General features: G+C 31.2%; 488 protein-coding genes, 2 tRNA genes, 3 pseudogenes, 2 CRISPR repeat arrays, 5 riboswitches and 3 other annotated features (2 of these 503 only partly in view). Of the genes and pseudogenes, 116 read left to right on the top strand and 377 right to left on the bottom strand.

What is annotated here, in order from left to right; translation table 11 throughout:
• The 26 genes from eno to GXM21_RS05980 form a co-directional block, all read right to left on the bottom strand.
• On the bottom strand, window positions 1–545 hold the beginning of the coding sequence (eno, locus tag GXM21_RS06105; RefSeq protein WP_008537943.1) for a phosphopyruvate hydratase. The gene continues 757 nt to the left of window position 1, outside the view; only the first 545 of its 1,302 coding nucleotides appear in the window; its start codon is at window positions 543–545; its stop codon lies beyond the left edge, outside the window.
• A gap of 203 nt (window positions 546–748) precedes the next feature.
• Window positions 749–2,167, bottom strand: a complete 1,419-nt coding sequence (pyk, locus tag GXM21_RS06100; protein ID WP_008537944.1) for a pyruvate kinase — start codon at window positions 2,165–2,167, stop codon at window positions 749–751.
• A 39-nt stretch (window positions 2,168–2,206) separates the two neighbouring features.
• Window positions 2,207–3,208, bottom strand: coding sequence for a GGGtGRT protein (locus GXM21_RS06095; protein WP_008537945.1), 1,002 nt, complete (start codon window positions 3,206–3,208; stop codon window positions 2,207–2,209).
• Window positions 3,209–3,237: 29 nt separating this feature from the next.
• The gene (locus GXM21_RS06090; protein ID WP_008537946.1) at window positions 3,238–3,936 is read right to left on the bottom strand and encodes an iron-sulfur cluster assembly scaffold protein; all 699 of its coding nucleotides are present in this window, start codon (window positions 3,934–3,936) and stop codon (window positions 3,238–3,240) included.
• A 165-nt stretch (window positions 3,937–4,101) separates the two neighbouring features.
• Window positions 4,102–5,625 carry a 2,3-bisphosphoglycerate-independent phosphoglycerate mutase gene (gpmI, locus tag GXM21_RS06085; protein WP_008537947.1) on the bottom strand — a complete coding sequence of 508 codons (1,524 nt, stop codon included), beginning with the start codon at window positions 5,623–5,625 and terminating at the stop codon, window positions 4,102–4,104.
• A gap of 137 nt (window positions 5,626–5,762) precedes the next feature.
• Window positions 5,763–6,515: a triose-phosphate isomerase gene (gene tpiA / locus GXM21_RS06080; RefSeq protein ID WP_008537948.1), complete on the bottom strand. Its 753-nt coding sequence runs from the start codon at window positions 6,513–6,515 to the stop codon at window positions 5,763–5,765.
• Window positions 6,516–6,547: 32 nt separating this feature from the next.
• Complete coding sequence (locus tag GXM21_RS06075; protein WP_008537949.1) at window positions 6,548–7,726, bottom strand: phosphoglycerate kinase; 1,179 nt, start codon at window positions 7,724–7,726, stop codon at window positions 6,548–6,550.
• A 76-nt stretch (window positions 7,727–7,802) separates the two neighbouring features.
• Window positions 7,803–8,816: a type I glyceraldehyde-3-phosphate dehydrogenase gene (gene gap, locus GXM21_RS06070; protein WP_008537950.1), complete on the bottom strand. Its 1,014-nt coding sequence runs from the start codon at window positions 8,814–8,816 to the stop codon at window positions 7,803–7,805.
• A gap of 414 nt (window positions 8,817–9,230) precedes the next feature.
• Window positions 9,231–10,586: a thioether cross-link-forming SCIFF peptide maturase gene (scfB, locus tag GXM21_RS06065; RefSeq protein WP_026296953.1), complete on the bottom strand. Its 1,356-nt coding sequence runs from the start codon at window positions 10,584–10,586 to the stop codon at window positions 9,231–9,233.
• Window positions 10,587–10,742: 156 nt separating this feature from the next.
• On the bottom strand, window positions 10,743–10,883 hold the full coding sequence (gene scfA / locus GXM21_RS06060) for a six-cysteine ranthipeptide SCIFF (protein ID WP_008537952.1): 141 nt from the start codon (window positions 10,881–10,883) through the stop codon (window positions 10,743–10,745).
• Between the two features lie 127 nt (window positions 10,884–11,010).
• Window positions 11,011–12,126: a hypothetical protein gene (locus GXM21_RS06055; RefSeq protein ID WP_008537953.1), complete on the bottom strand. Its 1,116-nt coding sequence runs from the start codon at window positions 12,124–12,126 to the stop codon at window positions 11,011–11,013.
• A gap of 25 nt (window positions 12,127–12,151) precedes the next feature.
• Entirely contained in the window at window positions 12,152–12,883 is a 732-nt protein-coding gene (locus GXM21_RS06050) for a polysaccharide deacetylase family protein (protein WP_015563396.1), read from the bottom strand.
• Window positions 12,884–12,930: 47 nt separating this feature from the next.
• Complete coding sequence (whiA, locus tag GXM21_RS06045) at window positions 12,931–13,890, bottom strand: DNA-binding protein WhiA (protein WP_008537955.1); 960 nt, start codon at window positions 13,888–13,890, stop codon at window positions 12,931–12,933.
• A gap of 39 nt (window positions 13,891–13,929) precedes the next feature.
• On the bottom strand, window positions 13,930–15,222 hold the full coding sequence (gene yvcK / locus GXM21_RS06040; RefSeq protein WP_008537956.1) for a gluconeogenesis morphogenetic factor MgfK: 1,293 nt from the start codon (window positions 15,220–15,222) through the stop codon (window positions 13,930–13,932).
• A gap of 30 nt (window positions 15,223–15,252) precedes the next feature.
• Window positions 15,253–16,140 (bottom strand): RNase adapter RapZ, encoded by an 888-nt coding sequence (rapZ, locus tag GXM21_RS06035; RefSeq protein WP_008537958.1) that lies wholly within the window; start codon window positions 16,138–16,140, stop codon window positions 15,253–15,255.
• A 57-nt stretch (window positions 16,141–16,197) separates the two neighbouring features.
• Window positions 16,198–17,004, bottom strand: a complete 807-nt coding sequence (locus tag GXM21_RS06030; protein WP_008537959.1) for a Cof-type HAD-IIB family hydrolase — start codon at window positions 17,002–17,004, stop codon at window positions 16,198–16,200.
• A 73-nt stretch (window positions 17,005–17,077) separates the two neighbouring features.
• Window positions 17,078–18,487, bottom strand: coding sequence for a TIGR00341 family protein (locus tag GXM21_RS06025; protein ID WP_008537960.1), 1,410 nt, complete (start codon window positions 18,485–18,487; stop codon window positions 17,078–17,080).
• Window positions 18,488–18,643: 156 nt separating this feature from the next.
• A complete protein-coding gene (locus tag GXM21_RS06020; protein WP_008537961.1) occupies window positions 18,644–20,125 on the bottom strand; it encodes a glycoside hydrolase family 32 protein in 1,482 nt (493 codons plus the stop codon).
• Window positions 20,126–20,369: 244 nt separating this feature from the next.
• A complete protein-coding gene (locus GXM21_RS06015; protein ID WP_163604687.1) occupies window positions 20,370–21,710 on the bottom strand; it encodes an S-layer homology domain-containing protein in 1,341 nt (446 codons plus the stop codon).
• Between the two features lie 71 nt (window positions 21,711–21,781).
• A complete protein-coding gene (locus GXM21_RS06010; protein ID WP_008537963.1) occupies window positions 21,782–22,396 on the bottom strand; it encodes a cytidylate kinase-like family protein in 615 nt (204 codons plus the stop codon).
• A gap of 10 nt (window positions 22,397–22,406) precedes the next feature.
• Window positions 22,407–23,648 carry an oligosaccharide MFS transporter gene (locus GXM21_RS06005; RefSeq protein WP_008537966.1) on the bottom strand — a complete coding sequence of 414 codons (1,242 nt, stop codon included), beginning with the start codon at window positions 23,646–23,648 and terminating at the stop codon, window positions 22,407–22,409.
• Window positions 23,649–23,660: 12 nt separating this feature from the next.
• Window positions 23,661–25,142 (bottom strand): glycoside hydrolase family 32 protein, encoded by a 1,482-nt coding sequence (locus tag GXM21_RS06000; protein WP_249068231.1) that lies wholly within the window; start codon window positions 25,140–25,142, stop codon window positions 23,661–23,663.
• Window positions 25,143–25,347: 205 nt separating this feature from the next.
• Window positions 25,348–26,322 (bottom strand): LacI family DNA-binding transcriptional regulator, encoded by a 975-nt coding sequence (locus GXM21_RS05995; RefSeq protein WP_008537968.1) that lies wholly within the window; start codon window positions 26,320–26,322, stop codon window positions 25,348–25,350.
• Between the two features lie 190 nt (window positions 26,323–26,512).
• Window positions 26,513–26,689 carry a hypothetical protein gene (locus GXM21_RS05990; protein WP_008537970.1) on the bottom strand — a complete coding sequence of 59 codons (177 nt, stop codon included), beginning with the start codon at window positions 26,687–26,689 and terminating at the stop codon, window positions 26,513–26,515.
• A gap of 118 nt (window positions 26,690–26,807) precedes the next feature.
• Window positions 26,808–27,017 (bottom strand): hypothetical protein, encoded by a 210-nt coding sequence (locus GXM21_RS05985; protein WP_008537971.1) that lies wholly within the window; start codon window positions 27,015–27,017, stop codon window positions 26,808–26,810.
• Between the two features lie 121 nt (window positions 27,018–27,138).
• Window positions 27,139–27,696: a hypothetical protein gene (locus tag GXM21_RS05980; RefSeq protein ID WP_008537972.1), complete on the bottom strand. Its 558-nt coding sequence runs from the start codon at window positions 27,694–27,696 to the stop codon at window positions 27,139–27,141.
• A gap of 309 nt (window positions 27,697–28,005) precedes the next feature.
• Here GXM21_RS05980 and GXM21_RS05975 point away from each other — a divergent pair, with 309 nt between their 5' ends.
• A complete protein-coding gene (locus tag GXM21_RS05975) occupies window positions 28,006–28,551 on the top strand; it encodes a hypothetical protein (RefSeq protein WP_008537973.1) in 546 nt (181 codons plus the stop codon).
• 584 nt (window positions 28,552–29,135) lie between these two features.
• Here the strand turns inward: GXM21_RS05975 and GXM21_RS05970 are convergent.
• The 5 genes from GXM21_RS05970 to GXM21_RS05950 form a co-directional block, all read right to left on the bottom strand.
• Entirely contained in the window at window positions 29,136–29,342 is a 207-nt protein-coding gene (locus tag GXM21_RS05970; protein WP_008537975.1) for a hypothetical protein, read from the bottom strand.
• 2 nt (window positions 29,343–29,344) lie between these two features.
• Window positions 29,345–29,620 carry a hypothetical protein gene (locus GXM21_RS05965; RefSeq protein ID WP_008537976.1) on the bottom strand — a complete coding sequence of 92 codons (276 nt, stop codon included), beginning with the start codon at window positions 29,618–29,620 and terminating at the stop codon, window positions 29,345–29,347.
• A 16-nt stretch (window positions 29,621–29,636) separates the two neighbouring features.
• The gene (locus tag GXM21_RS05960) at window positions 29,637–30,185 is read right to left on the bottom strand and encodes an N-acetylmuramoyl-L-alanine amidase family protein (RefSeq protein ID WP_008537977.1); all 549 of its coding nucleotides are present in this window, start codon (window positions 30,183–30,185) and stop codon (window positions 29,637–29,639) included.
• Between the two features lie 213 nt (window positions 30,186–30,398).
• Entirely contained in the window at window positions 30,399–30,848 is a 450-nt protein-coding gene (locus GXM21_RS05955; protein ID WP_163604686.1) for a phage holin family protein, read from the bottom strand.
• Between the two features lie 120 nt (window positions 30,849–30,968).
• Entirely contained in the window at window positions 30,969–31,433 is a 465-nt protein-coding gene (locus GXM21_RS05950; protein ID WP_008537981.1) for a hypothetical protein, read from the bottom strand.
• A gap of 65 nt (window positions 31,434–31,498) precedes the next feature.
• Here GXM21_RS05950 and GXM21_RS05945 point away from each other — a divergent pair, with 65 nt between their 5' ends.
• The 3 genes from GXM21_RS05945 to GXM21_RS05935 all read left to right on the top strand — a co-directional run bounded on the left by GXM21_RS05945 (window position 31,499) and on the right by GXM21_RS05935 (window position 33,262).
• The gene (locus GXM21_RS05945) at window positions 31,499–32,518 is read left to right on the top strand and encodes a tyrosine-type recombinase/integrase (RefSeq protein ID WP_008537982.1); all 1,020 of its coding nucleotides are present in this window, start codon (window positions 31,499–31,501) and stop codon (window positions 32,516–32,518) included.
• Between the two features lie 244 nt (window positions 32,519–32,762).
• Entirely contained in the window at window positions 32,763–32,993 is a 231-nt protein-coding gene (locus GXM21_RS05940; protein WP_163604685.1) for a hypothetical protein, read from the top strand.
• Between the two features lie 11 nt (window positions 32,994–33,004).
• Window positions 33,005–33,262 carry a phage baseplate protein gene (locus tag GXM21_RS05935; RefSeq protein WP_163604684.1) on the top strand — a complete coding sequence of 86 codons (258 nt, stop codon included), beginning with the start codon at window positions 33,005–33,007 and terminating at the stop codon, window positions 33,260–33,262.
• On the opposite strand, the gene GXM21_RS05930 is transcribed toward GXM21_RS05935, so the two are convergent.
• The 50 genes from GXM21_RS05930 to GXM21_RS05685 form a co-directional block, all read right to left on the bottom strand.
• Window positions 33,259–34,407 carry a phage tail protein gene (locus tag GXM21_RS05930; protein ID WP_163604683.1) on the bottom strand — a complete coding sequence of 383 codons (1,149 nt, stop codon included), beginning with the start codon at window positions 34,405–34,407 and terminating at the stop codon, window positions 33,259–33,261. The two genes, GXM21_RS05935 and GXM21_RS05930, sit on opposite strands and share 4 nt — an antisense overlap.
• Window positions 34,404–35,090, bottom strand: a complete 687-nt coding sequence (locus GXM21_RS05925) for a baseplate wedge 1 family protein (protein ID WP_008537984.1) — start codon at window positions 35,088–35,090, stop codon at window positions 34,404–34,406. Before GXM21_RS05925 ends, GXM21_RS05930 begins: the two co-directional genes overlap by 4 nt.
• Complete coding sequence (locus tag GXM21_RS05920) at window positions 35,083–36,513, bottom strand: hypothetical protein (RefSeq protein WP_008537985.1); 1,431 nt, start codon at window positions 36,511–36,513, stop codon at window positions 35,083–35,085. The genes GXM21_RS05925 and GXM21_RS05920 overlap by 8 nt, the downstream gene beginning before the upstream one ends.
• Window positions 36,497–36,874 (bottom strand): contractile injection system sheath initiator, encoded by a 378-nt coding sequence (locus tag GXM21_RS05915; protein ID WP_008537986.1) that lies wholly within the window; start codon window positions 36,872–36,874, stop codon window positions 36,497–36,499. The genes GXM21_RS05920 and GXM21_RS05915 overlap by 17 nt, the downstream gene beginning before the upstream one ends.
• A gap of 14 nt (window positions 36,875–36,888) precedes the next feature.
• Window positions 36,889–37,485, bottom strand: coding sequence for a Gp138 family membrane-puncturing spike protein (locus GXM21_RS05910; RefSeq protein ID WP_008537987.1), 597 nt, complete (start codon window positions 37,483–37,485; stop codon window positions 36,889–36,891).
• Window positions 37,482–38,372, bottom strand: a complete 891-nt coding sequence (locus GXM21_RS05905; protein WP_008537989.1) for a phage protein — start codon at window positions 38,370–38,372, stop codon at window positions 37,482–37,484. Before GXM21_RS05905 ends, GXM21_RS05910 begins: the two co-directional genes overlap by 4 nt.
• Window positions 38,347–38,688: a phage baseplate plug family protein gene (locus GXM21_RS05900; RefSeq protein WP_008537991.1), complete on the bottom strand. Its 342-nt coding sequence runs from the start codon at window positions 38,686–38,688 to the stop codon at window positions 38,347–38,349. The genes GXM21_RS05905 and GXM21_RS05900 overlap by 26 nt, the downstream gene beginning before the upstream one ends.
• 13 nt (window positions 38,689–38,701) lie before the next feature.
• A complete protein-coding gene (locus GXM21_RS05895; protein ID WP_008537992.1) occupies window positions 38,702–39,412 on the bottom strand; it encodes a phage baseplate protein in 711 nt (236 codons plus the stop codon).
• 12 nt (window positions 39,413–39,424) lie between these two features.
• Entirely contained in the window at window positions 39,425–41,500 is a 2,076-nt protein-coding gene (locus GXM21_RS05890) for a tape measure protein (protein WP_008537993.1), read from the bottom strand.
• A 162-nt stretch (window positions 41,501–41,662) separates the two neighbouring features.
• A complete protein-coding gene (locus GXM21_RS05885) occupies window positions 41,663–42,193 on the bottom strand; it encodes a phage tail assembly chaperone (protein WP_008537996.1) in 531 nt (176 codons plus the stop codon).
• Window positions 42,194–42,195: 2 nt separating this feature from the next.
• Window positions 42,196–42,630 (bottom strand): phage structural protein, encoded by a 435-nt coding sequence (locus tag GXM21_RS05880; protein WP_008537997.1) that lies wholly within the window; start codon window positions 42,628–42,630, stop codon window positions 42,196–42,198.
• A gap of 13 nt (window positions 42,631–42,643) precedes the next feature.
• On the bottom strand, window positions 42,644–43,999 hold the full coding sequence (locus GXM21_RS05875) for a DUF3383 family protein (RefSeq protein WP_008537998.1): 1,356 nt from the start codon (window positions 43,997–43,999) through the stop codon (window positions 42,644–42,646).
• Complete coding sequence (locus GXM21_RS05870) at window positions 43,999–44,526, bottom strand: phage neck terminator protein (RefSeq protein WP_008537999.1); 528 nt, start codon at window positions 44,524–44,526, stop codon at window positions 43,999–44,001. Before GXM21_RS05870 ends, GXM21_RS05875 begins: the two co-directional genes overlap by 1 nt.
• A complete protein-coding gene (locus GXM21_RS05865; protein WP_008538000.1) occupies window positions 44,519–44,860 on the bottom strand; it encodes a hypothetical protein in 342 nt (113 codons plus the stop codon). Before GXM21_RS05865 ends, GXM21_RS05870 begins: the two co-directional genes overlap by 8 nt.
• Before the next feature lie 4 nt (window positions 44,861–44,864).
• Window positions 44,865–45,308, bottom strand: a complete 444-nt coding sequence (locus GXM21_RS05860) for a phage virion morphogenesis protein (protein ID WP_008538001.1) — start codon at window positions 45,306–45,308, stop codon at window positions 44,865–44,867.
• Window positions 45,305–45,700, bottom strand: coding sequence for a DUF4054 domain-containing protein (locus GXM21_RS05855; RefSeq protein WP_008538002.1), 396 nt, complete (start codon window positions 45,698–45,700; stop codon window positions 45,305–45,307). Before GXM21_RS05855 ends, GXM21_RS05860 begins: the two co-directional genes overlap by 4 nt.
• Window positions 45,690–45,929 carry a hypothetical protein gene (locus GXM21_RS05850; protein ID WP_154645550.1) on the bottom strand — a complete coding sequence of 80 codons (240 nt, stop codon included), beginning with the start codon at window positions 45,927–45,929 and terminating at the stop codon, window positions 45,690–45,692. Before GXM21_RS05850 ends, GXM21_RS05855 begins: the two co-directional genes overlap by 11 nt.
• A gap of 10 nt (window positions 45,930–45,939) precedes the next feature.
• The gene (locus GXM21_RS05845; protein ID WP_008538004.1) at window positions 45,940–46,929 is read right to left on the bottom strand and encodes a major capsid family protein; all 990 of its coding nucleotides are present in this window, start codon (window positions 46,927–46,929) and stop codon (window positions 45,940–45,942) included.
• A 5-nt stretch (window positions 46,930–46,934) separates the two neighbouring features.
• The gene (locus tag GXM21_RS05840) at window positions 46,935–47,384 is read right to left on the bottom strand and encodes a structural cement protein Gp24 (RefSeq protein WP_008538005.1); all 450 of its coding nucleotides are present in this window, start codon (window positions 47,382–47,384) and stop codon (window positions 46,935–46,937) included.
• Window positions 47,385–47,388: 4 nt separating this feature from the next.
• Window positions 47,389–48,447 carry a DUF2213 domain-containing protein gene (locus GXM21_RS05835; RefSeq protein WP_008538006.1) on the bottom strand — a complete coding sequence of 353 codons (1,059 nt, stop codon included), beginning with the start codon at window positions 48,445–48,447 and terminating at the stop codon, window positions 47,389–47,391.
• 15 nt (window positions 48,448–48,462) lie between these two features.
• Window positions 48,463–49,239, bottom strand: coding sequence for a phage head morphogenesis protein (locus GXM21_RS05830; RefSeq protein ID WP_050900405.1), 777 nt, complete (start codon window positions 49,237–49,239; stop codon window positions 48,463–48,465).
• Window positions 49,232–50,527, bottom strand: coding sequence for a phage portal protein (locus GXM21_RS05825; RefSeq protein WP_008538008.1), 1,296 nt, complete (start codon window positions 50,525–50,527; stop codon window positions 49,232–49,234). The genes GXM21_RS05830 and GXM21_RS05825 overlap by 8 nt, the downstream gene beginning before the upstream one ends.
• 32 nt (window positions 50,528–50,559) lie before the next feature.
• Window positions 50,560–51,909 (bottom strand): phage terminase large subunit, encoded by a 1,350-nt coding sequence (gene terL / locus GXM21_RS05820; protein WP_008538009.1) that lies wholly within the window; start codon window positions 51,907–51,909, stop codon window positions 50,560–50,562.
• 2 nt (window positions 51,910–51,911) lie between these two features.
• Window positions 51,912–52,406 (bottom strand): hypothetical protein, encoded by a 495-nt coding sequence (locus GXM21_RS05815; RefSeq protein WP_008538010.1) that lies wholly within the window; start codon window positions 52,404–52,406, stop codon window positions 51,912–51,914.
• Between the two features lie 41 nt (window positions 52,407–52,447).
• Window positions 52,448–52,636, bottom strand: coding sequence for a hypothetical protein (locus tag GXM21_RS05810; protein WP_008538012.1), 189 nt, complete (start codon window positions 52,634–52,636; stop codon window positions 52,448–52,450).
• A 41-nt stretch (window positions 52,637–52,677) separates the two neighbouring features.
• Window positions 52,678–54,123 (bottom strand): DNA methyltransferase, encoded by a 1,446-nt coding sequence (locus GXM21_RS05805; protein ID WP_008538014.1) that lies wholly within the window; start codon window positions 54,121–54,123, stop codon window positions 52,678–52,680.
• Between the two features lie 63 nt (window positions 54,124–54,186).
• Window positions 54,187–54,402 carry a hypothetical protein gene (locus GXM21_RS05800; protein ID WP_008538015.1) on the bottom strand — a complete coding sequence of 72 codons (216 nt, stop codon included), beginning with the start codon at window positions 54,400–54,402 and terminating at the stop codon, window positions 54,187–54,189.
• Between the two features lie 551 nt (window positions 54,403–54,953).
• A complete protein-coding gene (locus GXM21_RS05795; protein ID WP_008538016.1) occupies window positions 54,954–55,379 on the bottom strand; it encodes a hypothetical protein in 426 nt (141 codons plus the stop codon).
• Between the two features lie 72 nt (window positions 55,380–55,451).
• The gene (locus tag GXM21_RS05790) at window positions 55,452–55,589 is read right to left on the bottom strand and encodes a hypothetical protein (protein ID WP_008538017.1); all 138 of its coding nucleotides are present in this window, start codon (window positions 55,587–55,589) and stop codon (window positions 55,452–55,454) included.
• Window positions 55,582–55,818, bottom strand: coding sequence for a hypothetical protein (locus GXM21_RS05785; RefSeq protein ID WP_008538018.1), 237 nt, complete (start codon window positions 55,816–55,818; stop codon window positions 55,582–55,584). Before GXM21_RS05785 ends, GXM21_RS05790 begins: the two co-directional genes overlap by 8 nt.
• A complete protein-coding gene (locus GXM21_RS05780) occupies window positions 55,819–55,977 on the bottom strand; it encodes a hypothetical protein (protein WP_008538019.1) in 159 nt (52 codons plus the stop codon).
• Window positions 55,970–56,230 carry a nucleoside triphosphate pyrophosphohydrolase family protein gene (locus GXM21_RS05775; RefSeq protein ID WP_008538020.1) on the bottom strand — a complete coding sequence of 87 codons (261 nt, stop codon included), beginning with the start codon at window positions 56,228–56,230 and terminating at the stop codon, window positions 55,970–55,972. The genes GXM21_RS05780 and GXM21_RS05775 overlap by 8 nt, the downstream gene beginning before the upstream one ends.
• 24 nt (window positions 56,231–56,254) lie before the next feature.
• The gene (locus tag GXM21_RS05770) at window positions 56,255–56,689 is read right to left on the bottom strand and encodes a DUF7659 family protein (RefSeq protein ID WP_008538021.1); all 435 of its coding nucleotides are present in this window, start codon (window positions 56,687–56,689) and stop codon (window positions 56,255–56,257) included.
• Window positions 56,676–56,861: a hypothetical protein gene (locus tag GXM21_RS05765; RefSeq protein ID WP_154645551.1), complete on the bottom strand. Its 186-nt coding sequence runs from the start codon at window positions 56,859–56,861 to the stop codon at window positions 56,676–56,678. The genes GXM21_RS05770 and GXM21_RS05765 overlap by 14 nt, the downstream gene beginning before the upstream one ends.
• A gap of 10 nt (window positions 56,862–56,871) precedes the next feature.
• A complete protein-coding gene (locus tag GXM21_RS05760; protein WP_008538023.1) occupies window positions 56,872–57,384 on the bottom strand; it encodes a RusA family crossover junction endodeoxyribonuclease in 513 nt (170 codons plus the stop codon).
• Window positions 57,385–57,581: 197 nt separating this feature from the next.
• Complete coding sequence (locus GXM21_RS05755) at window positions 57,582–57,830, bottom strand: hypothetical protein (protein WP_008538024.1); 249 nt, start codon at window positions 57,828–57,830, stop codon at window positions 57,582–57,584.
• Between the two features lie 2 nt (window positions 57,831–57,832).
• Window positions 57,833–58,384, bottom strand: coding sequence for a hypothetical protein (locus tag GXM21_RS05750; RefSeq protein ID WP_008538026.1), 552 nt, complete (start codon window positions 58,382–58,384; stop codon window positions 57,833–57,835).
• Window positions 58,385–58,390: 6 nt separating this feature from the next.
• The gene (locus tag GXM21_RS05745) at window positions 58,391–59,236 is read right to left on the bottom strand and encodes a hypothetical protein (RefSeq protein WP_008538027.1); all 846 of its coding nucleotides are present in this window, start codon (window positions 59,234–59,236) and stop codon (window positions 58,391–58,393) included.
• 53 nt (window positions 59,237–59,289) lie between these two features.
• Window positions 59,290–59,850: a hypothetical protein gene (locus GXM21_RS05740; protein WP_008538028.1), complete on the bottom strand. Its 561-nt coding sequence runs from the start codon at window positions 59,848–59,850 to the stop codon at window positions 59,290–59,292.
• The gene (locus GXM21_RS05735; protein ID WP_008538029.1) at window positions 59,847–60,527 is read right to left on the bottom strand and encodes a putative HNHc nuclease; all 681 of its coding nucleotides are present in this window, start codon (window positions 60,525–60,527) and stop codon (window positions 59,847–59,849) included. The genes GXM21_RS05740 and GXM21_RS05735 overlap by 4 nt, the downstream gene beginning before the upstream one ends.
• Before the next feature lie 2 nt (window positions 60,528–60,529).
• On the bottom strand, window positions 60,530–61,135 hold the full coding sequence (locus GXM21_RS05730) for a hypothetical protein (protein WP_008538030.1): 606 nt from the start codon (window positions 61,133–61,135) through the stop codon (window positions 60,530–60,532).
• Complete coding sequence (locus tag GXM21_RS05725) at window positions 61,104–62,057, bottom strand: ATP-binding protein (protein ID WP_008538031.1); 954 nt, start codon at window positions 62,055–62,057, stop codon at window positions 61,104–61,106. The genes GXM21_RS05730 and GXM21_RS05725 overlap by 32 nt, the downstream gene beginning before the upstream one ends.
• A gap of 2 nt (window positions 62,058–62,059) precedes the next feature.
• On the bottom strand, window positions 62,060–62,371 hold the full coding sequence (locus tag GXM21_RS05720) for a hypothetical protein (protein ID WP_008538032.1): 312 nt from the start codon (window positions 62,369–62,371) through the stop codon (window positions 62,060–62,062).
• Window positions 62,372–62,441: 70 nt separating this feature from the next.
• Window positions 62,442–62,636: a hypothetical protein gene (locus GXM21_RS05715; RefSeq protein ID WP_008538033.1), complete on the bottom strand. Its 195-nt coding sequence runs from the start codon at window positions 62,634–62,636 to the stop codon at window positions 62,442–62,444.
• A 12-nt stretch (window positions 62,637–62,648) separates the two neighbouring features.
• Window positions 62,649–62,816, bottom strand: coding sequence for a hypothetical protein (locus tag GXM21_RS05710; RefSeq protein WP_008538035.1), 168 nt, complete (start codon window positions 62,814–62,816; stop codon window positions 62,649–62,651).
• Window positions 62,791–62,931, bottom strand: coding sequence for a hypothetical protein (locus GXM21_RS05705; protein WP_163604682.1), 141 nt, complete (start codon window positions 62,929–62,931; stop codon window positions 62,791–62,793). Before GXM21_RS05705 ends, GXM21_RS05710 begins: the two co-directional genes overlap by 26 nt.
• Before the next feature lie 414 nt (window positions 62,932–63,345).
• Entirely contained in the window at window positions 63,346–63,816 is a 471-nt protein-coding gene (locus GXM21_RS05700) for a helix-turn-helix domain-containing protein (RefSeq protein WP_008538036.1), read from the bottom strand.
• Between the two features lie 39 nt (window positions 63,817–63,855).
• Window positions 63,856–64,146, bottom strand: a complete 291-nt coding sequence (locus GXM21_RS05695) for a MerR family transcriptional regulator (protein WP_008538037.1) — start codon at window positions 64,144–64,146, stop codon at window positions 63,856–63,858.
• Between the two features lie 2 nt (window positions 64,147–64,148).
• A complete protein-coding gene (locus GXM21_RS05690; protein WP_008538038.1) occupies window positions 64,149–64,811 on the bottom strand; it encodes a hypothetical protein in 663 nt (220 codons plus the stop codon).
• Window positions 64,812–64,953: 142 nt separating this feature from the next.
• Window positions 64,954–65,133, bottom strand: coding sequence for a helix-turn-helix transcriptional regulator (locus tag GXM21_RS05685; RefSeq protein WP_008538039.1), 180 nt, complete (start codon window positions 65,131–65,133; stop codon window positions 64,954–64,956).
• A gap of 140 nt (window positions 65,134–65,273) precedes the next feature.
• Here GXM21_RS05685 and GXM21_RS13010 point away from each other — a divergent pair, with 140 nt between their 5' ends.
• From GXM21_RS13010 to GXM21_RS05645, 8 genes are all read left to right on the top strand, one after another.
• Complete coding sequence (locus GXM21_RS13010) at window positions 65,274–65,657, top strand: helix-turn-helix domain-containing protein (RefSeq protein ID WP_008538040.1); 384 nt, start codon at window positions 65,274–65,276, stop codon at window positions 65,655–65,657.
• A gap of 87 nt (window positions 65,658–65,744) precedes the next feature.
• Entirely contained in the window at window positions 65,745–66,095 is a 351-nt protein-coding gene (locus GXM21_RS05675; protein WP_249068230.1) for an ImmA/IrrE family metallo-endopeptidase, read from the top strand.
• A gap of 13 nt (window positions 66,096–66,108) precedes the next feature.
• On the top strand, window positions 66,109–66,696 hold the full coding sequence (locus GXM21_RS05670; RefSeq protein WP_008538042.1) for a hypothetical protein: 588 nt from the start codon (window positions 66,109–66,111) through the stop codon (window positions 66,694–66,696).
• Between the two features lie 307 nt (window positions 66,697–67,003).
• Window positions 67,004–68,221 carry an SAP domain-containing protein gene (locus GXM21_RS05665; RefSeq protein WP_008538044.1) on the top strand — a complete coding sequence of 406 codons (1,218 nt, stop codon included), beginning with the start codon at window positions 67,004–67,006 and terminating at the stop codon, window positions 68,219–68,221.
• A gap of 90 nt (window positions 68,222–68,311) precedes the next feature.
• Entirely contained in the window at window positions 68,312–69,409 is a 1,098-nt protein-coding gene (locus GXM21_RS05660) for a tyrosine-type recombinase/integrase (protein ID WP_008538045.1), read from the top strand.
• Window positions 69,410–69,701: 292 nt separating this feature from the next.
• Window positions 69,702–69,983, top strand: a complete 282-nt coding sequence (gene groES / locus GXM21_RS05655) for a co-chaperone GroES (RefSeq protein WP_008538046.1) — start codon at window positions 69,702–69,704, stop codon at window positions 69,981–69,983.
• A 57-nt stretch (window positions 69,984–70,040) separates the two neighbouring features.
• Complete coding sequence (gene groL, locus GXM21_RS05650; RefSeq protein ID WP_008538048.1) at window positions 70,041–71,672, top strand: chaperonin GroEL; 1,632 nt, start codon at window positions 70,041–70,043, stop codon at window positions 71,670–71,672.
• Between the two features lie 140 nt (window positions 71,673–71,812).
• The gene (locus GXM21_RS05645; protein WP_008538049.1) at window positions 71,813–72,571 is read left to right on the top strand and encodes a sulfite exporter TauE/SafE family protein; all 759 of its coding nucleotides are present in this window, start codon (window positions 71,813–71,815) and stop codon (window positions 72,569–72,571) included.
• Between the two features lie 23 nt (window positions 72,572–72,594).
• On the opposite strand, the gene GXM21_RS05640 is transcribed toward GXM21_RS05645, so the two are convergent.
• Entirely contained in the window at window positions 72,595–72,966 is a 372-nt protein-coding gene (locus GXM21_RS05640) for a hypothetical protein (RefSeq protein WP_008538050.1), read from the bottom strand.
• A 95-nt stretch (window positions 72,967–73,061) separates the two neighbouring features.
• Here GXM21_RS05640 and GXM21_RS05635 point away from each other — a divergent pair, with 95 nt between their 5' ends.
• From GXM21_RS05635 to GXM21_RS13210, 7 genes are all read left to right on the top strand, one after another.
• On the top strand, window positions 73,062–73,439 hold the full coding sequence (locus GXM21_RS05635; RefSeq protein ID WP_008538051.1) for a MerR family transcriptional regulator: 378 nt from the start codon (window positions 73,062–73,064) through the stop codon (window positions 73,437–73,439).
• A gap of 103 nt (window positions 73,440–73,542) precedes the next feature.
• Window positions 73,543–74,160 carry a DUF4337 domain-containing protein gene (locus tag GXM21_RS05630; RefSeq protein ID WP_008538052.1) on the top strand — a complete coding sequence of 206 codons (618 nt, stop codon included), beginning with the start codon at window positions 73,543–73,545 and terminating at the stop codon, window positions 74,158–74,160.
• Between the two features lie 83 nt (window positions 74,161–74,243).
• On the top strand, window positions 74,244–76,844 hold the full coding sequence (locus GXM21_RS05625; protein WP_008538053.1) for a 3'-5' exonuclease: 2,601 nt from the start codon (window positions 74,244–74,246) through the stop codon (window positions 76,842–76,844).
• Window positions 76,845–77,018: 174 nt separating this feature from the next.
• Window positions 77,019–79,601, top strand: a complete 2,583-nt coding sequence (locus tag GXM21_RS05620; RefSeq protein WP_008538054.1) for an FAD-dependent oxidoreductase — start codon at window positions 77,019–77,021, stop codon at window positions 79,599–79,601.
• An 87-nt stretch (window positions 79,602–79,688) separates the two neighbouring features.
• Window positions 79,689–80,980, top strand: a protein-coding gene (locus GXM21_RS05610; RefSeq protein WP_370858464.1) for an IS3 family transposase whose coding sequence is annotated in 2 segments (ribosomal slippage) — window positions 79,689–80,076 and window positions 80,076–80,980 — 1,293 coding nt in all. Because the reading frame shifts where the segments join, the coding sequence is not laid out codon by codon here.
• Between the two features lie 157 nt (window positions 80,981–81,137).
• Complete coding sequence (locus GXM21_RS05605; RefSeq protein WP_008538057.1) at window positions 81,138–81,497, top strand: AraC family transcriptional regulator; 360 nt, start codon at window positions 81,138–81,140, stop codon at window positions 81,495–81,497.
• The gene (locus GXM21_RS13210; protein WP_083826937.1) at window positions 81,443–81,652 is read left to right on the top strand and encodes a helix-turn-helix domain-containing protein; all 210 of its coding nucleotides are present in this window, start codon (window positions 81,443–81,445) and stop codon (window positions 81,650–81,652) included. Before GXM21_RS05605 ends, GXM21_RS13210 begins: the two co-directional genes overlap by 55 nt.
• 38 nt (window positions 81,653–81,690) lie before the next feature.
• Here the strand turns inward: GXM21_RS13210 and GXM21_RS05595 are convergent, their stop codons facing one another.
• On the bottom strand, window positions 81,691–82,032 hold the full coding sequence (locus tag GXM21_RS05595) for a winged helix-turn-helix transcriptional regulator (protein ID WP_008538058.1): 342 nt from the start codon (window positions 82,030–82,032) through the stop codon (window positions 81,691–81,693).
• A 102-nt stretch (window positions 82,033–82,134) separates the two neighbouring features.
• Here GXM21_RS05595 and GXM21_RS13120 point away from each other — a divergent pair, with 102 nt between their 5' ends.
• Together GXM21_RS13120 and GXM21_RS05590 are read left to right on the top strand one after the other, a co-directional pair.
• Window positions 82,135–82,341 carry a flavodoxin family protein gene (locus GXM21_RS13120; RefSeq protein WP_008538060.1) on the top strand — a complete coding sequence of 69 codons (207 nt, stop codon included), beginning with the start codon at window positions 82,135–82,137 and terminating at the stop codon, window positions 82,339–82,341.
• Window positions 82,295–82,696, top strand: a complete 402-nt coding sequence (locus GXM21_RS05590) for a flavodoxin family protein (protein WP_008538061.1) — start codon at window positions 82,295–82,297, stop codon at window positions 82,694–82,696. Before GXM21_RS13120 ends, GXM21_RS05590 begins: the two co-directional genes overlap by 47 nt.
• A 47-nt stretch (window positions 82,697–82,743) precedes the next feature.
• Here the strand turns inward: GXM21_RS05590 and GXM21_RS05585 are convergent, their stop codons facing one another.
• Window positions 82,744–83,196 carry an ImmA/IrrE family metallo-endopeptidase gene (locus GXM21_RS05585; RefSeq protein WP_008538062.1) on the bottom strand — a complete coding sequence of 151 codons (453 nt, stop codon included), beginning with the start codon at window positions 83,194–83,196 and terminating at the stop codon, window positions 82,744–82,746.
• Between the two features lie 3 nt (window positions 83,197–83,199).
• Window positions 83,200–83,361: a hypothetical protein gene (locus GXM21_RS05580; RefSeq protein ID WP_008538063.1), complete on the bottom strand. Its 162-nt coding sequence runs from the start codon at window positions 83,359–83,361 to the stop codon at window positions 83,200–83,202.
• A 177-nt stretch (window positions 83,362–83,538) separates the two neighbouring features.
• Between GXM21_RS05580 and GXM21_RS05575 the strand changes: the two genes are divergently transcribed.
• Window positions 83,539–84,621, top strand: coding sequence for an iron-containing alcohol dehydrogenase family protein (locus GXM21_RS05575; protein WP_008538064.1), 1,083 nt, complete (start codon window positions 83,539–83,541; stop codon window positions 84,619–84,621).
• Between the two features lie 50 nt (window positions 84,622–84,671).
• Here the strand turns inward: GXM21_RS05575 and GXM21_RS05570 are convergent, their stop codons facing one another.
• The 16 genes from GXM21_RS05570 to GXM21_RS05495 form a co-directional block, all read right to left on the bottom strand.
• The gene (locus GXM21_RS05570; RefSeq protein WP_008538065.1) at window positions 84,672–85,175 is read right to left on the bottom strand and encodes an LptA/OstA family protein; all 504 of its coding nucleotides are present in this window, start codon (window positions 85,173–85,175) and stop codon (window positions 84,672–84,674) included.
• Window positions 85,168–86,052, bottom strand: coding sequence for an amidohydrolase family protein (locus GXM21_RS05565; protein WP_039881324.1), 885 nt, complete (start codon window positions 86,050–86,052; stop codon window positions 85,168–85,170). Before GXM21_RS05565 ends, GXM21_RS05570 begins: the two co-directional genes overlap by 8 nt.
• A gap of 160 nt (window positions 86,053–86,212) precedes the next feature.
• Window positions 86,213–87,199, bottom strand: a complete 987-nt coding sequence (locus GXM21_RS05560; protein WP_008538067.1) for a Gfo/Idh/MocA family protein — start codon at window positions 87,197–87,199, stop codon at window positions 86,213–86,215.
• A 14-nt stretch (window positions 87,200–87,213) separates the two neighbouring features.
• Window positions 87,214–87,996 carry an EcsC family protein gene (locus GXM21_RS05555; protein ID WP_008538068.1) on the bottom strand — a complete coding sequence of 261 codons (783 nt, stop codon included), beginning with the start codon at window positions 87,994–87,996 and terminating at the stop codon, window positions 87,214–87,216.
• Window positions 87,997–88,088: 92 nt separating this feature from the next.
• The gene (locus tag GXM21_RS05550) at window positions 88,089–88,508 is read right to left on the bottom strand and encodes an RrF2 family transcriptional regulator (protein WP_008538069.1); all 420 of its coding nucleotides are present in this window, start codon (window positions 88,506–88,508) and stop codon (window positions 88,089–88,091) included.
• Between the two features lie 98 nt (window positions 88,509–88,606).
• On the bottom strand, window positions 88,607–89,845 hold the full coding sequence (locus GXM21_RS05545) for a BaiN/RdsA family NAD(P)/FAD-dependent oxidoreductase (RefSeq protein WP_008538070.1): 1,239 nt from the start codon (window positions 89,843–89,845) through the stop codon (window positions 88,607–88,609).
• Window positions 89,845–90,576 carry a pseudouridine synthase gene (locus tag GXM21_RS05540; protein ID WP_008538071.1) on the bottom strand — a complete coding sequence of 244 codons (732 nt, stop codon included), beginning with the start codon at window positions 90,574–90,576 and terminating at the stop codon, window positions 89,845–89,847. The genes GXM21_RS05545 and GXM21_RS05540 overlap by 1 nt, the downstream gene beginning before the upstream one ends.
• Window positions 90,577–90,689: 113 nt before the next feature.
• Entirely contained in the window at window positions 90,690–91,562 is an 873-nt protein-coding gene (gene truB, locus GXM21_RS05535) for a tRNA pseudouridine(55) synthase TruB (RefSeq protein ID WP_008538073.1), read from the bottom strand.
• Window positions 91,555–92,508, bottom strand: coding sequence for a DHH family phosphoesterase (locus GXM21_RS05530; protein ID WP_008538074.1), 954 nt, complete (start codon window positions 92,506–92,508; stop codon window positions 91,555–91,557). Before GXM21_RS05530 ends, truB begins: the two co-directional genes overlap by 8 nt.
• A complete protein-coding gene (rbfA, locus tag GXM21_RS05525; RefSeq protein WP_008538075.1) occupies window positions 92,508–92,864 on the bottom strand; it encodes a 30S ribosome-binding factor RbfA in 357 nt (118 codons plus the stop codon). The genes GXM21_RS05530 and rbfA overlap by 1 nt, the downstream gene beginning before the upstream one ends.
• Before the next feature lie 11 nt (window positions 92,865–92,875).
• Entirely contained in the window at window positions 92,876–95,173 is a 2,298-nt protein-coding gene (gene infB / locus GXM21_RS05520; protein ID WP_008538076.1) for a translation initiation factor IF-2, read from the bottom strand.
• 19 nt (window positions 95,174–95,192) lie between these two features.
• On the bottom strand, window positions 95,193–95,507 hold the full coding sequence (locus tag GXM21_RS05515) for a L7Ae/L30e/S12e/Gadd45 family ribosomal protein (RefSeq protein ID WP_008538077.1): 315 nt from the start codon (window positions 95,505–95,507) through the stop codon (window positions 95,193–95,195).
• Complete coding sequence (gene rnpM, locus GXM21_RS05510; protein ID WP_008538078.1) at window positions 95,497–95,766, bottom strand: RNase P modulator RnpM; 270 nt, start codon at window positions 95,764–95,766, stop codon at window positions 95,497–95,499. The genes GXM21_RS05515 and rnpM overlap by 11 nt, the downstream gene beginning before the upstream one ends.
• Before the next feature lie 23 nt (window positions 95,767–95,789).
• The gene (gene nusA, locus GXM21_RS05505) at window positions 95,790–96,905 is read right to left on the bottom strand and encodes a transcription termination factor NusA (RefSeq protein ID WP_008538080.1); all 1,116 of its coding nucleotides are present in this window, start codon (window positions 96,903–96,905) and stop codon (window positions 95,790–95,792) included.
• Between the two features lie 28 nt (window positions 96,906–96,933).
• Window positions 96,934–97,380 carry a ribosome maturation factor RimP gene (locus GXM21_RS05500; protein ID WP_008538081.1) on the bottom strand — a complete coding sequence of 149 codons (447 nt, stop codon included), beginning with the start codon at window positions 97,378–97,380 and terminating at the stop codon, window positions 96,934–96,936.
• 215 nt (window positions 97,381–97,595) lie between these two features.
• Window positions 97,596–98,159, bottom strand: a complete 564-nt coding sequence (locus GXM21_RS05495; RefSeq protein WP_008538082.1) for an NYN domain-containing protein — start codon at window positions 98,157–98,159, stop codon at window positions 97,596–97,598.
• Window positions 98,160–98,288: 129 nt separating this feature from the next.
• Here GXM21_RS05495 and def point away from each other — a divergent pair, with 129 nt between their 5' ends.
• The 3 genes from def to GXM21_RS05480 all read left to right on the top strand — a co-directional run bounded on the left by def (window position 98,289) and on the right by GXM21_RS05480 (window position 100,552).
• Window positions 98,289–98,747, top strand: a complete 459-nt coding sequence (def, locus tag GXM21_RS05490) for a peptide deformylase (protein WP_008538083.1) — start codon at window positions 98,289–98,291, stop codon at window positions 98,745–98,747.
• 12 nt (window positions 98,748–98,759) lie between these two features.
• Window positions 98,760–99,695 carry a methionyl-tRNA formyltransferase gene (fmt, locus tag GXM21_RS05485; RefSeq protein WP_008538084.1) on the top strand — a complete coding sequence of 312 codons (936 nt, stop codon included), beginning with the start codon at window positions 98,760–98,762 and terminating at the stop codon, window positions 99,693–99,695.
• An 89-nt stretch (window positions 99,696–99,784) separates the two neighbouring features.
• The gene (locus GXM21_RS05480; RefSeq protein ID WP_008538085.1) at window positions 99,785–100,552 is read left to right on the top strand and encodes a DUF116 domain-containing protein; all 768 of its coding nucleotides are present in this window, start codon (window positions 99,785–99,787) and stop codon (window positions 100,550–100,552) included.
• 55 nt (window positions 100,553–100,607) lie between these two features.
• On the opposite strand, the gene folK is transcribed toward GXM21_RS05480, so the two are convergent.
• From folK to trpS, 5 genes are all read right to left on the bottom strand, one after another.
• Window positions 100,608–101,432 carry a 2-amino-4-hydroxy-6-hydroxymethyldihydropteridine diphosphokinase gene (folK, locus tag GXM21_RS05475; RefSeq protein WP_008538086.1) on the bottom strand — a complete coding sequence of 275 codons (825 nt, stop codon included), beginning with the start codon at window positions 101,430–101,432 and terminating at the stop codon, window positions 100,608–100,610.
• Window positions 101,432–102,250, bottom strand: coding sequence for a dihydropteroate synthase (gene folP / locus GXM21_RS05470; RefSeq protein WP_008538087.1), 819 nt, complete (start codon window positions 102,248–102,250; stop codon window positions 101,432–101,434). The genes folK and folP overlap by 1 nt, the downstream gene beginning before the upstream one ends.
• A gap of 18 nt (window positions 102,251–102,268) precedes the next feature.
• On the bottom strand, window positions 102,269–102,757 hold the full coding sequence (locus GXM21_RS05465; RefSeq protein ID WP_008538089.1) for an HD domain-containing protein: 489 nt from the start codon (window positions 102,755–102,757) through the stop codon (window positions 102,269–102,271).
• Between the two features lie 124 nt (window positions 102,758–102,881).
• Window positions 102,882–104,924: an OPT family oligopeptide transporter gene (locus GXM21_RS05460; RefSeq protein ID WP_008538091.1), complete on the bottom strand. Its 2,043-nt coding sequence runs from the start codon at window positions 104,922–104,924 to the stop codon at window positions 102,882–102,884.
• Between the two features lie 481 nt (window positions 104,925–105,405).
• Window positions 105,406–106,500: a tryptophan--tRNA ligase gene (gene trpS / locus GXM21_RS05455; RefSeq protein WP_008538092.1), complete on the bottom strand. Its 1,095-nt coding sequence runs from the start codon at window positions 106,498–106,500 to the stop codon at window positions 105,406–105,408.
• A gap of 192 nt (window positions 106,501–106,692) precedes the next feature.
• Between trpS and GXM21_RS05450 the strand changes: the two genes are divergently transcribed.
• Window positions 106,693–107,337 (top strand): lactate utilization protein, encoded by a 645-nt coding sequence (locus tag GXM21_RS05450; protein ID WP_008538093.1) that lies wholly within the window; start codon window positions 106,693–106,695, stop codon window positions 107,335–107,337.
• Between the two features lie 32 nt (window positions 107,338–107,369).
• Here GXM21_RS05450 and GXM21_RS05445 read toward each other — a convergent pair whose 3' ends face one another.
• The 3 genes from GXM21_RS05445 to GXM21_RS05435 are packed head-to-tail and all read right to left on the bottom strand — an operon-like array spanning window position 107,370 to window position 109,647.
• The gene (locus tag GXM21_RS05445; protein WP_026296915.1) at window positions 107,370–108,236 is read right to left on the bottom strand and encodes a DMT family transporter; all 867 of its coding nucleotides are present in this window, start codon (window positions 108,234–108,236) and stop codon (window positions 107,370–107,372) included.
• A 14-nt stretch (window positions 108,237–108,250) separates the two neighbouring features.
• The gene (locus tag GXM21_RS05440; protein ID WP_008538095.1) at window positions 108,251–109,366 is read right to left on the bottom strand and encodes a relaxase/mobilization nuclease domain-containing protein; all 1,116 of its coding nucleotides are present in this window, start codon (window positions 109,364–109,366) and stop codon (window positions 108,251–108,253) included.
• The gene (locus GXM21_RS05435) at window positions 109,318–109,647 is read right to left on the bottom strand and encodes a plasmid mobilization protein (protein ID WP_008538096.1); all 330 of its coding nucleotides are present in this window, start codon (window positions 109,645–109,647) and stop codon (window positions 109,318–109,320) included. Before GXM21_RS05435 ends, GXM21_RS05440 begins: the two co-directional genes overlap by 49 nt.
• Window positions 109,648–109,843: 196 nt before the next feature.
• Here GXM21_RS05435 and GXM21_RS05430 point away from each other — a divergent pair, with 196 nt between their 5' ends.
• The 4 genes from GXM21_RS05430 (at window position 109,844) to GXM21_RS05415 (ending at window position 113,289) form a co-directional block, all read left to right on the top strand.
• Window positions 109,844–110,761 (top strand): NAD(P)/FAD-dependent oxidoreductase, encoded by a 918-nt coding sequence (locus GXM21_RS05430; protein WP_008538097.1) that lies wholly within the window; start codon window positions 109,844–109,846, stop codon window positions 110,759–110,761.
• Between the two features lie 140 nt (window positions 110,762–110,901).
• Window positions 110,902–111,588 carry an FAD-dependent thymidylate synthase gene (gene thyX, locus GXM21_RS05425; RefSeq protein WP_026296914.1) on the top strand — a complete coding sequence of 229 codons (687 nt, stop codon included), beginning with the start codon at window positions 110,902–110,904 and terminating at the stop codon, window positions 111,586–111,588.
• Between the two features lie 32 nt (window positions 111,589–111,620).
• The gene (rlmB, locus tag GXM21_RS05420) at window positions 111,621–112,475 is read left to right on the top strand and encodes a 23S rRNA (guanosine(2251)-2'-O)-methyltransferase RlmB (RefSeq protein WP_008538099.1); all 855 of its coding nucleotides are present in this window, start codon (window positions 111,621–111,623) and stop codon (window positions 112,473–112,475) included.
• 55 nt (window positions 112,476–112,530) lie between these two features.
• A complete protein-coding gene (locus GXM21_RS05415; protein WP_008538100.1) occupies window positions 112,531–113,289 on the top strand; it encodes a DeoR/GlpR family DNA-binding transcription regulator in 759 nt (252 codons plus the stop codon).
• A 52-nt stretch (window positions 113,290–113,341) separates the two neighbouring features.
• Here the strand turns inward: GXM21_RS05415 and GXM21_RS05410 are convergent, their stop codons facing one another.
• Both GXM21_RS05410 and GXM21_RS05405 read right to left on the bottom strand, forming a co-directional pair.
• On the bottom strand, window positions 113,342–115,255 hold the full coding sequence (locus tag GXM21_RS05410) for an LTA synthase family protein (protein ID WP_244263869.1): 1,914 nt from the start codon (window positions 115,253–115,255) through the stop codon (window positions 113,342–113,344).
• Between the two features lie 57 nt (window positions 115,256–115,312).
• Window positions 115,313–116,059 (bottom strand): copper homeostasis protein CutC, encoded by a 747-nt coding sequence (locus tag GXM21_RS05405; RefSeq protein ID WP_008538103.1) that lies wholly within the window; start codon window positions 116,057–116,059, stop codon window positions 115,313–115,315.
• A gap of 113 nt (window positions 116,060–116,172) precedes the next feature.
• Here GXM21_RS05405 and GXM21_RS05400 point away from each other — a divergent pair, with 113 nt between their 5' ends.
• Window positions 116,173–116,577 (top strand): C-GCAxxG-C-C family protein, encoded by a 405-nt coding sequence (locus GXM21_RS05400; protein ID WP_008538104.1) that lies wholly within the window; start codon window positions 116,173–116,175, stop codon window positions 116,575–116,577.
• A 40-nt stretch (window positions 116,578–116,617) separates the two neighbouring features.
• Here GXM21_RS05400 and GXM21_RS05395 read toward each other — a convergent pair whose 3' ends face one another.
• From GXM21_RS05395 to GXM21_RS05360, 8 genes are all read right to left on the bottom strand, one after another.
• Entirely contained in the window at window positions 116,618–117,493 is an 876-nt protein-coding gene (locus GXM21_RS05395) for a DUF5131 family protein (protein WP_008538105.1), read from the bottom strand.
• 299 nt (window positions 117,494–117,792) lie between these two features.
• On the bottom strand, window positions 117,793–119,499 hold the full coding sequence (locus GXM21_RS05390; protein ID WP_039881325.1) for a DUF262 domain-containing protein: 1,707 nt from the start codon (window positions 119,497–119,499) through the stop codon (window positions 117,793–117,795).
• Window positions 119,500–119,664: 165 nt separating this feature from the next.
• Complete coding sequence (locus tag GXM21_RS05385; RefSeq protein WP_008538107.1) at window positions 119,665–120,117, bottom strand: N-acetyltransferase; 453 nt, start codon at window positions 120,115–120,117, stop codon at window positions 119,665–119,667.
• Window positions 120,118–120,143: 26 nt separating this feature from the next.
• Window positions 120,144–120,782 carry an endonuclease III gene (gene nth / locus GXM21_RS05380; RefSeq protein ID WP_008538108.1) on the bottom strand — a complete coding sequence of 213 codons (639 nt, stop codon included), beginning with the start codon at window positions 120,780–120,782 and terminating at the stop codon, window positions 120,144–120,146.
• Window positions 120,783–120,875: 93 nt separating this feature from the next.
• Window positions 120,876–121,721, bottom strand: a complete 846-nt coding sequence (locus GXM21_RS05375; protein ID WP_008538110.1) for a metal ABC transporter permease — start codon at window positions 121,719–121,721, stop codon at window positions 120,876–120,878.
• Complete coding sequence (locus GXM21_RS05370) at window positions 121,721–122,506, bottom strand: metal ABC transporter ATP-binding protein (protein ID WP_008538111.1); 786 nt, start codon at window positions 122,504–122,506, stop codon at window positions 121,721–121,723. The genes GXM21_RS05375 and GXM21_RS05370 overlap by 1 nt, the downstream gene beginning before the upstream one ends.
• Window positions 122,507–122,597: 91 nt before the next feature.
• Entirely contained in the window at window positions 122,598–122,759 is a 162-nt protein-coding gene (gene rd, locus GXM21_RS05365; RefSeq protein WP_008538112.1) for a rubredoxin, read from the bottom strand.
• Between the two features lie 154 nt (window positions 122,760–122,913).
• Window positions 122,914–123,777, bottom strand: coding sequence for a PHP domain-containing protein (locus GXM21_RS05360; RefSeq protein ID WP_008538113.1), 864 nt, complete (start codon window positions 123,775–123,777; stop codon window positions 122,914–122,916).
• A 181-nt stretch (window positions 123,778–123,958) separates the two neighbouring features.
• Here GXM21_RS05360 and GXM21_RS05355 point away from each other — a divergent pair, with 181 nt between their 5' ends.
• Window positions 123,959–124,804, top strand: coding sequence for an AraC family transcriptional regulator (locus GXM21_RS05355; RefSeq protein ID WP_008538114.1), 846 nt, complete (start codon window positions 123,959–123,961; stop codon window positions 124,802–124,804).
• A 1-nt stretch (window position 124,805) separates the two neighbouring features.
• Here GXM21_RS05355 and GXM21_RS05350 read toward each other — a convergent pair whose 3' ends face one another.
• The 12 genes from GXM21_RS05350 to GXM21_RS05295 all read right to left on the bottom strand — a co-directional run bounded on the left by GXM21_RS05350 (window position 124,806) and on the right by GXM21_RS05295 (window position 139,298).
• The gene (locus GXM21_RS05350; protein WP_008538115.1) at window positions 124,806–126,452 is read right to left on the bottom strand and encodes a glycoside hydrolase family 36 protein; all 1,647 of its coding nucleotides are present in this window, start codon (window positions 126,450–126,452) and stop codon (window positions 124,806–124,808) included.
• Window positions 126,453–126,608: 156 nt separating this feature from the next.
• Complete coding sequence (folE2, locus tag GXM21_RS05345) at window positions 126,609–127,397, bottom strand: GTP cyclohydrolase FolE2 (RefSeq protein WP_008538116.1); 789 nt, start codon at window positions 127,395–127,397, stop codon at window positions 126,609–126,611.
• A 4-nt stretch (window positions 127,398–127,401) separates the two neighbouring features.
• Entirely contained in the window at window positions 127,402–128,127 is a 726-nt protein-coding gene (queC, locus tag GXM21_RS05340; RefSeq protein WP_008538117.1) for a 7-cyano-7-deazaguanine synthase QueC, read from the bottom strand.
• Between the two features lie 52 nt (window positions 128,128–128,179).
• On the bottom strand, window positions 128,180–129,988 hold the full coding sequence (gene pknB / locus GXM21_RS05335; RefSeq protein ID WP_008538119.1) for a Stk1 family PASTA domain-containing Ser/Thr kinase: 1,809 nt from the start codon (window positions 129,986–129,988) through the stop codon (window positions 128,180–128,182).
• A gap of 1 nt (window position 129,989) precedes the next feature.
• Window positions 129,990–131,411 (bottom strand): peptidoglycan D,D-transpeptidase FtsI family protein, encoded by a 1,422-nt coding sequence (locus GXM21_RS05330; RefSeq protein WP_008538120.1) that lies wholly within the window; start codon window positions 131,409–131,411, stop codon window positions 129,990–129,992.
• 2 nt (window positions 131,412–131,413) lie between these two features.
• The gene (locus GXM21_RS05325) at window positions 131,414–132,658 is read right to left on the bottom strand and encodes an FtsW/RodA/SpoVE family cell cycle protein (protein WP_117464259.1); all 1,245 of its coding nucleotides are present in this window, start codon (window positions 132,656–132,658) and stop codon (window positions 131,414–131,416) included.
• Complete coding sequence (locus tag GXM21_RS05320) at window positions 132,655–133,362, bottom strand: Stp1/IreP family PP2C-type Ser/Thr phosphatase (RefSeq protein WP_008538122.1); 708 nt, start codon at window positions 133,360–133,362, stop codon at window positions 132,655–132,657. The genes GXM21_RS05325 and GXM21_RS05320 overlap by 4 nt, the downstream gene beginning before the upstream one ends.
• A 5-nt stretch (window positions 133,363–133,367) precedes the next feature.
• Window positions 133,368–133,808 carry an FHA domain-containing protein gene (locus GXM21_RS05315; protein ID WP_008538123.1) on the bottom strand — a complete coding sequence of 147 codons (441 nt, stop codon included), beginning with the start codon at window positions 133,806–133,808 and terminating at the stop codon, window positions 133,368–133,370.
• A gap of 167 nt (window positions 133,809–133,975) precedes the next feature.
• Entirely contained in the window at window positions 133,976–134,680 is a 705-nt protein-coding gene (cas6, locus tag GXM21_RS05310; RefSeq protein ID WP_008538124.1) for a CRISPR-associated endoribonuclease Cas6, read from the bottom strand.
• 132 nt (window positions 134,681–134,812) lie between these two features.
• The gene (glyS, locus tag GXM21_RS05305) at window positions 134,813–136,870 is read right to left on the bottom strand and encodes a glycine--tRNA ligase subunit beta (RefSeq protein ID WP_008538125.1); all 2,058 of its coding nucleotides are present in this window, start codon (window positions 136,868–136,870) and stop codon (window positions 134,813–134,815) included.
• 2 nt (window positions 136,871–136,872) lie between these two features.
• On the bottom strand, window positions 136,873–137,751 hold the full coding sequence (gene glyQ, locus GXM21_RS05300; protein ID WP_008538126.1) for a glycine--tRNA ligase subunit alpha: 879 nt from the start codon (window positions 137,749–137,751) through the stop codon (window positions 136,873–136,875).
• Between the two features lie 66 nt (window positions 137,752–137,817).
• Window positions 137,818–137,989 (bottom strand) — a binding site (T-box leader).
• Window positions 137,990–138,071: 82 nt separating this feature from the next.
• Window positions 138,072–139,298 (bottom strand): cytosine permease, encoded by a 1,227-nt coding sequence (locus GXM21_RS05295; RefSeq protein WP_008538127.1) that lies wholly within the window; start codon window positions 139,296–139,298, stop codon window positions 138,072–138,074.
• Between the two features lie 72 nt (window positions 139,299–139,370).
• Window positions 139,371–139,477: riboswitch (TPP riboswitch) on the bottom strand.
• A 163-nt stretch (window positions 139,478–139,640) separates the two neighbouring features.
• On the opposite strand from GXM21_RS05295, the gene rplS reads away from it, so the two are divergent.
• Both rplS and lepB read left to right on the top strand, forming a co-directional pair.
• On the top strand, window positions 139,641–139,982 hold the full coding sequence (gene rplS / locus GXM21_RS05290; protein WP_008538128.1) for a 50S ribosomal protein L19: 342 nt from the start codon (window positions 139,641–139,643) through the stop codon (window positions 139,980–139,982).
• Between the two features lie 75 nt (window positions 139,983–140,057).
• Window positions 140,058–140,594, top strand: a complete 537-nt coding sequence (gene lepB / locus GXM21_RS05285; protein WP_008538130.1) for a signal peptidase I — start codon at window positions 140,058–140,060, stop codon at window positions 140,592–140,594.
• Between the two features lie 58 nt (window positions 140,595–140,652).
• On the opposite strand, the gene GXM21_RS05280 is transcribed toward lepB, so the two are convergent.
• Window positions 140,653–141,165 carry a DNA-deoxyinosine glycosylase gene (locus tag GXM21_RS05280; protein WP_008538131.1) on the bottom strand — a complete coding sequence of 171 codons (513 nt, stop codon included), beginning with the start codon at window positions 141,163–141,165 and terminating at the stop codon, window positions 140,653–140,655.
• Between the two features lie 251 nt (window positions 141,166–141,416).
• On the opposite strand from GXM21_RS05280, the gene clpB reads away from it, so the two are divergent.
• The 4 genes from clpB to priA all read left to right on the top strand — a co-directional run bounded on the left by clpB (window position 141,417) and on the right by priA (window position 150,663).
• Window positions 141,417–144,005 (top strand): ATP-dependent chaperone ClpB, encoded by a 2,589-nt coding sequence (gene clpB / locus GXM21_RS05275; protein WP_008538132.1) that lies wholly within the window; start codon window positions 141,417–141,419, stop codon window positions 144,003–144,005.
• A 371-nt stretch (window positions 144,006–144,376) separates the two neighbouring features.
• Window positions 144,377–146,263, top strand: a complete 1,887-nt coding sequence (locus GXM21_RS05270) for a type I glutamate--ammonia ligase (RefSeq protein WP_008538133.1) — start codon at window positions 144,377–144,379, stop codon at window positions 146,261–146,263.
• Window positions 146,264–146,403: 140 nt separating this feature from the next.
• A riboswitch (SAM riboswitch) is annotated at window positions 146,404–146,508 on the top strand.
• Between the two features lie 96 nt (window positions 146,509–146,604).
• Entirely contained in the window at window positions 146,605–147,789 is a 1,185-nt protein-coding gene (gene metK, locus GXM21_RS05265) for a methionine adenosyltransferase (protein WP_008538134.1), read from the top strand.
• A 447-nt stretch (window positions 147,790–148,236) separates the two neighbouring features.
• On the top strand, window positions 148,237–150,663 hold the full coding sequence (gene priA / locus GXM21_RS05260) for a primosomal protein N' (RefSeq protein ID WP_008538136.1): 2,427 nt from the start codon (window positions 148,237–148,239) through the stop codon (window positions 150,661–150,663).
• A gap of 75 nt (window positions 150,664–150,738) precedes the next feature.
• Here the strand turns inward: priA and GXM21_RS05255 are convergent, their stop codons facing one another.
• The 17 genes from GXM21_RS05255 to GXM21_RS05175 all read right to left on the bottom strand — a co-directional run bounded on the left by GXM21_RS05255 (window position 150,739) and on the right by GXM21_RS05175 (window position 164,360).
• Window positions 150,739–151,161 (bottom strand): universal stress protein, encoded by a 423-nt coding sequence (locus GXM21_RS05255; protein WP_008538137.1) that lies wholly within the window; start codon window positions 151,159–151,161, stop codon window positions 150,739–150,741.
• A gap of 129 nt (window positions 151,162–151,290) precedes the next feature.
• Window positions 151,291–152,031, bottom strand: coding sequence for a DNA repair protein RecO (recO, locus tag GXM21_RS05250; RefSeq protein ID WP_008538138.1), 741 nt, complete (start codon window positions 152,029–152,031; stop codon window positions 151,291–151,293).
• A gap of 26 nt (window positions 152,032–152,057) precedes the next feature.
• Entirely contained in the window at window positions 152,058–152,735 is a 678-nt protein-coding gene (locus GXM21_RS05245) for a DUF502 domain-containing protein (RefSeq protein ID WP_008538140.1), read from the bottom strand.
• A 20-nt stretch (window positions 152,736–152,755) separates the two neighbouring features.
• On the bottom strand, window positions 152,756–153,652 hold the full coding sequence (era, locus tag GXM21_RS05240) for a GTPase Era (protein ID WP_008538141.1): 897 nt from the start codon (window positions 153,650–153,652) through the stop codon (window positions 152,756–152,758).
• A 15-nt stretch (window positions 153,653–153,667) separates the two neighbouring features.
• Entirely contained in the window at window positions 153,668–154,132 is a 465-nt protein-coding gene (gene ybeY, locus GXM21_RS05235; protein WP_008538142.1) for an rRNA maturation RNase YbeY, read from the bottom strand.
• A 47-nt stretch (window positions 154,133–154,179) separates the two neighbouring features.
• On the bottom strand, window positions 154,180–155,193 hold the full coding sequence (locus GXM21_RS05230; protein ID WP_008538143.1) for a PhoH family protein: 1,014 nt from the start codon (window positions 155,191–155,193) through the stop codon (window positions 154,180–154,182).
• Window positions 155,194–155,408: 215 nt separating this feature from the next.
• Entirely contained in the window at window positions 155,409–155,912 is a 504-nt protein-coding gene (locus GXM21_RS05225) for a hypothetical protein (protein WP_227152720.1), read from the bottom strand.
• A gap of 6 nt (window positions 155,913–155,918) precedes the next feature.
• On the bottom strand, window positions 155,919–156,917 hold the full coding sequence (floA, locus tag GXM21_RS05220) for a flotillin-like protein FloA (RefSeq protein WP_008538145.1): 999 nt from the start codon (window positions 156,915–156,917) through the stop codon (window positions 155,919–155,921).
• A gap of 23 nt (window positions 156,918–156,940) precedes the next feature.
• Window positions 156,941–157,573, bottom strand: a complete 633-nt coding sequence (locus GXM21_RS05215) for an NfeD family protein (protein WP_008538146.1) — start codon at window positions 157,571–157,573, stop codon at window positions 156,941–156,943.
• 123 nt (window positions 157,574–157,696) lie between these two features.
• Complete coding sequence (locus tag GXM21_RS05210; RefSeq protein WP_008538147.1) at window positions 157,697–159,058, bottom strand: MATE family efflux transporter; 1,362 nt, start codon at window positions 159,056–159,058, stop codon at window positions 157,697–157,699.
• Window positions 159,059–159,137: 79 nt separating this feature from the next.
• Window positions 159,138–159,587, bottom strand: coding sequence for a GatB/YqeY domain-containing protein (locus GXM21_RS05205; protein WP_008538149.1), 450 nt, complete (start codon window positions 159,585–159,587; stop codon window positions 159,138–159,140).
• 26 nt (window positions 159,588–159,613) lie between these two features.
• Window positions 159,614–159,796 (bottom strand): 30S ribosomal protein S21, encoded by a 183-nt coding sequence (gene rpsU / locus GXM21_RS05200; protein WP_008538150.1) that lies wholly within the window; start codon window positions 159,794–159,796, stop codon window positions 159,614–159,616.
• 132 nt (window positions 159,797–159,928) lie between these two features.
• The gene (locus tag GXM21_RS05195) at window positions 159,929–160,276 is read right to left on the bottom strand and encodes a histidine triad nucleotide-binding protein (protein WP_008538151.1); all 348 of its coding nucleotides are present in this window, start codon (window positions 160,274–160,276) and stop codon (window positions 159,929–159,931) included.
• Between the two features lie 167 nt (window positions 160,277–160,443).
• Entirely contained in the window at window positions 160,444–161,745 is a 1,302-nt protein-coding gene (mtaB, locus tag GXM21_RS05190; protein ID WP_008538152.1) for a tRNA (N(6)-L-threonylcarbamoyladenosine(37)-C(2))-methylthiotransferase MtaB, read from the bottom strand.
• A 127-nt stretch (window positions 161,746–161,872) separates the two neighbouring features.
• On the bottom strand, window positions 161,873–162,613 hold the full coding sequence (locus GXM21_RS05185; protein WP_008538153.1) for a 16S rRNA (uracil(1498)-N(3))-methyltransferase: 741 nt from the start codon (window positions 162,611–162,613) through the stop codon (window positions 161,873–161,875).
• Window positions 162,610–163,551, bottom strand: a complete 942-nt coding sequence (gene prmA, locus GXM21_RS05180) for a 50S ribosomal protein L11 methyltransferase (RefSeq protein ID WP_008538154.1) — start codon at window positions 163,549–163,551, stop codon at window positions 162,610–162,612. Before prmA ends, GXM21_RS05185 begins: the two co-directional genes overlap by 4 nt.
• Window positions 163,552–163,670: 119 nt before the next feature.
• The gene (locus GXM21_RS05175) at window positions 163,671–164,360 is read right to left on the bottom strand and encodes a DUF305 domain-containing protein (protein ID WP_008538155.1); all 690 of its coding nucleotides are present in this window, start codon (window positions 164,358–164,360) and stop codon (window positions 163,671–163,673) included.
• A 94-nt stretch (window positions 164,361–164,454) separates the two neighbouring features.
• On the opposite strand from GXM21_RS05175, the gene GXM21_RS05170 reads away from it, so the two are divergent.
• The 3 genes from GXM21_RS05170 to hcp all read left to right on the top strand — a co-directional run bounded on the left by GXM21_RS05170 (window position 164,455) and on the right by hcp (window position 168,238).
• A complete protein-coding gene (locus tag GXM21_RS05170; RefSeq protein WP_008538156.1) occupies window positions 164,455–165,276 on the top strand; it encodes a carbon-nitrogen hydrolase family protein in 822 nt (273 codons plus the stop codon).
• A gap of 113 nt (window positions 165,277–165,389) precedes the next feature.
• Entirely contained in the window at window positions 165,390–166,439 is a 1,050-nt protein-coding gene (locus GXM21_RS05165) for a YeiH family protein (RefSeq protein ID WP_008538157.1), read from the top strand.
• A 164-nt stretch (window positions 166,440–166,603) separates the two neighbouring features.
• A complete protein-coding gene (hcp, locus tag GXM21_RS05160) occupies window positions 166,604–168,238 on the top strand; it encodes a hydroxylamine reductase (protein ID WP_008538158.1) in 1,635 nt (544 codons plus the stop codon).
• 53 nt (window positions 168,239–168,291) lie between these two features.
• Here the strand turns inward: hcp and GXM21_RS05155 are convergent, their stop codons facing one another.
• From GXM21_RS05155 to mgrA, 11 genes are all read right to left on the bottom strand, one after another.
• A complete protein-coding gene (locus GXM21_RS05155; protein ID WP_008538159.1) occupies window positions 168,292–168,837 on the bottom strand; it encodes a flavodoxin family protein in 546 nt (181 codons plus the stop codon).
• Between the two features lie 144 nt (window positions 168,838–168,981).
• Entirely contained in the window at window positions 168,982–169,488 is a 507-nt protein-coding gene (locus GXM21_RS05150; RefSeq protein ID WP_008540277.1) for a hypothetical protein, read from the bottom strand.
• Between the two features lie 173 nt (window positions 169,489–169,661).
• Window positions 169,662–171,074: a glycoside-pentoside-hexuronide (GPH):cation symporter gene (locus tag GXM21_RS05145; RefSeq protein ID WP_008538160.1), complete on the bottom strand. Its 1,413-nt coding sequence runs from the start codon at window positions 171,072–171,074 to the stop codon at window positions 169,662–169,664.
• 49 nt (window positions 171,075–171,123) lie between these two features.
• A complete protein-coding gene (locus GXM21_RS05140) occupies window positions 171,124–171,723 on the bottom strand; it encodes a cytidylate kinase-like family protein (RefSeq protein WP_008538162.1) in 600 nt (199 codons plus the stop codon).
• A 299-nt stretch (window positions 171,724–172,022) separates the two neighbouring features.
• Complete coding sequence (locus tag GXM21_RS05135; RefSeq protein WP_008538164.1) at window positions 172,023–173,447, bottom strand: glycoside-pentoside-hexuronide (GPH):cation symporter; 1,425 nt, start codon at window positions 173,445–173,447, stop codon at window positions 172,023–172,025.
• Window positions 173,448–173,556: 109 nt separating this feature from the next.
• Window positions 173,557–174,159: a cytidylate kinase-like family protein gene (locus GXM21_RS05130; protein WP_008538165.1), complete on the bottom strand. Its 603-nt coding sequence runs from the start codon at window positions 174,157–174,159 to the stop codon at window positions 173,557–173,559.
• Window positions 174,160–174,682: 523 nt separating this feature from the next.
• Window positions 174,683–175,429 (bottom strand): ABC transporter permease, encoded by a 747-nt coding sequence (locus GXM21_RS05125; RefSeq protein WP_008538166.1) that lies wholly within the window; start codon window positions 175,427–175,429, stop codon window positions 174,683–174,685.
• Window positions 175,419–176,159 (bottom strand): ABC transporter ATP-binding protein, encoded by a 741-nt coding sequence (locus GXM21_RS05120; RefSeq protein ID WP_008538167.1) that lies wholly within the window; start codon window positions 176,157–176,159, stop codon window positions 175,419–175,421. Before GXM21_RS05120 ends, GXM21_RS05125 begins: the two co-directional genes overlap by 11 nt.
• On the bottom strand, window positions 176,156–177,106 hold the full coding sequence (locus tag GXM21_RS05115) for an ABC transporter substrate-binding protein (protein WP_008538168.1): 951 nt from the start codon (window positions 177,104–177,106) through the stop codon (window positions 176,156–176,158). Before GXM21_RS05115 ends, GXM21_RS05120 begins: the two co-directional genes overlap by 4 nt.
• 144 nt (window positions 177,107–177,250) lie before the next feature.
• Window positions 177,251–180,775 carry a pyruvate:ferredoxin (flavodoxin) oxidoreductase gene (gene nifJ, locus GXM21_RS05110; RefSeq protein ID WP_039881326.1) on the bottom strand — a complete coding sequence of 1,175 codons (3,525 nt, stop codon included), beginning with the start codon at window positions 180,773–180,775 and terminating at the stop codon, window positions 177,251–177,253.
• A 161-nt stretch (window positions 180,776–180,936) separates the two neighbouring features.
• The gene (mgrA, locus tag GXM21_RS05105) at window positions 180,937–181,926 is read right to left on the bottom strand and encodes an L-glyceraldehyde 3-phosphate reductase (protein WP_008538170.1); all 990 of its coding nucleotides are present in this window, start codon (window positions 181,924–181,926) and stop codon (window positions 180,937–180,939) included.
• A 105-nt stretch (window positions 181,927–182,031) separates the two neighbouring features.
• Between mgrA and GXM21_RS05100 the strand changes: the two genes are divergently transcribed.
• Window positions 182,032–182,451, top strand: coding sequence for a MerR family transcriptional regulator (locus GXM21_RS05100; protein ID WP_008538171.1), 420 nt, complete (start codon window positions 182,032–182,034; stop codon window positions 182,449–182,451).
• Window positions 182,452–182,510: 59 nt separating this feature from the next.
• Here GXM21_RS05100 and GXM21_RS05095 read toward each other — a convergent pair whose 3' ends face one another.
• The 4 genes from GXM21_RS05095 to GXM21_RS05080 all read right to left on the bottom strand — a co-directional run bounded on the left by GXM21_RS05095 (window position 182,511) and on the right by GXM21_RS05080 (window position 186,051).
• Window positions 182,511–182,807 carry a GNAT family N-acetyltransferase gene (locus GXM21_RS05095; protein ID WP_249068227.1) on the bottom strand — a complete coding sequence of 99 codons (297 nt, stop codon included), beginning with the start codon at window positions 182,805–182,807 and terminating at the stop codon, window positions 182,511–182,513.
• A 101-nt stretch (window positions 182,808–182,908) separates the two neighbouring features.
• On the bottom strand, window positions 182,909–183,334 hold the full coding sequence (locus GXM21_RS05090) for a GNAT family N-acetyltransferase (RefSeq protein WP_008538172.1): 426 nt from the start codon (window positions 183,332–183,334) through the stop codon (window positions 182,909–182,911).
• 18 nt (window positions 183,335–183,352) lie between these two features.
• Entirely contained in the window at window positions 183,353–184,306 is a 954-nt protein-coding gene (gene mnmL / locus GXM21_RS05085) for a tRNA modification radical SAM protein MnmL/YtqA (RefSeq protein WP_008538173.1), read from the bottom strand.
• Window positions 184,306–186,051, bottom strand: a complete 1,746-nt coding sequence (locus GXM21_RS05080; RefSeq protein ID WP_008538174.1) for a B12-binding domain-containing radical SAM protein — start codon at window positions 186,049–186,051, stop codon at window positions 184,306–184,308. Before GXM21_RS05080 ends, mnmL begins: the two co-directional genes overlap by 1 nt.
• A gap of 190 nt (window positions 186,052–186,241) precedes the next feature.
• Between GXM21_RS05080 and GXM21_RS05075 the strand changes: the two genes are divergently transcribed.
• The 3 genes from GXM21_RS05075 to GXM21_RS05065 all read left to right on the top strand — a co-directional run bounded on the left by GXM21_RS05075 (window position 186,242) and on the right by GXM21_RS05065 (window position 188,074).
• A complete protein-coding gene (locus GXM21_RS05075) occupies window positions 186,242–186,514 on the top strand; it encodes an ACT domain-containing protein (RefSeq protein ID WP_008538176.1) in 273 nt (90 codons plus the stop codon).
• Between the two features lie 48 nt (window positions 186,515–186,562).
• Window positions 186,563–187,924: a PFL family protein gene (locus GXM21_RS05070; RefSeq protein WP_008538177.1), complete on the top strand. Its 1,362-nt coding sequence runs from the start codon at window positions 186,563–186,565 to the stop codon at window positions 187,922–187,924.
• A 73-nt stretch (window positions 187,925–187,997) separates the two neighbouring features.
• Window positions 187,998–188,074 (top strand) — tRNA-Arg (locus GXM21_RS05065).
• A 120-nt stretch (window positions 188,075–188,194) separates the two neighbouring features.
• Here GXM21_RS05065 and larC read toward each other — a convergent pair.
• Both larC and GXM21_RS05055 read right to left on the bottom strand, forming a co-directional pair.
• Window positions 188,195–189,010 carry a nickel pincer cofactor biosynthesis protein LarC gene (gene larC, locus GXM21_RS05060; protein ID WP_008538178.1) on the bottom strand — a complete coding sequence of 272 codons (816 nt, stop codon included), beginning with the start codon at window positions 189,008–189,010 and terminating at the stop codon, window positions 188,195–188,197.
• Window positions 189,011–189,140: 130 nt separating this feature from the next.
• On the bottom strand, window positions 189,141–189,629 hold the full coding sequence (locus tag GXM21_RS05055; protein WP_008538179.1) for a hemerythrin domain-containing protein: 489 nt from the start codon (window positions 189,627–189,629) through the stop codon (window positions 189,141–189,143).
• A 186-nt stretch (window positions 189,630–189,815) separates the two neighbouring features.
• On the opposite strand from GXM21_RS05055, the gene GXM21_RS05050 reads away from it, so the two are divergent.
• The 9 genes from GXM21_RS05050 to GXM21_RS05010 all read left to right on the top strand — a co-directional run bounded on the left by GXM21_RS05050 (window position 189,816) and on the right by GXM21_RS05010 (window position 197,893).
• On the top strand, window positions 189,816–190,685 hold the full coding sequence (locus tag GXM21_RS05050; RefSeq protein WP_008538180.1) for an HAD family hydrolase: 870 nt from the start codon (window positions 189,816–189,818) through the stop codon (window positions 190,683–190,685).
• 153 nt (window positions 190,686–190,838) lie between these two features.
• The gene (locus tag GXM21_RS05045; RefSeq protein ID WP_008538181.1) at window positions 190,839–192,791 is read left to right on the top strand and encodes a BglG family transcription antiterminator; all 1,953 of its coding nucleotides are present in this window, start codon (window positions 190,839–190,841) and stop codon (window positions 192,789–192,791) included.
• A gap of 11 nt (window positions 192,792–192,802) precedes the next feature.
• The gene (locus tag GXM21_RS05040) at window positions 192,803–193,258 is read left to right on the top strand and encodes a PTS sugar transporter subunit IIA (RefSeq protein ID WP_008538182.1); all 456 of its coding nucleotides are present in this window, start codon (window positions 192,803–192,805) and stop codon (window positions 193,256–193,258) included.
• An 87-nt stretch (window positions 193,259–193,345) separates the two neighbouring features.
• The gene (locus GXM21_RS05035) at window positions 193,346–193,651 is read left to right on the top strand and encodes a PTS sugar transporter subunit IIB (RefSeq protein ID WP_008538183.1); all 306 of its coding nucleotides are present in this window, start codon (window positions 193,346–193,348) and stop codon (window positions 193,649–193,651) included.
• Window positions 193,652–193,675: 24 nt separating this feature from the next.
• A complete protein-coding gene (locus GXM21_RS05030) occupies window positions 193,676–194,959 on the top strand; it encodes a PTS sugar transporter subunit IIC (RefSeq protein WP_008538184.1) in 1,284 nt (427 codons plus the stop codon).
• Window positions 194,960–194,973: 14 nt separating this feature from the next.
• A complete protein-coding gene (locus GXM21_RS05025; RefSeq protein ID WP_008538185.1) occupies window positions 194,974–195,381 on the top strand; it encodes a tetratricopeptide repeat protein in 408 nt (135 codons plus the stop codon).
• 34 nt (window positions 195,382–195,415) lie between these two features.
• Window positions 195,416–196,258, top strand: coding sequence for a class II fructose-bisphosphate aldolase (locus GXM21_RS05020; RefSeq protein ID WP_008538186.1), 843 nt, complete (start codon window positions 195,416–195,418; stop codon window positions 196,256–196,258).
• Between the two features lie 69 nt (window positions 196,259–196,327).
• The gene (locus tag GXM21_RS05015; protein WP_008538188.1) at window positions 196,328–197,269 is read left to right on the top strand and encodes a carbohydrate kinase family protein; all 942 of its coding nucleotides are present in this window, start codon (window positions 196,328–196,330) and stop codon (window positions 197,267–197,269) included.
• Window positions 197,270–197,284: 15 nt separating this feature from the next.
• Entirely contained in the window at window positions 197,285–197,893 is a 609-nt protein-coding gene (locus GXM21_RS05010) for a P-loop nucleotide/nucleoside kinase family protein (RefSeq protein ID WP_008538189.1), read from the top strand.
• Window positions 197,894–197,948: 55 nt separating this feature from the next.
• On the opposite strand, the gene GXM21_RS05005 is transcribed toward GXM21_RS05010, so the two are convergent.
• The 4 genes from GXM21_RS05005 to GXM21_RS04990 all read right to left on the bottom strand — a co-directional run bounded on the left by GXM21_RS05005 (window position 197,949) and on the right by GXM21_RS04990 (window position 202,522).
• Window positions 197,949–199,124 (bottom strand): MFS transporter, encoded by a 1,176-nt coding sequence (locus GXM21_RS05005; RefSeq protein ID WP_008538190.1) that lies wholly within the window; start codon window positions 199,122–199,124, stop codon window positions 197,949–197,951.
• Between the two features lie 173 nt (window positions 199,125–199,297).
• Window positions 199,298–199,732 carry a DUF3887 domain-containing protein gene (locus GXM21_RS05000; protein WP_008538191.1) on the bottom strand — a complete coding sequence of 145 codons (435 nt, stop codon included), beginning with the start codon at window positions 199,730–199,732 and terminating at the stop codon, window positions 199,298–199,300.
• 119 nt (window positions 199,733–199,851) lie between these two features.
• Window positions 199,852–201,192: a serine hydroxymethyltransferase gene (locus GXM21_RS04995; RefSeq protein ID WP_008538192.1), complete on the bottom strand. Its 1,341-nt coding sequence runs from the start codon at window positions 201,190–201,192 to the stop codon at window positions 199,852–199,854.
• 64 nt (window positions 201,193–201,256) lie between these two features.
• Window positions 201,257–202,522 (bottom strand): SLC13 family permease, encoded by a 1,266-nt coding sequence (locus GXM21_RS04990; RefSeq protein ID WP_008538193.1) that lies wholly within the window; start codon window positions 202,520–202,522, stop codon window positions 201,257–201,259.
• Window positions 202,523–202,746: 224 nt separating this feature from the next.
• Between GXM21_RS04990 and GXM21_RS04985 the strand changes: the two genes are divergently transcribed.
• Window positions 202,747–202,822: transfer RNA gene (locus GXM21_RS04985), tRNA-Lys, on the top strand.
• Between the two features lie 229 nt (window positions 202,823–203,051).
• On the opposite strand, the gene GXM21_RS04980 is transcribed toward GXM21_RS04985, so the two are convergent.
• From GXM21_RS04980 to GXM21_RS04965, 4 genes are all read right to left on the bottom strand, one after another.
• Window positions 203,052–203,258, bottom strand: coding sequence for a hypothetical protein (locus GXM21_RS04980; protein WP_008538194.1), 207 nt, complete (start codon window positions 203,256–203,258; stop codon window positions 203,052–203,054).
• Between the two features lie 10 nt (window positions 203,259–203,268).
• Window positions 203,269–203,817, bottom strand: coding sequence for an N-acetylmuramoyl-L-alanine amidase family protein (locus GXM21_RS04975; RefSeq protein WP_008538195.1), 549 nt, complete (start codon window positions 203,815–203,817; stop codon window positions 203,269–203,271).
• A 297-nt stretch (window positions 203,818–204,114) separates the two neighbouring features.
• Window positions 204,115–204,297 carry a hypothetical protein gene (locus GXM21_RS04970; protein WP_008538196.1) on the bottom strand — a complete coding sequence of 61 codons (183 nt, stop codon included), beginning with the start codon at window positions 204,295–204,297 and terminating at the stop codon, window positions 204,115–204,117.
• A 1-nt stretch (window position 204,298) separates the two neighbouring features.
• Complete coding sequence (locus tag GXM21_RS04965; RefSeq protein ID WP_008538197.1) at window positions 204,299–204,637, bottom strand: hypothetical protein; 339 nt, start codon at window positions 204,635–204,637, stop codon at window positions 204,299–204,301.
• Window positions 204,638–204,681: 44 nt separating this feature from the next.
• On the opposite strand from GXM21_RS04965, the gene GXM21_RS04960 reads away from it, so the two are divergent.
• Complete coding sequence (locus GXM21_RS04960) at window positions 204,682–205,731, top strand: tyrosine-type recombinase/integrase (protein WP_163604679.1); 1,050 nt, start codon at window positions 204,682–204,684, stop codon at window positions 205,729–205,731.
• A gap of 119 nt (window positions 205,732–205,850) precedes the next feature.
• Here the strand turns inward: GXM21_RS04960 and GXM21_RS12835 are convergent, their stop codons facing one another.
• Genes GXM21_RS12835 through GXM21_RS04950 form a run of 3 tightly spaced genes read right to left on the bottom strand, consistent with a single transcriptional unit; the run spans window position 205,851 to window position 206,698 of the window.
• On the bottom strand, window positions 205,851–206,015 hold the full coding sequence (locus GXM21_RS12835) for a hypothetical protein (protein ID WP_008538201.1): 165 nt from the start codon (window positions 206,013–206,015) through the stop codon (window positions 205,851–205,853).
• Window positions 206,008–206,418, bottom strand: a complete 411-nt coding sequence (locus GXM21_RS04955) for a hypothetical protein (RefSeq protein ID WP_008538202.1) — start codon at window positions 206,416–206,418, stop codon at window positions 206,008–206,010. Before GXM21_RS04955 ends, GXM21_RS12835 begins: the two co-directional genes overlap by 8 nt.
• A gap of 4 nt (window positions 206,419–206,422) precedes the next feature.
• On the bottom strand, window positions 206,423–206,698 hold the full coding sequence (locus GXM21_RS04950; protein ID WP_008538203.1) for a hypothetical protein: 276 nt from the start codon (window positions 206,696–206,698) through the stop codon (window positions 206,423–206,425).
• Between the two features lie 26 nt (window positions 206,699–206,724).
• Between GXM21_RS04950 and GXM21_RS13205 the strand changes: the two genes are divergently transcribed.
• On the top strand, window positions 206,725–206,952 hold the full coding sequence (locus GXM21_RS13205; RefSeq protein WP_039881328.1) for a gp53-like domain-containing protein: 228 nt from the start codon (window positions 206,725–206,727) through the stop codon (window positions 206,950–206,952).
• Window positions 206,953–207,145: 193 nt separating this feature from the next.
• Window positions 207,146–207,385: a gp53-like domain-containing protein gene (locus GXM21_RS13200; RefSeq protein ID WP_420919722.1), complete on the top strand. Its 240-nt coding sequence runs from the start codon at window positions 207,146–207,148 to the stop codon at window positions 207,383–207,385.
• Window positions 207,386–207,399: 14 nt separating this feature from the next.
• Here the strand turns inward: GXM21_RS13200 and GXM21_RS13195 are convergent, their stop codons facing one another.
• Window positions 207,400–207,549, bottom strand: a complete 150-nt coding sequence (locus tag GXM21_RS13195) for a hypothetical protein (protein ID WP_421648072.1) — start codon at window positions 207,547–207,549, stop codon at window positions 207,400–207,402.
• Between the two features lie 38 nt (window positions 207,550–207,587).
• Between GXM21_RS13195 and GXM21_RS13190 the strand changes: the two genes are divergently transcribed.
• A complete protein-coding gene (locus GXM21_RS13190; RefSeq protein WP_420919724.1) occupies window positions 207,588–207,812 on the top strand; it encodes a hypothetical protein in 225 nt (74 codons plus the stop codon).
• A 526-nt stretch (window positions 207,813–208,338) separates the two neighbouring features.
• Window positions 208,339–208,500: pseudogene (locus GXM21_RS04945) on the top strand (hypothetical protein); the annotation flags it as partial.
• Window position 208,501: 1 nt separating this feature from the next.
• On the opposite strand, the gene GXM21_RS04940 reads toward GXM21_RS04945, so the two are convergent.
• Window positions 208,502–208,729 carry a gp53-like domain-containing protein gene (locus GXM21_RS04940; RefSeq protein WP_039881330.1) on the bottom strand — a complete coding sequence of 76 codons (228 nt, stop codon included), beginning with the start codon at window positions 208,727–208,729 and terminating at the stop codon, window positions 208,502–208,504.
• On the opposite strand from GXM21_RS04940, the gene GXM21_RS13185 reads away from it, so the two are divergent.
• Both GXM21_RS13185 and GXM21_RS13180 read left to right on the top strand, forming a co-directional pair.
• Window positions 208,690–208,917 carry a gp53-like domain-containing protein gene (locus GXM21_RS13185; RefSeq protein ID WP_420919719.1) on the top strand — a complete coding sequence of 76 codons (228 nt, stop codon included), beginning with the start codon at window positions 208,690–208,692 and terminating at the stop codon, window positions 208,915–208,917. The genes GXM21_RS04940 and GXM21_RS13185 overlap by 40 nt on opposite strands.
• Before the next feature lie 37 nt (window positions 208,918–208,954).
• Entirely contained in the window at window positions 208,955–209,125 is a 171-nt protein-coding gene (locus tag GXM21_RS13180) for a hypothetical protein (RefSeq protein WP_421648071.1), read from the top strand.
• Here the strand turns inward: GXM21_RS13180 and GXM21_RS12900 are convergent, their stop codons facing one another.
• The 53 genes and pseudogenes from GXM21_RS12900 to GXM21_RS04680 form a co-directional block, all read right to left on the bottom strand.
• The gene (locus GXM21_RS12900) at window positions 209,126–210,778 is read right to left on the bottom strand and encodes a pyocin knob domain-containing protein (RefSeq protein WP_008538205.1); all 1,653 of its coding nucleotides are present in this window, start codon (window positions 210,776–210,778) and stop codon (window positions 209,126–209,128) included.
• A gap of 9 nt (window positions 210,779–210,787) precedes the next feature.
• Window positions 210,788–211,261, bottom strand: coding sequence for a hypothetical protein (locus GXM21_RS04930; protein WP_008538206.1), 474 nt, complete (start codon window positions 211,259–211,261; stop codon window positions 210,788–210,790).
• Window positions 211,258–212,271, bottom strand: a complete 1,014-nt coding sequence (locus tag GXM21_RS04925; protein ID WP_163604678.1) for a putative phage tail protein — start codon at window positions 212,269–212,271, stop codon at window positions 211,258–211,260. The genes GXM21_RS04930 and GXM21_RS04925 overlap by 4 nt, the downstream gene beginning before the upstream one ends.
• On the bottom strand, window positions 212,261–212,572 hold the full coding sequence (locus GXM21_RS13275; RefSeq protein WP_479680822.1) for a hypothetical protein: 312 nt from the start codon (window positions 212,570–212,572) through the stop codon (window positions 212,261–212,263). The genes GXM21_RS04925 and GXM21_RS13275 overlap by 11 nt, the downstream gene beginning before the upstream one ends.
• Window positions 212,561–212,686, bottom strand: a pseudogene (locus tag GXM21_RS13270) (hypothetical protein); the annotation flags it as partial. The gene GXM21_RS13275 and the pseudogene GXM21_RS13270, both read right to left, overlap by 12 nt.
• A gap of 12 nt (window positions 212,687–212,698) precedes the next feature.
• Window positions 212,699–213,385 (bottom strand): baseplate J/gp47 family protein, encoded by a 687-nt coding sequence (locus GXM21_RS13265; protein ID WP_008538210.1) that lies wholly within the window; start codon window positions 213,383–213,385, stop codon window positions 212,699–212,701.
• Complete coding sequence (locus GXM21_RS04910) at window positions 213,385–213,837, bottom strand: DUF2634 domain-containing protein (RefSeq protein WP_008538211.1); 453 nt, start codon at window positions 213,835–213,837, stop codon at window positions 213,385–213,387. Before GXM21_RS04910 ends, GXM21_RS13265 begins: the two co-directional genes overlap by 1 nt.
• Window positions 213,838–213,839: 2 nt before the next feature.
• Window positions 213,840–214,223, bottom strand: coding sequence for a hypothetical protein (locus GXM21_RS04905; protein WP_008538213.1), 384 nt, complete (start codon window positions 214,221–214,223; stop codon window positions 213,840–213,842).
• Window positions 214,207–215,232, bottom strand: a complete 1,026-nt coding sequence (locus GXM21_RS04900; RefSeq protein WP_008538214.1) for an XkdQ/YqbQ family protein — start codon at window positions 215,230–215,232, stop codon at window positions 214,207–214,209. The genes GXM21_RS04905 and GXM21_RS04900 overlap by 17 nt, the downstream gene beginning before the upstream one ends.
• Complete coding sequence (locus GXM21_RS04895; protein WP_008538215.1) at window positions 215,229–216,005, bottom strand: LysM peptidoglycan-binding domain-containing protein; 777 nt, start codon at window positions 216,003–216,005, stop codon at window positions 215,229–215,231. Before GXM21_RS04895 ends, GXM21_RS04900 begins: the two co-directional genes overlap by 4 nt.
• Before the next feature lie 4 nt (window positions 216,006–216,009).
• Window positions 216,010–219,015 carry a phage tail tape measure protein gene (locus GXM21_RS04890; protein WP_008538216.1) on the bottom strand — a complete coding sequence of 1,002 codons (3,006 nt, stop codon included), beginning with the start codon at window positions 219,013–219,015 and terminating at the stop codon, window positions 216,010–216,012.
• A gap of 171 nt (window positions 219,016–219,186) precedes the next feature.
• Window positions 219,187–219,681: a phage tail assembly chaperone gene (locus GXM21_RS04885; protein WP_008538218.1), complete on the bottom strand. Its 495-nt coding sequence runs from the start codon at window positions 219,679–219,681 to the stop codon at window positions 219,187–219,189.
• A 23-nt stretch (window positions 219,682–219,704) separates the two neighbouring features.
• Window positions 219,705–220,139, bottom strand: coding sequence for a phage tail tube protein (locus GXM21_RS04880; RefSeq protein ID WP_008538219.1), 435 nt, complete (start codon window positions 220,137–220,139; stop codon window positions 219,705–219,707).
• A gap of 14 nt (window positions 220,140–220,153) precedes the next feature.
• Complete coding sequence (locus GXM21_RS04875; protein WP_008538220.1) at window positions 220,154–221,620, bottom strand: phage tail sheath subtilisin-like domain-containing protein; 1,467 nt, start codon at window positions 221,618–221,620, stop codon at window positions 220,154–220,156.
• Between the two features lie 16 nt (window positions 221,621–221,636).
• Window positions 221,637–221,861, bottom strand: a complete 225-nt coding sequence (locus GXM21_RS04870; protein ID WP_008538222.1) for a YqzN/YkzM domain-containing protein — start codon at window positions 221,859–221,861, stop codon at window positions 221,637–221,639.
• Window positions 221,861–222,727, bottom strand: a complete 867-nt coding sequence (locus GXM21_RS04865; RefSeq protein WP_008538223.1) for a DUF3168 domain-containing protein — start codon at window positions 222,725–222,727, stop codon at window positions 221,861–221,863. The genes GXM21_RS04870 and GXM21_RS04865 overlap by 1 nt, the downstream gene beginning before the upstream one ends.
• Window positions 222,728–222,730: 3 nt before the next feature.
• Window positions 222,731–223,144 carry a hypothetical protein gene (locus GXM21_RS04860; protein ID WP_008538225.1) on the bottom strand — a complete coding sequence of 138 codons (414 nt, stop codon included), beginning with the start codon at window positions 223,142–223,144 and terminating at the stop codon, window positions 222,731–222,733.
• A 10-nt stretch (window positions 223,145–223,154) separates the two neighbouring features.
• Window positions 223,155–223,544 carry a hypothetical protein gene (locus GXM21_RS04855; RefSeq protein WP_008538226.1) on the bottom strand — a complete coding sequence of 130 codons (390 nt, stop codon included), beginning with the start codon at window positions 223,542–223,544 and terminating at the stop codon, window positions 223,155–223,157.
• Window positions 223,541–223,903: a hypothetical protein gene (locus GXM21_RS04850; protein ID WP_008538227.1), complete on the bottom strand. Its 363-nt coding sequence runs from the start codon at window positions 223,901–223,903 to the stop codon at window positions 223,541–223,543. Before GXM21_RS04850 ends, GXM21_RS04855 begins: the two co-directional genes overlap by 4 nt.
• Window positions 223,904–223,915: 12 nt before the next feature.
• Window positions 223,916–224,950, bottom strand: coding sequence for a phage major capsid protein (locus GXM21_RS04845; protein ID WP_008538228.1), 1,035 nt, complete (start codon window positions 224,948–224,950; stop codon window positions 223,916–223,918).
• Between the two features lie 13 nt (window positions 224,951–224,963).
• Window positions 224,964–225,662, bottom strand: coding sequence for a DUF2190 family protein (locus tag GXM21_RS04840; protein WP_008538229.1), 699 nt, complete (start codon window positions 225,660–225,662; stop codon window positions 224,964–224,966).
• A gap of 18 nt (window positions 225,663–225,680) precedes the next feature.
• Window positions 225,681–226,976, bottom strand: coding sequence for a hypothetical protein (locus GXM21_RS04835; RefSeq protein ID WP_050900407.1), 1,296 nt, complete (start codon window positions 226,974–226,976; stop codon window positions 225,681–225,683).
• 17 nt (window positions 226,977–226,993) lie between these two features.
• Complete coding sequence (locus tag GXM21_RS04830) at window positions 226,994–227,962, bottom strand: hypothetical protein (RefSeq protein ID WP_008538231.1); 969 nt, start codon at window positions 227,960–227,962, stop codon at window positions 226,994–226,996.
• Window positions 227,959–229,374, bottom strand: a complete 1,416-nt coding sequence (locus tag GXM21_RS04825; RefSeq protein WP_211373393.1) for a phage portal protein — start codon at window positions 229,372–229,374, stop codon at window positions 227,959–227,961. The genes GXM21_RS04830 and GXM21_RS04825 overlap by 4 nt, the downstream gene beginning before the upstream one ends.
• Window positions 229,375–229,447: 73 nt before the next feature.
• Window positions 229,448–230,860 (bottom strand): hypothetical protein, encoded by a 1,413-nt coding sequence (locus tag GXM21_RS04820; protein ID WP_008538233.1) that lies wholly within the window; start codon window positions 230,858–230,860, stop codon window positions 229,448–229,450.
• Window positions 230,847–231,278, bottom strand: coding sequence for a hypothetical protein (locus tag GXM21_RS04815; protein ID WP_008538234.1), 432 nt, complete (start codon window positions 231,276–231,278; stop codon window positions 230,847–230,849). Before GXM21_RS04815 ends, GXM21_RS04820 begins: the two co-directional genes overlap by 14 nt.
• Window positions 231,279–231,323: 45 nt before the next feature.
• On the bottom strand, window positions 231,324–232,265 hold the full coding sequence (locus GXM21_RS04810; protein WP_008538236.1) for a radical SAM protein: 942 nt from the start codon (window positions 232,263–232,265) through the stop codon (window positions 231,324–231,326).
• Between the two features lie 83 nt (window positions 232,266–232,348).
• A complete protein-coding gene (locus GXM21_RS04805; protein ID WP_008538237.1) occupies window positions 232,349–233,215 on the bottom strand; it encodes a GREB1-related protein in 867 nt (288 codons plus the stop codon).
• Window positions 233,208–233,963: a ParB N-terminal domain-containing protein gene (locus GXM21_RS04800; protein WP_163604677.1), complete on the bottom strand. Its 756-nt coding sequence runs from the start codon at window positions 233,961–233,963 to the stop codon at window positions 233,208–233,210. Before GXM21_RS04800 ends, GXM21_RS04805 begins: the two co-directional genes overlap by 8 nt.
• A gap of 259 nt (window positions 233,964–234,222) precedes the next feature.
• Window positions 234,223–234,717, bottom strand: a complete 495-nt coding sequence (locus GXM21_RS04795; RefSeq protein ID WP_008538239.1) for a sigma-70 RNA polymerase sigma factor region 4 domain-containing protein — start codon at window positions 234,715–234,717, stop codon at window positions 234,223–234,225.
• Window positions 234,718–234,928: 211 nt separating this feature from the next.
• Complete coding sequence (locus GXM21_RS04790; RefSeq protein WP_008538241.1) at window positions 234,929–235,132, bottom strand: hypothetical protein; 204 nt, start codon at window positions 235,130–235,132, stop codon at window positions 234,929–234,931.
• A gap of 252 nt (window positions 235,133–235,384) precedes the next feature.
• On the bottom strand, window positions 235,385–235,858 hold the full coding sequence (locus GXM21_RS04785; RefSeq protein WP_008538243.1) for a YopX family protein: 474 nt from the start codon (window positions 235,856–235,858) through the stop codon (window positions 235,385–235,387).
• A 17-nt stretch (window positions 235,859–235,875) separates the two neighbouring features.
• Window positions 235,876–236,304, bottom strand: a complete 429-nt coding sequence (locus GXM21_RS04780; RefSeq protein WP_008538244.1) for a DUF7659 family protein — start codon at window positions 236,302–236,304, stop codon at window positions 235,876–235,878.
• On the bottom strand, window positions 236,294–236,476 hold the full coding sequence (locus GXM21_RS04775; RefSeq protein WP_008538245.1) for a hypothetical protein: 183 nt from the start codon (window positions 236,474–236,476) through the stop codon (window positions 236,294–236,296). Before GXM21_RS04775 ends, GXM21_RS04780 begins: the two co-directional genes overlap by 11 nt.
• Window positions 236,477–236,482: 6 nt before the next feature.
• Complete coding sequence (locus tag GXM21_RS04770; protein ID WP_008538247.1) at window positions 236,483–236,980, bottom strand: hypothetical protein; 498 nt, start codon at window positions 236,978–236,980, stop codon at window positions 236,483–236,485.
• Window positions 236,973–237,476 (bottom strand): hypothetical protein, encoded by a 504-nt coding sequence (locus tag GXM21_RS04765; protein WP_008538249.1) that lies wholly within the window; start codon window positions 237,474–237,476, stop codon window positions 236,973–236,975. Before GXM21_RS04765 ends, GXM21_RS04770 begins: the two co-directional genes overlap by 8 nt.
• Window positions 237,454–237,912: a DUF3850 domain-containing protein gene (locus tag GXM21_RS04760; protein WP_008538250.1), complete on the bottom strand. Its 459-nt coding sequence runs from the start codon at window positions 237,910–237,912 to the stop codon at window positions 237,454–237,456. Before GXM21_RS04760 ends, GXM21_RS04765 begins: the two co-directional genes overlap by 23 nt.
• A 9-nt stretch (window positions 237,913–237,921) precedes the next feature.
• Window positions 237,922–238,299 (bottom strand): hypothetical protein, encoded by a 378-nt coding sequence (locus tag GXM21_RS04755; protein ID WP_008538251.1) that lies wholly within the window; start codon window positions 238,297–238,299, stop codon window positions 237,922–237,924.
• A gap of 44 nt (window positions 238,300–238,343) precedes the next feature.
• On the bottom strand, window positions 238,344–238,628 hold the full coding sequence (locus tag GXM21_RS04750) for a hypothetical protein (protein ID WP_008538252.1): 285 nt from the start codon (window positions 238,626–238,628) through the stop codon (window positions 238,344–238,346).
• 1 nt (window position 238,629) lies between these two features.
• The gene (locus GXM21_RS04745) at window positions 238,630–238,938 is read right to left on the bottom strand and encodes a hypothetical protein (protein ID WP_008538253.1); all 309 of its coding nucleotides are present in this window, start codon (window positions 238,936–238,938) and stop codon (window positions 238,630–238,632) included.
• Between the two features lie 4 nt (window positions 238,939–238,942).
• On the bottom strand, window positions 238,943–239,548 hold the full coding sequence (locus GXM21_RS04740) for an ATP-binding protein (RefSeq protein WP_008538254.1): 606 nt from the start codon (window positions 239,546–239,548) through the stop codon (window positions 238,943–238,945).
• Window positions 239,535–240,377 carry a DnaD domain protein gene (locus tag GXM21_RS04735; protein WP_163604676.1) on the bottom strand — a complete coding sequence of 281 codons (843 nt, stop codon included), beginning with the start codon at window positions 240,375–240,377 and terminating at the stop codon, window positions 239,535–239,537. Before GXM21_RS04735 ends, GXM21_RS04740 begins: the two co-directional genes overlap by 14 nt.
• Window positions 240,378–240,392: 15 nt before the next feature.
• Window positions 240,393–241,001 carry a hypothetical protein gene (locus tag GXM21_RS04730; RefSeq protein WP_008538256.1) on the bottom strand — a complete coding sequence of 203 codons (609 nt, stop codon included), beginning with the start codon at window positions 240,999–241,001 and terminating at the stop codon, window positions 240,393–240,395.
• Window position 241,002: 1 nt separating this feature from the next.
• Window positions 241,003–241,464: a hypothetical protein gene (locus GXM21_RS04725; protein ID WP_008538257.1), complete on the bottom strand. Its 462-nt coding sequence runs from the start codon at window positions 241,462–241,464 to the stop codon at window positions 241,003–241,005.
• 4 nt (window positions 241,465–241,468) lie between these two features.
• Complete coding sequence (locus GXM21_RS04720; protein ID WP_008538258.1) at window positions 241,469–242,278, bottom strand: MBL fold metallo-hydrolase; 810 nt, start codon at window positions 242,276–242,278, stop codon at window positions 241,469–241,471.
• A gap of 19 nt (window positions 242,279–242,297) precedes the next feature.
• The gene (locus GXM21_RS04715; protein WP_008538259.1) at window positions 242,298–243,101 is read right to left on the bottom strand and encodes a hypothetical protein; all 804 of its coding nucleotides are present in this window, start codon (window positions 243,099–243,101) and stop codon (window positions 242,298–242,300) included.
• Window positions 243,102–243,116: 15 nt separating this feature from the next.
• A complete protein-coding gene (locus tag GXM21_RS04710) occupies window positions 243,117–245,090 on the bottom strand; it encodes an AAA family ATPase (protein WP_008538260.1) in 1,974 nt (657 codons plus the stop codon).
• 137 nt (window positions 245,091–245,227) lie between these two features.
• A complete protein-coding gene (locus GXM21_RS04705; RefSeq protein ID WP_154645558.1) occupies window positions 245,228–245,644 on the bottom strand; it encodes a hypothetical protein in 417 nt (138 codons plus the stop codon).
• A 4-nt stretch (window positions 245,645–245,648) separates the two neighbouring features.
• Window positions 245,649–246,140 (bottom strand): hypothetical protein, encoded by a 492-nt coding sequence (locus GXM21_RS04700; protein WP_008538263.1) that lies wholly within the window; start codon window positions 246,138–246,140, stop codon window positions 245,649–245,651.
• 38 nt (window positions 246,141–246,178) lie between these two features.
• Entirely contained in the window at window positions 246,179–246,475 is a 297-nt protein-coding gene (locus GXM21_RS04695) for a MerR family transcriptional regulator (protein WP_008538264.1), read from the bottom strand.
• A 2-nt stretch (window positions 246,476–246,477) separates the two neighbouring features.
• Entirely contained in the window at window positions 246,478–247,506 is a 1,029-nt protein-coding gene (locus tag GXM21_RS04690) for a hypothetical protein (protein WP_008538265.1), read from the bottom strand.
• 20 nt (window positions 247,507–247,526) lie between these two features.
• On the bottom strand, window positions 247,527–247,679 hold the full coding sequence (locus tag GXM21_RS04685) for a hypothetical protein (protein WP_008538266.1): 153 nt from the start codon (window positions 247,677–247,679) through the stop codon (window positions 247,527–247,529).
• 89 nt (window positions 247,680–247,768) lie between these two features.
• A complete protein-coding gene (locus GXM21_RS04680; RefSeq protein ID WP_008538267.1) occupies window positions 247,769–247,966 on the bottom strand; it encodes a helix-turn-helix domain-containing protein in 198 nt (65 codons plus the stop codon).
• 125 nt (window positions 247,967–248,091) lie between these two features.
• Between GXM21_RS04680 and GXM21_RS04675 the strand changes: the two genes are divergently transcribed.
• Entirely contained in the window at window positions 248,092–248,541 is a 450-nt protein-coding gene (locus GXM21_RS04675; protein ID WP_163604675.1) for a helix-turn-helix domain-containing protein, read from the top strand.
• Between the two features lie 54 nt (window positions 248,542–248,595).
• Window positions 248,596–249,693, top strand: a complete 1,098-nt coding sequence (locus GXM21_RS04670) for an SAP domain-containing protein (protein WP_008538269.1) — start codon at window positions 248,596–248,598, stop codon at window positions 249,691–249,693.
• Window positions 249,694–249,737: 44 nt separating this feature from the next.
• Here the strand turns inward: GXM21_RS04670 and GXM21_RS04665 are convergent, their stop codons facing one another.
• Genes GXM21_RS04665 through GXM21_RS04655 form a run of 3 tightly spaced genes read right to left on the bottom strand, consistent with a single transcriptional unit; the run spans window position 249,738 to window position 250,633 of the window.
• Entirely contained in the window at window positions 249,738–249,980 is a 243-nt protein-coding gene (locus GXM21_RS04665) for a type II toxin-antitoxin system RelB family anti-toxin (protein ID WP_008538270.1), read from the bottom strand.
• Between the two features lie 4 nt (window positions 249,981–249,984).
• Window positions 249,985–250,338: a DUF2442 domain-containing protein gene (locus GXM21_RS04660; RefSeq protein ID WP_008538271.1), complete on the bottom strand. Its 354-nt coding sequence runs from the start codon at window positions 250,336–250,338 to the stop codon at window positions 249,985–249,987.
• Window positions 250,339–250,372: 34 nt separating this feature from the next.
• On the bottom strand, window positions 250,373–250,633 hold the full coding sequence (locus tag GXM21_RS04655) for a DUF4160 domain-containing protein (protein ID WP_008538272.1): 261 nt from the start codon (window positions 250,631–250,633) through the stop codon (window positions 250,373–250,375).
• 105 nt (window positions 250,634–250,738) lie between these two features.
• Between GXM21_RS04655 and GXM21_RS04650 the strand changes: the two genes are divergently transcribed.
• The gene (locus GXM21_RS04650; protein ID WP_008538273.1) at window positions 250,739–251,845 is read left to right on the top strand and encodes a tyrosine-type recombinase/integrase; all 1,107 of its coding nucleotides are present in this window, start codon (window positions 250,739–250,741) and stop codon (window positions 251,843–251,845) included.
• 438 nt (window positions 251,846–252,283) lie between these two features.
• Window positions 252,284–253,370: direct repeats of the CRISPR family, unit length 30 nt; unit sequence ATTTAACTTTAACAAGTGTTGTATTTGAAT.
• A 62-nt stretch (window positions 253,371–253,432) separates the two neighbouring features.
• Here GXM21_RS04650 and trmD read toward each other — a convergent pair.
• From trmD to GXM21_RS04600, 10 genes are all read right to left on the bottom strand, one after another.
• Window positions 253,433–254,173 (bottom strand): tRNA (guanosine(37)-N1)-methyltransferase TrmD, encoded by a 741-nt coding sequence (gene trmD, locus GXM21_RS04645; RefSeq protein WP_008538275.1) that lies wholly within the window; start codon window positions 254,171–254,173, stop codon window positions 253,433–253,435.
• A 2-nt stretch (window positions 254,174–254,175) separates the two neighbouring features.
• A complete protein-coding gene (gene rimM, locus GXM21_RS04640; protein WP_039881331.1) occupies window positions 254,176–254,697 on the bottom strand; it encodes a ribosome maturation factor RimM in 522 nt (173 codons plus the stop codon).
• Complete coding sequence (locus GXM21_RS04635; protein WP_008538278.1) at window positions 254,669–255,076, bottom strand: YlqD family protein; 408 nt, start codon at window positions 255,074–255,076, stop codon at window positions 254,669–254,671. Before GXM21_RS04635 ends, rimM begins: the two co-directional genes overlap by 29 nt.
• A 130-nt stretch (window positions 255,077–255,206) precedes the next feature.
• The gene (locus tag GXM21_RS04630) at window positions 255,207–255,437 is read right to left on the bottom strand and encodes a KH domain-containing protein (RefSeq protein WP_008538279.1); all 231 of its coding nucleotides are present in this window, start codon (window positions 255,435–255,437) and stop codon (window positions 255,207–255,209) included.
• Window positions 255,438–255,452: 15 nt separating this feature from the next.
• Complete coding sequence (gene rpsP, locus GXM21_RS04625; protein ID WP_008538280.1) at window positions 255,453–255,728, bottom strand: 30S ribosomal protein S16; 276 nt, start codon at window positions 255,726–255,728, stop codon at window positions 255,453–255,455.
• Window positions 255,729–255,771: 43 nt separating this feature from the next.
• Window positions 255,772–257,139: a signal recognition particle protein gene (gene ffh, locus GXM21_RS04620; protein WP_008538281.1), complete on the bottom strand. Its 1,368-nt coding sequence runs from the start codon at window positions 257,137–257,139 to the stop codon at window positions 255,772–255,774.
• A 2-nt stretch (window positions 257,140–257,141) separates the two neighbouring features.
• Window positions 257,142–257,498 carry a YlxM family DNA-binding protein gene (gene ylxM, locus GXM21_RS04615; protein ID WP_008538282.1) on the bottom strand — a complete coding sequence of 119 codons (357 nt, stop codon included), beginning with the start codon at window positions 257,496–257,498 and terminating at the stop codon, window positions 257,142–257,144.
• A 127-nt stretch (window positions 257,499–257,625) separates the two neighbouring features.
• Entirely contained in the window at window positions 257,626–259,074 is a 1,449-nt protein-coding gene (locus tag GXM21_RS04610; RefSeq protein WP_008538283.1) for a sodium:solute symporter family protein, read from the bottom strand.
• Window positions 259,075–259,244: 170 nt separating this feature from the next.
• Window positions 259,245–259,495 (bottom strand) — a binding site (T-box leader).
• A gap of 83 nt (window positions 259,496–259,578) precedes the next feature.
• Complete coding sequence (uvrC, locus tag GXM21_RS04605) at window positions 259,579–261,402, bottom strand: excinuclease ABC subunit UvrC (RefSeq protein WP_008538284.1); 1,824 nt, start codon at window positions 261,400–261,402, stop codon at window positions 259,579–259,581.
• Between the two features lie 39 nt (window positions 261,403–261,441).
• Window positions 261,442–262,209: a YdcF family protein gene (locus tag GXM21_RS04600; protein WP_008538285.1), complete on the bottom strand. Its 768-nt coding sequence runs from the start codon at window positions 262,207–262,209 to the stop codon at window positions 261,442–261,444.
• Between the two features lie 205 nt (window positions 262,210–262,414).
• On the opposite strand from GXM21_RS04600, the gene GXM21_RS04595 reads away from it, so the two are divergent.
• Window positions 262,415–262,789, top strand: coding sequence for a MarR family winged helix-turn-helix transcriptional regulator (locus GXM21_RS04595; RefSeq protein ID WP_008538286.1), 375 nt, complete (start codon window positions 262,415–262,417; stop codon window positions 262,787–262,789).
• A gap of 81 nt (window positions 262,790–262,870) precedes the next feature.
• Here the strand turns inward: GXM21_RS04595 and GXM21_RS04590 are convergent, their stop codons facing one another.
• From GXM21_RS04590 to GXM21_RS04580, 3 genes are all read right to left on the bottom strand, one after another.
• On the bottom strand, window positions 262,871–263,446 hold the full coding sequence (locus tag GXM21_RS04590) for an ANTAR domain-containing response regulator (protein ID WP_008538287.1): 576 nt from the start codon (window positions 263,444–263,446) through the stop codon (window positions 262,871–262,873).
• Window positions 263,439–264,866: a histidine kinase N-terminal domain-containing protein gene (locus tag GXM21_RS04585; RefSeq protein WP_008538288.1), complete on the bottom strand. Its 1,428-nt coding sequence runs from the start codon at window positions 264,864–264,866 to the stop codon at window positions 263,439–263,441. Before GXM21_RS04585 ends, GXM21_RS04590 begins: the two co-directional genes overlap by 8 nt.
• Window positions 264,867–264,980: 114 nt before the next feature.
• Entirely contained in the window at window positions 264,981–265,643 is a 663-nt protein-coding gene (locus tag GXM21_RS04580) for a C40 family peptidase (protein WP_008538289.1), read from the bottom strand.
• A 6-nt stretch (window positions 265,644–265,649) separates the two neighbouring features.
• Window positions 265,650–265,807, bottom strand: a riboswitch (cyclic di-AMP (ydaO/yuaA leader).
• A 251-nt stretch (window positions 265,808–266,058) separates the two neighbouring features.
• On the opposite strand from GXM21_RS04580, the gene hrcA reads away from it, so the two are divergent.
• The 4 genes from hrcA (at window position 266,059) to dnaJ (ending at window position 270,916) form a co-directional block, all read left to right on the top strand.
• Window positions 266,059–267,084 carry a heat-inducible transcriptional repressor HrcA gene (gene hrcA / locus GXM21_RS04575; protein ID WP_008538291.1) on the top strand — a complete coding sequence of 342 codons (1,026 nt, stop codon included), beginning with the start codon at window positions 266,059–266,061 and terminating at the stop codon, window positions 267,082–267,084.
• A 48-nt stretch (window positions 267,085–267,132) separates the two neighbouring features.
• Window positions 267,133–267,711, top strand: a complete 579-nt coding sequence (grpE, locus tag GXM21_RS04570) for a nucleotide exchange factor GrpE (RefSeq protein ID WP_008538292.1) — start codon at window positions 267,133–267,135, stop codon at window positions 267,709–267,711.
• A gap of 90 nt (window positions 267,712–267,801) precedes the next feature.
• Entirely contained in the window at window positions 267,802–269,649 is a 1,848-nt protein-coding gene (gene dnaK, locus GXM21_RS04565; RefSeq protein ID WP_008538293.1) for a molecular chaperone DnaK, read from the top strand.
• A 109-nt stretch (window positions 269,650–269,758) separates the two neighbouring features.
• A complete protein-coding gene (gene dnaJ / locus GXM21_RS04560; RefSeq protein ID WP_008538294.1) occupies window positions 269,759–270,916 on the top strand; it encodes a molecular chaperone DnaJ in 1,158 nt (385 codons plus the stop codon).
• 41 nt (window positions 270,917–270,957) lie between these two features.
• Here dnaJ and csaB read toward each other — a convergent pair whose 3' ends face one another.
• From csaB to GXM21_RS12890, 8 genes are all read right to left on the bottom strand, one after another.
• Complete coding sequence (gene csaB / locus GXM21_RS04555; RefSeq protein ID WP_008538295.1) at window positions 270,958–272,055, bottom strand: polysaccharide pyruvyl transferase CsaB; 1,098 nt, start codon at window positions 272,053–272,055, stop codon at window positions 270,958–270,960.
• The gene (locus GXM21_RS04550; RefSeq protein WP_008538296.1) at window positions 272,048–274,102 is read right to left on the bottom strand and encodes a DUF5693 family protein; all 2,055 of its coding nucleotides are present in this window, start codon (window positions 274,100–274,102) and stop codon (window positions 272,048–272,050) included. The genes csaB and GXM21_RS04550 overlap by 8 nt, the downstream gene beginning before the upstream one ends.
• A gap of 20 nt (window positions 274,103–274,122) precedes the next feature.
• Window positions 274,123–274,812 (bottom strand): LmeA family phospholipid-binding protein, encoded by a 690-nt coding sequence (locus GXM21_RS04545; protein ID WP_008538297.1) that lies wholly within the window; start codon window positions 274,810–274,812, stop codon window positions 274,123–274,125.
• A 19-nt stretch (window positions 274,813–274,831) separates the two neighbouring features.
• A protein-coding gene (gene prfB / locus GXM21_RS04540) for a peptide chain release factor 2 (protein ID WP_177159371.1) occupies window positions 274,832–275,939 on the bottom strand; the annotation gives its coding sequence in 2 pieces (ribosomal slippage) (window positions 274,832–275,869 and window positions 275,871–275,939; 1,107 coding nt in all).
• Between the two features lie 108 nt (window positions 275,940–276,047).
• Entirely contained in the window at window positions 276,048–278,558 is a 2,511-nt protein-coding gene (secA, locus tag GXM21_RS04535) for a preprotein translocase subunit SecA (RefSeq protein WP_008538299.1), read from the bottom strand.
• Between the two features lie 274 nt (window positions 278,559–278,832).
• Entirely contained in the window at window positions 278,833–279,366 is a 534-nt protein-coding gene (gene hpf, locus GXM21_RS04530) for a ribosome hibernation-promoting factor, HPF/YfiA family (RefSeq protein WP_008538300.1), read from the bottom strand.
• Between the two features lie 157 nt (window positions 279,367–279,523).
• Window positions 279,524–279,766 (bottom strand): YdeI/OmpD-associated family protein, encoded by a 243-nt coding sequence (locus GXM21_RS12895; RefSeq protein ID WP_008538301.1) that lies wholly within the window; start codon window positions 279,764–279,766, stop codon window positions 279,524–279,526.
• Between the two features lie 122 nt (window positions 279,767–279,888).
• The gene (locus GXM21_RS12890; protein ID WP_008538303.1) at window positions 279,889–280,107 is read right to left on the bottom strand and encodes a YdeI/OmpD-associated family protein; all 219 of its coding nucleotides are present in this window, start codon (window positions 280,105–280,107) and stop codon (window positions 279,889–279,891) included.
• 136 nt (window positions 280,108–280,243) lie between these two features.
• Between GXM21_RS12890 and GXM21_RS04520 the strand changes: the two genes are divergently transcribed.
• From GXM21_RS04520 to GXM21_RS04480, 9 genes are all read left to right on the top strand, one after another.
• The gene (locus tag GXM21_RS04520; RefSeq protein WP_008538304.1) at window positions 280,244–281,116 is read left to right on the top strand and encodes a methionyl aminopeptidase; all 873 of its coding nucleotides are present in this window, start codon (window positions 280,244–280,246) and stop codon (window positions 281,114–281,116) included.
• A gap of 90 nt (window positions 281,117–281,206) precedes the next feature.
• A complete protein-coding gene (gene ftsE, locus GXM21_RS04515; protein WP_008538305.1) occupies window positions 281,207–281,908 on the top strand; it encodes a cell division ATP-binding protein FtsE in 702 nt (233 codons plus the stop codon).
• Window positions 281,898–282,785, top strand: a complete 888-nt coding sequence (gene ftsX / locus GXM21_RS04510) for a permease-like cell division protein FtsX (RefSeq protein ID WP_008538306.1) — start codon at window positions 281,898–281,900, stop codon at window positions 282,783–282,785. Before ftsE ends, ftsX begins: the two co-directional genes overlap by 11 nt.
• A 13-nt stretch (window positions 282,786–282,798) precedes the next feature.
• Window positions 282,799–283,902, top strand: a complete 1,104-nt coding sequence (locus GXM21_RS04505) for a murein hydrolase activator EnvC family protein (protein ID WP_008538307.1) — start codon at window positions 282,799–282,801, stop codon at window positions 283,900–283,902.
• 20 nt (window positions 283,903–283,922) lie between these two features.
• Complete coding sequence (locus GXM21_RS04500; RefSeq protein ID WP_008538308.1) at window positions 283,923–285,074, top strand: S41 family peptidase; 1,152 nt, start codon at window positions 283,923–283,925, stop codon at window positions 285,072–285,074.
• Between the two features lie 147 nt (window positions 285,075–285,221).
• A complete protein-coding gene (gene fusA / locus GXM21_RS04495) occupies window positions 285,222–287,279 on the top strand; it encodes an elongation factor G (protein ID WP_008538309.1) in 2,058 nt (685 codons plus the stop codon).
• 229 nt (window positions 287,280–287,508) lie between these two features.
• Entirely contained in the window at window positions 287,509–288,777 is a 1,269-nt protein-coding gene (locus GXM21_RS04490; RefSeq protein ID WP_008538310.1) for a galactokinase, read from the top strand.
• A gap of 192 nt (window positions 288,778–288,969) precedes the next feature.
• Window positions 288,970–289,578 (top strand): SMC-Scp complex subunit ScpB, encoded by a 609-nt coding sequence (gene scpB / locus GXM21_RS04485; protein ID WP_008538311.1) that lies wholly within the window; start codon window positions 288,970–288,972, stop codon window positions 289,576–289,578.
• Window positions 289,579–289,598: 20 nt separating this feature from the next.
• Window positions 289,599–290,408, top strand: coding sequence for a MerR family transcriptional regulator (locus GXM21_RS04480; RefSeq protein ID WP_008538312.1), 810 nt, complete (start codon window positions 289,599–289,601; stop codon window positions 290,406–290,408).
• Window positions 290,409–290,455: 47 nt separating this feature from the next.
• Here the strand turns inward: GXM21_RS04480 and GXM21_RS04475 are convergent, their stop codons facing one another.
• From GXM21_RS04475 to yedE, 3 genes are read right to left on the bottom strand one after another with little or no spacing between them, the layout of a single operon-like run.
• Complete coding sequence (locus tag GXM21_RS04475; protein ID WP_008538313.1) at window positions 290,456–290,701, bottom strand: putative Se/S carrier protein; 246 nt, start codon at window positions 290,699–290,701, stop codon at window positions 290,456–290,458.
• A gap of 19 nt (window positions 290,702–290,720) precedes the next feature.
• On the bottom strand, window positions 290,721–290,927 hold the full coding sequence (locus GXM21_RS04470; protein ID WP_008538314.1) for a sulfurtransferase TusA family protein: 207 nt from the start codon (window positions 290,925–290,927) through the stop codon (window positions 290,721–290,723).
• Window positions 290,928–290,945: 18 nt separating this feature from the next.
• Entirely contained in the window at window positions 290,946–292,031 is a 1,086-nt protein-coding gene (yedE, locus tag GXM21_RS04465) for a YedE family putative selenium transporter (RefSeq protein ID WP_008538315.1), read from the bottom strand.
• Between the two features lie 131 nt (window positions 292,032–292,162).
• On the opposite strand from yedE, the gene GXM21_RS04460 reads away from it, so the two are divergent.
• Genes GXM21_RS04460 through GXM21_RS04445 form a run of 4 tightly spaced genes read left to right on the top strand, consistent with a single transcriptional unit; the run spans window position 292,163 to window position 295,644 of the window.
• Entirely contained in the window at window positions 292,163–293,344 is a 1,182-nt protein-coding gene (locus GXM21_RS04460; RefSeq protein ID WP_008538317.1) for an aminotransferase class V-fold PLP-dependent enzyme, read from the top strand.
• 10 nt (window positions 293,345–293,354) lie between these two features.
• Window positions 293,355–294,254, top strand: a complete 900-nt coding sequence (locus GXM21_RS04455; protein WP_008538318.1) for a selenium metabolism-associated LysR family transcriptional regulator — start codon at window positions 293,355–293,357, stop codon at window positions 294,252–294,254.
• 50 nt (window positions 294,255–294,304) lie between these two features.
• Window positions 294,305–294,841, top strand: a complete 537-nt coding sequence (locus GXM21_RS04450) for an ECF transporter S component (protein ID WP_008538319.1) — start codon at window positions 294,305–294,307, stop codon at window positions 294,839–294,841.
• 14 nt (window positions 294,842–294,855) lie between these two features.
• Window positions 294,856–295,644, top strand: a complete 789-nt coding sequence (locus GXM21_RS04445) for a class I SAM-dependent methyltransferase (protein ID WP_008538320.1) — start codon at window positions 294,856–294,858, stop codon at window positions 295,642–295,644.
• Between the two features lie 55 nt (window positions 295,645–295,699).
• Here the strand turns inward: GXM21_RS04445 and GXM21_RS04440 are convergent, their stop codons facing one another.
• On the bottom strand, window positions 295,700–297,082 hold the full coding sequence (locus GXM21_RS04440; protein ID WP_008538321.1) for a threonine/serine exporter family protein: 1,383 nt from the start codon (window positions 297,080–297,082) through the stop codon (window positions 295,700–295,702).
• A 208-nt stretch (window positions 297,083–297,290) separates the two neighbouring features.
• Between GXM21_RS04440 and GXM21_RS04435 the strand changes: the two genes are divergently transcribed.
• Both GXM21_RS04435 and GXM21_RS04430 read left to right on the top strand, forming a co-directional pair.
• Entirely contained in the window at window positions 297,291–297,725 is a 435-nt protein-coding gene (locus tag GXM21_RS04435; protein ID WP_008538322.1) for a hypothetical protein, read from the top strand.
• Window positions 297,726–297,757: 32 nt separating this feature from the next.
• Entirely contained in the window at window positions 297,758–302,782 is a 5,025-nt protein-coding gene (locus GXM21_RS04430) for a DUF4132 domain-containing protein (protein WP_008538323.1), read from the top strand.
• A gap of 56 nt (window positions 302,783–302,838) precedes the next feature.
• Here the strand turns inward: GXM21_RS04430 and GXM21_RS04425 are convergent, their stop codons facing one another.
• The gene (locus tag GXM21_RS04425; protein ID WP_008538324.1) at window positions 302,839–304,167 is read right to left on the bottom strand and encodes a threonine/serine exporter family protein; all 1,329 of its coding nucleotides are present in this window, start codon (window positions 304,165–304,167) and stop codon (window positions 302,839–302,841) included.
• A 269-nt stretch (window positions 304,168–304,436) separates the two neighbouring features.
• Between GXM21_RS04425 and GXM21_RS04420 the strand changes: the two genes are divergently transcribed.
• On the top strand, window positions 304,437–304,784 hold the full coding sequence (locus GXM21_RS04420; RefSeq protein ID WP_008538325.1) for a DMT family transporter: 348 nt from the start codon (window positions 304,437–304,439) through the stop codon (window positions 304,782–304,784).
• A 14-nt stretch (window positions 304,785–304,798) separates the two neighbouring features.
• Window positions 304,799–305,125, top strand: coding sequence for a DMT family transporter (locus tag GXM21_RS04415; RefSeq protein ID WP_008538326.1), 327 nt, complete (start codon window positions 304,799–304,801; stop codon window positions 305,123–305,125).
• A gap of 74 nt (window positions 305,126–305,199) precedes the next feature.
• Here the strand turns inward: GXM21_RS04415 and GXM21_RS04410 are convergent, their stop codons facing one another.
• The 6 genes from GXM21_RS04410 to GXM21_RS04385 form a co-directional block, all read right to left on the bottom strand.
• The gene (locus GXM21_RS04410; protein WP_008538327.1) at window positions 305,200–305,580 is read right to left on the bottom strand and encodes a nitroreductase family protein; all 381 of its coding nucleotides are present in this window, start codon (window positions 305,578–305,580) and stop codon (window positions 305,200–305,202) included.
• Between the two features lie 275 nt (window positions 305,581–305,855).
• Window positions 305,856–306,146 (bottom strand): hypothetical protein, encoded by a 291-nt coding sequence (locus tag GXM21_RS04405; RefSeq protein ID WP_008538328.1) that lies wholly within the window; start codon window positions 306,144–306,146, stop codon window positions 305,856–305,858.
• Window positions 306,147–306,210: 64 nt separating this feature from the next.
• Window positions 306,211–307,395 (bottom strand): methylmalonyl Co-A mutase-associated GTPase MeaB, encoded by a 1,185-nt coding sequence (meaB, locus tag GXM21_RS04400; RefSeq protein WP_008538330.1) that lies wholly within the window; start codon window positions 307,393–307,395, stop codon window positions 306,211–306,213.
• 4 nt (window positions 307,396–307,399) lie between these two features.
• On the bottom strand, window positions 307,400–309,583 hold the full coding sequence (scpA, locus tag GXM21_RS04395; RefSeq protein ID WP_008538331.1) for a methylmalonyl-CoA mutase: 2,184 nt from the start codon (window positions 309,581–309,583) through the stop codon (window positions 307,400–307,402).
• Complete coding sequence (locus GXM21_RS04390; protein WP_008538332.1) at window positions 309,583–311,775, bottom strand: methylmalonyl-CoA mutase family protein; 2,193 nt, start codon at window positions 311,773–311,775, stop codon at window positions 309,583–309,585. The genes scpA and GXM21_RS04390 overlap by 1 nt, the downstream gene beginning before the upstream one ends.
• Before the next feature lie 480 nt (window positions 311,776–312,255).
• Window positions 312,256–312,429: riboswitch (cobalamin riboswitch) on the bottom strand.
• A 129-nt stretch (window positions 312,430–312,558) separates the two neighbouring features.
• Window positions 312,559–312,747: riboswitch (cobalamin riboswitch) on the top strand.
• A 254-nt stretch (window positions 312,748–313,001) separates the two neighbouring features.
• On the bottom strand, window positions 313,002–313,454 hold the full coding sequence (locus tag GXM21_RS04385) for a NanQ anomerase/TabA/YiaL family protein (protein WP_008538333.1): 453 nt from the start codon (window positions 313,452–313,454) through the stop codon (window positions 313,002–313,004).
• Between the two features lie 113 nt (window positions 313,455–313,567).
• Between GXM21_RS04385 and uvrB the strand changes: the two genes are divergently transcribed.
• Window positions 313,568–315,592, top strand: coding sequence for an excinuclease ABC subunit UvrB (gene uvrB, locus GXM21_RS04380; protein ID WP_008538334.1), 2,025 nt, complete (start codon window positions 313,568–313,570; stop codon window positions 315,590–315,592).
• 47 nt (window positions 315,593–315,639) lie between these two features.
• Here uvrB and GXM21_RS04375 read toward each other — a convergent pair whose 3' ends face one another.
• The 5 genes from GXM21_RS04375 to GXM21_RS04355 form a co-directional block, all read right to left on the bottom strand.
• Window positions 315,640–316,596 carry an ABC transporter ATP-binding protein gene (locus tag GXM21_RS04375; RefSeq protein WP_008538335.1) on the bottom strand — a complete coding sequence of 319 codons (957 nt, stop codon included), beginning with the start codon at window positions 316,594–316,596 and terminating at the stop codon, window positions 315,640–315,642.
• On the bottom strand, window positions 316,596–317,606 hold the full coding sequence (locus tag GXM21_RS04370) for an ABC transporter ATP-binding protein (protein ID WP_008538336.1): 1,011 nt from the start codon (window positions 317,604–317,606) through the stop codon (window positions 316,596–316,598). Before GXM21_RS04370 ends, GXM21_RS04375 begins: the two co-directional genes overlap by 1 nt.
• Before the next feature lie 25 nt (window positions 317,607–317,631).
• Window positions 317,632–318,540 carry an ABC transporter permease gene (locus GXM21_RS04365; protein WP_276324476.1) on the bottom strand — a complete coding sequence of 303 codons (909 nt, stop codon included), beginning with the start codon at window positions 318,538–318,540 and terminating at the stop codon, window positions 317,632–317,634.
• A 2-nt stretch (window positions 318,541–318,542) separates the two neighbouring features.
• Window positions 318,543–319,472 carry an ABC transporter permease gene (locus tag GXM21_RS04360; protein WP_008538339.1) on the bottom strand — a complete coding sequence of 310 codons (930 nt, stop codon included), beginning with the start codon at window positions 319,470–319,472 and terminating at the stop codon, window positions 318,543–318,545.
• 175 nt (window positions 319,473–319,647) lie between these two features.
• Window positions 319,648–322,062, bottom strand: a complete 2,415-nt coding sequence (locus GXM21_RS04355; RefSeq protein ID WP_008538341.1) for a glycyl radical protein — start codon at window positions 322,060–322,062, stop codon at window positions 319,648–319,650.
• Window positions 322,063–322,270: 208 nt separating this feature from the next.
• Here GXM21_RS04355 and GXM21_RS04350 point away from each other — a divergent pair, with 208 nt between their 5' ends.
• From GXM21_RS04350 to GXM21_RS04340, 3 genes are all read left to right on the top strand, one after another.
• Window positions 322,271–323,185 (top strand): glycyl-radical enzyme activating protein, encoded by a 915-nt coding sequence (locus GXM21_RS04350; protein ID WP_008538342.1) that lies wholly within the window; start codon window positions 322,271–322,273, stop codon window positions 323,183–323,185.
• Window positions 323,186–323,252: 67 nt separating this feature from the next.
• Window positions 323,253–324,005: a DeoR/GlpR family DNA-binding transcription regulator gene (locus tag GXM21_RS04345; protein WP_008538343.1), complete on the top strand. Its 753-nt coding sequence runs from the start codon at window positions 323,253–323,255 to the stop codon at window positions 324,003–324,005.
• 87 nt (window positions 324,006–324,092) lie between these two features.
• Window positions 324,093–324,497: a hypothetical protein gene (locus GXM21_RS04340; RefSeq protein ID WP_008538344.1), complete on the top strand. Its 405-nt coding sequence runs from the start codon at window positions 324,093–324,095 to the stop codon at window positions 324,495–324,497.
• Between the two features lie 62 nt (window positions 324,498–324,559).
• Here GXM21_RS04340 and GXM21_RS04335 read toward each other — a convergent pair whose 3' ends face one another.
• The 19 genes from GXM21_RS04335 to GXM21_RS04245 form a co-directional block, all read right to left on the bottom strand.
• A complete protein-coding gene (locus GXM21_RS04335; RefSeq protein ID WP_033405531.1) occupies window positions 324,560–326,119 on the bottom strand; it encodes a DEAD/DEAH box helicase in 1,560 nt (519 codons plus the stop codon).
• An 82-nt stretch (window positions 326,120–326,201) separates the two neighbouring features.
• Entirely contained in the window at window positions 326,202–327,443 is a 1,242-nt protein-coding gene (locus GXM21_RS04330; RefSeq protein ID WP_008538346.1) for a competence/damage-inducible protein A, read from the bottom strand.
• A 26-nt stretch (window positions 327,444–327,469) separates the two neighbouring features.
• Complete coding sequence (rimO, locus tag GXM21_RS04325; RefSeq protein ID WP_008538347.1) at window positions 327,470–328,810, bottom strand: 30S ribosomal protein S12 methylthiotransferase RimO; 1,341 nt, start codon at window positions 328,808–328,810, stop codon at window positions 327,470–327,472.
• Window positions 328,811–328,843: 33 nt separating this feature from the next.
• Complete coding sequence (locus tag GXM21_RS04320; protein ID WP_039881333.1) at window positions 328,844–329,887, bottom strand: ABC transporter substrate-binding protein; 1,044 nt, start codon at window positions 329,885–329,887, stop codon at window positions 328,844–328,846.
• A gap of 78 nt (window positions 329,888–329,965) precedes the next feature.
• A complete protein-coding gene (ftsZ, locus tag GXM21_RS04315; RefSeq protein ID WP_050900420.1) occupies window positions 329,966–331,009 on the bottom strand; it encodes a cell division protein FtsZ in 1,044 nt (347 codons plus the stop codon).
• 347 nt (window positions 331,010–331,356) lie between these two features.
• Window positions 331,357–331,698: a small basic family protein gene (locus GXM21_RS04310; protein WP_008538350.1), complete on the bottom strand. Its 342-nt coding sequence runs from the start codon at window positions 331,696–331,698 to the stop codon at window positions 331,357–331,359.
• A gap of 20 nt (window positions 331,699–331,718) precedes the next feature.
• Window positions 331,719–332,396 (bottom strand): DUF881 domain-containing protein, encoded by a 678-nt coding sequence (locus tag GXM21_RS04305; protein WP_008538351.1) that lies wholly within the window; start codon window positions 332,394–332,396, stop codon window positions 331,719–331,721.
• A gap of 9 nt (window positions 332,397–332,405) precedes the next feature.
• Window positions 332,406–333,146, bottom strand: coding sequence for a cell division protein FtsQ/DivIB (locus GXM21_RS04300; protein ID WP_008538353.1), 741 nt, complete (start codon window positions 333,144–333,146; stop codon window positions 332,406–332,408).
• 10 nt (window positions 333,147–333,156) lie between these two features.
• On the bottom strand, window positions 333,157–334,092 hold the full coding sequence (locus GXM21_RS04295) for a D-alanine--D-alanine ligase family protein (RefSeq protein WP_008538354.1): 936 nt from the start codon (window positions 334,090–334,092) through the stop codon (window positions 333,157–333,159).
• A 16-nt stretch (window positions 334,093–334,108) separates the two neighbouring features.
• The gene (gene murC / locus GXM21_RS04290; RefSeq protein WP_008538355.1) at window positions 334,109–335,476 is read right to left on the bottom strand and encodes a UDP-N-acetylmuramate--L-alanine ligase; all 1,368 of its coding nucleotides are present in this window, start codon (window positions 335,474–335,476) and stop codon (window positions 334,109–334,111) included.
• 22 nt (window positions 335,477–335,498) lie between these two features.
• A complete protein-coding gene (gene murG / locus GXM21_RS04285; protein ID WP_008538356.1) occupies window positions 335,499–336,617 on the bottom strand; it encodes an undecaprenyldiphospho-muramoylpentapeptide beta-N-acetylglucosaminyltransferase in 1,119 nt (372 codons plus the stop codon).
• Window positions 336,618–336,645: 28 nt separating this feature from the next.
• Complete coding sequence (gene murD / locus GXM21_RS04280; protein ID WP_008538357.1) at window positions 336,646–338,010, bottom strand: UDP-N-acetylmuramoyl-L-alanine--D-glutamate ligase; 1,365 nt, start codon at window positions 338,008–338,010, stop codon at window positions 336,646–336,648.
• 91 nt (window positions 338,011–338,101) lie between these two features.
• Window positions 338,102–339,076 carry a phospho-N-acetylmuramoyl-pentapeptide-transferase gene (gene mraY, locus GXM21_RS04275; RefSeq protein ID WP_008538358.1) on the bottom strand — a complete coding sequence of 325 codons (975 nt, stop codon included), beginning with the start codon at window positions 339,074–339,076 and terminating at the stop codon, window positions 338,102–338,104.
• Window positions 339,073–340,464 (bottom strand): UDP-N-acetylmuramoyl-tripeptide--D-alanyl-D-alanine ligase, encoded by a 1,392-nt coding sequence (locus GXM21_RS04270; protein WP_008538359.1) that lies wholly within the window; start codon window positions 340,462–340,464, stop codon window positions 339,073–339,075. The genes mraY and GXM21_RS04270 overlap by 4 nt, the downstream gene beginning before the upstream one ends.
• Entirely contained in the window at window positions 340,457–341,947 is a 1,491-nt protein-coding gene (locus tag GXM21_RS04265; RefSeq protein ID WP_008538360.1) for a UDP-N-acetylmuramoyl-L-alanyl-D-glutamate--2,6-diaminopimelate ligase, read from the bottom strand. The genes GXM21_RS04270 and GXM21_RS04265 overlap by 8 nt, the downstream gene beginning before the upstream one ends.
• Before the next feature lie 154 nt (window positions 341,948–342,101).
• On the bottom strand, window positions 342,102–342,473 hold the full coding sequence (gene ftsL / locus GXM21_RS04260) for a cell division protein FtsL (RefSeq protein WP_008538361.1): 372 nt from the start codon (window positions 342,471–342,473) through the stop codon (window positions 342,102–342,104).
• A gap of 18 nt (window positions 342,474–342,491) precedes the next feature.
• A complete protein-coding gene (gene rsmH, locus GXM21_RS04255) occupies window positions 342,492–343,427 on the bottom strand; it encodes a 16S rRNA (cytosine(1402)-N(4))-methyltransferase RsmH (protein ID WP_008538362.1) in 936 nt (311 codons plus the stop codon).
• Between the two features lie 90 nt (window positions 343,428–343,517).
• Window positions 343,518–344,327, bottom strand: coding sequence for a polysaccharide deacetylase family protein (locus GXM21_RS04250; RefSeq protein WP_008538363.1), 810 nt, complete (start codon window positions 344,325–344,327; stop codon window positions 343,518–343,520).
• Between the two features lie 34 nt (window positions 344,328–344,361).
• Complete coding sequence (locus GXM21_RS04245) at window positions 344,362–345,153, bottom strand: prolipoprotein diacylglyceryl transferase (protein ID WP_008538364.1); 792 nt, start codon at window positions 345,151–345,153, stop codon at window positions 344,362–344,364.
• 326 nt (window positions 345,154–345,479) lie between these two features.
• Here GXM21_RS04245 and GXM21_RS04240 point away from each other — a divergent pair, with 326 nt between their 5' ends.
• From GXM21_RS04240 to GXM21_RS04230, 3 genes are all read left to right on the top strand, one after another.
• Window positions 345,480–345,680: a DUF1858 domain-containing protein gene (locus GXM21_RS04240; RefSeq protein WP_008538365.1), complete on the top strand. Its 201-nt coding sequence runs from the start codon at window positions 345,480–345,482 to the stop codon at window positions 345,678–345,680.
• Window positions 345,681–345,744: 64 nt separating this feature from the next.
• Window positions 345,745–346,209 carry a YbaK/EbsC family protein gene (locus GXM21_RS04235; protein ID WP_008538366.1) on the top strand — a complete coding sequence of 155 codons (465 nt, stop codon included), beginning with the start codon at window positions 345,745–345,747 and terminating at the stop codon, window positions 346,207–346,209.
• A 29-nt stretch (window positions 346,210–346,238) separates the two neighbouring features.
• Window positions 346,239–346,916, top strand: coding sequence for a ferredoxin-like domain-containing protein (locus GXM21_RS04230; RefSeq protein WP_008538367.1), 678 nt, complete (start codon window positions 346,239–346,241; stop codon window positions 346,914–346,916).
• Window positions 346,917–346,999: 83 nt separating this feature from the next.
• Here GXM21_RS04230 and GXM21_RS04225 read toward each other — a convergent pair whose 3' ends face one another.
• From GXM21_RS04225 to gatC, 21 genes are all read right to left on the bottom strand, one after another.
• Window positions 347,000–348,706, bottom strand: a complete 1,707-nt coding sequence (locus GXM21_RS04225) for a proline--tRNA ligase (RefSeq protein WP_008538369.1) — start codon at window positions 348,704–348,706, stop codon at window positions 347,000–347,002.
• Between the two features lie 160 nt (window positions 348,707–348,866).
• On the bottom strand, window positions 348,867–349,925 hold the full coding sequence (gene ispG, locus GXM21_RS04220) for a flavodoxin-dependent (E)-4-hydroxy-3-methylbut-2-enyl-diphosphate synthase (RefSeq protein ID WP_008538370.1): 1,059 nt from the start codon (window positions 349,923–349,925) through the stop codon (window positions 348,867–348,869).
• A 37-nt stretch (window positions 349,926–349,962) separates the two neighbouring features.
• Window positions 349,963–350,997, bottom strand: coding sequence for an RIP metalloprotease RseP (gene rseP / locus GXM21_RS04215; protein ID WP_008538371.1), 1,035 nt, complete (start codon window positions 350,995–350,997; stop codon window positions 349,963–349,965).
• Window positions 350,991–352,142, bottom strand: coding sequence for a 1-deoxy-D-xylulose-5-phosphate reductoisomerase (locus tag GXM21_RS04210; protein ID WP_008538372.1), 1,152 nt, complete (start codon window positions 352,140–352,142; stop codon window positions 350,991–350,993). The genes rseP and GXM21_RS04210 overlap by 7 nt, the downstream gene beginning before the upstream one ends.
• Window positions 352,143–352,160: 18 nt before the next feature.
• Window positions 352,161–352,985: a phosphatidate cytidylyltransferase gene (locus GXM21_RS04205; RefSeq protein WP_008538373.1), complete on the bottom strand. Its 825-nt coding sequence runs from the start codon at window positions 352,983–352,985 to the stop codon at window positions 352,161–352,163.
• A gap of 24 nt (window positions 352,986–353,009) precedes the next feature.
• Window positions 353,010–353,786 carry an undecaprenyl pyrophosphate synthase gene (locus GXM21_RS04200; protein ID WP_008538374.1) on the bottom strand — a complete coding sequence of 259 codons (777 nt, stop codon included), beginning with the start codon at window positions 353,784–353,786 and terminating at the stop codon, window positions 353,010–353,012.
• Between the two features lie 83 nt (window positions 353,787–353,869).
• Window positions 353,870–354,037: a 4Fe-4S ferredoxin gene (locus GXM21_RS04195; protein ID WP_008538375.1), complete on the bottom strand. Its 168-nt coding sequence runs from the start codon at window positions 354,035–354,037 to the stop codon at window positions 353,870–353,872.
• A 3-nt stretch (window positions 354,038–354,040) separates the two neighbouring features.
• Complete coding sequence (locus GXM21_RS04190) at window positions 354,041–354,241, bottom strand: hypothetical protein (RefSeq protein WP_008538376.1); 201 nt, start codon at window positions 354,239–354,241, stop codon at window positions 354,041–354,043.
• Window positions 354,242–354,245: 4 nt separating this feature from the next.
• Complete coding sequence (frr, locus tag GXM21_RS04185; RefSeq protein WP_008538377.1) at window positions 354,246–354,803, bottom strand: ribosome recycling factor; 558 nt, start codon at window positions 354,801–354,803, stop codon at window positions 354,246–354,248.
• A complete protein-coding gene (gene pyrH, locus GXM21_RS04180) occupies window positions 354,803–355,528 on the bottom strand; it encodes a UMP kinase (RefSeq protein ID WP_008538378.1) in 726 nt (241 codons plus the stop codon). Before pyrH ends, frr begins: the two co-directional genes overlap by 1 nt.
• A gap of 182 nt (window positions 355,529–355,710) precedes the next feature.
• On the bottom strand, window positions 355,711–356,358 hold the full coding sequence (gene tsf / locus GXM21_RS04175; protein WP_008538379.1) for a translation elongation factor Ts: 648 nt from the start codon (window positions 356,356–356,358) through the stop codon (window positions 355,711–355,713).
• Between the two features lie 84 nt (window positions 356,359–356,442).
• Window positions 356,443–357,171, bottom strand: coding sequence for a 30S ribosomal protein S2 (rpsB, locus tag GXM21_RS04170; RefSeq protein ID WP_008538381.1), 729 nt, complete (start codon window positions 357,169–357,171; stop codon window positions 356,443–356,445).
• Window positions 357,172–357,411: 240 nt separating this feature from the next.
• Window positions 357,412–358,185 carry a GTP-sensing pleiotropic transcriptional regulator CodY gene (gene codY, locus GXM21_RS04165; protein ID WP_008538382.1) on the bottom strand — a complete coding sequence of 258 codons (774 nt, stop codon included), beginning with the start codon at window positions 358,183–358,185 and terminating at the stop codon, window positions 357,412–357,414.
• A 134-nt stretch (window positions 358,186–358,319) separates the two neighbouring features.
• Window positions 358,320–359,714 (bottom strand): ATP-dependent protease ATPase subunit HslU, encoded by a 1,395-nt coding sequence (gene hslU / locus GXM21_RS04160; RefSeq protein WP_008538383.1) that lies wholly within the window; start codon window positions 359,712–359,714, stop codon window positions 358,320–358,322.
• 14 nt (window positions 359,715–359,728) lie between these two features.
• Complete coding sequence (gene hslV, locus GXM21_RS04155; RefSeq protein WP_008538384.1) at window positions 359,729–360,271, bottom strand: ATP-dependent protease subunit HslV; 543 nt, start codon at window positions 360,269–360,271, stop codon at window positions 359,729–359,731.
• A gap of 41 nt (window positions 360,272–360,312) precedes the next feature.
• Window positions 360,313–361,638: an FADH(2)-oxidizing methylenetetrahydrofolate--tRNA-(uracil(54)-C(5))-methyltransferase TrmFO gene (gene trmFO, locus GXM21_RS04150; protein ID WP_008538385.1), complete on the bottom strand. Its 1,326-nt coding sequence runs from the start codon at window positions 361,636–361,638 to the stop codon at window positions 360,313–360,315.
• A 25-nt stretch (window positions 361,639–361,663) separates the two neighbouring features.
• Window positions 361,664–363,913, bottom strand: a complete 2,250-nt coding sequence (gene topA, locus GXM21_RS04145) for a type I DNA topoisomerase (RefSeq protein ID WP_008538386.1) — start codon at window positions 363,911–363,913, stop codon at window positions 361,664–361,666.
• Window positions 363,910–365,016: a DNA-processing protein DprA gene (gene dprA, locus GXM21_RS04140; RefSeq protein WP_008538387.1), complete on the bottom strand. Its 1,107-nt coding sequence runs from the start codon at window positions 365,014–365,016 to the stop codon at window positions 363,910–363,912. Before dprA ends, topA begins: the two co-directional genes overlap by 4 nt.
• A gap of 183 nt (window positions 365,017–365,199) precedes the next feature.
• The gene (gatB, locus tag GXM21_RS04135) at window positions 365,200–366,627 is read right to left on the bottom strand and encodes an Asp-tRNA(Asn)/Glu-tRNA(Gln) amidotransferase subunit GatB (protein WP_008538388.1); all 1,428 of its coding nucleotides are present in this window, start codon (window positions 366,625–366,627) and stop codon (window positions 365,200–365,202) included.
• On the bottom strand, window positions 366,627–368,090 hold the full coding sequence (gatA, locus tag GXM21_RS04130) for an Asp-tRNA(Asn)/Glu-tRNA(Gln) amidotransferase subunit GatA (RefSeq protein WP_008538389.1): 1,464 nt from the start codon (window positions 368,088–368,090) through the stop codon (window positions 366,627–366,629). The genes gatB and gatA overlap by 1 nt, the downstream gene beginning before the upstream one ends.
• A gap of 40 nt (window positions 368,091–368,130) precedes the next feature.
• Entirely contained in the window at window positions 368,131–368,421 is a 291-nt protein-coding gene (gatC, locus tag GXM21_RS04125) for an Asp-tRNA(Asn)/Glu-tRNA(Gln) amidotransferase subunit GatC (protein ID WP_008538390.1), read from the bottom strand.
• Window positions 368,422–368,582: 161 nt separating this feature from the next.
• On the opposite strand from gatC, the gene GXM21_RS04120 reads away from it, so the two are divergent.
• Together GXM21_RS04120 and hslO are read left to right on the top strand one after the other, a co-directional pair.
• Window positions 368,583–370,010 (top strand): MDR family MFS transporter, encoded by a 1,428-nt coding sequence (locus GXM21_RS04120; RefSeq protein ID WP_008538391.1) that lies wholly within the window; start codon window positions 368,583–368,585, stop codon window positions 370,008–370,010.
• A 106-nt stretch (window positions 370,011–370,116) separates the two neighbouring features.
• Entirely contained in the window at window positions 370,117–371,013 is an 897-nt protein-coding gene (gene hslO / locus GXM21_RS04115; protein ID WP_008538392.1) for an Hsp33 family molecular chaperone HslO, read from the top strand.
• Between the two features lie 73 nt (window positions 371,014–371,086).
• Here hslO and ligA read toward each other — a convergent pair whose 3' ends face one another.
• From ligA to GXM21_RS04065, 9 genes are all read right to left on the bottom strand, one after another.
• Window positions 371,087–373,087, bottom strand: coding sequence for an NAD-dependent DNA ligase LigA (gene ligA, locus GXM21_RS04110; RefSeq protein WP_039881432.1), 2,001 nt, complete (start codon window positions 373,085–373,087; stop codon window positions 371,087–371,089).
• Window positions 373,088–373,147: 60 nt separating this feature from the next.
• On the bottom strand, window positions 373,148–373,570 hold the full coding sequence (locus GXM21_RS04105) for a MarR family winged helix-turn-helix transcriptional regulator (RefSeq protein ID WP_050900408.1): 423 nt from the start codon (window positions 373,568–373,570) through the stop codon (window positions 373,148–373,150).
• 641 nt (window positions 373,571–374,211) lie between these two features.
• Window positions 374,212–374,661, bottom strand: coding sequence for an IS200/IS605 family transposase (gene tnpA, locus GXM21_RS04095; protein WP_008538396.1), 450 nt, complete (start codon window positions 374,659–374,661; stop codon window positions 374,212–374,214).
• A gap of 199 nt (window positions 374,662–374,860) precedes the next feature.
• Window positions 374,861–377,146: a DNA helicase PcrA gene (gene pcrA / locus GXM21_RS04090; protein ID WP_008538397.1), complete on the bottom strand. Its 2,286-nt coding sequence runs from the start codon at window positions 377,144–377,146 to the stop codon at window positions 374,861–374,863.
• A 142-nt stretch (window positions 377,147–377,288) separates the two neighbouring features.
• Window positions 377,289–378,686, bottom strand: a complete 1,398-nt coding sequence (locus GXM21_RS04085; RefSeq protein ID WP_008538398.1) for an FAD-binding oxidoreductase — start codon at window positions 378,684–378,686, stop codon at window positions 377,289–377,291.
• A complete protein-coding gene (locus GXM21_RS04080) occupies window positions 378,683–379,879 on the bottom strand; it encodes an electron transfer flavoprotein subunit alpha (RefSeq protein ID WP_008538399.1) in 1,197 nt (398 codons plus the stop codon). The genes GXM21_RS04085 and GXM21_RS04080 overlap by 4 nt, the downstream gene beginning before the upstream one ends.
• A gap of 14 nt (window positions 379,880–379,893) precedes the next feature.
• Entirely contained in the window at window positions 379,894–380,685 is a 792-nt protein-coding gene (locus GXM21_RS04075; protein ID WP_008538400.1) for an electron transfer flavoprotein subunit beta/FixA family protein, read from the bottom strand.
• 28 nt (window positions 380,686–380,713) lie between these two features.
• Window positions 380,714–382,885 carry an L-lactate dehydrogenase (quinone) large subunit LdhH gene (gene ldhH, locus GXM21_RS04070; RefSeq protein ID WP_008538401.1) on the bottom strand — a complete coding sequence of 724 codons (2,172 nt, stop codon included), beginning with the start codon at window positions 382,883–382,885 and terminating at the stop codon, window positions 380,714–380,716.
• Window positions 382,886–382,916: 31 nt separating this feature from the next.
• On the bottom strand, window positions 382,917–383,519 hold the full coding sequence (locus tag GXM21_RS04065) for a LutC/YkgG family protein (protein WP_008538402.1): 603 nt from the start codon (window positions 383,517–383,519) through the stop codon (window positions 382,917–382,919).
• Between the two features lie 416 nt (window positions 383,520–383,935).
• Here GXM21_RS04065 and GXM21_RS04060 point away from each other — a divergent pair, with 416 nt between their 5' ends.
• Window positions 383,936–385,438, top strand: a complete 1,503-nt coding sequence (locus tag GXM21_RS04060; protein ID WP_008538403.1) for a helix-turn-helix domain-containing protein — start codon at window positions 383,936–383,938, stop codon at window positions 385,436–385,438.
• A gap of 97 nt (window positions 385,439–385,535) precedes the next feature.
• On the opposite strand, the gene tnpA (GXM21_RS04055) is transcribed toward GXM21_RS04060, so the two are convergent.
• Together tnpA (GXM21_RS04055) and GXM21_RS04050 are read right to left on the bottom strand one after the other, a co-directional pair.
• Window positions 385,536–385,985 carry an IS200/IS605 family transposase gene (tnpA, locus tag GXM21_RS04055; protein ID WP_008538396.1) on the bottom strand — a complete coding sequence of 150 codons (450 nt, stop codon included), beginning with the start codon at window positions 385,983–385,985 and terminating at the stop codon, window positions 385,536–385,538.
• Between the two features lie 219 nt (window positions 385,986–386,204).
• Complete coding sequence (locus tag GXM21_RS04050) at window positions 386,205–387,848, bottom strand: putative manganese-dependent inorganic diphosphatase (protein ID WP_008538405.1); 1,644 nt, start codon at window positions 387,846–387,848, stop codon at window positions 386,205–386,207.
• A gap of 238 nt (window positions 387,849–388,086) precedes the next feature.
• On the opposite strand from GXM21_RS04050, the gene GXM21_RS04045 reads away from it, so the two are divergent.
• Window positions 388,087–388,872, top strand: a complete 786-nt coding sequence (locus GXM21_RS04045; RefSeq protein WP_008538407.1) for a tRNA lysidine(34) synthetase — start codon at window positions 388,087–388,089, stop codon at window positions 388,870–388,872.
• Between the two features lie 31 nt (window positions 388,873–388,903).
• On the opposite strand, the gene GXM21_RS12830 is transcribed toward GXM21_RS04045, so the two are convergent.
• The 30 genes and pseudogenes from GXM21_RS12830 to GXM21_RS03905 all read right to left on the bottom strand — a co-directional run bounded on the left by GXM21_RS12830 (window position 388,904) and on the right by GXM21_RS03905 (window position 417,108).
• Window positions 388,904–389,077 (bottom strand): hypothetical protein, encoded by a 174-nt coding sequence (locus GXM21_RS12830; protein ID WP_008538408.1) that lies wholly within the window; start codon window positions 389,075–389,077, stop codon window positions 388,904–388,906.
• Between the two features lie 198 nt (window positions 389,078–389,275).
• Window positions 389,276–390,043, bottom strand: coding sequence for a phosphonoacetaldehyde hydrolase (gene phnX / locus GXM21_RS04040; protein ID WP_008538409.1), 768 nt, complete (start codon window positions 390,041–390,043; stop codon window positions 389,276–389,278).
• A gap of 56 nt (window positions 390,044–390,099) precedes the next feature.
• Window positions 390,100–391,194 (bottom strand): 2-aminoethylphosphonate--pyruvate transaminase, encoded by a 1,095-nt coding sequence (phnW, locus tag GXM21_RS04035; RefSeq protein ID WP_008538410.1) that lies wholly within the window; start codon window positions 391,192–391,194, stop codon window positions 390,100–390,102.
• Between the two features lie 163 nt (window positions 391,195–391,357).
• Window positions 391,358–392,374 (bottom strand): extracellular solute-binding protein, encoded by a 1,017-nt coding sequence (locus tag GXM21_RS04030; RefSeq protein ID WP_008538411.1) that lies wholly within the window; start codon window positions 392,372–392,374, stop codon window positions 391,358–391,360.
• Window positions 392,371–394,044, bottom strand: a complete 1,674-nt coding sequence (locus GXM21_RS04025; protein WP_008538412.1) for an ABC transporter permease subunit — start codon at window positions 394,042–394,044, stop codon at window positions 392,371–392,373. Before GXM21_RS04025 ends, GXM21_RS04030 begins: the two co-directional genes overlap by 4 nt.
• Before the next feature lie 2 nt (window positions 394,045–394,046).
• On the bottom strand, window positions 394,047–394,829 hold the full coding sequence (locus GXM21_RS04020) for an ABC transporter ATP-binding protein (protein WP_008538413.1): 783 nt from the start codon (window positions 394,827–394,829) through the stop codon (window positions 394,047–394,049).
• A 255-nt stretch (window positions 394,830–395,084) separates the two neighbouring features.
• Entirely contained in the window at window positions 395,085–396,782 is a 1,698-nt protein-coding gene (locus tag GXM21_RS04015) for a phosphoethanolamine transferase (RefSeq protein WP_008538414.1), read from the bottom strand.
• Between the two features lie 111 nt (window positions 396,783–396,893).
• The gene (locus tag GXM21_RS04010) at window positions 396,894–398,009 is read right to left on the bottom strand and encodes an RNA-guided endonuclease InsQ/TnpB family protein (RefSeq protein WP_249068235.1); all 1,116 of its coding nucleotides are present in this window, start codon (window positions 398,007–398,009) and stop codon (window positions 396,894–396,896) included.
• A gap of 19 nt (window positions 398,010–398,028) precedes the next feature.
• Window positions 398,029–398,097: pseudogene (locus GXM21_RS13175) on the bottom strand (IS200/IS605 family transposase); the annotation flags it as partial.
• 143 nt (window positions 398,098–398,240) lie between these two features.
• Window positions 398,241–398,948 (bottom strand): ribulose-phosphate 3-epimerase, encoded by a 708-nt coding sequence (locus GXM21_RS04005; RefSeq protein WP_416276876.1) that lies wholly within the window; start codon window positions 398,946–398,948, stop codon window positions 398,241–398,243.
• A gap of 13 nt (window positions 398,949–398,961) precedes the next feature.
• Window positions 398,962–399,627, bottom strand: a complete 666-nt coding sequence (rpe, locus tag GXM21_RS04000) for a ribulose-phosphate 3-epimerase (RefSeq protein WP_008538417.1) — start codon at window positions 399,625–399,627, stop codon at window positions 398,962–398,964.
• Between the two features lie 124 nt (window positions 399,628–399,751).
• Window positions 399,752–401,737 (bottom strand): transketolase, encoded by a 1,986-nt coding sequence (gene tkt / locus GXM21_RS03995; RefSeq protein ID WP_008538418.1) that lies wholly within the window; start codon window positions 401,735–401,737, stop codon window positions 399,752–399,754.
• Window positions 401,738–401,816: 79 nt separating this feature from the next.
• Complete coding sequence (gene rpiB, locus GXM21_RS03990) at window positions 401,817–402,224, bottom strand: ribose 5-phosphate isomerase B (RefSeq protein ID WP_050900422.1); 408 nt, start codon at window positions 402,222–402,224, stop codon at window positions 401,817–401,819.
• Window positions 402,225–402,288: 64 nt separating this feature from the next.
• Complete coding sequence (locus GXM21_RS03985; RefSeq protein WP_008538421.1) at window positions 402,289–403,335, bottom strand: zinc-binding dehydrogenase; 1,047 nt, start codon at window positions 403,333–403,335, stop codon at window positions 402,289–402,291.
• Between the two features lie 68 nt (window positions 403,336–403,403).
• Window positions 403,404–404,669 carry a PTS galactitol transporter subunit IIC gene (locus tag GXM21_RS03980; RefSeq protein ID WP_008538422.1) on the bottom strand — a complete coding sequence of 422 codons (1,266 nt, stop codon included), beginning with the start codon at window positions 404,667–404,669 and terminating at the stop codon, window positions 403,404–403,406.
• Window positions 404,670–404,751: 82 nt separating this feature from the next.
• Entirely contained in the window at window positions 404,752–405,039 is a 288-nt protein-coding gene (locus GXM21_RS03975) for a PTS sugar transporter subunit IIB (protein ID WP_008538423.1), read from the bottom strand.
• Between the two features lie 41 nt (window positions 405,040–405,080).
• Entirely contained in the window at window positions 405,081–405,548 is a 468-nt protein-coding gene (locus tag GXM21_RS03970) for a PTS sugar transporter subunit IIA (RefSeq protein WP_008538424.1), read from the bottom strand.
• A gap of 36 nt (window positions 405,549–405,584) precedes the next feature.
• Window positions 405,585–407,504 carry a BglG family transcription antiterminator gene (locus tag GXM21_RS03965; RefSeq protein WP_008538425.1) on the bottom strand — a complete coding sequence of 640 codons (1,920 nt, stop codon included), beginning with the start codon at window positions 407,502–407,504 and terminating at the stop codon, window positions 405,585–405,587.
• 237 nt (window positions 407,505–407,741) lie between these two features.
• A complete protein-coding gene (locus GXM21_RS03960) occupies window positions 407,742–408,464 on the bottom strand; it encodes a SagB/ThcOx family dehydrogenase (protein ID WP_008538426.1) in 723 nt (240 codons plus the stop codon).
• Window positions 408,465–408,479: 15 nt separating this feature from the next.
• Window positions 408,480–409,181: a bifunctional phosphoribosyl-AMP cyclohydrolase/phosphoribosyl-ATP diphosphatase HisIE gene (gene hisIE / locus GXM21_RS03955; RefSeq protein WP_008538427.1), complete on the bottom strand. Its 702-nt coding sequence runs from the start codon at window positions 409,179–409,181 to the stop codon at window positions 408,480–408,482.
• Complete coding sequence (gene hisF, locus GXM21_RS03950; protein ID WP_008538428.1) at window positions 409,181–409,939, bottom strand: imidazole glycerol phosphate synthase subunit HisF; 759 nt, start codon at window positions 409,937–409,939, stop codon at window positions 409,181–409,183. The genes hisIE and hisF overlap by 1 nt, the downstream gene beginning before the upstream one ends.
• Window positions 409,940–409,942: 3 nt before the next feature.
• Entirely contained in the window at window positions 409,943–410,674 is a 732-nt protein-coding gene (gene hisA / locus GXM21_RS03945) for a 1-(5-phosphoribosyl)-5-[(5-phosphoribosylamino)methylideneamino]imidazole-4-carboxamide isomerase (RefSeq protein WP_008538429.1), read from the bottom strand.
• Window positions 410,675–410,681: 7 nt separating this feature from the next.
• Entirely contained in the window at window positions 410,682–411,302 is a 621-nt protein-coding gene (hisH, locus tag GXM21_RS03940) for an imidazole glycerol phosphate synthase subunit HisH (protein WP_008538431.1), read from the bottom strand.
• A gap of 32 nt (window positions 411,303–411,334) precedes the next feature.
• A complete protein-coding gene (hisB, locus tag GXM21_RS03935) occupies window positions 411,335–411,940 on the bottom strand; it encodes an imidazoleglycerol-phosphate dehydratase HisB (RefSeq protein ID WP_008538432.1) in 606 nt (201 codons plus the stop codon).
• Between the two features lie 14 nt (window positions 411,941–411,954).
• Entirely contained in the window at window positions 411,955–413,022 is a 1,068-nt protein-coding gene (gene hisC, locus GXM21_RS03930) for a histidinol-phosphate transaminase (protein ID WP_008538433.1), read from the bottom strand.
• On the bottom strand, window positions 413,015–414,364 hold the full coding sequence (gene hisD / locus GXM21_RS03925) for a histidinol dehydrogenase (RefSeq protein WP_008538434.1): 1,350 nt from the start codon (window positions 414,362–414,364) through the stop codon (window positions 413,015–413,017). The genes hisC and hisD overlap by 8 nt, the downstream gene beginning before the upstream one ends.
• A complete protein-coding gene (hisG, locus tag GXM21_RS03920) occupies window positions 414,365–415,027 on the bottom strand; it encodes an ATP phosphoribosyltransferase (protein WP_008538435.1) in 663 nt (220 codons plus the stop codon).
• 19 nt (window positions 415,028–415,046) lie between these two features.
• Entirely contained in the window at window positions 415,047–415,598 is a 552-nt protein-coding gene (locus GXM21_RS03915; protein ID WP_008538436.1) for an HD domain-containing protein, read from the bottom strand.
• A complete protein-coding gene (hisZ, locus tag GXM21_RS03910) occupies window positions 415,598–416,791 on the bottom strand; it encodes an ATP phosphoribosyltransferase regulatory subunit (protein ID WP_008538437.1) in 1,194 nt (397 codons plus the stop codon). The genes GXM21_RS03915 and hisZ overlap by 1 nt, the downstream gene beginning before the upstream one ends.
• 29 nt (window positions 416,792–416,820) lie before the next feature.
• Window positions 416,821–417,108 carry a YerC/YecD family TrpR-related protein gene (locus tag GXM21_RS03905; protein ID WP_008538438.1) on the bottom strand — a complete coding sequence of 96 codons (288 nt, stop codon included), beginning with the start codon at window positions 417,106–417,108 and terminating at the stop codon, window positions 416,821–416,823.
• A 324-nt stretch (window positions 417,109–417,432) separates the two neighbouring features.
• Between GXM21_RS03905 and GXM21_RS03900 the strand changes: the two genes are divergently transcribed.
• From GXM21_RS03900 to GXM21_RS03850, 11 genes are all read left to right on the top strand, one after another.
• Window positions 417,433–418,377 (top strand): sugar-binding transcriptional regulator, encoded by a 945-nt coding sequence (locus GXM21_RS03900; protein WP_008538439.1) that lies wholly within the window; start codon window positions 417,433–417,435, stop codon window positions 418,375–418,377.
• Window positions 418,378–418,401: 24 nt separating this feature from the next.
• Window positions 418,402–418,812 carry a transcriptional regulator GutM gene (locus GXM21_RS03895; RefSeq protein ID WP_008538440.1) on the top strand — a complete coding sequence of 137 codons (411 nt, stop codon included), beginning with the start codon at window positions 418,402–418,404 and terminating at the stop codon, window positions 418,810–418,812.
• Between the two features lie 33 nt (window positions 418,813–418,845).
• Entirely contained in the window at window positions 418,846–419,397 is a 552-nt protein-coding gene (srlA, locus tag GXM21_RS03890) for a PTS glucitol/sorbitol transporter subunit IIC (RefSeq protein WP_008538442.1), read from the top strand.
• A 50-nt stretch (window positions 419,398–419,447) separates the two neighbouring features.
• Window positions 419,448–420,452, top strand: a complete 1,005-nt coding sequence (srlE, locus tag GXM21_RS03885) for a PTS glucitol/sorbitol transporter subunit IIB (protein WP_008538443.1) — start codon at window positions 419,448–419,450, stop codon at window positions 420,450–420,452.
• A 35-nt stretch (window positions 420,453–420,487) separates the two neighbouring features.
• The gene (locus GXM21_RS03880; protein ID WP_008538444.1) at window positions 420,488–420,856 is read left to right on the top strand and encodes a PTS glucitol/sorbitol transporter subunit IIA; all 369 of its coding nucleotides are present in this window, start codon (window positions 420,488–420,490) and stop codon (window positions 420,854–420,856) included.
• Window positions 420,857–420,898: 42 nt separating this feature from the next.
• Window positions 420,899–421,714, top strand: a complete 816-nt coding sequence (locus GXM21_RS03875) for an SDR family oxidoreductase (protein WP_008538445.1) — start codon at window positions 420,899–420,901, stop codon at window positions 421,712–421,714.
• A 373-nt stretch (window positions 421,715–422,087) separates the two neighbouring features.
• Window positions 422,088–422,657, top strand: a complete 570-nt coding sequence (locus GXM21_RS03870; RefSeq protein WP_008538446.1) for a biotin transporter BioY — start codon at window positions 422,088–422,090, stop codon at window positions 422,655–422,657.
• 23 nt (window positions 422,658–422,680) lie between these two features.
• The gene (gene bioD, locus GXM21_RS03865) at window positions 422,681–423,349 is read left to right on the top strand and encodes a dethiobiotin synthase (protein ID WP_008538447.1); all 669 of its coding nucleotides are present in this window, start codon (window positions 422,681–422,683) and stop codon (window positions 423,347–423,349) included.
• Between the two features lie 52 nt (window positions 423,350–423,401).
• Complete coding sequence (bioA, locus tag GXM21_RS03860) at window positions 423,402–424,754, top strand: adenosylmethionine--8-amino-7-oxononanoate transaminase (protein WP_008538448.1); 1,353 nt, start codon at window positions 423,402–423,404, stop codon at window positions 424,752–424,754.
• A 138-nt stretch (window positions 424,755–424,892) separates the two neighbouring features.
• Window positions 424,893–425,798, top strand: coding sequence for a hypothetical protein (locus GXM21_RS03855; RefSeq protein WP_008538449.1), 906 nt, complete (start codon window positions 424,893–424,895; stop codon window positions 425,796–425,798).
• Window positions 425,799–425,814: 16 nt separating this feature from the next.
• On the top strand, window positions 425,815–427,725 hold the full coding sequence (locus tag GXM21_RS03850; RefSeq protein WP_008538450.1) for a TonB-dependent receptor plug domain-containing protein: 1,911 nt from the start codon (window positions 425,815–425,817) through the stop codon (window positions 427,723–427,725).
• Window positions 427,726–427,837: 112 nt separating this feature from the next.
• On the opposite strand, the gene GXM21_RS03845 is transcribed toward GXM21_RS03850, so the two are convergent.
• Window positions 427,838–428,317, bottom strand: a complete 480-nt coding sequence (locus GXM21_RS03845; protein ID WP_008538451.1) for a hypothetical protein — start codon at window positions 428,315–428,317, stop codon at window positions 427,838–427,840.
• 47 nt (window positions 428,318–428,364) lie between these two features.
• Window positions 428,365–428,631, bottom strand: a complete 267-nt coding sequence (locus tag GXM21_RS03840; protein WP_008538452.1) for a hypothetical protein — start codon at window positions 428,629–428,631, stop codon at window positions 428,365–428,367.
• A 195-nt stretch (window positions 428,632–428,826) separates the two neighbouring features.
• Between GXM21_RS03840 and murQ the strand changes: the two genes are divergently transcribed.
• From murQ to GXM21_RS03820, 4 genes are read left to right on the top strand one after another with little or no spacing between them, the layout of a single operon-like run.
• Window positions 428,827–429,732 (top strand): N-acetylmuramic acid 6-phosphate etherase, encoded by a 906-nt coding sequence (murQ, locus tag GXM21_RS03835; protein ID WP_008538454.1) that lies wholly within the window; start codon window positions 428,827–428,829, stop codon window positions 429,730–429,732.
• Window positions 429,733–429,745: 13 nt separating this feature from the next.
• Window positions 429,746–431,134 (top strand): PTS transporter subunit EIIC, encoded by a 1,389-nt coding sequence (locus tag GXM21_RS03830; RefSeq protein WP_008538455.1) that lies wholly within the window; start codon window positions 429,746–429,748, stop codon window positions 431,132–431,134.
• A 4-nt stretch (window positions 431,135–431,138) separates the two neighbouring features.
• Window positions 431,139–432,206: a DUF871 domain-containing protein gene (locus GXM21_RS03825; protein ID WP_008538456.1), complete on the top strand. Its 1,068-nt coding sequence runs from the start codon at window positions 431,139–431,141 to the stop codon at window positions 432,204–432,206.
• A 36-nt stretch (window positions 432,207–432,242) separates the two neighbouring features.
• Window positions 432,243–433,376, top strand: coding sequence for a restriction endonuclease subunit S (locus GXM21_RS03820; protein WP_008538457.1), 1,134 nt, complete (start codon window positions 432,243–432,245; stop codon window positions 433,374–433,376).
• A gap of 575 nt (window positions 433,377–433,951) precedes the next feature.
• On the opposite strand, the gene GXM21_RS03815 is transcribed toward GXM21_RS03820, so the two are convergent.
• From GXM21_RS03815 to GXM21_RS03780, 8 genes are all read right to left on the bottom strand, one after another.
• Window positions 433,952–434,401, bottom strand: coding sequence for a GNAT family N-acetyltransferase (locus tag GXM21_RS03815; RefSeq protein ID WP_008538458.1), 450 nt, complete (start codon window positions 434,399–434,401; stop codon window positions 433,952–433,954).
• A 106-nt stretch (window positions 434,402–434,507) separates the two neighbouring features.
• Window positions 434,508–435,743, bottom strand: coding sequence for an LL-diaminopimelate aminotransferase (locus GXM21_RS03810; protein ID WP_008538459.1), 1,236 nt, complete (start codon window positions 435,741–435,743; stop codon window positions 434,508–434,510).
• A gap of 174 nt (window positions 435,744–435,917) precedes the next feature.
• Window positions 435,918–436,271, bottom strand: coding sequence for a 50S ribosomal protein L20 (gene rplT / locus GXM21_RS03805; RefSeq protein ID WP_008538460.1), 354 nt, complete (start codon window positions 436,269–436,271; stop codon window positions 435,918–435,920).
• A gap of 36 nt (window positions 436,272–436,307) precedes the next feature.
• Entirely contained in the window at window positions 436,308–436,505 is a 198-nt protein-coding gene (gene rpmI / locus GXM21_RS03800; protein WP_008538462.1) for a 50S ribosomal protein L35, read from the bottom strand.
• Entirely contained in the window at window positions 436,492–437,046 is a 555-nt protein-coding gene (gene infC, locus GXM21_RS03795; protein ID WP_008538463.1) for a translation initiation factor IF-3, read from the bottom strand. Before infC ends, rpmI begins: the two co-directional genes overlap by 14 nt.
• Window positions 437,047–437,278: 232 nt before the next feature.
• Window positions 437,279–437,964: direct repeats of the CRISPR family, unit length 31 nt; unit sequence ATTCAAATACAACTCTTGTTTCTATTAATCT.
• A gap of 179 nt (window positions 437,965–438,143) precedes the next feature.
• Window positions 438,144–439,049 carry a dihydroorotate dehydrogenase gene (locus GXM21_RS03790; protein WP_008538464.1) on the bottom strand — a complete coding sequence of 302 codons (906 nt, stop codon included), beginning with the start codon at window positions 439,047–439,049 and terminating at the stop codon, window positions 438,144–438,146.
• Window positions 439,049–439,813 carry a dihydroorotate dehydrogenase electron transfer subunit gene (locus tag GXM21_RS03785; protein ID WP_008538465.1) on the bottom strand — a complete coding sequence of 255 codons (765 nt, stop codon included), beginning with the start codon at window positions 439,811–439,813 and terminating at the stop codon, window positions 439,049–439,051. Before GXM21_RS03785 ends, GXM21_RS03790 begins: the two co-directional genes overlap by 1 nt.
• A gap of 121 nt (window positions 439,814–439,934) precedes the next feature.
• A complete protein-coding gene (locus GXM21_RS03780) occupies window positions 439,935–440,840 on the bottom strand; it encodes a DMT family transporter (RefSeq protein ID WP_008538466.1) in 906 nt (301 codons plus the stop codon).
• Between the two features lie 574 nt (window positions 440,841–441,414).
• Between GXM21_RS03780 and GXM21_RS03775 the strand changes: the two genes are divergently transcribed.
• Complete coding sequence (locus GXM21_RS03775) at window positions 441,415–442,791, top strand: dihydroorotase (protein WP_008538467.1); 1,377 nt, start codon at window positions 441,415–441,417, stop codon at window positions 442,789–442,791.
• Window positions 442,792–442,853: 62 nt separating this feature from the next.
• Here the strand turns inward: GXM21_RS03775 and thrS are convergent, their stop codons facing one another.
• Entirely contained in the window at window positions 442,854–444,767 is a 1,914-nt protein-coding gene (gene thrS / locus GXM21_RS03770; protein WP_008538468.1) for a threonine--tRNA ligase, read from the bottom strand.
• Window positions 444,768–444,808: 41 nt separating this feature from the next.
• Window positions 444,809–445,041 (bottom strand) — a binding site (T-box leader).
• A gap of 336 nt (window positions 445,042–445,377) precedes the next feature.
• Between thrS and GXM21_RS03765 the strand changes: the two genes are divergently transcribed.
• Together GXM21_RS03765 and GXM21_RS03760 are read left to right on the top strand one after the other, a co-directional pair.
• Entirely contained in the window at window positions 445,378–445,995 is a 618-nt protein-coding gene (locus GXM21_RS03765) for a DUF1349 domain-containing protein (protein ID WP_008538469.1), read from the top strand.
• A 14-nt stretch (window positions 445,996–446,009) separates the two neighbouring features.
• Window positions 446,010–446,804, top strand: coding sequence for a YdcF family protein (locus tag GXM21_RS03760; protein WP_008538470.1), 795 nt, complete (start codon window positions 446,010–446,012; stop codon window positions 446,802–446,804).
• A 62-nt stretch (window positions 446,805–446,866) separates the two neighbouring features.
• On the opposite strand, the gene cobD is transcribed toward GXM21_RS03760, so the two are convergent.
• The 13 genes from cobD to GXM21_RS03695 form a co-directional block, all read right to left on the bottom strand.
• Complete coding sequence (cobD, locus tag GXM21_RS03755) at window positions 446,867–447,943, bottom strand: threonine-phosphate decarboxylase CobD (RefSeq protein ID WP_008538471.1); 1,077 nt, start codon at window positions 447,941–447,943, stop codon at window positions 446,867–446,869.
• Between the two features lie 3 nt (window positions 447,944–447,946).
• A complete protein-coding gene (locus GXM21_RS03750) occupies window positions 447,947–448,807 on the bottom strand; it encodes a hypothetical protein (RefSeq protein ID WP_008538472.1) in 861 nt (286 codons plus the stop codon).
• Window positions 448,808–448,820: 13 nt separating this feature from the next.
• Window positions 448,821–450,152, bottom strand: a complete 1,332-nt coding sequence (locus GXM21_RS03745; protein ID WP_008538474.1) for a TrkH family potassium uptake protein — start codon at window positions 450,150–450,152, stop codon at window positions 448,821–448,823.
• Window positions 450,153–450,177: 25 nt separating this feature from the next.
• Entirely contained in the window at window positions 450,178–451,536 is a 1,359-nt protein-coding gene (locus GXM21_RS03740) for a TrkH family potassium uptake protein (protein WP_008538475.1), read from the bottom strand.
• A gap of 12 nt (window positions 451,537–451,548) precedes the next feature.
• Window positions 451,549–452,820: a DUF445 domain-containing protein gene (locus tag GXM21_RS03735; RefSeq protein ID WP_008538476.1), complete on the bottom strand. Its 1,272-nt coding sequence runs from the start codon at window positions 452,818–452,820 to the stop codon at window positions 451,549–451,551.
• Entirely contained in the window at window positions 452,820–454,070 is a 1,251-nt protein-coding gene (locus GXM21_RS03730; protein ID WP_008538477.1) for a DUF445 domain-containing protein, read from the bottom strand. The genes GXM21_RS03735 and GXM21_RS03730 overlap by 1 nt, the downstream gene beginning before the upstream one ends.
• Before the next feature lie 198 nt (window positions 454,071–454,268).
• Window positions 454,269–455,411, bottom strand: coding sequence for a carboxynorspermidine decarboxylase (gene nspC / locus GXM21_RS03725; protein WP_008538478.1), 1,143 nt, complete (start codon window positions 455,409–455,411; stop codon window positions 454,269–454,271).
• 122 nt (window positions 455,412–455,533) lie between these two features.
• Window positions 455,534–456,733 carry a saccharopine dehydrogenase family protein gene (locus tag GXM21_RS03720; RefSeq protein WP_008538479.1) on the bottom strand — a complete coding sequence of 400 codons (1,200 nt, stop codon included), beginning with the start codon at window positions 456,731–456,733 and terminating at the stop codon, window positions 455,534–455,536.
• 27 nt (window positions 456,734–456,760) lie between these two features.
• Window positions 456,761–457,630, bottom strand: a complete 870-nt coding sequence (gene speB, locus GXM21_RS03715; protein ID WP_008538480.1) for an agmatinase — start codon at window positions 457,628–457,630, stop codon at window positions 456,761–456,763.
• Entirely contained in the window at window positions 457,611–458,471 is an 861-nt protein-coding gene (gene speE / locus GXM21_RS03710; RefSeq protein WP_008538481.1) for a polyamine aminopropyltransferase, read from the bottom strand. The genes speB and speE overlap by 20 nt, the downstream gene beginning before the upstream one ends.
• A gap of 7 nt (window positions 458,472–458,478) precedes the next feature.
• Window positions 458,479–459,906, bottom strand: a complete 1,428-nt coding sequence (locus GXM21_RS03705; protein ID WP_177159339.1) for an aminotransferase class I/II-fold pyridoxal phosphate-dependent enzyme — start codon at window positions 459,904–459,906, stop codon at window positions 458,479–458,481.
• 64 nt (window positions 459,907–459,970) lie between these two features.
• Entirely contained in the window at window positions 459,971–460,759 is a 789-nt protein-coding gene (gene speD / locus GXM21_RS03700) for an adenosylmethionine decarboxylase (protein ID WP_008538483.1), read from the bottom strand.
• Between the two features lie 61 nt (window positions 460,760–460,820).
• Window positions 460,821–461,373, bottom strand: partial view of a YitT family protein gene (locus GXM21_RS03695; RefSeq protein WP_008538484.1) — the 3' portion only. 341 nt of this gene lie beyond the right edge of the window; the window shows 553 of its 894 coding nt (coding positions 342–894); its start codon lies beyond the right edge, outside the window; its stop codon occupies window positions 460,821–460,823.

The following is a 461,373-nucleotide window of genomic DNA, read 5'->3' as shown; positions in this document are numbered from 1 at the left end:
GCTTCTCTAAAGCTTGAAGCACCTGCTGGCATAATCATGAACTCTTGAATATCTACTGTATTAGTTGCATGTGCACCACCATTTAAGATATTCATCATTGGTACAGGTAATCTATTGCCATTAATGCCACCAAAATAGCGATAAAGTGGAATACCTAAAGATTTACTAGCAGCTTGTGCACTAGCTATTGATACCGCTAAAATAGCATTTGCGCCTAGATTTGATTTATCTTTTGTACCATCAGCTTCTATCATAGCATTATCCACAGCATAAATATCAGAAGCATCTTTTCCTACTAAAGCATTATTAATGATAGTATTGATATTTTCTACAGCATTTAAAACACCTTTTCCATTATAACGTGTTTTATCTCCATCACGAAGTTCTAAAGCCTCAAATACGCCTGTAGATGCACCACTAGGAGCACAACCTCTACCAACTGTTCCATCTGCTAAAATTACTTCAGCTTCTACAGTTGGATTTCCTCTAGAGTCAATAATTTCTCTACCAATTACTTTTTCGATTTTTAATTTATTAAATATCATTTAAATATCTCCTTTGATAATATTTTAAGCAAATGATTTTTATTCTTAATTCATTTATATATTATCATAATTGATATGGATTATCAATATTTATTATAAATAAAAATCAACTTAATAATTAATAAAAAAAATAACCTTAGAGCATTTTTGCCCTAAGGTTATTTTAATCATTAACACATGTGTTTAAAATCTACTAAATCCGATTAGATAGTATGAACACGGATTGTGCTTGTGTTACCTTCACCGAATTTCATACCAGAAGTGATGATTGTTTTATCACCCTGTTTTACAATGCCCTGACGAACAGATGCAGCAGTAGCTGTTGCGATCATTTCATCAACATCGTCCCAAGCTTTACCTTCTACTGGAACAACGCCCCAACGAAGATTTAAGTGACGAGCTACACGATCATTTGGAGTATAAGCGATGATTGTAGCTTTTGGACGATATTTGGATACAACTTTAGAAGTGTAACCGCTTTCAGTTGGAGTGATGATAGCTTGTGCACTAAGTTCATAAGCCATCTGTACTGTAGCATGAGCGATAACGTCAGTTGTAGTAACATTGTGATGAGTGAAACCTTTGGATACGAAGATTTCTTTGTATTCAAGAGCTTGTTCTACACGTTTAGCAATAACGTTCATTGTAGAAACAGCTTCTAATGGATAATCACCATTAGCGGATTCACCAGAAAGCATGATAGCGTCTGCACCATCAAAGATAGCGTTAGCAACGTCAGAAGCTTCTGCACGAGTTGGACGTGGGTTAGAAGTCATAGTTTCAAGCATCTGAGTAGCTACGATAACTGGTTTGCCAAGTTTGTTACATTTTTTGATGATATCTTTCTGAATAAGTGGAACTTCTTCAGCTGGCATTTCAACACCAAGGTCACCACGAGCAACCATGATAGCGTCGGAAGCAGCGATGATAGCATCAATATTTTTAACAGCTTCAACACATTCGATTTTGGAAATGATTTCCATGTGTCCGCCATGTTCTTTAATAAGAGCACGGATAGCTTCAACGTCTTCAGCACGTTGGATGAAGGAAGCTGCTACGAAATCCATATCATGTTCAATACCGAAAATGATATCGTTTCTATCTTGTTCAGAAATAGCAGGAAGACCGAGGGATACACCAGGAGCTGCAGCACGTTTACGAGTGCTCATAGGACCATCATTTAAAATTGTGCAAACGATGTCTTTACCTACGATTTCGTCAACATGAAGACCTACAAGACCATCAGAAAGTAATAAAGTATTACCTGGTTTAACTTCTGTGTAAAGTTTTTTGTGATTGATGGAAACATGAGTTTCGTCACCTGGAATGTCATCATTAGTTAAAGTGAATTTATTACCTTTTTTAAGGTATACTTTACCTTCAGCAAAATCGCCAAGACGCATTTCAGGTCCTTTTGTATCAAGCATTAAAGATACAGTTTTACCCATTTTTTTGGAAACTTCTTTAACTTTATTAATACGTTCTTCATGTTCTGCATAGTCACCATGAGAGAAGTTGAAACGAGCAACGTTCATGCCGTTTTCAATAACGTTTTCTAAAAGTTCAGTACCATTGTCATAGTTAGGACCCATTGTGCAAACGATTTTTGTTTTCTTTAACATTTTTAAAATCCCCACCTAAATAATAATAATAAATAAATTTTATTTGCTCATTGCTTCTTCAATAGCTACTGCTACTGCTACGCTAGCGCCTACCATAGGGTTATTACCCATACCGATAAGACCCATCATTTCTACGTGAGCAGGAACAGAAGAAGAACCTGCAAACTGAGCATCAGAGTGCATACGACCCATAGTATCAGTCATACCATAGGAAGCAGGACCTGCTGCCATGTTATCTGGATGCAATGTTCTACCAGTACCGCCACCGGAAGCAACGGAGAAATATTTTTTACCCTTTTCGATACATTCTTTTTTGTAGCAACCAGCTACTGGATGTTGGAAACGGGTAGGATTAGTAGAGTTACCAGTGATAGAGATGTCAACATCTTCTTTGTGCATAATTGCAACGCCTTCTTGAACGCTATCTGCACCATAGCATTTGATAGCAGCACGAGGGCCGTTAGAATATGCAGTTTCATTAACTACACTAACTTCACCTGTAGCATAATCAAACTGAGTCTGAACATAAGTGAAGCCGTTGATACGAGAGATGATCTGAGCAGCATCTTTACCAAGACCATTTAAAATAACTTTTAATGGTTCTTTTCTTACTTTGTTTGCTTTTTCAGCAATTTTAATAGCACCTTCTGCAGCAGCAAAAGATTCATGACCAGCAAGGAAAGCAAAGCATTTTGCATCTTCACTTAAAAGCATGGATGCAAGATTACCATGACCTAAGCCAACTTTTCTGTTTTCAGCAACAGAACCTGGAATACAGAAAGCCTGTAAACCTTCACCAATAATTTTAGCAGCTTCTACAGCTTTTGTAGTACCTTTTTTAATAGCCATAGCTGCACCTACTGTGTAAGCCCAGCAAGCATTTTCAAAGCAGATTGGCTGTGTATCTTTAACGATTTTAGCTACATCTATGCCTTTATCATCACAGATTTTTTTAGCTTCTTCTAAAGAAGAGATACCATAGCTGTCTAAAGCTTTGTTAATTTTGTCAATACGACGTTCGTAACTTTCAAACAATGCCATTTATTTTCATTCCTTCCTATTTTCTTGTATTATTCTTTACGAGGATCTACGTATCTTGCAGCGTCAGCAAAACGTCCATAAGTACCTTTTGCTTTTTCTAAAGCTTCCTGTGCAGGAATACCTTTTTTAGTGATCATTTCCATCATTTTGCCGAGGTGAACGAATTCATAACCAATGATACGATCTTCTGCATCAAGAGCAATTCTTGTTACATAACCTTCAGCAAGTTCAAGATAACGAGGACCTTTTTCAAGTGTACCATACATAGTACCAACTTGGCTTCTTAAACCTTTACCAAGGTCTTCGAGGCCAGCACCGATAGGAAGACCACCTTCGGAGAATGCAGTCTGAGTTCTACCGTATACAATCTGGAGGAATAATTCTCTCATAGCAGTGTTAATAGCATCACAAACGAGGTCTGTGTTTAATGCTTCAAGAATAGTTTTACCAGGAAGAATTTCAGAAGCCATAGCTGCGGAATGAGTCATACCAGAGCAACCAATAGTTTCTACTAAAGCTTCTTGGATAACGCCTTCTTTAACATTAAGAGTTAGTTTACATGCACCCTGTTGAGGAGCACACCAGCCAACACCATGAGTTAAACCGCTGATATCTTTAATTTCTTTAGCCTGTACCCATTTGCCTTCTTCAGGAATTGGAGCTGGGCCATGTTTTTCAATGCCTTTTGCCACACATGTCATATTAGACACTTCTTGTGAATAGATCATCTTTGTTTCCTCTCCTTAATATATACATTTTATACACGATATACATTATATCATTATATGATATCATTATTCAAGTTTATGAAACTAAAACTTAAAATAACAATAGTTTTTCTTATTTCAATAATATAATCTTATGTTAAAACTTAATCTGCCAATAAGATAATATTAATCGATTAAAGCTTTTCCAGTCATTTCTGCTGGAACTTCAAGACCTGCTAATTTCAATAAAGTTGGAGCAATATCACATAAAGCACCATCTTTAACTTCTTTTACTTTATCAGAAACTACGATAAATGGTACAGGATTTGTAGTATGTGCTGTAAATGCTTCTTTAGTTTCTTCATCTAACATTTTTTCAGCATTACCATGGTCAGCTGTAATACATACAGTACCGCCAACTTGTTTTATTGCATCTACAAAGCGACCAACACAAGTATCTACAGTTTCTACAGCTTTTACAGCTGCTTCCATAACACCTGTATGACCAACCATATCACCATTAGCATAGTTTAAAATGATGAAATCATATTTTTTAGATAAAATAGCTTCTACAACTTTATCAGTAACTTCAATAGCACTCATTTCAGGTTGTAAATCGTAAGTAGCAACTTTTGGAGAAGGTACTAAGATACGATCTTCACCTTCATAAGGCTGTTCAATACCGCCGTTAAAGAAGAAAGTTACATGTGCATATTTTTCAGTTTCTGCAATACGAAGTTGAGTATAACCGAGTTTGCTTACATATTCACCTAAAGTATTTGTTAAAGACTCAGGTTTATAAGCAATTTCTACATTCATACCTTTTTCATATTGAGTCATTGTTGCAAATGTAATTTTCAAATCTTCATTGCGAGCAAAGCCATCAAAAGTAGTATCCACAAAAGCATGAGTAAGTTCACGTGCTCTATCAGGACGGAAGTTAAAGAAAATAGCTCCATCATTGCTTGTCATACCTGCATAGTTGCCAACAACAACAGGAACAACAAATTCATCAGTAGTATCTTCTTCATAAGAATTTTTAATTGCAAGTTCGCTAGAAGCTTGTTTTACACCTTCGCCTAAAGCGATAGCATTATAAGCTTTCTGAACACGATCCCAACGTTTATCACGGTCCATAGCATAATAACGACCAGAAATTGTAGCTATTTTACCAACGCCAATTTCTTTTAATTTAGCTTCAAGCTCAGCTAAATAATCAGCAGCACTAGATGGTGGTACATCACGTCCATCAAGGAAAGCATGAACGAAAACGTTTTCAACGCCTTCTTGTTTTGCAAGCTGTAAGAGTGCATAAAGATGACTATTATGGCTATGAACTCCGCCATCGGATAATAATCCCATTAAATGAAGCGCACCATTGTTTTTCTTAACAGCATTAATAACATCCAAAAATACAGGATTTTTGAAGAATGCGCCTTCACGTATAGCTTTTGTAATACGTGTTAATTCTTGATAAACGATACGACCAGCACCAATATTTGTATGACCAACTTCGGAATTTCCCATTTGTCCATCAGGAAGACCTACTGCTTCACCAGAGCAAGCAAGTTGAGCATGAGGATATTTTGCTGTTAAACCATCAATAACAGGTGTTTTACCTACATTAACAGCATTAGTTGTGCTTTGAGCATCGCCAACTCCCCAACCATCCATAATAATTAAAGCAACAGGAGCGTTAAGTTTTGACATTATTACACTACCTCAATCTATTAATTTTAAAATAGCATAGCACACACCAGTTAAAATCATTTTATAATTTACTATGATGTGTGCTTCCTGCATTACAGGCAATCCCCATGTGCCACACGGTTCATCAATAATAAAAATTATTTAAAGTTAACAATAGCACTGAAATCAGCAGCTTTTAAAGAAGCGCCACCAACTAAAGCACCATCAACGTTTGGTTTTTGCATTAAACCATCAATAGTAGCAGGTTTTACACTTCCGCCATATTGAATACGAACAGCATCGCTAGTAGCTTCATCAAACATAGCTTTAACAGTTTCACGAATGCAAGCGCAAACTTCTTCAGCTTGTTCAAATGTAGCAGTTTTACCAGTACCGATAGCCCAGATTGGTTCATAAGCAATAACAAGGCTAGCAACTTGCTGAGCAGTTAAACCTTCAAGTGCAGCTTTGATCTGACCACTAACGAAATCATTAGTTGTACCAGCTTCACGAGTTTCTAAAGTTTCACCACAGCAAATGATAGGAGTAATACCAGCAGCTAATGCAGCTTTTGCACGTTTATTTACATATTCATCAGTTTCACCAAACATTTCACGACGTTCGGAGTGACCGATTACAACATATTCAACGCCAAGTTCTGTGAGCATTTCAGCGGAAATTTCGCCAGTGAAAGCACCGCTTTTTTCCCAATGAACGTTCTGAGCACCAACATGAATGTTAGTACCTTTTACAGCTTCACAAACAGCAGCAAGAGCAGTAAATGTTGGGCATACAACGATATCTACAGCATTGTTATCTTTTACAAGTGGAGCTAATTCTTTTACAAGAGCAGTACCAGCAGCTACTGTATTGTTCATTTTCCAGTTACCAGCAATAATAGGTTTACGCATTATCAAATCAACCTCTTTATAATTTATTTTTATTATTTGTCAGCAATAGCTGCAATACCTGGCATTGGTTTACCTTCGAGGAATTCTAATGTAGCACCGCCACCAGTGGAAATGTGAGTAATTTTGTCGGAAAGACCAGTTTTCTTAAGAGCAGCAATGGAGTCACCGCCACCAACAATGCTGATACCAGTGGATTCAGCAACTGCATGAGCGATATCTTCAGTACCATGAGCGAATGCATCAAATTCGAATACACCCATAGGTCCATTCCATACGATTGTTTTTGCATTTTCTAAAGCTTCTTGGCATTCTTTGCTGAATTTATTGTCAAGAATCATCCAGTCAGCTGGAACTTCATCAACGGATACAGTTTTATGATTTGCATCTGCTGCAAATTTATCTGCAACAACAACTTCAGCAGGAAGGAATACTTTTACGCCTTTTTCTTCAGCTTTCGCAAGTAATTCTTTAGCAAGTGGTAATTTTTCTTCTTCGAATAAAGAAGAACCAATACCTTTACCTTGAGCAGCGAGGAATGTATTTGCCATACCGCCACCGATTACAACTGCATCAGCTTTTTCTAATAAGTTGGAAATAACACCGATTTTGTCAGAAACTTTTGCACCACCAATGATAGCAACGAAAGGACGTTCTGGATTGGATAATGCTTTACCAATGAACTGAATTTCTTTTTCAATTAAGAAACCGCCAACAACTTCTACATACTGAGCGATACCAGCGTTAGAAGCATGTGCTCTGTGAGATACACCAAATGCATCATCAACAGCAACATCTGCTAAAGAAGCAAGTTGTTTTGCAAATTCAGGATCATTTTTAGTTTCTTCATTGTGATAACGGAGGTTTTCAAGAAGTAATACTTCACCTGGTTTTAAATCAGCAGCAGCTTTACTTGCAGCTTCGCCAACACAATCTTCAGCATATTTAACTTCTTTACCTAAGAGTTCAGAAAGTCTAGCAACGATAGGTTTAACAGATAATTCAGGAACTCTCTGTCCTTTTGGACGACCAACATGGCAAGCAAGAATAATTGCTGCATTGTTTTCTAAAAGATAATTTAAAGTAGGTAATGTAGCACGAATACGTTTGTCATTAGTGATGTTTTGATTTTCGTCCATTGGTACGTTAAAGTCTACACGAATAAAGACTTTTTTACCGTTTACATCAATGTCTCTAATAGATTTCTTATTCATTAAATAAAACCCTCCGTAAATTCAAAATAGGACCGGCCTTTTTAAGACCGGTCCATAAAAGGCTGCACAAATCAAATTACTTAAGTTCAGCGAAGTATTTAATTGTACGAACCATCTGGCTAGTGTAGCTGTTTTCGTTATCATACCAAGAAACAACTTGTACTTGAGTGTTGCCATCTTCCATAGGAGCAACCATAGTCTGAGTTGCATCGAAGAGGGAACCAAATCTCATACCGATAACATCGCTGGATACGAGTTGTTCTTCAGTGTAACCGAAAGATTCAGTTGCAGCAGCTTTCATAGCAGCATTGATTTCATCAACAGTTACATGGCCTTTTACAACTGCTACTAAAATAGTAGTAGATCCTGTAGGGGTAGGAACGCGCTGTGCGGAGCCGATTAATTTACCGTTTAATTCAGGAATAACAAGACCGATAGCTTTTGCAGCACCAGTGGAGTTAGGAACGATATTAACAGCTGCAGCACGGGAACGACGTAAGTCACCTTTACGCTGAGGGCCATCAAGAGTCATCTGGTCACCAGTGTAAGCATGAACTGTAGTCATGATACCGCTCTGGATAGGAGCAAGTTTATTAAGAGCGTTAGCCATTGGAGCTAAGCAGTTAGTTGTACAAGAAGCAGCGGAAATAACTGTATCGCTAGCTTTTAAAGTTTCATGGTTTACATTGAAAACGATTGTAGGAAGATCGTTACCAGCAGGAGCGGAGATAACAACTTTTTTAGCACCAGCTTTGATATGAGCTTCTGCTTTAGCTTTGGAAGCAAAGAAACCTGTGCATTCTAAAACTACGTCTACATCAAGTTCGCCCCAAGGTAATTCTTCAGGATTTGGTTTAGCATAGATAGTGATTTCTTTACCATTTACAGTAATGGAGTTTTCACCAGCTTCAACGCTGTCAGCATATTCATATCTACCCTGAGTAGAATCGTATTTAAGAAGGTGAGCAAGCATTTTTGGGCTTGTTAAGTCGTTGATTGCAACAACTTCATAACCTTCTGCATCGAACATTTGTCTGAAAGCGAGACGACCAATACGGCCGAAACCATTAATAGCAACTTTAACTGCCATTTTAAAAATACCCCCTAAAAAGTAAAAAAAAATTTTTCCAGTTTACTGGAATAATATTTAACTAAAATATGTAAATACATACTCTAGCTTATAACAACTTAATTAGACCACTAGACGTATAATCATAAATTATCATTCAAATATATGTCTAAGTTTTTCACTAGGATTATAATACAATAAATTATATCAAATTGTCAATCTAAATCAGCAGTTTTTCCGTTATAAATTTATTATCCTATTAATAAAAATAATTTATCTAACAAAATCTTTACAAAATTTTTATAAAAATATATTTTCTTGTAAAGAAAAAAGAATTTTTCTCCAAGATGTATTTTTTATCTTCTATAGAGAAAAATTCTTTTTCAAAGTGTAAACCGTATATTAATTAAAATATATTACATTTTTATAAATGAATTATAAACCAAATTTTTCAGCAGTTTTTACTACAATAGCACATTCACAACGTTTTTTCTGTAATTCACAACCAAGTTCATATGGTTCATGGATATTGCCATGGAATAAGTCAGCATTAGCATGACAACCACCACTACAGAAGAATTTAGCCCAACAATCACGACATTTTTCTTTGCTTAATACATGAGTTTTTCTAAATTCTTTTGGAAGCTCTTTATTTTTTACGCCTTCAAATACATTTCCAAGCATGTAATTTTCTCTGCCTGCAAACTGATGGCAAGGATACATATTACCATCTGCAGCTACAGCATAATATTCATGACCAGCTCCACAACCACTCAAGCGTTTAGCAACACAAGGACCATGTTCTAAATCGATATTAAAGTGGAAGAAGAAGAAACCTTTACCTTCTTTTTTACGTTTTAAATAAATTTCTGTTAATTTATCATATTCAGCAAAGATTTTTGGTAAATCTTCTTTTGTAAATCCATATGGAGAATCTTTTAATACAACTGGCTCTACAGATAAAATATCAAAACCTTCATCAGCCATGCTGAGTACATCTTTAGAAAAGTCCATATTGCGATTAGTGAATGTACCACGTAAATAGTAATTATTGCCATCACGGGAATCAACTAATTTTTTAAAGTTTTTAACAACTTTATCATATGTGCCATGTCCACCAACATCAGGACGCATATAATCATGAACTTCTTTTCTACCATCAAGGCTTAATACCATGCTGATATTGTTGTCATTGAGCCATTTAATATTTTCATCATTTAATAAAACACCATTTGTAGTAAGTGTTAATTTAAATACTTTTCCTGTTTCTTTTTCTTTTTGACGTACATATTCTGTTACATATTTTACAACAGGCATATTAACAAGTGGTTCGCCACCGAAAAAGTCAATTTCGCAATGTTTACGTTTACCGCTATGTGCAATGATATAATCAACAGCAGCTTTACCAACTTCTTTTGTCATCAAACGACGGTCATGACCCATATCACCTGTACCAGCAAAACAATATTTACAACGTAAATTGCAATCTTCTGCTACAAGAAGGCACATGGATTTTACAAGACCTGTTTCGCCAAAATATGGAGGTACATCAATATCAGGAGCAAATAATTCTCCACGTTCCATTAATTCATGTAATTCTTCTAAAATTTCACGAAGGTCTTTTTCATCATATTTATCAGCCAAATTTTTAATTACTTCTTCATCATTTGTGCCATCAAAATAATCCATTACATCATAAACAGTTTTATCAATTAAATGTACAGTAGAGCTATTTACATCTAATAATATATACATTCCATTTTGATAAAACTTGTGTATTTTATTACTCATAGCCATTATTTAAAATTCACACCTCTAAAAATAAATATAATTTATAATTAAACTCAATATATAAATTTATAATCGAGTTATTTATTACCATAAATTTTAAACTTTTTAAAATCACTAAGAAAGGGACTGTCAATACAGCCCCCTACTTGAGAAATATTAGTGTTTTTCGCAAACCTGATTACCAACTGTGCAAGAAGTTTTGCAAGCAGACTGACAAGAAGCTTGGCATTCGCCACAACCGCCAGTTTTAATAGTAGCCTGAAGGTAAGGTTTGTTAACAGTTTTAATATGTTTCATACTTATCTCTCCTTTGCGATTTAATATATAATATTGTATATGTTTTTAATCAAATAAGCAAGTCTAGCAAAATATATAAAAAAACTACCTGAAAATCATCATCTTCAAGTAGTTTTTTCATCTTCTATTATTTTTCTGGTATTAAAATAATTTGTACTGGTAAATTTGATGCTCCTGGTGGTGTATATAAAAAGCTTAATTTATCACTATTATTATATGTTCCTAAATAAGCATAGTAATTAATATCTTTTTCATGTCCAAAAAATGGCAAATCATCTGGTGTAGAAATCATTTTATATTCACCATTTTCACCAACTTTTACTGCCATAGCACCAGCATAAACTCCACCTAAAGGCTTAAGATAAAAACTTGTCTTTCCTTTGCCTTCAAGCTTAGGCTCAAAATTATATACTATGCCATAATTACCAAAATTTTGTGTAACAGAATTATCGGTATTATCTTTACCATATTTATAAAGGTCTGTTTTATTATCACCTATATAAAAATACGCTTTTCCCATTTCTTCTGGATTATAAGCTCTTCTATTTGTTAAATAGCGTTCTTTTCCCTCATACGTTCCTCTTAAACGATGCTGGTCTTTTTCCAAAATAGGCGCATAATCTACATATCTTAATAAATTTTTATCAGTAGGTGCAATTACTACACTCACCTTTAATGGCTCTTGCGCATAAAAATCAAAAAGACCATATACTAAACCACCACTTGGCACAATACGTTCATCATCTTCTACGCGCAAAAAAGTTTTACTATATGGAGCAAGTTCTATTTCTCTAGTTTCATGACTATTAAAATATCTTTGCATAGTTACTTTTCCTACATAAAGATAATCTTCACTAGGGCCTGCTACAGCTTCTTTTGTTACTTTAACCACATTAGATTTATCAGACATATTCTGAATAACTACAGCTATTTTTTTATCTTCCTTCATTCCATTCAAGTGATAATACAATAATCGTGTATCACCTTTCACTGTATCTTGATATAAAATTCCATCTTGCTCCACAGTTTCAGGAGAATCAGAAAATAAAAGGGTAGTATCATCATCTTTTGTTTCCATAAATAATAATTTATCGGCTTCATATTTTTCTACATCTTTATCTTTATTTGCTAAAACTATTGTGTTTTTTAAATCTTTTTCATTATTATCTTGAGCTTGAGCTAATGTAAAATTACATATTGTTGCCAACGATAATATAAATGAAAAAATCTTATTTTTTTTCATAAACAAAAAATACCCCTATCCTTTATTAATGCTGATTAATTCCTAATCTATATAAAATTTTTGTCTTTAATATACGCCATTGAAAACCTATATAGCCAAAACGATAATTTGACACATTTGTTCGTTGTAATAAATATTTATCAGTCTTAAAAGTATTATATCCAGCATCACCTGTTACTGCTGCTAAATAATTATTATCCTTTAAACACTGAATACTTTCCTTTGTATAAACTCCATTAGGATAAGAGAAGAAATATATTGTTTTTAATCCATTCCATTCCATCAATAATTTAGATAATTTAATTTCATTATCCAAATTTTCTACTTCAGTCAATGGTAAATGATTTGCTGTATGACTGCCAATTTCAATATTATTATCCTGCATTTCTTTCAACTGTTGCCAACTAACATAATTTTCTTTACCAATATAATTAGTTGCCATAAACATAGTAGCTTTCATGCCCATTGCATTAATCATAGGCATCATATTAGTATAATTATCCTCATAGCCATCATCAAAAGTTATAATAATAGGATTTTCTGGCAATTCTTCACCATATTTTTCAGCACGAATAAAATCCATCATTGAAATTGTATGGTAATTATTTTCCTTAAAATAATCCAATTGTTCTTGAAATTGTTCCCTAGATAAAGAATAATCATCTGTATCTACAGTGTCATCATTGACACGATGATATTCAAAAATCATAACTCCCTTTGGTGGATAAATATATACTGAAGCAATCACTCCACCCATAAATATTACAAATAAAAGTATTATACTCAACGCTATTTTTTTTAAATTCATTCTTTTATACTATTGTCCTTCCTGATTTGCATTGCTAAAGCATCAATCTTACGCATGCGATGATTAATCGCAGAACGACTACAATTTAACAATTCCGCCAACTCGGTAAGCGAAGCCTCTGGATTATTTAAACGTAAATTAGCCGTTTGTTTTAATACTTTCGGTAACTCATCATATTCGTCATATTTTATCAATAAATTTATATTCTCAATTTGTTTCATAGCAGCATTAATCGTTCTTTGCAAATTAGCAGTTTCACAATTAACTAAACGATTAACCTGATTTCTAATTTCTTTTAAATTACGTGCAGATTCAAAAGCTTGCAATAAACTTTCCTCTACACCAATTAAAGCTAATAATTCTAAAATAGCTTCACTTTCTTTTAAATATACAATATATACATTTTTTCTATCTGTAAGCCCTACAGGTAAATATAATTCATGACACAAATCACGTATCAACTTTGCAAAAGTATAATTATCTGTTACAAATTCTAAATGATATTCACCTTCTGGTTTATTGACAGAACCACCACCTAAAAAAGCCCCTCTTAGATAAGCTATCTTACAACAATCATTTTGTAAAATATTGCGGTCAGTACCTGCATCTAATAAATTTTTTGCAGTCAAAAACCCTAATCTCTTCAAAATGCTACTAGCTTCTGGCGATGGTGTAGCTCTAACAGCATAATTATTGTGTTTTCGTAGACGACGAGAACGTCTAACTGTAACTTCTGTATGAATACCTTGTGGTACACTTGCTTTTAACAAAGTCAAAATTTTTCTGGCTACTGCCGCATTTTCAGTAACAAAATTTATACCAAAATCATGTTTGCTATTAAAAGAAATAGTGGCTCCCATACGTAGCAGTGCAGCTAATTCCGCTGTTTTGCAACATACTTGAGAGCCTATCACATGTACCAATTCATTCTTAACTTGACTTGCAAATGATGGCATCTAAAACCAACTTTCAAAATATATTATTCTATTTTAAACTCAATTTTCTTTTAATGTATGATATATTTTCATTACATTTTGTGCTAACTTCATCGAATCATGATGTATCATTTCTGAATCATCAATTATATCTGCTTTAAATAAACCAATACCTAAATCTTCTACAGCTTTTTCGTCAACAAGCACAGGATATTGACCTTTTTGCGCATAATATTCCTGCATTTCTGCGGAAATCTCTTTATTATTAACTAAAACATAATCAACTATACCTGCACCGCCATGTTCAATTAAAGCTTTTACATGCATAGAAGCTGTATAATCATCTGTCTCTCCTGGTTGAGTCATTACATTACAAATATAAATCTTTATAGCTTTACTTTTTTTGATTTCATCAGCAATATTATCCACTAATAAATTAGGAATTATACTTGTATATAAACTTCCTGGACCAAATACAATGACTTCAGCTTCTCTGATAGCTTTTATGGAAGAAGGCACTGGTTCTACATGGTGTGGAAAAATATGCACACGTTTTATGCGTTTATGCACTAACGGAATTTGAGACTCACCTTCTACAACAGTTCCATCTTCCATAGTTGCACTTAAACGAATTTTAGCTGTTGTCGCTGGGAAAACTCTCCCTTTTACAGCTAATACACGGCTTGACTCTTTTAAAGCTTGTTCAATATCGCCAGTAACTTCTGTCATTGCTGTGATAAATAAATTACCAAAGCTATGGCCAGCTAAATCACTATTTCCACTAAAACGATATTGAAATAACTTTTCCATCATTGGTTCTGTATCTGCTAAAGCTACTAAACAATTTCGCAAATCGCCTGGAGGCACAATATTAAACTCCTCACGAAGTCTACCAGAAGAACCGCCATCATCTGCTACAGTAACAATAGCAGTAGCATTTCTAGTTTCCTCTTTCATACCACGAAGAAGCACAGAAAGACCTGTACCGCCACCGACAACAGTAACATTTGGACCTTTATCCAATTTGCGATGTTCATAAATCATATCTACTAATCTTCCAGACTTATCAGGAACAAGCACTGTTATCAATGAACGAATGACCATTCTCGTAGCTAATAACATTATTATCAAGCCAAAGACGATTATAGCTATACCTACGATTGCAGTTATCATATAATCATATGAACCTGTCCATGTATACACAGCATAAAATAAAAATTCTTCAATACTATCTATATATTTATAATTGAATACTATGGCTAAGCCTAAACCTGTAAGCAGTGCACCAACAGCAAATAAACATAACCAACGCTTAAATCGCATTCCAGGATAAAGCCATTTTAATAAATGCATTTAATCCCCTACTTTCTTATTTTACTATGTTCAATTTGCTCTATGTTCTCTTACTTCATTTTTCATCAAATCACGATGTTCTAAATTTGCCACATAACCTTTTTCATTTAATAAATTATATAAATGATTAGCTATATATACAGAGCGATGCATACCACCTGTACAGCCCACAGCAATTACTAACTGACTTTTTTCTTCATTGATATATTGTGGTATTAAAAACTCTACTAAATCATCTAATTTCTTCTTAAATTCTTTAGTAACTTCATGTTTTTCTATATAAGCTGCTACTTCTGGAACAGTTCCACTCTTATAGCGAAGTTTTTCATCATAAAATGGATTAGGCAAAAATCTCACATCAAAAACTAAATCAGCATCTAAAGGCAAACCGAATTTAAACCCAAAAGATAAAATACTGATATTCATTTTTCCTGTATCATCAGTTTTAAACATCTTTGTAAGGCGTTCTTTCAATTCAGCGCGTTTTAAACAGCTAGTATCAATAATGAAATTAGCGCGTTTTTTTATTTTATCTAAAGCTTTACGTTCAAGTTCAATAGCATCACTAACTAAAACATTAGGGTCCATTGGATGACGTCTACGAGTTTCTTTATAACGACGAATAATTACTTCATCAGAAGCATCCATAAATAATAAATGATAATTTACTTTTTGTGCATCAATCTCATCTAAAACTTGATTAAATGTATCAAAAAAATCTTTACTACGTGTATCTACTACCAAGACAAATTTCTGCATATTTTCTGTAGAATTACTACATAAATCTACAAATTTTGGTATCAATACAGGAGGTAAATTATCAACACAAAAATAACCCAAATCTTCAAGATTACGACATGCTAATGTTTTCCCAGCTCCAGACATACCAGTAACAATTATCAAACGAAAATCTTTCATATCTAACACCTCTAATCTATAAACTAGGAACATTATCCATTCTTATATAATAATCGCTCAAATATCTTTTTTCAATACATATTTATAAATTGCTTCGGCAACGCCATCATGTTCACAATCGCCCACAACCACATCACCACAAGCCTTGACATCATCTTTAGCACTTCCCATAACAGCGCTAAATCCAGCCACTTTCAACATAGGAACATCATTATTTGCATCACCTATAGCCATCACTTCATCTATACCCAAACCTAATTTTTCTGCCAAATGATGAAGACCACTTGCTTTACTTATATTAGGTGCCATTATTTCTACATAATTAAATTGAGATTTCGCAGCATGTGCTTGACCAGAAAATTTTTCATTAAAAAGCCTTGCCACTTCATCACTTTCTTCATTACTAGTAGTGATGACTAAAATTTTAGGAATTCTATCTACTAATTTATATACTTTTTCACCGATGGCATAACCTTTTATATTAATGCCTTCTTCATACCCTTTTGTCTTATCTGTATAAGCTTCATAATATAATTTATCATCTTGATAAGTTTGAAAATAATACTTCATTTCTTTACAATAATCATAAATTTCACTGACAATTTTGGGAGGTAAAAAACCTTCAAAATACACTTTTCCAGATACAGATTTTATTAAAGCACCATTATAAGTAATAATGGGCACATCTAATTCTAATTGTTCAGCAAATCTACGAGAGGCCTCATACATTCTACCTGTTGCAATTGTTGGTATAATACCTTCTTTTGCCATTTCCTTTATAGCTTGTTTATTAGCTGGAGATATTTCACCATTTTTATTTAATAATGTACCATCTAAGTCTGTAGCAAATAATTTTATACTCACAAAAATCACACTCTTTTCTCATTAAGAATTTATTCAATTATATCATAAACTTACACAATTTATTTTTTATTTATCACCAAGATATACCATTCCCTGAAATAATATTATCTTCATTATTAGAACTAATTTGAACATTTAAAATCACAGGCATATTAGCTTCGCTTTCCATCCATGATTTCAATTTTATTACATCTTGGCTAGATAATTGTTCTTTTACATATACAATGACCATAAATTTTAAAGCGTTTACTTCACCTTTTTCATTGATATTATTAATTGTTCCACCTTCAATCTTATCAATCTGTGGAAATAAAATCTTTCCTTTTGTATTAAAAGCTTTTAAGATTGCTTGATTATCCGTTATTCTTTGATATGCTGGATAATATTGTACACTTAAATTTTGATATTTCATCAAATCACTATCTTTATTAGCCACATTCAAAACGCCATCACGTTGTTGAATACTACTATTTATCAATTTTTCAATATCTTGTTTTGAATAACCTTCATCATAAACATTTTGAATGATTTTCAAATTTAAATCTTTAAGCTGGCTATAATTTAATAAATCTTTTTTCAGTTTATCAATCTGTGTTTCTTCTAAAGTTTTGCCGATTAAAACTACTTCAAAAGTCTTACTATCTTCTCTTATATGATAAGCAACTACTTGTCTATCATCATAATTAAAATATTCATTTATATAGCTAGTAGCTTGTGCTTTCTCTACATTATCTCTTACACTTTGATAAGCTGTATATACACTAGGAATGATTGTTATAATACCGATAATTGCTAAATAAAATTTCTGTCTGCGCAACACTTGAATAGACACATATTGTTTTGCAGGAACTTTAATAAATTTTAAAACTATAAAAGTTGATAAACAAATAAACACACCATTTATACAAAATAAATATAAAGCGCCACTAAAGAATTTCAAAGAATGTGTAGCGATACCATATCCCGCAGTACAAAGTGGTGGCATCAAAGCTGTGGCAATGGCTACACCTGGAATTACATTACTTTTTTCTTTACGAGTTATACCTATTATCCCTGCAAGTCCACCAAATAATGCTATCAAAACGTCCCATATCGTAGGTTCTGTACGTGCCAATAACTCTGAAGAAGCCGTAGAAATTGGTGATATATAAAAATAAATAGTTGATGTTAAAATACAAAATCCTACTTGAAATAATAATTTTAAAAATGACTTACGCACATAAGCCGTATCATATGTAGCTATACCATAACCTATAGCCATAATAACGCCCATAAGTGGAGATATTAACATTGCCCCAATAATTACAGCTGTACTATTCATATTCAAACCGATAGAAGCAATAAACATAGCTAAAATTAAAATAGCCATATTCGTGCCCTTTAATAAAGCTCCACTTTCAATTCTCTCAGAAATTTCTTCCATTGATGCCCTATCTGCATTCAAATCGAATACATCTAATAATACTTTTTTCAAATAGTCCATAAATTATCACCCTTTCTCAAAATAAATTTTGTGACTTTTCTTTAATTATAAATAACTTCATAACAATAAGCAAAATATTACTTTTAAAATTTTACATAAAAAGAAAGGATAGATAATTTTTATCTATCCTTTTAGAAAAATAATTATTTTTTATTATTAAATTTCGTAAAAATCAATCTTAGCTTTTATTTCCCCTATAGGCTCAAAAACAATTCCTGTTGCTTCTTGCATAGGATAAATACGAGAACTGATTACATATTCTCCACCATTGATGAAAATTTCTAAAGAAGAGTAATCACTAAATATCTGCAAATAAATCTTTTCATCTTGTAAATTAACTTTTGCTTCACGTTCACCAGTTACGCCTTTACCAGATTTATCGCGATTTAATTTAAATATTTTACTATTTTTATCATAGCTAATAACCGTTTCTTCATTTTCAGAAACACGCAATTTTAAATTAAAACCGTTTGCTTTTGTCAAATCAAAAACAGTATTTAATTCATAACAATCGCCATTTATTCCTTCTAAAATACAATTTTGAACTAAGTTTACATCATAATTCACATTATTTTTTCTTAATTTTTTCAACTCTGGTATTGGTAAACTATATACTTTGTTGTTTTTTACTTCTAAAACACGAGGAATACTCATCATACCAGCCCAACCTTCTTCTTGTTCTGGCATCTCGCTTTCCCACATAGCAAGCCAACCAATCATTAAACAGCGATTATTTTTTTCATCCTGCATTATTTGCGGAGCATAAAAATCAAAACCATAATCTAACATCTCAAAGTCATTTTCACGTTCAAAAATTCCTGTATTATAGTCCATTTTTCCCAAGAAATAACCTGATTGATGTAAATTTAAAAATTTATTACCTTCTGGCTCTACACCTTGAGGAGATAAAATCAATACTTCATGATTATCTATCTCTGCAAAATTAGGGCATTCCCACATAAAACCTAAATTTTCTTCTTCTGTAGACATAGCCATTACATTAACAAATTCCCAATTCAATAAATCCTTGGATTTATAAATTAATGCTTGTCCTGTTTTTTCTGTTGTTTGAGCTCCTACTACTTGGTAATACATATCATTATATTTCCAAACTTTAGGGTCTCTAAAATGCTCCTTAAGAATATTTAAATCTTCAGGAAAACTATCTATATTGATAATTGGATTGTTCTCCAATTTTTTAAAACTTATACCATCTTCACTGATTGCTACACATTGAGTTTGCAATTGTGCATCATCTTTATCATTTTCTTTATCCAAAACTACATGTCCTGTATAAAAAAGATATAAAGTATTATCTTTTTCTATTGCACTACCAGAAAAGCAACCATCTCTATCATATTCATCAGTTGGTGCAAGTGCTATCGGTTTTGTTTTCCAATTAACTAAATCCTTACTTGCTACATGTCCCCAATGCATAGGACCCCATTGGCTAGAATATGGATGATATTGATAAAATACATGATATTCACCATTAAAATAACAAAATCCATTAGGGTCATTAATCCAATTTGCAGGAGCACTAATATGATATTGTGGCTTCCAATAACTTTTTTTGGCAATTTTTGCCATTTTACTTTGATATTGTTCTGCTTTTGCTAAAGCTTCTAAATGTGTCAAAATCTCTCTCCTTATATTTCATGTTTATGAAATTAAAATTTCACGATATTATATAAAACCCGTTTGATGGTTTTATATAATATCACCATCTTCAAAAAAATGCAACCATTTTTTATAAATTATATTAATAACTAAATATGCTTAAAATTTATATTATATATTATGAATGTTAAATAAATATTAAGATTTTATAAAAAAAAACTACTTAAAAAGTAGTTCTTTTAAATTTATTAATAATATATGATTAGAAATAAAATTCCATTTGTGCACGGAAGATATCTACATCTTGTCTACCTTCTGTACTTGTTGCATTTACTTGTGTACCTGTTGTGTAGAATACTTCTATTGTTGTATTTTCCATTGGTACATAGTCAAAGCCAAGTGTCCATCCTCTTACGTTTTCAGTATAGTCTACTGTTGCATCTATTGTTGAGAATGCACCTACATTTCTATAATTTGTGAAGATTGCAAAGGAACCTACATCACTTGGATTGTGTTGTTTATAGCGAAGTTCACTAAACCATCCATCATTTACTACTTCACTGCCAACACTATCTGTTACTCCATCTAAATCAGATTTGCTATATGCTGCCATTAATGTTAAATTATCTGCAAGTTTTGTATTAAATCCTGCTTCCCAGAAGTTTACACTATCTTGGAAATTGTTGCCTTTTTCTGCTACTGTTACTTCATTTAATCTACCATATGTTGCACCAATTGCTGTTACTGGGCTAAGATTATATTTCAATCTAGCAGAAGAATACTCTGTTCCAAGATATGCTCCAAAAGTTTCTTTTGTATCTTTTGGATTTTCAAATGTAGTTCCAGCTAATGTTCTACTATCTTTTAATCTACCATAAGTCAATGCTCCAGATAAATCGCCAGCTTCAAATGTGTATTCTGCACCAGAAATTTCAGTATCGATAATTCTTCCGTATGAAGAAAATTCTCCATAACGACCTACTTTTAACATGCTATCGCCGAAATTACCTTCTGCATATATTTTATTTACTTGAATATCTTTGTCTCCATATGCAGTGATGCTATCGGATTTCATATTATATTCTGTTTCAATCTGGCTTACACCTGTCCAATTATCGTTTACTTTTCCTTTAATCCAGTATTCAATATGAGCATGGCTTGCACTATCTTTATCCCAATCAGCTTTTGGGTTAGTAGCATTGATATCGCCATCATCATAACGTAAACGAGCTGTTCCTGTGAATTTTACATTATCACTTTTCTTTTCAAGGTCTGCTACTCTAACACCTAAATTATCTAGTTCTTCTGCAAATTCAGCAGCTAACTTATCTACAATAGCTTTATCTGCTTTTTGTAAATCTTCTTTTGCCATAGCACGAGCTACAATCTGAGCCATTTCATAACGTGTCATTGTTTTGTTGCCCTGGTATGTTCCATCTGGGAAACCATCAATTACGCCATCAGCAGCAAGTGTTGCCACTGCATCATAAGCCCAGCTATCTTGAGGAACATCACTAAATGGGTTGCTAGCAGCTCCTGCCACTCCTGTACTCATTAGAACCAAAGCAGATGTTGTAATAGTTAATGTAGATTTGTTAAACATAATAAATTCTCTCCTAAAACATAAAATTTTTATTTAAAATAAATTTTTGCTCAAAATAAAATCACTAAAAATCATTTTGTTCTATTTACTTGAACTTTTTCAATATATTTTATAATCGCTTCAGCCACTTCATCTAATGAAAACTTACTTACATTTACAACTAAATTATAATTTGTAGGGTCTCCCCATTCTTTACCCGTATAATAATTGTAATATCTTCCTCTTTTTTTATCTTCAATATTTAATTCTTTTAGAGTTTTACCGCCATAGACATTTTTACCTCTTTCAGTTCTAAACTCGTCATCAGCAGTAACAAATATAGAAAAATGATTTGGCAAATCATCAAGTACAAAATCAGCACATCTTCCCAAGATAACACAACTTCCACTATTTGCTAATCTTCTAATAGCTTTTGCTTCAGACAAAAATATACCTCTACTTGCTTCGCCTAAATTAATACCAAATGAACGAAATGGGAAAAATGCCATAGTTAATGGATTAACAGTATTTTCTAATTCTAATAAATCATTTTCATTTAAATCATCCGTTTCCAATTTAGCTGCTGCAATATGCACGATTTTTCTATCATACAATTTAATATTCAATTTTTCAGCTAATATCTGTGCTAATTCACGACCACCACAGCCGTATTTACGGCTAATGCTGATAACAATATTCTTATCCAATCCAATTCACCTATCCTTCATTTTGAATATATTCTTTTAATTCACTTTGTTTTTCTTTTGGTATTCTTTTATCTGAAATCAATACAAATGCACCGAATACAGTAAATACACCTACAACAGCACCTAAGAATAGATATGCTACTTTGAAACCAACAGTATCATAAAGATTTCCTACAATTGGTGATAAAATAGCTGAACCTAATTGGTTTGATAATTGATAACCTACTAAATACAATACAGAAGATAATCTTGTATCAAAGTTCTTAGCCAAATATTTAAATACAGATACTAATAAGATAGATAATTCAATAGCGTGTAATAATTTAATTATCGAAATACTAATTGGGTCATTTGCAAGTCCAGAACCAATCATTCTAAAAGTCATGATAGAACCAGCTAAGATTAAACCATGTTTTGGACCAATTTTATTAACAATAAATGGTGCTATACACATACCGCCAGCTTCAAGGAATATTTGTAAAGAGTTCAAATAACCAAAAGTTTCATTACCTTGTTCAACAGTTGGGAATAAAGAAGCATAGTAAATAGCAAATTGTTGATCAAATACACCATATACGCAAGCAGAACCTAAAATAAAAATCATGAAAAGCCAAACATCTTTAATGCTGAATAAATGTTTTACATTTGTTAAATTAATTGGTTCAGATTTTATAAAATCAGCCTTACTTTCATCAATACGTACTGTTAATAATATTAAAAGAAGAATAATTGCTCCACCAGAAGCCATCCAGAAAATAAGGTCTGGATCATAATTAAATGCACGACCTGCACAAAATACACCTACAGCAGCACCAAGAGAACCCCATGCACGAGCACGACCAAATTCAAAATTATAAATACGACCACATTTTTCTATGAATGATTCAATAACAGCTACACCTGCATAATAAGCAAGACTTAATACAAAAGAACCGATAACTGCACCAACATAAAAGTTATTTTTTAACAATGGTTCATAGACAAATACAAAGAATGGACCTGTTAAAGCAACTAAAATAACAATGAAAAATAGTAAATATCTTTTCATCCCTATTTTATCTGAAAGATATCCATAAAAAGGCTGTAATACCATACTAAAGATAGCGTTACCTGCATAAATTGTACCTATTTGCATACCAGTTAATTGAATTTTTTGACCAAACCATATTGGTAAAAATGCAAAAAATACTAACCATGAGAAAAAATATACGAAGAAGAATGCACTTAATTTCCAATAAATTAAATTTTTCATTATAAACGCTCCTTAAATTTCATAAAAATCTACATTTGTTTTTATGTTTCCATTTGGTATAAATACGATTCCTTTTGCTTCTTTAGATGGATAAATTCTAGAACTTAAAACATGTTGTCCATCATTTATAAAAATTTCTAATGATGAACGATCGCTAAAAATTTGTAAATTCATTTTCTCTCCAACCGGTTCGATATAAACTTCACGTTCTCCATTTACACCACAACCAGATTTATCACGATTTAACTTAAATTTCTTAGTATCTTTATCATATGAAATTACTGTTTCTTCTGTAGCTGATACACGTAATTTTAACGCAAAGCCCTGTGCATTTTTTAAATCAAAATCTATATCTAATTTATAACAATCACCATTCACATCATCAAAAGAAATAACATCATCTATTACTTGCTCATGATGTATTTTTAATTTATATAACTTACTCAATTCTTCAATAGGTTTGCTATAAATCATATTATCTTTTACTTCAAGAACACGTGGTATACTCATCATACCAGCCCAATGATTTTCTTGTTCTGGCATATTACTTTCCCACATATCGAGCCAAGCAATCATTAAACAACGATTATTTTTTTCATCTTGCATTATCTGTGGTGCATAAAAATCAAAACCATAATCTAATAAATCAAACTTGCTATCTCTATGGAATATACCTGTTTGATAATCCATCTTTCCTAAGAAATATCCTGATTGATGTAGATTTAAGAATTTATTGCCTTCTGGTTTTACACCTTGTGGAGATAAAATTAACGCCTCATGACCATTAACTTCTGCAAAATTCGGACATTCCCACATAAATCCTAAATTTTCTTTTACACTAGATGTAGCCATAATATTCAAAAATTCCCAATTAATTAAATCTTGAGATTTATATACAACTACTTGCCCACTTTTCTCTTTAGTTTGCACGCCTACTACAGTGTAATACCAATCTCCATGTTTCCAAACCTTAGGATCGCGAAAATGCTCTGTTTTTATATTTAAATTTTCAGGTAAAGATTTAATTACAGGATTGTTTTCTACTTTATCAAAACACAAACCATCATGACTAACAGCTAAACATTGCGTTTCAATTCTATCATTACCACCATTACTATTATCTAAATCTACATGACCTGTATATAATAGATATAAATTTCCATCTTTTTCAATAGCACTACCAGAAAAACAACCATCTTTATCATATTCATCAGTAGGTGCAAGAGCAATTGGTCTATGCTCCCAATCTGCCAAATCTTTACTAGCTACATGACCCCAATGCATAGGACCCCATTGACTAGAATATGGATGATATTGATAAAATAAATGATATTCACCTTTATAAAAACAAAATCCATTAGGATCATTTATCCAATTTGCTGGTGCAGCTATATGATATTGTGGTCTCCAATAATCATTTTGTGCAATTTTCTCCATTTTTTGTTGAAATTTCTCAGCTTTTAATAATGCTTCAGTATGTTTCAAATTTTTCACTCCTATTATAATAAATTTATAAAACCGGTTCGACTTTCGATTAAAAATATTTGGAAATATAAAATCTGCTTTATGTCAAACGCGTTTTATATTTCCTGAAATAATAATATCACTATCTTTTTAAAAAATCAACATTTTTTTAAAACAACAAAAAAGAATTTATTTTCTGACAATTATATTGATAAAAGGATTTATTCCTTTTATCTTAGCAAGTATCACCATATCGTATAGATATTGGCACAATTACCTCTTTTTCTATATTTTCGTTTTTTATCAAAGAAACTATCATTTGTGCAGTTTTTTGAGCTAATATATTTATAGGTTGAACAATAGCAGTTATATTATAAAAACTACTTTCTGTTATAAAAGTTCCATCATATGCTATAAATTTTATATCTTTTGGTATGTCTAATTTTCGCTTACGTGCTTCACCTAAGCATGCACAAACCACCATATCAGCACCATATACACCATCAATATGGGGATATTTTTCAAATACATCGACAGCAACTCTCTTAAAATAGTTCATGTCAAATTTATTCCATTCCATTTCATAATTTATCACTTCAATTCCATTTCTAGATAATTCATCTTTAAATGCACTATGATGTAAATATGCTGACATTGAACTATTTTTTATACCTGTTATTTGTAGAGGATACTTACAACCAGCCTTTAACATTGCTTGAGCTGCTAATCTTCCACCTTTCTCATGATCTGAACGAATAATCGGTATTTTATTATTAATAATTCTATCAAAAGCCACAATAGGTTTATTGACATTATCATATAAATCAACTTCTAAAGAATGGCAACCCATAATAATACCATCTATCATTTGTCTTCTTAACATGTCTACAATTTCATGTTCCGCATTCTCTCTTTCAATCGTTGAACAAACCATTATTTTATAATTATATTTATAAAGTGCTATCTCTAATGCACCAATAAAAGCCCCAAAAAAAGGATGTGCTACATCAGGTACAATAATACCAATTATATTTGTACTATTACGATATAAATTTCTTGCCAACTCATTTGGTACATAATTTAATTTTTCTATTGCATCTAATACTTTTTTTCTTGATACCTCTGATACATAACCCTTATTATTCAATACCAATGATACCGTACTTGGAGCTACCTGTGCTAATTTAGCCACATCTCTAATACTAGCCATACCCTAACCACCTTATAATACAAATAGATAAAATAAATTATAACATAAATTAAATAAGACAAAAAATCAAAAAGTAATACACTATATAGTATTTTTCAGAAATCCCAAAACCCATTATAATAAATAAAGATTTTATCACTTGATAGCATAGTAAATTATTAAGTCTTATTAATTTTGACATCATTTAAAATTATTTTATATCACTATAAAAATTATAAGCTTTTTCAATTTCTTTCTTATCTTGTTCGTCAAATAACTGATTTATAGATAAAGTTTTATATGCTTCTAATTCTTTTAATATAGATGTATCTATTATAACCTTAAATCCTTTAAAGCCTTTTTTCTTATTCAATTTTCTTCTTATCATGGATATCCTCCTAATATTGAAAGAGGCTATCCTCTATGGTACAATATTTCACAGAGGGTAACCTCTGGTTCTTTATAAGGCAGTCTGTAACACTTTGGTCGGTAGTGCAGACTGTCTTTTATTTTTCTTCATTATAGTAGCCATCTAAGATTTTTTTTGCTGTATCCTTGTCTTTTTTCACAATTTTACTAAACTGTCTTATCATCTCCCATTCATCATCAAATGCAGCTATAGACCTAGTTTTTCTTGTTATATCTTTTTTAGTTCCAACAGGTCTGCCAGCTCCTGTTCTTCTACCTCCCCAAGTTGTTTTTTTAGTTTCAATCAATTTAATCACCTCTCTACTTATATTATAGCACAATCTTGATTATTAATAAATAAAAATAATCAAGAATATAATAAAAAACTCATCTATCAAATTTTAATCTGAATAGATGAGTTTTTATAAATTAATCTGATATTTTATATATAGCATCATCATATGGTGGAATTAATATTTTTTTCTGTTTTAACATTTCTTTATAATCTTGCATTTCTTCAAATTTACCATAACTATCTTTAAACCATTCTTTGCCCAAATAGTCTCTAAAAAAGATACCTACTACTAGAAATTTTTTCATGCCCATACCTTTATTTTCCATATCCAATACAATTTCTTGTTTAGGTAATATTGTTCTAATATATTTTACAGAAGTATTAATTTCACCTTCATTTATATTCATTGTATTTATTCCTTGTGCAACTACTATATCAAATATTGGATAATCAGATTTGTTACATATCTTAACTTCATTTTTAAATGAAGTCTCTGATATTATACATGGAAAAACCTTTTTAACTTCATTAATATGAAAATTTTGCTCATTCTGTTCTATTTGTTTTTTATTAAGTATATAAATTTGTTCATTTTGTTCTATTTTTTTCTTACTAAGCTTATAAGAACGATATGCTATACATGCACTTACTATAGGAATAAAATATGTTAAAAAAATATTTGAACTATCCATACTAAAACCTCAACATATAATTATAATTTGATATTTTTATTATATATTATCCAATATTCATATTCAATAAATTATAATTTAAACTTACAAAGATTTTACTATGATAACTATCTCTATAATTCTTTTTATATAACTTCTAAAAGTCCTAACAATACTAATAAAAGTAATTAAAATTTTTGTATATCAATACTATAAAATTTGATTTTTTAGTATTTAACTTTAATAGATATTGTATTTAAATAACAGGAAAAATTAAATAAATAACGAATAATACCCTATATAATATTATTTATTTTTTGAGGTGTTGTTATGAAAAAAATTTTTTCATTATTGTTAACTCTTGTATTGGTATTATTTATGTATTCTTCGCCAGTTAGTGCAGCTTATTATGGAAAATTTAGTTCACTATTAGGGAAGGATTATGATATGCTTTTTCAGACATATTTTATATTTGCACAAAATAATCCAAACATTGTATACAGAACGTCAACGGATAGCAATGGGTATGATGAAATGTATTGTTTTTATTATAATAATGATATAAAAACTCTTGAAACTTTAACATTTAATGATGAAGGTATGTCTGTTCGTTATACAGTCTTACAACAATTTAATGATTATAATGAATTAATAAATGCTGTAAAAAAAGAAGATGAGTTTTTGCATAGCATAGGTACTGTTATTTATGATGCTCAAGGTACGGCACATACATCAGATTGGGAATATCAATATGCTTATTATGCAAAGGATTATGGTTTATTAATCGCAAAACAATATACTCCACGAGGAGAATATAAAGCGTCATTGAGATTCATTGATGATAAGTTTGACAGAATAGAGAGAAGTATATATTAAAAAATAAGGACTAGCCATTTAGGTTAGTCCTTATTTTTATATTCTTATGCAATTAAATGTTTATCTTTTAATACAACAATAATGTCTTTATATTGAGTTAACATATTATATACATATAGTTGTCCTTTTGAGGTCATTTACTATATAATATATAAATAATAATTTTACCAGCAAAAACAAATAAAAAACTTCTTAATCCTATAAAATTAAACATTTTCATCAAATCAAAAAAACTACATTATCGCTGGTAAAAAACAACTAAAATCCTTGTATCTCAATATTTTTAATAGTATAATGAAAATCACATAGATTTATTTTTCTAGTATTTAACTTTAACAAATGTTGTATTTGAATAAAAAATGTCTTTTGGTAGTGGAAAAAACAAGCTATTTAACTTTAACAAATGTTGTATTTGAATTAAATAAGGAAGATATTATAGATATAAATCCAGAAAATTTAACTTTAACAAATGTTGTATTTTCCCTATAACAACAAAAAAGCCCCTATTACCTAGATTTTTTCTAAGTAATAGGGGCTTCTTTTTTAGCAATAAAAGAAAATGTTATTTAATTATAACTCTTTTATTAGATTTTATCTATAATTTTATTTACTTCTGCAATACCTTTACCATCTAGCTTATCTATTATCCCAAGATAAGCCACATTTCTAGCTACTACAGATGTGCTAGTAGTTGTAATTATTTGTTTTTGTAATTTGTCCTTAAGCTTTCGCTTTTCATCATCTAATTTAGATTTAATAAAAATCTTTGCAAATTCTTTTAATATGTTCATGCTTATTCCTCTGTTGGTGCTAATTTATTAACTACTTTTTCTACAATCCAAAGACTACCATTTATGGCTACTGGTAAGAAAATAGTATCTCTAAATTTTACCCAGCCTTTTTCATCAACCGCACTATTTTTAAGCTCTGCAACAAAAGCTGTAGCTACTTCTTTAACTGCTGGCAATGCCGTATCTTTAATCCATTTTATAGCCATATCTTTTACTTCAGTCGTAATAAAATCCTTCATATTTTCTAAAACTTCATTTTTAATTTCATCAATAGTCATATTAATAATCTCCTTATTAAAATAATTTTTCTGCGTCAGTTATACCTCTAGCGATAGCATTAGCAAATTCTTCTATTCTATACATAAGTTTATAAGCATCTTCTTGATTTGAAATAAATGCTGTTTCTACTAATACCGCAGGCATACTAGTTTCTCTTAATACACACAAATCTGGACGTTCTTTAATGCCACGGTCCACCATATTAAGAGAATTAACAATTTGTACCTGAATACATTTAGCTAAAATATTAGATTTTCCACCATCTAAAGCATAAACTAATGTTTCTGTTCCTTTTGCACTAGCATTAGCAGCAGAATTACAATGAATAGATATAAAAATATCTGCACCACTATTATTTGCAGTAGCACAGACATTAGGTTTACCTTTTGTTTCTCCATTTAAATTATCTGATTGCAATAGTTGACATGGATAACCGATTACTTCCATTGTCCTTTTTAATTTTTCGCCAATAGCTAAAGCAATATCTACTTCTCTAATATTATTCGCACAAGCTCCAGGGTCTAAATCCATATCATGCCCAGGATTGATAAAAATTTTTAACATTATGCATACACTCCTTTTATTAAACTGGTCGAATTCGACTAGTTTGCTAAATTTAACTAAAAATAAACTAAATTTTAGCTTAAATCTACCAATAATCTACCAATTACCTTCCAATTAAAGCCTTTAATAGTGCGGTTTATAAACTCTAACTTTACAATTACCTTCCAATTACCTTCCAATTACTTTCTTATCATCTAACTGCATTGAATAGGTTCATTTTTTTGCCTTTATTTCTGTAAATTGAGCCAAAGTATCTTTTAATTTTTTAGGAACTGGCAAACCACAATTACTAGCATTTTCTAAAATACTTAAGCCTTCATTTCCAATAAAAAAGAGCAAGACAACATTTTTTATCAATGCGTCCTGCCCAATTAACACATCCATCTGATGTGCTAATATTACCAAGCAAAGAATAACTATTTTCTTGATAATACCTTTGAAACCTTTCCTACTATCTAAGTAAACATTAGACATTATATATGCAGCACTTAGACCAGTAATATAATCAATAATCATAAAAATTAACAATATTTCTATCTGATTGTTCCATTGCCCTATAAAGTGCTGCAACAAAATTCCCACAAAGGCAACACCTCCTCCAACATACGTTTCTAATTTAGTAGGAATTAAAGAGATGATAAAATTTATAAATTCCTCATGCATATCACCACCTACTTACTAGATTCTAATTCTGATATTAACTTTTCTTTTAAACAGTTGGGGCATTTTTCATTTGTACATTTGCCTTGTTCATCAAGCTTTTTAGCACAAATATTACATCTTTTAGTCATTTGCTTTTACCTCCTGAAGCTTATTATTTGTATCTTCAATAACAGAAGCATACTCTTGTTTTAATTCCGATTGTAATTCGGTATCATCTGTAAGTACTGCTACCAACATAGCGTCTTTTATATCAGCAATTTGTTCATCATTAGCTGCCATAATTTCATTAATTTTATTAAGTAATTTTTCTTCTTCTGTTGGTTCTTTTGGTGGCACGTATTCACGTTCAGATTTTGCCTTAATATAGATATCAACATTATCAATATAACCTTCAAAATCAACATTAGGATATTCTTTAAATTCTTTGTTGACCACACAACATTCTTGGTAATTATCGTAGATAACTTCATTCAAATCTTTTAATGTTAATTCACTATCTAATTTAAAATTTTCTACAGTATCAGAATACTGTTTATCACCATTTATAATTAAAATCTCGCCTTTTTGAATTTGAAAAACTCTCATAAATTTATTCCTTTCTGTGATATACTCTCCTAAATTTTATTTTTAAATTTTTAGGAGTGATTATTTTGAGAAAACCTAATGGATATGGAAGTATTAAAAAATTAAGCGGTAATCGGAGGCGACCTTTTGTTTTTGTTATTACTCAAGATGGTAAACAAAAAGCTATAGAATATTTTTGCACACAAACAGAAGCTGAAATTTATGCTGCCGATTACAATAAGAAAAATAATAAAATTCTTCATGGGCATGAAACCACCTTTGATGAGCTATTTTATAGATGGTTACCTTTTTATATAGACAAGCACCAACCTAGTAAAAGCACTATAAACAGTTACCATAATGCTTATAAACACTGTCTACCTTTACATGAAATGCCATTAAAAAAAATTAAGTATTACCACTTACAGGACATTATAGATACAGTTAAAAGAAAAGGTCTTTCCTATAGTACTTGCAAGAAAATCCGTTCTACTTTATCACTTATGTTTAAATACGCTTTAATGATGGAATACGTAGATAAAAATTATGTTATGCTTTTAAATTTAGGCAAGAATAAACAAAAACGACCACATAAACCTTTTACAAGACAAAAGATTAATAAGCTTTGGTCTAATATCCATATTGAAGGTGTCGATACTATATTAATTCTAATTTATACTGGCATGAGAATAGGAGAACTTTTAGAACTTACTAAAGATAATGTTTATATGCGACAAAAATACATTAAAATAACTAAGTCCAAAACTAAATCTGGTCTGCGAATAATTCCCATACATGAAAAAATATTTCCATTGATACAAATACGTATGCAAACACCTGGTAAATACCTTATTTGCCGACATGATGAAAAGCCTTATAACTACAGCATTTATTGCACTTTATGGGATAAGATAATGTTAGCACTTAATGCAAAATATACACCTCATGATTGTCGTCATACTTGTGCTACTTTGATGGATAATGCAGAGGTGAATTATAATGCTAAACGTAAAATATTAGGTCATGCATGCAATGATGTTACAAATGGAGTTTATACACATAAAGATATTAGACAACTCCGCAAGGCAATTAATAAAATAAAATAAAATGATACTAATAAGATACGTATAAACCGAATTAAGCTTTAAAAATAAGCATTAGTTAGACTTTATTTGTGTTACTAATTGTTACTTGTAAAAACACTAAAAATAACATATTTCTAAAACTTAAAAATCCTATAACCACGCAAGTTACTGCTGTTATAGGATTTCTTTTTTAGTAAAAATTAGAGAAATATTTATTTTTAATATTATGTTTACAGCCTTTATTAAAATTTTACCTGTGGGAGAATTGCCAACTGTTACTCCTGAAGGAGCTATTGCTTTAAATGTATGGGCAAATGATACTGTGGCTATTGTTAATGGTGGACATACTGTTAGTGGTAGTTCTGATAGATTTGATTATAGAAAGCCAAGTATTTCAGGTACAGCTTCTTTTACTGGAAAACCCTTTGGAAGTAATCAAGCCCATAATAATATTCAACCTTATATTTCTTGCTACATTTGGAAACGTATTAGTTAACTGTGGGAGAAATGCCTGCTCATAGTCATACGGCTGCAACAAATACAACAGGCAACCATAATCACAACGCAACGGGTTGTAATGGTAGTTCTGGTCCAAATAATGGGCATTTTGGAGAAATCGGAAATAGAACAGATGGTAGTTATGCTGTAACAGAAAGTGCAGGAAATCACGCACATACTATAACAATAAATAATACAGGTAATGGTTCTGCACACAATAATTTACAGCCATATTTTGCTTGTTACTTTTGGAAAAGAGTAAGTTAAGCAGTACGTTCCCATATATAAATTGCTAAATAAGGTGGTAGATTATTATGTGCTTGATTTGAACCAGTACTGTTTATTGTTACAGTATGACTGTGTGAAGCATTAATTAAAAATCCTGTTTTATTATGGTCATTATTTGTACCACCATAATCATTACCTCTATTTTTAGATATTATCCCGCTAACACTAACTTCATCATAATTTATACCTATGCTGTTCGCATTGCCTGTTAGATTAGCTGTATTTGTGCTGGCACTATGACCATGAGAGGGCAATTCTCCCACAGTGAGTTGATGAGTTGCCTCCCCACCAGTACTTCCTGCATTATAGGTTGTTCCCCAAGAAGATTTACCTTGTGCTAATAACACACGACCAGCAGGCATTGCTTCCCACGTACCAAATCCAAACAATGTAGCTGGATTAGTGCTAACTGTAGATATATAAATACTTCCAACTGGATATATTTTTTTCATTGTATCTAGCATTGGAGCAAATTTTGCTATAGCATTTCTAACAAATCCACAAGTAGCAATTTGTGTATTATTCGTATCTACATTAGCAGTTGGAGCTGTTGGTGTTCCTGTTAATCCAGGGCTTGCTTTTGGTGCTAGTGTAGATAAATCTACACTAACAGCACTTGCAACACCATTATTTATATATACTGGCTTGGTAGCACTTCCCACTGTAGAAGTTCCTAATTTATTAGCAACACTTGAATTATTAGCATTATTAGCATTTTCTGCTGTAGTAGCTTTTGCTGCTAAATCCGCATTAGCTGCACTATCGGCTTTACCTTGAAGATTACCTATAAATTTAGTAGCGGTAATATTATAACCACTAGCATTTAAATTTCCTGTAACTGTTCCACCATTCTTATCTAATTTCTTATCAAATAATGTCTTATGTGCTTCACTATTCTCATTATGATTACTAATTAATTCTTCTGTGTTTGTTTCTATTCCCATAAACTCATCATATAAATATTTAAATTTTAAATCGTTTAATCTTTGAAGAGAATCAAACGATTGATATGATGGTGGAACATTCCCTAAATATCCCCAACCTTTTAAATAATTATCATCTGTCCAATCAATTTGAGAACTTGCCCCAGAAGCAAATATTTTTTGAAAATCCAATTCACTCATACTACATATCCTTTCTTAATTAAGTTATTACTAAATATTTCAGACAATGGAGCTTGACCAAATCCTTTAGCAAATTTTTGATTATAAAATCCAAAAACATTATCTTTATCAAAGTGTGTCATACTTTGACAACTAACTCCAGCAGGTCTAACTATTAAATCTAAAGCATTTGCAAATAGAATTTCATTTTTTGTTAATTTTCTACCAATACCAACAATAAATTTTGCATTATAAATGTCTTGTACTATAGCAATGTCCGTTTTAAAAATAAACTGTATAGATTTTATAGTGTCATTCATATAACATAAAGAATTATTTTTATTAACTTTAGCCCAAAGAATTAATCTATATTCTTCATCAGACAAAGATGTACTGGATAAATAAGGTTCGCTATATTCTCTAAAACGAGCTTGATTAAAACCAGTAGTATTAATTTGATTTTCAAATCCAAAAAAATTTATAGTAATAGCATTATTTATTAACCTGTTTCGGTCCACAATTTCTCCTATACCATCTAACTGTGCACCTTCACCTGTATCTATCCATCGCTTTTCTTTTAAATTATTAAAAGTATCATCTAATAACTGTAATTCATCTGAAATTGCACAAAAAATTGCTTGTAAAACTTTCGTATTAGAAAATTGTACAAGCAAATGGTTCATCATACTTTCATATCTATTCATTTATAATCACCTCTATTTGAGAGATGTCAAATGTTGCATTCTCATGAGCAGAAATCACAATATTATTATTGTTATATTCCTTAGGTGTTTCTCCTGTAGTAGCTTTTATATCTATATATGCTATAGCATTAATATTATTATAAATAGCACCTATAAATTTTTGTAATATAATATCTTCTCCAATATTTATTTTACTTGCTTCTTGTAAAATAATTTCTTTAATTTCATTTGGAGTATTTTCTCCCCATGTTTGTTCAGTATTTTTGGTAATAGTAATTTTAAGCCATATCTTAACTTGCTTAGGTCTATTAAAACGTATAAGATGACTAATCCCTTGATTATCCAATACTGTTTTTTCTATATCACCAAAAGTATTTATTCCTGGAGCTTTATAATTATATATTTCTTTTGCAATATCATCTTCACTGCCACCTTCAACAATTATTTCTATACTATGTGGTGGTCTATTTTCACTATCTACCGTATCACTATCATTTTCATATGCCAAGCAAGCAGTTACTCCAGCTACATTACTATATATATTAGCTTGTATTGCCTCCAACATTACAGAAGCTTTACTATACACCGAAGATGACCAACGTTGCCTAAGTTCTACATCCGTTTCTGCGTCCCTTCCAACTATATTTTTTATATTACTTACGCTATTCCAACCTGTAATAAATGTATTTATATTTTTTACACTACCTAATGTAGGATTTATACTTCCATATATATCTGACACAAAATAAATAGGACTACTTACATTTTTTATTATTAAATTAGTATTAATACTGAATATCTTAGTTTTGTCATTACTACTAATAGTAAGCAAATCATTACTTAAATTAAAATTTAAATTTTCTTTAGAAAATTGATTATATATATTTGTTAAAACATTTGATACATTATCAGATATTTTTGCAGTATAAGATTTTTGTTCTCCTTCTATTGTTATAAAATATGTTTTATCATTTTCTACATTATCTATAGTTAATTCAATTTTACTAGCATTATCTGAAGATATTTTACTTTCTTCTTTTATTGTATAAGTATTAGTATTTTCATCTTGAATTTGTAAATTAACAGGAAACCTAGTATTATTCAGACCTGTACATTCGCAAATTATAATAGTTTGTTCAGCTTGTATAGGTCTAATAGCACTTAAAGCTGCTGCATTTGATAATGATATACCAGTTGCTGTATGTGGATACATAGCAAAATAAACATTTTCAGCCAGTTCCCATAAATCCGCTAGTTCAAATGCATAAATCCCATGAATTTGACCAAATATAGAATTACTATCTGTTTGAATAGCTATTCCTAATTTATCTGCAACACGTTTATTTAAACTATCAATTATTTCTGGTAATCTTTTTCGTTTAAAACCTTCTTTTGTCAACCCATATTCAACTGTTGTTACCATATCCCAATATCACCTCATTTGTTATTAATCCATATTTTGTATTTATTTCATAGTTTATAGATAATTCTCTCCGTATCATTGAGAAATCTAAATTCATAGATGATATTTCCTTTACACCTTCAATATTCATTATCTTTTCAGAAAAAATTTGCTTTATATGATTTTTATTTGGATTTTTAACTAAAATATATTCTAAATAAGGTATTCCTTGTCTAGTATCTAAAAACCATTCATTCAACCAAAAACGCAGAGTAATTAGCACTTGTTGGGCTATTCGCTCTGCGTTATCTATTAATATTAAATCATTATTTTTTATTACTAAATCATTATTAGCTGTATTTAAAGCTATATCATAAGCCAATAAATCACCTTCTTTTATTGTGCCTCTCCTGTACTACCACCACCATTTTCAACATTTCCATGTGTATGATGGAGAAGACTTATACCATTTACTACTAAATCGCCATCAGCAAATTTAAAATCAGTACCATTCAATATACCACTAAAACCATTTTCAGTTATCTGAAGCATAGCCGAACCATTAAATAAACACACACTATTTGCATGTTTAATATTACTTTTTGTTGCATTTGTATATAATCCAGGTATACAAATTGCGTCATTTAACGAATGTTTTCTCAAATCATCAGAAGTATTGCTATTATTTACAAAATCATCCAATTGTTTTTCCGCAAAAATTATTAAACAGCCATCACCAGAAGATATAGGAAATGTAACTCCTGAATTACCTCCCATTCCTGTAGGAAATACTACCGGAACATTATAAATAATAGGATATGCAAACTCTCGATAATCTTCTGTTTTATAAGTTCCACTAGGTTGCACAATAGCTCTATTTATACTAGCGTCATATGAAATTATTTTTCCATTTAACGCAGTATGTATATTACTTATTTTCTCATCTACCCAATTATCTACTACATTACGAATTTCATTTGATGTTTGGCTCATATATAAGTCAACCTTTCAATCAAATCAATTTCACTATACCATTCATTAGAACTAATATCACCAGTATGACGAATAGCCTCTACTCTAAACCAACCTGTTATAAATTTACTTTCAACTTTTACAGCATCTCCAGGATTTATTGATGGTGATAATAAAGTTTTTATCTTCCAACCTGCTTGTTTTTCTGCACGGTCCTTATTCTCTTTTCTTTTTCTTTTGCGTTTTGGTGTTTCTTTATCAGTTTTATAATTAGATTTTACAATTCTTTCAGGGCTTCCAATTAGTCCACTATCCGCTGAAAAAACAATTCCTCTATTAGCAACTATTCCACCATCTAAAATTATTTGTAAAATATTATTTTGTATTGACCATGTACAGCCACTACCATAACATATTTCACTTAATGCTTCAGCACCTTTACCAATGAAAGAATATCCATTTTTAAAAGTACCAAAAGTCGCACCTTCTCCAAATACTATAGATAATCCCATATTTCTAGCAATAGCATTTATTATAGTATCACCAGGTGTATTAGGCGGAAAAGATATGCTCATAATGCTATCTCTAATGGCAACCTGTCCATCACTTAAATCAAATTTTGTAATTATATCTAATCCATTAATCTTAGAATATGCTTGTATTACATTTCCTATAAATAATTTTGTTACTCCACCATTGCCTTCATAACCTGCTAATATCTCACATTTTATATCAGGCTTTTCAATAGCTTTTCTTGTTGTATCACTTAAATTATAAATTTCTAAACTACTTTTATTCGTTTGTTTGGTTAAGTCTTTTTCTACAGTAAACTTAACTCTTAAGGTATTAGCAAATTCATAACCTATCTCAGGAAAAATAACTTTATACTGCCGTTTCCAAAAGCTCATTTAGTTCCTCCTTAGGTATATAAATCAATATTGCACTATTATTAATAAAATCTTTTCTAGTTATCACTTGTTTATTATTATTTACTACAGCTATTAATTCACCTTTTGGCAAGTCATGTCGTTTATATTGTGCTAATAAAGGAAAATTAGGAACAATTTTTATACTTCTTACTATATCAACATTATTACTATCTCTAATATCTATAGTCCAATCTTTACTGTTACCATTATATGCAAAATGTAATTTGTATACTTTATCATCTAAAGTAACTGTCTCCACAAAATCATTACTATCTGTAACAGAAATACTTACCACTATATCACTCCTTCTATAATAATGATGAAATTATTGTATTAATTGCTGTATTAACACTTACTTCTAAACCTGTTTGAATTTCTCCAGCAACACTATAATCAGCTTGTATAGTATTTACTTTTACTGTAGATGTATTTTGAATTGTTGTCATACCTGTACCTAAATTACTTTGTGTTGCTGTACCCCCATCTTTTTCAGTAGTACCTGCTTTGCCTTGAGCGTCATTATTAGCGTATTCTTCAGGAATATCTTCTGTTCTTTGTGTAACAATTTGTACATATTTAAATTCAAGTTCCATTTTATAACAAATACCATTTTTTACTGTTTTTGGTAATGGTGCTCGTACCATTACCATATTATTATAAATAGAATCTACAGTTTTTATAGTTATCGGTTCTCGATTTAAATATATTTTCATTAAAGAATTTGCTACATTTTGTAACCTATTATTATCAACAGTACCAAAACTAATTGGAGTAGGCGTAAATACTACCTGCATTTTTAAAGACATTGGTTTTCTTTGTACATGGTCAGCAATTATAGAACCATCTTCGACAGGGTTCTCTGTTACCTCACTATCAAAATTAGTTTCTGTTTCTAAAAGTACATCTACAGATAAATCTCCTATTTTAGCAGGTTCTGTTAATTTAGGCATAAGTGCAGGATATGTTTGTTGTTTATTCTTTTTTTCAGGCAATATACCTGGTATTTTTCCGATATACATAACAAAACCTCATTAATCGCCTGGATATAATGGTGGAAAATCTAATCCACTTACCACACTAACTGCTTCATCAGAATTTTTAACATTAAAGTTATTATTCATAGTATATTCATAACTAGCAGATGATACAGCATTACCTATACCATCTAAAACAGTATCTGCAAAACTTTGCAAACTATTCAATTTACTACTAGCCCATTCAATTTTATCTAATACCCAATTTTGAATAGCATTTGCTATCTGCTGCAATATACTTATTGCAAAAGAGCCTAAACCACTAAAGAAATTTTTAACTGAATTTATTGCATTTCCAAAAGCTGAAATAAATTGTCCAACTGCTATAAATGTTTCGGCAATGAAATTACCAAAAAACTGGGCTATGCTTGAGAAAAATAATGAAACTGCTTGTAAAGCATATATAAAAGCATTATATAAACTTTCTACAATTATGTTCTTAAGAATAATTAATTGTTCATAACACCATTGAATAGCCTGAATAACAAATCCAATAGCACCAGCTACTGCAATAAAACCACCATAAATATATGTTAGAATTATTACTCCAATATTAACAAGTAATTGAGCAAATTCCTGATTTTCTTCTATAAGATCTGCTATAAAATTTATTATTGAAGTAAAAATTTCTATTATAGACCCCAATATACTAGCTATAATAGCAAATCCTGTTGCAATAAGTGGTGCAATAGTTATAAAACTATTTTTTAGTAATGGTAATATATCTGAAGCTAATCTTGCTATTGCCTGCAAAAATGGCTCTATTGTTGGCAATAGTCCACTAAATATTTCTTGTAAAGCATTTTTAATTCCAAAAAATATATCATATATATCAAAATTATTTAATTCATTAGTGAATGGTTTAAAAGCTTCTACGATATCCATTACTATATCTTTTAAAGAAGAAAATCCTTCATATAGTGTAAATAAGATAGGATAGCTATCTTGAAATCTATCTAACCATTCCTGACTTCCATCATAATCATCCATTAAGGTAAACAAATCATTTACAATGTTAGAAATATACATAACATTATTAGACATAGATTTAGCAATAAAACTAAATACACCTGTTCCACGTTCTAATCGCTGTGTAAATCTATTCCAAAGATTTTCTATTTGTTGCAAAGACTGACCAATAGTCGTAGGCATTTTAGAAAATTCTTCATCCATTTTTGCACCAGCAGATAAGATAGCTCGCATTATATCTTCAGATTTTAGTTCACGCTCCGACCCCATTTCTTTTAATTCTCCAATATCTTTACCAAAGTATTCAGCAATTTTTTGCATTAGCGGTTGAGCATTTTCATTCAAAGAATTCAATTCATCTCCCATTAGAAAGCCACTACCTAGCGCTTGTCCTAATTGTAATATTGTAGATTGTGCTTCCGCTGTACTTGCTCCACCAATAGTTAAAGATTTAGATACAATATCTGTAGCACGCATAAAATCTTCTGTATTAAATCCATATTTTTTAGTGCCATTAGCAATTTTAAAATACAAATTTCCCATTTCTTTCATGCCTTGCCTATTTTGCTGTGATAACACATATAATCTATCTTCAATATTAAATCTTTCTTCATCTGTAGAAGTAATGGTTCTAAGTCTACCATCTAAATTCATCATCTCATCAGCAGATTTTTGTATTGCTTGTGTAAAAGCTATTATTCGGTCTATCGCAAAAGCAGCTATAATTGCTTGTCCAAGCATTCTTGCTCCATTTATCAAAGAATGCATACTACTTTGTAGACTTAAAATATTAGCTCTCGCTTGAGTTGTATCTGCATTTATTTTTAAATATTTACCATTAGAACCATGCCAACGCCCCAACTTATCTTGATATGCTCCCATTCTTCTAAGTTGTTCTGATGTATAAATGGCTTCTTTTCCTATTCCATTAATACTTATTCTGGTCTTATTTGCACTATTAGAAATTTTATTCCACGCATTACTACCTACATTAGCTATTTTCGATAATTTAGATTTTGTTTTATTTATACTATTATCTGCTTTATTTACACTATTTTTATCTAATTCATAAGCTATCTTAGCTATTAATTCTCGAACTACCATATTGTTTACCTCCTTTCTTTAATGATGGCATATTAGCATATTCAATATCTGACTTCATATCTAAAAAATGGTTAATTTCAACGATTTCAGCAAGACTTATTTTGCCATACTTTACATCTAAGAAATTAACCATTCCACTATCTATTGCTCTATAAATAAAAATTACATTTCCGAAGTATTCACTTGTTGTGCCAGGAATGATGGGAGTTTTATCTCTGCCAACGTTTTTTGGACACCAATCGGAACGCTGGAGAGCTGCGAAAAATCCAAATAATTTACCTTAAAAACTTTTATTGCTAAAACAATCATATCAATAATTCGACCTTCAAAAACTTCATTAATAGCTCCTTCATCAAGACGAATAAAATCTTTTTTCCCATTAGATTTTTCAATTTTTACTGCTACATATTTTTCATCTAATAATAATTTTAATGCTAATTCTAATTTATCACCGTCTATTGTATAAGCTAATTTTTCTAATCCATTACTTATAATTTGTAACATATCTCCTAAATTTTCAGTATCCATATCCCCATTATTTTCGGAAATACCTTTTAAGACGCCACCTAATGCAGGAGTAATAATTTTTTGTAACTCACCTAATACCCTAATAGCATAAAATGGTGGAAACTGTCTTACTGTAAATACATCATCACCAATTTTAACTTCTGTAAATTTACCACCAGTCCACATTATCAATCATTACCTCCAATCATTAGGTTTGCAACTTGTCCTGTATGAAATACCCATTCTTGAGCTTCAATTTTTCTACCTCTTTTATGTTCAGGAAAATTTGTAATCCATGCTTGATTGGCTTGAAATACTGTTGTTCCTGACAAATCTTTAATAGTTAATGGTAATATACCTCTGCCTGTAGAACGATCCAAATTATAAACGTTACTAAAATAATCATTTGTCTTAGATGTTGTAGCCAATGCAATGGTTACTTCATATGTTTGATTTGGGTCCATACTACGTCCAACACTGCCATCAGCACCGCTGTAAATTTGTGTTCCTTCTCCTAAAGGTTTAATTGTTACCATATCATCTTCTGCAAATCCGTCAACTTCTCTTGAACCATATACTATTACAAGCATTTTAGGATTATATGTTACTACTCCATCACTCAATTTATTTCACCTCTTATTGATTAGTTTTTTCAATTAAATTTTCATACGTAAGACTACCGCTTATATTTATAGCATGTATAGCACCAGCTAAACGTGCAGTAAATGTTACATCTTCTAATAATCTTTGTGCCTTAGTATTAGCAGAAATATTAGATGCTAATGGTACATTTATAACATACCCTTTATTTATATTTCCATCTTCGTCATATTCATCTGGAGTTATACCTCCTCGTTGCTGACCTAATTTTAAAGCTGAATTAATTTGTGCTTCAATTATTCCTATACCACCATCTGTAAATGGAATTTTATCTCTATTAATAAGCACATTAAAAACATTTACCATTATTTCTTCTTGTAACCAATCTCTAAAACGTATTACATCAATCCATTCGCCAGCAGATGTTTTCCCATTTTGAGTAATTGCTACATTTCTAAAGTTTTCAAAAGTATTGCCATTTTTATTAGTGATAGCAAGATACTCTGTTTCTGTTAAATTATCTGCTATTACACCTGCTAATTTTTTATTCGCCCATGTTTCACCACCAGGATTAATAGCAAAACATCTAGCAAATAATGCACATTCTGGAAAATCATCATCATTTGTGTGATATAACCAAAATGTTCTGTAATAATTATTACTCTTTAATAAACTACCAATATCTGTATCTATTTCACTATCCGTAGCCTCTTTTTCATTAACAACACAGCCAAATAACTTAGTATGTGTTTCGGTCCATTGTGCCAAAGCCAAAATATCTGATTTTTCTCTGCTAACTAAAGCAATTCCATAAAAATCATTATCACTAGCTACTATAGCTGCCATTGTCTCCGATAAGGTTTCAGTTGCAAGTATTGGTTCACATGATAAATTAGAGGATAAACTTACTGTAAAGGCTGTTCCTTTCTCTTTAGTTTCTAATTTTAATTTTTCTGATTCAGCTGTAACTGTAATTTCTTCATGAGCATTCATTAAAGTTTGCAAACCTTCTATAATAGTTGTCGCACTAGCTTCACTTGAACTAGAATACTCATAATCTTGTTTTCCTTTTTTAGTTTCTAATGTAATTTTATATTTTGTATTATCTTTTACATCAGATACAGAAATATTGATTTCATCTACTTGTCTACGTCCTATTTTTACAATATTAGGTCGTGGTATTTGTGAAAAAGCGTCTGCTGCTGCCAAATATAATTTATCTGTTGCCTTAAAACCATCTTCAAGCATACTATCTACATTTGTATAAGTAGTTACACGGCTTAATGTATTTAAATGCTCTCCAACAATCAATAATGTACTAAATCCTTCTTTACTTATTCCTGTAGTATTAAGACTAATTTGCACATTAACAATTCTATCTAAATTAGCCATTATATTTCCTCCGTTATTATTTCTATTGGTAATTCTTTACCTGTATTACCTGTAATTTTAACATTTGCAATATATCCTACATCATCTAAATAAGTAGGAGTAAATCTTATTATTATGTCTACACTTGCTCTAGTAGTAAAGTGTGTATTATTCAATAAGGCAGATACATCCTGAACTGAATTATAGTCAACAATAGCTATATTAGCTTTAAATAACCTATTTATAACTGATTGTTTATTTAATTTATCAATCAGTTTATATAACATAGTACATGCATTTCTGTTATTATCAGCAAATACTTGTATCTCACATGTTAATAATTTATGTCCAATTATATTATTAACTCCTGGCTGATTAGTACGTTCAAAACTAGATTGTACCTCATCTTTTATAGAAGCATATCTTATATAAGCAAAAGTATCTTTGGGTTTAGGTGCATTCTGATAAGCATAAATCACTTTATTTTTTTGTAAATCCAACAATTCTGCCACTAAATCGTGAAATAATAAATTCTGTTCATCATTCATCTGTTATCTCCTGTGCATAAGCTTTATAATGATTTATTAAACCATTCTGATAAGCATGACAAGCAATAATCTTATATTTTTCTCCCATATATAAAAGCACGTCAGCATTTTGTTCTGACGTGCTTTTATCTGTTAATAACTTAGTATCTGTATAAATTTTTACAGCATTATTTGTATTAGTTCCTTCAGGAAATATTTTAGTATATTCATCTAAAGATATAGGCTGTACTGTAGCCAGTATTTTTAATGTGTTACTATCATTTGTAATATATTTACCACTGTCATCATAGTACCCTTCTTTTCTTAAAATAACCACAGACCTTCTAAACGACACATAATCACTCCAATTTATGTTTAATACTTGCTCTCATGCGTCCAGTATCAATTAATGGCTTATTATCACCTTTAGCTCGTACAGTAGCAGGTGAAAGAGGTGTAAAATTTCCATCTGTAATTTTTTCTTGTATCATGCCAGCAACTTTTAAACCAATTAAATTTAATGCTTGTTCTGGAGTTTGCTTACCTTCAATTATTTTTGCCCCTAACTGTCCTGATAAATTAGCTATTTGAGATGAGTTATCGTCTAATGTGCTACGAATAAATGAGCGTTGTGGTATATGTTCTGCTCCATATTCATGAATACTGCCAATATATGCCATTGTATTTTTCCCATCAGCACTCATATCACCTTCTTGAATACCCACTTTTAATACTTTTTTATCAAGTGTTTTCATATTTTTTATAATCTTTTCCCAACCTAAATCAATATCTTTTACATTCATGGTTTTTTCCTCATAATCCCTAGAGGTTTACACATTTTTTGTAAATCTAAATATCTAATACCATAATAGGTTTTATTTAAAATACTTTCATTTTCCATATTATTTTGAGCATATGTTCTAGATAAATCTCCTTCTTTTTCACTTATTACTTTACCTGCAATAATAGAACTATCTAAGGCTCCATTCTCATTATTAGCTATATTATCTAAAGTAATATAATGTGCAATAAAAAAAGCAAGTGCTTTCTCATAGAACTTGCCAAAATATTTTTCAGATACGAAATCTGAATATAGTTCAATATATTCTTTTATTTGTTCATCATCTATATCTATTTTAGGAGCAATTACTCGTATTTTATTTATTACTTTATTTATTAATTCCTCACTCATCATTTTTAGTGGCTTCCTTTATTTTTTTTTCAGCCAATTCATTAATTCTTTTTGATTGTTCGAGAGATTTTTTTTCATCCAAGATTAAAATTTTCCCATTTGCGATTTTATTTACCATTTCAGGATAATTTTTTTTTAGTTTTTCTAGCTGTACCTTTTCAATTTTTATAGGATATCCTGGTTTTAATTTTAATTCACCGATATTTAAAATTCTAGCTTCTGTGTTTTGCAAATACATAATCTTACACTCCTACCGCTTTAGTAAAACAATATGGTCTAAATACAGTAACACCAATAACTTCGGAATGACATGGTACTGTAAAAGCTAAATTTTTAGCTTGTATTGGCATTTGTTCAAATCTATTTGGTATTTCCAAACGTATATAGTCTGGGTCAAAATAACCCACAATCATAATATCTTTTGCCCCTGTACTATCAGCGTTCTTTAATTCTCCAATTTTTTCCCAACGTTTAATTTCCGGATGATTTTCTTTAAGCATTGCTAATACAGTTTTTGTAGTTTGTCCGTCTGCTGTAGTATAAAGAGTACTAGACAATGTAGTATATGCACTTGGTGGCAGCAATACTGTATTAGGTTGTTCTGTATCATCTGTATTATCTTGAATTGTATTAATAAACTCATTCATATCTCGAAATTGTTTTTCTGCTGTTTTTGAACTTAATGCTGTTCCTGAGGCTTCGCCATCATTTTTTAATGTGTATTCAGATAAATTAGGATTATCTAAAAATCCAATGATACCATTATCTTTATCTCCAAACCATGCAATTTTATTAATTTTTACATCATTTGCTTTTCTAGCTGCACTTGCTTTCATTGTGCTAAGTGGAGTATTAGAAAATACTGCATGTTGTAAATCTCTAACAGAATACTGATATGCTATTCCTAATTGTTTTACTTTAACGCTAGTTTCTTCTACAAATATATCAGCAAGTGGTAAATCATCTGCTGGATTAGCAACTATTTTAGCCATACCAACCATATCATAAGTACGTTGTAATGCTGTAGTTGCACCTGCACTAACTTCTGTTTGCACTGGAAATACTGTAAATGCATTCAATTTTCCATGTGTTACTTCTAAAGTTTTAGCTCTAACTTGTGTAAGCATTCTAGCTGCAATAGCTGAATAATTAGCATCAAAATTTGGTATAGCGTGTGCTATTACATCTGAATCTAATCTCTCTACATTTAAAATATAATCTCTACTATTCATATTTACTACTCTCCTTGCTCTACAGTTACATTTCTAAGGCGTAAAAGTGCTAATTTACCACTTTCAGCACCTTTTATATATGTTGCTCCAACTACTGCTGTACCTGTTTTACCCCATTTATAAGTACTTGCCATAATACAAGCAACATCACCTGCGGTAACAGCTTCACCAACTTCAACATAAATATCACCTGTAGACATAATTGCTACACTATCACCTTGTTCATAATAAGGATTAGATGGTTCTTTATGATTATGAACAACTACTCCAATAACTTTACTTTCAGAACCACTATCTACTTTTTTTACTAAGTTTTCAGTTGTACCTAAAACTACAGCGTCTCCAGGATTTAATCCTTTTTCTTCTTCAACAGCATAGCTATCACAATTTCTAATAGCAGTATTAGCTATCATACCTGCAAAACCTTTATCTAGTTCTCTACTGTACCAACTCATTTTATTATTCTCCTTTATATGCATTTGCTTCTGCTTGTTTTAATTCTTCCATTTTCTTAATGTAATCAAAATCATCAAAATTCATTTTATTATCATTATCTCCATTAATAATTCTTCTTTTAGAAGCACTTGCACTATCTATATTAATTTGCTGTTCACTGCATACGTCAAACATACCATCAATATATTCTTCACTTTTATTATCAATATTAAAATCTCCATTAACTTTTTTTATTACAGCTATTTTAATATCTTTATTACTTAAGGTATCAATTTTATCTAAATTATATTGCTTAGCAATGTCAAGCATTTTAACACGTTCTTTTACTGCTTCATCAAAGTTAACACTTTTATTAGCTTTTTCATCTGCTAAATCTTTTTCTAATTTATCAACTTTTACTTTCATTGCGTCATATTTTCCTTGCAATGCGTCAAAATTAGCTTTTTCCTTTGTCTTATTTGCTTTCAATGTTTCAAGTTCAATTTTTACTTCTTCTGCACATTCATATTCTAAGCCATTATCAAGTCTAACTTTTGCCATATGTTTTTTATCCTCACTTTCAATTATTTGGTCACCATCCATATTAAGACGAGCATTGCCTGCTCTACCTTTTTGCACAACTGCAAGATGATTGTACCTAATATTTCTTTGTATTGCGTCATAATGTTTACCATCAGGCGTAATACCTGGTGTTTCATCCAAGTCTAATGTATAACCACAAGATAATTCTCTATGTGGTGTATCTAAATTATATAAAGTAATATCTGCTCTAATATTATCTCCATCTTGTTCACCACCAGAAATTACAGTACCTAAAATCGGTATACTTTTTGAATTCTTATTATTAACCATAGCCACATGACCTAGTGTTATAGGCTTTCCTTTAATACTAGCTAAACTATCAGCATTAAAAGCTTCCTCAGGTGGTCTATATTCAATTCTTTCTGAACCATCTGCATTCTGATAGCGAAGAATACCTGTTCTGCCGATTATTGGTTTGTCAATAATAAATCCTTCATCTGTTTTTGTAGCTTTAAAAGTAAATCTATCATATCTTTGCATATTTTCACCTCCTTCCTAAGTAATAGCAACACCATTTATATTATTTAAATCTATAACTGGAATAGCCACACAACGACAGCGAATAGCCATTCCTGGATGTCCATCTATAGGTGGCTTATCCCATCTATATTTTTTCCCATTTCTAGCTTTATGCATTGGTCTAACTCTACTATCTCCAGCAGTACGCCAAATATATTCTTTTATACCAGCTTTAACTTGTCGCATTCTAGTAATTTGACCATTTAATTTCCCTATTTGGTCAACAGCTATTAATATTGCTCGCTTTTCTGTTATTCCAGTTATCTTTTTTATGCTATTAGCTAAATTTTTTGTTAACATACCATTTTGTATAGCTTCTAATATTATTTGCTTTACTTTATCAAAAAATTGTGTTTCAACCGAAGTTATTAAATTTACATTGTCATCAACCCATAAATTCATCAATTCTTGTAAATTGGGTTCTCCTGTAAAAATATCTACACCTATTTTAGATTTAAACGATTTATCTAATTCATTTTTAGTAAACCTACTTATATTTAAAAACATCTGTTCTATTTTTCTAGTTATAAAGTCTTTTGCTATTAAAACATAATAATTTTGTTTTATTTTATCCATCACATCGTTAAATGTATCGCTCAAACCATCTAAACGATTTTGATTTATAAATGTTTTAATATTATCAAGCGCTAATACAACAGATTTTTTTAATATTTTTACTAAATTAACCAATTGCTTTTTATATTCTCTTTCATATTGATACGGATATCTACATTCATATTGCCTTTTATTCAATAACATCACGTCCTACATTATCTAGTGTTCGGTCCAATTTAAAACCTTGTTCTTCTAAATAATTTCGCAACTCAACATTGTCTAAACCACCTATATTAACAAGTGAAGTTAATGCAGAAATATTTTTTTCTTTTGTTTCAGCTTTCATTTTATCTGTTTCAGCTTGCTCTTTTTCTGTTGGAATTGATAATGGATTAAATTTTAAAGACCAAGTATCCGGTAACTTTATTTGATAGTCTTTGCATTTAGATAAAAAATATATAAATTTACTAAGTTGAGGTTTTAAATCTCTACGTTGTAATTTTTGAACCATAGAATAATATTGTTCAAAATCACTATCTCCTGTAGCATTTTGACCACCTGGAGAACGACCAAACAAAATCGTTACAGGTATTTCACTTACAGCAGATAACATAGTTTGCGTTTTATCTAAAATATCTTTTACTCCACTTAAACTAATGCTTTTTATATCATAATCATCATCTTTATCTATAGCTAAGGTGTTTAAGATATTTCTGACCATATCTATATTTTGTAAATAAGTTCGTACTTCATCTTCTCCACCTTCTATAGATAACTTATTTAGTAATCCAGCTATTTTTAAAATGCCTTGTGCCATACGTTCCATAATATCAATAGCAAATTTATTACCTAAGTCATACTTTAGAATTAAAGTATCATAGATATTTTCTAATACCATACCGCCCCAACCATTACGTTCATTTCTCAAAATGTTAGGTACAGTTAATCCATTAAATATAATTAATCTAGAATAATGTATTTCAAAGTAAGCTCCTGTTGCTTCATCACTTATCAAATAGGTTTCAGTCTTTTTATAATTAGTACTATTAAAATCTTCATTCTGTTTTAATGGAATAACTTCTTTTGCGGAGTAAACTCGTATTTCTTCAATTCCATAAATATTATTTTCATCTAGTGGTTTTGTCAGATCTTCAGATAAATCTTTAAATACTGGAAAAATAACTGCACCACCATAACATCTATGCCAATATAAAGCAGTTGCGAATTTTTCTTCACAAGCTAAATCTTCATATAAAGAAAGGATTTTGCTTTCAGCTTCTGATACATCTATATCATCAGAAGTCTTTATACAAAATCCTGCTCTAAGTGCCTCATCTGCTGGGGATGTAATTATCTTTCTAAATATGCCATTTTCTATAAACAAATTTTCCGACATATTATAAGTTATAAACATTTTTCTTATAATGCCAGTATATCTACTAGGGTCATAACGTATCGTTCCAACTCCATTTACTATATTAATCATGCTATCTAGCCTTTTTATTTTTATCACCTACCTTAAAATACACTAAGATTTCTAACTTTAGTTAAATAATTAAATGCGTCTGAACTAGCGTCAACTAAATCATCATGAATACCATCAGGAAATGCACATAGTTCGTTTAAATACATTTTATTCCAATCTCCTCGCAACAAAAAAATATTTCCTTGTTGCCATTGTGCTGCAAATGGTTCTGCTCTATTAATCTTACTACCATTTATTCTTTCAATTTGAACATTAAACCCTGCAAGAAATCTAACATAGGAATGAGCCTGTTCTTTTCCTGCTTGACCTGGGTCTTGAGGAATATGAATATTATTACATCTATAATTTATTTTATCTTGCATAGCTATACGTCTAACAGCTTGCCTTACTCCATTTGCATTCAAACAACCAGTAAAGACATCTAAAATAATAAATTGCCCATTTTTTAAACGTGCCATCAAAACACCAGCCGTTTTATCTGGGCTTCTATTTGTTGGAGTTTCTTCTGTAGCTGCTAAATCCCACGCTCTACAAATAGCTACTATTTTATCTGGTATATTATTTACAACAGATATCTGATTATGTTTAAAATATAATCCACTTGCTGGTCTAATTTTCCAGTTTCCATTTAATAATTGTTCTTTAGTAACTGTATCTTGAGCTTTTAAATTCGCTAAATATCCTTTGTCATTTTCTAATAAAATCTTATTATCATATATTGATGAAGGAATAAATGTAAAGCTTTTTGGCTCAATATTATATTTTTCCAACAGCTCATCTGAATCATCAGACCATATTGGTTCATCATTTACAATTACAAAATAACGTATTTTACCACCACGAGATTGAATAGCATATCCTGTATCTTGGTCTATATACCATTTAATAAAATCTGCTACCCAACTATCAGGGTCAGGATTACAAGTAGCCCTTATATATGGTTTTATTCCCGCAATAGCTGAACGATTACGAGTAAGCATATAAGTAAATTGTTTCCAGCTAAAATGTGTAAGTTCTTCAAATTCAATCAAAGGAATTTGTGCCCCTTGATAATCATAAACAGTTTTGTCGTACTGAAGATGGTTCATTACAATTTTAGCACCGCTAGGAAATCTAAAATATCTATTAGGACTTCGTATATCTTTTGCTCCTAATGCTGTATACATCTCAAGAGCTGTATCCCATAGACCACCAGGAGTGGTAATTTGAGGAGATGTTCGTCTAAATATGATACAAGAAAAATTCTTATTATTTATGTGTCTTAATGGCTCTATTAGTGCAGCATAAGTTTTACCACCACCAGCAGCTCCACCATAAAAAACTATATCTGCTTTGCTAGATAAAAATTGTTCTTGTTTCCCTTTTTGTGGTTTTATAATCATTTTTAGTCCCTGCCATTATCTGGTATATATATTTGAATGGTATTTATAGGATTAGTTTCTTCATCAACTTTATTATCTTGATTTGAATTTATAAATGTAGCTTCTCCACGGCTTAAACGTTCTATTTTAACCGCAGTATCAAATAGACGAATAATTTCATTTGCATTTAGTTTAGATACATCTATTTTCTTTAATGCTTCTACTGCCTTTGCTTGCATAGACATTGCAATAGCGATATGACGTTTAGCCATCTTCTTACGTTCTCTTACAGCGGTTTTATATTCTATCTCCTGGAGTGATTTATCCCATGCTATACAACGTTCTTGCCAATTATATTTTTGTTTCCATTTGTCAACTAATTGCCTACTTTTTGACAACCTTTTAGCAAGCTGACAAATATTCCTATCTTCCATTTCTAAATAGGCTTTAAATGCAGAAAAAGCCTTTTCAGTTTCACCATCTTGTCTTTCCCATGGTCTTAAATTTTCATTTCCCATCACTCTCCCTCCAAATAAAAAAGGTAGGTTTCTAAACCTACCTATCTAATAAAACCTGCAAATGTTATTTTTTTTGGTTTCATATTGTATTTCTTAGCAATTTCCATGCTCCTATTATTAAATAATTTTATATATGGTTCAATATCTGTTTTTGCTTCTGCTCTTGTAATCAAACCTTTTTTGTATGCACATCTAGCTTCAAATGCTCTTTGTTTTATTATTTCTAACATATCATCATCTCCTTGTGCTTGATATGTTAAGGTAAGTACTATTAAATGTCCAGATCTTCATCTGATATTTCTAAAATATCTATATCCCCATATAAATCTCTTATTTTCTTCTGGTCTCCTTTATAAAAAACTAATACATTTTGATGTGTTTTACCTACTTTTCTACTTATTGAAAAACCTCTCCCCATTCTAATTGGTAAAGAACCTAATGTTGTTAATAAAATTATTTCATTATATAATTCCATTCCTGCATTATGAAATGCAGCTATAGTTTCTGATACAAAATTTCTATACATGCCAGTTTTTCTGTTTCTAATATCTCCAACAACAAAACATGCAAAACGATTATCTTTAAGCATATTAACACTATCAAATATTATTTTTCTATACATAGATAAAAAATCTTCATAAGTTTGATTACTTAAATCTTCTTTATCATCACTATATATTTCTAAGTCATAATAAGGCGGGCAACTAAATATAAAATCATACTCATCTTTTGCAAGCGAAGATATATTTAAGCTGTTTCCACATATCCATTTAGGTTTTATATCATCTGTGGATAATAATTCATCACCCTGATTTATATTAGCTTCTATCTGTTCTTTTCGTAAATCAACTCCTGTATATTGCCTATTCAATTTTGAAGCAATAATACCTCTTACACTACCACCTGCAAATGGGTCTAAAATCTTTGCTTTATCAAAACTAAACCAATAATACATTAACTCACATAAGACAGGGTCAAATACACTTAGTATCCCACCTGTATTAGTAAATTTTAATAAACTATCTTCTTTCATGTATCTATGCAAATAATTATCTGTAAACTCTGCAACTGATAATTTACGACCTATTTCCTTCTCACATTTCTCTTTATATTCATAAAATCTAGGTACTGAACCTGCTGCACTACCTGTCGTTTTAATATTTTCTCTTGATAAATCAGATTTAATGCCATACTTAAACCATGCTCTTTTTCTTTCTTGCCATTGTGCACATCTTGTATTTAATACAGATGTTGGTGTAAATAAAAATTTTTCACTAAGTGAAACTTTTTCTAATTCTGAATCACATACTATATCTTCATCTAAGTGTTCAACAATATCATTTATTTCTGACATATCAAAATCAAAAATATTCATATCAATACTATTAATATTAGCTAATTCTTCTTCTAATTTCTCATAATCCCAATCAGCTAATTCAGACACTTTATTATCTACCAAACGAAAAGCTCTTATTTGTTCTTCTGTTAAATCATCAGCTATAATACATGGTACTTTATCCATACCCAATTGTTTAGCAGCCTTCAATCTTGTATGACCAGCAACAATTATATTACTACTATCTATTATTATTGGGACTTTAAATCCAAATTGTTTAATACTGTTTGCTACTGGTTCAACAGCCTCATCATTCAGCCTAGGGTTATTTTCATATGGAACTATTTTATCTGTTGGTTTATAAATAATCTTAATGTCCATAACTACACTTCCTTTCCTTATTTTTAGGTATAAAAAAAGCACCTATTTAGGTGCTTAAATATCTTAGATATTTTTTTCAAAATTCCAATTTAGTATAGACGTTCTTAAAGCTTGAAAAACAGATGATTCAAGCTTTAAATTTTCTTTAGTATAAATGGATCCATCTTTATACTCTACATAAATAATAAAATTCTCATTATTTACATTAAAAGTAACCTTTAATTTCATATTAGGAAATACTCCTGACAATACCTCTACATTAAGTAATTTAAAATACATAAAATCACCTCAAATAAAAGATATTATAATTATATCATCAAATATAATTATATGTTATAATATTTTTCGTTGCCCTTCCTATACTGGTAACAGTTAGGAGGTGTCCATATGTCAAGATTTATCATGTTTTTAGAAGCTGTCATGGCAAGTATAGTTGCCTACTATATTTGCAAAGGGTTAGACATGCTTTTTTCGATTTTATGTGGCAACTAGCCTAGCTTCAGCGTTAGCTATATAACGCAAGAAACCCCATGAAGGTGCGAGCTTCATGGGGTTTTGCTGTCCATATGACAATTTATCATGTTTTGCCTATATTTAGTATAGCATATTACATAAATTTTGCAACATGAAGGCTATTATTCTAATATAAATTATAAAAATACATATTATTATTAAAATATATGGGTATATACCAATATTTATACAAGATAAACTTATAAAACAATAAAACCGCTAGTATTTTTACCAACGGTTTATCTTTTTCTTTAACAAGTATAACTATATCACAATTAAAGTATGAACTTCTATGAATTTTAGTGAACTTTAGTGAACTAATTTTTTATTTTTTTTGCAACAATGGATAATCCTTGAGAATGTAATGTATGCACCCATCTAAATGAACAATTAATAGAACAAGCAATTTCTTCCCATTTTCTAAGAGAAACATAACGTAAAATAAGTACATTCTTAATATTTTCGCTCATATTTATGTTGTTTAAAAAAGATTTTATTTCTATACGTTTATTTAGCCATTCTAATTTTAATCTTTCCATTTCTTCTTCCTGTTGTTCTAATTTAGATATAAAATCACTGGTATCATGTTTTATATTACTAAAACCTGTACGTTCTTTATATGAGGGAATTAACATAATAGATGTTGCACGTAATTCTTCTAAATCTGCATTACATCTTAAACATACTTGTTTAGCCTTATATACCTGTTGTAAATATTCTTTTGCTTCATCTATTTTAGTCATTATTTCTATACTCCTTTATTTCATATAAACACTAAAAGGATAGCCTTATTTTAGCTATCCTAATTAGTGGATTTATCCTATTAAAAATATTGCAGCTACTATTAAAGTAAACACAATGCCTGCAATTCCTAATATAGTAATATCTTTTTCGTAAAATTCATGCTCTGTCTTTAGTGGTATTCTTACCAACTTAGGTTCTTTATTATTCATATTGACCTTCTTTCATGACCTTTTTATCATTTGTCTCTCCATCACGAAAAACTACTTTTTCCATTTTTATACTAAAATGCTTCCATAAAAAATCATTACCACGTTTAAATACCTTCCTACAAATGGATTTAAAAAACTTTCTACGGTCCATTTTCTCAACAGCTTTTTTATATGTTGTATCTGCATATTGTCCATCATTTGTAAGAGGATTTATCCCTTCCTTTCTCATTCACTCACCAGCCTTTATATTTTTTACTACCTTTTTAGAAAATTCTTTTGCAAATTTATGTTTTAATGTACAGTTATTTTTATTACATGGTTTCTTATTAATCCAACACATATATCCCATGTCTGCCTCATAGTATCGTTGTTCACAAATATTACTCATTATCTTCCAAGTAACCTCTTTTTCTGTTTTTATCATTTACAAATTTAAATAAGTGTTTTATTTGTTCATCTGTAAAATTATGTTTTAGTAACGTAAGACAAGCTACAATTACATCACAAGTTTCTTCACCTATATGTTTTTTATCATTTTCATCTAAAACTGCACTTATTAATTCTTCATACTCTTCTTCAATTTTTAAACATTGACTTGATATCTCTGTTTTAAATTTAGTAGGTTTTAAATTGCAAATCATATTTATCTTTCTCCAACATATAATTTAGTCATCTTTGATAATAGCTTTAATAGCCAAATCTAATCCATTTTTAAGTGCTGGATTACTATTTATTTGTTCCATTGTATAGCCTAAATCATTCAGTGTATCTTCAACATCATACGTATAAGCAAATTCATGGTTGTACAATTCAAGCAAAAACATACTTTTTATAAATCCGCTTCCGTCCTTATCTTGTTCTATAGCTTCTTGCTTTTCTTTTCTATGTCTTTGTGTCAGATTTTTTAATTCTTCCTTATCTTTCTTTTTTATAAATCCGCCATAACCAATAGAACAAATATCTTCTCCATTCAATCCATATTCTTTTAATTTCTTTTCAAATTCTTCTTTACTAGAAGTAAATATATAGAAAATTTTGTCTTTAGCAAACGTATCATATTCCTCTTGATGTTTATTTTTCATTTCTTCATAAGTCATCATCTTTTATACCTCGTTCCTTTATTTTTCTATTTAATTGTTTTTTAAATTCTAATACTATCCAATCGAATTCAAGCATTTCTTCTTCAGCAAATCTTTCTAAATTTCTAAGTACATAATCCGCTTCTATACTTACTTTTTCTTCACATTCTTTTAAAAATATTTCTTCATCCATATCCATGACACTAAAATAAATTATTTTCTTCCTGAAGTTGTTTTATTATATATGGGTCTGTTTCAGTTGTAATATCTGTAATTAATGGAGTTACTGTTATCTCTACTCTAGGATTATATTTATCTAATCCTGCTATTTTTGTACCGTCCCAGCTTTTTATTATTCTGTCATCAGAAAGAAGCCATGTACAAGTAGTTTTCTTTTTACCATTTATAGTTTTCTGTTCATCAGATAAAATATCTGCTGTAGCTTGCATTAATCCCACAAGGTCAGGATAATGTGCTTTGTCCTGTAGATAATATTTACATGTTAGTTGTACTGGCATTGTATAATGTGGCAATCTATCAGGAGCATAAGATTTTATTAATTGTTTTTTGCAACTAATCTCATACTTTTTATAAGCCTTACTAGGTATAAGAGAAGGCATCTCTTTTTTCTTTCCTTTAATTTTTATCATTGTTGCACTATTTTTTTTAGTTGTTGGTTGACCTAATAAAATAAAAGAAAATGGTGTATTATTCATATCTTTAAAATCCCTTCTATATTGTCGATATCATGAAATAATCAAATTCGCCTGTAATTTTCCCACCATGTGATTTAACTATTCTCTGTTCATCTTTATTCCTAATTTTTATCAATCCATTATCTTGTCTATATTTAGCTATCTTCAATAGTTCATCTATTTTATCTGTATCATAGTAATAAGCTACAAGTGCATAATTATCTATTCCCGTTCTTTTTTTTTAATAAATCAATATCACTTCTTCGCTTTTGCAACATAGCATTTTTTTCATCATTTATTTTTTTCTGCTCTTTTTTTGCTATTTTATTTTCATTTTTAATGCTATTGAAATGCCATAACTCTTTATGTGTTTGATAATATCCCTTAAACCTGCATTTTTGTGAACAATATCTTGCTTTACCTGTTTTACTCTCAAACTCTTTACCACAGATACATATCTTTTTCATAGTTATACCGCCTTTTGACCTAATACTATTTGCTTATGTTCACCTATGAATGTTAATAAACTCTTATTTTTAGGAGTATTATCTATAATCTGCAATGTTACTTTATTTTCATATTGGTCATTAGTACGTTTTACAATGCGGTTATATACTTTCATAAATCTATCAGCAACGTTATAATCTCCACCACAAATATTCCTAGAACCAATTATTTTTATAGTTTCTTCAATTGCTGGGTGCGACCATTTTTGATTAGGTTTGTAAAAATCTATTTTACTTCGTACTTCTTGCCATGCTTCATAATCACTAGGAGCATTAATTTTATTTTCTCCGTTCACTATTTCCTTTACTGTGTTTATTATTTCGCCTGGCAATGGTACGGTTGGTATCTTCTTATCTCGAAGTATTTTTAATACTGCTTGTTGTCCTAATTCAAAAGAAATATCAGGCATTATAATTGCCCATGCTTTCGCTGTGGCACTTAAATCTTTATCTTGTATATTTGGCATTGTTGCTACAACATAACTTAAAAGAGTAGCTGCTTCTTTTACATTCATCTTTCTTCACCCTTCCATAAGAGCCATTAAACTATCTACAGCTTTATTAACTTTAGGCTTATTTTCTTGTTTTAATTTTAACGGCGGTTTCTTGCCATATTTTGCCCAACTTCGTAAAATCCCTCTAGCATATTTCATGAAAGCCACATCTTTGAGATGACTCATGTTTATCTGGGTTTCTTGCATTGCCCTTAATGTATCATCTTTCCCATGTACTTCTACACAATCCGATAAAACCATAAGAGCATTAGGACTTAAATCAATTGCTACGTTATTTTTATAAAAGTCGATAGCCTCACGTGCGTGCGTATATAAAAAATATATATTATTCTCTATATCTCTATTACTCTTATTAGGGTTTTGTTTTAGGTTTGGTATTGGGTTTGTATTTAGGTTTTGAGTTAGGTTTGATTTTAGGTTTGTATTTTCTGTTATGAGGTCGTAAGAGTTCGCATTATTATTGAGTTCTTGGGTTTCATTTAGGTTTTGTTTTAGGTTTATATTTGGGTTTGGTTTTGGGTTTTGGATTAGGTTTTGATTTAGGTTTGATGTTACATTTTCAACATAATTTTTTATTAGAGCATATGTTGAGCTTTTACCTCGTGTCTTACTGGGAATATATTCTATCAATCCTGCTTCAATAAGTTTTTTTCGTTTATCATTTAACTTACTATAATTTTTCAAATTAGCTTCTATCATCAATGTATTATTATCTATATTAAATTGAGTAGGTCGCCTAAGATAATTCCATTTGTCCCATAATACCCAATATAAAATCTGGGTATCGTTATCTAATTTACTAGCATAATTAGAACGAAAAGAAATTATTAAAGATAAAGGTTTTAATTCCATATTTTTTACCTCGTGGATAGGTGCTTGTCTTTATGGCAAGCACCTATTCCTATTTATTGTGCCACTGTTGGCATTTGTACAACATTATTTGGTGCTGATATATCAACTACAGATACATCATCTGTTACTGTTTCAGCTTCAGTATCTTCTCCAAATAAGGAAATTTGATTTCTCTTACCATCTAAATACTTGCGTGCTTCTTGTTCAAATGCCCAAAGAGCGTCAACCGCTTCTTGATTAAAAAACCCAGCTTGACTTGCTTCTACCTCATCAGAAGGACATTTCATAAGAGGTGTATTTACTACTATCTCTCTATCAGCAGAAGGCACATAAAACATACTAGAAATAACTGCTGACATTGTTTTATCTTCTGCATACTTGAAACTTACCGCATAAGGTTTTATACGTTTTATCAATAATGCTCCTAATCCTAAAATATTTAATGTTGGTTTAGTTAAATTTTTTAATGCTGTAAAAAATTCTGGTGCAGGTTCATCATTAAATATAGATGTATGATATGATGGCTTTTTATTTTCATTTGTCCTCATATATTCAATAGTTAATTTACCGGAACTTTCCTGATATTTAATCTTATTAATAGTTACATTACTCATTTTGTTCTTACCTCCATATTCTTTTTAGTTAAATTATATTTTTTAGCAATTTCTTTAGTTAATTTAACGGACTCTACATGATATTTAGCATTAAAAGTATTACTACCTAATGTATGCCATTCTATATGATGTTTTCTGCATAATGGTAATACAGGAATACCAATTTGAAATACCTCTGTTCTATCTCTACCCATACCAATAGCAGATACATGATGTAATTCCGCTTTAGTGCCACATATACAGCACTTTTTATGAAGTAAACACATATAGATATATTTATTAATATCCTCACATAATTCACTTAATGGCTGTTTTGTTGGGATTTCATATTCTATGATGAAATCTATTAAATAAGTAATAAATTCCTTTGCAGTAGTCATATCGCAACTTGATAGCGAAAATATTTCCTTATTTAACGATTGCATTCGTTTTACTACAAATTCAGTTTTCATCAATCTCTTTACATATTCAGGAAGATATCCACTCCATTCAGCAATTTCTTTCATTAATGCATAAGCTTTTTTTCTTTGCTCATTACTGATATATCTACCATCATTAAGCCCAATATCAACCATACTATATTTACGAAAACAAGCCCTATCTATATTGGTATAAGGTGCTTTTATTAATAGTCCCTCTGGTGTAATATCTATGATTTTTCCATGTATTATCTCCATAATTAATACCTACTTTTCCATTTATTCTTATAAACTTGCATTAAATTCATGTTATTAAGATACTCAAAAAAGTTTTGTATTATAGGATAAATTGAAGGTGTTTCCTCTCTTGTATATTTTTCAGTCCAAACGTATTTTCCATTACTTACTAAATAAATAAATTCTTTTGCTTCAGGAATAAGCTCTAAATACATTGGGTGCTGTGGACTATCTATAAACTTGCCCACATTATATTTTGATGTATATTTGATATCATATATAACACCAGCTTTTAAAGCATCTAATCTTCCATACAAAACTAAATCCAATCCATTAACATTTATTGTTTTACTAGCTATATACTGAAATCTTCCACCTTGTATATAGTCTGCAATATTTATAGCAGCAGTTATTTCATCTGTAGATATATCAGTAATATTTTTAGGGTCAGTATACTCATACACTAATCTTTCAAAATCTATTCCACGCTGTATTGCTTCATTTGGTGGGCTATATATTTTATTAAGTGTATTGAGGAAGCTTTGGTGAGCTTCCTCTGTATAATCATCAATGCAATTAAATTGATACAAATAGGAATTAAGCAGACTTTGTGTCATCAGATACTTCATTAACAAATTCTCCCTTCAATTTGTTCCATTTAAAGCCTAATTCTTTTGTTTTATCGAACAATATAGATTTACATTCCTTTTCACTAGTCAATATATGTTTTTGATTATTTATTAAGTCTAAAACTTCCATTGCTTCACTTGGTGTTGTTATTGCTTCTGTTGCTTCTTTTATTGTATTAATTATTTTTTGATATGCTTTTTTCTCTTTTTCAGCATCTTTAGCTTCAGCTTTTATATTTTCATTTATCTGATGAAAAAGATTTGTTAAAAATCCATTTTGATTTCCATTTAATTCTGGTATTGTAAGAACACCATGTATACCATGTGTTCCTTTAGCATAATAACGTTCACAATTAGTAAAACCTATCGTTCTAACATTATTTTGCATTTCCATGAACCCACCTAAATCCATTGGTTGCCATACATTATCCTTTGTTTGTCCTTCTACTAAAATTCTAAGACGAGTATTATCTCCATCTTTTTCTTCTTTAGCATGAAATACTATTACTACATGTTTATTTAATTGGTAATAACAATAATCTATAAATCTTGCAAACTCTCTACCAACAGCTCCATATCCTTTTAAACTAAGAGAACCATCTCTTTGACCATTTTTAGCGTTTTGTTTTATTACATATGCCGACATCAATTTAATAAGTTGTCCGCCTGTATCTATTACAAGAGTTTCATAATCAATTAAATTAAGTGGTACCAAGTCCTCCAACAATTCTTCATAAGTATCAGGTTGAATAAAATCTGTTCTGTATCTTGCTTCTACCCTGTCAGTTCCTCTATCAACATCAATCAATAGTGGTTTAGGTGCAGACAAAGCAAGAGTTGTTTTCCCTATACCTGGATATCCTGCAATTAACAATCTAATTTTCTTATCAGTATTTATAATTTCACTTGCTTTTTTAATCATTTTTATTCCACCTTTACAAAATATGACAATTTATTTACTAAATCATTTCTTTTATATAAAAAGCTTATATAGTTTTTAGTATTTATTCTTTGTCTACTAGCCATTGTGATATTAGCAATACAATCATACTCACCAATAGCAAAAAAGTTTTTAGTTTTTATATAAAATCTTAAACCTGTTAATGATTCTCTAATATTTACTAATCTTACATATTTGATATTTAACTTAATACTTTTTAGAATTTCTAAAAATTTTTGTTTAACTTCTTCAGAAGTAAAATTATTAATTTTAGGAAATACAATTTTTTTGACCATTTTTCTTTCCTCTGTTATACTTAAATTGCAAATATTTTTTTATGTGGTTGCTTGTTTGACCTGTTGTCTTTCAAGCAACTTTTTTTATAAAATAATCACCTTTTAATAAATCTTTATAAGGATTTATATAATCACCTGCAATATCTTTTAAATATCCATCTTCATAATCTACTAAAACTAAGTCCTCATAATCATCATTACGTAATATTACCTCTTTACCTTGTTTACAAAACGAAATTGCTTCTTTTATTGTTAATCTATCCATTGTATACACCTCTTAAAATGGAAATACTTCTCCATTAGCTTTATAATGCCAATCTTTGCTATAACCTTCTTTTAGTAATAAACTATTTATTTCTAATAAGTTTTTAAGAACATCTTTGGCTTTGCATGGAAATAAATTTGTTTTCTTGCCTCGATTATTTTTTACAGTACGTATTCTCATTTTTTTCTTCTCCTTTTATTCTTTGAATAAATGCATAACATTGACGGTCATCAGCACATACTGGAACAGCAAGACCGCATATCAAATGCAATATATGCACCTGCCCTTTATTCAATTTTTTACCGCACCGCCAACTTTCATACTAAATCACCTTTGATTTTCCTTGAACAACTATTAAATTTGTATCGCACCATTTTCTATTCTCTTATTTTTTAAATACACCACGATATATAAGTTTTCTAATTGGTAATTCTATATATTCTCACCTCTCTTTCTTACTGGTGCGTACCAAGCACCATAGCAGAAATCACTTGCAAACCTCCCTGCCATAATAATTTTGTTAAGAAGATTATCGTTAAAGATTTGCCATTTTCTTTTTTATTTTTGTTATGTTAATAACCTTTCTGCTATGGCTTGCTACGCACCAATTTTTTCTAAACTAAGCACTACGAACCGACCTTTTTGATTTCTCTTATTCTTTAATTTTTATCGTGTTTGTGCTATAATATTTTTACAAAGAATTTAATTGTCATATGCTGGACTGTTTATTAAATGGTTCAGCTTTTTTATTTTTACAAAACTTTAATATCAAAATATCTTTTGTCATCAGCCTAAATGTATTCAATATTTGTTTATATTTAGGCTGTTCTTTTTTATCTATTTTTCCATCAGCACCAATTTCAATTAAATCATCTATACATTTATTAGATTTCTTTATATTAGCTATAAAACTTAAAACAGTTTCTGAAAAACTTTTATTTTCAATAGGTGCAAATAATTTTTGTCCTAGTCTAAAAGTCAATAAATACTGATATCCTATATATTCATTGCCATAAATCTCAACAATATCATTCATTTTATCTATAGTTGGTTTTATTTGATTAGCTTCGTATTTTGCCAATGTTCTAACACTTATATCTAATAATTCACTTGCTTGTTCTTGTGTATAACCTGCACTTTTTCGTGCTTTTATAAGTAGTAACCCGAAATCTTTTATCATGGTTTATTGCCTTTCTTTCATGAGAAAATATTTATATAATTATCTTATTTTTCTTTTTCTACCTCGCTTATTTATTCCATTCTCCAATTTTCCCAATAAATATGATGTCTTAAAATCTGTTACACCATCGGACTTATCCTCTAACCACTTTTCTAATTTAGGTCTATTAATTTTTAAATGTGAACCGATCCAACAACAAGGTAAATCGTATTGACCGTTCTTTGTTAATGCTCCTGCTACTCTAAAAAATTGAGCAGGTAACCCAAATAATTCAGTTGCCTCATCTGGAGTTAAAAGAATTTTTCGCCAGATTGGTATATTGATTTCCATAATTAACCCACGTCCTTATATTCTTTATAAAAACAAGTGTCTCCACATTCAGCAAACCAATTTACTATACCTTCATCAACTATATCTCCAACTTTGGCAAAGTCTTTAAATTCTAAATCACTTGTTCGCCAATTGTTCATAGTTTTAACATCATCAATATTATTAAATTCAGCCACAATCTTAAGCCCTTTTTTTATAACAATATGACCTTTATATTTCTTAGCAATTTCTTTAGCTTCTGCTAAAGTTTTTGCTTCTATACACCATGCAGTACCTTCATTTACTTGAAAAATTTTATAAACTTCTTCTTTGATAATTTCTTTTTTTATATCACTTATTTTTTCACCATTTAAGTAATAAATTTTTCCAGGTGTTTCATCATAGTTTCCATCATAATCTTCACTATAAACTTCTTGATAAGAAACAACTTCATAATTATTTTTCTTATAATCTTCAGCCGAAATTACTCTATCTACTATAATTTCTTCAACAGTAGCTGAATAAAATTTTCTATTAAATCTATATTTTTCAATAAAAGCTTTTGCTTTTTCTAATGAGTCCCATACTGTAGTATTTCCATCTACTTCGTCATAATCATGACCATATTTGAAAAAATATCGAGTTACTTCATAGAATTTATTAGATTTAAATTTTTTAGTTAACATATTTATTTTTCCTTTCTTTTTTCTAGCGTGTACCACGCACCCAACAATATTATTTACTTTTTAGGGGAAAGTAATTTTTGCCATTAGATTTTTTATTGCTGGGTCAGTGCTACACGCTAGTTAATTTAATTTACACATTTATTTACAATAAATCGGCTGGTTTACATTTCAATATTCTAGCTAATTTATATAAAGTTTTTCTTTTTGGGAAAGTTTTCCCACTTTCCCACTGAGCAACAGCTTCTCTTGTTATATTTAATTTTATAGCTAAATCTATTTGTCTAAGATTATTAGCTAATCTTAAAGATTTTATTTTATTCACTTTATCGCCTCCTGTTAATTTAATTTACACTTATATTATATGTAAGTTTATCTTACTTGTCAAGTATAAATGTAAATTTTATTTACACCTTTTCGTGTAAGTTTTTTTTACATATAATAATATATAAAGAAGGTGATTATATGAATATTATAGGTGAACGATTAAGACAATTACGCGAAAATAAACAATTATCCCAAGGTGAAGTTGCTAAATTAATAGGAGTGAGCCGTCCTGCATACGTTTTATATGAAACAGGAAGATCTAAGCCTCTAAGAAAAATAAAAGAATTATGTGCCTTATTTAATGTATCGGCGGATTATATTTTAGGCAATGATGTTGAACCTATAAATAAGAAAGAGATGGACAAAAAGAAGCCCGCAGACCTTGAAAAATTTCTAAATCAATCAGAAATAATGTTCGATGGAGAAGTAATGAAACTAAGTGAAGAAGACCGCCAAGAAATAAAAAATGCCTTAGAGTTTATATTTTATAAAGCCAAGAAGAAAAATAAACGCAAAAAGTAGGCGGTATAAATGTATAATTACAAGGTACGGGTAAGAAATTTAGTAAAAAAATGCGATACAAATAATCCGTTTGAAATTGCATGTTATATGAACATTGATGTACTACAATTAAAACTACCAAATACAATACGTGGCTTTTTAGTTAGAGTGTTGCGTAGAAAATTTATTGCACTCAACGCTAATCTGCCATATGAAGCACAAAAGATTGTTGTTTGTCATGAATTAGGACACGCAATCTTACATAAAGGATATGGATATTACCTACATGCAGATATGAGTTACTATGTACCAAGTCGTAGGGAAAAAGAAGCAAATCAATTTGCTATACATTTACTTTCCCATTCCAGTGACTTAGACGCTGATTTAATCACTAAAGTGATTTCAGAGAAAGACCCTGACCCTAGAGAAGTTCACAAAATTTTAAGTACGTTATTATAAGAGGTAATCAATTATGAGAAAAAAATCTATATTGTTATTTATAATAATATTCTCTTTGTTATCATCTATAGCTTTTGCAGAAGAAAATAACAGCCGTTGGTTCTGGATAAATTCTACAGATACTCGAACCGCATATATAGATAAAGAAACAATAACTTATGACCCCGCTAAGGATATGGTTGATTTATGGGAAATAATCAATATACCTGGAGAACAAAAATATATAAAAATAAAAGTAGCCATAGATTATAAAAGAAATATGTTAGCAGAAAAATCGACTTTCATTTATAACTATAATGATGATACACCTGTTCAAGACCCATATATAACAACAGCTTTTTGCCCTATTATTCCAGATACCATAGGAGAACTTTTACGAGATAGAGCCGCCGAGTTGACTGGTCGTGATGAAAAGTTAGCCGAATACAACAAACAACAACAAAATATCAAAGAACAAAAAGAAAAAGAGAAACAAGAGCAAGCTGAACAAAAAGAAAAAGCTATTGAAGAACAGAAAAAAGCTCATGAAGAAGCCATAAAGAAGGCTGAACGAAAAACTAATGTAAACACTGCTATTGGTATATTAGGTAGCTTGTTTTAAATATAAAGGTGTTTAATGTAGATTACTCTAATTATAATATTGCTGGTAAAACATTATCCAAGTCTTAGAATTAGGATATAAATTAAGGTGATGATTTTATTGAATATTTTATATGCTTTTATTGTCATTTTTTCTTTTATAGGTACTATCGGCTCATTCATAGCTATACCTATAGCACTCTATAAAAGGAAAACAAGTATAGCACCACGGGTTATTTTTGCATTTGTTATAAATCTATTTGTTTTAATTGTATCTTGTACGTTATTTCAACCGACTAAATAAAAATAACTAAATATAGAGGTGTATCATGTTACCTAGAAAAGAAAGGTATTTGTTAAGTTATTTTAACAATAAGATAGTAGGCTATGAATTACCAGAATATATGTTATCTGAATTAAGCAACTATAAAGAAATCCTAGATAAATTATTAAACGAAAACTATTTACGGGTATCTAATACAAAAGAAAGTATTTCTTATCTAACAATACCAGATTTAAAAAATATATTACAAACTAAGAAATTAAAATTATCTGGAAATAAATCTGATTTATTAGATAGGATATATGAGAACTTTTCTAATGATGAGCTGGAAAATTATGTAAAAAACAGACGGTATATTTTAACTGATTTAGGAATAAAAGAGTTAGAAAATTATCCTCCAGACGGATTTTATGAATCTCGTACATTTGATGCTGAACAAATTTTTGAAAATATATGTAATACCACAATAGATAATAATAAACTAAAAAGCAGAAAACCTAAAAAATGGTATCAGAAAAGTTGGGGCATTTTTTTATCACTTTTATTTTTATTTCCTTTTGGTGTATATGTATTATGGAGATATAGTTATTTTAATACTAAAACTAAAAAAATATTAACTGGTGTTTTTGCAGTAATCTTTCTAATCCTAGTATTTAACACTGAAAGCAATAAACAAGAAGCACCAAAAGAAAATATAACTAAAATTGAGCAAGAAGTACCAGTACAAGAAGAAAAGAAAAAAATTCCGCCACAAGTGCAAGCTATAATGGATAGTACAAACGTTGATGAAACACAAGCTGAGAAAATAGTAGATATTTTACATCAATGTGGAGCTAATAATTTCACAATTACAAAATCCGAAAATAGCAATGACGATAAAAATTATGAAATATCTTCCGACAGTAAAATATTAGCTTTAGCACTTTTAGCCAACAATGCAATAAGCAATATTACTTATGATGGTGAAGTATTATATAACGGTAAAACAAATGCAGTTGAACATACAATAAGTGATATAGACGCAAATAAACAAAAAGAAACAGTATCCCAATCTAATACAAATAGTAAAAAAGAAACATCTCGACCAGCAAGAACATATTCTGGACAGGGTCCCAATGGAGAAACAATAAAGGGAAATAATAATAAAGGTAAAAAAATATATCATGTTCCAGGTGGAGCATACTATGATAGAACAGACCCAGAAGAATGGTTTTTTACCGAAGAAGAAGCTCAAGCTGCTGGATACAGACCGTCAAAAAAATAAAATATATTATTACAATAATAAAGGCTATTAATCTAGCCTTTATTTATTACTATTTTTGTTCGGAAATATGAACTTAAGGTGTGATAATTTATGAAAAAACGTAAAGATGGACGATATCAATCTTCTGTAACTATAACTGACCCTTTAACTAATGAAAAAAAACGTATATATGTATATGGATATACTGAAGCTGAATTAATTAGAGAAAAAGAACGTGTTAAAAGAAATAATAACACTTCTTTTGATAACATAACTTTTAATTTATGGCTTGATGAATGGTTAAAAATAAGAAAAGAAGAAATAGCTCCTAGCACTTATTACAATTATGTATTTTTAATAAACAAATATATCTTACCAAATTTAAAAAATATTAACTTGAGTAAAATAACACCATCAACTATTAGAAATATATTACGAAATATAAGTGGTTCTAGAACTAAACAATACACATATGTTTTACTAAAAGCGATACTTGGACAAGCTTACAAAGATGATTTAATAAAAAAAAATCCTTGTATTGCAGTAAATCCTCCTAAATATAAGGCTAAAGAAAAACAAATTATAAGCGACTACGAATTTAAAAAATTATTACAATATGCAGAACTCCCTATTAGAAATTTATTTATTCTAGCTTATTATACAGGTATACGACGTGGTGAAATTTCTGCTCTTAAATGGGAAAATATAGATTGGGATACAAATACAATAAAAATAGTAACTGCTATAAAAATAGCTGCAAAAGGAAATTTAATAAGTACACCAAAAACAGAAAATAGTACACGTGAAATATTAGTATCTAAAAATGTAATTAATATTCTAAAGCAACAATTATTAATACAAAAAGAACGTTATCTAAAACATGGTGATAAGTTAACAAAAAACGACTTTATATTTACATCATTAAAGGATAAAAATTATAAGAAAATGCTAACACCAATGAATATAACCACTATTTTTAATAAAATAAAATCTTTAGCTGAAATAAAATCCAATATAACATTTCATTCATTTAGACATACACATGCAACTTGTTTAGTTGAAGCTAATTTACCAATAAAAGCTATTCAAGCTAGACTAGGACATGCTACAGCTGGATTTACACTAACAACTTATGCACACAATACATTAAAAATGCAAAAAGAGATTGTAGGATTTCTAGATAACAAAGCAAAATCAATGAGTAATTGACATCTTGCTGACATCTTAATTAATAATTTTATTTGCTATTATAAAAAGTTATACCTAGTTATTTTTTATAGAAAAAAATAACTAGGTATAATTATTGATGTCAAAAGGCTTTAAAAACACCTAAATTTACATTGTAAAAGACAAAAAATCAAAAATTTTTCTTCTGCCTATTGATTTTTTCTGTAAAATTGTTTATTATAAGAATTGTGAGTTAGCACTCACTTATAAAGAGTGCTAACAACTATAAATTAACTTAGTTATAAAATCTATTTACGCATAGGAGGAATATACAATGATTAAGCCATTAGGCGACAGAGTTGTTATTAAAGTTTCTGAAGGCGATATTAAAACTGCAAGTGGTATCGTTTTACCAGATACAGCAAAAGAAAAACCACAAGAAGGTACTGTTGTTGCAGTAAGTGACGGCAAATATGTAGAAGGCAAAAAAGTTGCTCTTGATGTAAAAGTAGGCGACAAAGTAATCTTCTCTAAATATGCTGGTACTGATGTAAAATTCGATGGTACTGATTATTTAATCGTTAGAGATAGCGATATCTTAGCTGTTGTTGAATAATTAACAGAAACTAATTAATTACAATTTTAATGTATAATCCTAGGAGGTTCTTTATAAATGGCTAAACAAGTATTATTTGGCGAAGAAGCTCGTCAAGCTCTTGGTAGAGGCGTTGATGCACTTGCTAACGCTGTTAAAGTTACACTTGGCCCAAAAGGCAGAAACGTTGTTTTAGATAAAAAATTCGGTGCTCCAACTATCACTAACGATGGTGTTACTATCGCTCGTGACATTGAACTTGAAGATCCATTCGAAAATATGGGCGCTCAGCTTGTAAAAGAAGTTGCTACAAAAACTAACGACATCGCTGGTGACGGTACAACTACTGCTACATTACTTGCTCAAGCTATGATTCGTGAAGGTATGAGAAACGTAGCTGCTGGTGCAAACCCAATGGTTCTCAAAAAAGGTATTGAAAAAGCTGTTGCTGCATTAGTTGAAGAAATCAAAGCAAAAGCTCGAAAAGTTGAAGGTAAAGAAGCTATCGCTCAAGTTGCTTCCGTATCTTCCGCTGATGAAGAAACTGGTGCATTAATCGCTGACGCTATGGAAAAAGTTGGTAAAGACGGTGTTATCACTGTTGAAGAATCCAAAGGTATGCAAACTAACCTTTCCGTTGTAGAAGGTATGCAATTTGACCGTGGATACATTTCTCCATACATGGTTACTGATACAGATAAAATGGAAGCTGTTATGGATGATCCTTTCATTCTTATCACTGACCGCAAAATCTCTGCAATCGCAGACATTCTCCCAATCCTTGAAAAAGTTGTAAAACAAGGTAAAGAACTCGTTATCATCGCTGAAGATATCGACGGTGAAGCTCTTGCTACTATCGTAGTTAACAAACTTCGTGGTACATTCAAAGCTCTTGCTGTTAAAGCTCCTGGTTTTGGTGATCGTCGTAAAGCTATGCTCGAAGATATCGCTATCTTAACTGGTGGTAATGTAATCAGTGAAGAACTTGGTCGTAAACTTGATAGCGTAGAACTTGAAGACCTCGGTCGTGCTCGTCAAGTACGTGCTTCCAAAGAAGAAACTACAATTGTTGACGGTTTTGGTGATAAAGCTGAAATCGCAGCTCGTGCTGAAATCATCAAAAAACAAATCGCTGAAACTTCTTCCGATTTCGATAAAGAAAAATTACAAGAACGTCTTGCTAAATTATCTGGTGGCGTAGCTGTAATTGAAATCGGTGCTGCTACAGAAGTTGAAATGAAAGATAAAAAACTCCGTATCGAAGATGCTTTAAATGCTACTCGTGCTGCTGTTGAAGAAGGTATCGTTGCTGGTGGTGGTACTACTTTCATCGATATTCAACCTGCTCTTGAAAACATTGAAGCTGAAGGCGATGTAAAAACTGGTGTTGAAATCGTAAAACGTGCTATTGAAGAACCAGTTCGTCAGATCGCAAACAATGCTGGTCTTGAAGGTTCTGTAGTTGTTGAACATGTAAAATCCGCTGGTGTAGGCGTTGGTTACAATGCTTTAGTTGGCGAATACATGGATATGATTGCTGCTGGTATCGTTGACCCTGCAAAAGTTACTCGTAGCGCATTACAAAATGCTGCAAGTATCGCTGCTATGGTTCTCACAACTGAAACAATCGTTGCTGATAAACCAGAAAAAGCTGATCCTGCTGCTATGGCTGGTGCTGGTATGGGCGGCGGAATGCCTGGTATGATGTAATTTAACATCTCATATTAAACAAAATTAAATAAACAAATTAAGCCTAGTGAAAATTCACTAGGCTTTTTCTTTTACACTATCACTATTATTTTTTATAATAAAATCTATAATAAAAAATTAAAATTCGAGGTGAATTTTTTATGATATTTTTATCTATGTTATTGCTAGGTACATTAATTGGTTTTGTTGGAGCAGGTGGCGCTGGTGTTACTATTACATTACTTACAGTTGGTTTTAACATTCCTATTCATATAGCATTAGGTGTTGCCTTATCTTCTATGGTTTTTACTATGATATCTGGTGTTGTAAGCCATTTACGTGAAAATGAAGTAGAACTAAAAACTGGTCTAATCATTGGTTTAGGCGGTGTAATTGGAGCTTTTGTTGGTGCTAAATTTTCCACATTCATACCCGAAAATATTTTAAGTATTTTTACTGCTTTGATGATTATTCTATCAGCTCTAATTTTGTATATAAAAGTATATCATAATGATTTATTAAATAAATATTTAAAAGTTCCAACTACATCATTAGCTGGCAAAAAATTTTATATCTATGGTATATTAGTCGGTTGTATTAATGGCTTTTTATCTGGTGCTTTTGGCATAGGAGCTGCTGCTTTTATTCAAATTAGTTTATTAATTATATTCGGTGTTCCACTTTTAAAATCCATCGGAACATGTATGTTGATTATTCTTCCTATTTCTGCTTCTGGTGGTCTAGGCTATCTCACTTCTGGAAATTTAGATTTCACTATTTTTCTACAAACAGTATTCGGATTAATGATAGGTGCTTTTATTGGTTCAAAATTTACACATCTAGCACCAAAACCAATCTTAAAATTTGCCATTGTCGCTATGCCAACAATCGGGGGCTTAATTCTTTTATTATTCCACTAAATAAATTCTGTAAATTTTATTATTTACCTATATGGATTTATCTGTGGTAATTTACAAGCAAATTCTTTTAAAAAATCTATCTTAAAATTTTCATTCCAATAAATAATACTATTTCCCTCAAATTCATCAACTTTACCTTCAAAAAGACACTTAAAATGCCAAACAACCATTGTTTTATTATCTTTATGCCAAAAATCTTTTATCTCCCATGATAATACCGTATTCTTTTTATTCCATTCATGAAACCAACGTTTTACTTCTAATAAATTCTCATACTTTACACCATAGCTCTCTATATATTTTATATTTTGTGAAAAAATATTCTCCATTCCTAAATCTTTTTTATAAATCCACATTTTAAACCACAAATTAATAATTTCTTCTTTTTGATACATAAAAAACTTCCTTTCAAGGTAAAAATTATTGACTTAGAGTTTACTTCAAATGCTATTATATTCTTAAGTATAAAACTTAACAAGGACGTGATAATATGACTATTAAAGAAGTAAGTCAAAAATACGATCTCAGCCCCGATACTATTCGTTATTATGAACGTATTGGTTTAATTCCACCTGTACCACGCAAACCAAATGGTATTCGTGATTTTGACCAAGAATCATGTAATTGGATTGAATTCATAAAATGTATGCGTTCTGCTGGCGTTCAAATCGAAGCATTGATTGATTATGTTCACCTCTTTTATCAAGAAAACACAGCAGAAGCTCGCAAAGCTATTTTAGTAGAACAACGTGATCGTCTCCAGAAACAAATTGATACCATGAATTTAGTTATTGAGCGCTTAAATAAAAAAGTAGACCGTTATGAAGAAATCATTATTCCTGCCGAAAAAAAATTATTAAGTGAATAAATTAAAATTAAATTATAAACAAATAAAAACATTGCTATTTCTTATCGTTTTAAGTTATAATTAACTATGTATTAAATTTATAAACAAAAGAAAGAGATGATTTATGGACCCCGATAGGAAACAACAAACTAATTTAAATGATGAAGATGATAACTTTATAACAGAATATAAACAAGAAGTTATCCACAAGCCATGGTCAAAAACTTTAAAATTATTAGTAGCAATTACAACCTTGATTTTAGCCGTTGTTGGCACACTAGCTTCTTTCAAAGCTGCAAGTCTAGGCAACCAGGTAGTAACTACTCAAAATGAAGCTTTTAACCACTGGTCAAACTATCAAGCAAAAACGATTAAGAAAACAACTTTAGAAACTGAACTTTATACTATTGAAATTGAACTTGCCAAACTCAAAGATACAGATAATGCTTTAAAAACTGAACTTTTAGCTAAAAAAGCTATCTATGAACAAGAAATTACTCAATATAAGCAAGAAGAAATCACTTTAACAGCTAAAGCTCAAGAAGCAGAACAACGTCATTTATTGACAAAAGAGATTTCTACTAACTTTGGTAATGCTTTAATCTTTTTGCAAATAGGTATTTTATTATCTTCATTGACTACACTTAGTAAAATAAAATATTATTGGTATATAGGTTCTATTTCCGGTATCATTGGATTTAGTATCTTTATCACTTCATATTATAGAAATTTAACTATGTAATTAAAAACCTCTTAGTATTATTATGCTAAGGGGTTTTATTTATGTTAAACTACAAATATACATAAATTTATCAGGAGTCTATCATGTCTATTACTTTCAATAAAAAACAACAACAAGTAATCAATGAATTAAATCAAAATATACTCTTAAGTGCAGGAGCTGGCACAGGCAAGACAAATGTACTTTCTTATCGTGTAGCTAATATTTTAAATAAAAATCGTGCCAATGCTGATGAAATTCTCTGCTTAACTTTCACTAATAAAGCTTGTCGAGAATTAAAAAATCGCATCACTTCGCAATTAGATTTTGAAACAGCAAATAAAATCACCATTCGCACCATTCATGGCTTTGCTTATCAAGTGATTACCACTACCGCCAAAAAAGCACAAACAATATTTAAAGAATTTGTCATCTTTGATGATGAAGACCAAAAGACGCTAATCAGACAAACTATCGCCAATTTTCCTAAAGCTAGAGCCTTAGATATTCAATATATCGTAAATTGCATTGAGCAATTAAAGCAAGAACGAGCTTTAAAACATATCTATACTGAAGATATTGAAGCCGATTATACTACTATTTATCATCAGCATTTGAAGTTCAACAAAACATTCAATCAACAACAAAGTGATAATTTAACGAAATTTTTTCAATTTGATGGTTTAAATATAATCATCAACTATGAATTGGCTTTACAACAAATGCACGGTTTAGATTACAAAGATTTAATCGCCAATGCTTATCGTTTATTTCAAGACGAAAATATATGCTCATCATGGCGAAAACGCTACAAATATATCATGATTGATGAAATGCAAGACACTAGTTCTTTTGAATATACTATGCTCGAAAATCTCTTTCCTGCTAATAATATCATGCTCTGTGGTGATGAATTTCAAACTATTTATGAATGGCGTGGCTCTAATCCTCAAAAAATCTTAACTGCCTTCACTGAAAAATATAACCCCTTAATTATTAATTTCAATGAAAATTATCGCTCTACAAAATTACTTTTAGAAATGGCATATAACACATTGATAAATCTTTTTTGCAAAGAAACTATCCTTCATTCCTATGCCAAAAATCTACTTTCAAAAAGCAGTGAACTTGGTCATAAAATAGAATTAAAACAAGCAAACTCCCTAGCTAACGAAGCCCAATGGATTTTTCAAAATATCGTAAATTTATTACCTCTAGTAAAAACACCTACACAAATAGCTATTTTAGTTCGTCAAAACAATTATCTACAAAACTTAACATTACATCTAAATTATCTAGCCAATATTTATAATCAAAAAAATCAAGAAGCTCCCATCAATTTCATTCAAATAGATAATATCCGCTTTTTCAAACGTCAAGAAATAAAAGATGTTCTATCCATTATGAAATATCTCATTAATCCTAATGATTATCTTAGCCTACAACGAATATTAATAAATTTAATCCCTAATATTGGTATTCGCACTATCAAACAAATATCTTCTGCTGAATATCTTCAAAATGGATTGCGTCTATCTGACTTTATCAATGCAAACTTCCAAAATCCAAACTACGAACCTTTTTCTGACTTGATTTCAGCTTATTTATCCAAGGACATCATAGTTTTTGATATTGAAGGTACGGGGACAGATATTTTTGCAGACAATATTATTCAATTATCCGCAATCAAAATTCGCAAAGGGAAAAAAATAGCTGAATTCAATCGCTATCTAAAATCAGATAAACCTGTTGGCGACTCTGAAAAAGTACATCATATTTCTGATGAATATTTACAAACTCATGGCGAAAATCCTAAACTTGTTCTTCAAGAATTTTGTCAATTTATCCAAGATGCCATCATCACAGGTCATAATATTCGCGGTTATGATATGGATATTCTCAATCAAAATCTATTAAAACATAACTTAAAACCTGTAGATTTCTCTAATATAAATTTTGATACCTTAGATTTAGTTCGTCGTTTTTATCCTAATCTGCCTAATCATAAACTTGAATTTCTGAGTAATCATTTTCAATTTGAAACAAAATCAAACCATAATTCTCTAGATGATGTTTTTGCTACAGGGGAATTATTGCACAAATTGCTCGAAGATAAAATTATTCCTACAGCTAAAAAACGCAGTGAATTAATCAATAAACAAAAAAATAAATTCATTCATGTAGCTCAAATTTTCCAAAAACTGCATAGTATTTTAAACGACAATCTACTTTTAGAAAATCTAATCACTCAAATCGTTAAAGAATTCGATTTAGTAAATATCTATAAAGCCAATGCAACTCAAGATGGAGCTGTTCGCTTAGAAAATATTCGCAATTTATTTAGATTAGCCAAAGCAGAGCTCAACTCACATCGAGGAACAAATGGCATCAAAGAATTATTACAATATGCTAGTTTATCTAATACAGATTTAGATGCTCTTACTTCTTCTCATCCTAAAATCCCTATTATAACTATTCATCAAGCCAAAGGCTTAGAATTTGATTATGAATTTTTAGCTGGCATGAATGATGACATTTTTCCATCATATTTCAGCACACGCAATGGCTCTATTACTGAAGAAGAAAAACGTCTTTTCTATGTAGCCATCACTCGTGCCAAAAACGCTTTATTTCTCTCTAGTTCAGGTAGACCTAGTCGTCTATTAAATTATATACCTGAACAATTCATCACCAAAATCAAATAAAAATGCTTACTCTCCATAAAGGCATAATATTTATGCCTTCTACTTTTAACAAAAATTTTATAAATTTTAAAATAATTTCATATACTTTTACTTATATAAGTGCTAAAATAAATATAATTTAATCTATCTACATTTTAGAATAAATTGTATATATTCTATTGGAGGTATCCGCTTATGAAAATACTAATTATCGGCGGTGTTGCAGCCGGAACGAAAGCTGCTGCAAAATTAAAACGAGAAAATCGTGATTTAGATATCACAATCATTGCTAAAGATGGTGATATTTCTTATGCTGGTTGCGGTTTGCCATATTATATCGGAGGATTTATCAAAGACCGCTCTAGTCTAATTGTTAATACTCCACAAAAATATGCTGCTATGACAGGTGTAAGCGTCTTAACTAATGTAGAAGCTATTACTGTGGATAATAATAATCATACTGTTATTGCTAAAAATTTAATCACTAATGAAGAAGCTTCTTATGCTTATGATAAATTAATTATTGCTACTGGTGCTTCACCTATCACTCCACCTATTGAAGGTGTAAAAAAACAAGGTGTATTTTCTTTGCGCCTTCCTAATGACGCTGTAAATATAAGAGATTATGTTACTAATAATCAAGTAAAAAAAGCTGTTATTGTTGGTGGTGGCTTTATCGGTCTTGAAGTTGCTGAAAATCTTCTAGCTCAAAAAGTTGATGTAACAGTTATCGATTTTGCTCCGCAAATCATGCCTAATGTTATTGACCCAGAAATTGCTAGTTATGTACAAAAACATTTACAAAAACATGGTATTCGCGTATTAACTGGCGTTGCTGCTCAAGAAGTTTTAGGTGATGATAAAGTTTCTGCACTCAAAACCTCCGCTGGTGAATTAAGTGCAGATTTAGTAATCTTATCTGTTGGAATTAGACCAAATACTGCCTTTTTAAATGATACAGGTATGGAAATGTTCAAAGGAACTATTCTTGTAAATGAACAATTACAAACAAATTTACCTGATATCTACGCTATTGGCGATTGTGCTATGGTTTCCAACAGAATGACACATTCTGCTCAATGGTCTCCAATGGGTTCTAGTGCCAACTTAGAAGGCAGACTCTTAGCTCAAATTTTAAATAATACACCTAAAAATTATCCTGGCGTATTAGGCACAGGTATTGTAAAACTTCCAGAACTAAACTGTGCAAGAACAGGTCTTAGTGAAAAAGTTGCTCGTGATGCTGGTTACGATGTAGAAACTGTAATGGCAGTCGTTGATGATAAAGCTCATTATTATCCAGATGCAAGCTCTTTCATCACCAAATTAATCGTAGATAAATCCACACATAAAATCTTAGGTTTCCAAGCACTTGGAAGCGGTGCTGTAGACAAAATGGTGGATATCGCTGTAACAGCTATTTCCTTAGATGCTACTATTAAACAATGCGAATGCATGGATTTCTGTTATGCTCCTCCATTCTCCACAGCTATTCATCCATTTGTACAAACAATTCATATTATGCAAAATAAATTAAGCAATAAATTAATCAGTATCACTCCTGCTGAATATCTAGCTGGCAAAGCAAAAGATTATCGTGTAATTGATGCTGGTTTAGCTCCTAGTATTCGTGGTGCTAAATATGTAGATTTGGCAAAAGTAAATGCACCTATAGAAGGTATCAGCAAAGACGAAAAACTTCTTTTAGTATGTGCTAAAGGTAAACGTGCATATTTCTTACAAAATCGCTTAAGACATTTAGGTTATACAAATACACTTTCCCTTGAAGGTGGTCTTTTCTTCAATGATGTAAAAGTAAAAACTACATCTAAATTAACACCTGAAGAAATAAAAGCTGTAAAAGCTCTAGGTTTCCTTCAAGATAAAAATACAGAAGATAAATTCAATGGTCGTGTAATCACTAGAAATGGTAAAATTACAGCTCAAGAAAGCAAAGTTATAGCTGAAGCAGCAGATAAATTTGGCAGTGGCGAAATAACAATGACATCTCGATTAACTGTGGAAATTCAAGGCGTTCCATATGATAATATTGAACCATTGCGTGAATATCTAATGCAAAATGCAGGACTTGAAACAGGTGGTACAGGCTCAAAAGTTCGCCCTGTAGTTTCTTGCAAAGGTACTACTTGCCAATATGGCTTAATTGATACATTTGCTTTATCTGAAGAAATTCATCAACGTTTCTATAAAGGATATAGAGATGTAAAACTTCCTCATAAATTCAAAATCGCAGTTGGGGGCTGTCCTAATAACTGTGTAAAACCAAATCTAAATGATATTGGTATCATCGGTCAACGCGTTCCTCAAATTGATTATGCAAAATGTCATGGTTGTAAAATTTGCCAACCAATGAATAGATGCCCAATGAAAACATTAAATGTCGTAGATAAAAAAATAACTATTGATGAAAAACATTGCAATCATTGTGGTCTTTGCGTAAATAAATGCCCATTCCATTGCTTTGATACTTATACAGATGGCTATCGCGTTTATATCGGCGGTCGTTGGGGCAAACGCGTAAAAGAAGGTCAACCATTATCCAAAATCTTCACATCTAAAGAAGAAGTTTTAGCCATTGTCGAAAAAGCTATTCTTTTATTCCGTGAACAAGGTATCACTGGCGAACGTTTCTCCGATACAATTGATAGATTAGGTTTTGCTAATGTAGAAGCACAATTATTAGCAGATGACCTCTTATCTCGTAAGCAAGAAAACTTAAAAGCACAAAAACATTTAGTTGGTGGCGCTACTTGCTAAATAAAATTAATATTATTCTTTAACTTAAATAATGAACTGCACCCCAAAAGTTGGACACAAAACAACTTTTGGAGGTGCAGTTTTTTTATGACTAAATACTCAAATGAATTTAAAGTTAAAGCAATTAAAATGGTTTTAAAAGGAAATTCTATTTCTCATGTAGCTAAAATTCTAAACATGCCAGATATAGCTCCTCTTTGCAGATGGATATTTAAACAAAAAGTTATTGAATATAAATGGCTACATCATTTATCATTAAATCAAACAGCAGCCAAATTTTCCATTCCTAATACTGGTACAATTTCTACATGGGAAAAGTTGTATCATTCTTATGGCTTTTCTGGCTTACTTGCTAAGAAACGAGGTAGACCATCTATGAAAAAATCTAAATACAAAGTTAACAAACCTAAAAAAGAACTTTCTTATGTTGAAAAATTGGAACAAGAAGTTTATCAATTAAGGATGGAAAATGACCTATTAAAAAAGTGGCATGCCTTAATGAAGCAATGGGAAAAGGAAGGAAGACACTAGTTTTAGTAATTGCTAAATTAAGGAAAAAATATACTCTAAAAGCCCTATTAAACTATACAAAATTAGCTAAAAGCACATATTATGATGCATTAAAAAAATTATCTAGAGAAGATAAATATAAAGGATTAAAAACATTAATTCATAATATTTGTAATAAAAATCATGGAAGATATGGATATAGAAGAGTAACTATGCAGCTGCATAAACAAGGGATAAAAATCAATCATAAAGTAGTTATGAGATTGATGAAAGAAGAAAATTTAACATGCAAAGTAAGAGCAAAGAAATACAAATCGTATAGAGGGCAAGAAGGAAAAATAGCTAAAAATATATTAAATAGAAATTTCAAAGCAGAAAAACCAAACGAAAAATGGGCAACAGATGTAACAGAATTTGCATTATGTAATGAAAAAATATACTTATCACCAATAATAGATTTATATAACGGAGAAATAATAAGTTATAAAATATCGAAAAGACCAATACTAAAGCAAGTATTAGATATGGTAGAAGATGCAACAAGAAAGATAAAAAAAACAAAAGGGATAATTCTACACTCAGACCAAGGATGGCAGTATCAGAATAAAAAATATCAAAAATTATTAAAAGAAAAAGGCATTATCCAAAGCATGAGCCGAAAAGGCAATTGCTTAGATAATGCCGTAATAGAAAATTTCTTTGGTTTACTAAAAAGCGAATTATTCTATTTAAAAAAATTCAAATCCGTTGAAGATTTTATAAAAGAGTTAAAATCTTATATAAAATATTATAATACAAAACGGATAAAGATAAAACTAAAAGGACTTAGTCCTGTAGAATACAGAATTAAGTTTCAATTAGTAGCCTAATTAATATGTCCAATATTTTGGGTGCACATCAAAACAAGGAGATGCTTTTTTTATTCCCTCGGGAAAAATTTCTTATTACAAAGCTTCAGCTACTAATCCCTGGTGCTATACATGGATTAGTTTTTTAGGGATTAATTCTCAAAACTATATCTATCAAATGATGAAAAAAACTAATGATATTTACATCATTCACAATTTAGATATAACAAAATATAAAACACTAATTGATGAAATTATTAATCTTCAAGAAAATAATGTCATTCATTATATAAAAGCCAATAGCCTCTTATTTCTCATTCTCGCACAACTATTTGAGGATATTAATCTATCTGAAAGTCAAATGCAAACTAAATCTCTTGCTAATGATTTAAAATTTTATTTTGATGTCAACTATGCAGAAAAATTAATTCTAAAGGATATCGCTAAAAAATTTGGCATTCATCCTAATTATCTAACTCGCATATTCCACGAAAAATTTCATTTATCACCAAAACAATATATAATGCAACTAAAATAAAAAAAGCCCGTAGCCTTTTAATAACTACCGAGCTTTCTATTTCCATTATTGCTTCCTCATTAGGATTTGACGACCAATTAGCCTTTTCGCGTACTTTTAAGAAAGAATTTTCTATTTCACCTTCTATATATAAAAAATATTATGCAGAAAAATAATTTTCCACCTAAAAGTCTAGTAAATTCACTAGACTTTTTTATTTCATATCATTTTTATGTATCTCTCCCCATACACATAATCTATCTAAAATTTCCATGAGCGATTTTCCCCTATCTGATAAACTATACTCTACTTTAGGTGATATTTGTGGATATTCCTTTCGTATTATCAAGCTATCTTTTTCCAATTCTTTCAAAGATACTGCAAGTGTTTTATGTGAGATAGTCTTTATATATCTTTTTAATTCATTGTATCTGACAATATTAAATTCCATTAAACAGTATAAAATAACCATTTTATACTTGCCTCGTATTAATGATAAAGTATAACTAAAACCTGTATCTTCAAAATTGGCATTTTCAATATAATTTTTAAACATCAAAACTCTCCTTTTGGTTAGTATCTAACAAAAATGTGCGTACTTCAAGCAAATAATCTACACTGATATAATTATAAATATAAACATTGGAGGTGTAAATTTATGCATAAAAAAATCTGTATTTTAAATGGAAGTCCCAGAATAAATGGCAATACAAAAGAACTCATCAAATATTTTACTAAAGGAGCAGAAACTGTAGGTCATGAAGTTACTTGCTTTGATTTACAAAAAATGAATATTCATGGCTGTCTTGGTTGTTGTAATGGAAGTAAAAACGAAGACGCTCGCTCCTTGTGTACAAAAAGATGATATGTCGCAAATCTATCCTGTATACAAGACAGCAGACATCATAGTCTTAGCTTCTCCTATGTATTATTGGGGCATCACAGGTCAACTAAAATGTGCTTTTGATCGTTTATTCGTTATAGCCGAATTAAATCCAAATTATGAAAATCCACAAAAAGAATGTATTTTACTTATGGCTTCAGAAGGAAATACCTCTGATAATTTTGCACCAGTTAAAGCTTTTTATGAAGGATTAATATCTCATTTAGGTTGGAAAAATCTAGGCATTGTCTATGCTGGAGGAAATATGAATATTGGCGATATTTTAAATAAACCAGAGCAATTAAAACAAGCTGAAGATTTAGGAAAATCTATTTAATAATCATCTGATAAATAAAATACCAGCTATCATTTTAGCTGGTATTTTTAAATACTTTCAATTTGCATCAAAGCATTGATGATTTTATGCACTTCATATGGATTGGGATTTTCCTTAGCCAATACTTCTAATATATAATCTTTATCATAAATAAAATCACTAGAATAATTCAATAAATGAATAGCAAACTCATTTGCTTCACATTCATAACGAGCAGGAGAATAATATATTCCTTCATGTTGAAAAAAATAACCTGCATGCCAATGCATACGCACATGACCAAGTTCATGACAAATTACAATTTTTTGAGCTTCATAATTCAATTTATCATTCAATAAAATAGTCTTTTTTCGCAAAACACGCACCAATATTCCACGTATCTTTTCAGGAAGTGGCACATATAAAATATTTACATCTAATTCCTTTGCCAATGCAAATGGATCTGCTGTTTGATATTTATTAACTAAATTTTTCACTCTTAATTTTATATTTTTTCGCATAATTTATTTTTTCTTTCGTTTATTTCTTTCTTTTGCGTCCCAAAAAGCCATTTCTAGTGCTTCTTGTATCTGATTTTTTTCTTCTATATTCAACTTATATGTATTGCCATCAAATAAAACTTCTGCTTCTTTTAAAAATTTTTCCAAACCTTTATCCTTACCCATAAAATCACCGCCTAATATAATTTTTTATATTATTATATCATACTTATTTTTTTAATTATATAGTTTACAACTTGACAATTTTATTTTTTAGTTATAAACTATTAATTACTTTGCAAATACAAAAAGTTTTAAATAATAATATTAAATATATTATTTAATTATAAGGTGGTTTTATTTATGAATACAGTATTTTTACCTTCATATAGTGTAGGCAGTGATGTTTACAATCAAATTCCAAAAGTTTGTGGTGCTTATGGCAAAACAGCTGTAGTTATCGGTGGTAAAACAGCAATTTCTAAAGCTAAAGATGCTCTTTTAGCTGGAGTACATAATTCTAATATTGAAATAATCGATTTTATCTGGTACGGTGGCGACTCTACTTATGCTAATATAAAAAAACTTGCCCAAAATCCTCAATTTCAAAAAGCAGATATGGTTTTTGCTGTAGGCGGTGGTCGTGCTATTGATACTTGCAAAACTCTTTGCGATATGGAAAATAAGCCTGTTTTTTCTTTCCCAACAATAGCTTCTAACTGCTCTCCTGTAACAGCTGTTTGCGTAATTTATGATGATGAAACTCATGGCTTCAAAGAATTATATTTCCCTCAAAAAAGCCCTCTACATAGCTTTATTAATACAAAAATAATCACTGAAGCTCCTTATGAATATATCTGGGCTGGTATCGGTGATGCTTTATCCAAACAATATGAAACTGGCTTTTCCTCTCGTAATGATGAAATGAGCCATACAAATGCTTTAGGTGTACAAATCAGCAAAAATTGTTCTGATACTTTATTGCAATACGGTCTTGAAGCTTTGACTTCTGCTAAAAATCATCAAGTAAGTGAAGCTTTAGAACAAGTAGTATTAACTATAATCGTAAGTACAGGTCTTGTTTCAGTACTTGTTATAAATGATTACAATAGTTGTCTTGCTCACTCTATATATTATGGTTGCACTATGCTTCCTCAAGGAGAAAAACATCTTCACGGCGAACTTGTAAGTTATGGCGTACTTGTAATGTTACTTTTAGATAAACAACAAACTGAATTTGAAAAAGTTTATGCATTTAACCGCCAAGCTAAATTACCAACTTGTCTAAAAGATATTGAAATCAGTACTAAAGAAGAACTCGATATTGTATTAGATAAAGTAATGACCACAAATGATATTGTCCATGTACCATACAAAATCACTCGTGAAATGGTTTATGATGCTATCATGGATTTAGAAATTTATCATCAAGAACATTTAAATTAACAAAAAAGGCACTAATAAGTGCCTTTTATTTTTATCAAATATATTTTTTATTATTTTGCATCAATAATTTTATTATTAATTACATCATATTGAATTACATCATATACATTTGTTTTGCCATCTTGATGTACTTCTACTAATCCACTAAATTCTGCTATTTTAGTTCGCCAATTGAAAGAACATTTTTCTGCTTGAATAGTTATATCTGGTCTTTCTAAAATAGCATCGCCTTTTATAATTGCTGTTTTTAATTCATCAGAAGCATAGACACTGCCACCTTTAAATTTTATTTCTTCTTGAGGTTCTTCTACATATACATTGCCATTTGCCCATACTTCTTTAGTTACTAAATTGACACGAGCTTTATCTGCTCCTATAGTTCTTGTATCAGTCTTTACTAAGACATTTCCTTCAAGTACAAAACAACCTGAGGAAATATCAAAATACTTGCTATCAGATGTTACGGATACACTTGCACTAGATACTCCTACCATAGATAACATCAATACACAAACTAAAAACATTGATTTTATTAGAAGCTTTAATTTAATCATAAATTTTTTTCTCCTGTTTCTTTAAATATTCTGGTAATCTATCAAAAACCTTTAAAGCATTATGATAAAATACATCATCATAAGCCTTTTTAGGTATTATTGATTGTATTACTTTAATATACTCTTTCATATCCACTAAAGGCCAATCAGAGCCATACATCAATTTTTGATAATCATGTAAATAATTAAACCATGTTCTAAATATATTTAAATATGGTTTAAATTCTTTTATCTGTTTTTTAGCTTTAAATTTGCCTTCCATCAAACCTGACAAATCCATATATACATTTTTATTTTTAGCTACTACTTCTACTGCATCAGCCACCCATGGAGTTCCGCAATGAGCAATTACAAATTTCACCTTAGGGAAATCAACAGCCACTTCATCTATGATTAAAGGCTGTGAATATTTTAATTTTCCCATTGAATTTGCTGTATCGCCCATATGAAAAACCACTGGTACATAATATTTCTGTGCTAATTTATAAAAATCTCTATATTTCTTATCTGTAGCTAAATATGGTTGATATCCTGTATAAATCTTTAATCCAACTGTTGAATTTTCTTCTAATTTTTGCTTAAAACTATCTAATGTATCTTTAAGATTTTCCTTATTAATAGCCAATGCATTAATACCTAAACATTGTGCTAAAAAAGGCGGAAATTTTTCTTTTCCATGATATATTATCTGTGGATTACTAAGATTATTTTCTTCGCAAATATCCACACCCATACCAATACCTAAAACTATATTATTTTTCTTAAATTCATTTTGTACTTCTTCTAAGGTACATTTTAAACCAATATTTTCAGCTGTTTTATTAAATATCCCTTTAGCTGAAAAATGCATATGACAATCTATAATTTTATCCATCATATTTTCACCTCTTAAATCTATACCCTATCTAAACTCTATTATACAAATTATCTATCTTAAGCTCAATAAACTTACTCACCTAGTTTGATTAAATTATCATTAAAATTATTTATCAATGTAAAAACGCCTTAATCATAAGGCGTTTTCTTTTTCTACTTATTTATTTTTCAAAAGGATATTTCATATTCCATTGATTGCGTATTTTATCTAATATTTCCATGACGAAAATAGTTTCTTTATGTGGCATTGCTTCACATTCTAATTCATTTTTATCAATCGCTTTAGCACAAGCTAAAACTTCATATTCATATCCTGTTACTTGTTTTGGTATTTCTACTTCTTTGATTAAATTATGTTCTACATCATAAATTTTTATTGCTTCAGGATTATTGATATTAGTTACACAAATATAACCTTTTTCTCCATAAATAAAACCACATCTATCTGTTGGTGTCATTATAGAAGCATGAAGAACTGCCATTTTCCCATCATTCCAAGTGATTGTTATACTATCTGTCAAATCTACACCTTTATCTGACATCACAGCTTTTGCAAAAATATCTTTTATATCATTGCCAAATACCATCAAAGCAAAATTAACGGTATATACACCTACATCAAGCAAAGCACCGCCAGCAAGTTCTGGAGAAATCATACGTTTCACATCTTTAAGCGGATAACCTAAATTTGCCTGAATTGAATGTACTTGCCCTATAATGCCAGAAGCAATAACATCATTTATTAATTTTCGTGAAGGCATATATCTTGTCCAAATTGCTTCTGTGATAAGTACATTATTTTCTTTAGCTAAAGCTAATAAATCCTTTGTTTCTTCTGCATTTACAGTAAAAGGTTTTTCACACAAAACATTCTTTTTATTTTCTATACATAATTTAGCTATGCGATAATGCTCATTATGTGGTACGGCAATATAGACTAAATCAATATCTTTATCTTGAATTAATTCCATATAAGAACTATAAGCTTTTTCTATTTTATATTCATCTGCAAATGTTTTTGCCTTAATCAAAGTTCTTGAAGCTACTGCATAATTTTTTATATTTTCATCATTTAATCCATTCAAAGTTTTTGCCATCAAAGAAGCGATTAAACCTGTTCCTACAATACCAACTTTCATCTGTTTCATTAAATTAAAACTCCTTAAATATTATTCAAATTATTAGCATCTATATATTCATTATCAGCAAGCCATTTTAATTGATACGAACGACGAGCTGTCCATGCGATATCATTTATATATGAAGCATTAACTGCTGCACCTATGCCTGCTCCTATAATCGGCATTATCTGCATCAACTTACGTTTAGTCAAATTAATACCTAATTGTTTAGCGACTTTTTTGACTAAATTGCTCATTAAAACTTCTTCAATTATTTTCTTTTGTAAAAAATCTGATTTCAATGCCAATAATGCTTCCTTTTTCTCTTTCATATCATTAGCACCTGATACAGACAAAATATTCAACACAAATTCTTTATCTTCAGCTGATTTCACTTCATACCCATAACACATAGCAATTTTATGAATAGTTCTAAAAGCTAAAACTATAACAGCCCCCACATCAGCTACCATTGTTGCTGTACCGCCAAGCCCTGTAGCAAACCCTTCAGAACCAGCAAAACCTATCGCCCATTTATGCACATTACTAGCTAACTTATCAGATAGTGCCAAATCTTTATGACGCAATTCTTCGATAGTATCTACACCAGCATTTTTCAAAATATCATTTTTACTTGCTAATTTTTGACCAATATCATGGGCATGATATATTGCCTTTTCTACTACCACCTCTGGAATTACTTTTCTCGTAAATTTACTCATAGGTGAAAAAATCTTATTCATGCCAGTATTGACTACGCTGGGTTTTTGCTGTTCCCATTTACTGATTTCTACCAATTGTTTTTCTATATATTCATCATACATTAAGATACCCTCCTTATTCTCCACAACAAAATTAATTACAAAAAAAGATTAATTAATTTACCTTAGTAGGCATATTAATTAATCTTTTTCCTCTACTTCATATTTTTTTGCCAACTAATTAAATCCGCCAAAGTAATATTATCCACAACTTCACTTATAGCATCATATAATTTTTCCCAAAGAATTAATGTTGGACATCTATCTGCACGTGTACAATTATTGATATCATCATCAAGGCAAGCTACTGGGGCTAAACTTCCCTCTATCAAACGTAAAATCATGCCTACTGTATATTCTTCTGGTTTTTTAGTCAGTCGATATCCGCCCTGCGGTCCACGCAAGCTTTTTACAAATCCTGCCTTATTTAAACTAGATACTATTTGTTCCAGATACTTATCTGAAATCTGCTGTCGTTCAGCAATATCCTTTATTCGAACCGGTGTTTTTGCATCATTTAATGCGATATCTAACATCAATCGCAATGCATATCTACCTTTAGTTGATATTTTCATCGAGCTTCAATCCCACCTTACTATAAAATTAAATAAATCCTATCTAATTTATAGTATAGCATGAAATTTTTTTCAAAAAAACTATTTACTAAAAAATATTACTCTAAACTACTAGCTTCACCAGCAACAAAGCCCATAGAAAAAGCTGCTTGCAAATTATATCCGCCTGTAAAAGCGTCCACATCTACTACTTCGCCAACACAGTATAAATCTTTAATTAGTTTTGACTCCATAGTTTTAGGATTTATCTCTTTTGTAGAAATACCGCCAGCTGTTACAATAGCTTCGCTAAGTGGTCTTGTCTTTGTAACAGTCATCACCATATCTTGCAATAAGTCAACTAATCTTTCGCGTTCAGCCTTGCTTATTTGATTTACAAATTTATTTTCATCAATAAAAGCTAAATCAATCACTGTACTAATCATTTTGCTTGGCAATAAATCGCCTAAAGCATTTTTTATTTGTTTTCTACTATATTTTTCAAAATCTCTACAAATTCGTTTATCAAGCTGTTCTTTTGTCAAAGCAGGTTTAAGATTTAAAGATAATTCTACCAATTTCCCTTCTCTTAACCATTTAGCAATATCACGACTTAAAGTCAAAATAATTGGCCCACTTACACCAAAATGAGTGAATAACATTTCGCCAAACATTTCTTTTTTTACATCACCATCAACTAATACCTTTAAATTTACATTGCGAAGTGATAAACCTTGGAAATCTTTTACCCAATCTTCTTCACATTCTAAAGGTACAAGTGCTGGAAATAAATCTTCAATAGTATGCCCAATCTGTTTTGCCATGCGATAACCATCGCCTGTTGAGCCTGTTCCAGGGAAAGATGAGCCACCTGTAGCTAAAATAACAGCATCAGCTTCATATAATTTATCTTCTTCAGTGATTACACCTGTTACTTTATTATTATCTACTTTTAAAAATTTTACACTTTCATTTAACTTTATCTGTACAGCCAATCTATGCAATATCTTTTCAAAAGCATTTACAATATCAATTGCTTTATCACTTACAGGGAAAATTCGTCCACCGCGTTCTTCTTTTAATGGCACATCTAATTCTTCAAAAAAGCTTCTGATATCCCAATTAAAAAATTTGCTAAATACACTATATAAAAATCTACCATTACCAGGAATATTTTTTACAAACTCTTGCAATGGTGCTGTATTTGTTACATTACAACGACCTTTACCAGTGATTAATAATTTTTTACCCAAGCGATTATTTTTTTCCAATAACATCACTTCTGCACCATTTTGTGCAGCACTGACAGCCGCCATGAGTCCAGCAGCACCACCGCCAACAACAATAACTTTACGCATTATTTATCTCCTATTTTTTTACGCAAACGCAATAATTCAGTTTCAGTTAATTTTCTATATTCTCCACGTTTTAATTTACTCAAAGTAAGACCTGCAAAAGCTATGCGTTTTAAAGCTTTAACTTCATATCCTAAAGCCTTGAACATACGACGAACTTGACGATTTTTACCTTCATAAATAGTGATTTCCACACGAGATTCTTTCAAAGTTTTATTTATGGAATCTAAATATACATCAGCAGGTGCAGTCTTGCCATCTTCCAATTTCACACCATTTGCTAATTTATCCAAATCTTCCATATTAATAATGCCGTCTATTCTTGCCACATAAGTTTTGCCAATTTCATACTTAGGATGCAATAATTTATTCATAAATTCGCCATCATTTGTGAGTAATAATAAACCTTCTGTATTATAATCCAAACGACCAATAGGGAAAATTCTTTCCTCTACATCAGATAAAATATCTACAACTGTTTTTCTACCTTTTTCATCTTTTACACTAGAGATATACCCTTTTGGTTTATTAAGAATATAATAAACTTTTTTTGCTTCTACTTTAAGCATTTTTCCATTATAAGAAACTTTATCTTTCACTGGGTCAACTTTCGTACCTAATTCAGTAACAACTACCCCATTGACGCGAATTTTACCATCTGTAATTAATTTTTCTGCTCCACGACGAGAAGCAATTCCTGTACGAGCTAAAAATTTTTGTAATCTTTCTTGCAAAATAATTCTCCTTATATTTTATTATCTATATCAAATTATATCATATAATAAATATCATCTTTATGAAAAAAGAGTATGAATTTCTTATCATTCATACTCTTATATTTCTCATTTTATAATACTACCTTATGTGGTGCTATCTTATGTTCGCTAAATACATAACGACCTATACCAGCAAACTCTTTATCTTTATATAAACGAATAAATTTTTCTGTTATTTCTTCATCTTCTTTAACAGCAATTTGTTTACCTTGTTTAATCATTACTGCTTCTTCATCAGAAATAACATATTTTGGTAAATGCTTTATCGGAAAATCTATTGATAATAGCGCTATATGTGGTAATAAGCCTATTTCTTCTGTAGTAAATGCATCTTCTAATTTAAATGCTCCCACATGAGTGCGAATTAAGAAACTCATCACTGTAGGTATTCCTAAATATTTACCAATATCCATACATAAACTGCGAATATAAGTACCTTTAGAACAAACTACTTCAAAAATAAAACCATTTTGTGTCATCTCTTGAAATTTAATATCATGAATGACAACATCTCTTTCTGGCATTTCTACTTCTATATTTTTACGAGCCAAATTATACGCTTTTTCACCATTAATTCTAATAGCTGAATACATTGGTGGTTTTTGTTTTATTTCACCACGAAATGTTTCTAATGCCTCTTTTACTTTTTCATCTGTAGGCATAGTATAATTTTCCATCGTTTCAATGATTTTTCCTGTATCATCACCAGTATCAGTGCTCAGACCAAAAGTTACTTCTACTTTATAGGACTTATCTACATCGTCCATATACTCAAGCATTCTTGTAGCTTTTCCAAGTGCCACTGGCAAAACTCCAGCAGCAGCAGGGTCTAAAGTCCCAGCATGACCAATTTTTTTCAATCCATAAACTTTACGTAAATGAGATACAATATCATGTGAAGTTATTCCTGGTGCCTTCAAAACATTTACAAATCCATTAGGCATTTTCTTTATTCATTCCTTTGATAATAGCATTAAGTACGATATCTTTTGCTTCCATAAGATTTTTATATACAGTCGCACCCGCTGCACGAATATGACCGCCACCGCCAATAGATTGAGCAATCTCACTGACATTTACTGATTTTGAACGCATACTTACTCTAGTTACTTCATCATCAGCATATTTAATCATCACAGCTACATCTACACCACGAATATTTCTAGCAAAATTAACAAAGCCCTCTGTATTATCAGCAGACTCTTTTAAAGCCTTATCAATAATCATCAAAGCAATTTTGCCATCATGATACAACTCAATAGTATCTATAGCTCTTCCAGCTGCCTTTACACTAGAAAAAGAACGTTGGTAAAATATTTCAGAAATTTTATCTGGTTTTACACCAATTTCTAATAATTCCGCAGCAGCTTTTAATGTATAAGGTGTTGTATTGCTATAACAGAAAAATCCTGTATCAGAACAAAGACCTGTATAAATACATGTAGCTGCTTCTAAATTAAATTGCCAATTCATTTCTTTTATTAAACTATAGACAATTTGAGCTGTAGCTGCCGCTTTAGCATCAACATAGCAATAATCAGATACTTTTGTATTAGATATATGATGGTCTAAATTCAAAATAGGTGCTTTTACTACATCTTTTACTCTGCCGATACGGTCAACATCAACATCTAAAATCACAAGTAAATCACACTCTATAATCTCACCATCTTGAGGTTTTTGATATAAATCTAAACCTTCCATCATACCGAGATTATCTGGTAAATCATCATCTAATAAAATTTTTATATCTTTATTAGTTCCCTTTAGGGCATGATATAGCCCTAAAGTTGAACCAACATTATCACCATCAGGATTTACATGAGAAGATAACACTATTTTATTAGCTTTTTCAATTAATTCACCAGCTTGTTTTAGTGTTACTTCCATTATTTTTGCTCCTCATCTTTTTGCACTTTTATCAATAATTCTTGAATATGTGCACTATATTGAAGTGAAGTATCCATGAAAAATTTAATTTCTGGAATAAATTTTAAACGAATACGATGCGCTAATTCTCTGCGAATGAAACCTAAGGAAGAATTTAAGCCCTTCCATGTATCTTCGATTTGTTTATCACTGCCTAAAATACTTACATATAATTTAGCATTGTGTAAATCACTAGATACATCAACTTCTGTAATAGTTACAAAACCGATACGAGGGTCTTTCAATTCTCTCATGATGATTTCACTAGCTTCTTGTTTAATCAATTCTTGTACTTTTTCTATACGAACGCTTCCCATTAATATACTCCTTATTTCTGTGGAATTTCTTCCATATCATATACTTCAAGGATATCGCCTTCTTTAAAGTCACGATAATTATCAATAGTAATACCGCATTCATAACCAGTTGCTACTTCTTTTACATCATCTTTGAAACGACGTAAAGATTCAATCTGACCTTCGTATAATACAATATTATCACGAATAATACGGATTTTAGAGTTATTACATACTTTACCTTCAAGTACATAAGAACCAGCAACTAAAGCTTTGGAGAATTTCATAACTTGACGAATTTCTACTTTACCTTGAATTACTTCTTTATATTTAGGTGCAAGCATACCTTTCATAGCTGCCTGAATATCATCGATAGCTTCATAAATTACGCGATAAGTATGAATATCAATTTTTTCAGTATCAGCTAATTTACGTGCATTTGCATCTGGACGTACGTTAAATGCAATAATTAAAGCATTTGCTGCAGAAGCGAGCATTACGTCAGATTCAGTTACAGCACCAACGCCAGAGTGAACGATACTTACACGAACTTCGCTTTCATTTTTATTAAGACCTAAAAGTGAAGAAGATACTGCTTCTACAGAACCTTGAACGTCAGCTTTAATCAAGATATTTAATTCTTTGATATCGCCTTCGTTAATCTGATTGAATAAGTCATCTAAAGAAACTTTCTTAGAACGCATAAGTTCATTACGCTGTTTTTCAATACGTTTTTCAGCAATAGTTTTAGCAAGTTTTTCATCTAATGCTGCAAGTTCGTCCCCAGCTTCTGGAACATCAGCAAGACCTAAAATTTCTACTGGCATAGAAGGACCAGCTTTTTTAACTTTTTCACCACGGTCATTGATCATTGCACGAACTTTACCACAAGCAGTACCTGCAATAATAAAATCACCGATATGAAGTGTACCATTTTGTACAAGTACAGAAGCTACAGGGCCACGACCTTTATCAAGACGTGCTTCAATTACTACACCACGAGCTTCGCGATTAGCATTAGCTTTGAGTTCTTGTACTTCTGCTACTAATAAGATCATTTCTAAAAGGTCATTAATACCTTCTTTTTTCTTCGCGGAAACAGGTACCATGATTGTAGTACCGCCCCATTCTTCTGGAATGAGTTCATGTTCAGCAAGCTGTTGTTTTACATGGTCAGGATTTGCACCTGGTTTATCCATTTTATTGATAGCTACAACGATTGGCACTTTTGCTGCCTTAGCATGGTTGATAGCTTCTAAAGTCTGAGGCATAACACCATCATCAGCCGCAACTACAAGTACAGCTATATCTGTAACCTGAGCACCACGAGCACGCATAGCTGTGAAAGCTTCATGACCTGGTGTATCTAAAAATACAATTTTTTGACCATTACACATAACTTGATATGCACCGATATGCTGAGTGATGCCACCTGCTTCATTTGATGTTACAGATGTTTTACGAATAGCATCAAGTAAAGAAGTTTTACCATGGTCAACGTGTCCCATTACTGTTACAACAGGAGGACGAAGTGCTAAGTTTTTAGGGTCATCTTCAAATTCTGGGATTTCTGTTAAATCAACTTCAGGTGGAAGTTCTTCGACAGCAATACCAAATTCTTCTGCAATCAAAGAAGCTGTTTCAAAATCAAGTTCCTGATTAATTGTAGCCATTGTACCAAGTAACATTAATTTTTTGATAACATCTGTTACAGGGTATGTCATTTTACTAGCTAATTCTTTAACTGTAATTGTTTCGCCAACTTTAATATGTTTTGGACGAATGATTTCTTGTGGTTTATTTTCCACTACAGGCTTAGCATTTTTGCCTTTATTCTTTTTATTGCCAGCAAATTTATTATTAAAATTATTATTGTTGTTATTATTTTTCTTATTGTTATTGCGATTGTTGTTTTTATCGTTATTTTGTGGACGATTATTTTTATTGTTACGATTTTTATTATTAGCAGTATTATTTACTGGAGTATTTTTTGTTTTATGTTCATTTGTACTAGCATTATTTCTAGTATTATTGCGATTATTGTTCTGATGTGTATTATTCTGATTATTTTTGTTTTTATTATTGTTGTTATTATTATTTGCAGAATTATTATTTTTATGATTTACATTCTGCTGATTATTTTTTTTTACTGTTTGTTGTTTATTATTATCTTTATTATTCACGATACTAGCTATAACCTCACGTTCTTTCTCGCCAACCAAGTTTAGGTTGTTACTAACATTAATATTATTTTTATTTAAAATATCAATTATTTTTTTACTATCTAAAGAAAACTCTTTAGCTAGTTGATAAATTCTATATTTGGACATTAAGCCACCCCCAGGGTTTTCAATTATCCAATATCTTTAAAATGGCTTTCTTAAAGCCTTCATCACAAATCGCTATAGCTGCTCTATCAGTTTTCCCAATAGAATTTGCCATCTCATCTTTTGTAAGTTCTGTATATCTCAACAAAACTTTACTATTTTTTGCCATTTTTTCATATTTAGCTTTTGTCGCATCAGCAACATCATTTGCCAATAATATCAATTTAATATTATTTTTACTGCTTAAAGCTTTTTCAATGACAAATTCTCCAGATATAACTTTACCAGCACGACATGCAATGCTTACAATATTTATTAATTTAACTTTATTGTTCATCAAGTTTGGCAAATTCCTCTTTTAGCTGTTCATATACTGAATTATCTATCTGACATTTAAAAGATTTTTCTAAACGACGCTGTTTCACTGCTGTATTTAGACATTCAATATTCTTACAAATATAAGCACCACGTCCAGATTTCTTACCTGTGAAATCTACACTGAATTCACCTTCTGGACTTTTAACTATACGAATCATTTCACGTTTATTATGAGGTTCTTGACAGCCCACACATAAACGAACAGGAAGTTTTTTCATTACTTATCGCTCCCTATTTATTATTAATCTACAGAAAAAGATTCTTCACTTACAACATTAACCATGTTCATATCGTCTGAATCAAAGCCTTCTTCTGCAGCTTGAGTTTCGCTCTTAATGTCGATTTTCCAACCAGTGAGTTTTGCAGCCAATCTAGCGTTTTGTCCTTCTTTACCAATAGCTAAAGATAATTGATAATCTGGTACGATTACTCTAGACATTTTCTTTTCTTCATTTACTGCAACAGATACAACTTTTGCAGGGCTTAAAGAATTTGCTATATATTTTGCTGGGTCTTCATTCCATTTTACGATATCAATTTTTTCGCCACGAAGTTCATCTACTACAGCTTGAACACGTAAACCTTTTTGACCTACACAAGAACCAACTGGATCGATTTCTTCATTTGCAGAAAATACCGCTATTTTGGAACGCATACCTGGCTCACGAGCTACAGATTTAATTTCAACTGTACCTTCTTGAATTTCAGGTACTTCAAGTTCAAATAATCTTTTCAATAAGCCAGGATGTGTACGAGATACTAAAATCTGAGGACCCTTAGAAGTTCTTTTTACTTCTACTACATAAACTTTAATGCGGTCATTATGTTTATATTGTTCTGTACTGATCTGTTCAGATGGTGCAAGTACAGCTTCTGTTTTACCAAGGTCAATAAATACATTATGACCTTCCATTCTCTGTACAGTACCAGTTAAAATATCACTAGAACGGTTAGAATATTCCTCATAGATAATACCACGTTCTGCTTCTCTAATACGCTGTACTACTACTTGTTTTGCAGTTTGAGCTGCAATGCGTCCAAAGTTAGCAGGTGTTACTTCTACTTCTACTACATCATCTAAAACAATGCTTTCACCAAATTGTTTTTGAGCTTGTAATAAAGAAATCTCTGTAACTTTATTTTCCACTTTTTCTACAACTTTTTTCTGAGCGTATACATGAAATTCGCCAGTTGCTCTTTCTAAATACACACGCACATTAGAAGCAGTGTTGAAATTTCTTTTATAAGCAGATACCAATGCTGCTTCTACTGCTTCAAATAATACTTCTGGTGCTATGCCTTTCTCCTGTCCAACTTCTTTTAACGCATCTAAAAAGCCTTTATCTTTGGTTGCCATTTAATTACATTTACTCCTTAATCTTAATTTAAAAATCAATATGCAATCTAACTAAAGCAATATCTTTTAATGCTATTTCTCTAGTTTCATCAATAGTAATAATATCTTTTGTATAACCAGTTAATTTACCAGTTATCATTTTTTCACCATCAATAGCCTTATATAATGTAATATCCACCAATTTGCCCATTTCGCGTTTAAAATCTTTTTCTTTTTTCAACGCACGGTCAAGTCCTGGTGAAGACACTTCCAAAATATAGCGGTCATTGATAATATTTAATTCTTCAAGCTTTTCATCCAGTAGGCCGCTTACTTCCTGACAATCATCAAGGCCAATGCCACCTTCTTTATCGATGTATACACGTAAAAACCAATCACGTTCTTTTACATACTCTACATCAACAAGTTCATAATCAGTATTAGCTAAAATTTCTTCAGCAATTTTTTCAACTGCTTCTTCCACACGATTTGCCATCGAAACACCTCCTGTAATATTATCCCCAATATAAAGTAAAGAGTGGGCGTCTACCCACTCTTTAAGGAATAATCAAATTAACTTCTTTAACTAGTATAGCATAGAAAATTTATCTATGCAAGATTTTATACATTTATACAAAAAATATCTCTATAAAATAATTTCTGCTATTTACAATAGCTTATCATCATTTTATTAAATTTAAATTATTTCATTTAACTTTTTCTTTTTCTGAGTTCATCTAATTTTGCCATGACTTCATCATTTATTCTTGAGCCGATTTCACTTCTTCTCAATGGCAATACATGCTCACCTGTATATTCATCGCGAATATTTTTTTTGCTATGTTTTATTCTTCGCCATAATTCATTTGCAGAAATACGATATGCTCCTGCTCCTAAAATCAAAGACTGCTCTGCTCCATCAGAAGTTACTACATATACTTCTCTACCATAATATTTAGTAGCTTCATATACACTGCGTTCAATATAACTATCAGCTGTCTCTTTTTCCTTTGTATAAACCACTTTACAATGTTTAGATATTTCTTCGACATTTTCTTCCGCATTAGTATATTGTGCATCAAAAACTATAGTAATATCATATTTTTCATATTGTCCATATTCCATTAAAAGATGAATTAATTTTTCTCTAGCAAAATCTAAATCATCATTGATGAATTTCTTTAAACTTTCCCATGCATTTATTATATTATAGCCATCTACTACCATGTATTTTTCATGTCGATTTGGTGTCAAATATGTTCTACTTCTATTCATAAGCTATTATTCTCCAATTCAATTTTTTGACATTTCTTATTATACCATAAATACTATTATCTTTGCTTTATACTCTTTCCTATGTTAAAATTTATATCAGTTAACTTTGAAATTATAGGAGGAATTCTCGTGGCTATTTTAGATATAAAAAAAGCTGGTGAGCTTGTTTTAAAACAACAAGCTCAACCAATTGAAAGAATTGATAAAACAATCCGTACTTTACTTGATGATATGGCAGAAACTATGTATAAAGCTAATGGTGTAGGTCTTGCTGCACCACAAGTTGGTCAATCTATCCAAGTAGTAGTTATCGATATAGGTGAAGGACTTTTAGAACTCATCAACCCTACTATTATTCGCAAAGAAGGCACTGAGATAGACACTGAAGGCTGTTTAAGTGTACCCGAAATTTATGGTGAAGTAGAACGTGCTGCTAAAGTAAGCGTTGAATATTTAAATCGTCGTGGAAAACGTCATCGCATTACTGCTACAGGACTTCTTGCACGTTGCCTTCAACACGAAATAGACCATTTACATGGAAGATTATTTATTGATATTGCCAATAATCTTCATAAAGCTCAAAAATAAGAGGTGTTTTCCATGCCAATAAAAAATATTGTTTTCATGGGTACTCCAGAATTTGCTGTACCTTGCTTAGATATTTTAAATCAACACTACAATGTAACTGCTGTATATACACAACCAGACAGACCAAAAGGACGTGGTCAAAAATTAGCTATGTCCCCTGTCAAAGAATATGCTCTAAAACATAATTTACCAGTATATCAGCCAGAAAAAATCAAAACACCAGAATGTGTAGCTGAGCTTCGCGAATTAAAACCTGATTTAATTATCGTTGTCGCTTTTGGTCAAATTCTTTCTAAAGAAATACTTGATATACCGCCACTTAGCTGTGTAAACGTACATGGTTCATTATTACCTCGTTGGCGCGGTGCAGCTCCAATCCACTGGTCAATCATCAGTGGCGATAAACAAACTGGTATCACTACTATGTATATGGACGTTGGTTTAGATACTGGCGATATGATATTAAAAGCTACTACCGAAATCACTCCAGATATGACTACAGCACAACTTCATGACAAATTAATGGTTCAAGGTGCTGATTTATTATTGCAAACAGTTCAATTAATCGAAGAAAATAAAGCTCCTCGTGAAAAACAAAATGACAATTTATCTTGCTATGCTAAAATGTTAAACAATGATAATTGTCGCATTGATTGGACAAAATCTGCCCAAGATATCCATAATTTAGTACGTGGATTGAATTCTTGGCCAGTCGCTTATACTACTTTAAACAATAAGAAATTTAAAATCTGGCAAACAAAAGTAACTACAGGAACTGGAAATCCTGGTCAAATCATAAAATTAACTAAACAAAGTATTATTGTAGCTACTGGTGAAGGTGCGATTGAACTTCTTGAAATTCAGCCACCTAATAAAGCAAAAATGCCAGCAAGTTCATATATAAACGGTCATAAACAAGAACTTGAAAATAATGTATCTTTTATCTAAACGTAACAAGCGAAAGTAGCCTAGCTATTTTCGCTTTCTTACTAATTTTTTACCAATTTTACACTACACGAAAGATTAGGATAAACTATATGTATAATGATATTTTAAAAAATACTAAAAAACGCTTATTTATAAAATTAGCTGCTATTAGCTTATTTAGTATAATGTTTCTCACCTATTTGATTATCTGGCTATGTTATCCACGCCTAATTGTCTTAGACTTAGCTTTTATTGCCCAATTAGCTTTTACCTTTGTTAGCATAGTATTTATTTTCTGTTGTCTATTCATTCTAAATATGATTTTCAACATAGCAAATATAAAAGCCTTTTCTTTTCTTGATAAATATATCTTCAATTTTATCAATTTTCTTTTCCCTATCATCATACTCTGGGGAAAAATATTCGGCATAGGACGACGTGAAACTGAACGTTCCTTTATTGCCTTAAATAACTATATACTCACACATAAAAACATCAAAGTAGAAGCTAAAGACTTATTAGTTATCTCCCCACACTGTCTACAACTAGCGACTTGCCCACACAAAATAACTCATGACATCAATAATTGTAAACATTGCAATCAATGTACTATTGGCCCATTAATCGATATGGCAAATAGAATGGGTTTTCATTTCCGTGTGGCAACAGGTGGAACTTTAGCTCGTAAAATTGCCAAAGAACTCCGCCCTAAAATGTTATTAGCCATTGCTTGTGAACGTGATTTAACAAGTGGCATACAAGACGTATATCCTCTACCATCTGCTGGAGTTTTAAATATTCGACCTAATGGTCCTTGTTATAATACCACTGTAGATTTAGAATTAGTTGAACAAACAATTAAACAATTTATTAAATAACAAAAAAGTTGTAATCACTTGATTATATATCATTTGATTACAACTTTTTTAATTTCTATTGTTTTTTAGCCATCAATTCAGCATACATATCACTAATGGTTTTTCTATATACAGGATGTAATTTATACGGAGCAATCTGCATTAATGGTTTTAATACAAAATCACGATTTTTCATATCTGGATGCGGAACTATCAAATCATCTTCACTTATAATATCATCATCATAAAAAATTATATCTAAATCTAAAGTTCTAGGGCCCCAATGTATTTTACGCTCTCTACCTGCATGTTCCTCTACTTTTTGCAAAATCTGTAATAATTCATCTGCTGGTAAAAGTGTTTCTATCTTCATAACACCATTTAAAAATACATCTTGTTCCACATTTCCATATGGTTCTGTAACAATTTTATCTGAAATAGCTACTATATTTATCTGTGGTAAATTGCTCAAAGCTTCAATAGCTTCATCTATAAATTTCTCTTTATCTCCTAAATTAGAGCCGAACGCTACAAAAGCTTCATGCCAGCCACGTTCAATTTCTACAGATACGGACTCAAATTCCTTTTCAATAGGTGCATGTGGCTTTCTAATTTCCAATAAAACACTTTTTACTAATTTAAACTCCAATAATAATGCCTGTGCTAATTGTTCAGCTACAGTTTCAATCAAATCATAAGTATGCTTAGTCATAAAATCATGAATAAAATCGCATACTGTTCCATAATTAGTAGAAGCGTCTAAATCATCATTCATGCCAGCTTTTCTTGTATTTGTATATAATTCAGCATTAACATAAAAATACTGACCTTTTTCTTTTTCTTCATCATATACTCCATGATAAGCATATACTTCTAAATTATCAATGCGAATTATATCCATCAAAAATTACCTCCAGCATATTTTATAGCTTCTGCCATTTTTATAGCTCTTAAATTTTCTTTTATATCATGAACTCGTACAAAATCATAATCTGCTAACACTGCCATAATAGATGTAGTAATTGTACCTTCTACTCTCTCATCAGCAGGTAAATCCAAAGTCAATCCTACCACAGATTTTCTTGAAGCTCCTAATAATAAAGGAAAATTCAATTTGTGTAGACTAGATAAATTTTTTAACATAATTAAATTTTGCTCATATGTTTTAGCAAAACCAATACCAGGATCTAAAATTATCTTATCTTTTTTTATTCCAGCATTTTGAACAATATCTATAGTTTCTTGTAAATCCTCCACTACATCAGTCAAAAAATCTTTATAATTCGTATCTTTGCGATTATGCATCAAACAGCAAGCTACATCATTTTCTGCTATAACTTTTGCTAAAATATCATCATATTTTAAGCCCCAAATATCATTGATTAAATCAGCACCTGCTTTTATTCCTTCTTTAGCTACATTTCCCTTATATGTATCTAAAGATATTGGCACATCAAACTCTTTTTTCAAATTTTCAATAACAGGAACAATACGTGATATTTCCTCATCATCACTCAAAAGTGTATATCCAGGTCTTGTTGACTCTCCGCCAACATCTATGATATCTACACCCTCTTTTATCATTTCTTGCACATGAAATAAAGCTTTATCTAAAGAATTAAATCTACCACCATCGGAAAATGAATCAGGTGTTACATTCAAAATTCCCATAATATAAGTATGTCTGCCAAAATCAAACTCTCTACTACCAATTTTCATAAAAAATACCTCAAATAATTAATATTTTAATTTTAAATTTTTCTTTTCATCTTTCCAATTACAAATAGGCTCAACTTGACAACAAAAACAAGTCCTACTCATTTTATCTGCTCGATACAATAACCCATTTAAATTCTTTTCTTCACTAGTTTTACTATCTCTATGTTTTAAAATAGCTTCAATGATTTGATTTTTTTCTTCTACAGTGAAATCGCAATCATCTAAAATTAAAGGAGCAATCTGCGCACTAGATATTTCATGACCAATTCCTTGACGATATTGAATATGACGACCAATATCATGTAGTAAAGCTGTCGCATAAATCATATCATCACTAATTTTTAAATCTTCTTTTACATTTAAAATCATCATCAATCTAGCCACATCTAAAAAATGACCCATATCATGTCGGCAAAAAATACGATTTGTTTCCTCTTTATCTATCTCTTTATAACATTTCTTAAATATTCTATGTCGTATAATCGTATTTTTACAATCAAAATTCATCTTCTTTGCTCCCTAAAATTCTAAAAAATACATATAAATCATTATAAAAGAAATCCTACAATTAAACAATAAAAAAAACGACTTCTACTCAAATTATCATAGAAGTCGTTTTTTATTACACTAATTATTTATTTAATTTCGCAGTGATAACACGACGAGCAAATTCAATAATTAATAAAATATTTACTAACAAGCCGAGCCATTGGGCTGTATCACCAAAGCTATCGCCTACCATACGAAGTGGAGCTTCACTACCGCCAGATGTTACAGAAACAACGATAACACCAGCAAGTAATACACCCATTAAGGATTCACCAACGATCATACCAGAGGCAAATAAGATACCACGACGATTGCATGTATCTACATCATCAGCAACATTTTGAGGGCTACGAACTTCTGCACGTTTACGTAAATAACGATTTACTACATAAGAAAGTACAGCACCTACTACAAGTGGCATCTGTAAAGTTGGAGGAAGATATATACCCATACCTACAGCAAGAGGTGGTAAGCTAAGATTTTTTGTAGATTTTTTCAAGAGTACATCAATGATGATAATAATAATACCAAAGATTACACCATAAAGAATATATGACCAATCCATGCTATTATTGAAAATACCTTTAGCAATAGTTGCCATCAAAGTAGCCTGTGGAGCAGACAATACCTGATTTGGATCCATATCAGGACGAGGCATTGCACCTGGGAAACCATATGCTTCATAAAGTAAGTTGAGTACAGGAGCAATAGCGATCGCACCAGCGATACAACCGATTAATAAAGCTACCTGCTGTTTCCATGGAGTTGCACCAACAAGTAAACCAGTTTTTAAATCCTGTAAGTTATCATTAGAAATAGCGGCAATACTTGTAATAACACTTGTGATAAAAATAGCAAATGCAGTAGCAAATAAAGTACCATATTCAGAGCTAAATAAACCTGCAAGGTTACCTAATGCTAATACTACAAGGGAAGAAACAATGATACCTAAAATACCAATACCAGAAATTGGACTGGAAGAAGTACCGATAAGACCTGCCATGTAACCGCAAGCAGCAGCTACGAAGAAGCCCATACCTACAGCAACAATAATACCAACTACTATGTACAACAAAGTCATACCTGTGGATAAATTGCCACCAGCTAAGAAGGAATAGAATACACCTATTAAACCGATAATGATTAATACGAATACAATACCAATGCTTTTTGGTGTCATATCTGTATCCATACGATGCAAATTATCGTTAGATACACTATTATCAGATACAGCTTTAATAGACATTTTAATACCATCTAAAATAGGTTTTAATAAAGTAATTAAAGTCCAAATAGCAGCAATACCAATTGTACCTGCACCCATAAAACGAATTTTAGAAGACCAAATGCTAGTAGCTACTTCACCGATATCTACACCAACTGGAATATCAGATATAGACATGAAATATGGTACAAAACCTAACCAAGTAACAACTAAACCAAATAAAATTGCTAAACCACTAGCAAGACCAATAAGGTAACCTGCACCTAATAAAGCAGGAGAAAAACCTAATGGAAGACAAGTTACTACATTTTTGCCCAAATGAATCCAATTCATCATTTCAGCGGAAAGATATCCAAATCCACTAGAAAATAGATTGATAAGTGCAGCGACAACACCACCACTTACAATATCTTTCATGCCAGTAACGCCTTTTTTCTCGCTAGCACTACCAACTTTCAAAATTTCAGCAGCAGCACGACCTTCTGGATAAGGCAAATCTGTATTAACTACCATTGCACGACGAAGTGGAATAGTGAATAATACCCCTAAGCATCCACCACATGCGCAAATCATTAAAGTTTGCCAAAATTGGAAGCCTTGCCAATAACCAATCATCAATAAACCAGGAATAACGAAAATTACTGCGGATAATGTACCAGCAGCAGATGCTTGAGTCTGTACAAGGTTATTTTCTAAAATATTAGAATCCTTGCACATACGCAAGATAGCCATAGAAATAATTGCAGCTGGAATAGCAGAAGAAAATGTAAGTCCTACTTTCAATCCTAGATACACGTTAGATGCAGTAAATACTATTGTTATAAATAAACCAAGTATGACCCCTCTAAGTGTAAGTTCAGGCAATTTTAATTCATGGCTCATGAAATCATGATTTTTCATAAATAAAATCTCCTTTTTTATAAAATCATGATATATTGTACAATAGTATTGTACAAAGTGCAATACTAAATACACATTAAAAACATTTTTATTTTTACATAAATTACGTAAAAAGCTCTTGTTTTTTACTAAAATTTTATATAAAGCAAACAAAAATCTAATAAATACAGATTGTTTTCTTAGAAATTATATTTTTATTTATCATAATGTCCATATTAAGAAGAAAATATCAATTTCACAAGTTAACAATTTATTTATATCTATTAACAGCATAAACTTAATGTAAAGTTATATTTTACAATCTAGTATCCTGTTAAAAGACATTTTTATTTTATTATATTTTAGTAATACTTTAAATTTATTATCGAAAAAAATGAAAAAATATGCATTTATTATTAAAGTTATTTTATTGCTATTAAAAACAAAAAACTCCCCATAAAATCTAAAAAATAAAATTCTATGGGAAGTTTTCCTAAAATAATTATTTAACTTCTTTATATTTATCAATCTGTTGATTTAATAATTCAATATCATCAAAATAATTTATTTTCATAGCATCTTTTACTTCATGCAATGTTTGTTGAGCTACTTCACGAGCTACTTCAGAACCTTCTTTTAAAATCTGATATACATAAGCAATATCTTTTTGATATTCTTTACGACGATTTCTAATTGGTTCAAATTCTTCTTGTAATACAGCATTCAAGAATTTTTTAACTTTAACATCACCAAGACCGCCACGTTGATAATGAACTTTTAATTCATCTAAATTATTATAATCAGGTAAATATTTAGCAAAATGTTCATCTTTGCAGAATGCATCTAAGTAAATAAATACTGTATTACCTTCTATTTTACCTGGGTCAGAAACTTTGATATGGTCAGGGTCTGTATACATGCTCATTACTTTTTGTTTAATGACATCAGCTTCATCAGATAAATAAATGCAGTTTCCTAAGGATTTACTCATTTTAGCTTTACCATCAATGCCAGGAAGACGTAAACAAGCTTTGTTATCTGGAAGTAAGATATCTGGTTCTACTAAAGTTTCTGTATTATACAACATATTAAAACGACGAACAATTTCTCTTGTCTGTTCAATCATTGGCTCTTGGTCTTCACCAACTGGTACAGTTGTCGCTTTAAAAGCTGTAATATCAGAAGCCTGACTTACTGGATAAGCTAAAAAACCAACAGGAATACTTGCTTCAAAATTACGCATTTGAATTTCAGATTTAACTGTAGGATTTCTCTGTAAACGAGATACAGTAACAAGGTTCATATAATAACATGTTAATTCACAAAGCTGTGGAATTTGTGATTGCACAAAAATTGTGGATTTTTTAGGGTCAATGCCACAAGCTAAATAATCCAAAGCTACTTCTAATACATTCTGACGAACTTTTTCTGGATTATCTGCATTATCTGTAAGTGCTTGAGCATCAGCAATCATAATGAAAATCTTTTCAAATTCTCCAGAATTTTGTAATTCTACACGTCTTTTTAAAGAACCTACATAATGACCAATATGTAAACGACCAGTAGGTCTATCTCCTGTTAAAATAATTTTACCCATAATTAACCTCCGCAATCTATTACTAATAAACTTTATTATTAATATTTATATATTTAATATAATATAGATTTAAATCTCTTTTGTAAATATCAATTTAATTAAGTACTTATTTTTCTTCATTATTATATATCCTTGATAAAGAAATTTTATATTATAATATAAGTAAATACTATTTATATTGGAGATGATTTTATGGCTAGAAATTTACCTCAACAATTGCGTTATGACAAATTAGGCCCTAATGTAGTAAAAGCTCTAACTAAACGTCATTTTGAAGCTTATTACTGTAGCACCAAAGAAGAAGCTTTAGCCCAAGCAATTAAATTAATTCCTGAAAAAGATGTTATTTCATGGGGAGGCTCTATTTCTATTGATGAAATTAATTTATTATCCTATGTAAAAGAACATTATCAAGTAATCGACCGCGATAGTGCCAAATCACCAGAAGAACGACTTGACCTCATGCGTAAAGCTCTACTTTGTGATACTTTCCTTATGAGTTCTAATGCTATCAGTGAAGATGGTCAATTAGTAAATATCGACGGTAACGGCAATCGTGTTGCTGCCATGATTTATGGACCTAAAAATGTAATTATAATTGCAGGTATGAATAAAGTAGTAAAAACTCTAGATGATGCTTATGCTCGTGCTAAAAATATAGCTGCTCCTAGCGTTGTCCAACGTTTTCCTAATGCTAAAACACCATGTAATCAAACTGGTGCTTGTCATGATTGCTTATCTAGTGATAGTTGCTGTGCTTATATAGTTACTACTCGTATTTGTCGTCCAGCAAAAAAAATAAAAGTTATCCTAGTAGGCGAAAATCTAGGCTTATAATAAAAAGCTCTCAGAATATCTGAGAGCTTTCTTCATCTTTGTGATATAACTAAGCCAACAATAGCTAATATCATACCTATTAATTTATATAAAGTTATTGGCTCATTTAATACTAAATAAGCAGTAATTACTGTTACCACTGGACAAGCATATATATATACTGTAGTCTTTACTACACCTAAATACTTCGTAGCGAAATTCCATGTCAAAAAACAAATTGCTGAAGCGCCAATTCCTAAATACAACATATTTGCCAAATTTACTGGTTCCAATAAATAAATTAAATCAATATTAAAACCCATAAAAATAACTGGTGGTATCATTAAAATTACGCCATAAAGAAAAATTTCTCTTGTGATAACTATCATATCATAGCCAAATGCACAAATTTTCTTTAATACTACAGCATAAACAGCCCATAAAACAGCAGCTCCTAAAGCTAAGATATCGCCTTTAGGGTTGATATTCAAACTACTTTCTTCTAAGGCAATAAATACTATACCTATCATTGAAATTATAAATCCTACAATAAAAGGCCCTGTTATTGCGTGTTTTCGCAATGTAAAACTAGCTAAAATAGCAGCGAAAAAAGGCGCTGTTGATGAAATAATTCCAACATTTGAAGCATATGTATATGTCAATGCAATATTTTCCATCAAATAATATAAAGTAATTCCTGATAATGCTGCCACTACCAAATATAAACGATGTTCTTCATGCCTTAACTTCAAAGGTTCTGGTCTGATTATATATAAAATACTAAGACCAATTACAAACCTTGTTAATAATATCTCAATTGGCGAAAAATCTACTAATAATATTTTAGTGGATATAAATGTTGTTCCCCAACAAATGATTGTAAATAGTGCCAATAAATGACCTTTCATCGCTACTCCCATTAGTAAAGCCCCTTTTACATTAAATTTTGTTCTATATATTTCAAACAATACGCTTTATTTTCTAAAATTTTATAAATAGTATTATCGTATAAATACCTATCATGTTCTTGATTATAAAAAGCTTTACCTGTTTGAGTTTCTTTTATTAACCAACCTTGTTTTTCCATAAATATATAAAACTCTACTTTAGTTTTTATATTTAATTTATTTATATTATCAATTGTTTTTATTAAATTCTCTATCAAATTATAAAATCCTTGTTTTTTTTCGGATAAATATATTTTTTTATCTAAATCATATTGAAGAGTTTTTCCCCATATCATTTCAATATTACTACGTAGAATTTTATCATCATGAAAAGTTTTAGCTAAAGTTTTATCACTAACTTTTCTATTTTCATCAATATAATTAAAGATAAAATCTTTCTTTAAACGTTCATGTTCCAGTTTTATGCCAACTTTTAATAATTCCTGCTCAAAATATTTAAAGTCTTTATTTCTACTTTTATTTAAAATATCTATTATTTTATCATAAACTGTTTTCTGCCACATTAAATCTCTAAATTGTTCTCTTAAAAAGCTATATTTTTTACGCATATTATATTCATGATTTTTATTTTGAGCAAATATATCTCTTTCAATAACTGATAAATTATATTCTCTGCATAATTCATCAGAACTATATTTTAATTTTTCTAAAGTTTTATTGGCATGTATTTCTATTGTCTTTCCTGTTATAGCATTCACTGAATTGATGATAAAGTGATTATGTATATGTTCTGTATCTAAGTGAGTACATATACATACTTCAAAACCATCTTGAGCAAAATTTTGCATTGCCCATTTTTTTCCTATTTCATGAGCTTTTTCTGGAGTTATTTCATTTGGCTTAAATGATTGCTGAAAATGTTTATACATTTCACTATTTTTATTATCTGTTGCTTTTCGATATAGCTCTTTTGTTGCTATCATTGTATCATATATATTTTTTAATGAACCCCAACAATTCAATGGAGTTATTAATTTTTTCCCTGTTATTGTGGTTATTTTTTCTTCATTAGCAATATAATTTAGAGCTGATTTTAGACTTGCTTTTGTTTTTCCTGCTTTAACGACTTTAATAATTGCCAAAATTCATCACATCCTTGCTGGATTTCTTGTAGTAATTTTTCTGTATTTTCATCTTTTGTTTCTATTTTATTAGATAATTCGTTTACTTTATTTCCTAGGTATTTTATTTGCGATATTGTTTGTTCTAGGTTAGGTATTATGTATATTGGGTTGTTGTTTATGCTGTCTATTATTAGCTGAGTTTTTGATATTTGTGTTTGTTCTAATTTTTGTTTTATTAGTTCATTTTGTTCGGGAGTTAATCTTATGTTTAATTGTAAGCGAGGAGATTTTTTTTTCATTTTTTATTCCTTTCTTTCGTCTAGATTTTTGCTAAGCTTGCTTCTTTATTTCTATCCCTTTCTCTTACTATATATTATGATTCTTTTTTCTGCAATATTTTTGTAGACATTTTGTTGTTTTTTATATTATAATTTAGTTAATGGATAATAATTATTATTTTATAAGAAATATTGATTTTGTATTGTAGGTGATTTTATGTTAGATACTGTTATTATTGGCAGTGGTCCTGCTGGTCTTGCTGCTGCTATATATGCTTCTCGTGCGGCTTTGAATTATGTTGTTTTGGAAAAGGCTGGTTATAGTGGTGGTCAGATTGTTACTACTAATGATTTAGATAATTATCCTGGTATGCCTAATATTGATGGGGCTTCTTTTTCTATGGCACTTCAAGAACATGCTGAAAAATTAGGTGCTGAAATTAAAGAAGCAACTGTAACTGCTATTAAACAAAACGAGGATAATTCATATACTGTAGAAATCGAAGGTCAAGAACCTATTTTGACTAAATCTGTCGTTTTGGCTACTGGTGCTAATCCTCGCACTTTGAATGTTCCTGGAGAACAACAATATTTAAGCCGTGGTGTTTATTATTGTGCTACTTGTGATGGTGCTTTTTATCGCAATAAGACAACTGCTGTTATCGGTGGCGGAAATACTGCTCTTGAAGATGTTTTATTCCTTGCCAAAATCTGTGAAAAAGTTTATTTAATCCATCGTCGTGATGAATTGCGTGGAGATAAACATTCCCAAGAGAAAATTTTTGCTATGCCAAATGTGGAATTTGTAAAATCTGCTTTGCCAAAATCTATCAAAGGGGATAAAAAAGTTTCTGCTATTGAAATTGAATATAAAAAGACTGGCGAAATTGTAGATATTCCTGTAGATGGAATTTTCGTAGCAGTGGGCATGATACCTAATAATCAATTAGTACCTGATTTTGTCAATACTGATGATGCTGGTTATGTCATTGCTGATGAAACAGGTAAAACAAATGCCAAAGGATTTTTTGTGGCTGGTGATTTACGTACAAAAGATTTACGTCAAGTTTTAACTGCTGCTTCTGATGGTGCCAATGCTATTAAATCTGTAACAGATTATTTAAACGAAATTTAATTCTATACTCAAAGAGCAATACTAATTGTTAAATGTAAATTATTAGTATTGCTCTTTTTTACTGCATTTTACTTGTGAAAAGTTTTAAAACTAGTTATAATTAATTTACTTAATTTATATTAGGAGAGTGCTTTACTTTGATTAAAGTTAAACTTATGAAATATACTGCTGAACCAGAGCGTACTGTAGCTATGGCAGCTCGTCTTTGTTATTCTCCTGCTGGTGCAGAGGAATTATCTGAAAAAATGACTGATGAACAAGTTACTAAACTTGTAGAAAAAATTATCAGCATGGGTCATGCTTCCACTATGGAACATGTTACTTTTACATTTGCTATTGAAGGTATTTCTCGCGTGCTCACTCATCAATTAGTGCGCCATCGTATTGCTTCTTATTCTCAACAATCTCAGCGTTATGTAAGTGAACATGATTTTGAATATATTTTACCGCCATCAATCGCTGAAAATGATGAAGCTAAGGCAAAATTTGAAAATCTAATGCATACAATTCGCCAAACTTATGATGAATTAGTAGCTATGGATGTTCCTAAAGAAGATGCTCGTTATGTTTTAGCTAATGCTACCGAAACAAAAGTTTTAGCAACATTTAATGCTCGTTCTCTTCTCAATTTCTTCTCTCTTCGTTGCTGTAATCGCGCTCAATGGGAAATTCGTCAAATGGCATATTTAATGCTTGCTGAAGTTAAAAAAGTAGCTCCACTTTTATTTAAAAATGCAGGTGCAACTTGTGTTCGCACTGGTCGTTGCCCTGAAGGTGCTATGACTTGTGGTAAATTTAAAGAAATGCTTAAATTACGTGAAGAATAATTTATAAAATATTAATAAAAAAGGAGATTATCATGCGTCCAACAAAAAATAAACCTAAAAAAGATAAAAAAAATAAATTTGTAGTAAGTCCTCGTCCGAAGAAAAAAATAAATGATACAAAACAAATTAAACCTAAAAAAGTAGAAATCAGTGAAGATATCTTACTTGGTCGCAATGCTGTTCGTGAAGCCTTAAAAAGTGGTCGTTCTATCAATCGCATCTTGATCGCAGATAGCGCACATGGTGGTTCTATGCCTGAAATTATGACACTTGCTAGAGAACGTCGTATCATTGTACAAAATGTAAATACTGAAAAACTTGATCAAATCTGTGGCGGTCAACGTCATCAAGGTATTGCAGCTTATGCAGCTCCTGTTGATTATGTAGAACTTGATGATATTTTAAATCTTGCTAAAGAACGCAATGAAGATCCATTCATCATCTTATTAGATGAATTAGAAGACCCTCATAATCTCGGTGCAATCTTACGTACTGCTGATGCTGTTGGTGCTCATGGTATTTTAATTCCTAAACATCGCAGTTGCCCATTATCTTCTATCGTAGCTAAAACTTCTGCTGGAGCTTTGGAATATGTTCCTGTAGCTCGCATTGGTAATGTAGTACAAACTTTAGAAGAATTAAAACAAAAAGGTCTTTGGGTAGCTGGAGCAGACATGGACGGTACAGAAAATTATTATGATGCTAATATGACAGGACCTCTCGTTTTAGTTATCGGCAGTGAAGGTCGTGGTGTTAGCCGTCTTACAAAAAATGCTTGCGATTTCATCGTCAAAATCCCAATGCGTGGCAAAGTAAACTCTTTAAATGCTTCCAATGCTGCTGCTATCTTAGCTTATGAAGTCTTAAAACAACGTACTTTAAAATAATTTATTTATATTTATTTGAGCAAAATCTTATTTTATCTTAAGTGGTGATTATTTCATGCTTTATAATGAACGTGTAGAATTAATCTTGCAACAAGTACAATTACAAGCTATTGTAAAAATCAATGATTTAAAAGATTTATTAAATGTTTCTGTTGATACTGTTCGCCGTGATTTAAAAACTATGGAACAAAGTGGTCTAATAAAATGTATACGTGGCGGTGCTTGTTTACCTGATTCATTGCCGTCTTTATCCAATTTTACCGGTAGGGAAGTTCTCAATATAAAATTAAAACGAGAAGCTGCCAAAAAAGCATTAGCTTATATTAAACCTAATGCTATCATTGCTTTAAACTCCGGAACAACTAATACTATATTAGCCCAAGAATTAGTTTTTAAAAAAGATAATATCACTGTCATTACTAATAATTTAGCAGCCATTAATATTTTAATTCAAAATCCAGCAATAAAAATTGTTTCTATTGGCGGAATTATTGATTCTCAAGAAAAATCAACTTATGGTACCACTTGTGAACAAGAATTTGGTCAATATTTTCCTGATATTGCCTTTTTATCTATTAATGCTATAAATTATAAAGATGGCTTCACCGATTTTCGCATATCCGAAATAGGTATTATTAAATTATTATCTCAACGTTCAGAAAAAGTAATTGCCATAATGGATTCTAGTAAGATTGGCAAACGTTCAAAACAAAAAGTATTAAATCTAGATAATGTTGATTTATTATTAACAGATGATAATATTTCACCAATATTAAAAGAAAAATATAAAAATAAAGGTCTTCTCATTGAATAAAAATAGCCATTTTCCTTATCTCTTATTTAGAAATTTGGAAAATGGCTATTTTTTATGGAATTAAATTACCTTTTATACTTCTCCACCATGAAATTGTTCTATATGCTTCCAAAGTTTTTTCTACTTCTATTGGTTCATTTCCATCTAATTTACCTATATCTACAGTATTAAGCCAAACACTATCATTAAAGCCTACATTTGCTCCTCTTGTTAATGATTTACCTAAACTATAGTATTCAAAACCTTGTGGCGCTATCAATTCAAATATAGTTGCCCCAATATTAATATGACCGCCAGCTATTTCATCTGATAATATATTTTTCGTAATACCATCACCATAAATGACACATGGCACAGTATATCTATTAAATAATGTTGGTTTTGCTTCTATATTTGTTCTATCAGCATGGTCGCCAGTAATCACAAATAGATTTTCTTTAGGATATGTTGTTTCAATATCTTCAACAAAATTGCCAATTACTTTATCTGTATACCAATAATGACCTAATTTATTTAATAAATCTTCATTATTTTGTACATTTACAGGTAATTTAGCTCGCACTTCTTCTTTCGGAAAACCTGCTTTTGCTAAATCTACACTATAAGGCGCATGATTTGATACAGATAAAATCACATATACTGTAGTTTCATCATTTTGAGCTACTTCTTGCTTTAACTTATCAAAAATAAATTCGTCATCACAGCCCCATACATTACCTGATGGATATTGATAATCTGATGCACAATGAAATTCATCAAAGCCTTGTGCCAAAGCAAAATCTTTTATTCTTTCCCAACCACTAAAACCAGCATACCAGAACTGTGTTTTATATCCTAATTTTTTTATCTGCGGTGCAAAAGATGTCGCATATACCTGCTTATATGATTCATATTGATGATTAGGATATATATTTACATCAGATAAACCACAAATCATAGCATTTACTGCCATAGGTGTAAATGCACCATTAGGCATAAAATTATGTGTATATGTTGCATTATCTTTTTGCATAATAGCTCGCACATTTTCGCCTAATTGCAGATTTGCATATTCATCTAATAATGGCCATTGAGCAAAACTTTCACCGATTATAATAAATATATGTTGTTTCTTGTCAATTATATTACCATGAGCTTGATATACTAAATTACTATCTATTTTACTTAAGTCTTGTTTTTGCAGACGATAAGCATCACTATTTTTCGCTAAAAACTCTAAATTCTGAGCAATATTTTCCTTATGCACGCCATAAATCACGCCATTATCAATACGTTTTTTTATAGAATATCCTCGATAGATAGCCTGCATATCATCTAAAATTATCTCATTAAGAAAAGTATCTTTTGTTTTTGCACAATTTTTCCAATGAATAGATTTTGCATAAGAAAAACTTGCACCAAAGCGTACAAATAAAGCAAAAACTAAGGTAAATACTATAACTGATATTTTAAATATAAGACTTTTTTCAAATTTAAAAGATTTTTTTATCCACTGCCAAGCAAGATACTTTTTCAAGATATATACAACCATAGCTGTAAATAAAATAATGATTACTGTGCCTTCCAATAAATGATATTGCTCTATCATTGTATAAAATAAAGCTTTTACATCATCATTTACAGCATTAAATACCATTTCATTAAAATTAGTATGAAATTCCCTATAATAAAAATATTTTGCTACAAATAAAAAATTCAATATAAATAAAAATACTGCTGATAATCCTAATCTCAATTTATCTAAATGCTTATTTATCAACCAACCTATTAATGTAACAAAAATAAATGTAAATAGCATAAGCACGCCTGCTGTTTTTAAACTAATTCTTGCCCCATAATAGATAGTCAACAGAATATCATTTAAATTTATATCACCAGCATAACTTTTCATCGTTATCAATGAAATTACACGCAATAAATTTAAATATAACCAAACAAAAATAAATAACTTGAAATCTCTTTTCAAATTATAATTAAAACTCTCCCATTTTAACTGCAAAATCATTCTCCTAACTTTAAAAAATTATTCATTAACAGCTTCGATTAAATTTCTCACTAAATTTTCATCTACATAATCATAACAAGCTTTATTTTCACCTTGAGCAAATGCATAATTCACAAAATCACCAAAAGTTGTTTTATCTTCTTTCCATGCCCTACAAGATGAATGTATCTGCTTTACTTTTGTATATTCTATTAAATCTTTTGCATTATCTTTATTAATACCACTACCTGCTAAAATCTCTATTTTTACTCCTACTGTTTTTTGTAAACTTCTAATCAATTCTTTGCCTTCTATAACTGTTGCTTTCAATCCACTAGTTAATACTCTATTTACGTTTAATTTTATTAATTCATTTATCGCTGTTTTTTCATCTTTTACACAATCAAAGGCTCTATGAAATACTGCTGTCTTCCCATAAGAATGTACTAGATTTACCATTTTTTGTGTAGATTCTAAATCAATTGTTCTATCTTCAGTTAAAAAGCCAAAAGCTAATCCATCAGCACCACGCTCTAATAAAGCTTTTGCTTCGGCAAAAATCTGTTTTTTTTCTAAATCACTATAGCAAAAACCAGCGTCTCTTGGTCTTACCATACAAATAACTTCTAAATCTGTATTTCTTTTAATTAATTCTAAAGTAGCTATACTTGGCGTAAGTCCTCCTAAATACAAAGCTGAATTTAATTCTATTCTCTTTGCTCCACCTCTATAAGCATTTATAGCATCTTCATAACTGCCACAACAAATTTCAATTATTCTATCCATTTTATGACCTCACTTTATTTTATATGCTTATTATATACTATTTTGCTAGTATTTAAAAATATATGTTATAATATAATATTATATATCTTTAATAAAGGAGAAAAAATCATATTATGTTAAAAGACATAGCAGAAAAATATTACATACAAGGTTATAATTGTGCAGAAAGTCTTATTCGTGCAGGTAATGAATATTATAATTTAAATCTTGATGAAAATGCTCTAAAAATGACAGGCGCTTTTGGTGGTGGTTTCCATGTTGGTGATGTATGTGGAGCTTTAAGTGGTTCAGCATGTGTTATCTCAAGTAAATATATTGAAACAAGAGCTCATGAAACTACTCACTTAAAACCTATAATGTTAAACTTAGTTAGAGCATTTCAAAGTCATTTTTCTTCAAGACTTTGCTGTCAAATTAAAGCAAAACATTATTCTCAAGAAGTACATTGTTTAAATACAGTAAAAGCTACAGCTGAAATTCTTGAACAAGTTTTAACTGAATACGAAAAAAGTCATTAATAAAAAACCTAATCTCTAATTATTCTAGAGATTAGGTTTTTTATTTACAATCTTGCTTGCACTCACTACAACCATTACAGATAAGTTTACTAGCACATTCATTACATTTTAGTTTAAAACTTCTTTTATACAATTTTTCCTTGTCTAATAATCTCCCAAATTGGTCATATAATTTAAAAACTATTTCTTTACCTTGATAATTCATTTTAGATTTAAAAGCCATCTTACTTTGTAATTCCTTTGAGGGTAAATTATATATTTTTTTATCTTTCATAAAAACTGTTCCTGTTTCCATAAAACAAAATGTAATATTTGCTTTTACACATTCTTGGCGCAAGTTTTTCACCCAATCGAAATTACAAACTCTAGCTCCATTATAATTTTCTCCGCCACAAATTACCTGTTCAATTTCTCCATCTTTTAAATATTTTTCTATACTTACATTTTCCAAAAATGGAGCAACTATTATCCCTTTATGTTTAAATGGCAAATTCAATAATATTGGTATTCTCTCATCTGCACGCTTTTGATTTTCACAAGTTACATGCAAAAACACATTTTCCCAACCATTGCCCCAATTTTTAGGTAAACATGCTCTTATTCTTTCTGCTCTTTTTGTTATCAATATAAATATAACATCACTTCTAGCTTTTATTATTCTCCATGCTTCTTCTCTCCACTCATCAGCTTCTTTTAAGAAAAAATCTGATGTCATACAAACCCTTATTTGTTCACCACTTTTTATCTTATATTCACCTTGTCTATTTTTAGCTAATGGATAATAAAAATTTGCCTTTACTTTATAGATATACGCTCCACTATTACCTCTTATCTTATCTAAATAATACATATAACAATTTTTACAGCCCTCACTATATTTAAGGCAACCATGCCATGGGTTCCATATGTCATGCATCATTTCACCTTCTAAAAATAATAAGCCCCAAAATCTAATAAATAAAAGTTTCTAGGGCTTATATATTCTATCTCTTCCTTAAATCTTTTCCACCACAAATAGGGCATTGTTCTTTTTTAAACAAAAAATAATATATAGCATAGATAAAAATCTAACTGCCACCAGTAATTACTGATAAAAATATAAATAAAAACCATGATGGTCTTTTCACTGGAGAAACCATTTGATTACAGTATGGACAATATTTCATAAAATCACCTCATTAATTTATTTAAATCAATATTTATCTTAACAATACTTCAAAACTCTGGATATTTCCATATTTTTAAAATTATATCCGTCAATATATTTGTTCTTCGTTGAATAGCTTTTTTATTCCATACATCACATTGAACAATGCTTTCATTTAATTTTAAATGACTATGCTTAAATCCACTCTCACCATTTACTTTTTCCCCAAAAGATTTATTGCTCATTTCTGCATTATATCCCGTTATCGTCAAATTGCCCAAAGTATGCAAATACAAGCTATGCACCTCTTGCCAATTTTCGCCTAACATTTGTTGCCACGACAGATTATGTTCTATATTTTGAGGCATAATATGCTCTATAGTGTAATTTGCTGTATTTAAATCAATCGGCTCTTTATGATAATAATTTTCTAACGCTTCTAATAAATATTTACGCAAGCGAAAATGATATATATCCTTTGTTTGCAATTTTTCTCGAACTTCATAATCAGACGAAAATCGCTTATAACTTGATTTAAATACAAAAGCCTTGATAATACTATTTACATAATCATCTTTATCCACAGCTTGATATAAAGTAGCAAAAGTTTTGCTAAGTGAATTTGTCGGTATTTCACAAATAGCTCTACGCCATAAATAACTTATCACTACTTGCAAAATCTTTTTAAAATCTTCTTTAATCAATATCTGACGACTATAATCATCATACAACTTCAATAAAAATGGATATACTACATGACTATCTAGTTTCTTAAATTCTTGCCAATATAGTTTAAGCTCATCATCGTTTTCTTGCAATAAATCAATACAAGCATAATATTTGGCATAAGTAAATAAATCCTTCAAAACTGCGAATTTCTCACAATTATTATCTAAATAATAACGCTTAAAATTCTCATATACATTATTTATCTTACAAATATGACCTGTATCACTCTTTAAAGTTAAAAAATCACGGATAAAATAATCAAATTTATTTACATCATTTTTATAAATATCTTCGCCAAATAATTCTTCCATAGGTTTCCAATATGTTTTATACAATCTAGTTTGCTTTTCTGGCGTCAAATCCATCAATAAATAATTGCGCAATAAATCCGTCTGCGATAAATCTTTACCTGTGGAATTCATACTTTCAAAAATCATTTGAGGATTATCACTATCTTTATCCAAAGATATTGACACTAAACTCAATTTAAAAATCCCTGCATAAATTTCATCAATCTGCCCATATTGTTTTATAAAATCTTCTATACGTTCATAAAAAAATTCATAACATTTAATGATATTTGTAGCAGGCTTATTCACTGTAAATATTGTATTATCTATTAATTTTATATACGTTTCTTTATCTTGTACATTCAATAATAATTTGTATCTATCTTCATCTATTTCATCACTATTATATAAAAATTGATTTTTTATCTTTGCTAAATTAATTAGTTTAGTTTCTAAATTGAATTTCTGCACATAATCTTTTATTGCACATAATAAAATAGAAATTGTCGTTAAACGTTGTTGACCATCAATCAATAATAATTGTTGTGGACGTCCTGCTGGTGTTCCCATATCAATATATACAATAGAGCCAATAAAATGATTTTGTTTTTCTTTAAATTTACTAGCACGTAAAATATCAAACCATAATTGTTCATATTGGCTTTTTTGCCAACTATAATTTCTTTGAAAGATAGGTACTATAAACTGACGAGATGTATTTAATAATTTATTTAAAGTTGTTTCTCCTGCTTGCAAAAAATCATCTCCTATATAAAAATCACCGAAAAATTTATATCTTAAATTTATATTATGTATCAATTTCAAATATCCATAATTTATAATTCAATTTTAGCTTAAACCTTGATTTTTATAAAGACAAAAAAATAAAGCTGACTCAATAGCCAGCTTTTATTTAATCTATCAAATATACATTTCCATAGCAATCTCGTCGCAATTTGGGAATTTGGGACAATCTATACAATCCTTCCAAACTTTTTGTGGTAAATCATCTTTTGTTACCACTTTAAATCCTAAACTGCCAAAAAATTTATCTTGATATGTCAATGTGAAAACTTTTCTTATACCTAAAGCTTTTCCTTCTTCAATGAGATATTCCACGATATTTGCACCAATATGACGACGTAAAGCTTTTTTAGCTACTGCTAAAGTGCGAACTTCTGCCAATTCATCCCAAACTATATGCAGACCTCCCACACCTAGTATTTCACCATCTTCTTCAGCAACATACATATCTCTCAAAGTTTCATATAAAGTATTTCGAGAACGTGCTAACATTACTCCTTCTTGAGCATATAAATTTACTAAATTATATATTTCTTCAACATCGTTAAATGTAGCCTTGCGATAAATCATTAAAACATCTCCTCAATATAATTATATCAAGCTTGCAATAATGCAGAAGGGCAAATATCTTTAAGTGGACAATCACCACATAGAGGATTTCTTGCTCTACAAAGTTTACGACCATGCCAAATAAGCCAATGATGTGCATCTGACCATTTTTCCATCGGTATTGCCTTTTGCAATCCTTTTTCCACTTCATCAGGTGTATTACCTACAGCCAATTTCAAACGATTGGATACTCTAAATACATGTGTATCCACAGCTATAGCAGGACGATTAAACGCAATACTTGAAACAACATTCGCCGTTTTCCTTCCCACACCTGGCAACTTCAATAATTCTTCAAATTGCTCAGGCACTTCACCATTATAATCACTACATAATTTATGACAAGTAGCTATTATATTTTTTGCCTTATTTCTAAATAATCCACAATCGCGTATTTCTTCTTCTAAAGCAGTAACACCCATTTCTAAAATCTTTTCTGGAGTATTTGCCTTAGCAAATAAACGAGCTGTAGTTATATTCACGCGTTTATCCGTACATTGTGCTGACAATATAACTGCAATCAACAATTCAAAAGGATTATTAAAAATTAAAGCTGGCTTAGCATCTTTATACGTCGTTTCTAAAATCTCCAACATTTCATCTTTTATTTTTTTAGTTATTTTCATAAAAACCTCATTTTTATACATTAAAGTAAACTTGTAAACCTAAGTATATCACAATAAAAATATTAAATCTAGTAAAATTACAAACTAAATATATTAATTTTGAAAATATGGGCGTAAAAATAATGTAATGAAAAATATAATTGCCGCAAAAATAGCAATGGTTGCCCCAGTTGCAATATCAGCATAATAAGAAATCACAAGACCTAAAAGCCCTGCACAAATAGCAAAGCAAATGGATAAAGCATGATATTGTCTAGCATTAACTGCTATATTTCTAGCCGCTGCCGCTGGCAAAATTAACAATGAATTTATAATCAATAATCCTACCCATTGAATACTTATAGAAACAACTACAGCTACAATAGCTGCAAAAATCATTTCAATATATAAAGTCTTAATACCTCTACTAGCAGCAAAACCATCATTTATACTAATTATCAAAATCTGATTAAATAAGAAACACCATGCAATCACAACGACAATAAAAGTTATGAATAAATATACAAGCTCATCAGCTGTAATGCTTAAAATATCACCAATAAAATATGAAGTATAATTACTAAAATTGCCGCCATGCGACATCAAGATAAGACCTATCGCTATACCTGCCGAAGAAAAGACACCAATAATTGTATCTGTTGAAGCACTACTGCGATGTTTAATATATGTGATTAGAGCCGCAAAAATTATCGAAAATATAATCAACGAAACAAGTGGCTCACCACTGCCTAATAATACACCTACAGCAACACCTGTAAATGCTCCATGACCTAATGAATCAGAAAAAAATGCCATGCGATTGCTGACAACCATAGTGCTTAAAATTCCCAAAAGTGGTGTAATCATCAACACTGCCAAAAAAGCATTTTTCATAAATACATGATTTATCCAGGCAAAAGGCAAAATCACATCTAAACCATTATAAATAATATCTAACATTATTTTGCCTCCTCTTCTAATGGAGCTACAATATTACCAAATAACGCTTTTGTTTCTTTACGATTGAATACTTCTTGTGGTGTTCCTTTACAAATCACTTTTTTATTCAACAAAACAACTTGGTCAGCATATTGAGCTACAAGTGGTAAATCATGTGATATCAAAACAATTGCCATATCTTCTTTTTCTCTAAGCTCGGATACAATCTCATAGAATAATTTCAAACCATTATGGTCAACTCCAGATACTGGCTCATCTAACAATAATAAATCTGGCATTGGATTTAAAGCTAGAGATAATAATACACGTTGCATTTCACCGCCAGATAAAGCTCCTAATCTTCTATCAATTAAATGTTCAGCTTTTACCCTACGCAAACTTTCTAAAACTTTTGGTCTTAATTTTTTCATACTACAAAGCCATACAGGATATTTTGATAAACATGCTGCAAAAAAATCCATTACACTAGTAGGCGAAGTACGGTCAAAACGCAAATACTGTGGTACATAACCTATAATAGGATTTCCTGTATGTTTTCCTTTAGCATCAACATAATGTAAATTCCCACTATGAGGTACTTGCCCTAAAATACATTTTAATAATGTAGATTTTCCTGCTCCATTTGGCCCGATTAAAGCTGTTAATTGTCCACAATGAATATGCATATTCACATCTGTAAATATTTCTGTATCTCCAGCATGAGCTGAAAAATTTTCTATTTTGGTACAACAAAGTTTATTACAATCTTCTGATGAAGCATTATGATGATATTTTCTTTTAAACAAAATTACACCTCACTAGATAAACTAAATAACGCAGTATACCAACTAAAAAATTGGCAATACTGCGTTAATGTCTTAATTTTATAAAATTTAATTAAGCTTCTTCTTCAAATTGGTCTTTACCAACACCGCATAATGGGCATACAAAATCTTCTGGTAAATCTTCAAAAGCTACACCAGGAGCTAAATCATAATCTTGATCTCCAAGTTCTTCATCATAAACCCAACCGCATACAGTACAAACCCATTTTTTCATAATTAATAGCCTCCAATATATTTTATTTGTCTTAGCTTTTATATACTAAATTCATTTCATATTATATTTATATAATATAATTAATACTTCTCTTTGTCAACTATTAATATTAATTATTATCCACAAATAATTATATTTTAAATATTTATTAAAACTAACGCTTTATTAACTTACAAATATTTTGATAAAATTCATATGGTACATCTAAATTATTATTTGTACCACTGCCTAAATCTACAGATGGTCGATTAGCACCATGAAAATCAGTACCACCAGTTGGCACTAAATCATATTTTTCAATCAAATAATGAGCAAATTTTTCATCATCTTCACTATAATTTGGATAATATGCTTCCATACCATCTAAACCAATTTCATGTAAATACTTTATATTTGCTTCTTGTTCTTCTCTTGTATAATTTTTAAAACCTATTTTTTTATGAAAATGAGCTAAAGATGTAACAGCCCCAGCTTTTTTCATAGCTTGGATTGCATCTTCTGCCTTTGGATTTTCTGTTATCTTCAAATTCAAATTATTAAAAGCAGGGTCAATGTATCTATCCCATAAATACTGAATATCGCCGGCTTTCGATTTATCAGATACTAAATATCGCAAAATAGCATATTTATCTAATGCACCGCCAGCTATAAAAGGCTCTACTTTTTCTACTGAAATATCTAATCCTTGTTTTTGTAAATAATCAATAACAGATACTATAGAAGATTGTTTTTTCTGTCTTAATTCATGATAAAAATCTTTAAAAGCCTTACTTTCTTCATCAAAACCTAAAGCTACTACGTGGATTTGATGATTATTATAATTCAAGCTAAGTTCCATACCATGAATAAATTCCATATCATATTTTTTAGCAGCCTCATAGGCTTCTTTATTACCATATATAGTATCATGGTCAGTCAAGGCTATAGCCTTTAACCCTTTATCTTTAGCCAATTTTATCAATTGACTAGGAGTATACGTTCCATCAGACATTGTAGAATGTACATGCAAATCAATCACATTATTGTCCTCCCTTATATATTTTATTTACAAAAATTAATCATATTATTAATCTTACACTTATTTTCATTATAATTAAAGCCAATTAAATAAAATATTTTCCCAATTCTTTTAATTGACATCATCTCTCGTTAACTTTAGGATAAATAATATAAATATATTTTAAAAATGAGGTGTACTTATGGCTGATGTTGCAATTATGGAATATAAAACTAGTTCTAAAGATTTATATTTAGTATCCTGTGGCTGGGAAAAATGTGGTGCTACACATTCTTATGGACCAGCTGTTCGCAATTATTATATGCTTCATTTTATCTTGAAAGGTCAAGGTCATTATTATTTAAATAATAAACATTATAAATTAAATGAAAATCAATGTTTTCTCACAGAACCTGGAACAGTAACTTTATATAAAGCAGAACCTACAAACCCATGGACTTATACATGGATTTGTTTCAATGGCGATTATGTGCCGCACTTACTTAAACAGTCAAATTTAAATACAGATAATCCCATCATCAATCTATCTTGTAATCAAACCATCTATGAAATAATCAAAGAAATGCTCTCTTATCATCAACTCACACCTGCAAATGAATGTTATCTACAAAGTAAATTATATCTCATTTTTGCTAAACTTCATGAGGCTTTACAAAGTGTTTATAACAAAGTCGAACTAAATAATAATTTTTATGTAACTAAAGCGATTGAATATATTGAAAAAAATACTTTTACTAATCTAAGTGTAAATGATATCGCTAGATATCTCAATATCAGCAGAAGTCATTTATATGCATTATTTAAACAAGAATTAAATACTTCACCACAACAATTCTTAACTAATGCCAAAATAGCAAATGCACGTGAACTTTTAAGCAAAACGAAAATTCCTATTTATAGCGTAGCTTTATCATGTGGCTATAAAAATGCTTTTGCTTTTTCACGTGCATTTAAACAAGTTACGAATATCTCTCCACGAGAATATCGTCAACACTATCTCCAACCAAACGATTTAGTAAAATATTAAATCATTCTGTCATAGATAAAAAAGTTTGATAACGTATTGTATTTGGATTGAATTTTAATCCTGTTTCTTCAAACCATTGATATTTACAATCTATATCATGGTCTTTATCCTGCCAATGCTCTGGGCAAGTAGTTTCTTCCCAATCAACAGGAATTACATGATGTTCTTGCTTAGATGCTACCTTCAAAATCTCATGTAATTCTTGTTTTTCTGTTTCATCTAAAATATTTGGTCTAACAGAAATAAATAAAGGTGTTCCACTTTGCGCTAATACATCTGCCCATTGTTTATTCATTGACCATGAAATACCTCCATCAATACCTACACAATCAGCATCAATCTCATAGAATTTACCATGCTGAGGTAAACGAAATGCTAATGTATTTACACCCATAAATCTAGTTCTTTCCCAATCTACTCCACTTGTATCATCACCAGTGCGATTAATATGCATATAACCTGCACCTAAATGACCTATAGTATTACAGCCAAGTATCAAAGTCTCTCCATTAGAAGCTTCCACACTTGCATCTAAAATAACTTTATATAATAATTTCACTACTTCGGCACTTGTCAAACTATCATCATAAAAATGCCAACCATCATCTGTTACAAGTGGACTCATTTGAAAGCCCCATTTGCCAAATAAATCAAAAGTAGAAAAATCATGTTTAATTAAAGTATATCCCCAATTACAAATTCTCTTGATATCTTCTTTAATATAATTGAGTGCTTCTGGATTAGTTGGGTCGATACAATTATTATGTGATAATCTCCACTCATTTTTTATATTTTCATCTTCATTTAATAATAATCTCACCCAAATACCTGGACGCACGCCTTTTTGTACTAATTTATCAGCTAAAGCTTTCATATCTGGAAATTTTTCATTTCCCTTTGTCCATGGGCCACCATTATATTCATTTAAACGATGATGTTCTTGCCAACAATCATCAATAACCATATATGGTTTATTTTCTATATCTTTTGTTAAATTTAAAATATAATCACAATCAGCTAGAATTTCACTTTCTGAACTTTTGCCATAAGCATAATACCAGTTATTGCTACCATAAACAGGATATTTAGGTAATATTGGGTCTTCACACATCTGACCGCAAAATTCTTGCATAGCTTCAAAACTAGTGCAATCACGCATTTCACAAGCTATAACATCAGCAAGCTTAATCACTCTACCTTTTAGATTTACACCACTACCACCACAGCGAACATCTAAAAATAAAGTCATACCTAAAGAATCCACTTGCCAAAAGCACATTGCTGACGGTCTTACTTTTACCCCATAACAAATAGATTTTGCTTCACTTTTAGCACAGAAATACCACGGCATAAAACGATTTGGGTTCATACCTTTCCATTCCATATCACCATATCCACGTTCCCATGCATCACCTAAAAAACGAACATTTTTATCCCAACTCAAATTATTCCATCTCAATTTTATCCATTTCACTTTTGAAGTTTGAGCAGTAAGAAAAATAGCTAAATATTCATTATCCTGATTTAGCTTAACATTTATATCATCTAAATTATAATCATCATTTTCCCATTTAGCAGTTACAGTTTTTGTTTCTGTAGTCAACTCAATAAAATCCGGTCTATTTACTTTCAATATATTCTTTAACATAAACTCACCTCATAATTTTTGTTTTATTATCAATTATGAGAAAATTATATACTTTAAAAGCCAAAAATACCATGATTACATAAATTATAAACATTGCTAAATGTCTTTTATAAAAAAATAGCCTAGACTATAAAACTATAATCTAGGCTTTGATTTTTATTTTAAATATTCTACATGACTAGCATAAGCATTATGATTATGAATGGACTCAAAGTTTTCACATTCCACAGAGAAGTAATGAATATCATCTAATGTTCTAAGTGCTAAAACACAATCACGTAAAATGTCTTCTACAAACTTCGGATTTTCATATGCTTTTTCTGTTACATATTTTTCATCTTCACGTTTTAATAATGGATATAATGGACAAGAAGCTTGTGCTTCTATCAAGCTTACAATATCTTTAATATTTATAGCTGTTTTTTTGCCATCATAATTTATTTTTACAGAAATAATACTGCGTTGATTATGTGCCCCATATGCTGAGATTTCTTTACTGCATGGACAAAGAGATGTTACTGGTATTTTTATAGCTAGTGTAAATGGCATAGAATTTTTACTAGCTGTTTTTACAGCACTTACTTTGCAATCTAAATCCAATAAAGATTTTTTACCACTAACAGGAGCAGTTTTTTCTATAAAATATTTAAAACTCATTGACAAATGTGCTGAATTAGAACTTAATTTAGTGATAGCTTCATCTAAAATATTGCCTATTTCAGCTTGCCCAATAGGATTGGTATGCCATTTCGTCAAAATTTCTTGAAAACGGCTCATATGTGTACCTTTATATTCCATAGGCAAATCTACAGTAAATTTCAATCTAGCCATAACTGGCTGGCTATGCTGTTCTTGCTTTATTTGTAAAGGTAAATAAACATCGCTAATACCCACTCGCTGAATGGCAATACCTCGTTTATCTACTCTATTTTGTACATCTTGCAAATTTTCACTCTCCGTTTTCATAAGCAATATGATTTTTAGTTACATCATTATAATTTTTTTCATAAGCTATAGGGTCTTTTATTCCTGCTTCAGCAAAACCTCTCAAACGAAGTTTACAGCTATCACAAACACCACAAGCTTTTTCTCTACCATTATAACAACTGCGAGTTAAATGATATGGTGCTCCTAATTTTGTACCCAATTGAATGATTTCTTTTTTAGATAAAGATTGTAGAGGTGTTACAATCTTTATTTTTTTGCCATCAACAGCTGTAGTTTTGCAAGCATAATCTGCCATATCCTGGAATTTTTGGATAAATTCTGGTCTGCAATCAGGATATCCAGAAAAATCAACTGCATTGACACCGATAAAGATAGCGTCAGCTTTTACTACTTCAGCATAACCTAAAGCATAGCTTAAGAAAATCAAATTTCTTGATGGTACATATGTTACTGGTACATCATTATCTTTTCGATCAACATTTCCTTTTGGCACTTCAATATTTTCATCAGTTAAAGCTGAACCGCCAATAGCATTCATATTTGTATCAATAATTAAATGTCTTTTAGCACCAAAGAATTTAGCAATTTCTTTAGCACCTTCTAATTCAATTTTATTACGTTGATGATAGTCAAAACTTATAGGATATAAATCATAACCCTGCTGTTTTGCCACTGCCATACAAGTTGTAGAATCTAATCCACCTGATAATAAAATAACAGCATTCATTAAAAATCCTCCTTTAATATTTATTTCATAAAACTAATTTAATTCTATTATACTAATCTCTTTGTCTTTGTGGAACTTCTATCGCTGGTTTTTCTGGCGTTGTTGTATTAGTTGTTCCCGTATTAGTAGTATTTGTTTGTTCATTTTTGTCTGGTACATTTGTATTTGTGCTATTTTCATGTCTATCTGCACTACCAGAAGATACAGTCAATTCAATAGTAGTACCTGTTTCTACTTGAGAACCAGCTGATACGCTTTGTGCTGTTACACTACCAGATGAAGCACTTGCACTTACATTAAATCCTTGCGCTTCTAGTGTAGCTCTTGCAGAATCTACAGATTGTCCAACTACATTTGGTACAGATACTTTTTTAACTTCTTTACCTTTACTTACTACAATATCTATATTAGCACCTTTTTTAACTTTATTATTAGCAGATATAGATTGTTTTAATACTGTTCCACTTGGTTTATCAGAATACTCTGCTGTAACTTGACCAATCTTCAATTTCAATTTAGCAAGTTGATTTTCTGCCTCACTTTGGCTCAAACCTACTAAATTAATCATATTGATTTCTTCTCCGCCTTTACTTATATAAATAGTAACTAAGCGAGATTCTTTTACAGTTTTACCAGCTTCTGGAGTTTGTGAAGCAACTTTTCCTACTGGCACTGACTCATCAAAGGTTTCTGCTACTTCTACACGCAAGTTTTCCGCTTTCAAAGTTTCTTCAGCCTGTGCTTGACTCATACCTACCACATTTGGCACTTCTACAGTTTTACTGCTCCAAAAATCACCATAGGATAAAAATGCACCTACACCAAAACCTAACACTAGAATAAAAATCAAGCCCATAATAAATGTTTTATTAAACGAGTTCTTTGATTTTCTCTGTGGTTCTACTTTATTTTCTTGGTATACAGGCTGACTATAATTTGGTGTTACTGTAGTTTTCTTAGGTTCAATATTTTGTAATTGTTCTATTTCTTCACTAGTAAGCACTCTTGTTGCAAATGGGTCTTCTGTTGGTACATTAACCTTTGCAAATGGTTTTCTTTTTGCCTGTTCAATTTCTTTAATCATTTCTGTACTAGAGAAACGATTATCTGGATTTTTATCCATTGCTTTTAATACTATAGCTTCAACAATTGCTGGTATATCTGGACGCAATTCATGCGGTGGAATTGGTGGTTCTTGAAGATGTTTTATCGCAATACTAACAGCAGTTTCACCTGTAAAAGGAACTTTACCTGTAAGCATTTCATACATTACTACACCTAAAGAATAAATATCTGATTTAGGGCTAATAGTATGACCTTTTGCTTGTTCTGGAGAAAAATAATGTACAGAACCTACAATTGTACCTGTATATGTTATTGTTGATGATGATGTAGCTCTAGCTATACCAAAATCAGCTACTTTTACATGACCTGCTTCATTGATTAAGATATTATGCGGTTTAATATCACAATGTACAAGATGGTTTGCATGGGCATTTTCTAAAGCTTCTGCTATTTCCTGTACAATTTTAAGTGTTACATCTATTGGTAAAGGAGCTTCACGATTTATTTTATCTTTTAAAGTTTCTCCTTTTATATATTCCATTACTATATAGTATTTACCATCACAAGAGCCTACATCATAAATACTAACAATATTCGGATGTGATAATTTAGCAGCTCCTTGAGCTTCACGACGAAATCTTGTTACAAATGATTCATCACTTGTAAATTGCGGATGTAAAATTTTAACAGCCACGAAACGGTCTAACATCTTATCATGAGCGCGATAAACTTCTGCCATACCACCGTCGCCTATACGTTCAATTAATTCATAACGATTGTCTAAGAGCGTAGACATTTTACTTCCCTTCCTTTGCTAAAATACTTGTGAGTATATTTTTTATAATAGGTGCAGCCTCACTACCACCAAATCCGCTATTTTCTACGATAACAGCAAATGCAATATCTTCATTTGGCATATTTGCACAACCAATAAACCAAGCGTGGTCTTTGCCTGTAGAATTTTCAGCAGTACCTGTTTTACCTATCATTTCAATACCAGGAACTTTGGCTCTTGTACCTGTACCATGATTAATAACATTTTTCATATCTTCATAGATGATATTTATTGTTTCTGGTGAAGATACTTGTCGCCAAGTCATTGGTTGATGTTGTTCTAAAATACTATTATCTGGAGCTGTAATGGCATTTACTACGAAAGGTTTCATCATGATACCTTCATTCCCTATACTTCCAGCTAACATAGACATACGAAGCGGTGTTACGAGTAAAGTAGATTGCCCAATACCTACTTGAGCAAGTTCTCCATCACTTAAATTATCAAAATCAGGTAATTGTGGTTTATTGTTGATGAAATCTGTATCAAGTTCTTGGTCATAACCAAAACGAGAGAAAGTTTCTTTTAAACCATCACTACCTAAACGTATACCCATTGTACCAAAATAACTATTACAAGATTCCTCTATAGCTTTGGCTAAATTCACACCACCGTGAACTTCTCCACTACTATCTGATAAAGAATATCCTCCGCTTAATTGTAAAGCCCCTGTACAATTAACCACAGTATCTGTAGTCGCTACTCCACTTGTCAATACACCATCACCTATCATAGGCTTGATTACTGAACCTGGTGGATATAAACCTTGACTAGCACGATTTAATAAAGGACTATTTTCATCTACACGAAGATTATCCCAATCTTCATCAATCGTATTTGGATTAAACATTGGTCTACTAACCATTGCTAATACTTCACCAGTTTTACGATTTAAAACTACAACTGCCCCTTTGCGATTACCTAAAGCGTCATAAGCTGCTTGTTGATAGTCTGCATTGAGTGTTAAATGAACATCATTTCCCACATTTTGTTCAAAAATTTGAGAAATAGGCCCTAATGCATGCAATACTAAATTATTACCAGCAAGATAAGTATTTTGCGTACTTTCTATGCCAGCATAACCTAATTTATCGCTTACATAACCAATTGGCGAAGCGAAAATCTCGCCATAAGGATATACCCTTTTAAATCCATCTTTTTCCACTGTAGTATCTGCAAGCACCACGCCATTTCTATCTAAAATTTTACCGCGTTGTACTTGTAATGCTTTTTCTGCTACATGTGAATTATGACTATCTTTTAATAAATCTTCAGCTTGATATATTTGAATATATGCTAGATTAATAAAGATTATTGCAAATAAGCCAATAAATACTTTTACGATTGTATATATATGTTTATCTATACTATTTTGTCTATGCAAACTTATCTCTCCTTACTACTGAGAGCATATAATAGCCCTAGTGAAATGAAAGATGAAACCATAGAACTACCACCATAACTAATAAAAGGTAAAGTAATACCTGTGAGTGGTAACAGCTTAGTTACACCAGCTAATATAATAAATGTCTGTAATAATAAAGTTATAGCTAAGCCAAATGCCATCAATTTATATTTTTCATTAGTCAAAAGTAAGGCAGCTTTTATGCCTCGCATAAATAATAATAAATATGCCAACAATAAAAAGGTTACACCTATTAAACCAAATTCTTCTCCAATAGCAGCAAAAATAAAATCAGTATGAACTTCTGGTATTAAACGAGGAAAGCCAGATGTATATCCTGTGCCGAAAACTCCGCCATAACCAAAAGCAAATAATGATTGTACTATTTGATAAGCACTGCCCATCGGGTCGTCCCAAGGATGTAACCAAATAGCTACACGAGTTTGCACGTGAGCAAACAATAAATAACTTATATATGAAGATAATGAAAAGAAAAATAATGCTATCGCTACATATAATTTTTTACCTGTAGCTACATAAGTCATGATGACAACTATGCCAAAAAATAATAATGCTGAGCCTAAATCTCGAAGACTTACAAACATCAAAATTGATGCACTCCATATCAATAACAATGGAGCTAAAAATCTAAATGGCGGTAAATGAATGAATTTCCAGCCACGGCTAGGCAATACTAAGACATTTTTATTTTCGGATAAAAACGAAGATAAAAAGGCTATAATCAATAATTTCGCAAATTCTGAAGGCTGTACTTGAATAGGCCCTAAGATAATCCAGTTGCGGTTACCACCGATATCTGTCCCAAATATAAGTACAGAACAAATAATTATCAAAGCCCCAAATCCTAGTACATAAGGATAATCCAATAATTCTAACAACCTATCAGATACTGTTACAATTATCAAAAATACAATAAGCCCTATACATATCCATACTATCTGATGCATATATAAATCTGGCTTCAATCGCAAAATCATGATAGCACTGATACTCGACATAAACATGACTAATGATAATAAATAATTATCCGCATTTTTTCGCAATTTTACGCTTATTATCTGTACTACGATAAAAATAACAGATAATATTCCGGCTGGAATAAATGCTTCATTAGTCAAAGTATTATTTTTGATATTAATTAATAATGTACCCAAAAATAATAATAAAATTGAAAATACTAATGTAATATATCCCTTTTTTATCATGATATTTCCACCACGATACATGTAATATTGTCTTTTCCACCATAATTAATTGCTCTTTGTACTAAATGTTGAGCTTTATCTTTTATATTACTATCATAACAGATATTTTTTAGCTCCTCATTATCTACCATATTTGTAAGGCCATCAGAGCAAATAAGGAATTTATCCGCTTGTAAAACATCACAATAACCTGTATCTACATTTAAATTCACAGAAACACCAGCTGCTCTTGTTAAAATATTCTTATGTGGATAATTTTCAGCTTCCTGTGCTGTGATTTTATTTTGTTTTAATAATTCATTCACCAAAGAATGGTCATTTGTCAATTGATAAATTTGACCATTGCGCAATAAGTAAATTCTGCTATCACCTACATGAGCCCATGTGGCATATCCATAATGAACATAAAATAGACTAATCGTAGTCCCCATGCCATTATAATCAGGATTTTCACTAGAAGCTTTCATAATTTGTTTATTCGCTTCTAAGACAACAGATTTTAAACATTCTTCACTACACTCATCAGGATTTTTATTCTCCAAATGAAATTTTATAGTATCCACCATTATGCGACTGGCAATCTCTCCAGCTGCATGTCCTCCCATGCCATCTGCAACTGCATAAATATGTGGTTCAATACAAAGATAACTATCTTCATTTGTAGTACGTACACAACCAATATCAGTAGCATGAGTAATTATCATAGCTCTCACCTCTCAAAACGGAATGATACACAACCTATTTTTATAACATCACCATTTTGTAAAAATTCTTTGCCATTAAGAATATTACCATTTATATAGGTGTGATTTCGACTTTGTAAATCCTCAATCTGATAAAGATTGCGAACTGGACTAATAACAGCATGATGATGTGATACGTAAATATCATCTAATACAATATCATTTTCTTTACCTCTACCGATAGAGATTTGACCTGAAAAAGATATTTTCTTATTAGCCAATTTAGGATCTGCTGCTTCTAGCACTATTAAAGCCACTTCATTTTGTGCAGATTCTTCTTTCACTGGCTTTAAGCTGGAAGTGCTTTTCAAATCTTTGAACATGGATTTTACAGTTACAAAAATATAACCACAGATACAAAGAAGCATTCCATACTGTAGTGCTACTAAAAAAGCTTTACTTGCCATTTGACCACCTCATCAAAGATATATCAATACTTTATTATAGGCATAAATCCTAGATAAAGCAACTTCAAAACCATTATTATAATAAAGTTTTTTCCTAATTATATATATAAATCTTTCTATAAAAAAACTAGACAATCAAGTTTTTTCCTCAATCATCTAGTTTAAATTTATAGCCAACGATAATTCACAAAACCTGCTCCTCGTGAATTCATCTCACCTAAGCCCACGCCTAAAGATAAATATGCCATTTCTTGAGATTTTTCATCATCTAAGACAGCAAGACGTACTTTATCGCCGAGAAGTTTTATATTTTTATATTTCATTGGCACAGGTGTTTTATTTAAAAATTCTATAGTGGAATAAAATTTTTCTATATTTATTTCATCTTTATCATTTATATCGCCTTTAAAATTATTTATTTTCTTAGTTAAATTAATGATAAATCGCTGTTCAAATTCTTCTTGACTCATGCAATTTTTCCAATAACCATTTTCTGCCTTGATTATCATTGGTGTCAAAGTATAGATAAATTCTATTATCTTTCGTGGCAAAACTCTTTTTTCTGCTGTCAGCCCTTTAAATTCTCTAGTATTTATATTTGGACAAACTTCATAGAAAAATTCTGCCATATCCTCATCAATAGTCCTGATAGTCAAAGTATATATCTTGCCTTTTTTATAGATTTTATCTTTTTCCAATGGCGATAATAAATCATAGCAATAATTTTTATATGTATTTGTATTATGTAATTTTCCTAGATTTTCTTTTGCAAATAAACTTTTATCAATAAATCTAGTCAACATAATTTGCACATCTTGTGCCATGATATCCTTTAATAAATATAATTTTATACGTATTTGATAAACCTTCATCAAAATGCCCCTTTCTTTGAATTTACCAAGTGATATATTCATCTTTTTTAATATTTATATATCAATAATTATAACAAAAAAGCTAGATAGTTAAACCTAACATTTAACTACCTAGCCTTTTATCAATCATTCTTATAATACGATTTTACCGAAATCTGCAATAGATTTAATAAGTGTATCAATATTTTTAAGAAGTGCAAGACGATTATTTTTGATTTGTTCGTCTTTATCCATAACCATTACATTATCAAAGAAATTATTGATTGGTGCAGTGAGTTCCTGCATTTTATCAATAGCTGTTTTATAATCTTTATTATTTAAAGCAGTTTCTACATCTTTAGCTACTGCTACATAAGTATTATAAAGAGCTTTTTCTTCATCTAATGTAAATAATGCTTCATTAATAACATTATTTTCTGCTTTTTTGCTGATGTTACCTACACGTACAAAAGCTTGAATTGCATCATTTAATACGCCAGAAGCGATTTCTTGAGCTGTTACACAAGCTTTAGCATAAGTGCCTGCAACTTCATCTGCATTTTCAAGTACAGCGTCAATAATATCATAGCGAACATCATTATCGCTAAGTACATTTTTAAGACGTAAAGTGAAGAATTCTGCTACATTTTTCTGGATTTCAGCACGTTTTTCACTATCAGTGATATTGAGTAAATCCATTGCTTTATCTGCAATTTCACTGATAGAAATAGTGTAGTTTGCTTCAATGATTGTATGCACAATGCCAAGAGCTTGACGACGAAGTGCAAATGGATCTTGAGAACCAGTTGGTACAAGTCCACGGCTAAATGTAGCTACGATATTATCCATTTTATCAGCTAAAGAAACAAGACGACCTGCTACGCTAGCTGGTTCTGCATCACCTGCAAAACGTGGCATATAATGTTCATAAATAGCAGTTGCTACTTCTTGACCTTCACCATCTAAAAGTGCATATTCACGACCCATAATACCTTGAAGTTCAGTGAACTCACAAACCATAGCAGATACAAGGTCAGCTTTTGCTAAAATTGCAGCACGTTTAGTTGTTTTTATTTCAGCTTCTGTAGCATTTACTTTTTCGCCAATGAAAGCAGAAAGTTCTGCTAAACGATTAGCTTTATCATAAATTGTACCAAGACCTTCTTGGAATACTACAGTTTTTAATTTTTCTACATAATCATAAAGACTATGTTTTCTATCTTCATCAAAGAAGAATTGAGCATCAGCAAGTCTTGCACGAAGTACACGTTCATTACCATGCTGTACTTTATCTAAGCAATAATCGCCACCATTGCGAACTGTAATAAATAATGGTAATAAATTGTTATTATCATCTAAAACAGGGAAATAACGTTGATGATCTCTCATTGGAGTCATTACTGCTTCTTTTGGTAATTTAAGATATTTATCTTCAAAAGTTCCACAAAGTGCTGTTGGATATTCTACAAGATAAATTACTTCTTCTAATAAATCTTCCGTGATTTCTGCATGACCATTGTGAGCTTTTGCAATTTCTTCAATCTGTGCTTTGATGATATCGCGACGTTTTTCTTGGTCTACAATAATAAATGCATCTTTACAAGCTTGTTCATAATCACTTGCTTTATTGATTGTGAAATCGCCTTCACTTAAGAAACGATGACCACGAGATACGCGACCAGATGTTACATTAGCTACTGTAAAATCAATTACTTCTTCATCATACAAAGCTACGAGCCAACGAAGTGGACGTACAAAGCGGAAATCTAAATCGCCCCAACGCATATTTTTAGGGAAGTTCAAACCTTCTACTAATTCTTTTAATAAAGTAGGTAAAAGTTCTACAGTCTGTTTGCCTTCTTCGCTGGAAACAGCATATACATAACCATCTTTTACTACTAAATCAGCAACATCTACTTTTTTGCCACGAGCAAAACCAATAGCTGCTTTTGTAGGATTGCCATCTTTATCAAAAGCGATAGCAGTAGATGGGCCTTTATATTCACTAGATGCACCTTGCTGAGTTTCTGCAAGATTTTTTACTAAAAGTGCAGTTCTACGAGGTGTACCAAGAGTTGTTACTTCATCAAAATCAAGACGCATTTCTTGAAATTTTGCAGTTGCTTTTTCTTTTAATTGAGCTAAAATTCCTGGCATAAAATGAGCAGGAACTTCTTCTGTACCAATTTCTAATAATAAATCTTTAGCCATTATTATTTTGCTCCTTTCTTCAAGAGAGGATAGCCGAGTTCTTCACGCTGTTTTAAATAACATTGAGCACAAAGACGAGCAAGATTACGTACACGAGAAATAAACGCTGTACGTTCAGATACGCTGATTGCTCCACGAGAGTCAAGCAAGTTAAATGTATGAGAACATTTTAATACATAATCATATGCTGGATGAACATAGCCAAGCTCAATTACGCGAACAGCTTCTTTTTCGTATTTATCGAAAAGGTCAAATAAAAGAGCAGTATCTGCAAGTTCAAAGTTATAAGTGGATTGTTCAAATTCATTTTGATGGAATACATCACCATAAGTGTATGTGCCATTCCAATCAATATCATAAACATTTTCTTTTTCTTGAATATACATTGCAATACGTTCAAGACCATAAGTGATTTCAGAAGCTACAGGTTTTACATCAACACTACCTACTTGTTGGAAATAAGTAAACTGTGTGATTTCCATACCATCGAGCCAAACTTCCCAACCAAGACCCCAAGCACCAAGTGTTGGAGATTCCCAGTTATCTTCAACAAAACGGATATCATGTTCTTTTTCATTGATACCGAGTTTTGCTAAGCTCTGTAAATAAAGTTCCTGAATATTATCAGGAGATGGTTTCATAATTACCTGGAATTGATGATGTTGGAATAAACGGTTAGGATTTTCACCATAACGACCATCAGCTGGACGACGAGATGGTTCTACATATGCTACATGCCAAGGTTCAGGGCCAAGTACACGTAAAAATGTAGAAGGGTTCATAGTACCTGCACCTTTTTCCACGTCATAAGGTTGAGCTAAAATACAGCCTTGCTTAGACCAAAATTCCTGCAAAGTCAGGATAATTTCCTGAAATGTCATAAATATACCTCCTTGATATTCATGGGCGACAAAATAAAAAATCTCGCCCATGTAACAACAAAATGTTACAGGGACGAGATGTATTCCCGCGGTTCCACCCTGATTGACTTAAATATATTTAAGTCCTCTTTAGAATGTTATTTATTATTATAAAGCTCCCTAGTGCCATTCACTTTTTGTAGTCTTACACCATCACTACTCGCTGATTAAAGTTACTTTTCTAGTTCATTGCTGTACATAAAGTCTAGCAAAAGAAAAAATCCTTGTCAATATATTTATGTTGTTTACTTTTAGATTTATGGCTAAATAATAAAATACTTTTAATATCTCTTATTTAAACTAAATTTTTTTGCTCCAATCAATTGATTAACAAAAATATTAATAATGGCTATAGCTAACATAACTGGCACAGTAATCCCAATAAAAGTGCTGTAATCAATCAACAATTCATAAGCTATAAAACCAATTAACCATAAAAGACAATTTTTACCAGTGATAAGTGAATTTTGATGATAAATATTATAGCTAAAGAAATATTCAGAAAAAGCAATAGCAAATAACGGTGCAAAAGTTGCTGCTATAAAATAAAGGAAAGTTTCATATTGTTCCATGGATAAGAAAATAGCAAGCAATGTAGAAATTATACATACAAAAAACGCTGTATATTTTACATCTAATTGATTACTGATATGATTTAAACAAATACTTGAAGAATTTATCGTAATGAAATTTGTTGTTACTGTAGATAATAAAATAACAACTAAAGAAATAACACCCAATCCAGATAACATGAAAATATCACAAATATCTGTTATCCCATAATGAACAGCACTACCTAAGCCAATTGTATACATTAAAATACTGCCAAAACAATATGCCACTACACAGCTCAATGTACCTGTAGATTGATTTTTAAGTGTTCTTGTATAATCTGAAATAACTGGCATCCATGATAAACACATAGCAATATTTAATTCTACCGCCATGCCAAAACTCATACTTTCATCTAAAGAAGTTACCACTTCATTTGCAGAAACTACAGCCCCAAAACCTAAATATAAAGAAGCAAGCAATAAACAAAGCATTACTACTTTATTTATCTTACTTACAAAATCCATTGTACTAAAAATCCAAATGCAAGGAAAAAGACCTATAATAATTGTCCATAAAATAGTATTTTCTCCCATATTCCATAAAGATGCCATTAATTTATTAAAAGCTTGTGCCCCAATGATGGTCATTATAGAAGTCCAACCTATTAATTGAATAGTATTTAATAGAGAGAAACTAACAGAACCCAACTTACCAAAAGATAAATTAATACTTTCAGAAGCACTACAACGTTTATTAGCACCGATAATCCCTGCTAAATAAAGAATAATTCCACCAATTACATGACCTACTAAAATAGCTAAAAATCCATCTTTCATGCCAAGTGGTGCTAAAAAAGTTCCTGTCATGATTTCAGCCACAGAGACTGCTGTACCAAACCAAATCAATGATACATTAAAACTAGAATTATTTGTTGATGTAAAAAATGTAGACAAAAAATCACCTCATAAAAAATAAAAATATTTAAAAATAAAAAAAGGAAATAGCCATGCCATTTCCTTGAAAATACGTAATCAAACTAATATTTCCCTACGTTGGCATTATCCAAATCAGGTCATAGGTCGAAGTTCACAACTTCCTCTCAGCCTGTCTACAAGCTCCCTTTTTCATATTCTGCCTTTAATATAAATTATCCTAAAATATTTGTCAAACTCTCGAAAAATCTCCAAAAAATATATTGCATAGCCTATTTTTATATGATAAAATAACCTAGTATGCAACAAACGGTCCGCTGTGAGATATTCTTATATGAACGTTTGAATTAAGGAGGAAAAATAATGAATATTATTCAGGCTTTAGAACAGGAACAATTACGTAACGATATCCCTAAATTCATCCCTGGCGATAGCGTTCGCGTACATGTAAAAGTAGTTGAAGGATCCAACGAACGTATTCAGATGTTCGAAGGTGTTGTAATCGCTCGCCAAGGTTCTGGCGTTCGTGAAAACTTCACAGTAAGAAGAATTTCTTATGGTGTTGGTATTGAACGTACTTTCCCAGTACATTCCCCACGCCTTGCAAAAATCGAAGTTACTCGTAGAGGTATTGTTCGTAGAGCAAAACTTTATTATCTTCGTAACCTTACTGGTAAAGCTGCTCGTATTAAAGAAAGACGCTAATATCTTCATAAGAGGGACTGCCTATGGCAAGTCCCTTTTGTTTTATTAGTATGTTCTAGTAGAGGGAGGATTATCATGGCTGATAAAAAAGAGTCATCTTTAGGTAGTGAAATTAAAGATTGGGTTATTTCCATAGCTATCGCTGTTGTCTTAGCCTTATTCATTCGTCATTTTGTAGTAGAATTATATTTAGTTGATGGACCTTCTATGCGTCCGACATTACAAAATCAAGAGCGTTTAGTCGTTAATAAATTTATTTATAATTTACATGACCCTGAACGCGGTGATATCTTGGTATTCCAATATCCAAAAGACCCTAGCCGTGATTTTATCAAACGTGTAATTGCAATTCCTGGAGATACTATTGAAATCAAAGATGGTCATATTTATGTAAATGGGGAATTAAAAAATGAACCATATATCTTAAGCACAACTAGAGGCGATTATCCACTGGCTACTGTACCAGAAGGACATATCTTTGTAATGGGCGATAATCGCAATAATTCCGAAGATAGTCGTTTCGCTGATGTAGGCATGGTACCATTTGATTTAATCAAAGGTAAAGCAATACTCATCTTCTGGCCACTTGATAAATTAAGAACATTACCATGATAATAACGAAAAGGTACCTATGAAATATTTTGTAGGTACCTTTTTTATTTTATAAAATCTATTTATTGTTTATATGTCTAGCTAAAGCTTGTTGCCAAACTTCTTGAAGCATCGGCAAACGAAATTTAGCATTTGCTGGACTTGTAGATGGCAAAGTATAAAAAGTATATGTTTTATCTTTTAAAATATCTTTATTATATTTCTTAAAGCACTGAAAAGATTTTCCGCCATTAAAACAAATAGTCTTTATCTTAGGATATTTAGCAAATAAAGCTTTAAAATCATTTGGCACTTCATCGCAAATAGCACTATCTAAACTACCTTCTCGAATACAAGAATCTATAGAGTCCCATAGCGCAATATGATTTTTTCTCAATAATTCTAGTCGCTCTTGATAAATAGTTGGTATTATTCCTTCATTAAAAAATATAGCCATTAATTTCCAAAATCTATTTTGAGGATGAGCATAATATTGTTGCTGTTCCAAAGATTTCACACTTGGCATTGAACCTAAGATAATAGTTGTACAATTTTCATCAATAGATGGGGCAAATCCTATGAGTCTTTCCATAAATAAAATCACCTCTATCTTATTATAATATAAAGATTTTTAGTATAGATAAAAAATTTTTAAAAATAAATGTCAAAAAGTCAAAATAATGTTTGACAATTTGACTTTTAGCTTTTATAATATGTTTTGTAAGCAAATATGAAACTAAAGTATAACATAAATTATTACTTTAGTATTTATGTTTACTATATTATTGTTTTTATACTATTATTAATCGAAATGTTACTCATCATGACTTGGAGGTATAAATCATGGGTGAAGAAAAATATACACAAAAAGTTTTAGAAGCTATGCAATCTGCACAGCAAGAAGCAGCACTTCGCTATCATCAAGAAATTACATCTGCTCATGTTCTTTCTGCTTTGATTAAAGAACCAGAAGGTTTACTCGCTACTATTTTTGCTGAATGTAGAGTAGATTTACCTATGCTCAAAGCAAAATTAGAACAAATACTCAAAAAAATTCCTAGCGTAAAAGGTCAAAGTCGTTTAGGCATGAGTACAGAAATGGTTCGTGTATTAGGTAGAGCAGCAAAACTCGCTGAAAACATGAACGATGAATATATAAGCACAGAACATTTATTATTAGCTATTGTCAGCGATAGCGATGACGAAATGCAAACATTATGTAGAGAATTTAATCTACATCAAAATAAAATTCAAGCTGTAATCAAATCAGAACGTAAACAAAATGTAAATAGTGATAATCCTGAAAGTGGTTATAAATCACTTGAAAAATACGGTCGTGATTTAACAGCTATGGCAAGAGTTGGTAAGCTCGACCCTGTTATTGGCCGTGATGAAGAAATCCGCCGTACTATCGAAATCTTATCTCGTCGTACTAAAAATAACCCAGTATTAATCGGTGAACCTGGTGTTGGTAAAACTGCTATCGTTGAAGGTTTAGCTCGCCGTATCGTAACAGGTGATGTTCCAGAATCTCTAAAAAATAAAACATTATATTCTCTTGATATGGGCTCATTAATCGCTGGTGCTAAATATCGTGGTGAATTTGAAGAACGTCTAAAATCTGTATTAAATGAAATCTCTAAATCCGATGGACAGATTTTATTATTCATCGATGAAATTCATACTGTAGTAGGTGCTGGCGCAACTGAAGGTGCTATGGACGCTGGTAACTTATTAAAACCAATGTTAGCACGTGGACAACTCCGCTGTATTGGTGCTACTACTTTAAATGAGTACCGTAAATATATTGAAAAAGATACAGCTCTTGAACGTCGTTTCCAACCTGTAATGGTAGGTCAACCATCTGTAGAAGATACTATCTCTATCTTGCGTGGCTTAAAAGAACGTTATGAAGTTCATCACGGTGTAAGAATTCGTGATAATGCACTTGTTTCTGCAGCTGTATTATCTGATAGATATATCTCCGATAGATTTTTACCAGATAAAGCTATCGACTTAGTTGATGAAGCTGCTGCTAAACTTCGTACTGAAATCGAATCTATGCCAGAACCTATTGAAAAATTGCGTCGTAAAATCATGCAATTACAAATAGAAGAAGAAGCATTAAATAAAGAAACTGATGAAGCATCTAAAGAAAAACTTGCTAAACTCATTGATGAAAAAACTAAATTACAAAATGAAGAAAATGAATTAAAAACAAAATGGGATAGAGAAAAACAAGGTATTGTTCGTGTACGTGCTATCAAAAAAGAAATGGATAGTGCCAATACGGAAATGGAAAAAGCTCAACGCAGTGGCGATTATGCCAAAGCTTCTGAAATCAAATACGGTAAATTACCACAACTTCAAAAAGAACTTGAAGAAATGGAAAAAGCTGTTCATGATGAAGAAGGCAATCGTCTCTTAAAAGAAGAAGTATCTGAAGAAGATATTGCCCAAGTAGTAAGTCGTTGGACTGGTATTCCTGTTACTAAAATGCTCACAGGTGAAAGAGAAAAACTCGTGCATTTAGAAGATGTTCTTCATGAACGTGTAGTCGGTCAAGATGAAGCTGTAAAAGCCGTAAGTGAAGCTATTATTCGTGCTCGTGCTGGTATCAAAGACCCTAATCGTCCAATTGGTTCTTTCATTTTCCTCGGCCCTACTGGTGTAGGTAAAACTGAACTTGCAAAAACTTTAGCTGAAAGTCTATTTGATGATGAACGCAGTATTATTCGTATCGATATGAGCGAATATATGGAAAAACATTCTGTAGCTCGTTTAATTGGGGCTCCTCCAGGATATGTTGGCTATGATGAAGGTGGTCAACTCACTGAAGCAGTTCGTCGTCGTCCATATAGCGTAATTTTACTTGATGAAATTGAAAAAGCTCATCGTGATGTATTCAATGTATTATTACAAATCTTAGATGATGGTCGTTTAACTGATGGTAAAGGTAGAGTTGTAAACTTCAAAAATACTGTTATCATTATGACATCAAACTTAGGTAGTCATGAAATCTTAAATCAAGAAGATTTTGCTACAGCTGAAAAATTAGTACGCGATATCTTAAAAGATTATTTCCGTCCTGAATTTTTAAATCGTGTTGATGATATTATCGTATTCAAAGCTTTAACTAAAGAACAAGTACGTCAAATTGCTCGCATCATGCTCGAAAATCTTAATAAACGTCTACAACATCAAGTTAATATTTCACTTTCTTGGTCTGATGAAGCTTTGACTAAACTTGCAGATGAAGGATTTGAACCAAACTTCGGTGCTCGTCCACTTCGTAGATTATTATCTCATACTGTAGAAACTCAATTAAGTAAAGAAATCATCAAAGGTAATATCAAAGAAGGCGACACTGTAGATATTAACGTAAACGGTGAAGAATTCACATTTAATCCAATTCGCAAAATGGAAGCATAAATTTTAACCTAAATAATAGCACTCTAAAATAAGATTAATTTTAGGGTGCTATTTTATTTTTTAGTTAATTAAGAATATCATATTATCGAAAAGTCTTAACAAATTTTAATAAAAAGCCAATGATAAAAATACAATGTTACATTAAAAATAAAAAAATAACTACTAGACAAATACTTTTGAATATGATATTATAAATTTCGTAAAATAGAACAGCAAAGGCAAGGGAGCCATATGAGACATCTGTGCATTAATATATCTATTCAATATATTTTTATTAATAGGTTTTTATGACATTAATGCAGTCAGGTTTGTTTTCATACGGCTTTTTTTAGTTGCTACATAAATTTTGTTAATAAAAGGTGGGTCTTTTAATGAACGATTTATTATATGTTATTCCTGCAAATTCTAAAAAAGAAGATATTATTGCTACATTGAAACAACATCCTGAAATTAAATTTGTTTCTTTAGTAGGTATCGATTTAGCTGGTAATGATACTGATGAAAAAATTCCTATGAGAGTTTTTCTTGAAGATATTGACTCTTTCTATAATGGCTCTGCTGTTCAAACAGATGGTTCTTCTGTAGTATTAACAGGTATTGCTACATTAAATAATGCTAAAGTAGATATGCCAATTGATCCTACTGTTAATTGGTTCGTTGATTACAATATCGAAAGCTATGATGATGAACTCGGTAAACCAGTTGGTACTCTCCGTATTCCTGCAGCTCTTATTCATGATGGCAAAGCTGTAGACTCCCGTTCCATCTTAGCTAACACTTTAACTTATGTAAAAAAAGGTTTATTAGATCTCTTTAAAAATAATGCTAAAATCTCCGGCTTAGAACATATCAATGGCGCAGATGTAAAAGATATCGTATTTACTTCCGCTACTGAACTTGAATTCTGGGTAAAAACTCCACTTAGTGAAGCAGATATCCCTGAAATGTCCGCATCTCAGGTTATGCAAGAACAATATTGGCAACGTACACGCGGTGCTGTTCGTACAGCTCTTGAACAGTGCATGTTAGCTCTTGAAGCTTATGGTCTTTCCCCTGAAATGGGTCATAAAGAAGTTGGTGGTATGAAAGGTCATATGGATACTGATGGTAATATGACTCATGTTTGCGAACAGGTAGAAATTGACTGGAAATTCGCTGATGCACTTCAAGCTGCTGATAATGAACTTGTTGTTCGTATCCTTGTAAAAGAAATCTTCCGTGAAAATGGTCTTGAAGTAAACTTCAAAGCAAAACCTATGATCGGTCTTGCTGGTAATGGTGAACATACTCATTTCGGTATTGGTGCTATCATGAATGATGGTTCTTTCGTAAACTTATTTGCTCCAACTGATATGAAAAAAGACTTCATGAGTGCTGTAGGTTATGGTGCTATCATGGGCTTACTTAAAAACTATGAAGTTATCAACCCATTCGTATCCGCAACTAATGACTCCTTAAATCGTTTAAAACCAGGTTTTGAAGCTCCTGTATGTATTGTTACTTCCTTAGGTCATAAACCAGAAGTTCCATCTCGTAACCGTACAATCTTAGCTGGTCTTATTCGTGATGTTAACAATCCAAAAGCTACTCGTTTTGAACTTCGCGCTTGTAATCCATATACAAACACTTATCTTGTACTTGCTGCTATTTATACATCTATCCTTGATGGTGTTAAATACGCTGTTACTAAAACTACTGCTGAATTACTTGCTGAAATCTCCAAAGATGTAGGTGATGATGCTGGTTACTTAGAAAAAGACCGTGCTTATCGTGCTGAAGATGATGTATTTGAAGATTACACTGAAGAAGAACGTCATCAACGTTTTGGTGTACATCCTGCAACAGTTTGGGAAAACTTCTCTAACTTGAAAAAATATCCTGAAAAACGTGCAGTTTTAACTGAAGGTAAAGCATTCAGCGATAAAATTATTGATGCATTTGTTGAAGGTGAATTAATTCGTTGGAAAACTGAACTTATCAGCCGTATTATTCCTGAAAATCGTATGCTTATCAGCAAATTTAAAGAAATTAAATCTGCATATGTAACTGATGAAGATTCTTACAACTGGAATAAACTCAACCGCATTCGTTATTATCTTGCTAAAGACAGCATCGATAATAAATCCTTATTCACTCAGTTAATCAATGCTTTAAATTCTGGAGATTTTGCTACAGCTTCTAGCTTACAGGTAGAAATGTATGATAAAATGGAAGAATTAAAAGAACTCTATGCAACTTATAGAAACAATATGATTTAATAAAATTCTCCAAGAAGGCTTCTATTTTTAGGAGCCTTCTTATTTATATTTTAGATTAGAATAATAAATTATTTTTATAACAAAGATATTGACAAAAATCTATTTTTTCTATATGATAATGATTAGCAATTATATAGAATAACTCATCAAGAGCAACTGAGGGACTGGCCCAATGACGTTGCGGCAACCATTGAGCATTTATCAAACGGTGCCAAATCCTTTAAGTTTTACTTAGAAGATGAGAGATGGATATAAACTCTCTCGCGTTTAAGTTTAGAGAGTTTTTTTTATGTTATTTTTTAATTGTTAAGATATAAAAAAATATACTAGGAGGTTCCTAAATGTCCAACAAAGTATTATTTACTTCTGAATCTGTTACTGAAGGTCATCCTGATAAAGTAGCAGACCAAATTTCTGATAGCATTTTAGATGCAATTTTAGCCAAAGATCCAAATGGTCGTGTAGCTTGTGAAACTTTCGCTATGACTGGTCAAATCCATGTAGCTGGTGAAATATCCACCGATTGCTATGTAGATATTCCATCTATCGTTCGTGAAACTATCCGCAATATCGGTTATACTCGTGCAAAATTCGGTTTAGACTGCGATACTTGTGGTATTTCTTTATCTATTGATGAACAGTCCCCTGATATTGCTATGGGTGTCGATAAATCTTTAGAAGCAAAAGAAGGCGAAGCAGACAAAACAGATCTTGGTGCTGGTGACCAAGGTATGATGTTCGGTTATGCTACAAATGAAACTCCTGAATATATGCCTCTTCCTATCGCTTTAGCTCATAAACTCGCTCGTCGTCTTACTGAAGTTAGAAAATCTGGTGAACTCTCTTATCTTCGTCCAGATGGTAAAACTCAAGTAACAGTTGTTTATGAAGATGGTAAACCTGTTGCTGTAGATACTATTGTTATCTCTACTCAACATGACCCAGATGTTACTTTAGAACAAATTAAACAAGACCTCATGGAAAAAGTAATTAAACCTGTTGTTCCTGCTGAACTTTTAACAGCTGAAACAAAATATTTCATCAATCCTACTGGTAAATTCGTTATCGGCGGTCCACAAGGTGATACTGGTCTTACTGGTCGTAAAATCATTGTTGATACTTATGGCGGTATGGCTCGTCATGGTGGCGGAGCTTTCTCCGGTAAAGATCCAACAAAAGTAGACCGTTCTGCAGCATATGCGGCTCGTTATGTAGCTAAAAATATCGTAGCTGCTGGTCTTGCTGATAAATGTGAAATCCAATTAGCATACGCTATTGGTGTTGCAAAACCTGTATCTATCAGCATCAATACTTTCGGCACTAATAAAGTAGCTGAAGACGTTATCACAAAACTTGTAAATGATAACTTTGACCTTCGTCCAGCAGGTATCATCAAAGAATTAGACTTACGTCGTCCAATTTACGCTCAAACAGCAGCTTATGGTCATTTCGGTCGTACAGATGTAGATCTTCCTTGGGAACATACTGATAAAGCTGAAACATTAAGAAAACAAGCTGGCTTATAATAATATTATATAAAAAACCTCTGATAAATAATTTATCAGAGGTTTTTCTTTATCTATGACGACCATGTCCAGGTTAAGGTGGCGGAGCAGCCTCTGTTGTATTTGCACTTATGACATAACTAATAGGTGTTGCTAAGAAACATGCCATAGTTAAAATACCAATAGATTTTTTTATTCTGTTTTTTAACATTATAAAATCTCCTTTCAATCTATTTTGCCGAAAAAAACGATAAAAACGAAAATGCTATCGATATTCCCAATATAATTAGCAATAATCTTCTTAATAATGGATTCATAAAAATTCTCCTTCACCTCCTTCACGCAAATTATTTTAATTATAAAATTCTGTAATACATATAAAATATCCTCTCTCATATTTTCTTATTTTCTAAAATTAAATAGATATATTATAATATAAACATATTACTTGATTAGGTACGTGATTATATGAAAAAACTTGCAGATATATATATTAATATTCCCGTTAAAAGTATTGCTAAGGCTTACACTTATATAATTCCTGAGAAATTTGATATTTTAAAAGAAGGTTGTCGTGTTTTAGTACCTTTCGGCAATAGAATTATGGAAGGCTTTATTATTAAAATATACGCAAATAATGAACATAATATAGATATAACTAAATTAAAAGAAATCAAAGATATTATTGATACGGAAGCTTGGTTTACACCTCAAATGTATACTACCGCCAAATGGATGGCTGATTTTTATCTATGTTCTTTAGGCGAAACTATGCGGTTATTTATCCCCGGAAAAAATAGTGTACAAATTCGCCCTATTTTTAATATTAACCAACAAGAATATGATTTATTCCCTAAAAATAAACTATCAGCAATTGAAATATCTTTGCTTGAATATCTTTCTCTACAAAAAAATACTGATTTATTGACTTTACGACATAAATTCAATACAATTGACAATTTATCTTCTTTATTAGATAAACTCATCGCCAAAAAACTAATTATCCGAGATTATACTTATAAAACAAAAGCTAATAAAATTTATATCACTTATGCCTCTTTAAATGTAACAGTTAATGATGATATTTTAGCAACTTTAAAAAATAAACCAGCTCAAAAAAAAGCTCTATTATATTTAGCTAAAATAAAAGAAGCTTCTACTAAAGATTTAGCAAATGAAAAAATCTCTCTACCTACATTAAAAGCACTTGCTGATTTAGACTATATAAAATTAGAAAAGAAACAAATATTGCGAGATAGTTATCATCAAATAACTACTAAACAAAATGCAGATAAAAAACTGACATCAGAGCAAATGACAGCCTTAAAAAATATAGAAATAGCTCAACATCAAGGCAAGCAAAAATTTTTACTATATGGCGTTACAGGTAGTGGCAAAACTCAAATCTATATAGAAATGGCTTTAAAAGCACGTGCTTTAGGTAAACAAGCCCTTATATTAGTTCCTGAAATCGTCCTTACAGGGCAATTAGTAACTTCTTTTAAAGAATATTTTACTGATGATGTCGCTGTTATTCATAGTAGATTATCCGTTGGAGAAAGAAATGATACATTTTGGCGAATTCGCACTAAACAGATAGGTATCATCATTGGAGCTCGTTCAGCATTATTTGCTCCATTTGAAGATTTAGGCTTAATTGTAATGGACGAAGAACATGACTCTTCATATAAGCAAGATGAATCACCTCGATATCACAGTCATGATATCATTGAAAAAATGGCTGAAATTTATCATGCTACTTTAATCATGGGTAGTGCTACACCTTCTTTAGAGAGTTATTACAAAGCGCAAATAGGCGAATATGTTTTATTAAAAATGCCTAATCGAATAGATAACCTACCTTTACCATATATTGAAGGAGTGGACATGCGTGAAGAACTACGCATGGGCAATCGAAAAATTATTTCTTTAAAATTAAAAGAATTAATTGCAGATACTCTAGCTAAAAAAGAACAAATTATCATCATGTTAAATCGCAGAGGTTTTTCCACTTTTGTAATGTGTAGAGCTTGTGGTCATGTTATCAAATGCAAATACTGTGGTTTACCACTTGTTTATCATCGCCGTGGCATCTTACAATGCCATCACTGCGATATCACAGAAACTGTTCCTACTATCTGCCCAAAATGTAATAGTAAATATATTAAATTTTTCGGCTCAGGAACAGAAAAACTTGAAGAAGAATTATCCACTTTATTTCCTCAAGCTAGAATAATTCGCTTAGATAGAGATACTACTGGCAAAAAATTCGCTCATTTAGATATCTTAAAGCAATTTAAAGCTGGTCTATATGATATTTTATTAGGTACACAAATGGTCGCTAAAGGTCATGATATACCTACTGTAACAGCTGTTGGCATCATAAGTGCAGATTCTAGCCTAAATTTACCAGATTTTAGAGCAGGAGAACGTTGTTTTGGTTTAATAACTCAAACGGCTGGTCGTGCTGGTAGAAAAAATAAACGTGGACAAGTAATCGTACAAACGTATAATTTAGAACATTATGCTGTACAATGCGGTATTCAACAAGATTATAATCATTTTTATAATGAAGAAATTTTATTGCGTAAAGCTATGTATTATCCGCCTTTCTGTCAACTCATAAAATTAATAATTCAAGACGAAAATGAAGAAAATGCTTTAACTAAAGCACAAAATTTAAAAAAACTCATCAAAAATAAATTCCAAGATAATAAAAATATTATTGTCATGGGCCCTGCTCCATCTTTAATCGCAAATTTCAAAGGAATGTATCGCTTTAATTTACTATTAAAAACAAATGATTTAAATACCTTACGAAATTATTTGCGTGAATGTAAAGTAGATATTGATAAAAATATAACAGTGGATATTAACCCTATTAATACAAATTAAATTCAACATAAAATAAAAACCCCAATAACTAGAATGTACTAATTATTGGGGTTAGTTTTTTAATTAATATTTATATCATTTTACAATCAAAACTGGGCATTCGGCATGTTCTAACACATATTTACTTACGCTACCAAGCAATACACCTCGTACAAGACCTAAACCTCTACTACCCATAACAATCAAATCTGCAGAAATTTCTTTTTCATAATCTCTAATTGCTTCAGCTGGGTCTCCAGTTCTATATGCACAAACAATTTTCATTCCTTCTGGGAACAATTCTTTTGCTGCATTTAAAATGCGTTGACCTGCTTTTTCAATTTCAATCAATACGTTACCAGATAAATAAGCATTAATTGCTAACTTATTAATATCTGCTACATATAAAATATGAACTTCTGCTTCATTAAAGCGATTAATTTTTATAGCCTGTTGCATAGCACGTTCAGCAATTTCAGAGCTATCGATTGGAACTAAAATACGTTTTACGTTATCCATAACCAAACCCTCCTTGGTGCCTTGATTATAATATATTTTCAAGTTATTTTATATTAATTATATTCTGCATATATAGCTAAAAATCCTGCTTTTTTGAATAAATTTTGCAAATATTTTTATAAAATTTATTTACGATAAACTTGTAACTTGCTTAATAAAAGTAAGTGATTTAAAAGGCTTGCCAATTAAGGATTGTATATAATCTAATAGAATTTTTTCAGCATTTATCAAATCAATACCTTTTACTTGAAATTTAGGTGGATTATCCCAATCTAAATGTAAAAGATGCTCTATAAATAATCTTACTGAAGCTGGATAATTTATCTGCTTTCCTTGACTGCAAGATGTGCAGATTGCTCCACCTTGCATTGCATCAAAATGACAATCGCCTTCAATTTTACTTCCACATAATGCACACTGACTATAATGAAGTTGACAGCCAGTATATTCAAAAATCTGATAAGCACTAGCCAAAGCACAAATACGAGGATTAAATTTTGTTAGACAAGGCAAAATCTTTAATAATTTTTCATAAATCTCTGCTTGTGGTTCATCTTCACTACATAATTCTTTAGCTAATTCTGCAATAAAAGAAGCATATGCCATTGCCGTCAAATCCTCATATAAATCAGAAAAAAATCCTTTATGTTCACATTGGCGAACTGTATCCATTTTTTCACCTTTAGATAATTGAATATCTAACCATGAAAATGGCTGCATAGATGCTGCTAATGGACTTTTAGGACGTCTACAACCATATGCTGCTGCTGTTATTTTTCCATAAGTAGGTGATAAAAGAGTAACGATTTTATCTGCGTTACCCCAATTTTTTACACCTAAAACTAATACTTCTGTTGTATAAATAGCCATATTAGTTTATTTTCCCTTTTAATATTTTACTTATTTTCAACAGAATCCATATTTTTTTCTTGTTGAGCTTTTTCCATTTTTTCCTTAACTTCTTGTATTTTTGCTAAATCTGCTTTTACATCAGCACCTGGCATTACACCACCAGCTGTCAATATATATTGAAAAGCATCTTCTACAGAGATATCCACATAAATTATATCTTTTTTAGGTACAAATACATTAAATCCAGAAGTCATATTTAAACTCCATGGTAAAAATACAGATTCATATTCTTCATCTTTACTTAAATATGGAGCAAGTAATGATGATGGTTTTGGCATTAAAAATCCAATAGTTTTTACATTTGGATGTGGATAAGGAATTAAAACGACTTGACTAAACATCGTTTTTGATTCAAATAACATTGTAGAAACACGCTTAACACTATTGTAAATAAATTTTACAACTGGAATTTTATCTACTACTGTTTCAAAATAGCTGATAATTCGCTGAGAAGCCCATGACCAAGTTGATGTTATCCAGCCAGCAACTAAAATAACGATAATTAATAAGGCTACACCTGCACCTGGAAATTTAAGTGGTATATAACTTTCTACTATACCTTCTACTAAGGCAAATACTGTAGCAATTACAAAGTAAGTTATAACAATTGGTACTAATACTATAAGCCCATTAATAAAATAATGTGATAATCTATTCATCATGTTAAGCACGTCTTCCTTTATCAATCTCTAAAACCTAATTCACGAAGCACATTACTGCGGTCGCGCCAATCTTTTTTGACTTTTACCCACAAATCTAAATAAGTTTTAGAGCCAAGCATTGTCTCGATATCTTTGCGAGCTAATGCCCCTATTTCTTTTAATAATGCACCACGTTTACCAATGACAATTCCCTTTTGTGATTCACGTTCAACATAGATAGTTGCACGAATATAAACTTTATCATTAGCACGGGATTTCATTTCCTCAATATCTACAGCTATAGCATGGGGTATTTCATCACGAGTCAAATGAAGTACCTTTTCACGTATCATTTCCGCAGCTATCAAACGTTCTGGTTGGTCAGTTACTGTATCCGCTGGATAATACTGTGGCCCTTCTGGTAAATATTTATTTAATTCTGCAAGTAAACTATCCAAATTCATTTTTTCTTTAGCAGAAATTGGCACTACACCTGCAAAATCGTATGCTTTTGTATATTTTTCAATTATCGGCAATACGGATTGTCTATCAATTAAATCTAATTTATTTACAATCAAAATAACTGGTTTTTTTGTAGCTTGCAAACGTTCCATAATGTAACGTTCACCACCACCTAAATCTTCAGTAGCATCAACCACAAATAAAATAGCGTCAACTTCTTTTAATGTGCCTTCTGCTGCTTTTACCATATATTCACCTAATTTATGCAAAGGTTTATGAATACCTGGCGTATCTAAGAAAATTACTTGTTCATTATCTGTAGTCAATACACACATAATTTTATTGCGTGTAGTCTGTGGTTTATCAGACATTATCGCTATTTTCTGTCCAATAAGACTGTTTATCAATGTAGATTTTCCTACATTTGGTCTACCAATAACTGCTACAAAACCTGATTTAAAATGTTTATTCTCCAAAAAATTAACTCCTTTTTAATCTCTACTTATTCCTAATTGTTCCATAACAAAATCTTCTTCTTTTCGCATTTCTACACGGTCAGCTTCTTCTATATGGTCATATCCCAATAAATGAAGCATACCATGAACTGTCAAAAATGCTATTTCACGACGAACACTATGACCATAATCGCCAGCTTGTTCTATCGCTTTTTCTACAGAAATAATAATATCACCTAACATATTTACAGGAATTTCTCCTTCAATATTAGGCTCATCACCTTCATTCAAAGCAAAAGATATTACATCTGTTGGTCTATCCACTTTTCTATATTCACGATTTATTTCATGAATATGTTCATTATCTGTAAGCGTAATGCTCACTTCTGCATTATCTAAAGCATATAATTGACCAACTTTTTCTACAGCTTCTTTCACTGTATCACTTAATTTTTCATCTATTTCAAGATTTTCAGGTAAATTGCTTAAAATTATTTCCATAATAAAATCTCCCATTTAGTAAATTAATTTTGCTATTTATTACTTTATCAACTATGTTTATAGAAATTCTTATCTTTATTCTCACTAGGCGGATTAGCAGCTTCATAAGCATCATAAGCTCTAATAATTCGTGCAACTACATCATGACGAATAACATCTCTATCATCAAAATGTATCACAGAAATACCTTCTAATCCATCTAATATTTTTGTCGCCTGTGTCAAACCTGAGCCACTACCTCTTGGCAAATCAATCTGACTCAAATCGCCATTTACTACCATTTTTGAGCCAAAACCTAAACGAGTTAAAAACATTTTCATCTGTCTAGGTGTAGTATTTTGAGCTTCATCTAAGATGACAAAAGCTCTTTCTAATGTGCGACCACGCATATATGCAAGCGGTGCTATTTCAATGATATTTCTAGCTAATAATTTTTGATAAGCTTCTAAACCTAAAATATCTTGTAATGCATCATATAGCGGTCTTAAATATGGATCGATTTTTTCTTGTAAATCACCAGGTAAAAAGCCCAAACGTTCTCCTGCTTCAACTGCTGGACGAGTCAAAATAAGTTTATCTACTTCATTATTGCGAAGTGCCATAACAGCCATGACTACAGCTAAATAAGTTTTCCCTGTACCAGCTGGACCTAAACCAAAAGTTATGCTATGACGACGAATAGCATCAATATAAATTTTCTGTCCAATAGTCTTTGGTCGAACGCATTTTCCTCTTGAAGTAACAGTCAATACATCTGTGAATAAAGATTTTAATTCATTAGATTGACCTGCTTTAACCAGTTTTATACTATATCTAACCTCATGCATTGTAAGCTTTGTACCTTGTCTATACAATAAAAGCAAAGCTTCAATAACTTGACTGGCAGCATTTACTTCTCCTTCTTCACCATTGATTGATAAATCTGTACCTCTACCAATAATACGACAGGCAAAACTATCATTTAAAACTCGCAAAAATTCATCATTTTCACCAAGAATACCAATTGTTTCTGCTCTGTCTTGAAAAGGTATTTTTATTTCTGCAAAATTTGGCAAAAGCATTCGCCCTCCATTATTTTTAAAGTAATAGTCATATTCTCATTATAACATATTCATTCTATAGTGCTAAATCTTTTTACCAAAAAATTACTTAAAGACTCTTTATTCAACTTTTATGAAAATCAATCCTTTTCTATTATAAATTATATAAATAAAAAAAGCTATAACCATTATAAAATTTTATTTTTCTTAAAATTACTAATGATTATAGCTTTATTTTAATCTTTATGAATTACGCGTTTTATACCAAATCGCTTTAAATATTGCAGTGATTTTGGTTGTTCTAAAACTTGAGCATACGTTATTGCTTTTATTATATGCTCTTTTTCAATATCTATTTGTATTTTTTTATCCTTATCTACAGCTTTTATCTCTGTTTGTTGAATAAAATCTTTTGCCTGTAGATTAGTTCTATTTTGCTTTAATTTTTCTTGATATCTATTTTGCAAATCCTGTTCATATTTATCGATATATTGTGCTAAATCATTTATTTTTTCTTGTTGTAAATCATTTGCCACAATTTCAATATTATCATTATTCACCTTTGGCTTTGCCATCATATAATCAAGATTTCTTTTTCTATTTTGTCTTGGTGGTGGATTATCATATATATCAGGAAATTCTTGTTTTTGTTTCTTTTTTTGCTCTCTACGTTTTTGACCAGTATAGATATTTATTATCATAAAAAACAAAAAGAGCAGAAAAGGTGCTAATCCTTCCATGATAAATTATTTTATTGGTACTTGTCCTTGTGGGACTGTACTATCTCCTGTTTTACTTATTGCTTCTCGCATTTGCGTATCAGCATTGATATTATTTAAATTATAATAATCCATTACACCGAGTTTACCTTCACGAAGAGCTTTTGCTAATGCATGTGGAACTTCTGATTGAGCTTCAACTACACGAGCTTCCATTTCTTGCGTATATGCTTTCATTTCCTGTTCTTTAGCCACAGCCATAGCACGTCTTTCTTCAGCTTTTGCTTGAGCTATACGTTTATCAGCTTCTGCTTGGTCTGTCTGAAGTTCTGCACCGATATTTCTGCCTACATCAACATCGGCTATATCAATGGATAAAATTTCAAAAGCAGTTCCTGCGTCCAAGCCTTTGCCAAGTACAGTTTTAGATATATCATCTGGATTAGCAAGTACATCTGTATGAGCTTCTGAAGAACCAACTGATGTTACTATCCCTTCACCAACACGAGCAATAATTGTAGGCTCACCAGCACCACCGACTAATCTATCAATATTAGCTCGAACTGTAACCCTTGCTTTAATTTTTAATTCAATACCATTTCTAGCCACAGCAGATACAACAGGTGTTTCAATGACTTTTGGATTTACGCTCATTTGTACAGCTTCTAATACATCACGACCTGCAAGGTCAATAGCTGCACTGCGTTCAAACGGAAGTGGTATTTGCGCTCTATGAGCAGCAATAAGTGCATCGACTACTTTATCCACATTACCACCAGCTAAATAATGTGCTTCAAGTTGATTTACATTGACATTTAATCCTGCTTTATTTGCCTTGATTAGTGGCAATACAATTTTTTGTGGCGGAACTCTACGCATTCTCATACCAACTAATGTAAATATACCTACATGAACATTTGATGCTAATGCTGAAATCCACAATCCTATAGGTACAAAATGCAAAAATAACATAATCGCCACAATGACAATTACTACGATAAAACCAGAACCGATAATCGCTTCCATGATTAATCCTCCTTAAATTTATTTTAGATTTTACGTACAATAATACGCATACCTTCAATTTTTACTACACGAATCTTTTCGCCTTTACTGATATAACTACCTTCAGATACAACATCTAATACATCATCATCGATTTTCACACTTCCAGAAGGTCTTAGTTCTGTCAAAACAATCCCTTCTTTATGCAAATATCTTGAATAATCTACGCTACTTACATAACCTTCTTCACTAGAAGATGTCTTTGTCAAAATTATTTTACGCCAGAGCTTACTTGTAGGTAATTTTTTTATTATCAATGCAAAAATTATTATCGCAATAACAAAAGAAATTGCCATCATCAACATAGCATCAATATCGCCACCCATAGCTAAAATCAAACTATATAATATAGCTACTACTCCAAGTCCTGCAAGTAATCCTATTGTTGGGGTTAATATTTCAATTATGATAAAAATAATCCCCACAATAAATATTGCAATCTGATATAAACTGACTAAACCTTTCACATAACTACTGCCAAAAAATACGCCAGCTGCTATAATGCCTAGTAATGCTCCTATACCTGTACCTCCTGTTTTTATCTCTACTAAAATTGCTAGAAATATCACACTCAAAAGCAATGATTGCAATATACTTGAATCTATAATAAAGTCCATATTATCACTTCCTTTTATTTTTCTATTCAGCAATATAAATAATATATTCGACAATATCTCATAATAAACCTTTTTATAAAAAAATAAGTAATCTAAACAATAGTTTAAATTACTTATTCTTACTTATTTATTTAATTTTCCTAATCGTCTCCATACAACCATCATCATAGTAGAAAAACATGCTATACCGCCCACAAAATTTGAAATCATTTCAGCATAAAAGACTCCATATACACCTAAGTCCCATAAATTTGGTAAAAAAATCGTCAATGGGATAACTAAAATGACTTTACGAAACAGCGAAAAAAACGTTGCATATTTTCCCATGCCTAACGATATAAACGTTGTCTGTCCAGCAGATTGAAAAGCCATCATAAAAAATCCTAAAAAATATATATGTAATGCTGGTACGCCAAGCAATAACATTTCTTCTTCACTATTAAATAGATGAATAAAAAATTCTGGGAAAAAATCTAATATGCACCAAGCGATACTTGTATATAATAGCGCTATCTTTGTCAAAAATTTTATGCCCTGCCTTACACGTAAATATTGCCCTGCACCATAATTGTAGCTGATAACAGGTTGAGCACCTGAGCGAATGCCTTCTATTGTCATTTGCAAAACATCACGTATAGAATTTAGTACGGTCATTATGCCTACATAAATATTTCCGCCCCAAAATAACAATACATTATTGCAGACAATCTGCACTAAACTTCCTGTAGTGGCAAAAACAAAGCCTGAAAATCCTAAAGAAACAATTTCTTTTATCAATTTAAAATCTAATTTCATGCAAGATTTTTTAATGCGATAAATTGCCTTATCACTAAATAAAAAATGCAATACCCATGATGCTGAAATAAATTGTGCAATAACAGTAGCGATAGCAGCGCCTTTTATACCTAAATCTAAACCAAAGATAAAAATAGGGTCTAAAATAATATTGATTATCGCACCAATTAATATAGTGAGCATTCCTTTTTTGGCAAAACCTTGAGCATTAATAAAAGTATTCATGCCTAATCCTACCATTACAAAAATACTTCCCCAAATATAAATAGAGAAATATTCATTAGCATAAGGATATGTTTCATCACTTGCCCCAAATAAATATAATAAGGACTTTTTCATCACTAAACCAATAATTATCAAAATACAACTACAGATAATCAACATGGCAAAAGAATTACCTATTATTTTTTCTGCCCGTTCATCATCGCCTCTACCTCTAGCGATAGAACAAAGTGGTGCTCCACCCATACCAAATAAATTAGTAACTGCTGTAACTAACATAATAATAGGAAAAGTAATTCCTAATCCTGTCAAAGCTAAAGTAGAATTTTGTGCCAAATGCCCTATGTACATTCTATCTACAAGACTATATAAAACATTTATCAACTGTGCTATGGTCATAGGAATAGCTAAACTCATAATATTATATGCCATACTATTTTTAGTAAAATCATTTTGTTTTTCTTGCATATCCCTTCACCTACACCTAATAAATTTATATAAAAAAACAGATAAGACCACTATCTAGTAATCTTATCTGTTTTCATAATTAACCTAGTAATTCTTTGACGATGGTATTAACCATTTTTCCGTCAGCGCGTCCTTTAACTTTAGGCATGAGCTGTCCCATGACTTTACCCATATCTTTAGGAGTTGTTGCATTAGTAGCAGCAATTGCTTCTTTAACCAACGCTCTAACTTCTTCTTCTGATAACTGTTCTGGTAAATATGGCATTAAAACGGCAATTTCAGCTTCAGTCTGTGCGACTAAATCTTCACGACCGCCTTTTTTAAATTCATCTATAGAATCTTTACGCATTTTTACTTCTTTGCTAATAAGTGCAATTATATCGTTATCATCAAGTTCTTTTTGACCATCAATTTCACTCTGACGAATAGCTGAACGAACCATGCGGATAACAGCAAGTTTCTGTTTTCCATCTTCTTTGGCTTTCATAGCAGCTTTCATGTCGTCCATTAACTGGGCTTTAAGTGACATATGAATTACCTCCGTTTGTGAGCTAATTAAGCTCTGTATCTGCGTTTTCTAGCAGCTTCTGATTTCTTTTTGCGTTTTACGCTTGGTTTTTCATAATGCTCACGTTTTCTAACTTCAGCTAAAGTACCAGCTTTCTGGCAAGTACGTTTAAATCTACGGAGAGCGCTATCAATTGTTTCGTTTTTACCAACTTTGATTTCAGATGACATTTATATTTCCCTCCCCTCCACCTAACACGGGAGTGTTGTACTTAATAATCATACCCAAATATTATACCTTGCTTATAAGTGCATTGTCAACCATAACCTGCAATTATATACAAATTTGATATGATTTTTTTATCAGCCTGGTGGCCATTGCATAGAGCGACCGCCAAGTAGGTGGAAATGAAGGTGCTGAACTGTTTGGCCACCCTCTTCCCCTGTATTTGCTACAGTACGGAAGCCAGTTTCTGCAATATTCAATTTTTTAGCAAGCATAGGAATTACTTCACAAGTGATATGTGCTAAAAGTTCTTTATCTTCAGCAGTTGTTGCAAGAAGACTAGCAATATGTTTTTTAGGAATAACTAATACATGAACAGGAGCTTGTGGCTCTAAATCATTAAAAGCAATGACCATGTCATCTTCATATACAGCTTGAGTTGGAATTTCTTTATTTGCTATTTTACAAAAAATACAATCTGACATATAAGGCACCTCCTTTTATAGTTTAATTAGTATAGAATTGATATATCAAATAAATATTTAATATATACCTAGTTTAAATAAATTTACTTAAACTTTAATACTAACTCTATAACTTTATATATATTCGTTATAAAATTAGTAAAATCCTTTTTTTATTTAGACAAATTTTAAATTAATTCACCTAAAATACCATCTTTAAATAATTTAACTAATTTTACAAGGCGAATATCACCAGAAGTTATTTCTCCATCATTTTTAATATATACTCTTATATAATTTGAAGTTAAACCTTCCATATATCCATCTTGTTCTTGTTCAAATAAAACTTCTAATTCGCGTCCTAAAAATCTTTGATAGAACTCCACTGCTGATTGTTCTGCCATCTTTTGCATCAAATGAACTCTTTGTTTTTTCACTGCTTCATCAATTTGATTTGTCATTTTAGCAGCTGGAGTACCTGCTCGTTTAGAATAAGGGAATACATGCATTTTCATAAATCCCATAGATTTAGCAAATTCCAAAGATTTTTGGAATAATTCATCTGTTTCTCCAGGGAAACCAACAATGATATCTGTAGAAATAGCAATATCTGGAACTTCACGGCGAATGTTTTCTATCAATCTAGCAAATTCCTCAGTAGTATAATGGCGGTTCATCGCTTTTAAAATCTCATCGCTACCTGCTTGTAGTGGCAAATGTAAATGCTTAGTAAAGCGTTTATGAGTCTTCACTAATTCCAATAATCTAGGAGATATTTCAATAGACTCTAAAGAACCTAGTCGCAATCTTTTTAAATTTTCATTAGCTAAGCAAATTTCTACAGCATCGCTTAAAGAAATATTTTCACCTTTAAAATCTCTACCATAAGCACCTAAATGAATACCAGTAAATACTATTTCATGGAAATTTTCTTCTACTAATTGGTCTACTGCTGTTTTTATACTTTCCAATTTACGTGAACGAATAGGCCCTCTAGTATATGGAATAATACAATATGAACAGAAATTACAACAACCATCTTGAATTTTTAAGAAGGCTCTTGTGCGATGTGGTGTACCATAAAGAGGGATATCTTCGAATTCATGCATATGCATAACATCATTTACTTCATTAAATAAACCATCTTCACGAGCTGCTTTTTCCACCAAATCAACTATTTTATCGCGCTGTTTAGTACCGATTACTACGCGAACACCTTCAATTTTACTGATTTCATCAGAAGCAATCTGTGCATAGCACCCTGTTACAGCTATGATAGCATTATCATTTAAACGATTTGCTCTACGAATTAATTGACGAGATTTGCGCTCACCTAAATGAGTAACAGAACAAGTATTTATAATATAAAAATCAGCAGGCTCAGAAAAATCCACTATTTCATAGCCACGATTACGAAATAGACCTTCCATAATTTCTGTTTCTACTTGATTAACTTTACAACCAAGTGTTGTTAATGCAACTTTTGGCAAAATTTCACATCCTCAATTAAAATAAAACTAAAAAACTACTAATATAAAATTAGTATAACTAAATTACAGTTTCCTATAAGATAGTTATACTAAACAAAAATCTTTAATATTAAATCTAAATCAAAAATTAATAAATGCCACCTAAATCGCCTTTTTCATACATGACGATAGTAAGTGCTGCAATTGATGCAGTTTCAGCTCGCAAAATACGTTTTCCCATAGATATACTTTTAAATCCAGCATCTTTGCATAATTGCACTTCTTCTGGAGCAAAACCACCTTCAGGACCAATCAAGATAAGATACTTTTTACTATCCGCTGATTGTAACATCTCTTTAAAGCTTTGCTCATCTTCTGCTTCATAGCAAATAAAACGAGTATAATCCGCATAATCTTTTGCTAATTGCTCTAAACTCACAATAGCTTCAACTGTCGGCTTTATTGTTCTACCGCACTGTTTTACTGCTTCATCAGCGATTTTCTGCCATTTTTGTTGACGAGCTAATTTTTTCTTATCATCATATTTCACTACACAATGACGGCTAACTACAGGAACAACACTTGATGCTCCTAATTCCACCGCTTTTTGCACGATAAATTCCATTTTATCGCCTTTAGGTAAACATTGTGCAACGACTACTTCTATAGGTGCTTCTGTATCAGCATCTTCTATATACTGCAATAATTTTAATTGCACTGTATCACTCGTACAAGAGATTACTTTTGCTTGTGCTACTTTACTTTCTCTATCAACAATAGTAAAAACTTGCTCAGGTCTTACTCTCATAGCATAAAGAAGATGTTTTGCATCATCGCCTTTAATCGTGATATCTTCACTTAGACATTCATCTATAAATAAACGTCTCATTGCATATCTTCCTTACGACGGAAAATAATTGCAGCCCAACCAGCTTTTTCATTCATTTTTTCTACCATAAAGCCATGTTCTTCAGCAGCTTTAGTAACATCTGCTATACGGTCAGCAATTATACCACTTGTCAAAATAGCACCATGCTGATTTAAATAATTATCCACATCATTAAACATGCGAATAATAATGTCTGCTATAATATTAGCTATGATTAAGTCAGCTTTGCCATTCATATTTTTTAATAAATCGCTTTGGAAAATCTTAATATTTTCACATTCATGATTTTTTTCGATGTTTTCTCTGGCAACATCAACTGCCACATTATCATAATCTGCAGCCTCGATATCTTTTGCTCCTAATTTGGAAGCAGCAATTGCTAAAATACCACTACCTGTACCAACATCGAAAACTTTCATTTCTGGTTTTACATATTCTTCTAATAATTGAATGCACATAGATGTTGTAGCATGTGTACCTGTACCAAATGCCATACCAGGGTCTAATTCAATTACTATATCATTATCTAATGGAGTGTATTCTTCCCAAGATGGCTTTACTACAATTTTTTCACCAATGCGTTCTGGATGGAAAAATTGCTTCCAATTATTAGCCCAATCTTCATCTTGGATTTCACTGCAATTAATCACGCCTGAACCCTTATCTAAAAATTGGCTCATTTCATCAATATGCAAACGCAACTGTTCTAATTTACTTGGTAAATCCTCATCAGTAGGAAGCCATGCTTTCACTGTAACAACTTCTGTTTCTTCAGCAAGCGGTATATCTGTATAATCCCAAGCTCCAGAATGAATATAAGTATTCACAAGTTCTGGGTCTTCAATTAATACACCAGATGCTCCAAGTTCATGAAAAATCTCTGCTACAGCTTCAGTAGCCTCATGTGAAGTTTGAATGCTAATTTCAGCCCATTTCACAGGTAAATTCCTCCTTAAATAAATACTAAATCAAAACACATAAAGATTATTATACGTTTTGCTTTGACAAATGTAAACCATTCATTATAAAAAATATATTTAATTTACATTCTCATTTATTATAAACCTTGCTCTATTAATTTATCAAATTGTTTTATTTCTTTTGCTTGGTCTTTAATGATATTTTTAGCAATTTTTCTTATTTGCGGATTTTTTGTATATGCTAAAATCTGTTTACTAGCTTCTAGCGCACCTTCATGATGATATTTCATTGCCAAAACAAAAGTATAATCTGCTGTTTTTTTATCGCGAGTTCTAGTTACAGCAATCATTTTATTCATCATTTCCGCCATATTTTCTTTTTCTTTAGCCACAAATTCAGCATAAGCTTTTTCACTTAAATTACTATTGCTAAAATCTCCATTAGCTAAAAGCTCATTGAAATCTTCAATTTCTTTTGTCTGTGTCTTTATAATATTACGAGCTATTGCTTTTACTTCTTCATTACTGCCATATTCTAAAATTAATTTTGCAGAATCTATTGCACCTTGATGATGTGGTATCATATTAGCGATAAAATCTTTATCCACATTGCCACTTTGTACAAATTCTTCATTCATCATCGGCATATGCATACTATCTACAATTTCATTATTGATTAATGGGTCAAAATTTAGACGATTTGTCTGCGTATTTATATTCATATCATGATGTCCATGATAATCGTGATAATGTGCATTTGCCACACCAAAACTATTTACACTACTAATAATTGACGCACAAGTTATAGCTAAAATTATTTTTTTCATTTTTCAACCCTCTTATCATTTAATATTTCATAGTGAAATTATATGATTTGGCTTTATAATTGTCAATATAACAATAATATTCTTGGAGGTATCTATGCTTAATATTTTACAATTACAAATAAAAGTCTTATCTTCAAAGGAACAAACATTAAATTACATTGAAGCTTATCTCAAAAAATTTCTTCATCTTCAGCCTGATATTGTAACCTTACCAGAAATGTTTAACTGCCCTTATAATAATAAATCTTTTCCTTTATATGCTGAATTCGAAGGAGATATTACTTACAAATTTTGTCAAAATCTAGCTAAAAAATACAATATCTATTTAAGTGCAGGCTCCATTCCTGAAAAAGATGCCCAAAATCATTTATTTAATACAGCTTATGTTTTTGATAATAATGGTAATTGCATCGCTAAGCATCGCAAAATGCATTTATTCGATATTGATGTGAAAAATAGTCAACACTTTAAAGAATCAGATACTTTATCTGCTGGCAATAATATCACTGTTTTTGATACAAAATGGGGCAAAATGGGATTGTGCATTTGTTATGATTTCCGCTTCCCTGAACTCGCTCGATTAATGGTAGATTTAGGAGCAAAAATTATCCTTGTTCCCGCTGCTTTCAATATGACCACAGGCCCACTTCATTGGGAATTATTATTCCAAAGTCGTGCTGTAGATAATCAAGTATTCACCATTGGTACAGCTCCTGCTAGAAATTTAAATGCTTCTTATCATTCTTATGGTCATAGCATTATTGTTTCACCATGGGGAAAAATTTTAAATCAAGCAGATTTTGAAGAAACAGCTTTATTTACAACTATAAATTTAAATGAAATTAATCTCGTTCGTGAACAGATACCACTTTTAAGACATCGTCGTTTAGATATCTATGAATTAACACAAAAATAAAACTTATAAACTTGCACAAAATAAAAAAATAAGTTAAAATATCTCCTTGTTATAAAAATTACCAATTAAAAATAAACATTTAATAGGTAATTAAATATAGGGGGTATTATTATATGTTATTAATTAAAGACCGCTTTCAAGGAGTATTTCTTTGTTTCGTCTTAGCCTTACCTGCTTATTTTTTAGGTAAAGAATTTGAAATCATTGGCGGTCCTGTTTTTGCCATTTTACTTGGTATGCTATTATCAAAATTTGTTCGCGAAAAAGATATCTTAAAAAGTGGTATTACATTTACTTCTAAAAAAGTTTTACAATATGCTGTTATTTTATTGGGATTTGGTCTAAACTTAAGCACTGTTATCGCTGTAGGTGCTACATCTTTGCCAATCATCATTTCTACAATTGCCACTTCATTAATTACAGCCTACATAATTTTTAAATTAATCAATATTCCTGCTAAATCTTCTATCTTAATCGGTGTAGGTTCTTCTATTTGTGGTGGTTCTGCAATCGCTGCAACAGCACCTGTCATTGATGCTAATCATAAAGAAATAGCTCAAGCCATATCTGTTATCTTCTTATTTAATATCATCGCTGCTTTAATTTTCCCTACTTTGGGTAATTTTTTAGGTTTATCTGATCATGGTTTTGCTATCTTTGCAGGTACTGCGGTCAATGATACTTCTTCTGTTACAGCAGCAGCTTCTTCTTGGGATAGCATGCATAATACTGGTACAGAAGTTTTAACTGGTGCTACTATCGTAAAACTCACTAGAACACTTGCTATTATTCCTATCACATTAGTTTTAGGCTTTTATCAAGCAAAAAAAGCTTCTGGTCAAAATAAAGCTAGTATAAAATCTGCATTTCCAATGTTTATTTTATATTTCATCATTGCTTCTATTATTACTACTTTCTTAAATTATTTTATGGACAGAAATATTTTTTCTGCTGAAATATCTTCTGCTATTTTATCTTTCTTTGCTTTAATGAAATTTTTCAGTAAATATTTCATCATCATGGCAATGGGCGCTATTGGTCTTCATACTGATATCGTTGATTTAATAAAAAATGGTGGTCGTCCTATCATCATGGGCTTTTGCTGTTGGATAGCTATTGCTTGCGTCAGCTTATTAGTTCAACATCTTTTAGGTTTGTGGTAAAAAATAAATTATAAAAATTAAGCTAGAATATGTCTTTTCAGATATGTTCTAGCTTTTTTATTTTTATCTTTAAATCTGTTGTTTTTACAACATACTTTTAAATCAAGACTAATTATAATAAGCATATCAATTAAATCACAAATAAAATTATTGGAGAGATAATTATGGAAAATAAAATGTTTTGCTTTCAATGTCAAGAAACAGCTCAATGCACAGGCTGTACTCGTGTAGGTGTTTGTGGAAAATCCGCCACTACTGCTACACTGCAAGATTTATTAATTTATGCAACTAAAGGTCTTTGCGAAATCACTACTAAACTTCGTCAAGAAAAACAAGATATCAGTCGTAAATTAAATCAATTTATCTGTGAAAATCTTTTTATCACTATCACTAACGCTAATTTTGATGATGAAATTATCATTAAACGCATCACAGACACTTTAAATTATAAACAAGAATTATTTGCAAAATTGCAAAATAAAGATAATTTATCCCCTGTAGCTCTTTGGACTACTGATGATGAAAATACTTACCTTGTAAAAGGTGCTACTATCGGTGTTTTAGCTACTGAAAATGAAGATATTCGCAGTCTTCGTGAATTAATCACTTATGGTTTAAAAGGTATGGCAGCATATAATAAACATGCAAATGCCCTTGGTAAATTTAATGATGAAATTGACTCATTTTTACAAGCTACTTTAGCTAAAACTGTTGATGATAATTTATCTGGAGAAGAATTAACAGCTCTTGCTTTAGAAACCGGTGCTTTCGGTGTAAAAGTCATGGCACTTTTAGATGAAGCTAATACTTCTCGCTATGGAAATCCAGAAATCACATCTGTAGATATCGGTGTTCGCAATAATCCAGCAATTTTGATTTCTGGTCATGATTTACGCGATTTAGAAATGCTTCTTGAACAAACTCAAGGAACTGGTGTTGATGTATATACACATAGCGAAATGCTTCCTGCACATTACTATCCATTCTTTAAAAAGTATAAAAACTTCGCAGGCAACTATGGTAATGCTTGGTGGAAACAAAAAGAAGAATTTTTATCCTTCAACGGCCCTATTTTATTGACTACTAACTGCCTCGTACCACCAAAAGCTGAATATAAAGATAGAATTTATACTACAGGTGTTGTTGGCTTTGCAGGCTGTAAACATATCCCTGGAGAAATCGGCGAAACTAAAGATTTCTCTGCTATTATTGAACATGCCAAAAAATGCCCACCACCAACACAAATTGAAACAGGCTCTATCGTAGGTGGTTTTGCTCATAATCAAGTCTTAGCTCTTGCTGATAAAGTAGTTGAAGCTGTAAAATCTGGTGCTATCAAAAAATTTGTAGTTATGGCAGGCTGTGATGGTCGTCAATTAGCTAGAAATTATTATACTGACTTTGCTAAAGCACTTCCTCAAGATACAGTTATCTTAACTGCTGGCTGTGCAAAATATAAATATAATAAATTAAATCTAGGCGATATCGGTGGTATTCCTCGCGTTTTAGATGCTGGTCAATGTAATGACAGTTATTCACTCGCTTTGATTGCTTTAAAACTTAAAGAAGTATTTGGCTTAGATGATATCAATGAATTACCAATTGCTTATAATATCGCATGGTATGAACAAAAAGCTGTTATCGTTCTTTTAGCACTTCTTTATCTTGGTGTAAAAAATATAAAACTTGGCCCTACATTTCCAGCTTTCTTATCTCCAAATGTAGCTAAAGTTCTTGTGGATAACTTCGGTATTTCTGGTATCAATAGTGTAGAAGAAGATATTAAATCTCTTATCTAAAACTTAAAACACAACAAAAAAGACGGTATTAAAACCGTCTTTTTTTATTTTCTTTATTTTTTCATATTTAAATATTTTTCTCTCAAAGCTATTTTTCGTTGCATAGACTTAACAAATTCTTTTGCTCGAGAAAAATCTTCTTCATTAGGATGAATTGAAGCTTTTTGCCAACGTTCAAGATTACGAGGTGTCGCTGCATGAGGATCATTTTTATCAGCATTTTTACGCCTTTCTAGCATTGCTGGATTTATTTTTCCTTGGCTGGCAAAAGTTCCCAATACTTTGCAATTTTCTCCTAAATAACTAGCAGCTCTAGCAAAAGCAGTTATAGAATGTTCACTATTTAATTCTGCACCTTGTGTTTGAAATAAAATTACTGTTTTATTATTTAATTTTTTCAATAATTCCTGTACCATTTTATCTGGTTCGCCACGAGTAAGCCAATATCCTACAGCAATATTATCATAATCCTCAAGATTAAATTCATCTCGTATAGCAAAAATATTTGCCATATCTTCACCAAAACCATCATAAATAACCTCTGCTATTTGTTTTGTATTTCCAGTTACACTAGAATAAACTATCAACCATTTTTTCATTATACACACTCTTTTCTTATAAATTAATTATTATTATAAATAAAAAAGATATAAATTCTGTTGTTTTTACAACTAATTAAACAAAAATAAAAAGGGATTAAGCATAAAGCCAATCCCTTAAATATAATTCCATTATTAATATTATTAAAATTCAATTTGTAATTTAAATTCAGTTTCCTGTTTTTCTTCTTTTGCCCAAGTATTTAACATATTAATCATAGCAATAAAAGAAGAAGCTGAAATATCTTCAATGATATTCTGATTTTCTTTAGAACGTCCACCTACATATTCTAAGCTAATGCTACTAGATAATCTTTCATCTGCTTCTTTAAGTAAAGTATTAATCACTGCATTTAAAGTTGCTTCATTAATTACTTCATAATCGCTCAAATCATTATTGCAAAAAATAGTTGTTAAATTAAAGAAACCTTTTTCTCTGTCGCTGATAGGTATAGCAAAATATCTATTTTCATATTTTTTATTATAAGGCACATCGTAACTATGTTCATAATCCCTTACTTCATACTTACCTACTAAATAAGCAGTAGGCTTACTTTGCTCGTCTTTCACAACTCTTACCAATTCTTTAAAAGCTACTCTAAAAGTATTTTCTTTAAACCCTTGTTTATTAATATAGAGATAAACTTTCATTTAGTGCCAGGCCTCTTTTCTCTTCAAATTTCTAATAATAATAATACCATTATATTTATAAAACGTCTATTTAAATGAAAATTCAATAAAATTTTAATTTTTAATAATTATATTTAAACATAAAAAAAGGATATTCTTTAAAAAGAATATCCTTTTTATAACTTTCATATCAATTATTTATTATCTTTACCCCAAGTACGTTCAAGTTCTCTAACAATTTCAGCATGTTTTTCTTCTGTTAATTTAACTTTAGCTTTGTAAATGAATGTTGCAATGATGAGTAAGATAAATGGAATTGCAAACATGATAATTTGGAAGTTGAGTAAATTATCAGGAGTTATGCTTTCTGCTGTAACTTTATTACCAGACATACCAACCCAAACAGCTGTGAAGCCTACGATAGCAGATGTGATAGCACCGCCTAATTTATCGATTAAAGGACGTACACAAAGTACGAGTGCTTCATCACGATGACCAAGTTTTAATTGACCATATTCAACAGTATCTGTAATTGTCATTAATACAACAAGGAAGATAAGTGGCTGTGGTAATGCAAATAAACCAGCACCAAGTAATGTTAAATATACATTTTGACCTGCAAAGTAGTAAATAACTACTGCAATTAACATAATAGCGATAGAATAGAAGAATAAATTACGTCTGCTGAATTTTTTAGTTAATGATGGGAATAAAGCAACTGCCATTAAACCAATGATAACGTTGATTACACCTAAGAAGGAAAACTGAGAAGAATCACCTAATACATAAATGAAATAGTAAAGGTTGAAGTTATTGATAAGGTTTTGACCTAAACCAAAGATAAGATAAGCAAATGCAATCCATAAGAGCTGGTCATTTTTCATTAATACAGAGAAAACTTGTCCAAAAGATGTATCTGTTTTGTTTTCACGAAGCGCAGAGTCATGTTCTTTTGTACCAATACCAAGAATGATAGCACCTACAGTAGCAATTAAACCACCAATTGCAGCAAATGCGAACCAACCTGTAGCATCACCTGCACCACCATTGCTATTTTCAGAGAAAGCTAAAACAATTGGAATAACAATGATAGTTACGAGCTGACCACCGAATACAGAACCAATACGTGCATAAGTAGCTGTAATTTCACGTTCACGAGAATCAAAAGAAAGTGCTGGTATCATGGACCAAATAGCAACGTCTTTTGCTGAATAGAAAATATCCATAATTATATATAAGATAGCGAAAACAATTAAGTACATTATAGGGCTTGTTTCAGCTAAACCGCCAATATCTGTGAATAAGATAGCTAAAGTAACTGCGGCAATAACTGCACCAGAAAGAACCCAAGGTTTAAATTTACCCCATCTAGTTTTTGTTTTATCGATAGTATTACCAATAAATGGGTCAATGAAAAGTTCCGCAACACGAATAACAAGAATAACTGTTGTTACAAGACCGATCATATATTCATTATAACTTGTATCATCTGTATTAAATAAATTACTTGTTACGAAAATCATAAAATAAGTACCAATCATTGCATAGAAAAAGTCATGCCCAAAGGTACCGCACGCATATGCCACACGTGATAAAAATCTTGACATATAAAGGCCTCCCATTATGTTATTAAAAATTTAATGACTACACTAAAAATTATTTAACTGTGTTAATATATTCGATGATAGCATCAGCTATTTTATCTAAAGGAGCATTGCTAGTATTTACAATTAAATCATAGTTAGAAGCTTCGCCCCATTTTTTACCTGTGTAATAATTGTAATATCTAGCTCTTTTTTCGTTTTCTGCGTCCAATTCTTTTAAAGTTTTACCTTCGTAAACTTCTTTACCTCTTTTTTCTCTATATTCATCATTTGCACAAACAAAGATAGAGAAATGATTTGACATATCTTCTAATACATAATCAGCGCAACGACCTAAGATAACACATGGTCCATCATTAGCAAGTTTTCTTACTACACTAGCTTCAGATAAGAACATGCCTCTACTAGATTCACCCATGCGAGTACCAAAAGAATGGAATGGCATGAATGTCAATGTCAATGGATGAACAGTATTTTCTAAATCCAATAAATCTTGTTCAGATAAATCATTAATACCTAATTTAGCTGCTGCGATATGCACAATTTGTCTATCGTACAATTTTACATTTAATTTTTTAGCTAAAATCTCAGCTAATTCACGACCACCGCAACCATACTGTCTACTTATTGTAATTACTGTATTTGAGTTCATATTAAATCCCTCTCTTTAATATTAAAATATAATAAATAAGAAAATGCTCAACTTATCAAATATATAATAATAAATAAAAGTATATGATTTTTTTGAAAATTTTTATTTTGAAAACGTTTACAATTAACCTAAAATGTACATTTCTATCTAAAAGCTTTGTTATTATTATATTTTATATCGTTACCAATAGCAATGTTTTATGTTGCTAAAATTTGTTTAAATGTTGTATATTATGTAAAATTATAAAAAAAGAACTGTACTAAAATTTAGTACAGTTCTTTTATCTTCATATTTATATATTATTTACTGATATCTTTCCAAGTACGTTCAAGTTCTTTAACGATTTCAGCATGTTTTTCTTCAGTAAGAGTAACTTTTGTTTTGTAAAGTAATGTTGCGATGAGCATGAATACGATTGGCACAGCAAACATGATTAATTCGAACATCATTTTATTGCTATCAGTAATGCTATCAGCTGTAGCTTTACCAGACATACCAACCCAAACAGCTGTGAAACCAACGATAGCACTTGTTACAGCACCGGATAATTTGTTAACTAATGGTCTGATGGAAAGAATAAGGGATTCATCACGGTGACCAATTTTTAACTGACCATATTCAACAGTATCTGTGATTGTCATTAATACTACTAAGAATACAAGTGGCTGTGGTAAGTTGAATAAACCAGCTGCAATTAATACTAATACAGAGTTTGTACCAGCGAAAGCATAGATGATCAATGCAATGATCATGATTACGACAGAATAGAAGAATAAGTTTCTTCTTTTGAATTTAGTTGTTAATACAGGGAATAAAGCAACTGCTAATAAACCAATGATAACGTTGATAATACCTAAGAAGGATAAATAAGTGGAATCACCTAAAATGTAAGCGAAATAGTACATCTGGAAGGAGTTTACTAAGTCCTGACCGAAGCAGAAGATAAGGAATGTAATAGCGATCCACATTAACTGGTCATTTTTACCTAAGATAGAGAATACTTCTTTGAAAGTTGTTTCTTTTTTGTTTTCACGAAGAGCGGAAGCTTGTTCTTTTGTACCAAGACCAAGGATAACAGCACCTAATAAGGATACACCGCCACCGATTAAAGCGAAAGCTAACCAACCATTAGCATCACCAACACCGCCGTTAGCGTCTTTGGAGAAGAATAATACGATAGGAATAACCATTACTGTTACGAGCTGAGCACCAAATACGGAACCAATACGAGCAAATGTTGCTGTAATTTCACGTTCTTTAGAGTCGAAGGACATTGCTGGAACCATGGACCAAATAGCAACGTCTTTTGCTGAATAGAAGATATCCATTACTAAGTATAAAATAGCAAAGATAATTAAGTAGAGTAATGGATTAGATGTTGTTAAACCACCTAAGTCAGTGAACAAAATTGCTAAGCTTAAAGCTGCTACGAAACCACCAACGATAACCCATGGTTTAAATCTACCCCATCTAGTGTTTGTTTTATCGATAGTGTTACCAATGAATGGGTCAATGAAAAGTTCTGCTACACGAATTACAAGGATTACTGTCATGATGATACCGATCATGTATTCATTATGACTTTGATCTTCTGTGTTGAAAAGATTACTTGTGATGAACATGATAAAGTATGTGCTAACCATCATATAGAAGATATCATGTCCGAAAGTACCGCAAGCATATGATATGCGTTGCATAAGTTTATTACCATTATTACCTGACATTTATAAGTCCTCCTAAATAAAATTATAAATATTTAATAAAAAAATTATTAACAAAACTTATGTAGATAACAGCATCTATGCTGTTATCCTTCTATATTCTTTAGTTCTTTTATTCTTGAACTTTATTAATATATTCAATGATAGCATCTGCTATTTTGTCTAAAGATGCATTGCTAGTATTTACAATTAAATCATAGTTAGAAGCTTCGCCCCATTTTTTACCTGTGTAATAATTGTAGTATCTAGCTCTTTTTTCATTTTCTTCGTTTAATTCTTTTAAAGTTTTACCTTCGTAAACTTCTTTACCTCTTTTTTCTCTATATTCATCGTCTGCACAAACGAAAATGGAGAAATGATTTGGCATATCTTCTAATACATAATCAGCACAACGACCTAAGATAACACATGCTCCATCGTTAGCAAGTTTTCTTACTACACTAGCTTCAGATAAGAACATTCCTCTACTAGATTCACCCATATGGTTACCAAAAGAATGGAATGGCATAAATGTTAAAGTTAAAGGTTGAACAGTATTTTCAAGTTCTAATAAATCCTGCTCAGATAAATCGTTGATGCCAAGTTTAGCAGCAGCAATATGAACGATTTGTCTGTCATATAAATTGACATTTAACTTTTTAGCTAAAATTTCAGCTAATTCACGACCACCACAACCGTATTGTCTACTAATTGTTATTACAGTGTTTTCTTTCATTAAAATCACCTACTTATTTATTTTATTATCAATATGAAATTGATAACGAGTTAATATTTCAAAATACCATATTTTTTATTTATAAATGCAATATTATATCAATAAATAAAACCATATGATTTTTTAGAAAATTCAATTTCATAAAATTGAAAATGGAAAACGTTTACACATTTTGTCAAAATACGAACTTATTTTATACATATCTTAAAGCTCTCGAACAAATGTTTGTTTGTATTTTTACAAATTTTCATTTAACTCAGCTTCATTATATTATTCTCATCACTTAAAGTCAATATATATTTCTCAAAAAATTTTTATGTAACAAGCTGAAATTTAATAAAAATCTCAACATAAATACAAAAAACAAACGTTTACATCAACAAATTTACAATCTTGTTATGGTTTAATTATACCCATCTCCCTATATAAAGTCAATATACAATTTTCAAAAAATTATATAAAAAATTAAAATTAATTACAAAAAAAGATATGGTTCTAATATCGCTACTAGAACCATATCTTCTTATACTTTTTTCTTCCATTTACAAAAATAATTTTCTACCAAGTCTAAAAAACCAAACAAAAATAGACCTATTAAACTTAAAACTACAATACCTGCGTACATATCTAGATAATTTACACGAAGCCACGAATCCATTATAAAATATCCCATACCATATTTAGTGCCAAATGTCTCTGTAAAAAACAATACTGATATAGCTGTCCCCATTGCTACACGTAAAGATGTAATAAAATTTGGTAATACAGCTGGCCATAGTATATTTAAGAAAATTTGTCTAAAAGATGCACCTAAACTATATAAAGGAAAAAACATTTCTTTTGGTATAGTTTTTATACTATCGCGAATAGCAACTAACACTTGAAAAATCACAATCAAAAATATCATAATAACTTTTGGTAATTCTCCAATTCCAGCTAAAAGCATCAAGATAGGCAATAATGCAATCTTAGGAATAGGATATGTCAGATAAACAATAGGAGCTAAAATCTTATCACATTTTTTATAATATCCCATCATCACTGCTATTGGTACACCAGTTATTATAGCTAAAAATACTCCTGCTATAATTCGCCAAAGACTATATAGTGCATGAATAGCTATTGTTTGTGTAAAAATATTGCCCAATCTTTCCATTACCAAAACAGGCGAAGGAATAATTGGTAAATGTACGATTATAGATATAACATACCATAAAATAAGCAATAATATCATTGCAGGTAAATAAAAATGCCATGATTTATCTTTCATTTTTACTACCTGCTTTCTTTAAATAATTTCTTATTTCTTTACTTAGTGAACTAAAGATTTCTCTATCACGAAAATTCTTATCACTAAATAAAGGATTATCGATTATTTTATAGATACCTCCAGGTGCACTAGTCATCACTATTATTTTTTGCCCTAAATATAAAGCTTCTTCTACATAATGCGTAACTAATATAGTAGAAACTTTCTGCTTCTGCCATAAATCAATGAATACATCTTGCATTTCTTCCCTTGTAATAGCATCTAAAGCAGAAAAAGGTTCATCCATTAATAATAAATCAGCTTTTAAAGCAAAAGCCCTAGCTAAACTTACGCGTTGTTGTTGACCACCACTTAAATTATTAGGATAACGATTTAGTAAATTACTTAATCCTAAATTATCTACTAAATTTCGAGGCAAACCTTGTTTAGCTTCTTTTTTTATTTTTAAACCTAATAAAATATTTTCTTTTACAGTAAGCCATGGCAATAATCCATAATTTTGAGGAATAAAACCTATAGTTTGTTTTTTAGGGGAAGGATTTGCGCCATTTATTTGCACTAAACCCTGATAATTTTTTTGTAGTCCTGCCAAAACATTCAATAAGGTAGATTTCCCACAACCAGAAGGGCCAATCACTGCACAAGTTATCCCTGTTGGCAAATTTAAATTAATATCTTCTAATATATTTGTATCATCATATCTTACATAAAGTCTATCTACGGTAATCATTTCGTTAAAATATCACTTACTATATCTTCATAATTATATTTTTCAGTTACTAATTCTTTTTTATTGAGCCAATTTATAGATTTATCCCAATCAGATTTTTCTGGTAATGCAGCTTTCATATATTTTGGCATAACTAAAGCATCTTTAGTTGCTGGTGGTAATCCTGCTGTTTCAATAACTAAATCCATATATTCTTCTTGAGGTGTAGAATTTAAATATTCTATAGCTTTATCATAAGCTCTATACATAGCTTTTATAACTTCTTTTTTATTTTCTACACTATCATTTGTAAATACCATTACGCCTGGATTTATTTTCATAGCTTCAGAAGAATTTACTAAATAACTGCCATTTTTTACAGCGATACTGCCCATAGGTTCAGGAAGTACTGCACCATCTAATTTACCATTTTGTAACATTTCTAATCTTGTAGGTATCTGTGGAATTACTGTCTTATTGATATCTGCTTCAGTCATATTGTTTTGTGCAAGCATTTCATCTAAAACAAATTCAATAATAGTATTTTTAGATACGGATATATTCTGACCTTTCATTTCTGCTAAAGATTTAGCAGTATTGCCAGTACCTGCAATTAAACAGTAATTGCCATTAGTAGAAGAAGTTATTTTTACATCAAATCCTCCAGCTTTAGCAAATCCTGCTGCTAGCATATCAGATACGCCACCATCTAAATTGCCACTTTGAAGGGCACTATCTCTATCCATAGCACTTTTAAAATACTGTAGCTCTACGTCTACACCTTCTTCTTTAAAATAACCTTTTTCTTGAGCAATAATAAATGGTATGGAATCAATGTCTGGCATTAATCCAATTTTTAAAGTTTCTGTTTTTGTATTATCTGCTACTTCTTTTTCATCTGTAGTTGAACCACAAGCTGTGCATAGCATAGATAAAATACAAATTGCTACTAATAATAATTTTTTCAAAGCATTCATTCCTTTCTTATATAATATATGCCTATGCTTAACTATTTAATTAATCCTTTTATATCATATAAAAAAAACTTAATTCATGCAATAAAAAACTGACGCTAATGAATAGCGTCAGTTTTATTTTATCAGCACGAAAAATTATTTACCTGCTAATTTTTTATATCCTTCAAGACGTTCTTTTGCATCTTTTTCTGTTTTTGCAAATAATTCATCTGCAATTTCAGGGAATGCACGTTTTAAGGATGTATAACGAACTTCACCTTGAATAAATTCTTGGAAGTTTCCTGTTGGTTCTTTAGAGTCTAAGCTGAATGGATTTTTATCTGTGCCACGTAATTCAGGATTATAACGATAAGTAGCCCAGTAACCAGCTTCAACAGCACGTTTAGTTTCAAGTTGGCTCTTGCCCATACCTGCACGTAAACCATGGTTGATACATGGAGCATATGCAATGATAAGAGATGGTCCTTTAAAAGCTTCTGCTTCAGCAATAGCTTTTAAAGTTTGGTTTTTATCGTAACCCATAGCAATCTGTGCTACATATACATAACCATAGCTCATTGCCATCATGCCGATATCTTTTTTCTTAGTACGTTTACCAGTAGCAGCAAATTGAGCAATAGCAGCAGCTGGAGTAGCTTTAGAGGACTGTCCACCAGTATTTGAGTAAACTTCTGTATCAAGAATTAATACGTTAACATCTTCACCAGAAGCAAGTACATGGTCAAGACCGCCATAACCGATATCATAACCCCAACCGTCGCCACCAATGATCCATTGGGAACGTTTTACAAAGAAATCTTTTTTATCATAGATTTCATTTAAGAGTGCATTATCGCCTTTTTCTGCTTCAAGAAGTTCAGTCAATTTTTCAGCGCGTTCACGGCTACCTTCACCTTCATTGATGTTAGTTTGCCAATCAGCAAATGTAGCTTTGAGTTCATCACTGCCAAGACCTTCTTCTAAAGCTTGAGTGATTTTTGAAGATAATGTTTCACGAACAGCTTTTGTTCCAAGGAACATACCTAAACCATATTCTGCGTTATCTTCAAATAAGGAGTTAGCCCAAGCAGGACCTTGTCCTTTATGGTTTTTAGTGTATGGCATAGATGGTGCAGAACCGCCCCAAATAGAAGAACAGCCTGTAGCATTAGCTACCATCATACGATCACCAAAGAGCTGAGTGATGAGTTTTACATATGGAGTTTCACCACAACCAGCACAAGCACCGGAGAATTCTAAGAGTGGTTGTTCAAACTGACTACCTTTGAGAGTAGTTTTCTTCATAGGATTTTTCTTAGGTGCAACTTTTGTAGCATCAACAGCATAATCAAATTCAGCTTGTTTTGCAAGTTGAGTTGCAATAGGTTTCATAGCAAGAGCAGAACCTTTTGGAGCTGGACAAATATCAGCACAGTTACCGCAACCTGCACAATCTTTTGCAGAAATAGTGATTGCAAAATTTAAGCCTTTAGCACCAAGAGCTGGTTTGGATTTCATTGTTTCTGGAGCATTAGCTACTTCTTCATCTGTCATAAGTACTGGACGAATTGCAGCATGTGGACATACGAAGGAGCATTGGTTACACTGGATACATTTATCAATATCCCATTCTGGAACATTAATAGCGATACCGCGTTTTTCATAAGCAGCAGTACCTACTGGGAATGTACCATCTTCAATACCTTTGAAAGCACTTACAGGAAGTTTATCGCCTTCTTGACGGTTCATTGGATTTTGGATATTTTTAATGAAATCAGGAATATTAGCATTTGCATCATCAGCATCTTTAGCATCTTTCCAAGAAGCTGGAACTTCTACTTTATGAAGAGCTTCGATACCTTTGTCGATAGCGCCATTATTCATATCAACGATATGTTGACCTTTTTTACCATAAGAAGTAACAACTGCATCTTTAAGATATTTAACAGCTTCATCAATAGGAATGATATTTGCAAGTTTAAAGAATGCAGACTGCATAACCATGTTAAAGCGACCGCCAAGACCGAGTTCTTGAGCAATTTTAACAGCGTTTACAGTGTAGAAGTTAATATTGTTTTCTGCAATATAACGTTTCATATATGCAGGGAGTTTTTCTGTTAATTCTTCATCAGTCCAAAGTGTATTTAATAAGAATGTACCATTTGGTTTTAAACCAGCAAGTAAATCATATTTATCTACATAAGACTGTTGAGAACAAGAAATGAAGTTTGCTTTATTGATGAGATATGGAGACATAATTGGTTTTTTACCAAAACGCAAGTGAGACATTGTTACCCCACCAGATTTTTTGGAGTCATATGCAAAATATGCCTGTGCATACATATCTGTTTTATCGCCGATGATTTTAACAGCACTTTTATTTGCACCTACAGTACCATCAGAACCTAAGCCCCAGAATTTGCAAGCAGTTGTTCCTTCTGGTGTAAGGTCGATATCTTCATGATATTCTGGTAAAGAAGTGAAAGAAACATCATCATTGATACCAATAGTAAAGCCATTTTTAGGAGCATCTTTTTTGAGTTCATTATAAACTGCAAAAATTTGATCTGGAGTAACATCTTTACCACCAAGACCATAACGACCACCAACGATTGTTGGACGTAAATCGCTATTATAAAGAGCGGACTGAATTTCAAGATATAAAGGTTCACCGATAGAACCAGCTTCTTTTGTACGGTCCATAACAGCAATTTTCTTAACAGTTTTTGGAAGTGCATTTAAGAAATGTTTTACAGAGAATGGTCTGTAAAGGTGAATGGATACAACACCGACTTTTTCGCCTTTTGCATTCAAGTAATCAACAACTTCCATAGCTGTATCACATAAAGAGCCCATAGCAATGATTACGCGATCAGCGTTTGGATCACCATAGTAGTTGAATAATTGATAGTTACGGCCTGTTAATTTATTGATTTCAGCCATAGCATCTTCAACCATCTGAGGAACAGCTTCATAATAAGGATTTGCAGATTCTTGACCTTGGAAATAAATATCAGGGTTTTGGCTAGTACCACGAATTACTGGATGATCTGGATTTAAAGCATTATGACGGAATTTATTTACAGCTTCCCAATCAAGCATTTTGCCTAAATCTTCATAATCTAAAACTTCGATTTTTTGAATTTCATGAGAAGTTCTGAAACCATCAAAGAAGTTTACGAATGGTACACGGCTTTTGATAGCTACAAGGTGAGCAATAGCACTCAAGTCCATAACTTCTTGAACACTAGCTTCAGCAAGCATAGCGCAACCAGTTTGACGAACTGCCATAACATCACGTTGGTCACCAAAAATATTAAGAGAAGATGTTGCAAGAGCACGAGCACTTACATGGAATACACCTGGGAGCAATTCACCAGCAATCTTATACATATTAGGAATCATTAATAAAAGACCCTGAGAAGCAGTATAAGTAGTAGTTAATGCACCAGCCTGGAGAGAACCATGTACTGTACCAGCAGCACCTGCTTCAGATTGCATTTCTACAACACGTACTTTTTGACCGAAAAGGTTTTTCTTACCTTTTGCTGCCATTTCATCTACAACTTCTGCCATTGGAGATGATGGAGTAATTGGATAAATAGCTGCTACATCTGTAAATGCATAAGATATATACGCCGCAGCAGTATTACCATCCATAGTTTTCATATGTTTGCTCATATTTTCAAATAAGCTCCCTTCTATATATATATACCCTTTTATAGGCATTTTAAACTATAACACATATTTATGATACAACTTTTTATAATATTTTTCAACTATGAATATACCTTTTATATCTATAATTTATCAGTGGTAAATCCATACTCATATAGAAAATTTTATAAACTATTATCATCTATAAGTTTCAATTCTTCACTAGAAAACGCTATATTGTTCATTGCTTCCAAATTCATTAAAATCTGTTCTGGCTTTGATGCACCTATCAAAACACTTGTAACTATGTTATCTTTTAAAATCCAAGCCAATGCCATCTGAGCTAAACTTTGGCCACGCTGTTTTGCTATTTCATTTAAATTAGCAATCTGTATTAATTTTTTTTCTGTCAAAATTTCAGCTTTCAAAAATCTTCCATCAGTTTTTATGCGACTATCTTCAGGAATACCTTTTAAATATCTATCTGTCAATAATCCTTGCGCTAATGGGCTAAAAGCTATAATACCTTTATTTAATTTATGTGCCATTTCCTTCAAGCCATTATTCTCAATAGTTCTATCGAAAATGGAATAACGATTTTGATTGATGATAAATGGACAATGCATTTGAGTTAAAATCTCACTAGCTTTTGCTAAAGTTTCCCCATCATAATTTGATAAACCTACATATAAAGCTTTTCCACTTTGTACTATTTGATTTAATGCTCCCATAGTTTCTTCAAGTGGAGTGTCTTTATCCATGCGATGATGATAAAAAATATCTACATACTCAAGACCCATGCGTTTTAAACTTTGGTCTAAACTAGCAATTAAATATTTTCTACTGCCCCAGTTGCCATAAGGGCCTTCCCACATATCATAGCCAGCTTTTGTACTGATTAATAATTCATCACGATATTTTTTCAAATCTTGCCTTAAAATTCTACCAAAATTTATTTCTGCACTGCCATAAGGAGGGCCATAATTATTTGCCAAATCAAAATGAGTTATGCCATTATCAAAAGCAGTGAAACAAAGTTTTTGCATAGTTTTAAAATCATTATTATCACCAAAATTATGCCAAAGTCCCAAAGATACTCTTGGCAATTTCAAACCGCTTTTACCACATCTAGCATATTCTAACTTATTATATCTGTCTTTATCTGCTATATACATGAAAAACGCCCCTTTACTTTTAGTCAATATCTTTTTTATAATTATCATAATACTAATTCAAGTACGCTTTAAGTCAAGATATTACTATGATAAAGGGGCTTTATTATGGATAAACAATATTCAATTCGTGAAGTATCAGCCAAATTCAATCTGCCAGCTTCCACGCTTCGCTATTATGAAGAAGTAGGCATTTTAACTGATATTCCTCGCAATTCATCAGGCAAACGCATTTATTTAGAAAAACATATCAATCGTTTAAAAACTATCTGCTGTTTTAAAAATACTGGTATGAGTATCGCTCAACTACAAGAATTTTTTCAATATGAACAGCAAGAGCTTTCACATATTGATGATATTTTAAAATTATTGACCAATCAAAAAAATCATATTCTAGCACAATTAGCAAAAATGCAACACGATTATAAGCATATTCAAAAAAAATTAGCTTATTACCAAGCTATGAAAACAGCTGTAGATAATCATACTGCTCTACCTAATTGGCAAGATTATAAATGCGATAATTGAAATATTAGCTATAATAATTTAACTGGAAATTTTTCCTTAAATTATTATAGCTTTTTTATTTATAATTTAACTTTCATAGTTTCAGGATTGCACAATTGCATAGGTGTGCCTTCTTTTACTATATTAAAACCTAATTTTTGATAAAAACTAACATTTTTCTTTTCATCAGGCATCAATTCAATATAAAGATAATCTTTATATTTATTTTTTATCATCTTTACTAAATTGCTGGCAATACCTTTGCCTTGATATTTAGGATTTACTAATACATAATGAATATATGCTGTAAGTATGCCATCATCTAAAGCTCTAGCTAAGCCTACTAATTTATTATTCTCCCACGCAGTAATAATCATACTGCTCTACCTAATTGGCAAGATTATAAATGCGATAATTGAAATATTAGCTATAATAATTTAACTGGAAATTTTTCCTTAAATTATTATAGCTTTTTTATTTATAATTTAACTTTCATAGTTTCAGGATTGCACAATTGCATAGGTGTGCCTTCTTTTACTATATTAAAACCTAATTTTTGATAAAAACTAACATTTTTCTTTTCATCAGGCATCAATTCAATATAAAGATAATCTTTATATTTATTTTTTATCATCTTTACTAAATTGCTGGCAATACCTTTGCCTTGATATTTAGGATTTACTAATACATAATGAATATATGCTGTAAGTATGCCATCATCTAAAGCTCTAGCTAAGCCTACTAATTTATTATTCTCCCACGCAGTAAATACCGTTGGTGAGTTAATTAATGCTGTATATAATTTATCAGGATTACTAGCCGATAATTGCCAATCAACAGATAAAAACAATTCTATTATATTTTCTTTCGTAAAATCTTTTTCATCTTTATAAATGATTTCCATAAAATCAAAATCCCTACATCATTCTTTAACTAAAAATTTTTGTACAGCACTGCCATTTAAATAATTACACAAACGACCTTGATAAAGATTTTTTTCTTCCATTTCTTTTACGATTTCATCGCGAATTTTCCACCAACCTGTCTGCCAATTACTAAATAAAGTATTTTCAGCTGGTGCTCTACCAATTAATCGCTGTAAAACAATATTTGGGGATAAATGTTCTAAGAAATCAATTACTCTTTGTTTATAATGCTCACAAGAAATAATTTCAAATTCTTTATTTTCATATTGCTGAGCCATTTTTGTATTTTTTACGATATAAAGTGCATGTAATTTCACCTGGTCAACGCCAAGTGCAGAAATCACTCTAGCAGTTTCAATCATATCTTTATCATCATCCCATGGTAAATCTAAAATTACATGAGTACAACACAATAAACCATAACGCTTTATACGCAATACTGCATCAATATATTCTGCCAAACCATGACCGCGATTTATTTTTTCTAAAGTCTTATAATTTATCGTTTGTAAACCTAATTCTACACAAATATCAATATTTTTTTCTTTAGCAATTCTAGCTAAGATTTCTAAATAAACATCATTTATGCAATCTGGTCTTGTCGCTATATAAATAGCCACTATATCATCACTAGCACATGCTTCTAATACATATTTTTCTAATTGTTCTGGTGGCATATACGTATTACTGAAATTTTGAAAATACGGTATGAATTTTTTCGCCTTATACTTAGGCACTATATGAGCCTTATTCATGCGAATTTGTTCTGTTACGGATAATTCTGGTGGTAAATTTTCATAACCTGCACCAATACTACCGCAAAAAGTACAGCCAAATTTCCCACATGAACCATCACGATTAGGGCAAGTAAGCGGTAACCCTATAGGCAATTTATAAACTTTCTCACCATAACGTTGTTTTAAATAATCGGAAAAAGCATAATATATCATTATAAATTTATATCTCCTTGTTTTATTTCTTGATAAAATACTCCATCATCTTCATAGGCAAAAATCATTGCATTTTCTTTTGCTTTTATTTGACATGATTTCGCTTCATTCATATCATAGGCAAAAACTTCTATCGAAAATTTCTTTTTCAAATCGCGCCATGATTTAAATTGATAATTATTAATATAAGCTAATGCTTTTTCACTCATATAGAAATCATCTGTTACTTTTTTATCTACTTCTTTCCATGGCAACATATCTATTTTTATCTTACCTTTATCTGTCAATAAAGCATCGAATTTCAATACATTATAAATATATTCTTTATCTTTTATTTTAGAATTTTGCTCAATAAAATCATATAAAAATACATATAAATTCTTAGGAGCATGTGGTGCTAAATGCAATTTTTTAGCTTGCCAATATTGAGCAAAATCAGCAAAAAATGTATAAGCATCTTGATTATATTGTTTGATTAAATTAATAATCGTATATTTAAAACGGCCAGCATTATAATACAGTTCCAATACATCTACAAAAATCTGTAATTTTCGCATAGTGGCATAATCCATATATTTATTGCTTATTACTTGATATGGTGCTTGTGGCATATATACATAATCATGCTCTTGTATTAAATCATTCATTGCTGCACCTTTTAATAATTTCAAAAAGCCCACTTGAAGCATATCAGCTTGCAATAAATATACGTCATTAAAAGATTTTGCAAAAGAAGTAATATCTTCATAAGGAAGACCAATGATTAAATCCACATGCAGATGAATATTTCCATAAGCCATGATAGATTTTATGTTATTTGTCATTTCTTCCCATGGATTTGCTCTACTTATCTGACCTAGAGTTTTTAAGTTCGTAGATTGAATACCTATTTCAAATTGTACTCTACCTTTTGGCATTTTCTTAAGTACAGCCTTGATTTCATCATCAATATGATGAGCCACTATTTCAAAATGGAAATTAGTTCTACAATCTTGTTTAGCAATAAATTCTAAAATCGGTAAATAATGCTTTTTATCTGCATTAAAAGTTCTATCTACAAATTTTACCTGACGAACATTATGTTTAATAAAATAACTTAGTTCAGCAAAAACTTTATCTAAAGAGCGATATCTTACGCCTTTAGTTGCACAAGATAAACAATATTTACAAGAATAAGGACAACCTCTTGAACTTTCATAATAAATTATCTTATCCTTTAAATTTTCGATATCGTTATCATTATAAGGGAAAATTATTTCATCTAAATCACTTACAGTAACGGCAATATTCTCATCAATAGTATCATCACTATTTCTCTTTGCTATGCCAGCAATTTTTATTTCTTCATTATTTTTATCATCTAATAAAGCCTGCAATAAATCATGAAAAGCTTTTTCACCTTCGCCACGCACTACAAAGTCCACCATAGGAAAATCCTGCATAAATTCTTTTGTAGCATATGAAACTTCTGGCCCGCCACAGATAATCTTACAATTTGGCAATAATCTATGCACAAGTGGCAACAATTGTTTCACTAACTCAATATTCCAGATATAACAAGAAATTCCCAATATATCTGGTCTAGCATCAAATATCTGATTAGCAATATCAATCAAATGATTATTGATAGATACTTCTAGCATCTCTATATCACAAGATAAATCTTGACAATTTTTGTATATATAGCGAATTGCTAATGACGAATGTATATATTTTGCATTTATCGCTGTCAATAAAACTTTCATAAAAAACTCCTCTTATCTCAAATTTTTATCATTTTCATTAAAAAACACAATATCCTAAAATAATACCTATATTATTATATATGTACAATGTATTTTTAGCAAAAACTAATGCAAGCTACTATTATTAATGATATAATAACACTGTTACAATAATTTAGTAACTCTATAAAATTAATAAGGGGAAGTATAAATGAAACTCGTTATAACTGTTATCGGAAAAGACCGTGTAGGCATCATTGCCACTGTAAGTAATGTTCTTGCTGAAAACAAAGTAAATATTATCAGCATCAACCAAAATATTATGAATGGCTTTTTCAATATGGTTCTAATTGCTGAAATGACTGACAAAAACATTAAATTACAGGATTTACAAAAACTCCTCAAAGAAAAAGGTGCTCAGCTTAACGTAGATATCAAAGCTCAACATGAAGATATCTTCAATGCTATGCATACAATCGGCTAATTTTAAATATTCTTTATTAATTAACTAAAGAATTTAGGAGGAACTTTTGTGATTACTATTAATGATATTTTAGAAACTAATCGTATGATAACAGAAAATAAATTAGATGTTCGTACGATTACATTAGGACTTAGTCTTCGTGATTGTGCTCACCCTAATTTAAAACAATTTTGTGATAATGTTTATGACAAAATCACAAAATCTGGTGAATTCTTAGTAAAAACCGGTGAAGATATTTCTAGTGAATATGGTATTCCCATTATTAATAAACGTGTTTCTGTAACTCCTATTGCTATTGCTGCTGAAGCCTGCAAGACAGATACTTATGTTCCTGTTGCTGAAGCAATGGATAGAGCTGCTAAAGAAATTGGTATTGATTTCATCGGCGGTTTTTCTGCTCTTGTTGAAAAAGGTTATACAAATGGTGATAGAATTCTCATCAATTCCATTCCACAAGCTTTAGCTACTACAGACTTAGTTTGCTCTTCTGTAAATCTAGGTTCTACAAAAGCAGGTATCAATATGGACTGCGTTCGTGAAATGGGTGAAGTAGTAAAACGCACTGCTGAACTTACTCGCGACCGTGAAGCTATTGGTTGTGCTAAACTCGTTATCTTTTCTAATGCTCCTGGAGATAATCCATTTATGGCTGGTGCTTTCCATGGTGTTAGTGAAGCTGAAAAAGTAGTAAGCGTCGGCGTAAGTGGCCCTGGTGTTGTAAAACATGCTCTTGAAGATTTAAAAGGTGCAGATTTTACACAAGTTGCTGAAACAATTAAAAAGACTGCATTCAAAATCACTCGTGTAGGTCAATTAGTAGCTAAAGAAGCTTCTCGTCGTCTTGGCGTACAATTCGGTATTATCGATTTATCCTTAGCACCAACTCCTGCTGTTGGTGATAGTGTTGCTCATATCTTAGAAGAAATGGGTCTTGAATCTTGTGGTGCTCCAGGTACAACAGCAGCTCTTGCTTTATTAAATGACGCTGTTAAAAAAGGTGGCTTAATGGCTTCCTCTCACGTTGGTGGTTTAAGTGGTGCTTTCATTCCAGTAAGTGAAGACGCTGGTATGATTGATGCTGTAAGCTGTGGAAGTCTTTCCATTGAAAAATTAGAAGCTATGACATGCGTTTGCTCTGTAGGTCTTGATATGATCGCTATCGCAGGAGATACTCCAGCTGCTACAATCTCTGGTATCATCGCAGATGAAGCTGCTATTGGTATGATTAATAATAAAACTACTGCCGTTCGTGTTATTCCTGTTCCTGGTAAAAAAGTTGGCGATACTGTTAACTTTGGTGGTTTACTCGGTCATTGCCCTATTATTAAAGTTCGCAGTGAATATAGTTCTGATGCATTTATTGCTCGTGGTGGTCGTATTCCTGCACCTGTACGTAGCTTAACAAATTAATTTAAAAAAATTTTAAAAAAGTTGTTGACAAACACGTAATATATAGATATAATATTAAATGTTCTCAAGGAACGCGCCCATAGCTCAGCTGGATAGAGCACACGCCTTCTAAGCGTGCGGTCGCAGGTTCGAATCCTGCTGGACGCACCACTTTGAAATTAGAGCCTTAGCAATAGCTAAGGCTTTTTTGTTATCTAAATATAAAATTTTAATTCATAAATAAAAAGAGACTCTATAAATTTTTTATCATTTATAAAGTCTCTTATTTTTTTATTTAACTTCAATCATCATAGCACGAACTACATTTGGTATATCATATTTTCTTTTCCCTGCACCTATACCAATTTTCTTTATAATAAATTCTTCTGGCAATTTATCTTCTGTTTGAATACCTGCAATAATAGCAGCCCCTGTTGGAGTAATTAATTCCCCTTTTATCTGTGTATAATGTAATCTTAAACCATGTTCTATAGCAATATTTACTACAGCTGGCACAGGAATAGGCATTTGACCATGTTGACAACGCACAAAGCCTTGACCTTCATATATCTTTGGACAAACAACTCTATCTATATTTAATTTATCTATACATACAGCAGCAGCTACTATATCCACTATTGAATCCACTGCTCCTACTTCATGGAAATGAACTTCATCAATACTTACACCATGAGCTTTTGCTTCTGCATTAGCAATAATATTAAAAATTCTTATTGCTATTTCTTTTGCTCTATCTGTTATTTGTGATTTATTAATTATTTCTACGATTTCTTTTAAACCACAATGTTCATGGTGATGATAATGTTCATGACTATGATTATGATTATGGTGATGAGTCTCATGATGTTCACTATGTAAGTAATTCATATCATGGTCATGATTATCTATATCCAAAATTACATTAAAATCACAAGCATCAAGTGCCATTTTCTTTACACGGCTAATTTCTATTTTATAACCATCTAGTGGTAATGTTTGTAAATTTTCCATTAAATAATTTTTATCTACGCCTAAATCTAATAACGAAGCTACAAACATATCTCCACTAATACCAGCATAACATTCTAAATACAATATATTATTCATAATCTAGCTCCTTTGTCTTCTATCTACATTATATATTAACTGTTAAACTTAACTTCATGTCAATAAAAAAATGAAAAAACCTACTATAATAATTTAAATAAATTTTAAATCATCATAATAGGCTTTTTTGTTATTTCATATAATTTTGTGCTTGCTCATTTAATTTTTCTATTACTTCTTTAGATAATAAACGTTCACCATAAGGATAAGCCACTCTATTTTCCTTATCTATATGTCTACGAAGTAAATAAACATAAGACATTGTATTTGTAACTATCGCCAATTTTAATTTTACTGTAGGCTCTTTTTGATACGCTTTCAACGCATTTTCCAATTTCCATACATATAATCTAGCTAAATTATGTTCTACAATCATGCCATGATTTACTAAATTATTTGCCATCTCATCTTTCGTTTCAAGCATAGCTTTGAATAAAAGTTCTTCTTCTTTTTGATGATGAGTTTTATCCGCATATACACGGATAAATTCTATAGCTTTTGTATATTCTTCAATAGATATTTCATTTTTTTCCATCAAATCTATTGCCATAATTTCAAATTTATCTACAAATTTACTGATATTATCATGTTCTTCTCTTAAAATTTCAAATATATTCATCAAATAGCCTCTCCTAAATAACAAAAAATTTATACTCAATTAACAATCATCTAAATTTCATATATCATTATATAACAAATCATATTAAGCATATGTTGTTTTTCCAACATATTTTTAAAAACTTATAAAAAATTTCCATAGTATATACTAAATGATTATAATAAAATAAAGATTAGAGGTGATTTCATGTATAAACGTAAATATAAAGAAAAATTTCCTGTTATTGCCATTTGTTATGATTTTGATAAGACTTTATCACCTAAAGATATGCAAGCTCAAGGCTTTATTCAAGATATAGGCTATGATGTAAATAATTTCTGGGAAGAATCAAATGCTTTAGCCACAGCTAATGATATGGATACAAATTTAGCTTATATGTATAAAATGGTAGAAAAATCTCAAAGAAATTTCCGTTTAGATAAAAAAATACTTGCTGATTATGGAGCCAAAGTTGAACTTTTTCCTGGCGTCAAAACATGGTTCAAACGCATTCGCGATTATGGCAAAAAACATAATATCATCATTGAGCATTATATTATCTCAAGTGGCTTAAAAGAGATGATTGAAGGTACTGTCATGGCTCAAGAATTTGAAAAAATCTATGCAAGCTCATTTTATTTTAATGATAATGGCATAGCCAAATGGCCCGCTCAAGCTGTTAATTATACAAATAAAACACAATTTCTCTTTCGCATTGAAAAAGGTTTTTTAGATATAAATGACCCCGCGGTAAACGATTCTATACCTGAAGAAAAAATTCGCGTGCCTTTTAGAAATATAGTCTATATTGGCGATAGTGAAACAGATATTCCCTGTATGAAACTAGTAAATAGCTATGGTGGCCATTCTATCTGCGTATATAATCCTCAATTATCCAATATGGATAAAGTCATTAAATTATTTACTGAAAATCGCATCAAATATTTTGCTCCTGCCGATTATAATGAAAATAGTAAACTTGACTTACTCATAAAAACAATCATTGATAAAACTGTTGCCTTTGAAAAATTAAATCAATGCTATTTAAATGATAAAAAAATATTAACTACAAAATAACTTAAAAATCTCTCTTTATAATATCTATTAAAAGAGAGATTTTATTTTTAAGTTAAAAATGAACATAGCATGTGTTCATAACATGTCTTAACATTTCAAAATTATCTAAATATAATAAAAGTATAGTAATTGACAGGAGGTGAAATAAATCTAATGCCAATACAAAATAAACGTATCTTATCTATTTTAAAAATACTAAATAAACATAAAAAAGCTATTTCAGGTGAAAATCTAGCTAATCTTATTGGAGTTAGTCGTAGCACTATACGAAGAGATATTAAAGACTTAAACTCAAGTATCCAAAAATATGGTGCTCATATATTATCAGAAGCAGGCAATGGTTACAAATTAGTTATTGATGAGCAAGAAAAATATTCGGTTCTCACTGAAAAATATAAATTAAATTCATATATTAACTATACAGGTGACAATATTGTTCCTTTTGATTATAATGATAGAATTTCTTTTATAATTGCTAGAATTTTATTAAATTCTTTACACAACAAAATAGTTAATCAAGAAGAATTAGCCGAAGAATTATTTATTAGCTTGTCTACATTAAAAAAATATTTAACAGATATAAAGAAAAGCTTAGCACGTTTTAATCTTGAACTCATATCAGACAGATTTAATGGTATAAAAATAAATGGAAATGAAACAAATATACGTTACTGCATTTCTGAATATATATTTAATAGAGATGATTTAATTAATTTTACCAATAATAAATTTGTAAAAGATATCTTTTCTCAAGAAGAAATCAGTTCTGTTAAACATATTTTAATGAAAGTTATCTTAAAACATAACATACGACTAACAGATATTGCTTTCAAAAATCTTTTAGTTCACATAATAATTATTATGTGTCGTTCAAATAGAGAAAATACTGTTGAATATACTTTAAATGAACGAAAAAAATTAGAACAATCTTCTTATTTTTCATCAGCAAAAGAAATATTATCTATCATTCAACAACAACTAGGCGTAGATATAAGTAACGAAAGCTATTATTTAACCCAACATTTTATAGCTAGTCAAAAATTTATAGAATCAACTAAAACTAGAAATAATTGTCAACAATTAATATCTAATATATTAAAAAAAATCAAATTAAATACAAATATTGATTTATCTGATGATAATGAACTTATTTCTGGTCTTACTATTCACCTAATTGCGGCAATTAACAGATTAAAATTTAATATGAATATCCGCAATGGTATCTTAGAATCTATAAAAAATAATTATCCATTAGCTTTTGAAATGGCGATAATTGCTAGTGAAGTAATCGAACAAGAAGAAAATGTTAAAACAAATGAAAACGAAATTGGTTTTTTAGCCATCCATTTTGGTGCCTCATTAGAACGTAATAAATTAAACGAGGAAATGGGCAAAACAGCTATTATTGTATGTGCTACAGGTCTTTCTACTGCTCTTTTATTAAAAAGTAAACTACAAAGACGATTTGGTGGTATTTTAAAAATCACTCGTGTTATGAGTTTTTATGAATTAACTGAGCAAATTATAAACAGTGTTGATTTTATATTTTCTACAGTTCCTATTCCAAAACTAGATAATAAAAAATTTATTTTAGTAGAACCTATTATGACAGAAGATGATTTACTTTCAGTAGAAAAACAACTTAATAAAAATGAAGAAAATAATTTCACTAATTATCGTTTATTTTTTAAAGAAGATTTATTTTTCCCTTCTTTAGAAGCTACATCTTCATATAATGCTATTGAACAACTAGCTGATGCTATGATTCAACATGGTTATATTGATAATCAAGTTAAACAATCAATATTTGAACGTGAAAATATGGCTTCTACTGAAATTGGTGGTATGATTGCTATACCTCATGCCTTAGAAAATCATATGTCAGAAGTTACTATTTCTGTAGGTATCTTAAAAAATCCTATTATTTGGAATAAAGAAAAAGTACAAGTAATATTTTTATTAAGTATTCCTAAACATTTATACAAATTATGGGAAAATATTTTTAAAAGTATCTATAAAGCTTTTATAGATAAATATGGTTCCTATAAATTAGTTACAGACCCAAAATTTGAAACACTAATGCAATTATTAAATAATATAGATTAGGAGGTTTTTTAATGTTAACGGATATTGTAAGTCCAGATAAAATTTTATTACATCAATCGGTTTCTGATTGGCAACAAGCTATAACTGTAGCTGCAAAACCACTTCTTGATAGTAAATATATTTATCCTGAATATATTACTGCTATGATTGATGCAGTAAAAAATTATGGACCATATATTGTTATTGCTAAAGGAGTGGCTCTCGCGCATGCTCGAAGTGAAGATGGTGTAAAGAGCATGGGATTAAGTATTATGACGACTAAGGATCCTATTAATTTTGGTAATCCTGAAAATGATCCTGTAAAAATAATTTTTTGCTTAGCTGCTCCAGATCCAACAACTCATCTTGATGTTATGAGATCATTAGTTAATGTTATTAACGAAAATTGGAAAATCGAACAACTATCAAAAATTGATAATATTGAACAATTTATTTCTATATTAAATAAATTTGAACAAAATGCTTAATAACTATTATTTCTTAAATATATCTATAAGCTTATTTATTAAATTTTAAATTAATATATTAAAAAGATGTAAAAAGGAGATTTTATTATGAAAAAACCTAAAATTTTAATGGTATGTGGTGCTGGTCTTGGTAGTAGTTTTGCTTGTCAAATGACTGTTGAAACTGTTTTAGCTCAAATTGGTGCAGAAGCAAATTTAGATCATTGTGATATTTCTTCAGCTGTTTCTATGCGACCTGATATTATATTAACAGCTTCTAATTTTAAGACTCAATTTGAAAAATTTAATATTGATCCAAATGAAACAAAACTTATTTATTTAAAAAATATTGTAAGTAAAGATGAAATTAAAGAAAAACTTACTCCTGTACTTAAAGAAATAGGTGCTTTATAAACTAACTAAAGGAGGCTTCTTTTTATGGAAATTATTAATTTTATAATCAATAACATCCTTACTCAAGCTGGTATTACTCTAGCTTTAATTGCCTTATTGGGATTAATTCTCCAAAAAAAATCTTTTGGAAATTGCTTGAGCGGTGCATTTAAAACCCTTCTTGGATTTATGGTTCTATCAGCTGGTTCTGCAATCATCGTTGGCAGTTTAACTTATTTTGGAAAAATTTTTACAGAAGGTTTTGGTTTACGTGGTATTATTCCTTCAATCGAAGCTATTAATGGTCAAGCTATGAATGAGCTCGGTTTAGGAAGCCAAATTGCATTTACATTCTTAGCTATATTTATTGTAAATATTATTTTAGCACGTATTACCAAATGGAAATATATATTTTTAACTGGTCAGGCTCTTTTATGGATGGCTACTATGTGTACAGCTTTTGGTTATTTTGCTGGATTTAGAGGTTTTACCTTGGTAATCATAGGTGGTATCATCGGTGGTATTTTTGCTGTTGCTATGCCAGCTATAGCTCAACCAATCATAAGAAAAATAACTGGTAGTAATGATATTGCTTTAGGACATTTCTGCACAATTGGTTATCTTGTAGAAGCTGGTGTTGCTAAACTTGTTGGTAATTCTAAAGATTCTGTTGAAGAAATAAAACTACCTAAACAATTTGAATTTTTACAAGATACGTATTTATCCGTAATGGTAGTAATGGTTCCGCTCTATATCATTACAGCATTATTTGCTGGTCCTGCATTTTGTCAAGATTTATCTGGTACTACAAATTATTTAGTATTCGCCTTTCTACAAGCAATTCAATTTGTAGTTGGTGTATATGTACTCTTATCTGGTGTTCGTTTAATATTAGGTGAAATTGTTCCTGCATTCCGTGGTATTGCTATGAAATTAGTTCCAAATGCAATTCCTGCTCTAGATTGCCCTGTATTATTCCCTTATTCTCCAAATGCAGTAATTTTAGGATTTATTACAACAACAATTGGTACAATTATTGCTATGTTCATATTACCAGTTTTTGGATTAGCTATGATTTTACCTGGTATGTTAACTAACTTCTTTGCTGGTGGTACTGCAGGTATATTTGGTAATGCTGTTGGTGGTAAACGTGGAGCAATCATTGGTGGTATTGTTCATGGCTTCTTCATTACACTTCTTCCTGCTTTATTAGTTGGCATATTTGATTCTTTAGGATTTGTAAATGCTACTGCTACTGATGTTGATACTATAGCAGCTGCGCTCTTATATGCTTGGATTATCATTCCACTTATGGGTGCTGGTCAATAAGAGGTGATATTTAAATGTTTTCATTCCTTAAAAATCTATTTGGTACAAATAACAATGAAAATTCAGCTAACGAAAATATAAAAAAAACTATTGACACTGAATCTTTAGAAAAAGAATTTATTCAACTTAAAAAACAGTTATCTACATCTAATGATAATAATATTATTGAAATACTTAATAAATTAGGTGAAGTTTGTACAAACCTCAATAAAATTGATGATGCTATCTCTTACTACGAACAAAGTCTAAAGAAACAACCTACATTAGGTAAAGCTTCTACAGATTTATTAAAACTTTATAATATAAAACGTAAAGAAGCATCCTTAGCTAAAGATGATAATTTAATTCAATTCTATCTAGAAAAAATAGATAATTTAATGAAATTAAATAAAGAAACAATGAAAAAATCTACTACTTATTAATTTGATATCTTTTTATATAAAGGGGTTAATTGTTATGTATACTACATTAAAAGAAGTTCTAGCTAAAGCTGATAAATATAATTTTACAGTTGGTTCATTCAATACTCATAATTTAGAAATGCTCCCATATATGATCCGTGCAGCTAAAGATATGGGTTCACCTATCAGTATCCAAACTAGTGTTGGTACAGCTCGTTACATTGGTTATGGTGTATTAGCTAGTGTTTGTAAATATATGGCTGATAATGAAGGTTTAGATATTGTTTTACATTTAGATCATGCTGCTAAATTTACTGATATCAAAGAAGCTATTGAAAATGGCTACTCTTCTGTAATGTTTGATGGTTCCGCATTACCATTAAAAGAAAATATTCTACGTACACAAGAAGTTGTAGAATTTGCACATAAACGAGGAGTTTCTGTAGAAGCGGAACTTGGTACAATAGGTGGTACAGAAGAAGGTATTGCTGTAGCTGCTCATGAAGTAAAATATACAGATCCTAAAATTGCTAAACAATTTGTAGAAGCAACAAATGTTGATGCTTTAGCCGTTGCTGTTGGTACAAATCACGGTCAATATAAATCTAAAACAGATATAAATTTTGACTTATTAAAAGAAATTCATGAAACAGTAGATATTCCACTTGTTATTCATGGTGGTACTGGTGTAAAAGAAGAAGATATTCATAAATGTACTAATTATGGTGTTCGTAAATTCAATGTAGGCACTGAATTATTAGTGGGATGGACAAAAAAAGCAATGGAAAAATTTGCTACTACCAAAGAAAATGCATCTTTAAGAAATAATATTGTACCTTGTAATGAAGTTGTTTATGAAATTGTTAAACACAAAATTGGTATTTTCTTAAATAAATAATTTATTTAAATATGCCTATTGGAAATTTATCCAATAGGCATATTCCCTAGATATAAGGAATGTTATATTATGAAATTTAATCAAAATACAAAATACGATATTGTTGGTATTGGCGCTACTCCTTTAGATACTTTAATGATAATAGAAAATTTTCCTAACGGTAGAGAAGTTCATCCTACTTTAGATTTTATTTGTTCTTCTGGTGGTCCTGTAGGTACTGCTTTATCTACAGCTTCTAAATTAGGTTCTAAAACTATTATGATTGATAAAATTAGCGATGATATTATTGGAAAATCTATTCTTTCAGATTATCTCAAATATGATGTAGATACCTCCTATATACAAATTGAGAAAAATAAACAATCTGCTTCTGCTACAATTTTAGTAAAAAAATCAACTGGTGATAGAGCCATTTATTTCACACCAAGTACAACTACAGAACTATCTGATATATCTCCATTTATTGATGTAATAAAAAATAGTAAAATCTTACATATAAATGGTCGACATAAACAAATCTTATCTGATGCCATTACTATAGCTAAAAATTACAATGTGAAAATATCTTTTGATGGTGGGGCCAATCGTTATAATGAATTCAATGATCTATTAGCTCAAAAATCTGATATATGTATTTTAGCTAAAGATTTTGCTAATAAATATACAAATGAAATAGATACTATTAAAGCACTAAAAATTATTATCGAAAAAGGTTCTTATATTGCTGGTATTACATTAGGTGATAAAGGAAGCTATATTATGGATAATAATTATAATATAATTTATCAACCAGCATTTAAACAAAAAAATATTATAGATACTACGGGTTGTGGTGATAGTTATCATGGAGCTTTTCTTTATGGCTTAATAAATAATTTTTCTCTTACCCAAACAACACAAATTGCTAGTGCAGTTGCTAGTATTAATACTCAAAAATTAGGTAGTAGAGGAAATTTACCTAATTTAACAGAGTTAAAACATTTTTTAAAAAATAATTATATAGTAATTTAAATAAGGTTTGATATTATGAAAAATTTTTTAATTTTAATTGCGGGATATCCTGGTACAGGAAAATCCTATTTATGTAAAATGATACTAAAAGAATATCCTGATTTTGTTACTTTTTCACCTGATGAAGTAAAAGAACAATTATGGGATAAATATGGTTTTAAAAACTTAGATGAAAAAAATAAATTGATCAATTTAAGTTGGGAATACTACTATTCTTTTATTGAAAAATTAATGATTTCTGATAAAAATATCATTAGTGATTATCCTTTTAGTGATAATCAAAAAAATTATCTATTAAATTTATCTAAAAAATATAATTATAAAATCATTACGATCAGAATGACTGCTGATTTAGAAATTTTATTTAAGCGACAAAAAACTAGGGACTTAGATCCTTCTAGACATTTAGGACATATCTTAAACAAATATGACCCTAAGCAAAAAACTATTGATAGAACTCATGCTGAGGGATTATTATCTCATGATGAATTTATTAATAGATGTCTGAACAGAGGATATAATAAATTTCAACTAGGTGATTTATTAACGATCGATGTTAGTGATTTCACAACTGCTGATTATAAAACATTATTATCTAACTTAAATCACATAATAAAAAATTAAAATAAAAATAACATCTCTATTTCTTAATAAGAAGATTAGAGATGTTATTTTTATTTTACATTACCACATTTTCTTTTCGAGATTTTATAATCATACCTATATAAAATAAAAATGCTAATAAAGCCGCTATTGCTGAACACATATAAACTGCTCTAAAGCCATATATAGGCACAACCATACCTAAAATATATGGCCCTATGCCATTTCCTAAATCCAACGCTATATATAATGTTGAAGTTGCTAAACTAAATTTATTTAACTTAACTTTTTGTACAGCAATAGTTTGACCTGCTGAAGGAATAGAACCATATCCTATACCTACTAAAACAGCACCTAACAATAATACTAAATTAGAATGAGCTAAAGCAATAGCAACAAATCCTAAAATCATAGTGAATAAAATAGGTACCATTACCACATGATTACCATATCTATCGATCATTACACCAGATATAGGTCTAAAGATTAAACAAGCGATAGAATATGCTATATAAAATAAACTTCCACCTAATAATAAACCAATAGTTTCACTATATGTACCAATATAACTCATTACGGCAGAATAACCAATAGCACCTAACAATGCTACGATAGAAATTGGAGTAGCCGTAGGTTCAAAGAAAGTTCTTAAACGAAAAGATTTAACTTCTACACGTTGACGAAAACCTACTTTTATTTCTGTTATATTCAAAATAAAAGCCAAAACAATTAAACTAATTGATAAAACATCACATAAAACAAGTGCATATAAAGGATTTATCTGTGGTAAACTAATTCCTAAAAACGGACCAATTGCAGAGCCTAAAGTAATGCTCAAAGTGAAATAACCAATACCTTCACCACGTCTACTTTCTGGAACAATAGATGCTACTGTAGTAGCAATAACAGTAGAAGCCATACCATAAGTCATACCCTGTACAAAACGCAATGTACATAAAAACAACATACCATCAATAAAATGATAACCAAATGTACATATAGCATGAATTACTACTGCAATGATTAACATTCTTTTTCTACCAATGAAATCCATATATCTACTAATAACCAAACGTGCTACCAATGCGCCCACAATGAAAATCCCTGAGGCTAATCCTGCTTCACTGACAGAAACATTAAATTCTGTAATAGCCAATTTAGTTGTATAAACCATCAATAAATAAAATACTACAAATAATAACAAATTGCCTACAATGTTTAATACATAATCCTTTGACCAAAGCTTCTCCATAAAAAACTCCCTTTCTTAAATTTATTCCCCGACATAGATATTAATTCTATCATCTTTTTTATTTTTTACAATACTATTTAACTAGTATATAAAAAAAAGAATAGGTTTTTTATATAATCATATAAAAAACCTATTCTTTAATTCAATTACTTATTTAATTTATAAAAATACAATTATTGTTGAGCACTTTCTTGAGCTTGTTGATTTTGTTGTATAGGTAATAAACCAAATTCTACTAATTTATTATTTTTATCAAAAATAAAAACTATAGCTACAACATTTTCTTGGCTAAAAGAAGTTAGATATGTTACTTTGTCTTGATTATTATAACGTTCAAAAGAATAAAATTTACTTTCTTTCAAATCGCCAAATTTAGTTTTCACTTCATTTTTTAATGCATCATATGCTTTTGCATCAAAATTCTTTTTTAATCCATTATCAATATTTGCTACTAATTTATCATATGGAACTTTTTCTGTTGTAATACCACTGATAAATGTTTCAGCAACTTTTTGATCTTTATTTAAATCTCCGCCATCAGCTGCCATACACACACTAGAAAATGCCATCATCATAACAGCTACAAAAATCAATACTATTTTTTTCATTATAAAACCTCCCTTAGTTTTATTTATTTTTCCCTTACTATAACATTTAATTTATATTACTACAATAAATTTTATAGTTAATACAAATATCTATAAATAAATTTTATACTAAATAGATATTATTTTTTCATGAAACTAAATAATTTTTTCATTACAGCCATTTTTCTTTCAGCTGCTAATTCATGAGATATATTTATATCTTTTGCACTATAAAGAGGATTTAATACATCTTTAAACGCTAACCATTCATCAGAAAATAATGGACATTCCATAGCAATATCTACTGCTTCTTGTCTTACTTCTTCAATAATTGCCATATCATCAATATTTTTCAATACCTTAGCCATCATTTTACCAATGTGTTCCATCTGCACTTCTTTAAGCCCTCTAGTTGTTAAAATCAAACTAGATAATCTCAAGATTTCAAAATTAAGATTTTCATCACAAGTAGATAATACGGTTGGTTTTACGATAAAACCTGCACTTTGTAAAGCATTATGAGCTTTTTTACAGCTAATACCTAATTTAGTAAGGTTCACTAAAACTAAATTTGTATCAGTTCCTTTACATAAAATTGTAATGCCTTCTTCTTCTAGTCCTTTTTGAAGTGCTTTTGCATTTAATACAACTTGTTTAGTATACTGTTTGAATTTTTCTGTAGTCGCTTCTTTAAATATAACAGCTAAACTAGCTAAAATATTTTTTTTCAAAGAAAAATGTCCTGTAGTGATAACTGTTTTATCAATGATATCAGCTAATTCTTTTTTACATAAAATTACTGAACTTTGTGGTCCTCTTAAAGAATCATGTGTTGAAAAAGTTACTACATCTGCATAAGGTACTGGTGAAGGTATTTGCCCTGTTGCTACAAGACCTACATTTTGACAAATATCAAACCACATATAAGCACCTATATCATGTGCAATTTTAGCTAATCTTTCATAATCTATAACTCTTGGATAATTAACTGGTGAAAAAATTATCACTTTAGGTTTATGTTCTTTGGCTATTTGTTCAACTCTATCTAGATTTAATAATTGTGTTTTAGGGTCAATACTAAATCTAACAAAATTAAATTCTAAATTTTTACTATTACAATGGTCGCTTTTTCTATTATCTAAAGATAATATAGTATCGCCTTTTTTAGCTAAGCTATAAAAAACAACGCGAGAAGCAGCTGCTATACTTTCTAAACGAATAACTGCATGTTCACTGCCAAATAATTTATTAATGCGATTAATAGTGATTTCTTCTAAGCCTGTAGGTTTAGCTTCATCATGGTGTGTTGTCAATGTATTTGACAAAATACTACCTTCAAGATATGTGCTTAAAGGTGATGAATAATTTTCCTCTGGCATAAAAGATAAGGTATATTTTTGTCTTTGTAACTCTTCTTGAAAGAATGTATATAATTCTGTATCAAATGAAGCAATCGTACTAAGAGCATTTTCTCTATCCATAAAATCAATCCTTTAACTATAAATAAAATCTAAAATAAAACTCTCTTATACTATCTGATATTCATCATGGGAAAAATGGCCAGAAGAACGGAATTACAATCATGCAAACAACTAGAGAAACTACAACAAGTGGCAAACCGACTTTTACATAATCCATAAATTTAAAATGACCTGGTATCAGTACCAAAGTATTCGGTGGCGTTGCAACTGGTGTTGTAAATGCACAAGAAGCAGCAATACCTATTGCCATAAGCACAGGATAAGGTGATGCACCTATAGATTGTGCTATAGATATACCAATTGGTGCTAATAACGCTGCAGCAGCTGTATTTGACATAAATTGTGTAAGCCCACAAGATAAAATAAACATTGCTACAACTATTAACATTGGAGATGGATTATCCCCAATAATTCCTACTACACCATCTGCTATCATTTTACCTGCACCACTTTTATCCATAGCAGAAGCAAGTGGTAGCATACCTGCAAATAAGAAAATAGTAACCCAGTCAATACCTAAATAAGCTTGTTTTTCAGATAAACAACCTGTTAATACGCAAGCTAACGCTCCTATTATCGCAGTAGTTTGCATTGGTATACCAATATTTTTTTCAAAAGCCATACCTAATACAACTAAAATTAAGATAACAGTACATATTATCATTTTCTTTGGATCTTTGACTTCATCTGAAGCTTTATCATTCTCTACAGTTTCTACATAATGTCTAGGGCAGAATTTTCTACCTATACTTAACATATAAACCATACCAGCTATAGATAAAGGTACACCAATATACGCAAATTCAAAAAATCCAAAAGGTTCTAATCCTGTTGCCTGAAGTGTTGCACTCATTAAAATATTTGGTGGGGTACCAACCATAGTGATTGTTCCACCAACATTTGCAGCTACTGCTAATGCCATCAATTGTGGGGATACAGGTATTTTTGCTACCGCACAAATTTGAATTACTACTGGCATCAAACAAGCTACTGTAGCTGTATTTGATGATACTGCTGATAATAAAATAGTAATGCACATCAAAGCTGCCATCAAACGATTTTCACTAGTTCCAGCGCTTTTTACTACTTTTATACCAATTTTTTGTGCCAATCCAGTCTGAAACATCGCTGCTCCAATGACAAACATACCAGCAAATAAAACTACTGTGGAATCAGAAAGACCAGAAAACACTTGTTGTGGAGTAAGTACTCCTAAAAGACCTAATGCAATAGATGCACCTATAGCCGTAACAGCCAATGGAATAAGCTCTGTTACAAAGAAAAATGCTGCTACAGCTAAAACGCATAAAGTTATTACTGCAGGGCTCATAAAATTCCTCCTATCAAATATTTTTTTATTTCTGCAACAGTAATTTTTATTATATCATAATTATTCATAAATTCTAAGACAATACGAAAAAAGATTACATATTTTTAAGTTTTACTATTGAAAATTATTTATTAAATTTTGTAACATTTTAGTCATATGAAAAAAATTATAAAAAAGTATTGCAAAATACATAAATGAGCAGTATAATAATTTTTGTTATTAATGACTCACTAGCTCAATTGGTAGAGCATCTGACTCTTAATCAGCAGGTTCCGGGTTCGAGTCCCGGGTGGGTCACCACCCGCAAATCCGCGTCGCAATTAGTGTTGCGACGCTTTTTATTTTTCTGACATTTATAGTCAGACGATTTCTGACATCATATTTTGACATCATGACAAACTTACTAGGAAATATTAAATGTGTCACACTATAAAAAAAGCCCCTATTACCTAGAATTTTATTCTAAATAATAGGGGCTTTTTAGCAATAAGAAAACGTTATTTAATTATACTAGAAGTTTACTCCTTTCTTAAATTTTATCTATAATTTTATTTACTTCTGCAATACCTTTACCATCTAGCTTATCTACTATTCTAAGATATGCTGTATTTCTGGCTACCACAGAAGTACTGGTAGTTGTGGCTATTTGTTTTTGTAATTTGTCCTTAAGCTTTCGCTTTTCATCATCTAATTTAGATTTAATGAAAATCTTTGCAAATTCTTTTAATATGTTCATACATTCTCCTTTAAAATAATTTTTCTGCGTCAGTAATTCCACGAGAAATGGCATTAGCAAATTCTTCTATTCTATACATAAGTTTATAAGCGTCTTCTTCATTAGAGATAAATGCTGTTTCTACCAATACCGCAGGCATACTTGTTTCCCTTAATACACACAAATCAGGTCTTGCTTTTACACCACGGTCTACTGTACTCAGAGAATTAACAATTTGTGCCTGAATACATTTAGCTAAAATATTAGATTTTCCACCATCTAAAGCATAAACTAATGTTTCTGTTCCTTTTGCACTAGCATTAACTGCACTATTACAATGAATAGATACAAAAATATCTGCACTACTATTATTTGCAGTAGCACAGACATTAGGCTTACCTTCTGTTTCTCCATTTAAATTATCTGATTGCAATAGCTGGCATGGATAACCGATAACTTCCATTGTCTTTTTTACTTTTTCTCCAATAGCTAAAGCAATATCTACCTCTCTAATTCCATTCGCACATGCTCCAGGGTCTAAGTCCATATCATGTCCAGGATTGATAAAAATTCGTAACAATTAAATACACTCCTTTTATTAAACTAGTCGAATTCGACCAGTTTGTTTAATTTAACTAAAAATAAATTAAATTTTAACTTAAATCTGCCAATAATCTACCGATTATCTACAAATAAAATCCTTTAATAGTGCGGGTTATAGGTTTTTACCTTCTAATAACCTTCCAATAATCTACCGATTAGCAACCAATTATTTAACCACATCGAAATCGACACTATTAAAACCCATCAAATTCGATGGGTTTTACAAAAACAACTATTTTTGCAACATATTATGCATACACATTACAAAAAGTGCCTATTTTGTAATATCTTTATTTGTAGAATTATTAACTCGTACTAGACCTCCCAAATACCCAAGAAGTCCAGCACTTATTGTTGTAGATAGTTCTGCATTACCATAAAAAATAGCCGTTATTAAAGCTATTACAAGCCCGATAACGACTACTAAATTTACTATATCCAGTTTTTCATATTGCATTTTATCCCTCCTCTTTTCTTTGAGGTAATTGAATTGTTTTATTATACAATCCAGTTATAGCTCCATTCCCTCCTAATGCTTTATAAGTATTATACATATCTGTTAAGTTTTCTAATGCCCAAATTGGTAAGAAGCCTTCTTTTTCTGCGTTGTGACAAATATTTATAATTTCCACTCGCAGAAGTCCTCTTATTGCTCCATCTATATTTTGTGCTTTTTTATCTTTTTCTTCCTGCTCTTTTTTATATTCCTTATATAAGTTATATGCAAATTTTACAATACCAGCTTGTACAACCAATATTATTAAATTAATCCAATCATTTTCTAAAAAATTATTCATGTTCTACCTCCTTTGATAAACTCCTATAGAGGAGTTGATTTATTTTGAATAATAAAAGATTAAAATTACCTAATGGGTTTGGTAGTATTACCAAGAAAAGTGGTCGCCGTAGACGTCCCTATGAAATAAGAAAATTCATTGACGGACGTCAAAAAGTTATAGGTTATGAAACCACCTATGAAAGTGCCTTAGCTTTTTTATGCGAATATAATAAAAATCCGTTGTTATTTAGTCCTAGTGAAATTACTTTTGATGAACTATTCTGTTTAGTAAAAGCTTATTTGTACCCACGTATTAAAGAACGTACACAGTCTAGCTATAATTGTGCTTATAAACATCTAAATCGTTTATACGATAAACAGTTTGCTAAAATTCGTATTGGTGATTTACAATCTGCAATTCGAGATATTCACGACAGTGGTGCTGGATATAGTACACAAAAGAAAGCTAGACAAGTTCTACATCACATGTATACCTACGCAGTGAAGTATGAGATAATTCCACCAGAAAAAGATATTAGTCGGTATATTGATATAGACAAAGATAAAAAAGTCTATAAAAAAACCATATTCAATACCCGACAGATTTATAAACTTTTCCGAGCCACCGATGAACACCGATATGCCAAAATGATACTAATGCACATGATGTTAGGTACTCGTCCTAGTGAATTTTTAGCAATAGAAAAAACTGATGTAAAGCTTAGACAACGTTACCTAATAATAAGAGAAAGTAAGACAGAAGCTGGTAGAAATAGAATTATTCCATTGCATAAACAAACGTTACCTTTTTGGATAGAATTTTTAGCAGAAAATAATAAATTTATAGCTTGTGATAAACATGGTATACATTTGAATTACAGCAGATTTAGAACCAAATTTGATAAAACACTAATTGAATTAAATATTAAATATCACACACCTCATGAGTGTCGACATACTTTAGCTAGTTTATTGAATAATGTCGGTGCTAATATAACAGCAAGTAAACGCATTTTAGGTCATGCCAGCAATGACATAACCGAAAAACACTATACACATAAGGACCTACATCAGTTAAAAAAAGCTATGGATTTAATAGTTTTTAAATATTAAATTTTGGCACTAATACGGCGTTAATGTTAATCTATATAAATTGCTATATTCCTTTATTTTCTAAGGTGGAACATGGCACAAATACGGTAATATAATTTTTGACATAATAAAAGCACCCTCTAAGCCTTATTATTATTAGCTTCTTGGGTGCTTTTTGCTTTTTCTGCTAACACTTTCTTTTCTGTTTCTATAAGTTCTTTTCGTTTGTAATCAGGACACTTTTTATTAGTGCAAAAGCCTTCTGTATCAAGTTTTCTTCCACAAAATGTACAAAATTTAAGCATTTGTCAATTCCTCCAATTTTTTTGCATATTCATCTAATATATTTTGTCTTTCCTGTTGCAATTCACTAACATATTCATCATCATTGTTATTTTTGGCAATCTGTATTGCCTCATCAATTGCTTTAACATTAGCTTCATATTCTGCTTTAAGAGCATTTGCTTGCTCCTCTAATGTAATAACTCTAGCAGGTGCAGAAATAGGTTTTCCAGTAATACTATCCCTTATATATCCTGTATCATTATCACCATCTCCACAATTACCAGTATAGTAATTCCAATCTTCATCAGATACTTCAATATATCCTTCATTTTTCAATTTTTCTACACCTCCCCAATCATTAACTAAAATCAAAGGAACAGCAGATATTTTTTTACCTTCTTCATCAAATTTCATTAAATACATAAAATCAGCCTTTCTTTAATAAACCTTTATTTATCAAATCGTAAATCACGTTTGGTAATTCTAATGTCATATAACTTATACCTTCGCAAATCTCTTTTTCTATTTTTAGTAATGCTGTTTTTTCACCTCTTGTCCATTCTGCTATTAAAATCATATAATCAAAGCCATCACAGTATATCATATATTCTAAACGGTTATATTTATTATCATTAGATTTTTTATATTCAAAACCATGTTTTATAAAATTTTTTACATCAGATGTATTTATAAATAAATTCATTTTTTCAACTCCTTTAACAATGGGGATTGTCATCTAGTAGTTCTTCTGGAGATAGTAACATTTCTATTAACCTTCCTATATCTTTTAGTGATATATATTGTGTAATATCTAATTTATATTCTACAAATGGTTCCTATAATAATGCTGGAGGCGGAGCAGACAATATAATAAAAATTACAACAAATAGTTTTATTTTTCATCATGGTTCAGATGTTGCTAATTGTAAAATATATTGGATTGCAATAGGAATTTAATTACCTATTGCAATATAACAATAAATATCACTATTTTGACCACTACGTTGTTCTATCTTAAAATTAGAAGTATTTCTTGATTGTATTTCAATATCAAAAACTCCACCATCTACTATTGCGTAAAGAGAATTAAATGATATAGGAAAATTTAAGGTATAAAATCCTGTGCCATAGATTATATTAATACTTCCCCATTGTTCAAAGTAAACAATGGGGAAGTGCCAATGGAGCAGATGGTCCTAACCCTCCGTGGTATAACTTCCCTATTTCTTTTCCTGATATATGTTATCAAGTAGTTACAAACCGTCAAGATAATGGTTGGGGAGCAAAAGATGGTAACTCTGCTGGTGCTTGCGATTGGAATAAAACGCAAGTTAGAATATATTCCAATGATGGCGCTGTTCCAGTAAATTATATTGCAATAGGTAAATAAAATAATATTTTATATTAAATACCTAACGCTAACCATAAACCATCATTATTAGTACCACAAAGAATTTGAAAACTTTTTACACTTAAACTATATACTCTATCTGAACCTTGTCCACCTCCAATAGGAGTTACTATACAACAAAAAGCTTGCTGGGTAAACGCTATAGGAAAAATTATAGTTTGAGTATCATGCCCTTTTCCCCATTGTACAATGGGGAACTTCTGATTTTGGAAAAGAAAATGCTTTTCCTATTAATTTCAATGTATTATTCGCATTTGATTTTAGTACTTACTCAACATCAGGAGATTATAGTAATAGCGGAGACGGCGTAGATAGTATAATTTTGATAAATGAAACCAAATTTAAAGTAAATCATGGAAGCAATATTAGTAATGCAAAATTATTTTGGATAGCAATAGGAAACTAAAATCCAATAAAAAATAAATTGCATTATAAATACATTTCTATTATTAAACTCCAATAGCTATATAGCCACCATAATAAGTATCTACAGTTAATGTATAATAAAAACCATTTAAAGCTGTTGGTTTTTTAGGCAAGAAAGAACCTCCTCCACTATAAGGATGTTCTCCTCCTATACTTAAAGTACAAAATTTAGAAAAACTAATAGGATATATATTATCGCCATTAATACAAGTTCCCCATTGTACAATGGGTAGTTGGTTCAAATCGTGATAGTGGTGGTGAAGTGTATTATTCAAAAACATGGCCCGTTGCTTTTAATACTATTTTCGTGGCTGTAGATGCTAACATATTTAATTCAGGGCGAGGTACAGATGCAGATGTTAGAGGTTTACGAAATGTAAATAACACATCTTTTCAGTATTGTTCCCAATACGGGACAAGAAATATATTAGGTATAGGTATATAAACAATGGGGAAATAATAATGGACAAGGGAGTTATTCTCGTAAAGTATATTCATTCCCTGTAGCATATTCTTCTGCTGTTTATATGATGTCGGCTAATCCTAAAGGAAATGTAGGTACAGGGGCAACAAAAAATGCTCATTCAGCAAATGTAGAAAGTTTAACCCAATTCTCTATTTCTGTTGGCGAACATAGTAGTATGTTTTGGTTTTCTATAGGTAAATAATTTATTTTCCTATTGCTAAATACGTGGCGATATTACTCGCATTAGAACTTTCCCATCTACTATGAACATTAATACTTTTATTATTAAAACTACAGCCAGTATATCCAATATCATTTGCTACACCTATGGCAGCATAACAAATATTGAAAGCAATCGGAAAGTTACCACTAAATGTATCCCAGCTAGTTTTTGTTAATTTTCCCCATTGTACAATGGGGAATTCTTTCAAATGTACAACAATCTATAACAATAAATTTCCCAATATCATTTGTAAATAATATATTTTCAATAACAGCATCTCATGCTACATCTCAATATGAAGATTTAGTAATTACTACAATTTCAAAAACAGGAGCTGTTTTTTATGGCAGAGGTGTACAACAAGGGCAAACTAGATATATTGCAATAGGAGTTTAAACAATGGGGAAGTGGAGAGGGAAATTTTACTTTTCCAATTAGTTTTACACAAACGTGTTTTTCTGTTTTTCTTACAAGAAATAGAGGAGGTTACGAATATTCGTTAATAGTTGCAAGTAAGTCGTTGACAAATGTAACGTGGATATCACGTGGTCATGGTAGTGGAGGTGGAGATGCTTTAGGTTATATTTTGGCAATAGGAATTTAATTAAATTCCTATTGCTATCCAAAATAATTTTGCATTACTAATATTACTCCCATGATTTACTTTAAATTTGGTGTTATTTATCAAAGTTATACTATCTACACCATCTCCGTTATTACTATAATCTCCTGATGTTGAGTAAGTGCTAAAGTTAAATACGAATAATACATTAAAACTAATAGGAAAATTATTTTCTTTTCCAAAGTCAGAACTTCCCCATTGTAGAATTAGACCATTACTAAATTTAACCCAACCATTTTGTGTTAAGCTACCACCAACAATACCACCAAGTGTACCATCATTTTTAAATTGATTGATGAGGTTTCTAACAAATTCAGTTGTAGCTATTTTTGTACTATTATCGCTTGTTGCAGGTGTAGGTGATGTCGGAGTGCCACTAAATGCCGGGCTTGCTTTTGGTGCCTTATTATCGTTTAAACTTTTTATGCTTGTTGGTGAGTTTTCAGCATAAGTACCTGTTCCTTGAATTTGTTTAAATTTTGTACAAAAGGAATTGAGTATTTCTGAAATATTTCCTACTGTTAAAATTTCAGCATTTGAATTTAATGTTAAATCTTCTGTTTTATAAAGATATCCTGTAATATCTTTACCATTTTTATCTTGAGTAGCTCTTGTAGAATTTCCTACATTATTAATAGTAACAGTAGATGTTGTCCCATTTCCTTTTGTTAGAGTTAATGTAGCATTAGAAGCCGTAATACTTTTTATATATGTTGTATTTATTGCTTGACCTTGACTATCTTGAGTAGCTTTAGTTGCTCCAGCAACAGTATCTGAAGTAATTGCTACTTTAACCCAACCACTCCAAGCTTCAGTATTAACTCTCTGTCTAATCCATATTCTACCATCTGTTGGTAATGCCATTTGAACTAAATAAGTTCCACCTGTACCACTACCACCGTTATAATTATTATTAAATACTAATAATGTACCCCAACTTGTACCAGTCCAAGCATTACTTAAATTTCCACTAAAACGATAAATACCTTCAACTGTACAAACATTCATATCATTTTGAGTAGTTTGATTACGTTTTAAATAACTACTATCATGATTGTGAGCAGACGGCGCAAATGTTGATGGTTTTCCTGTGATTAAATTCCATGCAAGGCTTTTCCAGACGCCGTCTCCTGTAAAAATAGATGTTGCACTACCATCTCTTTTGGGCATTAGTCCATTTGCCGTTGTTGATACAACTGCTGTACTTGCTTTGCCGTTCCATGTAGTTTTTTCTGTATCTGTTACAAAACGGTGGGTCGTGTCCTGAGTAATCATACTTGCAGGGTGCGTGCTTGGGTGTATATAATTATTAGCTCCAGCAGCAATTCCATCTAATTTTTTCTTTAGTTCTGGGGTCATATAACCTTTTAAACTATCTGTAACCACTCGCCAATCTTGAGCATTTACTACATTTTGCAATGTATCATGCCATTGTTTAAGTAGCTTATCGTTACTTACAAGTACTCCTAATATTAAATTCATGGTCGAATAAAGTACTGGGTCTTTTTGTATTAGTTGTGGAACTTCCAAAAAGAAATCATTATCATTAGCTATCGGTTCCTTTGGTCTTTTAAATCCATTTATCTCACTTGGCATTAATAAGCTAAAATTTTTTTTTAATTCTTCACTATTCATCTAATCACCTCAAAATTCTACAGTCCAGCGAAATACAGCGCCACTTTCTGCGTCTATACCTTTACTTGTTAAAAGCCTCATTTTTGCGGCGGTGCGGTCGTCCTCATCAATCAGAGCAACCTCATTGATATCTCCCGTATAATCTCCGGCTTCAATCTCTGCTTCAAAACAAACAGACGTTTCAAACGGATAAGTTACAGAAGTAATATCTTTAGTTAAAACAACATTATTAAGTGAACCATTGTCTGTTGGTGGTGCAGGATTTCCTTGCTCGTCTGTTTCCCCTGCTATACCAAAAGCCATTTTTACAATTTTACTTATTCTCCCTGTTGTTCCTATAGCTTGTGCAAATGCCGCTCTGTAATCAGTCGTAGTTTTCTTATTGGACTGCAAGAAGGTATCTGTATTAAAATCTGCCAGCGGTGCCGGTTCACCGTTTATTGCCAATGTTTGTTTCGGATTAATATTTTGTGTATCGCTCATAATTTTTCAAACGTTCCTTTCTTCATGTTTCCATTTTTATCTATACTGTAGCAGGTACATAAATTTTCCATCTGTGTATTTTGCAAGGTGTAATCGCCGCTCCATGCGTGGCTGCCGTCCCAACAAAAAGAGCCGTCCCATAGGTTTTTTGCGTTCCCTGTGGTTCGGCTCTGCATAGCATTAATTTTACCTGTATTTAATGCCCTGTGTTCAATGTTTTGTTTTAAGTCTATATCTACATAATAAATACTGCCTGCTTTATGGCTTGTTAAAAGTCTGTGCTTAGATGTTATTTTATACGTTATATCTGCGCTTTGTCCTGTCTTAAAGGTCTGTGTAGAATTAACTTTAGTTAAAATGTCTATAACATGGGACTGCCTTTCTTTGTATTTTGCATCCGGTTTTATGCCACTCCAGTCGATACTGCCGTCCCAGCACCATACGCCGTCCCAGTACGTATTTTCCGCCGTGCCCAAATTCCAGAAATTATGGTTGGCATTTAAATAATTAATAATTTTTACAGTATTAATTATTTTTGTTAATAAAAATATTTTTAATGATGTATAAAATCCTAGATGTGCTGGTTTATATAAGTTTATACTTTTATTTATATTATCCCAGTCTATTTTGTCATCAGCTGCAACCTCGATTTCAAAACAATATTCAGAATTATGTTCTATTATTTTGGCAGATTTTTTTTCTGAATATCTATTTACTAAATCAGTTAAAAATCTCGGTGTAACTGATACAGGTTTTGCTAAATATAACTTAATACGATTTCTACGCTCAGAGTAATTACCTGTAGTGTCTTGTATATTAAGTTCTTTTTCCCATAAATCTAAACCCCATGTTGCAGTATCTACATAAAACTGTTCTAAAATATTTTTTATTTTATCTCGTATAGCATCTATTTCTATACCTTGTGTATCTAAAATACTTTGCATTATTTTACTGTCTTGATAATACCAATCAGTAAAAGTAAGCATTTCTTTTCCTTTATCACTTTTCATTCAATACCACCTCACCAGTAACAGCTACTTGCTCATCATTGGTTGGTATATTTTCTGTGTTATTGTTTAATTTTAAATCTGTATAATCTAATACACCATTTATATTTATTAATAAACCACCTATTTTAGACAAATATATTGTATTAGAATTGAACGCATTTTCTTTTAAATAGTTTTCTACACTATTTTTAAAAAGTGCTTGCACTTTTTCTAATGTAGTTATTTCCTTATCTATAACAACATTAGCATTTATATTTATAGTTATAGCTTCTGCACTAATTACAGTGACATCTGCTCCAATAGGAGCTTGTCTTTCTCCTAAATTATTATCACCAGCAATATAATCTTGAACCTTTTTAACCAATTCATCGGTTGCAGGCTCATCATCTCCGCCTAAAATAATTACTTTCACTGTCCCATTACCATTTCAAAGTGGCTTAACATGAACCGCAGTTACTCCCGGAATAGATAATGCCCATTGCTTATAATCTTGCACATTACCACTGGTACCAGGAGTTCGTACATAATCAAGATAACGTTCTAACAAATCGACATCATTTTCTACATCTGTTCCACCCGTTGTTGGTTCAGTATTTATCACAGATGTTATATTATTATTATTTTCTACCAAAATAATAATTTTATTTGCTGTTACATTGCCAATATTACCAGCTACAGTTGATTCTATCGGAGCATAAATATATCCATCTTCGGGAATAATAACATCTTTAGTTGTAATAAATTCTACGGATTGTATATTTAAGGTTGTATCAGCTTCTGTTGCAATTTTTAATCCAGCATTTATCTTCGCCCCTACTTTACCTGTTATTTTTATATTTCCAGTAGCAAAAACAGCTTCTTTTCTATAAATACCATGTTCACCAGCTCTATAATCTAAGTAAGTCCCATTTGTTGTTTGTGCAAAACCTAAATTAAGCACCTTGCGAACCATCATCCCAATGAAAACCATTTCTATAGCTACAGGTGCTATGCTATCGTAGATATATCCTCCCTCTTCTTTATCCCATTCATCAGAAATATTGTTAAGCATTCTATTACGAATAGCTTCTTCTGTAGTCATAACCTCATCTAAATAATTAATTTCATCGGACACTATCTCACCACCGTTCTTGATATAGTAATACTTTCACCAATAGTATTTTTAACATCACAGGTAAACATTATACCGTCATCAATCCATGTAAAAGTAAAATTATCAACACTAGCAGTTCTTTTATCTGCCATTAAACAGTCTTTTACCATACGTTTTATTTCACTTTCTACTACTTTTTTAGGATAACTTTTTCCTAATAAAGTATCTATTTCCTCACCATAATTATCACTATAAATAAGATATTTATATCGTTCGGAAGATATAGCTTTTACACACCATTCAGCCCAAGCATTTGAACCTGTAATGGTTTTTTGTTTACCAGTAGGACTTAATATAAATTCATGTTTTTCAAAATCAAATTGTACAGTTTTTCCATAATTGACTTTATCAGAAGCAACCTCATCAATATATTTTGCATTAGTTACTCCAACAGTTGGAAATAAATCTGGCATAATTAAGCACCACCTGTAAACGGAACTATAACACAATCTATACACCAATATTGACCGCCATTAATCGGAGTAACCTTTACTCTATCCCCAATATGCAATGGCAATATTGGAGTTGGCGTTATAACAGGGTGGCTATGGCTTTCATATTGTGCGTCGCCGCTACCACCAGCAACATTTTTAGTATTAGTCATATATGGCTCGTTCAATGTACAAGCTCTATTTACATAAACATTCGTCAATTCATAAGGAAATCCGTCTATCATTACACCTTTAGCTGTAACTGTGCCAATTTGTGATGTAATCCATTGTCCTGTAAATCCATCATTAACTCGCTTTTTAGCTTGTTCATCAATAAGTGCAGCTAATTCTTTAAAAGGATTTTTCACTTCGATAATATCTCCTCCTTATATATTCAAGTGAAGCAAGCTCCATCTGCATTATTCCGGGACTATTACAATTATGTTTTACACTAATTACATATAAGCCATCTTCCCAGCCCTGCACAATTACTTTATCACCTTTACGAATAGTATTAATATCTATAGCCTCAACTGTGACTGTTTCTTGAATACCAGCTAAAGTATTGGTAGCTTTTTGTTGTATAGCATTTGTATCCAATCCTTTTTTATACGGAATTACCTTCTGTATTGTTCCGTATTTATCAATATCAGCATTTGTTTCAAACTCTATTGGGGCTGTAGAACCTTTTTCTTGTTTACCTAATACTTTTACTTTAGTAACTGCACCATTAAGCGTTTGTTTCTGCCTAACACTTTGTAAATTAACAGCAAATTCAAACACCCATGGGTCTACATTAGAACCTATTTCAAATAGCTCTAGTCCATCTGGTTGCATACGCACAGTAAACAATTTTCCAGACTTCTCCGCCGTTTCTTTTAATTGGTCCTGAATAATATTCCATAAAGATTTAGCCCTTACAACATCTTGTGCAAGGGCTTGCTTTGTATCTGGAATATTTAATATTGGTATATTCCATTCACTGCATATTTGTTTTATACGGTCGCTGGCTGTCGTTCCTTCCTGAAATAAAAATTGGTCTTCCGATTTGGATAAATATATCGTTCGGTCATAAATGGTTAAATTCCAATTTCGACGTTCCCTATTATCGATTTCAACGTCCCATACCACACCGGGCTGAATTAGGTAAGAATATTTACTTTCACCAAATTTTGTACCGCTGATACGTATTTCCATTCCTGGAATAATTATTGGAAGTCCTGTAAATTGGTCATCTGGAACAGCAAGTTTTACTTTCCCACAATAAGCAACTTCATCAAGTCTATCTTCTAATGTTAAAAATTGAATACATTCACGAAGAAAATACTTGTTTTGCAATATTACATCATATCGACATACACTAGGTGTAACAATCATGGAAGAATCACCTGCTTTGTTATTTGTCCTGCATTAGCTTCTAAAATTTTTGTCCAACTTTCACCATTTCCATAATACTGTTTGGCAATTTTCCATAGACTTTCTTCTGTACCAAATAAGTCATCATCAGTATTTATTTTAACAAGTTTTGGACGTTCTTTTATAGCTACTCTTTTACTTTGTTGTTCTTCACTTTTCGTACGAACAGCAATATTTTTCCATTCTCTAAAAGTAACATCAAAATAAATATCGCCCGGTTCTCCCCCTTTTTCTTGTGAAGCATATGATGTAAGTAATACATTCATATTTATATCTTGAGCGCCTGTTATTATTAAATGTAACGGGTCTGCTAATCCTTTTATAGGGTCATTAAAACGACTTTTCCAATTATTCATTACAGCGTTAGCACTTTCTGGTGTAGGTAATTCTGGGTACATACAATACGTAGGCACATATTCCGAAGGGAAAAATGAACTAAATGAGATTTCTTGTAATTTATCTCCAGTAGTAAAATCTATTTCTCCTAAATTAAGAATATTTATCGTTTGTGTTTTTCTTTGCCATTGCATTTTTATTTCTAGCGGATTAACTGGCAACTGAAATATCGTACTTGTAACTTGGTCAATGATAAAAATTGTTACAGGATTAACCCATGTATTACCCACTAACGCTTGATTTAACAAATTTCCTGCAACTTCTGCAAATTTACTGCCTTTTTGTAATCCATCTAATATAGTAGTTGCTGTTGTTCCTTTATTTAAATAACCAAACATTTACTCAACCCCTATTTTGATATGCTTGTTTTACTTCCGCAAGTATTTTCCAACCTATAGCACTTGCCATTTCATCATCAGATTTATTATTTCCGATATGAATATTTAAACCATTAAACGAAAAAGCATTATTAGAGTTATTGGATTTGCCATTATCGCTAGTATTACCACTAGATAAAGCATAAGCCATTGCTGGCATATAATTATTATTCGTAACATTGGTAAATAAATTACTATTAACCCCCAACATTTGCCCCGCTTGTTGCCAAAGTGATAAACCTCTTTGACGTTTTGAAGAATGTAACGGGATTATTACTTCAGCATTATTTCCTTCAGCAACACGAATTATCTGGTCTTGATTTAAAAATCCACCATTAGCATAGCCTTTAATACCAAGTTTTTTAGCTCCCCAATCTATAGTATCTCGTAATGGAGCTGGTAAAGCATTCCATGCAGAAATTTTTAAATCAGATAAACCTGCATTTGCTCTTGCTACAGCTTCATCTATAGCTTGTCCAACTCTATCAGGAATTTGAGCAAACCAACTTGTAACATCAGTAACTATTGTAGAACACCATTCACTAATTGAATTAGACATTTCGCCAAAGTCCTCACTAATAGTATTAGTAGCTTGTAAAATGCTTTCCCTCGCTGATGATAAACCATAACGCATACGTTCAAGGTTCATAGAAGCATTTTCACCAAGAGAATTCCAACCTTCTGCACCTAGTTCTTTTAATCTATTGATTTTTTCTCCAGCACTTTCTAATATTTCATTCATCATAGCAGATTGTGCTTTTGCTGTTTCTAATTGCATATTAGAATTTTGAATTTGGCTTTGTCCATGTTCGTTCATAAATGAATTATTTTGTGGGTCAATAATTGAACTAACAGTATTTGAACCAAGCCAATAACCACCAACACCTCCAAAAACAGAGCCTACACCAGCACCTATAGCGGTACCCACACCAGGAATAATAGAACCAATCGCACCACCTATACCAGCACCGATTTTACTACCAGCCCAAGCACCGCCCCAACCACCAATAATTTCAGTACCAGTTTTAGCTTTATCATCAGATGTTAAGAATCTATATCCGTCAAATATTGCTCCAATAACAGGAATTTTCTTTAATATCTTAGATGTTGTACTTGTTCCACTGCTATAAGCGTCCCCAAGCCAATAAGAACCTGTTTTAATGTTTTTACCAAAATCAATGGTGTTTTTGACTATTTTAAAAATACCACTCAATGGTAAAATTGAAGCCATAAATGCTGAACCCAGTCCTAGAGAGATTGCACTGCTAAAATTACCCTCTATTGCAGAATTAAAAGCTGCTTTTATCATTCCAGTAAGTGCGCCAACAAATGCTTTTATCCCAATTTCTGCAAGTTTAGTCATCACCTTACCAAATTGTTCGCCACCAGAACCACTAGCCCACTCATCCATTTTTATCATCATTTGGTCGAGCAAGAAAACAATTTTATCGCCCCACTGCATTTGCTGAAATTTTTCATCACTCGCTAGATTATCCATAAATGCAACTATTTCATCAGATATTCCAGCAACATTACTTTTTACATATTCTAATGTATCAGCATTAGAAAAAAAGTCTGTAAAAGCTGTAGCTACTGCTCTAATTGCAGGTTCTAATGGAGCAAGTGCTTCAATTTGAAAGGTTTCAAAAGCACCTCGTAATTGTTCTATATCACCTTTAGCATTATTAAGTTTTTCTAAAGCGACACTAGAGGCGGTAAATTTTTTCATTTCTTTTTCCATTGCAATGAAAGCTTTTGCACCTTGTTCCATAATAACTTTAGCAAGCCCTTTACCTTCTACACCAAACATATCGTATAGTGCCATATCTAATTCGGCAGGGTTTAATTTTCCTAAATTTTTTTGCATTATATCAGCTATTTCAGCCATACTTTTTAATTTTCCTTCAGCTGTATAAAATACACTATTTCCATTGCTATCAAGAAAATTAAATTTGCTAAATGTTTCAGTAGCAGGCTTAGTATGAGGCTGTAAATTATTAAGCATATTTCTAAGACCTGTACCGGCTTTCTCACCTTTTTGACCATATTGAGCAAATGTAGCCAAAGCTACATTAACATCATCAATACTCATACCTACACCGTGAGCGTCAGCTGCTACTTGTGAAAAAGCATATTTCATCTCATGAACGTCTGTTGCAGAAGCATTCGCTGCACCTGCTAATAAATCAGCAACGTGTGTAGCGTCTTTTGTTCCAAATACATTCATTGCAGTACTCATAACCTCTGCTGCTTCTGTAAGAGATAAATCTCCAGCAGCTGCTAAATCTAAAGCAGCTTGTGAAGCTTCACCCAATACAGATTTTGTATCTACTCCAGCTTTTAATAATTCAGTCATTCCTTGTGCTGCTTCTAAAGCACTATATTTTGTACTTTTTCCTAAGTCTAAAGCACGTTGTCTTACAGCTTCTATTTCTGCACCTTGCATTCCAGTAAGAGCTTTAATATTACTTATTTCAGCTGTAAAGTCCATAGATTTTTGAGCGCTGTTGGTAATTAATCCACCAATACCAACAGCACCAGCACCAACTCCCAAAATTCCTAAAGGAGATGTTAGAGCATTGTTTATTTTATCTAATCCGGAAATTGTTTTATCTTTTAACTTTATAGTTATATCCCATGTTTTCGCTGTAAGCTTTTGCAACCTTCCTTCAACTTTGCTAGTTGTACGCTCAGTTTCATCTTTAGGTTTTATTTTAGGCTCAACCGTTTTTTTAGCAATTTTTTCTAATAATTCATTAGTTTTATTCAATCTATCCTCAATAGTTGATGTGTCTAATGTTATTCTTGGTTCAACTTTAGTATTAGAAAATTTATCCATAACTGCTTGAGTTTTTGCCATACGTTCCTCAAACTTCACAACGCCTTCATCTATCTTTTTAAGCCTAGCTGTAAGCCTATCCTGCATAGATAAAACTAGCTTTAATCTATAAAATTCTTGATTATCTGCCACGTCGGTTCTCCTTTATTCTGTTTATTTCCTCTTGTTCTACTTCTAATTCTACTTCAATAGACGCGATTAAAAATTGACGTTCCATGAATGGCATATTAAAAAACTCTGACGGTCTAATATTCCTTCTAATACTTAGTGCATGGGCTACAGATAAAATATTCTTTCCGGATTTTATAAGTTTTTTATATCATCAATACTGATATTATATCCACTAAGTTCTAATACAACATCACCGAGCAGAGAAATCTCACCGCCAAGCAAAATACGTTTTAAAACTTCCTCACCACTAGAAGCACGGAATTTATTTAATAATTCTGGCGCACTCCAATTAGGTTTTACAGTAGAAGCAATAATAAGTCCCATATTAAAGCCTTCGGAGTCTAAAACCTTTTCTGTTTTATTTCTTTTCTCAACTGTACGGGTATTACGTTCACGAACTCTAGAAACCTGTTTACCAGTTAATGCTTTTAAAGTAACTGGAATACCTAATCGTTTTAGCGGAACAATCATTGTTGGTTTATCATCAGCATTACTATTTAATAATGCTGTAATAATATCACTTTCAGACATATCTTTATTTATTTTTTCTTTTACTTCTTCATCTTCAAAGTTTTGCTCTACTGTATTTTCATCAACTTCTGCATTACTTAATAAATTTTTTTCCATTGTTTTATCTCCTTAAATAAAATTTATTCTTCTATTGGGTCTAACAACTCATAACCTTCAAAGGTAAATGGCCATTCTTCTGTTATTTCTTTTCCTGCTTCCCAATTAGCTACATCAATACTGTCAAACATAACATTCATCAAACGGATTCTTTCATATCCCCATGCTTCTGGGTCTTTTAATGCATAAATTAGTTCTGTTCGATACGAAGGTTTATCAGAATTAGTAACAACCATAACTTCTTGCATTAATTCATCTGTTACTTTATAGCCACCCATAGAGCCAGTACCTTTTAATCCTAAGACCTTATGTCTAGTCCAGCGGTCGCCAGCAACTTTTAATTCAGCTTTTTGAATTTCAACTTTTGCAGTTGCTTTATTGAATTGCGAAAGCCATTTACCTTCTTTGTATATATAGCCAAATGTACCATTAACTACACGAACACCATCTATTGCCATTTAAAAATTCACCTCTATTCACAAATAAAGTCACTAAATATTTTTTCAATAACATCTGTAATATGTGCAGACCATTTTAAATATACCTGGTCAGGCTCTGGTTTAATTGTCGCATTATCACCGTGATATGTTGGATTAAGTTCAACAGTATATGTCCCTTGCTCAATTATTCCACCTTGAGCGCAGACCTCCATATATTGTTTACAAGCACCGATTAAAGCAAGTTGCCCTTCCGTAGTGTTATTTATTTTACCAATGTAATTATCTTCTGCTGTTTGCTGTAAATCAGTGTCAATAGCGTCCATAGTTCTAATACTACGAATTTTTTTAAACGCATTATTTTGGTCTTGTCTTAATGTAATTAAAGAATTAATTCCCTGTAAAACCTTAACAATTCGACCGTCATTAATAAATAAAAATACACCATTTGTAACTGCTGTTTCTTGTTCGCTTCTTGTCCAGCGTCTAGTAACATCATCAAATGGTGTAGCTGCATAAGTTGTACTTTCAGTCATTTTTTGTCCAGCAATTAAACCAGCAACATATGGTGCTAAATCTGCACTAGAATATTTCACATCATCAAGGATTACTCCAGTACCAATATTAATAACTCCTTCATGATTAAATCCAGCAGAACGCTGAACAACTTTTTCTACTGCGTCATCAGCAACATCATCTTCGGAAGAACCACCCATAACACACATAATTTTTTTACCTTGTGTTCTCATACGCGTAACCCAAGACGCTATACTTGTTTGAATAGCTTCATCCGTAACGCCATCTAAAGAAAGAATGTTAAATTCTTGTGTCTCTAATACATCAAGTAATTTAATATAATCTGTATTAGAGATTCCAGTAATACCACTATTCCCACCAGTTAATGCTTGAGAAGTAATATTTTTAATATCTTTACCACTAATGTCAGGGCTTCCTTCTGCTTTACTAGCCAAGATATAAACATTTGCCGTATTTACTGTATCAATCAATTCTGCCCATGTAGCAAAACTATATGTGTATAATAAAGCTGTATTTTCATATAATTTCATGTCAAATGTACCTTCATTAGCAAGTGAAGGGGCAATCGTTAATTTGAAATTATTTCCTCGTTCTCCTACATATTTTGCAGTTATTTTCACTACATCTGTATCTGTTTCATTTTGCAGGGTTAAACTTGCTTCTTTAGCGGTGCTATCCGCCAATCTATAAGCAAGTATTTTTTTTGCTCCTCCTAATGTACACATTTTAAGTGTTTTATAAAAAGTAGAGCCATTTGTATCTTCTAAAGATCCGAATTCATTTAAAATATCGCTTTCTGTAACGATAGTCGTAAAACTATTTGTTTTACCCCAATGTGCTTTAATTGGTAAAACAACCGTTCCTCTATCTCCAGTTTCAATTGCTGCAAGTCCAGCAGATTTAAAATTCATATAGAAGCCCGGTAATTTAGGTAAGTTTGTTGCTTCCCATGCTCCACCAGCCATATATCAACACTCCTATTTATTTTATTGGTTTATTTAAAAAATCATTTATTAAATTTCTCATTTCTTCAACTCCATAAGCTTGTATAGGCTTACCGTGAATAGCTCCATCAATAACTTCTGGATTACATCCAAAAACCTTACGAGATACTGATTTTAAATCTGCAATAGAATATTTAATAATCGGAGCTACAACTTGTTTACTTGTTTGTTTTGATGATTGTTTTATTACTTCTTCTGCCATTATTTCCACCTTCTTTCAATTTCAGATAAGTTAATTCTTCCATCAAAATATGTTTCCATCATTAATGGTGCTTCAACATATGGACGTTTTACTTTACGTGCTAAAGATAATTTAATTTGACCTTGTTTCAATGCGTCTGTATAAAAATGTCCTGATACATCTTTTACAGTCATATACCAACGGTTTTTAACATCCAAAGGAATTTTTATTGCCGTTTTGATATCTTCAATTAATTTCATTGCAATATTTAATTCTTCTACTGCATTTCGTCCAAAAATATGACAAGTTATATTCTTTATAACCTCAAAGCCTAATGCACCACATTCTTCAACATCCATGCCATCAAATCTCCATAATATAGATGGACGCTTATATCCTGTTGGCAGGATACCACTATAGCAATCTGTAACTTGTTCGCTTAGCTTTTCTTTACTCCATTCAGCCAAAGCTGTTAACCAATTATCATTAATTATTGGACCTTGCAAAATGGCAGGTTGTAGAGCTAATACATAGAAATTTACACACCTTGTAAGTGCGTCCCATTCTTTATCGACAGTATCATCACTCATACCGTCAGCAATACAAGTTATTGTATCTGTATCATTTGTTCCTAGTAATTGCTTATCTAAGGCATTACTAATTTTTTTTGCCAACTTATCAACTTCTACATAACTAGACTGTTCGCAATAGGGCCATACCTCTATCCTTGCCCTATATCCTGCCCATGCTGTATTGTCAGTTTCGGTCATTTCTCTAACTATAAGGTATGGTTTTTGTGTATCTGGTGTTGCTGTATGTGGCTCAAATATACGTTCTTCAACTTCTGGAATGGCTTCGATTAAAGCATTTCTTATTGCTTCACGCATTATTTATTCCTCCCATAATTTTTTTATTGCCATATTTAACTGCTTTTTCCCATATTCTGCTGCTGGAACAATCGCTGGATATGCTTTCGTTCCTGGATGATGAATAGGGTTTTTCTTTATTGGGTGTGGTAACCCATTCCACATAAAAGCTTTTTTATATTTTAAATGTATATCATGAGGAGGAGTCCCTGTTTCCAAATAACGACCATATCTAACACCATGAGAAATATTCATTTCTATATCATCACCTAACAGTTGCGTATCATGATTAATACTCTGTCTTGCATGAGCCGTACGGTCTTGCCATGGAGCAATAGATTTAGCTTCGGCTTCCATATCAGCGGAAATATTTTTACATAATAAATATGTTGCTGCTTTTTTACGTCTTAAATTTTCTCTAACACCATCGCAAAACATTTTCTGCCTCCTATGAAATAACTTCTAGACCACCATCTAAGCTAGTAAGAACACCTTGAATATAACGTGGAACAACAGATATTACTCTGAACCGTTGTCCATAGACTTCAAATTCATCTGTTATATTTGGTGTACATTTTATATCTACATCACTAGCTGCTAAAAAAGCATACGTTGAATCAGTTTGTTTAACTCCCGCTACAGTATTAGATACATTAACTTGAAATGCTTTTGACTTTTGATTAAAAATGCGTATTAAAAAAGGACCAAGCACAGATTTTTCTATGCTTCGTCCTCCACCTTTAGGAACTTTATTTGTTCTATTTATTATTATTTTCGTTGGATTTTCTGCTATTGTTTTTGCAATATCTTTTTTACGTTCTTCAATGAAATTTTTCATAAGATTTTTGGCACCTTTACTGTAAAAATTCTACTACCTGAAAGATTATTATTTTTTTCTGCCATTTGCTCATACATCTTAGCCATTTCTAAACAGTAACTAAGATAATCACTTGCTGTAGATTTTTCGTAAGTTTCTTGACCAATACTATATTTTGTTATTTGTCCAACTTCCATTGGTGCATTAGTAGCTTTTAATCGCCATCCTTGTGCAGCTGCACTATAAATATTATCTACACTTTGTAATAATTCTTCAATTTCACTATCAGTAAAATTAGTATCAGTATCGCTACCACCAACTGGAATAATTTCATGTAGATATTTTCTTAATCTAGCCTTTAATTCATCTGTGATAACCATAATTCACCTCAATTAGGCGATTGTCAATTCTTGTACATTTTCTTCAACTGCTGCAAATACACCGCGATAAGTATAACCTACCATTTGCTGTTCAATCATGCGTGTAAGGTCGCCTCCATTACTTTCGATACGTAAATCCTGCTTTAACAATTCTTTAAAACCTCGTTTTGGACGAATTAAATAAATTTTATTTGCCGGACAACCATTATAAATATAAGATTTTTTACCAACAGTTTCTTCCCAGCCATCATAATAAATAATCGTATTAATTCCTGTAATGGCTGGATAATTTGTACCCCCGATTTGATAACCACCACGTAAAGCCATTTCAATGTCAATTTTATTTGCTGCACTAGCTAACATAACTGTAGGTGTACGTTTTTTAGTAATAGCGTCTTTCATTCCGCTTTTTATTGTTTCATATAAACGTACCCAAGCAATATCTTCACTAGCTCCTGCATACGCTGTTTTATTACTGGATTTATAACTAAAATCTAAAATAGGACTAAGATGAATATGATTTAATAAAGCATTATAACTTTCTCCCATAGCTTTATTTAACATTTCAACTTCAAAAGACTGATTAAAGTCTTTCATTTGTTTTGTGTATTCAAAACCAGTAGCATAAGTAACAATACGTGCTGTTGGTCCATATTCTGCTTCGATTGTGCCAAACTTAATCTCACTACCTTCAACAGTCTGTAAAAATACGCAAGAGCCACGCATAGCCCATTTAGCGTCTAAAACTTCTGGTAAATTAGAGTCGGAGATTGTGTCATAGATTGGGTGATATAAGGTCTGTACTGTTTCTCGACCTAACTCTACATCAAGAACTACTTTTCTAAGTAATTCTTTAGAAACATTTGTTCCACCGTAAGAAATCATTTCTCCCAATGGTTTACTAAAGCTTAATGTTTCCATTTCTCCATTAATAATTTTTTTGTCTACATAATCTAATTGCCCATTAAATACAAATGGAATTTTACTTTCTCCTGTGTATTTTCTACGAGCTTCTAATAAAGTGTCTTGAGATACTATATTTAACATTTATATTATCCTCCTATTCTGTTTTCATAAATCCTTTTTCTTGTAATGCACTAAGTAAAGAATTTAATACAGTATGTGCATCCTCTTGACCTGTTGCATTTGCAATATGGTCTAATTTCTCGGGAGTAAACCAAATTGTAGTACCATCACCGTTTGTTTTTAATAATTGCCCACTTGTACCATTTCCATCTGCTGGAATATTTAATTTTTTAGCAAGTTCATCTCCTACTTTTTTAGAATCAGCAGCTTGTCCACTTTTTGTTAAACTATTATCAATAGTGATAGAGCTAGTTGCATTTGTAGTAGATACATTTTGCGGATAAAGAACAAACTGTATAACATTATTTTTGTCTTTAGCAGATGTTATTCTTCCAACTAAAATAGCCCCACTAACAGAACTATCATCTGTCATTTTTTTTGTCGCTGAATCAAAGTATAATGCAGAACCAATCGCAAATGTTTTTGATGTATCAATTTGTGTTGTAATATATTCTGCTTGTTCTGTCTGTAATGCAATTAATGTACCATTTGTATTCTCATCTTTATTTACTTTTTGTAAAGATACGCCAAAAAATCCATCAATTACACAAAATTCTCCAGCTTCAACACCGGTACTTGCTGGGACAGTAACATCTACAGATTTACCATCACTAATTTTTATTTGTGATATAGGTAATGTTGTACTTGGTATAGGTTGTCCTTGATAAGCCATTGTTTTAACCTCCTAAAATTAAATAGATACTTTTTTAGTAACAAAGAAAGAATTGTTATTATTATTTACATTAATCGGTGGTACAATATCAATTTTTGTATTAGCTAATAAAGCTTGTACGGATTTATCTGCTAAAATGCTATCAATTTCACCAGCAATTACCGCTTCATCAGAACTATCTGTATGGAGCATTTTTTTTACTACATTTTGAGCCATTTCTCCACTTACTTTTTCACTTAGAACTTTATCAATAATTTTTTCTTTATTTTTATTATTAGATTGCTTTAATAATTCTGCTGCACTTTTAATATCATTTAACAGCTCATCTCCTGTTTTTCCAAACATTTCACCGCAAGCTTGTTCAATTTTATTAGGTTCTTCATTATTACTAATACCAATTTCACCACAAGCTTGTTTTAAATCTTCTTTAGTGATTGTCCCATCATCAAGCAAATCTTTTAGTTTATTATTCATGTTTTTTATCTCCATTTCTCCCACAGGTTCCCATGTTTCTTTTCGTCTAACCTCTACAGGTTCACCAAGAACGATTGTGTTGTCTGGTCCTTTTGCATATCCGATTTTATAGTATGTTTCTTCATTACCTCTGTTGCTGTAATCACTACGATAAGCAATAAAATAATCATCATACACAGAATTTACACTTACATAGCCGTCTGAACTATTATTGCCCAATTTGGCATATGCATCACTTCGCAACGTCTCTCTTAATGCTTCATGTGAAGTATCGGCAGGTTGAGCAATAGCGTCCATTTCTCCACTCGTAGCCATTAGAGAAGTAGGCATCCCGGCACGGTTTAACGGTGTCCAGTCGATAGACAAGCCCTTATAATCAATTACGTCTGTTTCTCCGGTTACTGAATTTTGCTGTAACTGCGGATAACCAAAAATAGACACCTGATTAATCGCCTTACCGCGTATCCAGCGTTTTAAATCTCCGGCTGATTTATCTATCAATCCTCTGAAATACGCCGTGCCGTTTTCCATTTTTGCACCAATCCAATGAGTAACAGGTGTTGGAAATTCTGTTGCTACATTTTCAGCTTTTTGATGTCCTAAAAATCCGGGTAATCCTGTGCTATTTACTTCACCAACAATAGAATTTAGTGCATTACTTGTATAATTCCATCCCCTTGTACTTTTACCAGCAGGAATAGACATGATAACCTCTAAAGGGTCAGTATCATCACCTTTTAATGCGTCAATATCTGCCCAATTTGCTACTGGAATATCTTCGACATTCATTTCACCAGTAATTTTTGCTGTTAACATAATACCGTTTCTTTTTATACTCATAGTTTCACCCCCTTTCATTATTCAAACATTTTATAATGTGTCTGATACCATTCTTCTATCTCTGGTTGTGATTGTGGATTTTTTAACCAAGCTTTTAATTTATCTACCACAACTGTTGTATTTTCTGGTGCTGGTTGCAACGTACATATACAATTTGGATGTGCAGGATATATTGGACAAGACATTGCCTCGTATATTCCATTTCCATTTGGTCCACCAGTAGCATTAGTGTCGCAAATATCTTTACGTGGATGACTAGAACTTATCACCCATTTTACATATTTAACTACAGGAGTAGCTTTTGCAGAAGCAAGTACACCTTCACCATAAGCTGCTGTAAGTTCAGTTCGTGCAAGTCTTAACGCATTATAATCAAGATTTGCAGGAATACGACTGCCCATTCTTTTCATCATATTAGGATAGTTAGCTGATATACTTGTTTTACCTTTTTTTACATAACTTTCTAAACTACGTGCTACAGTAACAACATCTTCACCCGTTCCGGCTCGCACAATATCCGACATTATTTTTTTATTATGTTGGCCAACATTCCAGATACGTTCAGATAATTTCAATCCGTCTTTATGCGAACGCGCAAAACTTATTTGTACAGCTCGCTTGCGATTAAATTCCATAGATTTTATAAATGGTACAATATCAACACCAGCTTTTTTTAATACATCTGTAGATACTTGCTTTGTAAAATACATTCCGTTTTCTGCACCATCTTCCACTACAGATTTTATTACTTTTGCTAAATCCTCATTAAATTTGTCTACATCTTTTGCTATCGCTTCTAATAAATATTTAAGATTTTTATTTTTTCCTCGTTTAAATTCCTGAATAATTCTATTTATGGACGCTATATATAATTCGGCTATCGTTTCATCAGTTTGTTGTAACATTAATAAATATTTTTTTCTAGCTTCTAATGCCCATTTATAATAATCACCACTCGCCGATTTAATCCCATCTAGCTCGCTCATACCTCATTGCCTCCGGTTAAGATATCATCAATATTTTTTAATTGCTTATTTTGTTGATATGCTTCTTCTATCGGCTTATTGAGCATTTTTGTATCTTCAATTCTAGACTGTTCTTGTTCCCATGTTTCCATAGTATCAATATATTTAGCTAAGTAATCTACAGCCGATTGAATACTAATAATATTACTATCTAAGGCATTACTTAATGCTTGCGTTATTACATATAAAGTTTGTGCATCTGATTGTTCATCTTTATCCATCACTGCGTCCCATTCAATTTCTACATTGTAGGACTTATAATTTCTGCCAGATATAGAACTAATCATAGATAAAGCCATTCTTGCGAACATTTTCCACGATGTTTCCACCTGTTCCCTTTTTCGCTCTATTCTGCGAGTAAGAATTGGACCTTGTTCTTTTGTGCTGGCTTGAGAACTAGAAATATGAACCCCAAAAGCAAATTCTGGTACCTCTGAAGTATCAATAATGCAATAAAATAAAAATTGCAATAAAGTTGAAGTATCTCCAATCGCAGATGTACACTCTATAAAGCTTGCGTCATCTTCATCCTGCATTAGCAAGATTTGTTTTCCGCTTATATCTAATCTAATATCTTTCTGTTGTTTCATATCATTGAAAGCATTAGGAAAATTATCTCGCAAAAATTTTTCAACGTCCTTTAACTTAAATTTAAGTTTAGGTGTTGAGTGCATTTTACTTCCTGTTATTGCGTGAATCATTACATCGTGGTAAGCCTTTAAAAATGGCTCTATTGGTTCAAGTTCTGAATAACCATGTAATTCTGTTTCATCTGGTTCGTTCTTAAAATGAATGATAGGAATAAACCCCCAAGGATTTGATTCTGTTTTACTCTCAAGCCCTTTTGGTGCATTTCCTTCAATCGTTGTAATAATTTTACTTGCTGTTAATTTTTGGCGAAAAATATATTCTTGTTTATTACCTTTTTCGTCAATCCATTTATTTCGTGATAATAACGTAATAGCAGAATATTCTCCTGTTATAGGGTCATATTCTATTCCACCTGTTGGAATTAATTCTGGTGGGATAAGAATATAATCTAGCATTGTACCCCTGCTATTTTCTGGATAAAGTTTGGAATTAGATTTCTTATTAATCAATCGAATAAAAACTTCACCATCAATCAGATTTTTCTGATGAGTACGTTGCATTTTGCTTTTTAAATTTTTTATAAATAAATCTAATTCCTCTTGTGCTGACTCATCTTCACATATAAAATTTGGAGTTCCCATAAACCCAGCTAATGTATTTATAATTGGCTTAGCAAAACCAGCACCTAATTTATATCTTTCATCACGATTGTAATAAAGGTCTCTAGCTCTTTTATAATCAACGTGACCTTCTATCCCCAATGAATATGGAGCAGAATACATATTATTTACATTAAAAAACCAATTTCTAATACGTAGCTTGCTTATTTCTCCAGTGGCTTTATTAAGCCATTTTCTAATTACCATATAATTTTGCCCCTCCTAAAAGTGCAGCAATATTTGGGTCAATATTATTTCTAACCTTAGCAAATGCAAGAATTAAAGCATCTGCACGGTCTGGACTTCTACGAATACGTTTTTTATAAGTCTTTTTATCTTCTAAAATAATACGTCCTCGTCTATCTATTGAATATTTACGTGTACTTAATTGTGCCGATAATTCATCATCATTTGGAATTTCAATATCTTCATCAAGTAATCGTTGTTTTAAGTTACACCATTGTTCAGTAGCCCAATTCGCATAATGTTCTTTGTCTATTGGACTACCACCATTGTGACAAGCTATTACATCAATGTTTAGTCGTTGTTCCCTTATAGTTTCTCTAAGCATATCTGTAACACCACCGCCAACACCATCATCATCAATACGAATGGTCGCATATGGCTTGTGATAATCTCTCATAAAATTCTTTGTAATATTCAATAATTTACCTGCTGTAGTAGTTGTATCTTGCTTTGTATAGTGAAATAATCCCAATGTTTTTCCAGCAATTCTAGGAACAAATATCGTTTCGTCATCACCAAAACGAGCAATATCTGCTCCAACATGAAGCATTGAATTGTAATCTATATCTAAATCTCTCATCATTGCAGCTTCGACAAGTTCTAATGGAATTAATCCGTCTGGCTCTGATTTTGGAAATTCTCCAAGCACACGAACTCTAACAACATCACTGTCCATACCATATTGACGAATAAGTCTTTGACAATAAGCGCTGGCTACACGGTCAGTATCCATACAATTAACTTTTATTGTGTAATATAAATCTCTATCCTCGTGAAAAGCACGCTTAAATGTTCCAATATTTTGTGTGGGGTTACCACATAAAAGTAATTTAGCGTCTTTTGTAGTCAATGCACCTTCAATCGTTTCATAAATCGGGTCCATTACACCGCTTGCTTCGTCAATAACAAAAAGCAGGTGTTCCTCATGGAACCCTGCCATATTTTCTGGCTTGCTGGCGGTTCTTGCTGTAGCAAACCATCTCTCCGGGTGTATTCTATTTTGAACCTTTGTTTTTTGCCAATCAAAAAGTCCATCTAATAATTCAGAGCGTTTTAGCCATTTACTAATCTCTGGCCAAAGAATATCTAATAATTGTTGTTGCGTTGGAGCTGTACATGGCACTTTAGGAAATGGACGTGTAAACATAAACCATAAAATAGCCCAACTTTCTAGTGCAGTTTTTCCAACACCATGACCAGAACGAACAGCCACACGAGGATGATTAGCTATTGCCCTTAGACATTCTATTTGCCATTTATCTGGCTGTGCTTTTAAAACATTTTGTACAAATGGTACAGGGTCGGCAATATACTGACGCATGGACCTTGCCAATTCATCAATATTTTTATTATGTTTTGTCATTTTTCCCCTCCCATACTTTTTCTAATACTTCTGTTAATAATTCTGCTGCATTTGATTGTTGTTCTGTTTCTTCTTTATCTGTATGAATGACTTTTTCAGCATACCCTCTGTTTTTCCCTAATGTTCTAAGAACAGATAAAGACACTTTCCAATTTCCTTTTTTTATCTCCGAAAAAATAACACCTTCAGCTAGATCCAGAACTGTTTCTCTTGCTTCTTGCTGTGCCCGTTGTAATCTTTTAGACTTTTTAACTCTATAAGATAATGCTTGTCTTGTAATCTTAATGCCATACATTTGCTCTAAATAAGTAACTGCATGAGTTAATATTCCTGCACTTTTCTGCAAAGCTTTTTCAGCCTGTTCCGTTGTAACCTTTCTAACGCGTTCTATACGCGTTTTTTTATTTTCTATATCCATTTTCATTATCCTATAGTAAAATTGTCAAATTACGTCAAAATAAGGCTAAATAAACATACTATCAGAAGTATGCTCCTTTGCCTTATCTAATAAGTAATTACAACCAGTTAATCTGCACGGAACATCACATTTACTCATATTAGTTTTATATTGTAGTTTTTTCTTTAGAATATCTTTTTCTGTAATATGTCCAATAATTTCATATGGTTTGTGACAACAATACATAACATTGCCTTGCTCATCTAGTGCAATCTGTGCGAAATTAGCTATACATTCTCTAGGAGTATATCCAATTCTATTAAATTTATAATTTATAACTACACGCTTATCGCGACATTGTATTCGTTCTAATTTATCTAATATTGGAGCTACATTGTTTTTATTCTTATAATATTGAGCTTGCGTACTTTCTACAGGTCTAAATATGATGTAATCTACATCTAAATCTTTATGTGCATAATAAAAATCAAGGTCAGCATAATCTTTTACTACACATTGGATTTCTAATTTTGTAGGAATGTTATTTTCTTTTTGCCACACTCGATAGGCTTGTATATTTTTAATAACTTGTGTATATCTATCTACACCCCTAATAACTTTATACTGCTTAGGATTACTAGCGTCTAAAGATACTTTTAAATATTTAGGAGCAATCTTCTTCAAAATATTAAAATTCGTATTTACTCCATATGGTATATGGTTTTCTTCTAAATAAGTTGTTATTTTTTCAAAATCTGGATTCAGCGTTGGCTCACCGCCACCTGTTAAAATAATACTTTTAACATTAAACTGTAATAATATTTGTACATACTCAATAAATTTATCATATGTCATATATCTAGGCTTACGACTTAATTTATCCCAACGACCATATGTACAATAATTACAATGATTATTACAAAAATTAGTTAAAAATATATCTGCTGTAATAGGCAATTTATAAAAAACATTATTCATATTAAAAATTAATTTATTATCATCAATCATTTTTTACCTTCTTATATTTACTTGAAATAATTAGTGGATATTGTCTATTAGCTCTGCCATGAGTAATTATAAATACCGCATATTTATTTTTTATTTTTTTTGTACCTTTCATTGATTATTTTCGGAGTACATAAATTCCAATTAATTTTGTGATGTATTCTTTTGTGGCTAGTGTTCATCATTGCCACCTTAACTGCTTGCGGACTAAAAATAACACTTGAAAACGGCTTGTTATATCCGCCTTTTTCCAAATATACCTCTGTCATACCTCCAGTAGTCTGTTGTGTAGCTGCTTGGATAATACATATTTTTGTATAAGTAAAAAACAATTTTCCTTTATTTCCTAAATGTGTATATGTTGATACATCTTCATTTTGTTTTCCACTCCACCAAAAGCGATTATCGGTACGACAAAAGAAAGTATTCATACACTTTCTAGCAAGTCCTTTTTTATAAAATCTTCCATCAATGCCTCCAATATAGTCACCAGCTTGAGCAATGGCAACTGATAATGCTCCTGAGGTATCTAGAAATTTAATTATTGCCTCAAATACATTATCAAGATTTTTAATTTTACGGACCTTAAGTTTATCTTTTTTCCCTTTTGAAATATATCGAGCGTCAAAAGAAGTATAATCATCGTCAAGTTCTAAAAAATATGTTAGTCCTAATTGTTTTGCTATATCAAAACAAGCATTGCGAGCATAAACAATAGCTCGCATATCTTCATTATCGTTTATACCCGTGTCGATTTTAGCAGCTATAGCACGCTTATCGAATACGATAACTCTGTCTTTAAATTTCTTTTTATACTCCGGTAATGTAACATCTAAATCATCACATATGATATACCAATTACCTGTGTAATTACCTTTCTTCAAAGCTCTAAGTGTTTTTATATTGTTAGGTCTGCCATTAGATAAAATAAATGCTGCAAAATCATCACGCATTTTCTTCCTCGCTCTCTACTAGGGATTTTAAATCCTCACTTAGCTGAACATAACCATTACGAATAGCGTTATTATAGTCAATAATGACAAGTGCAGATTCTTCCATAAGTTCTTGAATTTCGGCTGGTGCATGCGCATAATATTCAGCAATATTTTTATAATTAAAAGCATAATGACGCGTAGCTGCTTTACGTAGAAAAGCTTTTATTTCTTCTGGAATATTTGCTTGCTCTATTTTCCCTAGTAGGGAATTGCACTTGTCCTCATCAACTAAAGCTTCAAGTGTAGGACATTCACCAGTTATTTCATATTGTGGAATTTGAATATTTGTACTGTATTTATCATCATTTGTTAAATCTAAGTTAACATCTGGAATATTATCCATAAATCCAAATAAAGACATATCAAAATCAAGTATATCTGCAAATTCTTGATTTAATAAATCCATATCCCAATCAGCTAATTCAGCAGTTTTATTATCTGCTAAACGAAAAGCTTTTATTTGCTCTGGTGTTAAATCTGAACAAACAATACATGGAACAGTATTCATTTTTAATTTTTTAGCTGCTTTATATCTAGTGTGTCCACATATAATTACATTGTTATTATCCAGGATAATTGGATTTTTAAAACCAAATTCTTTAATGCTATTTGCTACATATTTAACAGCCTCATCATTAAATCGTGGATTGTTCTCATAAGGATTTAATTCAGAAATATTTTTATAAATTATTTGTAATTCCTTCATTTGTTTATTTCCCCCCAAAAGAAAAAGCACAGGCATTATAGCTTGTGCTTTATTATTGATTTAATCTCGTATGCAATTTTTGATGTTATTAGTATAACACGAAAAACATAAAAAAAGAGCAACAAAAAGGCGCCTATTTGGGTATAAAAACACGCACTAAAATGATTACTAAAAGTCTACAAAAAGTATACTAAATGTGTACTAAAATAATCACTATTAAAATTATGTATTTATCCACAATAATTGTGGATAAAATAATTTATATGAATAAATCTAACTGTTCGTGTATAGCAGTTAAACCGAATAACATTCTTGATAATCTTCTAACAGCTTTATTTCTGCATTTTTTAGCCCACTGTTCTGATATATAATTCCGTTGAGCTATTTCACGCCATGTTTTATTGTCTAAATAAAAGGATATAACAATTCTTTTTTCTTCATCTTCAAGACCGTCAATGGAGCGGTCTACCTTTTTTATTATTCTGTTTATAATTTCTAAACGATTTTGTAATTCTATAATCTTAGCCTTATACTGTGCTTTTTTTGCTGTATATGCTTCAACTGCTGTTAATTCACTATTGCCTCCAGCAGTAATATCATCACCGTATTTAGCTATAGGAGCAACCGCCTCTAATTGCATAGTCTGTTGTAATACTTCAATATCTTCGGTCAAGTTTTTAATTGATATTTTAAATTGATTATAATTTTTTAAATAATAAACTGTTTTTCCAATGTAATCAACGCTTTTATTCATAATTACCTCCATTGCAAATACGACAGCAAAAGGAGCGAATATATCGCTCCTTGAATAAATTAATATTTTCATCCTGCTAATATAAATGAAATTGCTATTATAACAAATATTATTATTGTTGTTCCAAAAACTTTACGATTTCGTTTTTCATTATTCTGTTTTATAATTTCATATTCAGTTGGTGGTCTTTTAAACATTATATAAGCTTCCTTTATTTATATATTTTATTACTTTCTAAATCTTTAACTACTATACGTTCTTTAACTTCAAAACCAAATTCTTTAAATATTGCTCTCGTAGCTTTTAAGGCTATTTTTAATCGTACTAATCTTTTTTGTTCAGTTTCTTTTTCAATTTTATTTATAGCATTATATGGAACTGGGTCCATATAATGCTCATGATTGCGTTTTTCCATTGTTTTCTCCATTATTAACAAGTTTAACTTTTCGTTTACTCCAAATATTAAATAATTTAAATGGTGTCATTTTGTACTCTCCTTTAAATTTTTAACAACTTTATTTGAGAAATCTTTTATAAATCTATGCTTTAATGTGCAATTATCTTTATTACATGGTTTCTTATTAATCCAACACATAAAACCTGTATTGGCTTCATAATATCGTTTATCACATTGCATAATCATTCACACTTTCTGTATTTTTAGTACCTATAAACTTTCTAAATCACCGTGTAATTCTTTCATTTCTTGATAATATTTAATTCTGTGCTGTTCAGATATTTTTTGAAATAACTCTTCATTATCAAATATGTTCCCGACTATTTTTATTTCATTATAAAAAAATTCAACCGATAATATTGCTCCGGTATTATAACCAAATACAAATTGATTATCTTCAAAAACAGCAACAGCACGAGAAGGTTCTCCCCATTCGGGTTCAACTTCTTCCACAATATCTCCTTCAAAAACCTCATTTCCGTTTACATCTTTAAGCCATATTGCTTGCCCTACTGTTTCTGGATTAACTTCATGCATTACTATTGGTCCGGCATTTTCTCCATCAAATATATAATGTCTTATTTTTTCATCTTTTGTATTTTTAAATAAAACTTTCCTAACATATCCACCATAACACCATTTATTTGTATCTATATCTTTACCTCTAAATAATATTTCCCTCATCTTAATCTCCTATATTTTTAATTCTTATAAAAGTATTGAATAGCTAAATCTAAACCATTCTTTAAAGCTTCATCATTATTTATTTGTTCCATTGTATATCCCAAATCATTCAAAGTATCTTCTGTATCATAAGTATATGCAAATTCATGACTCCAAAGCTCATAAATAAACATAGATTTTATAAATCCACTTCCGTCCTTATCTTGTTCTATAGCTTCTTGCTTTTCTTTTCTATGTCTTTGTGTCAGATTTTTTAATGCTTCCTTATCTTTCTTTCTTATAAATCCACCATAACCAATAGAACAAATATCTTCTCTATTTAATCCATATTCTTTTAATTTCTTTTCAAACTCTTCTTTACTAGAAGTAAATATATAGAAAATTTTGTCTTTAGCAAATGTATCATATTCGTTTTGATGTTTATTTTTCATTTCTTCATAAGTCATAATTAATACCTCGTTCTTTTATCTTTCTATTAAATTGTTTTCTAAATTCTAGTAATATCCAATCAAATTCAAGCATTTCTTCTTCAGCAAATCTTTCTAAATTTCTAAGTACATGACCAGCTTCTATACTTACCTTTTCTTCACATTCTTTTAAAAAATAGTTATCATTCATGACATATCACTCAAATAAATTATTTTCTTCCTGAAGTTGTTTAATTATATATGGGTCTGTTTCCGTATCAATAGTTGTGCTAAGTGGTGTAATTATAACTATTACTCTAGGTTGTAAACTATTTACTTCTACAATCTTACTACCATCAAAATTTTTTATTATTCTATCGTCAGAAAGTACCCATTTTGTGTATAACGTTTTTTTATGGTTTATTGTTTTATATTCATCAGAGATAATGTCTGATGTTGCTTGTAATAATCCTAATAAATCTGGATAATGAGCTTTACTTTCTAAGTAATATAGACAGCACATAGATACACCCATACTAAAATGTCTTAATTTTTCTTGTACTTTTAATACCTGTAACGCTTTTCTACAAGAACTTTCATACTTTCGATAAGCCTCACTTGGTAAAAGGACTGAACGTCCTTTTACCATAACTGGGCTATTCTTTTTTGTTACAGGATTGCCATATAAAACAAATGCAAAAGGTGTTTTATTCATTGGTATTTCCTATTAATTCTTTATAATCTCTACATTTACATAAAAATTTATTTTTATATTTATAATCTCTTGGTATAGGCAAATGATGTTGAATCCCTAAATTTTCTACTATTCCATTTGGAATATAACTATCTATAAAAAAACATCCATCATTACATGACCATGCAGGGCATTTAGTACATTCTGTTTCATTATTATTAAAGTCATCACATATTTTAGAAATACTAATATAGTAATTCATCATTGTTTCAAAATAATTTTTAGTAATAACATGAACATCATCATTAAATAGTATGTTTCCTATTTCTTCACAAGATATTTCTTCACCTGAATCATTAGTGAAATAAAGTTCTTCATCATCTTGTGAAATACTAAATTTTTTTAAATTATCTATATTAAATATTTCTTGTTTTTCTCCAAAATCAACATAAAATTCTTCTTCAAAATGAACTCCATTTTCTTGCATAAAAGTTTTAATTGCGTTTATATTTTTCATTTTGATACCCCTTATATAAATGTACATAATAATTTTTATACATAGCAGCTTGTACTTTACTTTTAAAGCAATTTCCTATCATCAAAACAGCATAATCAAATGTTGTTTCTTCCCATGTATCTTCAACGATATCTCCGTCTATGTCTATGCGATAATAAATATCATTTTGTACTGGTATCCAAGAGTTATATCGTCTTATATTCATTACTACATAATCAATAGGTATACCATCTGGAAAATCATCATGTGTTAATATATTATCTACTTTTACTTTAATTTGATTACCTGTATAAGTATTATCCATATAATCAAACTCGGACAATACTAATATATCGCCAACTCTAAACATACGGTCATTCTTGCGAATTTCAAAATTTTTAATTCCATTTATAATATCTTGAAAAAATTTTGGCTTTATTTTTAATTCATGTATCATTTTAAACTCCTAATTAAAATCTAAATTTAATTGTTTAGCGTGATTCAACATAATCTTATCTACATTTACTTTTTTAGCATTTCCCACTACCTGCTGATAATCTATAAAACTTTTAATTTTATTCAAATCTGGATAATACTGCATTAATTTTCCATAACTTAAAGTAGTTAGCTGGTTAAGTTCCATTATGAAATTAAATACAACTTTATTTGATTTCTTTGATTTTATAACATTATCTATACTATTACGTGGTTTTTTATATTTAGCTAAAATACTTGCTCTTGAACGTTCATAATTATACTTATATGCACAGTGTTCAGAACAATACTCTTTTTTTATATAATCAGTCCAAAACTCTCTATGACAATACTTACACTCTTTCCACATAATAAAACCAACCTTTCAAAAATTATTATTGATGTTATATTTATTTAATTATGTTTATAATAATCTTTTTTGAAGTTTATTCCTTTGTAAATTTTTAATATCTTAGCACTTCCAAAAAGAATATCTAGTACATTAAGTTTGCTCTCGTTTGTAGTAATCCAAACACCACCAACGAAACATTGTAATTCATAATATCCATCTATTCCTTTACATATTTTGCAAAATTCTGTTTTATCGTTATATTTAACTTTAAAAGCTCCATTATAAGGAAGTCCTATTCTATTCATACAACTATGAATAGCTCTTTGTATTAAATCTTTATTACGCATTTTATCCTAAAACTCCACTCATAATTAAATCTGAAATATTTTCATCTTTAATTCTTTTATCTTTACAAGTAGCTATCAAAGCTTTTGCTTTTAAAAATGTTTTAAGTTGTTCATCACGAAGAACAATTACAAATCTTTTTTTATTAGAATAACTTTCTATTTCATGTGATATATATTCTGATGATTTCTTTCCAAGAACTTTTTCAACTAGCGCATTAAAGTAAGGTTTTTCGTATGGCACAGAAGTTCCTTGCTGTAAATATCCAATACTACTATTTCTTTTTGTAGATACAAAAATTACTTCAGTCATTTTATTACTCCTTTAAATCATTTATATTCATTACTTTTCTTTGACTCGGTGAATTAAATGCAATGTAGTAATTTGTAGATTTTAAACGGTCAATAAGCCTACCAGAATAAGTATTTTCTAATTCTTGTTTATTCAAATTTGTTGTAATTATTATTGTTTTTTTTCGATTGTACCTTTCAGTTATTATACTGTGTACTTTTTGTAATACCCATGGTGCATTAACATCTTCTCCACCTAAATCATCAATTACTAATAAATTAGTATTTCTTAATCTATCCTCAAACATTGTCCATTCATCAATGTTCTTCGCTTTCATCGAATATAAATTGTCCATTAATGAACTCATAGGGATAAATAACCCATATCCACCTTTATTTATATATTCTTTTAAAATACATACTGCTAATGTAGTTTTTAAAGTACCATATCCACCAGCTAATATAAGACCTATACCATTTTTTATATACTCACTCATATTTTTTGAGTAGTTATAAACTAATTTCGCATTTTCTCTAATATCTCCATCTATTTTCAATGTATTAAAAGATACATCTGCATATCGTTCATGTATTCCTGCATTAATTAATTGCTTTTCATTAATCCCAACCACTTTTTTCGTTGGCGAATTTTCTTCTTGCCTCTTCGGTTGTTTCTGTTTTATTCGTTGAATATACTCTTTTACGTCCAACTGTTTTTCCTTGTCGAACCATTGTGGCTGCTTTTTTTTCGTTGCTAGTATCATTTTTAAAGCCTTCTTTCTCCCACCGCATTAGTATTTTTCCAATATAATTAACCGACCGTCCATGACATAACGCAGCTTCTTTTATTGCTTCAAGAACCCAGTTTTTACCATAACTGTCAAAATAATCAGCTAGTTTATTGCCTTCAACTTCACCGTTAATTGGATGAATATTGTTCGAGAATAAGTCAACTATCTCCTTAAAATCATCATCTAAAAATCTTTGAAGTTTTTCTTTAGCAGCAGCTATATTATTAGTAGTATTATATTTAGTATTATTAATAGTATTATTGGGTAAAGTTTCTTTACTAGGGTAGTCAATTTCTTTTACTACTGGTGGTAAAGTTTCTTTACTAGGGTAGTCAATTTCTTTTACTACTGGTGGTAAAGTTTCTTTACTAGGTGTAGTCAATTTCTTTATATATTTAATATTAGTAGTATATTTATTAGGTGTCGTAAAATTGCCTTTCTTTTCAAGAATATAGTTTTTCTTAACCAAATCACTTAAAACTTTTATTGCTGTTGGTTTAGAAATTTTGAGGCTTTCAATTAGGTAACTATAACTACCAGTATATTTTTGATTATTTATTGTAAAATTGTGTATTATAGCAAATACTATTAATTCTAATGGTTTTAAATCAAGACGTGTCATCATCCAGCCTTGTATTTGTATATAGCTATCATCATTTACTCGCCCCATTTATTACACCTCACTTTAATTAGGCAATGTTTCCGCTGTTAAACTATTTATATCTATAACCTCTGCTCTAACAGGAACAGTAGGCTTTTTATTTTTAGATTTTTGTTTTGCTGTTTCTTTTGATTTAGGCTCTTCTTTTGTTTGTTCCACGACATTTCCTTCAGCATCAAATAGTGCCACCTGCGCTCGTTTACCTTTCAAATAATCAAGTGCAGCATAAATTAAATCGTCTAATTTTTTACTACCATCTTCGCTAAGACATTTATCACCGCTATATTCGTCAGAAGGGTTCATTCTTTTTGGAGTGTTAATTATTATAGGATTATCATCCTCACCAGTATAGAATTTTAGGTGTATGCTACAGCCAATAGTGTTATCTTTAGCGTGATAAATAGTAACGCCGTAACATTCCACTTTTGAAGAAATCTCTTTCTCAGCTTCAGCTGATAATCCCATCATAGCCAATGCCGTTTTTTTTAAACCTGTAATAGCTGCATAAAATTCTGGAGTTGCTTTTTGTTTAAAATCTCGTTTTACGCTATCTCCATTGTCTGTAAAATCCATTCTGATTTTATCTTTAATAAGTTTTACACTATTAATACAATAACGTTCTTCTGTAGACATCTTATACATCCTCTCTCAATTTCCAATTCATAGGTTTAAAATCCTGGCGATAACATCCAGCACATGTATATTTACTGTATTTAATAATTTCACATTTTTTACAGTTGCCATTTATAGCTGCACAATAATTCTTAATATGTTTTAATGAAGTCGGTAATATTTTCTTATTCTGAATTACTTCATATATATCGGACATATGATTTATTATTTCTCGAATAATATCTTTTGCGTCATTAACAGAATCAACCCTACATATTTCAATTAGTTTCCCTGTAGTTTTGCATTTTGCCACAATATCACAAACAATAGAATCATATTCCCTACACCTAAAAATAGAGTTACAGACATGAAATTTTTCAAAAGTTCTTAAATCCCATTTATTCCCATTTACACATATTTCAAATCCATCTAGATTTATAAAATTTACTTTCCCGTTAAAAGTGGTATGCACTATCATTTTCATTTTTTTATTCCTCTCTAAAAATTTTGTAAAAAAAATTACTACGAGTTGAAGGTTTAGGAACACATTCCCATGTGCTAGTTGGCATAATATAATTACCAGTTTTTATTACATTTTCATCTGCTATATATACAGGAATACCTGTCATAGCTTCTATTTCTTGTTTAAATTCATCTGCGTCTGAATTTTGTTTAGATAAATGCAATAAATAGATTTCTTTTAAGCAAGTCAAATCATTTTTACTAAGCCATGTTTTTAAATTTTCCAAAGAAAAATGGCTTTTTACTAACCTGTTATATCTGCTCTTATCTATCTGCCCATTTTTAAGCTTTTCATCTAAGATTTCGTAACTATGATTACATTCAACCATTAATTGCGAAATCTTATTGACATTAAATTCAAGATTATAAGTATCAGTAGCAAACATTAAAATATCTTTATTATCTCTTAAAACAAATCCTACCGGCTCGCATGCGTCATGGTTAGTTTTAAATGGCATTATAGTTATATCACCAACAATAAATACCTTTTCGCTTTCGATAAAATGCACGTAGGGGCTTTTCTCCACCCCACAGGCAATCGCTGTTCCTTTGCTGGTATAAATATCGATACCCAACCTTAAAAACTCGTGTATTGCTTTGCTATGGTCTTTATGTTCATGTGTCAATAAAACAGCCTCTACATCATCAATAGTTGTCCCTAGACAATGTCTTATATCTTTCATTGGTAGACCACACTCTATTAAAAGTGTGGTCTTATTACTCTCTATCTTATACAGATTTCCAGCACTTCCACTGGCATAACAAGAAATAAACATTATACTTCACTCCTAAAAATTAGAATGGTGGTTGTTCCTCATCGTCTTCCTGTTCATCAAAGGCAGGTTGCTCGATTTTAACTTTTTTAGGTTCTTCTTTTTTTACAGATTTAGTTTGTACTGTTTCTTTTGCTTTAGCTTCAGCTTTATTGATTTTATCCAATACCTCTGATTTTGGTTCTTGTTTTGGCATTTCCAATGTCTTAGACGCCATTTTTTCTTTTATTTCCTGCACTGGTTTTGCTTCTTCTGTAATATCTTTTTCGTGTGTATCCTGAATTTCTTCTTGTGTTTGTAATCCCATACTTAACTCTGGAGCAGTAGTACGAATAAGCCATGCAGCAGCTCTATATCTAAGCATTAAATCTGGTATTGTCTGCCATTTACTACCTTTTTTAGCAAACCAGCCTTCTGCTTTTGCTAAACCAATCGTAACAAGTGGACCTTCAATTTTATCTCCAGTTGCAATTTCAGTTGTGTAAGCTATACAACCGTAGTCATCTGTATTTTTATCTCCTACATATTTATATTTTATGCTTGTATATTTTCCGCATTGATTGAATACAGAAATAAGAAATTTACTACTCCAAGATGGATTGCCATATACTACATATAAATTCTGCATTACCATAAGCGGGTCGGCTTTTAATCTTTGAGCCATGTTAATAGCTATAGCACAATTACCTACATTTTTTCTAAAACTTTCTGGAATTAATGTTGTTTCGGAAAACATTTTTGCCATATTCCAAAGAAGCTGGTAACTATCTTTTGAAGTAAATCCAGGCATTGTATTTTGTTCTTTTAGCATTATTGTGTTTGTCATTTTGAATATCTCCTTTTAAAATCTTTTTAGTATTGGTTCTTTAATTCTCAAAAAATCATGATGAGCAACAATAAGATTAAACATTTGGCTATTATTAGTTTTTAATATCTCACTTACACACTCCGCATTATCTATCCACATTGGGACATCTAATTTATAATGCTGTGCTAAAGTATTACAAATATCCAATCCAATTATGATTTTTTCACCATTCGACATACTCTTACCATATGTCGAACCTTGTTGAGTCATGGCTTCACAAGTATCGTCTATAAGACCGTTTACTTGTTGACTAAACAACTTAAATCTAGTTATTTTAAACTTGCTATTAATTTTATCTGTGAGCATATTTACTTTATTTTTAGTGAATATTTGGGCGAGGTTTAATTTAAATTCTAAGTTATTAAATTCTTCGCCCAATCGTTTTTGTTCTGCTTTTAAATCTTTAATGCGATTTTTAAAAGCAGATAATTGTTTTATTTTAGCTAATTTCTCTGCTCTTACATCAATATCTAAATCAAGCTGTTCAAGCTCCGATTGATATTGTTTTAAAGAATTAGCACAATTATCTTGAACTGAGATAAGTTCTTTCTTTAGATTTACTTTTTCTCTATATAGATTTCGATATTCCTCATCTTCGGAATATCCTGTCTCAGTAATATTCTTTTGTTTGTCTATAATTTGCACATCTAATTCCTGGATATTTTTATTTAGATTGTTGATGTTTTCTACTAGTGTAGCTATTGTATTTTCATTATCCTGTAATTTATGTTCTAATTCTTGTTTCTTATGAGCTAAGTTCGTACCTGCTTCTGTACAAGCTTTTAAATTATCAGCTTTAGTTTTATTAAATTTTTCTATTGCTTCGTTAATTTTTTCTTGCGGTAATGCTTGCCCACAAGTAGGACAAATATTATCCCCACTAAATACCTTCTTTTTTTCCACTTTCCAAGCGTTTCGACAATCTTCTATTTGTTGTGAAATACTTGTCATTTTATTATTAAGTATTTCACTCTCATTTTTTTTATTGTCGAGTTGTTGTTTTTCTTTCTGTAATTCTATTTCTTTAGCAGATTTTTGTTTTTGTAATTCTAATACATCAGCATTGTTAGTTGCGTCATATTGCTGTTTTATCTGCTCTATTTTGGTATCAATTTGAGCAATTTGTCTTTCAAGGTGAGCTACTGCGTACCCACCTTTGATTGTAGTTAATTTATTTTCAAGAGTATTTTTCTTTTTGCGGAAATCCTTCAGTTCTATTTCAATAACTTCTTCGTTAATCTCTTCATTGGCGTCGTCCAGCATTTTTTGATTCTCATCAATTCGTGTTGGAATTTTATTTAGTTGACTATTTAATTTAGTTTTACGCTGGGTAATTAATGTTATAAAATCATTGACATTTTTACCTTCTAACATAGAAGGTAAATCTTTTAATCGCTCATCAGAATTAATTACATCTTCGTCTGTAATATCCCCACAAACTTCAAGCAATAATTCACGTTGCTTTTTCCATGGCATATTACAAAAATAAGTGGCACTAGATAACATTTTTAAAACTTCAATAGAGCCGATATGTTGCTCAATATAAGCGTTATAATCCTTTTGACTTCTTGCTACATCATCAATTAAATAAGTTGTGGTATGTCCATCAAATTCGGCTACAGGTTTACCATGATTTTTAGTCCACTTTTCTTGATATATTTTAGATAAGGTTACTTGTATACCATTATCTAGTTCTAAAGTAGCAGCTACTTTGTGTTCTATACCATTATCTAATTGTGGATTGCCTGTATTATCTTTTAATTTAATATCGTCATCAATCTTTTTATCGGTGCTAGATTTACCAACTAGCACCCAAAAATAAGCGTCTACTAATGTAGTTTTACCTACACCATTTTTACCAAAAATGCTTTTATCTTCACCATTTGGCTCAAATGTAAAATCCTTAATTGCTTTAAAATTATTTAACTCTAATTTTATTAACTTCACTTATGATGCCTCCCGTTTTTAAAATATTATTTTGAAATTCCACTAATTCAGATAATCGAAATATTAATGACGTTGCTGGAAGTTTTATTTTTCCCTGTAATTGTCTATCCTTATTGAAAATTGATACTCTTACCACGTTAATACCTTCCCTCTAAACCAAAAGTTATGCTAGTTACTTGTATATATTTTTTGAATGGCTTTTCTAAGTTTTCCAATGGATATAAAAATACATCCATTTCAAAAATAAAATTTTTTATTTTAAATTTAAAATGTGTAGTACCTTCTTTTAATGGGAATACACATTTACTTGTCAAAAATTGTTTTAACCCATATTCATAAACGATTTTTGACATAAATTTAATAGCGTGCATTTTTTTATTAACAAAATCCCTTGTTAATATGCGTACACATTTTTCAAGATTATCCGTAAAATCTTTATCACTCATAATATTGTTTATTAACAAATTAAATTCATCGTTTTTAGCATAGGTACAGTACAAAAAAATCACCCTTTCAAAAATTTTATTAATGTGGTATAATACACTTACTTTCAAAAATTTAACTTGATGTTATCAAAGAAATCCGTGCTGTTCCCGTCAGTGCGGATTTTTTTATTGGGCTAAATAATCTAATACCCACACAAGCACCTGATAACAACTGTATTTGTTTCATACAATCCATAAAAGTACATAATTCTTTTTGGTCGATTACATCATCGCAAGCGATGATATCTAATTTATTTAAGACATCTATTACATTTTTAATACATACTCTTAACTGTAATGTTCGTGATGAAATTCCTTTCATATTTATAGTCGGTAATGCCAGTTCTTGACCTGTTTTTGTTTGTTTTAAATACTCATATCCTAATTCGGGATTTACATATACCTTAGTCATTTTAGCTACAATATCATCAGGAATGTTTTTTTGACCTGCTTCATAATAATTTAATTGACGTTCACATATATTTAATAGATTTGAGGCATTTTTAACCGATAACCCTGTTTCTAATCGTGCAAAATAACACATCTTTGCGAACTCTTTATTCATATTATTAGACCTCATTTCATGAGATAATATATTTGTAATCAACGTTCTTTTCTTTTACGTCCTCTGCGGGGCGTATTTTCTTTTATCTTCTCCAATAAATATGATGTCTTAAAATCTGTTACACCATCTGACTTATCCTCTAACCACTTTTCTAATTTAGGTCTATTGATTTTTAAATGTGAACCTATCCAGCAACAAGGTAAATCATATTGACCGCTTTTTGTTAAAGCTCCTGCTACTCTAAAAAATTGGGCAGGTAATCCAAATAATTCAGTCGCCTCACTTGGAGTTAAAAGAATTTTTCGCCAAATTGGTATATTTATTTCTAATTCCATAGTTAACCAACGTCCTCATATTCTCTATAAAAACAAATTCCTTTATATACCCACGAACCAAGCTCTCTAGCAAAAGTTATAAATGCTGGCTCCCATTTTCCTGTTTTAGGATTAGCTCCATGTTTATATGGTTCTCCACATTGTAAATACATTGCGTCATAAGCTACTGGAGAAACACAGTCCCTAAAATGTTGCACTATTTCCTCATCAACAATATCTTCAGCATTAGCCCAAGATGTAAAATCTTGATGTGAATTATCCCACGCTTTTTTAGTTAAATACCTAGATTTTAAATTTGTTTTAGCTTTAATATTACTTTTTACAAGTGCTTTCTTTTCTTCAAAAAATTCTTTCACTATATTTTTATCTTCGTCGATTATAACTATCTTTTCGCCAATATGGTTTTTTGCATAAGATTGTCCTAACTCTAAAGCTGACTGTAAGCCTACAGTCTGAACACCAAATGTTCTATCATTACCAAAACAAATCTTATATTCTTTTTCATCATCAATATTATTAAATTCAGCCACAATCTTAAGCCCTTTTTTTATAACAATATGACCTTTATATTTCTTAGCAATTTCTTTAGCTTCTGCTAAAGTTTTTGCTTCTATACACCATGCAGTACCTTCATCTACTTGGAAAATTTTATAAACTTCTTCGGTTACTGATTCAGATTTTTCTTCTATCGTTTCATCAACTTGTTCAGATTTTTCAAAGTAGCAAATTTTTTCTTTTGTAAAATCTTCAACACAATCATCAGTTACATCATAAATTTTTTGAGTAGATACATATTCATAATCGCCATGTTTATAATCATCAGCAGTTATTTCTTTGTTAACGACTATTTCTTCAATAGAAGCACTCGCAAATTTTAAGCCGGTAGCATATCTTTCTATATAAGCAATAGCTTTTTCAAAAGTATCCCAAACCGTTGTACTTGCGTCGAGTTCATCAGTTTCATTACCATATTTAAATATATATCTTGTTACTTCATAGAATTTATTAGATTTAAATTTTTTAGTTAACATACTTATTCGCCCCTTCTTTTTTATAGTTTTATTTCTTTTACAATTCCATTAGAGATTTCTAAAATTCTAATGACTTTTTTTCTCATACTAGAAATTCTTTTAGCTATTTTCATAGCTTCTTCTTTTGTTTTTATAGGAAAAATATATTCCTCTACCTCGTAATAAGTGTTCATTGTTTTATTCCTCTTTTTAATATTTTATTTTGGTTGCCACCCAATTTATCTTGGCTATAAATTACAATATTGTTTCTTATAAGAAACAATTAGAGCAAAAAAAATTCATTTGCGTCTATTTTATATAATTTACATATCTTTCTAACTTCATCTAACTTGAAATCTGTTCCTTTAAAACGATTTATCTTTTTTGATAATGTTGTTCTAGATATTCCTAATTCTTTAGCAATTACGTCAAATTTAATATCATTTGCAATGAAATATGATTTTAATTTTAAATATCTCATTTTTACCTCCACTTTTTGTTTCTTTTTGGGAACAATTTAAATATACATCATTTTTGTTCCTAAGTCAATACATTTTTTAATAAAAAATTAAAAAAGTTGTAGAAAAGGAACAAAAATGATATAATTTGTTAAAGGAGTTGTTAAAAATGAATGAAAATATAAACAACATTACAGGTAAAAGGTTAAAAGAATTACGTGAATCTGCTGGACTAACAATGCAAGAAGAGGCTGATGTTTTAAATAAAACATTTAATCTACAAATAACTCGTGGCATGATGAGTCGTTGGGAAAGTGGAAAAGCACAACCAAGTAATATATTTTTATCTGCATATGCAAGGTATCACAATATGGATTTAAATTACATTATTGGTTTAACTGATGTTAAAAAAAATCTAGAAGAGAAATACACTTTAGAAGAAGTATCTATTGAAAACAATATAAATGAACGTGAATCAAATTTATTAGAAAAATTTAGAGCCTTACCGGAAGCAAGAAAATTAAAAATTGAAGCACGTATTGAAGCTGAATATGATATTGTTATGGAAAATGAACAAGAATCTAGACAAAAAGCATAGCTAATATGCTTGAGAGAAATTTCAAGTTATTATGTATAAAGAAAGGAACAAAATATGAATAATACTTCAATATATAAACCGTTATCACTAAAAGAAGTATTTGCTTTAGACTACTTTTATAACAGACCTATTGATACAACATTGCCAGATTATAAATTATCAGAGATTGGCAGTGATTATAAAAGTACATTAAAAAAGTTAATAACTAATGGATATTTAAGAAAATCAACTTTATATGAAGAATTGGAATTCTTAACTATACCAGAGTTAAAAAATATTTTAAAATCAAAACAACTTAAAGTTTCAGGGAAAAAATCTATTTTATTAGAAAGAATATTTTCTAACTTTAAACAAGAAGAATTACAATATTATATTAAAAATTCCTTTTATATATTAACTGAACAAGGTAAAAATACATTATCACAATATGAAATTTATTTAATTAATAACAATTATTTTGATTTTTCTATAGCTATTATTGAGGAATATAGAAACTTACTAAAAAAACAAAATCCTAATATAACAACTAAAGAAATTTTATATACTATATGTAATCATCAAATTGAAGAATCTTTTCAGAATAAGGATTTTTCTTTCACAGGTTTATGGGGAATTTTATCAAATGAAGCTATATATATGTCGAAAAATGGAGATAGTAAAGAAGCCCTTCAACGATTTATTCAATTTATAGCATTACATTTATCTGGGTGTAAAGAATTAAAGAAAAATTGCCCTCATATTACTGATTATAAAAGAAATTATTTTACTGATTCTTATGTATCTGAAATACACAAAAATGCCATAGCGTCAAATATTCTTTATACAAATTTTGATACATTTATATTAGCTGTGTTAGACGAATTTCTTCCTAAATTACCATTTTCTTATTACAAAGCTGAAACAATAGCTTATATTATAAAAACATACTTAAATGGCAAAACGATTGATTTTACTGAACTAAAACCAGATTATATACTTACCTCAAAAAAGGAACATGAATTACATTCAATGTTTGGAGGTTTTTCTTTTAAAACAAAATCCCAAAATAATACAGATGATTTTGTCAAAAATTTAAAAGATTGGTTAAAAAATCCACAATCACAACCAGAAATAGAAGAATGGTATCAAAATAATAAAGATAAATTTAAATAAAAATAAAAAAGCCACCATGATTTAAAATCACAGTGGCTTTAATCTTATTTAGTATTTTTTACTGTTTCTAGCGGAACAATAACCAGTTTTTTACCTAATGGTGTAAGTAATTTTACGAGTGTATCTGTATTAGGAATAGATTTACCTTTTTCAATACGAGCAATAACAGGCTGTTTTACTCCGCTAAGCTCTTCCAGCTTTTTTTGACTTATTCCTTGTTCCTCTCTAGCTCTTATTAATTCATTAATTATTGCTATACGTAAATTATTTATTTTAATATCATTCATGCTATTAACCTTCTATTGGAATACTATCAACATAACTACTATCTGGACATAAATCTATTTTATTACTCCATACTTTTTCACTATCTATATTAGGGTCTTTATCCCATGAAATAGAATGTGTACTATCTACATATACACGCTTAAATACGTTGTAATCTTTCAATATTGCAAATACAGTATTGTCTTTTATAAATGTCTTACAATCCATCAAACGCTTTTCCCCGTTATTAAAAGTAATTACAAGTGTATAATTTTCATTAGCTTTAACATCTATAATTTTTTTTCTTCCAGAAGCATAGTATTTAGCCATTGCTTCATCAAGCCCTAAGGATAAATAATAATTTACATCTTTTTTCATATTAAATCACCTCATGATTTAAAGAATAGAGCCATTATTTTAATGGCTCTATTGAAAACAACTCTTGATTTTTTTCAGCTAGTTCCCAGTTTTCTTTTAACTCTTCTTGATGAAAAGCTGCCCAACCTAAAAGCATTTTTAATTGTTTACTAGGAATTGCACCTTCTAAAACTTCTAATTCATTAATTAAAATGATAACCTCATCTCCACCATATGTAGCGTGAAAATGTGGTGGTCTGTGTTCTCTCCAATTAATAAAAATTTTAATACCTCTAAACATACATATTGTAGGCATTTCCTCATCTCCTTTACACATTCATTATAACTAAAAAGTTATTAATAGTCAATAACTTTTTAGTTATAATTTAATAGATATAATTATTGAAAGGTCATGATATTTATGAAAAAACGAAAAGATGGACGATATCAATCTTCCGTTATGCTTACGGACCCATTGACGAATGAAAAACGCCGTGTATATGTATATGGTTATACAGAAGAAGAAGTACAACGAGAATTAAATCGTGTTAAATTAGATAATGGCAAAGAAATATTAATGCCTACATTCAAAGAATGGGCTGATGAATGGTTAAAAATAAAATCTGATGATGTATCTCCAACAACTATAAACAGCTACAAAGACAGTCTTAGATTGCATATATCCCCTACATTAGATAAATATAAACTAAAAGATATCACTCCGTCATTAGTACGTACCGTATTAAGAAATATTCCAACACAACGAACAAAAGAATACTGCTATATCATCATTAATGCAATTTTACAGCAAGCATTACGAGAGGATTTAATAAATAAAAATCCTTGTATAAATGTAAAAAAGCCTAAAGCAAAAGCAAGGGAAGCTACTATCATATCTGAAGATGAATTTAAACAACTTATAAATGCTACCTCTAATTTGCAACTAAAAGCTATACTTTGGATTGCCTATGATACAGGTATGCGACGTTCTGAAATAGCAGCTCTTCGCTGGCAGGATATAGATTTTAAAACCAATACAATGCACATACATCATGCGATTAAAACAAATAGACATGCTCCACTATCATCTCGATTCTCATTAGGTGAACCTAAAACAGATTATGGTATACGAGATATCCCATTAACTAATATCGTTAAATCTGTTTTAAATAAACATAGAGAACAACAAAAAGAACTATTTAAAAATAACAGTCGTATTTTAACCAATAAAGATTTTGTTTTTACTTCAAATTTTAGAGGACGTTTTGGCGATTTTATTCAGCCGGATAATATAACACATGAGTTTGTGAAATTAAAACGAAAAGCCGGCATAAAATCGGATATAACCTTTAAATCATTTCGCCACACCTGCTTGACTTCTTTAGCGGAAGCCAATATCCCGGCTAAAGCAATTCAAGCACAAGCTGGTCATGCAAATGCTTCTTTTACGCTTAATAGATATGTACACAAAACCGAACAGATGAAACAGACTATAGCTGATTTTCTTAATAATCGTGTTCAAAAATGACATCATATTTGACATCATGCTGACATCATGTTGTGAAATATATAGCTAAATATAATACCTTATATAACATTATTTTTCTCCGAAAAAAACACATTTTAATAATATTATGATGTCAAAGGCTTTATTTTATGTATAAAATTGTTATGCTTTAACTCTTAATCAGCAGGTTCCGGGTTCGAGTCCCGGGTGGGTCACCATATGATTTATAAAATTAAAGCAACTATCAATGATAGTTGCTTTTTGTTTTTTGCTTAATAAAATTTTATTTATCATAAAATTACCAGCTAAAATTAAGAAAAACTCCTCTAAAGCTTGAAAATTAAACCTTTTTATAAAATCTCCAAAAATCCTATTATCGCTGGTAAAAAATAACTAAAATCCTTGTATATCAATACTTTTAATAGTATAATGAAAGTCATAAAGATTGATTTTTCTAGCATTTAACTTTAACAAGTGTTGTATTTGAATATAAGAAAACAAGAAGATAAATATATATTAGAATTTCTATTTAACTTTAACAAGTGTTGTATTTGAATTAGTTATTACCACCTTTTTTAAATATTTAGTAGCTCTATTTAACTTTAACAAGTGTTGTATTTGAATAACCATTTGTGTTCTCCATCTTTATAATAAAAATGAATTTAACTTTAACAAGTGTTGTATTTGAATCAGAAAGCAAAGACATAAACCAGACGCTTGCGGAAGCATTTAACTTTAACAAGTGTTGTATTTGAATGCATTAAAATAAGATGTATTCATTCTTTTTTGTAATATTTAACTTTAACAAGTGTTGTATTTGAATCAAATTTTATCAGAACGCACAAAAAGGCAGTCGTTATTTAACTTTAACAAGTGTTGTATTTGAATAGGGTCAGTAATCTATGACGCTATAGCGCCTTGTGTATTTAACTTTAACAAGTGTTGTATTTGAATCCGCCATACAACTTGTGTTTTAACTAGCGTTATAATTATTTAACTTTAACAAGTGTTGTATTTGAATAATAATATGTTTATGCCTTGACTATCATCTACCCAATATTTAACTTTAACAAGTGTTGTATTTGAATTGTAGTCTACACGTTCACGACCATAGCAATCACCCAAATTTAACTTTAACAAGTGTTGTATTTGAATGTGAAAGTGGTTTATATAGCTTGGTTCTTTCTTCATTTAACTTTAACAAGTGTTGTATTTGAATTTTAGAAAATCAACTATTTCTAATAAATCCACATCATTTAACTTTAACAAGTGTTGTATTTGAATTGACATTGCGTCATAATAAAGCTTTCGATACCCTTAATTTAACTTTAACAAGTGTTGTATTTGAATTTAAATACTTTTACAAAATTTGATTTTTCAGTGTCATTTAACTTTAACAAGTGTTGTATTTGAATGACTTTTATGAAAATCAATCCTTTTCTATTATAAAATTTAACTTTAACAAGTGTTATATTTGAATTCCATATAATAAACTTGTATTTCACGGATAGTTCTAATTTAACTTTAACAAGTGTTGTATCTAAATCTTATTATTAAAAAATTATAAAAGGCTTTTAATAGATTTTGTCTTCTATTAAAAGCCTTTTTTTATTTAGAATTATTTTTCAATTCCTCTAAAAATTTCTTATCATCTTTGCTTAATTCTACTTTTTCAAGTAAGTCTGGTCTATTTGTATACGTAACACGCAAAGATTCTTGTCGACGCCATTTTGCTATTTTAGCATGGTCTCCTGAAAGTAGTACATCAGGTACGCTAAGACCTCTATACTCACGTGGTTTTGTATATTGTGGATATTCTAGAAGCCCATTATAAAAAGAATCTGTTGGCGCAGACTCTCCAGAACCTAATACGCCTGGAAGCATTCTTGATACAGCATCAATTACCACCATAGCTGGAAGTTCTCCACCTGTTAATACATAATCGCCAATAGAAATTACTTCATCAGCTAAATTTTGTACCACACGATTATCAAAGCCTTCATAATGACCACAGATAAATATTAACTGATCAAAATTAGCAAGTTCTTTTGCTTTTTCTTGAGTGAATACTTTTCCAGTAGGACACATCAATATAACCTTGCTATTTTCAATTTGCGTCTTAGATTTAACGTCTTCTACAGCTCTAAATAATGGCTCTGGCTTCATCACCATGCCAGCGCCACCACCATAAGCTGTATCATCAACTTGATTATGCTTATTAAAAGCAAAATCACGAGGATTTGTTATTTGTATATCTAAAATATTTTTTTCAATCGCTCTTTTAGTAATACTACAACCAAAAACTCCGCCAAACATCTCAGGAAATAAAGATAATATATCTATTCTCATAATTACACTTCCTGATTTTCATCCCAAATTACTTTCATAAATCCATCTTCAACATTTATTTCAGTAACTACTTTCTTTAATGCTGGAATTAAAATTTGTCTGCCATCTTTAGCTTTAGTAATATATACATCATTGCTACCAGTTTTCAAAATTTCTGTTATTTTACCTAAAACAACATCATCTTGATTGATTACTTGAAGTCCGATTATATCAAAAGCATAATATTCTCCATCTTCAAGTGGTGGCACATCACTGCGATTTATTTTCAATAATTTATTCGTAAAACGTGCTACTTCTTCACGAGAATTAACACCTTCTACTTTCATAACTACAAAATTCCCCTGATAGCGAGTAGAAATAATATTTATTTCTTTATCGTCTACATATGCTTTTTTTATAGTATTAAATCTATCCGGAAAATCTGTTAAAGGATATACTTTCATATCGCCTCTAACACCATGAGCTGCACCGATTTTACCAATAATAATCTTTTTATTAGTTACGGATTTCAATGATTTTTTCATCCTCTACGATAATTTCAGTATTCATAACAGCTGGCATTTTATCGCCAACTTTTACATTAAATACATGTTGCATAGTACCTTGAATAATTTCAGCACCTAAACCTAAATGTTTCATATCAGCAATATCTTGTTCAATTTTAGCTTTTAATTTTAAACCTTTAGCTTTGTCTACTTCCATTTTTTGAACAATTGCTCCAACTTGTTGAATATTATCTTCAGCATGTTCTTCTAAAAATTTTTTCTTTTGAATGTCGATTTTAGATAATTTTAAATCTACTTCTGCTAATTGTTTTTCCATTTTATCTAACATTTTAGCTCTAAATTTTTCAGTAACTTTTACTTTAATTGTTACTGGACATTGTAAAGAAATGCTTTCCATAATTATAACCTCACTTTAATTATTTCATTAATCTCATGATATATACTATCATATATATATTATAATGAAAAGATTTTGGATAAAGAGAAAGCCGAAAGTCATAATCGACCTTCGGCTATTTTTATTGCAATTATTCGATGATATCAACTGTAACTTTTTTATTTTCACAGGAAGCTGCAGCTTTCACTACAGTTCTCATGGCTTTGGCTATACGGCCTTGTTTACCAATGACTTTTCCCATGTCAGCTGAAGCTACACGCAATTTTAACAAAACATGATTACCATCAACGATTTCATCAACAGTAACTTGTTCTGGATAATCAACGAGTGATTTTGCTATTACTTCAACAAGTTCCTTCATCTATTTGCCTCTTTCTTATTTCTTAGCATGTTTAGCTGCATCAAATTTAGTCATGATACCTTTTTTGCTAAGTAAAGATTTAACTGTATCTGTAGGCTGAGCACCTTTGAGCATCCAGTCTAAAGTTTTTTCTTCATCAATATTGATAATAGCAGGTTCTTTTGTGGAATCATAGTTACCTAAGATTTCGATGAAACGACCATCACGTGGAGCACGAGAATCTGCTACAACGATACGATAGAATGGACGTTTTTTAGCACCCATACGATTTAAACGAATTTTAACTGCCAATGTTTTCACCTCCTTAAAATGATTAAGTTATATTATAGAAGGTTTATCTAAAGAAAGGAAGTTTAAAACCGCCTTTTCCTTTTTTACCTTTCTTATTTAACTGTTTCATATTAGACATTTTCTTCATCATTTTTTTCATTTCATCAAATTGCTTTAAGAGCTTATTGACTTCCTGAACTTTTGTTCCACTACCCATAGCGATACGCTTACGGCGAGAACCATTGATGATTTTTGTATTTCTTTTTTCCTCCGGTGTCATGGCTCTAATAATAGCTTCGATATGTTTGATTTCTTTACCATTCATATCGATATCCACATCACCGAGTTTTTTCTTAAGTCCACCCATACCAGGTATCATACCTAAGATATTTTCAAAAGAGCCAAGCTTTCTCACTTGATTTAATTGAGATAAGAAATCATCTAATGTAAATTCATTTTTGCGGAAAGCTTTTTCCATTTTTTTTGCTTCTTCTGCATCAAAAGCAGTCTGTGCCTTTTCAATTAAAGTAAGCACATCACCCATACCTAAGATACGAGAAGCCATTCTATCTGGATAAAATGGTTCTAAGGCTTCTAATTTTTCACCAGCACCCACAAATTTAATAGGGCAACCTGTAACAGCTTTAACGGAAAGCGCCGCACCACCGCGAGCATCCCCGTCCATTTTAGTTAAGATAACACCATCTAAACCTAAATCATTATTGAAGCTTTCTGCTACATTAACTGCATCTTGACCAGTCATTGCATCAACTACTAATAAGATTTCATGCGGTTTTACATCTTCTTTTATAGATTTCAACTCTTGCATGAGGTTTTCATCTATATGAAGTCGTCCTGCTGTATCGATGATTACAATGTCATTAGCATGAGATTTTGCATAATCTATTGCTTCATTAGCGATACGCACAGCATCTTTACAATCTTCTTTAGCAAATACTGGAATATCAATTTGACTACCGAGTACTTGTAACTGCTTGATAGCTGCTGGACGATAGATATCTGCTGCAACCATCAATGGGTGTTTGCCTTGCTTTTTAAACATCAAACCAAGTTTACCAGCAGATGTTGTTTTACCTGCCCCTTGAAGACCTACCATCATAATAATTGTAGGAGCTTTTGGTGAAATATTTATATGACTTTGAGTCTGCCCCATCAATGCTGTTAACTCTTCGTTAACAATTTTAATAACAGCTTGTGCAGGTGTCAAGGACTCTAAAACTTCTTGTCCTACTGCACGTTCTTTTATTTTTTTAATAAAATCTTTAACTACTTTAAAGTTTACATCGGCTTCTAATAAAGCTATGCGAATTTCTCGCATGGTAGCATTAACATCATCAGCTGTTAATTTACCATGACCACGCAATTTTTTAAAAGTCTCTTGCAAACGATCAGCTAAATTTTCAAAAATCAAATTTATGCCTCCTTGCTATCATTTGTTAACACAGAAATACGTCTTATTATATTATTAAGCCTGTTATCTTCTGATTCCTGCTTTAATGCTAATAAATCAGATAAAATTGACAAAAGCTCTGTTTTTTCTTTTGTCGAACGGGCTGCCAAACCTAATTTATCTTCATATTGCTGCATGATTTGCTCACTGCGACGCAACATGTCATAAACAGCTTGACGTGAAATTCCTAACTCTGTACTTATCTCTGATAGTGAAAAATCTTCAAATAAGTGCATTTGTAGACAACGTTTCTGTTTGTCAGTTAGCAAAGCCCCATAAATATCAAATAAAGCGCTCATGTGCAAAAACTTTTCTAACATTTAAACCACCTGAGCTTTCATTATTCATCAAATTTAATTATGTCCTACGACTTTGACTATTATATATGACAAAAAATAACCTGTCAAGTATTTTTACTTGTCAGATTATAAATTTTATTATTTATTTTTATCTGCTCAAAACTTCTTGATTTACCATGACTTTTGCTGATGTAGTTTCTTTCTCAACTATTTTAATTGGCTGTTTATCCACAACACTGATAATCAAAAAGCTGATTATACAAATAATCCATTCAAAATAAATTACATGTGGCAATACATGTATCTGAGGTACAAATTGCCATAAAACCAATCCTATCAAACCTACAACAGTAGTGTAAAATGCTGAATTTTTACGACAAAGACTAGGCGCAAATACAGTAAATAAAAATACTACAGTGAAGGCAGTAGTCAAACTTAAACCAATCATCATAGTTTTTAAAATTCCCACTGCATTAAATGCTAACCATAAAGTAGCAAGACCTACTAATAATATAACTAAACGATTTACTTGCAAAAATTTTGCAGTTGTTACTTGTGGATTGATAAAACGTTTATAAATATCTTGAGAAATAAGTGTGCCTGCACCTAATAATATTGTACAAGCAGTGGAAACATCTGCTGCCCATAATGCTGCAAGTGTTATTCCTGAAACTACAGGATCTAAGCTCATAATGATTTGAGGAAGTGCCATAGTTGGATTAATATCTGGATATTGAACTTTAGCTGCTAAGCCTAAAATAGCTGATAAAAATCCAATTGGAAAAATCAATGCTCCACCTAAAATAAAGCCTTTTTTTGCTGTTTTAGCATCTTTTGCACCGCAGGCAATCTGTACAGTTCCTTGCAATGTAAGTGCTTGAGATATCATAATTAAAATCCAACCCAACACTACGGCTAAACCTAAGCCACCAATAGGACTAAACCAAGAAAAATCAACTACAGGTAAATTATTATTGATATTTACAAGTCCACCGTTATTATCTACGACAGAAATAGTTGAATATAAAATTCCTAAATAAATTAAACTAACACTTATCATATTAGACATACCAGAAGACCACAATCCGCCCACAACAGTGATACCAATAAAAACTATGGCACTCATTATCATGCCTGTTTTCATAGAAAATATATCTGGCATAAGTGTTGATAAAATTGCCCCGCCTGCTACATATTGAAGTGAAGTAATACAAATAAGAATAATTGCTAAACCAATTGCACTTATAAGACGACCTTTTTTATCATAATAACGTTCAAATAATTCTGGTATCGTAGAACAACCCATTTGTCTATATTTTCCTGCGGCTAAAATTCCCATAACCACAGCACCAATAGCCCATGCTCCATTGTACCAACCAGCTGCTATTCCTACCTGTGTTGCATTTTCTGCCACACCAACAGTAGAAGCAGCCCCTACAGCAAGACCTGTTACATTAAAAGCAATAAGTGATGTAGATAATTTTCTTCCTGCAAATAAATACTCCATAGGATTTTTATTAGCACGATGTTTTACATAAAAAGATATTGCAAATAATAATACTACATATAGACAGACTATCATTAATTGAATAGACATAGTTTTCATCCTTTCTTATGATGTTAATCAAAATTTTTACTTTCACATCAATCTTTAAATTACTGCAGATTAAATTTTAATTTGTCAAAAACTTAAGTATTATTATCAGCTGATATAAGTTTAAAATAAATTCATCTAACTAAAAAAGCATACAAAAAAGCTCGTCCCTATATAGGGACGAGCTGTTATAACCCGTGGTACCACCCAATTTGCTTTTTTAGCCACTCATTCGGATACTAACATATCCTAGCCCATGATAACGGAGGCACTCCGACAAAACTTACTTAATTAATCTCAATTATTATAATTGTTCAGCCTTGCAACTCTAAGGTGTATTTCAATTTAATTCACTACTATGTCCCACCAAACCATAGCTCTCTGCAAGCTTCATAAATTTACTTTTCCTCTTCACTGTTTTTATCTGTCTATTACTATAACAATAAAATTCATATTTGTCAATGATTATTTATTGTAAACTTGTAAATTAAATGTACAGTTGTAAATTTATTTTAATTTACTGCTCACTAACTCATGTGTACGGAAAAAATTATATATAGATTTTGCTATTTGCTCGCTAATCCCTGGTACCGCCATCAATTCATCAACTGAAGCTTTTTTTATATTTTGTATCGTTTCAAAATGGTCAAATAAACTTTTCCTTCGCTTAGCACCAATTCCAGAAATATTATCTAATATAGATATTTTATTGCGTTTTGTTCTAAGTTTACGATGATAAGTAATCGCAAAGCGATGAGCCTCATCTCTTATACTTTGCACCAAATATAAAGCATCTGATTGTCGTGGCAAAATAACAGGCTCTGATGATTGTTCTGTAAAAATATATTCAAATTGCTTAGCAAGCCCCACTACAGGGACGCTATAATGACCTGCTCCACGAATAATTTCCAAAGCTGAACTCAATTGACCTTTACCGCCATCAATGATTATCAAATCTGGTAAATCACTTTTATCAATGCCTACATATCTGCGAGTAGTTACTTCCCTCATCGACATAAAATCATCTGGTTTTCCTTCAGTAGAATTTATCTTAAATCTGCGATAAGAATTTTTATCTGGCTTGCCATCCTGAAATACCACCATAGAGGCTACTGTTTCTGAACCTTGAATATGCGATATATCAAAACATTCCATACGCATTGGTGGCTTAGGTAAATTTAAATATTTTTGTAAATCATAGACAGCACCTAAACTACGAGCCTTCATATCTTTTAATTTTTGCTCTTGCTCTAATAAATATTTTTCTGCATTTTCTTTTGCCATCATCAAAATATCTTTTTTTACACCACGTTTAGGCAATAAAATTTTTGTCTTTTTCTTTTTTTCTGTCCAAAGCCATTCTTGCAATAATTCTATTTCTGCTATCTCTTCTGGTATCAATATTTCTTTAGGAATATCCACCGCATCATTATAATATTGTTTCAAAAAAGCTGTTATCAAATTTTTTTCATCATCATCTTCATCATTTAATAAAAATTGATTGCGACCTAACATTTTACCATTGCGAATAAAAAATATCTCTATACAAATTCCATAATTAGCTCTAGCGATACCGATAGCATCTATATCACCATCATCTAATAATATCTTTTGTTTTTCCATTATCTTGCGCACAGCTAATAATTGGTCTCTCAATCTAGCAGCTTTCTCAAAATCTAAATTCTGTGCTGCCATCTGCATTTTTTTCGCCAAATTCTGCTCTACAACTTCACTTTTACCTTCTAAGAATAAACATACTCCATCTACCATCTCTTTATAAGTATCTTCATCAATATAATTAGCACAAGGAGCTAAACATCTTTTTATATGATATTCTAAACAAGGTCTATCTGCTAAATGCTTGCAAGTTCGCAAAGGGAATAATTTACGCAATAAATTTAAAGTTTCCTTCATTGCTGTAGAACTTGTATATGGACCAAAATATCTTGAGCCATCTTTGATAAGGCGACGAGTAGTTACTATTCTTGGATATTTTTCATTCAACGTGATTTTTAAATAGGGATAAGTCTTATCATCACGAAGCATAATATTATATTTAGGATGATGTTTTTTTATCAAATTACATTCTAAAATTAATGCTTCTAATTCATTATCTGTAACTATTGTCTCAAAATCTTCTATATGCGACACCATAGCAATTGTTTTTGCTGAATGATTTCTACTCGATTGAAAATATTGTCGCACACGATTTTTTAAATTAATCGCTTTACCTACATATATAATCTGTTTTTGCTTATTTTTCATCAAATAAACACCTGATTTTGTAGGCAATAATTTTAATTTTTCTTGTAATACTTCATTAATCATCATTTTATATTCTCTTTAATCTAATTATATTTATATTAAAACTCATTGCATTTTTAATTTTAAAGCCAAAATACCCAAATATTCACGAATAGCCATACAAGATGTATTTAAACTACCATTATTAGGTAAGAAATTAAAAATACTAAAGACTAACTCATCACTCATTTGATAATCTGCTACATATGGTGTAGCTTCAATTCCTTCACGTGCAAATATTTCCATTGCTCTTAACAAATGAAAGCCTGATGTAATTACTAATGGCTTAGTAAAATTATATTCTTCCATTATAACTTTGCTATTTTGCACATTCTCTACTGTATTTCTGCTCTGATTTTCTAATATCAAAGCTTGCGAATTTACGCCCATACCTTCAAATATACGCTTTTCAATATCAGCTTCTCGTCCTGTATCTTCAAACACCTTTCCGCCAGATAAAATAATAGGAATATCCAATTCTTTTTGCAATCTCATAACTGTAATCATGCGATTAGCTACATATCCTGAAACTTGCCCTTCGCCATCAATATCTGCTACATTTATCGCACCACCACCTAGCATAATTATCACATCATTTTTATCTTGCTTTAACTGTTCAATAGTTTTATTTTGATAAAAATTCTCTAATGGCTTAACTAAATGATAAGCTATAAAATTTGTAGATAACAAATAAAACAATAAAGTAATCATGCTTAAAATATATTTACCTTTAATCTTTTTCCAGTATAAATAAATATTAAATAAAATCAGAAGTGATATAATTCCTCCCGGTGGAATTATAAAAGCATAAAAAATCTTAACTAAATAAAGCATAAATATACCTCCTATAACGTACTTTTTCCCCTAAAAATTATAAATATAACAAAATCATCGTTAATTTCTTCATTAATTTTCATTGTAAAAATATCTATTATTTGTTATAACAGTATATAAGGAGGGGATTATCATCGAAATTTCTCTAGAAACAATTCAACAGACAGACGAATTAGTTCATCAACTATATCAAACAACACGTGCTATGTCAAAAAGTGTAAACCGTGCATTATACAGTACAAATATCTATGGTTCTGAATGGACTATCTTAAAAACAATTCACGATCAAGGCACTATGACACAGACAGCACTTGCTAACTATTTAAATATTGAACCTGCTACAATCTCTAAAACAATTCGTCAGCTGATGAAAAAAAATCTTATCATGCGTCAAAGTGGTGAGGATAAACGTGAAAAATATATTTATCTCACACCATTGGCGATTGAACAATATAATGAATGGTTTGAAGTTATCTCTCAAAATTGTCGCCGAGTATTAGAAGCTGTCAATGTAGAAGAACAAAAAATACTGATGGATTTATTGAGCAAAATAAAAAATAAAATCAATGATGACATTTAACTTTCAAAACATAATTATCATAAATAGTGTAAATAATAAAGAAGGGCATTATCTTATAAAAGTTAATGCCCTTTTTATTTATCATTTTGTAGCTGCGCGAATAATTGATTGTGCAACTTCTTTTATTGTTTTTCGTTTTGCCATACTATATTTTTGTATTCTACGATAAGCTTCACTTTCAGATAAATTATAAGCATCCATCAAAATACCTTTTGCTCTATCTAATAATTTTCTCATTTCTAGTGAATTTTTTATATCATCTAATTCACTTTCTAATTGTTTAATCTCATTAAATCTAGATAGTGCAATTTCTATTGCTGGAAACAAATTACTTGGCTTTATTGGTTTTACCAAATAAGCTAAAACACCTGAATTCTTAGCTTTTTCTACAATGTCTTTTTGGCTAAAAGCTGTAAGCAAAATAACAGGAGCTAATTTTTGGTCAGAAATTCTCTTTGCAGCTGTAATCCCATCCATTTCTGGCATTTTTATATCCATAATCACTAAATCAGGTTTTAATCGCTGCGTTAATTCTATAGCCTTTAATCCATTAAAACATTCTCCAACGACTTCATGCCCAGCTTCTTCTAACATTTCTTTCAAATCCATGCGAATGATTGATTCATTATCAGCAATCACAATTTTTAACTTAGACATCAACTTCACTCTCCATTAAAAATTTATAGGGAATAGCTATCTTGGCATGAACCCCATTATCATTATATAAGTCAAAAGAACCATTCATATCTCCTTCAATTAAGGTTCTCACAATTTGAAGTCCTAAAGATTTTGTCGGTAAATCAAAAAAATTCTCTGGTAAACCATTACCATTGTCATACAATTCTATTATATAGGCTTCATCACTTTGACTTATTTTAAGACCAATTTTACCATAATTTCTGCCTAAAAATCCATGCTCAATTGAATTTAAAATCAATTCATTTATGATTAAAGCTAAATTACTAGCTTGTTTTGATGGTAAAATTATTGTCTCTCCAATGAATTCTGTCTCCAATTTAAAATGACTATCTAACATATTTTGCTGAATTAATTGTAAAATATTTTTTGTTACTTCCATTACATCTATATTTTCATCACCTTGTTGTGATAAAAATTCATGCACAACTGATATACTTAAAATACGATTTACACTTTCCTTTAAAGCTTCTTTTACTTCCATTGAATTTGAGCGTCTAGCTTGTAATCTAAGTAAACTAGCAATAGTTTGCAAATTATTTTTTACGCGATGATGAATTTCTTGTATCACTGCTGATTTTATTTTTAATTCTTTATCTTTTTTTCTAATTTCAGTAACATCAGATAAAATCACTATACGTGTCAATAAATTGCCTGCTTCATTGATTGGAATGTCTCTTCTAATCAAAACTAAATTGCCCACTTCAATTTCTTTTTCATAAGGACATCTAGGCAAAATAGTTTCTTTTCTAATATGCAAAGTCAACTGTCTATCAAAAAGATGACAACCCAACAAATTACTAACACCTAAAACATGATATATTCTTGACGCTACCATATTAGCAAAAATAATGCGTTCATTTTTATCTGTAATGATAATCCCATCTCGTGAAGAAATTGCTCTATACATTTTATTATCTGCTTTTTTAGGCGCATTTTCCAAAATAATAAAGGCAGTCTTCAAAAGACGAGTAAAACCTCTTGTTTGTGTATCTTCATAATTTATCTCAAAACAAATAACAGCTATTACTTCATAATCAACGACAATCGGTATAGTATACATTTGATAAAATTTACCAAAATCTAATTCTCTTTGACCTTCATATTTTGATTTAAATTTAATAGTTTTATCAATTAAAGGCTCTTGTACTTTAGGAATTTCCTTCCCTATTAATGATTGTTTTATAGGATTATACGTAGTATGTGGTTCAAATTCAGAAACAACAGTGAAATAATTTTCTTTTTTGGAAAATGTATACATAGCTACATGCGCATGCACCAAATCAGAAACTAAAGGTAATACTGTATTAATTCTTTGTAAAAAATTAGCTTTCATAGCGGATAAATTAGTAAATTGTCTACAATTATTCAAAAAAGACATTATTTTTCACTTCACTTTCTTTAATTTATGCTTTTATTTATTTTTATAAAGAAAAAAGGAGACCTATCGTCTCCTTTGTATTAAATTAAATTATGTTTAATTTAATTTATGTAATTATAAAACTCTACGTGCTCCAATATAGCAAGATGCCCAATAAGAACTACTTAAAGAATCGACAACTACTCCACGGCTAGAAGAAGCATTAATAAAATTACCATCACCCATATAGATACCTACATGAGATGCTCCATAAGTATAAGTAGAGAAAAATACTAAATCACCAGGCATAAGGTTATCATAAGATACTGGTGTACCTATTTCAAATTGTACATCTGCTGTACGTGGAAGAGAAATACCAGCTGTAGCAAAAACATAACGCGTAAAACCAGAACAATCAAAACCGCTTGGAGTTGTACCACCAAATACATATGGCACGCCAATATAATTCAAAGATGAATTAATGATACGTTTTGCAATGTAATTAGAACTACGGCTTACTACAGGCATGTTACGTCCCATCAATGTTTGATATGTCATAGCGCCAACTAAACCATCATTATCCAAACCATTAGCTGATTGGAATGCTGCCACTGCAGCTTGTGTAGCTGGACCGAAATCTCCATCTGCTGTTACATCATAACCCTGACTTGCCAATGCTGCTTGAATTTCAGCGATTTCTGCACCTTGGTCTCCTAAACGGAAAGAAGATGCGCTAGCAATAGCACTCATACAGATCAAACATAAAGATAAAACTAAAACACGGACAACTTTACTCAAAAAAAAGACTCCTCTCAAAATCGCCTACGAGGTTAGCTGACGGGTTAGGACAGAGAAGGAAAGACTATCCATCTAAAATTTCAGTAAATTCTACCAAAATAAATTAGATTCACCCCAAAAAATTGGTTCTCCCGCTCCTGAGCTGGATTCGGCTTTCTATTTTTATTTTTTTATTACGCTCATAATCTATATTTTACACTATTTTATTAAAAACCTCAACCTATAATCAATAATTTTTATCATTTAGTTTAGTTCCTATATAATAACTAAACTAATTTCAATTGTTTTCATTATACTTAAGAAATTTTTTATTTAATTAAACAAAAGACATTGACATTTTGTCTAAATAGTGATACATTCTTAATTAGAAGTTAGCACTCACTATTATAGAGTGCTAACAATAGGGGTGAAAGAAATGCTAGATGAAAGAAAGCAACGCATTCTCCGAGCCATTGTAGATGACTATATATCTACTGCAGAGCCAATAGGCTCCCGAACAATTGCTAAGAAATATAGTTTGGGAATTAGCCCTGCGACAATTCGTAATGAAATGGCAGATTTAGAGACACTTGGTTATATCAAGCATCTCCATACCTCATCTGGGCGTATCCCCTCATCAAAAGGTTATCGTTTTTATGTTGATGACTTATTAACATTAGAACAAATGTCGGAGAATGAGATATCTCTTATCAATAATTGGTATGCTACTAAAGTACGTTCTGTTGAAGAAATTTTCCGTGAAACTTCACGTATAATCTCTCAATTGACAAAAAATGTATCTTTAGTTTTAGCTCCACAATTAACGCAAACAGCTTTTCAGTATTTGCGATTTTTACCACTTAATGAACATCAAGTAATAGCTGTCATCATGACAGATGCTGGTTTTATTGATAACAAAATTATCGATATTCCAAGTGGTGTTTCTTTTAAGGATTTTGATAATATCGCTAGTATCTTTAATCATTATCTCAAAGGTAAGCGTCTATCAGATATTAGTATGGCATCAATTCGCAAAATTCGTGGTGAAACTGTTAATTCCACAGTTTTCAATGCTATCATTAATATTATAGATGAAGCATTAGCCAAAGATAAGCAAGAACGACTTTATCTAGGTGGTGCAAGAGAATTAATGGAACAGCCTGAATTCCATAATATAGATAAAGTAAAAAAACTATTATCTATGTTTGAAGAAAAACAACTTTTATATGATATTTTACATGCACAAAAAGATGAAAGTTTAGCTGTTACCATTGGTCAAGAAAACAAATATAATGATATTAAAGATTGCAGTATTATCAGTGCCACATATCATTTAGATGGTAAACCAATTGCCACATTAGCTGTTTTAGGTCCAACACGTATGGATTATGGCAAAATAATTTCTTTATTAAAATTTATGAATGCTAATCTTGCTGATATTTTCCATAGATTTCATTTGTAATCTATAAAGATTAAACTATTTATTATTAACTAAGAAGGTGGTTGATTCATGGCTACTCCAGAAGAAACTAAAGAAACTATGCAGACTGAAACTACTTCTGATAACGAAGTTAAAGAAACAGTAGAAGAAACTACTAATGAGACTGCTGTAGAAAATGATGAAGCAACTTTTGATACAATAAAAAAAGAACTTGAAGCTCAAAAAGAATTATTACAGCAAAGCGAAGACCACTATAAAAGATTGCAAGCTGATTTTGCAAACTTCCGTCGTCGCAATGAAAAAGAACGTGAAGAATTATCTAGTGTAGTACTTCAAGGATTAATTAAAGATTTATTACCCATCATTGATAATTTTGAACGTGCTTTAGCTGTTGAAGGAGCTGCTGGTACTCCTCTTCATGATGGAATTTCCATGGTTTACAACCAATTAATGGAATCTTTGAAGAAAAATGGTCTTGAAGTTATTAAAGCTGCTGGTGAAAAATTTGATCCTAATTTCCATCAAGCTGTAATGCGCGTTCAAGACCCTGAAAAAGAAGATGATACCATCGAAGAAGAATTCCAAAAAGGTTATATGGTACAAGGTCGAGTAATTCGCCCAAGTATGGTAAAAGTTGTAGCTAATTAATCATTTAATTAACTATAATTAATATAAAATATTTTATTAAATTGCATAACACTTATATTTATATATAGATGTTTTTAGGAGGAATTTATAATGTCCAAAGTAATTGGTATTGACTTAGGTACTACTAACTCTGTAGTCGCTGTTATGGAAGGTGGCGAACCTACAGTTATTACAAACCCAGAAGGTAGCAGACTTACTCCTTCAGTTGTAGGTTTCACAAAAGATGGTGAACGTCTTGTAGGTCAACTTGCAAAACGTCAAGCCGTTTCCAATCCAGATAGAACAATCGCTTCAATCAAACGTCATATGGGCGAAGTTAATTATAAAGTAAATATTGATGGTAAATCTTATACTCCACCAGAAATTTCTGCTATGGTTCTTCAAAAATTAAAAGCTGATGCAGAAAAATATCTTGGCGAAAAAGTAACTCAAGCAGTTATCACTGTTCCTGCTTACTTCAACGATAGCCAACGTCAAGCAACTAAAGATGCTGGTAAAATCGCAGGTCTTGATGTTCTTCGTATCGTAAACGAACCAACTGCTGCTGCTCTTGCTTATGGTCTTGATAAAGGCGAAGATGGTACAATCTTAGTATTCGACTTAGGTGGCGGTACATTCGATGTATCTATCCTCGAACTTGGTGATGGCGTATTTGAAGTAAAATCCACTAATGGTAATACTCATTTAGGTGGCGATGACTTTGACCATGCAGTAATGAATTGGATGGTAGAAGAATTCAAAAAATCCAACGGCATTGACTTATCTCAAGATAAAATGAGTGCTCAACGTCTTATCGAAGCTGCTGAAAAAGCAAAAATCGAACTTTCCAGCATGACTTCTACAAATATCAACTTACCATTCATCACTGCTGATGCAACAGGTCCAAAACACTTAGATTTAACTCTTACTCGTGCAAAATTTGATGAATTAACAGCAGATCTTGTTGAAGCTACAATCGAACCAACTCGTAAAGCTATGGCTGATGCTGGTTTATCCGTTTCTGAAATCGATAAAATCATCTTAGTTGGTGGTTCTAGCCGTATCCCTGCTGTTCAAGAAGCTATTAGAAAATATCTTGGTAAAGAACCAAATCATGGTGTAAACCCTGATGAATGTGTTGCAGTAGGTGCAGCTATTCAAGCTGGTATCTTAGCTGGTGAAGTTAAAGACGTATTACTTCTTGATGTAACTCCACTTTCCTTAGGTATTGAAACATTAGGTGGTATTTGCACAAAAATCATTGAAAGAAATACTACTATTCCTACTTCTAAGAGCCAAGTATTCTCTACAGCTGCTGATAATCAGCCTGCAGTTAGCATTCATGTTCTTCAAGGTGAACGTGAAATGGCAGCAGACAACAAAACTCTCGGTCGTTTCGATTTAACAGATATTCCACCAGCTCCAAGAGGAGTTCCTCAGATCGAAGTTAAATTCGATATTGATGCTAATGGTATCGTTCATGTATCTGCAAAAGACCTTGGTACTGGTAAAGAACAAAATATCACTATTCAATCTGATAGCGGTATGAGCAAAGAAGATATCGACCGCATGGTTAAAGAAGCTCAAGCTCATGAAGCTGAAGATAAAAAACGTAAAGAAGAAATAGAAACTAGAAATAATGCTGATTCTTTAGTATTCCAAGCTGAAAAAGTAATCAAAGATTTAGGCGATAAAGCTGATGCTAATACTGTAGCTAAAGTAAAAGATGGCATTGAAGGCGTTAAAAATGCTCTCAAAGGTACAGATATCGAAGCAATCAAAAAAGCTATGGAAGAATTACAAAAACCTCTTTATGAATTAAGCGCAGCTGCATATCAGCAGGCTCAGCAAGCTCAACAACAAGCTGGCGGAGCAGGTGCTAATGCACAGCAACAGACCCAGACAAAAGATGATGACAATGTTGTTGACGCTGATTTTAAAGATGTAACTGATAAATAATTTAAGTTTAATTAATATAAGAAATTTGATGCACATAACTCCAGTTAATCCTTAGCTGGAGTTATGTCAATTAAGCATAAAATCTTTATTTAGGTTTAGGTGGTGCAAAGTGAGTACAAAACGCGATTATTATGAAGTCTTAGGCGTAAGTAAAAATGCTACAGAAGCAGAAATAAAAAAAGCCTACAAAAAAATGGCTCGAAAATATCACCCTGACCTCAATCGTGATAATCCTAAAGAAGCCGAAGAAAAATTCAAAGAAGTAAATGAAGCTTATGAAGTTTTATCCAATCCACAGAAAAAAGCTCAATATGACCAATTTGGTCACGCAGCTTTTGATGGTACTGGTGGAGCTGGCGGTGGCTTTGGCGGTTTCGGCGGTTTTGGTCAAGGTGGCTTTGGTGGAGAAGGCTTTGGCGATATCTTTGACATGTTCTTTGGTGGCGGTGGTGCTGGCGGTTCTGCTCGCCGTCGTGGCCCAGAACGTGGTTCTGATTTACGCTATAATTTATCTATTTCCTTTGAAGAAGCTGCATTTGGTAAAACAGTAGAACTCAATATTCCTCGTACAGAAAAATGTTCTAGTTGTAATGGTACAGGCGCTGCTGCTGGTACCCATCCTGAAACTTGCCCTGATTGCCATGGTACAGGTCAAGTACAATTCACTCAAAATACACCATTTGGTCGCATGGTAAATCAGCGTACTTGTTCCCGTTGCAGTGGTACAGGTGAAATCGTTAAAACACCATGTAAAGATTGTAATGGTAAAGGTGTTAAATCTGTTCGCTCTAAAGTTGAAGTTAAAATCCCTGCTGGCGTAGATACTGGAAACCGTATCCGCGTAGCTGGCGAAGGTGAAGCAGGTGTTCGTGGCGGATCTACTGGTGATTTATATGTATATATCACAGTAAAAGACCATAAATTCTTTAAACGTGAAGGCACTGAAATCATCTGCGAAGTTCCTATCACTTTTGTACAAGCTTCCTTAGGCGATACTATAGAAGTACCAACTCTTGATGGTAAAGTAGAAATGAAAATACCTGCTGGTATCCAGTCTGGTACAATAATGCGCTTAAAAGGAAAAGGTATTCCTTTCCTTCGCGGTGCTGGTCGTGGCGATCAACATGTTCGCATTAAAGTTTTAACTCCACAAAAACTTACTGACAGACAAAAAGAACTTCTTCGTGAATTTGCTGGTATTAAAAATGATAAAGCAAATCCAGAACAAGAAAGCTTCTTTAAGACTTTAAAAAATCTCTTTAAATAAAAAAATGACTCCTAGTTATAATTACTAGGAGTCATTTTTTATTATTTATTTTTATCTATAAATTCTAAAGCCATTTCCGCATTTGACCTTGCTAAACTACGCAATTTAGCCATTCGCTTCAAATTCTGATTGCGATATATTTCTTTATTATTCCATTTAGCATTAATTTCTTGCATCAAAGCTTCCACTGTTACATTTTCTAAATCGCCTACAACATCTTCATCAATGGATTTTAAAAATCTATCAATTTTAGGATCATATGATATACCTATCATTGGCGTGCCCATCACACCTGCAAAAATCAATGCATGAAGGCGAATGCCAATCATTAAATCCATATTTCCTACTAATGACATTAATTCCCTTGTTGTAAAATCTTCTTTCAAGACACATGCCGGCTGTTTCATTTTAGCTACAATTTTTTTAGCAGCCTTTACATCTTCTGGATATTGCATTGGCATAAAAACAATCTGAGCATTTAATTTCGTTACTGCTTCATCAGCCACTTCTGCTAAGACGTCTTTATAATGTTGCCATTCACGCCATTCACGCACAGATATACCAATTATCGGCTTAGTGAGTGAAATATGTGATTTCTTAAAAATCTCTCGCCCACTTTTTTTATCTACTGCATTTATTGCTAACACTGGATCTGCTGTAGCCTTTATCGGTGGTTTTACAATCTTAAGCATATCCAATTCTTTTAATGAATCTTTATCGCGAACTGTAATCAAAGCACTATGATTACCAAACCATCTCATCAAGCGTCTTGCGAATTTACCATAAATAGGACCAATACCTTGAGCATATAACATTATCGGTGTATGAACTAATTTAGCTAGAAATAATACACCCATATAATAATATAAGCTTCGACCACTAGTTACATTTTGTAATAAGCTACCGCCACCACTTATAAGTAAATCCGCCTTTTTCAACACTTTCAAAATATCTACTACATTTAACCAATTAACTGCATCAACACTATGGCGTTTTCTTGTATATTCTGGGTCTGATGAAATAACTGTAATATGAAGTTTTGGATTAAGCTCTGAGAATACTTCTAACATTGCAGATAGCATAGCTTCATCGCCTGCATTTTTAGAACCATAATACCCAGAAATTACAATATTATTCATTCAAAGACTTACTCCTATCTGTTGAAGATGCAATATATTGCCATAAATACAATGCACCCATGACAACACAGCCTATGACAGCACCCCATAAAGCACCATCAAAACCTCTCATTAATGACATAAATACCGGCGTACGCATATGTGCAAAAGTTTCTACCATAGAACCTTGTCCAATAGTCGCTACTATAGATAAAATAAAGAAGATAGCTGCTGGCCACTTACGATACCATGCCATGATCATTATTATAAACGCTGGATGACCAATAAAAATTTCTTTTGAACGAGGTCTTGCATAAAACGCTTGTTCTAAGAAAGCTCTTATTTTCAATTCTATGCCAGGAACAGGAACGCCAGCTGTATGACCGGAACGACCGATAAAGATAACAGCTACAATCATAGCTATCAAAAATCCTACTAAAGCTTTTACAGATACAGTCATATTCAATATACGTTTAGCCTGTTCTTTAAAAGCTGGTGGTGTTAATAAATTATCACCGAATATATCAAAACGTTGCATAAAGGCTATAGCCACTAAAATAATTGGCAATACAAATGTTAATTTGATACCACGGAAAATACTCATTTCCAAGAAGAATTCTACATCAGATAAAATACCAGATAAGAACATTGCCCCCATCATAGAAACAACACTTGCACAGACAATAGCTTTCACTGCTTTTAATAATAATGGACCAAATTTTAATTTACCAATTAGACGATTTCTACGAATTACATCTAATTGACTTATCATACCAATAGCAGGAAAAACATTTGCCGCAGCTAAAGCAGCCATTATACGAATTGTAGAGCCCTTTCCTATCAATACTGGAACAGCTGTTATTACAAAGCAGATTGCTAATAAAATATACTGTTTTTTATTTGATAAACTTGGGTAAACCAAAGAAATATACAATACACAAGCACTACAAATACCTAAAAGCATTATAACTTGCAAAATTGTATTACCAAAAAATGGCTCAAAATGACTAGCAGGCCCAATAATGAAACCTTTAGATTCAAGTTTTGCTTTTGTATCTGAAATATATTTCATATTTGTAGCTAATAAGGACATATCACCTTCAGGTTTTTCATAAATATGCATTAAATCTATACGTATATTACGCTCTTCATCAGTGTTTGCCCAACGTTCAACAGCTACATCCATTTTCAATTTTGGCTGTTCATCTTTTGGTATAGTATATAATCTAGCGACTTTATAATCTAAACCTCTAGCAATATCATATAAACCATCTTGTGGATAAAATTGCAATTGTGTAACATGTTCAATCATACCAAGAGTGATATCTCTTTCTTTCATCAACTCAATAGTACGTTCAGTATTATGCAAACCACCTAATGTTTCAGAACCAGAAAATACTATTTCTGATATTTTGAAATCCTTTAAACGGTCAAAAACTGCATTGATATCATCATCTGTTACATTCTTATAGTTACTAGGTCTAGCCAACACATAAAAACCTGCATCATTAACAGCCTTCATTTCATCAGTTGGCATACCTAAATTCATTTTTAATAACTCTGTATAATTAGCTTTTACTGCTAATATTTCTTGATTTCCTAAATCTAGAACATTTACCCTCTCTTTGCCTAAGCGTCTAAATAAATCTTCTTTTACTTCTGTATATGTTTGCTTATCATGTCCTACAACATATACTTCGTCAGCTTTTATAGTACCTTGCTGAACTAAAGTACGCCATGCAGGATCACTTAAAGTTCCACTATAATAATTTTCTAGTACAGAACTACCTGCAATAGCCATAGCTTTGCCATTTTTATTCAATTTTTCAAATGTAGTTTCATATACAGCAAGTGAAGAAATGCCTGCCTGTTTTGCTTGAGATAATACTTCCTCTACTGGTATTCCTTCTAATTGAGCCAATTTAACCATATCTTCATAATCAATGGCTAAATCCACTGTCATATTTGCTTTTTCTACACTATTACGTTGAATATTTACACCAATAGCAGCTATTAGGCCAATTATTATACAAACAATCAACAAACGATTATATTTAAACTTTGTCAATCTCTATTCCACCTTACTTATTACTTATTGATACCTGCCTCAATAAGTACTTGACCATTTTGCTGTTCTACTCTAGTAAATTTTGCACCTTCTAATGGTAATTTATCTGTTGAAACTAAGAATATATCTTTAGTGAAACTTATACCAATTTTACCAAACAATCTGTTTTCTGTATTAGCATCTGTAATGCGGAAAAGTAAATTTTTCCCTTCCACTACAATAATACCTTTTACATTGATAGTTGCTTCTTGCCCTAAGAAAGAAATTTTTCCTGTAGCCTCAACATTATCAGGTGTAATTTTTACTGCTATATCAGAAATTTTATCTACTTCTTTTGCTAATAATTGAGCTAAATTATTTTCATCGATTAGACCTGTTATTGTTAAATTATCAGCTGAGTTTATCACCAATCTACGAGCTAATAATAAATCTTGTACGCTAATCTCTATATTTTCGCCCTTTAAAGATAACTTATTTAAATTTACTTTATCTAATTTTATATTTGTAGCTTCAATATCTATATTATCTACTTGACCAAATAGCATCATAAAGCTAGGTGATGTTTCTATATTGGCACTAACAGAATCAGTTTGCAAACTTCTTTCTATACGTCCAGATATTTGATTACTTATATATGTTGGTAATATATAAGTTGCACCTGCCAATGCTATTACAACTACAAGGATTAAACCAATTAATAATTTTCGCAAATTCAAGATACCTCGTATTTTAAATTATATGATTAGCTTTTGCATGTAGATAAGATTCAATAAATTTATTGATATCTCCGTCCATTACGCCTTGTGTATCACTTGTTTCTGTATTTGTTCTATGGTCTTTTACTAAGTTATATGGGTGGAATACATAAGAGCGAATCTGGCTACCCCATTCAATTTTTTGCTGGTCACCTTCAAGTGCTGCAAGTTCTTTTTCTTTCTTTTCCATTTCAAGTTCAAAAAGTCTAGCACGAAGTAAACGCAAACATTGTTCACGGTTTTGTAACTGAGAACGTTCACTTTGACATTGTGCTACAACACCTGTTGGAATATGTGTCATACGTACAGCAGAGTCAGTTTTATTGATATGCTGTCCACCTGCACCACTTGCACGATAAGTATCTACACGTACATCAGCCATATTGATATCCACTTCTACATCATCATCAATTTCTGGCATAACATCACAAGCAGAGAAAGATGTATGTCTACGGGAGTTAGCATCAAATGGAGAAATTCTAACTAAACGATGAACGCCTTTTTCTGATTTTAAATAGCCATAAGCATTATGACCTTTAATCAATAAAGTAACAGATTTTACCCCAGCTTCATCACCTGGCAATAAATCTGCTGTTTCTACGCTAAAGCCATTGCGTTCTGCCCAACGTCCATACATGCGTAATAACATCTGTGTCCAGTCTTGCGCTTCTGTTCCGCCAGCACCTGCATGTAGAGTCAAAATTGCATTATTAGCATCATATTTTCCTGATAATAATAATTCTAATTCCAACTGTTCTATAGCTTCATTGATTTCTTTAATCTCTGCTTCTACATCATCGCAAACAGTTTCATCTTTATCTTCCATGCCCATTTCCCATAAAATCTGCATTTCTTCAAATTTATGGAGAATGTTTTTATATTTGTCTACACCAGCTTTGACACCATTTAATTCTTGAGTGATTTTTTGGGCTTGGTCTGGATCGTCCCAAAAAGTAGGTTCACCCATTTTATATTCTAGCTCAGCAATTTTTTCTTCTTTGCGAGCGATGTCAAAGTGAATCCCCCATTTCAGTGAGCTTTTTTTCTATCGCTACAATCGTAGTGTGTAAATCTTCTAGCATCATTTCACTTCCTTTTTTATTTTTAACTAAAATAAATAAAATTATTTATAGGCAAAAGCTCTATTAAATTAAATAAAAATAGAGCTTTTCCTTATCATTATATATTAATTATTTATTTTTGCCACAACAGTTTTTATATTTTTTACCGCTACCACAAGGACAAAGGTCATTTCTACCTATATTATTGCTTTTTGCCTGTGGGGATTTAGAAATACTTTCACCATGATTTACAGTTGCATTTTTCAAACGGTCTTCTGGCTGTGGTTGTTCACGAACAACATTTACACGATACATCAATTTTGCAATATCTTCTTGAATATTATCGATCATTGCTTGGAACATATCATGACCTTCAATTTTATATTCAACTAATGGATTTCTTTGACCATAAGCACGCAAGCTAATACCTTCACGAAGCATATCCATATGATCTAAATGTTCCATCCATTTATTATCTACAACTTTAAGCATAATGATGCGTTCTAAATCACGCATTACTTCACTGCCGAATAATTTTTCACGATTATCATAATTATCTTTAGCTACTTTATATAAAGTTTCTTTTAATTCATCACGACTCATCGCTTCTAATTGTTCTTTTACTAGAGTTCCTTTTGGTGCATAAATATCTTCTGCTTCTTGGATTAAACCATCTAATGTCCATTCTTCTGGATAAAGTTTTTCATTAGCATATCTATCCATCTGGCTGTCAATTATACGTTTAACCATTTCAATGATATTTTCATAGAGATTTTCACCAAGTAAAATCTTACGACGTTGGTCATAAATAACTTCACGCTGTTGATTCATGACATCATCATATTCAATGACATGTTTACGAATATCGAAGTTACGTGCTTCAACTTTTTTCTGTGCCTGTTCAATGGAACGAGTAACTAATTTATGTTCAATTGGATCATCTTCACCCATACCAAGTTTTTCCATGATATTGGCGATATTATCAGAACCAAATAGACGCATTAAATCATCTTCTAAGGATAAGAAGAAACGTGATGCACCTGGGTCACCTTGACGACCAGCACGACCACGTAACTGATTATCAATACGACGAGATTCATGACGTTCTGTACCAATTACATAAAGACCGCCAACTTCTGCTACGCCTTCACCTAAGCTGATATCTGTACCACGACCAGCCATATTAGTGGCAATAGTTACAGCACCTTTTTGACCTGCGTCTTTAATGATTTCAGCTTCCATTTCATGATATTTAGCATTTAATACTTTATGGTCGATACCTTGTCTTTTCAATTGTGCACTTACTTCTTCAGACTGAACGATAGAAGTTGTACCTACTAAGACTGGCTGACCTTTAGCATGACATTCTTTTATTGTATTGATTACTGCTTTCATTTTAGCTTTTTTAGTTTTATAAATAACATCAGGATAATCAATACGTTTAATAGGTTTATTTGTAGGTACTACAATTACTGGTAATTTATAAATCTTTAAGAATTCATTTTCCTCTGTTTTTGCTGTACCTGTCATACCAGCTAATTTTTCATACATACGGAAATAATTCTGGAAAGTGATTGTTGCTAAAGTTTGAGATTCACGCTGAATTTTTACACCTTCTTTAGCTTCAATAGCTTGATGTAAACCTTCAGAATAACGTCTACCAAACATCAAACGACCTGTAAACTCATCGACAATGACGATTTCACCATCACGAACAACATAATCGCGGTCGCGTTTCATCATTGCTTTGGCACGAAGTGCTTGTGTAAAGCAATGAGACATTTCTATATTAGCACTATCATATAAGTTTTTAATATTTAATGCTTTTTCTACTTTTGCTACAGCAGAATCATTAGGAGAAACTGTTTTTTCTTTTTCATTTAAAACATAATCTTCTCCTTCTTTTAAATTTGCTACAGCTTTTGCCATGATAGCATACATATCAGTAGATTTTGCACCAGGACCAGAAATAATAAGTGGTGTTCTAGCTTCATCAATTAAAATACTATCTACTTCATCGATGATAGCATAATTTAATTCACGTTGTACCATCTGTTCTTTAGATACAACCATATTATCTCTTAAATAGTCAAAACCAAATTCATTATTTGTACCGAAAGTAATATCGCAATTATAAGCAAATTTACGAGAAGGGAAATCCATATCATGAGTGATTAAACCAACTGTTAATCCTAAAGAACGATATAATCTACCCATCCATTCGCTATCACGTTTTGCCAAATAATCATTAACTGTAATCATATGCACGCCTTTACCAGTTAACGCATTTAAATATACAGCTAATGTAGCTACTAATGTTTTACCTTCACCTGTACGCATTTCAGCGATTTTACCTTCATGTAGGCAAATACCACCAATCATCTGTACATCAAAATGACGCATACCAAGCACACGTCTAGAAGCTTCACGAACAGTTGCGAAAGCTTCTGGCAAAATACTATCTAAAGATTCACCATTTGCTATACGGTCTTTAAAATCACTTGTTTTTCCATATAATGAGCCATCGCTCAGCTGTTTCATTTGCGGTTCTAAAGCGTTTATTTTTTCTACAATACCGCGCATACGGCGAATTTCACTTTCATTATTATCGCCTAAAAATCTTTTAATAAAGCCGAACAAAAATCTCAACCCCTAACAAAATCATATTTTAATGTAGTATAACTAAAACATCTAAATCTATTTATCCTAAAAAATCTAAGATAATTTACTATCTACAAACTAAAATATTATAGATGTAAAAATTATATACAAATAAAACTACATCAAATTTTATCAAACAATGCTTAATAAGTCAAAGATAGTCATTATTTTATTTACTTATTTATAAAAAAAAATCGAGCTAATTAACTTAGCCCGATTTTATCTCAATGTATTATTGTCTACCTAAAATATATTATACACCAGACTCAATTAAACCATATTTACCATCTTTACGTTTGTAAACAACGTTAACATCTTCAGTTTTATCATCACGATATACGAAGAAATCATGGTTTAATAAATTCATCTGCATAATAGCTTCTTGAACATCCATAGGTTTTACCACAAAACGTTTTGTTTTAATAACAACTGCTTCATCTTCTTCAACAGGTTTTGCAGGTGGAGTCATCATTTCAGTTCTGATACTACCTTCACGGAAACGTTTTTCCAATTTAGTTTTATATTTACGAATCTGACGTTCAATTTTTTCGATAACTAAATCAATAGATGTATACATATCCATTGTTGCTTCCTGTCCGCGTAATAAAATTCCCTGAACAGGTACAGTAACTTCTACAATATGACGGTCTTTTGATACTGTAAGAAGGACGGTAATTTCTCCAACATTATCGAAGTATTTTGTTACTTTTCCTACTTTCTTTTCTACATAATCGCGAAGTGCTGGAGTGACTTCAATGTTTTTGCCTCTAATAGTGAATGTTGCCATATGCATTCATCCCCTTTTCTGTATCTTTGATTATATATATTCTACAACTACTATTTCTATTCCTTCTATTTTTTATAAAAATTTTAAAAAATTTTTACAAATTTTATGCATTATTAATTTATACTAATTAATTATCTATATATCTCAGTATTTTCGCCTAATAATTTAATAATCTTCCATTATCATTCCATTCTCCATACACAATACCATTCTTTGTATTTTCAATTAATTTTTCTAATCTTTTTTGAAATAATTGAGGATTTTTCTTTTTTATTTGAATAGTATCTATGCGTACACGTTGATATAATGATGGAAACTTATGGAAATTTGCCCAAACTATCTCATCTTTTTTCAATGCTTCTAATATATCTATATCAATATTAAATCCCTTTTCCGACATATCTGGTAATACTTTTTTACCTGCTTATGTCATTTTTCCTAACTTTTCCATTCTTCGACAACGTTCTTTATTCAATTCCGACCAGATAGAGCCTTTTTTTCGTGGAGATAATCTTTGTATTGTTATTCCATTATCAAGTTTTTTACCGTACTATCTATCCAACCAAAGCACAAAGCTTCCTCCACAGCATCTATATACCAAAATGTATCATCATTTTGTGACTTACCTCGTTTTACTATCACCCAACATTCTTTTTGTGTTTCATAATTATTTTCTAGCCACAGTCTTAATTCTTCTCTATTTTTAGCCTTTAATATATTTATAGGTTTTACTTCTTTCATCTTATAAATACTCCATTTTGATTATTTTCGATAAATTTTATTATACATCACAAGATAATAATTTATACCTAATTTTATTCTGTTCAAATTAACTAAAAAGCTTTATAATATGCTATAGAATAGGAGAGATAAAAATATGTTAGATACTGATTTATGTTGGTGTGGCAGTAATAAAGCATATAAAGACTGCCATAAACAATTTGACGAACACTTAAATTCCATTAAATTAAAGGCATTCAAAGGTCAAAAAAGACCACCTCGCAATATTATAAAAAATGAAAAAGATATTGAAGGTATTCGCAAAAGTGGCATTATAAATAATGGTGCTCTTGATTTAATAGCTTCTAAAATTTGTGCTGGCATGGATACAGAAACTATCAATTTATTAGCACATAATTATATCGTTGAACATGGCGGTATTCCTGCTTGCTTAAATTATGAAGGCTATCCAAAAAGTATCTGCGTATCTATTAATAATGTAGTTTGTCATGGTATTCCTAGTCGTGATATCGTTTTAAAAGATGGCGATATTGTAAATGTAGATGTAACTACTATTCTTGATGGATATTATGCTGATGCTTCTCGTATGTTTATGATAGGTAATGTTTCTGATAAAGCAAGAAAGTTAGTAGAAGTTACTAAAGAATGTATGGAAATCGGTATTAAAGCTATTAAACCATGGGGCTTTGTTGGTGATATCGGAGCTGTTGTTGAACATCATGCACATAAACACGGTTATTCTGTAGTTGAAGATTTAGGTGGTCATGGTGTTGGTAAAAAGTTCCATGAAGAACCATTCGTAGCTCATTTTGGTAAAAAAAATACAGGTATGCTTCTCGTTCCTGGTATGGTTTTAACTGTTGAACCAATGATTAATATGGGTGCTCGTCATGTAGTCTTAGACCCAGTAGATGAATGGACAATCTATACAAAAGACGGTTCTTTATCTGCACAATGGGAAAAAACTGTATTAATCACTGAAACTGGTACAGAAATACTTGCTGATTAATACTCAAATTATTAAACTAAAAATGCTTCCTGCTACAAATACAGGAAGCATTTTGTAATATTGCTTAAATTTTATTAAAGGGGTTTTGTAATGACTAATAAACCAATTATTAGTATGGAAAAAATATTTAAAAAATATGAAAATAATGCTCTAGCTCTAAATGATATAAATGTAGAAATTCATAAAGGGGAATTTGTTTTTATCGTAGGTCCAAGTGGAGCTGGTAAATCCACCTTTATGCGCATGCTTTTACATGAAACCTTGCCTACTTCTGGAACAGTTATCATCAATGGATATAATATCACTAAAATGAAACGACAAGATATTCCTTATTTACGTCGTAGTCTAGGTATTGTTTTCCAAGATTATCGCCTTTTACCAGATAAAACGGTTTATGAAAATGTTGCCTTTGCTATGCGAGTTATCGAAGCACCTCGCCGTCTAATACAACACAGCGTAAATAGTGTTTTAGATGTCGTAGGTTTGAAAGATAAATATAATTGTTTTCCTCATCAATTATCCGGTGGTGAACAGCAACGTGTAGCTATAGCTAGAGCTATTGTCAATCAACCTGCTATCGTCATTGCTGACGAGCCAACAGGAAATCTTGACCCAGAAACTACATGGGGCATCATGGAAATATTTTATCGCATCAATAAAGCTGGTACTACAATCGTCATGGCTACTCATAATAAAGAAATTGTAGACACTATGCAACGACGCGTATTAACTATTGAAAACGGTCAAATTATTCGCGATGTTGCTCAAGGAGGTTATAGTGATGAAGCTTAGTACAAGTGAATATTTTATCAAAGAAGTCTATACCTCTTTTAAACGCAACATTTGGATGACTTTAGCTTCCATTTTTACCGTAGTTCTTTCTTTATTTATCTTAGGTTTTTTCTCTATCGTCATTTTAAATTTAAATAAAATGGCAGACACATTAGAATCACAAGTACAAATAAGCGTATATTTGAAAGATGATTTATCCCAAGAAGAAATCGATGAAACTAAAGAAACTTTGAGTAAAATAGAAGGATTACAAGATATTAAATTCACTACTCGTGAAGAAGCTATGAAAAATTTCAAAGAACGTCTAGGCGACCAACAATTTTTATTAGATGCTTTAGACGATACGAATCCTCTACCTAATTCTTTTTCTTTGACTGTTACTTCTCCTCAGCAAGTAAAAACTATAGCTGATACAGCAGCTGCTCTCGATAGTGTAGAATCTGCTTCCTATAGTCAGGATATCATCAATCATCTATTCAATCTGACTCACTTAATTCGTTTAATTGGTGTAGCTTTAATAATCCTATTGACTGGTGCTGCTATTTTTATCATTTCAAATACAATACGCCTCACTGTATTTGCTCGCAGAAAAGAAATAGCCATCATGAAATATGTTGGTGCAACTGACTGGTTTATTCGCTGGCCTTTCCTTCTTGAAGGCATTTGTCTTGGCTTTATCGGTGGGGGTTTAGCTACTATATTTCTTTATATAGTCTACAATCAAGTTACTCAGGAAATCTATGAAGCTATGGCATTTTTCCCACTCATTCCGCAACACCCATTCATTGATTATATCAGCCTTGCTATCTTAGTTGCAGGAATTATCATTGGTGCTTTGGGCAGTACCATTTCTTTAAAAAGATTTCTAAAAGTTTAAGGAGCATATTTTAATGAAAAAATTTCTTATTTTATCTTTATTATTATGCTTTTTTATGACAAATACACCTCTTGTTTTTGCCGAAAGCCTTTCTGAAAAACAAGAACGCATTGAACAACAAGCCCAAGAAGAAAAAAATAAAATACAAGAAGCCACTGATAAATTAAACGAGGTTTCTGAAAAAATGCGTATCTTGCAAGCAGAATTAGATGAAGCAAATACAGCTTATAAGGAAATAAAAGCTAAATTAGACAATGCTAATGAACAGATTGCTCAAAAGGAAAAACAATTAGCAGATACTGAACAATCATTGAAAAAGAACCAGAAATATTTACAAAAACGTGTACGTGATATCTATATACATGGACAAATTTCTTATCTAGATATTTTATTTGGTGCAAAAGATTTTTCAGATTTTTTGACTAGAATGGATTTAATCAAAAGAATTTTACGCTATGATTATGATTTAATCACTAAAATTCATCAAGAACGCAATAGCATTATACAAACTAAAGCAGAATTAGAAAAAGAAAAAACTGCTACAGAAAAATTATATGATGAAGCTAAAACTAAAAAATTTGCTCTTGATGATAAAAAATCCGCTCTTGATAAAATGATAGATAGAATAAAATATGACAAAGAAACATCAGAAAAAGCATATAAAGAACTCATGAATGCATCTGAACAAATTGCTTTAATGATACAAAGACGAGGCTCTTCGGCATATGTCGGCACAGGGCAAATGATTTGGCCTTTAGGTGGCCCTATAACTTCTGAATATGGCTGGCGAACTCACCCTATTTATGGCAATGCTCGCTATCATAGCGGTATTGATATTGGTGGTGATTATGGCATGAATATCTATGCTGCTGACTCTGGTACTGTAACATATTCAGGCTGGATTAGCGGTTATGGCAATACTGTCATTATCGACCATGGAAATGGTGTTTCTACACTTTATGGTCATAATCAATCACTCACTGTAAGTGTCGGTCAAAATATCTCTCAAGGCGATGTCATAGCTCATTGTGGCTCTACAGGAAATTCCACAGGCCCTCATTGTCATTTTGAAGTTCGTGTCAATGGTGAACCTACTAATCCATATGACTATTTATAAATACTAAGTGGTGATATTTTATGAATAAAATTTTAAAAACTATAATTGCAGTATTACTCATAGCAATTATCTCCTCAATTTCTACCTTAGGTTTAATTTATTATGCTCTCGGTTTTAATGAGCAAGGATTTAGCAATCTAATGCGTTTTATTACAGCTTATCGCTTCATTGAAACAAAATATGTCAACGATACTGATGATGTAAAACTAATTGATGGTGCGATTGATGGCATGGTAAAATCCTTAAATGACCCTCATTCCAATTACCTATCACCTAAAATGTATAAAACCTTAATGGAACAAACAGAAGGCTCTTTTGCTGGTATCGGTGTTGTCATGGGTATGGATAATGAACAAAAAATTCATATAGTCGGCATCATGGAAAATTCTCCAGGGCAAAAAGCAGGTCTTCAAGAAGGTGATGAAATTTTAGCCGTTGATGGGGTACCAGTAACTCAAATGGCATTTGATGAAGTAGCTGCCCATGTTCGTGGACAAGCTGGTACCGATGTAGTTTTAACCATTATGCGCGATAATGCAAATCAAGATATAACAATTACACGCGACAATATAAAATTAAAAACTGTCGGTCATAAAATGTTAGATAACAATATCGGTTATATTCAAATAGTATCTTTCTCTGAAGACACTGCCAATGAATTTAATGAAGCTTACAATGATTTAAAAAATCAAGGTATGAAGGCACTTGTATTAGATTTGCGCAACAATCCTGGCGGACTTTTGACAACTTGTGTTGAAATTGCTAAAAAACTTGTACCTAAAGGAGAAATTGTTTCTATTGTTGATAAACAAGGAAATAAAGAAACATACTCTTCATCTTTAGAAGCTCCTGAATATCCTCTTGTTGTCTTAATCAATAAAAACAGTGCTAGTGCATCTGAAATACTTTCTGGCGCTATTCAAGATACAAAATCAGGTACAATAATCGGTAATACTTCTTATGGTAAAGGCTCTGTGCAAACAATCTTACCTATGTTTGAAGATGATGCTGTAAAATTAACTATTGCTAAGTACTATACACCAAGCGGACGTTCTATAGATGGCACAGGTATCACACCTGATATTGAAATAAATTTAGATGAAAATGCTACTTTAGATACACAATTAGACAAAGCATTGGAAGTTTTAAAAGCTCAATTAAATAATAATTAAATATTTTATTTAGGCTATCACTAAAAAATAAAAAATATTAGTGATAGTCTTTTATTTTTTTCTAAAATTATAAAAGGATTTTAAAAATTTTCAGAGAATATATTAAATATAGATTTTTAAGATTTTACACCCAGGAGGGATTTTAATATGACAGAATTTAATAGTACACAATTAAGAAACTTAGCATTAGTAGGACATGGCAAATCTGGTAAAACATCAATAGCAGAAAACTGCCTTTTCAAATGTGGTACTACTAATCGTGTAGGCAAAACAGATGATGGCACTTCCATACTTGATTATGAACCAGAAGAAGTAAAACGCAAAATGACTATTGATTCTAGTCTAGCTTCTTGTGAATGGCAAGGTTACAAAATTAATTTCATAGATACTCCAGGGTATCCTGATTTTACAGGAGAAGTAAAATCTGCTTTTACTGCTTGTGAATCAGCAATCGTAGTAGTTTCTGCTACATCTGGTATCGAAATTGAAACAGATAGAGCATGGAAATATGCTGAAGAATTATCTCTACCACGTGCTATTTTCATCAATAAAATGGACCGTGAACATGCTGATTTTTATAAAGTAGTAGAAGAATTACGTGCTCATTTTGGTAAAGGAATTGTTCCTATTCAAATTCCTATTGGTAGCGAAGCTAGTTTCCAAGGCGTAGCTGACCTTATCACTATGAATACAAAAGTCTTAATCAAAAATAAAGATTTGATTTATGAAATTCCTGAATATATGAAAGATGAAGTAGATACTGCTCGTCATATGCTCATGGAAACTTGCGCTGAATTCAATGATGAATTATTAGAAAAATATCTTGAAGGCGAAGAAATCACTGAAACAGAAGTAGCAGCTGCTCTCATTGAAGGTATCGTAAATGCTAAAATTTTCCCTGTACTTTGCGGTAGTGCTACTAAAGGTATTGGCTTTAGACAATTAATGAACAGTATCATTGAATATATGCCAACTCCTTATTTCCGTGCTTCTATGGGTATTAATCCAAAAAATAATGAACTCATTGAACGCCGTACAGAAGATGCTTTCTCCGGATATGTATTTAAAACAGTTGTTGACCAGTTCATCGGCAGAGTTAGTTACTTAAAAATCTTATCTGGCACTTTAATTGAAAACAGTTCTGTATATAATAGCGTTAGCGAAAAAACTGAACGTATTAGCAGTCTTTATAGTGCTTGTGGTAAAAACCAACAAGCTCAAAAAATTGCTCATGCTGGTGATATCGTAATCATCACCAAACTTCAAGCAACAAAAACAGGTGATACTTTATGTAATGAAGAAGAACCTATCAAATATGAACCTGTTACTCATCCTGCTTCTATGTTTACTATGGCAATCAAAGCAGATAAAAAAGCTGACGAAGATAAAATTGGTAATGCATTAACTCGTCTAGTAGATGAAGACCCTACTTTAACAATCTATAAAAATACAGAAACTGGCGATTTAACTATCAGTGGTGTAGGTGAATTACATCTTGATGTAGCTATTGAAAAACTCTTAAATAAATTTGGCGTTACAGCTAAACTTTATCAGCCTGCTATCGCTTATCGTGAAACTCTCCGTGGCACTAGCAAAGTTGAAGGAAAACATAAAAAACAAAGTGGTGGACATGGTCAATATGGCGATGTTTGGTTAGAATTTAGCCCTGGTGAATTAGGCAGTGGCGTTACTTTCACTGAAACTATTGTAGGTGGTGCTGTTCCTCGTCAATATATTCCTGCTGTAGAAAAAGGTGTTCGTGAAACACTTCAAACAGGTATTTTAGCTGGTTATCCAATGGTTGATATCAAAGTTAATCTCTTTGATGGTTCTTACCATACTGTTGACTCTTCAGAAATGGCTTTCAAAACAGCAGCAGCTCTTGCTATAAAAAAAGGTATTCCTGAAGCCAAACCTGTACTCTTAGAACCATATTATACTCTAAAAATCACAATTCCAGAATATTATATGGGTGATGTAATCAGTGGTATCAATACAAAACGTGGTCGCATCATCAATACTGAAAGCCCATCTCACGATGTCAGCATCATTGAAGCTCAAGTTCCTTTAGCTGAATTATATAAATATGCTACTGATTTACGTTCAGCAACTCAAGGTCGTGGCAGTTACACTATGGAATTTTCACATTATGAAGAAGTTCCTGCTAAAATCAGTGAACAAATAATTGCTGAAAATAATAAATAAAATCTCAAAATAATAAATGAAATGTGAGATAGCCTACATTTTTTGTAGGTCTATCTTGCATTTTTCAGAAAATATACAAAAAAATTAAATTTAAAAATTATACTTGACAATCAACCACAAAAGCTGCATAATATATTACATAAGATACAACTGTGGTATAGGGATTGGGCTTTTTCCCTTTTTTATTTTGCTATTTAAAGAAAACGTTTACCAAAATGGAGGTATAAAAATGTCTAATATTATCGAATTCTTAAAATCTCAAGAAGCTAAAGAAAAACTTATGAGCCTTTACAATCTTGATGAACAAGCTGTAGATACTCAAGTTAAACGTTATCAAAAATTAGCTGATGCTTTTGCTGAAGTTTATCCTGTTGATAATGCATCTTTCTTCAGTTCTTCTGGTCGTATTGAAATCATTGGTAACCATACAGACCATCAACTTGGTCGTATCGTAGCTGCAAGTATCGACATGGATACAATCGCAATTGTTACTCCTAATGCTGACGGCAAAATTCATGTAAAAAGCTTAGAATATGATGAATTCACTATTGATGTTAATGATTTAGCTGTTAAAGAAGATGACTCTCGTACTGTTAAATTAATCAAAGGTATTCTCGAACGTTTCGTTCAAAATGGCAGAAAAATTGGTGGCTTCACTACATTCATGACAACTACAGTATTAAGTGCTGCTGGTGTTAGCTCCTCTGCTTCTTTTGAAATGCTTATCTGCGCAATTTTAAATGACCTCTACAACAATAACGAAATCTCTACTTTAGAATGTGCTAAAGCTGGTCAATGGGCTGAAAATAATAAATGGGATAAAAAATCCGGACTTTTAGACCAATTAGCATGTGCTACTGGTGGTATGATTACTATTGACTTTGCTAACTATGAAAACCCTGAAGTTGTAAAATTAGATAGTAAAGTTATTCAAGATAAATATGACTTTTTCATCACTCCTACAGGCGAAGATCACTCCGCTCTTGATGGCGAATACACTGCTATCACTGTAGAAATGAAAGCTATCTCCCAATTCTTTGGTAAAGAATACTTAAAAGATGTTAGCATGGACGATATCATGGCAAATCTTCCAGCTCTTCGTGAAAAAGCTGGCGACCGTGCAGTTCTTCGTGCTATCCACTTCATTACAGAAACAGAACGTGTTCGCAAATTAGCTGCAGAAGTTAAAGAACATGATTACACTAACTTTGAAAAAGCTGTTACTGATTCTGGTCTTTCTTCTTGGAGATTTTTACAGAACTGTGCAACACCAGACCCTAAACATCAGGGTATTGCACTCTTCCTCGCTATGAACGAAATTTACTTCCAGAATCATAAAGGTGTATGCCGTGTTCATGGTGGCGGTTTTGCTGGTTCTATCCTTTCTGTTATTCCAAAAGAAGAATCTCCTGCATTTAGAGCATTCCTCAAAGATGTTCTTAAAAATGAATATTATGAAATTCATATGCGTGATGCAGGTAGCGTTAAAGTTTTCTAATTTAGCTCTCTCTAATTCTCTTAATATACAATCTCCAAATAGCAGGCAACATATTTTTGTGTTGCCTGCTATTTATTTTACGATTATATTGATATTTAATAGGCAAATCACAGCTTTTTTGATAAAATAAAATACAACTATTTCCTCAAATATATTTCTTATATTTAATAACTAAAAAAGGAGGGATAATTTATGCAAACAGAAAAAACTCCTATAATTTCTAAAGATAAAGATGAGTTAAAAGCTGCACTAGAAGCAATTTTATTTATATCCGGTGAAGCAGTATCTCATTTTCGCTTAGCAAATACTTTAAATATTACAAGCGACGAATTAGATGAACTCATCATGTCCTTACAAGAAGATTTACAAGCTAAACATCGTGGATTAGCATTAGTCAAAATTGCTGGTGGCTATCGATTATGCACAAAAATAAAAATAGCTCCTTATCTTGAAAAATTCACTCAAGTTGTTGATAAAAAGCTCTCTCAACCTATAATGGAAACATTATCTATCATTGCTTTTAAACAACCTGTTACTAAACAAGAAATCGAAGAAATTCGCGGTGTAAATACAGATAAAATCTTACGTCGTTTACTTGAAAGAGATTTAATTCAAGAAGTTGGTCGTAAAAAGGTCATCGGCAGACCTATATTATATGGTACTACTTCTACATTTTTACAATGTTTCGGCTTAAATGATATAAAAGATTTACCAGAATTGCCAAATATGAGTTATGAAGAACGAGAAAAACTCTATCAAGAAGCAAATTTATTTTCTAATGAAGATTTAAAAACTGATTAAAACAATTAAGGTATTTTATCATGGGACAAAAATTATTCACCAGTGGCGAATTTGCTAAATTTTGCAATACAACAAAAGATACATTATTTCACTATGATGATATTAATTTATTAAAACCTGCCAAAATAGCCCCTAATGGCTATAGATATTATTCAGCTAATCAAGCATTTTTATTTGATATGATTTCCTTATTAAAAGAAGTAGGTCTTAGCTTAGAAGAAATCAAAATATATATGGATAATCGCGACGCTAAAACTTTTTTATCCATGTTAAAAGAAAAGGATAAAAAAATCCATCAAGAAATAGAACGGTTAAAAAGATTGCGTAGCTTATTAAAAAATACAATGAATATCACACTTGATTCTTTCAATGTGGAAATTGATAAAATTACTTTCACTCATAAAGAAGAAGAGTATTTTATTGTAACTGAAGGGCCTAAAACCCCTGATGATAAAGCTGTTTTTTCAGCTATTTCTCAACATGTCAATTATTGTAATAAGCATAATTTTTATTATACTTTTTCCTTAGGTGAAATCATTTCTGCTGAACATATTCAAGACAAAACTTTCCAAACTACGTATTTTTGCACGAAAATAAATCGCAAAGTAAACAATAAACAATTATTGATAAAACCTGCTGGATTATATGCCATAAAATATATTCGTGGTTCTTATGATGATTTAATCAAAGCTTATGCTCAATTCGTAGAAGAACTACATAATATGAATTACAATGTCATAGGTGCTTTATATGAAGAAGATATGCTCAATTATCTTTCTGAAACGGATTTCAACTATTATTTAATGAGAATAGAAGCTCGTATTCTTTAACAAAAAAGCTATTAATAGATATTACTATTAATAGCTTTTACTTTCTTTTAACTATTTTCTGCCCTGTAGATAAGATGATACTTATTTTCTTTAAGCTCTACAATTTGTTCGACTTCATCTTGATGAATTTGCTGTTCATCAATCAATTCACCTTCACATAAGACACAAGTCCCACAACTACTGCTCAAATCTCGTGGTACAGGCATAATTTTAGCTTTTATATTCATTTGTTCGCATAATTTTTTAAAGCGAATAGCACCAAAATGTGCATAAAAAGTTACTATATATTTCATTGTATTTTATATTTAACTTTTACTTTGTAAAAGTCAAAGTATATTCTCCATTTTGTTCAGTAATATTGACATTATAGCCTTGCTTTTTACCATAATTGCTCACGTTTTCTTTAGCTGTAGGGCTATCTACTACCATTTGATATTTATTTTCTTTGCTCATCATTGCTTTGCTAAGCATAATCACAGGTTCTGGACAAGAAAGTCCTCTTGCATCTAAAATTTCCATAAATCTAAAACTCCCTCATTATTTTGATTTAATACTAAATGTGTTAAAATATGCTATGAATATCGTTACAATTAAACCGATAACTACTGCAATTTGACCATTTACTGTTGGACCATTGCCACTAGAAGCCAAACCAAAATTATGGGCAAAAGCAGCTCCGATAATTAACCCTAGAACAGTGATAGCACTATCAGAATTACCTTCACCTGCTAAGACTAATTGACGCAATGGACAACCGCCAAGTAATACACAGCCAAAACCAGCTAATAACATACCTAAGAAATTCCAAATTCCATCTGTATGAGCTATTGGTTGTTTATCAAAACTTAAATTAAAATATGATACATCTGTGATATTTGTAAGTATTAAATTGCAAATAAACGCACTCACTAAAATAGCAATAAAGCCTAATAATAATCTTGATTGACCAAATAAAATTATATCTCTTATGCCACCAACCATACATAAACGCGTACGTTGAGCCAACATACCTACAATAATACCTGCAACTAAACTAATAGCTAAAGCTGCATGTTTACCACCTGGAGCTGAAGCACTTTCCGTAAAATGAATAAATACTGGTGCTGTAAGTAAAAACACTAATAAAACTACAGCGATAATTGGTAAAATACTACCTTCTAATTTAGGCAATTTATATGTTCTTTTTAAACTATATCCTTTATTTAAGAAAAATACTCCTGCCATAATACCAGCGATAAATCCTACTAAGCCAAAAATAGCATTTAAATCTCCACCTGCTAAACGCAATATCATTCTAAAAGGACAACCTAAGAACATCAAACAGCCAATCATCACGAAAAATGCCAATATAAAACGTGTTAATGGAGAACTGCCACCTTTAGCATTAAATTCATTTTTAGCCACAGCAATTATAAAACTACCTAAAATCAAACCGATAATTTCTGGTCGAATATATTGAACTGTTGCTGTGGAATGTAAACCTAAACCGCCTGCTGTATCACGTAAAAAACAAGCAATACAAAAGCCCATATTCATAGGATTACCAAAATAAACTAAACAAGATGCTATAATACCTATAATTCCCCCTGAAAGTATAATCATCATACTTTCATTCTTTTGCATAATATATGCCTCCCTTTCTATGTATATGCACAATGCGTTTATCATAGCATCTAAACTTAAGCTATGTCTAATTTAATTTATTAATATTTTTCATCTATTTATCAAAAATCATAATAAATGAGGTTTTTATCATGCACAAAATTTATCTAGATAATGCTAGTACATCATTTCCCAAACCACCTTCAGTAGCTAAAGAAGTCTATAATTTTCTTGCTCATAATGCAGTGAATATCAATAGAGGTTCTTATAATAATGCTTATTCTGTTGAAGAAATAGTTTTTGAAACAAGAGAATTATTAAAAGATCTATTTCATGCTACAGATAGTAAAAATGTAGTCTTCACTAAAAATATAACAGAAAGTTTAAATATATTATTAAAAGGCTTTTTAAAACCAAATGATCATGTAATAATTTCTTCTATGGAACATAATGCTATTATGCGACCTTTGACTCAATTAACTAAACAAAATATCAGTTATACTCAAGTCCCTTGCCATATAGATGGAACATTTCCTTTAGCAAAATTATCTGATTGTCTACAAGAAAACACTAAGCTTATCATTGTAACTCATGCTAGTAATGTATGTGGAACAATCTTACCTATTGAACAAATTGGTGAATTTTGTGTCAAACATAATTTAAAATTCATGGTAGATTGCGCTCAAACTGCTGGTATTTTGCCCATTGATATGCAAAAAATGCATATTGATGCTCTAGCTTTCACAGGTCATAAAGGTTTATTAGGTCCACAAGGAATAGGTGGCTTTATTCTATCTGAAGATATGATTAAACAAATTGAACCTTTAATCAGCGGTGGCACAGGTAGTATCAGTCATACAGAAGAAATACCTCAATTTATGCCCGATAGATTTGAAGCTGGTACTTTAAATCTTCCTGGTATTATTGGACTACATGCGAGCTTACAATGGTTAAAAAAAATTACTATTGCCAAAATCCATGAACATGAAAATATGTTGACAAATTATTTTTTGCAACAGATACAACAATTAGACCCTGATGAAAAATATATTCGCCTTATTGGCAAAAAAGATACTCTTATGCGTACAGGCGTAGTTTCTATTCAAGTTTTAAATCATGAATTATCACAAATTGCCTATGATTTAGATGATAAATTTCAAATTATGACTAGAGTAGGTCTTCATTGCGCCCCACAAGCACATAAAACTTTAGGTACTTTTCCTACAGGCACAATCCGTTTTTCCTTTGGTTATTTCAATACATTAAAAGAGATAGATTTAACTATAGAAGCCTTAACTAAACTCATTTTAAATAAAGATATACAAAATATATAGGATATTAATTATGGAATTTAGACAATTAGAATCTTTTTGTGCTGTTGTTCGTTATCAAAGTTTTACTAAAGCTGCAGAAAAATTATATATTTCGCAACCTACAATCAGCACTCATATTCGTATGCTTGAACAAGAATTCAATTCTCGCTTAATCATTCGCACTACTAAAAATATTGAAATCACACCACATGGAAAAGAATTATTTGCATGTGCTCAAAAAATCTTCACATTAAAAAATGATTTAATTCAAAAATGGTCTGAAGAAAATAAAAAAATCATTCGTATCGGTGCTTCTACCATTCCTGCCGATTATATATTACCTGAAGTATTACCGTTATTTTGTCAAAAATATCCCGATATCCAATTGCATATTCATCAAAATGACAGTGGTAATATCTTACAATCTATTTTGAATGGCAAATTCACCATTGGTATGGTAGGTATGAAATCTTTTGAAAAAGAGCTTGATTTTGTTCCTTTTTTTCATGATGAAATCGTGATGATTACTCCTAAACAAGAAAAATTTTTACATTTTTCCCAAAAAGCATTTAATCAAGATGATTTAATCTCTTTATTGAAAAAAGAAACTATTATTTTGCGTGAACAAGGTAGTGGCAGTAAAAAACGTTTAGAAAGTTACTTTGAGCAAATCAATCTATCCGAAAAATCCTTAAATATCATAGCTAGATTAAATGACCAAGAATCCATCAAAAAATTAGTAGCTAGTGGACTTGGCATCTCGTTTATTTCTGCTAAAGCAATCACTGATGCAGATAATTTGCTCACTATAAAATTACCTGAAAATAACTTAACTCGCAGTTTATATTTTGCTTATCATAAAGACTATATCTTAAAAGAACATATCTTATCTTTTATAAAATTTGTACAAAAATTCTATGCAAAAAAATAAAATAAACGCTATAATACTATACAAGATTAAATATAGAGAGGGTTAGTATATTGAAAATAAAAATATTGACAAATATGGCAATGCTTGTAGCTTTGTCTTTGATTTTAGTAATGTTGATTAATTTCCCGATTTTGCCTGCTATTCCATTTATGAAATATGACCCTGCTGATATTCCTATTCTCATTGGCAGTTTTCTCTTTGGCCCTATGGGTGGTGTAATCCTGACAGCAATTGTTTCTATTTTACAAGGTTTATTCATCAGTGGTGATGGTGGTCCAATCGGTATCGTCATGCATTTTTTAGCTACAGGTACTTTTGCTTTTATTGCCGGATTTATTTATCAACGTACAAAAACAAAACGCTCTGCTGTTGTCGGTTTAATCTGCGGAGCTTTAAGTATGACTTGTGTTATGGTCATTTGTAATTTACTATTAACACCTATTTTCTTAGGTGCACCTATGGAAAAAGTTATTGAACTACTTTTACCTGCCATCATACCTTTTAATTTGATTAAAGCAAGTATAAATGCTTTAATAACTTATTTCATTTATAAACCTATATCAAATTTTGTACATCGCAATATTTAAAAGGAGCTTTAAATTTGACTGTAATTACTACTATTCGCAAAGTAACAATTGATTTAGAAAATAAAGCTAAACAAATTGCTAAAGATTTATCCATTTCTTATGTTACAAGAAATAATCTCGGCATTGATAAAATAAAACAACAAGAAAATGCAGATACTGTAATCATTGTAAAAAAAGATAAATTAGTCTTAGATTTACCTACAGGCGAAATGTTTTTTCACCCTAATATGGCTCAAGTTCGCATGAAACGTTTACGCTGTGGTGATATTGATAATATGCTTGAAGCTATGGGAGGACGAGAATTTTTACAAAATAAAACTGTTTTAGATTGCACTTTAGGTTTTGCCTCTGATGCAATTATCAGCTCATATGGTGTAGGCCCTAAAGGTAAAGTCATCGGCCTTGAAGTTAACCCTTTAATCGCTCTCATCGTCAAAGATGGACTAAAGACTTATCTACCTACTAATTACGATTTAAAATCTGCTATGGATAATATCACTGTTATCAATCAAGATTATTTAAGTTTTCTTAAAGAACAAGAAGATAATAGTTTTGATATCATCTATTTTGACCCTATGTTTCGCCATGCACTCACGGACAGTAAAAGTCTAAATCCACTTCGCCAATTAGCAGATATGAGAGCTGTTAGCCACGAAGCATTAAATGAAGCTAAACGCGTCGCTAAATATCGCATAGTCTTCAAAGAAAATAGTCGCAGTCTTGAATTTTCTCGCCTTGGTTTTACTAAAATCTGTGGTGGTAAATACGCTCCTATTCACTATGGAGTTATTGATTTAAACTAAAAATATAAAAGACCTAAGCTTATATGGATTTTCCCATATATCTTAGGTCTTTTTTCTATTCTTTAAACAGTTCTAATTGTTTTATCTCTTTAAAATGATATTGACGATATTTTCGTTCGGATAAAGCCCTGCTCAATCTTTTACTATCATAAATTCTAATATATTTCTGGGCAAAAATATTTGGCAATGCCACACCTACAGCTATTGCTAGAATTATCAAAGTAGCATTTACACCACTTTGAAACGCTTGTAAAAAATTACTTACATCTAAAGTATCAATATCAATTATATTAAATAACAAACGATACATCAAAATACCTGGCATCAACGGAATAACTGATGGTATCGTAAGCACATGGCTAGGCACATGAAACCAATGCACAGCCCTCAAAGCAATAATACTTACCACCATTGCTCCTAGCAATGTTCCAATCGGCAAACCAACACCTAAAAAATCCATAGACAAAGTACGTACACAGACAGAAATCACTCCACCTAGACCGACTACCCATAATAAACGTGGCGGAACATTAAACATGGTAGAAAAACCAGCAGCTGCTATAAAAGCTGATATTACATAAACAATATATGCTTGATGATTTACTGTCGATAAATGCGTAAAATCTTCTACACTGAATAATTTTATGGCAAAAATTATACCAAAAGTCATACTACCAACCATCAGCAGAGTATTCATCGCTCTTGTTATGCCAGCTGTAATATAACAATCGAGCATATCTTCTAAAGCATTGACCATAGGCACACCTGGAACGATAAAAATAGCACATGCCAACATAGTGTACCATGAAGTATCTGTAAACGGCAAAAAATGTGTAAAATATGCTATCACTGTAGCTGTAAATGAAGATACTACAATCGCCATATAAGGATTTATACCAATTTTTAAACATTGACTGCGCACAAAAAAGCCAATAAATGCTGCTATTGCAGTATATAATGATGCCATGATATCACAGCCAAACATTTTACCTACACCGCCACAAGCCAGCGCTGCTCCAAGATTAATAATAAAAGTCGCATATTTGCTTTTCTTGCTTTCTACTTTCTTCAATTCAGCTTCAAATTGCTCAATAGTATAATCTCTTTCGATTGCCTCCCATGTCATTTTACTAACTTCTAAAATCACATTCATATCAACATTATGCTGATAACATTTTTGCAATTTCGTCATATGATAATTGCCAACGCTCACACTGACCATCAAAGTAGTATACGTAACATGAATATGCAATTGGTCGCCAAAAATCCCTGCATAAGCAGCTGTTCGTTGCATAGTTCGCACAATCCTGCTCGTATCTGCTGAATTTTCCATCATCAAACGACCTACATGCAAAATCAAATGAACTTTTCTTGTCAGTTCTAAATAATTTTCATCTATATTATATGGTATGCTTTTAGAAATTGGTACGTTCTTCATCAGTATAAATGCCCTTCTTAATCATAAAATAAATATCCTATTCTATTATAATATCAATCTAAGATAATAGTACATACAAAATTATATTTATTTCAAATATCACTCAAATTAACATAAGACCTCAAGAAATTGCAAGGATTTTATTTAAATTCAGCGAATTATATACTAAACGATATTGTTTATTTTAAATTTAGAAAAGAGGGATTATATGCAAATCTACATTCAAGTAAAACAACTCGGCAAACGCAAAGATAGTATTGAAGCACAAAAATTTATTATCAAAGACTCCCTTTTTACTGTACATGATTTACTTTATGACATCGTAACTAAACAAGTAGATAAATTCAATCATCGTGCTATTGGCAATATAGATGATGAACCTACCTTATTAAATTATTTATCGTTAACTCAAATAGAAAATCAATCGCCTTCTGGAAAAATATCCTTTAATCTAGATTACCGCCAACAAAAACAAGACATTCAATCGGCTTTTGATAATGTTATTATGGCTTTTAATGATGGATTATTTCGTATATTTTTAAACGATAACGAACTATCTTCCCTAGAAGAAAAAATCAATTTACAAGAAAATGACAAATTAACTTTTATCCGCTTAACCATGTTATCAGGAAGAATTTGGTAAACTTTTTCGTAAAATTAGAAAGGATTTTTATTATGTGTTTAGATAGATGGTTCAATAATAATAAAGAATTTAAAAATAAAATAATAGCTGAACTTGCAAAGTTAAAAAATAAACTTTCTACAACGCAACAAAATATTTATGATATTTATTTAACTGAATTACAAGTAAAAACTAGATATAATTATTATTACGCTTCTTTTTCCTTAGAAGAAAGGCTCTCTAATCACCCTTTATATCTACATTGGCAAAAAATTTTACCTGAAGTATTAACAAAGCCTATATCTTCTTATTTTTCTGATGATGAAAAAATTGTATTGCAGACCATCTTAGGCAAAGACAAAGTAAATTTATTTTTCTTAGCCCTAGATAATTTAATGGATTACCCTTATCAAACTAACTGGTATAGACGCACACTACGTTCTCACCAATCACATCTATATTTAAGTCGCATGTTCGATGTATTAAATGAATTTTTAATCTATCGCAATACTCAATTAACACCTCTAGAAAAATTAAAACTATCTTGTAAACCTATCGATGAAAATAATTTACCACTACAAGATTATATTTATTTGCAAAGTTTTGGTATTTATGTTCTAGCCGCTGAAATCGATAACAATAATACACAAACAATAAAATTAATTGAAGATATCATCTTAGGTGATAATCAAGTTGCTTTTCTTTCTTATGGTTTAATCAATTCCATAGTAAAAAGTCATAATCAGCATCTGCATAAATTATTAGGTGATTTACTCTTAGCTGGACGATTGCAAGAAGGATTGCGCCAATCCATCACTGAAAATATGGATAATGGCACAGTAGAAGCTTTTTTAACCCTATTAAAAGTAATCGAAGAAAATAATTTAATTCGCTATGCATCTGTAAAAAGAGCTATAGCCACATGGACAAGTCTAATTGATATTGATAATGCTGATAAAATCACAAAAAAAGAAATCGCTTCTTTCTCTAAATTTTTAACGAACGAACAGCTTCGCCATCAATCACTCAATAGCCAAAATCCTGTGGAAATTTATTTAGCTCTATGGTCATATGCTTTTTATAATGTAGAAACAACTATACCATTTATCCTTGATTTATTTAAAAATGGTCAAAAACATCAAAAACTAGTCGCTGGTTATTTCTTAAATGTAATCAATGATAATCAAATAATTTTTAAATTGCGTTATGAATTAGTTACCCAATACAATTTAACAGAAGATAATCTCTCCTTAATAGCTATATTATTCCGTCTAAAATTAAAAGATACAGTTTATAAAAATTTCCTTGAGCATAATTTCAGCTCCACACATCTAACAGATTATTATTATAAATTAAAAGCTTTATCGCAAAATTTACCTAAAGAAAAAATTTTCTCGCCTTGCGTTTTTCCATGGCATACTGAAATTCTAAACTTAAGTGATGTTTTGATTGAAATGGCAGATATTAGTTATTATCTAGCTTCTGATGAATTATTAGATGATTTTTGCAGTGAAATTTCTCGACTTGATACTTTTTGGCGCGATAATTATTTGAAAAAATTATATACTACTCCTAAAACTCTAACTCAACGCCAATTAGTATTTTGCCTACTAGCTGATAGAAGTGAAGCCACACGCAAAGAAAGCTATAACATCATCAATAAACTCGCCATTTCTAAAGATGAATATGACCTTCTCATATCCATGCTCAAATATAAATACAGTGATTTACGTCAAAATATCATTCGACTCTTATTAAAACAGCCTGAAAAACAATTACTTAATACCTTAAAATTTTTATTGAGCGATAAAAAAGGCTCTATTCGCCTTGCTGGTTTAGATATATTATTGCAATTGCAAAAAAATCCTCATAATCAAACCCTATTTAATACTGCCAAATCATATCTTTGTACACTTACTAATCCTACAACTAATGAACAAATCTTAATTTCGCAAATAAATGATAGCTATGATAATGACCCTACTATTAAAGAATTATCTTACGATACTACATTAAAAACTCAACTTGCACTATCTGAAGTAAACAATTCTTTAAAAATAACAGATATTTATCCGCTTTCACTTCAAGAATTATTCCAAATAGTAGATGATTTATCTAATTTTTACGAAAAACATAAAATGCTTTCGTATAATCCTTTATATGGCAGTGAAATCCTTTTAGATAATGACTTTAGACGCATTTCTTGGGAAGAAAAATTTAATTTATATAAATATCCTTATCCTAATCTTTGGCAAGATTTTTATGCTCAATATATCAAAACACCCGCTAAACTTTATCAATTATATCTATTTATATCATTGAATTATTTCGATATAAATTCACCATTTAAAGATGTAATAACTAATACATTCAATGACAATTCAATTTGTTTAAAATCCAAATATATACAAACTAAATTAAATAATTATTCCCGTATAGAAAGTTTAACCACTATTATTGAAAATCTCTATGAATATTATGTTCCTCAAAAATACTGTTTTGAAGTTGCTAAATTCTGGGCTTTACGTCATTTAGAAAAATTTGATTTTAATAAAGTCATAGCTAAACAAAATAAAATGACTATTTCTTTCTTAACGCAATATCATTATGGTAGTAAATCTGTTGGTTGTACTTTCATTCTTATGCCACTTTTAAATAACTATAATGATGATATTAGTTTCAAAGAAAGCTTTATTTTACTGTATAATCTCTACACAAAATACAAATATGAAATTTATTTGCCTATATATAATTTCCTTCGTGCTAAGCAAATGAATTTAATCGCTGAAGATGAACTTTATATCGATATTTTCCAACGCTCATCAGAACAATTATCTTCAAAACTCAATCAATTATCTTCTTTATTTGAAGAAAATTTTTCGACTTTAGCTTTTAGTGATTTTTCTGCTGAAAGACCAACAATAAAACAAGATTTACTACTTTATAGCCAAAATTTTGCCGATATCATCATATCTCAAATTTTATCCATTGAATTAAAACGTGGTGATTTGCCTACTAAATACACTAAATTAATAAATAATATCAAACAAATAAAAGGCATTCATTATTTTGTTGATATTTTAACAGCATTAGGCAAAAGTAAATTAAAAAATATCTCTTATCTTTGGTCTGAAATAACTAATAAAGATAGCATCTTTTCTTATCTATTAAGTATTTGCAAACCTAAAAAAGATGAAACAGCTAAAGATTTAAAAGCGTATCTAAAAGATAAATCTATCTCTAATATTCGTTTAATCGAAGCTTGTATGTTCTCACCTTCATGGATACCATTAGTGGATAAAATTTTGAAATGGAAAGGATTTGTCAGCGGTTGCTATTATTTCTTAGCACATATGCGTTATGCTGATAAAAAATTAGCTGCTACATTTGCTAAATACACGCCGATTTCCATTGAAGATTTACGTGATGGAGCTTTTGATTTGGATTGGTTTAAATCATGCTATAAACAATTAGGTAAAGAACGTTTTGCTATTTTATATGATGCTGCTAAATATATCTCTGAAGGAAATGCTCATACACGTGCTAGAAAATACGCTGACGCTACTAACGGTTTATTCTCCGCTGATGAAGTCAAAGCACAAATAATTGCAAAACGCAACAAAGATTTATTGATGGCTTACGGATTAATACCACTTTCTAAGAGCGGTAAAATCACTAAGACTGCACAAAAAGAAATGCTCAAGCGTTATATATTCATTCAGCAATTTCACAAAGAAAGTAAAAAATTTGGCTCACAAAGACAATCTAGTGAAAACTTAGCTTGTAAAATTGCTCTAAATAATTTAGCAAGAAATGCTCATTTTTCTAATACTTTCCGCTTTATTTTAAATATGGAAACACAATTAATCAAAAATCAACAACAATATTTTGAGCCTAAAGAGCTAGAAAATGTTTCTATTTATTTACAAGTAGATGAATATGGTAAAACTTCTATTATTTGTCAAAAACAAAATAAACAATTAAAATCTGTACCTAGTAAAATCAAAAAAGAACCATATTATCTTGCTTTAAAACAAGCCAAAAATGAATTTATTGACCAATATCGCCGTTCAAAAATTATGTTTGAACAAGCTATGGAAAATTCCACTTTATTTTTGGCAGATGAAATCACTTTGCTCAATCAAAATCCTATATTAAAACCATTGCTTCAAAATCTAGTATTTATTCATGATAATGATATAGGCTATTTCCAAAATAATAGCTTAATCTCACCTACAAAAAATATCATCAAATTAAATGCTGATGATAAAATTCGTATCGCTCACCCTATAGATTTATATAAAAGCAATCTATGGCATATATATCAGCAAGATTTATTTACACGTCAAATTAAACAGCCATTCAAACAAATTTTCCGTGAATTATATTTAAAAATAGATGATGAGTTAAATTCTGCTCAATCTCATCGTTATGATGGTTATCAAATCCAACCACAAAAAACGCAAGCTGTTTTAAAAACTCGCAATTGGATTGCTAGCTATTATGAAGGTCTACAAAAAGTATATTATCAAGAAAATATTATTGCTACTATTTACGCTGCTGTTGATTGGTTTACTCCTGCCGATATTGAAGCTCCTATACTTGAATATGTATCATTTTATGATCGCAAAACTTTCAAAGATATTTTAATTAAATATATTCCTGATATTGTTTTCTCTGAAGTTATGCGTGATGTAGATTTAGCTATCAGCATTGCTCATGTAGGTGGCGTAGACCCTGAAACAAGCCATTCTACAATACAGATGCGCAAAGCTATCTTAGAATTTACTTTACCACTCTTTAAATTGAATAATGTTTCCTTAAATGATAATTTTGCTATCATCAAAGGAAATTTAGCAGATTATTCCATTCATTTAGGTAGCGGTCTTGTTCATCAAATGGCAGGAGCTGAAATCGCTATTTCTGTTGTTCCTTCCCAACATCGTGGTCGCTTATTTTTACCTTTTGTTGATGAGGACCCTAAAACAACCGAAATCATCACCAAAGTATTGCTCTTTGCCAAAGACAATGATATCAAAGACCCATTTATTTTAAATCAAATAAAATTAGTTAAATAAAACGAAAAAACTGTACTAAACAATTTATGATTTTAGTACAGTTTTTTCTATTTTATCTATGCTCTTTTTGATTTAGTTCTCACCAAAAACATCAATTTATCTTCTTTTAACTTATTAATATAATTGCGGAAAAAGATATTAGGAATTGCCACACCAACAGCTATCGCCAATAATATCAAAGTTGTATTAACACCATTATTTAAAACATGATGATAATTCATATTATCCACATTTTCTAAATTAATAATACTAAATAGTAAACGATACATAAAAACACCTGGAATTAAAGGGATTACAGACGGAATAGTCAATACATGACTAGGTGCATGTACTATATGTACAGCTTTCAAAGATAATAAACTGACTATGACAGCACCTGCAAGCGAAGCCGTTGCTTGTGAACAATCATATTCTAACATTAAAAAGTTGCGTACTCCCACTGAAATTATCGCTCCACAGGCAACTACAATTAACAATCTAGGTGGCATATTAAAAATAGTTGCAAAACCTATAGCAGCTACTGAGGCTGCAACAGCACAAACTACAAATGAATTAGAAGAAATACTTAAGCTTGTAAAATCTTGAACTACACATAATTTTATGGCAAAAGCTATGCCAAAAGTCATACTTCCTATCATCAATAAAGTATTCATCGCCCTTGTCATTCCTGCTGTAATATAATTATCTACAAAATCATCTATCGCATTAATCAAAGGAATTCCCGGCACGATAAATAAACTACAAGCAATGAGTGGATGCCATGGCGTATTAGTTGGCATAAAATGTATAAAGTATGCACAAATAGTGGCTACAAAAGCAGAAATAGCTATTGATGCATATGGATTAAATTTTAATAAATTGCATTTCATTCTCGTCCAATAACCTATCATTGCACAAATAGAAGTGTAGATAAATGCAAAAAAATCACCACCAAATAATAAGCTAAAGCCACCACAAGCCAGCCCTGCACTAATCATCACTAAAGGCTTTTTATAATATCTTTTACGCAAACAAATAAATCTCAACTCTTTTTCAAATTCATTTAAAGAATAATCTTGCTCAATAGCTCGCCATGATAATTTACTAACTCCAGAAATTGCTGTCATATCTACTCCATGTCTATAACATTTTTGGAAATTAGTAATAGATTTGTCCCCTGTATTAATATTAACCATTATTGTTGTAAAAGTAATATGAATTTGCAATCTTCGCTCTGGTATTTTCATAAATACGCCTACGCGTTTCATATTGCGTACAATACGATTTGCATCAGCTCCACTTTCCATTAAGACTTTGCCCACACGCAAAATCAATTGTATTTTTCGTTCAATCTCCTTATCTTCTTTCAAATTTTTTAAATTATTATGTTCTAAATAATTATTCATTTTCCCTAACCTCTATAACTCTATTATTCAATTTTCTATTACTAAATAGCATAAATATGATGATTTTATAATTATATCTCCTTCATAATCTACTATATTTATATTATTATGCAAAGTAATATTAAATTCAAATACAGCTTTGTTATTCAATCTATAACTAAAATACATTAATAAAATTGAACAAAGAGCTATTGACTATGGTGTTATACCATAGTTTATACTTGAAATAAGAAGTAATATATTTCTATTTTAAGAAAGGATTTGTTATTATGGTTACGAAAAAATATTGCTGGTTAATGTTATTGCTAGCAATTATTTTGGAAATAACAGGTACAGCTTTAATGAAATTTTTTGCCATAAAAGGTGGTATGGAAGGTTATATCTTAATGCTTTTATTTATATTTTGTTCCTATTTTGCATTAAGTAAAGCCATTGTAAAAATTCCCATCAGTACTGCTTATGCTATTTGGGAAGGTATAGGATTAATCGGCACAGCTACTGTGGCTTATTTTATTTTTAATGAAGATTTATCTTTATTAAAAGTTTTAGCTTTTATGGTAATCTTAAGTGGTTTAATCATGATAAAAAAAGGAACTTATACTGTTTCAAATAAATAATGGAGTTGAATATTATGTCAGATGGTACGATTGGTACTTTATTGATTATTGGTTCTGTATTTTTCGATGTATTGGCTAATATTTGTCTAAAAAAATCTCAAGGATTTAAATATAAATTATATGGATTTTTGGCAATCAGTTTAGTTGGATTTGCCTTTTTATGTTTAGCTTACGCTATTAGCATCATGGATTTAAGCATTGCTTATGCCTTATTTGGTGCTTGTGGTTTACTTTTAACTACAATTATTGATAAATTATTTTTCGGTCTACGCATCAAGCCTTTGGGAATTATTGGCTTAATGACGATGATTACTGGTATTGTTTTAATAAAAATGATTTAAATAAATAAAACCACTATTTAGTATGAAATTATATCTTTAAAATTATACTATAATAGTGGTTTTATTTATTCACGTCATTGAACAATTTTATCAAAATCTTTTCGTGGTCTAACTACAAGTTTTTCATCAGCATAACCCAATAATGCAATATAAGCTATTATTTCACCCTTTTTATTTAACCAATGTTTTAATTCTGGATATACAAAGAAAATATCTCCTATCCATAAACTTCCTAATCCTAAATTGTTAGCAGTTAATAACATATTTTCAATACTTGCACATATTGCTTGAATATCACAAATTTCAGCAATATGTTCCTCAAAACTCAAGAATTTTCTATATTCTTTAGATAATGTATTTATTACAAAAATAAGTACTGTAGCTTCTTGCATAATTTTAAAACTATTTTGAGCACTATTGATATAGTTAACATAATTAGGTAATAATGATTGCATTAATTCCCTAGTTATTCCTTAATTTAAAATCTGCATACATTCTTGTTTTGATTTATCCATAACCACTATAAAATACCATGGTTGTCTATTTTTAGCAGAAGGAGCTTATCGTCCAGCTTCTAAAATTTTTTAATTAAATCCTTTTGTTACTTATTCTGCTTAAACTTATGTATACTTCTCCTATTTTCAATATCAATTATCATAGATAGTCACCTTCTTATTATATAAAAATAACCACTATCTAATAAAAAAATTGGGCTAGATAGTGGTTATTTTTATTTTTCTTGTAAAGAATCCCATAATAATAAAATATTATTACCTACTTCTGCATAAAAACGAATACTTTTTGTTTGTTTTCTTTCTTCCCAAGCTACATGGTTTTTTGATTTTTCCTGTGCATATTTTTCTTTAAAAACTTTTAACATTTTATCATTAAACTGTACATCAATCATCATATTATATCTTTGAAAATTTTTATCTACTAAAATATAATGATTATCTAATACTTTTAAATTATATTTTTTCTCAATTAAATCTATATAACCTTTTGGTAATTTATAATCCATATCTTAAAAATCCTTTCTTCATTTATAAATAAAGGCGTAATCCCTAAGGATACGCCTTTATTATTCATTTTAAATCAAATGGAGATAAGTTTCTTAAACTGTTTTCATTAATATCAGCATTAGCAAATTTATCTATCAACTGTTGCACTGCTAGTGTTGCAGATAATTTTCCATTAATTACATCTTCTTCAATTTCTCCTTTACTTTTTATAATCTCTGGACAACGATAAAATAAATTATGCAAATGTTCTTCTATCATAGTATACACCCAAGAAATCGTTTGTTGTTTTCGACGTTCCTTCAAAACACCATTAGCAAAACCTTGTTTCATAAAAACTTTCACAACATTTTGCCAAAAATCCATAATTCCTTCACCTGTATATGCTGAACAAGTATAAGCATGTGTAGTCCAGTGCTCTGTTGCTTGTCGCAAAAATTGCAAAATACGTTCATATTCTGCACGAGTCACCAATGCTCTTTGCTTATTATCTCCATCAGCTTTATTTACTAAAATAGCGTCAGCTAATTCCATAACACCTTTTTTCATGCCCTGTAATTCATCACCAGCACCTGTTAATACAACTAAAAGGAAAAAATCTACCATAGAACGTACTGTCGTTTCACTTTGTCCTACGCCTACCGTTTCCACTAAGATTGTATCATAACCAGCAGCTTCACATAAAAGTAATGTTTCTCTACTTTTACGTGTTAATCCTCCCAAAGTACCTCCAGATGGTGATGGTCGAATAAAAGCATTTGGCTCTCTTGATAACTGCTCCATTCTAGTTTTATCCCCTAAGATACTACCACGTGTAACTGTACTAGATGGGTCTACTGCCAATACTGCTACTTTATGCCCTTGTTGACATAATTTAGTTCCTAAAGCTTCAATTAAAGTAGATTTACCTGCACCTGGTACACCTGTAATTCCAATTCGCATAGATTTTCCAGTATATGGTAAAATTTTTTGAATTACTTCTTGTGCCATAGCAAAATGTACACTTGCATTACTTTCAATTAAAGTAATAGCTCTTGATAAAATCATACGATTTCCAGCTAAAATACCTTTAACATAATCATCTACTGTTAATTTTACTTGTTTAACTATTTTGGGTTTATTTACATGATGTTCAGTTTTATTTTGCTCACTCATACCATCATGTCCACCTTCTACACCTCGCATAACTCTACAGGCAAATTTATCATCATTATTATCAGGTCTCCATGAAGGCTTATACGTATCAGTCATAACATTAGTCCTCCAGACGTTTGTTAAGAAGCTCCAATACTTTTTTTGCACAAACAGGAATTATCGTACCTGGTCCAAAAATGGCAGCAGCACCATGTTCATATAAGAAATCATAATCTTGAGCAGGTATTACCCCACCAATTACTACCATAATATCTTCACGACCACGTTTTTTCAATTCTTCAATGAGTTGTGGCATTAAAGTTTTATGACCAGCTGCCAAGGAACTCATACCTACAATATGCACATCATTATCAACAGCATCTTGAGCAGCTTCTTCTGGTGTTTGGAATAATGGACCAATATCAACATCATAACCCATATCAGCAAAAGCAGTAGCAATTACTTTTGCTCCACGATCATGACCATCTTGTCCCATTTTAGCAATATAGATACGAGGACGACGACCATATTCCACTTCAAACTTATCTGTCATATCACGAACTTCTTTAATAACATCATCATCACTAAATTCACTACTATATACACCAGATATAGAACGAATAATTGCTTTATGTCTACCACAAACTTTTTCTACTGCATCAGAAATTTCACCTTTAGATGCACGTGCTCTTGCTGCTTCTACAGCTAATTCTAATAAATTACCTTCACCTGTTTCCATAGAACGAGTGATAGCTTCAAGACAAGAACGAACTTTGTCATTATCACGATTTGCACGTAATTTTTTAAGTCTCTCAATCTGAGCTAAACGAACTGCTGTATTATCAACTTCTAAAATATCAAGTGGATCTTCTTTATCTAAGCGAAGATAATTTACGCCAACAATTTTTTCACTACCAGAATCAATATGAGCTTGACGACGTGCTGCTGCTTCTTCTATACGCATTTTAGGCAGACCTGTATCAATTGCTTTAGACATACCACCGAGAGCTTCAATTTCTTGAATATGTGCCCAAGCTTTTTTTATGAGTTGATTTGTTAAAAATTCTACATAATACGAACCACCCCATGGGTCAATTACCTTACATACTTTAGTTTCATCTTGAATATATAATTGCGTATTACGAGCAATACGAGCTGAAAAGTCTGTAGGAAGAGCTATAGCTTCATCTAGTGCATTTGTGTGTAAAGATTGTGTATGACCAAGAGCTGCTGCCATAGCTTCAATACAAGTTCGAGTAATATTATTAAATGGATCTTGTTCTGTAAGACTCCAACCAGAAGTCTGAGAATGTGTACGTAAAGCCATAGATTTTGTCTTTTTAGGATGAAAAGAATTGACAATTTTAGCCCAAAGCATACGACCAGCACGCATTTTAGCAATTTCCATGAAATAATTTTTCCCCATAGCCCAAAAGAAAGATAATCGTGGTGCAAATTGGTCAATGGTTAATCCATGTTCTGTACCTGTACGCAAATATTCAAGACCATCAGCTAATGTATAACCTAATTCAATATCTGCTGTTGCACCTGCTTCTTGCATATGATAACCAGAAATAGATATACTATTAAATTTAGGCATATATTTAGAAGTATACTCAAAAATATCACCAATAATTCTCATTGAAGCTGCTGGTGGATAAATATAAGTATTACGTACCATGAACTCTTTTAAAATATCATTTTGAATAGTACCTGCCATAACAGCTTTATCTACACCTTGTTCTTCACCAGCCAAAATATAAAAAGCCATGATAGGAAGTACTGCACCATTCATAGTCATGGATACTGACATCTGATCAAGTGGAATGCCTTTAAATAATATTTCCATATCTAAAATAGAGTCAACTGCTACTCCTGCTTTACCAACATCTCCTACTACACGAGGATGGTCTGAATCATAGCCTCTATGTGTTGCTAAGTCAAAAGCAATAGATAAACCTTTTTGCCCAGCTGCAAGATTTCTACGATAAAAAGCATTTGATTCTTCTGCTGTAGAAAAACCTGCATATTGTCGTACTGTCCATGGTCTTGTTACATACATAGTTGCATATGGACCACGCAAAAATGGTGGAATACCTGCTACAAAATCTAAATGATTACAATCTTTATAAACATTTTCATCATAAAGTGGTGCTACATCTATTTGCTCCATAGTGCGATAAAAATTTTCCTCAAAAGATTTTCCAGTTTCTGCTTTTAAACTTTCTTTCCATTTAGCAAAAGCGACCTCACTCTGTATTGCTTGCTGAAAAGGAATTTGTGTAAAATCTGGTATTTTAGACATTATTCAATCATCCCCTTTTCTTTTTGCATACGAAGTAAAGTTTCATAGCAATTAGAACGAACACTTATATAATCGTCCATACCCGCTTCATCGCATGCTTTTTTTAATTCTGGTGTTGGTGCACCTGCTAAAAAAACTTTCATACTAGGTTTTACAGCCTTAATACCAGAAGTAACAGCTGGCGCGAGTTCTGGATAAGTTGAATCTGTAGAACAAACAATAGCTACATCAGCATTTGAATCAATAGCTGCTTGTACAGCTTCTTCTACTGTTGGAAAACCATTATTAGTAAGTACATTAAATGCTGCTACTTGCATAAATGAAGTAACAAAATCTGCACGTGCTTTATGCTGTGGAATAGGTCCCATATTAGCAAGGAAAATATTTACATTTTCCCCTGTTTTTTCTAGATACTTTTCTGTGCGATGACGAAGTTGTTCATATCTTTCAGTCCAGCGATGTGGCAAAATAGCTTCTATAACTTCACCTGTCGCCTCTCCTGTAAGTGCTGTAGATATTTCACCTAAAGTGGCACCCGCTTTAATAGTCTGTTTAACTGTATTTATTAATGAACCATGTTCACTAAAATCACGTTTACCAATTTCCGATAATAATAATTTAACATAATCATTGTCACGTACTTTTACATTAACTTTAATTGCCATTTTTCTATCTGCTATAATTTTATCAAAATTAATTTCTGGTACTTCCAATAATTTTTCAGTCATATTTGGATACATATTATTACCAACAGCACGATCTTTTCTTGTTGCTAAATTTTTAAAACGAGCTTGTAATACTTCATTAATAGCTATCTGCACAGTATTATTTTCTAAAGCTTTTATTAAACCACCATGAGCTTCAATTTCTTGAAATTTTGCCCAAGCCTTTTGAGTAAACTCTTCTGTCAATGGTTCAAGATACCAACTACCACCAGCAGGGTCTATTGGTTGAATAAAATTAAATTCATGTTGCTCCATAATTTGAATATTTCGTGCAATACGACGAGAAAATTCATCACTAGGACGTATACAATGGTCAAATGGTTTTACAAACATACCATCCATACCACCAACAACAGCAGAAAATGATTGTGTAGCTGCACGAAGTAAATTTACATAAGGATCATATACTGTTTGACAAAAAGACGATGTACTTACATATATATTAATTTTTTGAGCTATATCATCTCCACCACAATTTTTAACAATTTGAGCCCAAATCATTTTCACACTGCGTAATTTAGCAATTTCCATAAAAAAATTTGCACCTATACTAAAATGAAAACGTAAATGACGACAAAAAGTATTCACATCAATGCCACGTCGTTCCATAGATTTCATATATGTTACAGCTTCATTCATGGCATATGCTACTTCTTGGATATCATTTGCACCACCATTGTGATAAACATCTGTATTTACTACTACAGTCTTTAATTCTGGTGCAAATTTTTCTGCCCAACAAATACTATGAGCCATTTCATCATAATATTCATCAAGAGGTCGTGTAAGCTTTCCATCTAAAGCTAATTCTCCAATAGGATCTGCTGTAATAGCACCATGAAGTTTTTTTAGTGATAATTTTTTCTGTTCACACACCACTGCAACAGCAGAAAGTAATGCTATATTAGAAGCACCTGCATAAATATCAATTTCAAATTTTTCTAAATCAACATCATCTAATAATTTATTTACATCTGATAAAGTCGATAAAGAAACACCAATATCTGCGATTTCTTCTTTATTAGCTGTATCTACATCATAACCTTTACGTGTTGCTGTATCCAAAACTACACTTGCAGCTGTTGAACCTTTTAATAATTCATATTTTACCATTTCATTGGCTTCACTAGGAGTTTTAGCATCACACTCTTGAGCTATTGTCCATGGTTTATGTATATAACCACTAGCATTAGCTCCACGTAAATTACTTTCCATTCCTGGATAAGTCTTATTATGAGTTAACCCTTCTAAATCTTCCATACGATAAATAGGGTTTAATGTAATACCTTCATAAGTTTTAGTAAACATACTTTTTTCAAAAGGTTTTCCCTTTAATAATGCCACTACAGCTTCTTTCCATTCTTCATATGAAGGAATTTCAAACTCATCAAAAGTAACAGCAGGAATATCTTGTTCTTGTTGTTCTTCTTGTCGAATTTCTTCGCCAAGTGTTTTATCTTGTTCCATATATAATAATTTCCCTTCTCTACTTCTGCATTTTCATTTAAGGGGATAATTTAATACTATTATTGAATAGTTAATAAATACTCTTATATATCTAATAAATGGTTCGAGTTCCTCCTACCTAGATATTAAATATAAAATTTATAAAAAAGCCATCACTAAATTTAGTGATGGCTGGATTGGTAATATATATTCCCCAAATATTATTTACCATTTTTATTAAATTATTCAAGTATTTATGCTAATCATAATAATGATTAAATTTTTCAGTAAATTAAACATAATTTACAACAAATTAATATGATACATCGATGGCACTTGCTTAAGATAATCATGAGCCATCTTCATGGATTATCTCTATAAACAGAAAAACCGCTTTTCATAAACAATATATGAAAAACGGTAGAAAATTATAATTAGAATTTACATGTATAAAAAACATATACATTCTACTACATCTCTCCCCGTCTCTCGCAGGTCAAACGACGATGCTTCTTATAGGCAGTTCTTCTGACTCAGTATCATTGCTCACTTCGCCTTCCCAGTTTCCCAGTGACATTCATGAAGTTTGCTCCTCTTTACAGCGGCGGGACCGTGCCGGATTTTAACCGTCTTCCCTATTAAGCATAAATATGCACCTATAAGGTTTCATTATCAACTTGTCGCCTTTATTATACTTTTTATTTTATATATTTGTCAACGATAAATTAAAATACTTTTAAGATAATTATTTTATATAGAGTATTGACACAAATTCTATATAGTGATATTCTAAAAAAGAACTGAATATAGTTCAATGAATCAGGTGTCCATTTGGACTTAATAGGGAATTCAGTACGTAATTTATTATTAAGCTGAAACGGTCCCGCCACTGTATGAGGGAACTTATCCAAATTTATGTCACTGGGAAACTGGGAAGGCTTGGATATAGTAATGAACTCGAGTCAGGAGAACTGCCTGATTAACAATCACCGTGTGCAATTAATTTATTTTAATTGCCATACCTGCGAGCGATGGGGAGGAGATTAGACAGTAAATTTTAGAATTTACTCAATGTGTCTATTCACCTCTTTTCAAAGCGAAAAGGGGTTTTTTATTTATCGGTTTTACTTTATGTCTTCAGCAAACATAAAGTAATCATTGCTCAAAATTCCAAACTAATCATTATATTGTTGTATTATTATGCTTATAGCATGCTTAAGTATTATCCTAAGCATGCTATTTTTTTCTTATAATTTAATTTTAAAGATAGCTTTTTTTATAGTTTGACTTTGTTGACAGATAATAGCAGTACGATGAGCATCTTCTGGATAACAAATTAGAAAATCACCTTTGTTAATTAAGTTAACATTAGCTTTTTCTTCACCTATTAATTCCACAAAATCGCGATTTTCGTCAAATGATTTTATTTGCATATCATCGCAAAAGCTCACATCAATACTTTCTTTGCCTTCAATAATCATATGCACATCAATATATTTTTTATGTGCTTCCCAAAAGCGCTCTTCACGTTTTACTGTAGCATAGTTTTCGATATTAACAAAAAACTCATCGCCATTTATTTTATAACTACCTTTTTCATATGCAGTTAAATCATGTTCTTTTGCATAAGTAAAACAAGCTTTAATTTTTTCTGTCAAAAAATCATACTTATCTGCGTATTTAAGATTGCCAAAAATCATGTTTATAACCTCTTTTCTTAGTTTATTAAAATAATTATATCATGATATTGAAAAAATATTCTTCTCCATTTATCATTAAAGCTAAATATTAATATTATAAGTGAGATGATTTTATGGTACACATACCAAAATTAAATACATTACAAACTGAAAATAAAATTCCCTTTAAAGTAGAAGCACCTTTTGAACCTACAGGCGACCAACCTCAAGCGATTGAAGCTTTAGCTCAAGGCATTCAAAATGGTCAAACATCACAAGTTTTATTAGGTGCTACAGGTACAGGAAAGACTTTTACTATCGCTAAATTAATTGAAAAAATCCAAAAACCTACACTTGTTATCGCTCATAATAAAACGCTAGCTGCACAATTAGCTAGTGAGTTTAAAGAATTTTTTCCGCATAACGCTGTAGAATATTTTGTCAGCTACTATGATTATTACCAACCAGAAGCCTATATTGCCCAAACAGATACTTATATCGAAAAAGATTCTTCCATCAATGATGAAATTGATAAGCTTCGCCATTCTGCAACTTGTTCTTTATTCGAACGTCGTGATGTCATCATTGTTGCTAGCGTATCTTGTATCTATGGTTTAGGTTCACCAGAAGATTATTATGATTTAGTCTTATCTGTACGTGAAGGTCAAGAATATCCTCGTGATGATATTTTGCGAAAATTAGTTTCTATCCAATATGAACGCAATGATATAAATTTTGACCGTGGTAAATTTCGCGTTCGTGGTGATGTCATTGAAATTTTTCCTGCTGGCTATAGTGATAGAGCTATCCGCATTGAACTTTTTGGTGATGAGGTTGACCGCATTTTAGAAGTAGATACATTGACTGGCGAAGTCTATGGTCAACGCAAACACATTTTAATTTATCCTGCTTCTCACTATGTAACTTCTAAAGAACATATGAAAGAAGCTATCGACTCCATACAAGAAGAACTTCAACAGCAATTAAAAATCCTTGAAGATGATAATAAACTCTTAGAAGCTCAACGTTTGAAACAACGCACAAATTATGATTTAGAAACTATGGAAGAGATGGGATATTGCTCTGGCATCGAAAATTATTCACGCCATTTAACAGGCAGAAAAGCTGGCGAAGCTCCGTATACACTTCTTGATTATTTCCCTGATGATTTTTTAATCGTCATTGATGAATCTCATGTTACTATACCACAGATAAAAGCTATGTATGCAGGCGACCGCTCACGCAAAGAATCACTTGTAGATAACGGTTTTCGTTTGCCTTCTGCCTTTGATAATCGTCCTTTGCGCTTTGAAGAATTTCTCGATCATATCAATCAGATAATCTATGTTTCTGCTACACCAGCACCATTTGAATTAGCACAAGCAAATCAAGTAGTAGAACAGATAATCCGTCCAACTGGTCTATTAGACCCTGAAATAGAAATTCGCCCACTTGAAGGGCAAATGGACGATTTACTTGGAGAAATCAAAATTCGCACTAAGAAAAATGAACGTGTGCTCATCACTACTTTGACTAAAAAAATGGCTGAAAATCTCACTGATTATTTAAAAGAAATGGGTATCAAAGTCCGTTATCTTCATTCTGATATTGCCACTATTGAAAGAGCGGAAATCATTCGCGATTTACGTCTAGGAAAATTTGATGTACTCGTAGGGATTAACTTATTACGTGAAGGCTTGGATATGCCAGAAGTCTCTTTAGTAGCTATCTTAGACGCTGATAAAGAAGGCTTCTTGCGTTCAGAGACATCTCTCATTCAGACAATTGGTCGTGCTGCTAGAAATGCTCATGGTAAAGTAATCATGTACGCCGACCGCATCACCGATTCTATGCAAAAAGCCATTGATGAAACTATGCGTCGTCGAGAAGTCCAAGATAAATACAATCAAGATCATCATATAACACCGAAAACAATTCAAAAGAAAATAAAAAATCTCATTGAAACTACTATGGTTGCAGAAGAAAAAGCAAGTTATGATGCTGAAAAACCAAAGAAAAAATTGAAAATGACTGTTAAAGAAAAGAAAAAATTAATTCTTTCTTTAACTAAAGAAATGCAAGAAGCTTCTCGCAACTTAGAGTTTGAACGAGCTGCTCAAATTCGCGATATCATCTTTGAATTAAACGAAAAAAAATAATTTATTTATAAAAAAGCACTATAGCATGAAAACTATAGTGCTTTTACTTATTCATCATAAAGATGACAACGTACATATCTATTATTTATCATTTTCATTTCAGGTAATTTCTGTCTGCAAAATTCTTTAGCTTTTGGGCAACGTGTATTGAACGGACAACCTTTTGGCGGATTTAATGGACCTGGCAATTCACCTTGCAAGATAATTCGCTGTTTATGTTTTTCTTTTTGTGGGTCTGGCAATGGAATTGAAGATAACAATGCTTTCGTATATGGGTGTAGAGGATTTGTATATAAATCTTCTGTATCGGCAAGCTCTACAATTTGCCCTAGATACATAACTGCTACTTTTTGGCTGATATAACGTACCATAGCTAAATCATGAGCGATAAATAAATATGTCAGACCTAATTCATGTTGTAATTTTTCTAGTAAATTTACGACTTGTGCTTGAATAGATACATCAAGTGCCGAAATCGGTTCATCGCAGATAATCAGTTTAGGTTCACAAGCAAGTGCTCTAGCTATACCGATACGCTGTCTTTGTCCGCCACTAAATTCATGAGGAAAACGGTTTGCCTGCTCTTTACTCAATCCCACTAATTCCAATAATTCATAGATACGCTCTTGTCTTTGTTTTTTATCTGTATATAAATTATGCACAAGCAAAGGCTCTTCAATGATATCTGCCACTGTCATTCTTGGATTTAATGAAGCATATGGATCTTGAAATATCATTTGAATATCTTTTGTCATCTCTTTATTTTGTGAAATATCTTTGCCTGCAAATATGATTTTGCCTTTTGTCGGTTTATATAAACCGATAATAGTTCTACCTGTAGTTGATTTTCCACAGCCTGACTCACCTACAAGACCTAATGTTTTTCCCTCTTCTATGGAAAAACTGACATCATTTACTGCTCTCAAAATCTGTTTTGGTCTTCCCCAAAAAGAACGCTTCACTACAAAATCTTTATGTAGATTTTTGACTTCTAATAAATTCATCAAAATTCCTCCTTATTCTCTTTGGGTGCAAATTCATGCTCCAACCAACATTTTACATAATGATCTTTATTTAATTGTGTCTTTTCTGGCATCAATTGCATACAGATTTTCATTGCTTTTGTACATCGTTTGACAAATGGACAATAATCAATACTTTCTTTTAAATCTGGTGGCTGTCCATCGATCACATATAATTTATCTTCTTTATTTAAATTTAAATGAGGCAAAGATTTTAATAAACCTCGCGTATAAGGGTGATGTGCATGATAAAACAAATCATCAACATTTGCTTTTTCTACGATTTGACCTGCATACATAACTGCTACTTCATCGCAAATATTGGCAATAACTCCTAAATCATGCGATATCATAATGATGGACATATTTAATTTTTCTTGTAAAGATTTCAATAAATCTAAAATTTGTGCCTGCACAGTTACATCAAGAGCTGTTGTCGGCTCATCTGCTATCAATAATTCTGGTTCACAGGCAAGTGCCATTGCAATCATCACACGTTGACGCATACCGCCACTGAATTGATGGGGATAATCTTTCAATCTTTTTGGGGCAAATGGTATCCCTACTAAATTTAATAATTCTACAGCTTTTTCTGTCGCTTCTTTATCCGATAATTGTTTATGCAAAAATAAAACTTCTTTTATCTGCGTACCAATTGTAAGTACAGGATTTAAAGATGTCATTGGATCTTGGAATATCATCGCAATTTTATTGCCACGAATTTTGGCTAAATCTTCATCTTGAAAATTAACTAAATCCTGACCTTGCCATAAAATCTGACCATTTTCAATTATGCTATTTTCTTTAGGCAATAAACCCATGATAGCATGAGCCGTTACTGATTTTCCACAGCCTGACTCGCCCACTATGCCCAAAGCTTGTCCTCTTTTTAAAGCAAAACTGACATTGCGTACTGCTTTTACTTTTCCTCGATAAGTCTGAAAAGCAACTGCTAAATCTTTTACTTGTAAAATTTCTTTATTTTCTTCCATGGTAAACACTCATTTCTTCACTATTTTAACGACGCATCTTAGGGTCTAAAACATCTCGCAGACCATCACCTAAAAAGTTAAAAGCCAACATAGTGACACTGATAGCTACTGCTGGAAAAAATAATTGAAAAGGATATGCACGTAAATTATTTACACCTTCTGACGCTAAAACGCCCCAACTAGCCATCGGTGCAGAAACTCCTAGTCCAATAAAACTCAAAAAAGCTTCTGTAAATATCGCATCAGGAATAGCTAATGTCATTGTTACAATAATTGCCCCCATGGCATTTGGCAATAAATGTCTAAATAAAATTCTTTTTTTCGATACACCTATTGTTTTGGCTGCCAAAATAAATTCTTGTTCCTTCATTGATAATATCTGACCACGCACAATTCTTGCCATTTGTAACCAATAACCAATACCTAAAGCAATAAAAATATTGATAAGCCCTGGCTTTAAAATTACCATCAATAAAATCACATATAATAAAGTCGGTACACTATATAAAATATCAACAATATTCATCATTATGCGGTCAATCTTGCCACCGCAAAAACCTGCTATTCCGCCATAGATTACACCAATAAAAAGATTTAATAAACTAGCCACTATACCAATAGCTAAAGAAATTCTCGCACCATATAACACGCGAATAAAAATATCTCTACCTAAATTATCCGTACCAAACCAATGCTCCCAACTAGGAGAACTATTCGTCATCATCAAATTCTGTTCATCATAAGTATGGCTAGAAAAAATAGGACCGAAAATAGCTACAACTATCAAACATACGATAATGATTAATCCCAGCAAAGCCATTTTATTTTTCTTTAACCTAATCCACGCATCTTGCCAATATCCCAAAGTTTCTTCTTTTTTTTGCACCTGCAAAATTTCTCGCTCTAAAGGCACAAATAAATCTTTATTTATCATCTTCATTCACCTTTTTCTTCACCGATTTTAATGCGTGGGTCTAATAACGGATAAAGTAAATCCACTACCATATTTAAAACAATTACAATCACACTATAAAAAATTGTTACACCTAAAATTACAGTATAATCTCGATTATAAATACTAGTTACAAAATATTGCCCCAATCCTGGTATCGCAAAAATAGTTTCAATGACAAAACTACCTGTCAAAATACTAGCTGTCATAGGGCCTAAATAAGTTACTACAGGAATTAATGAATTAGGCAAAGCGTGTTTTATCAAAACTTTGCTCCATGATAAACCTTTGGCTCTCGCTGTTTTTATATAATCTTGTGATAAAATATCCAGCATACTAGAACGCGTCAATCTAGCGATAAATGACATCGGCATTCCTGATAAAGCCAAAGCTGGCATGATTTCATATCGCCAACCATTCCACATAGCAGCTGGCAATAAATGCAATTTTGTCGATAATACATATATAAGTAATGCCGCCACAACAAAACTAGGCACAGCAACTCCTAAAGTCGTAAAAAAATTAACTGCCCTATCTTGCCATTTATCTTTTTTCACACCTGCTAATATTCCCGCTGGTATGCCGATGATAATTGCTATTAAAATTGCTTCTATACCCAATTTAAAAGATACTGGAAAACCGTCTTTGATGATATCATTTACACTACGACCTGGATATTTAAATGATGGTCCTAAATCACCTTGTACTAAATTGCATAAATAATCACCATACTGTTTATATAAAGGGTCATTTAATTTATATCTTTCTTCTATACTATGTAATACATATGGAGGCAAAGATTTTTCTGCCGTAAAAGGCCCTCCTGGTATAGCATGCATTAGAAAAAAAGTTATAGTTATAACTATCCATAAAACAATAAATGCATTAAAAATTCGCTTAATTATATATCCCATATCTCATCTAACCTCCAATATAGATTAAACTATATTATAAAATTTAATCATCTAAACTGCAAATTTATTATATCATCAAAATTCTATATCTATAAATTTATAAACAAAAAGACTCAAATCAGCATTTACACTAATTTGAGTCTTATATATATTTCAATAAAAATTCAATTTAAAATTATAAACATTGTTCAGTTCTACCGATGATATCATCTTGAGTTTTCTTAGATAAAACATTGAAAAAGGCACTATAACCTGCTACGCGTACGATTAAATCTTTATGTTTTTCTGGATATTTTTGTGCATCAATCAAAGTCTCTCTCGATACGATATTATATTGAACATGATATCCATGCAATCTATTGAAGAAAGCACGAATTAACATTTCTAATTTTTGTTTATTTTCTTCTGTAGAAAGCATTTGCGGTGTCATTTTTTGATTTAATAACACTCCACCAGTTATTTTTTCTGTTGGCAATTTAGCAACAGATTTAAATACAGCTGTTGGCCCATTTTTATCTGCATTATGTGCAGGGCTACAACCTTCTGCAAGTGGTTCATAAGCATTTCTTCCATCAGGTGTCGCCATTGTTCCCATACCTTGACCTACATTGGCACTGATTGAAGATGTACCACCATAGCGAATACCACCGATTGGGCCTCTATGATAACGAGTATTTGGATATTTTTTGATTTCATCTAAATAAGAATCATAAGCTTCAACTACAAGATTATCTACATAATCAATATCATTACCATATTTTGGCACTTCATCAATCAACATTGCCTGAATTTTTTTATTTTCATCAGATTGGAAATCATCTAAAATAGCATTCCAAAGTTGAATTGGTGTGATTTTCTTTTCTTCAAAAACTAATTTTTTAATTGCAGCTAAAGAGTCTGCCATATTGGCAATACCGACTTGAAGTCCAGATATGAAATCATATACTGCACCGCCTTCTTTGATAGTTTTTCCTCTACCAATACAATCATCAGTAAGTGCAGAACATAAAATATCTGGCACATCTCGCTCAGAAGCTTTATCAATAGCATTTTCGACAATAACACTATAACGAGTCATTTCACGTACAGTTTTATCCCATGCAGATAATAATTCTTCATAGCTCTTCATATCTTTGAAATAGCCATAGCCTTTAGTGAAGCGTTTTCCTGTAGTTAAATCCACACCATCATTCATAGCACAAAGAAGTACTCTTGGGAAATTTATATAAGACATACCAGTACAACGATAGCCCCATTTTCCTGGAACAGCAGTTTCTACACAACCAATAGCACTATAATTATAAGCGTCTTCTTCTTTTACACCCCAATTGATAAAAGATGGAATGATGATTTCATCATTATTTAAAGCAGGCATACCAAAGCCTAATTTCATAACTTCAATACAATCATCAAAGAATGCTTTATTGATATTTTTATGATAACGAACTGTTAAATTTGGCTGTGTAAGTCTAGTCTGCGCTACAGATTGCAATACCACAAAACTCAATTCATTAACAGCATCTTTTTTGTCTGGAGTTTGCCCACCGATAGTAACATTTTGATACATTGGTGAACCTGCTGAACTTAAAGTATGAGCTTGGGAACGCACTTTATTAATAGTTAAAGTTTTTATCCATAAACAAGTCAAAAGTTCTAAAGCTTCATCTTTGGTGATGACTTTTTCTTGAATATCTTTTATATAGTAAGGATACATATATTGGTCAAATCTGCCATAACTCAAGGAATGACCATTGGATTCAATCTGTAAAATCAATTGAATAAACCATACAGATTGCACTGCTTCATAAAAAGAAGTTGCTGGTTCATATGGAACTTTAGCACAAATTCTGCTTATCTCTAATAATTCAGCTTTTCGTTTACTATCTTTTTCTTTATCGGCTAATTCTTGAGCTAATTTACTATAACGTTGTGCAAATTGATGAACGGCTTCAATAACGATTAACACAGCTTTATAAAATATATTTTTATCAATACTATCTGGATCAGTAAGGTCAAGCTTTGCTTTTAAATCTTTTACTCTTTCTTCATAGCCTTTTAAACCAAAAGCTAAGATTTTTTCATAATTGACAGCTAAATGGGCATCTCCTGCATTTAATTTTCCTTCCATGCCAAAGACGCCAGTTTCCATAAATACGCTAACTTCTTCTGGTAAAAGAGCTTCTCCTCTAGCACGAAGATTATTATTTTCCCAAAATGGAGCTATATCTCTCAATTGCTGTTTTGTTTCTTCTGTGATATAAAAAACATCACCATCTCTTTTTTCAAAAAGGTCTAATTCGTTTAATACAAACTCCATAGTATATTCTGGAAAAATTGGGGCATTTTTATTTTTTGTAGCCTGATTACCTACAATCAAAGTTTTATCTTCAATATAAATGCTCATGTTTTCTAAAATTTTTTGTAGCATGAGTGCTCTTACCATTACACGTGGCTGATTTTGATTTTCTCTATATACTTGTGTAGCTAATACAGCTCTTTGAGCATCAATATATGGCTTTTCATCTAAAACTTCCTCACGAAAAGCTTTCATTCTATCAGTTAATGAGCCAAAATATGCTTTATTTTCCATAATCAATACCTCCAACAAGTATAAAAAATTATTTTAATTCGTAAATATTTTCAATTTCATCTATAATTAAAATAACTTATTTAAACTTATATGTCAATATTTTTTATCTTAATAAATAAATTTACTTTCAAATGAAAGTTTTGTAATTTATTTTTATTAAAGAAAATGATATAATTTATATAAAGTAAAATTAAGCGAGGAAGTTATCATGCGTAAAGCTAATTATATGCAAACAGGTGTAATTTTTAATATTCAAAAATTCAGTATAAATGATGGCCCTGGTATCCGCACTGTAGTTTTTTTCAAGGGTTGTCCTTTGCATTGTAAATGGTGTGCTAATCCCGAAAGTCAACTAGCTAAAATCCAAATTCTCTGGGATAAGAAAAAATGCCTTCATTGCCATCATTGCTTAGAAATTTGTCTACAAAAAGCTATTTCCTTAAAAAACGATAATATTTTTATCGATACTAATAAATGCACTCTATGCAAACAATGTATAAATACATGTCCGCAAAAAGCATTAACAAGTGAAGGAGAAATTAAAACTGTACAACAAGTTTTAGATATAGTGCTTCAAGATGAAGTCTTTTATGAAGAAAGTGATGGCGGTATCACTCTATCTGGCGGAGAATTTCTCATGCAAACTCAATTTGCCAAAGAATTATTAATCGCAGCTAAAGAAAAAAATCTACATACATGCTGTGAAACGACTGGCTTTTGCACTCCTGAAAAATTTCAGCACATCATACAATATATAGATTATATTTTATTTGATTTAAAACACTGGAATAGCCAAAAACATCTCGAAGGTACTGGCGTAGATAATAAATTGATTTTAACTAATATGAAATATGCCATCTCCACTGGCAAGAAAGTTCTTCCTAGAATTCCTGTAATACCAAAATTCAACGACTCTTTAGAAGACGCTAAAAGATTTTGTGAAGTTTTACATGATGTAGGTAGTAATCAATGTCAATTATTACCATTTCATCAATTTGGCGAAAATAAATATTATCTTTTAAATAAAAAATACGCTTATGAAAATCAACCTGCACTTCATTGTGAAGACTTACAAGAGTATTTGCAAATATTTTTAGATAATGATATCCATGCCTTTTTCTAATTTTTATAATCGTTTAAGCTTGTGTTATACTAATAGATAATATTTCTATTAAAGATTGGAGTCTATAATGAAAAATAGAGCAAATAAAATCTTAGAATTGCTTACACTCTCACCTGAAAATAAAATGGAAGTAACTGCACTTGCAGAAAAATTACAAGTCTCTCAAGTAACTATCCGCAAAGATTTAGATGCTTTAGAAAATAAAGGTATTATCAAACGAGAACATGGTATTGCTCTTTTATGTAGCACCGATGACATCAATGGCAGAATAGCTTATCATTATGAAGAAAAACGCAAAATCGCTCAAAAAGCTACCGAACTCATAAAAGATGGCGATACTATCATGATTGAAAATGGCAGTTGTTGTGCTCTTTTAGCTGAAAACTTAACCTTGTCTAAAAAAGATTTAACCATCATCACTAATAGTGCATTTATTGCCGACTATATTCGCGGTAAAGCTAATTTTCAAATCATTCTCCTCGGTGGAATTTATCAGCCTGATTCTCAAGTCATGGTAGGCCCTATGGTTCGCCAAGGTGCAGAGAATTTTTTTGTAAATTTCTTTTTCATTGGCACTGATGGCTATTCTTCAAAGATAGGTTTTACCAATAAAGACCAAATGAGAGCTCAAGCTGTGCGTGATATGGCTCTTCAGGCAGAACAAGTAATCGTTTTGACTGAAAGTGAAAAATTTTCTAAGCATAGCGTTGTTCCTTTAAATTTAAAAGATAGTGTAAAAATGGTAATAACAGATAATCATATTACAGATATCATCAAAGCTGAGCTAGAAAGTAAACATATTCAAGTTATAATTTCTTAAAATCTCTACTAAATTTAACAAAGACCAACCACCTTCAGATTATATGATATAATTAATTTATTATGATTATGAAGGTGGTTATTTTATATGGGACAAATTTCTATTAATTTAACTGATAATGATAAATTAACTCTAAAAAAAGAAGCTAAAAAACAAAAGAAATCCCTATCTGAATTTTGTCGTGAACGCATTTTAAATCCTCATAAACAGATACCTTCTGAAAAATCTACTGATTTTATCCACAGTGCAGATATAGATAAGAAATTAACAACATTAAATAAAAATCTTATAGTTTTATTCAATGAAATAAAAGTACTTCAACAAAATCAATTAGAAATGCGCAAACAAGTTTATTATAATTCCTCTTATCTTTATTTCCTAACTCATGAATTATTTGCAGATAATCCAGAAATCGCTCATAAAATTGATGAAAAAATAAAAAACTTAAATTTCAATTATGATAATTCTTCAACAGACAAAAATATAAAATAAAACAAAAATAGCATTATCCCTAAAGATAATGCTATTTTTATTATTAAATGATCTATTTATTTTTATTTGCCTTTTGCAGGTTCGATATTTAATTTATAGCCTTTAATAGTATTTCTGTGCATTACAGATATTACTTTTTCAGCTATATCTTTTGGCACTTCCACAAAAGTAAATTTGTCATAAATATTGATTACACCAATTATGCTACCTGGAATATCAACTTCTGAAGCAAATGTGCGCACGATATCTTGTGGACGAATACCTTGTTTACGACCAATATTTAAGAATAAACGTACCATACCAGGTGCTCCACCTGTGTTTTCAAAACGTTCATCTAAAACTTTATCGTCTTTTTCTTTCACGCCTTCAATAGAAAGTTGTAACGCTGCTGCTGCGATATCTACATAATCAAAACCTTCATTAGCGATATCAGAAATAATTAAATGATAATCTGCATACGTATTATTATTTAATGTTTTTAACAAACGTTCTTTGATTGCTTCTCTTTGACGTTCAATAACATCAGCAGGTGTTGGAAGTTCTCCTCGTATCATGCGAGATTTTGTCATGCGTTCAATTAATTTTAATTGACGATATTCTTTTGGTTCAATGAATGTAACAGCGATACCTGTACGACCAGCACGACCAGTACGACCGATACGATGTACATAAGATTCATGGTCTTGTGGAATATCAAAATTGATTACATGGCTGATATCATCTATATCAATACCACGAGCAGCCACATCTGTTGCAATTAAAATTTCAAGTTTTCCTTCACGGAAACGACGCATAACACGGTCGCGCTGTGCTTGGCTCATATCACCATGTAAGCTACCAGCCATATAACCACGAACTTGTAGTGAAGCTTGAAGGTCATCAACATTTTTCTTTGTACGGCAGAAAATAATATATTTACCGCTATCTTCTATATCAAGTACACGACAAAGACCTTCGAATTTATCACGAGTTTCAAAATATAATTGGTCAACTGATGGCACTGTAAGTTGTTCACGACTAATCATTACTTTTTGCGGATTATGCATATAGCTACGCGCTAATTTTTCAATTGGTGCTGGCATTGTAGCAGAGAATAATAAAGTCTGACGATTTTCACCTTGTGCCACATTTGACATGATTTCTTCAATATCTTCAATAAAGCCCATATCGAGCATTTCATCAGCTTCATCTAAAATGAGCATTTTTACATGGTCAAGTTTTATAGTATTGCGACGAATATGGTCGATGAGTCTACCTGGAGTACCTACTACTACTTTAACCCCAAAGCGAAGAGCTCTAATTTGACGATCTATCATTTGACCGCCATATACAGGTAAAGTTTTTACGCGTTTGTATTTACCAATTTTATTAAATTCTTCTGCAATCTGAATAGCAAGCTCACGTGTTGGAGTCAATACTAAAGCTTGAATGTATTTATTTTTTTCATCAATTTGTTCAATAGTTGGAATACCAAACGCTGCTGTTTTGCCTGTACCAGTTTGGGCTTGTCCTATAACATCATGACCTTCTAACGCTAAAGGTATAGTCTGTGCTTGAATTGGAGATGGTTCTTCAAATCCCATATCACGAACAGCATTTAATACCTTTTTACTTAATTGCATATCTTCAAATTTAATAATTTTTTCTTCCAAAAAATAGTCCTCCTATTTACTTTATTTCTTCATATCAAAGAAATATAATCCATTATTTATTCTTAATATATTGTCTTATCATTTCTAATGCTTGCTGAGTAGAGCGATATCTTACACGTGCTCTATCACCAGAAAAAATATTTTCTTTTACTACTATATTATCTTTACCAGCTACAGCAATATAAACTAAACCTACAGGCTTTTTATCTGTTCCTCCAGTAGGGCCTGCTATACCAGTTATGCCTACACCAATATCAGAACCTACGACTTTTCTTACACCTTCAGCCATTTGTTTAGCTACTTCTGGTGATACTGCACCCTTTGTATCTAAAATTTCTTTATCTACATCAAGAAATTTCATCTTAGCTTCATTGCTATAAGTTACAATACTGCCTTTAATATACATAGAACTTCCTGAAATAGATGTCAATCTACTAGCTAGCATTCCACCAGTACAGGATTCAGCACAAGCTACAGTCAAGCAATTATCTTTCAATAATTTAGCTACAACTTCTTCCATATTCTCATCATCAACAGCATAAATATATTCACCAACGCGAGCTTTTACTTGAGCTTCTACTACTTCAATCATTTTTTCTGCTTCACTATGAGTTGATGCTTTAGCTGTAATGCGAATAATTACGCCTTCTGGTCGAATGAGTAATGCTAAAGTTGGATTAGATTGTGCTAAAATCAAATCTTTTATCTTTGTTTCTAATAAAGACTCACCTATACCACAAGTGTTTAATACTTTAGATACAATCACATGTTTAAAGCCAAATTTTCTTTGTAAAAATGGCTTTAAACTACGTTCAAACATATCTTTCATTTCACTTGGTGGACCTGGTAAATTAATTAAATATTTACCATTATTTTCTAAGACAACACCAGAAGCTATGCCATTATAATTTAAAAATACTTCAGCACCTTCTGGAAGTGTTACTTGACGTAAATTATTTTCAGTCCAGACAACATGTCTTTGAGCAAAATGTTCGTCCATGCGTCGTTTACTTTCAGCATGGATTTTTAATTTACGTCCAAAAATTTCTGCTGACACTTCTTTTGTTATATCGCCCTGTGTTGGTCCCAAACCACCAGAAGTTATGACAATATCTGCTCTAGATAATGCATGCTCTAACACTGCTTTCATGCGATCATGATTATCACCAACAGTTGTTTGATATACTACATCAAAACCTAATTCATTAAGACGAGCTGACATATAAGCTACATTTGTATTGATTACTTGACCTAATAACAATTCACTACCTGTAGTTACGATTTCTACTATCATCTAAAACTCATCTCCAATTAAATTATTTACGCGTCTACGCGTTCACCCACTACATCATAATCAAAGCCTTGTAAAATTCTAACTTTAACAATATCGCCTGGCTGACTGATATCATCACCTTCGATAAATACTTGACCATCTACATCTGGAGCTTCACGATAAGAACGACCATATGCCATATGTTGTTCATCATCGCGACCTTCAATCAACACATCAAGAACTTTACCTTCCATCTCAATATTGATAGTTTCAGAAATTTTACTTTGAAGACTCATTAAATCATGATAGCGTTCCTGCATGATATTTTCATCAACTTGATTTGGCATATCATAAGCAGGTGTTCCTTCTTCACGAGAATAAGAGAAAATACCTACTTTATCAAAACGTTGTTTTTCTACAAAATTGCGAAGTGTAGTATATTGAGAATCTGTTTCTCCAGGGAAACCAACAATAAAGCTAGAACGAATTACAACACCTGGAATACGTTCACGCAATTTAGCTAATAAGGCTTCTACACTTTCTTTTGTATCACTGCGACGCATACGTTTTAATACATCATTATGAGCATGTTGTAATGGTAAATCTACATAATTACAGATTTTATCTTCACTAGCAATCAAATCGATTAATTCATCTGTAAATGTATGTGGATAAGCGTATTGTATACGCAACCATTTTACTTTCTCAATTTTAACTAATTCTTTTAATAATTCCACTAAAGATGGTTTTCCATAGATATCTCTACCATAATAAGTTGTATCTTGCGCAATAATATTAAATTCTTTTACACCTTTTTCAGCTAAAGCTTCAACTTCCTGCTTAATATCCTCAATAGTACGGCTGCGATAATTACCACGTACATATGGAATAGCACAATATGCGCAACGATGATTACAACCTTCGGCAATTTTAATATATGCACTATAAAATGGAGTAGTAAAAATACGTGGTGTTGAAGCAGTGTAAATTTCTTTAGATTCACCTGTAATCAATACACGTTTTCTTTCTTGAATAGTAGCTTCAACAGCTTCCATAATACGGCTCCATGCACCAGTGCCAACGATAGCATCTACTTCTGGAAATTCTTCTAATAATTCCTGACCATAACGCTGACCCATACAACCAGCAATAATCAAAGAACGACATTTTCCTTTGCCTTCTTGTTTATATTCTGCCATATTCAAAATAGTTGTGATAGATTCTTCTTTAGCAGATTGAATAAAAGTACATGTATTTACAATTAAAATATCTGCCTTTGCTGGTTCAGCTGTGATCTCAATATTATTTTTGGCTAAAATACCTAGCATAACTTCTGTATCTACTAGGTTTTTAGAACAACCTAAACTTATAAAACCGGCTTTTAACATAATTTCTCCTCCTGAGTTTAAACTCCAATTACTTTAATTTTTTAAACGCACATTTGTTACCCATTCATCTAAAATAGCTTTTTTGGCATTTTCATCAAAAATATTATTCTTTTCTAAAAATCTTATATTTTTCCCTGCAAATTCTTTATAAGTTAAAGATGTGTAATTTGTTGGTACATAATAATAACGATTTTTTTGTAAGCTGATTTGAATATCATCACTTAATAACCATTTGATAAAATTATTTGCCTCTACTTGTTGATTACTATCTTTAACAATGCCTACAGCTGTCAATTGGTATGCAGTTCCGTCTTTTGGATAAATGATGCTTATAGGATAATTATCATTTATATATCGCAACGTTTCACTTTGTACTGCTATAGCAACATCAGCCTCTCCCATACCAACCATACGCACTGGAGTGGATAAATATTTAGCATAACGCACTACTTTAGCATGAATTTGTTGCATCAACAACATAGTATTATCTATATTTTTATCTTGACTTAACGAATACAATACATTTGCAGCAGCTGAAGCCACCATAAAATCTGTCATAGCTATTTTTATATTATTATTCTGTGCTAAATCATTCCAAGTCAAAGGAATTTGCCAATTATTTTTCACATAATCTAAATTATAACAAAAAACAATAGGGTCATACCATACACCAATCCAAGAATTATTATTATCTTTAAATCGCTCTTTTACAATATCTTCTTCTTCAGATATATTGCTTGTCAATGCATTTAAACTTTTTAATTCTTCTAAAACTGTTGAATCTGCTAAGACCATATCAACATCTTTTATATTATTATGTTGAAAATTATTTATTAAATCCTCTTTTGCTATAGGAATAAAATTAACTTGAATATTAGCATCTTTTTGATATTCACTAGCAATAATCGAAGCCATCTCTACAGGAATTGTAGTATATACTGTTAAAGTTTTAGTTACAGGTATAAATTTATTGGCTTGTTCTTTTTTGCCAACACTTTGTGTTGTATAAAGTAAAGTCGCTAATACCATAAATACAATACATAACCCAATTATCAATAAAGGTATATATCGTCGCATACTTTCACTTCCTGTTGAAATTATTTCTTTGTTGAGCAAAAAACAGGCAATCAATGTCATGATTGCCTGTTAATAACCTTATTTACTACTATGTCTCATCCATGGTGGAAGATCTGGGAAGCCCATTCCCACTTCTTCTACTGCTGGCTGTTTTGGTACTGAAGGAAATTCAGGTACACCTTCATCAGCATTTTCGTCAAATCCTGTAGCTATAACAGTTATTCTTACAGTATCATCAAGAGTTTCATCTATTGCTGTACCAAAAATAATATTTGCATCTTCATGAGCAGCTTCAGAGATAATTCTTGAAGCTTCATTTACTTGTGCTAAGCCTAAATTTGGACCACCAGTAATATTATATAACACACCTTTTGCGCCCTGAATGGAAGTTTCTAACAATGGGCTATTTACTGCAATTTTAGCTGCATCAATAGCTGCATTATCACCTTGACCTTCACCTATACCCATGAGTGCAGAACCTGCGTTACTCATAATTGTTTTTACATCAGCAAAGTCAAGATTGATAAGACCTGGAACAGCAATCAAGTCGGAAATACCTTGTACACCTTGACGAAGAACATCGTCTGCTATACGGAAAGCGTCTACCATTGAAGTTTTCTTATCAATAATATCCAACAATCTATCATTTGGAATTGTAATCAAAGTATCTACATTTGCTTTTAAATTTGCAATACCAGCTTCTGCTTGTTTCAAACGTTTTTTACCTTCAAAAGTAAATGGTCTAGTAACTACACCTACAGTAAGAGCGCCAACTTCTCTAGCACATTCAGCTACAATTGGAGCACCACCTGTACCTGTACCACCGCCCATACCAGCAGTTACGAAAATCATATCTGCACCTTGTAATGCTTTTATGATATCATCGCGATTTTCTTGAGCAGCTTTTTCGCCAATCTCTGGTCTAGCACCCGCACCTAAACCACGAGTTAATTTTTCACCAATCTGCATGCGATTTTGTGCCATAGCATGTACTAATGCTTGTGCATCCGTATTTATCGCAATAAATTCTACTCCCTTTAAACCAGAAGCAATCATTCTATTTACGGCATTATTACCGCCACCACCAACACCAACTACTTTTATTTTCGCAATCGGCTCCATTTCTTGTTCCTGATCAAACTCAAACACCACTGTAACCCCCAGTTCTCTATTCTCATAAGCTTTTTTTAATTTTAAATTAGTTCTACTAAAATTTTATATTTACAATCCTGTAATTTTATGTGTTAATTATTCTTTCAATTTCTTATAAAATTAAAAAATATTACACTTAATAACTAATTATATAACAAAAAACATGTTTAGCCAATATCTTATTTGTTATTTTGTCAATAATCGCTTTATTAAAACCTTACCAATATATTCTAATATATAATAAAAAAGCTCTCAATACAACAGTTTAATAGCTTAAGTATTTTATTTAACTATTATCTTGTATCAAGAGACTTATTTCATTTAGTAAATATATATGTTTTAACTACATCTAAATCCTGTAATAATTTAAAACCTAATGCTAATAAAATTACATAATATAAATCTAATCCTAAACTATCTCCAATAAACACAAATAATACAGCAATAATTACATTTGCAAAAAAAGTTATAATAAAAATATTGCCTTTAAATTTATCTCTCATTATTAATTTAATAGCACTACAAACAGATTCTATCCCAGCTAATATAGCCACTGAAAATAATTTATTATATTCTGTAGGAATAACAACTGGCACTATGTATCCTATACTGCCACCTAATAAACCTGCTATCACACATAAAATAACTACATTTTTCATAAAAATCCCCTACATAAAACTCATTGAGATATAGCTGTTACATATTTAAATTCTGTTGCACCCTTATATGCAAGAATAACTATATTATTATCCTTTTTTATATCCACTTGTATTCCCCATACACTCAAAGTTTCAGCTACTCCACCACGCATTTTTATAGCATCTTCCATACTTTTGGCATTACCTATAGCCTTTATTACAAATGGAGCTGCTACTCTTGTGTTATTTACTGAAATAGTAGGACCTGCACAGCGAATTTCTGAAGTTGATATCAGTCTTTGATCATTCAATGAGATTGCTTCTGCCCCCGCAGCTCTTAATTCATTAATTACTTTTAAGATATCTTCATCATGAATTATATATAAATTCGTATTATCTGAATTTGATATGATTTTTTTGCTATCTTCAATAGATACTATTACACCTGGGCCTTTGACTGCTGTTGTTCCTGCTAAAAAATTTATCCTTTCAGGAAATTCTTTTCGCAAATTTCCATCTTCTTTCAATCTAACAATTTCTGCTTTTAATTCATCACGTTCTTGTTCCGTACGCAATAACATATCAGATAATTTTTCTATTCGTTGATATTGAGTAGATGTCTTCACATTCTCTTGAGCCGTCCTTACTTGAACAGATATCATAAATCCCAATAAAAAGCATATAAAAATTATCGAATAAAATTTTTTATCTCTAATCATTATTTAGCCTCATTGCTTTATTTTTAATACTGGTCGAGCATAACTAAAATCAATGTATTCAACTGGTATAGTTGTTGTCTTTACATCATAAAAAAATTCATTTGTTTTATTTGCTAAATCCTCTGGATCTTCTATATTACCTAAAATAATTTTTGTTCCTTTTAGGGTATAAGCTTCAATAGTATTTGCATCAGCAATATTTATTTGTATAATCTGTTGTAATACTTCTGGTTTTAAATAACCTAAATAGCTTAAAACCTTATTTACTACTTCATTTTCAACTTTATCACCAGTATATACATCATCTAAAGAAATGCCTACTATCACTGGCTTTTGTATCTTTTTAGGATCTTTATATGTGTCAATTATCACACTATTTTTATCTAAATCAACATAACCATAACTGCAATTCATAACTGCAAGTGGTAATCTTTCTACAATTTCTATATTTAAACAGTTCGGAAAATCTCGCCAAACTTTAGCTGTATCTATGCGTAAATCGTTTTGTAAATAATTTTGAATAACATCTGTTTGTACAGAAAAAATATTTATAGGTTCTGTTATTCGTGCAATTTGCAAAACATCTTCTCTAGGTAAATAAGAATTACCTGTAACTTTTACATAACCTATTTTCAATATAGGCGAGTTAATTATAAATATAATTGCTAGTATAGCAAAGAGGCCTATTAGGCCTCTTTTTAAATTTTTAGCTGCAATTAATCTTTTTGATTTAACTTGCTTTTTTGTCATAAATTATTCCTTATTTTTCTTCTATAGCCATCTGCAAAATCATTTCACATAATTCACCAAAAGAGATGCCTACATGATTTGCTGCATCTGGAACTAAAGATGTCTGTGTCATACCTGGAACTGAATTTATTTCCAATACATATGGAATATTTTCTTCGCTGAGCATAACATCTACACGTACAACACCACGGCAATCAGCTACTGTACATGCATCAATACATAATTTTTGAATTTTAGCTGTTAATTCTTCGCTAAGTGGTGCTGGAATAATGTGGAAAGATTCACCTTTTGTATATTTGCTCTTATAATCATATCTACCAGAATTAGTAGTTATTTCGATAATTGGTAAAGCTTTCTTTTCTTTATTTCCATAAACAGGAATAGATAATTCTCTACCTTTGATGAATTCTTCAACTAGAATAGCATCATCATATTCAAAACATGCATCAATTGCTTTTTGTAAATCTTCTTTTTTCTCTACAATCTCTACTCCAATACTAGAGCCCTGAGATGCTGCTTTTACAACTACTGGCATAGAGAATTTACCAGCAATTTCTTCTACTAAATTTCTATCAGTATCTGTTTTACGATAAATAAGGCAATTTGGTGTAGAAATTCCTGTAGAACGGAAAAGATGTTTACTTGCTACTTTATCCATTGTTATCGCACTGGATAAAACGCTACAACTTGTATATGGCATATCAATCATTTCAAGTACTGCTGCAATTCTGCCATCTTCACCATATTTACCATGAACAGCATTAAATACAATATCACAGCCACTTTCTTTGATATCTTCCACTAATGTTTTTGGCACAAATTCCATGCCTACTACATTATAACCTTTTTCTTGTAAAGCATTTAAAATAGCTGTACCAGTTAATCTAGAAATTTCTGCTTCACTAGATGGGCCACCCATCAAGACAACAATCTTTTTAAAATTCATTTTCTATTCCTCACAATTATAAACTTTGAGCTAAATTTTCACCAACAGTATAGATATTACCTGCACCCATAGTAATGATTAAATCTCCAGCTTGAATATTTTCTTTAAGCCATGGTGCAATATCTTCTAATTTTTCAATGTAAACAGCATCTACACCTGTTTGTTTTTTTACTTCATCTACAATAGTTTTACCTGAAATTCCTTCGATAGGGTCTTCACTTGCTGCATAAATATCAGTTAATACCAATACATCTGCACCTACAAAACAAGAACCAAATTCTTTTTGTAATAATTGTGTTCTGCTATAACGATGTGGCTGGAAAGCTACTATTAAACGTTTTGGATTTGTCTGTTTAGCAGCTTTTATAGTTGTTTGAATTTCAGTTGGATGATGTGCATAATCATCTACAATCCAAACATTTTCATTTCTAAATTTTGTTTGGAAACGACGTTTTGTACCAGAAAAAACTTTAAATCCTTCTGCTATTTCTTCTATGCTCAATCCCATATGATGACATACAGCAATTGTAGCTAATGCATTTAATACATTATGTTTGCCTGGAATATTAAGAGCTACATCTCCTAAAACTTCACCTTTATAAATAACAGTAAAGCTTGTATGTGGTCCATCTATTTTAATATCTTTTGCCATATAATCAGCATCATGATCTAAAGCATAAGAAATATATTTTCTATCCACTTTATCTGCTATATTTCTAATATTTTCATTATCAAAGCATAATACAGCAAGACCTGTTTCTTTATCTAAATTCTGTACAAATTGGATAAATGCTTTGATGATATTTTCCATAGAACCATAATGATCCATATGGTCATCTTCAATATTAGTAACAACTGCAATTTTAGGATAGAACTTCAAGAAAGAGCCATCACTTTCATCAGCTTCAGCTACTAAATAATCAGATTTACCAAGTTTTGCATTGCCTTTTAAATAATCTACAAAACCACCAATTAAAATTGTAGGGTCAACTTTTGCATGTTCTAAAACTACACTGATCATAGAAGATGTAGTTGTTTTTCCATGAGCACCTGCTACTGCTATTCCTTTAGCATCATTTAATAGATAAGCTAAAATATCGGAACGATGAAATAATTTTAAACCTTTAGCTTTAGCAGCTACAAGTTCAGGATTATCTTGATGTATTGCAGAAGATAAAACTAATGCTTCTTTACCTTCTACATTCAAAGCATCATGACCTTTATAAATTGTAGCACCTTTTGCTTTTAAATGTTTTACTACCGCTGATTCACTCAAATCAGAACCAGATATTTCATATCCTTTATCTAACATTACTTCAGCAATGGCACTCATACCTACGCCACCAATGCCAACAAAATGTAATTTTTTTATACCTTCAAGCACTTTTCAAGTACACCTCTCACAATCAATAATTTGTTTTTTTAGCCAAATCCACTACCATTTCAGCAATAGCTAAAGCAGCACTAGGTTTTCCCATATTACGGCTAGCTTCTACCATTTCTTGTAGACGATTTTCACTAGCAAGCATTTCTTCTAATACATTTATCAATTTTTCGCCTGTAAGTTCACGATTTAAGATAACTTTAGCAGCTCCATTTTTTTCTAATTCACGAGCATTAAATTCTTGATGATTTTCTGCTGCAAATGGATATGGTATTAATACTGCTGGTACACCTCTTGCTGTAAGCTCTGCTAAACTTGTAGCCCCAGCTCTAAAAACAGCTATATCTGTAGCTGCTAATGCTTTTGGCATATCATACAAATATGGATAAACAGCTAAATTATCTACTTTATCTAAATTAACACCTAAATCAGCTAAGCCATTTTTTACAAAATCATATTCATTTTTACCTGTAACATGCATAATCTGCACACGATAATTATTGGCAAAATGTTTATGAACTTCAAGCATAGCTTTATTAATGCTATGCGCACCACGACTTCCACCAGATATTAAAATAGTTTTTTTCGTAGTATCTAATGAAAATTCCATTAAACCTTCATTTCTTGTACTCAACAAAATGTCATCACGAATAGGATTGCCTGTGAATACTACTTTATTTTCAGGGAAATAACTTAAAGCTCGTTTATATCCTACTGCTATTTTATCTACAAATCTTGCTAAAATTTTATTAGTAACACCTGGAATAGCATTTTGTTCTTGTATCAAAGCTGGTATTCCCATCAAACTTGCAGCCATCAAAATAGGTCCACATACATATCCACCCGTTCCAATAGCCACATCTGGTTTAAAGTTTTTAACTATATTTCTAGCCTTCATTACAGCTTTTAACGCCTTACCTGCTACTACAAAATTTTTCATAGTCAAATGACGTTCAAAACCACTTATATCTAAGGTAACAAAAGGAATTTGTTCACGTGGAATAATATCCGCTTCCAAACCCTTTTTAGTACCTACATAGAGAAATTCTGCATTTGGCACTAATTTTTTTATATTATTTATCAATGTAATTGCTGGATAAATATGTCCTCCTGTGCCACCGCCAGATACAATTATCCTCATACTATTTTCTCACTTTCTCTATTTAAACTTATTTCAATTCATTAACTAAACGTTTAAAATCACGACCACGAGCTTCATAACCTTCATACATATCAAAACTTGCACATGCTGGTGATAATAATACTACTTGTGGAGCTTTGACTATTTTATGAGCATAATTTACTGCTTCTTGCATAGAATATCCTGCTTCATAAATTTTATCTTCTGGATAATTATGTTTTAAAGCTTCTTCTTTAAAACGTTTTGTAGCATCGCCAACTAAAATTAAATTATCCACACGTTCATTTACTAAAGCATAAAATTCATCAAGTGGAGTATTTTTATCATCGCCACCTGCTATCAAAATTATATGTGGGAATGTTGCAATTGCTTTATTGGCAGCTTCTGGATTTGTTGCTTTAGAGTCATTATAATAAGTTACCCCATCAATAGTTTTAACAGGTTCAATGCGATGTTCTACTGGAGCAAAAGCTTTCAAAGCTTCTGCCATTTTTATAGTATCGCCACCTGCCAAAAAGGCTAAACTTAAAGCTGCTAAAGCATTTTCTATATTATGGCTACCTTTGATTTGCATATCATCTACATTACAAATAACATGCATTAAACCTTTCCAACGAATAACAAGTTGATTATCTTTTACAAAAGCCCCTTCTTCTAATTCTTGGGAACTACTGAAAAAGCAGATTGTACTTTTGGCTCTATTTGCCATATCACGAGTATGTACATCATCATAATTTAAAACTAAGAAATTTTCTTCAGTATGATGAGCAAATACTTTTTCTTTTTCAGCTTGATAAACTTCCATAGTTTTATGACGAGCCAAATGGTCAGGAGTTACATTTAATATAGCTGCACCTTTTGTTGCAAAATCACTAGAAGCTTCCATCTGATAACTGGATATTTCTGCTACAATACAACCATTTTCGCCAATACGATAACATTCTTCACAAAGTGGTGTACCAATATTACCACCCACACCAACATTATCTTCACCATAAATAGTCTTCATCAATTCGCCTAAAAGCATAGTAGTTGTAGTCTTACCATTTGTACCTGTAACAGCAAAAATAGGAGCTTTAGCTAATTTATAAGCAAACTCTACCTCACTAATAATTTTTACTTTTTCAGCTACTTTTTCAAAAAGTGGTAAATGTCTTGGTACAGCTGGAGAAATAATCACTAAATCTGCACCTTCAAATAAAGCTTCTGTTTGTTTTCCTAAAACTACTTTTATATCTAAAGCAGTAAGCTCAGTTAAATCGTGCTTTTCACCTAGTTTTTCATTAGCATCACTTAAAATAACATCTGCTCCTAGTTTTTTAGCAAGTTTAGCTGCTGCAAAACCGCTAATGCCTGCACCGATTACAATAACCTTCTTATTGCTCAAATCCATTAAAAAAACCTCCTAAAATCTTTAAATTTATTTCTTTTATACATAAGAAATAAATGAAAGAAACCTAGCTCTATCTAAATATTAATCAGTATTAACTATAATGTAAAGTCAATAAAGCTAAAATACAAAAAACAAATTCAGCAAACCAAAAAGTCATAACTACACGAGTTTCTGACCAACCTTTTAATTCAAAATGATGATGAATTGGACTCATTAAAAATACGCGTTTACCTGTAGTTTTAAAAGATGTTACCTGAATGATTACAGATAAAGTTTCGATTACAAATAAACCACCTAAGATAATCAATAATAATTCTGTCTTTGTCAAAATTCCAAGACCAGCTAAAACACCACCTAGAGCAAGGGAACCAGTATCACCCATGAATACTTTTGCTGGATGGTAATTGAATTTCAAAAAGGCTACACATGCACCGAAACAAGCAAAACTATAAATCGCTAAATTTGCTTTATTGAAATATAAACAAACAGCAGCAAAACCTAATGAAGCTACAGCCATAGCACCAGATGCTAAACCATCTAAACCATCAGTTAAATTTACAGCATTTGTAGTACCAATAAGCACACCAATTACTAAAACATAATAAAACCAACCAATATCATAAGTTTGTCCAATAAATGGTATCCAAACATCTTGAGTAAGTCCTGTATAATTTATACCAATATAAGTTACAATAATTGCAATAATAAATTGTCCTAGTAATTTTTGTTTAGCTTTTAAACCTAAATTACGTTTTAAAACAACTTTTATATAATCATCTAAAAATCCTAAAACAAAATGACCTAACATTACAAATAAAGCTAAAGCCACTTCTATAGTAAAATCTGCAAAAATTAAAGTTGCAATAGTAATACCACCAACAATCATAATACCGCCCATAGTTGGTGTTCCTGATTTTGCTTGATGACTTTTTGGTCCTTCTTCACGAATGCTTTGACCAAATTTTAATTTATGTAGTTCTGGAATTAAAAATGGTCCTACTGCCAAAACTACAAGGGCAGCAGCTACTGCTGCCCATATCATATTTAAATTAAATGCTTCTATCATTTATATTCTTTCTCCAATAACTCAATTATTTTTTCCATATGCATACCATGAGAGCCTTTAAATAAAACAGTATCTTCTTTTTGTAATTCTTTTTTCAATACATCTACTGCTTCTTCATGACTTGCACATTCAAAAACTTTTGCTACCCCTGCTTTTTTGGCAGCTTCAGCTGTGAATTTTGTCAATGTGCCTCTAGTGATTACAATATCCACACCTAATTTACCAGCTAATAAACCAATATCTTCATGAGCTTTTTGTTCTACACTACCTAATTCAAACATATCACCCATTACTAAAATTTTACGTTTCTTAGCTACTTTAGTTAAATTTTCTAAAGCTGCTTTTGTAGACATTGGACTTGCATTATACGCATCATTTATTAAATTAAAATCAGCTAATCTTTTATATTCAAAACGCATAGCAGTTGGTTTAAATGTAGCTAATCCTTTTTGCATTTCCTCAACAGTAAGTCCACAAGCATAACCTACAGCTAAAGCAGCTAAACAATCATAAACATTGTGTATGCCTATCATATTCAATGTGAAATGAGCTACTTTATCGCCAACAATTGCATCAAATTCTGTTTTGCCATCATTTACAGTTTTAATATCAAAAGCCTTGATATCGCCTGCATGATTGATACCAAAATAAATTGCGTGAGCTTTTGTCAATCTATTCATTTTAGAAACAAATTCATCATCAGCATTTAAAATAACATTTCCATTGATTTCAATAGCTTGTGCCATTTCACCTTTAGCCTTAGCTATATTTTCCATAGAGCCTAAAAGTTCCATATGAGTTTCGCCTACATTAGTGATTACACCCATTGTAGGTTTAGCGATATCAGTCAATTCTTTAATTTGACCTAATCCTCGCATACCCATTTCCACAACAGCTACATCATAACTTCCATCTAATTGCAATAAAGTCATAGGAAGTCCAATTTCATTATTAAAATTAGCCTGTGTTTTCAATACATTATATTTTCCTGATAATACAGCAGCTGTTAAATCTTTTGTAGTAGTTTTACCATTAGAACCAGTTATTGCTATTACAGGAATATTGAATTTCTTACGCCAAAAATGAGCTAAATCTTGATATGCTTTTAATGTATCATCTACAGCTAAAATATCTATATCAATATCTTCAATCAAGGAAATATCATAATCTTTATTTACAATAGCCCCAATTGCTCCTTTTTTAGCAGCATCAGCAATAAAATCATGCCCATCAAAATTTTCACCTTTTAAGGCAATAAATAACATTCCTTCTTCAATTTTTCTAGTATCAGTTGTTACACCGCCAAAAACTGAAGCTGAAGTCAATTTTTTTAAGATAGCATTTGTAGCTTGCATTACTTGTGTTAATGAAAATTGATAATTAGCCATTAATCTTCCCCCTAATTGCTTCAATAGCTACTTCTTTATCATCAAAATGAATAGTTCCTGTTTTCAAAATCTGATAATTTTCATGACCTTTACCCGCAATAAGTACGATATCATCTTTTTGCGCAAGTTCAATAGCTCTGAAAATAGCTGTTCTTCTATCTGTGATTTTTTCATGGAAATTGCCATGAAGCGCAGGAAGTACACCAGCTTCTACTTCAGATAAAATAAATTCTGGATCTTCTGTTCTTGGATTATCAGAAGTTGCAATTACCACATCAGCAAGCTGTGCTGCAATACGACCCATAATAGGACGTTTTGTTCTATCACGATCACCACCACAACCAAATACTACAATCAAACGTTTTTTAGCGATTTCACGTGCTGTTTTTAAAACGTTTTCTAAACCATCTGGAGTATGTGCATAATCGACAATTACACTGAAATCTTGACCTTGACGTACAAGTTCAAAGCGTCCTGCTACAGCTTCAAATGCTTCAAGAGTTTCTTTGATTAAATCAAAAGAAATTTTTTCAGCTAAAGCTACGCCAATTACACCTAAAATATTATAAACATTGAACATACCTGTAACTTTTAAATCAAAATGAACGCAATCATCTTTGTATTTTACATCAAAAGAAGCACCAGATGCTTTTATTTCTACATTTTCAGCTTTTAATACAGCATCATTTTTAATACCATAAGTTATTAAATTGCATTTTGTATGCTCAATCATTGTTTTACTGCCAAGTTCATCATCTAAATTAATTACAGCATTTTTATTAGACTTCACTAAATTTGGTGCAGATAAACTATCAAATAATTTTGCCTTAGCTAGGGCATAATTTTCCATAGTTTTATGATAATCTAAATGGTCTTGAGTAAGATTTGTAAACATTGCAGTATCATATTCACAACCTGCAATACGATTCATATCTAAAGCATGTGAAGATACTTCCATAACTACATAATCGATATTTTGCTTATACATTTTATCTAAGATTTCTTGAAGGTCAATCACATCTGGTGTTGTATTATGAATTGGCATCTCTTCATCTTCAATCATGATTTTAATTGTGCCAATGACGCCCACTTTATATCCTGCTTTACGCAAAATATCGCGAAGCATATATGTGCTACTTGTTTTACCATTTGTTCCTGTAACACCAATCATACGCATTTTTTTACCTGGATAATCATAAAAATATGGTACAGCAAGTTCCATTGCTTCACGCATATTTGGCACTTTTATAACTGTAATATCTGCAGGAACTTCTACATCTTTTTCAGTCATAATCGCACAAGCTCCAGCTTCTATAGCTTGAGGAATAAATTTATTACCATCTACCCTAGTACCACAGATACATACGAATAAAGTGTTTTTTCTCACACGACGTGAATCATGAGTTATAAACTCAATTTCTTTATTCACATCTCCTTTTACTTCTACATTATTTAATACTGACACTAGTTGTTCAATGGTCATTGGAAACCCTCCTGAATTTGCTTTTTATATCTTTTAGCAATCTAAAATCAAACTATATTATAGCTCACTTATTTATATATGTATACTACAAAAAATTAAGCCATAAAATCTTAAAATAAAAATTTGTTTAAGAAATTTATGGCTTAATTGATAATCAATTTTTAGTTGAAAAGAAAAACTTATCCGGTACTATCATTCCTAATTCTTGTGTAGCAATAGATTGTATTCTTTCTGGTGATTTTAAATGTGCTATTTCTAAATGAAGACGAGAATTTTCTGCTTCTAATACTGTAGATTGATTTTTTAATTGATTTAAATAATAAGCATTGCTAGCAGCTACACCACTACGCAATATAAAAAATCCTGCTAAAGCTATAACAACCACAAATAAAATAATACATCTTGAACGCAACGCATTATTTACATTTACATTTTTTGCCTGTTCTACTTTTACTAATTTTTTAGTTTTCATCTGTTTATAATTTTTTTGACTTTCGTCATAAACAATTTTGCGTTGCGCTAACATAATAAAATCCTCCTAAGATTATAACTTCTCTGCTACTCTTAATTTTGCACTTTTAGAACGTGAATTATCGTCCATCTCATATTTTGATGGCTTTATAGCTTTACTGCAAAGCTTTATCTCAGGCTTATGATTACATACACAAATTGGTAAATGCGGTGGACAAATGCACCCACGAGATAACTCTTTAAAAACATTCTTTGTTATGCGATCTTCTAAAGAGTGAAAAGTTATTACTGCTATTTTCCCACCCTTATTTAAATGTTTTACTGCTGTTTTAAAAGTATTTTCTAAAATTCCTAATTCATTATTTACTTCTATACGAATAGCCTGAAAAATGCGTTTTGCTGGATGACCCGTTGCTTTTTTTCGCACAGCGGCTGGTATAGCACGGCGAATAATATCCACTAATTCGCCTGTAGTTTCTATTTTCTTTTCTTGACGATATTTTACAATAAACTCAGCTATACGTTTGCTCCAACGTTCTTCACCATATGTTTTAAAAATATGATTTAATTGTTCCTCATCATATTCATTAACCACATTATATGCAGAAAAATCTTGTGTTTTATCCATGCGCATATCAAGTGGTGCATCTTGCATATAAGAAAAACCTCTATCTGCTTCATCTAATTGATATGAGGAAACACCTAAATCAAATAAAATTCCATCAATATATTCTATGTTTAAATCATTTAATATGGCTTCTAAATTTTTAAAATTACTATGCACAATATCTATTTTACATTGATATTGTTTTAATCTCTCAGTTGCAACTTTTATAGCATCTTCATCTTGGTCAATACCAATTAAATGACCATTTTCATTTAATTGACTTGCAATTCTTGATGAATGACCTGCTCCACCTAAAGTACAATCCACATATATACCATCAGGTTTAATAGCAAGCCCTGCTATTACTTCTTCTGGTAGAACACTAATATGTTCAAATTCCACCAATGAAACCCCTCTCATTTTATAAAATAATCATATTTATACAAGTATAATTGTAACAGCCATCAAAATTTATTTCAATAGCAAATTCGATTAACTCTTATACCAACCCAATCGTTCAAATACTGGTACATAATGCATACGTTCATAAAAAGATAAAAATGTATTTTCTGTATGGAAAATAGGTACTCTTTCTAAAGCATAAATATTACTTGCTCTATCCACATTACCATATTTTATCGTAAATGCGCCACGATAACCTGCGTCATTAACTAATTTAGCAATATATAAATTATATGTGCCTGTAGGATAAGCCATAAATTTCGTATCTTGATTTAATTGCGTATCTAATGTTTGTTTAGATTTTGTAAGTTCATCTTTTAACTGCGCTTCTGTAAGCTCTGTCATAGATTTATGACTAGCTGTATGCGATTGAAAATCCATGCCATTTGCTTTCATTTCTTTTATTTGTTCCCAAGTTAAATAATTAGGCTGATTGCTAACAAAATCTGTAATTATAAAAATAGTACCTGTAAAACCATATTTTTTCAAAATTGGATACGCATTTTGATAATTATCTTCATAACCATCATCAAAAGTAATCATGATAGGATTTTCTGGAAGCTCTGCTCCATTTACCATATAATCGTATAATTGGTCAGTATTTATGGTATTATAACCATTTTCTTTTAAATAAGCCATTTGTCGGTCAAAATCTTCCGGTAATACTGATAAAGCTATATTCATATTATCAACCTTATGATAATTTAATATAGTAATTGGAATATCTTCTTCATTTTCTGCTGCTGATACAGGCATTACTTTAGGACTGGATAAAACTAAAGGCAAACAAACTAACATAATAAATAATATTATTTTTGTATATATTTTTTGTTTAAACACACCTATCTTCTCTCTTTCATCTTAAAATAAACACTCAATTATGTTGAAAACGTTTTACTATATATATAAATACAGTCGCTATCATTACAGTCAATGCTATCCACTGCATTGGATATAATAACATATCTTTATTAACACTAAAATACATAAAGCCAATACCAAATCTAATAATAGCCATCAAAATAACACTAAATAAAAAAACTGTGCCTTCAGCTAAAAATTTATATTTTCTATTTATAAGTAAACACAAGACAGAAATTATAAATACTATACTATAAGCAAAAGCCTGATATAAAGCTACTGGCTGAAAATATTGGTATGCTTCAAAGCCTGTTGGACGATACCTATATTCTACATATTCAGCTAAACTATGGTCATTAGGAATATCTAAACCTAGCGGAGTTCCCAATGAAAATTGCATCATAAAGTTTGCCAATTGCAAAATAATCAAACCAAACAAAATTGAAGGTATCATCAAATCAAACCACAACCATAAATTATAACCATATTTGCGCAAAAAAACTATACTTGTTGCTAGAAAACCCAATAATGCTCCATAAATAGATAGACCACCTTGCCAAATACAAAAAATTTGACCTATATTTGACATATATGCATCTAAATGTATAATTACATAAAAAATTCTAGCACATATCAAACTCACAGGAATTATAAAAATCAATAAATCCCACATAGGGCTGAATTTTTCACCATATAATTTAAACATTATTTTACTTATACCTAAGCCTATTAATAATGCAAAGACAATTATTAAGCCATACCAGTAAATATTGATATCACCTAAATAAAAAGCTACAAATTCCATAAAATCTCCCTCTTTATCCCCATAACACATTTTTTATTTTTTATAATGTCTTATTGTACTGCTATCTAAAAAATTTATCAATTATCTATCTTTATTATTCTTCACTAAAAATAATATTTATAAAATATACTTATAGTATTTTTTTCTATTCAGAGAAAAATCTTTACTAAAAATAATTTAAAATAAATTCATATCATTTTTCTATGATTATTTACAAAAATATTATTTACTTATACCAAAACTAAAAAAAATATGATATAATTCCCATGTGAATAAAATTAATTATCAAATTTCACTATAAATCATAAATAAAGGAGATATTTTTCATGACTATAACTAAAGAAATGGGTATTATGGAAGTTGTTAGCCAATATCCTGAAACTGTAGAAGTATTCGTAAACGCTGGTATGGGTTGCCTCGGTTGTGCTGCTGCTCACTTTGAAAACATCGAACAAGGTGCAGGCGCTCATGGCATCGATATCGATAAACTCATCGAAGATTTAAATGCTGCTATCGAAGCAAAATAATATATTATAAAATAAAGCCACTGACTTTTGTTAGTGGCTTTTATTTTTAAAAGGAGCTGTCTTTATGTCCATAGAAAAAGTAAAATCATATTTCAAACAATTTAATATGGAAGATAAAATTATGGAATTTCCTGTTTCTAGTGCTACGGTAACTGAAGCTGCTAAAGCTTTAAATTGCCAAGAAGCTCATATTGCCAAAACTATGTCTTTTAAATTAAATGAAGATGCTGTTCTTGTAGTTATGGCTGGTGATATGCGAATTGATAATCATAAATTCAAAGAAAAATTTCACAAAAAAGCTACTATGCTCAAAGCTGATGAAGTTGAACCTATGACAGGCTTTCCTATCGGTGGAGTTTGTCCATTTGCTCCTAAAGATGGCGTAAAAGTATATCTTGATGAATCTTTAAAACGCTTTGATAAAGTCTATCCTGCTTGTGGTAGCAGAAATAGTGCTATTGAACTTAGTATTCCTGAACTTGAAAAATATTCTAAAGCTGTTGAATGGGTAAATATTGGTAAAAACTAAACAATATGTAAATACAAAAGAGAAATAAAATGATACCAGCAGGTATAATCCATCAAAAAAATAATTTCTATACAGCTAGAATTGTAGGTAATTGTGGCGAATTTTCAGCTCAAGAATTAATAGCTATCGCTCAAATTGCGTCAACATATGGCAATGGTAAAATTACTGCCACATCTAGAGGTACTATAGAAATTGAACAAATTTCCCCAGATAATATTGAGAGCATGTTAGCTGAAATAAAAGCACACAATCTGCGCTTAGGTGGTACAGGGACTACAGTTAGAGCTATCGTCAGCTGTAAAGGTACTACTTGCACTAAGGGTTTATATGATGTACATGCTTTGGCAACAGAATTAGATGATTTATTTTATGGTCAAATCGTACCTAAAAAATTAAAAATTGGTGTGTTTGGCTGTATCAATAGCTTAGGTAAAGCAAAATCTCAAGATATTGGCATAATGCCATCATTTAAAAATCCACATAAATTTGAAATATATATCGGTGGATTGTTAGGAAATAGCCCTGTATATGGTCAACATATTGATATTGCTTTAAATAAAGAACAATTAATTTGTGCTATAAAATTTATCATTGAAATTTATCAAAAAAATGGCAAATATCCTCAACGATTACGTAAAGTCCTAGATACAAATCCTAATCTTTGGCAAGAAATAACTGATTATTTAACAAAATTAATTCAAAAATAATAAAAATAGCAAAAGCACCTTAAAAGTCAAAAACAATCTAACTTTTAAGGTGCTTTTTTATATAATATCGTACTTAAAATTTATTATAGATTTTTAAGCATATCTTTTACTGTTTGTGCACAATCATCAACTTTTACATTAGAAGTAGCACCATCACGGCGAACTTTAATTTCTACTTCATTAGCATCTAAAAGTTTAGGGCTTACAGTAATACGTACTGGATAGCCAATTAAATCAACATCTTTAAATTTTACGCCAGCTCTGTCTTTTCTATCATCTAAAAGTACATCTATACCAGCATTTTTCATATCAGCATAAAGTTTTTCTGCAATCTGCATTTGAGCTTCATCTTTAGCGTTGATAGGTACAATAACCACTTCAAAAGGTGCAATAGATGCAGGCCAAATAATACCATTATCATCATGGAATTGTTCAATAGCAGCTGCCATTGTACGGCTAACACCGATACCATAGCAACCCATGATCAATGGTTTTTCTCTACCATTTTCATCAAGGAAAGTAGCACCAAGTGCTTTACTGTATTTTATACCAAGTTTAAATACTTGTCCTACTTCAATACCATGAGTCATTTTTACTGGTGCTCCACAATGAGGACATGGGTCTCCTTGGGCAATAAGGCGAATATCAGCTACGATTACATCACCGAAATCGCGTTTTGGATTAGCATTTTTATAGTGGCAATCTTCTTCATTTGCACCGCAAACAGCATTATGCATTTCCATTACTGTAGCATCAACAACCACGATTGCATCTTTGCTAAGACCGATTGGACTCATGAAACCAGGCACACCACCAATAGCGCGAATAGCAGACTCTTCTGCCATTTTTAATGTGATTGCTCCTGTAATATTTTGTAATTTTACATCATTTACTTCATGGTCTCCACGAACAAATGCACAGATTACTTGGTCTTTTTCATTTTGGAAAATAACAGCTTTGATATTTTTTTCAATTGGAGTATTTAAAAATTCAGCTACAGCTTCAATAGTTTTTGTACCAGGAGTATTTACTTTTTCAAGTGGTAATTCTTCTTCAGCTGGTGCAACAATTGGTTTTAATTCGGATTTTTCAGCGTTTGCTGCATAATCGCATTTTTCACAGTAAACGATATCAGATTCACCTGTTTCAGCTAATACAGTGAATTCATGTGTTGTAGCATTACCAATAGCACCGCCATCAGCTTCTACAGGGCGGAATGTAAGACCACAACGATTGAAGATATTTGTATATGCATCATACATATCTTTATAAGATTTATCAAGACCTGCTTCATCTTTATCAAAAGAATAAGCATCTTTCATGATAAATTCACGACCACGCATAAGACCAAAACGAGGACGAATTTCATCACGATATTTATTTTGAATTTGATATAACAATAATGGTAATTGTTTATAAGAACGTACTTCATTACGTACTAAATCTGTAATAATTTCTTCATGTGTTGGTCCAAGGCAGAATTCACGATTATGTCTGTCCACTAAACGGAACATTTCTTCGCCAAAAACTTCCCAACGACCAGTTTCTTTCCAAAGTTCAGCAGGTTGTACAATTGGAAGAGCTAATTCTTGACCGTCTTTAGCTTCCATTTCTTCACGAATAATTTGTTCTATTTTGCGTAAAGTACGCCAAGCAAGAGGCAAATATGTATAAACCCCACCTGCTACTTTACGAATAAAACCAGCTCTAAGCATTAGCTGATGACTAGGTACTTCAGCTTCTGCTGGAGTCTGACGCAATGTAGGCGCATAAAGTTTAGATGTACGCACTATAAATTCCTCCTAAAATATATGGGAAAAACCCTTTTCAATATTAATTAACTTATATATTCTATCATACTTTAGCTAAAATAAAAATGTTCATTATCTTCTTTGCCATTAAAAAAGCTGTAATAAAATTAAAAACTAAAATTTTATTACAGCTTCTTTTTTATTTTATAAGTTTATCTAATTCTTCAAATAAAGCATCTACTAATTTATCTTCAGGTACTTTATTTATAACTTCACCTTTACGGAAGACTAATCCTTCACCTTTTCCACCAGCGATACCAATATCAGCATCACGGGCTTCACCTGGGCCATTTACAACACAACCCATAACAGCAACTTTGATAGGTTTTGTTATTCCTGACAATCTTTGTTCTACTTTTTCAGCAATACTTGGTAAATCAATATTACAACGACCACAAGTAGGACATGAAATAAGTGTAGGTCCATATTCTTTAAGACCTAATGCTTTTAAAATTTCATTTGCTACTTTTACTTCATTCACAGGATCACCAGTCAAAGAAATGCGGAATGTATCGCCTATGCCTTCAGCAAGTAAAGCACCTATACCTACAGCAGATTTAATAATTCCTGTATTTACAGTGCCTGCTTCTGTTATGCCTAAATGAAGTGGATAGTCCACTGTTTCACTCATCAAACGATAAGCATCTAGCGTTAATGGTACATCATGTGCTTTTAGTGAAATTTTAATATCATAGAAATTTAATTTTTCTAGAATTCTTATATGCTCTAAAGCACTTTCAACTAACGCTTCTGCTGTTACTTTACCATATTTTGCCAACAATTTTTTATCAAGTGAACCTGCATTAACACCTATACGTATAGGAATATTTCTTGTTTTTGCAGCTTCGACTACTGCTTTTACACGTTCTTCATCGCCAATATTCCCAGGATTAATACGAAGTGCATCTATACCTTGTTCTATAGCTTTTAAAGCTAGACGATAATCAAAATGAATATCTGCAACCAAAGGTACATCGACTTGACTTTTAATATTGTAAATATTTTCAGCTGCTGACATATCAGGTACAGCTACACGAACAATATCACAACCAGCATCTACTAATGCTTTTATCTGTGCTACTGTAGCATTTGTATCTGTTGTTTTAGTATTAGTCATAGATTGCACAGAAATCGGTGCACCACCACCAATTTTCACATCACCAATACTGATTTGTCGTGTCATTTTTCTTTTTATCATTATATCCAACACCTTTTTATGTTGTATTTATTAACTCTTAACCAAATAAACGACCAACATCTTGAGCTGTAGCGAAGAACATCAAGGATAATAATAAAATTATACCAGCCATTTGCACTACTCTCACATATTTAGCTTCAATAGCCTTACCACGAATTGCCTCTACTAATAAGACTACAAAATGTCCGCCATCTAAAGCAGGAATTGGCAATAAATTTATTACTCCTAAGTTCAAACTCAATAATGCAGCAAATTGTAATAATGGAACTAAACCTAAATGTGCAGCTTGACTAGTCATTTGAGCTACACCCACTGGTCCAGATAATTCCGCACTAACACTACCTGTTATCATGCCAATAAGACCACTATACATTTGGTAAATAATATTTACTACTGTAGCAAATGCTAAAGCAATTGATTCACCAAAACCTACACTTTTTACATCAACTGGCGCAGTTACCCCAATCAAAGCACGCTTAGCTTGTTCATCATATTTTGGCACAACAGAAGTAGCCATCTGTTCATTATCACGGATAAATTCTATTTTTAAAATTTTTCCATCAGCATTTTGCACTTTCTGTACAAAATTTGTCCATGAAGTAATTTGTTCTCCATTTACGCTTAAAATTTTATCTCCATCTTTTAAGCCAGCTTGACTTGCTGCTTCTCCAGAAATAACTTGCCCTAAAACTGGAGCATTTGATGGAGTTTGTATACCATTAAAGAAAAAAACTCCTGCAAAAATCAAAAAAGGTAAAATAAAGTTCATTATCGAACCAGCTAAAATTACAATCATTCTAGCCCATACAGGACGAGCCCAATACGCTCTATCGCCTGCATCTTCATCCATGCCTTTTTCCATTCCTGCAATTTTATTAAAACCACCAAGAGGAATAGCTCTTATAGAATATACTGTTTCTCCTCTTTTTGTACTTACTAATTTAGGACCAAAACCAATTGCAAATTCATCTACACGCATACCAGTTTTTTTTGCAGTAATAAAATGTCCAAATTCATGAACCAATACTAGCAAACCAAAGACAAATACAATAGCAATTGCACTGATTAACACTTATAAATCTTCTCCTTTACTTGCTTACGAATATTGCTATCAATTTCAAATAAATCTTCAAGTTCTGGTTCTATCAAAGTTATATGAGATTGCATAGCTTCTTCTATTATATCATAAATATCTAAGAAACTAATCTTTTCATTTAAGAAAGCTTCTACAGCAATTTCATTGGTAGCATTCATCACACAAGGCATAGAACCGCCTATTTTTCCTGCTTCATACGCTAAAGCAAGACCTCTAAATGTGTCTGTATCTGGCTTTTCAAAAGTTAAATCTTTCATTTGCCAAAAATCTAATTTTTCAGCAGGACAAACCATTCTTTCTGGATAAGTAAGTGCATATTGTATAGGAAGTCTCATATCAGTTGAACCTAATTGAGCAATAACTGATCCGTCCACATATTGCACCATAGAATGAATAATACTTTGTGGGTGAACTACTACCTGAATTTTATCATAATCCACATTATATAATTGTTTTGCTTCAATTACTTCTAAGCCTTTATTCATCAAAGATGCGCTATCAATAGTAATCTTGCGTCCCATTTTCCATGTTGGATGACTTAAGCACTGTTTTACTGAAACATTTTTTAAATCTTCTATTTTCTTACCTCTAAAAGGACCGCCAGAAGCAGTAACTAATAATTTGTCAACTTTATTCATATCTTCGCCATGTAAACATTGAAATAATGCTCCATGTTCACTATCAATCGGCATGATTTCAATCTGTTTTTCACGAGCTTTTTTCATAACTAAATCACCAGCTACTACTAAAGTTTCCTTATTAGCTAGTGCGATATTTTTACCAGCTTCAATGGCTCTCATAGTTGGACGAAGACCTGCAAAACCCATTAATGAAGTAACTACTGTATCAATTTTATCTGTAGTAGCCCCTTCGATTAATCCTTCTTCTCCATAATATAATTTAGTTTCTCCTACATAACGAGCTTTTAATTTTTCATAAGCTTCTTTATTATGCAAAATCGCCATAGCTGGTTTAAATTCATTTATTTGCTGTTCTAATAATTCATCATTATTATTAGCCGCTAAAACTTCAATTTTCAAGAAATCACTATGATTTCTAACTACATCTAAAGTTTGAGTTCCAATTGAACCAGTTGAACCTAATACTGCAATTTTTTTCATTATATTATATCCTTTACCTTAAATATCTAATAAAAATATTGCTATATAATAAACGAGCGGTGCTGTAAATAATAAACTATCAAATCTATCTAACACGCCACCATGACCTGGAATTAAAGTACCTGAATCTTTGATACCTACAAATCTTTTAATACAAGACTCTACTAAATCGCCAAATGTACCAATAATTGCTATCAATGCACCCATTAATAACATAATCATCATATCAAAATTAAAATAATTGCCTAAAAGACCTACACATATCATTGAACCTAAAATTCCGCCAACAAAACCTTCAACGCTTTTTTTAGGACTGATTTCTGGACATAAACGATGTTTACCTATACTACAACCTACAAAATAAGCAAAACTATCACTAGCCCATGTACCAATAAAAGTAAGCCATATTAAAATACAACCTACAGAAAATTCTCCTAAAAGACTATTTGTCGCTAAAATAGTTGAATTCTCAATCATTCTAAGCATTATTAAATGATAAAAAGGAATAGCTATATACATTGTTCCTGCTAAAGTAATACAACCATCTAACACAGAAAAATGCTTATGATTAAATATCATATTCATTAAGGAAACAAATATAGCTACTACAATACCAAATGCAATATTATTAGCCATATATCCACTTAATACCATAAAACAAATAATCAATAAGCCCCAAAACAATGGTATATTATAATTCTTATGGGCAAAAGCATTTACATATTCTCGCCAAGCAAGACAAGCAAGTAATATAGAAACTGCTATAAATAATGAACCCCCTATTTGAATTACACCTGTAGCTATTATCATACCAATAATTCCACTGATAATTCGCGTTAGCAAAATCTTCCACCGCCCTAAATATAATTATTTGCTACTCAAACCACCAAATCTTCTATCTCTCTTTTGAAAATCAACAATTGCTTGAAGAAATTCTTCAGAAGAAAAATCTGGCCAATTTGTCTTTGTAAACCAAAATTCGGCATACGCTGCCTGCCATAATAAGAAATTACTCAATCGTATATCGCCACTTGTTCTAATCATTAAATCTACAGGTGGCAAATCTTTTGTATATAAATTATCGTCAATCACTTTATCATCAATTTTATCAATAGATAAATCACCTGATTGTACTTCACTAGCTATATTTTTTACTGCTGTTACAATCTCATCTCTACCACCATAATTTACAGCAACATTAAATCTTACACCAGTATTATTTTTAGTGCGTTCTTCTGCTGCATGTAATTCATTTGGTAAATTGCCTGGTAATTCATCAACTCTTCCAATAAAGTGAATACGTACATTATCTTCACACATTTCATCAATTTGTTCTGCTAAAAAACTAGAAAATAAATTCATCAGAAAATTAACTTCTGTCATTGGTCTTTTCCAATTTTCAGTAGAAAATGCATATACTGTTAAAATAGGTATATTATATTTTATACAAGTTTTAAGAATTTTTTTTAGTGTTTTCACGCCAGCTTTATGTCCAGATGTTCTAATTAAACCCTTTCCAGTAGCCCAGCGACCATTTCCATCCATAATTATACCAACATGTTGTGGTAATTTATTTAAATCTAATTGTTTATCTATAGAAATATCTCTTTTTTCTTTTTTAGAAGAAAATATTTTTTTGAGCATACTAGAAGCCCCTTCCACATAAAATATAAGAAATAAGCCCCTCTTTAGAGGGGCCTTTCCAGTGCTTATTGCTAATAAAACAATTATGCTTCAATAGCACCTGCTGGACAACCAGCTTGACATGCACCACATTCTACACACATATCTGCATCAATTTCATAATGGTTTTCACCTTCAGAAATAGCGCCTACAGGGCAAGTACCTGCGCAAGCACCGCAAGAAATGCAATCATCAGTAATTTTATAAGCCATCTATTACACCTCCTTTCGCATCTTGGCAGCAGCTGTAAGCTCTAATACATTATCATCTAAAACTTTTACTCTGACAATATATAGTTTACTATCATCAACTTTAAAATAGCCTCTCATTGGCACAGTATAGTTCATTTTAAATTTTATATTTCTAGAATTTAATCGCTCTATAGCCTCAACAGCTGGCAATCCTAAATATTCCATACAATCAAACTTCCATTATTTCTTTTTCTTTTTCCGCTCTAGCAATATCGATTTCTTTAATATATTTATCTACAATTTTTTGAATATCTTCTTGAGCTTTTTTAGCATCATCTTCTGTGATAGATTTTGCTTTTTCTAATTTTTTAATAGCTTCATTAGCATCACGGCGAATATTACGAACAGATACTTTAGATTCTTCTGCACGTTTATTCAATGTTTTTACAAGGTCAGTACGACGTTCTTCAGTGAGCTGAGGTATATTTAAACGAATTACTGTACCATCATTATTTGGACTAAGACCAAGGTCAGATCTTGTAATCGCTTTTTCAATTTCATGAAGCATTGGTTTTTCCCATGGTTGAATTAAAATCATACGAGGTTCAGGAACAGAGATATTACCTACCTGATTTACTGGTACTAAAGAACCGTAATATTCTACCATTACTTTATCTAATAATGCAGGAGTTGCACGGCCTGCACGAAGAGAAACAAATTCAGATTTTGCTGCACTTAAAGTTTTTTTCATACGCTCTTCATTTTTAGCTATTACTTCTTTAATCATTAATCATTACCTCCAACAGTTGTTCCAATATTTTCGCCTAAAGCAGCTTTTAAAATATTTTCATGATTATCTATATTAAATACTACTAAAGGAATTTTATTATCCATGCAAAGACTTGTTGCCGTAGAATCCATTACTGCAAGTCCACGATTTAATACTTCTAAATATTCAAGACTATCAAATTTCTTAGCTTCAGGATTTTTATTAGGGTCGGAATCATATACACCATCTGTATTCTTTTTACCCATTAAAATAACTTCAGCTTCAATTTCAGCAGCACGAAGAGCAGCAGTTGTATCTGTGGAGAAATAAGGGTTACCTGTACCAGCACCGAAAATAACAACTCTACCTTTTTCTAAATGACGAATTGCTTTACGACGAATATAAGGTTCAGCAACTTGACGCATTTCAATAGCAGATTGAACACGGCTGTCAACGCCCATACCTTCTAAAGCATCTTGAAGTGCTAAGGCATTCATCACTGTAGCAAGCATACCCATATAATCTGCTGTAGCTCTATCCATACCTTTATTGCTACCAGCAAGACCACGCCAAATATTTCCGCCACCAACAACGATAGCTACTTCAATACCATACTCACGTACCTTTTTAATTTGTTTAGCGATAGATTCAACAACTTCTGGATTAATACCAAAACGCTGTTCACCAGCTAAAGATTCACCACTTAATTTGAAAACTATACGTTTATATTTAATATCAGCCACAATAAAACCTCCATAAAAACTTATAATTATCAACCTGCATAATATCTTTTCTTATTTTATCATATATCTATGGCAAACGGTAGACATTATAATTTTTTTCTATATCTAATTTTTATACTAATTTTATCTTATTACAAAAAAGAGAACACCGAAGTGTTCTCTCTTTGTATTTCATAATGAAATTATTTAACAGCTGCCATAACTTCTTCTACAAAGTTATCAGCTTTCTTTTCAATACCTTCACCAAGTTGATATCTTACGAAACGACGAATGGAGATATTTTCACCGATTTTAGCAATTTTGCCTTTTACAAGGTCAGAAATTGTAACATCTGCATCTTTAATGTATGGCTGATCTAAAAGACATACTTCTTTATAATATTTTTCGAGACGACCTTCAACCATTCTTTCAACGATTTTTTCAGGTTTGCCTTCATTAATAGCTTGTTCACGAAGAACTTGACGTTCATGTTCGATAGCTGCTGGATCTACTTCTTCACGACGTACGCAAGTTGGGTTAGCAGCAGCAATCTGCATAGCAATATCACGAGCGAAATCCTGGAATTCAGGAGTACCAGCAACGAAGTCAGTTTCGCAGTTAACTTCTACTAATACACCGATACGTCCACCAGCATGAATATAAGATGTTACAACACCTTCAGCTGCTACACGACCAGCTTTTTTAGCTGCGGAAGCAAGACCTTTTTCTCTTAAAAAGTCAATTGCTTTGTCCATATCACCGTCAGTTGCAGAAAGAGCTTTTTTACAGTCCATCATACCTGCACCAGTTTTTTCACGTAATTCTTTTACTAATGCTGCAGTAATAGCCATTAATATTTCCTCCTTAGTCAATAAAAGGCAAGGGTTTGGGCCCTTACCTTTTTAATTGTTATATAAATTTAAAATTAACTAAAATTATTCAGCGTCTTCGCTAGTAGCAACTTCTACTACTTCGCCAGCTTCACCTTGACGACCTTCGATAACAGCGTCAGCCATACGGGAAGTTAAAAGTTTAACAGCACGGATAGCATCATCGTTACCAGGAATTACATAGTCAATTTCGTCTGGATCGCAGTTTGTATCAACGATTGCAACGATTGGAATGTTAAGTTTTTTAGCTTCTGCTACAGCAATTCTTTCTTTACGTGGATCAACGATAAATAAAGCGCCTGGTAATTCTTCCATGTCTTTAATACCGCCAAGAGATTTTTCAAGTTTTTCTTGTTCACGTTTTAAAGCAAGAACTTCTTTTTTGCTAAGAACTTCAAAAGTTCCATCTTCTTCCATAGCTTCAAGTTCTTTTAAACGATTGATGCTTTTACGGATAGTAGCGAAGTTAGTCATCATACCACCGAGCCATCTTTCGTTAACATAGAACATGCCGGATTTTAAAGCTTCTTCTTTAACAGCTTCTTGAGCCTGTTTTTTAGTACCTACGAAAAGAATGCTTTTGCCTTCTTCAGCAACGCTACGTAAGAAATCATAAGCTTCGTCAACTTTTTTTACAGTTTTCTGTAAATCGATAATGTAAATACCATTGCGTTCTGTGAAAATGTATGGAGCCATTTTAGGGTTCCAACGTCTAGTCTGATGACCGAAATGAACGCCTGCTTCTAATAATTGTTTCATGGAAATAACTGCCATGATGGTGCACCTCCTGTTATTTTTTCCTCCACATTCTTTAGCTTTGTTTTAACCCTTTTAGATATTCTTATCAGCGTACCAATAAGGTATATCTAACTAGGACACAGTACAAAATCGGAATGTGTGCGTTTTTTACACCGTTAAGCATTATATCATAATTTTTTTGTAAACACAATAATAAATTATCATGCTTTCATATAAAAAGAACGATGTTTTTATCAACATCGTTCTTGAAGATTATTATCTTTTTAATTTTTGAATTTCATCTAATAAGTGTTCGTTTAATACTCTGATATAAGTACCTTTCATACCAAGAGATTTAGATTCAATTACACCAGCGGACTCAAATTTACGAAGTGCATTAACAATTACAGAACGAGTAATACCTACACGGTCAGCAATTTTAGATGCAACGAGTAAACCTTCAGTACCATTTAATTCACTTAAAATATTTACAGCTGCTTCAATTTCAGAATAAGAAAGTGTTGCTAAAGCAATCTGTACAGTAGCTTTTTTACGTGCTTCAACTTCAATTTTTTGAGAATTATCACGTAAAATTTCCATACCTACAACAGTGGCACCATATTCAGCCAACAATAAATCATCGTCTGTGAATTCTTCATTAAATTTAGCTAATACTAATGTACCAATACGTTCACCAACGCCATAAATAGGTACAATAGTTGTAATTTTGCCTTCTACTAAACATTCGCTATTATCATCAAAAGCACAAATTTCTTTTTGTGGAATATTAGAAGATGTGCTATCCATTTTTAAGAGCCAATTAACATAGTGTTTTGGAAATTCTCCTTGGCTTACGATTTTGTCAATCATTGTATCACATTCAAAATCATCAAGGAAGGCATATCCATAGATTTTCCCTGTTTTGCTAACAATATATACATTTGCTTCTATAACATTGCTAAGCACACGGGAAATGCTATCGTATTCTACCACTTCTGCTTTTTGTAAAAGTTTATTTATTTTTCTTGTTTTTTCAAGTAATGTTGCCATCTGTTATCCCCTTCCTGCACAGAAAAACTTTTGATTTTCTGTTAAACCTTTCCTTTTTTTATTCTATCATATCTATAAGTCAATTTAAAGGAAAATTTTTATATTTTTTTGAATTTTGTACAATATTTATCAAATTACAAAATGAACTGGCTTAAGTCGCGATTTTTAACGATTCCACCAAGTTTTTCATTTACATAATCAGCATTAATTACTACATTTTTTTCTTCTAATTCTGGTGCATCAAAAGATAAATCTTCTAATAATTTTTCCATAATTGTATGAAGTCTTCTTGCTCCAATATTTTCCATTTGTTCATTTACTTCACAAGCTACTTGAGCTAATCTTTCGATAGCATCATCAGTAAATTCAATGGAAACATCTTCTGTAGCAAGTAATGCTTTATATTGTTTTAATAATGCATTTGTTGGTTCTGTTAAAATACGTTTAAAATCTTCTTCAGTTAAAGAAGTCAATTCCACACGAATTGGGAAACGACCCTGAAGTTCTGGTATTAAATCAGAAGGCTTAGCCATATGGAAAGCACCTGCTGCAATAAATAAAATATGGTCTGTTTTCATTTGTCCATATTTTGTGGATACTGTGGAGCCTTCAACTATTGGTAAGATATCACGCTGTACACCTTCACGAGATACATCAGGACCAGAAGAAGAACCTTTTACTGCAACCTTATCAATTTCATCTAAGAAAATGATACCATTGCGTTCTGCAAGTTCAATAGCTTCTTGAGCAATAGACTCCATATCCAATAATTTTTGGGCTTCTTCTTGAGTGAAGATTTCTCTTGCTTGAGCAACTGTAACTTTGCGTTTTTTGCGTTTTTTAGGCATTAAATTGCCAATCATATCCTGAATATTATTGCTCATGTCTTCCATGCCAGAACCTGCAAACATACCAATTACAGGAGCTGCTTTTGGCTCAACATCAATTTCAATAATATCATTTTCTAATTCACCTTTTAAAAGGCGTTTTCTGCACCATTCTCTGCCAGCAGAATATTTTGGTTCTTCCACTTTTTCTGTGCTTTCTTCTTCTTTATTTGCACCACCAAAGATAGCACTGAGTGGATTAGATACAGCACTGGATTTTGGTTCTGGAACATAAATATCTAAAATACGTTCTTGAGCCATTTCTTTAGCTTTATCTTGCACTTGTTCTAATTTTTCTTGTTTTAACATACGTACAGCAGATTCAGCTAAATCTCTAACCATGGATTCTACATCTCTACCTACATAACCTACTTCAGTAAATTTAGTAGCTTCAACTTTTACAAAAGGTGCTTTTACAAGCTTTGCTAAACGTCTTGCAATTTCTGTTTTACCAACACCAGTAGAACCAATCATCAAGATATTTTTAGGAATAATTTCATCTCTCATATCTTCTGGAAGATGACGGCTACGCCATCTATTGCGAAGTGCAATAGCTACAGAACGTTTTGCTTGTGATTGTCCTACAATATATTTATCTAATTCTTCAACAACTTGACGAGGAATTTGTTCATTCAATTTCATGAATTTATTCTCCTTTATTTATCTAATTCTTCCACTATAATATTGTGATTTGTATATACACAAATATCAGCAGCAATAGTAAGTGCTTCTTTAGCAATTTCAGCTGCAGTCAAATTAGAATGTTTAGCTAATGCACGACCTGCTGAAAGTGCATAAAATCCGCCAGAACCAATAGCTGCAACATTACCATCTGGTTCAATTACTTCACCATTACCAGAAAGTAGTAACATTGTATTTTCATCAGCAACAAGTAATAATGCTTCTAATTTGCGAAGAACTCTATCTGTACGCCAATCTTTAGCAAGTTCTACCGCTGCGCGAGTTAAATTACCATGATATTCAATTAATTTAGATTCAAATTTTTCAAATAAAGTAAAAGCATCGGCAACAGAACCTGCAAAGCCAGCTAAAACTTTACCATTATATAAACGACGTACTTTACGGGCATTTGCTTTCATAATAGCAGCTTGTCCAAAAGTAACTTGTCCATCACCAGCTATAGCAGTTTTTCCATCTTTTTTTACTGCTATGATAGTGGTTGCTTTAAAATTTTCCATAAAATCATCTCCATTTATAGGCTATATTCATATTATCAGTTTTACTTAGATAATTTCAATACATCTATTTTAAATTTTGCTAAAAATTCTAAGGCACGTTCTGCAATTTTTTGTTTTTTCAACTTTTTATCACGAATGCGTTCTTCTAAAGGTGGCATCAAACCAAAATTAGCATTCATAGGCTGAAAATGTTTTGCTACAGCAGAAGTAATATATTTGCACATAGAACCATGAGCTGTTTGTTCTGGGAAAATCACTGGATTTTCTCCTTTAGCTAAATATGCTGCATTAACACCTGCCACAAGACCAGAAGCTGCAGATTCTATATATCCTTCAACGCCTGTCATCTGACCTGCAAATAATAAATCATCTCTATCTTTGTATTGCAAAGTTGGTCGCAATAATTCAGGAGAATTAATAAATGTGTTTCTATGCATCACGCCATAACGTACAAATTCAGCATTTTCAAGTCCTGGTATTAGACCAAATACGCGTTTTTGTTCTGGCCATTTCAAATGAGTTTGAAAACCTACTATATTATATAGGCTATCTGCTGCATTATCTTGACGAAGTTGCACTACAGCATAAGGTCTTTTTCCTGTTTTAGGATCTTCTAAACCTACAGGTTTTAATGGTCCATATAGTAAAGTATCTATGCCACGACGAGCCATTTCTTCAACAGGCATACAACCTTCAAAAAACTTAGCTTTTTCAAATTCCTTGATTGGTGCAAGTTCTGCTGTTGTCAACTCTTGCCAAAATTTTTCATATTCTTCTTTATCCATAGGACAATTAATATAATCAGCTGTTCCTTTACCATAGCGAGAAGCACGATATGCTTTACTCATATCAATAGATTCTTTGCTGATTAATGGTGCCGCAGCATCATAAAAGTAAAAATAATCCTGACCTGTCAATTCACCAATGGATTTTGCTAATACTTCTGAAGTCAATGGCCCACTGGCAATAATTGTAATAGCATCATCTTCTTGAGGTATTGTTTCTATCTCTTTATTTATCACAGTAACATTAGGATGATTTTTTACTTTATCTGTAATATATTGACTAAATCCTTCTCTATCTACAGCTAAAGCTCCACCAGCTGGTACACGATTTATATCGGCCGACTCCATGATGATAGAATTTAGCTGTCGCATTTCTTCTTTTAATAAGCCTACAGCATTTTCAAGTCCTGCACCACGCAAAGAATTGCTACATACTAATTCAGCGAATTTTTCTGTCTTATGTGCAGGAGTAGATTTTTCTGGTCGCATTTCATATAAATCTACTTTTATACCTCTTTGAGCCACTTGCCATGCAGCTTCACTACCAGCCATACCAGCTCCTACGATAATAACTTTTTTCACGCAAAATCTCCTTTCCTATTTCTATCTATGCTTTGTTTTCTTCTTTATGCTCTTTATTTTCATTTTCTTCTTGTGCTTGTGCTTCTTTTTGTGCCAATTCCGCTAATTTCTTAGCAGTCTGCTGTTGAATTTTTTCTTTTAATTTATTAATTTCCTTATTTATAGGAGTATCTTCTTTTCTTGTAGCACAATCATCATTACTGCAATATAAAATAGTTCTTCCATTTTTGAAACGATGTCTAAATAAGAATGAACCACAAGTCTTGCAATTACTTGTAAGTGGCATATCCCATGATACATAATCGCACTGTGGATAATTTTCACAACCATAAAATACTACGCCACGACGTGTACGGCGTTCAATGATTTTGCCACCACATTTAGGGCATTTAACACCTGTATCCTTCAAAATAGGTTTTGTATTTCTACATTCTGGAAAACCTGGACATGCTAAGAATTTACCATAGCGACCTTGTTTTATGACCATCATACGACCACATAATTCGCATTGTACATCAGAAACTTCATCTGGCACTTCTACTTCACCAATTTCTTCTTCTGCATGTTCTAAAGTTTTTTCAAATGGCCCATAGAATTCTTCAAGCAAAGTATTTTTTTGAATTTTACCTACTGCTATTTCATCTAATTTATTTTCTAAATCAGCAGTAAATTTCTCATCAACAATATCTTTAAAATATTTTTCCAATAAATCTACTACTACAAAACCTAAATCAGTTGGTTCAAATTTTTTATCACTGCGAACTACATAACCTCTAGCTAAAATAGTTTCAATAATTGGTGCATACGTGCTTGGACGACCAATACCTCTTTCTTCTAAAGTTTTAACTAAAGAAGCATCATTATATCTAGCTGGTGGTTCTGTAAAATGTTGCATTGCTTCTAATTTTTGAATAGATAATTCATCGCCTTCTTGCAAATCTGGCAAGATGACATCTTTTTCTTTTTTATTATCGCTATCATTATATACAGCAGTAAAGCCTGCAAATTTTAATTGCGAACCAGTAGCTTTAGCTAAATACTTATCGCCTTTAATAGTTACACTCATAACATCATAACTAGCAGGTAACATCTGACAACCTAAGAAGCGTTGCCAAATTAATTTATAGAGTTTTAACTGTTCTTTGCTCAAATATTCTTCAACAGTGGCAGGACTTAAAGCGATATTTGTTGGACGCACTGCTTCATGAGCATCTTGAGAAGATTTTCCAGCTGCATAAATATATGGTTTTTCTGGCAAATATTCTTTACCAAAATTCTCTTCAATATAATTTCTAGCTTCATTTAAAGCTATTTCTGAAATACGTGTAGAGTCTGTACGCATATATGTTATCAGACCAGTTGGCCCTTTTTTACCTAAGCTAATACCTTCATAAAGCTGTTGAGCTATCATCATTGTTTTACGTGAAGTAAAACCTAATTTTCTAGCAGCATCTTGTTGTAAACTACTTGTCGTAAATGGTGCTGGAGCTTTGCGATGACGTTGACGTTTCTTTATTTCTGTTACTTTAAAAGTAACTTTTTCAATATCACTGCATAATTCATCAGCTTGAGCTTTAGAGGCAATTTTTACATCTTCTTTTTTCGCTGAAACCATCAATTTTTTATCATCAATAGCTACTAGCTCTGCTCCAAACATACTAGAACGAGGTTTTTTCTTAAATTTAAAATCAACTGTCCAATATTCTTCTGATTCAAATTTTTGAATTTCTTTTTCACGGTCACAAATTAATTTCACTGTTACCGATTGTACACGCCCTGCACTCAAACCTTTGCGAATTTTCTTCCAAAGAAGTGGACTTAATTTATATCCTACAATACGGTCAAGCATACGACGTGCTTGTTGAGCATCTACTCTATCAATATTTATTTCTTTAGGATTTTTTACTGCTTCTTGAATAGCAGGTTTTGTTATTTCATTGAATACAATTCTACATTTTTCATGTTCATCAATCCCTAAGATATGAGATAGATGCCAAGCAATAGCTTCGCCTTCACGGTCAGGGTCAGAGGCTAAATAAACTTTTTCAGATTTTTTAGCTTCTTTCTTTAAAGATTTAATTAAATCTCCCTTGCCACGAATATTGATATATTTAGGTGCAAAATCATTTTCTACATCTATACCAAACTGACTTTTAGGTAAATCGCGAAGATGTCCCATAGAAGCCATTACTGTATATTTTTTATTGCCTAAATATTTTTCAATAGTCTTTGCTTTAGTTGGCGATTCTACTACTACAAGCGTTTTTTTCTTCATTCAAAGCACTCCCTGATTGCTCTTATATAAAAATTTGGACTTGTCTCTTTAACTAGTCCCTTCAATTTCATTTGTAATAAAATAAACGATATATTCGAAACATTTATTCTCAATTTATATATGATTTCATCAATACATTTAGGCTCTGTAAAAGATAAATTATCATATATAAGTTGTTCTTCCGCTGTCATGGAAAAACCTAATTCTATTTGTGTTTCTTTGGATATACTTTGCTGATTAGTTACAAAATTATATTCTTCTACAATATCATTTGCCCTTGTAACTAATTTAGCACCTTGTTTTATTAAACTATGGCAGCCTTCGCTTTTTTGCGAATAAATATTTCCTGGTATGGCAAATACATCTCGCCCTTCACTTAAAGCAAATTCTGCTGTTATCAATGAACCACTCTTTTTCGCAGCTTCAACTACTAATATTCCTTTGGATAATCCTGTGATAATTCTATTTCTAGCTGGAAAATTCCCTGGTTTTGGCAATGTATTTAGTGGATATTCTGATATTACAGCACCATTTTGAGCTATAGCTTCTAAAAGTTGCTTATTTTCTTTTGGATATATAATATCTAATCCACAACCTAAAACAGCAATAGTCTTACCTTTTTTCAAAGCTCCTGTATGAGCTTTAGTGTCTATACCTTTAGCAGCACCACTAACTATTATAAAATTAAATTTAGCTAATTCCTCAGCCATATTTTCTGCTATCTGTTTTCCATAAGTCGTTGGAGTTCTTGAACCTACTATACCTATACAAATTTCATCTCTAGGCAATTGACCTTGATAATATAAAATAAATGGAGGATCATAGATTTCTTTCAATAACTTTGGATATTCTTCATCTATTTCTATGCAGACTTCAATTTTATAATGTTTTAATTGCTCTGTTAATTTATCTATAGATATTTTCTGTCTAAATTCTATTAATTCAGACAATGTTTTACTGCCTAAACAATTACTTTGTTCTAACATTTTTCTTGTCGCTGTCCATATTTTTTCGCCGTCATGAAAATATCCATAAAGTTGACGAAGCGTTTTACTACCTATGCCTGGCACAGAATTTATGGCAGCCCAATATATATTTTTCATTGTTTATTACATTCCCATACAAATAAATCTTTAGATAAACCGTATATATTTTACTATTATCACTATTAACTGACAATTTGTCAAATTTTTTATCAAAAGAATATAGATATCGCCATCTAAAACAAAAAGCTATTGTATTAAAAAATTTAACACAATAGCTTTTTATTATTCTTAGACCATAAATCAGCCTAATTTTTCTTTTATCATTTTATTTACAAGACCAGGATTTGCTTTACCTTTACTTGCTTTCATTACTTGACCGATTAAAAAGCCCATAGATTTTGGATAATCTGCAACAGCTTTTGGATTATCTGCAATTGCTTTATCTACAATTTCTTCTATTGCTTTTGTATCAGTAATCTGTACTAAACCTTTATCTTTTACGATTTTTTCTGGAGTATCTCCACTTGTCCACATTTCTTCAAATACAGTTTTTGCTATTTTAGAAGAAATTGTACCTTTACCAATTAAGCCAATTAAGCTTGCTAAATTTTGAGCAGATACTGGAGAATTTTCAATAGTCATTTCATTAGCATTTAAATGCTTAGACAATTCACCCATAATCCAGTTAGAAGCAAGTTTTGCATCAGCACCAGCATCTACAACAGCATCAAAGTATTCAGCCATAGCACGAGTAGAAGTGATGATTTCTGCATCATAAGTAGGAAGACCATATTCATTTACTAAACGAGCTTTTCTTGCATCTGGTAATTCAGGAAGTTCTTTTTTATATGCTTCAATCTGTTCATCAGTTGTAACAATTGGCACAAGATCAGGTTCTGGCATATAACGATAATCTTGAGCTTTTTCTTTGCTACGCATAGAAAGTGTAATTCCACGACCATCGTCCCAAGTACGAGTTTCCTGTACCAAGATACCGCCATCTTCTAACACTTCATTTTGACGTTCAATTTCATATTCTAAAGCGTCTTCGATTACTTTGAAGGAATTCAAGTTTTTCATTTCAACTTTTGTACCAAGTTTTTCGCTACCTTCTGGACGAAGAGATACGTTTACATCGGCACGTAAATTGCCTTCTTCCATTTTACAATTGGATACATCAATGTATTGTAAAATAGATTTTATTTTTTCCATATATGCACGAGCTTCTGCTGGAGAATGCATATCTGGTTCAGATACGATTTCAATAAGTGGTACACCAGTACGATTATAGTCAACATTAGAGCTACTAGAATCTTTGATTGTAGTACCAGAGTGAACGAGTTTACCAGCATCTTCTTCCATATGAATACGAGTGATGCGAATACGTTTTGTTTTGCCTTCTACTTCGATATCCACATAACCATGTTCAGCGATTGGTAAATCAAACTGAGAAGTCTGGAAATTTTTTGGTAAATCTGGATAGTAATAATTTTTTCTATCAAATTTACTGAATTTATTAATTGTACAATTGAGTGCAAGACCTGCTTTGATAGCAAATTCTACTACACGTTTATTGACAACAGGTAATACACCTGGAAGACCAAGACAAACAGGGCAAACATGTGTATTTTGGTCTGCACCAAAGGAAGTAGCACAGCTACAGAAAATTTTTGTATTAGTTTTTAATTCGCTATGAATTTCCAAACCAATGACTGCTTCGTATTTCATTATTCTACCCCCTGACCAATTTTATTAGCATAATCATGATTTACTTCATAAGTATATGCTGCACGAATAATAGTTTCTTCATCAAGTGGGCGACCAATAAACTGCATACCGATAGGCATATTATCTTTGCTTCTGCCACAAGGAATAGAAATACCAGGAAGACCTGCTAAGTTAAGTGGAACAGTGAAAATATCCATCAAATACATTTTTAATGGATCATTTGCCATTGAACCTAATTTATATGCAGGTGTTGGTGCTACTGGAGCCAAAATAACATCTACATTTTTAAAAGCATTATCAAAGTCTTGTTTTACAAGTGTTCTAACTTTTAATGCTTTTAAATAATAAGCGTCATAATAACCAGCACTTAAAGCATAGTTACCAATCATAATACGACGTTTTACTTCTGGACCGAATTTTGCAGTTCTTGTATTTGTCATCATAGAAACAATGTCTTCACCATCTACACGAGAGCCATAGCTTACACCATCATAACGAGATAAGTTTGTAGAAGCTTCTGCTGGAGCTATTAAATAATATGTGGAAATAGCATAATCTGTATGTGGTAAAGAAATATCTACGATTTCAGCACCGAGTTTTTTCAAATCTTCGATAGCTGTATTCATAGCTTTTTTTACATCTTCGTCCATACCATCGATAAAATATTCTTTTGGTAAACCGATTTTTAATCCTTTTATATCATTTACTAAGGATTTTGTATAATCAGGAACATCACTATTGATAGATGTAGAATCTTTTTCATCATGACCTGCAATCACATTCATTACATGAGCACAGTCTGTTACATCGCGAGTCAATGGGCCAATCTGGTCAAGTGAAGAAGCGAATGCTACTAAACCATAACGAGATACACGACCATAAGTAGGTTTTAAACCAACAACACCGCAAAAAGATGCTGGCTGACGAATAGATCCACCAGTATCAGAACCTAATGCCCAAATAGCACTACCAGCACTAACTGCTGCAGCACTACCACCAGAGCTACCACCTGGTACACAGTCTAAATTCCATGGATTATGTGTAGCAAAAAATGCAGAGTTTTCTGTGGAACCACCCATAGCGAACTCGTCCATATTCAATTTACCAAGTAATGCAGGTTTTTGAGCTAAAACTTTATCCATTACTGTAGCATTATATGGTGGTACGAAATTTTCGAGCATATAAGATGCACAAGTTGTTTTTAAACCTTTTGTACAAATATTGTCTTTTATAGCTGCTGGTATACCTGCTAAAACAGAGATTTTTGCTCCGCCAGCGATATCAGCATCAACATTTTCTGCTTGTTGTAAAGCATAATCAGCTGTTTTTGTGATATATGCTTTTACTTTATCATCAGTAACTTCCATACGAGAAAGTACATCTTTTGTAATTTCTACAGCAGAAATTTCTTTATTTACAAGCATATCATGTAATTCATGTGCTGTTTTTTCAAATAAATTCACGTAAAAGCCTCCTCAATTTAATCAAAGTAATTAAAATAAATTATTCTTCTAAAATTTTAGGTACACGGAAATAACCATCTTCTTGTTGTGGAGCATTAGATAATGCCAATTCACGATCAAGGGAAGGTTTTACTACATCTTTACGAAATACATTTTGTACAGGCAATACGTGTGCAGTAGGAGCTACATTTTCAGTATCTACTTGTTGTAATCTATCTACATATTCAAGAAAATCATTAAGCTCGCTTATATTTTTATCCATATCTTCATCTTTAATGCTAAGACGAGACAGAAGAGCTACATTTTCTACATCTTCTCTAGTAACTTTCATATCTTCACCCCATTTTCAAAATAAACTGTTTACATTTTATCATATTTTAGACAATGATTGAATAGTATTGTTACTTTTCCCCGCAAAATATAGCTGACTTATTTTAGCTTCTATGTTAAAATGTCTTAAAAATTAGTAATAAAATAGGTGATTTCTTACATATGGACAAAACTAAACAAAAAATTGCATTTTCCTTTCTCATTGCAATATTTCTAGCTGCATTTGAAGGTGTTGTTGTCTCTACTGCTGCACCTGTGATTGTGAAAAGTTTGCATAATTTCAAAATGATTAGCTGGATTTTTTCTATTTTTCTTTTGACCTCAGCAATTTCTACTCCTATTTACGGTAAATTGGCTGACCTTTATGGGCGAAAACGAATTTTTATGATTGGCATTTCCATTTTTCTTTTCGGTAGCTTATTAGCTGGATTATCTCAGACCATGCACCAATTAATTATCTTCCGTGGCATTCAAGGCATTGGTGCTGGTGCTATTTTTACTATTGGTTTTACGATGATTGGTGATATTTTTACCCTAGAAGAACGCTCTATTATTCAAGGAGCTATCAGTACTATTTGGGGAATAGCTGGTCTTGTAGGTCCATTACTTGGTGGATTTCTCATAGATTATCTTTCATGGCAATGGATATTTTTTATAAACATTCCCTTTGGTCTTTTATCAGTCTATATACTTGCTAAATTTGTACATGAACAAAAGCCCGCTACTAATCCTAAAATAGACTACCTTGGAGCTATTTTGCTTTCCATTGCTATTGGCAGTCTTTTATATGGTGTAATGAGTTTAGATGAAAATTTTTATTTAGGTGTAATTTTATTAGTTATCACTTTGATTTCTTCTATCCTCTTTTATATCCAAGAAGCCAGAACTTCTGAGCCTATTGTTCCTTTATTTATCCTCAATAAATCTTCTATCATTGTAAATATCATAACTTTTATCAGCTCTTTCATATTGATTGCTTGTTCTGTTTATTTACCATTACATATTCAATCAATTATGGGTTACAGTGCTACTATCGCTGGTATTTCTTTGATAGGAACTTCTATTGCTTGGTTTATGAGTTCGATTTCCATTGCTAAATTAATGAAAAAATATCCTACAAATATAATTGTTATGTTTTCTTCATTAATTTTAATTTTCAGTTCTTGGTTATTAACACAATTAACTATAGATACACCTCTTTGGCACTTATCTATTTATGTATTTTTCTTTGGCTTTGGTTTTTCTGGCACTTTAAATACACTCACTTTCATAGTCCAAGATTCTGTAAAATATAATCTACGTGGTGCCGCTGTTGGTCTAAATATGCTCACTCGTACACTTGCTCAAACAATTGGTGTTACCGTTCTCGGTGCTGTATTAAATGTTTCTACAGCAGATTTTATCCAAGCTCATAATTTAATAAATATCACTATGCAAGATTTTTATGATAATACTGCTCCTCAATATCATGAACTTTTACGCCAGGCTTTATTTTATAGTCTAAATAATATTTACTATATTTTAGTTGGCAGTAGTATACTTTGTTTAATCTTGTCTTATTTTGTACCTAAACATCAATCACAAAAATAATCCAAAATATTAGACTCATATCTTTATATAATTATAAAAACTATGCTATACTATTATTTATTTTATATCTAAAATTTAAATTTATTTACTATTTCGGAGGAATATAATGAAAGATCATTTAGTAAAAGCTGTCGCTGATGGTGTTCGTGTTCATGCTGCTATTACAACTAACCTTGTAAATGAAGCTGTATCTCGTCATGAATGTTATCCTGTAGCTGCTGCTGCTCTTGGTCGTACTATGACAGGTGCTTTACTAATGGCAGCAAACCTTAAAAATAAAGAATGTATCACTATAAAATTTAATGGCAACGGTCCATTAGGCTCTGTTGTTGCTGATGCTAATCCTGAAGGATTTGTACGTGGTTATATCGCCAATCCTCATGTTAATTTACCACTCAATGAAAAAGGTAAATTAGATGTAGGCGGTGGTGTCGGTCAAGGTATTTTATCCGTAACTCGTTTCACTGGTCTTAAAGACCCTATTACTGGTAGTTGTGAAATCGTTTCTGGGGAAATTGCTGAAGACCTCACAAATTATCTTTATACTTCTGAACAAACTCCTTCTAGTGTAGGCTTAGGTGTTCTTGTAAATCCTGATTTAAAAGTAGCTGCAGCTGGTGGTTTTATCCTTCAATTATTACCAGATGCTACAGAAGAAACACTTACAAAATTAGAAAATAACCTCGCTAAAATTCGCCCAGTTTCTACCATGGTAAAAGATGGTTTAGATGCTCGTGGTATCATTGCTGAACTATTGCAAGGTTTTGATAAAGTTGATTATTTAACTACTACAGATTTAGCATTTAAATGTCAATGCTCCAAAGAACGCATTGAAGATGTACTCATCAGCTTAAATGAACATGATTTAAAATCTCTAGTTGATGATGGTCATGCTGAAGTTTGCTGTCATTTCTGTGGTGAAAAATATCAATTCAATAAAGATGAACTCACTGCTATTTACAATGTATCTCAAAAATTAAAAGACAATAAAGCTAATAATTAAATAATATCAATAAAAAAGCATTTTAAAATGGAATTATCACTCAATCCATTTTAAAATGCTTTTCTTTTATAAATTAATTTTCTTTAACCATTGCTAAAAATTCTTGTTCAGTAATTATTTTTACACCTAAACTTTCAGCTTTTGTAAGTTTACTGCCTGCATTTGCCCCTGCAATTACATAAGATGTCTTTTTCGATACAGAACCAGAAGCTTTTCCGCCTAGAGATTGAATAATTTCACTAGCTTCACTTCTGCCCATGGTTTCTAATGTTCCTGTTAATACGAAAGTCAAACCTTGGAATTTATCAGATGTTTTTTCTGTCTTTTCCTCTGCCATATTGACATTTGCTTCTTTTAATTTATTTAATAAAGCAATATTTTCTTCATCATGGAAAAATTCATATACAAGTTTTGCACTTATTTCCCCAATATCTGCTACTTGTTTTATCTCTTCTTCGGTGGCTTTAGCTATATCATCAAAAGAATGAAAATGATTTATCAAGGAACGACTTGCTGATTTACCTATATTCAAAATGCCCAGTCCTGTAAGCAATCTCCATGGTGCATTTTGCTTACTTTTTTCGATTGCATTTAAAAGTTTATCAGTATTTTTTTCCTTGCCAATCAATCCTTTTGCTATTAATTCATCTCGATAATTGTGTAAATAATATATATCTGCTGGATCTTTTAAATATCCATTTTCAATCAAAGTTTTTATATACATCATGCCAAAACCTTTGATATCCATAGCATCTCGACCGACAAAATTTATTATCCAACGTTCAATCTGTGCTGGGCAATGTGGATTACTACAGCGAATATCTGCTTTATCATCGTGAATAGTATGAGCATTACATACAGGGCAAGTATCGCCAATGATAAAAGGCTTGCTATCCTGAGGTCGTTTTTCTTTGATTACACAACGAACTTTCGGAATAATTTCCCCTGATTTATATACTTTTATTGTATCGCCAATGCGTATATCTAAATCATCAATAAAATCTTGATTGTGCAATGTAGCTCGTTCTACTTTTGTACCACAGAGCCAAACTGGTTCAAATACTGCTGTCGGCGTAATTCTTCCTGTACGACCTACGGATAATTCTATATTTAATAATTTAGTTTCCTTTTCTTCTGGTGGATATTTATAAGCTATTGCCCATTTAGGAACTTTAGATGTTGCTCCTAATTTTTCTCTTTGTGCAAAATCATTTATTTTTACAACAGCTCCATCAATATCATAATCTAAATCACCACGACGATTTCCAATTTCTTCTATAGCTTGTAAAACTTCTTTTTTAGTTTTACATACTTTATATGAATGTATAATCTTCATTCCTTGTTTGTGCATAAATTCATATGCCTGTGTATGCGATTTTAATTCTATACCTTCTACCTTTTGCAAATTAAAAATAAACATGGATAAATTGCGTTCTTTAATGATTTTGCTGTCTAATTGGCGAAGTGTACCTGCTGCACAATTTCGAGGATTAGCAAATAATCTTTTCCCCAATAATTCTTGTTTTTCATTTACTAAGGAAAAAGCTTCTCGCGTCATATATACTTCTCCACGAACTTCAAAATAAGGCAATTTTTCTTTTATTTTTTTCTTAATATCTTTTATCTGCATAGCATTAGCTGTTACATCTTCACCTTGTACAACACCATCACCACGAGTAACAGCTAATTTCAATTCACCATCTACATAACGAAGTGCTAAAGATAAACCATCTATTTTTTCTTCTACTACAAATTCTGGATTATCTAATTCTTTTTGCATATTATCTACAAAAGTTTCCACTTCTTCAGCAGAAAATACATCTTGCAAGCTAAGCATTGGCACATCATGTTTTACGAGAACGCCAGCTTCACGTTTTGCCATTCCGCCTACTTTTTGCGTTGGTGAATCTTTTGTAATTAATTCTGGATTTTCAGCTTCCAATTTTTTTAATTGACGCATCAATTCATCATATTGAGCATCTTCTATTTCTGGATTATCTTGATTGTAATATAAATCATTATGATATAAGATTTTTTTCTTTAATTCATCTATTTGCTTTTTTATATCGTCCATTATTTCACCCACAATACATATAAATAAGCCAGTTACCATTTAAGTAACTGGTCTTTTCTCTTAAAATTCTACTTTTTCTAACAATACTCTTAGCATCTTTAGTTCTTCTTCTGTTAAATTTTTATAAGCTGCTATGTCTGTTGCTTCCATTCTTTTTGCACATTCTGAGGCAATACTTAAGCCAAGTGGTGTTAAATATAAATAATACTTTCTCTTGTCTACCTTATCTTGAATTTTGTATATTAAATTTTTGCTCATCATACTTTTTATGATATTTGTAACAGTTGGATTTGTATTATTTAGTCCAATTTCTATCATTCTTTGTGTAACTTTTTTATCTTTAGATTTATCTAAATAAGCAATAACTAATGCTTGTTGTACAGTTACACCTAAACTGGCTAAATTATTATTTTGTCTGGCTATCATTTTTTTATTTATTTCATATATTAATTGCCCTAATCGCATAGTATCTGGTACTAACACTGCTCTCACCTCAAAAGAAAAAAATAACTCAATAATAATATATATTATATCAAAATTTCACTCTCAATATAAACTAAAATATCTATAAAAATTATTGACAAAAAATTTTTATTGCGCTATTATTCATTACATAGTTAGCTATGTATTTTAAAATCATATTAAATACAATCATATAATACAAGATAATTTTTATATAATAGCACACTATATAATTAAGAAAATAAGATTTTTATTATGTTAAATTAAAAAAAATTCACTCTCGGTTTTAGTTTCGCTTATCTTTTAGCATTTTCTAGCTCTTTATGTTTTGCTAGTGATTCCCCTAAAACAGTAGTTCCCGCTACTAATCTTCCAGAAGCAACAATCAACACAAAAATTGATATGAGTCGCAGTACAGATTCTCAAAATATCACAGCTGTCCCTGCTACTAATCTTCCTGATGAAGAAATCGATACCTCTGTATCTTTCTACTGATTTTGATAATATTTGCTTTATTTGATATATCCCCAAAACTTCAATTATCCCCAGTCAGTACCACACGTAAAACGTGTGGCTTGCACAAGCCTATAAGGCTTTTAACAATAGCCAGCGCCTAAATGACGCTGGCTTTCTCTTCGTTCAAGCCATTGTGCACTGATTACTTAACAATCCCTAAAGGGATCATTTAATTCTTTTGTGCTTATTTTATCCATCATTTTATCATACGTATCTTGTTCTCTTATATATTTCGCTATTGTTGCTTCATTTAGTCCTACTGTCGATACATAATATCCTGTTGACCAAAAATTATTGTTTCCAAATTTATATTTTAAATTTCCATGTCTTGCAAATATCATCATTGCACTTTTTCCTTTTAAATACCCCATAAAATTTGATATACTCATTTTTGGTGGTATCTTAACCAAAATATGAATATGATCCGGCATAGCTTTCCCTTCTATTATCTCTATGCCTTTCCACTTACATAAATCTTTTATTATTTGTACAATATCTCTACGCAATTTATTATATATAATTTTTCTTCTATATTTTGGGGTAAATACTATATGATACTTGCACATCCATCTTGTATGTGCTAAACTTCTTTCCATAGAAATTCTCCTCTCTTTAATAATGACTTGAACACTTATTATTTTAATAGAGGAGAATTTCTATTTCTATAAGAAACTTATTAACCACTCGTAAAACGAGTGGTTTTTTGTTTCGCACGCTCTGCGTACTCAACTAACTAAAGTACAAAATAAAAAAGATTGCTTTAACTGTATTTCACAATTAAAGCAATCTTTTTATTTATACTTTACTGATAGGAGCGTATTTTTGCATCAAAGCTTTTATGCCTTGACCTGGAAAAGCTATTTTCAATTCTATTTCTTCACCAGTTCCTTTTACAGATACAATTGTACCAATTCCCCATTTATTATGTTTAGCCTTATCACCGACTTTCCATTTTATGGATAAATCTGGACGAATTACATTACCTGCTGGTTTAACTGCTTGTGCTTTTTGGGCAAAACCTCCACCTAAAAGTGAATTTGGTCTGCCTGTAGAATTATTATTACCTAAAATACTTCCACCAAAATTATTTCTACCACTTTGACTATATCCTGAGCCATAACTATTCATACTGCCCATGCCAAAACCAAATTTATTTTTTGCCTCACGTTCTTCTAAATATTCCGCAGGAATTTCACTAATAAATCGTGAAGGTTCATACGATAATGTTTTGCCATAAATCATACGAGCTTTTGCATTTGTAATATATAATTTTCGCTCAGCTCTAGTTATACCTACATAACAAGTACGACGTTCTTCTTCAATTTCAGTTTCATTCATCAAAGTTCTAGCATGTGGAAATAATCCTTCTTCCATGCCAGCTAAAAATACCACTGGAAACTCTAATCCTTTAGCTGAATGCATAGTCATAAGCGTAACTCTCTCATCTTCCATATCTGCATTATCAATATCAGATACTAAAGACACTGTACTTAAAAAGTTTTCCAAAGTTGGTTCTTCATTTGTCTTTTCAAAATCTTTCGCTACACTCAATAATTCTTTGATATTTTCTAAACGAGTCTGATTTTCGACTGTATTTTCTTTTTCTAATTCAGCAATATATCCAGATTTATGCATTACTTGTTCAATTAAATCATGAACTGATAATACCACTGAATTATTCAACATTTCTAAGATAAATTCAGCAAAATTAGCCAAAGATTGTTTTGCTTTTGGTGTGATTGGTGCCGTTTCTGGAGCAGATATAGCATCAAATAAAGTCATATTGTACATATCAGCAAATTCAGCTAATTTATTCATAGTTACAACACCTAATGAACGCTTAGGCACATTGATTATACGCATTAAACTTATTGTATCTTCTGGATTATAAATAACTCTCAAATAAGCTAAAATATCTTTAATTTCTTTTCTATCATAGAATTTCAATCCGCCAACCATAGTATAAGGAACGCCAGCTTTCATGAAACCTTCTTCTAATGCACGAGATTGAGCATTTGTACGATATAATACTGCCATATCTCCATAAGATACATTGAATAATGTTTTTTGTTTTACAGCTTCTTCTGTGATAAATCTAGCTTCATCACGTTCATCACTTGCCGTATAATGAATTATTTTTTCACCTTGAGGATTATTCGTCCATAATTTTTTGGGTTTACGGTCAAGATTATGTTCAATAACCATATTAGCAGCATTTAAAATAGTTTTTGTTGAACGATAATTTTGTTCCAATTTTATAACTGTAGCTTCAGGATAATCTTTTTCAAAATCCATGATATTTCTGATATCAGCACCACGCCAGCCATAAATAGATTGATCTGCATCACCTACGACGCAAAGATTGCGATACATTCCAGCTAAAAGTGAAGTCAATTGATATTGAGCCCCATTTGTATCTTGATACTCATCAACTAAAATATATTGGAAACGCTGTTGATATTTCATTTTTATATCTTCATGTTCTTTTAAAACTTTAACTGCAAGCATCAATAAATCATCAAAATCTAAAGCATTATTTTCGATTAAATTCGCTTGATACATAGTGTAAATTTCTGCAATTTTTTTAGCAAAAAAATCACTTGCTGATTGTGTATACTCTTGTGGAGTTGTCATCATATTTTTAGCATTGGAAATAGCTGACTGTACTGCATATGGTGCATATTGTTTTTCATCAAGATTTAATTCTTTTAAACAATTTTTTATCAAAGTCAAAGCATCTTGTGTATCATAGATGACAAAATTCTTCTTATAAATACCTAAAGCTTCGATTTCAAAACGCAAAAATTTAGTACAAAATGAATGAAATGTGCTTAGCCAAACATATTTTGCTTTTTCGCCAATCATTCTATCTACACGTTCACGCATTTCTGTCGCAGCTTTATTTGTAAAAGTTATCGCCAAAATATTATATGGAGATACTCCTTTATCTAATAAATTAGCTATTCTACAAGTCAATACTTTCGTTTTTCCAGAACCTGCTCCTGCCATGATAAGAAGAGGCCCTTCTGTATGAGCTACAGCTTGAGCTTGTGCTGGATTTAAACCATCATATATATTCAAAGAAAATCCTCCTAAATAAAAACAAAATAAAAAATTACTTATTATATTATCTAAAATATTATATTAGATGTCAAAAATAAAAAATGAGTAGAGACTACGCTCTACTCTATTTATTAATATAGTTTTATAGGAGATATCTTTATTAACAGATTTTACCAGGATTTAAAATATTATTTGGATCAAAAACAGCTTTTATTTTTTTCATTAAATCTATAGCTGTCTTTGGTGTGGATTGTTCTAAATATACTTTTTTTACCAAACCTATTCCATGTTCTCCTGATACTTTGCCATTTAATTCTTTGGCCTTTGCATACATTTTATCCATTGCCAAAGTCAAAAGTTCATGCCATTGTTCATCATCTAAATCATCTTTAAGAATATATACATGCAAATTGCCATCACCAGCATGACCAAATGATTTCATGCGAATATTTAATTTTGCTCGCAATTCATGTACATATTCTACAAAAGTATTTACTTCACTTCTAGGTACTACGATATCAACTTCATCCATGCAGGTCGTAGAGCTTTTTATTGCTTCCAAAAATGCTCCACGTGCTTTCCATATACCTTCACTGCGTTCATCTGTATCGGCAATCAAAATATCAATAGCACCTTGTTGTAAACAAATTTTGGCTACATTATCATAATAATTTTCTATTTCTTCTACGCTATTGCCATCAAATTTCAACAATAAATATGCATCTGCTTGATTATCTGGGAATTTTCTACCTAAATATTTTTCTGCATCACAGATTACTTCACGTTCCATAAATTCAATAGCTGTAGGAATTGCTTTTGCCTTAATGATCAAAGGAACTGTTCTTATAGCTTTTTCCAAATTCTGATATGGTATTAATAAGCTGATATTTTTCTTTGGCAAAGGCAATAATTTCAATACAATTTTTGTTACAATGCCCAAAGTTCCTTCTGAACCAATAATTAAATCTTTTAAATCATAGCCAGAACTATTTTTTACTACTTTTCCGCCAAACTCTACAATACTACCATCTGCCAATCCTACTTCTAATGCACGTACATAATCTCTTGTAACACCGTATTTTACAGCACGCATTCCTCCAGCATTAGTACTTATATTCCCGCCAATTGTAGCTGATTTTTCTCCAGGATCTGGAGGATAAAAAAATCCTTTTTCTTCAACATAGCTTGCCAAATCCATCAACAATACGCCAGGCTCTACTGTTAAAGTCAAATTTTCTTCATCTAATTCTAAAAAGTGGTTCATCATTGTCATATCTAAAACAATACCACCTTTTAATGCCACTGCTGCTCCTACTAGTCCAGTTCCTGCACCTCTGACAGTGACTGCTATCTTGTGTTCATTAGCATATTTTAAAATATTTGATACTTCCTGCGTACTATTTATTTTTACTACCATTTCAGGATAATAATGTTCCGTTGTCAATTCATCATGACTATATTCTTCATTAATTTCATTTTTCCATAAAATACGGTTTCTTGGTACAAATCCACTTATTTTTATCAAATCAGTAGCTGTCAACTTTTTATAATAACTCATGATAATTTTTCACCTACTTTTATTTTTTCTATAAGTTTTGGTATAACTTCATAAATATCGCCAACTATAGCATAATTAGCATATTTAAAAATAGGTGCTTTTTCATCATTATTAATTGCAAAAATAGTTTCGGCATTATTCATACCTGCCACAAATTGAATTGCACCAGACACACCACATGTCATAATCAATTTAGGTCGAACAGTTTTCCCACTAAGTCCTATCTGTCTTTTTGCCTCTGCCCAACCATTTTCTACTAATGGACGTGTAACGGCTAACTGTCCATTTAATAAATCTGCTAAATCTTCTAGCATGCTCAAATCTTCTTTTTTCTTAATGCCTCTACCAGCGACAATTAGAATATCCGCACTTTCTATGTTTTCCTCTTTAGGTTTTTTTATTACATCTAAAATCTTGATATTACTTTCAAAATCGATATTATTCGTCTTACAATTTACAATTTCACCATTTATATCTTCACTATATGCAGGCGTTTCCATTACTTTATATCTAACAGTTGCCATTTGCGGACGATTATTTGGTGTGAGGATTTCTGCCATGATATTTCCACCAAATGCTGGTCTAATCTGCACGAGGTCAGTTGTAGATTTCATATCCAATATCGTACAATCAGCTGTCAATCCAGTCTTAAAACGAGCTGCAACTTTTGGTGCTAATTGCCTACCTACAGGTGTTGCTCCTACTAAAATACTTGTTGGCTTATTATTTTTTATAAAATCTTCAAATACATTAGTGTATTTTTCAATATTAAAATACGCTAATTCTTCATCATCATAAACAAAAACTTTATCTACATTGTAATGCAATAATTTTTCCGCTATATTTGATAAATTATTACCTACAAAAACAGCATAAACTGGTTGATTGATTTTATCTGCCAGTTCTCTTGCCTTTCCTATCAATTCATAAGTAACTGGATGAATATTTTCTCCTACATGTTCAACATAAACAGCTATTCCGTTCCAAATTGATTTATCAATAAGAGGTTTTTTCTCATCTTCTACATATTCCACAGCACCTTTGGAACCTTTTCGCACACATAATCTACATAATCTACAACCTGCTGTAATATTTAATTTTCCGTTATTTTCTTCCATTGCTCCAAATGGGCATATAGATATCAATTCATTTATATCATTTATCTTATCTTGATGAACAACTAATTTTGCCATAATCCATACCTCTATTAAAATACAATTTTTTTAGCTTTTAATTTTTGATAGATTGTATCTGTTATTTCTTCAATATTTCCCGATATTTTTTCTTGTACCTTATCACTAGATGGTGGGAATATCTTTTGTACTTTTGTTGGTGATGCGTTCAATCCATAATGATGTTCATCTTTATCAACCATATCATTTAAAGTAAATACTTTTACTTGTTTATGCTCCGTTGCTTTTTTTCTCAAATACGATGGCAATCTAGGTTCAACAATATCTTTTTGCACTGTAATCAAGCATGGATAATTTATCTCTATTCGTTCAATATCATCTGACATATCCATATCTACAATTATTGACTTATCTTTCACATCGATAATTTTATTTACATTACATACACATGGTATTTTCAACATTTCCGAAACCTCTGGCCCAACCTGTGCTGTATCCCCATCTGTTGTTTGCAGTCCACAAATGATCAAATCAAAATCACCAAAAGATTTTATTCCTTGAGATAAAGTATAACTTGTTGCTAAAACATCAGCTCCGCCAAATTTTCTATCCGTTATTATCGCTCCCTCATCAGCAGACATGGCAAACGCTTCATATAAAATAGATTTTGCTTGCGGTGGACCCATGGTTATTACATCTACACTTCCACCATATTTTTCTTTTAATCGCAATGCTGTCTCTAAAGCATATAAATCATATGGATTCATCTTACTTTCACTACTATTGCGTTTTAATACACCTGTAACTTCATCGACTTGTACTTTATTACTTTCAGGAACTTGTTTTATACAAACTAAAATCTTCATATACTACCCTCCTCGAAATATTCAATTATCAAAGTTCTTCAGCTAAAATATCAGCTATATGTTTTACTTTTACATTAGGCATCTGTTTATCCAAACCGCCACCTATTTGCATCATACAAGCAGGACAAGCTACTGCCACAATATCAGCTTGACTATCTTTTATATTTTCCAATTTTCTTGATAATAAACGCAATGAAATATCTTTATATTTCATACCAAAAGCCCCTGCCATACCGCAACATTGATCACAACCTTGCATTTCTACAAAATTATATTTTTTAGTATTCTTTAACAATACTCTTGGTTCTTTATAAATATTTAATCCACGTTTCATATGACAAGAATCATGATATGTTATCTTTATTTTTCCTTCATTATTCACAGTATCATCTAATTTGTTCATTTCTTTATACATAGAAAATACAAATTGACTAAATTCTCTAATCTTTTTACTTAAAACTTTGCTACGAGCTAGCCATTGACTATCATCTTTAAATAATTCCACATAAGTCTTTTCTAATGTTTCTGTACATGTAGGACATGCCGCTACGATATAATCAGCATTTGTTTCTTCTAAAGCCTGTATATTTTCTTTAGCTATTTTTCTTGCTGTTTCTAAATCTCCTGAGCCAATTATAGGTTTTCCACAACAATTTTGTTTTTGCGGATAAATTACTTCTACACCCAAATTTTGCAATACTTTAAATACGGATTTTCCTGTATTCGGAAACACAAAGTCTATATTACAACCGCTAAAAAATGCTACTCTCATTTTTGGATTTTTAGGATTTTGCTTCATTAATTCATCTGTACAATCGCGAAGAGGTGTAGAAGCAATAGCTGGCAAACTACGACCTTGCGTCATCTTAGCAAAAAATAATGGTAAATTACGAATAAAATTTCCCGATTGTACAGGTTTTTGTCCTAAAGAAGCAGCTCTTAACAAAGTATGGAATAATTTTCTATTAGACATAACTTTTTTAAATATAATTTTTTCAGGTAAAGATTGACCTTTTTGAGCAAAATTTCTACGTCTTAATTCTTCAATTAAACCAGGAATATCTATTTTACCCGGACATATAGTAGTACAACGACGACAACCAATACATAAATCACTAAATTGTGAAAAATTATCCATGCCATTTAACAATCCAGTTAAAATAGCTCCGATACCACCTGAGTATATATATCCATATACATGACCACCAACAGTAGACCAGATAGGACATACATTTAAACAAGAAGAACAACGTACACATTGATAGACTTCTTTTAATTTATCATCATGAGCCGCTTTTAAACGACCATTATCCAATAAAATAACATATACTTTTTTATTTTCTTCTACTAATTTCCCCTCTTTTTCATGAATTATAGGAGTTGGCCCATCTATTAACGTCAAATAACTTACCATTCTTTGACCTGTACCATTTCGTGGCAATAATCTCATTATCTTAGCTGCATCACTGATTTTAGGAATTAATTTTTCATAACCAATGATAATTACATGTACAGGTGGAATAGTTGTAACAATTCTTGCATTTCCTTCATTAGTAACTAATCCAATTGCCCCATTTTCAGCTATACCAAAGTTAGCACCTGTTATTCCCATATCTGCTTTTAAAAATTCTTCACGCAATACTTTTCTTGCAATCTGTATCATATATGGAATATCACTAGGTATATCCTCTTTTAATTCATCTGAGAAAAATTTCGCACATTGTTTTCTATTGAGATGTATTGCTGGCATTACCATATGTGATGGTTTTTGACCTGCAACAGATAACATCCATTCACCTAAATCAGTTTCTTTTACTCTTAAACCTTGTTGTTCTAAAAAATGATTTAAATGTATTTCTTCTGTTGCCATAGATTTTGATTTTACAATTCTATGTATATTATTTTCTTTACAAATCTGCAATAATTGTGCCTTTAATTCATCGCCATCTTTAGCACGAAAAACCTTCGCACCTCTTTCTTCTAGTGAAGCCTGAAATTTATCAGCGACTTCTTCAATATGAGCAACTGTTTGTTTTTTCATATCACGAAGTTCATTTCTTAATTCATCAATGTCATCAACATTTGCATATGCTTTCAATCTAGCTTGAGGATATTGTTTTGCAAATCGTGCCAAATTATCACTTAAAATAGGATCATGTAATTTTTCTTTTATTTCAGCTTTTATATTACGTTCTTTCATCTTACTTCACGCTCATTTCTTTTTATCTTTTTCATCTTTTATCGTCTTCAATTGCAAATAAAATCACACGACTTGGCCCATGCACTCCTAAAGTCAAAACACGTTCAATATCCGATGTTCTGCTTGGTCCTGTCACAAAACCACTATATCCTTTCCAAAAAACTTTAGCCAAAACATCAAAAGCATCTTGCATATTATTTACAATATAATTTTTAGGCATAAATATTATATTTATTAATGGCAACATACTTGCTATTCTCGCTTCATAAGCATAGTTATCGACACATATACTACCTGTTTCTCCTACACCAAATTCACCTAAAGTTATACCAATATCTAATTCATTTTTATTTTTTACTATGTCAAATTTATCTGTATATACTTTAAAAGACTTGTTTACTTCTGCATAAACGTCTGCCAATTCCTCACACTCATCAGCACCTACTCCTGCTATCATTTTTGCATCTGTTGCTTTAGCTATTTTCAAAATATCAGCAATAGCATCTTTATAACTCTTGACTATTTTTATTTCCACAGAAGCATTTTGAGCATTTTCTGCAAAATCATTCCAATACTTACCATTTGTAAAATCCTTATCCAACAAATGTTTCCAATCATGACAAATTTTTTCCATAATAAAAACTCCCTATAAAACTTATTTGATTTTTTAGATGATTTATTATTTAAGTTTTATTTATTTTTTTTATGATTAACCATATTTTATATTTTTTTTATTTATTGTTTTTTATTATATAAAAAAATTTTTTTACGTCAATCTTTCCCATTTTTTTACAAATTGTCTTGAATTAATAACAAACTTTTATAAATATTGTAAATACTATTCAATTATCTTTATTTTTAATACAATAGAAATTTTGACTTTTGATTTTTTCAATAATTCAACCTCATAAAGCTATATATATCTAGCTTCTTAGATTATTTATTGACTTTTTTTCATTTTTATTGTTCAATAAATAATATACTTTTATTAATAATTTAACTTTATTATTGATATTATTATAATTAAAATTATGAAAGACTGGGATTTATATGCAAAATAAATTTGGAGATATGTTAAAAAAACTTATCCAATTTACTAATATAAAATTAAATGTCATCGCTTATCATATAGGTTATGATATTTCTTATATCAGTAAATGGGCAAATAATACAAGTCAACCAACTAAAAAGCATATTGAAAGAATAAATGATACATTGAGTTCTATTTTCGCCGAAGAAATCATTCATAAAGATTATGCTTACTTATTTTTAAAAGAATTTAATATTCATGAACCATTACCCACAAAAGATATCCAACGTTTTTTACATACACAAATAAATAATTTATTAAATAACGCATATTATTGTTCACACGAAAATTTTTCTCATTCCCAAAGCAATAATGATATTATTTTAAATTCTACTACCATCGTTGGTAGAACTAATATTTATGAATTTTTTTGCCATAAATTAGCTCCTATAATAAATAAAATAACTCCTAAATTAGAAATCTTCATTACTATGGATATTTTAACTTTGTTACAACAAAAAAAATTTTTTAGTTTCCTTGATTGTTGTAATCTCACTGACCGTCAAATAGATATTCACATAGGCTGTAATCTATCTACACTAGCAAATAGTGACGAAAAATTAATATATAGCCTCTATAAATTCTTAAATAAATATTTTTATGTCAATTTCTATATTTATGAAGATAAATTTTTTAATAATAGCAATATATTCCTTGTAAAAAATGCTTTTGCTATTCAATATTCCCTACATCTAGATAAATCAATAGATATATGTACCTTTATAAACAATGAAAAAATCATCAATGAAATTCAAAAACGTATTTCTGACACTTTCTTTAATTCTCCAATTATTTTACAGCCAAAAAAAGAAATTATTCTTAATTCCTTTCATCCCTTCTTTTATTTAAATAAAAACTTCACCATATTTATTACTAATGGCTTTGAATTTTTTCTACCTAAAAAATCCTATTTAAAAATGATAGATTTATGTAAACAACAAAATTTAACTGATGAAACTATCGCCTCCTTAAAAAACCTACAAATCATGTGGGAAGAACAATTTGAAAAAAATCCTATATCATTTATTCTTCCAGAGCTCAATTTAATGGATTATATTCAAAAAGGTAAAGTAATCTTTGGCGATTTAAAATACCAAACTACACCTCAAGAAAGAGAAGAACAATTATCTTATCTTATTCAAAGTATGTATAAAAATCCTTTAATTGATATTTATCTGATGTCTCAACAAGAAAATGTAAATGATATTAACTACTATAAACTTTCTTATTATAGTAACCAAAAAATCGCTTACTTTAAGAAAAATAAATACTTATTAAACAAATATCATTTACCTATTTATTTCTTAAAAAATTCTTTATTAATCCAAAAATTTGATATGTTATTTTCCAAATTTAAACAAACAAATTTTGTACACAAATACACTGCTGAGAAAATTGAAAATCTCTATTTAGCTAATAAATCTTTATTACATCGCATTATGGAAAGTCAGTACCACACGTAAAACGTGTGGCTTGCACAAGCCTATAAGGCTTTTAACAATAGCCAGCGCCTAAATGACGCTGGCTTTCTCTTCGTTCAAGCCATTGTGCACTGATTACTTAACAATCCCTAAAGGGATCATTTAATTCTTTTGTGCTTATTTTATCCATCATTTTATCATACGTATCTTGTTCTCTTATATATTTCGCTATTGTTGCTTCATTTAGTCCTACTGTCGATACATAATATCCTGTTGACCAAAAATTATTGTTTCCAAATTTATATTTTAAATTTCCATGTCTTGCAAATATCATCATTGCACTTTTTCCTTTTAAATACCCCATAAAATTTGATATACTCATTTTTGGTGGTATCTTAACCAAAATATGAATATGATCCGGCATAGCTTTCCCTTCTATTATCTCTATGCCTTTCCACTTACATAAATCTTTTATTATTTGTACAATATCTCTACGCAATTTATTATATATAATTTTTCTTCTATATTTTGGGGTAAATACTATATGATACTTGCACATCCATCTTGTATGTGCTAAACTTCTTTCCATAGAAATTCTCCTCTCTTTAATAATGACTTGAACACTTATTATTTTAATAGAGGAGAATTTCTATTTCTATAAGAAACTTATTAACCACTCGTAAAACGAGTGGTTTTTTGTTTCGCACGCTCTGCGTACTCAACTAACTAAAGTACAAAATAAATAAAAAAAGGCAATATGATTAAAAATCATATTGCCTTTTTTATTTATTAACTATCTATTAAACTATTAAAGATTTTTTACAGCTTCAGAAAGTGGTGGGATAATCTGTTTTTTACGAGACATTACGCCTGGTAAATACATAACAGATTTACTTGCATCTTGTTTGAATGCTTCACCGATTAAGTTTTTAGGTTCGCCACTGAAGAGTAAATAGCTACCTTCGTTGATGATATCAGTAACGATAACGATAGACATTGCATAACCTTCTGCAGTGCATACACGAGCCATTTCAGCTAAGATTTCATCTTGCATAGCCATTACTTGGTCTGTATCCATAACGGATAACTGGCTAATGAGCATTGGATAGTTGCCAATCTGGAATTCTTTGGAGTCATTTTTAACGATTTGAGCAGGAGTCATATCGCCGATATCTGCACCAGCTTTGAGCATTGCCATACCATATTCTTTATAATCTACACCAGCGATTTTTGCTAAATATTCTACAGCATCTTTATCGGTTTGTGTGCAAGTTGGGGATTTGAATAATACTGTATCAGAAATAATAGCAGACATTAAAAGACCTGCAATTTCTTTTGGAATTTCCACGCCATATTGTTGATACATATTAGTTACGATTGTACAAGTACAACCAACTGGGCGAACATTGATAAAAATAGGATCGCTTGTTTGTAATCCGCCGAAACGATGATGGTCAACAACTTCGATGATTTTACCAGATTCAATACCTTCAACAGCTTGAGCTAATTCATTGTGGTCTGTTAAAATAATCTGTTGTTTTTCAGGCATCATGAATTTATCTTTATTTACGATACCAACTAATTTACCATTTTCTACTACTGGATAATTGCGGTATTCATTTGCTTCTAATACACCTTTGATATCACTTAACATATCAGATGGTTTGAAAGAAATTACATCTGTAGTCATAATGCTAGAAATTGGTGCACATTGGCTGATAAGACGAGCTGTGCTATAAGTGTCAAATGCTGTAGATAAAATCATTACATTTTCAGCTTTTGCTTTAGTAACTACTTCATCAGAAATAGTTGTATTTCCTGTGATGATTACACAAGCAACTTTTAAATCAATGCATTTAATAAATGCAGATTCTGGTCTATTGCCAATGATTACTACATCGCCAGCTTTGATGCTTTCTGCAACTTTTTCCATGCAAGCAGCAGCTACTTTGATTTCGCCATTGATTTTGCCTTCGTTATTGCCAGCAACTAAAACATCAGCTTCAATAACATTAGCAATATCATTGATGCAAGCACCAGAAGCAGATACGCTATCTAATGTGATTTCTTGGAAATAAGCTTTTGCTAAATCGCTAACGCTAGCCATACCAATTAATTTATTTTCATCATCAACTACAGGTATAGAACGAAGATTGCATTCTTTCATAGCCATACCTAAAGTACGAAGATTATCTGTTGCTTTTACAGATTTTTGTACTTTAATAGCAATATCTTTAACTCTTGGATAAATATCACTTACAAGCTGAGGAGCTTCTACACCGAAATATTCTAAAGCATATTTAGTTTCTTTGTTTACGCTACCTGCACGAGCTGGTACAACATTTTCACAGCCCATATTGCGTTTTAAATTTGCATATGCTATTGCAGAACAGATGGAGTCTGTATCTGGATTTCTATGACCAATAGCATAAATTACTTTTTGTTCACTCATAGGTTGAAAAACCTCCATTACAAATTAATAGCTTTGTTTTCTATTATAACAATATTACATAAAATTTAAAAGCTATGATTGATTTTTCTATTATAACAATATTACATAAAATTTAAAAGCTATGATTGATAAAAGATATTATCTTTTGTATAATTCATTTATCCTACCTTTTATCTATTATTTAAATAAGACAATATAATTATTTATCAAATATTTAATTACAAGAAAGGATTTTTTTATGCAACCATTACCTAAAGAATATTTAAGTCGCATAATCCGTGCAGTTGTTGAATTCCAATTAATCGAAGATAATGATAAAATCCTAATCGGTCTATCTGGTGGCAAAGATAGCCTATTTATGGCATACGCTTTAACAGAATTAAAAAATACTTTAAAGAAAAATTTCACACTAGGAGCAATCACCATAAATCCTATGTTTACTAAAGATTTTTCTTGCGAAGCTATGCAAAAATTCTGCGATAAATTAAACATGCCTTACCATATTCATGAAGTAAATATCGCTGAAACTATCGCTAATCAAGATAATAAAAATGCTTGTTATTCCTGTGCTTTCTTCCGCCGTGGTGCAATCAATGGCTATGCCAAAGAACATGGCTATAATAAAATAGCTTATGCTCACAATCATGATGACGCCGTAGAAACATTCTTCATGAATTTATTTTATTCTGGTCAATTAAAGACTTTCATGCCATCTACTTATTTAAGCCGTTCTGATGTAACTGTAATCAGACCACTGCTTTATTTCCGTGAAGAAGAAATAAGAAATGCCATCTCACTTCATGGTCAAGAACCTTGTGCTCCACCATGTCCATTCAATGGCAATACAATGCGTCAAAAAGCTAAAAATTTAATTGAAGAATTATCTAAAGAAAATCCTCTTTTATATGAGCATTTAAGCGCTGCTATGCGTACAACAGCCGTTGGCGATTTATGGCCACCTATCAAAAATCGCAAAGAAATGAAACCTTATTATTATCAATTCTTTAAAAACCAACAAAAATAAAAAAATCTCTATGTTTAAAAATGGAAAATTATCAACCAAATTTAAGCATAGAGATTTTTCTTTCCGGAGGCACTTTTTTATTTAAAGAACGCTTATAAAAATTATGTTTAAAGATTTCTTTCATTTTATTTTGCATAGATTTTATCATAATCATTAAATTTTTAGCCATCAAATCCATTGCAGATAGTTTGCTTCCTTTAAACATAATATAATCCCTCACAATCATTATAAATTTAAAAACTTAATACCTCAAAATACTTATAAATTATTTTAACTAACTACATTATAAATAATCTTTGTGAAATTTAAATTTTAAAACTATAAAATTTAATTAAAAATCTCATCAAAAAAGGCTATAATAATCTATCACGTCCAATTATTACAGCCTTTATAAATTCATCTATTATTTTAAAATATCTAATAAACCACTGATATCTCTAATAATATATTTCGCACCAGCATCTTGATATGCAGATACTACTTTTAAATCCATTTCATTTTTCTTATCTTCAGATAATGCTTCATATTCTTCTTGACTTAAGCCCATCAAAGAACTGCCTTCGATGATACCTACAGTATCAATACCAGCATTAACGCCTTCTTTAATATCTGCAATAGTATCGCCAACTTTTAATACTTTATCCACAGAAGTTAATTCTAAAGCTTCCATATTGCGGAAAATCATATAAGGATATGGACGACCTTTACTATTTACCATATCAGGACTAATCCAAAAATCAGGAGTATATCCTTGCTGTTTTGCTCTATCTGTTACGATTTTCATCATATCACTTGTATAACCTGTAGTAGAACCAATTTTTAAGCCTTTATTTCTAATTTCAATAATTGTTTCTAATACATGTGGTTTTATATCTGTATATTTATCTAAAACTTCAAAGATTTTACGTTCACTAATTTCATAGATTTTTTGTACGTCATCTTCTGTCCAATCTCGATTATATTTTTCTTTCCATAAATTATTGATGCGTTCCATTTGAAGCATTGTTCTTACATGGTCAATTTTTAACATTCCCATTGGTTTTCTGATTTCTTCCATTGTAGGTTCAATACCAAAAGATTTAAAAGCTTCATCAAAAGCTCTTACTGGTGCCATACAACCATAATCTACTGTAGTGCCTGCCCAATCAAAAATAATACCTTCGTATTTCATTAATAAATTCTCCTTACTTAATTAAATCTCCACTAAAATTAAAATCTCAACTACAATTATTTTTTACTATTAAGAAAATCTGTCATAATGCTAGATAATTTATACATATCTTCTGGATAAATTTCCCCAATAGTACCAATGCGGAAAGTCTGTGCATCTGTTACTTTACCTGGATAAATAGCATATCCTCTGTCTTTAATATATTGATACATTTCAGCAAAATCAAAATTACTATTTTCTGGATAATAAAATGTAGTGATGATTGGACCTTGATGAGTGCTTTCAATATATGGTTTTATACCAAGTTTTGCCATTTCTTCGATAAGAATGCGATTATTTTCACTATAACGTTTATTTCTAGCTACAATACCGCCTTCTGCTTTTAATTCTTTAATAGCTTGAGCAAAAGCTAATACTACATGTGTAGGTGAAGTAAATCTCCATTTACCATCTTTGCTCATAGTTTCCCATTGTTCATATAAATCTAAAGAAAGACTTCTTGCTTTACCTTTAGATTGCATTAATTTTTCACGATTGCAAATGATAAAGGAAAAACCTGGCACACCTTGAATACATTTATTTGCACTACTGATGATAAAATCAATACCTAATTTTTCAACTTCAATATCCACACCACCAAAGCTAGACATAGCATCAACTATTAAAGTTTTTCCATATGCTTTAACTACTTTTGCCACAGCTTCAATATCATTTAAAATACCAGAAGTTGTTTCACTATGAACTATAGAAACATGTGTAATTTGTGGATTTTCCTGCAATAATTCTTCTACAACTTTTGCATCTGAAATTTTATCAAAATCTTGTAAATACATTTTATAAGTTATTTTGGCATGTTGAGCAATCTCTGCCATACGTTTACCATAAGCGCCATTTGCACAAATTAATAAGCAATCATCTTCGCCAATAACAGAAGTAAGTACAGATTCTACACCAAAAGTTCCACTGCCCTGCATGAGAATTGCTGTATATTTTTCTTTATCTACATGTGCTAATTCTAATAAATCATCAATGATGGATAAAGTAATTTTTTTGTAATCATCGTCCCATGTGCAATGGTCAAACATCATTTCTTTTTTCACTGTTTCAGTAGTAGTGAGTGGCCCTGGAGTTAATAATTTATAATTTTTCATTTTTATACACCTTTCTTTATAATCATGTTAACTAAAAATATCAAACTGTCCTCTACATTAAGAAATTTCCTAATACTAAAGATTTTCTCTTTGTATTAAGAAATTTCTTATTCTGCATATTAATTGTATTTAACTACATATACCCTAAAATAAATCATTAAAATTAAAGTTGTTTAGCTGCTTCAGATAAATCTTGATGTTTTTTCAATAAATCAACAGATAATTTTTCAGCAAAAGTTTTTGGATATGCTGATTTATTTACAGAATCAGAAATTTCACCTTCATAAATTGGGTTTGGATATGATTTTAATAAATCTACTCTAGCATTATGAATAATGCATTCTGCAATTTGCATTGCAAGTGGATTTGTTTTATCGCCTTTGTCTATAACTGCAATAGATTCAGTCAAAGAGAAATTGCCTTCTGTTGGGTCTACAAAGTCAATAGGTAAACCTTTTAATTTATCAGCAACAGCCTGCTGTCTTAAACCAAAACCAATAGCTACTTCACCAGCACGAACTTTTTTAAGTGGTGCAGAACCGGAATTTTCAATATGTGGACCTGCATTTTTATAAATGCCACCTAAAATATTTTTAGCTTCTTCATCACCGTAAGCAGAAACTAAACCTTGAATTAATAACCAAGCTGTAGATGATGCTTTTACATCTGTTACAGAAATTTGGTCTTTATAAATAGGATTTGCTAAATCTTTGATGCTTTTTGGCATTGGAAGATTTGCTTCTTTTAATTTTTCAGTATTTACAATGATAGTGCCTTCTTGAGAAGTGATTGGTGCATAGAAATCAACTTTTTCAGTTAATGGTTTATAATCAAAAGTTAAATCTGTGAACATTTTATTTTTTTCTTGCGCACTATCTAAGTAGAAAGAACTCATAGTTACTACATCAGCTTCAATATTTTTACCTTCTACCATTAATTTACCGCCAAGTTCAGAAGTACCAAAAGTCTGTAACATATATTTATCTTTAAAACCATTATTATCTAATGCTTTTTTCATAGCATCTACTGCTTCATCATCTGCATTAGAATAAATAACTACTTTTCCATCATTTCCACTAGATGCACTATCGCTACCAGATGTACCACAACCACCAAATAGCATAGACGCACATAATGCCGTACCTGCTAATAACATTGATAAGATTTTTTTCTTTTTCATACTATAGCCTCTCCCTTTGTTATCATTTCTTTTTTCTCTTTTTTCACACTAATTTTCTTTTTAGCTAATACAGTCAATAGACCTTTTACAATTAAATTTGTAGCTAAAATCAGCATGGATAATACGAAGATTTCATTAAATTTACCAAAATACTGTAATTCTTTTATTTTGGCTGTAATAACCATAGTCTGAGCACCAGCTATGAAAATAACTGCACTAATAGTTACCATGGCATTGATAAAGTAATATCCTAATACTTCAAAAATAGTAGTTTTTATATTTGGTGTGATAATTCTATATAATGTTTTAAACCAACTATCGCCCATCAACAAAGCTGTATTTTCCCATGATTTATTCAATTTTTCTAAGGAATTTTTAAGCATTAAATATGGTGTAGAGAAGAAGTGAATTACATTACAAATGATGATTAAAGCAAAAGTATTTTGTAGTGTAGTTCCTGAAAAGAACATCATATAAGCAATACCAATTACCATACCTGGAATTGTATTTGTAATCAAAGCAATCGCTTCAATGGCAAATTTCTTTTCATTGATAAAATTACTTCTAGCAGTGATTAAAGCTGCACCGTAAGATACAACAAGTCCCACTACAGCAGATAAAGTAGCCACTAATAAGGAATTTGTATATACATCAATAATGCTAGAATCATTTAAAATTTCTACGAGATGCGCTGTTGTAAATTGCATACGATATGGCCATTCATCAATAAATGGTATCATGAAGATTACAACGAACATGGATAAAATCATCACTAAAATAACAGTAGATAATCCGCCCCAAACAAAATCACGTACTTTGTTTACTTTCAATTCCACCTGAGAAATTTTGTTATAACGCACATTGTAACGTTGTAGATAACACAATAAAGCAATACTGATAATTGATGGTAATAACATCACAATGGCTACTACAGCACCACGATTAAAATCAGGAATACTTCCCATCATTTCTTCATATAAAACTGTAGCAATTACCTGATATTTACCACCAACTGAAGCTGGAATACCATAATCTGTGAAGCATAAGAAAAAGCATTGTATAAATGAAGCTGCAAGTGTTCCTAATAATGGTCTAATAAGTGTCTGTCTAAAAGTTTTAAATAAACTATCGCCCATGATTTTTGATACAATCATGAATTTCTTATCAATATATTTCATAGCATTATAAATGAGCAAAAATGCTATTGGCATGGTGTAGATTATATAACCTATCAACAAACCATTAAAACCATAAATATCAATTTGTATATTGAATACTTTTGTTAAAAAACCTTGTTTTCCTAAAGAATAAATTATTGCAAATCCATATGTAATTGTTGGTAAAAACATAGGTGCTATAGCCAATATTTGAATTAAACGCTTAGCTGTTTTATTTATATTTGTATAGTGGATAGTATAGGCTAAAATAAATGCTAATAACGTACTTAAAATCGCACTAGTTGAAGCAATTGCTATACTATTGCCAAAAGCCGTAGCAAATTTATCTTCATCTAACATTGTGGCAAAGTGTTTTAAACCTACACCATCACCTACTGCTATAGATTGATATAAAATTTCTATAAACGGTAGTAATAAAAATCCTACAAAAATTATAATTACAGCTATAAAAATCATCTGTAATTCTTTTTGTTTAGTTTTTAAAATATTCATCATTAACCCACCTGAAGAATCTCTTTTCTATCTCTATTGTTACCATCCCAAAATAATTCTAAGATATTATTTCGTTTGATTTCTAACTGACGTAAGATAAATTCACTGACAAAATCATTTGCAGGTTTTTTGATGATTTCCTCTGGTGTACCAAATTGAGAAATCTGACCTTCATTTACAATCAAAACTTTATCAGATAAAGTCAATGCTTCTTCTGGGTCATGTGTAACTATTATTGTAGTCAATTTAAAATCACGAGCTATTTCTTTGATTTTCTGCTTGATAGATTCTTTGATAACACCATCTAAAGCAGATAATGGCTCATCTAATAATAAAATTTTAGGTTTCATAACCAAAGTTCTAGCAAGTGCAGTTCTTTGTTTCTGTCCACCAGATAATTCCTCAATTTTCTTTGTTAAATGTTTGCCTAAACCTAATAAATTGATTAAGTCTTGAACTTCTTTTGTTGTAGAAATATTTGGCTTATTTTTTAATCCGTAAACAATATTTTCATATACATTTAAATTAGGGAATAACGCATAATCTTGAAATACGATATTAAAACCGCGTTTTTCCATTGGCATCTGTGTTATATCTTCACCATCAAAAATAATTCTGCCTTCACTCACTTGAGTAAGCCCTAAAATTAAATTTAATAAAGTAGTTTTACCACAACCAGATGGCCCTAAAATAGAAACGATTTCTCCTTTTTCTATTTTTAAATTAATATTTTTAAGAACTTCTATTCCTTCATATGATTTCCTAATCTTTTTTAACTCTAACATTTTTTACCCTCATTCAATTAATTTTTAATCTTAACAACATACTTAATTCAACATCATCTATTTAACCAAAATTTAACTTTTACCTCTATCATTATATTGTAATAATTTTATGAAAATCTTGTAAATTTATATAAACTTTGTAAAAACAAGCAATATATATGCAAAAATAATGTAAAAACAGTAAAAAATCATGCTATAAACAGCAAAAAAAATCCCCAATACAGCAAAATGCCGTATTAGGGATTTTTCTATTATTTATCTTTTATTTTTTATTTCTGCATCATAATCCATACCATCAAAGATACGAGGTCTTTGTTCATTGAATTTATCATTTACAATACTTCTTGTAGGGTCAAATTCAGCCGTTTTTATATCTGCTAAATCCATAACAGTATGAATCATATCATCTGTCATATAAGGTCTATCAGCAGCTTTTTTGATTTGCTCCCATTTTTCAGGATATTTTGCCCTGAATTTTTCTGATGCCCACATGATAACTGGTATTTCAATCATATGGTGTGTAGGATTTTCCTCAATATGACCTGACATATCTTCGCCTTCATCATATACAGCTTCACCGTGGTCAGGAACATAAATAACTAAAGTTTCACTATCACGGAATTTATCAATAATACTACTTACTATATAATCATTATAATAAAGTGCATTATCATATTGAGCTACGATTTCTTTTTTACCATCTGTAATTGGTAAATTGATATCATCTTTACTAAATTTACTAAAACTATAAGGGAAACGATTATAATATAATCCATGTCCGCCCATCAAATGAACTACATAGAAATTTTTATCTTCACTTCTATTTGCTATAGCATCATCAATAAGCGGGAATAATTCGCCATCAACGATACCATAATCTTCTCTTGAATCGCGAATACGAGTAAATGCACTCACATCACTATGAGCTGCATAAATCTGAGCTACATTGCCCCAAACACCTGAAGTTTCCTGATTAGATAACCAATATGTCTTATATCCTGCAGCATTCATTACATCAATTAAATTATTGTAATGATACCATTCTTGATCTGATTCACGATTACAAAATGTAAATAACTTACTTAATACTGCAATTGTAGTAGAATGAGGACTTACTACATCGCGGAAAACACTGATTTCGCCTTTTTCATTTAAAGCATCAAGATTTGGTGTATTTGGTAAATAATATCCATAAAGATGCATATGGTTTCTATTTGTAGACTCACCTAAAATAAATACAATATTTTTTATTTCACTCTTATTTTCTGTGAGTTCTACCTTACTATTTACTTGGGAAGAAAGCTCTCTATACGCCTGCATATTTCTTACAGCGACAGAAGTAGAAGCATATACCCTTTGCACTGGTAAGACTTCATCGTCCCAAATAAAATCTGTATATACAGTAAACATTCTTATAGTATAAAACACACTTAAAACCATCAAAGTACATACTATACCTGATTTTGTCTTTTGTTTTAAAGTGATTTTTTTCAGTGGATTATATTTATATAAACCTACAATTAAAGCAATTAAAACAATGATAGAAGCAACGCCTGAAAAACCTATATACATAGAGAAAAATTCTGTAGCTTCTCGCATATTTGTCTCAAGTGCAGAATTTATAATACCTGTGCCAATCAAAGCTTTATAGCAATACATTGTAAAAAATTCACCAATAAATATAAGCCCTATTGGTATGACCAATACTGTTTTTACAATTTTTTGCAAAAATCGTTTTGGCAATAAATCAATAAGACAAGTTATTATCAATGAACCTAACCATACAGAAAAAATATATCCAATCGCCACGTCAATTTTATCTTCATCAAAAAGTGACCACGCTGTAGTTAAACTATTAATTATAAATAAAATCATGATAAACATAAAATGTTCATCAAAAATTCTTTGTAAATAACCTGTAAGTTTTCCTATAAAACCTTTATTTAACAACACAAAACGCCCTTTCTTAAGTCTATTTATTTTATATTTGACATACTCCCCATGCCTAAAGGCAGGGGATTCTTGGATACAAACGATACTTGCCTACTAAAATAGCAGGTCTTACTATATCTCTCCAAAGAAGGTTGATGCCCCAACCTTCCATATATTTATAGCAGCATTTCTATCTCTATCGTGGCTGGTTTTGCACTTTGCGCAAATCCACTCACGAACTGCCAAATTTTTAATTTCAGGATTTTTTGTACCACAAACATGGCAAATTTGCGAACTTGGATAGTATCTATCTATCTTTTGCACTATTGAGCCAATTTCTCTCGCTTTATATTCAAGAATTTTTATAAATTCACTAAATCCATAGTCAGATATTTTTCTACCCCAACGTTTTTGCATTCCTTTTATATTCAAATCTTCTATACAGATTAAAGCATATTCACTACAAATTTTATTTGCTAATTTAAAATGAAAATCTTTACGTTGATTAGATATTTTCTTATACAATCTAGCAAGAGCTATTTTTGCTAATCTACGATGATTTGAACCTTTCTTTTTTCTAGATAAAATTCTATTAGCTTTTTTTATATCATTAGCATTTTGCTTAAAAAATAAAGGTGTTTTTATATCTTTATTATCTGAAGCTGTTAAAAACTGTTTTAGTCCAAAGTCATAGCCGACGCTTTTACCTGTTCTTGCTAAAACTTTATTCTCGTTAGTTTCACAAACAAAATAAAGATATATATCACCTAAAGTATCACGTTTAATTGTTATTGTTTTAACTATTCCTTCAATATCTCTACTTTTAAAATATTTGTATTTTTGTTTATTAATTTCTATCACATTATCCTTTAAGAGTTTCCAACCTGCTTGTTTGAGCGTGAATGATTTATATTTTCGTATCTTTTTAAAAGATGGTGGTGCTGTACGAATTTTATGTTTTAAATTTCTAAAAAACAATTTACAAGCACGGTCTATTCTTTGAGTTATGTCTTGAATAGCTTGCGAACCTACTTCTTTAAAATAGCTAAATTTACCTATTTTCTTAAGTTTAGTTAAATGTTTTTGAAGCTTATAGATATTAAGAGATTTTTTAAATAAACGATAATATCTTTTATGCAAAGCAATACAGTGATTGTAGATAATTCCAGCTATATTAATAACTTTATGAAGTTTTTTATTCCTTTTTGCCTTATACAATTTAAAACAATATGTCTTCACTACAATCATCTGCCTTTTTATCATTTATTTATTCTGAACGCTTTTGACTTTCTATATACTGTTTAATAATTGACATTGGTGCTCCACCAACTGTAATTTGGTAAAATTTTTGTAAATAACTAAAATAAATATATACTATAAAAATTATTTTGGCAATAATAAATTAGTGCTAACTTCACTAAAAATAAAGATAAATAGCTGTAACAAAATGATAACTCAATTCGCTACAGCCATTTTTTATTAATCAATAAATTCTTTTGTCGGTGCTAATAGTTCTCTCAAATTTTCTTGTATACTTTTACCTGCCAAAAATAACCCTGAAGTTCCTCCTGTAAAAATTGTAACACCCGCCTCAGCAAGCATTCTTGTTGTATTTTTATTTACATTTCCATCTGCTTGAATGCGTGTTTTAATATTATTTTGTTTTAACATATCACTCATCATCTTTATATGTTTTATTGCTTCTGGATTTATTTTTTGACCTGCAAATCCTGGATTTACAGTAAGCTTTAAAATCCATTCACATAAAGGAGCAAGTTCTATTAAATCATCTTTTGGCTCGGTATCTGCTCTATAAGCTAATACAGGTTTTGCCCCTAAGCTACGTATCTTAGCAAAAATCTCTTTAGGATTTTTCATGGCTTCATAATGAACTGCTATATATTCTACTTTTTTTTGAGCAAAAACTTCTATATAATTTTCTATATCATAAACAGCTAAATGTACTTCTATGGGCAATCTACTATTCTTTTTTAAATAATCACAAAGAATATCTCCTAATATATAACATTTATTAAATCTACCATCTACAACATCATAATGAAAAAATGCTACATCTGAGTCTTCTACTTTTTTTATACTATCCGCTAAATTTCCTAAATCCATACAAGATACAGAAGCTGATACTGCCGGCATAGGTAAAACATTTTTGTTAATCAATATATCCACATCCATTTTTTTATTATAAACTTAATAGTTTTCTAAAATCTGCCACATTTTTTTCTAATTCTCTATGTTTGAAAATTGATGAACCTATTACTATATCTGTTGCACCTGCATCTACAACTGTTTGTATATTATTTAAATTAATACCACCATCTACTTGAATAATAAAATTATAATTATTTTCATCTCTCCAATTTGCTAAATCTTTTATTTTCTTTGTACTCATTGGCAAATATGCTTGCCCACCAAATCCAGGTTCAACAGACATTACTAATACTTTTTTAATAATATTATCTTCTGCCATATATTTTAAAGACTCAAAATTTGTTGAAGGATTTAAAACTACTCCGCCTTGCATACCTAATTTATTAATAGTTTCTACTGTATGATATAAATGTTTACATGCTTCTACATGTACTGTTACAGAATTAACACCTGCTTCTTTTAATCCATTTAATAATGCATCTGGATTTGTTACCATTAAATGTGCATCAAAATTCATTTTAGTTTTTAGTCTTAAATGTTTTATTAAATCTATACCAAAAGTAATATTACTTACAAAATGTCCATCCATTACATCTAAATGTAAATCTTTTATACCAGATTGTTCTAATCTTTTTACATCATCAGCTAAACAACTAAAATCTGCTGCTAATATTGAAGGGGATAATACTACTGTCATTTTCTTCATTCCTTATAATTTTATATTTTAATAAAAATAAGAGTGCCCTTATTTTGTATATTCACAAAAAGGACACTCCAAAATTAGGGATTTTGGTAGGGTATGTGTAAAAATTTTTATAAGTTTATTTAAGCATAGATAATGCTTTATTAACTACATTTTCAACAGTAAATCCATATTTTTTAAATAATACATTAGCTGGTGCTGATGCTCCAAATGTGTCAATAGTTACAGATTTACCTTTAAAGCCAAGATATTTACCCCAGCAAATGCTAGAGCCTGCTTCCACAACTAAACGTTTTTCTACAGTTTGTGGTAATATCTTTTCTTTATATTCATCACTTTGTTGTTCAAAAATATCCATACAAGGCATACTTACAACACGAATGTCAAAACCTTTTTCCATCAATTCTTTTTTAGCATCTACAGCCAAACTAACTTCTGAACCACTAGCAATAATTATGGCATCTGGTTTTGCTTTTATAGACTCTGCTATAATATAGCCACCTTTTAAAGCCTCTTTACTACTACCTTCTATTTGTGGTAAATTCTGTCTAGATAATGCAAGAACTGTTGGTGTATTTTTACTTGTAATTGCGCTATACCATGCAGCAGCAGTTTCTGTAGCATCAGCTGGTCTAAACACATTAATATTAGGCATAGCACGAAGCATTGCTAACTGCTCAATAGGTTCATGAGTTGGTCCATCTTCACCAACACCAATACTATCATGTGTCAATACATAAGTTACAGGTATTTTCATCAAAGCAGCCAATCTTGCCATAGGTTTTAAATAATCACTAAATACAAAGAATGTACCTACAAATGTTTTTGTACCACCATATAAAGTAATACCATTTGCAATTGCTGCCATAGCAAATTCACGAACACCATAGTGAATATTTCTACCTAAATAATTATTCTTACTAAAACTTCCGCCATCTTTAATTACAGTTTTATTTGATGGTCCAAGGTCAGCACTACCACCCCAGAAATTTGGCATAATTTTAGCTAAACGATTAATCATATTTCCAGATAAACTTCTTGTTGCTTGCGGTTTATCTTCATAAGACCAAAATTCATCACAATTTAATAATTTTTCATCATCGATTACTGCAAAATATTTATCCCATAGTTCTTTCTTTTCTGGATATTTTTCACAGTAAGCTTTGAATAATTTATTCCAATTGTCTTCAACTTCTTGTCCTTTTTTAGCTTTTTGAGCAAAATTATCATATACATCTTGTGGAATTACAAATGCTTCTTGTTCTTCCCAACCAAGATTATCACGTAAAGCTTTTACATTTTCTTCACCTAATGGTGAACCATGTGAGGATTCACTACCTTCTTTAGCAGGGCAACCAAATGCAATTTTAGTCTTTACTGTAATAAATGATGGTTTTGTCTTTTCTGACTTAGCAAGTTCAATAGCTTTGCTAATTTCTTCTAAATTATTACCATCTTCAACAGTTAAAGTCTGGAAACCAAATGCTTCCATACGTTTATTTACATCTTCTGTAAATGCTAAATCTGTATTACCTTCAATAGTAATATTATTGCTATCATATAAAACAATTAATTTACTTAAACCTAATGTACCAGCTAACGAGAATGCTTCTGAAGATATTCCTTCTTCCATACAACCATCGCCACCTAATACAAAAGTATAATGATCAATAACATTATAATCTTCAGTATTAAAAGTAGCTGCCATATGGGCTTGGGCCATAGCCATACCTACAGCCATTCCCATGCCAGCACCTAATGGTCCTGTAGTTGCTTCTACACCTACAGTATGACCATATTCTGGATGACCAGGTGTTAAAGAATTATCTTGTCTAAAGTTTTTCATATCTTCAATAGTTAAACCATATCCAAATAAATGAAGAAGTGAATATAATAAACTTGAAGCATGTCCAGCTGATAAAATAAATCTATCTCTATTTACCCATTTAGGATTTTTAGGATTATGTGTTAAATGATTAGCCCATAATTCATATGCCATTGCTGCACTACCAAGTGGCATACCAGGATGACCTGAATTAGCTTTTTGTACAGTATCTGCTGCTAATACACGAATAGCATTTACAGATTTTTGCTCTATATTCATTAGGCTATACCTCCTTTAATTTCAAATTATCCAGAATATTGGGATAATTAATTTTTATATAATGATTATTATTTTATACTTATCTATTTTTTTCATAATTCATCATGGCTTCTACACGTTTAGCATATTTTCCACCTAAATGTTCTGTGCTAAGCCAAACTTTTGTAAATTCCCATGCCATATATTCAGAAATAATTCTTGCTCCCATACACAAAACATTTGCATTATTATGAGCTCTTGTCATTTCTGCTGAAAATAAATCACTTACTAAAGACGCTCTTATACCTTTTACTTTATTGGCCATCATTGACATACCAATACCTGTACCACAAATTAAAATACCGTATTTAGTATCTAAATTATTAGCTACATCTTCACAGACTTTTATAGCATAAGCACCAGCATCTACAGAATCTTCACTATAAGTTCCTTTATCTTCCACATCATAACCAGCCTCTTGCAATTGCTGTATTAAAAATTGTTTCATTTTATAACCAGCATGGTCTGAACCTATCACTATTTGTTTCAAGAAAATTCCCTCTATTCAGTTTTTATTTATTTTCAGGTAATGGTTTTAATACAATTTTTATAGTTTCACCAGATTTCATTAATTTATAAGCTTTATCCCATTCATCAATATTTAATTCATCTGTTATCATTAAATCTGCTCGTATATCCCCATTTGCCATATAATTTAAAGTTGCAGGCCAATCATGAGTATTCTGACTACGACTTCCAGAAACAACTAGTTCCTTTTGGATAATTTTTGAAAAATCTACTACAACTTCATCTTTAGCAAATAAACCTACCTGAACATATTGTCCTTTTTTTCTTAATAAATCCATTCCCAAATGCATTGAAGGAACAGCACCTGTACAATCATAACAAATATCTGCACCATATCCATCAGTAAGACTATTAACTAATTCATGAGGATCATCTTTTTGTACATCTACAATATAATCTATACCAAATTTTTCTTTAGCAACTTTTAATCGTCCACTATCTTTAGTTAGACCTGTCATTACTACTGTACCACCTTTTGCTCTTACAATTTGTGCCACAAGTAATCCAATTGGTCCTGGACCTAATACTAAAACAATATCTCCTTTTTTTATAGTTGCTTTACAAACACCATGATGAGCACAAGCTGCTGCTTCAGTTATTGCAGCTTCTTTACAAGATAAATTTTCAGGTAGTACATGTACACTAGCTCCTCTAGCTACAATATAATTTGCACATGCTCCATCTTGTTGTGTGCCTAATCCTTTACGAGTTGGACATAAATTATATTCTTTTTCTAAACAGTATCTACACTTTCCACAAATTTCAAAAGTAGTTTCTGATGTTACCTTATCTCCAACTTTTACATGTTTTACATTTTCGCCTACTTCTACAGCAATTCCAGCAAATTCATGCCCTATAATTAAATCTTTAGCATTAATATTATAATGACCTTCATATGTATGAATATCACTACCACAAACACCAATATATTCAACTTTTATTTTTACTTGATCTTTATTTATTGTAGGTTCTGGTTTATCAATTATTTGCCAATTACCAGCACCTGGTTCCATTTTTACTAATGCTTTCATTTTATATCCCCTCTTTATTTCTACAGAGCTGCCACATTTTAAAAGTGTCAGCTCTATATTTTATTAATCTAATTGAATAAAGCAAATGCTTTAAATATTATAAAATTAATTAAGTTTCCTGCTTGGTCTATACTAGATATAAGTGTTGAACCTTCTGGCATTTTAAAGTTTGCAATAACACCCATTGTTGTTTGAAATTCTGCCATAGCAGTTGACATTAATAAAGATAAACTGATTACTACAATACCTGCTAATACAGAATGAACTATATTTCCACGTGCAGCTGCTACAATCATTGCTACTATAAATGGAATAGTTGCTAAATCACCAAAAGGTAATACATTATTTCCTGGAAGAATTACAGCTAATAATATTGTTATTGGTACTAAAATTAAAGCAGTTGCTATTACTGCTGGATGTCCTGTAGTTACTGCTGCATCCAAACCAATATAAATATTTGCATTTTCACCAAAACGTTTTTGTAATACATTACGTGCTGCTTCAGAAATTGGAATTAATCCTTCCATTAAAAGTTTTACCATACGAGGCATTAAAACCATAACACCTGCCATAGCCATACCAACTTTAGCTACTTCACCTGCATTATATCCTGCTAAAACCCCTAATACTGCGCCTAAAAAAAGTCCCATAAAAATTGGTTCACCAAAAATACCAAAACGTTTTTGAATAGAATCTGGATCTGCTTTTAAATTTTTAATTACTGGAATTTTTTGAATCAACCAGATCAAAGGTATACCTAATGGAGCATATGAACAAGTAGAACCTGTTGGTACAGATACGCCTGGTAAATCAAAATACTTTTCCATATAAGGAGCTGTCCAATCTGCTATTTTTAATACAACAATTTCAAAAATAATAGCTGCAACAATAGCTTGCCAAAAACTTCCTGTTAAAGCATATACACATGCACCACAAAATGTAAAATGCCAATAATTCCAAATATCAACATCCATAGTTTTTGTTGTTTTTGTAAATAACATAATGATATTTACAACTAAAGCTAATGGTAAAACAAAGGCTGCAATAGGTGATGCCCATGCCATACTAGCAGAACCTGGCCAACCTATATCTATTGCATTTAATTGTATTCCAAAATTTTTAATCATTGCTTGAGCTGCTGGGCCAAGATTATCACAAAGTAGTGCTACCACTAAGTTAATACCTACAAATCCCACTCCAATAGTAAGACCGGAATGGAATGATTTCGCTGGACCACATCTAAAAATCAGTCCAATAATGAATATAAATACTGGTAATATAACAGTTGGTCCTAATCCTAAAAACGCTTGAAACATAGGAACTAAATTTTCCATAATAAGCCTTCTCCCTTTATTGAATTTTACTAGTAGAACATATTTTTATGTTCTACTAGTAATTGATTTTAATTATGCTACTTTATTTTTTTAACTCTGCAAGAATTTCTTCTTTTGTTTTATCTAAGCCAATTCCAGTTAAAAATGCTCTAGCATTAATTACTGGAAAATTATATTTGCTTTTATCTGCTACTGTTGTTGTAATAAGTAAATTTGCTCTATCAGCATAACTAGGTACTTCCATCATTTTGCATTGAATAATCTCCACTGGAATATTATTTAATTTCGCAAGTTTTGTAACTGCATCATTAACTACTGTAGAAGTAGCAATTCCTGTCCCACAAGCAACTAAAACAATTTTCTTTTCCATATAAAACACTCCTTAAAATTATTTAATTTATTTTATTACTCTTAGTTACCTAATTGTAATTTATCACTAATAAAAATTTTTATATTATCTATAGATTTTTCATTTTTAATATAATTTAAAGCATTTTCATCTTGTAAAATTCCCATCAAACTTTGTAATAATTCTAACTGTGCATGTTCTTCTTTCATTGCTAACATAAAAATCAAATCAACTTTTACAGTATTACTATCATCCCCCATAATTACAAAATCAACAGCCTTATTTAATCTAGCAATACTTATAGCTGGAATATCTACATGCTGAATATCAGTATGCGGTATAGCTACTCCACCAATTAAAGTTGGTAATCCTGTTGCAAAAACTTTTTCTCTTTCAATAACAGCTTTTTTATATGTATCTTTTACATATCCTAATCGATGGAGATTATCTGCCATTATTTCTAGTACGTCTAATTTATTTTTAACATCGATATCTAATAAAATAAGTTCTTTTTTTAAAATAATATTCATATTCCTAGCTCCATAATTTATTATTTAATTCTTCTCTTAAAACATTTTTTCAAATTCATTAATAAAAACTTCATAAGATTTATTTTTTAATATTGAATTAACTCCATTTTTTAACTTTATATAGTTATATAATTTCAAAAACATTGGTTCCCATAAATTCATTTTTCCTTTTTCTACATTCAAAAGAAATACTACTTGTACAAATAAGTCATCCCATATAATAGGCTTATTCAAAATCAATATTGATATAAAAGATGTTCCGCATTCATTATAAATAGGATGAGGTATAGCTACTAAATCACCTATTGATGTAGAAGACATCTCTTCTCTTTCAAATATAGACATTTTTGCATTATTATTCATTAAACCTTTTTTTATTGCTTCATCTGCTAAAAAATTTATACACTCTTCTTTTGTTTCAAAATTTTTACCAATATAAAAATTATCTTTGTTAAAAAATGTTGTAATTTCTAATAATTCTGTAGTTTCTTTATGAAAAATCTTATTTTCAATATTTTCCACATCTTCCTTTTGTAACATACGATTAATTTTTATTATTTTATCCGATTTAACATTTTTTAATGGTACAGTAGATAATATATAATCTACATTATCTAATATTTGATTATTAATCTCATAGCTTGGCATAACTTTTATTACATTTAATCTATTATGAAAATATTCTTCTACTTTTGCTTTTAATAATACAGATATTCCTAATCCTGAAGAACATACTATTATTATATTTTTAGCCTTAATATTTTCTTTTATACCATTTCTACTTAATGCTGCACCAAAATGAAGAGCTATATAACCAATTTCATTTTCATTAATTTTTATATTGTCATATTGTTCAACAATTTTACCAGCAATTACCCCCATTTGAAATGCTAGCGGATAATCATTTTTTATAGTTTCTAACAATTCATTTCTAATATTCATCTGAAATTGAATTCTTGTTAATGCTATGTTTAAATGTAATGTTAAACCATCAATCAAATATTCATCGTTAGTAAAATCAATAGATAACTTTTCATGAATTTCTTTTAAAATTATATTTACTAATTTTTTTACATGTTTTTTGTCCATTGATTCACTAATATCTGTTAATTTCTTGCTAGCTAATAAGCATTGAGCAATATAATATACTTCTGAACAAGCTATATCTATATTCATCTTTTTTAATATATTATCTATTAACTCTTTAGCTACATTATATTCAAAAGTATTTTCTATTTTATTAGCAATACTAGACGGATAGGATACAAATTTATTACAATTAGAACGTTGCATGCCTATTGCTATATGTAGACAAAATTTTTCTTTAGATCTATCTGCTAATTGTATTTTTTTATAACTTAATGTTTCTTTTATTATTTTATCTAATAACTCAATATCTACATTTGCTAAAATCTTCTGGAAAAATTTTTCTGTACTACATGTATTTATCATATCTACTATGCAATAACGTATCTTAACTTCTTCACCAATAACCTTTATACCCTTTGTTTTATATTGTGTAACTTTTAAATCATATTTTTGTAAGATATCTTTTACTTCATTTAAATGCATCTTTAATGTAGATAAACTTATATACATTTCTTCTGCTAAATCATTTTGTGTAATAACAATATCTTTAAAAGTATTTTCTAACAGTCTATACAATATATAATTTATCCTTTGTTTTGCTGTTTCTAAATTACTAACACCTTCTTGAAACAAATTTTGTTCAGCAGTATCAAGTTGCTCAAATTTATTAAAGCGATATCCCTTATTAGGGCTAGAAATTATTCGTATATCATATTCAACTAAATATTCTTGTAAAGCTTTTATATCTGAACGTATTGTTCTTGAAGAAACACCTAACTGTTGAGACATAAATTCTCCACTCAATCCCGTTTGATGTTCTTTTAACATATTAAATATTTTCTTTCTTCGTTTATTAATCTTTGCCATTTTCAATACTCCCTTAACTTGATTAAATTGTATCAAAAATTAGCAATCCATCATAGATTGATTGTTTTCCGCAACATGCGGAAATATTTTTGTATTTTATTTTAAATATTATAAAAATTTCCTCATTATATTTTTATGCGGAAAAACTAAATTATATACAAAAAACTCAATTAAGTAATATTCATAAATATCACTTAATTGAGTTCTTTTACTCTAATTTATTCTTTTTAAGCTATCCTATTTACCTACACCAGCACCATAGACAACAAATTGATTTTCTCCATCAAAACCGAGATTTTGATTTAAAACTTCATCATCAAAAGCACCTAATGCACACACTTTTATATGCATTGTTTGTGCTGCTAAATATAAGTTTTGGCAAACATGTCCAGCATCTAAATAAATATAGCGATATGCTCTTTCGCCAAACATACAATCCATTCTTTCATAAACAGCTGTCCATAAGAATACTACAGCTGCATTATTTGCTACACCTACTGTAGAAAATTGGCTACAGATTTTTTCTTCAATATCTTCTGCATCAGATACTAATAATAATTTATGCTCTAATGGTAAAAAGCGATATAAACCTGGTTTTATGCCTTCAACACGGCGAATATATAAAAATGTTTCCAATGCATTTCTACCGCCAGCAGAAGGTACATTTCTAATAGTCTTTGTCTGCATTACCATTTTAACGCCTTGAGTACACCATAAAAGATATGATAATTCTTTATTAGATAATTCTTTTGTATCATCATATTGACGAAGTGTAGAACGAACTTCTATCATTTCCAAAAAGTTCACCTGTGCATCTGGTAATACATCTGGGTCTACAAGGTCAATCAATACTGCATCTTTTGCATATGGTAATTCAAAAGGTGGCAAATTATCTATTTTTTTTGCAGTACCACGCTTCCATGCAGAATCTTTCATATAGTCAAGTCTAGCTTGTCCCATCATCAATTCTCCTCTTTAAGATTTATTTTTTTTGATTTCTTTCTTGCCAAATCTATGATATTCTCCACCATTTCTTCTGCTCATCAATTCAGCTAATAAATCATCTGGAGTAATATTATGATATGCCAATAAAACAAGACAATGATACCATAAATCGCTCATTTCATAAAGAATTTCTTCTTTATCCATATTTTTAGAAGCAATTATTGTTTCAGTACATTCTTCACCCACTTTTTTCAAGATTTTATCTTGACCTTTTTCAAATAAATAATTAGTATATGAGCCTTCTACTGGATTTACTTGACGGTCTTTAATTGTTGCATATAAATCATTTAAAACCTTAGCGATAGAAGTATTATCCTGTGGTTGAGCCATAGGTACTAAATCTTTGCTGTCTGGAAATAATCTGCGATCAGTAAAGCAAGTATATGTGCCAGTATGACAAGCCATACCTGTTTGATGAACTTTTACCAACAAAGTATCACCATCACAATCATAATAAATTTCACTGACAGATTGTTTATTGCCAGAAGTTGCCCCTTTATTCCAAAGTTCTTGACGAGAACGACTATAAAACCATGTATATCCTGTTTCTATAGTTTTTTGTAGTGATTCTTTGTTCATATATGCAAGCATTAAAACTTTGCCATTAGCTTCTTGCACTACAGCTGGCACCAAGCCTTTTTCATCAAATTTTACTTTGTCGATATCTATCATTATAATCTAACCTCCACACCACGAGATTTTAAATATTCTTTTACTTGGCGAATACTAAATTCTCCATAATGGAATACTGAAGCAGCAAGTACTGCATCAGCTTTTCCTTCTGTTAATACTTCGTAAAAATGTTCTAATTTTCCTGCTCCACCTGAAGCAATTACTGGTACATTTACAGCTTCTGAAACTGCACGCGTAAGTGGTATATCATAACCATTTTTTGTACCATCAGCGTCCATACTTGTGAGCAAGATTTCACCCGCTCCCAAAGAAACTGCTTTTTTCACCCATTCTAAACAATCTATTCCCGTTGGTGTTCTACCACCATTTATATAAACTTCCCAAGAATTTTCGCCATTTCGTTTAGCATCTACAGCAAGCACGATACATTGATTGCCAAATTTTTCTGCTCCCTCTTTAATTATAGAAGGGTCTTTTATCGCTGCTGTATTCATAGATACTTTATCTGCACCAGCCTTGAGCATTTTGCGCATGTCTTCTACAGTTCTAATTCCTCCACCAATGGTAAATGGAATGAAAACTTGACTTGCACAATCATTTGCTACTTTTACAATAGTATCACGTTGTTCATTAGAAGCTGTTATATCTAAAAAAACAAGTTCGTCAGCCATTTCTTTATCATATACGGAAGCAAGTTCTATAGGATCGCCTGCATCGCGCAAAGAAACGAAATTTGTTCCTTTAACAACTCGTCCTGCTTTTACATCAAGACAAGGGATTATTCTTTTTGTGTACATTATTTATCCCTCCTTAGCTATTTTTATAGCCTCTTGTAAAGATAAATTATCTGTATAAATAGCTTTACCTACGATTACGCCTTCAATGCCATCTTGTTCATAACCTTTTAAAATTTTAATATCTTCAATAGAAGATACTCCGCCAGAAGCTACTACTTTTACCCCGCTATAACTTGCAAGTTCTGCTGTCGCTTTTGCATTTACACCAGATAAAGTGCCATCACGAGAAATGTCTGTATAAATAATATGTTTTACACCAGCTTCAGCCATTTTTTTAGCCAATTCTTTCGCTTCCACATTGCCAGATACGCCCCAGCCATCAACAGCTACAATGCCATCTTTAGCATCAATACCTACAACAATGCGTTCACTGCCATATTTTTTGCAAGCATCTTTTACTAATTGCGGATCTTTTACAGCTACAGAACCCAAAATAACACGACTAACACCCATATCTAAAACTTGCTTGATATTTTCCATAGTGCGAATACCGCCACCGAGTTCTACAGGGATATTCACTGTTTTTAATATCATTTCTACAACATCTAAATTCTGTGATTTTCCTTTTAAAGCTCCATCTAAATCAACTAAATGAAGGTATTGACCGCCTTCATCTTCCCATTTTTTTGCCATGATTTCTGGACGTTCAGAAAATACAGTTTCCTGATTAAAATCACCTTTTACAAGGCGTACACATTTACCATTTCTAATATCTATCGCTGGAAAAATAATCAATCTTCATTCACCCTTCTACAAAATTTTTAATAATTTTTAAACCAATATCACCTGATTTTTCAGGGTGAAATTGTGTCGCTACTACATTATCTTTTCCTACAGCAGCTACCAATTCTTCGCCATAACTAGATTTAGCTAAAATTATGGATTTATCTTCTGGACAAGCCTGATAGCTATGTACAAAATAAACATATGGTTCTTCTTTCAATCCTGCAAATAAATTAATATTTACATTCTGATTATTTTCTTCATCTATAACAATAGAATTCCAACCCATATGCGGAATTTTTAGCCCAGGAGCATTTATTTTTTTTACCATGCCTTTAAAAATTCCTAATCCTTTTACTTCTGGTGACTCCTCACTGCCTTCAAACATGATTTGTTCACCCACACAAATTCCCATTACAGGTTTTCCTTGTTCAATAGCTTCTAAAACAGAATTTTTTAAGCCTGATTGCTCAAAATTTTTCATGCAATCACCAAAAGCACCTACACCAGGAAGTACAATTTTATCGGCTTTTTCTATTACTTTTGCATCACTTGTAAGCACTACATCTGGAGAAAATTTCAAAAATGCTTTCTCCACACTAAATAAATTGCCTACACCATAATCCACAATTGCAATCATTAGAATAACTCCTTTAACTAAAAATTTTTATCTTATTCTAATACTCCTTTTGTTGAAGGAATTTTATCTAATGCTCTCTGGTCAAATTCTACAGCTTGTCTTAAAGCATGACCTAAAGCTTTAAATACACCTTCTACTTTATGATGAGAATTTTTTCCATACATCACTTTTATATGCAATGTAATTCCAGCATTAAAGGCAAAAGCTCGCATAAATTCTTCGACAAGTTCTGTATCAAAATCGCCAATCATCGGAGCTAACTCACCCATATCACATACTAAATAAGGTCTACCACTTATATCTAAAGACACCAAAGCTAATGCTTCATCCATAGGAACATAAAAAGTTCCATAGCGATTTATACCACGTTTATCACCAATAGCTTCTTTAAAAGCTTGACCTAAGGCAATACCACAATCTTCTACACTATGATGACCATCAACTTCTATATCACCATCACAGAAAATCTCCATATCTATCAAGCTATGTGCTGATAATAAAGTCAACATATGGTCAAAAAAGCCGATTTTAGTCTTAATATTTGATTTTCCTATGCCATCAAGATTTAAGTTTATATCAATAGCTGTTTCTGCTGTAGTGCGTTTTATAGCACCACAGCGTTTTTTATTTAAATCCATACCATTCAATCCTTTTAATTTTGACTTTCTACAAAATCTTTTATAGCTTTATACACAGCATCATTTTCTGGTCTAGTTCCCATAGAAATGCGCAAACAATTTTCAAGTCTTGGAGCATTGCCAAAAGAACGCACACCAATACCGATATTTTCAAGATATTCATTTAAAGCTACAGCTTTATCATATTTTATCAAGATGAAATTAGTTGCAGATGGATAAACTGTTATTCCATCAATTTTGCTCAACTGTTCGCTTATGCGTTTTCTTTCTGCCACTGTCATTTGAATGCGTGGAATATATTCGTCTCTCATTTGATACACTATATCAGCAGTGATAGCAGATAATACATTTACATGATATGGCATACAAGCTTTGCCTACCATTTCAATGATTTTTTTATCAGCAATCAAATAACCTACTCTCGCACTAGCTAATCCATAAGCTTTAGAGAAAGTTCTTGCAATCATCAAATGTGGATAATCTTTTAAAAATCTCATTGCAGACTCGCCATCAAATTCTACATATGCTTCATCAATGACTAAAGCACAATCAATATTTTTAGCTACATATTCAATATCTGCCATAGGAATTTTTGTACCAGTAGGATTATTTGGGGAACAAATAACAGCAAGAGAAGCTTTATTTTCTTTTACAGCATTGACAAAATCACTTGCATTGAAAGTATAATCATCATTTAAATCCACAGGTACACCAATGGAAGCGCTAAATTTGGCATAGATTTTATACATGGAAAAAGATGGTTGTGGATATACTATTTTTCTACCTCTACCGCCAAAAGCGAAGAATAATTTTTCCAAAATTTCACTTGAACCATTGGCGATTAAAATATTTTCTTTATCTAATCTAAAATTATCAGCAATTTGTTCTGCTAATAATTCAACTTGTTCATTAGGATAACGGTTAAAAGCTACAGAAGCCAATCTTGCCATCAATCTATCTTCAATTATTGGTGGCAAATTCATATTAGACTCATTTGCATTTACCTTTATATCCCAATCACGCTCCACTACATCGTAGCTAGGCATATCTTTTAAACCAGTTCTATATTTTAATTTAATCAATTTTTTCACCTCTTAATTTTATTGCATTTGCATGAGCTTGTAATCCTTCTGCTTCAGCTAAACGAACGATATCAGAACTTACCTCTTGCAAAGCTTTTTGTGTATATGAAATTATACTTGTACGTTTCATAAATGTTTCTGTATTCAATACAGAATAATAACGTGCTGTGCCACCTGTAGGAAGTACATGGTTTGGCCCTGCAAAATAATCTCCAAGTGGTTCAGGAGAATAAGCACCTAAAAATACTGCGCCTGCATGACGCACATAAGGAAGTAAACTAAATGGATTTTCAGTCAAAATTTCCATATGTTCTGGTGCAGAGTAGTTCGCAAGTTCCATTGCCTGCATGAGATTTTCAGTCAAAATAATGCGACCATTTCTTTCTAAAGATGCTTTGGCAATTTCTTTTCTAGGCAATTTAGCTAATTGTTTTTCTACTTCTGCCAAAACTTTATCTGCTAAGGCTTCATCATCAGTGAGTACAATACTAGAAGCGAGCATATCATGTTCTGCTTGACTTAACATATCTGCTGCTGTATATACTGGGTCTGCTGTTTTATCTGCTACAATCAAGATTTCACTAGGACCTGCTAGCATATCAATATCACAATGTCCATATACTGCTTTTTTGGCAAGAGTTACGAAAATATTACCAGGACCTGTGATTTTATCAACTTTCGGAATAGTTTCTGTTCCAAAAGCCATAGCAGCTATAGCTTGAGCTCCACCTACTTTATAAATAGCATCAACACCTGCTTCTTTAGCAGCTATCAATACATATGGGTTTAATTTTCCATCACGAGATGGTGGTGCCATCATGATGATTTCTTTAACGCCTGCCACTTTTGCTGGCATTACATTCATCACTACAGAAGAAGGATAAGCTGCTGTTCCACCTGGAACATAAACGCCTACTCTATCTAATGGTATTACAGATTGACCTAATATAGAGCCATGATTTCTATATGTAATCCATGAATTTGGTTTTTGTTCTTGGTGATATCTACGTACATTTTCAATAGCCTTACGCAAGGAATTTACGATATCTTCATCAGCTACTTCATATGCTTGAGCATATTCTTCTTGTGTTACTAAAAATTGACTAGGAGTGAAATCTGCTCCATCTAATAATTTTGTATATTTAATCATAGCTTCATCACCATTATGGCGAACTTCATTTACAATGCGTTCTACAATCTGATTAGCTGTTAAATCTTCACCGTATAATTCTTTATTTTTTTCACGAATGCGAGGATTTAATTCCACTTCATCGAAAGCGGCTTTATCTAATTTTTTTTGTATTGCTTCTAAGCCTAATTCTTTTACTTTTAAAACTTCCATTTATTCATTAGCCCCTTCCAATTCCATTTCCAAAGCTTTTACTAATTTACTGATGCGGTCAAATTTTAATTTAAAACTTGCACGATTGGCAATCAATCTAGCACTAGCTTTAGCGATAAATGCTATTTCATCTAAATTATTTTCACGAAGTGTAGTTCCTGTTTCCACTATATCAACGATACTTTCAGATAAACCTACGATTGGCCCTAATTCAATAGAACCATTCATTTTTATATATTCCATCTGCATGCCCTTACTTGTGAAAAATTGTTTTGCCACATTAGGGAATTTAGTTGCTACACGTGTATGTGTATAATCTGTCAATTTTGCTCTTTTTTTATCTTTTGGCACAGCCATCATCAAATGACATCTGCCAAAACCTAAATCCAATAATTCATAAACATCTTTTTGAGCTTCCATCAACACATCTTTACCAATAACACCTATATCTGCTGCTCCATGCTCTACATATGTAGGCACATCAGCTGTTTTAGCTATGATAAATTTCAATTTTAATTCTTCATTAGTTATGACCAATTTTCTTGATTTTTCTTCTAAATTGTCAGCTACAAAACCAACTTTAGCAAATAAATCTTTAGCTAAATAAAATAATTTGCCTTTTGGTAATGCTATCGTTAAATATTGCATATCGTCTTTTATCATAAAATCTAACCTCTTTTTATCAATTTAAACTATCCGCTAAACAAAGTATCTGTAGTTCACTACAAGCTTTACAATCAATTTTTTCATGATGATATCTTATTATTTCAGCAATATTATTCAGGCCTAATTCATTTAATTTTTCAGCGCCAAGTTGTGCATGATTATAATAAATATACAAAGCATATCTTCTTTTTTGCCAAAAACTCTTTGATTTATTTAATTTTAGCTTTTCAGCTTCACTAGCCCATTGTTTACTTTTTTGTGGTAAAAATTTTCCTAAAAGTACACTTGTTACTTTATCCATTAAACAAATATCTTTAGCTGTTCTACCTACATCATGAAGTAAACAAGCTCTTATCAATAAATTGCAATCTACATTTTCATATTGCTTTTGTTCTATAATTTTTTGTGCTGTATATGCCACATTCAATACATGACGTTGGTCATAAACTCGCATGGCAAAAAATAATTTTTGTTCTTCATCATTTAAATATTTATCAATAAATACTTTGTCTTCTACTGTCAGTTTAGCTTTAATAGCTCGCCAAAATTGTCTTATACGCTTAATCATTATTCTAAATAAATTAATTCCTTAAATAATTTATTTTTGATATAAAGCTGTGCTTGCGCCTTAGTTTGATTTGTTAAAGCTAATTCCACAACTTTTCCTTCAGCACGCAATTCATTTACTAAAGCAATAGCATCATTTAATTTATCACTTGTATAGGCAACATATATATCCTTTTGATTTTCATCACTTGCAATTTCATCAATATTATTTTGTTTATCTAAAGCTAACATCAATCTTTCTATACCCATAGCAAAACCTGTAGCAGGGCAATCTGTGCCAAAATCAGATAACATTTTGTCATATCTACCACCACCGCAAATTGGATAACCTATCATTGGTGCATATACTTCAAAAATCATACCTGTATAATAATCAAAATCACGAATAACACCTAAATCGAATTTTACAAAATCTGCTAAATTATATGCTTTCAATAAAGTGTAAATATCATGTAGATTATCTAAAGCTTTTCTACTTTGTTCATTCAATGCCAAATTATTTGCAATCTCTAAAACTTCTTCTTTTCCCTGTAACATTGGAATAGATTTTAATGCTTCTTTCGCTTGTTTAGGCAATTTTGTATCTTCTACAGCATTAGTTAAATCCACTAAATTTCTCTGTTCTAAAGCTTGTCTAATTTGTAATTGTTTTTCTTGAGATAATCCCATCTGTTGCATAATGCCATTGATAAAATCAACTTGACCTATACATACCTCAAAATTTTTCAAGCCAACTTTTTGTAAACTATCCACAGCTAAAGCAATTACCTCAGCATCACCTAAGGCTTCAGCTACTCCCATCAATTCTACGCCAGCTTGATAAAATTCACATTGACGACCTTCTTGTGTCTGTTCATAACGATATACATTACTGATATAAGAAAGTTTATATGGAAGAATATCATCACTCATTCTACTAGCTGCTACACGCGCAATTGGTGTTGTCATTTCATGACGAAGAGCTACTGTTTTATTATTTTTATCAAAAAATTTAAATAGATGAGTTTCTATGCCACTACGATTATTAATCGTTAAAGTATCTACATATTCAATTGTTGGTGTAACAATTTCATCATAACCCCAAAGACTAAAATTTTTTGCCAATTTAGATTCAATCTCACGTTTTACTTTTGCATCTTTTGGCAAAAAATCTCTTGTTCCATACGGTATTTCTAATAATAGACCTTTGTTCATAAAAAATATTCCTCCATTCATTGCCTTTGTTATTTTAAACGGTTCAATACCGTATCATAACCATCTGCTCCATAATTTAAGCATCGCTTTACTCGACTGATTGTCGCTGTACTTGCTCCTGTGCGTTCTACAACTTCTTCATAAGTATGACCAGCACGAAGCATTCTAGCTACTTCTAATCTTTGAGCCAAAGCTTTCAATTCACTTACTGTACAAATATCTTCAAAAAACTGATAGCATTCTTCTGTATCCTTGAGTGTTAACATAGCCTTACATAACTGATCCGTTAAATTATCTCTTAATTTAGGATTTACCATTTTTATACTCCTTTTACTTTTTTACTTTATCACTTTAACTTACGAAAATTTTATATATATAATAATCCATCTATATCTAACTGTCAAGTATGAGCTAAATTACTGTAAATTTAAACAATTAAGAAGAAATATCAGAAAATTCATATTTAAAATATTTTTTTTATTTTTGTGTTGACAATATGGGGGTATAAATGCTATTATATGGGTGTCGGAACAAATGAGATATACTATCACATATGTGATGGTGCATGTCTAGACAGCTTAGTTTATAATAACTATAGATATTTAAACTTTAATATTTATATTTTGAAAAGAGGTCTTAACATGCAACCCGTATCTAGAAGAATTTTAGTCAAAGTCGCTCATATGTATTATGGAGCCGACATGAAACAAAGTGATATCGCTAAAAAATTAGGAATTGACCGCTCTACTGTTAGTAAATATCTAAAAAGAGCAAAAGAAACTGGTATTGTAAAAATCTTCATAGCTCAAGACAATTTTGAAACAATTGAATCTCAGTTAGAAGAAAAGTTTAATTTAAAAGAAGTCTATATCGTCCCATCTAGTGAAAATAAAGATGAAGTTTATTCCAATTTAGGTAAAGCCGGACTAAATCTATTAAAACGTCTAATCAAGGACAAAATGGTAATCGGCTTTAATTGGGGTCGTTCCATGGGGGCTATTGGCTATCAAGCAGCTATCGAAAATTTCCCAGCTGTTGATGCTGATTTCGTACCTTTGGTTGGTGGTTCTGAAAGCTTAGATGTTGACCTTCATGTAAATACAATTTGTTACAAGGTCGCAAATGCGTTCCAAGCTAGAAGCCATTATCTTTATGCTCCAGCTATAACGAAAAATACAGAAACAAAAAAAGCAATTATAAATGATACTAATTATTTAAGAATTCAAGACTTATGGAATAAATTAGATGTAGCCTTTTTAGGTATTGGTTCTCCTACATCTGCTTCCAACGTAATTTGGACTGATGGACTAAAATCAGAATACATCACTTCTTCCTTTGGTAATCGTATCATCGGTGAAACTTGCACTCGTTTTTATGATAAAAATGGTAACGAAGTACCAACTGAAGTTGTAGATAGAACAATCTCCATACCTTTTTCTCAATTACATAAAGTCAAATATGTAATCGGAGTTGCAGCTTCTGACGAAAAAGTTCCAGCTATCTATAGTGCATTAAAAGGAAAATTAATCAATATTTTAATCACTGATGAAAGCACTGCAAAAAAATTACTTAATTTTAACAGTTGATAAATAAAAAGGAGGAAAGCTCTCATGTTCTGGACATTTATTGTATTAGGTATAGTAATGTGGCTTCTCCAAGGTTTATTGAATATTTACCAATTAAAAAAATTTAATAAGGAATTAAAAAATCTTCGTCAATCTGGCCGAGTCGCAATCGGCAAGGCCAGAGGCAGATTTAAAGCAGGTTGTCTATTACTCTTATGTATAGATGATGACTGTAAAATCATCACCGGAAAAAAACTACAAGGTGTAACAAGTTTTGCTAGATTTAAAAATTTCAATGAATTAAATGGATATTACCTTCCAGAAATCACTGACAAAGACTGCCAAAACTTTGACAAACAAACAAGCTCTGCCATCTTATCTGCCGTTGAAGAATATAAACAATATACAAAACAACAAAAAGAAGCGTCCACATGCATTGAAAATGCATCACAATAATCAAAAAATTCTAAATTAAAGGAGAGAATATTTATGGACACTTTAGTACTACTAGCTCAAGGTTTTATTGGTATGTTTAACAAAGGTGGCGAAACGTTCATCGGTCTTGTTTCTGGTATCGTTCCTACCCTCATCTGCTTATTGGTAGCAATGAATGCAATTATCCTCTTTGTCGGCACTGATAAAGTTGAAAAATTCGCTCATCTCTGTGCTGGTAATGTTATTTCTCGTTACATGATTTTACCTGTTATTGGTACATTCTTCTTCTGTAATCCAATGACTTTATCTCTTGGTAAATTCATGCCAGAAAGATACAAACCATCTTATTATGCAGCAGCTTCTCGTTCTTGCCATACATTAAATGGTTTGTTCCCACACGTAAATCCTGGTGAATTGTTCGTATTCTTAGGTGTTGCTAATGGTATTACTCAACTTGGTTTATCTACAGTAGACTTAGCTCTTCGCTATTTCTTAATCGGTATTTTAATCAACTTCATCGGAGGCGTTATCACTGACTTCACTACTGCTTATGTATCTAAACAACAGGGCGTAGTTTTAAGTGATAAAGTAAAAACTACTCATTAATTTTTATCAAGCAAATTTAATTCGTATATAAAATAAAGGAGATATTTATCATGGCTCAATATAAAGATGTTATTGTTAATGCTGGTGCTGGCGGATTTGGCGGACCTCTTGTATTAAAACCAGATGATAAAAAGAATAAAGTTGTTAATATTACAGGTGGGGTTATTTCTCCTGTATCTCAAAAAATTGCAGAATTAACAGGTTGCGAACTTGTTGATGGTTTCAAAACTAGTGTTCCTGATGATGAAATTCTCTGCGTAATCATTGACTGTGGCGGTACACTTCGTTGCGGTATCTATCCTAAAAAACGCATCTATACAATCAACTTAAATCCAACTGGTGCAAGCGGTCCTATGGCTAAATACATCACAGAAGATATTTATGTATCCGCAGTAAAAGAAAATTGTATCTCTTATGCTTCCGCTGAAGATGCTGCTAATGCTCCAAAAGTTGCACAAGCTCCTGCAGAAGAACCAAAAAAATCTACTTACGATACAAGCAAAAAAATCACTGAACAAACTAATGTAGGCTTTATGGCTAAAGTTGGTAAATTCATGGGTTATATCACAGCTACTTTATATCAAGCTGGTCGTGATACTATTGAAACAATCTTAAAAACTATCTTACCTTTCATGGCATTCGTTTCCATGCTCATTGGGGTAATCTTAGCAAGCGGTATCGGTGATATCATCGCTCATGTACTTACACCTCTTGCAGGCTCTGTAATCGGTCTTGTTATCTTAGCATTAATTTGTTCCTTCCCATTCCTTTCTCCATTCCTCGGCCCTGGCGCTGTTATCGCTCAAGTTATCGGTGTATTAATCGGTGTTGAAATCGGTAAAGGCAACATTCCTCCTAGTCTTGCACTCCCTGCATTATTCGCTATCAATGCTCAGGCTGCTTGCGACTTTATCCCTGTTGGTTTAGGTCTTGCTGAAGCTGAACCTCAAACTGTTGAAGTTGGTGTTCCTTCTGTATTATATTCTCGTTTTATCACAGGTCCAATCAATGTTGTTTTAGCATGGCTCGCTAGCTTCGGTTTATACGAAAGCTAATTTATCAATAATCAATACAAGGAGATTATCTTATTATGAAAAAAATATATTCTACTATTGTTAAAGATTTAGGTCCTATGGCAGAAGATTTTATCGGTGAAAAAATGATTATTCTCTTCAACGAAAATGCCCCTGCTGAACTTGCTGAATTCTGCGTACTTCATACTGGTAATGAATTAACTGATACTGTAGAAGTTGGCGATATTTTAAAAATCAACGATACTGAATACAAAATTGTAGAAGTAGGCTGTGAAGTTCAAAAAAATCTTAAAGATTTAGGTCATATCGCTCTTCGTTTCAATAATAATGAAGAAGGCGAGTCCTTAGAAGGTAGTCTCTATCTTGAAGATAAAGCCGTTAGCCTTCCTTCAGTTGGCTCTGAAATAGTTATCTTCAAAGCATAATAAATAATAATAACAAAATTATATAAATTGGAGTGATTTTATATGTCATGGTTAGCCCTTGAAGGTAAAACAGCTGTTGTTACTGGTGGTGCTTCTGGCATTGGTAAAGCTGTAGTTCAAGCATTCTTAGATAATGGTGCAAATGTTGTCGTTTGTGATATGAACCCACAAACTCCTGAATATGATTTACATGAAGGCAGTGGAGAATTCCTCTATGTTCCTACTGATGTTACTAAAGCTGATAGCGTAAAAGCTATGGTAGAAGCTGGTAAAGCAAAATTCGGTAAATTAGATATCCTCGTAAACAACGCTGGTATCAATATTCCTCGTCTTTTAGTAGATAAAGATGATCCATATGGTAAATATGAATTAGATGAAAATGTTTTTGATAAAGTTTCTGCTGTAAATATCAAAGGTGTTTACCTTTGTGCACAAGCTTTAGGACATGAATTCGTAAAAAATGGCGAAGGCGTTATCATCAATATGTCTTCTGAAAGTGGTCTTGAAGGTTCTGAAGGTCAGAGCATCTATGCTGCAACTAAAAATGCTGTTAACTCTTTCACTCGCTCTTGGGCTAAAGAATTAGGTAAACATCATGTTCGCGTTGTTGGCGTAGCTCCTGGTATCTTAGAAGCTACAGGTCTTAGAACATTAGCTTATGAAGAATCTTTAGCTTATACTCGTGGTATTACTGTAGAACAGTTACGTGCTGGATATACAAATACAAAAACAACTCCACTTGGACGTGATGGAAAATTAACAGAAGTTGCTGATATGGTTATGTTCTTAAGTAGTCATCGTGCTTCTTATGTACATGGTGTAACATTCAACGTTGCTGGTGGTAAAACTAGAGGTTAATAATTATATTATTAAAACTATATAGATAGGACAGATACTTATGCTTAATATAAATAAAAAAGCCACCATGAAATTGCCGTTTCATAGTGACTTAAAGCCTAATCATTGCACAGACCTAGGCTAAGTAAAGCATATGATAAAGATTTTATCCTGTCAAGCAAAACTAATTTATCCCCATCTTAAAAACAGTCAATATTAATTGGCTGTTTTTTTTGCTCTTATAGTTAACTAAATATTTTTAAAGGTTGACAATTATATGCATATATGATTTAATAACAATAAATTATTGTTTATATGTTCATCTTCTTTATTGGTATAAAAATTAATATAAAAAATGAACCGCTTAACAAATAATTAAATGAGAGGGATTTTTATGATATTAACAAAGAAAAAAGAAATCTTATCCACGAAAAGTATGATTTTATCGGCTTTATTCGTAGCTTTAATCGCAATTGGTGCTTTTATTAAAGTTCCTGTTCCAGTTTGTCCTTTTACTTTGCAATTATTATTTACTACTTTAGCTGGACTTCTTTTAGGAGCTAATCTTGGTTTTGTCAGTGTCTGTGTTTATATAATCATTGGCTTAATCGGTATTCCTATTTTCACTGAAGGCGGTGGCCCTGGATATATTTTCCAGCCAACTTTTGGTTATCTAATTGGTTTTGCCTTTGGTGCTTATGTCGCTGGATATCTCACACAAAATCGCACTAAATTATCTTTCATTTATCTACTATGCGTTAACTTCCTCAATCTTTTAATCGTCTATGCCTTTGGTATGGTCTATGTATATATCATCAACAATTTTTATTTAAACACTCCTATTGGTATTTGGCCTGTAGTTTTATATTGTTTCTTATTAGCTGTTCCTGGCGATATAGTTCTTTGCATTCTCGCTGCCATATTAGGTAAAAAATTAATACCTAATTTAAAACATTATAAATAAATTATTTAGAAAAGAGATGTCTTATGAGTAAAGGTATTTTTATTACTGCAACTGGTACTGATATCGGCAAAACTTATGTTACTGCCTTATTAGTAAAAAAACTTCGCGAAGCTAATTTCAATGCTGGATATTATAAAGCAGCTTTAAGTGGTGCTGATAATATCGCTGAAAGTGATGCTGGCTTTGTCAATCGCATTGCCAATATCCACCAAGATGAGCAAACTCTATTATCTTATCTATATAAAAATGCTGTATCTCCTCATCTAGCTGCTAAAATCGAAGGCAATCCTGTAGAAAAAGATACTGTAATTTCCGATTATGCTACTGTACAAAAAAATTATGATTATGTAACAGTTGAAGGCAGTGGTGGTATAATCTGCCCTATTCGCTATGATGATAAAGCTAAATATTTTCTCACAGATATCGTAAAATGGCTACATCTACCAACATTGATTATCGCTGATGCTGGTCTTGGCACTATAAATTCTGTAGTATTAACAGTGGAATATTTAAAACATCAAAATATTAAAGTACAGGGAATTATTTTAAATAATTATACTGGTGGTATTATGCAAGAAGATAATATCAAAATGATTGAAGACTTAACTGATATTCCTGTCATAGCTTTAGTAAAACCAAATGATAAAGATATCGACATTGATGCTAAATTTTTAGCAAGTTTATATTTATAATTAAAAACTAACTACAATTAAATATTAAATTTAAAAGAAATGGATTGATTTTATGTGTAATATTAATTGGATAGATGAAGATTTAAAATATATCTGGCACCCTTGCTCACAGATGAAAGATTATGAAGAATTAAAACCTATCGTTATCGACCATGGGAAAGGTTCTTATCTTTATGATATCAATGGCAAAGAATATATCGACATCATCAGCTCATGGTGGTGCAATCTCTTAGGACATGCCAATCCTAAAATCAATGAAGCAATCAAAAATCAATTAGATAATCTAGAACATGTTATTTTTGCCAATCTTTCACATAAACCAGCTATCAAACTTTGTCAGGAATTGATTAAAGTCGTGCCTAAAGGTTTATGCAAATTCAATTTCAGTGATAATGGCTCTGCTTCTGTAGAATGTGCTTTAAAGATGGCTTTCCAATACCATTATCAGACAGGCAATCCACAAAAACAGCGTTTCATGTGTTTATCTGAAGGTTATCACGGTGAAACAATCGGTGCTTTATCCGTAGGTAGCATGGATTTATATGCAAAAATCTACAAACCAATGCTCATGAATGCTGTACATACATCAGCACCAGATTGTTATCGTTGCCCTTATCATCAAAATCGTGAAACTTGCAAATGTGAATGTTTCGTGCATGCCGAAGAAGATTTCGCTAAATATGGCAATGAATTAGCAGCTGTCATCGTTGAACCACTCATTCAAGGTAGTGCTGGTATGCGAATTTATCCGCCACTTTATTTAGAAAAACTTCGCAAACTCTGTGATGAATATAATGTATTATTAATCGCTGATGAAATCGCAACTGGCTTTGGTCGCACAGGTAAAATGTTTGCATTTGATTATACAAATGTTTCACCTGATATCATGACTATTTCCAAAGGTTTGACAGGTGGCTATATGCCAATGGCGATAACTATAACTACACAAAAAATCTATGATGCTTTTTATGCAGATTATAATGAAGGCAAAGCGTTTATGCACAGCCATACTTATAGTGGCAATCCATTAGGCTGTAGTGCTGCTTTAGCCGTACAAAAAATATTGCGTGAAGAAAATATTTTAGCCAAAGCTCAAGATACGGCAAAATATCTCCATGAAAAATTACAAGCAACTTTTGCTAATCATAAAAATGTCGGTGAAATCCGCCATTTAGGCTTGATAAATGCCATTGAACTTGTAAAAGATAAAGATACAAAAGAAGCTTTCGACAGCAAAAAACGTCTTGGCTATCAAATATATAAAAATGCCCTCCAAAAAGGTTTGTTACTTCGCCCTCTAGGTGATGTATTGTATTTCAATCCGCCATTAAATATCGATAAACAAACATTAGATAAAGCCATTTCCATTTGCCATACTTCCATAAATGAAGTTTTAAATTCCTAAAATTAAAGACTATATTTAGACTAAAAATTTCTCTTAGTTTAAATATAGTCTTTTTTTATATATCTTTCCCTATAATTCCTTGATAATCTAGTTCTAAAAATTATATACTATAAAAAAACACATTTTTAGGGTATCTATATGATTTTACGCAAACAACAAAAAAAATTTAAATTACGCTTTCGTGCCTTTAAACGAAAACCATTTTTATTTTTACGTCATTTTTTACTCATCATTATTTTTCGTTTTTTCGGTGTCATTATTTGTTTGTTTTTCACAGTCTTACCTTTACCACTCAGCAACTTCATTCAACATTTGATGAATTTAAATCTATCGCTTAATTCACTAAAAGATATCCTCTCTTCTATAAAACAAATTGCCACTAATTTTCATAATTTAATACCTTCAACTAATGATATTCTACGCATAATGAAATCATTCTTGCTGAATTTTTCTCCTACCAATCTCTATAATATCTTACGCAGTCTGCCTCATGATTTACGTCAATTTTTTTTGCAATTATTTGACTATTTACGTCAACGCTTAAAAGACATCCGTTTATTTATTAGGTCTTTATTTCCTTTGCGACAAGCTTTTTCACGACTTCATAAATTCATCATCACTCATGCCAATTTGGCTAAACGTCTCTTACGCAATCTTTTAATGATGTTTTTCAACGTATTATTGATTAAATTGCTATTTTGGATAATTATTCCTCTACTCGGTATCAGCACCATTTATTTTATTGGTGTAGATATCACTTTAATCATCATCGCCACTTTGAGTTTATTGACTTCACAATTAGGTACTTTGATCGGTAAATTAATTACTAATACGCTCATTCATCTATATGATTTAATTCAAAGACGAACTTCAAAGATGAATATATTCTTATTTCTCATGGCTTTAATCTATCATAAAATATCATTATTAATCAAAAAAATCCGCTTAAGATTAATCTATCTTTGCAGTTATTTTCTACGAAAGATATGTTCATATCTCATTGTTTTTTACCTTTATTATAAAATCCAACGACAAAAATTCTAATTAAGGAGCATCTTCTATGTATTACAAAAAATCTCTTTCTTTATTACTAACTCTCAGTGCATTTGGCTGTTTTATGCCTACTACATTTGCCAATGAAACACCCAATGCTCACAGTCTAATAGAAAACAATAATCTCATCGCTACACCTAGCTATACTACAATCATCACCAAAGAACAAATCCATGATAATCACTATAAAAATCTAGCAGAAGCTCTTTCCTATGCTAATGGGGTAATTGTAAATTCAGGCTCACTGAATACTTCTCATATGGTAGTGCGCATTGATGGAGATGATAGAGTAGCTATCTTCGTTGATGGTCGTCGCATGAATATGAATAAAGGTATCATGAGCGGTCGTGCATCTTATGATTTAGATTTATTGCCATCTATAATGAATGTAGAACGCATCGAAATTCTTCATGGTGCAGTTGGTTCTACATATTTAAATTATGATACTCCTGCTGGGGCTATCAATATCGTTACTAAAAAAGGCGATAAACATGAAACAACTGTTGATTTAGCTGCTGGTGAACACGGCTCTTGGAAAGTTAAAGCCATAACAAGCGGTAGCTTAGATGATTGGTCATGGGTAGCTACTGGTGGCTTTGATAATGTCGATTATATGAAATATAAAGGCACAGATGACCACACTCATGAAATGCCAAATTCCGACAACAATCGCCGTGAAATGGCTTATCGCATTGATAAGAAATTGACCGACAACACTTCTTTAACTTTTGACTATGGTCATCTAAGCAACGATACAGGCACTTGGATATCCAAAAGTTATCCACAGGATTATAATTATGAAAAATTAATCAACCATTTCGCACTCACTTATAATTATAAAGAAAATACTGATACTCCAGCATTTTTAGCCATTTACCACTATTATACTCAAGGAGATAGCTATATTCCTACTGGCTTCATCAATCAAGAAGATGAAAAAACTTATAGTCGCTGGGAAAATACTACTCAAGGTATCGATTGGCATGATGCTTGGAAAATCAGTAAAGACCACACCATTTCTGCGGGACTTACTTATCGTAAAGATGAAGTTGATAATATCAACAATGATTACAATAATATTTTCAGTGGCAATTATAATAAATCTATGGATAATTTTTCCGTTTACCTACAAAGCACTCGCCGTTTTGATAAGTTAACACTGACTGGAACATCTGCTTACAATAATAACAGTGAATTCGGTGGAAAATATGTTTCTAATGGTGCTTTAGATTATAAACCTGATGAAAATACTGTTATCTACGCTTCTTTGAGTCAAATTTATGCTACGCCATTTTTAGATGATTTATATTTTAATAATGCTCATATTCAAGGAAATCCTAGTTTGCGACCAGAAACAGGTTATAAAGGCAGTCTAGGTGTACGCTATAAATTAAATCCTACAAGCAATATCAATTTCAATGCTTTCCTAGAAAATATAGATGATCCATTAGGCTGGCGATATGAACATAATAAATTTCATGCTGTAAATTTTGAAAATCAGAAAAAACGCGGTTTCCAATTAGAATATAATAAAATTTTCAGTCCAAAATATGATATGTCGCTTGCTTATACTCGTACAATTGCACATACTGATTTTGCTGATGGTAACGGCAATCAAACTGATGTCAATGCAGTAGCTCCAAATAGCTATAAACTTCGCTTTAGTTATCATGATGATACATGGCATAATAATATTTTACTAAATGCTGTATCTGGTAGAGATACAAATTATTATAGCGATAGCAATTATTATATACTTGACGCTAATCTCAATTATAAAATCAATGACCAATGGTCAACATATCTGAAATTAGCCAATATCACCAATGTATCTTGTGAAACTATCGGCTCTTTCTTAGATGGAGATTGCCCTGCTCCTGGTAGAACTGTACTCATGGGTATGGAATATAATTTCTAAACTAAAATATAAATAAAAAACAAAAAGGTAGATTAATTTATATATAATCTACCTTTTATTTTTTGCTTATTTATTTTGCGATATTTAATTTTCAAATCATTTAATAATATTATTAAGTGTTTTTAGCAATGATAGCACCGATTACACCGCCGATTAATACTGCAGCTGTGATATCGCCTTTATCATAATCTTTGTCGCTATCATCATCGCGGTCATCTCTATCGTCACGGTCATGACGTGGAGGTCTATCTCTATCCCAATCATCGTCATCATCATCATGACGAGGTGGTGGTGGAGTCCAATCATCATCGTCTCTATCATGACGAGGTGGTCGCTTATCATCTCTGTCATCATCTCGAGGTGGAGGTGGTTTTTTCCAATCCTTATCCTCATCAGAGCGACCCCTATTCCAATGATCATCTTTATCAAAGCCGACTGTATTGAATTGCTGTTCATAAGCAACATTTGTATTCAAAGCTGCTGCTGAAGCTTGATTCATACTACAAACATAACTCACTGGACTGCATAAGAAACAAGATAATGATACAGTTGTTATAATTTTTTTCGCTCGCTTAGAAAATAATTCTTTCATTTTGCTATCCTCCCTATCTAAAAGTTATATACATATTAAATTAAACATCAAGTATTTTTAGCAATTACTGCACCAATTACGCCACCAATTAACACGGCAGTTGTGATATCTCCTTTATCGTAATCATTATCATCATCTTTATCGTGTCTATCATGTTTTGGTGGAGGAGGTGGTGGATCATGTCTTTCTTCATGACGAGGAGCTGCACTTACTGTGGATAATTGTACAGCATAACTCACAGGGCTACACAAAAAACATGCTAAGGCTATTATTCCTATAAAATTTTTCAAACGTCCTTTAATTAATTTTAACATATTTACACAACCTTTTATACATCTTTTTTTATTTATGTACATCTTATATATTAAATATATCATGAAAAAATTAAATTATACTTAAAATATTATTTAAAATTAATTAAAATTTTCTAGCTTATCCTTGCCAATAAAAAAGCCATTATCTATAATGAAAAAATGTATTAAATATTTTTAAAGGAGTATCTTTTATTTATGATAAATTTAAACAATCTCTTAACTGAAAAACGCAATCCTTATACATTAAATATTGATAATGTATCCACTTTGGAAATGTGTATGCTTCTAAATGAAGAAGACAAACGCGTAGCTATCGCTATCCGTAATGTATTGCCACAGATTGCCATGGCTGTTGATGAAATCACATCTCGCCTCAAAGACGGCGGACGCTTATTTTATATCGGTGCTGGCACATCAGGCAGACTTGGCATCTTAGACGCTGTGGAATGTCCACCAACTTACAGCACTGACCCTGAAATGGTACAGGGAATTATCGCAGGTGGTTATAATGCAATCTTCAAAGCTCAAGAAGGTGCAGAAGATTCTTTGACTCTTGCTCAAGAAGATTTACAAGCAAAAAATTTATCCGCCAAAGACTGTGTTGTCGGTATCGCAGCCAGCGGTAGAACTCCTTATGTAATCGGCGGATTAGATTTTGCCAATAGCATAAATGCCTTGACTATCGCCATCAGTTGTACTAGTAATAGTGAAATCAGCTCCCATGCAAAAATCGCCATTGAAGCTTTGACTGGCCCAGAAGCAATCACAGGTAGCACACGCATGAAAGCAGGTACTGCCCAAAAAATGATTTTAAATATGCTCTCTACTTGTACCATGATAAAATTGGGTAAAGTCTATAGCAATTTAATGGTTGATGTAAAATCATCTAATAAAAAACTCGAAGAAAGAGCAAGACGTATATTAATGGAAGCTACTAATTGCGACCGACAAACTGCTATTGATACTTTAGCTATCACTCAAGGCAAAGTAAAACCTGCAATTTTAATGTTACTTGCCAATATCTCCTATGAAGAAGCACTCTCTAGCTTAAATAATAATGAAGGTTTTATCTCCAAATCATTAAATAGTATGAAAAAATAATTGCGAGGTTTCTATGAATTTACAACAAACAGCTTTTGCTATCTATGAACTTATGAAGTCATTTTCTATCTTAAAAATAACTAATTGTATGACTAGACTTCGCTTACAATTAAACACAGAAGATATCGCTAATTTACCCTTAAAAGAATTAAAAAATATTCCTAACGTCTTAGGCGTAAACTTAAATGATAATGAACTACAAATCATCTTAGGCCCTGGAAAAGTAAATGAAGTAACTTCTGAATTCAAAAAATTATATGCAAATAAAAATCTTGAAACTAATGCTCAAAATACAAATCAAGATACAAATAACAATCAAAAACAATTTGGCAATGCCGAAGAACTTCATCAACAAATCCGCAAAAAAAATGCTACACCTTTTAAATTATTATTGAAACGCATTTCTAATATCTTCATGCCACTTATACCTGCATTTATCGCTTGCGGTTTAATCACAGGATTATTAAATATCGCTTTTAAAATTGATCCTACACTTACAAACTACCCTGCAATCCAAGTTTTACAAATAGCAGGAAATGCTGTATTTTTCGGCTTAAATATCTTTGTCGGCATCAACACCGCCAAAGAATTCCACGCTTCTCCTATGCTCGGTGGTACAATGGCAGCCATCATCACACACCCCATGCTCAACAATATCAGCCTATTTAATATAGATTTACTCGCAGGTCGTGGTGGTATCGTTGCCGTCTTATTAGTAGTAGCTTTTTCCTCATGGTTAGAAAACAAATTACACAAAATCGTGCCAAAAATTTTAGATTTATTCTTAACGCCACTACTCGTAATCTTAATCGCCACTTTCCCTGCTCTATTCATCTTACAACCTATCGGCGGTATCATCGCCGAGACTATCGGCGTACTCGTAACATCTGCAATTAATTCCGGTGGTGCTATCACTGGCTTTATCATCGGCGGTATCTTCTTGCCACTCGTTATGACTGGTCTTCACCAGGGACTCACACCTATTCACGCCGAACTGCTCAATCAATACGGCGTTACTATCCTTTTACCTATATTAGCCATGGCAGGCGCAGGGCAAGTCGGTGCTTCTATCGCTGTATATCTCAAAACTAAAAATCAAAAATTAAAACAAACCATAGCTTCTGCCCTTCCTGTCGGCTTCATGGGCATTGGCGAACCTTTGATTTACGGCGTAACCTTACCACTTGGTAAACCATTTATCTCCGCTTGTATCGGCGGTGCTTTCGGTGGTGCAGTCCAAGCATTTTTCCATGTAGGTGCTACCTCCATTGGCTTATCTGGTCTACCACTCACAGCTAGTACAGATAAAATGCTTTGCTATTTAATCGGACTTTTCACAGCCTATATTTTCGGCTTTATCGCCACATTAATAATCGGCTTTAACGATCCTATCGAGGAGTGATATTTTGCAAAACGGCATTTCCATTTATCTTGGCTTAGATAATACATTAGAAGAAAATTTAAATCTAATTCATCTAGCCCATAAATATAATCTCAATCGCATTTTTACCTCATTTCATATACCAGAAACAGATATTTCCCATTTTCAACAAGATTTACAGACAATTTTAAAACTCACACAAAAATATAATATGGAAGTAATTTGTGATGTATCGCCAAATACTTTAGCCTTATTAAATTTAGATACATTAAATATCCAAGAATTAGCTACTCTCGGCATAACAACACTTCGCTTAGACTTTGGCTACAGTGCCGAACAAATAGCCAAATTAAGTCATCAAAATATAAAATTACAATTCAATGCCTCAACCATCACTCAAGAATTTCTTGATGAATTAAATCATTACCAAACAGATTTCCAACATATTGATGCACTCCATAACTTTTATCCTCGTGAAGGTACAGGTCTAAACGTAAAAAAATTACAACAACAAAACGAATTACTTCATAAATATAATATTTCCGTAGGTGCTTTCATACCTAGCTATAACAAAGCTCGCTCTCCAATCAAAAAAGGCTTGCCAACATTAGAAATACACCGCTATCAAACAGCCAGCCTTGCCATGCGACATCTAAAATTACTCGGTATCGACTCCATTTTTATCGGCGATAGCCTACCTACAGAAGACGAAATCCAAGAATTAGCCAATTTAACTGATGAATATATCTTATTAAAAGCAAAAAAATTAACACAAAATAAAGATATACTAAAAACCTTACAACAAAACACCTTCACCGCTCGCCTAGATGAAGCAGACGGAGCCATTCGCACCCAAGAAAGCAGAGCATTATTCAAACAAATATATATCTGCCCTGAATATATTGTCCCTAGAGAAATAGGCTCTATTACCTTAGATAATGCCCTTTATGCACGCTACGCAGGAGAAATGCAAATCATCACCCATGCACAAAAAAAAGATAATAAAATCAATACCATTGCTAAATTATTAGACAGCGAATTAATTTTATTACCTTATATACAACCAAATAGCAAATTTAAAATAAAAGTTTAAATTAGTTTTAAAAATATAAGATTGGAGGTTGATATATTGAATATACCAAAATTAAGATTTAAAGATAATAACGGCAATGATTATCCACAATGGGAAAAGAAAAAATTAGGTGATATTGTTCAATTTTTAGATAATAAAAGAAAACCATTAGAACAAAGTGAACGTATACATGGTAAATATCCTTATTATGGTGCTTCTGGTATTATTGACTATATAAATAATTATATCTTTGATGAAGAACTTGTTTTATTAAGTGAAGACGGAGCGAATATTATAGATAGAAATTATCCTATTTGTTATATAGCTACTGGAAAATATTGGGTAAATAATCATGCTCATGTTTTAAAAACAAAATCACAATATTTAAATAAATTCCTTTGTGAAGCCTTAGAACGTTTAAATTATAATAAATATAATACAGGTACTGCTCAACCAAAATTAAATCAAGATATTTGTAAAAATATCTTACTCAATATACCAATTTTACACGAACAAGAAAAAATTGCTAATTTTTTTAGTACAATAGATAAAAAAATAAAAAACCTAGCAAATACTATCACTAGCCTAGAAAATCAGAAAAAAGGATTACTACAACAAATCTTTAGCCAAAAACTACGCTTTAAAGATAAAAACGGCAATAATTATCCTAATTGGAAAAAGAAAAAATTAGGCGATTTATTCACTATAAAAGCAGGTGGAGATATCAATAAAGAAAATTTTTCTGAACAATATTCTATAGAGTTCAAATATCCTGTATATGCTAATGCTTTAACTAATAATGGACTATATGGATATTCTAATATATATAAAATTGATAAACCTAGTATTACTGTTACTGGAAGAGGTATTAATGTTGGTTTTGCTTTATCAAGAGAACCTTTCTATTATCCTATTGTACGCTTATTAGTTTTAATACCTAATATAAATATTAATTTTACATTTTTTACAGAATCTATTAATTTTATTCATATTTTTAATGAATCAACTGGTGTTCCTCAATTAACCGCACCCCAATTATCTAAAGTAAATGTTTATGTACCAAATATAGAAGAACAAAATAAAATTGGAAATCTTTTTGATAAACTAAATGAAAAAATTGATAACAAAAAAGCCCAGCTAGAACACTGGCAACAAATAAAAAAAGGACTATTACAACAAATGTTCGTATAGTCCGATTGCTTTTCTTTCATGACCAATAAAAACACCAAAAGAACAACAATAAATAATACCTAACTTTTCCCGCATTTTAAAATTTTAATGGTAACGCTAGTTATTGAAAATCTTTAATAACACCTAACCATTTCCCGCATTTTAGCATCTTTTTACGGTAGCTATTAGCTATTGGCAAAGATAAAAATATAGCTACGCTTTTAGTTCTACTGTTTGAGCCTTGCGAATTTAGAACGTTGTTGATATATTTTTATCTTTGACAAAGTAAAAAGTGCGTGAGCGGGTGATTTCTTTGGTTCGTTTCTTTATCACTACAGAAATGAACAATTATCTATTTTATATTTACTTTTCTTTCATAAACAAGAAAAGTAACAAAAGAACTTTACCTTTCATTACCAATTCTTTCTTAAAAAGAACAAAACCATGATTTTAAAGCTTTTAACACATTACAAATAATGGTGCTAAATTCATAATCATGGTTTTATTCTTACTAACAGCTTATAGCTACTGACAAAATTACTAACATAAAAAATATTTTACTATTATTTTTCATAATTTATTACTTTACTGTAAATTTATTTTAATTTTCTTTGTAAATATATCATATCTATTAATTGAATGCCATCTTCATATATTGGTTGTTCATAATTATCTATAAAAAAATTTTTTATGTAATGTGAACGAATAAATCCACATTGCTCATAAAAAGGAATAGTTAATGTACTATCTCCTGTTCCAACTTGTAATATAGAATATTTTTCTTTATAATTTTTGATAATAAAATCTATCATTACTTTACCATAACCTTTTCTTTGATATTCAGGTTTTACAGCTAGATTTTTTATTTCCAATACACCATTTTGTTCATCTGTTATAATACATTCTGCTTTTATTATTCCTTCATCATCTAATACATACATTATGCCTCTATCAATATATTTATCAATCATATTTTCTTGTTCATCTGCCAACAATAATAATGAAAGAAATTGTTTTTTGTTATCTTTAACTTCTTTTATTTCCATAAGAACTCCGATACTATAAATTTTTACTTTATTATATTAAGACAAAATGACCTTTAACAGTTGACATAAATAACTATTAAAGGTCATTTTTATATTTAAATTTACATTATAATTTTAACTGTGTTTTAATACGTTCTACAGCTTTTAATGTATTTTCACGGCTACCAAATGCAGTAAGACGGAAATAATTTTCGCCAGATGGGCCAAAACCAGAACCTGGAGTACCTACGATATTTGCTTCATGAAGAAGTTTATCGAAGAAATCCCAAGAAGTCATGCCTGCTGGAACTTTGAGCCATACATATGGGGAGTTTACACCACCGAAAACAGTAAGACCAAGGCTTGCTAAACCTTCACGGATAATTTTTGCATTTTCCATGTAGTAGCCAACCATTTCTTTTACTTGTTTTTGTCCTTCTTCAGTAAGTACAGCTTCTGCACCACGCTGAATAATATAAGGTGTACCATTGAATTTAGTTGTATGACGGCGATTCCAAAGAGGATTTAAAGCTTGTTCTTTACCGTCTTTTGTATAACCTTTAACAGCTTTTGGTAATACGATATAACCACAACGAGTACCAGTGAAACCTGCTGTTTTGGAGAAAGAACGGAATTCAATAGCTACTTCTTTTGCGCCTTCAATTTCATAAATTGTATGAGGTACATCTTCTTCTGTAATATAGTAAGAATATGCTGCATCATATAAAATGATAGATTTATTTTCTTTAGCATATTTAACCCATTTAGCTAATTCATCGCGGGATAAAGTAGTACCAGTTGGGTTATTAGGGCTACATAAATAAATCATGTCTACATGCTGTTTTGGAAGTTCTGGAGTGAAGTTATTTTCAGCAGTACATGGCATATATACTACACCTTCAAAAGTTCCATCTTCTTTTACAAGACCTGTACGACCAGCCATGATATTTGTATCGAGATACACAGGATATACAGGGTCAGTAATAGCAATAGTATTATCTACGCCAAAAATTTCTTGGATATTACCGCAGTCAGATTTTGCACCATCGCTGACAAAAATTTCATCAGTTTCGATATCTACACCACGAGATTTATAAATTACATCACGAATTTTTTCACGTAAAAAAGCATAACCTTGTTCAGGGCCATAACCGCGGAAAGTTTCTTTATTAGCCATTTCATCAACAGCTTTATGCATAGCTTCGATACTAACTTGTGGTAATGGTAATGTAACGTCACCGATACCTAAGCTAATAACTTCAGCTTCTGGATTTTCAGCTTTGAATTTCTGCACACGATGTGCAATTTCAGCAAAAAGGTAACTACCTTGTAATTTTAGATAATTTTCATTAACTAATGCCATTTATAATCCTCCTAAATACTTTTATTTATCTCTAAATAAAATTCATTCTTATTTATTATACAGTATTTGACATATTTAAACAATGTATACTTGTTTAGTCAGTTTCATACAAATTTAAACAAACAAAAAAAGCTGTCTCTAATCTGAAATTAGAAACAGCTTTTATTTTTTATATTAGAGATTGCTTTTTGCAACTTCAACAAGTTTAGCAAATGCAGCTGCATCGTTGATAGCAACGTCAGCTAACATTTTACGGTTAACCTGAACACCTGCTTTTGTTAAACCGCAGATGAAACGGCTGTAGGACATACCGTTTGCACGAGTAGCAGCATTGATACGAGCGATCCAAAGTTTACGGAATTCACCTTTTTTCGCACGACGGTCTCTACGTGCATAGTAAAGAGCTTTCATAACGAGTTCGTTAGCTTTTTTGAACTGTTTGCTTCTAGCTCCTCTATAACCTTTAGCTAATTTTAAGATTTTTTTATGACGTGCATGAGCGGTTACGCCACTTTTTACTCTTGGCATTATTTACCCTCCTAAATTTCAACAATAAATGATTAATTAAGCGTATGGAAGCATTTTGCTTACACGTTTATGATCAGCAGCAGTGATAATAGCTGCTTTACGTAAATTACGTTTACGTTTTGGTGATTTCTTTTCTAAAATGTGGCTTTTGAAAGCTTTATTACGTTTGAATTCACCAGAACCAGTAGCTGTAAAACGTTTAGCTGCAGCTCTGCGAGTTTTAATTTTTGGCATTAGTGTTTCCTCCTTTAGTTTGCACTTTAGGTGCTAAAATCATAATCATATTTTTACCTTCAAGTTTAGGTTCGCGTTCAACAGTAACAGCATCTTGCATTGCTTCAGCGACCTTTAATAAAAGCTCTTTACCCATTTCTGGATGAGAAAGCTCACGGCCACGGAACATGATTGTAGCTTTTACTTTATTGCCTTCAGCAATAAAACGCATAGCATTTTTAACTTTGAAGTTAAAATCGTGTGTTTCAATACCAGGACGAAGTTTTACTTCTTTTACACTGATAACCTTCTGTTTTTTCTTCGCTTCTTTTTCACGTTTTTGTTGTTCATAGCGATATTTTCCGAAATCCATGATTCGGCAAACAGGTGGTTTTGCTTTTGGAGCAACTTCTACTAAGTCTAAATGAGCTTCTTCTGCTTTACGAAGAGCATCTCTTGTAGACATAATACCAAGCTGCTCTCCCTGAGCATCTGTCACACGAACTTCTCTAGCGCGGATTTCGCCATTAATTCTTAAAGTTTCTTTACTAATAGAAAACACCTCATTATTTATATATTATTTTTATTATATACACAAAAAAGAGGATGACGCACGTCACCCTCTGATATTACAAATTAAAATATACGTTAAACGTTTTTGTTTTAATTAGTAACCCTAGTGACTAGCACGCCATAAGGTGAGAAGTGGTGACTTCTTCTTGTGGAATACGTTGCATCTCAAATACAACATAACTTAATATATCACAAACTATATCCACTGTCAATAAGTTTTTTTATAAATACAACTCTTGTTTCTATTAATCGTTTCATCACGATCCATGCGGTCAGGATAAAACAGAATTCAAATACAACTCTTGTTTCTATTAATCTCCGTAAAAGTCTATATTAAGTATATCGTCATTTTCTAATTCAAATACAACTCTTGTTTCTATTAATCTTTTATAGTTTGATAGAATTTAATTCACGACTATATTCAAATACAACTCTTGTTTCTATTAATCTCAACCTTTCTATCAACGACATCTTTTCCTTTTTATTCAAATACAACTCTTGTTTCTATTAATCAATATCTTCATGGGGTGGTGAAATTTTCTTCACTGGATTCAAATACAACTCTTGTTTCTATTAATCTGAGTTAATGCGTAAAACAGAATTGGAGGTTAAAATTCAAATACAACTCTTGTTTCTATTAATCTTAATTATCTAGCGTGGCAATTACACGTAGATTTTTAATTCAAATACAACTCTTGTTTCTATTAATCTTCTTATGATGATGTTCCATTTAAATCTCCAAGTAAATTCAAATACAACTCTTGTTTCTATTAATCAATACATTATCTGCAACACGTTCAACCCAGCTACAATTCAAATACAACTCTTGTTTCTATTAATCTGGCAAAAGCTATTAAAAGAAACTTCCGAAGAGCAATTCAAATACAACTCTTGTTTCTATTAATCCCTATATTTATTAATATTTCTTTTTTTATTATAGTCTCTAAAATCTTGCTATTCAAGGATATAAAAAAATTTTACCAGCTGATTTTGATTTTTATTAGTTATATAAAAAAATAACCTATAAAGCTTATATTTCTTAGCTTTATAGGTTATTTAGTAAAAATTCACTTGGTAATTTTTTATTTAAGCTTGTAATGCTCCTACAAGTTCATTTACATCTTCAATATTGTGTTTTTGCATATATTCAGCGATACCATCTGCAATTACTTTTAATGCTGATGGATCAATGAAGTTATGTGCTCCCACTGCGACTGCTGTTGCACCTGCAAGCAAAAATTCAATAGCATCTTCTGCACTTGCAATACCGCCCATACCAATGATTGGAATGTTTACAGCTTTTGCTACTTGCCATACCATACGAAGTGCTACAGGTTTTACAGCAGGGCCAGAAAGACCACCTGTGATATTGCCAAGTAATGGTTTTCTTGTATTGATATCTATTGCCATACCAGTCAATGTATTAATCATGGAAATAGCATCTGCACCAGCTTCTTCTACTGCTTTTGCCATCTGCACAATATCTGTTACATTTGGAGAAAGTTTTACAATTACAGTTTTTTTAGTATGAGTTTTTACTGCATGAGTTACAGCAGCTGCTGCTTTTGGGTCTGTACCAAAAACGATACCGCCTTCTTTTACATTTGGACAAGAAATATTTACTTCTACAGCATCTACGCCGTCAATATCCAAACGCCATGCCATTTCAGCATATTCTTCTACAGAACCTGCGGAAATGTTTACGATAACAGCAGTATTATATTTTTTAATTTTTGGTAAAATATCATAAATAAAAGCATCTACACCTGGATTTTCAAGACCGATACAGTTGAGCATACCAGAAGGAGTTTCTGCTATTCTAACACCTGGATTACCAGCACGAGGTTTTGGTGTAACGCCTTTAGTAACGATTGCACCGATTTCATTTACATCAAGGAAATCTTCATATTCTCTACCAAATCCGAATGTTCCTGAAGCTCCCATTACAGGATTTTTTAATTCAAGATTACCAATCTTTACAGATAAATTCATTAAAATACCTCCTTAGCTTCAAAAACTGGGCCTTCTGTGCAAACTTTACGACGTTTTTTAGTGAGTTTACCTTCAAAAGTACAGCCAAGACATACGCCAATACCGCAAGCCATGCGTTTTTCTAATGATACTTGGCAATCAATATCATGTTCATAAGCGAGTTTTGCCACGCCTTCCATCATGATATTTGGACCACAAGTATAAATAGCGTCAATATTATTTTCTTTTAAGATTTCAGGCATTAATTGAATAGTGAAACCTTTAAATCCTACAGAACCATCATCTGTTGTGATATAAATTTTATCAGCATATTCTTTTAAATATTCTTCCCAGAATACTTCATCTTTATTTTTACCACCGATAAGTAAAATAGGTTTTTGGTCTTTGAGCAAGCGAGATAAATAGATAAGTGGAGCAATACCTACACCACCGCCTACGAGCAATGGACGACCTTCTTTTAATTTGAAGCCATTACCAATAGGACCTAAAATACTAAATTCTTCACCTTCTTTTAATCTAGAATATTCAGCTGTGCCTTTACCGACAATACGATAAATTAAAGTGATTGTACCTTCGTTTTTATCTACATCTGCAATACTGAATGGACGACGCAAAAAGTTTTCACTATGCAAAGTCTTCACATGAACAAACTGACCAGGTTCAGCAAGATTTGCAATTTCTGGAGCTTTGATAACCATGTGTTTTACATTTTCATTTACTGCTTTGTTGAGCAAAATTGTTCCTGTTACTACAAGCTTTTTCAAAAGAAACCCTCCTACTTTTTACACATTATACTTTATAATCATAATACTATATAACTAATTTTTTCGCAAAATTTCTCAGCTAAAAATAATTTTATTTTCATTAATTTATTTTAACTTTATTTTACTTTTTCCAATTTAATTTTTCTAAAATTTGCTTTGTATGTGTTGTTATATATACACCTAATAAAATAACTACTGCGCCTAAACATTCTTCCATAGTAATTATTTCATTTAATGTTATTGAAGCTGTAACAATCCCCACAATAGGCATGATATTTAAAAATATGGAAGCTGTACTTGCACCTACATTTTTTACACCAATATTCCAAAATATCATTGCTCCTACACCACCGAGCCATACAATATATGCAAATGAAGCCATAGCTTTCATAGATAAATCTGGTATAAATAAACCACAAGTAAAATGACCATAGATTGCAATAAAAATCGCACCAAATACTCCTGCCCATGCTGTAACAGATAATACAGACATTTTCTTCATCACGCGAATACTGATTAAACAATAAATTGCCCAACTTAATTGAGCTACAAAAAATAATATATCTCCTAAATTAAATGAAATATGTAAAATAATATCTAGATTTCCATTGCTGATTAAATACAATGTTCCTGATATCGAAATTATAATTCCAATCCATTGTAATAAAGCCAATCTTTCACGCAAAAATACAAAAGCTAATAAAGATGTAACAGCTGGCGTCATAGCAGCAATCAAAGTGGCATTAGCTACTGTAGAATATTGTAGCCCTGTAAATTGTGAACCATTATTCAAACTAACGCCTGTTATCCCCATAATTATAAGTGGCAACCAGCAACTTTTGGGCGGTATAAAATCTTTTTTATGTGTAATTTTCATCAATAAAAATAAAGTAGCACTAAGTAATAAATATCGGAAAGATACTAAAGTAGGTGGGTTCATCTCCGCTACAATGAATTTCACCACTACAGGCTGAAAACCCCATAAAATTCCAGCCAAAGACAACAACACATAAGCTTTATTTTTCAAAATAACATCTCCATTTAACTAAAACCTAAGTCATCATTATAACATATCCCTATAACGAGATTAAACATAAAATATATTCTAATACTTGCCACTATGCTATAATAAGTTATTATTACTTTTCTTTTATGGACAAAGAAAAGTAACAAAAGAAATCCACCGCAGATAAAATTTTAACTTTGAAAATAATTATCACTTCATACAACGCTTAGAAACTCGCTTTGCTCAAACATTCAGACTAAAACCGTATTCAGTGCTAATTATTTTCAATAACTTAACAGTTACCATTAAAATTTTATAATGCGGAAAATAGATATTACGTGTTATTTTAGTATTTAAATAAATTCAATACCGTAAAAGTCTGCTAACGCGGATATGTTTGGTATTACTCTTATATCATATATAAGAAAATAATATGTACTATTTATTGCTTAAATTATAAATCTTATCTGCGGAATTTTTAACGTAATTTTTATTATTTTTAGCATTTTAAAAATATGTTATGCTATTTGTTATAGTTTATTTTTTATATAAAGGAAAAATGTATTTTATAATTCTTAGGAGGGATAGTTTTTTTATGTATGATTTAGCTTTAAAAAATGGTTTTATTGTTAATGAAAATGAAATCTATCTAGGAAATATTTATATACAAGATGAAAAGATTGTTGAAATTTCTTTAGCGGATAAGCCTGCTAATGAGGTTTATGATGTTTCTGGTAAGTATCTTTTACCTGGCTGTATTGATACGCATTGTCATTTTCGTGACCCTGGAGCTACTGCTAAGGAAGATTTTACAACTGGCACACAAGCTGCTATTGCTAGTGGTGTAACTACTGTATTTGATATGCCCAATACAAATCCTTCTGTTTTAAATGAGCAAGATTTATTACAAAAAGCAAATTATTTTGCTCCTAAAGCTTTTGCTGATTATGGTATTTGGGGTCTTTCTTTAGGTGAAATCAACCTTGGCGATTTACCTAGACTTTGTGAAACTGGTGCTAGTGCTGTAAAATTCTTCTGGGGATATGCTATAAATGCCAAAACAAAAGCTTTAATTTATAATTACAATCCTAAAGATGAAGATATTATCCCACCTCTTGGCGACGGTGAAGTCTATGAAATTTTTGAACAAATGGCAAAAACAGGAAAAATAATCGCCATTCATGCTGAAAATATTGAATTAATTCAAACTTTAACTAAACGCTTGCAACAATCTGGTAAAAAAGATTACGAAGCTTTAATCCAATCTCGACCAGCTCTAGCAGAAGCTTTGACTATCCAAACAGCTAGTCTACTTGCCAAAGCCACTGGTGCTAGACTTCATATTCTTCATTTGACTTCTAAAATGGGAATGGAAGCAGTCGCTCAAGCAAAGGCTAATGGTGTAAATATAACTGCTGAAACTTGCCCACAATATCTATTTTTATCTGCTAAAGATTATGATAGTGTAGGGCCAATGATGAAAGTATATCCTGTCATCAAACATGAAGAAGATAGACTTGCACTTTGGCAAGGATTGAAAAATGGCACTATAGATTTTATCGCTTCTGACCATGCACCACATATCATCAGTGAAAAACAAGGTGATTTATTCTCCATTCCTGCTGGCATGTGCGGTGTAGAAACTATGCTTCCATTAATGCTCAATGAAGTAAATAATGGTCATATCACTTTACCTTTCTTAGTGAAAGTCATGGCTAAAAATGTAGCTGATATCTATAATTTACCAAATAAAGGTAATTTAGAGATTGGTAAAGATGCCGATATTGTAGTTGTTGATATGAATAAAGTCGATACTATTGAAAATGAAAAACTTCACAGCAAACAACCGCTAACTGCTTTTGCTGGTAGAAAAATCAAAGGTTGGCCTATCAAAACATTTTTACGTGGTCAATTAGTTGTAGATAATAATAAAATCTGCCAAGATAAAGCTTGTGGTAAATGGATAAAATAATTAAATTTTAAATAAAAAAGCTCTTAATAGCAAAAATTATTAAGAGCTTTTATTTTTATTAATTACTGAGCTTTTGTTTTAATTTCTTCAAGAAGATTGTTGATAAATTCATCAGTATCCATAGTAACAGTATCTTTTTCACGACGTTTACGAACAGAAATATTTTTATTTTCTAATTCGGATTCACCTACGATAATGCTGTATGGAACTTTTTTAACTTGAGCTTCACGGATTTTGTAACCGATTTTTTCATTGCGGTCATCAACTTCTACACGAATGCCGAGGTCAAACATTTTGCGTTTGATTTCATAAGCATAATCAACATATTTATCGCTGATAGGTAATATTTTAACCTGTACAGGAGCGAGCCATACTGGGAATGCACCAGCATAGTTTTCAATTAAAATACCGATAAAGCGTTCGATACTTCCGTATACTACACGGTGAATCATTACTGGACGATGTTTCTGACCATCTTCACCGATATAAGTGAGGTCGAATTTTTCAGGCATTAACATATCAAGCTGAATTGTACCACACTGCCAAGTACGACCGATAGAGTCAGTTAAATGGAAGTCGATTTTTGGACCATAGAAAGCGCCATCGCCTTCGTTGATAACGTATTTAAGACCACGATGTTCAAGTGCATTTCTAAGTGCATTAGTTGCAGTTTCCCAAACTTCATCAGAACCCATGGAGTCTTCAGGACGTGTGCTGAGTTCTGCATGATAAGTTAAACCAAATGTGCTATAAACTTTATCAAATAAGTCAATAACTCTTTGGATTTCATCTTCAATCTGGCTAGGTAACATAAAGATATGAGCATCATCTTGAGTGAAGTTACGTACACGCATTAAACCATGTAATGCACCAGATAATTCATGACGATGTACAAGACCAAGTTCACCAAGGCGAAGTGGTAAATCACGATAGCTGTGTTGCTGTGTTAAATAAACAAGCATACCACCTGGGCAGTTCATTGGTTTAATTGCATAATCTTCACCATCAATTTTTGTGAAGTACATATTTTCTTTATAATGATCCCAATGACCAGAAGTTTCCCAAAGTTTACGATTCATAATCATTGGAGTTTTAATTTCCTGATAACCAAATTGACGATGAACTTCACGCCAGTAGTTGATGAGTTCGTTTCTGATTACCATACCATTTGGATGGAAGAATGGGAAGCCTGGACCTTCTTCATGTAAGCTGAATAAATCGAGTTCTTTACCGAGTTTGCGGTGATCACGTTTAGCAGCTTCTTCAAGCATTTTTAAGTAAGCATCTAAATCAGCTTGTTTTTCAAATGCTGTACCATATACACGTTGAAGCATTTTATTTTTTTCGCTACCGCGCCAATAAGCACCAGCAACAGATTGTAATTTAATAGCTTTTACTTTACCTGTAGATACTACGTGTGGACCTGCACAAAGGTCAGTGAATTCACCTTGGCTGTACATAGTGATCATTGCATCTTCTGGTAAATCATTAATTAATTCTACTTTATAGCTTTCGCCTTCAGCATTGAAGAAATCAAGTGCTTCCTGACGAGTAACTTCTTTACGTACAATTGCTAAATTTTCTTTAACAATTTTTTTCATTTCTTTTTCGATTTTTGCTAAATCTTCAGTGCTAAGCTGATGATCCATATCAAAATCATAGTAAAAACCATTGTCAATTGCAGGACCAATTGCAAGTTTTACATTTTTATCGCCATAAAGACGTTTTACAGCTTGAGCTAAAATATGAGAAGCACTATGACGAAGTGCCCAACGACCATCTTCATCTTCAAAAGTTAAAATTTCTACTTGATGATCTCCATCTATAACAGTCATTAAATCTTTAGTTTCTCCATCAATTTTGCAAGCTAAAGCTTTTTTTGCTAAAGAATTACTAAAGGATTTTACAAAATCAAGAACAGTAGTGCCTTCAGCTACTTCACGAACAGCACCATCTTTTAATGTGATATTTGCCATTTTATTAACCTCCTAAAAAAATAAAAAACCTCCATCCCAAAACTAGGGACGAGGCTTGTAGTTCGCGGTTCCACCCTGTTTGCCATAAAATATGACCAACTCAAAAATGATAACGGAATTTCTCCGGCAAAACTTAATAAATAAATCTAAATTTATAGTTCAGCTTTGCAGTTTGAAAGTGGTAATCAAAGAGTATGCTTAAGAAGTTTCCAGCCTCGACTTCTCTCTCTGTAAACATATAATTCTTTAATCATGTCTTTCGCATTACTTTTACATATATCTTTATGATGTCTTCATTATAATAAAGCAGTATCTCAATGTCAAGAGTTATTCTTTTTTCTCATTTCTAAAATTCCTATCAAAATAATATACTTATAAGATATTATCTATTTATTATAATATTTATTTTAATTTAAATTTAATCTATTTTTAATCTGTACTTTAATCATATTTTAATCTAATCAGATTATACTATATACATAACTCAATAAAGTTATATAAGTTTTTGCTCTCCGATAGGTTTCTCTCCCTATCGGTTTTTTTTGCCTTCACAAGATACATATATAAAATTAAAATAATATATATACACCAAAATAAATGAGATGTTACTATGTTTTTTGATGTAGATAAGCTACATTGGACTCGTAAACCTTTATCATTTAATATAACTAAAGATAAAATCGAAATCATAACTTCACCTCATACTGATTTATGGCAAAGAACATATTATCACTTCAGAAATGATAATGCTCCTGTGCTACAGATGAGTACAAGTGAAGAATTCTTTTCATTTACTGTTAAGACAGATTTTGATAGCAAAGTCCGATTTGACCAATGCGGCATCGTCTTATATTTAGATAGTGAAAACTGGCTCAAAGCTTCCGTTGAATATGAAAATGAAGATATTCAACATTTGGGTAGTGTTGTTACTAATAAAGGATATTCTGATTGGGCAACAACTGTAATTAATAGTTCTATAAAATCCATTTGGTATAGATTGAGTCGCCGAAAAGACGATTTTCGCATAGAATATTCTCTTAATGGCATAAATTATAATCAAATGCGCATATGTCATCTTTGGGAAGCTTCTGGTGATATCCAATTTGGCATTTATGCTTGTAGCCCAGAAAATTCTTCATTTAAAGCTACATTTACTGATTTCAAAATGACAGAATGTGTTTGGCAAGCTCACGACGGTCAACAACCTGACGAAGATATTACTTATTAAAGGAATGTTATTTTATGAATACACTTATCGCCAAAAATTTAAATATTCTCATTGATTTTTTAGCTAAAAGAGATTTAACTGCACTATCTCCCGATGAATTACAAGCAAAATACAAAATAAATCAAGCCGATTTGTTGATTTTATTCGGTGGTTCTATTCCTGAAGGTACTGATGTATTTGCTAAAGCTCATCAACAAAATATAGCTAAAAATTATCTTTTAGTCGGCGGTGCTGGTCATACTACAGAAGCTCTCCGCCAAAAAATGCAATCATCTTTAGCCGATATAGATATCTCCACTAAATCTGAAGCAGAAATCTTTGCTCTCTATTTAAAAAACAAATACAATATCACAGATTGTTTATTAGAAACTAAATCTACTAACTGCGGTAATAATATCACTAATGCTCTAGAACTTTTAAAAAATCTAGATTTAAAGCCAAAATCCATCATTTTTATGCAAGATGCTACTATGCAAAATCGCATGGACGCAGGTTTTCGAAAATATTGTCCTTGTGATACTACTTTAATCAATTATGCTACATATAAAGTTCATTTCACTGTTCAAAATGATAAATTATGTTTAGAACAAAATAATATCTGGCAAATGTGGAATATTGATAAATATATTGAGCTACTCATGGGAGAAATTCCTCGTCTTACAGATAATATCAACGGTTATGGTCCTCAAGGTAAAGATTTTATCGCTCATGTAGATATACCACAAGAAGTTCATAGTGCTTATCAATATCTCTATCAACATTTAAATATCAAAACACGCCAGGCAAATTCGCTTTATGCTACAAAATAAAGAAAGTGTCTACTTATTATATTTTATCTTCATGGCAAAATATAATTTAGTAGACACTTTTTTTAAGCTAAAATCTCTGTTAAAGCATCAATTAATTCATCATTTTCTTCACGAGTTCGCACTGCAAAACGCACGAAATACTCATTTAATCCTGGATAGTTTTCACAATTGCGAATAGCTATGCCATATGATAATAATTTTGCTTTTAACTCATTAGCTGTCATCTTTGTTTTTTCTATATTCACTAAAATAAAATTAACAGTTGGCTCATATACCTTCAACTTATCAAAAGTTTCCAGCTCTTCATAAAGATAATTTATCTCTGTTCTTGTATATGTTCTACTGCGACGCTGATATACTTTATCCTCTAAAGCTACCATACCTGCAATCTGTGCTAAAGCATTCACATTCCATGGGTCTTTTGCCTGATAAAGTGGGTCTAAAACTTCATGGTCTGTAGCTGCAAAACCTAAGCGAAGTCCTGGTAATGCATAAAATTTAGTCAAAGAATGCAATACAAATAAATTATGATATTTTTCCACTAAAGGAAGTACGGAAAAAGCTTCACTTGTTTTGATAAAATCCATAAAAGACTCATCAACAACTACAAAACAGCCATTATTTTCAGCATGTTCAATCAAAAGCTCCATATCTTCTACAGTAAATAACGTACCTGTTGGATTATTAGGATTGCCGATAAATAAAATATCGTTGCCTTTTATATTCACAATTAAATCTCGCATAGGAGAATTAAATTCCTGTTTTTCAGATAACATTACATAATTTATATTCGCTCCAGAAGCTTTAGCTGCTCTTTCATATTCGCTAAAACCTGGAGACACAATCAACGCATTTTTTGGCTTTAATATATGGCAAAGTATATATAATAATTCTACTGCGCCATTACCTACGATAATTTTATCTGCACTGATACCATAATTTTCGGCGATTTTACCACAAAGCTCTCTTGCATCTGGCTCTGGATAATGAATTATATCATCAATATGGTCAACAATCGCTTTTTTTATATTTTTAGATAATCCATATGGATTTATATTAGCACTGAAATCTATGATTTTATCTAAATTTTCTTGTGCCATTATTTTTTTTAAATCTCCGCCATGCTCAAACTTTTGCATAATTTACTCTCTTTCTATGATAATTCCACCAGAAATCATTTTTACTAAATTTAAATAATGTAAATCAAAACATTCACTTAATATTTTTTGTTTACATTCTTCAATTAAACTTTCCTCACAATTATCATCAAATAATACACCAATGACAGTGCCACTGTGAGCAACATTTACACCTATTGCCTGATAATCTTCGGATATTATCATGATATCTTCTAATTGCTTTTTATATAATATTTTTTGATTTGCATATGCACTCATAACGCAAGCTTTGCCGATATATCTATTATTTTTCTCTTTAAAGCCTAGACGCAAATAATCTAAAGCTTCTTTAATTGTATTTTCATTTTCTTGATACAATCGTTTTAAATTCTTGCGACGATTAAAAGATAAAGTATCGACCTTACCACCACAATCAAACATCAGTATCTTAATCTTTGGCGCTAAACCTAAATGCTCTAAAGCTTGACCATTTAAATGATTATATCTGACAATGCCTTTACAAAAAATACCATCAGTTGGCTCAATGCTTGTTGCAATCTTTGATATTTCATCTTGAGATAATATCCGTTTACAAGAAAGAGCTGTCAACTGACAAATACTTGCAATATCTGCACTACTTGAAGCCATGCCCTTTCCTGTCAACAATTCTGTAGTCAAACAAAATTTTGCATAAGATTTAGTGCCCAGATAATCAAGCGTTTTATTGCGTGCCAAACGAGCTTTATATGGTAAATAGGAAAAATATTTTGTTATACTCGCCTTGGTATACATTGAAATAGGACAAGTAACTAAAAAAGGTATATCATCAATCATGCCTTGTACTAACTCGCCACAAGAACCTGGTATTTTAACACTAAGACCCATGCAAAAATTCTCCTTAACCAATAATAAATTTATCTTCAGGATAGCGAATTTTATTTTTCTTCTTACGAATAACAAGTGCCATCGCAAAAGAAATAATACCAATTCGTCCCATCAACATTACAAAAATAATTACAATTCTACTAGAAGCATCCATTTCATTTATCGTACCTGTAGGCAGACCTACAGTAGCGAACATAGATACAGACTCAAATAAGATTTTAGACAAAGCAATATCTTCTGTCAAACATAAAAACATTGACATCAAAAATACGACAATCGCACTGACAAAGAAAATACTCATTGCACGGAAAATGACAATCGGTGGTACAGTACGCTCAAAGATAACAACATCTTCACGACCGCGAATGAGCGACCAAATTGCTGCAAAGATAACAGCTATAGTAGTAGTTTTAATACCGCCACCTGTTGAAGCTGGCGAACCGCCAATAAACATCAAAAACATAATCAACAATAAACTAGGTTCTGTCAATGAGCCTATATCGAGCATTGAAAATCCTGATGTTCTAGCCATCGAAGCCATGAATGTACTTACCATCACTTTATCAAATAAACCTAAATCGCCTAAAGTATTTTGATTTCCATATTCCAAAATAAAAATAAATACACTGCCGATAAGAATTAAAAAACCAGTAGTAACAAGTACAAGCTTACTATTAATACTCAATTTTTGCCATTTGCGCTTTTGATAGATATCTAATAAAACAGCAAAACCCAATCCGCCACAAATAACTTCTATCAATAATATTAGATTGAAAAATGGGTGAAAAATATAATCTGCAAAATTACTTCCACCTAAAATATCAAAACCTGCATTACAAAAAGCCGATACAGAATGCCAAAAACCAAAATAAATAGCTGTGCCTACACTATAATCTTGACAGAAAATAATTGTTAAAATAACTCCACCTATAAATTCAAAAGCAACAGTCATTTTCACAATACTGATTACAAGTCGCACTACTCCAGCCACTGACCATCTTTGCAATGACTCTTGAATTAATAATCTATCTCGAAGTTGAATGCGTTTACCCATCACCACTGCCAAAATAGTAGTGATAGTCATAATTCCTAAAGCTCCAATTTGCACCAAAATAATAATTATTATTTGCCCAAATACAGAAAAATTATCACCTAAACTAAATATGGAAACACCCGATACACATACTGCTGACGCTGACATAAATAATGCATCGACAAAGCTCAAAGGCTCGATATCTACCACTGTAATCGGCAACATCAACAACATAGTACCAGTCAATATTATTATTCCATAACTACATAAAACAATCTGATATGGATTTAATTTTCTAATATATTTCATCATTTTATCTAAACCTAAAACTTATTAATCAACCTACCCCAATACGCTCTGAAGGATATCCTATTTTAGCTGTTTTTCGATTGCGCATAGCAATAGCCATCAAAAATGTAAGTACGCCTAGACGACCAATAAACATTATTAAAACCAATATGGACTTACCATAAACAGTCAAACTAGAAGTAATCCCTGTGGATAAACCTACAGTAGCCAATGCCGATGTAACTTCAAATAATATTTTTATAAATGGAAAATCTTCTGTTAAACATAAAAACATTGTTCCTAAAACTACTAAAGCTGCTGCTATATAAAAAATAGCCAAAGATTTTACAATCAAATCATGTTCAATACGTCTTTTAAACAATGTAACTTCTTCATTGCCACGAATGATAGAGGTAACTGTCGCAAAAATTATCGCAAAAGTTGTAGTTTTTATCCCACCACCAGTAGAACCAGGAGATGCCCCTAAGAACATCAATATGATGATAAAAAATAATGAAGCTTCATGTAATGCTCCTGTATCCATCAAAGTATATCCTGCTGTACGTGAAGTTGTAGATAAAAAGAAAGTCCCTATTAACTTATGCCACCAATCCCAATTACCAATCGTATTTTCATTATTATATTCTAAAAAGAACAATACTATTGTACCAATTACCAATAAAATCAAAGTTGTCAATAAAGCAACTTTAGCATGCAAAGAAAACATCTTCCAATTATGTTTTTGGTAAAGTTCTACCGTTACACCATAACCAATACCGCCTAATATAATCAAAAAAGCGATAACTAAACAAAATAAAGGGTCAGTATTATATTTAAAAATATTAGTACCGCCAAAAATATCAAAACCAGCATTACAAAACGCTGATATAGAATGCCAAAACGCCATATATATCCCATGTAATCCATAATCAGGATATAGGCGAAAAGATAGCAGTACGCCACCTATAAATTCAATACATAAAGTGGTCTTTACCAATAATTTAATTAATTTTACAACGCCCCCAACAGTCAACCTGTTCAATGATTCTTGAGCTATTAACCTACTTCTAAGCTGAATACGCTTTCCTAAAATCAAGGCAAATACTGTCGTCATTGTCATTACACCAAAACCGCCAATTTGAATCAACATAATAATTACTAATTGCCCAAATGTAGAAAAATATTGACCAGTATCCACCACAATTAAACCAGTAACACATACAGCTGATGTTGCAGTAAATAAAGCATCTATAAATGATAGACTGCTACCATCATTAGATGCTATAGGTAACATCAATAAAAATGCACCTACTAATATTAAGCCTAAAAAAGAAAAAACTAAAACTTGATAAGGACTTAACATCAATAGCCAATTATTAATACTCTTGGGAATTTCTGCCTGTTGCAAAATTAATTCCTCCTATTTGTTCACTAATTGCAATAACCAAAAAGCAAAAAAGCCTATGATACCGCCAACGATAGAGCCGTTTAAACGTATCCATATCATATCTGTTTCGACTTTATCGTATACTAACTCATTTAATTGCTTATCTGTTAATCCTTCTAAAAATTTACGTGCTAATTCTAAGATTACATCTTCACCTTTTAAAGCACTACGATGAACAACATCTAATACAAAACGATTTATTTTTGATTTAAATTCATTATTTGTATTTAATTTTTCAATACATCTATCTATTTCTTCACTTAAAATCTGTTCTATCGTCTGATAAAGCTTATTCTCTCTATTATTATTAGCTAATAGATATTCACAAAAATTGCGCAAAGAATTTTGTAGAATTTTTTCCACAATACCCATTTCCACAAAACTATCACGCAAAGTATTTAAGCTATCAACCCAATTTTCATCATCGCGAATATTCATCAAAGCTTCTTCATATAAATTTATGAGATTTGCATATAATTCGCCATCTTTATCGCTGACATCATCTAATAAATCTAAAATACGTTCATGAATTATCAAAGACAATTCATCTGGGTCTAAAGTATTTGTCGCTAAAGCCAAAGATAACATCAGACCGCCTAGACCACTTTCATACTGTTTTTGATAATTTTCAAGAAAAGCATCTATTCTTGCTTTTCCTTCTCTTCCTGAAAAATATCCTTTCAAGAAATTTATACCTTTATCTACAGCGAGCTGACTATTTTCACTTTTGAGCAATACGCCCATTAAATTATGCGATAAATCACCCATAGACTCTTTTAAAATAAGCTGAGCTATTTTTTCACTGTTTTTTTGTGCTACTTTAGCAGTATCTATTTCAGCGATTTTTTTCACTAAAAACTGCATAACTTCATTTAATATATATTTTTTATTATCAGGATTTTTAGCCCAATTTAAACCCCATGATAATAAATCAGCATTGCATATACGTCTATAAATTTTGCGCTTAGATAAAAATTCTGTCTGCAACATTCTCACGCAAGAATTTATAAAAGCATCTCTACGGCTTGGCAATATAGCTGTATGAAAAGGAAACCCTAGTGGCTTTTTAAATAAAGCTGTAACTGCAAACCAGTCCGCAATACCACCAACTAAACTTGCTTCACTGCAAAATAATAATAATTCAAAAATAATATATTGTGGATATAAAGTTCTTAAAGCTAAAACTACTAAAAAACAAACAAATAATACACATAATGTTTTATCTGCTCTATTAAATCTATCCATTATCCGCACATCCTTTCCACAACAAAGGATATTACATATAATCCCATACCGGCAATAGCACCAACTACAGAACCGTTTATACGTATCATTTGAAGGTCATCACCAACACGTTTTTCTACTAAATCGACAAATTCTTGCTGTGAATACTTCATCAATTCATCTTTGATATAATCTAAGCCCCATTGTGAATTATTTTGAATTATCTTCGTTATTGTATTAATGAAAAACTTATTTAATTTAGCCTGCATTTCATTATCTACAGCCAATTTAGCAATAAGATTATCTATATAATCTTCAATTTGCTTCCATAATTGTTCTCTATTTTCGCTATTTTGGCAGAAATTATCGATTAAAGACACTAAATTATCGCTAAAATCAAAATTCTTCACGAAAAAGTAATGTTCTAATTGAGCAACTTTTTGCTTATAGCCATTTCTACTACCTAGAATTTCTATTTTTTCTGCAAGTAAAGTTTTTAAATGTTCACGTTCTTTACTATCATAATCAAGTAATAAATTAGTATATTCATCCAATTTTTTATTTAACTTCTGTGTCAAATTTTCACTAGATAAATCCATCATTTCAAACATAAAACTACGTTTTTGACTATCTTTTATATATTTTTCTTTGATAATGCTTACATTATCGTCAATTAGTTTATGCATGAAATCCTTTACCAACAATTCAGGCACTGTAGCTCTGACCATTTTTATAATATAGTCTATGCATTTATCCCCTGCTGGTGTCTTGATAAAATCTAGTAAAAATTGAATAATAATCCTTGCTATATTAAAATTCTTACGACGACTCTTCAAGGCGCTTGCCAATGAATAACCTACTTTTCTCGTATCAAGTGAATTAATCACCTGCATAACTAATTCTTTTAATGCTACTTTGGCTTTTTCTTTACCACCTTTTTGAGCGTACTCTACTACCATCATTGCCATATTATAATTTTTAATATTATTAATGATGTATTCTGGATTTAATAAATCTCTACCGATAAATTTTACTATCTCGTCCATGATGCGTTCACGATTACGAGGTAATATTTCCGTACGATAAGAGATAAAGCCCAGTGGTTTTCTAAATAGAGCTGTAACTGCAAACCAATCCGCTAGACCACCGATTAAGGCAGCCAAAAATCCATGATTTAGCAACAAGCCCCAAAAAGAATCTAATTTATATGTAGCAATAAATCCCAAAAACATGATGACTAAAACCAATGTAGCCTGTGTTTTTTTCGACATAATAACCCTCCCTTATTCAAATAATATAAAGATATTATACCGCAAAAGCCATGTTTATAAAATATTGTTGCCAAATTAACTGCCATATTAGACTATAAATCAAACAAAAATAAAGATTATTTAAGCCAAATAAATCAACTTAAATAATCTTTATTTCATTAAATATCATAAGATATAACTAAATTTATGATTAATAATTTAAGACAATCTCATTTTAAAATCTTCATAGCCAAAAGATTTTACTACTTCAATAGTATCATCTTCATGTAAAACGGCAATATCTGGAAGTGGCATACCATTGAATGTATTATTTTTTACCATGGAATAAATAGCCATATCGCAGAAGATAATTTTATCGCCAACTTTTAAAGGTTTATCAAAAGAATATTCCCCTATGATATCACCTGCAAGACAAGTAGGGCCACCAAAACGGTAAGTATATGCTTTTTCATTTGGTTTTCCTGAATTAATTACATTTGGTCTATATGGCATTTCCAATACATCAGGCATATGACAAGCAGCAGAAGTATCTAAAATTGCAATATCTATGTCATTGTGAATAAGCTCTAAGACTTCACTGACTAAATAACCTGCATTTAATGCCACAGCTTCACCAGGCTCTAAATAAATTTCTAAATCATATTTTTCTTTCATATGATTAATGCAATTTATTAAAAGCTCAATATCATAATCTTCACGAGTGATATGATGACCACCACCAAAATTGAGCCATTTTAAATCATATAAATATTTGCCAAATTTTGCTTCAATAGCATCTAATGTAGTTTTTAAATCATCAGAGTTTTGTTCGCAAAGTGTATGGAAATGAAGTCCTTTCAATCCTTCTAACTTTTCTGGTTCAAAATTATCAAGTGTAACACCTAAGCGAGAACCTTTAGCACATGGGTCATAAATATCATGTCCTTCTTGTGTAGAACATTCTGGATTAATGCGAATACCACATTCCTTGCCTTTAGCTAAAGCTATATCTTTATATTTTTCCCATTGATTAAAAGAATTAAAAATTATATGGTCGCAAATCTCCACGATTTCAGCAAAATCTTTTTCTTTATATGCTGGAGAAAATATATGATTTTCTTTATCCTTCATGAATTCATGAGCTAATTTAGCTTCAAAAATACCACTTGCTGTAGCACCTTTTAGATATTTGCCAATCATAGGATAAAAATAAAACATAGAAAAAGCTTTTTGTGCAAGTAAAATATGACAACCTGTTTTATCTTGTACCATTTTTAAAACTTCAAGATTTTCACGAAGTTTTTTCTCGTCCATAACATAACTAGAAGTTGCTACATTTTGTAATTTTTCTTCTAATTTCACTAAATCACTTCCTTAAAATTATTTTTAATTAAATACTATAATATTCTAAATCAAAATCTCAATTTATTTAAATAAGACAGTACACCAACGGCATACTGTCTTATTTTTATTAAAAATATATTTTATTCTACTAAATCAGGGTTGAAGCTTTCTTTCCATGGAAGACCCCATTTATTAAGAGCGTCCATAAATGGATCTGGATCAAATTCTTCAATATTATATACGCCTGGTTTTTTCCATGTGCCGTTCATGATGAGCATTGCACCAATCATTGCTGGAACACCAGTTGTATAAGAGATTGCTTGAGAGCCAACTTCTTTGTAGCATTCTTGATGATCGCAAACATTGTATAAATAATATGTTTTATCTTTGCCATCTTTTTTACCTTGGAAGATACAGCCGATATTTGTTTTACCTACTGTACGAGGGCCAAGGCTAGCTGGATCTGGAAGTACAGCTTTTAAGAATTGAAGTGGCACGATTTTATGACCTTCAAATTCGATAGGTTCGATAGAAGTCATACCTACATTTTCTAAACATTTTAAATGAGTTAAATAAGACTGACCAAAAGTCATGAAGAAACGAATACGTTTAATACCTTTAATATTTAAGCCTAAGGATTCAAGTTCTTCATGGTGAAGTAAATACATGTCTTTTTCGCCAATTTCTGGGAAATTGTACACGCGTTTTATTTCCATAGGTTTAGTTTCTACCCATTTACCATCTTCCCAGTAGCTACCATTAGCAGAAACTTCACGGATATTGATTTCAGGATTGAAGTTTGTAGCAAATGGATATCCATGATCACCTGCATTACAATCCAAGATATCAATATAGTTAATTTCATCAAAATGATGTTTCATTGCATAAGCAGAGAATACGCCTGTTACACCTGGGTCAAAACCACTGCCTAAAAGTGCAGTAATTCCAGCTTTTTCAAAGCGTTCACGATAAGCCCACTGCCATTTATATTCAAATTTAGCAGTATCTAATGGTTCATAATTTGCAGTATCCACATAATGAACTTTAGTAGCAAGACAAGCGTCCATAATTGTTAAATCTTGATATGGAAGAGCTAAGTTGATTACTACATCTGGTTTGAATTCATTGATTAAGTTAATAAGTTGATTTACATCATCAGCATCTACTTGAGCTGTAGTAATTTTTGTTTTGCCACCGCTTAATTTTTCTTTTAAAGCATCACATTTGCTTTTTGTACGGCTAGCAATACAGATTTCTTCGAATACATCACTATTTTGACAACATTTATGGATAGTAACACTTGCTACACCACCACAACCAATAATTAGAGCTTTACCCATTTGGCAAATTCCCCCTTTTATAAAAATTTATTTATTATTTATATTATAATCTAAAGCCAATAAATATTCACGTAGTAATTTTAAAGCAGTAGCTGTAGAGATACCACTTTGGTCATATGGTGGAGATAATTCTACCATATCACAGCCTACTACATTGCATTTATTAGCTACTAAATTCATTGCACGACGAAGTTCATCAAAAGATACTCCACCTGCTTCTGGTGTACCAGTTCCAGGGAATACAGCTGCATCTAATACATCTAAATCCACTGTAAAATAAACAGATTTTCCTTTTAATTTTTCTACAACATCTTCTAACCCTACAAAATCAAAACGTCTAGTCTGTACATGCTCTTTGCCCCAAGCAAATTCAGCACGTTCACCACTTCTGATACCAAATTGATAAATTTTATTATCGCCAACGATATCCCATACACGATGAAGCACTGTAGCATGAGATAATTTAGCTCCTAAATAATCATCACGAAGGTCAGCATGTGCATCAAAATGAATGACATGCAAATCATCATATTTTTCGGCTACAGCACGTACACTGCCTAAAGTAACTAAATGTTCGCCACCAATCATAAGTGGAATTTTACCATCATTTACAATCTGACGTGTAAAATCTTCAATATCTTTTAGTGCATTTTCCACACTGCCAAAAGGAAGTTCTAAATCTCCGCCATCAAAAACATAGGCATCTTCTAAATCTAAATCAAGATATGGGCTAAAAGTTTCAAGACCATATGACTCTGCTCTCATAGTACGACTAGCAAAACGAGTCCCTGGTCTATATGAAGTTGTAGAGTCAAATGGTGCGCCAAATAAAACTATTTTCGCTTCATCATATTCTCTATCACAACCTAAAAATGTCTCAATGTTTTTTTTCAACATCTTCCATTAATTCCTCCACATAATTTGGTAATGCAAATGATGCATTGTGTAAGTTCGCATTATAATAGCGAGTTTTCAAACCTAAAGCATTCCATCTTTTAGCATCAAAATCTAAAACTGGGTGATACTTTTTGGACGCAAAGCCAAATAACCAATGACCTGATGGATAAGTAGGGATATGCGCTTGATATACTCTACTTATAGGGAAAGATTTTACAATACGTTGATGTGCGCGTTGCATAGCAAAAGCATCTTCATCATAAAATGGACTTTCATGCTGATTTACCATAATGCCATCTTCTTTTAATGCTTTATAGCAATTTCCATAAAATTCCTTAGTGAATAAACCTTCCCCAGGGCCAAATGGGTCTGTAGAATCAACGATGATTAAATCATATTCATTATTACAATGGCGAATGAATTTCAAACCATCTTCAAAATAACAATGCAAACGTTCATCATCAAAACTGCAAGCTGTCTGTGGTAAGTATTTACGAGAAATATTCACAACACGCTCATCAATTTCTACTAAATCCACTGACTCTACATTTTTATAACGCAATAATTCACGAGCAGTACCACCATCGCCACCGCCAATAATGAGTACTCTCTTTGGATTAGGATGTACTGCCATAGGTACATGCACTATCATTTCATGATAAATGAATTCATCTTTTTCAGTTAGCATTACATAGCCATCTAATACCATCATGCGACCAAATTCTTTAGACTCAAAAATATCTATACGCTGAAACTCAGTCTGTTCAGAATGAAGTTGTTTATCAATCTGAATAGAAAACTTTACATACGGTGTATGTAATTCACTGAACCATAAATCCATTTATCTATCACTCCTTAATTACATTTAAACGTTTTATTTCCATATCTTCAGGGCCTGTCATGGAACAGCCTTTATCTTTAGCATAGTGAATATATTCTAAAATCTCTGGTGTAATTAATTCCCCTGGTGCCAAAATCGGTATTCCAGGAGGATAACACATTACAAATTCACTGCATACTTTACCACAGCTTTCATCTAATGGTAAAGATACTTTTTCACTATAAAAGGCATCTTGTGGTCCACACATTACTTTAGGGCTGATATATTCAGCTTCTAACATGCCCTTATGGTCTTTTTTATAATTTCTGCGAATTTCTGCTAACGCACTTACTAAGCGTTCAATATCTTTTGCTCTATCGCCAACAGATACATAAGCAAGTAGATTGCCGATATCTCCAAATTCTGCTTGAATATCGTATTCATCACGCAATAAATCATATACTTCAATACCAGCAAGACCTACAGGTAATGTATAAATAGCTAATTTAGTGGTATCAAAATCAAAAACACTATCGCCATTTATCTTTTCATCTGCATAAGCATAATAATCACCGATATTATTGATTTCTTGTCGTGCATAATCTACTAAATCTATAACAAAATCAAAGATTTCGCTGCCATGTACGGCTAAATTAGAACGAGAAATATCAAGGCTAGACATCAATAAATATGAACCACTTGTAGTTTGTGTCAAATTTATAATCTGATGAACATAACCTGCTTTTACATTTTTACCAGTGAGCAAAAATGAACTTTGTGTAAGTGAGCCACCTGATTTATGCATACTTACAGCTGCCATATCAGCTCCCGCATGAATAGCTGCTATAGGTAATCGTTTATTAAAATAAAAATGTGTTCCATGTGCTTCATCAGCCAAAACTAACATATTATGTTCATGGGCTACTTTTATAATTTCTTTTAAATTAGAACAAATACCATAATATGTTGGATTATTTACTAAAACTGCTTTAGCATCTGGATTTTCTCTTATAGCTTTTTTTACTTCCTCAACTGACATACCGAGTGATATACCAAGTTGTTTATCCATCTGCGGATTAATATATATTGGAATAGCTCCACACAAAATCATCGCATTTATAGCACTGCGGTGGACATTTCGCGGTAAAATAATCTTATCACCACGCTTACAAGCTGTTAAAATCATCGTTTGTACAGCTGACGTAGTTCCACCTACCATAAAAAAGGCATGCTCTGCTCCAAAAGCATCTGCTGCTAATTCCTCAGCTTCTTTGATTACAGAAACTGGGTGACATAAATTGTCTAATGGTTTCATTGAATTTACATCTACAGATAAACATTTTTCGCCTAAAAAATTTAATAAAGCTTTATTTCCTCTACCTCTTTTATGTCCTGGAACATCAAAAGGTACTACACGCATTTTTTTAAATCTTTCTAAAGCTTCCAAAACAGGCATTTTCTTTTGTGCTTGTCTATCCAATAATTTCACCAACCTTCTTTAATCAATCATTTATGATTTATCAAAAAACATTTGTACCACTAAAAATCTCTAACATCTCACGACGCAAACGATTGCTTATTTCCAATCTAGTTTTTGGTGGTATTTCATAAATATCAGTATTAAATAAGTAATTACTTAATTCTGGTTCTTTAATCAACATTCTTGTATGAAATAAATTAGCCTGATACACATTTATATCCATTGCATCATAATTCAATAAAGTATCTGGCATAATATAATCTTGAATAGATGTTATTTTATGGTCCATAAATAACTTTCTACCACTGACATCACGAGTAAAACCTCGTACACGATAATCCATCGTTATGATATCAGAATCAAAATTTCCAATTAAATAATCAAGTGTACTAAGCGGAGTAATCTCTCCACAAGTAGAAACATCTATATCCACTCTAAATGTAGCAATACTTGTTTCTGGATGATATTCTGGATACGTATGCACAGTGATATGACTTTTATCCAAATGACCTAAAACAGTCTTACTACTCACACAATCTTCCACTTCATCATTTTTTGCCAAACGCATATTTTCATCTGCCAAGAGAATAGTTACACTGGCTCCTTGCGGATCATAATCTTGACTAGAAACATTAAGCACTCTAGCTCCTATCATTTCTGCTACATTTGTTAAAATCTTTGTCAAACGCTCTGAATTATATTGTTCATCTATATATTTTATATAATCACGCTGTTCCCTTGGTGTTTTGGCATAGCAAACATCGTAAATATTAAAGCTTAAAGACTTTGTCAAATTATTAAATCCATATAGTTTTAATTTTTCGGACACCTAATATCTATCCCTCTTCTAATATATATTTAGGTTAATAAAGGCAAACCTATAAACCTTTTTATTCAGTTAAATCCTTGCTCGAATGTTTTTCCGGCATCTTTATAGTAAAACCTCGTCCAGCAACTTCTGATGTATCTGTAATAATCATAAAAGCTGTCGGGTCTATAGCATTCACTATGAGTTTTACCTTGCTTACCTGTGTCAAATTCACCACTGCAAAAATTACCTTTTGATTTTTATGACTATATGCGCCTTCCCCATTTAAAAATGTAACGCCACGTCCAATATGTTGAATAATAGTCCAACCAATAATTTCTGAAAATGGTGATATGATTATTACTAATTTTTTGCGATTGAAACCAGCTACTACTTTATTAGTGATTTCACCAACAATATACATATTAATTAAAGTATATAAACCAATAGAAACATTGAACAATACTATACCTACTAAAATAATAATCAAGTTAAAACCAAATACTACTGTTCCTAAATCAAGGGAGTAATATTTTTTGATAACAGCACCTAATACATCAAAGCCACCACCATTAGAGTTGGCTCTAAATACAATACCACAACCTATACCTACAAGTACACCACCAAAAACAGAA

This window comes from Megamonas funiformis, assembly GCF_010669225.1.
Classification (GTDB): domain Bacteria; phylum Bacillota; class Negativicutes; order Selenomonadales; family Selenomonadaceae; genus Megamonas; species Megamonas funiformis.
Note: the sequence above shows the minus strand (reverse complement) of the source record. Positions and strands in the feature narration are given on the sequence as shown.

Coding starts and splice junctions, on each gene's coding strand:
- GXM21_RS06015 (WP_163604687.1), bottom strand. CDS start 21,710: ATGTTTAACAAATCTACATTAACTATTACAACATCTGCTTTGGTTCTA.
- GXM21_RS04505 (WP_008538307.1), top strand. CDS start 282,799: ATGAAAAAATTTCTTATTTTATCTTTATTATTATGCTTTTTTATGACA.
- GXM21_RS05575 (WP_008538064.1), top strand. CDS start 83,539: ATGAATACAGTATTTTTACCTTCATATAGTGTAGGCAGTGATGTTTAC.
- GXM21_RS04790 (WP_008538241.1), bottom strand. CDS start 235,132: ATGGAAAAACGCAATCATGAGCATTATATGGACCCAGTTCCATATAAT.
- GXM21_RS06095 (WP_008537945.1), bottom strand. CDS start 3,208: ATGGCATTGTTTGAAAGTTACGAACGTCGTATTGACAAAATTAACAAA.
- yedE (WP_008538315.1), bottom strand. CDS start 292,031: ATGCAAAAGAATGAAAGTATGATGATTATACTTTCAGGGGGAATTATA.
- GXM21_RS04065 (WP_008538402.1), bottom strand. CDS start 383,519: ATGGAAAAAATTTGTCATGATTGGAAACATTTGTTGGATAAGGATTTT.
- GXM21_RS04700 (WP_008538263.1), bottom strand. CDS start 246,140: ATGAATAAAGAGTTCGCAAAGATGTGTTATTTTGCACGATTAGAAACA.
- GXM21_RS05970 (WP_008537975.1), bottom strand. CDS start 29,342: ATGAACATATTAAAAGAATTTGCAAAGATTTTTATTAAATCTAAATTA.
- rimM (WP_039881331.1), bottom strand. CDS start 254,697: ATGAAAAAATCATTGAAATCCGTAACTAATAAAAAGATTATTATTGGT.
- GXM21_RS04930 (WP_008538206.1), bottom strand. CDS start 211,261: ATGAGCGATACACAAAATATTAATCCGAAACAAACATTGGCAATAAAC.
- GXM21_RS05450 (WP_008538093.1), top strand. CDS start 106,693: ATGGCTAGAAATTTACCTCAACAATTGCGTTATGACAAATTAGGCCCT.
- GXM21_RS12895 (WP_008538301.1), bottom strand. CDS start 279,766: ATGTCGGAAAAGGGATTTAATATTGATATAGATATATTAGAAGCATTG.
- GXM21_RS04500 (WP_008538308.1), top strand. CDS start 283,923: ATGAATAAAATTTTAAAAACTATAATTGCAGTATTACTCATAGCAATT.
- GXM21_RS05205 (WP_008538149.1), bottom strand. CDS start 159,587: ATGTCACTTAAAGCCCAGTTAATGGACGACATGAAAGCTGCTATGAAA.
- GXM21_RS05055 (WP_008538179.1), bottom strand. CDS start 189,629: ATGAATATATTTGAAATTTTAAGAGAAGAACATGATAATATCAGTAAA.
- rpiB (WP_050900422.1), bottom strand. CDS start 402,224: ATGAAACAATTTTTAATACAGCAATTGCAAGAGGCTGGTTATGATGTG.
- GXM21_RS04425 (WP_008538324.1), bottom strand. CDS start 304,167: ATGAATAATTATTTAGAACATAATAATTTAAAAAATTTGAAAGAAGAT.
- GXM21_RS04245 (WP_008538364.1), bottom strand. CDS start 345,153: ATGGAATTTGTAGCTTTTTATTTAGGTGATATCAATATTTACTGGTAT.
- GXM21_RS04390 (WP_008538332.1), bottom strand. CDS start 311,775: ATGGAACAAGATAAAACACTTGGCGAAGAAATTCGACAAGAAGAACAA.
- GXM21_RS05755 (WP_008538024.1), bottom strand. CDS start 57,830: ATGAAAAAGATATGTATCTGTGGTAAAGAGTTTGAGAGTAAAACAGGT.
- GXM21_RS04050 (WP_008538405.1), bottom strand. CDS start 387,848: ATGAGTGAACAAAAAGTAATTTATGCTATTGGTCATAGAAATCCAGAT.
- GXM21_RS05515 (WP_008538077.1), bottom strand. CDS start 95,507: ATGAACAATAAAGTTAAATTAATAAATATTGTAAGCATTGCATGTCGT.
- GXM21_RS04075 (WP_008538400.1), bottom strand. CDS start 380,685: ATGAAGATTTTAGTTTGTATAAAACAAGTTCCTGAAAGTAATAAAGTA.
- GXM21_RS06090 (WP_008537946.1), bottom strand. CDS start 3,936: ATGATCTATTCACAAGAAGTGTCTAATATGACATGTGTGGCAAAAGGC.
- GXM21_RS04330 (WP_008538346.1), bottom strand. CDS start 327,443: ATGATAGTAGAAATCGTAACTACAGGTAGTGAATTGTTATTAGGTCAA.
- GXM21_RS03765 (WP_008538469.1), top strand. CDS start 445,378: ATGTTTTTTGATGTAGATAAGCTACATTGGACTCGTAAACCTTTATCA.
- GXM21_RS05765 (WP_154645551.1), bottom strand. CDS start 56,861: ATGGATGAAGAAATATTTTTAAAAGAATGTGAAGAAAAAGTAAGTATA.
- folP (WP_008538087.1), bottom strand. CDS start 102,250: ATGAAAATTGGTAGTAGAGAGTTTGATTTTGGCAGACATACTTATATT.
- GXM21_RS05045 (WP_008538181.1), top strand. CDS start 190,839: ATGCCAATACAAAATAAACGTATCTTATCTATTTTAAAAATACTAAAT.
- GXM21_RS04590 (WP_008538287.1), bottom strand. CDS start 263,446: ATGTCTAAGTTAAAAATTGTGATTGCTGATAATGAATCAATCATTCGC.
- GXM21_RS03875 (WP_008538445.1), top strand. CDS start 420,899: ATGTCATGGTTAGCCCTTGAAGGTAAAACAGCTGTTGTTACTGGTGGT.
- GXM21_RS03750 (WP_008538472.1), bottom strand. CDS start 448,807: ATGGGTCTTAGTGTTAAAATACCAGGTTCTTGTGGCGAGTTAGTACAA.
- GXM21_RS03900 (WP_008538439.1), top strand. CDS start 417,433: ATGCAACCCGTATCTAGAAGAATTTTAGTCAAAGTCGCTCATATGTAT.
- gatB (WP_008538388.1), bottom strand. CDS start 366,627: ATGAAATACGAAGCAGTCATTGGTTTGGAAATTCATAGCGAATTAAAA.
- GXM21_RS06005 (WP_008537966.1), bottom strand. CDS start 23,648: ATGAAAAATTTAATTTATTGGAAATTAAGTGCATTCTTCTTCGTATAT.
- GXM21_RS03870 (WP_008538446.1), top strand. CDS start 422,088: ATGATATTAACAAAGAAAAAAGAAATCTTATCCACGAAAAGTATGATT.
- GXM21_RS05735 (WP_008538029.1), bottom strand. CDS start 60,527: ATGGAGATAATACATGGAAAAATCATAGATATTACACCAGAGGGACTA.
- GXM21_RS05635 (WP_008538051.1), top strand. CDS start 73,062: ATGACTATTAAAGAAGTAAGTCAAAAATACGATCTCAGCCCCGATACT.
- hcp (WP_008538158.1), top strand. CDS start 166,604: ATGGAAAATAAAATGTTTTGCTTTCAATGTCAAGAAACAGCTCAATGC.
- GXM21_RS04880 (WP_008538219.1), bottom strand. CDS start 220,139: ATGGCAATAGATGGTGTTCGTGTAGTTAATGGTACATTTGGCTATATA.
- GXM21_RS05930 (WP_163604683.1), bottom strand. CDS start 34,407: ATGAGTGAATTGGATTTTCAAAAAATATTTGCTTCTGGGGCAAGTTCT.
- GXM21_RS05645 (WP_008538049.1), top strand. CDS start 71,813: ATGATATTTTTATCTATGTTATTGCTAGGTACATTAATTGGTTTTGTT.
- GXM21_RS04045 (WP_008538407.1), top strand. CDS start 388,087: ATGCAACCATTACCTAAAGAATATTTAAGTCGCATAATCCGTGCAGTT.
- tsf (WP_008538379.1), bottom strand. CDS start 356,358: ATGGCTATTACTGCAGCATTAGTAAAAGAATTACGTGAAAAAACTGGT.
- GXM21_RS04030 (WP_008538411.1), bottom strand. CDS start 392,374: ATGAAAAAGAAAAAAATCTTATCAATGTTATTAGCAGGTACGGCATTA.
- GXM21_RS05270 (WP_008538133.1), top strand. CDS start 144,377: ATGAACGATTTATTATATGTTATTCCTGCAAATTCTAAAAAAGAAGAT.
- GXM21_RS04240 (WP_008538365.1), top strand. CDS start 345,480: ATGACTATAACTAAAGAAATGGGTATTATGGAAGTTGTTAGCCAATAT.
- GXM21_RS05965 (WP_008537976.1), bottom strand. CDS start 29,620: ATGACTATTGATGAAATTAAAAATGAAGTTTTAGAAAATATGAAGGAT.
- GXM21_RS05960 (WP_008537977.1), bottom strand. CDS start 30,185: ATGTTAAAAATTTTTATCAATCCTGGGCATGATATGGATTTAGACCCT.
- GXM21_RS05760 (WP_008538023.1), bottom strand. CDS start 57,384: ATGAATAATACACCATTTTCTTTTATTTTATTAGGTCAACCAACAACT.
- GXM21_RS05750 (WP_008538026.1), bottom strand. CDS start 58,384: ATGAATGTAAAAGAAGCAGCTACTCTTTTAAGTTATGTTGTAGCAACA.
- GXM21_RS05700 (WP_008538036.1), bottom strand. CDS start 63,816: ATGATAAAAGATTTCGGGTTACTACTTATAAAAGCACGAAAAAGTGCA.
- rplS (WP_008538128.1), top strand. CDS start 139,641: ATGAATATTATTCAGGCTTTAGAACAGGAACAATTACGTAACGATATC.
- GXM21_RS05315 (WP_008538123.1), bottom strand. CDS start 133,808: ATGGCAAGTAAAGCTTTTTTAGTAGCACTACAGTATGGAATGCTTCTT.
- scfA (WP_008537952.1), bottom strand. CDS start 10,883: ATGAAACATATTAAAACTGTTAACAAACCTTACCTTCAGGCTACTATT.
- GXM21_RS04745 (WP_008538253.1), bottom strand. CDS start 238,938: ATGACTGAAGTAATTTTTGTATCTACAAAAAGAAATAGTAGTATTGGA.
- GXM21_RS05445 (WP_026296915.1), bottom strand. CDS start 108,236: ATGGGAGTAGCGATGAAAGGTCATTTATTGGCACTATTTACAATCATT.
- GXM21_RS06055 (WP_008537953.1), bottom strand. CDS start 12,126: ATGAAAAAAAATAAGATTTTTTCATTTATATTATCGTTGGCAACAATA.
- GXM21_RS04815 (WP_008538234.1), bottom strand. CDS start 231,278: ATGGATATAGAAAATAAAAAAACGCGTATAGAACGCGTTAGAAAGGTT.
- GXM21_RS04085 (WP_008538398.1), bottom strand. CDS start 378,686: ATGAGTTATTATAAAAAGTTGACAGCTACTGATTTGATAAAAATAAGT.
- GXM21_RS03840 (WP_008538452.1), bottom strand. CDS start 428,631: ATGTTAAAATTAATTAAAGGACGTTTGAAAAATTTTATAGGAATAATA.
- GXM21_RS04080 (WP_008538399.1), bottom strand. CDS start 379,879: ATGGCAAAATTAGTTGTTCATCAAGATAAGATAAATGATATAAATGAA.
- GXM21_RS04300 (WP_008538353.1), bottom strand. CDS start 333,146: ATGACAAAAAAGCAAGTTAAATCAAAAAGATTAATTGCAGCTAAAAAT.
- grpE (WP_008538292.1), top strand. CDS start 267,133: ATGGCTACTCCAGAAGAAACTAAAGAAACTATGCAGACTGAAACTACT.
- GXM21_RS03730 (WP_008538477.1), bottom strand. CDS start 454,070: ATGTCGAAAAAAACACAGGCTACATTGGTTTTAGTCATCATGTTTTTG.
- ftsZ (WP_050900420.1), bottom strand. CDS start 331,009: ATGGAGCCGATTGCGAAAATAAAAGTAGTTGGTGTTGGTGGTGGCGGT.
- GXM21_RS04670 (WP_008538269.1), top strand. CDS start 248,596: ATGAATAATACTTCAATATATAAACCGTTATCACTAAAAGAAGTATTT.
- thrS (WP_008538468.1), bottom strand. CDS start 444,767: ATGGCAAATATCACATTAAAAGATGGTGCTGTTCGTGAAGTAGCTGAA.
- GXM21_RS05675 (WP_249068230.1), top strand. CDS start 65,745: ATGAACATTGATGTACTACAATTAAAACTACCAAATACAATACGTGGC.
- GXM21_RS05980 (WP_008537972.1), bottom strand. CDS start 27,696: ATGGATAGTTCAAATATTTTTTTAACATATTTTATTCCTATAGTAAGT.
- GXM21_RS05280 (WP_008538131.1), bottom strand. CDS start 141,165: ATGGAAAGACTCATAGGATTTGCCCCATCTATTGATGAAAATTGTACA.
- GXM21_RS04955 (WP_008538202.1), bottom strand. CDS start 206,418: ATGTATTTAATGAAATTTGATGAAGAAGGTAAAAAAATATCTGCTGTT.
- hisF (WP_008538428.1), bottom strand. CDS start 409,939: ATGTACACAAAAAGAATAATCCCTTGTCTTGATGTAAAAGCAGGACGA.
- GXM21_RS05375 (WP_008538110.1), bottom strand. CDS start 121,721: ATGTTAGATATTATTTATAATGGTTTAGATGTGATTTTGCCTTTTGCC.
- recO (WP_008538138.1), bottom strand. CDS start 152,031: ATGGCTATTTATACAACAGAAGTATTAGTTTTAGGTGTAAAAAATTGG.
- cas6 (WP_008538124.1), bottom strand. CDS start 134,680: ATGAAGGTTTATCAAATACGTATAAAATTATATTTATTAAAGGATATC.
- GXM21_RS04850 (WP_008538227.1), bottom strand. CDS start 223,903: ATGGTTATCACAGATGAATTAAAGGCTAGATTAAGAAAATATCTACAT.
- lepB (WP_008538130.1), top strand. CDS start 140,058: ATGGCTGATAAAAAAGAGTCATCTTTAGGTAGTGAAATTAAAGATTGG.
- tnpA (WP_008538396.1), bottom strand. CDS start 385,985: ATGGAAAGAAGTTTAGCACATACAAGATGGATGTGCAAGTATCATATA.
- GXM21_RS04755 (WP_008538251.1), bottom strand. CDS start 238,299: ATGTGGAAAGAGTGTAAGTATTGTCATAGAGAGTTTTGGACTGATTAT.
- rpsU (WP_008538150.1), bottom strand. CDS start 159,796: ATGTCATCTGAAATCAAAGTTGGTAAAAACGAAACAATTGATAGCGCT.
- csaB (WP_008538295.1), bottom strand. CDS start 272,055: ATGAATAATATTGTAATTTCTGGGTATTATGGTTCTAAAAATGCAGGC.
- GXM21_RS03980 (WP_008538422.1), bottom strand. CDS start 404,669: ATGGAAAATTTAGTTCCTATGTTTCAAGCGTTTTTAGGATTAGGACCA.
- GXM21_RS03895 (WP_008538440.1), top strand. CDS start 418,402: ATGTTCTGGACATTTATTGTATTAGGTATAGTAATGTGGCTTCTCCAA.
- GXM21_RS04680 (WP_008538267.1), bottom strand. CDS start 247,966: ATGAGATATTTAAAATTAAAATCATATTTCATTGCAAATGATATTAAA.
- srlA (WP_008538442.1), top strand. CDS start 418,846: ATGGACACTTTAGTACTACTAGCTCAAGGTTTTATTGGTATGTTTAAC.
- GXM21_RS05720 (WP_008538032.1), bottom strand. CDS start 62,371: ATGGTCAAAAAAATTGTATTTCCTAAAATTAATAATTTTACTTCTGAA.
- GXM21_RS04470 (WP_008538314.1), bottom strand. CDS start 290,927: ATGGAAATTTTAGATGCAAGAGGACTTTCTTGTCCAGAACCTGTGATT.
- GXM21_RS04305 (WP_008538351.1), bottom strand. CDS start 332,396: ATGATTAGAGATAAAAAATTTTATTCGATAATTTTTATATGCTTTTTA.
- topA (WP_008538386.1), bottom strand. CDS start 363,913: ATGAAGAAAAAAACGCTTGTAGTAGTAGAATCGCCAACTAAAGCAAAG.
- bioA (WP_008538448.1), top strand. CDS start 423,402: ATGTGTAATATTAATTGGATAGATGAAGATTTAAAATATATCTGGCAC.
- meaB (WP_008538330.1), bottom strand. CDS start 307,395: ATGACTGATACGTATAAGCCTTCATGGAGACCTGATAATAATGATGAT.
- GXM21_RS03965 (WP_008538425.1), bottom strand. CDS start 407,504: ATGGCAAAGATTAATAAACGAAGAAAGAAAATATTTAATATGTTAAAA.
- GXM21_RS04825 (WP_211373393.1), bottom strand. CDS start 229,374: ATGTATTCTGCTCCATATTCATTGGGGATAGAAGGTCACGTTGATTAT.
- GXM21_RS03850 (WP_008538450.1), top strand. CDS start 425,815: ATGTATTACAAAAAATCTCTTTCTTTATTACTAACTCTCAGTGCATTT.
- GXM21_RS05630 (WP_008538052.1), top strand. CDS start 73,543: ATGGACCCCGATAGGAAACAACAAACTAATTTAAATGATGAAGATGAT.
- GXM21_RS03705 (WP_177159339.1), bottom strand. CDS start 459,906: ATGCCTGTTTTGGAAGCTTTAGAAAGATTTAAAAAAATGCGTGTAGTA.
- GXM21_RS04730 (WP_008538256.1), bottom strand. CDS start 241,001: ATGTCTACAGAAGAACGTTATTGTATTAATAGTGTAAAACTTATTAAA.
- GXM21_RS05805 (WP_008538014.1), bottom strand. CDS start 54,123: ATGGACATTAAGATTATTTATAAACCAACAGATAAAATAGTTCCATAT.
- GXM21_RS05795 (WP_008538016.1), bottom strand. CDS start 55,379: ATGACTAAAATAGATGAAGCAAAAGAATATTTACAACAGGTATATAAG.
- hisH (WP_008538431.1), bottom strand. CDS start 411,302: ATGATTGCAATTGTGGATTATGGTGTAGGCAATTTATTTAGTGTGGAG.
- GXM21_RS04430 (WP_008538323.1), top strand. CDS start 297,758: ATGTGTTTAGATAGATGGTTCAATAATAATAAAGAATTTAAAAATAAA.
- GXM21_RS04965 (WP_008538197.1), bottom strand. CDS start 204,637: ATGAATAATTTTTTAGAAAATGATTGGATTAATTTAATAATATTGGTT.
- GXM21_RS05165 (WP_008538157.1), top strand. CDS start 165,390: ATGTTATTAATTAAAGACCGCTTTCAAGGAGTATTTCTTTGTTTCGTC.
- whiA (WP_008537955.1), bottom strand. CDS start 13,890: ATGCCATCATTTGCAAGTCAAGTTAAGAATGAATTGGTACATGTGATA.
- GXM21_RS04910 (WP_008538211.1), bottom strand. CDS start 213,837: ATGCCAGATTTATTTCCAACTGTTGGAGTAACTAATGCAAAATATATT.
- GXM21_RS04635 (WP_008538278.1), bottom strand. CDS start 255,076: ATGGAAAGCATTTCTTTACAATGTCCAGTAACAATTAAAGTAAAAGTT.
- GXM21_RS05780 (WP_008538019.1), bottom strand. CDS start 55,977: ATGAGTAATATTTGTGAACAACGATACTATGAGGCAGACATGGGATAT.
- GXM21_RS05435 (WP_008538096.1), bottom strand. CDS start 109,647: ATGAAAAAAAAATCTCCTCGCTTACAATTAAACATAAGATTAACTCCC.
- GXM21_RS03760 (WP_008538470.1), top strand. CDS start 446,010: ATGAATACACTTATCGCCAAAAATTTAAATATTCTCATTGATTTTTTA.
- ispG (WP_008538370.1), bottom strand. CDS start 349,925: ATGATAAAAAGAAAAATGACACGACAAATCAGTATTGGTGATGTGAAA.
- GXM21_RS04025 (WP_008538412.1), bottom strand. CDS start 394,044: ATGAATATTTTAAAAACTAAACAAAAAGAATTACAGATGATTTTTATA.
- GXM21_RS05320 (WP_008538122.1), bottom strand. CDS start 133,362: ATGATAATTACTCATGCTACTGATATTGGTTGTGTACGTACTACAAAT.
- rimO (WP_008538347.1), bottom strand. CDS start 328,810: ATGTTAAAAGCCGGTTTTATAAGTTTAGGTTGTTCTAAAAACCTAGTA.
- GXM21_RS03880 (WP_008538444.1), top strand. CDS start 420,488: ATGAAAAAAATATATTCTACTATTGTTAAAGATTTAGGTCCTATGGCA.
- GXM21_RS04585 (WP_008538288.1), bottom strand. CDS start 264,866: ATGTCTTTTTTGAATAATTGTAGACAATTTACTAATTTATCCGCTATG.
- GXM21_RS05770 (WP_008538021.1), bottom strand. CDS start 56,689: ATGATGACTTATGAAGAAATGAAAAATAAACATCAAGAGGAATATGAT.
- GXM21_RS04020 (WP_008538413.1), bottom strand. CDS start 394,829: ATGTTAGAGTTAAAAAAGATTAGGAAATCATATGAAGGAATAGAAGTT.
- GXM21_RS05595 (WP_008538058.1), bottom strand. CDS start 82,032: ATGTTTAAAAATTATATTGAAAATGCCAATTTTGAAGATACAGGTTTT.
- GXM21_RS05405 (WP_008538103.1), bottom strand. CDS start 116,059: ATGGATAGAATAATTGAAATTTGTTGTGGCAGTTATGAAGATGCTATA.
- GXM21_RS04520 (WP_008538304.1), top strand. CDS start 280,244: ATGTTAGATACTGATTTATGTTGGTGTGGCAGTAATAAAGCATATAAA.
- trmD (WP_008538275.1), bottom strand. CDS start 254,173: ATGAGAATAGATATATTATCTTTATTTCCTGAGATGTTTGGCGGAGTT.
- GXM21_RS04600 (WP_008538285.1), bottom strand. CDS start 262,209: ATGCTTTATTTAGTTAAGATTTTTTATGCTTTTATAATTCCACCGGGA.
- GXM21_RS04725 (WP_008538257.1), bottom strand. CDS start 241,464: ATGAAAATGATAGTGCATACCACTTTTAACGGGAAAGTAAATTTTATA.
- GXM21_RS05785 (WP_008538018.1), bottom strand. CDS start 55,818: ATGAGAAAGGAAGGGATAAATCCTCTTACAAATGATGGACAATATGCA.
- larC (WP_008538178.1), bottom strand. CDS start 189,010: ATGAATAATATATTGTATTTAGAATGTTATGCTGGTATTAGTGGAGAT.
- cobD (WP_008538471.1), bottom strand. CDS start 447,943: ATGCAAAAGTTTGAGCATGGCGGAGATTTAAAAAAAATAATGGCACAA.
- folK (WP_008538086.1), bottom strand. CDS start 101,432: ATGGATATAATTCGCATTGATAATTTAGAAGTATATGCTTATCATGGA.
- GXM21_RS04805 (WP_008538237.1), bottom strand. CDS start 233,215: ATGCGTGATGATTTTGCAGCATTTATTTTATCTAATGGCAGACCTAAC.
- clpB (WP_008538132.1), top strand. CDS start 141,417: ATGGGTGAAGAAAAATATACACAAAAAGTTTTAGAAGCTATGCAATCT.
- GXM21_RS04375 (WP_008538335.1), bottom strand. CDS start 316,596: ATGAATTTATTAGAAGTCAAAAATCTACATAAAGATTTTGTAGTGAAG.
- GXM21_RS05530 (WP_008538074.1), bottom strand. CDS start 92,508: ATGGAAGTAACACTAAAACAAGCTGGTGAATTAATTGAAAAAGCTAAT.
- trpS (WP_008538092.1), bottom strand. CDS start 106,500: ATGGGTAAAATTATTTTAACAGGAGATAGACCTACTGGTCGTTTACAT.
- GXM21_RS05480 (WP_008538085.1), top strand. CDS start 99,785: ATGTATAATGATATTTTAAAAAATACTAAAAAACGCTTATTTATAAAA.
- GXM21_RS03915 (WP_008538436.1), bottom strand. CDS start 415,598: ATGATTAAGCGTATAAGACAATTTTGGCGAGCTATTAAAGCTAAACTG.
- GXM21_RS03815 (WP_008538458.1), bottom strand. CDS start 434,401: ATGGAAATAAAAGAAGTTAAAGATAACAAAAAACAATTTCTTTCATTA.
- GXM21_RS05935 (WP_163604684.1), top strand. CDS start 33,005: ATGCCTGCTCATAGTCATACGGCTGCAACAAATACAACAGGCAACCAT.
- GXM21_RS05825 (WP_008538008.1), bottom strand. CDS start 50,527: ATGATTAATATAGTAAATGGAGTTGGAACGATACGTTATGACCCTAGT.
- GXM21_RS05910 (WP_008537987.1), bottom strand. CDS start 37,485: ATGAGCCAAACATCAAATGAAATTCGTAATGTAGTAGATAATTGGGTA.
- GXM21_RS05710 (WP_008538035.1), bottom strand. CDS start 62,816: ATGAGAATACGTACTGTAAAAAATAATCGAGGCAAGAAAACAAATTTA.
- GXM21_RS05995 (WP_008537968.1), bottom strand. CDS start 26,322: ATGGCTAGTATTAGAGATGTGGCTAAATTAGCACAGGTAGCTCCAAGT.
- GXM21_RS04190 (WP_008538376.1), bottom strand. CDS start 354,241: ATGGAATATTTAGGATTGCCAGCTGTTGAGGCTATAGAGCGATTAAAT.
- GXM21_RS03905 (WP_008538438.1), bottom strand. CDS start 417,108: ATGGTAAATCCTAAATTAAGAGATAATTTAACGGATCAGTTATGTAAG.
- uvrC (WP_008538284.1), bottom strand. CDS start 261,402: ATGATGATTAATGAAGTATTACAAGAAAAATTAAAATTATTGCCTACA.
- ldhH (WP_008538401.1), bottom strand. CDS start 382,885: ATGAAAGAACGTAATATAAAAGCTGAAATAAAAGAAAAATTACATGAT.
- GXM21_RS04875 (WP_008538220.1), bottom strand. CDS start 221,620: ATGGCTGGTGGAGCATGGGAAGCAACAAACTTACCTAAATTACCGGGC.
- GXM21_RS05500 (WP_008538081.1), bottom strand. CDS start 97,380: ATGGCAAATCGTGTGGAAGAAGCAGTTGAAAAAATTGCTGAAGAAATT.
- uvrB (WP_008538334.1), top strand. CDS start 313,568: ATGGTACACATACCAAAATTAAATACATTACAAACTGAAAATAAAATT.
- GXM21_RS05585 (WP_008538062.1), bottom strand. CDS start 83,196: ATGCGAAAAAATATAAAATTAAGAGTGAAAAATTTAGTTAATAAATAT.
- GXM21_RS05895 (WP_008537992.1), bottom strand. CDS start 39,412: ATGTATATCGGAAAAATACCAGGTATATTGCCTGAAAAAAAGAATAAA.
- GXM21_RS05395 (WP_008538105.1), bottom strand. CDS start 117,493: ATGCATGACATATGGAACCCATGGCATGGTTGCCTTAAATATAGTGAG.
- infB (WP_008538076.1), bottom strand. CDS start 95,173: ATGTCCAAATATAGAATTTATCAACTAGCTAAAGAGTTTTCTTTAGAT.
- GXM21_RS05185 (WP_008538153.1), bottom strand. CDS start 162,613: ATGAGACGTTTATTTATAGATGAATGTCTAAGTGAAGATATCACGATT.
- mnmL (WP_008538173.1), bottom strand. CDS start 184,306: ATGATATATTATGCTTTTTCCGATTATTTAAAACAACGTTATGGTGAG.
- hisB (WP_008538432.1), bottom strand. CDS start 411,940: ATGGATTTAAATAAAAAACGCTGTGGTGCTATAAAACGCACTACAGCA.
- fmt (WP_008538084.1), top strand. CDS start 98,760: ATGCCAATAAAAAATATTGTTTTCATGGGTACTCCAGAATTTGCTGTA.
- GXM21_RS04385 (WP_008538333.1), bottom strand. CDS start 313,454: ATGATTTTTGGCAATCTTAAATACGCAGATAAGTATGATTTTTTGACA.
- GXM21_RS04660 (WP_008538271.1), bottom strand. CDS start 250,338: ATGAAAAAAGATGTAAATTATTATTTATCCTTAGGGCTTGATGAAGCA.
- GXM21_RS03720 (WP_008538479.1), bottom strand. CDS start 456,733: ATGGGTAAAGCTCTAATTATTGGTTGTGGTGGTGTAGCAAGTGTTACT.
- GXM21_RS04720 (WP_008538258.1), bottom strand. CDS start 242,278: ATGTTTATTTCTTGTTATGCCAGTGGAAGTGCTGGAAATCTGTATAAG.
- tnpA (WP_008538396.1), bottom strand. CDS start 374,661: ATGGAAAGAAGTTTAGCACATACAAGATGGATGTGCAAGTATCATATA.
- scpB (WP_008538311.1), top strand. CDS start 288,970: ATGCAAACAGAAAAAACTCCTATAATTTCTAAAGATAAAGATGAGTTA.
- GXM21_RS05555 (WP_008538068.1), bottom strand. CDS start 87,996: ATGTATGATGAATATATAGAAAAACAATTGGTAGAAATCAGTAAATGG.
- GXM21_RS03855 (WP_008538449.1), top strand. CDS start 424,893: ATGATTTTACGCAAACAACAAAAAAAATTTAAATTACGCTTTCGTGCC.
- GXM21_RS05010 (WP_008538189.1), top strand. CDS start 197,285: ATGAAAAATTTTTTAATTTTAATTGCGGGATATCCTGGTACAGGAAAA.
- ftsE (WP_008538305.1), top strand. CDS start 281,207: ATGACTAATAAACCAATTATTAGTATGGAAAAAATATTTAAAAAATAT.
- rlmB (WP_008538099.1), top strand. CDS start 111,621: ATGCGTCCAACAAAAAATAAACCTAAAAAAGATAAAAAAAATAAATTT.
- GXM21_RS04650 (WP_008538273.1), top strand. CDS start 250,739: ATGAAAAAACGAAAAGATGGACGATATCAATCTTCCGTTATGCTTACG.
- GXM21_RS04350 (WP_008538342.1), top strand. CDS start 322,271: ATGCGTAAAGCTAATTATATGCAAACAGGTGTAATTTTTAATATTCAA.
- GXM21_RS04810 (WP_008538236.1), bottom strand. CDS start 232,265: ATGATTGATGATAATAAATTAATTTTTAATATGAATAATGTTTTTTAT.
- ftsX (WP_008538306.1), top strand. CDS start 281,898: ATGAAGCTTAGTACAAGTGAATATTTTATCAAAGAAGTCTATACCTCT.
- GXM21_RS05230 (WP_008538143.1), bottom strand. CDS start 155,193: ATGCTTTTGCCAAATTTTGCAGAAATAAAAATACCTTTTCAAGACAGA.
- GXM21_RS05565 (WP_039881324.1), bottom strand. CDS start 86,052: ATGATGGATAAAATTATAGATTGTCATATGCATTTTTCAGCTAAAGGG.
- nifJ (WP_039881326.1), bottom strand. CDS start 180,775: ATGAGCAAACATATGAAAACTATGGATGGTAATACTGCTGCGGCGTAT.
- GXM21_RS05840 (WP_008538005.1), bottom strand. CDS start 47,384: ATGAGTTGGTACAGTAGAGAACTAGATAAAGGTTTTGCAGGTATGATA.
- mgrA (WP_008538170.1), bottom strand. CDS start 181,926: ATGTATATAGCAGATAAAGACAGATATAATAAGTTAGAATATGCTAGA.
- GXM21_RS04265 (WP_008538360.1), bottom strand. CDS start 341,947: ATGACCATTGAACAACTAGTGTCAGTATTAAATAATGTAGAAGTAAAA.
- GXM21_RS04010 (WP_249068235.1), bottom strand. CDS start 398,009: ATGATTGTAGTGAAGACATATTGTTTTAAATTGTATAAGGCAAAAAGG.
- GXM21_RS12900 (WP_008538205.1), bottom strand. CDS start 210,778: ATGAATAGTGAAGAATTAAAAAAAAATTTTAGCTTATTAATGCCAAGT.
- GXM21_RS05150 (WP_008540277.1), bottom strand. CDS start 169,488: ATGAAAGTTTATCTCTATATTAATAAACAAGGGTTTAAAGAAAATACT.
- GXM21_RS04490 (WP_008538310.1), top strand. CDS start 287,509: ATGTCTAATATTATCGAATTCTTAAAATCTCAAGAAGCTAAAGAAAAA.
- rbfA (WP_008538075.1), bottom strand. CDS start 92,864: ATGGGAAGCGTTCGTATAGAAAAAGTACAAGAATTGATTAAACAAGAA.
- gpmI (WP_008537947.1), bottom strand. CDS start 5,625: ATGTCAAAACTTAACGCTCCTGTTGCTTTAATTATTATGGATGGTTGG.
- GXM21_RS06075 (WP_008537949.1), bottom strand. CDS start 7,726: ATGAATAAGAAATCTATTAGAGACATTGATGTAAACGGTAAAAAAGTC.
- GXM21_RS04900 (WP_008538214.1), bottom strand. CDS start 215,232: ATGATTGTTACACCTAGTGTATGTCGATATGATGTAATATTGCAAAAC.
- GXM21_RS03735 (WP_008538476.1), bottom strand. CDS start 452,820: ATGGATAGATTTAATAGAGCAGATAAAACATTATGTGTATTATTTGTT.
- GXM21_RS04355 (WP_008538341.1), bottom strand. CDS start 322,062: ATGGAAAATAAAGCATATTTTGGCTCATTAACTGATAGAATGAAAGCT.
- GXM21_RS05670 (WP_008538042.1), top strand. CDS start 66,109: ATGAGAAAAAAATCTATATTGTTATTTATAATAATATTCTCTTTGTTA.
- GXM21_RS04475 (WP_008538313.1), bottom strand. CDS start 290,701: ATGAAATATATAGTAACTTTTTATGCACATTTTGGTGCTATTCGCTTT.
- GXM21_RS05550 (WP_008538069.1), bottom strand. CDS start 88,508: ATGAAAATATCAACTAAAGGTAGATATGCATTGCGATTGATGTTAGAT.
- pyk (WP_008537944.1), bottom strand. CDS start 2,167: ATGTTAAAGAAAACAAAAATCGTTTGCACAATGGGTCCTAACTATGAC.
- GXM21_RS04715 (WP_008538259.1), bottom strand. CDS start 243,101: ATGACAAACACAATAATGCTAAAAGAACAAAATACAATGCCTGGATTT.
- GXM21_RS04885 (WP_008538218.1), bottom strand. CDS start 219,681: ATGGAAAAAAATTTATTAAGTAATGCAGAAGTTGATGAAAATACAGTA.
- GXM21_RS04410 (WP_008538327.1), bottom strand. CDS start 305,580: ATGCAATCATTATTACCTAATTATGTTAACTATATCAATAGTGCTCAA.
- groES (WP_008538046.1), top strand. CDS start 69,702: ATGATTAAGCCATTAGGCGACAGAGTTGTTATTAAAGTTTCTGAAGGC.
- GXM21_RS04210 (WP_008538372.1), bottom strand. CDS start 352,142: ATGAAAAAAATTGCAGTATTAGGTTCAACTGGTTCAATTGGAACTCAA.
- GXM21_RS05050 (WP_008538180.1), top strand. CDS start 189,816: ATGTATAAACGTAAATATAAAGAAAAATTTCCTGTTATTGCCATTTGT.
- GXM21_RS12890 (WP_008538303.1), bottom strand. CDS start 280,107: ATGAAAGAAGTAAAACCTATAAATATATTAAAGGCTAAAAATAGAGAA.
- GXM21_RS05740 (WP_008538028.1), bottom strand. CDS start 59,850: ATGAGTAATGTAACTATTAATAAGATTAAATATCAGGAAAGTTCCGGT.
- GXM21_RS05695 (WP_008538037.1), bottom strand. CDS start 64,146: ATGGAAATCAATATACCAATCTGGCGAAAAATTCTTTTAACTCCAGAT.
- GXM21_RS03830 (WP_008538455.1), top strand. CDS start 429,746: ATGAATTTACAACAAACAGCTTTTGCTATCTATGAACTTATGAAGTCA.
- GXM21_RS05775 (WP_008538020.1), bottom strand. CDS start 56,230: ATGATTTGCAATTTAAAACCTACTAAATTTAAAACAGAGATATCAAGT.
- GXM21_RS04235 (WP_008538366.1), top strand. CDS start 345,745: ATGTCCATAGAAAAAGTAAAATCATATTTCAAACAATTTAATATGGAA.
- GXM21_RS05790 (WP_008538017.1), bottom strand. CDS start 55,589: ATGAATAATAAAGAACCTAAGTTGGTAAGAATACCACTAAAGACAGAG.
- GXM21_RS05135 (WP_008538164.1), bottom strand. CDS start 173,447: ATGTCAGGTAATAATGGTAATAAACTTATGCAACGCATATCATATGCT.
- GXM21_RS04655 (WP_008538272.1), bottom strand. CDS start 250,633: ATGCCTACAATATGTATGTTTAGAGGTATTAAAATTTTTATTAATTGG.
- GXM21_RS05665 (WP_008538044.1), top strand. CDS start 67,004: ATGTTACCTAGAAAAGAAAGGTATTTGTTAAGTTATTTTAACAATAAG.
- GXM21_RS05920 (WP_008537985.1), bottom strand. CDS start 36,513: ATGGTAACAACAGTTGAATATGGGTTGACAAAAGAAGGTTTTAAACGA.
- GXM21_RS04405 (WP_008538328.1), bottom strand. CDS start 306,146: ATGGATTATAAATTACCAAAAGGTTATATAGATTTAATTGAGAAAAAA.
- GXM21_RS05730 (WP_008538030.1), bottom strand. CDS start 61,135: ATGAAGTATCTGATGACACAAAGTCTGCTTAATTCCTATTTGTATCAA.
- GXM21_RS04630 (WP_008538279.1), bottom strand. CDS start 255,437: ATGAAGGAACTTGTTGAAGTAATAGCAAAATCACTCGTTGATTATCCA.
- dprA (WP_008538387.1), bottom strand. CDS start 365,016: ATGAAAAATATATATTGGGCTGCCATAAATTCTGTGCCAGGCATAGGT.
- hisIE (WP_008538427.1), bottom strand. CDS start 409,181: ATGATAGATATCGACAAAGTAAAATTTGATGAAAAAGGCTTGGTGCCA.
- GXM21_RS03845 (WP_008538451.1), bottom strand. CDS start 428,317: ATGAAAGAATTATTTTCTAAGCGAGCGAAAAAAATTATAACAACTGTA.
- GXM21_RS05415 (WP_008538100.1), top strand. CDS start 112,531: ATGCTTTATAATGAACGTGTAGAATTAATCTTGCAACAAGTACAATTA.
- groL (WP_008538048.1), top strand. CDS start 70,041: ATGGCTAAACAAGTATTATTTGGCGAAGAAGCTCGTCAAGCTCTTGGT.
- GXM21_RS04800 (WP_163604677.1), bottom strand. CDS start 233,963: ATGAAGGAATTACAAATAATTTATAAAAATATTTCTGAATTAAATCCT.
- GXM21_RS04440 (WP_008538321.1), bottom strand. CDS start 297,082: ATGAAGAACGTACCAATTTCTAAAAGCATACCATATAATATAGATGAA.
- frr (WP_008538377.1), bottom strand. CDS start 354,803: ATGATTAAAGAAGTAATAGCTAAAAATGAAGAGCGTATGAAAAAAACT.
- GXM21_RS05845 (WP_008538004.1), bottom strand. CDS start 46,929: ATGAATAGTAGAGATTATATTTTAAATGTAGAGAGATTAGATTCAGAT.
- GXM21_RS05025 (WP_008538185.1), top strand. CDS start 194,974: ATGTTTTCATTCCTTAAAAATCTATTTGGTACAAATAACAATGAAAAT.
- GXM21_RS05725 (WP_008538031.1), bottom strand. CDS start 62,057: ATGATTAAAAAAGCAAGTGAAATTATAAATACTGATAAGAAAATTAGA.
- GXM21_RS03970 (WP_008538424.1), bottom strand. CDS start 405,548: ATGAATATTATTTTAAAAAAAGAACTTATTTTATTAGATATCGATGTT.
- GXM21_RS05035 (WP_008538183.1), top strand. CDS start 193,346: ATGAAAAAACCTAAAATTTTAATGGTATGTGGTGCTGGTCTTGGTAGT.
- GXM21_RS05640 (WP_008538050.1), bottom strand. CDS start 72,966: ATGTATCAAAAAGAAGAAATTATTAATTTGTGGTTTAAAATGTGGATT.
- GXM21_RS05120 (WP_008538167.1), bottom strand. CDS start 176,159: ATGATTACCGTAGATAGACTTTATGTAAGATATGATGATACAAATATA.
- GXM21_RS05145 (WP_008538160.1), bottom strand. CDS start 171,074: ATGTCAAGATTTTTATCACGTGTGGCATATGCGTGCGGTACCTTTGGG.
- nth (WP_008538108.1), bottom strand. CDS start 120,782: ATGAAAATAACTAAAAAAATAAAAGATGAAATGTTGGAGATTTTAGAA.
- hslO (WP_008538392.1), top strand. CDS start 370,117: ATGAAAGATCATTTAGTAAAAGCTGTCGCTGATGGTGTTCGTGTTCAT.
- hisD (WP_008538434.1), bottom strand. CDS start 414,364: ATGGAAGTTTTAAAAGTAAAAGAATTAGGCTTAGAAGCAATACAAAAA.
- phnW (WP_008538410.1), bottom strand. CDS start 391,194: ATGAAAAATTATAAATTATTAACTCCAGGGCCACTCACTACTACTGAA.
- GXM21_RS05905 (WP_008537989.1), bottom strand. CDS start 38,372: ATGAGCTTTTGGAAACGGCAGTATAAAGTTATTTTTCCTGAGATAGGT.
- GXM21_RS03960 (WP_008538426.1), bottom strand. CDS start 408,464: ATGGGACAAGCTAGACTTGACTATATGAAAGATTCTGCATGGAAGCGT.
- GXM21_RS05355 (WP_008538114.1), top strand. CDS start 123,959: ATGGCTGATGTTGCAATTATGGAATATAAAACTAGTTCTAAAGATTTA.
- GXM21_RS06025 (WP_008537960.1), bottom strand. CDS start 18,487: ATGGACTATTTGAAAAAAGTATTATTAGATGTATTCGATTTGAATGCA.
- GXM21_RS05620 (WP_008538054.1), top strand. CDS start 77,019: ATGAAAATACTAATTATCGGCGGTGTTGCAGCCGGAACGAAAGCTGCT.
- GXM21_RS04750 (WP_008538252.1), bottom strand. CDS start 238,628: ATGCGTAATAAAGATTTAATACAAAGAGCTATTCATAGTTGTATGAAT.
- GXM21_RS04335 (WP_033405531.1), bottom strand. CDS start 326,119: ATGCAATTAAGTAAAAAGGTATTAAATGCTGTTCGTGATATGGGATTT.
- GXM21_RS05385 (WP_008538107.1), bottom strand. CDS start 120,117: ATGATTTATCGCAAGGCTACATTTAACGATGTTGAAGAAATATATAAT.
- GXM21_RS05130 (WP_008538165.1), bottom strand. CDS start 174,159: ATGAAAGAAAACACTGTAATAACAATTAGTAGACAATACGGTTGTGGT.
- glyS (WP_008538125.1), bottom strand. CDS start 136,870: ATGGCTAAAGATTTATTATTAGAAATTGGTACAGAAGAAGTTCCTGCT.
- metK (WP_008538134.1), top strand. CDS start 146,605: ATGTCCAACAAAGTATTATTTACTTCTGAATCTGTTACTGAAGGTCAT.
- GXM21_RS04310 (WP_008538350.1), bottom strand. CDS start 331,698: ATGAAAAATGTAGTTATTTTATGTGTGATAGCAGGTTTATTAGGTGGC.
- GXM21_RS04795 (WP_008538239.1), bottom strand. CDS start 234,717: ATGAATAAAAGCGTTGATTACATTGGAAAAACAGTTTATTATTTAAAA.
- GXM21_RS04980 (WP_008538194.1), bottom strand. CDS start 203,258: ATGAACATATTAAAAGAATTTGCAAAGATTTTCATTAAATCTAAATTA.
- GXM21_RS05800 (WP_008538015.1), bottom strand. CDS start 54,402: ATGTATTTTAAATTACTTAATGTAGAGGTATTGTCAGGAGTATTTCCT.
- GXM21_RS05580 (WP_008538063.1), bottom strand. CDS start 83,361: ATGGGTAAGGATAAAGGTTTGGAAAAATTTTTAAAAGAAGCAGAAGTT.
- GXM21_RS04895 (WP_008538215.1), bottom strand. CDS start 216,005: ATGTTTGGTTATTTAAATAAAGGAACAACAGCAACTACTATATTAGAT.
- GXM21_RS04760 (WP_008538250.1), bottom strand. CDS start 237,912: ATGATACATGAATTAAAAATAAAGCCAAAATTTTTTCAAGATATTATA.
- codY (WP_008538382.1), bottom strand. CDS start 358,185: ATGGCAACATTACTTGAAAAAACAAGAAAAATAAATAAACTTTTACAA.
- murG (WP_008538356.1), bottom strand. CDS start 336,617: ATGAGGATAATTGTATCTGGCGGTGGCACAGGAGGACATATTTATCCA.
- GXM21_RS04595 (WP_008538286.1), top strand. CDS start 262,415: ATGTCAAAAAGTGTAAACCGTGCATTATACAGTACAAATATCTATGGT.
- speB (WP_008538480.1), bottom strand. CDS start 457,630: ATGTTGAAAAAAAACATTGAGACATTTTTAGGTTGTGATAGAGAATAT.
- GXM21_RS05020 (WP_008538186.1), top strand. CDS start 195,416: ATGTATACTACATTAAAAGAAGTTCTAGCTAAAGCTGATAAATATAAT.
- GXM21_RS04870 (WP_008538222.1), bottom strand. CDS start 221,861: ATGGCAGAAGAAGTAATAAAACAATCATCAAAACAAACAAGTAAACAA.
- tpiA (WP_008537948.1), bottom strand. CDS start 6,515: ATGCGTAAACCTATTATTGCTGGTAACTGGAAAATGAACAATACAGTA.
- GXM21_RS03810 (WP_008538459.1), bottom strand. CDS start 435,743: ATGGCATTAGTTAATGAAAATTATCTAAAATTACAAGGTAGTTACCTT.
- GXM21_RS05590 (WP_008538061.1), top strand. CDS start 82,295: ATGGAAGTAAAAACGAAGACGCTCGCTCCTTGTGTACAAAAAGATGAT.
- GXM21_RS04830 (WP_008538231.1), bottom strand. CDS start 227,962: ATGAGCGAGCTAGATGGGATTAAATCGGCGAGTGGTGATTATTATAAA.
- dnaK (WP_008538293.1), top strand. CDS start 267,802: ATGTCCAAAGTAATTGGTATTGACTTAGGTACTACTAACTCTGTAGTC.
- GXM21_RS05175 (WP_008538155.1), bottom strand. CDS start 164,360: ATGAAAAAAATAATTTTAGCTATAACTTGTGCGTCAATTATTAGTAGT.
- GXM21_RS04665 (WP_008538270.1), bottom strand. CDS start 249,980: ATGAATGATATTAAAATAAATAATTTACGTATAGCAATAATTAATGAA.
- GXM21_RS04370 (WP_008538336.1), bottom strand. CDS start 317,606: ATGGAAGAAAATAAAGAAATTTTACAAGTAAAAGATTTAGCAGTTGCT.
- scpA (WP_008538331.1), bottom strand. CDS start 309,583: ATGTCTAAAATACCAGATTTTACACAAATTCCTTTTCAGCAAGCAATA.
- GXM21_RS05040 (WP_008538182.1), top strand. CDS start 192,803: ATGTTAACGGATATTGTAAGTCCAGATAAAATTTTATTACATCAATCG.
- GXM21_RS04785 (WP_008538243.1), bottom strand. CDS start 235,858: ATGAGGGAAATATTATTTAGAGGTAAAGATATAGATACAAATAAATGG.
- GXM21_RS04480 (WP_008538312.1), top strand. CDS start 289,599: ATGGGACAAAAATTATTCACCAGTGGCGAATTTGCTAAATTTTGCAAT.
- GXM21_RS05325 (WP_117464259.1), bottom strand. CDS start 132,658: ATGATAAAAAAGGGATATATTACATTAGTATTTTCAATTTTATTATTA.
- murQ (WP_008538454.1), top strand. CDS start 428,827: ATGATAAATTTAAACAATCTCTTAACTGAAAAACGCAATCCTTATACA.
- ylxM (WP_008538282.1), bottom strand. CDS start 257,498: ATGTTAGAAAAGTTTTTGCACATGAGCGCTTTATTTGATATTTATGGG.
- GXM21_RS05815 (WP_008538010.1), bottom strand. CDS start 52,406: ATGGGAAATGAAAATTTAAGACCATGGGAAAGACAAGATGGTGAAACT.
- GXM21_RS05030 (WP_008538184.1), top strand. CDS start 193,676: ATGGAAATTATTAATTTTATAATCAATAACATCCTTACTCAAGCTGGT.
- GXM21_RS05080 (WP_008538174.1), bottom strand. CDS start 186,051: ATGAAAGTTTTATTGACAGCGATAAATGCAAAATATATACATTCGTCA.
- ybeY (WP_008538142.1), bottom strand. CDS start 154,132: ATGGAAATAATTTTAAGCAATTTACCTGAAAATCTTGAAATAGATGAA.
- GXM21_RS05605 (WP_008538057.1), top strand. CDS start 81,138: ATGATGAAAAAAACTAATGATATTTACATCATTCACAATTTAGATATA.
- GXM21_RS05210 (WP_008538147.1), bottom strand. CDS start 159,058: ATGCAAGAAAAACAAAATGATTTTACTAAAAATAGTATGGCATATAAT.
- GXM21_RS04765 (WP_008538249.1), bottom strand. CDS start 237,476: ATGAAAAATATAAACGCAATTAAAACTTTTATGCAAGAAAATGGAGTT.
- nusA (WP_008538080.1), bottom strand. CDS start 96,905: ATGGCAACCAAAGATAAAGGCTTTTTAGATGCGTTAAAAGAAGTTGGA.
- GXM21_RS04340 (WP_008538344.1), top strand. CDS start 324,093: ATGGGACAAATTTCTATTAATTTAACTGATAATGATAAATTAACTCTA.
- yvcK (WP_008537956.1), bottom strand. CDS start 15,222: ATGCATTTATTAAAATGGCTTTATCCTGGAATGCGATTTAAGCGTTGG.
- GXM21_RS05810 (WP_008538012.1), bottom strand. CDS start 52,636: ATGTTAGAAATAATAAAACAAAGAGCATTTGAAGCTAGATGTGCATAC.
- GXM21_RS04845 (WP_008538228.1), bottom strand. CDS start 224,950: ATGTTAAATATAGTATCTCAAGACACTTTATTAGAAGCTCGTAGAAAA.
- GXM21_RS04270 (WP_008538359.1), bottom strand. CDS start 340,464: ATGGCTAATTATCAATTTTCATTAACACAAGTAATGCAAGCTACAAAT.
- GXM21_RS05975 (WP_008537973.1), top strand. CDS start 28,006: ATGAAAAAAATTTTTTCATTATTGTTAACTCTTGTATTGGTATTATTT.
- GXM21_RS03975 (WP_008538423.1), bottom strand. CDS start 405,039: ATGGAAAAGAAAATTGTTTTAGTTGCTTGTGGGACAGGAATTGCTACT.
- GXM21_RS05100 (WP_008538171.1), top strand. CDS start 182,032: ATGGATAAACAATATTCAATTCGTGAAGTATCAGCCAAATTCAATCTG.
- GXM21_RS04690 (WP_008538265.1), bottom strand. CDS start 247,506: ATGTTAACTAAAAAATTTAAATCTAATAAATTCTATGAAGTAACAAGA.
- GXM21_RS05855 (WP_008538002.1), bottom strand. CDS start 45,700: ATGATGAGTGAGGAATTAATAAATAAAGTAATAAATAAAATACGAGTA.
- terL (WP_008538009.1), bottom strand. CDS start 51,909: ATGATTATAAAACCACAAAAAGGGAAACAAGAACAATTTTTATCTAGC.
- GXM21_RS03985 (WP_008538421.1), bottom strand. CDS start 403,335: ATGAAAGCATTAGTAAAAATGGAACCAGGTGCTGGTAATTGGCAAATA.
- floA (WP_008538145.1), bottom strand. CDS start 156,917: ATGGAAGCGATTATCGGTTCTGGTTTTATCGTAGTAATTGTCATTGTG.
- GXM21_RS13010 (WP_008538040.1), top strand. CDS start 65,274: ATGAATATTATAGGTGAACGATTAAGACAATTACGCGAAAATAAACAA.
- tkt (WP_008538418.1), bottom strand. CDS start 401,737: ATGAATATAGAGCAAAAATCTGTAAATGCTATTCGTGTATTAGCAGCA.
- GXM21_RS05000 (WP_008538191.1), bottom strand. CDS start 199,732: ATGAAAAAAATAGTATTGATTTTTGTAGCTGTTATGATGATGGCATTT.
- GXM21_RS12835 (WP_008538201.1), bottom strand. CDS start 206,015: ATGCTTAAATTTTGTACATTTTGTGGAAGAAAACTTGATACAGAAGGC.
- GXM21_RS05925 (WP_008537984.1), bottom strand. CDS start 35,090: ATGAATAGATATGAAAGTATGATGAACCATTTGCTTGTACAATTTTCT.
- GXM21_RS05890 (WP_008537993.1), bottom strand. CDS start 41,500: ATGGTAGTTCGAGAATTAATAGCTAAGATAGCTTATGAATTAGATAAA.
- GXM21_RS03790 (WP_008538464.1), bottom strand. CDS start 439,049: ATGAATTTATCTGTAAAGATTGGTAATCTTGAATTAAAAAATCCTGTA.
- GXM21_RS04860 (WP_008538225.1), bottom strand. CDS start 223,144: ATGTTTTGCGATGGTGTTAGAGAAAATTTAAGACGTAAAAAAGCAGCA.
- hrcA (WP_008538291.1), top strand. CDS start 266,059: ATGCTAGATGAAAGAAAGCAACGCATTCTCCGAGCCATTGTAGATGAC.
- GXM21_RS05545 (WP_008538070.1), bottom strand. CDS start 89,845: ATGCGTAAAGTTATTGTTGTTGGCGGTGGTGCTGCTGGACTCATGGCG.
- GXM21_RS05560 (WP_008538067.1), bottom strand. CDS start 87,199: ATGAAACAGATGAAAGTTGGTATTGTAGGAACAGGTTTAATCGCTTCT.
- rpsB (WP_008538381.1), bottom strand. CDS start 357,171: ATGGCAGTTATTTCCATGAAACAATTATTAGAAGCAGGCGTTCATTTC.
- GXM21_RS04120 (WP_008538391.1), top strand. CDS start 368,583: ATGGACAAAACTAAACAAAAAATTGCATTTTCCTTTCTCATTGCAATA.
- GXM21_RS04990 (WP_008538193.1), bottom strand. CDS start 202,522: ATGAGCCCTGCAGTAATAACTTTATGCGTTTTAGCTGTAGCAGCATTT.
- GXM21_RS05350 (WP_008538115.1), bottom strand. CDS start 126,452: ATGTTAAAGAATATATTGAAAGTAAATAGACCGGATTTTATTGAGTTG.
- GXM21_RS05245 (WP_008538140.1), bottom strand. CDS start 152,735: ATGATGAATAGATTATCACATTATTTTATTAATGGGCTTATAGTATTA.
- GXM21_RS12830 (WP_008538408.1), bottom strand. CDS start 389,077: ATGTTTAAAGGAAGCAAACTATCTGCAATGGATTTGATGGCTAAAAAT.
- rapZ (WP_008537958.1), bottom strand. CDS start 16,140: ATGAAAGATTTTCGTTTGATAATTGTTACTGGTATGTCTGGAGCTGGG.
- GXM21_RS04415 (WP_008538326.1), top strand. CDS start 304,799: ATGTCAGATGGTACGATTGGTACTTTATTGATTATTGGTTCTGTATTT.
- GXM21_RS05860 (WP_008538001.1), bottom strand. CDS start 45,308: ATGAATGTAAAAGATATTGATTTAGGTTGGGAAAAGATTATAAAAAAT.
- GXM21_RS04360 (WP_008538339.1), bottom strand. CDS start 319,472: ATGGGATATATAATTAAGCGAATTTTTAATGCATTTATTGTTTTATGG.
- GXM21_RS05715 (WP_008538033.1), bottom strand. CDS start 62,636: ATGGATAGATTAACAATAAAAGAAGCAATTTCGTTTTGTAAACAAGGT.
- GXM21_RS04835 (WP_050900407.1), bottom strand. CDS start 226,976: ATGAGTATAAAAAGAAACGGTATTATGTTAACAGCAAAAATTACTGGT.
- GXM21_RS04855 (WP_008538226.1), bottom strand. CDS start 223,544: ATGAAAAATTTCATTGAAGAACGTAAAAAAGATATTGCAAAAACAATA.
- GXM21_RS05225 (WP_227152720.1), bottom strand. CDS start 155,912: ATGGAAGGATTAGCACCTTTTCTGCTCTTTTTGTTTTTTATGATAATA.
- GXM21_RS04775 (WP_008538245.1), bottom strand. CDS start 236,476: ATGAATGATAACTATTTTTTAAAAGAATGTGAAGAAAAGGTAAGTATA.
- GXM21_RS04950 (WP_008538203.1), bottom strand. CDS start 206,698: ATGAATTTATTTATAAATACATCTGATGTAAAAAATTTTATAAAACAT.
- GXM21_RS04695 (WP_008538264.1), bottom strand. CDS start 246,475: ATGGAATTAGAAATAAATATACCAATTTGGCGAAAAATTCTTTTAACT.
- GXM21_RS04320 (WP_039881333.1), bottom strand. CDS start 329,887: ATGCGACGATATATACCTTTATTGATAATTGGGTTATGTATTGTATTT.
- GXM21_RS04780 (WP_008538244.1), bottom strand. CDS start 236,304: ATGACTTATGAAGAAATGAAAAATAAACATCAAAACGAATATGATACA.
- GXM21_RS04345 (WP_008538343.1), top strand. CDS start 323,253: ATGAAAAATAGAGCAAATAAAATCTTAGAATTGCTTACACTCTCACCT.
- GXM21_RS05955 (WP_163604686.1), bottom strand. CDS start 30,848: ATGCATGAGGAATTTATAAATTTTATCATCTCTTTAATTCCTACTAAA.
- GXM21_RS05570 (WP_008538065.1), bottom strand. CDS start 85,175: ATGATTAAATTAAAGCTTCTAATAAAATCAATGTTTTTAGTTTGTGTA.
- GXM21_RS04840 (WP_008538229.1), bottom strand. CDS start 225,662: ATGGCTTATCAAGGACAACCTATACCAAGTACAACATTACCTATATCA.
- GXM21_RS04200 (WP_008538374.1), bottom strand. CDS start 353,786: ATGCTCAAAAAAATATTTTCTTCTAAAAAAGAAAAAAGAGATATTTCT.
- GXM21_RS04995 (WP_008538192.1), bottom strand. CDS start 201,192: ATGGATAGAGAAAATGCTCTTAGTACGATTGCTTCATTTGATACAGAA.
- ftsL (WP_008538361.1), bottom strand. CDS start 342,473: ATGTTAGCGCAACGCAAAATTGTTTATGACGAAAGTCAAAAAAATTAT.
- murD (WP_008538357.1), bottom strand. CDS start 338,010: ATGGATTTGAGCAATAAGAAGGTTATTGTAATCGGTGCAGGCATTAGC.
- GXM21_RS04195 (WP_008538375.1), bottom strand. CDS start 354,037: ATGGCTTATAAAATTACTGATGATTGCATTTCTTGCGGTGCTTGCGCA.
- gatC (WP_008538390.1), bottom strand. CDS start 368,421: ATGAAAGTTACTAGAGAAGATGTAGAAAATGTAGCTCTTCTGTCTCGT.
- GXM21_RS04925 (WP_163604678.1), bottom strand. CDS start 212,271: ATGAAAAGTGATAAAGGAAAAGAAATGCTTACTTTTACTGATTGGTAT.
- rpe (WP_008538417.1), bottom strand. CDS start 399,627: ATGACAGTAGTATTATCCCCTTCAATATTAGCAGCAGATTTTAGTTGT.
- GXM21_RS05255 (WP_008538137.1), bottom strand. CDS start 151,161: ATGGATAACGTAAAACGTATTTTAGTTCCAATCGATAGCTCTGAAATT.
- GXM21_RS05990 (WP_008537970.1), bottom strand. CDS start 26,689: ATGATAAGAAGAAAATTGAATAAGAAAAAAGGCTTTAAAGGATTTAAG.
- GXM21_RS05140 (WP_008538162.1), bottom strand. CDS start 171,723: ATGAACTCAAATACAGTAATTACAATAAGTAGACAGTATGGTTGCGGT.
- GXM21_RS06050 (WP_015563396.1), bottom strand. CDS start 12,883: ATGGGTGGAGTGATTGCTTCAGTATATATTTATCCACCAAAGGGAGTT.
- GXM21_RS05835 (WP_008538006.1), bottom strand. CDS start 48,447: ATGCAAAGATATGATAGATTTACTTTTAAAGCTACAAAAACAGATGAA.
- GXM21_RS05095 (WP_249068227.1), bottom strand. CDS start 182,807: ATGATTATTACTGCGTGGGAGAATAATAAATTAGTAGGCTTAGCTAGA.
- GXM21_RS05400 (WP_008538104.1), top strand. CDS start 116,173: ATGTTAAAAGACATAGCAGAAAAATATTACATACAAGGTTATAATTGT.
- GXM21_RS04295 (WP_008538354.1), bottom strand. CDS start 334,092: ATGAATTTTAAAAAGATTGTTGTCTTGATGGGTGGCCCATCTAGTGAA.
- truB (WP_008538073.1), bottom strand. CDS start 91,562: ATGCCTAATGGATTTGTAAATGTTTTGAAGGCACCAGGAATAACTTCA.
- GXM21_RS05215 (WP_008538146.1), bottom strand. CDS start 157,573: ATGGACTTTATTATAGATTCAAGTATATTGCAATCATTGCTTTTGAGT.
- rplT (WP_008538460.1), bottom strand. CDS start 436,271: ATGCCAAGAGTAAAAAGTGGCGTAACCGCTCATGCACGTCATAAAAAA.
- hpf (WP_008538300.1), bottom strand. CDS start 279,366: ATGGCAACATTCACTATTAGAGGCAAAAACATTGAAGTCACTCCAGCA.
- GXM21_RS05460 (WP_008538091.1), bottom strand. CDS start 104,924: ATGAAAAATCATGATTTCATGAGCCATGAATTAAAATTGCCTGAACTT.
- rd (WP_008538112.1), bottom strand. CDS start 122,759: ATGAAAAAATGGGTTTGTACTGTATGCGGTTGGGTTTATGATGAAGAA.
- GXM21_RS05495 (WP_008538082.1), bottom strand. CDS start 98,159: ATGAATAGAAGTAGAACATATTTGACACCAAATCGACATGAAAAATAC.
- GXM21_RS04420 (WP_008538325.1), top strand. CDS start 304,437: ATGGTTACGAAAAAATATTGCTGGTTAATGTTATTGCTAGCAATTATT.
- GXM21_RS05125 (WP_008538166.1), bottom strand. CDS start 175,429: ATGAAAGATAAATCATGGCATTTTTATTTACCTGCAATGATATTATTG.
- srlE (WP_008538443.1), top strand. CDS start 419,448: ATGGCTCAATATAAAGATGTTATTGTTAATGCTGGTGCTGGCGGATTT.
- queC (WP_008538117.1), bottom strand. CDS start 128,127: ATGAATGCTGTTATTTTATTATCAGGTGGATTAGATTCTACAACTTGT.
- GXM21_RS05660 (WP_008538045.1), top strand. CDS start 68,312: ATGAAAAAACGTAAAGATGGACGATATCAATCTTCTGTAACTATAACT.
- glyQ (WP_008538126.1), bottom strand. CDS start 137,751: ATGACATTTCAGGAAATTATCCTGACTTTGCAGGAATTTTGGTCTAAG.
- GXM21_RS13120 (WP_008538060.1), top strand. CDS start 82,135: ATGCATAAAAAAATCTGTATTTTAAATGGAAGTCCCAGAATAAATGGC.
- GXM21_RS04460 (WP_008538317.1), top strand. CDS start 292,163: ATGCACAAAATTTATCTAGATAATGCTAGTACATCATTTCCCAAACCA.
- GXM21_RS05870 (WP_008537999.1), bottom strand. CDS start 44,526: ATGAATGATGAACAGAATTTATTATTTCACGATTTAGTGGCAGAATTG.
- priA (WP_008538136.1), top strand. CDS start 148,237: ATGAAAAAACTTGCAGATATATATATTAATATTCCCGTTAAAAGTATT.
- hslV (WP_008538384.1), bottom strand. CDS start 360,271: ATGGAAAATTTTAAAGCAACCACTATCATAGCAGTAAAAAAAGATGGA.
- GXM21_RS05875 (WP_008537998.1), bottom strand. CDS start 43,999: ATGGCTAATTTAGATAGAATTGTTAATGTGCAAATTAGTCTTAATACT.
- GXM21_RS03775 (WP_008538467.1), top strand. CDS start 441,415: ATGTATGATTTAGCTTTAAAAAATGGTTTTATTGTTAATGAAAATGAA.
- mraY (WP_008538358.1), bottom strand. CDS start 339,076: ATGATAGAAGCATTTAATTTAAATATGATATGGGCAGCAGTAGCTGCT.
- rpmI (WP_008538462.1), bottom strand. CDS start 436,505: ATGCCAAAAATTAAAACTCGCAGAGCTGCAGCTAAACGTTTTACAGCT.
- pknB (WP_008538119.1), bottom strand. CDS start 129,988: ATGTCTACGCTCTTAGACAATCGTTATGAATTAATTGAACGTATAGGC.
- gap (WP_008537950.1), bottom strand. CDS start 8,816: ATGGCAGTTAAAGTTGCTATTAATGGTTTCGGCCGTATTGGTCGTCTC.
- phnX (WP_008538409.1), bottom strand. CDS start 390,043: ATGAAATACGAAGGTATTATTTTTGATTGGGCAGGCACTACAGTAGAT.
- GXM21_RS04770 (WP_008538247.1), bottom strand. CDS start 236,980: ATGAATAAAACACCTTTTGCATTTGTTTTATATGGCAATCCTGTAACA.
- fusA (WP_008538309.1), top strand. CDS start 285,222: ATGACAGAATTTAATAGTACACAATTAAGAAACTTAGCATTAGTAGGA.
- GXM21_RS05005 (WP_008538190.1), bottom strand. CDS start 199,124: ATGGAGAAGCTTTGGTCAAAGGATTATGTATTAAACATTGTAGGCAAT.
- GXM21_RS05950 (WP_008537981.1), bottom strand. CDS start 31,433: ATGAGAGTTTTTCAAATTCAAAAAGGCGAGATTTTAATTATAAATGGT.
- GXM21_RS04610 (WP_008538283.1), bottom strand. CDS start 259,074: ATGTCTATTCAATTAATGATAGTCTGTCTATATGTAGTATTATTATTT.
- GXM21_RS05745 (WP_008538027.1), bottom strand. CDS start 59,236: ATGGAATTAAAACCTTTATCTTTAATAATTTCTTTTCGTTCTAATTAT.
- scfB (WP_026296953.1), bottom strand. CDS start 10,586: ATGAGTAATAAAATACACAAGTTTTATCAAAATGGAATGTATATATTA.
- GXM21_RS04230 (WP_008538367.1), top strand. CDS start 346,239: ATGATACCAGCAGGTATAATCCATCAAAAAAATAATTTCTATACAGCT.
- bioD (WP_008538447.1), top strand. CDS start 422,681: ATGAGTAAAGGTATTTTTATTACTGCAACTGGTACTGATATCGGCAAA.
- GXM21_RS04970 (WP_008538196.1), bottom strand. CDS start 204,297: ATGCAATATGAAAAACTGGATATAGTAAATTTAGTAGTCGTTATCGGG.
- GXM21_RS05625 (WP_008538053.1), top strand. CDS start 74,244: ATGTCTATTACTTTCAATAAAAAACAACAACAAGTAATCAATGAATTA.
- GXM21_RS04735 (WP_163604676.1), bottom strand. CDS start 240,377: ATGGGGCGAGTAAATGATGATAGCTATATACAAATACAAGGCTGGATG.
- GXM21_RS05430 (WP_008538097.1), top strand. CDS start 109,844: ATGTTAGATACTGTTATTATTGGCAGTGGTCCTGCTGGTCTTGCTGCT.
- GXM21_RS05690 (WP_008538038.1), bottom strand. CDS start 64,811: ATGTTAACTAAAAAATTTAAATCTAATAAATTCTATGAAGTAACTCGA.
- GXM21_RS05885 (WP_008537996.1), bottom strand. CDS start 42,193: ATGTGGACTGGTGGTAAATTTACAGAAGTTAAAATTGGTGATGATGTA.
- hisG (WP_008538435.1), bottom strand. CDS start 415,027: ATGATAAAAGACGATATGCAATATTTAACGATAGCATTACCAAAAGGC.
- GXM21_RS04060 (WP_008538403.1), top strand. CDS start 383,936: ATGCAAAATAAATTTGGAGATATGTTAAAAAAACTTATCCAATTTACT.
- GXM21_RS04435 (WP_008538322.1), top strand. CDS start 297,291: ATGCAAATCTACATTCAAGTAAAACAACTCGGCAAACGCAAAGATAGT.
- rnpM (WP_008538078.1), bottom strand. CDS start 95,766: ATGAAAAAACTTCCTGTTCGTTTATGTGTGGGCTGTCAAGAACCTCAT.
- GXM21_RS05155 (WP_008538159.1), bottom strand. CDS start 168,837: ATGAAAAAATGGTTGATAGTTTATTCTAGTGTAACTGGAAATACAAAA.
- speE (WP_008538481.1), bottom strand. CDS start 458,471: ATGGATTTATGGTTCAGTGAATTACATACACCGTATGTAAAGTTTTCT.
- GXM21_RS05195 (WP_008538151.1), bottom strand. CDS start 160,276: ATGTCAGATTGTATTTTTTGTAAAATAGCAAATAAAGAAATTCCAACT.
- GXM21_RS05170 (WP_008538156.1), top strand. CDS start 164,455: ATGCTTAATATTTTACAATTACAAATAAAAGTCTTATCTTCAAAGGAA.
- GXM21_RS05075 (WP_008538176.1), top strand. CDS start 186,242: ATGAAACTCGTTATAACTGTTATCGGAAAAGACCGTGTAGGCATCATT.
- GXM21_RS05090 (WP_008538172.1), bottom strand. CDS start 183,334: ATGGAAATCATTTATAAAGATGAAAAAGATTTTACGAAAGAAAATATA.
- GXM21_RS04455 (WP_008538318.1), top strand. CDS start 293,355: ATGGAATTTAGACAATTAGAATCTTTTTGTGCTGTTGTTCGTTATCAA.
- GXM21_RS05015 (WP_008538188.1), top strand. CDS start 196,328: ATGAAATTTAATCAAAATACAAAATACGATATTGTTGGTATTGGCGCT.
- GXM21_RS04865 (WP_008538223.1), bottom strand. CDS start 222,727: ATGCGTGAAGCAATAAGAAATGCTTTAATCGAAGCCATTCCAGAAGTT.
- GXM21_RS04820 (WP_008538233.1), bottom strand. CDS start 230,860: ATGACAAAACATAATAAAAATATTGATGAATTGGCAAGGTCCATGCGT.
- hisZ (WP_008538437.1), bottom strand. CDS start 416,791: ATGAACAAAGGTCTATTATTAGAAATACCGTATGGAACAAGAGATTTT.
- hslU (WP_008538383.1), bottom strand. CDS start 359,714: ATGAAATTGAATGAACAAATTCCTCGTCAAGTTGTTGAAGAATTAGAT.
- GXM21_RS03745 (WP_008538474.1), bottom strand. CDS start 450,152: ATGATGAAATATATTAGAAAATTAAATCCATATCAGATTGTTTTATGT.
- GXM21_RS04365 (WP_276324476.1), bottom strand. CDS start 318,540: ATGATAAATAAAGATTTATTTGTGCCTTTAGAGCGAGAAATTTTGCAG.
- GXM21_RS04685 (WP_008538266.1), bottom strand. CDS start 247,679: ATGAACACTTATTACGAGGTAGAGGAATATATTTTTCCTATAAAAACA.
- GXM21_RS05465 (WP_008538089.1), bottom strand. CDS start 102,757: ATGAATTTTGATTGTAAAAATACGATTATACGACATAGAATATTTAAG.
- ligA (WP_039881432.1), bottom strand. CDS start 373,087: ATGGACGATATAAAAAAGCAAATAGATGAATTAAAGAAAAAAATCTTA.